This is a genomic window from Streptomyces mutabilis (genome assembly GCF_046628145.1).
Classification (GTDB): Bacteria; Actinomycetota; Actinomycetes; order Streptomycetales; family Streptomycetaceae; genus Streptomyces; species Streptomyces mutabilis.
This window is the reverse complement of the sequence record NZ_CP176874.1, coordinates 5,879,625-6,340,997: the sequence shown is the minus strand read 5'-3', so window position 1 is coordinate 6,340,997 and position 461,373 is coordinate 5,879,625. Positions and strand designations below refer to the sequence as shown.

General features: G+C 72.5%; 372 protein-coding genes, 4 pseudogenes and 1 riboswitch (1 of these 377 cut by a window edge). Of the genes and pseudogenes, 159 read left to right on the top strand and 217 right to left on the bottom strand.

The window, feature by feature from the left end:
* The 5 genes in view from ACLIN4_RS28435 to hasP are tightly spaced (at most 11 nt apart) and all read left to right on the top strand, a layout consistent with a single transcriptional unit that may run on beyond the window.
* A protein-coding gene (locus tag ACLIN4_RS28435) for a non-ribosomal peptide synthase/polyketide synthase (protein ID WP_411576372.1) crosses the window boundary here: on the top strand, positions 1-14,187 show its 3' portion. The gene continues 7,695 nt to the left of window position 1, outside the view; the window shows 14,187 of its 21,882 coding nt (coding positions 7,696-21,882); the start codon falls outside the window, past its left edge; it ends in the stop codon at positions 14,185-14,187.
* Complete coding sequence (locus tag ACLIN4_RS28430) at positions 14,184-25,091, top strand: amino acid adenylation domain-containing protein (RefSeq protein WP_411576371.1); 10,908 nt, start codon at positions 14,184-14,186, stop codon at positions 25,089-25,091. The genes ACLIN4_RS28435 and ACLIN4_RS28430 overlap by 4 nt, the downstream gene beginning before the upstream one ends.
* Positions 25,091-32,299, top strand: coding sequence for an amino acid adenylation domain-containing protein (locus tag ACLIN4_RS28425; protein ID WP_411576370.1), 7,209 nt, complete (start codon positions 25,091-25,093; stop codon positions 32,297-32,299). Before ACLIN4_RS28430 ends, ACLIN4_RS28425 begins: the two co-directional genes overlap by 1 nt.
* A 4-nt stretch (positions 32,300-32,303) precedes the next feature.
* On the top strand, positions 32,304-33,122 hold the full coding sequence (locus ACLIN4_RS28420) for an alpha/beta fold hydrolase (RefSeq protein WP_030978472.1): 819 nt from the start codon (positions 32,304-32,306) through the stop codon (positions 33,120-33,122).
* A gap of 11 nt (positions 33,123-33,133) precedes the next feature.
* A complete protein-coding gene (gene hasP, locus ACLIN4_RS28415; protein ID WP_107479438.1) occupies positions 33,134-34,027 on the top strand; it encodes a 3-hydroxyasparagine phosphotransferase in 894 nt (297 codons plus the stop codon).
* Positions 34,028-34,102: 75 nt separating this feature from the next.
* On the opposite strand, the gene ACLIN4_RS28410 is transcribed toward hasP, so the two are convergent.
* From ACLIN4_RS28410 to ACLIN4_RS28365, 10 genes and pseudogenes are all read right to left on the bottom strand, one after another.
* Positions 34,103-35,953 (bottom strand): ABC transporter ATP-binding protein, encoded by a 1,851-nt coding sequence (locus ACLIN4_RS28410; RefSeq protein ID WP_289912923.1) that lies wholly within the window; start codon positions 35,951-35,953, stop codon positions 34,103-34,105.
* Between the two features lie 39 nt (positions 35,954-35,992).
* Entirely contained in the window at positions 35,993-36,994 is a 1,002-nt protein-coding gene (locus ACLIN4_RS28405) for a clavaminate synthase family protein (protein ID WP_289912921.1), read from the bottom strand.
* Between the two features lie 219 nt (positions 36,995-37,213).
* Positions 37,214-37,411 (bottom strand): annotated as a pseudogene (locus ACLIN4_RS28400) (inositol-3-phosphate synthase); the annotation flags it as partial.
* A 104-nt stretch (positions 37,412-37,515) separates the two neighbouring features.
* Complete coding sequence (locus ACLIN4_RS28395; RefSeq protein ID WP_107479434.1) at positions 37,516-38,319, bottom strand: hypothetical protein; 804 nt, start codon at positions 38,317-38,319, stop codon at positions 37,516-37,518.
* Between the two features lie 53 nt (positions 38,320-38,372).
* Positions 38,373-39,590 (bottom strand): FAD-dependent monooxygenase, encoded by a 1,218-nt coding sequence (locus ACLIN4_RS28390; protein ID WP_179342652.1) that lies wholly within the window; start codon positions 39,588-39,590, stop codon positions 38,373-38,375.
* Between the two features lie 31 nt (positions 39,591-39,621).
* Positions 39,622-40,608 (bottom strand): beta-ketoacyl-ACP synthase III, encoded by a 987-nt coding sequence (locus ACLIN4_RS28385; RefSeq protein ID WP_269960633.1) that lies wholly within the window; start codon positions 40,606-40,608, stop codon positions 39,622-39,624.
* Entirely contained in the window at positions 40,605-42,332 is a 1,728-nt protein-coding gene (locus ACLIN4_RS28380; RefSeq protein ID WP_107479431.1) for an acyl-CoA dehydrogenase family protein, read from the bottom strand. The genes ACLIN4_RS28385 and ACLIN4_RS28380 overlap by 4 nt, the downstream gene beginning before the upstream one ends.
* Positions 42,333-42,431: 99 nt before the next feature.
* Positions 42,432-43,652, bottom strand: coding sequence for a beta-ketoacyl-[acyl-carrier-protein] synthase family protein (locus ACLIN4_RS28375; protein WP_411576369.1), 1,221 nt, complete (start codon positions 43,650-43,652; stop codon positions 42,432-42,434).
* Positions 43,649-43,894, bottom strand: coding sequence for an acyl carrier protein (locus ACLIN4_RS28370; protein ID WP_107479429.1), 246 nt, complete (start codon positions 43,892-43,894; stop codon positions 43,649-43,651). Before ACLIN4_RS28370 ends, ACLIN4_RS28375 begins: the two co-directional genes overlap by 4 nt.
* A gap of 153 nt (positions 43,895-44,047) precedes the next feature.
* Positions 44,048-46,567 carry a DUF1963 domain-containing protein gene (locus tag ACLIN4_RS28365; protein WP_411576368.1) on the bottom strand — a complete coding sequence of 840 codons (2,520 nt, stop codon included), beginning with the start codon at positions 46,565-46,567 and terminating at the stop codon, positions 44,048-44,050.
* Positions 46,568-46,754: 187 nt separating this feature from the next.
* On the opposite strand from ACLIN4_RS28365, the gene ACLIN4_RS28360 reads away from it, so the two are divergent.
* The 4 genes from ACLIN4_RS28360 to ACLIN4_RS28345 are packed head-to-tail and all read left to right on the top strand — an operon-like array spanning position 46,755 to position 50,076.
* The gene (locus ACLIN4_RS28360) at positions 46,755-47,606 is read left to right on the top strand and encodes a TetR/AcrR family transcriptional regulator (protein WP_289912911.1); all 852 of its coding nucleotides are present in this window, start codon (positions 46,755-46,757) and stop codon (positions 47,604-47,606) included.
* 54 nt (positions 47,607-47,660) lie between these two features.
* Complete coding sequence (locus tag ACLIN4_RS28355) at positions 47,661-48,554, top strand: 3-keto-5-aminohexanoate cleavage protein (protein WP_107478108.1); 894 nt, start codon at positions 47,661-47,663, stop codon at positions 48,552-48,554.
* 29 nt (positions 48,555-48,583) lie between these two features.
* Entirely contained in the window at positions 48,584-49,600 is a 1,017-nt protein-coding gene (locus ACLIN4_RS28350; protein ID WP_107478107.1) for a 3-hydroxyacyl-CoA dehydrogenase NAD-binding domain-containing protein, read from the top strand.
* Complete coding sequence (locus ACLIN4_RS28345) at positions 49,597-50,076, top strand: thioesterase family protein (protein WP_290014466.1); 480 nt, start codon at positions 49,597-49,599, stop codon at positions 50,074-50,076. The genes ACLIN4_RS28350 and ACLIN4_RS28345 overlap by 4 nt, the downstream gene beginning before the upstream one ends.
* A 158-nt stretch (positions 50,077-50,234) precedes the next feature.
* On the opposite strand, the gene ACLIN4_RS28340 is transcribed toward ACLIN4_RS28345, so the two are convergent.
* The 8 genes from ACLIN4_RS28340 to ACLIN4_RS28305 all read right to left on the bottom strand — a co-directional run bounded on the left by ACLIN4_RS28340 (position 50,235) and on the right by ACLIN4_RS28305 (position 61,377).
* Positions 50,235-52,580: an SWIM zinc finger family protein gene (locus ACLIN4_RS28340; protein ID WP_411576367.1), complete on the bottom strand. Its 2,346-nt coding sequence runs from the start codon at positions 52,578-52,580 to the stop codon at positions 50,235-50,237.
* Complete coding sequence (locus ACLIN4_RS28335; protein ID WP_411576366.1) at positions 52,577-55,534, bottom strand: DEAD/DEAH box helicase; 2,958 nt, start codon at positions 55,532-55,534, stop codon at positions 52,577-52,579. Before ACLIN4_RS28335 ends, ACLIN4_RS28340 begins: the two co-directional genes overlap by 4 nt.
* Before the next feature lie 110 nt (positions 55,535-55,644).
* Positions 55,645-56,226, bottom strand: coding sequence for a sugar kinase (locus ACLIN4_RS28330; RefSeq protein WP_107478104.1), 582 nt, complete (start codon positions 56,224-56,226; stop codon positions 55,645-55,647).
* On the bottom strand, positions 56,223-57,371 hold the full coding sequence (locus ACLIN4_RS28325) for an ROK family glucokinase (RefSeq protein WP_100044432.1): 1,149 nt from the start codon (positions 57,369-57,371) through the stop codon (positions 56,223-56,225). Before ACLIN4_RS28325 ends, ACLIN4_RS28330 begins: the two co-directional genes overlap by 4 nt.
* A gap of 91 nt (positions 57,372-57,462) precedes the next feature.
* Entirely contained in the window at positions 57,463-58,302 is an 840-nt protein-coding gene (locus ACLIN4_RS28320) for an ATP-binding cassette domain-containing protein (protein WP_107478103.1), read from the bottom strand.
* The gene (locus ACLIN4_RS28315) at positions 58,299-59,339 is read right to left on the bottom strand and encodes an ABC transporter permease (RefSeq protein WP_107478102.1); all 1,041 of its coding nucleotides are present in this window, start codon (positions 59,337-59,339) and stop codon (positions 58,299-58,301) included. The genes ACLIN4_RS28320 and ACLIN4_RS28315 overlap by 4 nt, the downstream gene beginning before the upstream one ends.
* Complete coding sequence (locus tag ACLIN4_RS28310; protein ID WP_100044435.1) at positions 59,336-60,340, bottom strand: sugar ABC transporter substrate-binding protein; 1,005 nt, start codon at positions 60,338-60,340, stop codon at positions 59,336-59,338. The genes ACLIN4_RS28315 and ACLIN4_RS28310 overlap by 4 nt, the downstream gene beginning before the upstream one ends.
* A gap of 299 nt (positions 60,341-60,639) precedes the next feature.
* Positions 60,640-61,377, bottom strand: coding sequence for a myo-inositol degradation transcriptional regulator (locus tag ACLIN4_RS28305; RefSeq protein WP_100044450.1), 738 nt, complete (start codon positions 61,375-61,377; stop codon positions 60,640-60,642).
* A gap of 130 nt (positions 61,378-61,507) precedes the next feature.
* Here ACLIN4_RS28305 and ACLIN4_RS28300 point away from each other — a divergent pair, with 130 nt between their 5' ends.
* On the top strand, positions 61,508-62,533 hold the full coding sequence (locus ACLIN4_RS28300) for a Gfo/Idh/MocA family protein (RefSeq protein ID WP_100044436.1): 1,026 nt from the start codon (positions 61,508-61,510) through the stop codon (positions 62,531-62,533).
* A 217-nt stretch (positions 62,534-62,750) separates the two neighbouring features.
* On the opposite strand, the gene ACLIN4_RS28295 is transcribed toward ACLIN4_RS28300, so the two are convergent.
* Positions 62,751-63,431 carry a response regulator transcription factor gene (locus ACLIN4_RS28295; RefSeq protein ID WP_290014462.1) on the bottom strand — a complete coding sequence of 227 codons (681 nt, stop codon included), beginning with the start codon at positions 63,429-63,431 and terminating at the stop codon, positions 62,751-62,753.
* A gap of 96 nt (positions 63,432-63,527) precedes the next feature.
* Positions 63,528-64,787 (bottom strand): sensor histidine kinase, encoded by a 1,260-nt coding sequence (locus ACLIN4_RS28290; protein ID WP_411576365.1) that lies wholly within the window; start codon positions 64,785-64,787, stop codon positions 63,528-63,530.
* 170 nt (positions 64,788-64,957) lie between these two features.
* On the opposite strand from ACLIN4_RS28290, the gene ACLIN4_RS28285 reads away from it, so the two are divergent.
* Positions 64,958-65,158: a hypothetical protein gene (locus ACLIN4_RS28285; protein WP_107478099.1), complete on the top strand. Its 201-nt coding sequence runs from the start codon at positions 64,958-64,960 to the stop codon at positions 65,156-65,158.
* A 30-nt stretch (positions 65,159-65,188) separates the two neighbouring features.
* Here the strand turns inward: ACLIN4_RS28285 and ACLIN4_RS28280 are convergent, their stop codons facing one another.
* Entirely contained in the window at positions 65,189-65,584 is a 396-nt protein-coding gene (locus tag ACLIN4_RS28280) for a ribonuclease domain-containing protein (RefSeq protein ID WP_100044440.1), read from the bottom strand.
* 155 nt (positions 65,585-65,739) lie between these two features.
* Here ACLIN4_RS28280 and ACLIN4_RS28275 point away from each other — a divergent pair, with 155 nt between their 5' ends.
* Complete coding sequence (locus ACLIN4_RS28275; RefSeq protein WP_289912897.1) at positions 65,740-66,513, top strand: SDR family oxidoreductase; 774 nt, start codon at positions 65,740-65,742, stop codon at positions 66,511-66,513.
* A gap of 109 nt (positions 66,514-66,622) precedes the next feature.
* On the opposite strand, the gene alc is transcribed toward ACLIN4_RS28275, so the two are convergent.
* Together alc and allB are read right to left on the bottom strand one after the other, a co-directional pair.
* A complete protein-coding gene (gene alc, locus ACLIN4_RS28270) occupies positions 66,623-67,753 on the bottom strand; it encodes an allantoicase (protein ID WP_107478110.1) in 1,131 nt (376 codons plus the stop codon).
* Positions 67,754-67,815: 62 nt separating this feature from the next.
* On the bottom strand, positions 67,816-69,156 hold the full coding sequence (gene allB, locus ACLIN4_RS28265) for an allantoinase AllB (RefSeq protein ID WP_411576364.1): 1,341 nt from the start codon (positions 69,154-69,156) through the stop codon (positions 67,816-67,818).
* Between the two features lie 250 nt (positions 69,157-69,406).
* Between allB and allR the strand changes: the two genes are divergently transcribed.
* A complete protein-coding gene (gene allR / locus ACLIN4_RS28260; protein WP_100049535.1) occupies positions 69,407-70,210 on the top strand; it encodes an allantoin degradation transcriptional regulator AllR in 804 nt (267 codons plus the stop codon).
* 75 nt (positions 70,211-70,285) lie between these two features.
* Here allR and ACLIN4_RS28255 read toward each other — a convergent pair whose 3' ends face one another.
* Positions 70,286-70,600, bottom strand: coding sequence for a DUF5955 family protein (locus tag ACLIN4_RS28255; protein WP_107478097.1), 315 nt, complete (start codon positions 70,598-70,600; stop codon positions 70,286-70,288).
* Positions 70,601-70,798: 198 nt separating this feature from the next.
* On the opposite strand from ACLIN4_RS28255, the gene ACLIN4_RS28250 reads away from it, so the two are divergent.
* Together ACLIN4_RS28250 and aceB are read left to right on the top strand one after the other, a co-directional pair.
* Entirely contained in the window at positions 70,799-71,398 is a 600-nt protein-coding gene (locus ACLIN4_RS28250; protein WP_411576363.1) for a nucleotidyltransferase family protein, read from the top strand.
* 184 nt (positions 71,399-71,582) lie between these two features.
* A complete protein-coding gene (gene aceB / locus ACLIN4_RS28245; protein WP_046251017.1) occupies positions 71,583-73,205 on the top strand; it encodes a malate synthase A in 1,623 nt (540 codons plus the stop codon).
* Between the two features lie 68 nt (positions 73,206-73,273).
* On the opposite strand, the gene ACLIN4_RS28240 is transcribed toward aceB, so the two are convergent.
* A complete protein-coding gene (locus tag ACLIN4_RS28240) occupies positions 73,274-74,188 on the bottom strand; it encodes a HipA family kinase (protein ID WP_107478094.1) in 915 nt (304 codons plus the stop codon).
* Between the two features lie 255 nt (positions 74,189-74,443).
* Positions 74,444-75,796 (bottom strand): NAD(P)-binding domain-containing protein, encoded by a 1,353-nt coding sequence (locus ACLIN4_RS28235; RefSeq protein WP_290014461.1) that lies wholly within the window; start codon positions 75,794-75,796, stop codon positions 74,444-74,446.
* A 276-nt stretch (positions 75,797-76,072) separates the two neighbouring features.
* Between ACLIN4_RS28235 and ACLIN4_RS28230 the strand changes: the two genes are divergently transcribed.
* The 4 genes from ACLIN4_RS28230 to ACLIN4_RS28215 all read left to right on the top strand — a co-directional run bounded on the left by ACLIN4_RS28230 (position 76,073) and on the right by ACLIN4_RS28215 (position 78,559).
* Positions 76,073-76,438, top strand: coding sequence for an ArsR/SmtB family transcription factor (locus ACLIN4_RS28230; protein ID WP_100049532.1), 366 nt, complete (start codon positions 76,073-76,075; stop codon positions 76,436-76,438).
* A 10-nt stretch (positions 76,439-76,448) separates the two neighbouring features.
* The gene (locus ACLIN4_RS28225) at positions 76,449-76,601 is read left to right on the top strand and encodes a hypothetical protein (protein WP_179342481.1); all 153 of its coding nucleotides are present in this window, start codon (positions 76,449-76,451) and stop codon (positions 76,599-76,601) included.
* Between the two features lie 159 nt (positions 76,602-76,760).
* The gene (locus ACLIN4_RS28220) at positions 76,761-77,960 is read left to right on the top strand and encodes a hypothetical protein (protein ID WP_411576362.1); all 1,200 of its coding nucleotides are present in this window, start codon (positions 76,761-76,763) and stop codon (positions 77,958-77,960) included.
* Between the two features lie 11 nt (positions 77,961-77,971).
* Positions 77,972-78,559, top strand: a complete 588-nt coding sequence (locus tag ACLIN4_RS28215) for a hemerythrin domain-containing protein (RefSeq protein WP_289913743.1) — start codon at positions 77,972-77,974, stop codon at positions 78,557-78,559.
* A 190-nt stretch (positions 78,560-78,749) separates the two neighbouring features.
* On the opposite strand, the gene ACLIN4_RS28210 is transcribed toward ACLIN4_RS28215, so the two are convergent.
* The gene (locus tag ACLIN4_RS28210; protein ID WP_382025418.1) at positions 78,750-80,303 is read right to left on the bottom strand and encodes an IucA/IucC family protein; all 1,554 of its coding nucleotides are present in this window, start codon (positions 80,301-80,303) and stop codon (positions 78,750-78,752) included.
* Positions 80,304-80,405: 102 nt separating this feature from the next.
* Here ACLIN4_RS28210 and ACLIN4_RS28205 point away from each other — a divergent pair, with 102 nt between their 5' ends.
* The 3 genes from ACLIN4_RS28205 (at position 80,406) to ACLIN4_RS28195 (ending at position 84,045) form a co-directional block, all read left to right on the top strand.
* A complete protein-coding gene (locus tag ACLIN4_RS28205; RefSeq protein WP_290014802.1) occupies positions 80,406-81,905 on the top strand; it encodes an IucA/IucC family protein in 1,500 nt (499 codons plus the stop codon).
* Between the two features lie 62 nt (positions 81,906-81,967).
* Positions 81,968-83,242, top strand: coding sequence for a VWA domain-containing protein (locus tag ACLIN4_RS28200; RefSeq protein ID WP_411576361.1), 1,275 nt, complete (start codon positions 81,968-81,970; stop codon positions 83,240-83,242).
* On the top strand, positions 83,242-84,045 hold the full coding sequence (locus ACLIN4_RS28195; protein WP_107480293.1) for a hypothetical protein: 804 nt from the start codon (positions 83,242-83,244) through the stop codon (positions 84,043-84,045). Before ACLIN4_RS28200 ends, ACLIN4_RS28195 begins: the two co-directional genes overlap by 1 nt.
* 52 nt (positions 84,046-84,097) lie before the next feature.
* Here ACLIN4_RS28195 and ACLIN4_RS28190 read toward each other — a convergent pair whose 3' ends face one another.
* Positions 84,098-84,739: a winged helix-turn-helix transcriptional regulator gene (locus tag ACLIN4_RS28190; RefSeq protein WP_411576360.1), complete on the bottom strand. Its 642-nt coding sequence runs from the start codon at positions 84,737-84,739 to the stop codon at positions 84,098-84,100.
* Positions 84,740-84,826: 87 nt separating this feature from the next.
* Here ACLIN4_RS28190 and ACLIN4_RS28185 point away from each other — a divergent pair, with 87 nt between their 5' ends.
* From ACLIN4_RS28185 to ACLIN4_RS28170, 4 genes are all read left to right on the top strand, one after another.
* A complete protein-coding gene (locus ACLIN4_RS28185) occupies positions 84,827-86,035 on the top strand; it encodes a pyridoxal phosphate-dependent aminotransferase (RefSeq protein ID WP_107480294.1) in 1,209 nt (402 codons plus the stop codon).
* 30 nt (positions 86,036-86,065) lie between these two features.
* Positions 86,066-86,668 (top strand): histidine phosphatase family protein, encoded by a 603-nt coding sequence (locus ACLIN4_RS28180; RefSeq protein ID WP_100046175.1) that lies wholly within the window; start codon positions 86,066-86,068, stop codon positions 86,666-86,668.
* A gap of 39 nt (positions 86,669-86,707) precedes the next feature.
* The gene (locus tag ACLIN4_RS28175; RefSeq protein WP_382088877.1) at positions 86,708-87,379 is read left to right on the top strand and encodes a hypothetical protein; all 672 of its coding nucleotides are present in this window, start codon (positions 86,708-86,710) and stop codon (positions 87,377-87,379) included.
* Positions 87,380-87,442: 63 nt separating this feature from the next.
* The gene (locus tag ACLIN4_RS28170; RefSeq protein ID WP_289913757.1) at positions 87,443-87,865 is read left to right on the top strand and encodes an acyl-CoA thioesterase; all 423 of its coding nucleotides are present in this window, start codon (positions 87,443-87,445) and stop codon (positions 87,863-87,865) included.
* Between the two features lie 70 nt (positions 87,866-87,935).
* Here the strand turns inward: ACLIN4_RS28170 and ACLIN4_RS28165 are convergent, their stop codons facing one another.
* The 8 genes from ACLIN4_RS28165 to ACLIN4_RS28130 all read right to left on the bottom strand — a co-directional run bounded on the left by ACLIN4_RS28165 (position 87,936) and on the right by ACLIN4_RS28130 (position 95,178).
* On the bottom strand, positions 87,936-89,324 hold the full coding sequence (locus ACLIN4_RS28165) for a nucleobase:cation symporter-2 family protein (RefSeq protein WP_289913759.1): 1,389 nt from the start codon (positions 89,322-89,324) through the stop codon (positions 87,936-87,938).
* 275 nt (positions 89,325-89,599) lie between these two features.
* Entirely contained in the window at positions 89,600-90,988 is a 1,389-nt protein-coding gene (locus tag ACLIN4_RS28160; protein ID WP_411576359.1) for an 8-oxoguanine deaminase, read from the bottom strand.
* Positions 90,989-91,060: 72 nt separating this feature from the next.
* On the bottom strand, positions 91,061-92,476 hold the full coding sequence (locus ACLIN4_RS28155; protein ID WP_411576358.1) for a nucleobase:cation symporter-2 family protein: 1,416 nt from the start codon (positions 92,474-92,476) through the stop codon (positions 91,061-91,063).
* Between the two features lie 64 nt (positions 92,477-92,540).
* Positions 92,541-93,476: a factor-independent urate hydroxylase gene (pucL, locus tag ACLIN4_RS28150; protein WP_043378259.1), complete on the bottom strand. Its 936-nt coding sequence runs from the start codon at positions 93,474-93,476 to the stop codon at positions 92,541-92,543.
* Between the two features lie 7 nt (positions 93,477-93,483).
* The gene (gene uraH, locus ACLIN4_RS28145; protein WP_019330152.1) at positions 93,484-93,885 is read right to left on the bottom strand and encodes a hydroxyisourate hydrolase; all 402 of its coding nucleotides are present in this window, start codon (positions 93,883-93,885) and stop codon (positions 93,484-93,486) included.
* 2 nt (positions 93,886-93,887) lie between these two features.
* A complete protein-coding gene (gene uraD / locus ACLIN4_RS28140; protein WP_290014809.1) occupies positions 93,888-94,397 on the bottom strand; it encodes a 2-oxo-4-hydroxy-4-carboxy-5-ureidoimidazoline decarboxylase in 510 nt (169 codons plus the stop codon).
* Between the two features lie 149 nt (positions 94,398-94,546).
* A complete protein-coding gene (locus ACLIN4_RS28135; RefSeq protein WP_100046168.1) occupies positions 94,547-94,915 on the bottom strand; it encodes a helix-turn-helix domain-containing protein in 369 nt (122 codons plus the stop codon).
* Entirely contained in the window at positions 94,912-95,178 is a 267-nt protein-coding gene (locus tag ACLIN4_RS28130) for a hypothetical protein (RefSeq protein ID WP_179342593.1), read from the bottom strand. The genes ACLIN4_RS28135 and ACLIN4_RS28130 overlap by 4 nt, the downstream gene beginning before the upstream one ends.
* A 141-nt stretch (positions 95,179-95,319) precedes the next feature.
* Here ACLIN4_RS28130 and ACLIN4_RS28125 point away from each other — a divergent pair, with 141 nt between their 5' ends.
* From ACLIN4_RS28125 to ACLIN4_RS28105, 5 genes are all read left to right on the top strand, one after another.
* Positions 95,320-96,159, top strand: coding sequence for a TIM barrel protein (locus tag ACLIN4_RS28125; RefSeq protein WP_411576357.1), 840 nt, complete (start codon positions 95,320-95,322; stop codon positions 96,157-96,159).
* A gap of 48 nt (positions 96,160-96,207) precedes the next feature.
* Positions 96,208-97,098, top strand: a complete 891-nt coding sequence (locus tag ACLIN4_RS28120; protein ID WP_100046165.1) for a 2-hydroxy-3-oxopropionate reductase — start codon at positions 96,208-96,210, stop codon at positions 97,096-97,098.
* Positions 97,099-97,276: 178 nt separating this feature from the next.
* A complete protein-coding gene (locus tag ACLIN4_RS28115; protein WP_290014811.1) occupies positions 97,277-98,740 on the top strand; it encodes a catalase in 1,464 nt (487 codons plus the stop codon).
* A 421-nt stretch (positions 98,741-99,161) separates the two neighbouring features.
* On the top strand, positions 99,162-99,404 hold the full coding sequence (locus ACLIN4_RS28110; RefSeq protein WP_100046163.1) for a hypothetical protein: 243 nt from the start codon (positions 99,162-99,164) through the stop codon (positions 99,402-99,404).
* A 57-nt stretch (positions 99,405-99,461) separates the two neighbouring features.
* Positions 99,462-100,106 carry a TIGR04222 domain-containing membrane protein gene (locus ACLIN4_RS28105; protein WP_289913779.1) on the top strand — a complete coding sequence of 215 codons (645 nt, stop codon included), beginning with the start codon at positions 99,462-99,464 and terminating at the stop codon, positions 100,104-100,106.
* 130 nt (positions 100,107-100,236) lie between these two features.
* Here ACLIN4_RS28105 and gcl read toward each other — a convergent pair whose 3' ends face one another.
* Entirely contained in the window at positions 100,237-102,021 is a 1,785-nt protein-coding gene (gene gcl, locus ACLIN4_RS28100) for a glyoxylate carboligase (RefSeq protein ID WP_289913781.1), read from the bottom strand.
* 165 nt (positions 102,022-102,186) lie between these two features.
* Between gcl and ACLIN4_RS28095 the strand changes: the two genes are divergently transcribed.
* Entirely contained in the window at positions 102,187-102,864 is a 678-nt protein-coding gene (locus ACLIN4_RS28095; protein ID WP_107478947.1) for a hypothetical protein, read from the top strand.
* A gap of 18 nt (positions 102,865-102,882) precedes the next feature.
* On the opposite strand, the gene ACLIN4_RS28090 is transcribed toward ACLIN4_RS28095, so the two are convergent.
* Both ACLIN4_RS28090 and ACLIN4_RS28085 read right to left on the bottom strand, forming a co-directional pair.
* Entirely contained in the window at positions 102,883-104,490 is a 1,608-nt protein-coding gene (locus ACLIN4_RS28090) for an AMP-binding protein (RefSeq protein WP_411576356.1), read from the bottom strand.
* Positions 104,487-106,160, bottom strand: a complete 1,674-nt coding sequence (locus ACLIN4_RS28085) for an AMP-binding protein (RefSeq protein ID WP_411576355.1) — start codon at positions 106,158-106,160, stop codon at positions 104,487-104,489. Before ACLIN4_RS28085 ends, ACLIN4_RS28090 begins: the two co-directional genes overlap by 4 nt.
* A 310-nt stretch (positions 106,161-106,470) precedes the next feature.
* On the opposite strand from ACLIN4_RS28085, the gene ACLIN4_RS28080 reads away from it, so the two are divergent.
* The 4 genes from ACLIN4_RS28080 to ACLIN4_RS28065 all read left to right on the top strand — a co-directional run bounded on the left by ACLIN4_RS28080 (position 106,471) and on the right by ACLIN4_RS28065 (position 112,279).
* The gene (locus ACLIN4_RS28080; protein ID WP_100046155.1) at positions 106,471-107,313 is read left to right on the top strand and encodes a helix-turn-helix transcriptional regulator; all 843 of its coding nucleotides are present in this window, start codon (positions 106,471-106,473) and stop codon (positions 107,311-107,313) included.
* 106 nt (positions 107,314-107,419) lie between these two features.
* Positions 107,420-110,296: an ATP-binding protein gene (locus ACLIN4_RS28075; RefSeq protein ID WP_289913790.1), complete on the top strand. Its 2,877-nt coding sequence runs from the start codon at positions 107,420-107,422 to the stop codon at positions 110,294-110,296.
* Between the two features lie 726 nt (positions 110,297-111,022).
* Positions 111,023-111,913 (top strand): polysaccharide pyruvyl transferase family protein, encoded by an 891-nt coding sequence (locus ACLIN4_RS28070; RefSeq protein ID WP_411576787.1) that lies wholly within the window; start codon positions 111,023-111,025, stop codon positions 111,911-111,913.
* A 57-nt stretch (positions 111,914-111,970) separates the two neighbouring features.
* Positions 111,971-112,279, top strand: coding sequence for a DUF3040 domain-containing protein (locus tag ACLIN4_RS28065; RefSeq protein WP_107480532.1), 309 nt, complete (start codon positions 111,971-111,973; stop codon positions 112,277-112,279).
* Between the two features lie 221 nt (positions 112,280-112,500).
* On the opposite strand, the gene ACLIN4_RS28060 is transcribed toward ACLIN4_RS28065, so the two are convergent.
* The 12 genes from ACLIN4_RS28060 to ACLIN4_RS28005 form a co-directional block, all read right to left on the bottom strand.
* A complete protein-coding gene (locus ACLIN4_RS28060) occupies positions 112,501-113,397 on the bottom strand; it encodes a glycosyltransferase family 2 protein (RefSeq protein WP_307651922.1) in 897 nt (298 codons plus the stop codon).
* Positions 113,394-114,329 (bottom strand): glycosyltransferase family 2 protein, encoded by a 936-nt coding sequence (locus ACLIN4_RS28055; protein ID WP_290013305.1) that lies wholly within the window; start codon positions 114,327-114,329, stop codon positions 113,394-113,396. Before ACLIN4_RS28055 ends, ACLIN4_RS28060 begins: the two co-directional genes overlap by 4 nt.
* Positions 114,326-115,378, bottom strand: coding sequence for a glycosyltransferase family 9 protein (locus ACLIN4_RS28050; RefSeq protein WP_381941119.1), 1,053 nt, complete (start codon positions 115,376-115,378; stop codon positions 114,326-114,328). The genes ACLIN4_RS28055 and ACLIN4_RS28050 overlap by 4 nt, the downstream gene beginning before the upstream one ends.
* Positions 115,375-116,757 carry a D-glycero-beta-D-manno-heptose 1-phosphate adenylyltransferase gene (gene rfaE2 / locus ACLIN4_RS28045; protein ID WP_290013307.1) on the bottom strand — a complete coding sequence of 461 codons (1,383 nt, stop codon included), beginning with the start codon at positions 116,755-116,757 and terminating at the stop codon, positions 115,375-115,377. The genes ACLIN4_RS28050 and rfaE2 overlap by 4 nt, the downstream gene beginning before the upstream one ends.
* Positions 116,758-116,765: 8 nt before the next feature.
* Entirely contained in the window at positions 116,766-117,365 is a 600-nt protein-coding gene (locus tag ACLIN4_RS28040; RefSeq protein ID WP_100049337.1) for a D-sedoheptulose-7-phosphate isomerase, read from the bottom strand.
* Positions 117,365-118,582 carry a glycosyltransferase family 4 protein gene (locus ACLIN4_RS28035; RefSeq protein WP_107480450.1) on the bottom strand — a complete coding sequence of 406 codons (1,218 nt, stop codon included), beginning with the start codon at positions 118,580-118,582 and terminating at the stop codon, positions 117,365-117,367. The genes ACLIN4_RS28040 and ACLIN4_RS28035 overlap by 1 nt, the downstream gene beginning before the upstream one ends.
* Complete coding sequence (locus ACLIN4_RS28030; protein ID WP_100049339.1) at positions 118,579-119,529, bottom strand: glycosyltransferase; 951 nt, start codon at positions 119,527-119,529, stop codon at positions 118,579-118,581. The genes ACLIN4_RS28035 and ACLIN4_RS28030 overlap by 4 nt, the downstream gene beginning before the upstream one ends.
* On the bottom strand, positions 119,526-120,515 hold the full coding sequence (locus tag ACLIN4_RS28025; RefSeq protein WP_100049340.1) for a glycosyltransferase family 9 protein: 990 nt from the start codon (positions 120,513-120,515) through the stop codon (positions 119,526-119,528). The genes ACLIN4_RS28030 and ACLIN4_RS28025 overlap by 4 nt, the downstream gene beginning before the upstream one ends.
* A complete protein-coding gene (locus ACLIN4_RS28020) occupies positions 120,512-121,183 on the bottom strand; it encodes a D-glycero-alpha-D-manno-heptose-1,7-bisphosphate 7-phosphatase (RefSeq protein ID WP_107480452.1) in 672 nt (223 codons plus the stop codon). The genes ACLIN4_RS28025 and ACLIN4_RS28020 overlap by 4 nt, the downstream gene beginning before the upstream one ends.
* On the bottom strand, positions 121,180-122,214 hold the full coding sequence (locus ACLIN4_RS28015; RefSeq protein WP_290013310.1) for a glycosyltransferase family 2 protein: 1,035 nt from the start codon (positions 122,212-122,214) through the stop codon (positions 121,180-121,182). The genes ACLIN4_RS28020 and ACLIN4_RS28015 overlap by 4 nt, the downstream gene beginning before the upstream one ends.
* Entirely contained in the window at positions 122,211-123,851 is a 1,641-nt protein-coding gene (locus ACLIN4_RS28010) for a carbamoyltransferase (RefSeq protein WP_107479804.1), read from the bottom strand. The genes ACLIN4_RS28015 and ACLIN4_RS28010 overlap by 4 nt, the downstream gene beginning before the upstream one ends.
* A gap of 219 nt (positions 123,852-124,070) precedes the next feature.
* Positions 124,071-125,063, bottom strand: a complete 993-nt coding sequence (locus tag ACLIN4_RS28005; RefSeq protein ID WP_289909572.1) for a UDP-glucuronic acid decarboxylase family protein — start codon at positions 125,061-125,063, stop codon at positions 124,071-124,073.
* A gap of 129 nt (positions 125,064-125,192) precedes the next feature.
* Here ACLIN4_RS28005 and ACLIN4_RS28000 point away from each other — a divergent pair, with 129 nt between their 5' ends.
* From ACLIN4_RS28000 to ACLIN4_RS27990, 3 genes are all read left to right on the top strand, one after another.
* A complete protein-coding gene (locus ACLIN4_RS28000) occupies positions 125,193-125,981 on the top strand; it encodes a polysaccharide deacetylase family protein (protein ID WP_382024780.1) in 789 nt (262 codons plus the stop codon).
* Positions 125,982-126,011: 30 nt separating this feature from the next.
* The gene (locus ACLIN4_RS27995) at positions 126,012-126,452 is read left to right on the top strand and encodes an SRPBCC family protein (RefSeq protein WP_100049144.1); all 441 of its coding nucleotides are present in this window, start codon (positions 126,012-126,014) and stop codon (positions 126,450-126,452) included.
* Between the two features lie 85 nt (positions 126,453-126,537).
* On the top strand, positions 126,538-127,416 hold the full coding sequence (locus tag ACLIN4_RS27990; protein ID WP_411576354.1) for an endonuclease/exonuclease/phosphatase family protein: 879 nt from the start codon (positions 126,538-126,540) through the stop codon (positions 127,414-127,416).
* Positions 127,417-127,447: 31 nt separating this feature from the next.
* Here the strand turns inward: ACLIN4_RS27990 and ACLIN4_RS27985 are convergent, their stop codons facing one another.
* From ACLIN4_RS27985 to ACLIN4_RS27965, 5 genes are all read right to left on the bottom strand, one after another.
* Entirely contained in the window at positions 127,448-128,599 is a 1,152-nt protein-coding gene (locus ACLIN4_RS27985) for an XdhC family protein (RefSeq protein WP_107479806.1), read from the bottom strand.
* A gap of 57 nt (positions 128,600-128,656) precedes the next feature.
* Positions 128,657-130,114 (bottom strand): NCS2 family permease, encoded by a 1,458-nt coding sequence (locus ACLIN4_RS27980; protein ID WP_100049141.1) that lies wholly within the window; start codon positions 130,112-130,114, stop codon positions 128,657-128,659.
* 203 nt (positions 130,115-130,317) lie between these two features.
* Positions 130,318-132,702, bottom strand: coding sequence for a xanthine dehydrogenase family protein molybdopterin-binding subunit (locus ACLIN4_RS27975; protein WP_411576353.1), 2,385 nt, complete (start codon positions 132,700-132,702; stop codon positions 130,318-130,320).
* 2 nt (positions 132,703-132,704) lie between these two features.
* A complete protein-coding gene (locus ACLIN4_RS27970) occupies positions 132,705-133,298 on the bottom strand; it encodes a (2Fe-2S)-binding protein (RefSeq protein WP_107479807.1) in 594 nt (197 codons plus the stop codon).
* Positions 133,298-134,188, bottom strand: coding sequence for an FAD binding domain-containing protein (locus ACLIN4_RS27965; protein ID WP_289909562.1), 891 nt, complete (start codon positions 134,186-134,188; stop codon positions 133,298-133,300). The genes ACLIN4_RS27970 and ACLIN4_RS27965 overlap by 1 nt, the downstream gene beginning before the upstream one ends.
* A gap of 297 nt (positions 134,189-134,485) precedes the next feature.
* Between ACLIN4_RS27965 and ACLIN4_RS27960 the strand changes: the two genes are divergently transcribed.
* Together ACLIN4_RS27960 and ACLIN4_RS27955 are read left to right on the top strand one after the other, a co-directional pair.
* Entirely contained in the window at positions 134,486-136,171 is a 1,686-nt protein-coding gene (locus ACLIN4_RS27960) for a PucR family transcriptional regulator (protein WP_107480496.1), read from the top strand.
* Positions 136,172-136,332: 161 nt separating this feature from the next.
* Positions 136,333-137,130, top strand: a complete 798-nt coding sequence (locus ACLIN4_RS27955; RefSeq protein ID WP_269957282.1) for a hypothetical protein — start codon at positions 136,333-136,335, stop codon at positions 137,128-137,130.
* Between the two features lie 364 nt (positions 137,131-137,494).
* Here the strand turns inward: ACLIN4_RS27955 and ACLIN4_RS27950 are convergent, their stop codons facing one another.
* The 4 genes from ACLIN4_RS27950 to ACLIN4_RS27935 all read right to left on the bottom strand — a co-directional run bounded on the left by ACLIN4_RS27950 (position 137,495) and on the right by ACLIN4_RS27935 (position 140,240).
* On the bottom strand, positions 137,495-138,133 hold the full coding sequence (locus ACLIN4_RS27950) for a hypothetical protein (RefSeq protein WP_289909557.1): 639 nt from the start codon (positions 138,131-138,133) through the stop codon (positions 137,495-137,497).
* Positions 138,134-138,677: 544 nt separating this feature from the next.
* A complete protein-coding gene (locus tag ACLIN4_RS27945) occupies positions 138,678-139,502 on the bottom strand; it encodes a rod shape-determining protein (RefSeq protein ID WP_179350636.1) in 825 nt (274 codons plus the stop codon).
* Positions 139,499-139,867: a TraR/DksA family transcriptional regulator gene (locus tag ACLIN4_RS27940; protein ID WP_100049733.1), complete on the bottom strand. Its 369-nt coding sequence runs from the start codon at positions 139,865-139,867 to the stop codon at positions 139,499-139,501. The genes ACLIN4_RS27945 and ACLIN4_RS27940 overlap by 4 nt, the downstream gene beginning before the upstream one ends.
* A 46-nt stretch (positions 139,868-139,913) precedes the next feature.
* Positions 139,914-140,240 carry a TraR/DksA family transcriptional regulator gene (locus ACLIN4_RS27935; RefSeq protein WP_107480470.1) on the bottom strand — a complete coding sequence of 109 codons (327 nt, stop codon included), beginning with the start codon at positions 140,238-140,240 and terminating at the stop codon, positions 139,914-139,916.
* A 366-nt stretch (positions 140,241-140,606) separates the two neighbouring features.
* Here ACLIN4_RS27935 and ACLIN4_RS27930 point away from each other — a divergent pair, with 366 nt between their 5' ends.
* From ACLIN4_RS27930 to secD, 4 genes are all read left to right on the top strand, one after another.
* Entirely contained in the window at positions 140,607-141,563 is a 957-nt protein-coding gene (locus tag ACLIN4_RS27930) for a HAMP domain-containing sensor histidine kinase (RefSeq protein ID WP_179350637.1), read from the top strand.
* Between the two features lie 2 nt (positions 141,564-141,565).
* Positions 141,566-142,294 (top strand): response regulator, encoded by a 729-nt coding sequence (locus ACLIN4_RS27925; protein ID WP_289909550.1) that lies wholly within the window; start codon positions 141,566-141,568, stop codon positions 142,292-142,294.
* 108 nt (positions 142,295-142,402) lie between these two features.
* Positions 142,403-142,954 (top strand): hypothetical protein, encoded by a 552-nt coding sequence (locus ACLIN4_RS27920; RefSeq protein WP_411576352.1) that lies wholly within the window; start codon positions 142,403-142,405, stop codon positions 142,952-142,954.
* A 75-nt stretch (positions 142,955-143,029) separates the two neighbouring features.
* Complete coding sequence (secD, locus tag ACLIN4_RS27915) at positions 143,030-145,369, top strand: protein translocase subunit SecD (RefSeq protein ID WP_107478451.1); 2,340 nt, start codon at positions 143,030-143,032, stop codon at positions 145,367-145,369.
* Positions 145,370-145,396: 27 nt separating this feature from the next.
* Here secD and ACLIN4_RS27910 read toward each other — a convergent pair whose 3' ends face one another.
* On the bottom strand, positions 145,397-146,350 hold the full coding sequence (locus ACLIN4_RS27910) for a GntR family transcriptional regulator (RefSeq protein WP_382088287.1): 954 nt from the start codon (positions 146,348-146,350) through the stop codon (positions 145,397-145,399).
* A gap of 167 nt (positions 146,351-146,517) precedes the next feature.
* Between ACLIN4_RS27910 and ACLIN4_RS27905 the strand changes: the two genes are divergently transcribed.
* The gene (locus tag ACLIN4_RS27905; protein WP_382025406.1) at positions 146,518-147,363 is read left to right on the top strand and encodes a (2Fe-2S)-binding protein; all 846 of its coding nucleotides are present in this window, start codon (positions 146,518-146,520) and stop codon (positions 147,361-147,363) included.
* Between the two features lie 257 nt (positions 147,364-147,620).
* Positions 147,621-148,679, top strand: coding sequence for a DUF2637 domain-containing protein (locus tag ACLIN4_RS27900; RefSeq protein ID WP_381941151.1), 1,059 nt, complete (start codon positions 147,621-147,623; stop codon positions 148,677-148,679).
* A 52-nt stretch (positions 148,680-148,731) separates the two neighbouring features.
* Here ACLIN4_RS27900 and ACLIN4_RS27895 read toward each other — a convergent pair whose 3' ends face one another.
* From ACLIN4_RS27895 to ACLIN4_RS27885, 3 genes are all read right to left on the bottom strand, one after another.
* A complete protein-coding gene (locus ACLIN4_RS27895; protein ID WP_100049088.1) occupies positions 148,732-149,115 on the bottom strand; it encodes an ATP-binding protein in 384 nt (127 codons plus the stop codon).
* A gap of 143 nt (positions 149,116-149,258) precedes the next feature.
* Positions 149,259-151,001: a pyruvate dehydrogenase gene (locus tag ACLIN4_RS27890; protein WP_411576351.1), complete on the bottom strand. Its 1,743-nt coding sequence runs from the start codon at positions 150,999-151,001 to the stop codon at positions 149,259-149,261.
* 28 nt (positions 151,002-151,029) lie between these two features.
* Entirely contained in the window at positions 151,030-153,150 is a 2,121-nt protein-coding gene (locus ACLIN4_RS27885) for a protein phosphatase 2C domain-containing protein (RefSeq protein WP_411576350.1), read from the bottom strand.
* A 288-nt stretch (positions 153,151-153,438) separates the two neighbouring features.
* On the opposite strand from ACLIN4_RS27885, the gene ACLIN4_RS27880 reads away from it, so the two are divergent.
* Both ACLIN4_RS27880 and ACLIN4_RS27875 read left to right on the top strand, forming a co-directional pair.
* The gene (locus ACLIN4_RS27880) at positions 153,439-154,422 is read left to right on the top strand and encodes a helix-turn-helix transcriptional regulator (protein ID WP_107480454.1); all 984 of its coding nucleotides are present in this window, start codon (positions 153,439-153,441) and stop codon (positions 154,420-154,422) included.
* A 62-nt stretch (positions 154,423-154,484) separates the two neighbouring features.
* Positions 154,485-154,976, top strand: a complete 492-nt coding sequence (locus tag ACLIN4_RS27875) for a DUF456 domain-containing protein (RefSeq protein ID WP_381914866.1) — start codon at positions 154,485-154,487, stop codon at positions 154,974-154,976.
* Here the strand turns inward: ACLIN4_RS27875 and ACLIN4_RS27870 are convergent.
* The 4 genes from ACLIN4_RS27870 to ACLIN4_RS27855 form a co-directional block, all read right to left on the bottom strand.
* Complete coding sequence (locus ACLIN4_RS27870) at positions 154,973-155,581, bottom strand: methylated-DNA--[protein]-cysteine S-methyltransferase (protein WP_411576349.1); 609 nt, start codon at positions 155,579-155,581, stop codon at positions 154,973-154,975. The genes ACLIN4_RS27875 and ACLIN4_RS27870 overlap by 4 nt on opposite strands.
* Positions 155,578-156,993: a DNA-3-methyladenine glycosylase 2 family protein gene (locus ACLIN4_RS27865; protein ID WP_411576348.1), complete on the bottom strand. Its 1,416-nt coding sequence runs from the start codon at positions 156,991-156,993 to the stop codon at positions 155,578-155,580. Before ACLIN4_RS27865 ends, ACLIN4_RS27870 begins: the two co-directional genes overlap by 4 nt.
* 177 nt (positions 156,994-157,170) lie before the next feature.
* Positions 157,171-158,271 (bottom strand): ribosome small subunit-dependent GTPase A, encoded by a 1,101-nt coding sequence (gene rsgA / locus ACLIN4_RS27860; RefSeq protein WP_289909531.1) that lies wholly within the window; start codon positions 158,269-158,271, stop codon positions 157,171-157,173.
* Between the two features lie 260 nt (positions 158,272-158,531).
* Positions 158,532-159,851: a radical SAM protein gene (locus ACLIN4_RS27855; RefSeq protein ID WP_107477879.1), complete on the bottom strand. Its 1,320-nt coding sequence runs from the start codon at positions 159,849-159,851 to the stop codon at positions 158,532-158,534.
* Positions 159,852-159,957: 106 nt separating this feature from the next.
* Here ACLIN4_RS27855 and ACLIN4_RS27850 point away from each other — a divergent pair, with 106 nt between their 5' ends.
* Complete coding sequence (locus ACLIN4_RS27850; protein WP_107477878.1) at positions 159,958-161,214, top strand: FAD-binding protein; 1,257 nt, start codon at positions 159,958-159,960, stop codon at positions 161,212-161,214.
* Positions 161,215-161,226: 12 nt separating this feature from the next.
* Here the strand turns inward: ACLIN4_RS27850 and ACLIN4_RS27845 are convergent, their stop codons facing one another.
* From ACLIN4_RS27845 to ACLIN4_RS27835, 3 genes are all read right to left on the bottom strand, one after another.
* Positions 161,227-162,489, bottom strand: a complete 1,263-nt coding sequence (locus ACLIN4_RS27845) for an MFS transporter (RefSeq protein ID WP_411576347.1) — start codon at positions 162,487-162,489, stop codon at positions 161,227-161,229.
* 170 nt (positions 162,490-162,659) lie between these two features.
* On the bottom strand, positions 162,660-163,184 hold the full coding sequence (locus ACLIN4_RS27840; protein WP_411576346.1) for a hypothetical protein: 525 nt from the start codon (positions 163,182-163,184) through the stop codon (positions 162,660-162,662).
* A complete protein-coding gene (locus tag ACLIN4_RS27835) occupies positions 163,181-164,890 on the bottom strand; it encodes a PHP domain-containing protein (protein WP_107477875.1) in 1,710 nt (569 codons plus the stop codon). The genes ACLIN4_RS27840 and ACLIN4_RS27835 overlap by 4 nt, the downstream gene beginning before the upstream one ends.
* 149 nt (positions 164,891-165,039) lie before the next feature.
* On the opposite strand from ACLIN4_RS27835, the gene ACLIN4_RS27830 reads away from it, so the two are divergent.
* Positions 165,040-165,630 (top strand): TetR/AcrR family transcriptional regulator, encoded by a 591-nt coding sequence (locus tag ACLIN4_RS27830; RefSeq protein ID WP_100048667.1) that lies wholly within the window; start codon positions 165,040-165,042, stop codon positions 165,628-165,630.
* Here the strand turns inward: ACLIN4_RS27830 and ACLIN4_RS27825 are convergent.
* The 6 genes from ACLIN4_RS27825 to ACLIN4_RS27800 form a co-directional block, all read right to left on the bottom strand.
* A complete protein-coding gene (locus ACLIN4_RS27825) occupies positions 165,627-166,382 on the bottom strand; it encodes an isocitrate lyase/PEP mutase family protein (protein WP_411576345.1) in 756 nt (251 codons plus the stop codon). The genes ACLIN4_RS27830 and ACLIN4_RS27825 overlap by 4 nt on opposite strands.
* Entirely contained in the window at positions 166,379-166,846 is a 468-nt protein-coding gene (locus ACLIN4_RS27820; protein WP_381915832.1) for a hypothetical protein, read from the bottom strand. Before ACLIN4_RS27820 ends, ACLIN4_RS27825 begins: the two co-directional genes overlap by 4 nt.
* A gap of 114 nt (positions 166,847-166,960) precedes the next feature.
* Positions 166,961-168,037: a glycoside hydrolase family 43 protein gene (locus ACLIN4_RS27815; protein WP_289909519.1), complete on the bottom strand. Its 1,077-nt coding sequence runs from the start codon at positions 168,035-168,037 to the stop codon at positions 166,961-166,963.
* 154 nt (positions 168,038-168,191) lie between these two features.
* Entirely contained in the window at positions 168,192-168,851 is a 660-nt protein-coding gene (locus ACLIN4_RS27810) for a response regulator (protein ID WP_289909518.1), read from the bottom strand.
* Positions 168,848-170,014 (bottom strand): sensor histidine kinase, encoded by a 1,167-nt coding sequence (locus ACLIN4_RS27805; RefSeq protein ID WP_411576344.1) that lies wholly within the window; start codon positions 170,012-170,014, stop codon positions 168,848-168,850. The genes ACLIN4_RS27810 and ACLIN4_RS27805 overlap by 4 nt, the downstream gene beginning before the upstream one ends.
* Positions 170,011-170,850 carry a CPBP family intramembrane glutamic endopeptidase gene (locus ACLIN4_RS27800; protein ID WP_411576343.1) on the bottom strand — a complete coding sequence of 280 codons (840 nt, stop codon included), beginning with the start codon at positions 170,848-170,850 and terminating at the stop codon, positions 170,011-170,013. The genes ACLIN4_RS27805 and ACLIN4_RS27800 overlap by 4 nt, the downstream gene beginning before the upstream one ends.
* 161 nt (positions 170,851-171,011) lie before the next feature.
* On the opposite strand from ACLIN4_RS27800, the gene mmuM reads away from it, so the two are divergent.
* The 7 genes from mmuM (at position 171,012) to dacB (ending at position 178,022) form a co-directional block, all read left to right on the top strand.
* On the top strand, positions 171,012-171,920 hold the full coding sequence (mmuM, locus tag ACLIN4_RS27795) for a homocysteine S-methyltransferase (RefSeq protein WP_289909512.1): 909 nt from the start codon (positions 171,012-171,014) through the stop codon (positions 171,918-171,920).
* A gap of 116 nt (positions 171,921-172,036) precedes the next feature.
* A complete protein-coding gene (locus ACLIN4_RS27790; protein ID WP_411576342.1) occupies positions 172,037-172,969 on the top strand; it encodes a DUF4129 domain-containing protein in 933 nt (310 codons plus the stop codon).
* Complete coding sequence (locus ACLIN4_RS27785; RefSeq protein ID WP_289909508.1) at positions 172,969-173,523, top strand: hypothetical protein; 555 nt, start codon at positions 172,969-172,971, stop codon at positions 173,521-173,523. The genes ACLIN4_RS27790 and ACLIN4_RS27785 overlap by 1 nt, the downstream gene beginning before the upstream one ends.
* A gap of 13 nt (positions 173,524-173,536) precedes the next feature.
* On the top strand, positions 173,537-174,538 hold the full coding sequence (locus tag ACLIN4_RS27780) for an AAA family ATPase (RefSeq protein ID WP_100048660.1): 1,002 nt from the start codon (positions 173,537-173,539) through the stop codon (positions 174,536-174,538).
* Positions 174,535-175,881, top strand: a complete 1,347-nt coding sequence (locus tag ACLIN4_RS27775) for a DUF58 domain-containing protein (protein ID WP_411576341.1) — start codon at positions 174,535-174,537, stop codon at positions 175,879-175,881. The genes ACLIN4_RS27780 and ACLIN4_RS27775 overlap by 4 nt, the downstream gene beginning before the upstream one ends.
* The gene (locus ACLIN4_RS27770) at positions 175,878-176,546 is read left to right on the top strand and encodes a hypothetical protein (protein WP_411576340.1); all 669 of its coding nucleotides are present in this window, start codon (positions 175,878-175,880) and stop codon (positions 176,544-176,546) included. Before ACLIN4_RS27775 ends, ACLIN4_RS27770 begins: the two co-directional genes overlap by 4 nt.
* Positions 176,547-176,666: 120 nt before the next feature.
* The gene (gene dacB, locus ACLIN4_RS27765; protein WP_411576339.1) at positions 176,667-178,022 is read left to right on the top strand and encodes a D-alanyl-D-alanine carboxypeptidase/D-alanyl-D-alanine-endopeptidase; all 1,356 of its coding nucleotides are present in this window, start codon (positions 176,667-176,669) and stop codon (positions 178,020-178,022) included.
* A 65-nt stretch (positions 178,023-178,087) separates the two neighbouring features.
* Here dacB and ACLIN4_RS27760 read toward each other — a convergent pair whose 3' ends face one another.
* Complete coding sequence (locus ACLIN4_RS27760; RefSeq protein WP_107477884.1) at positions 178,088-178,525, bottom strand: ATP-binding protein; 438 nt, start codon at positions 178,523-178,525, stop codon at positions 178,088-178,090.
* 85 nt (positions 178,526-178,610) lie between these two features.
* Here ACLIN4_RS27760 and ACLIN4_RS27755 point away from each other — a divergent pair, with 85 nt between their 5' ends.
* Together ACLIN4_RS27755 and ACLIN4_RS27750 are read left to right on the top strand one after the other, a co-directional pair.
* On the top strand, positions 178,611-179,429 hold the full coding sequence (locus ACLIN4_RS27755; protein ID WP_179342448.1) for a helix-turn-helix domain-containing protein: 819 nt from the start codon (positions 178,611-178,613) through the stop codon (positions 179,427-179,429).
* Positions 179,426-179,677 carry a DUF397 domain-containing protein gene (locus ACLIN4_RS27750; RefSeq protein WP_411576338.1) on the top strand — a complete coding sequence of 84 codons (252 nt, stop codon included), beginning with the start codon at positions 179,426-179,428 and terminating at the stop codon, positions 179,675-179,677. Before ACLIN4_RS27755 ends, ACLIN4_RS27750 begins: the two co-directional genes overlap by 4 nt.
* On the opposite strand, the gene ACLIN4_RS27745 is transcribed toward ACLIN4_RS27750, so the two are convergent.
* Positions 179,634-181,136, bottom strand: a complete 1,503-nt coding sequence (locus ACLIN4_RS27745) for a carboxylesterase/lipase family protein (protein ID WP_289909590.1) — start codon at positions 181,134-181,136, stop codon at positions 179,634-179,636. The genes ACLIN4_RS27750 and ACLIN4_RS27745 overlap by 44 nt on opposite strands.
* Before the next feature lie 145 nt (positions 181,137-181,281).
* Between ACLIN4_RS27745 and ACLIN4_RS27740 the strand changes: the two genes are divergently transcribed.
* The 6 genes from ACLIN4_RS27740 (at position 181,282) to ACLIN4_RS27715 (ending at position 185,541) form a co-directional block, all read left to right on the top strand.
* On the top strand, positions 181,282-181,626 hold the full coding sequence (locus ACLIN4_RS27740; protein ID WP_289909495.1) for an STAS domain-containing protein: 345 nt from the start codon (positions 181,282-181,284) through the stop codon (positions 181,624-181,626).
* 115 nt (positions 181,627-181,741) lie between these two features.
* Entirely contained in the window at positions 181,742-182,806 is a 1,065-nt protein-coding gene (locus tag ACLIN4_RS27735; protein WP_411576337.1) for a LacI family DNA-binding transcriptional regulator, read from the top strand.
* Positions 182,807-182,868: 62 nt separating this feature from the next.
* The gene (locus tag ACLIN4_RS27730; RefSeq protein ID WP_289909490.1) at positions 182,869-183,402 is read left to right on the top strand and encodes a hypothetical protein; all 534 of its coding nucleotides are present in this window, start codon (positions 182,869-182,871) and stop codon (positions 183,400-183,402) included.
* Entirely contained in the window at positions 183,399-183,749 is a 351-nt protein-coding gene (locus tag ACLIN4_RS27725) for a transcriptional regulator (RefSeq protein ID WP_289909488.1), read from the top strand. The genes ACLIN4_RS27730 and ACLIN4_RS27725 overlap by 4 nt, the downstream gene beginning before the upstream one ends.
* Positions 183,746-184,660 carry an ABC transporter ATP-binding protein gene (locus tag ACLIN4_RS27720; protein ID WP_290013351.1) on the top strand — a complete coding sequence of 305 codons (915 nt, stop codon included), beginning with the start codon at positions 183,746-183,748 and terminating at the stop codon, positions 184,658-184,660. The genes ACLIN4_RS27725 and ACLIN4_RS27720 overlap by 4 nt, the downstream gene beginning before the upstream one ends.
* Before the next feature lie 29 nt (positions 184,661-184,689).
* Positions 184,690-185,541, top strand: coding sequence for an ABC transporter permease (locus tag ACLIN4_RS27715; RefSeq protein WP_100045673.1), 852 nt, complete (start codon positions 184,690-184,692; stop codon positions 185,539-185,541).
* 50 nt (positions 185,542-185,591) lie between these two features.
* Here the strand turns inward: ACLIN4_RS27715 and ACLIN4_RS27710 are convergent, their stop codons facing one another.
* From ACLIN4_RS27710 to ACLIN4_RS27700, 3 genes are read right to left on the bottom strand one after another with little or no spacing between them, the layout of a single operon-like run.
* The gene (locus tag ACLIN4_RS27710) at positions 185,592-186,515 is read right to left on the bottom strand and encodes a phosphotransferase family protein (protein WP_179350277.1); all 924 of its coding nucleotides are present in this window, start codon (positions 186,513-186,515) and stop codon (positions 185,592-185,594) included.
* A 50-nt stretch (positions 186,516-186,565) separates the two neighbouring features.
* Complete coding sequence (locus ACLIN4_RS27705) at positions 186,566-187,225, bottom strand: ThuA domain-containing protein (RefSeq protein ID WP_381986655.1); 660 nt, start codon at positions 187,223-187,225, stop codon at positions 186,566-186,568.
* A gap of 28 nt (positions 187,226-187,253) precedes the next feature.
* The gene (locus tag ACLIN4_RS27700; protein WP_381914079.1) at positions 187,254-187,916 is read right to left on the bottom strand and encodes a hypothetical protein; all 663 of its coding nucleotides are present in this window, start codon (positions 187,914-187,916) and stop codon (positions 187,254-187,256) included.
* 122 nt (positions 187,917-188,038) lie between these two features.
* Between ACLIN4_RS27700 and ACLIN4_RS27695 the strand changes: the two genes are divergently transcribed.
* Positions 188,039-188,443 (top strand): VOC family protein, encoded by a 405-nt coding sequence (locus ACLIN4_RS27695; protein ID WP_289909479.1) that lies wholly within the window; start codon positions 188,039-188,041, stop codon positions 188,441-188,443.
* Here the strand turns inward: ACLIN4_RS27695 and ACLIN4_RS27690 are convergent.
* Together ACLIN4_RS27690 and ACLIN4_RS27685 are read right to left on the bottom strand one after the other, a co-directional pair.
* Complete coding sequence (locus tag ACLIN4_RS27690; protein ID WP_307651948.1) at positions 188,423-189,112, bottom strand: helix-turn-helix transcriptional regulator; 690 nt, start codon at positions 189,110-189,112, stop codon at positions 188,423-188,425. The two genes, ACLIN4_RS27695 and ACLIN4_RS27690, sit on opposite strands and share 21 nt — an antisense overlap.
* A 10-nt stretch (positions 189,113-189,122) precedes the next feature.
* Positions 189,123-190,058: an AraC family transcriptional regulator gene (locus tag ACLIN4_RS27685; RefSeq protein ID WP_381914082.1), complete on the bottom strand. Its 936-nt coding sequence runs from the start codon at positions 190,056-190,058 to the stop codon at positions 189,123-189,125.
* Between the two features lie 82 nt (positions 190,059-190,140).
* Here ACLIN4_RS27685 and ACLIN4_RS27680 point away from each other — a divergent pair, with 82 nt between their 5' ends.
* The gene (locus tag ACLIN4_RS27680) at positions 190,141-191,001 is read left to right on the top strand and encodes an NmrA family transcriptional regulator (protein ID WP_381941192.1); all 861 of its coding nucleotides are present in this window, start codon (positions 190,141-190,143) and stop codon (positions 190,999-191,001) included.
* A gap of 10 nt (positions 191,002-191,011) precedes the next feature.
* Here the strand turns inward: ACLIN4_RS27680 and ACLIN4_RS27675 are convergent, their stop codons facing one another.
* Positions 191,012-192,145, bottom strand: a complete 1,134-nt coding sequence (locus ACLIN4_RS27675) for a YihY/virulence factor BrkB family protein (protein ID WP_107477957.1) — start codon at positions 192,143-192,145, stop codon at positions 191,012-191,014.
* Positions 192,146-192,244: 99 nt separating this feature from the next.
* Between ACLIN4_RS27675 and ACLIN4_RS27670 the strand changes: the two genes are divergently transcribed.
* From ACLIN4_RS27670 to ACLIN4_RS27600, 15 genes are all read left to right on the top strand, one after another.
* Entirely contained in the window at positions 192,245-193,888 is a 1,644-nt protein-coding gene (locus ACLIN4_RS27670) for an acyl-CoA dehydrogenase family protein (RefSeq protein WP_290013358.1), read from the top strand.
* 242 nt (positions 193,889-194,130) lie between these two features.
* The gene (locus ACLIN4_RS27665) at positions 194,131-195,420 is read left to right on the top strand and encodes a GAF domain-containing protein (protein WP_307651950.1); all 1,290 of its coding nucleotides are present in this window, start codon (positions 194,131-194,133) and stop codon (positions 195,418-195,420) included.
* Positions 195,421-195,776: 356 nt separating this feature from the next.
* Positions 195,777-197,084, top strand: a complete 1,308-nt coding sequence (locus tag ACLIN4_RS27660) for a hypothetical protein (RefSeq protein ID WP_307651951.1) — start codon at positions 195,777-195,779, stop codon at positions 197,082-197,084.
* A 64-nt stretch (positions 197,085-197,148) separates the two neighbouring features.
* Positions 197,149-197,721: a GNAT family N-acetyltransferase gene (locus tag ACLIN4_RS27655; RefSeq protein WP_107477960.1), complete on the top strand. Its 573-nt coding sequence runs from the start codon at positions 197,149-197,151 to the stop codon at positions 197,719-197,721.
* 130 nt (positions 197,722-197,851) lie between these two features.
* Entirely contained in the window at positions 197,852-197,935 is an 84-nt protein-coding gene (locus ACLIN4_RS27650) for a putative leader peptide (protein ID WP_310887545.1), read from the top strand.
* Between the two features lie 130 nt (positions 197,936-198,065).
* Positions 198,066-199,763 carry a sulfite reductase SirA gene (sirA, locus tag ACLIN4_RS27645; protein WP_307651952.1) on the top strand — a complete coding sequence of 566 codons (1,698 nt, stop codon included), beginning with the start codon at positions 198,066-198,068 and terminating at the stop codon, positions 199,761-199,763.
* Positions 199,760-199,939, top strand: a complete 180-nt coding sequence (locus tag ACLIN4_RS27640; RefSeq protein ID WP_003972819.1) for a hypothetical protein — start codon at positions 199,760-199,762, stop codon at positions 199,937-199,939. The genes sirA and ACLIN4_RS27640 overlap by 4 nt, the downstream gene beginning before the upstream one ends.
* Entirely contained in the window at positions 199,936-200,646 is a 711-nt protein-coding gene (locus ACLIN4_RS27635) for a phosphoadenylyl-sulfate reductase (RefSeq protein WP_289909448.1), read from the top strand. The genes ACLIN4_RS27640 and ACLIN4_RS27635 overlap by 4 nt, the downstream gene beginning before the upstream one ends.
* Before the next feature lie 43 nt (positions 200,647-200,689).
* The gene (gene cysC, locus ACLIN4_RS27630) at positions 200,690-201,226 is read left to right on the top strand and encodes an adenylyl-sulfate kinase (protein ID WP_100045683.1); all 537 of its coding nucleotides are present in this window, start codon (positions 200,690-200,692) and stop codon (positions 201,224-201,226) included.
* Entirely contained in the window at positions 201,223-202,161 is a 939-nt protein-coding gene (cysD, locus tag ACLIN4_RS27625; protein ID WP_411576336.1) for a sulfate adenylyltransferase subunit CysD, read from the top strand. Before cysC ends, cysD begins: the two co-directional genes overlap by 4 nt.
* Positions 202,162-202,163: 2 nt before the next feature.
* A complete protein-coding gene (locus ACLIN4_RS27620) occupies positions 202,164-203,519 on the top strand; it encodes a sulfate adenylyltransferase subunit 1 (RefSeq protein ID WP_100045685.1) in 1,356 nt (451 codons plus the stop codon).
* A 223-nt stretch (positions 203,520-203,742) separates the two neighbouring features.
* A complete protein-coding gene (locus ACLIN4_RS27615; protein WP_290013361.1) occupies positions 203,743-204,846 on the top strand; it encodes an aliphatic sulfonate ABC transporter substrate-binding protein in 1,104 nt (367 codons plus the stop codon).
* A gap of 35 nt (positions 204,847-204,881) precedes the next feature.
* Complete coding sequence (locus tag ACLIN4_RS27610) at positions 204,882-205,676, top strand: ABC transporter ATP-binding protein (protein ID WP_100045687.1); 795 nt, start codon at positions 204,882-204,884, stop codon at positions 205,674-205,676.
* Complete coding sequence (locus ACLIN4_RS27605) at positions 205,663-206,559, top strand: ABC transporter permease (protein ID WP_100045688.1); 897 nt, start codon at positions 205,663-205,665, stop codon at positions 206,557-206,559. The genes ACLIN4_RS27610 and ACLIN4_RS27605 overlap by 14 nt, the downstream gene beginning before the upstream one ends.
* A 7-nt stretch (positions 206,560-206,566) precedes the next feature.
* Positions 206,567-207,304: a sirohydrochlorin chelatase gene (locus ACLIN4_RS27600; RefSeq protein WP_107477963.1), complete on the top strand. Its 738-nt coding sequence runs from the start codon at positions 206,567-206,569 to the stop codon at positions 207,302-207,304.
* Between the two features lie 15 nt (positions 207,305-207,319).
* On the opposite strand, the gene ACLIN4_RS27595 is transcribed toward ACLIN4_RS27600, so the two are convergent.
* The gene (locus ACLIN4_RS27595; RefSeq protein WP_411576335.1) at positions 207,320-207,868 is read right to left on the bottom strand and encodes a DUF1697 domain-containing protein; all 549 of its coding nucleotides are present in this window, start codon (positions 207,866-207,868) and stop codon (positions 207,320-207,322) included.
* Between the two features lie 376 nt (positions 207,869-208,244).
* On the opposite strand from ACLIN4_RS27595, the gene ACLIN4_RS27590 reads away from it, so the two are divergent.
* On the top strand, positions 208,245-210,506 hold the full coding sequence (locus ACLIN4_RS27590; protein WP_289909439.1) for an MMPL family transporter: 2,262 nt from the start codon (positions 208,245-208,247) through the stop codon (positions 210,504-210,506).
* Positions 210,507-210,577: 71 nt separating this feature from the next.
* Here ACLIN4_RS27590 and ACLIN4_RS27585 read toward each other — a convergent pair whose 3' ends face one another.
* Genes ACLIN4_RS27585 through ACLIN4_RS27570 form a run of 4 tightly spaced genes read right to left on the bottom strand, consistent with a single transcriptional unit; the run spans position 210,578 to position 214,903 of the window.
* Complete coding sequence (locus tag ACLIN4_RS27585) at positions 210,578-211,780, bottom strand: glycosyltransferase (RefSeq protein WP_107477966.1); 1,203 nt, start codon at positions 211,778-211,780, stop codon at positions 210,578-210,580.
* A 56-nt stretch (positions 211,781-211,836) separates the two neighbouring features.
* Complete coding sequence (locus ACLIN4_RS27580; RefSeq protein WP_411576334.1) at positions 211,837-213,126, bottom strand: ABC transporter substrate-binding protein; 1,290 nt, start codon at positions 213,124-213,126, stop codon at positions 211,837-211,839.
* Entirely contained in the window at positions 213,126-213,959 is an 834-nt protein-coding gene (locus ACLIN4_RS27575) for a carbohydrate ABC transporter permease (protein WP_100045694.1), read from the bottom strand. The genes ACLIN4_RS27580 and ACLIN4_RS27575 overlap by 1 nt, the downstream gene beginning before the upstream one ends.
* On the bottom strand, positions 213,956-214,903 hold the full coding sequence (locus tag ACLIN4_RS27570; protein WP_381941208.1) for a carbohydrate ABC transporter permease: 948 nt from the start codon (positions 214,901-214,903) through the stop codon (positions 213,956-213,958). The genes ACLIN4_RS27575 and ACLIN4_RS27570 overlap by 4 nt, the downstream gene beginning before the upstream one ends.
* 152 nt (positions 214,904-215,055) lie before the next feature.
* Between ACLIN4_RS27570 and ACLIN4_RS27565 the strand changes: the two genes are divergently transcribed.
* Positions 215,056-215,919 (top strand): phosphotransferase enzyme family protein, encoded by an 864-nt coding sequence (locus tag ACLIN4_RS27565; RefSeq protein ID WP_289909436.1) that lies wholly within the window; start codon positions 215,056-215,058, stop codon positions 215,917-215,919.
* Between the two features lie 25 nt (positions 215,920-215,944).
* Here ACLIN4_RS27565 and ACLIN4_RS27560 read toward each other — a convergent pair whose 3' ends face one another.
* Together ACLIN4_RS27560 and ACLIN4_RS27555 are read right to left on the bottom strand one after the other, a co-directional pair.
* Positions 215,945-216,667 carry a 3'-5' exonuclease gene (locus ACLIN4_RS27560; protein WP_107477969.1) on the bottom strand — a complete coding sequence of 241 codons (723 nt, stop codon included), beginning with the start codon at positions 216,665-216,667 and terminating at the stop codon, positions 215,945-215,947.
* Between the two features lie 117 nt (positions 216,668-216,784).
* The gene (locus ACLIN4_RS27555; protein WP_107477970.1) at positions 216,785-218,032 is read right to left on the bottom strand and encodes an SAV2148 family HEPN domain-containing protein; all 1,248 of its coding nucleotides are present in this window, start codon (positions 218,030-218,032) and stop codon (positions 216,785-216,787) included.
* 378 nt (positions 218,033-218,410) lie between these two features.
* Between ACLIN4_RS27555 and glgX the strand changes: the two genes are divergently transcribed.
* Positions 218,411-220,519, top strand: a complete 2,109-nt coding sequence (gene glgX, locus ACLIN4_RS27550; protein ID WP_107477973.1) for a glycogen debranching protein GlgX — start codon at positions 218,411-218,413, stop codon at positions 220,517-220,519.
* A 120-nt stretch (positions 220,520-220,639) separates the two neighbouring features.
* Positions 220,640-223,042, top strand: coding sequence for a malto-oligosyltrehalose synthase (treY, locus tag ACLIN4_RS27545; RefSeq protein ID WP_381914096.1), 2,403 nt, complete (start codon positions 220,640-220,642; stop codon positions 223,040-223,042).
* Between the two features lie 180 nt (positions 223,043-223,222).
* Here the strand turns inward: treY and ACLIN4_RS27540 are convergent, their stop codons facing one another.
* From ACLIN4_RS27540 to ACLIN4_RS27530, 3 genes are all read right to left on the bottom strand, one after another.
* Entirely contained in the window at positions 223,223-223,684 is a 462-nt protein-coding gene (locus ACLIN4_RS27540; protein WP_289909433.1) for an SSI family serine proteinase inhibitor, read from the bottom strand.
* On the bottom strand, positions 223,681-225,006 hold the full coding sequence (locus ACLIN4_RS27535) for a M14 family zinc carboxypeptidase (RefSeq protein WP_107478035.1): 1,326 nt from the start codon (positions 225,004-225,006) through the stop codon (positions 223,681-223,683). The genes ACLIN4_RS27540 and ACLIN4_RS27535 overlap by 4 nt, the downstream gene beginning before the upstream one ends.
* 216 nt (positions 225,007-225,222) lie before the next feature.
* Positions 225,223-225,774, bottom strand: a complete 552-nt coding sequence (locus ACLIN4_RS27530) for a DUF1707 and FHA domain-containing protein (protein ID WP_100045701.1) — start codon at positions 225,772-225,774, stop codon at positions 225,223-225,225.
* 196 nt (positions 225,775-225,970) lie between these two features.
* Between ACLIN4_RS27530 and treZ the strand changes: the two genes are divergently transcribed.
* Positions 225,971-227,716, top strand: a complete 1,746-nt coding sequence (gene treZ, locus ACLIN4_RS27525; RefSeq protein WP_307651959.1) for a malto-oligosyltrehalose trehalohydrolase — start codon at positions 225,971-225,973, stop codon at positions 227,714-227,716.
* Between the two features lie 33 nt (positions 227,717-227,749).
* Here treZ and ACLIN4_RS27520 read toward each other — a convergent pair whose 3' ends face one another.
* A complete protein-coding gene (locus ACLIN4_RS27520) occupies positions 227,750-228,703 on the bottom strand; it encodes an aminoglycoside phosphotransferase family protein (protein WP_289909431.1) in 954 nt (317 codons plus the stop codon).
* Positions 228,704-228,758: 55 nt separating this feature from the next.
* Positions 228,759-229,889 carry an aminopeptidase P family protein gene (locus tag ACLIN4_RS27515; protein WP_107478036.1) on the bottom strand — a complete coding sequence of 377 codons (1,131 nt, stop codon included), beginning with the start codon at positions 229,887-229,889 and terminating at the stop codon, positions 228,759-228,761.
* Positions 229,890-230,075: 186 nt separating this feature from the next.
* Here ACLIN4_RS27515 and ACLIN4_RS27510 point away from each other — a divergent pair, with 186 nt between their 5' ends.
* Positions 230,076-230,831 (top strand): metallophosphoesterase, encoded by a 756-nt coding sequence (locus tag ACLIN4_RS27510; RefSeq protein ID WP_289909430.1) that lies wholly within the window; start codon positions 230,076-230,078, stop codon positions 230,829-230,831.
* A gap of 81 nt (positions 230,832-230,912) precedes the next feature.
* Here the strand turns inward: ACLIN4_RS27510 and ACLIN4_RS27505 are convergent, their stop codons facing one another.
* From ACLIN4_RS27505 to ACLIN4_RS27485, 5 genes are all read right to left on the bottom strand, one after another.
* A complete protein-coding gene (locus ACLIN4_RS27505; RefSeq protein WP_179342474.1) occupies positions 230,913-231,509 on the bottom strand; it encodes a PDZ domain-containing protein in 597 nt (198 codons plus the stop codon).
* A 75-nt stretch (positions 231,510-231,584) separates the two neighbouring features.
* Positions 231,585-233,765 carry a germacradienol/geosmin synthase Cyc2 gene (gene cyc2 / locus ACLIN4_RS27500; protein WP_289909429.1) on the bottom strand — a complete coding sequence of 727 codons (2,181 nt, stop codon included), beginning with the start codon at positions 233,763-233,765 and terminating at the stop codon, positions 231,585-231,587.
* Positions 233,766-233,890: 125 nt separating this feature from the next.
* The gene (locus tag ACLIN4_RS27495; RefSeq protein ID WP_107478039.1) at positions 233,891-235,096 is read right to left on the bottom strand and encodes a damage-control phosphatase ARMT1 family protein; all 1,206 of its coding nucleotides are present in this window, start codon (positions 235,094-235,096) and stop codon (positions 233,891-233,893) included.
* Between the two features lie 127 nt (positions 235,097-235,223).
* Positions 235,224-235,871, bottom strand: a complete 648-nt coding sequence (locus tag ACLIN4_RS27490; protein ID WP_100045709.1) for a ScbR family autoregulator-binding transcription factor — start codon at positions 235,869-235,871, stop codon at positions 235,224-235,226.
* A gap of 152 nt (positions 235,872-236,023) precedes the next feature.
* Complete coding sequence (locus ACLIN4_RS27485) at positions 236,024-236,707, bottom strand: Tat pathway signal sequence domain protein (RefSeq protein ID WP_289909428.1); 684 nt, start codon at positions 236,705-236,707, stop codon at positions 236,024-236,026.
* Positions 236,708-237,281: 574 nt separating this feature from the next.
* Here ACLIN4_RS27485 and ACLIN4_RS27480 point away from each other — a divergent pair.
* The 7 genes from ACLIN4_RS27480 to ACLIN4_RS27450 all read left to right on the top strand — a co-directional run bounded on the left by ACLIN4_RS27480 (position 237,282) and on the right by ACLIN4_RS27450 (position 243,768).
* A complete protein-coding gene (locus ACLIN4_RS27480; protein WP_100048485.1) occupies positions 237,282-237,977 on the top strand; it encodes a DUF6230 family protein in 696 nt (231 codons plus the stop codon).
* The gene (locus ACLIN4_RS27475) at positions 237,977-238,435 is read left to right on the top strand and encodes a DUF6114 domain-containing protein (RefSeq protein ID WP_107478040.1); all 459 of its coding nucleotides are present in this window, start codon (positions 237,977-237,979) and stop codon (positions 238,433-238,435) included. The genes ACLIN4_RS27480 and ACLIN4_RS27475 overlap by 1 nt, the downstream gene beginning before the upstream one ends.
* 383 nt (positions 238,436-238,818) lie before the next feature.
* Entirely contained in the window at positions 238,819-239,823 is a 1,005-nt protein-coding gene (locus ACLIN4_RS27470; protein ID WP_369180347.1) for a substrate-binding domain-containing protein, read from the top strand.
* A gap of 65 nt (positions 239,824-239,888) precedes the next feature.
* Positions 239,889-242,393, top strand: coding sequence for a nitrate- and nitrite sensing domain-containing protein (locus tag ACLIN4_RS27465; RefSeq protein ID WP_307651963.1), 2,505 nt, complete (start codon positions 239,889-239,891; stop codon positions 242,391-242,393).
* The gene (locus ACLIN4_RS27460; protein WP_107478042.1) at positions 242,390-242,809 is read left to right on the top strand and encodes a roadblock/LC7 domain-containing protein; all 420 of its coding nucleotides are present in this window, start codon (positions 242,390-242,392) and stop codon (positions 242,807-242,809) included. The genes ACLIN4_RS27465 and ACLIN4_RS27460 overlap by 4 nt, the downstream gene beginning before the upstream one ends.
* 1 nt (position 242,810) lies before the next feature.
* Complete coding sequence (locus ACLIN4_RS27455) at positions 242,811-243,170, top strand: DUF742 domain-containing protein (protein WP_100048489.1); 360 nt, start codon at positions 242,811-242,813, stop codon at positions 243,168-243,170.
* Positions 243,157-243,768: a GTP-binding protein gene (locus tag ACLIN4_RS27450; protein ID WP_179342475.1), complete on the top strand. Its 612-nt coding sequence runs from the start codon at positions 243,157-243,159 to the stop codon at positions 243,766-243,768. Before ACLIN4_RS27455 ends, ACLIN4_RS27450 begins: the two co-directional genes overlap by 14 nt.
* Before the next feature lie 16 nt (positions 243,769-243,784).
* Here ACLIN4_RS27450 and ACLIN4_RS27445 read toward each other — a convergent pair whose 3' ends face one another.
* The 7 genes from ACLIN4_RS27445 to ACLIN4_RS27415 form a co-directional block, all read right to left on the bottom strand.
* On the bottom strand, positions 243,785-244,744 hold the full coding sequence (locus ACLIN4_RS27445; protein ID WP_107478043.1) for an ABC transporter substrate-binding protein: 960 nt from the start codon (positions 244,742-244,744) through the stop codon (positions 243,785-243,787).
* An 80-nt stretch (positions 244,745-244,824) separates the two neighbouring features.
* Positions 244,825-245,490 carry an ABC transporter permease gene (locus ACLIN4_RS27440; protein ID WP_107478044.1) on the bottom strand — a complete coding sequence of 222 codons (666 nt, stop codon included), beginning with the start codon at positions 245,488-245,490 and terminating at the stop codon, positions 244,825-244,827.
* Entirely contained in the window at positions 245,487-246,191 is a 705-nt protein-coding gene (locus ACLIN4_RS27435) for an ABC transporter permease (protein WP_107478045.1), read from the bottom strand. Before ACLIN4_RS27435 ends, ACLIN4_RS27440 begins: the two co-directional genes overlap by 4 nt.
* Positions 246,188-247,339 carry an ABC transporter ATP-binding protein gene (locus ACLIN4_RS27430; RefSeq protein WP_289909424.1) on the bottom strand — a complete coding sequence of 384 codons (1,152 nt, stop codon included), beginning with the start codon at positions 247,337-247,339 and terminating at the stop codon, positions 246,188-246,190. Before ACLIN4_RS27430 ends, ACLIN4_RS27435 begins: the two co-directional genes overlap by 4 nt.
* A gap of 113 nt (positions 247,340-247,452) precedes the next feature.
* Positions 247,453-248,169, bottom strand: coding sequence for an FAD:protein FMN transferase (locus ACLIN4_RS27425; protein WP_289909423.1), 717 nt, complete (start codon positions 248,167-248,169; stop codon positions 247,453-247,455).
* Between the two features lies 1 nt (position 248,170).
* Positions 248,171-248,572 (bottom strand): FMN-binding protein, encoded by a 402-nt coding sequence (locus ACLIN4_RS27420; protein WP_107478047.1) that lies wholly within the window; start codon positions 248,570-248,572, stop codon positions 248,171-248,173.
* A 30-nt stretch (positions 248,573-248,602) separates the two neighbouring features.
* Positions 248,603-249,952, bottom strand: a complete 1,350-nt coding sequence (locus ACLIN4_RS27415; RefSeq protein ID WP_289909422.1) for a ferredoxin reductase family protein — start codon at positions 249,950-249,952, stop codon at positions 248,603-248,605.
* An 88-nt stretch (positions 249,953-250,040) separates the two neighbouring features.
* Here ACLIN4_RS27415 and ACLIN4_RS27410 point away from each other — a divergent pair, with 88 nt between their 5' ends.
* Complete coding sequence (locus ACLIN4_RS27410) at positions 250,041-250,784, top strand: response regulator transcription factor (RefSeq protein WP_107478049.1); 744 nt, start codon at positions 250,041-250,043, stop codon at positions 250,782-250,784.
* Positions 250,781-252,214: a sensor histidine kinase gene (locus ACLIN4_RS27405; protein ID WP_107478050.1), complete on the top strand. Its 1,434-nt coding sequence runs from the start codon at positions 250,781-250,783 to the stop codon at positions 252,212-252,214. Before ACLIN4_RS27410 ends, ACLIN4_RS27405 begins: the two co-directional genes overlap by 4 nt.
* A 9-nt stretch (positions 252,215-252,223) precedes the next feature.
* Here ACLIN4_RS27405 and msrB read toward each other — a convergent pair whose 3' ends face one another.
* The 4 genes from msrB to ACLIN4_RS27385 all read right to left on the bottom strand — a co-directional run bounded on the left by msrB (position 252,224) and on the right by ACLIN4_RS27385 (position 255,667).
* Complete coding sequence (gene msrB, locus ACLIN4_RS27400; RefSeq protein ID WP_107478051.1) at positions 252,224-252,631, bottom strand: peptide-methionine (R)-S-oxide reductase MsrB; 408 nt, start codon at positions 252,629-252,631, stop codon at positions 252,224-252,226.
* Between the two features lie 14 nt (positions 252,632-252,645).
* Complete coding sequence (gene murC / locus ACLIN4_RS27395) at positions 252,646-254,043, bottom strand: UDP-N-acetylmuramate--L-alanine ligase (RefSeq protein ID WP_398014268.1); 1,398 nt, start codon at positions 254,041-254,043, stop codon at positions 252,646-252,648.
* Between the two features lie 83 nt (positions 254,044-254,126).
* Entirely contained in the window at positions 254,127-254,600 is a 474-nt protein-coding gene (locus tag ACLIN4_RS27390; protein ID WP_382023720.1) for an indole-3-glycerol phosphate synthase, read from the bottom strand.
* Between the two features lie 269 nt (positions 254,601-254,869).
* Entirely contained in the window at positions 254,870-255,667 is a 798-nt protein-coding gene (locus tag ACLIN4_RS27385; protein ID WP_411576333.1) for a pyrimidine reductase family protein, read from the bottom strand.
* A gap of 292 nt (positions 255,668-255,959) precedes the next feature.
* Between ACLIN4_RS27385 and zapE the strand changes: the two genes are divergently transcribed.
* From zapE to ACLIN4_RS27340, 9 genes are all read left to right on the top strand, one after another.
* Positions 255,960-257,087, top strand: a complete 1,128-nt coding sequence (gene zapE, locus ACLIN4_RS27380; RefSeq protein ID WP_179342739.1) for a cell division protein ZapE — start codon at positions 255,960-255,962, stop codon at positions 257,085-257,087.
* 187 nt (positions 257,088-257,274) lie between these two features.
* Positions 257,275-257,676 carry a hypothetical protein gene (locus tag ACLIN4_RS27375; protein ID WP_290012327.1) on the top strand — a complete coding sequence of 134 codons (402 nt, stop codon included), beginning with the start codon at positions 257,275-257,277 and terminating at the stop codon, positions 257,674-257,676.
* Between the two features lie 76 nt (positions 257,677-257,752).
* On the top strand, positions 257,753-258,334 hold the full coding sequence (locus ACLIN4_RS27370; RefSeq protein ID WP_100047972.1) for a carbonic anhydrase: 582 nt from the start codon (positions 257,753-257,755) through the stop codon (positions 258,332-258,334).
* Positions 258,335-258,342: 8 nt separating this feature from the next.
* The gene (locus tag ACLIN4_RS27365) at positions 258,343-259,854 is read left to right on the top strand and encodes a SulP family inorganic anion transporter (protein WP_107479990.1); all 1,512 of its coding nucleotides are present in this window, start codon (positions 258,343-258,345) and stop codon (positions 259,852-259,854) included.
* A 207-nt stretch (positions 259,855-260,061) separates the two neighbouring features.
* Positions 260,062-260,889: a slipin family protein gene (locus ACLIN4_RS27360; RefSeq protein WP_107479986.1), complete on the top strand. Its 828-nt coding sequence runs from the start codon at positions 260,062-260,064 to the stop codon at positions 260,887-260,889.
* Between the two features lie 88 nt (positions 260,890-260,977).
* Positions 260,978-262,360, top strand: a complete 1,383-nt coding sequence (locus ACLIN4_RS27355; protein WP_289909418.1) for a PhoX family protein — start codon at positions 260,978-260,980, stop codon at positions 262,358-262,360.
* 56 nt (positions 262,361-262,416) lie between these two features.
* Positions 262,417-263,940: an FAD-dependent oxidoreductase gene (locus ACLIN4_RS27350; protein ID WP_179342740.1), complete on the top strand. Its 1,524-nt coding sequence runs from the start codon at positions 262,417-262,419 to the stop codon at positions 263,938-263,940.
* Between the two features lie 95 nt (positions 263,941-264,035).
* Positions 264,036-264,896, top strand: a complete 861-nt coding sequence (locus ACLIN4_RS27345; protein WP_289909417.1) for a polysaccharide deacetylase family protein — start codon at positions 264,036-264,038, stop codon at positions 264,894-264,896.
* Positions 264,897-264,914: 18 nt separating this feature from the next.
* A complete protein-coding gene (locus ACLIN4_RS27340) occupies positions 264,915-265,112 on the top strand; it encodes a hypothetical protein (protein ID WP_100047977.1) in 198 nt (65 codons plus the stop codon).
* Here the strand turns inward: ACLIN4_RS27340 and ACLIN4_RS27335 are convergent.
* Positions 265,104-265,775 (bottom strand): ABC transporter, encoded by a 672-nt coding sequence (locus ACLIN4_RS27335; protein ID WP_100047978.1) that lies wholly within the window; start codon positions 265,773-265,775, stop codon positions 265,104-265,106. The genes ACLIN4_RS27340 and ACLIN4_RS27335 overlap by 9 nt on opposite strands.
* Positions 265,772-266,626: an ATP-binding cassette domain-containing protein gene (locus ACLIN4_RS27330; RefSeq protein WP_381914517.1), complete on the bottom strand. Its 855-nt coding sequence runs from the start codon at positions 266,624-266,626 to the stop codon at positions 265,772-265,774. Before ACLIN4_RS27330 ends, ACLIN4_RS27335 begins: the two co-directional genes overlap by 4 nt.
* A 43-nt stretch (positions 266,627-266,669) precedes the next feature.
* On the opposite strand from ACLIN4_RS27330, the gene ACLIN4_RS27325 reads away from it, so the two are divergent.
* A complete protein-coding gene (locus tag ACLIN4_RS27325; protein ID WP_307651968.1) occupies positions 266,670-267,395 on the top strand; it encodes a peptidyl-tRNA hydrolase in 726 nt (241 codons plus the stop codon).
* Positions 267,396-267,416: 21 nt separating this feature from the next.
* Here ACLIN4_RS27325 and ACLIN4_RS27320 read toward each other — a convergent pair whose 3' ends face one another.
* Entirely contained in the window at positions 267,417-268,472 is a 1,056-nt protein-coding gene (locus ACLIN4_RS27320; RefSeq protein ID WP_411576332.1) for a DUF2804 domain-containing protein, read from the bottom strand.
* Positions 268,473-268,661: 189 nt separating this feature from the next.
* Between ACLIN4_RS27320 and ACLIN4_RS27315 the strand changes: the two genes are divergently transcribed.
* The 3 genes from ACLIN4_RS27315 to ACLIN4_RS27305 all read left to right on the top strand — a co-directional run bounded on the left by ACLIN4_RS27315 (position 268,662) and on the right by ACLIN4_RS27305 (position 272,570).
* On the top strand, positions 268,662-269,987 hold the full coding sequence (locus ACLIN4_RS27315) for a DUF692 domain-containing protein (protein WP_373429098.1): 1,326 nt from the start codon (positions 268,662-268,664) through the stop codon (positions 269,985-269,987).
* A gap of 95 nt (positions 269,988-270,082) precedes the next feature.
* Positions 270,083-270,877, top strand: a complete 795-nt coding sequence (locus ACLIN4_RS27310; protein WP_100047983.1) for a TIGR04222 domain-containing membrane protein — start codon at positions 270,083-270,085, stop codon at positions 270,875-270,877.
* Positions 270,878-270,989: 112 nt separating this feature from the next.
* A complete protein-coding gene (locus tag ACLIN4_RS27305; RefSeq protein ID WP_411576331.1) occupies positions 270,990-272,570 on the top strand; it encodes an alpha/beta hydrolase in 1,581 nt (526 codons plus the stop codon).
* On the opposite strand, the gene hemQ is transcribed toward ACLIN4_RS27305, so the two are convergent.
* Together hemQ and hemG are read right to left on the bottom strand one after the other, a co-directional pair.
* Positions 272,571-273,302: a hydrogen peroxide-dependent heme synthase gene (hemQ, locus tag ACLIN4_RS27300; protein WP_100047985.1), complete on the bottom strand. Its 732-nt coding sequence runs from the start codon at positions 273,300-273,302 to the stop codon at positions 272,571-272,573. It abuts the gene before it with no gap.
* Between the two features lie 4 nt (positions 273,303-273,306).
* Complete coding sequence (gene hemG / locus ACLIN4_RS27295; RefSeq protein WP_411576330.1) at positions 273,307-274,785, bottom strand: protoporphyrinogen oxidase; 1,479 nt, start codon at positions 274,783-274,785, stop codon at positions 273,307-273,309.
* A 177-nt stretch (positions 274,786-274,962) separates the two neighbouring features.
* Here hemG and ACLIN4_RS27290 point away from each other — a divergent pair, with 177 nt between their 5' ends.
* The gene (locus ACLIN4_RS27290; protein ID WP_411576329.1) at positions 274,963-275,961 is read left to right on the top strand and encodes a DUF4349 domain-containing protein; all 999 of its coding nucleotides are present in this window, start codon (positions 274,963-274,965) and stop codon (positions 275,959-275,961) included.
* A gap of 27 nt (positions 275,962-275,988) precedes the next feature.
* Positions 275,989-277,386, top strand: a complete 1,398-nt coding sequence (locus ACLIN4_RS27285) for an FAD-dependent oxidoreductase (RefSeq protein ID WP_289909410.1) — start codon at positions 275,989-275,991, stop codon at positions 277,384-277,386.
* Between the two features lie 21 nt (positions 277,387-277,407).
* Here ACLIN4_RS27285 and ACLIN4_RS27280 read toward each other — a convergent pair whose 3' ends face one another.
* The 16 genes from ACLIN4_RS27280 to ACLIN4_RS27205 form a co-directional block, all read right to left on the bottom strand.
* Positions 277,408-277,752, bottom strand: coding sequence for a hypothetical protein (locus tag ACLIN4_RS27280; protein ID WP_179342361.1), 345 nt, complete (start codon positions 277,750-277,752; stop codon positions 277,408-277,410).
* A 168-nt stretch (positions 277,753-277,920) separates the two neighbouring features.
* Positions 277,921-279,288 carry an alkaline phosphatase PhoX gene (locus ACLIN4_RS27275; RefSeq protein WP_290012340.1) on the bottom strand — a complete coding sequence of 456 codons (1,368 nt, stop codon included), beginning with the start codon at positions 279,286-279,288 and terminating at the stop codon, positions 277,921-277,923.
* A gap of 49 nt (positions 279,289-279,337) precedes the next feature.
* Positions 279,338-280,468 (bottom strand): DegT/DnrJ/EryC1/StrS family aminotransferase, encoded by a 1,131-nt coding sequence (locus tag ACLIN4_RS27270; RefSeq protein ID WP_100047990.1) that lies wholly within the window; start codon positions 280,466-280,468, stop codon positions 279,338-279,340.
* Positions 280,469-280,477: 9 nt separating this feature from the next.
* Positions 280,478-281,260, bottom strand: coding sequence for an ABC transporter permease (locus ACLIN4_RS27265; RefSeq protein WP_257101502.1), 783 nt, complete (start codon positions 281,258-281,260; stop codon positions 280,478-280,480).
* Positions 281,261-281,282: 22 nt separating this feature from the next.
* Entirely contained in the window at positions 281,283-282,083 is an 801-nt protein-coding gene (locus ACLIN4_RS27260) for an ABC transporter permease (protein WP_257101503.1), read from the bottom strand.
* On the bottom strand, positions 282,080-283,120 hold the full coding sequence (locus ACLIN4_RS27255; RefSeq protein ID WP_257003234.1) for an ABC transporter ATP-binding protein: 1,041 nt from the start codon (positions 283,118-283,120) through the stop codon (positions 282,080-282,082). Before ACLIN4_RS27255 ends, ACLIN4_RS27260 begins: the two co-directional genes overlap by 4 nt.
* A gap of 32 nt (positions 283,121-283,152) precedes the next feature.
* A complete protein-coding gene (locus ACLIN4_RS27250) occupies positions 283,153-284,304 on the bottom strand; it encodes a hypothetical protein (protein ID WP_289908881.1) in 1,152 nt (383 codons plus the stop codon).
* 24 nt (positions 284,305-284,328) lie between these two features.
* Positions 284,329-285,438: a glycosyltransferase gene (locus ACLIN4_RS27245; RefSeq protein ID WP_257003236.1), complete on the bottom strand. Its 1,110-nt coding sequence runs from the start codon at positions 285,436-285,438 to the stop codon at positions 284,329-284,331.
* Positions 285,439-285,443: 5 nt separating this feature from the next.
* A complete protein-coding gene (locus tag ACLIN4_RS27240; protein WP_107477132.1) occupies positions 285,444-286,832 on the bottom strand; it encodes an NDP-hexose 2,3-dehydratase family protein in 1,389 nt (462 codons plus the stop codon).
* Complete coding sequence (locus tag ACLIN4_RS27235) at positions 286,823-287,806, bottom strand: aldo/keto reductase (RefSeq protein ID WP_411576328.1); 984 nt, start codon at positions 287,804-287,806, stop codon at positions 286,823-286,825. The genes ACLIN4_RS27240 and ACLIN4_RS27235 overlap by 10 nt, the downstream gene beginning before the upstream one ends.
* On the bottom strand, positions 287,806-288,645 hold the full coding sequence (gene rfbA / locus ACLIN4_RS27230; RefSeq protein ID WP_100047854.1) for a glucose-1-phosphate thymidylyltransferase RfbA: 840 nt from the start codon (positions 288,643-288,645) through the stop codon (positions 287,806-287,808). The genes ACLIN4_RS27235 and rfbA overlap by 1 nt, the downstream gene beginning before the upstream one ends.
* 21 nt (positions 288,646-288,666) lie before the next feature.
* Positions 288,667-289,791 carry a DegT/DnrJ/EryC1/StrS family aminotransferase gene (locus ACLIN4_RS27225; protein WP_411576327.1) on the bottom strand — a complete coding sequence of 375 codons (1,125 nt, stop codon included), beginning with the start codon at positions 289,789-289,791 and terminating at the stop codon, positions 288,667-288,669.
* 14 nt (positions 289,792-289,805) lie between these two features.
* A complete protein-coding gene (locus ACLIN4_RS27220) occupies positions 289,806-290,957 on the bottom strand; it encodes a glycosyltransferase (RefSeq protein WP_107477134.1) in 1,152 nt (383 codons plus the stop codon).
* A gap of 44 nt (positions 290,958-291,001) precedes the next feature.
* A complete protein-coding gene (locus ACLIN4_RS27215) occupies positions 291,002-292,279 on the bottom strand; it encodes an aminotransferase class I/II-fold pyridoxal phosphate-dependent enzyme (RefSeq protein WP_179342362.1) in 1,278 nt (425 codons plus the stop codon).
* Between the two features lie 29 nt (positions 292,280-292,308).
* On the bottom strand, positions 292,309-293,160 hold the full coding sequence (locus ACLIN4_RS27210; protein WP_107477136.1) for a TauD/TfdA family dioxygenase: 852 nt from the start codon (positions 293,158-293,160) through the stop codon (positions 292,309-292,311).
* Complete coding sequence (locus tag ACLIN4_RS27205) at positions 293,157-293,786, bottom strand: AAA family ATPase (RefSeq protein WP_306416622.1); 630 nt, start codon at positions 293,784-293,786, stop codon at positions 293,157-293,159. Before ACLIN4_RS27205 ends, ACLIN4_RS27210 begins: the two co-directional genes overlap by 4 nt.
* 314 nt (positions 293,787-294,100) lie before the next feature.
* On the opposite strand from ACLIN4_RS27205, the gene ACLIN4_RS27200 reads away from it, so the two are divergent.
* Entirely contained in the window at positions 294,101-295,468 is a 1,368-nt protein-coding gene (locus tag ACLIN4_RS27200; protein ID WP_218835364.1) for a nucleotide sugar dehydrogenase, read from the top strand.
* A complete protein-coding gene (locus ACLIN4_RS27195) occupies positions 295,465-296,463 on the top strand; it encodes an NAD-dependent epimerase/dehydratase family protein (RefSeq protein ID WP_107477137.1) in 999 nt (332 codons plus the stop codon). Before ACLIN4_RS27200 ends, ACLIN4_RS27195 begins: the two co-directional genes overlap by 4 nt.
* Before the next feature lie 16 nt (positions 296,464-296,479).
* On the opposite strand, the gene ACLIN4_RS27190 is transcribed toward ACLIN4_RS27195, so the two are convergent.
* The 6 genes from ACLIN4_RS27190 to ACLIN4_RS27165 all read right to left on the bottom strand — a co-directional run bounded on the left by ACLIN4_RS27190 (position 296,480) and on the right by ACLIN4_RS27165 (position 302,764).
* Positions 296,480-296,950, bottom strand: coding sequence for a helix-turn-helix transcriptional regulator (locus tag ACLIN4_RS27190; RefSeq protein ID WP_179342363.1), 471 nt, complete (start codon positions 296,948-296,950; stop codon positions 296,480-296,482).
* Positions 296,951-297,453: 503 nt separating this feature from the next.
* Positions 297,454-298,635 carry an MFS transporter gene (locus tag ACLIN4_RS27185; protein WP_179342364.1) on the bottom strand — a complete coding sequence of 394 codons (1,182 nt, stop codon included), beginning with the start codon at positions 298,633-298,635 and terminating at the stop codon, positions 297,454-297,456.
* A complete protein-coding gene (locus ACLIN4_RS27180; protein ID WP_411576326.1) occupies positions 298,635-299,177 on the bottom strand; it encodes a GNAT family N-acetyltransferase in 543 nt (180 codons plus the stop codon). The genes ACLIN4_RS27185 and ACLIN4_RS27180 overlap by 1 nt, the downstream gene beginning before the upstream one ends.
* The gene (locus ACLIN4_RS27175; protein WP_100047862.1) at positions 299,170-300,366 is read right to left on the bottom strand and encodes a type III PLP-dependent enzyme; all 1,197 of its coding nucleotides are present in this window, start codon (positions 300,364-300,366) and stop codon (positions 299,170-299,172) included. The genes ACLIN4_RS27180 and ACLIN4_RS27175 overlap by 8 nt, the downstream gene beginning before the upstream one ends.
* Positions 300,363-301,697, bottom strand: a complete 1,335-nt coding sequence (locus ACLIN4_RS27170; protein ID WP_289908875.1) for a DUF6271 family protein — start codon at positions 301,695-301,697, stop codon at positions 300,363-300,365. The genes ACLIN4_RS27175 and ACLIN4_RS27170 overlap by 4 nt, the downstream gene beginning before the upstream one ends.
* Positions 301,679-302,764 carry a phytanoyl-CoA dioxygenase family protein gene (locus tag ACLIN4_RS27165; RefSeq protein ID WP_290012431.1) on the bottom strand — a complete coding sequence of 362 codons (1,086 nt, stop codon included), beginning with the start codon at positions 302,762-302,764 and terminating at the stop codon, positions 301,679-301,681. The genes ACLIN4_RS27170 and ACLIN4_RS27165 overlap by 19 nt, the downstream gene beginning before the upstream one ends.
* 474 nt (positions 302,765-303,238) lie before the next feature.
* Here ACLIN4_RS27165 and ACLIN4_RS27160 point away from each other — a divergent pair, with 474 nt between their 5' ends.
* Positions 303,239-304,765, top strand: a complete 1,527-nt coding sequence (locus ACLIN4_RS27160) for a glycoside hydrolase family 3 protein (RefSeq protein ID WP_107477150.1) — start codon at positions 303,239-303,241, stop codon at positions 304,763-304,765.
* Between the two features lie 321 nt (positions 304,766-305,086).
* Here the strand turns inward: ACLIN4_RS27160 and hemE are convergent, their stop codons facing one another.
* Positions 305,087-306,154 carry a uroporphyrinogen decarboxylase gene (gene hemE / locus ACLIN4_RS27155; protein WP_100047844.1) on the bottom strand — a complete coding sequence of 356 codons (1,068 nt, stop codon included), beginning with the start codon at positions 306,152-306,154 and terminating at the stop codon, positions 305,087-305,089.
* 162 nt (positions 306,155-306,316) lie between these two features.
* Here hemE and ACLIN4_RS27150 point away from each other — a divergent pair, with 162 nt between their 5' ends.
* The 5 genes from ACLIN4_RS27150 to ACLIN4_RS27130 all read left to right on the top strand — a co-directional run bounded on the left by ACLIN4_RS27150 (position 306,317) and on the right by ACLIN4_RS27130 (position 312,951).
* Positions 306,317-306,994 (top strand): DUF3000 domain-containing protein, encoded by a 678-nt coding sequence (locus tag ACLIN4_RS27150; protein ID WP_100047843.1) that lies wholly within the window; start codon positions 306,317-306,319, stop codon positions 306,992-306,994.
* 293 nt (positions 306,995-307,287) lie between these two features.
* Positions 307,288-307,947, top strand: a complete 660-nt coding sequence (locus ACLIN4_RS27145) for a helix-turn-helix transcriptional regulator (RefSeq protein WP_043378652.1) — start codon at positions 307,288-307,290, stop codon at positions 307,945-307,947.
* 165 nt (positions 307,948-308,112) lie between these two features.
* Positions 308,113-309,399: an HRDC domain-containing protein gene (locus ACLIN4_RS27140; RefSeq protein ID WP_411576325.1), complete on the top strand. Its 1,287-nt coding sequence runs from the start codon at positions 308,113-308,115 to the stop codon at positions 309,397-309,399.
* Positions 309,400-309,607: 208 nt separating this feature from the next.
* Entirely contained in the window at positions 309,608-310,825 is a 1,218-nt protein-coding gene (locus ACLIN4_RS27135) for a thiolase family protein (RefSeq protein WP_269960389.1), read from the top strand.
* Positions 310,822-312,951, top strand: a complete 2,130-nt coding sequence (locus ACLIN4_RS27130; RefSeq protein ID WP_411576324.1) for a 3-hydroxyacyl-CoA dehydrogenase NAD-binding domain-containing protein — start codon at positions 310,822-310,824, stop codon at positions 312,949-312,951. Before ACLIN4_RS27135 ends, ACLIN4_RS27130 begins: the two co-directional genes overlap by 4 nt.
* Positions 312,952-313,328: 377 nt before the next feature.
* Here the strand turns inward: ACLIN4_RS27130 and ACLIN4_RS27125 are convergent, their stop codons facing one another.
* Positions 313,329-314,345, bottom strand: coding sequence for a hypothetical protein (locus ACLIN4_RS27125; RefSeq protein ID WP_289908872.1), 1,017 nt, complete (start codon positions 314,343-314,345; stop codon positions 313,329-313,331).
* A gap of 71 nt (positions 314,346-314,416) precedes the next feature.
* Here ACLIN4_RS27125 and ACLIN4_RS27120 point away from each other — a divergent pair, with 71 nt between their 5' ends.
* Positions 314,417-314,794 (top strand): NTP pyrophosphohydrolase, encoded by a 378-nt coding sequence (locus ACLIN4_RS27120; protein WP_100047673.1) that lies wholly within the window; start codon positions 314,417-314,419, stop codon positions 314,792-314,794.
* Positions 314,795-314,877: 83 nt separating this feature from the next.
* Here ACLIN4_RS27120 and ACLIN4_RS27115 read toward each other — a convergent pair whose 3' ends face one another.
* The 9 genes from ACLIN4_RS27115 to ngcE form a co-directional block, all read right to left on the bottom strand.
* Positions 314,878-316,407 carry an amino acid permease gene (locus tag ACLIN4_RS27115; protein ID WP_107477144.1) on the bottom strand — a complete coding sequence of 510 codons (1,530 nt, stop codon included), beginning with the start codon at positions 316,405-316,407 and terminating at the stop codon, positions 314,878-314,880.
* A 137-nt stretch (positions 316,408-316,544) separates the two neighbouring features.
* Positions 316,545-318,473 carry a 1-deoxy-D-xylulose-5-phosphate synthase gene (gene dxs / locus ACLIN4_RS27110; RefSeq protein ID WP_107477145.1) on the bottom strand — a complete coding sequence of 643 codons (1,929 nt, stop codon included), beginning with the start codon at positions 318,471-318,473 and terminating at the stop codon, positions 316,545-316,547.
* 255 nt (positions 318,474-318,728) lie between these two features.
* Complete coding sequence (locus ACLIN4_RS27105; protein WP_100047676.1) at positions 318,729-320,021, bottom strand: sugar ABC transporter permease; 1,293 nt, start codon at positions 320,019-320,021, stop codon at positions 318,729-318,731.
* On the bottom strand, positions 320,018-320,809 hold the full coding sequence (locus ACLIN4_RS27100; protein ID WP_179342200.1) for an ATP-binding cassette domain-containing protein: 792 nt from the start codon (positions 320,807-320,809) through the stop codon (positions 320,018-320,020). Before ACLIN4_RS27100 ends, ACLIN4_RS27105 begins: the two co-directional genes overlap by 4 nt.
* Positions 320,810-320,973: 164 nt before the next feature.
* Positions 320,974-322,077, bottom strand: coding sequence for a sugar ABC transporter substrate-binding protein (locus tag ACLIN4_RS27095; protein ID WP_179342208.1), 1,104 nt, complete (start codon positions 322,075-322,077; stop codon positions 320,974-320,976).
* Between the two features lie 134 nt (positions 322,078-322,211).
* On the bottom strand, positions 322,212-323,423 hold the full coding sequence (locus tag ACLIN4_RS27090; protein ID WP_100047679.1) for an ROK family transcriptional regulator: 1,212 nt from the start codon (positions 323,421-323,423) through the stop codon (positions 322,212-322,214).
* Between the two features lie 194 nt (positions 323,424-323,617).
* Positions 323,618-324,541, bottom strand: coding sequence for a carbohydrate ABC transporter permease (locus ACLIN4_RS27085; protein ID WP_289908871.1), 924 nt, complete (start codon positions 324,539-324,541; stop codon positions 323,618-323,620).
* A gap of 5 nt (positions 324,542-324,546) precedes the next feature.
* A complete protein-coding gene (locus tag ACLIN4_RS27080) occupies positions 324,547-325,473 on the bottom strand; it encodes a carbohydrate ABC transporter permease (RefSeq protein ID WP_100047681.1) in 927 nt (308 codons plus the stop codon).
* An 82-nt stretch (positions 325,474-325,555) separates the two neighbouring features.
* Positions 325,556-327,004 (bottom strand): N-acetylglucosamine/diacetylchitobiose ABC transporter substrate-binding protein, encoded by a 1,449-nt coding sequence (gene ngcE, locus ACLIN4_RS27075; protein ID WP_100047682.1) that lies wholly within the window; start codon positions 327,002-327,004, stop codon positions 325,556-325,558.
* 438 nt (positions 327,005-327,442) lie between these two features.
* Here ngcE and ACLIN4_RS27070 point away from each other — a divergent pair, with 438 nt between their 5' ends.
* Together ACLIN4_RS27070 and ACLIN4_RS27065 are read left to right on the top strand one after the other, a co-directional pair.
* Positions 327,443-331,252 carry a GH92 family glycosyl hydrolase gene (locus ACLIN4_RS27070; protein ID WP_289908870.1) on the top strand — a complete coding sequence of 1,270 codons (3,810 nt, stop codon included), beginning with the start codon at positions 327,443-327,445 and terminating at the stop codon, positions 331,250-331,252.
* A 165-nt stretch (positions 331,253-331,417) separates the two neighbouring features.
* Entirely contained in the window at positions 331,418-331,948 is a 531-nt protein-coding gene (locus ACLIN4_RS27065; RefSeq protein WP_107475878.1) for a hypothetical protein, read from the top strand.
* Between the two features lie 73 nt (positions 331,949-332,021).
* Here ACLIN4_RS27065 and acnA read toward each other — a convergent pair whose 3' ends face one another.
* On the bottom strand, positions 332,022-334,736 hold the full coding sequence (gene acnA, locus ACLIN4_RS27060) for an aconitate hydratase AcnA (RefSeq protein WP_411576323.1): 2,715 nt from the start codon (positions 334,734-334,736) through the stop codon (positions 332,022-332,024).
* Positions 334,737-335,032: 296 nt separating this feature from the next.
* Between acnA and ACLIN4_RS27055 the strand changes: the two genes are divergently transcribed.
* The 3 genes from ACLIN4_RS27055 (at position 335,033) to ACLIN4_RS27045 (ending at position 339,714) form a co-directional block, all read left to right on the top strand.
* Positions 335,033-335,242 (top strand): DUF4236 domain-containing protein, encoded by a 210-nt coding sequence (locus ACLIN4_RS27055; RefSeq protein ID WP_107475880.1) that lies wholly within the window; start codon positions 335,033-335,035, stop codon positions 335,240-335,242.
* 64 nt (positions 335,243-335,306) lie between these two features.
* Positions 335,307-336,836: a helix-turn-helix domain-containing protein gene (locus ACLIN4_RS27050; protein ID WP_100049720.1), complete on the top strand. Its 1,530-nt coding sequence runs from the start codon at positions 335,307-335,309 to the stop codon at positions 336,834-336,836.
* A gap of 760 nt (positions 336,837-337,596) precedes the next feature.
* Positions 337,597-339,714: an RNA-directed DNA polymerase gene (locus ACLIN4_RS27045; RefSeq protein ID WP_411576322.1), complete on the top strand. Its 2,118-nt coding sequence runs from the start codon at positions 337,597-337,599 to the stop codon at positions 339,712-339,714.
* Positions 339,715-339,923: 209 nt separating this feature from the next.
* Here ACLIN4_RS27045 and ACLIN4_RS27040 read toward each other — a convergent pair whose 3' ends face one another.
* The 6 genes and pseudogenes from ACLIN4_RS27040 to ACLIN4_RS27015 all read right to left on the bottom strand — a co-directional run bounded on the left by ACLIN4_RS27040 (position 339,924) and on the right by ACLIN4_RS27015 (position 344,383).
* Entirely contained in the window at positions 339,924-341,168 is a 1,245-nt protein-coding gene (locus tag ACLIN4_RS27040; RefSeq protein ID WP_411576321.1) for a restriction endonuclease, read from the bottom strand.
* A 270-nt stretch (positions 341,169-341,438) separates the two neighbouring features.
* Positions 341,439-341,760, bottom strand: a pseudogene (locus ACLIN4_RS27035) (hypothetical protein); the annotation flags it as partial.
* Positions 341,663-342,433 carry a hypothetical protein gene (locus ACLIN4_RS27030; RefSeq protein ID WP_411576320.1) on the bottom strand — a complete coding sequence of 257 codons (771 nt, stop codon included), beginning with the start codon at positions 342,431-342,433 and terminating at the stop codon, positions 341,663-341,665. The gene ACLIN4_RS27030 and the pseudogene ACLIN4_RS27035, both read right to left, overlap by 98 nt.
* Positions 342,434-342,767: 334 nt before the next feature.
* Complete coding sequence (locus tag ACLIN4_RS27025; protein WP_411576319.1) at positions 342,768-343,286, bottom strand: transglycosylase SLT domain-containing protein; 519 nt, start codon at positions 343,284-343,286, stop codon at positions 342,768-342,770.
* Positions 343,287-343,666: 380 nt separating this feature from the next.
* Positions 343,667-343,900, bottom strand: a complete 234-nt coding sequence (locus tag ACLIN4_RS27020; protein WP_411576318.1) for a DUF2399 domain-containing protein — start codon at positions 343,898-343,900, stop codon at positions 343,667-343,669.
* A pseudogene (locus ACLIN4_RS27015) lies at positions 343,836-344,383 on the bottom strand (ATP-binding protein). The gene ACLIN4_RS27020 and the pseudogene ACLIN4_RS27015 overlap by 65 nt, the downstream one beginning before the upstream one ends.
* Before the next feature lie 144 nt (positions 344,384-344,527).
* Here ACLIN4_RS27015 and ACLIN4_RS27010 point away from each other — a divergent pair.
* Positions 344,528-345,397, top strand: coding sequence for a helix-turn-helix domain-containing protein (locus ACLIN4_RS27010; RefSeq protein WP_411576317.1), 870 nt, complete (start codon positions 344,528-344,530; stop codon positions 345,395-345,397).
* Positions 345,394-345,591: a DUF397 domain-containing protein gene (locus ACLIN4_RS27005; RefSeq protein WP_411576316.1), complete on the top strand. Its 198-nt coding sequence runs from the start codon at positions 345,394-345,396 to the stop codon at positions 345,589-345,591. The genes ACLIN4_RS27010 and ACLIN4_RS27005 overlap by 4 nt, the downstream gene beginning before the upstream one ends.
* A 62-nt stretch (positions 345,592-345,653) precedes the next feature.
* On the opposite strand, the gene ACLIN4_RS27000 is transcribed toward ACLIN4_RS27005, so the two are convergent.
* The 9 genes from ACLIN4_RS27000 to ACLIN4_RS26960 form a co-directional block, all read right to left on the bottom strand.
* On the bottom strand, positions 345,654-347,993 hold the full coding sequence (locus ACLIN4_RS27000) for a UvrD-helicase domain-containing protein (RefSeq protein ID WP_411576315.1): 2,340 nt from the start codon (positions 347,991-347,993) through the stop codon (positions 345,654-345,656).
* Positions 347,990-354,805 (bottom strand): DEAD/DEAH box helicase, encoded by a 6,816-nt coding sequence (locus ACLIN4_RS26995; RefSeq protein ID WP_411576314.1) that lies wholly within the window; start codon positions 354,803-354,805, stop codon positions 347,990-347,992. Before ACLIN4_RS26995 ends, ACLIN4_RS27000 begins: the two co-directional genes overlap by 4 nt.
* Entirely contained in the window at positions 354,802-360,435 is a 5,634-nt protein-coding gene (locus ACLIN4_RS26990; protein WP_411576313.1) for a hypothetical protein, read from the bottom strand. Before ACLIN4_RS26990 ends, ACLIN4_RS26995 begins: the two co-directional genes overlap by 4 nt.
* Entirely contained in the window at positions 360,432-363,677 is a 3,246-nt protein-coding gene (locus ACLIN4_RS26985; protein WP_411576312.1) for an SNF2-related protein, read from the bottom strand. The genes ACLIN4_RS26990 and ACLIN4_RS26985 overlap by 4 nt, the downstream gene beginning before the upstream one ends.
* Positions 363,678-363,779: 102 nt before the next feature.
* Complete coding sequence (locus ACLIN4_RS26980) at positions 363,780-365,018, bottom strand: serine/threonine-protein kinase (protein ID WP_411576311.1); 1,239 nt, start codon at positions 365,016-365,018, stop codon at positions 363,780-363,782.
* A gap of 159 nt (positions 365,019-365,177) precedes the next feature.
* Positions 365,178-366,218 carry a CBS domain-containing protein gene (locus ACLIN4_RS26975; protein WP_411576310.1) on the bottom strand — a complete coding sequence of 347 codons (1,041 nt, stop codon included), beginning with the start codon at positions 366,216-366,218 and terminating at the stop codon, positions 365,178-365,180.
* Entirely contained in the window at positions 366,218-368,044 is a 1,827-nt protein-coding gene (locus tag ACLIN4_RS26970) for a GmrSD restriction endonuclease domain-containing protein (protein ID WP_411576309.1), read from the bottom strand. The genes ACLIN4_RS26975 and ACLIN4_RS26970 overlap by 1 nt, the downstream gene beginning before the upstream one ends.
* A 343-nt stretch (positions 368,045-368,387) precedes the next feature.
* The gene (locus tag ACLIN4_RS26965; protein ID WP_411576308.1) at positions 368,388-369,491 is read right to left on the bottom strand and encodes a hypothetical protein; all 1,104 of its coding nucleotides are present in this window, start codon (positions 369,489-369,491) and stop codon (positions 368,388-368,390) included.
* A gap of 136 nt (positions 369,492-369,627) precedes the next feature.
* Entirely contained in the window at positions 369,628-374,919 is a 5,292-nt protein-coding gene (locus tag ACLIN4_RS26960) for a sacsin N-terminal ATP-binding-like domain-containing protein (protein WP_411576307.1), read from the bottom strand.
* Positions 374,920-375,753: 834 nt separating this feature from the next.
* Here ACLIN4_RS26960 and ACLIN4_RS26955 point away from each other — a divergent pair.
* The gene (locus ACLIN4_RS26955; protein ID WP_381915360.1) at positions 375,754-375,963 is read left to right on the top strand and encodes a hypothetical protein; all 210 of its coding nucleotides are present in this window, start codon (positions 375,754-375,756) and stop codon (positions 375,961-375,963) included.
* 51 nt (positions 375,964-376,014) lie between these two features.
* Here ACLIN4_RS26955 and ACLIN4_RS26950 read toward each other — a convergent pair whose 3' ends face one another.
* Positions 376,015-378,561 carry an NACHT domain-containing protein gene (locus tag ACLIN4_RS26950; RefSeq protein ID WP_307651983.1) on the bottom strand — a complete coding sequence of 849 codons (2,547 nt, stop codon included), beginning with the start codon at positions 378,559-378,561 and terminating at the stop codon, positions 376,015-376,017.
* 223 nt (positions 378,562-378,784) lie between these two features.
* Between ACLIN4_RS26950 and ACLIN4_RS26945 the strand changes: the two genes are divergently transcribed.
* Positions 378,785-379,546, top strand: coding sequence for a hypothetical protein (locus ACLIN4_RS26945; RefSeq protein ID WP_179342202.1), 762 nt, complete (start codon positions 378,785-378,787; stop codon positions 379,544-379,546).
* Between the two features lie 347 nt (positions 379,547-379,893).
* Here the strand turns inward: ACLIN4_RS26945 and ACLIN4_RS26940 are convergent, their stop codons facing one another.
* The 4 genes from ACLIN4_RS26940 to ACLIN4_RS26925 form a co-directional block, all read right to left on the bottom strand.
* Complete coding sequence (locus tag ACLIN4_RS26940; protein ID WP_411576306.1) at positions 379,894-380,412, bottom strand: transglycosylase SLT domain-containing protein; 519 nt, start codon at positions 380,410-380,412, stop codon at positions 379,894-379,896.
* 529 nt (positions 380,413-380,941) lie between these two features.
* On the bottom strand, positions 380,942-381,673 hold the full coding sequence (locus ACLIN4_RS26935) for a DJ-1/PfpI family protein (RefSeq protein WP_382087833.1): 732 nt from the start codon (positions 381,671-381,673) through the stop codon (positions 380,942-380,944).
* Positions 381,670-382,314, bottom strand: a complete 645-nt coding sequence (locus ACLIN4_RS26930; protein ID WP_290012354.1) for a DJ-1/PfpI family protein — start codon at positions 382,312-382,314, stop codon at positions 381,670-381,672. The genes ACLIN4_RS26935 and ACLIN4_RS26930 overlap by 4 nt, the downstream gene beginning before the upstream one ends.
* Before the next feature lie 2 nt (positions 382,315-382,316).
* A complete protein-coding gene (locus ACLIN4_RS26925; protein ID WP_411576305.1) occupies positions 382,317-382,970 on the bottom strand; it encodes an HD domain-containing protein in 654 nt (217 codons plus the stop codon).
* A gap of 53 nt (positions 382,971-383,023) precedes the next feature.
* Here ACLIN4_RS26925 and ACLIN4_RS26920 point away from each other — a divergent pair, with 53 nt between their 5' ends.
* From ACLIN4_RS26920 to ACLIN4_RS26910, 3 genes are all read left to right on the top strand, one after another.
* Complete coding sequence (locus tag ACLIN4_RS26920) at positions 383,024-384,085, top strand: GlxA family transcriptional regulator (RefSeq protein WP_290012355.1); 1,062 nt, start codon at positions 383,024-383,026, stop codon at positions 384,083-384,085.
* An 84-nt stretch (positions 384,086-384,169) separates the two neighbouring features.
* Positions 384,170-385,081: a phosphorothioated DNA-binding restriction endonuclease gene (locus tag ACLIN4_RS26915; RefSeq protein ID WP_289908864.1), complete on the top strand. Its 912-nt coding sequence runs from the start codon at positions 384,170-384,172 to the stop codon at positions 385,079-385,081.
* A 435-nt stretch (positions 385,082-385,516) separates the two neighbouring features.
* Positions 385,517-386,386: a DUF2637 domain-containing protein gene (locus tag ACLIN4_RS26910; RefSeq protein WP_289908863.1), complete on the top strand. Its 870-nt coding sequence runs from the start codon at positions 385,517-385,519 to the stop codon at positions 386,384-386,386.
* 65 nt (positions 386,387-386,451) lie between these two features.
* Here the strand turns inward: ACLIN4_RS26910 and ACLIN4_RS26905 are convergent, their stop codons facing one another.
* Positions 386,452-386,895, bottom strand: a complete 444-nt coding sequence (locus ACLIN4_RS26905) for a DUF6299 family protein (RefSeq protein ID WP_107475890.1) — start codon at positions 386,893-386,895, stop codon at positions 386,452-386,454.
* Between the two features lie 390 nt (positions 386,896-387,285).
* Here ACLIN4_RS26905 and ACLIN4_RS26900 point away from each other — a divergent pair, with 390 nt between their 5' ends.
* On the top strand, positions 387,286-387,495 hold the full coding sequence (locus tag ACLIN4_RS26900; RefSeq protein ID WP_289908862.1) for a DUF5999 family protein: 210 nt from the start codon (positions 387,286-387,288) through the stop codon (positions 387,493-387,495).
* A gap of 21 nt (positions 387,496-387,516) precedes the next feature.
* On the opposite strand, the gene ACLIN4_RS26895 is transcribed toward ACLIN4_RS26900, so the two are convergent.
* The 3 genes from ACLIN4_RS26895 to ACLIN4_RS26885 are packed head-to-tail and all read right to left on the bottom strand — an operon-like array spanning position 387,517 to position 390,217.
* Positions 387,517-388,344: an alpha/beta fold hydrolase gene (locus ACLIN4_RS26895; protein WP_382023458.1), complete on the bottom strand. Its 828-nt coding sequence runs from the start codon at positions 388,342-388,344 to the stop codon at positions 387,517-387,519.
* A 26-nt stretch (positions 388,345-388,370) separates the two neighbouring features.
* Positions 388,371-388,769: a RidA family protein gene (locus ACLIN4_RS26890; RefSeq protein WP_100047347.1), complete on the bottom strand. Its 399-nt coding sequence runs from the start codon at positions 388,767-388,769 to the stop codon at positions 388,371-388,373.
* A complete protein-coding gene (locus ACLIN4_RS26885) occupies positions 388,766-390,217 on the bottom strand; it encodes an acyl-CoA dehydrogenase family protein (RefSeq protein ID WP_307651986.1) in 1,452 nt (483 codons plus the stop codon). The genes ACLIN4_RS26890 and ACLIN4_RS26885 overlap by 4 nt, the downstream gene beginning before the upstream one ends.
* A 188-nt stretch (positions 390,218-390,405) precedes the next feature.
* Here ACLIN4_RS26885 and ACLIN4_RS26880 point away from each other — a divergent pair, with 188 nt between their 5' ends.
* From ACLIN4_RS26880 to ACLIN4_RS26870, 3 genes are all read left to right on the top strand, one after another.
* On the top strand, positions 390,406-392,136 hold the full coding sequence (locus ACLIN4_RS26880) for an AMP-binding protein (RefSeq protein ID WP_373428991.1): 1,731 nt from the start codon (positions 390,406-390,408) through the stop codon (positions 392,134-392,136).
* A 15-nt stretch (positions 392,137-392,151) separates the two neighbouring features.
* Positions 392,152-392,985: a PaaX family transcriptional regulator C-terminal domain-containing protein gene (locus tag ACLIN4_RS26875; RefSeq protein WP_289908858.1), complete on the top strand. Its 834-nt coding sequence runs from the start codon at positions 392,152-392,154 to the stop codon at positions 392,983-392,985.
* 83 nt (positions 392,986-393,068) lie between these two features.
* Positions 393,069-393,962, top strand: coding sequence for a sulfotransferase family protein (locus ACLIN4_RS26870; protein WP_100047351.1), 894 nt, complete (start codon positions 393,069-393,071; stop codon positions 393,960-393,962).
* Here ACLIN4_RS26870 and ACLIN4_RS26865 read toward each other — a convergent pair.
* Both ACLIN4_RS26865 and ACLIN4_RS26860 read right to left on the bottom strand, forming a co-directional pair.
* The gene (locus tag ACLIN4_RS26865; protein WP_411576304.1) at positions 393,950-396,352 is read right to left on the bottom strand and encodes a bifunctional salicylyl-CoA 5-hydroxylase/oxidoreductase; all 2,403 of its coding nucleotides are present in this window, start codon (positions 396,350-396,352) and stop codon (positions 393,950-393,952) included. The genes ACLIN4_RS26870 and ACLIN4_RS26865 overlap by 13 nt on opposite strands.
* Complete coding sequence (locus ACLIN4_RS26860) at positions 396,337-397,164, bottom strand: enoyl-CoA hydratase family protein (protein WP_411576303.1); 828 nt, start codon at positions 397,162-397,164, stop codon at positions 396,337-396,339. The genes ACLIN4_RS26865 and ACLIN4_RS26860 overlap by 16 nt, the downstream gene beginning before the upstream one ends.
* Positions 397,165-397,351: 187 nt before the next feature.
* Here ACLIN4_RS26860 and ACLIN4_RS26855 point away from each other — a divergent pair, with 187 nt between their 5' ends.
* On the top strand, positions 397,352-397,792 hold the full coding sequence (locus tag ACLIN4_RS26855) for an ATP-binding protein (RefSeq protein ID WP_179342204.1): 441 nt from the start codon (positions 397,352-397,354) through the stop codon (positions 397,790-397,792).
* Here the strand turns inward: ACLIN4_RS26855 and ACLIN4_RS26850 are convergent.
* The 6 genes from ACLIN4_RS26850 to ACLIN4_RS26825 all read right to left on the bottom strand — a co-directional run bounded on the left by ACLIN4_RS26850 (position 397,749) and on the right by ACLIN4_RS26825 (position 406,864).
* On the bottom strand, positions 397,749-399,197 hold the full coding sequence (locus ACLIN4_RS26850; RefSeq protein ID WP_364904445.1) for an amino acid permease: 1,449 nt from the start codon (positions 399,195-399,197) through the stop codon (positions 397,749-397,751). The genes ACLIN4_RS26855 and ACLIN4_RS26850 overlap by 44 nt on opposite strands.
* Positions 399,198-399,302: 105 nt before the next feature.
* On the bottom strand, positions 399,303-400,310 hold the full coding sequence (gene argF / locus ACLIN4_RS26845) for an ornithine carbamoyltransferase (protein ID WP_107475893.1): 1,008 nt from the start codon (positions 400,308-400,310) through the stop codon (positions 399,303-399,305).
* A gap of 60 nt (positions 400,311-400,370) precedes the next feature.
* On the bottom strand, positions 400,371-401,594 hold the full coding sequence (locus ACLIN4_RS26840; RefSeq protein ID WP_107475894.1) for an arginine deiminase: 1,224 nt from the start codon (positions 401,592-401,594) through the stop codon (positions 400,371-400,373).
* A gap of 160 nt (positions 401,595-401,754) precedes the next feature.
* Positions 401,755-404,316, bottom strand: coding sequence for a polynucleotide kinase-phosphatase (locus tag ACLIN4_RS26835; protein ID WP_382024493.1), 2,562 nt, complete (start codon positions 404,314-404,316; stop codon positions 401,755-401,757).
* Positions 404,313-405,791, bottom strand: coding sequence for a 3' terminal RNA ribose 2'-O-methyltransferase Hen1 (locus tag ACLIN4_RS26830; RefSeq protein WP_411576302.1), 1,479 nt, complete (start codon positions 405,789-405,791; stop codon positions 404,313-404,315). Before ACLIN4_RS26830 ends, ACLIN4_RS26835 begins: the two co-directional genes overlap by 4 nt.
* A gap of 149 nt (positions 405,792-405,940) precedes the next feature.
* Positions 405,941-406,864 carry an LLM class F420-dependent oxidoreductase gene (locus ACLIN4_RS26825; protein WP_100047359.1) on the bottom strand — a complete coding sequence of 308 codons (924 nt, stop codon included), beginning with the start codon at positions 406,862-406,864 and terminating at the stop codon, positions 405,941-405,943.
* Positions 406,865-407,109: 245 nt separating this feature from the next.
* On the opposite strand from ACLIN4_RS26825, the gene ACLIN4_RS26820 reads away from it, so the two are divergent.
* On the top strand, positions 407,110-407,286 hold the full coding sequence (locus ACLIN4_RS26820) for a hypothetical protein (RefSeq protein WP_179350422.1): 177 nt from the start codon (positions 407,110-407,112) through the stop codon (positions 407,284-407,286).
* Between the two features lie 34 nt (positions 407,287-407,320).
* Here the strand turns inward: ACLIN4_RS26820 and ACLIN4_RS26815 are convergent, their stop codons facing one another.
* The 5 genes from ACLIN4_RS26815 to ACLIN4_RS26795 all read right to left on the bottom strand — a co-directional run bounded on the left by ACLIN4_RS26815 (position 407,321) and on the right by ACLIN4_RS26795 (position 410,801).
* Entirely contained in the window at positions 407,321-407,791 is a 471-nt protein-coding gene (locus ACLIN4_RS26815; RefSeq protein ID WP_043378771.1) for a DUF6099 family protein, read from the bottom strand.
* Between the two features lie 185 nt (positions 407,792-407,976).
* The gene (locus tag ACLIN4_RS26810; protein WP_107475898.1) at positions 407,977-408,321 is read right to left on the bottom strand and encodes a nucleotide pyrophosphohydrolase; all 345 of its coding nucleotides are present in this window, start codon (positions 408,319-408,321) and stop codon (positions 407,977-407,979) included.
* Positions 408,318-409,472, bottom strand: coding sequence for a biotin transporter BioY (locus ACLIN4_RS26805; RefSeq protein ID WP_107475899.1), 1,155 nt, complete (start codon positions 409,470-409,472; stop codon positions 408,318-408,320). The genes ACLIN4_RS26810 and ACLIN4_RS26805 overlap by 4 nt, the downstream gene beginning before the upstream one ends.
* Positions 409,473-409,567: 95 nt before the next feature.
* Positions 409,568-409,960, bottom strand: a complete 393-nt coding sequence (locus ACLIN4_RS26800; RefSeq protein ID WP_179342206.1) for a cell division protein SepF — start codon at positions 409,958-409,960, stop codon at positions 409,568-409,570.
* A gap of 391 nt (positions 409,961-410,351) precedes the next feature.
* A complete protein-coding gene (locus tag ACLIN4_RS26795; RefSeq protein WP_100047362.1) occupies positions 410,352-410,801 on the bottom strand; it encodes a DUF7144 family membrane protein in 450 nt (149 codons plus the stop codon).
* Between the two features lie 256 nt (positions 410,802-411,057).
* Here ACLIN4_RS26795 and ACLIN4_RS26790 point away from each other — a divergent pair, with 256 nt between their 5' ends.
* From ACLIN4_RS26790 to ACLIN4_RS26765, 6 genes are all read left to right on the top strand, one after another.
* The gene (locus ACLIN4_RS26790) at positions 411,058-412,620 is read left to right on the top strand and encodes a chloride channel protein (protein ID WP_373428994.1); all 1,563 of its coding nucleotides are present in this window, start codon (positions 411,058-411,060) and stop codon (positions 412,618-412,620) included.
* Between the two features lie 80 nt (positions 412,621-412,700).
* Positions 412,701-413,162 (top strand): potassium channel family protein, encoded by a 462-nt coding sequence (locus ACLIN4_RS26785; RefSeq protein WP_411576786.1) that lies wholly within the window; start codon positions 412,701-412,703, stop codon positions 413,160-413,162.
* A 60-nt stretch (positions 413,163-413,222) separates the two neighbouring features.
* Positions 413,223-413,409: riboswitch (cobalamin riboswitch) on the top strand.
* A gap of 29 nt (positions 413,410-413,438) precedes the next feature.
* Positions 413,439-414,134 (top strand): energy-coupling factor ABC transporter permease, encoded by a 696-nt coding sequence (locus ACLIN4_RS26780; protein WP_107475901.1) that lies wholly within the window; start codon positions 413,439-413,441, stop codon positions 414,132-414,134.
* Positions 414,131-414,514, top strand: coding sequence for an energy-coupling factor ABC transporter substrate-binding protein (locus ACLIN4_RS26775; RefSeq protein ID WP_289908850.1), 384 nt, complete (start codon positions 414,131-414,133; stop codon positions 414,512-414,514). The genes ACLIN4_RS26780 and ACLIN4_RS26775 overlap by 4 nt, the downstream gene beginning before the upstream one ends.
* Positions 414,515-415,264: a cobalt ECF transporter T component CbiQ gene (gene cbiQ, locus ACLIN4_RS26770; RefSeq protein ID WP_382024497.1), complete on the top strand. Its 750-nt coding sequence runs from the start codon at positions 414,515-414,517 to the stop codon at positions 415,262-415,264.
* On the top strand, positions 415,261-416,121 hold the full coding sequence (locus ACLIN4_RS26765) for an ATP-binding cassette domain-containing protein (protein WP_289908849.1): 861 nt from the start codon (positions 415,261-415,263) through the stop codon (positions 416,119-416,121). Before cbiQ ends, ACLIN4_RS26765 begins: the two co-directional genes overlap by 4 nt.
* An 83-nt stretch (positions 416,122-416,204) precedes the next feature.
* On the opposite strand, the gene ACLIN4_RS26760 is transcribed toward ACLIN4_RS26765, so the two are convergent.
* The 5 genes from ACLIN4_RS26760 to ACLIN4_RS26740 all read right to left on the bottom strand — a co-directional run bounded on the left by ACLIN4_RS26760 (position 416,205) and on the right by ACLIN4_RS26740 (position 421,999).
* On the bottom strand, positions 416,205-417,554 hold the full coding sequence (locus ACLIN4_RS26760) for an APC family permease (RefSeq protein ID WP_411576301.1): 1,350 nt from the start codon (positions 417,552-417,554) through the stop codon (positions 416,205-416,207).
* 52 nt (positions 417,555-417,606) lie between these two features.
* The gene (locus tag ACLIN4_RS26755; RefSeq protein ID WP_107475904.1) at positions 417,607-419,025 is read right to left on the bottom strand and encodes an Nramp family divalent metal transporter; all 1,419 of its coding nucleotides are present in this window, start codon (positions 419,023-419,025) and stop codon (positions 417,607-417,609) included.
* A gap of 113 nt (positions 419,026-419,138) precedes the next feature.
* Positions 419,139-420,101, bottom strand: a complete 963-nt coding sequence (locus ACLIN4_RS26750; protein ID WP_289908846.1) for a phosphoglycerate dehydrogenase — start codon at positions 420,099-420,101, stop codon at positions 419,139-419,141.
* Positions 420,098-420,874 carry an HpcH/HpaI aldolase family protein gene (locus ACLIN4_RS26745; protein WP_100048290.1) on the bottom strand — a complete coding sequence of 259 codons (777 nt, stop codon included), beginning with the start codon at positions 420,872-420,874 and terminating at the stop codon, positions 420,098-420,100. Before ACLIN4_RS26745 ends, ACLIN4_RS26750 begins: the two co-directional genes overlap by 4 nt.
* A gap of 111 nt (positions 420,875-420,985) precedes the next feature.
* Positions 420,986-421,999: an aldo/keto reductase gene (locus ACLIN4_RS26740; RefSeq protein WP_381945152.1), complete on the bottom strand. Its 1,014-nt coding sequence runs from the start codon at positions 421,997-421,999 to the stop codon at positions 420,986-420,988.
* A gap of 239 nt (positions 422,000-422,238) precedes the next feature.
* Here ACLIN4_RS26740 and ACLIN4_RS26735 point away from each other — a divergent pair, with 239 nt between their 5' ends.
* The 4 genes from ACLIN4_RS26735 to ACLIN4_RS26720 all read left to right on the top strand — a co-directional run bounded on the left by ACLIN4_RS26735 (position 422,239) and on the right by ACLIN4_RS26720 (position 426,784).
* Positions 422,239-423,786: a four-carbon acid sugar kinase family protein gene (locus ACLIN4_RS26735; RefSeq protein ID WP_381945154.1), complete on the top strand. Its 1,548-nt coding sequence runs from the start codon at positions 422,239-422,241 to the stop codon at positions 423,784-423,786.
* Positions 423,783-424,787: a 4-hydroxythreonine-4-phosphate dehydrogenase PdxA gene (pdxA, locus tag ACLIN4_RS26730; protein ID WP_290012371.1), complete on the top strand. Its 1,005-nt coding sequence runs from the start codon at positions 423,783-423,785 to the stop codon at positions 424,785-424,787. Before ACLIN4_RS26735 ends, pdxA begins: the two co-directional genes overlap by 4 nt.
* 50 nt (positions 424,788-424,837) lie before the next feature.
* Positions 424,838-425,656 carry a DeoR/GlpR family DNA-binding transcription regulator gene (locus tag ACLIN4_RS26725; protein ID WP_100048293.1) on the top strand — a complete coding sequence of 273 codons (819 nt, stop codon included), beginning with the start codon at positions 424,838-424,840 and terminating at the stop codon, positions 425,654-425,656.
* A 159-nt stretch (positions 425,657-425,815) separates the two neighbouring features.
* Positions 425,816-426,784, top strand: coding sequence for a threo-3-hydroxy-L-aspartate ammonia-lyase (locus tag ACLIN4_RS26720; RefSeq protein ID WP_307651992.1), 969 nt, complete (start codon positions 425,816-425,818; stop codon positions 426,782-426,784).
* Between the two features lie 45 nt (positions 426,785-426,829).
* Here the strand turns inward: ACLIN4_RS26720 and ACLIN4_RS26715 are convergent, their stop codons facing one another.
* From ACLIN4_RS26715 to ACLIN4_RS26695, 5 genes are all read right to left on the bottom strand, one after another.
* Positions 426,830-427,591, bottom strand: coding sequence for a GNAT family N-acetyltransferase (locus ACLIN4_RS26715; RefSeq protein ID WP_382024505.1), 762 nt, complete (start codon positions 427,589-427,591; stop codon positions 426,830-426,832).
* 23 nt (positions 427,592-427,614) lie between these two features.
* On the bottom strand, positions 427,615-428,640 hold the full coding sequence (locus ACLIN4_RS26710) for a MerR family transcriptional regulator (protein ID WP_307651993.1): 1,026 nt from the start codon (positions 428,638-428,640) through the stop codon (positions 427,615-427,617).
* Positions 428,634-429,503: a HEAT repeat domain-containing protein gene (locus tag ACLIN4_RS26705; protein ID WP_382054153.1), complete on the bottom strand. Its 870-nt coding sequence runs from the start codon at positions 429,501-429,503 to the stop codon at positions 428,634-428,636. Before ACLIN4_RS26705 ends, ACLIN4_RS26710 begins: the two co-directional genes overlap by 7 nt.
* A 599-nt stretch (positions 429,504-430,102) precedes the next feature.
* Positions 430,103-431,320 carry a Clp protease N-terminal domain-containing protein gene (locus ACLIN4_RS26700; protein ID WP_290012375.1) on the bottom strand — a complete coding sequence of 406 codons (1,218 nt, stop codon included), beginning with the start codon at positions 431,318-431,320 and terminating at the stop codon, positions 430,103-430,105.
* Positions 431,321-431,744: 424 nt separating this feature from the next.
* Positions 431,745-433,172 carry a non-reducing end alpha-L-arabinofuranosidase family hydrolase gene (locus ACLIN4_RS26695; RefSeq protein ID WP_411576300.1) on the bottom strand — a complete coding sequence of 476 codons (1,428 nt, stop codon included), beginning with the start codon at positions 433,170-433,172 and terminating at the stop codon, positions 431,745-431,747.
* Positions 433,173-433,816: 644 nt separating this feature from the next.
* Between ACLIN4_RS26695 and ACLIN4_RS26690 the strand changes: the two genes are divergently transcribed.
* Entirely contained in the window at positions 433,817-435,250 is a 1,434-nt protein-coding gene (locus ACLIN4_RS26690; protein ID WP_411576299.1) for an endo-1,4-beta-xylanase, read from the top strand.
* A 194-nt stretch (positions 435,251-435,444) separates the two neighbouring features.
* On the opposite strand, the gene ACLIN4_RS26685 is transcribed toward ACLIN4_RS26690, so the two are convergent.
* Positions 435,445-436,797 (bottom strand): class I SAM-dependent RNA methyltransferase, encoded by a 1,353-nt coding sequence (locus ACLIN4_RS26685; protein WP_107475914.1) that lies wholly within the window; start codon positions 436,795-436,797, stop codon positions 435,445-435,447.
* Positions 436,798-436,876: 79 nt separating this feature from the next.
* Positions 436,877-438,940 (bottom strand): APC family permease, encoded by a 2,064-nt coding sequence (locus ACLIN4_RS26680; RefSeq protein ID WP_364904508.1) that lies wholly within the window; start codon positions 438,938-438,940, stop codon positions 436,877-436,879.
* Positions 438,941-439,149: 209 nt separating this feature from the next.
* Between ACLIN4_RS26680 and ACLIN4_RS26675 the strand changes: the two genes are divergently transcribed.
* From ACLIN4_RS26675 to ACLIN4_RS26665, 3 genes are all read left to right on the top strand, one after another.
* Positions 439,150-439,272 (top strand): hypothetical protein, encoded by a 123-nt coding sequence (locus ACLIN4_RS26675; RefSeq protein ID WP_257003187.1) that lies wholly within the window; start codon positions 439,150-439,152, stop codon positions 439,270-439,272.
* Positions 439,273-439,516: 244 nt separating this feature from the next.
* Complete coding sequence (locus ACLIN4_RS26670) at positions 439,517-440,188, top strand: potassium channel family protein (protein WP_043378948.1); 672 nt, start codon at positions 439,517-439,519, stop codon at positions 440,186-440,188.
* A complete protein-coding gene (locus tag ACLIN4_RS26665) occupies positions 440,188-440,865 on the top strand; it encodes a potassium channel family protein (RefSeq protein ID WP_100047212.1) in 678 nt (225 codons plus the stop codon). Before ACLIN4_RS26670 ends, ACLIN4_RS26665 begins: the two co-directional genes overlap by 1 nt.
* A 133-nt stretch (positions 440,866-440,998) precedes the next feature.
* On the opposite strand, the gene ACLIN4_RS26660 is transcribed toward ACLIN4_RS26665, so the two are convergent.
* The 8 genes from ACLIN4_RS26660 to ACLIN4_RS26625 form a co-directional block, all read right to left on the bottom strand.
* Positions 440,999-441,787: a DUF3159 domain-containing protein gene (locus tag ACLIN4_RS26660; protein ID WP_100047211.1), complete on the bottom strand. Its 789-nt coding sequence runs from the start codon at positions 441,785-441,787 to the stop codon at positions 440,999-441,001.
* A gap of 3 nt (positions 441,788-441,790) precedes the next feature.
* Positions 441,791-442,189, bottom strand: a complete 399-nt coding sequence (locus tag ACLIN4_RS26655; RefSeq protein WP_071528847.1) for an OB-fold nucleic acid binding domain-containing protein — start codon at positions 442,187-442,189, stop codon at positions 441,791-441,793.
* An 85-nt stretch (positions 442,190-442,274) separates the two neighbouring features.
* A complete protein-coding gene (locus tag ACLIN4_RS26650) occupies positions 442,275-442,958 on the bottom strand; it encodes a response regulator (RefSeq protein WP_100047210.1) in 684 nt (227 codons plus the stop codon).
* On the bottom strand, positions 442,955-445,516 hold the full coding sequence (locus ACLIN4_RS26645) for a sensor histidine kinase (RefSeq protein ID WP_307651999.1): 2,562 nt from the start codon (positions 445,514-445,516) through the stop codon (positions 442,955-442,957). Before ACLIN4_RS26645 ends, ACLIN4_RS26650 begins: the two co-directional genes overlap by 4 nt.
* Positions 445,517-445,639: 123 nt before the next feature.
* Positions 445,640-446,332 carry an ABC transporter ATP-binding protein gene (locus ACLIN4_RS26640; RefSeq protein ID WP_381913290.1) on the bottom strand — a complete coding sequence of 231 codons (693 nt, stop codon included), beginning with the start codon at positions 446,330-446,332 and terminating at the stop codon, positions 445,640-445,642.
* A gap of 162 nt (positions 446,333-446,494) precedes the next feature.
* On the bottom strand, positions 446,495-447,247 hold the full coding sequence (locus ACLIN4_RS26635) for a DUF3710 domain-containing protein (protein WP_100047208.1): 753 nt from the start codon (positions 447,245-447,247) through the stop codon (positions 446,495-446,497).
* Between the two features lies 1 nt (position 447,248).
* Positions 447,249-447,827, bottom strand: coding sequence for a dUTP diphosphatase (gene dut / locus ACLIN4_RS26630; RefSeq protein ID WP_100047207.1), 579 nt, complete (start codon positions 447,825-447,827; stop codon positions 447,249-447,251).
* A complete protein-coding gene (locus ACLIN4_RS26625; RefSeq protein WP_107475917.1) occupies positions 447,824-448,408 on the bottom strand; it encodes a PaaI family thioesterase in 585 nt (194 codons plus the stop codon). The genes dut and ACLIN4_RS26625 overlap by 4 nt, the downstream gene beginning before the upstream one ends.
* A 57-nt stretch (positions 448,409-448,465) precedes the next feature.
* Between ACLIN4_RS26625 and ACLIN4_RS26620 the strand changes: the two genes are divergently transcribed.
* A complete protein-coding gene (locus ACLIN4_RS26620) occupies positions 448,466-448,927 on the top strand; it encodes a DUF3093 domain-containing protein (RefSeq protein ID WP_100047205.1) in 462 nt (153 codons plus the stop codon).
* Positions 448,928-448,944: 17 nt separating this feature from the next.
* Here ACLIN4_RS26620 and ACLIN4_RS26615 read toward each other — a convergent pair.
* From ACLIN4_RS26615 to ACLIN4_RS26600, 4 genes and pseudogenes are all read right to left on the bottom strand, one after another.
* Positions 448,945-449,900, bottom strand: a pseudogene (locus ACLIN4_RS26615) (hypothetical protein).
* 13 nt (positions 449,901-449,913) lie between these two features.
* The gene (locus ACLIN4_RS26610; protein ID WP_003993510.1) at positions 449,914-450,210 is read right to left on the bottom strand and encodes a DUF4193 domain-containing protein; all 297 of its coding nucleotides are present in this window, start codon (positions 450,208-450,210) and stop codon (positions 449,914-449,916) included.
* 405 nt (positions 450,211-450,615) lie between these two features.
* The gene (locus tag ACLIN4_RS26605) at positions 450,616-451,860 is read right to left on the bottom strand and encodes a sensor histidine kinase (protein WP_100047203.1); all 1,245 of its coding nucleotides are present in this window, start codon (positions 451,858-451,860) and stop codon (positions 450,616-450,618) included.
* Positions 451,861-451,866: 6 nt separating this feature from the next.
* Positions 451,867-452,520, bottom strand: a complete 654-nt coding sequence (locus ACLIN4_RS26600; RefSeq protein ID WP_003993508.1) for a response regulator transcription factor — start codon at positions 452,518-452,520, stop codon at positions 451,867-451,869.
* 414 nt (positions 452,521-452,934) lie between these two features.
* Between ACLIN4_RS26600 and ACLIN4_RS26595 the strand changes: the two genes are divergently transcribed.
* Positions 452,935-453,108: a hypothetical protein gene (locus tag ACLIN4_RS26595; RefSeq protein WP_019325850.1), complete on the top strand. Its 174-nt coding sequence runs from the start codon at positions 452,935-452,937 to the stop codon at positions 453,106-453,108.
* 179 nt (positions 453,109-453,287) lie between these two features.
* On the opposite strand, the gene ACLIN4_RS26590 is transcribed toward ACLIN4_RS26595, so the two are convergent.
* Both ACLIN4_RS26590 and ACLIN4_RS26585 read right to left on the bottom strand, forming a co-directional pair.
* Positions 453,288-454,106, bottom strand: coding sequence for an inositol monophosphatase family protein (locus ACLIN4_RS26590; protein ID WP_100047202.1), 819 nt, complete (start codon positions 454,104-454,106; stop codon positions 453,288-453,290).
* Between the two features lie 8 nt (positions 454,107-454,114).
* On the bottom strand, positions 454,115-455,242 hold the full coding sequence (locus ACLIN4_RS26585) for a ferrochelatase (RefSeq protein WP_289908835.1): 1,128 nt from the start codon (positions 455,240-455,242) through the stop codon (positions 454,115-454,117).
* Between the two features lie 185 nt (positions 455,243-455,427).
* On the opposite strand from ACLIN4_RS26585, the gene ACLIN4_RS26580 reads away from it, so the two are divergent.
* Positions 455,428-456,684, top strand: coding sequence for an MFS transporter (locus ACLIN4_RS26580; protein WP_107475919.1), 1,257 nt, complete (start codon positions 455,428-455,430; stop codon positions 456,682-456,684).
* On the top strand, positions 456,626-457,963 hold the full coding sequence (locus ACLIN4_RS26575) for a D-arabinono-1,4-lactone oxidase (protein WP_107475920.1): 1,338 nt from the start codon (positions 456,626-456,628) through the stop codon (positions 457,961-457,963). Before ACLIN4_RS26580 ends, ACLIN4_RS26575 begins: the two co-directional genes overlap by 59 nt.
* Here the strand turns inward: ACLIN4_RS26575 and ACLIN4_RS26570 are convergent.
* Positions 457,887-458,750 carry a hypothetical protein gene (locus ACLIN4_RS26570; protein WP_411576298.1) on the bottom strand — a complete coding sequence of 288 codons (864 nt, stop codon included), beginning with the start codon at positions 458,748-458,750 and terminating at the stop codon, positions 457,887-457,889. The two genes, ACLIN4_RS26575 and ACLIN4_RS26570, sit on opposite strands and share 77 nt — an antisense overlap.
* A 471-nt stretch (positions 458,751-459,221) precedes the next feature.
* Here ACLIN4_RS26570 and sepH point away from each other — a divergent pair, with 471 nt between their 5' ends.
* Entirely contained in the window at positions 459,222-460,283 is a 1,062-nt protein-coding gene (gene sepH, locus ACLIN4_RS26565) for a septation protein SepH (protein ID WP_107475931.1), read from the top strand.
* A 74-nt stretch (positions 460,284-460,357) separates the two neighbouring features.
* Here the strand turns inward: sepH and ACLIN4_RS26560 are convergent, their stop codons facing one another.
* Entirely contained in the window at positions 460,358-461,209 is an 852-nt protein-coding gene (locus ACLIN4_RS26560) for a sulfurtransferase (RefSeq protein ID WP_289908832.1), read from the bottom strand.
* Positions 461,210-461,373 lie beyond the last annotated feature (164 nt).

The following is a 461,373-nucleotide window of genomic DNA, read 5'->3' as shown; positions in this document are numbered from 1 at the left end:
GCCGAGTACAGCGCGGACCTGTTCGACGAGGGCACGGTCGCGCTGCTGGTGGAGAGGTTCCTGCGGCTCCTGGCCGCGCTGGTCGCCGATCCCGGCCGGCGCATCGGCGAGGTGGACGTGCTCAGCTCCCGGGAACTGGACCGCGTCCTGGTCGAGTGGAACGACACAGCCCGCAGTCCGGTGGACCGCACCTTCGCCGACTACGTCGCCGAGCACGCCGCCGACCGCCCGGACCACCTCGCCGTCGAGTCCGCGGACGCAACCCTGACCTACGGTGAACTCAACGAGCGTGCCAACCGGCTGGCCCGCCGCTTCCTCGAACTGGGCGCGGGCCCCGAGCGGTTCGTGGCGGTCGCCCTGCCCCGCTCGGCAGACCTGGTCGTCTCGGCGCTCGCCGCCTTCAAGGCGGGCGCGGCCTACCTTCCCGTCGACCCGGCCTACCCCGCCGAGCGCATCACCCACCTCGTCCGCGACGCGTCGCCCACCCTCGTCGTCACCACGTCCGCCCTGGCCGCCGGACTCCCGGACACGGGGACGCCCGTCCTCCTGCTCGACGACGCCGGGACCGCCTCGGCCCTCGCCGCGCTCCCGGGCCACGACGTCACCGACGCCGACCGGCCGGCCCCGCTGCGCCCCGAGCACCCCGCGTACATGATCTACACCTCGGGTACGACGGGCCGCCCCAAGGGCGTCGTCGTCACCCACACCGGCCTGCCCGGCCTCGTGGACATCTTCACCCGCGACTGCGCGGCGGGCCCGGGCAGCAAGGTGCTCCAGCATCTCTCGCCGAGCTTCGACGCCTCGTTCTGGGAGCTGGCGATGGGGCTGCTCACCGGCGCCGCCCTGGTCGTGGCGCCGCAGGAGACCACGCCGGGACCGGAGCTGGCCGAGCTGGCGACCCGGCACGCGGCGACCCACCTGAGCCTGACGACCTCCGTCCTCGGGCTGCTGCCCGAGGGGTCCCTGCCCGAGGGCCTGACCCTCGTCGTGGGCGCCGAGGCTATCCCGCCCGAGCTGGTGGAACGCTGGTCGCCGGGCCGTACGATGCTCAACTCCTACGGTCCCACCGAGACCACGGTCTGCTCCACCATGAGCGGGCCGCTGTCCGGCCCCCTCACCCCGCCCATCGGCTCCCCCGTCACCAACACCGCCGTCTACGTGCTGGACGCGGCCCTGCGCCCGGTCCCGCCCGGTGTGCCCGGGGAGCTGTACGCAGCCGGACCGCACCTGGCCCGCGGCTACCACGCCCGCCCCGGCCTGACTTCCGAGCGGTTCGTGGCCAACCCCTTCGGCGACCCCGGCACCCGGCTCTACCGCACCGGCGACCTGGTGCGCTGGCTGCCGGACGGCGAGCTGGAGTACCTGGGCCGCGTCGACACCCAGGTCAAGATCCGCGGCCTGCGGATCGAGCCCACCGAGATCGAGGCGGTCATCACCGAGCGCCCGCACCTGGCGCGGGCCGCCGTGATCGTACGGGAGGACCGGCCCGGCGACCGGCGGCTCGTGGCCTACGTCGTGCCCGAGCCCGGCCGCACCGTGGACACCGCCGCTCTCCGCGCCGAACTGCGCGAGACCCTGCCCGACCACATGATCCCGACGGCGTTCGTCGTGCTGGCCGCGCTGCCCCTGACGATCAACGGCAAGCTGGACCGCAAGGCACTGCCCGCCCCCGACTACTCCGCCCGCACCTCCGGCCGGGCCGCCCGCGACCCGCGCGAGCGGCTGCTGGTCGAGCTGTTCGGCGAGATCCTCGGCGTGGAGTCGGCCGGCGTCGACGACGGCTTCTTCGACCTGGGCGGCGACAGCATCCTCTCCATCCAGCTCGTCGGCCGCGCCCGCGCGGCGGGCCTGGTCCTGTCCGTACGGGACGTCTTCGAGCACCAGACGCCCGCGCTGCTGGCCCGGTCGGCCGCCGAAGGGGCCGGCCCGGACCGCTCCGCGCGGGACACGGACGTCCCCGCCTACGGCCCGACGCCCCGCACCCCGATGATGGCCTGGTTCGCGGACCTCGGCTCCGACATGGCGGAGTTCAACCAGTCACTGGTCCTGCGTGTGCCCGCGGCTCTCGACTTCGACCGGCTCGGTACCGCCCTGCGGGCCGTGCTGGACCGTCACGACGCGCTGCGCATGCGGGTGGCCGGCGACTGGACCATCGAGGTTCCGGAGCCGGGCTCCGTGACACCGGCCGACTGCCTGGTCCGCTTCGACGCCGTGGGCCTGGACGAGTCCGCCGTGCGCTCGGCGGTCACCGAGCAGGCAAGGGCGGCCCGGTCCCGCCTGGCTCCGGCGGACGGCCGCATGCTCCAGGCGGTCTGGCTGGACCGGGGCGCCGCCCAGGACGGTCTGCTCGTCCTGGTCGCCAACCACCTGGTCATGGACGGCGTCACCTGGCGCATCCTCATCCCGGACCTGGCGGCCGCCTACGCCGGCGACGCCCTGGCACCCGTGGGCACACCGTGGCGCCGGTGGGCGCTGGCCCTCACCGACCTCGCCGGGCAGCCGCGGACCGAGGAGGAGCTGGAACACTGGCGTTCGGTACTCGGCGACACCCCGCGCGCCCTGCGCGTGGACCCCGCGCGGGACACCCACGCGACCGCGGGCGAGATCACCGCCGAGCTCGACGCGGACACCACCGAGGCCCTGCTCACCTGGGTCCCCGGCGTCTGCCGCGCGACCATCAACGACGTGCTCCTGAGCACCTTCGCCCTGGCAGTGGCCCAGTGGCGGCACGGCCGCGCCGAGGACCCCTCCGCACCCGTCGTCGTCGACCTGGAGAGCCACGGCCGGCACGAGGAGGCGGTCCCGGGCGCCGAACTCAGCCGCACGGCAGGGTGGTTCACGTCGATGTACCCGGTCCGGCTGGCCCCGCCCGCCGCCTCCGGTGACGTATCGGCGATCCGGACGCTGAAGGCCGTCAAGGAGCAGTTGCGCGCCGTACCGGGCGACGGCCTCGGCTACGGCCTGCTGCGCCACCTCAACGCTCGCACCCGGGACGTCCTCGCCGCGCTGCCCGTCCCCGAGTTCGGCTTCAACTACCTCGGCCAGATTGGCCAGGAGGGCTCCGACGAGGACCCGTGGACCATCGAGGGCGGCGACGTCGCCGGCATCGACGGTGCCATGCCGCTGGCCCACCCCGTGGACGTGAACGCCGTCGCCCGCGAAACCGCCGACGGCACCCGGCTGCGTGCCCGCTGGACCTACTCCCGCACCGAGCTGGAGACCGAGGACACCCAGCGGCTGGCCGACGCCTGGTTCCGGATGCTGCGCCGCCTCGTCGAGGAGGCCCGGCAGCCCGGCGCGGGCGGCCTCACCCCCTCGGACATCGCGCACCCTACGCTCGGCCAGGACGAGATCGAGCACCTGGAGAGCGACCTCCCCGGCCTTCAGGACGTCCTGCCCCTCGCCCCCCTCCAGGAGGGCTTCCTCTTCCTCAACCTGTACGACGAGAACGCCCGCGACGTCTACGTCGGCCAGCTCGCCTTCGACCTGGAGGGCACCTTCGACGGCGCCCGGATGCGCGCGGCGGCCCACGCCCTGCTGCGCCGGCACGCCAACCTGCGGTCCGGGTTCCGGCAGACCGGGTCCGGCGCGTGGGTGCAGGTGGTGCCCGCCGACGTCGCCCCGGACTGGCGGGAGTACGACCTGACCGACCGCGCCGAGAACGAGCGGGACACGGAGGCCGCGCGTCTGGCCGCCGACGACCGGGAACGCCGGTTCGACCTCACCAGCCCGCCGCTGATGCGCTTCACCGCGATCCGGCTCTCCGCCGACCGCGTCCGGCTGGTGATGACCAACCACCACATCCTGCTCGACGGCTGGTCCATGCCCCTGCTCTGGCAGGAACTGACCGAGCTGTACGTCTCCGGCGGCGACCCCGTGAGTCTGCCCCGGGTCCGCCCGTACCGCGAGTACCTGGCCTGGCTCGACGCCCGCGACCGGGAGGCCGCCCGGACCGCCTGGCAGGAGTCCCTGTCCGGCCTCGACGAGGCCACCCTCCTCGCCCCGGGCGCCGGCCCGGCCGAGGCGGCGCCCCTGAGCGTCCCCTTCGGCCTGGACCGTGACGCCACGGCCACCCTCTCTGCCTGGGCGCGGAGCCAGGGGGTGACCATGAACACCGTGGTGCAGGGCGCCTGGGCACTCGCCCTCGCCCAGGCGACCGGCCGCGACGACGTCGTCTTCGGCGCCACCGTCTCCGGCCGCCCGCCCGAGCTGCCCGGCGTCGAATCGATGATCGGGCTCTTCATCAACACCCTGCCCGTCCGCGCCCGCCTCGACCACGCCGAACCCCTGGGCGACCTCTTCCGCCGCCTCCAGGCCGAACAGGCCCGCCTCCTGGACCACCAGTGGGCCGGACTCGCCGACATCCAGCGCTGGGCCGGACACGGCGAACTCTTCGACACCGCCATGGTCTTCCAGAACTACCCGGTGAGCGCCGACACGACGAGCCGCCAGCTCGACGGGCTGCGGGTGGCCGGTTACGACGCGGTCGAGAGCACGGACTTCGCCGTCAACCTCGTGGCCCACACCCGCGACGACGCCCTGCGGCTGCGCCTCGACCACCGCGCGGACACCTGCCCCGGCGACCTCGTCCGCTCACTGGCGGACCGGATGCTGCGGGTCCTTGAGGCCCTGATCGCCGACTCCGACATCCCCGTTGCCCGCCTGGACACCCTCGACCCGGCCGAGCGGGAACGGGTACTGGTGAAATGGAACGGGCCCCGCACCGAACTCCCCGGCACGCCACTGCACGAACTGATCACCGAGCAGGCCCACCGGACCCCGGACGCGGTCGCCGTGGTGTGCGAGGACACCTCTCTCACTTACGCCGAGCTGGACGCCCGCGCCAACCAGCTCGCCCGGCACCTGCTGGAACAAGGTGTCGGAGCCGAGGACTTCGTCGCGATCACACTGCCGAAGTCACTCGACGCGATCACCAGCATGCTCGCCGTCCTCAAGACCGGCGCCGCCTACCTGCCCATCGACCCGGACTACCCCACCGAGCGCATCACCTACATCCTCGACGACGCACGACCGGCCCTCACCCTCACCGAGCCGGTAAACCCCGCGGACTACGAGAACCGTCCCCACGGGCCCCTGGCGGATGCGGAGCGCCGTAGCCCGTGGTCGCCACGCCACGCCGCCTACATGATCTACACCTCCGGCTCCACCGGCCGCCCCAAGGGCGTCGTCATCGAACACCACGCCCTGGCCACCTACCTCCACCGGGCCCGCAGGACATACACCGCGATGAGCGGCGACACCGTCCTGCACTCACCGCTCGCCTTCGACCTCACCATCACCGCCCTGTGGACGCCTCTCACCGCAGGCGGAACCGTCCACCTCACCAGCCTCGAAGAGACGGTGGCGCAACCGAGCCTGATCAAGGCCACCCCCAGCCACCTCCCCCTGCTCACCACCCTGCCGGAGACGGCCTCCCCCTCCCACACCCTCATCCTGGGCGGGGAGGCACTGCACACCGACCACCTCGCCACCTGGCGTGCCCAGCACCCCGACGTGCAGGTCATCAACGCCTACGGACCCACCGAATCCACCGTCAACATCACCGACCACCACCTCGACGGCACCGAAGACGGCCCCGTCCCCATCGGACGGCCCTTCGCCAACACCCAGGTCTACGTACTCGATGCCGCCCTGCGCCCCGTGCCCCCCGGCATCACAGGAGAGCTCTACCTCGCCGGAGAACAACTCGCCCGCGGCTACCACGCCCGCCCCGCCCTGACTTCCGAGCGGTTCGTGGCCAACCCCTTCGGCGACCCCGGCACCCGGCTCTACCGCACCGGCGACCTCGCCCACTGGAACCACCACGGCCACCTCACCTACAACGGCCGCACCGACCACCAGATCAAACTCCGCGGCCACCGCATCGAACTCGGCGAAATCGACACCACCCTCAACAACCAGCCGGGTATCAGCCAGGCCACCGTCCAACTCCGCGAGGACCAGCCAGGAGACCAGCGACTCGTCGCCTACCTGGTCACCACGGACGAATACGACGCCGAGGCCACGACCGCCGCCCTGCGCGGCCGGCTCCCCGACTACATGGTGCCCACCGCCTACGTCGCCCTCGACGCCCTCCCCCTCACCCCCAACGGCAAACTCGACCGCAAAGCCCTCCCCACACCCACCTACACCCCCACAACCACCACCGGACGAACCCCCCGCACCCCCCGCGAAGAGGTCCTCTGCACCCTCTTCGCCGAAGTACTCGGCGTCGACCGCGTCACCATCGACGACAACTTCTTCGACCTCGGCGGACACTCCCTCCTCGCCACCCGCCTCGTCAGCCGCACCCGCACCGCACTGCACGTCGAACTCTCCATCCGGCAACTGTTCGAGACGCCGACCGTCGCGGGACTCGCCGACGCCCTCGACACCTCCGGCACCGTCCGCACCGCACTCACCGCGAAGCCGCGTCCCGAGCGCATCCCGCTCTCCTACGCCCAACAGCGCCTCTGGTTCCTCCACCAGCTCGAAGGACCGTCGGCGACCTACAACACCGTGCTCACGCTGCGTCTCGACGGCACACTGGACGTGGAGGCCCTGCGCGCGGCGATCGGTGATGTCGTCGCCCGGCACGAGAGCCTGCGCACGGTCTTCACCGAGGACGAGCAAGGCGCGTACCAGATCGTGCTGCCCGTCGAGGCCGCCGCGACGCCCTTCACGGTCGTCGACGTGACCGAGGAGGAGGTCGGCGCCCGGCTCGACGAGGCCGTGGGCCACCGCTTCGACCTGGCTCAGGAACTCCCCGCACGCACCTCGCTGTTCCGGGTGTCGGAGCGGGAGCACGTGCTGCTGCTCCTCATCCACCACATCGCCAGCGACGCCTGGTCCCGGGCGCCCCTCGCCCAGGACCTCACCGCCGCCTACGCGGCCCGCGTGCGCAGCGAGGCGCCCGCGTGGGCTCCGCTGGCCGTCCAGTACGCCGACTACGCGCTCTGGCAGCAGGAAATGCTCGGCGACGAGACCGACTCCAACAGCCTGGCGGGCCGCCAGCTCGACTACTGGAAGCGACAGCTGGCCGACCTGCCCGAGCAGCTCGACCTCCCCACCGACCGGCCCCGGCCGGCCGTCGCGGGGTACTCGGGCGACCGCATTCCGTTCACCGTGCCGGCAGAGCTGCACGCACGGCTGACGGAGCTCGCGCGCGCCACCAACACCAGTGCGTTCATGGTGATCCAGGCGGCGGTCGCGGTCCTGCTCACGCGTCTCGGTGCGGGTGAGGACATCCCGATCGGCACGCCCGTCGCGGGGCGCACGGATGACGCCGCCGACGATCTGATCGGGCTCTTCATCAACACGCTGGTCCTTCGCACGGACACGGCCGGTGATCCGTCCTTCCGCCGGCTCCTCGACCGCGTGCGCGACACCGACCTCGCCGCCTACGCCCACCAGGACCTTCCCTTCGAGCGGCTGGTCGAGGCGCTCAATCCGACCCGTACGTTGTCCCATCACCCGCTCTTCCAGGTTCTGCTGACCTTCAACAACACGAACCACGAGGGCGCGCTGAAGGACATCGCCGGCCTTCCGGGGCTCGCTGTCACGCTCCGGGAGGTGCAGCGGACCTCGTCGAAGTTCGACCTCTCGTTCGGGTTCGCGGAGTCCTTCGACGCGTCACGCCGGCCACAAGGCATCGAAGCGGCGCTGGACTTCAGTACGGAACTCCTCGACCGTGACTCCGCCCAGGCCATCGCGGACCGGTTCCTCCGGGTGCTGGAGGCAGCCACCGCGCTTCCGGACCGGCCGATCGGCACGATCGACCTGATGGACGCGGCCGAGCGGGAACGGGTCCTGGTCGAGTGGAACGGCGCCCGTACCGAACTCCCCGGCACGCCACTGCACGAACTGATCACCGAGCAGGCCCACCGCAACCCGGACACGACCGCCGTGGTGTGCGAGGACACCTCCCTCACCTACGCCGAGCTGGACGCCCGCGCCAACCAGCTCGCCCGGCACCTGCTGGAACAAGGTGTCGGAGCCGAGGACTTCGTCGCGATCACACTGCCGAAGTCACTCGACGCGATCACCAGCATGCTCGCCGTCCTCAAGACCGGCGCCGCCTACCTGCCCATCGACCCGGACTACCCCACCGAGCGCATCACCTACATCCTCGACGACGCACGACCGGCCCTCACCCTCACCGAGCCGATACCCGAAGAGCAGTACGCCGGACACTCCACCGCAACGCTCACCGACACAGATCGCCGTAGCCCGTGGTCACCACGCCACGCCGCCTACATGATCTACACCTCCGGCTCCACCGGCCGCCCCAAGGGCGTCATCATCGAACACCACGCCCTCGCCACCTACCTCCACCGGGCCCGCACCACCTACACCGCCATGAACGGCGACACCGTCCTGCACTCCCCCCTCGCCTTCGACCTCACCATCACCGCGCTCTGGACACCCCTCACCGCCGGCGGAACCGTCCACCTGACGAGCCTGGAAGAGACGGTGGCGCAGCCGACTCTCATCAAGGCAACCCCCAGCCACCTCCCCCTGCTCACCACACTCCCCGAAACCACTTCTCCCTCCCACACCCTCATCCTCGGCGGCGAGGCACTGCACACCGACCACCTCGCCACCTGGCGTGCTCAGCACCCCCACGTACAGGTCATCAACGCCTACGGACCCACCGAATCCACCGTCAACATCACCGACCACCACCTCGACGGCACCGAAGAGGGCTCCGTCCCCATCGGACGGCCCTTCGCCAACACCCAGGTCTACGTACTCGACGCCGCCCTGCGCCCCGTACCCCCCGGCATCACAGGAGAGCTCTACCTCGCCGGAGAACAACTCGCCCGCGGCTACCACGCCCGCCCCGCCCTGACTTCCGAACGGTTCGTGGCCAACCCCTTCGGCGACCCCGGCACCCGGCTCTACCGCACCGGCGACCTCGCCCACTGGAACCACCACGGCCACCTCACCTACGACGGCCGCACCGACCACCAGATCAAACTCCGCGGCCACCGCATCGAACTCGGCGAAATCGACACCACCCTCAACAACCAACCCGGCATCACCCAGGCCACCGTCCAACTCCGCGAAGACACCCCCGGCGACCAACGACTCGTCGCCTACGTCGTCACCACCGACGAATACGACGAGAACACCCTCCGGGACGCAGTCGCCCACGCCCTCCCCGACTACATGCGCCCCACCGCCTACGTCACCCTCGACGCCCTCCCCCTCACCCCCAACGGCAAACTCGACCGCAAAGCCCTCCCCACACCCACCTACACCCCCACAACCACCGGACGAACCCCCCGCACCCCCCGCGAAGAAATCCTCTGCGGCCTGTACGCCGAGATCCTCGGCGTGGGTGACGTGACGATCGACGACAACTTCTTCGACCTCGGCGGGCACTCCCTCCTCGCCACCCGCCTCGTCAGCCGCACCCGCACCGCACTGCACGTCGAGCTGTCCGTGCGGCAGTTCTTCGAGACGCCGACGATCGCCGGGCTGTCGGGTGCGCTCGACCAGGCCGACGGTGCGCGGGCCGCGCTCACCGCGAAACCGCGTCCGGAGCGCATCCCACTCTCCTACGCCCAGCAGCGCCTCTGGTTCCTCCACCAGCTCGAAGGCCCCTCGGCGACGTACAACATCCCCACCACCCTCCGCCTCACCGGCACCCTCGACCAGGACGCCCTGCACGCGGCGATCAACGACCTGCTCGCCCGGCACGAGAGCCTGCGCACCACCTACACCGAGGACGAGCAGGGGCCCCGGCAGGTGATTCAGAAGTGGGAGCCCGGTCTGCTGCCGCTCGTCGTGGTCGACACCGAGGAGGGTGAGCTGGACACGCGGCTCTCCGGGGCCGTTCACCATGCGTTCGACCTCACGGCCGGAATTCCGGTGCGGGCGACACTGTTCCGGATCTCGGAGCGGGAGCACGTGCTGCTGCTCCTCATCCACCACATCGCCACCGACGCCTGGTCCCGCACGCCGCTGGGGCAGGACCTCGCCGCCGCCTACACGGCGCGGTGTGCGGGCGACGCGCCGGCCTGGGAGCCGCTGCCCGTCCAGTACGCCGACTACGCGCTGTGGCAGCGGGAGGTTCTCGGGGACGAGGCCGACGCCGACAGCGCGGCCGGCCGGCAGCTCGCCCACTGGAAGGAGCGGCTGGCCGGGCTGCCGGAGCAGTTGGAGCTGCCCACCGACCGGCCCCGGCCGGCCGTCGCCGACCAGGACGGCGACCGGGTCGCGTTCTCGCTCGACGCGGGCCTGTACGCGCGGCTGACGGAGCTGGCCAGGAGCACGCACTCGAGTACGTTCATGGTGGTGCAGGCGGCACTCGCCGCGCTGCTGACCCGGCTGGGCGCCGGTGAGGACATCCCGATCGGCACGCCGGTCGCGGGCCGCACGGACGGCGCGACGGAGAACCTCGTCGGCTTCTTCGTCAACACGCTGGTCCTGCGCACCGACACCAGCGGCAACCCCACCTTCCGGGATCTGCTGGAGAAGACGCGCCGTACCGACCTGGCCGCCTACGCCCACCAGGACCTGCCCTTCGAGCGGCTGGTCGAGGCGCTCAACCCGGTCCGGACGCTGGCCCACCACCCCCTCTTCCAGGTCATGCTCATCCTGAGCACGGCCGACACGGACCCGGACGCCTCGCTCGCCCTGCCGGGGCTGCGGGTCGGCGTGGAACGCAGCCGGCTCGGCGCGGCCAAGGTCGACCTGGCCTTCGCGCTGGCCGAGACCCGGGACGGCGAGGGCCGGAGCACCGGACTCACGGGAGCGCTGGACTTCCGGACCGATCTGTTCGACCGGTCGACGGCACGGTCCCTGGTGGAGCGCTTCGTGCGGGTCCTGGAGACGGTCGTCACCGACCCCGGTGTCCGGCTGTCCCACGTACCGGTGCTGGCCGGCACCGAACGCCACCGGCTGCTCGGCGGGGGGACCGGGCCCGCGCTGGAGGACCTGGACGCGACGCTCCCCGAGCTGTTCGCGGCGCAGGTGCTGCGTACGCCCGACGCGCCGGCCCTGGTGCAGGGTGCGACGACGGTGTCCTACGCCGAACTCGACGCCCGCACCACCCGTCTCGCCCGGGTGCTGCGGCAGCAGGGGGTGCGGCCGGGGACGCCCGTGGTCATGCTGATGGAGCGGTCCCTGGCCCACGTGGTGGCGACCCTGGCCATCAGCAGGGCGGGCGGCGCCTACGTACCACTGCACGACACGTATCCCCTCGACCGGATGCGGCACGTGGTCGCGGACACCGCGGCGACGCTCGTCCTGGCCGACCGGGCCGAGGCGGCACGGGCCGGGGAACTGGGTGCGCGGGTCATGGTGGTCGACGAGTTCGGCGCCCCGCCCGGATCCGGGCACGTCGACGGCGTACCGGACGTGGGGCTGTGCCCGCAGGATCTCGCGTACGTGATGTACACCTCCGGATCCACCGGGGTGCCGAAGGGCGTGGCGGTCACCCATCGCGGAGTCGTGGACCTGGTCCGCGACCACTGCTGGCGGCCGGATGCCCACGAGCGGGTGCTGCTGCACGCCCCGCACGCGTTCGACGTGTCCTGCTACGAGATGTGGGTGCCGCTGGTCTCCGGCGGAACGGTCGTCGTGGCACCGCCCGGGCACCTGGACGCGGCCGCCGTCACCGATCTGATCGCCGCTCACGACATCACCGCGATCCACCTCACCGCGGGCTTCTTCCGGGTCGTCGCCGAGGAGGCGCCGGAGTGTTTCGCCGGGGTGCGGGAGGTGCTGACCGGCGGTGACGTGGTCTCGCCCGCCGCAGTCGCTCGGGTTTTGGAGCACGCCCCGCGGACCGTGCTGCGTCACCTGTACGGGCCGACGGAGACGACGCTGTGCGTGACGCAGCACGAGGTCCGGGCGCCGTACGCGGCCCGTGGCAGCCTGCCGGTCGGCCGTCCGACGGGGAACACCCGGGCGTACGTGCTCGACCAGTACCTCCAGCCGGTGCCCGCCGGGGTGCCGGGCGAGCTGTTCATCTCCGGCACCGGCCTGGCGCGCGGCTACCTGGGCCGCCCCGATCTGACCTCCGAGCGGTTCGTCGCCGATCCGTACGGCGGGTCCGGCGAGCGGATGTACCGCACAGGCGATCTGGTCCGCTACAACCCGGCGGGCGAGCTGGAGTACCTGGCCCGCGCGGACGACCAGGTCAAGATCCGCGGCTTCCGGGTGGAGCTGGGCGAGATCGAGACGGTCCTGTCCACGCGTCCCGAGCTGGCCCAGGCCGCCGTCGTCGTCCGCGAGGACCGGCCCGGCGACCGGCGCCTGGTCGCCTACGTGGTGGCCGCAGAGGGCCGGGCCGGCGAGGCGGGCCCGGACGCGCTGCGCGCCTTCGCCCGCCAGGCACTGCCCGACTACATGGTGCCGTCGGCCTTCGTGATCCTCGACGCCCTGCCGCTGACCGTCAACGGCAAGCTGGACCGCAAGGCGCTGCCCGCGCCCGACTACGCGGCGGCGTCCACCGGGCGGGCCGCCCGCACCCCGGCCGAGGAGCTGCTGTGCACGCTCTTCGCCGAGGTACTGGGCCTGTCCGCGGTCGGCATCGACGACGGGTTCTTCGACCTGGGCGGCGACAGCATCCTGTCCATCCAGCTCGTCAGCCGGGCCCGCGCGGCCGGCCTGGCCCTCGCCGTCCGCGACGTCTTCGAGTACCAGTCGACGGCCGAGCTGGCCGCGGCCCTGGCCGAGCGGGACGGCGACACCGTCCCGGAGGTCGACGAGGTGCCGCCGCACGGTCCGGTCCCGCTGACCCCGGTGATGGCCCGGGTCGCCGAACTCGGTCTGGGCGGTGACGACTTCAACCAGTCCGTCGTGGTCTCCCTGCCGCCCGCGGTGGACGGCGACCGACTGGCCGGGGCGCTCCAGAGCGTGCTGGACCACCATGACGCGCTGCGACTACTGGTCCGCCCCGACGGAAGCGCCGAGGTGCGTGGTCCGGGCAGTGTGCCGGCGGCGGACGTGTTCCGCGTCGTCACCGGGTCGCCCGGCGCCGATGACCTCGACGGCCTGGTCGCGGAGGTGGCGCGCGCCGCGCGGGACCGCCTCGCGCCGGCCGAGGGCCGCATGGTCCAGGCGGTGCTGGTGGACCGCGGGGCCGGACGGGCCGGCGTACTGGTCCTGGTCGCCCACCACCTGGTGGTCGACTCGGTGACGTGGAGCATCGTCGTGCCGGACCTCGCGACGGCGTACCGGGGTGCCGAACCGGCCCCCGTGGGCACCTCGTGGCGGCAGTGGGCCACCTCCCTGGAACGGCTCGCCACCGACCCCAGGGTCGAGGCGGAGATCACCCACTGGGAGCACACGCTCGCCGGGGCGGGCGCGCTACGGCTGGACCGTGCGCGCGACGTCCAGGGCGAAGCCGGACGCGTCGGCCTCGACCTGCCCTCGCCCACGACCGAGGCCCTGCTCACGCAGGTGCCGGGGAGCGTCAACGCCAGTGTGAACGACGTCCTGCTGACGGCCTTCGCGTTCGCCGTCGCCGAGTGGCGGCGCGGGCGCGGTGAGGACCCGGACGCGCCCGTCGTGGTCGACCTGGAGAGCCACGGCCGGCACGAGGACGCCGTCCCGGGCGCCGAACTCAGCCGCACGGCGGGCTGGTTCACCGCCCTCCATCCGGTACGACTGGCCCCGGACGTCACCGACTGGGGGCGGCTGCACCAGGACGGCGACGCGCTCCAGAACGGCCTCAAGCAGGTCAAGGAGCAGATACGGGCCGTGCCGGGCGACGGCATCGGCTTCGGCCTGCTGCGCCACCTCAACCCCACCACCGGGCCTCGCCTGGCGAGCCTCCCCGAGCCCGACTTCGGCTTCAACTATCTGGGCCGACGGGTCGCCCCGGCCACCGGCGCCCATGAGCCGTGGACCGTGACCGGCGGCGGAGTGGCCGCGTCGCGACCGGCGGCGCCGATGGCCCACGCGGTGGAGATCAGCGCGGTCGTGCACGAGGGAGCGGACGGCCCCCGACTGCGCGCGGAATGGACCTACGCACGCCGCCTGGTCCCCGATCACGACGCCCGGCTCCTGGCCGAGCACTGGTTCCGGGCGCTGGAAGCCCTGGTGGAACATGCCGGCCGTCCCGGCGCGGGCGGCCTGACGCCGTCCGACGTGACCCTCGACTCGCTGAGTCAGTCCGAGATCGAGGAGTTCGAGTCCGACCTTGAGTCCGAGTGGGAGATTGAGCAGTGAGCCAGCAACCGTCTCGTTCGCGTAGCAAGATCGAGGACATTCTTCCGCTCTCCCCGCTGCAAGAGGGCTTCGTGTTCCTCGGGCTGCTGCACACGGAGGGTCCCGACCTCTACGTCGGCCAGGTCGCCTTCGACCTGGAGGGCCCGTTCGACGGCGCCCGGATGCGCGCGGCGGTCGAGGCCCTGCTGCGCCGGCACGCCAACCTGCGGGCCGGGTTCCGGCAGCGCAAGAACGGGGCTTGGGCCCAACTCGTCCTGCACGACGTCGACCTGCCGTGGCGGGACGCCGACCTGAGCGCGCTGCCCGAGGACGAGCGCGGCCCCGAGGCCGACCGGCTCGCCGCCGCCGACCGCGCCCGCCGCTTCGACCTCGGCCGCCCGCCGCTGCTGCGCTTCACGGCGATCCGCCTCTCCGCCGACCGCGTCCGGCTGGTGATGACCAACCACCACATCGTGCTCGACGGCTGGTCCATGCCGGTCCTGCTGCGCGAGCTGATGGCCCTGTACGCCTCCGGCGGCGACCCCGTGAGTCTGCCCCGGGTCCGCCCGTACCGCGAGTACCTGGCCTGGCTCGACGCCCGCGACCGGGAGGCCGCCCGGACCGCCTGGCAGGAGTCCCTGTCCGGCCTCGACGAGGCCACCCTCCTCGCCCCGGGCGCCGGCCCGGCCGAGGCGGCGCCCCTGAGCGTCCCCTTCGGCCTGGACCGTGACGCCACGGCCACCCTCTCTGCCTGGGCGCGGAGCCAGGGGGTGACCATGAACACCGTGGTGCAGGGCGCCTGGGCACTCGCCCTCGCCCAGGCGACCGGCCGCGACGACGTCGTCTTCGGCGCCACCGTCTCCGGCCGCCCGCCCGAGCTGCCCGGCGTCGAATCGATGATCGGGCTCTTCATCAACACCCTGCCCGTCCGCGCCCGCCTCGACCACGCCGAACCCCTGGGCGACCTCTTCCGCCGCCTCCAGGCCGAACAGGCCCGCCTCCTGGACCACCAGTGGGCCGGACTCGCCGACATCCAACGCTGGGCCGGACACGGCGAACTCTTCGACACCGCCATGGTCTTCCAGAACTACCCGGTCGAGGACGGCGACCTCACCGCCACCTCCGAGCCCGACCGGCTTCGGGTGGCCTCGGCGGACATCAAGGGTGGCACGCACTTCGCCGTCAACGTCGTCGCGACGATGCGCGGGGCGGAGTTGTCCTTCCGGGTGGACTACCGCCCCGACCTCTACGACGAGGAGTACGCCCGCGACTTCGGCCGGCGGATGCTGCGGGTTCTGGAGGCCCTGATCACCGACTCCGACATCCCCGTTGCCCGCCTGGACACCCTCGACCCTGCCGAGCGGGAACGGGTCCTGGTGGAATGGAACGGGCCCCGTACCGAACTCCCCGGGACACCACTGCACGACCTGATCACCGAGCAGGCCCACCGCACCCCGGACGCGAGCGCCGTGGCCTGTGGGGACACCTCCCTCACCTACGCCGAACTGGACGCCCGCGCCAACCAGCTCGCCCGGCACCTGCTGGAACAAGGGGTCGGAGCCGAGGACTTCGTCGCGATCACACTGCCGAAGTCACTCGACGCGATCACCAGCATGCTCGCCGTCCTCAAGACCGGCGCCGCCTACCTGCCCATCGACCCGGACTACCCCACCGAGCGCATCAACTACATCCTCGACGACGCACGACCGGCCCTCACACTCACCGAGCCGGTGAACCCCGCGGACTACGAGAACCGTCCCCACGGGCCCCTGACGGATGCGGAACGCCGTAACCCGTGGTCACCACGCCACGCCGCCTACATGAGCTACACCTCCGGCTCCACCGGCCGCCCCAAGGGCGTCATCATCGAACACCACGCCCTCGCGACCTACCTCCACCGGGCCCGCAGGACCTACACCGCCATGAACGGCGACACCGTCCTGCACTCCCCCCTCGCCTTCGACCTCACCATCACCGCCCTGTGGACACCCCTCACCGCCGGCGGAACCGTCCACCTGACGAGCCTGGAAGAGACGGTGGCACAGCCGACTCTCATCAAGGCCACCCCCAGCCACCTCCCTCTGCTCACCACCCTGCCGGAGACGGCTTCTCCCTCCCACACCCTCATCCTCGGCGGGGAGGCACTGCACACCGACCACCTGGCGGCCTGGCGTGCCCAGCACCCTGATGTGCAGGTCATCAACGCCTACGGACCCACCGAATCCACCGTCAACATCACCGACCACCACCTCGACGGCACCGAAGAGGGCTCCGTCCCCATCGGACGGCCCTTCGCCAACACCCAGGTCTACGTACTCGACGCCGCCCTGCGCCCCGTACCCCCCGGCATCACAGGAGAGCTCTACCTCGCCGGAGAACAACTCGCCCGCGGCTACCACGCCCGCCCCGCCCTGACTTCCGAACGGTTCGTGGCCAACCCCTTCGGCGACCCCGGCACCCGGCTCTACCGCACCGGCGACCTCGCCCACTGGAACCACCACGGCCACCTCACCTACGACGGCCGCACCGACCACCAGATCAAACTCCGCGGCCACCGCATCGAACTCGGCGAAATCGACACCACCCTCAACAACCAACCCGGCATCACCCAGGCCACCGTCCAACTCCGCGAAGACACCCCCGGCGACCAACGACTCGTCGCCTACGTCGTCACCACCGACGAATACGACGAGAACACCCTCCGGGACGCAGTCGCCCACGCCCTCCCCGACTACATGCGCCCCACCGCCTACGTCACCCTCGACGCCCTCCCCCTCACCCCCAACGGCAAACTCGACCGCAAAGCCCTCCCCACACCCACCTACACCCCCACAACCACCGGACGAACCCCCCGCACCCCCCGCGAAGAAATCCTCTGCGGCCTGTACGCCGAGATCCTCGGCGTGGGTGACGTGACGATCGACGACAACTTCTTCGACCTCGGCGGGCACTCCCTCCTCGCCACCCGCCTCGTCAGCCGCACCCGCAGCACCCTCGGTGTCGAGCTGCCGATCCGGCAGCTGTTCGAGACGCCGACCGTGGCGGGACTCGCCGACGCCCTCGACACCTCCGGCACCGTCCGCACCGCACTCACCGCGAAGCCCCGCCCCGAGCGCATCCCGCTCTCCTACGCCCAGCAGCGCCTCTGGTTCCTCCACCAGCTCGAAGGCCCGTCGGCGACCTACAACATCCCCACCACCCTCCGCCTCACCGGCACCCTCGACCACGACGCCCTGCGCGCGGCGACCGGGGATCTGATCGCCCGGCACGAGAGCCTGCGCACGGTCTTCACCGAGGACGAGCAAGGCGCGTACCAGATCGTTCTGCCCGCGGAGGTCGCCGCGACGCCCTTCACGGTCGTCGACGTGACCGAGGAGGAGGTCGCGGACCGGGTGGCGGAGGCCGCGTCGTACCCCTTCGACCTGACGGCAGACCTGCCCGTGCGGATGTGGCTCTTCCGGGTGTCGGAGCAGGAGCACGTCCTGTTGCTGCTGGTCCACCACATCGCCAGCGACGCCTGGTCCCGCACCCCACTCGCCCAGGACCTCACCGCCGCCTACACCGCCCGCCGCGCCGGCGACGCACCCGCTTGGCAGGCGCTCCCCGTCCAGTACGCCGACTACGCGCTCTGGCAGCAGGAGGTCCTCGGCGACGAGACCGACGCGGACAGCCTGGCGGGGCGGCAGCTCGACTACTGGAAGCGGCAGCTGGCCGGCCTGCCGGAGCAGCTGGACCTGCCCACCGACCGGCCCCGCCCCGCCACCGCCGACCACACCGGCGACCGGGTCACCTTCACCGTCCCCGCCGAGCTGCACACCCGCCTGACCGACCTGGCGCGGTCGACCAACACCACCACGTTCATGGTGCTCCAGGCAGCGCTGGCCACCCTGCTCACCCGGCACGGCGCCGGCGAGGACATCCCCATCGGCACCCCCATCGCAGGACGCACCGACGACGCCACCGACCACCTCATCGGCTTCTTCGTCAACACCCTCGTCCTGCGCACCGACACCAGCGGCAACCCCACCTTCCGCGACCTCCTCACCCGCGTACGCGACACCGACCTCACCGCCTACGCCCACCAGGACCTCCCCTTCGAACGCCTCGTCGAAGCCCTCAACCCCACCCGCTCCCTCGCCCACCACCCCCTCTTCCAGACGATGCTCACCCTGCACAACACGCAGGGGGCGAAGACGGAACGGTTCGCCGATCTCGCGGCCGAGGTGGTGGCGTCGGAGTCGGTCTCGGCGCGCTTCGACCTGTCGTTCGCACTGGCCGAGCACTTCGGTGACGGCAACGTCTGCGAGGGCATGAGCGGCGGTGTCACGTACAGCACGGCGCTCTTCGACCGGGACACCGTACGGGACCTGGCCGATCGCCTGGTGCGGCTGCTGGCGGCGGCGGTCGCCCACCCGGGACGGCCCGTCGGTCAGTTGGAGATCATGGACGCGGCCGAGCGGCGGCTGGTCCTGGAGGAGTGGAACGACACCGCCGCCGAGCCGCCCGCCGATTCGGTGGTCGGGCTGTTCGAGCGGCAGGCGCGGCGGTCGCCGGACGCGACGGCCGTGGAGTTCGGTGACACGCGGCTGTCGTACGGGCAGCTGAACGCACGGGCCAACCGGCTGGCCCGGCACCTCGTCGCGCGGGGCGCGGCTCCGGGCCGCTTCGTCGCCGTGGCGCTGCCGCGGTCGGCCGAGCTGGTCGTCACGCTGCTGGCGGTGCTGAAGTCCGGGGCGGCGTATCTGCCGGTCGACCCGCACTACCCGGCCGACCGCGTCGCGTACATGTTGGACGACGCGGGGCCCTCCCTCACGCTGACCGAGATGGTCGCGGAGGCGGAGCTGGCGGGGTACGCGGGCGGTGACCTCGGCGCCGGCGAGCTGCGGGGCCCGGTCCTCGGCGCGCACCCGGCGTACGCGATCTACACCTCGGGCTCCACGGGACGGCCCAAGGGCGTGGTGGTGCCGCGCGCGGCGCTCGGGAACTTCCTCGCGGACATGGGCCGTCGGTTCGCTCCCACCGACGGCGACCGGCTGCTCGCCGTCACCACGGTGGGCTTCGACATCGCGGGTCTGGAGATCTTCCTGCCGCTGCTGCACGGGGCGGTGCTGGTGCTCGCGGACGAGGAGACCGCGAAGGACCCGCACGCGCTGCTGCGTACCGTGACCGCGTCGGGAATCACCATGGTCCAGGCGACGCCGAGCCTGTGGCAGGGCGTCGCGGCCGTGGCCGCGGACGAGCTGGCCGGAGTGCGCGTCCTGGTGGGTGGGGAGGCGCTGCCGCCCGAGCTGGCGCGCACGCTGACGGAGCGGGCCCGTTCCGTGACGAACCTCTACGGTCCGACCGAGGTGACGATCTGGGCCACCGCCGCCGACGTCGCCGAGTCCGGGCCGGTCATCGGCGTGCCGCTCGCCAACACGTCGGCGTACGTGCTGGACGCGGCGCTGCGGCCGGTCCCGGTGGGCGTGCCCGGTGAGTTGTACCTGGCCGGGGAGCAGTTGGCGCAGGGCTACCACCGGCGTCCCTCGCTGACGTCGGAGCGGTTCACCGCCGACCCGTACGGACCGGCCGGGGCGCGGATGTACCGGACCGGGGACCTGGTGTGCCGGCGCAGGGACGGAGCGCTGCGGTATCTGAGCCGGGTGGACCAGCAGGTCAAGCTGCGCGGCTTCCGCATCGAACTCGGGGAGATCGAGGCGGAGCTGGTCCGGCACCCGTCGGTCGCCGAGACGGCGGTGACGATACGCGAGGACCGCCCGGGTGACCGGCGGCTGGTCGCGTACGTCGTCCCGGCGGGTCCGGCGCCGGACGTGCGGGAGCTGCGGGAGCGGCTGCGGGGACGGCTGCCGGAGTTCATGGTGCCGACGGCGTTCGTGACGCTCGACGCGCTGCCGTTGACGCCGAACGGGAAACTGGACCGCAAGGCGCTGCCCGCGCCGGAGTACGACGGTGAGCCGGCGGGCCAGGGGCCGCGCGGCCCGCGCGAGGAGATCCTCTGCGCGCTCTTCGCCGATGTGCTGGGTGTCGCCCGGGTCGGCATCGACGACGGCTTCTTCGATCTGGGCGGGCACTCGCTGCTCGCCAGCCGGCTGGTGAGCCGGATCAGGACGGCGCTGGGCGTCGAGCTGTCCGTGCGGCAGTTCTTCGAGACGCCGACCATCGCGGGGCTCTCCGGGGTGCTGGACGGGGCGGCGGCCGCGCGGACACCGCTGGTGGCCCGGGAGCGCCCGCAGCGGGTGCCGCTGTCGCCGGCGCAGCAACGGCTGTGGTTCCTGCACCAGTTCGAGGGGCCCTCGGCGACGTACAACGTGCCCACGGCGCTGCGGCTGTCCGGTCCGGTGGACCGGGCGGCGCTGGGGCGGGCGATCGGTGACGTGCTGGAGCGGCACGAGAGCCTGCGGACCGTGTTCGCGGTGGACGACGACGGGTCGTGGCAGACCGTGCTGCCCGCCGACCCGTCCGCCCACCGCCTGGAGGTCGTCGACGTCACCGCCGAGGAGGTCGAGGAGCGGGTGGCGGACGCGGCCCGGCACGTCTTCGACCTGACCGCCGACATCCCGTTCCTGGCGCGGCTGTTCCGGGTCTCGGAGACGGACCACGTCCTGCTGCTGCTCGTCCACCACATCGCCGGCGACGGCTGGTCCATGGCGCCGCTGGCCCGGGACCTGACGGCCGCGTACGCGGCGCGCCGCGCGGGTGACGCGCCGGGCTGGGAGCCGCTGCCGGTGCAGTACGCGGACTACGCGCTGTGGCAGCGCGACGTCCTGGGCGACGAGTCCGACCCCGAGAGCGTGGCGGCGCGGCAGTTGGCGTACTGGAAGGAGGCGCTGGCCGGGCTGCCCGAGCAGTTGGAGCTGCCCACCGACCGGCCCCGGCCGGCGACCGCCGGATACACCGGTGACCGCATCGCGTTCACGGTGCCGCCGGCGCTGCACGCGCGGCTGACGGAGCTGGCGCGCGCCACGCACTCCAGCTTGTTCATGGTGACGCAGGCGGCCTTCGCGGCGCTGCTGACGCGTCTCGGGGCGGGTGAGGACATCCCGATCGGCACGGCGGTCGCCGGACGCAACGACGCGGCCACCGAGGATCTCGTCGGGTTCTTCGTGAACACGCTGGTGCTGCGCACGGACACCGGCGGCAATCCCACCTTCCGGGAACTGCTCGGCCGCGTCCGGGAGGGCGACCTGGCGGCGTACGCGCACCAGGAGGTGCCGTTCGAGCGGCTGGTGGAGGCGGTCAACCCGGCGCGCAGTCTGGCCCATCACCCGCTGTACCAGGTGATGATCACGTTCAACAACACGGCGGACCGGAACGCTCCGCGGGCCGCGTCCGGTGACGGTGACGCGCTGGTGAACGCCACCCGGATGACGGCCGGGACCGGGGTGGCGAAGTTCGACCTGTCGCTGACCTTCGGCGAGCGGCACGACGCGTCGGGCGGCCCCGCGGGCATGCGGGGATCGCTGGAGTACCGCACGGAGCTGTTCGACCGGGAGACCGCGGAGTCGCTGATCTCGCGGCTGCTCGGAGTGCTGGGCTCGGTCACGGCCGACCCGGACCTGCCGATCGGCGGGATCGGCCTGCTGGACCCGGCCGAGCGGCGGCAGTTGCTCCAGGAGTGGAACGACACGGCGCGTCCGCAGCGTGAGGGGACCCTGCCGGAGCTGTTCGAGGAGCAGGTGGCGAGGACCCCGAGGGACCCGGCGTTCTCGGCGGACGGGACGACGCTGACGTACGCCGAGCTGAACTCCCGCGCCAACCGGCTCGCCCACCTCCTCGCGGAGTCCGGGGCGGGCCCGGAGCAGGTGGTGGCGATCTCGTTGCCGCCGTCGGTGGAGATGGGCGTGGCGGTGCTCGCGGTGCTGAAGACGGGCGCGGCGTACCTGCCGGTCGATCCGGGCAGCCCTCGCGAGCGGATCGCGACGATGACCGAGGACGCGGCTCCGGTGTGCGCGCTGACCACGTCGGCGGTCCCGGACGGGGTGTTCCCGGACGAGCTGCCCCGGCTGCTCCTCGACGACCCGGACGTGACGGCGCGGCTCGCCGCGCAGCCCGCGCACGACCTGACGGACGAGGACCGGACGCAGCCGCTGTCGCCGTGGAACGCGGCGTACATCATCTACACGTCGGGCTCGACGGGCCGGCCGAAGGGGGTGCTCGTCGAGCACCAGCCGGTGCTCAACTACCTGGCGGTGTCGGCGGAGCTGTACCCGGGCGTGGCGGGCCACGCCCTGCTGCACTCGCCGCTCTCCTTCGACCTGACCGTGACCGGCCTGTTCGCGCCGCTGCTGAACGGCGGCTGTGTGCACCTCGCGGACCTGGAGGAGCTGCACGAGCGGGCGCTGGACGGCGAGGTGCCCGCGGACCTGCCGCAGGTGACGTTCCTGAAGGCGACGCCCAGTCACCTGCCGCTGATCACCGGGCTGCCCGGGGTGTGCGTGCCGGACGGGGAGCTGGTCCTCGGTGGCGAGTCGCTGACCGGCCGCGCGGTGCGGGCGCTGCTCGCCGCGCACCCGGGGGCCCGGGTCCTCAACGAGTACGGCCCGACCGAGACGATCGTCGGCTGCACCACGTGGCGGGTCGAGACGCCGGACGACCTCGCGGACGGCGTGCTGACCATCGGCCGCCCGTTCCCGAACACCCGGATGCTGGTCCTCGACCCCTACCTGCAGCCCGTGCCGGCCGGGGTGCCGGGCGAGCTGTACGTGTCCGGGGTGCAGCTGGCGCGCGGCTATCTGAACCGTCCCGGGCAGAGCGCGTCCCGGTTCGTCGCCGACCCCTTCGGGGAGCCGGGCGAGCGGATGTACCGCACCGGCGACATCGTGCGCTGGAACCGGCACGGCGACCTGGAGTTCATCAGCCGCGTCGACGACCAGGTGAAGATCCGCGGCTTCCGGGTGGAGCTGGGCGAGGTCGAGTCGGCCCTGTCGCGGCACCCCGCGGTGCCGGAGGCGGTGGCGGTCGTACGCGAGGACCGGCCGGGCGACCGGCGGCTGGTCGCCTACCTGGTGGCCGACGCCGGACCCGTGCCCTCGGACGGGGAGCTGCGGGAGTGGCTGCGCGAGTCGCTGCCCGACTACATGGTGCCGTCGGCGTTCGTCCGGCTGGCCGAGCTGCCGCTGACGGCGAACGGCAAACTGGACCGGGGGCGGCTGCCCGCGCCGGACTACGTCGCCGCCGGCACCGGCCGGGCGCCGACGACGGCGCGCGAGGAACTGCTGTGCGAGCTGTTCGCGGAGGCGCTGGGCCTGGAGTCCGTCGGCGTCGACGACGGATTCTTCGACCTCGGCGGCGACAGCATCCTCTCCATCCAGCTCGTCAGCCGGGCCCGCGCGAAGGGCCTCACGCTCTCCGTGCGGGACGTCTTCGAGCACCAGAGCGTCGCCCACATCGCCGAGGCGCTGGACGGGGCGGAGGAGGCGGAGCCGGACGCCGGGCGGCGCGAGGAGGTGCCGGCGAGCGGGCCGGTGCCGGCCACGCCGATCATGGGCTGGTTCGCGGGACTGGGCGGCCCCATCGCCCCGTTCAACCAGTCGGTGGTGGTGTCCGTGCCGGCGGACCTCGACGAGGAACGGCTGGTGACCGCCCTCGGGGCCGTCGTCGACCGGCACGACTCGCTGCGGTTGCGGGTCGCCGGGGACTGGACGATGACCGTCCCCGAGCCCGGCACGGTGGACGCCGCGGACCTCGTCACGCACCTGCGGGCGCCGGACGTCGACGACGACGCGCTGCGTGCTCTGGTGGCCGAGGCGGCCGTCGCCGAACGCGACCGGCTGGACCCGGCCGACGGCCGGATGCTGCGCGCCTGCCGGATCGACCGCGGTCCCGGCCGGCCGGGGCTGCTGGTCCTGGTCGCCCATCACCTGGCCGTGGACGCCGTCAGCTGGCGGCTGCTCGTGCCGGACCTGGCCGCCGCCTACGAGGGCAGCCCGCTCAGCCCGGCCGGCACCCACTGGCGTGAGTGGGCCGGTGCGCTGCGCGACCTCGCCGGCACGGCCGTCACCGAGGCGGAGACGGACCACTGGCTGGACGCGATCCGCCCGGCCGCCGAGCCGACGGACCCGGCACTGGACCCGGCGCGCGACACCCACGGCCGCTCCGGTCAGGTCGTCCTCGACCTGGACGCGGAGACCACCGACGCGCTCCTCACCTGGGTCCCCGGGGTGTTCCGCGCCGAGATCAACGACCTGCTGCTGACCGCGTTCGGCCTGGCCGTCGCCGACTGGCGGCGCGCCCGGGGCGGCGGCGCGGGCGCGCCGGTCACGGTGGACCTGGAGAGTCACGGCCGCCACGAGCACCTGGTGCCGGGCGCCGACCTCACCCGCACCACCGGCTGGTTCACGTCGATGCACCCGGTACCGCTGCGCCCGGAGGTCGACGAGTGGGACTGGCCGGAGGTGTGGGACGGCGGTGCCGCCGCGGGCCGGGCCCTGAAGCGCGTCAAGGAGCAACTGCGCGCCGTACCGCGCGACGGCGTCGGTTACGGCCTGCTCCGTCACCTCAACCCGCGCACCCGGGACCGGTTCGCCGCGCTGCCGGTGCCTGCGTTCGGCTTCAACTACCTGGGCCGGTACACCGGCGGGCGGGACGCCGACCCCGGCGCCGGGCCTCAGGCGTGGAGCGTGCTCGGGCGGGGCGTGGCGGGCCAGCATCCGGACACGCCGCTCGCGCACCCCGTCGAACTGGTCGCGGGCGCCCACGACACCGACGAGGGGCCCAGGCTGCACAGCGTCTGGACGTACGCGGACGCCGTGCTCAGCGAGGGCGAGGTGCGGCGCCTGGCAGAGGGCTGGTTCCGGGCCCTGAAGGCGCTGGTCGAGCACGCGGGCCGGCCCGAGGCGAGCGGTCTGACCCCCTCGGACGTCTCCCTCACCTCGCTCAGCGAGGACGACATCACCCGACTCGAGAGCGAATGGGGCTCCCTCTGATGGCCAAGTCCGGCTTGGAAGACATCCTGCCGCTGTCCCCGCTCCAGGAGGGGATGCTGTTCCACAACCTCTTCGACGACGAGGAACTGGACGCCTACAACGTCCAGGTCTTCATCGAGCTGGAGGGGAACACCGACCCGGAGCGGCTGCGCCGGGCCGGGCAGGCGCTGCTGGAGCGGCACGCCAACCTGCGTGCCGCGTTCCGGCACGAGGGCCTCAAGCGCCCGGTGCAGCTCATCCCCCGCCGGGCCGACCTGCCGTGGGGCGAGGAGGACCTGGCGGCCGTGCCCGAGGAGGAGCGCGAGGCCGCGGCGGAGCGGATCGCCGAGCGGGACCGCTGGACGCGCTTCGACCTGTCCCGGCCGCCGCTGATCCGCTTCACCCTGGTCCGGCTCGCCCCGGGACGCCACCGCCTGCTGATGACGCTCCATCACATCCTGCTGGACGGCTGGTCGATGCCGATCCTGCTGCGCGAGCTGATGACGCTGTACACGGTGCACGGCGACGCCACCGCACTGCCCCGGGTGCGCCCCTACCGCGACTACCTGGGCTGGCTCGGCGGCCGGGACCGGGACGCGGCCCGGCAGGCGTGGACGGACGCCTTCACCGGGTTCGACACCCCGAGCATCGTGGCGCCGGACCGGGGAGCGCTCACCGCGGCACCCGAGCGGATCGACTTCTCCGAGGACGAGGCGGCGAGCGCCGCCCTGACCCGCTTCGCCCGGTCGCACGGGCTGACGGTGAACACGGTGATCCAGGGTGCCTGGGGTCTGGTGCTGTCGCATCTGACGGGCCGGGACGACGTGGTGTTCGGCGTGACGGTCAGCGGCCGCCCGCCGGAGCTGCCCGGTGTCGACACCATGGTCGGTCTCTTCATGAACACCCTGCCGCTGCGGGTGCGGCTGCGGCCCGCCGAGTCGCTGGCGGAGTTCCTGCGCCGGACGCAGAGCGAGCAGGCGCGGCTGATCGACCACCAGTGGGTGGGGCTCGCGGAGATCCAGCGCTGGGCGGGCTCGGGCGAACTGTTCGACACGGCCATGGTGTTCGAGAACTACCCGCTGAACTCCAGCCGCGGCCGGCCGCCGGGCGCCGCCGCCGACGCCGGTCTCCCCACGGTGCTCAAGGTCCACTCGAAGGACCAGATGCACTATCCGCTGGGCCTGCTGGCCCTGCCCCGGGAGACCCTGCGGTTCTCGCTGGGCTATCTGCCGCAGGTCTTCGACGCGCGGCGGGTCCGGGCGGTGGTCGCCGCGTTCCGCCGGGCGCTGCGCACGATCCTGGACAGCCCGCAGACCCGGGTCGGCGCGGTCACGCTCCTCGACCCGGAGGTGCGCGGCACCGTCCTGGAGAAGTGGAGCGGCTCGGACGACGTACGGCCCGCCGAGCGGTTCACCGACCTGTTCGAGGAGCAGGTGGCGCGCACCCCCGCCAAGACGGCGCTGATCGCCCCCGACGGCCGGCTGACCTACGCCGAACTGGACGCGGCGGCCAACCGGCTGGCCCGCCGCCTGGTCGAGCTGGGCGTCGGCCCGGAGCGGCCCGTGGCCGTCGCGGTGCCGCGCCGCACCGAACTGGTGGTCGGCATGCTGGCCGTGCTCAAGGCGGGCGGCGCCTACGTGCCGATCGACCCGGAGTACCCGCCGGACCGCGTCCGCTACATGATCGAGGACTCCGATCCGGCGCTCGTCCTCACCACCTCCGACGTGGACGCCCGCATCCGTGAGGAGAGCGGCGGACCGCTGACGTTCGTCATGGACGACCCCGGCACCGGCAGGTCGCTGGCCAGGCACTCCGGGAGCGGCCTCACCGACGCCGACCGCTCGGGCCCGCTGCTGCCGGGGCATCCGGCGTACATCATCTACACGTCCGGCACGACGGGCCGCCCCAAGGGCGTCGTCGTCGAGCACCGGGCGCTGTCGGCGTTCGTCCGGCACTGCCGTTCCTCGCAGGCGCCGGACATCTCGGGGCTGTCCGTGATGCAGGCGTCGGCCTCCTTCGACCAGAGCGTCGGTTCCCTGCACGCCCCGCTGATCAGCGGCGGCTGCGTCCGGCTGACGGACCTGCGCACCCTCGCCGAGACGGCCGTGAGCGAACCCGGTTTCCGCCGGGCCACGTTCATGAAGGGCACCCCGTCCCACCTGGCCCTGCTCACCACCATGCCCGAGGACGTCTCACCGTCGGGGACGATCACGCTGGGCGGCGAGGAGCTGCGCGGCGAGGTCCTGGCACCCTGGCGCGCGACCGTGCCGGACGTGACGGTGGTGAACGTCTACGGGCCCACCGAGGCCACCGGCCACTGCCTGGAGCACTGGATCGACCCGGGCCGCCCGGTGCCGCCGGGCCCGGTGCCGATCGGCACCCCGCACGAGGGGGTGCGGGTGTACGTCCTCGACGCGGCGTTGCGGCCGGTCGCGCCGGGCCTCGACGGTGAGGTGTACCTGGCGGGCGTGCAGTTGGCGCGCGGCTACCTGGGCCGGGGCGGCCTGACCGCCGAGCGGTTCCCGGCCGACCCGTTCGGCGCGCCGGGCAGCCGCATGTACCGCACGGGTGACCTCGCGCACTGGACCGAGGCGGGCGAGCTGGTCTTCGCCGGTCGCGTGGACCGGCAGGTCAAGCTGCGCGGCTACCGCATCGAGCTGGGCGAGCTGGAGGCCGCCGTCATGGCCGGTCCCGGCGTGCGCCAGGCCGCGGTCGTCCTGCGCGAGGACCAGCCGGGCGACCAGCGCCTCGTCGCGTACGTCGTGCCGGACGGCGACCGCTGGGACGAGGCCGCCGTCAACGCGGGGCTGGCCCGCTCGCTGCCCGACTTCATGATGCCGTCGGCGCTCGTCACGCTGGACGCCCTGCCCCTGAGTCCGAACGGCAAGCTGGACCGTGCGGCGCTGCCCGCACCCACGTACACCGGCCGGAGCGCGGGCCGGGCCCCGCGCACCCCGCGCGAGGAGATCCTCTGCGACCTGTACGCGGAGGTCCTGTCGCTACCGAGCGTCGGCGTCGACGACGACTTCTTCGACCTCGGCGGGCACTCCCTGCTCGCCACCCGCCTGGTCAGCCGGATCCGCACCACGCTGGGCGCCGAGCTGTCCATCCGGCAGTTCTTCGAGGCGCCGACACCGGCCGCGCTCGCCGGGACGCTCGACCACGCCGGCCGGGCGCGCACCGCGCTGACGGCGCGTCCCCGTCCCGAGCGCCTCCCGCTCTCGTACGCCCAGCAGCGTCTGTGGTTCCTGCACCTGCTGGAGGGGCCGAGCCCGACCTACAACATCCCGACCGCGCTCAGGCTCTCCGGCCCGCTGCGCCCCGAGGCGCTGCGCGAGGCGCTGCTGGACGTGATCGGGCGGCACGAGAGCCTGCGGACGACGTTCGCCGAGGACGAGCGCGGGGCCCGGCAGGTGGTGCACCGCCCCGAGGAGGTCCGGCTGGTCTTCGAGACGGCCGAGTCCACCGAGGCCGAGTACGAGGCCGACCTCGCGCGCGCGGCCCGGCACTCGTTCGACCTGGGTGCGGAGATCCCCGTACGGGCGCGGCTGCTGCGGCTGTCGGAGCAGGAGCACGTCCTTCTGCTGCTGATCCACCACATCGCCGGCGACGCCTGGTCCCGCACCCCGCTCGCCCAGGACCTCACCGCCGCCTACACCGCCCGCTGCGCCGGGAAGGCGCCCTCCTGGCAACCGCTGCCGGTCCAGTACGCCGACTACGCGCTCTGGCAGCGCGACGTACTCGGCGACGACGGCGACGCCGACAGCCTCGCCGGACGGCAACTCGCCCACTGGAAGGAGCAGCTGGCCGGCCTGCCGGAGCAGCTGGACCTGCCCACCGACCGGCCGAGGCCGGCCACCGCCGACCACACCGGCGACCGGGTCACCTTCACCGTCCCCGCCGAGCTGCACACCCGCCTGACCGACCTGGCGCGGGCCACGGACACGACCCTCTACATGGTGCTCCAGGCGGCGCTGGCCACCCTGCTCACCCGGCACGGCGCCGGCGAGGACATCCCCATCGGCACCCCCATCGCCGGACGCACCGACGACGCCACCGACCACCTCATCGGCTTCTTCGTCAACACCCTCGTCCTGCGCACCGACACCAGCGGCAACCCCACCTTCCGCGACCTCCTCACCCGCGTACGCGACACCGACCTCACCGCCTACGCCCACCAGGACCTCCCCTTCGAACGCCTCGTCGAAGCCCTCAACCCCACCCGCTCCCTCGCCCACCACCCCCTCTTCCAGGTGGTACTGGCGCTGCGCAGCACCGCTCCGCGGCGGGCGGACGGCGAGGGCGCGCCGGCGCTGCCGGGCGGGCTGACCGTGAGCGGGGTCGGCGGCTCGGCGGCGACGGCGGCCAAGGTCGACCTCGGGTTCTCGGTGACGGAGCGCCGGGCCGCGGACAACACCCCCGACGGCGTGTCGGGCGTCCTCGACTTCCGCACCGATCTGTTCGACCACGGCACCGCGCAGGCGCTGGTGGACCGCTTCGTGCGGGTGCTCGCCGACGCGGCCGCCCACCCGGACCGGCCGCTGAGCCGCATCGACGTCCTCGGTCCGCGCGAGCGGCACCGGGTCGTCGAGGAGTGGAACGCCACCGCGAAGGGCCTCGCCCCGGCCACCCTGCCGGACCTGTTCGAGCGGCACGTGCGGGAGCGCCCCGACGCCGAGGCGGTGGTCCTCGGCGACGAGTCCCTGACCTACGCCCGGCTGAACGCGCGCGCCAACCGGCTGGCGCGGCTGCTGGTGGAGCGGGGCGCGGGCCCCGAGCGGCTGGTCGCGCTGGCCCTGCCCCGCTCCGTCGAACTGCCCGTCGCCGTCCTCGCGGTGGCCAAGACCGGCGCCGCCTACCTGCCGCTGGACCCGGCCCACCCGGCGGAACGCATCGCCGGCACCCTGGACGACGCGGCGCCGGTCGCCCTCCTGACCACGGCCGAGGTCGCCGCGGGCCTGCCGGACACGGACGTGCCCCGGATCCTGCTCGACGAGGAACCCGCGGCGGGCCGGGACCCGGGGAACCTGGACGACGCCGACCGCCTGGCGCCGCTGCTGCCGTGCCACCCCGCGTACGTCATCTACACCTCCGGCACCACCGGCCGCCCCAAGGGCGTCACCGTGACGCACACCGGGCTGCCCGGCCTGCTGGACATCTTCACCTCGCAGCTGGGCGTCGTACCCGGCAGCCGCGTCCTGCACCACCTGTCGCCCGCCTTCGACGGCGGGTTCTGGGAGCTGGCGATGGGTCTGCTGACCGGCTCCACCCTGGTCGTCGCCGAACCCGGCACGGTCCCCGGGCCCGCCCTCGCGGAGCTGGCGGTGCGCCACCGGGTCACCCACGCGGCGATCACGCCCGCGGTGCTCCAGCTGATCCCCGAGGGGGCGCTGCCCGCCGCGATGACGCTGGTGGTCGCCGCCGAGACCTGCCCGCCCGAACTGGTCGAACGCTGGTCCGCCGGGCGCCTGATGCGCAATTCGTACGGGCCGACGGAGACCACGGTCTGCGCGACCATGAGCGCCCCGCTGGCGGGCGCGGTCGTCCCGCCGATCGGCTCCCCCGTCGCCGACACCGCCGGCTACGTCCTGGACGCCGCCCTCCAGCCGGTGCCGCCGGGCGTGCCCGGTGAGCTGTACGTGCGCGGCCCCGGCCTGGCCCGCGGCTACCTCGGCCGGCCGTCGCTGACCGCGAGCCGCTTCGTGGCGAGCCCGTACGGTCCGGCGGGCAGCGTGATGTACCGCACCGGCGACCTGGTCCGGCACACCGCGGACGGCGAGCTGGAGTACCTGGGCCGCACCGACAGCCAGGTCAAGCTGCGCGGCATGCGCGTCGAGCCCGCCGAGATCGAGGCGGTGACGGCCCGTGAGCCCGGCGTGGCGCAGGCGGCGGTGCTGGTCCGCGAGGACGCCCCGGGCGACCGCCGTCTCGTCGGCTACGTCGTGCCGGACGCGGGGGCCGCCGTGGACACCGCCGCGCTGCGGCAGCGGCTGCGCGCCTCGCTGCCCGAGTACATGGTGCCCGCCGCCCTCGTCGTCCTGGACGCGTTGCCGCTCACCTCGAACGGCAAGCTCGACCACCGCGCCCTGCCGGCGCCCGAGTACCGCACCGTCGAGGGCCGCTCCCCGCGCACTCCGCGCGAGGAGACCCTGTGCCGGCTCTTCGCCGAGGTCCTCGGCCTGGACCTGGTCGGTCTCGACGACGGCTTCTTCGACCTGGGCGGCCACTCGCTGCTCGCCGTCCGGCTCGTGGAGCGGGTCCGCGCCGAGCTGGGCGAGGAGCTGGGCGTGCGCGACCTGTTCGCCGCGCCGACCGTCGCCGACCTCGCGGTGCGGCTCGCGGCGCGCGGCGGCCGGGAGCCGATGGAGCGCCTGCTCCCGCTGCGCGCCGCCGGCACCGGACGCCCGGTGTTCTGCGTCCACCCCGGTTCCGGCATGAGCTGGTGCTACTCGGGCCTGGTACGTCACCTGCCGGCCGGCATCCCGGTCTACGGCGTCCAGGCCGCCGGCCTCGACGGCGACGGCCGGCTGCCCGCCACGCTGGAGGAGATGGCCGCCGAGTACGCGGACCTGATCCAGGAAGCGCAGCCCGAGGGGCCGTACCGGCTGCTCGGCTGGTCGCTCGGCGGCAACGTGGCCTTCGCCATGGCGGGCGAGCTGCGCGCCCGTGGACAGGAGGTGGAGCTGCTGGCCTTCCTGGACGCCTATCCGCGCCAGGCGGGCGCGGGCGCGGAGACCCCGCTGGCCGAGGTGTTCGCGCACAACCTGCGCGACGCCGGGTTCGCCGTCACCGAGGAGGAACTCACCGGCGGCCGCTTCCCCTCCGCCCGCTACCGGGCGTTCCTGAACGCCGCCGGCGACCCGATGGGCCGCCTCGACGAGGACGAACTGGCCGCCGTCCTCCAGGTCTTCATGAACAACGCCGGCCTGATGCGCGGCCACACCCCCGGCACCTACGACGGCGACGTGCTGGTGCTCGCGGCCGAGCGGGCGGACGCCGACAAGCTGGCCCGCCGCGGCGCCGAGTCCTGGCGCCCGCATGTGACGGGCCGGATCGAACGGGTCGGCGTCGACGCCGACCACCTCGGGCTCGTGCAGTCCGACGCCGCCCTCGCCGTCGTCGGCCGTGCCCTGGCCGAACGCCTGGACCGGGAGGCCGGTCCCGCGCATCCCGCATCCCCTCCGACCGAAGGAGTCACCGCCATGAGCCCCTCGTCCGAGGTCGCCTGACGCCATGCCTGTCATCACCGTCAACGACATCAGGATCAACTACTACGACAGCGCGCCGCCCGGGGGTGAGCGCTCGGCGCCCGCCGTGCTGCTCGTCATGGGCTCGGGCGGCAGCGGCCGGGCCTGGCACCTGCACCAGGTGCCCGCCCTGGTCGCCGCCGGCTTCCGGGTGATCAGCTTCGACAACCGGGGCATCGCCCCCAGCGAGGAGTGCCCCGGGGGCTTCGGCATCGACGACCTGGTCGCCGACACCGCGGCCCTCATCGAGGAACTGCGCCTCGGCCCCTGCCAGGTGGCGGGCATCTCCATGGGCGCGCACATCGCCCAGGAGCTGGCACTGTCCCGGCCCGACCTCGTCGACCGGCTGGTGCTGATGGCGACCCGGGCCCGCCCGGACGCCCTGCGCGACGCGCTGTGCCGCGCGGAGATGGAACTGTACGACCAGGGGGTCCGGCTGCCCGCCGCCTACGAGGCGGTCGTCCAGGCCATGCAGAACCTCTCGCCCCGCACCCTCGACGACGACCGGCAGGCCCGCGACTGGCTCGACGTGCTGGAGCTGACCCGGGTCTCCGGGGCGGGGCACCGGGCCCAGCTCGGGGTGGGCGTGATGCCCGACCGGCGCGAGGCCTACCGCGGCATCCGGGCCGCCACCCGGGTGATCGCCTTCCAGGACGACCTGATCGCCCCGCCCCACCTGGGCCGGGAGGTCGCCGACGCGATCCCCGGCGCCGAGTACGAACTGGTGCCCGACTGCGGGCACTACGGATACCTCGAGTCACCGGACGCGGTGAACAAGAGCCTCGTCGAATTCCTGCGCCGGTGAAGGAGAACGCGTTGAAGACCGAGTCAGAGGCCGCCCTGACGCCCGCCGACCGGCACCTCGTCGGGCTGGCCCTGGAGGTGTGCCCCGGCTTCGCCCCCGGTGAGGTCGTCTACCGCAGCCGCACCTCCCTGGTGGTCGGGGGCACTCTGGACGGGGTGGAGGCGCTGGCCAAGGTGCGCACACCCGACTGGCGGCGCCAGTGCCTGCGCGAGATCGACACGTACGACCTGTTCGACGCGGTGCCCCCGCCGGTGCCGGTGCCGCGGCGGTTCGCCTCCGACAAGGAGCGCGCCGTGCTGGTCATGGAGCGGCTCGCCGGGGAGGTGCTGGCGCCGGACCGGTTCCCGGTCACGCCCGTCTCCCCCAAGGACCTGGCCGGGGTGCTGGCTGCCGTGGAGCGGCTGCGGCACTGGCGGCCCGCGCCGGCCGAGGGCTGGTCGGTGGACTACCGGGGGATGCTGGACGGCGTGCGCGCCCAGGGTGTCTTCGACGACGAGCACTGGACCTCGATCCTCAGGCTCCTGGAACTGTCCGGACCGCCGCGCGAGTTCGGCCACGGTGACCTGGTGCTCGCCAACGTGGTCCGCAGCCGGGGCCGGGAGGTGCTGATCGACTGGGCGAGCAGCGCCCTGTACCTGCCCTGCCTCGACCTCGCCCAGCTCTGGATGCTGCTCGGGGACGTGCCCGGTGCCCGGGCGCGGATCGAGGTGGCGGTGGCCGAACGCGCCGACGAGCGGGACGGGATGATGCCGTTCCTGGTGAACCTGACGCTGCTGCTCTACCGCGAGCGCCGTGCCCACCGGCGTTTCACCGACGACGCCTCGCGGGCCCGGGCGGTACGGCTCGACGCCGCCTGGGAACTGACCCGGCACCGTGTCCGGCAGTGCCTGGCGACGGCCGGCTGACCGGCACACGGCACACGGCACACGCGAAGGGGCCTCCCGGTGATTTTCACCGGGAGGCCCCTTCGCGTGAGGGGGTTACTGGATGAGCAGTTGGTGGCTGGCCAGCTCCCGGTAGAGGGGGCTGGTGCCGGTCAGTTCCTCGTGGCGGCCCGCGGCGACGACCTCGCCGTGTTCCAGGACGACGATCTGGTCGCTGTCCACGACGGTGGAGAGCCGGTGGGCGACCACGAGCAGTGTCCGGTCGGCGGTGACGGTGCCGATGGCCTCCCGCATCAGGGCCTCGTTGCGGGCGTCGAGGTTGCTGGTCGCCTCGTCGAGCAGCATGATCGGCGGCGCGGCGAGGAAGGTGCGGGCCAGGGCGAGCCGCTGCCGTTCGCCGCCGGACAGCAGGACGCCGCCCTCGCCGACCTCGGTGTCCAGGCCGAGCGGCGCCCGCTCGATGACGCTCAGGAGGTTGACCGAGCGCAGCACCTCGCGCATGTCGTCGTCGGTGGCGTCGGGTGCCGCGAGGGACAGGTTGTCGCGGACGGTGCCGGCGAGGACCGGCGCCGACTGCTCCACGTAGCCGAGGCGCCGGCGCAGGTCTCGGCGCGGCAGGTCTCGTACGTCCGTGCCGCCGACCCGCACCACGCCCGAGGTGGCGTCGTAGAAGCGTTCCACCAGGGACAGCAGGGTGGACTTGCCCGCTCCGGAGGGGCCGACCAGGGCGGTGCGGGTGCCGCGGGGGACGGTGAGGGACACGTCCCGCAGGACCGTCTCGCCGTTGTCGTAGCCGAAGCTGACCCGGTCGAACTCGATCGCGGGCGGCCGTCCGGCACCGGCGTCGGCCTCGGGTTCGGGCCGGGTCCGCTCCCGCACGGTCAGCGTCTTGGCGGCGGCGCTGTCGGTCTCCTGCGGCAGGTCCACCATCTCCTCGATGCGCTGGAGGGCGCCGAGTCCGGACTGGAGCCGGGAGTAGGCGGTCAGCGCGCGGCCGAGCGGGAACCAGAGCATGAACAGGAACAGGACGAACGCGACCATGTCGCCGACCTGGATGGCGCCGCTGGCCACCCGGGCGCCGCCCAGGCCGAGGACCACGAGGAAGGCCACCTGGATGGTGGTCGACGTGATCGGGTTGATCATCGCCTGGAGCCGGGCGATGCGCATGCCCGCGCGGTACGCCTCCTGGGCGTAGCCGTCGACGGCGTGCCCCTCGCGTTCCTCGGCGCCGCTGGCGCGGATCGTGCGGACGGCGGAGATGGCGCGCTCCACGGCGGACGTCATCTCCCCGATGCGGTCCTGGGCGTCGCGGGAGGCCCCGCGCACCCTGCGGGAGAGCCCGACGACGGCGAGGACGCCGAGGCCCAGGCCGAGGGCGGTGGCCGCGAACAGGGTGGGGTCGATCAGGCACATCATGAGCGCGGAGCCGCCGACCATGACGACGTTGGTGACGGTGTCGAACAGGCCGGAGGTGACCACCGCGCGCAGCATCGTGGTGTCGGCGCCGACCCGGGAGAGCATGTCGCCGGTCCGGCGCCGGTCGTACTCGGTGATGGGCAGCCGCAGCAGCCGGGCCACCAGCCGCCGACGGGCGGTCAGGACCAGCCCTTCGGCGGCCCGCTGGAGCAGGTAGTCGCGGACCCCGCCGAGCACGGCGACGACGATGAGGACGCCGACGAGCAGGGCGACCAGCCGGCCCACCGGCCGGTCCGCCTCGATGTCGGTGAGCACGTCGCGGGTGAGCACCGGCTGGCTGAGGGTGAGCAGGGTCACCACCAGCGAGAGCACCGCGACGATCCCCAGCGTCGGCCAGTAGCCCTGGAGATACGGGAACAGGGAGCGCAGTCCGACCTTCCGGGCGGACGGGGCCGGTGGCCCGGGTTCCGGCACGCTCTTCGCCCCGGCTTCCGGAGCGGGCGGTCGCTCCCTGGTCTGCGTGCTCGTCATCGGACTCCTACTCCTGTTTCACTGCTGGGGCTTCGCCGGTCAGGCGGGCTGTGGCGCTTCTCCGAGCACGTAGCCGTCGGCCGGGCGCATCGCGCGGGAGCGGCGCAGGTCGGTCAGTACGAAGGTGCGCTGGAGCCAGCGGTCGGTGCCGTCGTAGCGGGGGGTGAACTCGGTGCGGCCGTGGACGGTGACGCGGTTGTCGACGATCGCCAGTTCGCCCGGCACGAGGCGGTGGGTGGTCGCGGTGGCGTCGAAGCGGTCCTGGAGCTCCCGCAGGGCCTCGGCGGCGCGTTCGGTGACGGGTTCGGTGGCCGCCAGGTCCACCCGGAGGTCGGGGTCCGAGGGGTCACCGAGGAGGACGGGGCCGGCGGCCTCGCCGGGTCCGCTCAGGTTGAAGGAGGGCGGGGGCGCGGTGATGAACTCCGGTGCCCACAGGGCGTCCACGGTGCGGTCGGAGAGCAGCGGGAGCACCTGCCGGATGCAGGCGGTACGCAGGCCCGCCCGGCCCGTGGGGTCGGCCCGCAGGCACAGCAGCATCACGAAGTCGGGGCGGTGGTCGTGGAAGGCGTTCTCGTTGTGGAACGTCAGCAGGGTGGAGCCGGCGTTGCCCTGGAACTCCTCCATCCCCGGAACGGGGACGACGTCCTGGACGAGGGCCCCGTTCTTCTCCGGACGGAACGCGCCGGGGTCGCCCAGTCCGCAGGCCACCGTCAGCAGCACGGCGGCGCCCAGCGAGGGCTCGCGCTGCACGGAGCCGTTGACCGCCGGGGTCGGCGGCAGCCCCATCGAGTCGACCGGCAGTCCCCGCAGCAGCATGCTGCCGTCCGGTCCCGAGTCCCGGCGGAACTCGGAGAGTTTCTTGCGCAGGGTCGCGGGCCATTCGTGCCAGGCGTTCCTGGCCGCCTCGACCCATTCGGCGTCGTCGGGCCGCCCGGTCGCCTGTGTGGCGAGTTTCCAGGCTATTTCCTCGACGAGTTCCGCGTCCGACTGGTTCAGCGTCACGTCGTAGCGCGGCGCCGACCGCGCGGCATTCGCAGCCATTGTCAGAGCCTCCGTCCGCAGTCATTTTGTGTGCACTCGTGACGCTATGGGCCGTCGTTATCGGCCGCGTATCGAGTGAGCATGAGCGGAACTCCCGTTTCCGGTGAGCACCGAGCGCGCCCGGCCGGCCAGGTCGGCGTACCGCGCCGCCAGGTCGTGCCCGGTGCTGCCGACCGGGTCCTTGAAGAAGCCCGGCTCCGGCACCCGCCCGGTGACACCGCCCGGGTGCGAGCGCACCCGCAGGGCCCGGCGGGCGGACATCGGCGCGAGCACCGACTTGACCAGGGTCTCCCCGGTCTTGCCGTCACCGCCGGCGGAGGGCACGCCCTTTTCCCGGGCGAGTTCGTCCAGGGCCGGCAGGCGCGCCCCCGTCGACGGAGTGAAGTCGACGAAGGCGCGTCCGGCCCGCAGCACGGCGGCGCCGACGACGGTCGTCGTGGCCACCGAGCCCCGGGCACCCACCAGCCGGATTCCGGTACGCACGGTTGCTCTTCCTGTCTTCCCCGTGCGCGGGGCGTCCGTCAGCTCATGCCTTCGGGAAGCGGGTAGGACAGGAAGTCGCGGTCGAGCTGACGCACGCTGCGCGGCAGCCACTTGACGGCCTCACGGACCACCACCTGACGCGGCAGCGGCTCCTTGACCTCCATCTGGGTGGGCTTGGCGATGGTCTGCAGGGCCCATGCCATCGCGTTGACCGGGGCCATCTGCTCCCAGCGGTGGCGGCTGATGTCCAGCAGCATCATGGAGCGCATGAAGATGAACCAGATGTGGTAGCCGGGCGGCGGGTTGCCGTTCATGGTGTGTACCGGGCGCTCCCGGCGGGGGTCGTAGAGCACACCCTGGGCGAAGTCCGCGAAGGCGCTGACGATGCCGCGGCCGCCGGGCCGGTAGTAGGTGTCGAAGACGCCGAGCTGGGCCTTGGAGAGCACGGCGAGCGGGCCCTTGATGGGGGTGACGTACTCGATGAAGTTGTGCGGGTAGTCGCTGGTGGCCGCCATCGCCATCCAGGCGTCGAAGATGGCCCGCTCCCAGCCGTCGCCGAGCGCGGTCTCGATGTCGGTGAACGCCTGCTCCAGCTCCGGTCCCACGTTGTAGAGCGTGGTCTCGTCGAACATGTACCAGAGCTCGTTGGCGCGGCGGTCACCGAGCATGCCGGGTACGTCGGGGAAGTCGTCGCCGCGGCCGGGGTGGGGACCGGCCGGCCGCTCGGCGGCACCCGCCGGACCGGCGCCCAGGAGGCCGCCGCCGGCGCCGAGGCCGACGGCCGCGACGGTGCCGAGGGTGGTGGTCATCAGCCGTCGCCGGCCGAGGTTGTCGTTCGACATGGGTTCTCCTTGGTTCTCTCGCGCGGGCAGGGATGGAAGCTCGAAGAGGGGGTTCAGTGGGGCGCCGGCGGCAGCGGCGGGAGGCCGGCCTCGGCGTCGTGCCGCTGGATCCAGGACACGTCGCGGACGAGGGACGACATCGTCCCCGTGGACTCGCCGCCGTCCTCCTCGGGCCGCAGCCGCTGCGAGCCGCCGCCGCGGGAGCCGAGCTGGACGCGGGTGGTGTGCGGACGGCGGACGCCGTCGTAGGCGTCCAGCGCGTCCGCGATCAGCCCGCGGCAGGCGGCGGTCGAGGACGCGACGCGGGCCGGCGCGTCCAGGCAGTGCGCGAGGACCGCCGCGTCCTCGACGGCCTGGCTGACGCCCTGGCCGTGGTGGGGCAGCATCGGGTGGGCGGCGTCACCGAGCAGAGTGACGGCGCCACTGCTCCAGCGGGCCAGCGGCTCACGGTCGTACAGCGCCCAGCGGCGGGTCTCGCGCACCGCGGCGACCAGCGACTTGACGTCGGGGTTCCAGCCGTCGAAGCGGGCGGCCAGCTCGTCCGGTTCGCCACGAGCGCTCCACGACTCCAGCCGTCGGCGCGGGTCGGGCACGACGGCCACGAAGGTGAGGAACTCCCCGCCGCGCACCGGGTAGACCAGCATGCGGGCGTCCGGCCCCGCCCACACCAGCAGGGTGTCGCCGGGCAGGGAGGGCACCTGATCGCGGGAGACGACGCCGCGCAGGGCGCTCTGGCCGGAGAAGACGGCGGTGTCGGGCCCGGCGAGCGTGCGGCGCACCAGCGAGTGGGCCCCGTCCGCGCCGATCAGCACGTCGGCCTCGGCGGTGGAGCCGCCGGCGAACTCCAGCCGGACCTCGCGCCCGGTCTCGGTGAACCGTTCGAGCCGGTGCCCCGGCCGGACGACGCCGGACGGCAGCGACTCGGCGAGCACGGTGTGCAGGTCGGCCCGGTGGATCGTGTAGTACGGCGCCCCGAACTCGGCCAACCACTCCTCCCCCATCGGCTGCCGCACCAGGGTGCCCCCGTGCGACCAGTCCCGCACCTCCATCCCCGTGGGCCGTACGCCGAGCGCGCGCAGCCGCTCGCCCAGGCCCCAGCGTTCCAGGAGCCGGCTGCCGTTGGGGCCCAGGTGCATGCCCACGCCGGTCTCCCTGGGTTCCGGCGCCTGCTCGAAGACGCGTACCTCGTGGCCTTTCCGGGTCAGGGCGAGGGCGGCGACGAGTCCGCCGATGCCCCCGCCGACGACCGCGATCCGCAGCTTCGGCACCACGTTGTCCCTTCTGCTCGTGGGCTCGGTCCGGTCAGCTCCGCTGGTCCTGCACGGGTTCGGCGCCCGACCAGACGACGGCGGCGGAACCCCAGGTGAGGCCGCCGCCGAAGGCGGTCAGGAGCAGCCGGTCCCCGGAGCCGATGCGCCCCTCGGCCGCGGCGTCGGCCAGCGCGAGGGGGATGGAGGCGGCCGCCGTGTTGGCCACGTCCGCGATGTTCGACACCACCCGCTCCCGGGGCAGACCGAGGCGCTTGGCCACCGAGGTGAGGATGCGGAGGTTCGCCTGGTGTCCTACGAAGGCGTCCACGTCCGCCAGGTCCCAGCCCGCGTGCGCGGCGACCGAGCGCGCGGACTCCGTCATGGTGGTCACGGCGCGGGCGTAGACGTCGCTGCCCCTCATCGTGAGGTACTCGCCCCGCGGCGGGATGGTGATCAGGTCGTCGCCGGTGCCGTCGCTGCCGAGTTCGGTGTGGAGCACCGCGCCCGGTTCGCCGGTCCGGCCGCGCTCGAGGAGCACGGCGCCCGCCCCGTCGCCGAAGATCACGGCCGTGCCCCGGTCGCCGGGGTCCACGATCGAGGAGTAGACGTCCGCGCCGATGACCAGGGCCCGCTCACAGGTGCCCGCGGTGATCATCGCGTCCGCCACGGACAGCCCGTACACGAAGCCGGAGCAGACGGCGGACAGGTCGAACGCGGCGGCCCGCAGCCCGAGCCGGGACGCCACCCGGGGGGCGGTGGCGGGGCAGCGCCGGTCCGGTGTAGTGGTGGCGAGGAGGACGAGGTCGCAGTCGTCGCGCCCGGCGGACTTCAGCGCGGCGGCCCCCGCGGTCGCGGCGAGGTCCCCCGTGGAGGTCCCGGCGGACACCCGGTGACGGCGTTCGATGCCGGTGCGGCTGTGGATCCAGGCGTGGTCGGTGTCCAGGTGCCGGGACACCTCGTCGTTGGTGATCACGGTCTCCGGCAGGCAGGTGCCCAGACCGGTGACGACGGCGCCGACGCGGTCGTTCGCCGCGGTCACGCGCGTACTCCTGCCTGGACGGCGCCGGGGACGGGACCGGTTCCGGCGTGGGCCGCGGCCGCATGCCGTTCGGCGAAGTCCGGATGGGCGATGGGCGCGCTGATCAGTCCCTCGGGCACCGCCAGTTCCCGCAGCAGCGCCCCGGCGTCGAGGGACGCGCCGGCCGCCTCGTGGCGGGCCGCCTCGAAGCCGAGGAGCGCGTCCTGGCCGAGGATCCCGGCCCGCAGACCGGTCAGCGCGTGTTCCAGCACGCAGGTCGCCGCGTACTGCCCGAGCAGCCGCTCGGACAGCGGGGTCGCGGCGTGCCGGGCCCACTGGCCGATCGCCAGCAACTGGTGGACGGCACGGCTCCAGCGCGCGCTGGCCTCGCCCGCTCCGTCGCGCTCCACCCGGTCGAGCAGGGCGTCGCAGACGGCCCGGAGCACCCGGGCGGCGTCCAGGCGCGCGGCCCCGGCCACCGCCTCGTCGAGCACCTTGTCGAAGTCCCCGCGGTGGCGCAGGGCGAACCGGGTCGCCTGGTAGCCGAGGACGGTGTTGTCGCCGCCGAAGGTGACGGCGATCTCGTAGTCGTGCAGCAGGGGCGCGATCTGGTTCGCGTCGTGGTAACCGAGCCCGCCGCACAGCTCCCGGGTCTCGGCGAGGGTCTGCCGGGCGTCGCCGGTCGAGCCGGACTTCCCGCAGGAGATCAGCGCGTGCAGCACCTGGTCGCGGGCCGGCGCGCCGTGCGCGCTGCGGGCCACCGCGAGGTCCGACAGCGCCGCCATGGCGTGCCGGGCGGCCAGCGAGCGGCCCACGGCGGCCGACAGCCGCATGCGGTAGTGCTCGTGGCCGAGCAGCGGCCTGCCGAAGGTCTGCTTGACGGCCGCGAACCGGGTGGTGATCGCGCAGGCGAGCAGTTGCGCGTACGCCGCACCCACCGAAGGGAAGAGCCGCTCGTGCGTGAAGGTGGCCAGGCACTCCTCGAACCGCCGGTGGCGCGGCAGCGGTGAGCGGTAGGTGCCCTCCTCGTCGATCGATGCCCAGCGGTTCATCAGGGCGGAGAGCGGGAGCCGGTGGTCGGTGAAGGTCAGTACGCCGGTCTGGTTGGCGGTGACACCGCCCTTCGGTTCGGCCCGCCCGATGCGCACGCCGGGCAGCACCGCGCCGTCCGCGCGCAGCGGAACACGCAGCCAGTGGTGTCCCTCGTCCCGCCCGCCGACCTCCAGCCGGCTCAGCACCATGGCCACGTCGCCGGTGTGCAGGCTGTTGCCGGTCCACACCTTGCTGTCGGCCGGCCGGGGGGTGTTGAGCACCAGGGACCGGTCCCGCGGGTCGTACACCGCGATGGTCCGCACCTGCTTCAGGTCGGAGCCGGCGAGCAGTTCGGAGCCTGCGAAGCAGTACATCCGCTCCATCGAGTCGATCTCCGCCGCCCAGGCGTCCAGTTGCTCCGGACCGGCGTGGCTGAGCAGAGCGTCACCGGCGATCTGGTGCGACACCAGGACGTTGAGCAGGGACAGGTCGTACGCGCCGATCCAGCCCATGGTGCGCAGGAACTCCGGGAAGCGGGCGCTGTCACCACGCCCGAGCCAAAGGGAGTTGGCCGCGAACCCGGCCCCGTTGAGAAGTCTCGCCCGGCGCAGCGTCAGCAGGCTGTAGTCGAGGAGGGTCAGGTCGTCCGGTCGGATGGTGGCGAACTCGGGCCCGGAGAGGACACGGGCCAGTTCTTCTTCGCGTTGCGTCATGGACTCTCCAGGGGTGGCCGCTCGGACCGGGGCGGTGTGACGGGGTGCCGGCCGGCCCGGCAGTGCGGCCGCGCGTTGTGTGGGGGCGGCGTACGTGGGTCAGGCGGCGTCCAGCACCAGGGCGCAGTTGCTGCCGCCGAACCCGAAGGAGGTGCTGACGGCGACGCTCCCTCCGTGCCGGCGGAGGCCGCCGAGGACCAGGTCCAGGTCGGGCAGGCCGGGATCGGCCCGCTCGGTGTGCGCGATGGGCGGCAGGATGCCGCTGCGCAGGCTGCGCAGGGTCAGGACGGCCTCGATGGCGCCGGCCGCGCCGAGGGTGTGGCCGAGCAGGCCCTTGTTCGCGGTGACGGCCGGGCCGTGCGGGAAGAGGCGGGCGATGAGCCGGGCCTCCGTCCGGTCGTTCTGCGGGGTGGAGGTGCCGTGCGCGTTGACGGAGGTCACGTCCCCCACCGACATGCGCGCCGCCGCCAGCGCCTGCTCGACGGCTGCCGCGGCGCCCGCGCCGTCCGGGCGGGGGGCCGTCGGGTGGTGGGCGTCGGAGGTGTCGGCGTGGCCGAGCAGCCGCCCCAGCACCTCCGCGCCCCGGGCGCGCGCCTTGGCCGGCTTCTCCATGACGACGGCCGCGGCGCCCTCCGAGATCACGAAGCCGTCGCGGTCGGCGGCGAACGGCCGGGACGCGTCGGTCGCCTTCTGCTCCGACAGCGCGCCCATGCGGGCGAACCCGGAGACGACGAGGGGGGTGACGGCGGCGTCCGTACCGCAGGCGACGACCGTGTCGCAGAGACCGGCGTCCAGCAGTGTCTTGCCGAGCCCGAATGCCGAGGCGCCCGAGGCGCAGGCGGCGGCCACGGTGTGTGCCGGCCCGGTGATCCCGTACCGCGCGCCGATGGTCCCGGCCGCCATGTTGATCAGGGCCCGGGGATGCAGATACGGCGAGACCATGCCGGCACCCTGCCGCTCCATCCGCCGGTGCTGCTCGTCGTGCGTGGTCACGCCCCCGAAGGCACTGCCCACGACGATACCGACCCGGCTGCCGTCCCAGCTGCCCGGATCGAGCCGCGACTGGGCCAGCGCCTCCTCCACGGCCACCAGGGCGAACCGGATGAAGGGATCGGTACGGGCGGTCCCGCGCCCGGTCAGCTGCCCCGGCCGCAGCGCGGGCACCCGCAGACTGTGCCAGGCGCCGGTACCGGTCAGCGGCTCCGGGTCACCGCTCTCAAGGGAGTCGGCGGCACACATCGCCTCCCAGGTCGAGTCGGCGTCGGTACCGGCCGGCGTCACCAGTCCGGCACCGGTGATGGCGACGGGCCCCTCGGTCACGCCGCTTCCAGACCCGCGCCGGCCAGCGAGACGACTTCCCCCACGGTGAGATCCGCGACCCTCGTCTCCTCACCGCCGAGGTCCACGCCGGTCTCCTCCTTGATCCGCACGATCAGCTCGGCCACGGCCAGCGAGTCCAGTTCCAGATCCCGCAGCAGGGCGCCGTCCGCGATCTCCGCCGGGTCCACTTCCAGGTCCTCGGCCAGAATCCCGTGCACAACCGACTTGGGGTCCGTACTCATGGGCGTTCACCTCTGGGGCTCAGGGTTGATTCAACACCTCGAAACGAGATCGGGCTCCACTGTGCTGGCGGCGGATATGGGGGCCGTATCGCGCCGTTATCAGGGGCCGAGGGCGGTCGGACAACGCCAGGAGTCCCCGGCGCTTCGCGGTGGTCAGGGGTTGGCGTGCATCTGGACGGTGACCCGGTCGAAGCGGCGGGCCGCGAGGTCCTGGCGGGTGATGGTCCAGTACAGGATCGACATGGGGAACCCCACCCACTGCGCGAGCAGGACCCAGTCGTCGGGGTCGGTGCCCCGGTCACCCGCCGCCGCGTACGCGGCGGCGGCCACCGGGTCGCCGTAGCCGTCGAAGTCGGCGGCGTGACCTCCGAGTTGCCAGTCCCCGCCGCCGTCGATCCGGTCGGACCAGACGTCCCGCAGGGTCTCCGCGTGGGGATGCCGGGCGAGCGTCTCGTCGTCGGGCGGCGTGGACGGCAAGGAGACCCCGGGTACCAGTCGCAGCTCGCCGACCCCGCGCAACTCGGCGTCCAGTTCCTCCGGGCTGTCGTACTCGTAGATCTCGTAGTCGGGGGACGACTCCCGTTCCTCCACCGGGACCCCGGCCGGTACGTACACGGCGCCGCCCGCGGGCCAGGGTTCCAGGTCGGCGTTGACGAAGAGGAGCAGCGTGCCGTCCGGCGGGAGCGGCAGGTCGGTCGCCCCGTCCGGGACGGCGGAGAGATCGAGCGTCAGGATGAGCTGGTGGTGGAGTTCGTACTCCTCGCCCGCCGACCCGTAGCTGTCGCCGGGGGTGGGGAAGTCCGGCGGGAGCATCAGCGGCCCGCCGAGCCTGCCCACCACCGGCCCGCTTCCGTCGGGAGCCGTCCGCAGCATCGGGCGTGCGAGCCCGAGCCACCGGTTCACGTCCGGCGCCGGAACGCCTCGTTCCAGGGCCTGTTCCCTGAAGCGGTCGAGCCACCGGAGCGTTGCGGCGGGCAAGGTCCGGGCGGCCGGGGACAGCACCCCGTCGCCGAACTCCCAGCCGGGTTCCGGCGCCGCGACTCCCGGCTCGCCCAGGCCGGCCAGCCACTCCGCCGCCGACCTGCGCGTCATCTCCGCGGCACCGTCCAGCGCCGCCCGCGCGGCGGCCCGCGAGCCCGGGCCGTCGCCGAGCACCCGGCGCGCGGCCAGGCGGTGCCGTGAGACGCCGAGCGCGATCGACGTCAGGCGGGGGACCGACGCCTTCGGGACTTCCGGGAAGCACTCGAGGATCGTCAGCATCATGTGGGTGGTGTCGACGGCCTCGTCGTCAGGGTGCCGCCTGGAGTCGAAGCCCTCCAGGTACTCGTCCACCAGGTCCGGCCGCTCGGCCAGCAGCGGCCACCACCGCACGGCGTCCTCGGGGGTCAGCACCGCGCCGATCCTCCGGCCGAACGCCCCGGTGTTCCGGGTCGTCAGGAGCGCCACGACCCGGCGGTCGGCGTCGGTCATCCCGGCCTGCCGCAGTGCGTTCCGCAACACCCGGACGTCGGGTATCCGCGCCAGCCGCTGCTCGACGCCGGGCCAGAACCAGTCACCCTCCAGGCGGCTGGCGGCCGGTCGGGTGTTCAGCTCCGCCAGGAGGCCGGCGTCGGTCGGCGGCGCGGTCGGCGGGAGGGGGACGACGGCACCGGGCCCCTTCGCGAGAGACGCCCGGTCGGCCGCCCGGCGCAGTGGTTCCGCGCGCTCCGCGTCGAGCGGGTGCCCTTCCGGCGCCCGCAGGGCGTCCCGGATCGCCGCGGGACCGCCGTCGACGTCGGACAGGCGCCTCAGGACCGCGCCGAGGCGGTCCGGTGCCGCCGTCCGCAGGTGCGGGCGCAGCAGCTCCACTTGCCGGGGCCCGTCGAGCCAGGCCAGCGCGGCGAGCGCCTCGGCCCGCACGGAAAGGTCCTCGTCGACGGTCAGGGCGGCGAGGAGGCCGGCGTGCTGTTCGGCGTCGCGCGCGCACCGGAGTGTCAGGAGTCGGCGGGGGCCGGGCCCCGCCGCCGTGACGATCTCGGGGAGGACGTCGGCGTGCCGGGCGAGGAACGCGTCGCCGGCGTCCGTCGCCAGGAGCGCGTACCGGTGCGTCGAGTACCTGTCGTCGTCGATGTGCAGCAGCGTCGTCAGGGTCGTGTGCACGGGCGTACGGCCGGGGGCGCCGCCGGCCCCGGCGACTTCGCTCACCAGGTCGGGGGTCCATCGCGTGCGCGCCTGGTGGGAGGCCTCGGACCGGGACCCGGTGGCTTTGAGGACGTTGTCCGTCAGCGTGGTGAGCCAGGTGGTGGGATGCGGACGGTCGGAGGTGGCGAGCGCGTGCAGCAGGTGCCCGAACCGGGCGAGGACGTCGGCCGGTGCGTCGCGGTAGACGACGAGCCGGGCGGCGTCGCCGGCCTCGGAGCTCCATCCCGGCTGCAGGTCCGCGACGGGGGCGACGTGCTCGTCCCTCCAGTTGCCGCCGGCGGACACCATCTTCCCGGCCGGTGTGGACCGTACGTCGTCCAAGGCGGCCAGGACCTCCGGTCCCGTGCCCCGCAGGACGTACCCGACCGCGCCGTCGAAGGCCCGGCACGACCTCAGTGGCGCGAGGCAGGTGCGCAATTCGGTCGCGAGGTCGGCCGGGGTACCCGTCGGAGGCTGAGCGGCCCCGGTCTTCTCCATCTCGTGCTGCGGCATCCGGGGAGCCTACCGAGGTCCGGGGCAGGCCCGTCGCCGGGCATCGCGTCGGCGTGCGGCGGATCCGCGCAGGACGCCGCTCGCCTGACTGACACGTAAGTCAGGCATCTCAATAGCGTCATCCACCAGCTGATCACCTGACCCTGTGTGTTGGCTTTTCCGCAACACACCCCTAGGGTCGTGCCCCGTGGAAACCGACGACGCCCTCGAAGGCACACCGACCGCCGCCACCCGCGTACGCGAGGTCATCGCGGCCGCGGGTGTCAGCCAGCGCGAGTTCGCGCGCCGGGTCGTCATGGATCCGTCCAAGCTCTCGCGTTCGCTGAGCGGCACCCGCCGCTTCACGGCCGCGGAGCTGGCGCGCATCGCCGACGAGGGCCGGGTCGACGCGGGCTGGCTGCTCGGCACCCGGCCCCGCGAGAAGGACTCGGCGCCGGCCGCGGGCGTCGAGGGCGGGCGACCGCTGCAGATCGTCCGCGAGACGGTCCGGCTGATCGCGGAGCACGGCTTCCACGCGGTGCGGGTCGCCGACATCGCCCGCGCCTGCGCCACCAGCAGCGCCGCGATCCACTACCACTTCCCCGGCCGCGCGGAACTGCTGGAGGCGGCCGTGCGCTGGTGCATGGACGAGGACACCGCGCGGCGTGCCGCCCGTCTCGCCGAGGCGGACGACGCGGCCGAGGAGCTGCGCCAGCTCATCGCGCTCCAGACGCCGCGCACCGAGCAGCAGCGCCGCCAGTGGGCGGTGTGGCTCGACCTGTGGGCCGAGGCGGCGCGCTCCACGACGGTCGGCCGACTGCACTCCGAGTACTACCGGCAGTGGCGGGAGACCGTCGCCGACGTCGTACGCCGAGGTGTCGGACAGGGCGTGTTCCGCGCCGGGATCGATCCGCAGGCGGCGGCACTGACGCTGACCGCGCTGATCGACGGCCTGGCGACACACGTCCTCTCGGTGAGCGGACCGTCGTCGGCCGCCGCCGCGGACGCGATGCACGCGGCACTGACCGCCCATGTCGACCACACGATCCTGGCCCCGTAGGCCAGAGGCCACCGAAGTCCCGTAACCGCCCCTGCCCTTCCGGGAGGCCCCCGCATGCCCATGACCGAGAACGTCATCATCACCTGCGCGCTCACGGGCGCCGGTGACACCGTCCGCAAGAGCCCCCACGTCCCCGTCACCCCGGAGCAGATAGCCCGGAACGCCGTGGAGGCGGCCGCCGCCGGAGCGGCCGTCGTCCACATCCACGTACGCGATCCGCAGACCGGTGAACCGTCGCGCGACCCGAAGCTGTACCGGGAGGTCGTCGAGCGCGTCAAGGAGACCGGCACCGACGTCGTCATCAACCTCACCGCCGGCATGGGCGGCGATCTGGTCATCGACCCGGACGACCCGCTCACCCACCTCCCCGGCACCGACCTCGTCAGCGGTCTGGAACGCCTCCCGCACGTCGAGGACCTGCTGCCCGACATCTGCACGCTGGACTGCGGATCGCTCAACTTCGGCGACGGCTCGAACCTCTACGTCTCGACGCCCGACATGCTGCGTACGGGCGCGCGGCGCATCCAGGAGCTGGGCGTGCGGCCCGAGCTGGAGATCTTCGACACGGGGCAGCTCTGGTTCGCCAAGCAGCTGCTCGCCGAGGGCCTGCTCGACGACCCGACCGTGTTCCAGCTGTGCATGGGCATCCCGTGGGGCGCGCCGGCGGACCCCGGAGTGCTCCAGTCGATGGTCAACATGCTTCCCGACGGCGCGCGTTGGGCGAGCTTCGCGCTCGGCCGGATGCAGATGCCGTGGGTCGCGCAGTCCATCCTGCTCGGCGGGCACGTCCGCGTGGGCCTGGAGGACAACCTGTACCTCGGCAAGGGCAACAAGGCGACCAACGCCCAGCTCGTCGAGCGGGCCGTGACCATCACCGAGTCGATCGGCGCACGCGTCGCGACACCGGACGAGGCCCGCGCCACGCTCGGCCTCAAGCCCCGCAAGTAGTCCGCCGCGACGACGAAGGAGCAGCACTCATGGCCTCACCCGAGACGGGCTCGCACGAACCGGCGGCACCCGAGGCGGCGTCACCGGAGACCACCTCCCCGGAGAACGTCCGCCGCGTCGCCTGCGTCGGCGCCGGAGTCATCGGCGGCGGCTGGGTCGCCCACTTCCTGGCCCGCGGCTACGACGTGACCGCCTGGGACCCGGCGCCCGACGCGGGACGGAAACTGCGCCGCCTGGTCGACGCGGCGTGGCCGGCGCTCACCTCGCTCGGCCTCGCCGAGGGCGCCTCCACCGACCGGCTCACGGTCACCGACACGCTCGAACAAGCGGTGGCCGACGCCGAGTTCGTCCAGGAGAGCGCGCCCGAGAAGCTCGACCTCAAGCGCGATCTGCTGGCCCGCCTGGACGCGGCGACACCACCCGGCGTCGTCATCGCCTCCTCCACCTCCGGCTATCCGATGACCGACATGCAGACGGCGGCCGCGGACCCGTCGCGCCTGGTCGTCGGCCACCCGTTCAACCCGCCCTATCTCATCCCGCTCGTCGAGGTCGTCGGGGGCGAGCGCACCGACGCGACGGCGGTCGCCTGGGCCTCCCGCTTCTACGAGGTCGCGGGCAAGTCCGTCATCACGATGCAGGACGAGGTACCGGGCTTCATCGCGAACCGCCTCCAGGAGGCCCTGTGGCGCGAGGCGCTGCACATGGTCGCGAACGGCGAGGCGACGGTCCGGGACATCGACCTGTCGATCACCGAGGGCCCCGGGCTGCGCTGGGCGGTGATGGGGCCGATGCTGACGTTCGCGCTCGCGGGCGGCGAGGGCGGCATGGCGCACATGCTCGACCACTTCGGCCCGTCCCTGAAGTCACCGTGGACGCGCCTGGAAGCGCCGGAACTGGACAAGGAGTTGTACGACGCCGTGGTGGCGGGCTGCGACGAGGCGGCGGACGGCCGCTCCATCGCGGACCTCGTGGCCGAACGCGACCGGGGCGTCATCGAAGTGCTGCGCGCCACCGGCCGCCTGGGCCGCGGGGAGGACTCCCGATGACGAGGCTCCCTCTGTTCCACAGCAGGGTCCGTCCGGAGTGGATCGACTACAACGGCCACATGAGCGAGGCCTTCTACGTCCTCGTCTTCGGTCACGCCACGGACGCGCTGATGATCGAGACGGGCCTGGACTCCGGCTACCGGGAGTCCACGGGCTGCTCCCTCTACACGGTCGAGTCCCACCTCCGCTTCCTCCGGGACGTGCCCGAGGGCGCCCGTGTGGCCGTCCGCACGCGCGTGCTGGGAGCGGCGGCGCGCAAGGCACGCTTCGCGCACGAGATGTACGTGGTCTCCGGACCGGATTCGGAGCCGCCGCCCGACGCGGCCCCGGTGGCGACCACGGAGCTGCTCGCGGTCCACGTCGACCGGCAGGCGGGCCGCGCCGCCGAGTTCCCGGACGCGATCCGGCACCGCTTCACGGAGCTGACCGAACCGGCTCCGGACTGGGCGGGCCGCTCGATCGCTGCCGTGGGCTGACCGGGAGGGCCTCGACGCCCTGGAGGATTTCCGCCAGGGCCACCGGTGTCGTACAGGTCCAGGACGCCGTCACTCGGAGGGAACGCGGGCGTCGAACGCGTCCGGCAACCTGCTCGAGAGGTACCTCTCGCCTCGTCGGTCGAGCCACGGGCAGCATGTCAAAGGTCGTCGGACCCGCCCAGGCCGGTCAGCGCGCCTACCGGGTCGAGGTCGGGGGTGCCGCGCGGCCACCAGTCGTCGCGGCCCGGCTCGGACTCGTAGGCGTACCAGAGTCCGGTGCGGCCGAGCCGGAGCTGGACGTGGCCCTGGGGGTGGGTGAGGCGGTTGCGCCAGGGGCGGAAGGCGGGGAGGTCGGCGGCGAGCAGCAGGGGTCGGGCGCGGTCGAAGCGGCCGGCCGGGGGGTCCCAGGCCTGCTCCAGGACGTCCAGGCCGTCGGGTCCACCCTGGCGCCAGGCGGCCACGGCGCGGGCCAGCTCCGCCGTGTCCCGGCCGGCGGCCCCGGCGAGGGACGCGTACAGCGCCCGGGTGCCGGCGGTGAGGCCGGAGCCGGGGCGGGCCGCGGCGAGACGGACCGCGTCCTGCCACAGCGTCAGCCCGCCGACCGGGTCGCGGCCCGTGGTGAGCAGGGCGTGGGCGCGGGCGGCGGCGTCGGTGGCCAGCTGGTCCAGCGCGAAGGGGTCCGGACCGCCCGGGGCCGCGGGGTAGGCCGGGGGCTGTTCGGGGTGCGGGGGCGCAGGCAGCGGCGCCGGGAGCGGTGGCGGCGTGCGCGCCGCCAGGACATCGGTGGCGCGGACGCCGGGCAGCGGCGCCGGCCCTCGGTCCTGGGCTGCGCGTGCGGAGCGGGCCGCGTTCCTCCGGGACAGGTCGTCGAGCAGGGTGCGTTCGCCCCGGCCGCGCAGCAGGAGCAGGACGAAGGGGTCGGCGTCGAGCAGGCGTGCCGTCTGGTAGCAGAGCGCCGCGGCGTGCTTGCAGGGATGCCCGGAGTCGGGGCAACTGCACTGCGGAGCGAGATCGCCGGGGCCGGGAAGCAGGGGGACGCCGCAGTCGGCCAGGGAGTGCGGCAGCTCCTTGTCGAGCAGGGCGGCGATGTGCCCGGGCCGCTCGACGGCGGCGTCCAGGAACCGCTCCCAGTCGGTGTCGTCGAGCGTGCGCAGCCGCACCTGGACCCGGTACGGACGGGGACGGCTGCCTTGCACGTACGCGAGGACCAGGCCGGGGGTGACGGTGATCGCGTCGACGTTGCCCCGCTCGGCGTACCCGCGCCCCCGGGCGAGCCGCGCGGTGTCCAGGGCGCCCTCCTCCAGAGCGGTCACCCAGGCGTTGCCCCACCAGGTCGCGGCGAAGCCGTCCTCCGCCGACGAACGGGGCGGCAGGGCGGGGAAGGTGCGGCGCAGCTCGCCGTCCCGGTCCGGGGCGGCCATGGAGCGGGGCGCGCGGGGCCGCGCGGCCGGCTCGGAGGGCGGCGAGGAGAGGGCGTCTCCGTGCGCCTCCCGGTGCGGAGCCGGGCGCGTGGGCCGTCGCGCGGAGCCGTCCGGCACCGTCGGGGCGCGTTCCGGGGCCGGTGCCGACGGGCGCCGTCGTGGCGACGGGGCGTACGCCGAGGGGGGCGGGGTCGGCGCGGCGGCCGAGGGAGCCGGCGCCTTCGCGGGGCCCTCCGCGGACCCGTCGGCGGGCTCCCCGGTGAGCGAGGGCTCCGCTCGGGCCGCTGTCTCCCCTCGGGAGGGGCCCTCCCCCGCGGTGTCCGCCTCCACGGTGTCCGTCTCCACCGTGTCCGCCTCCGGAGGCAACCGGAAGGCGCCCGCGGCGAATTCCCGTACGGCACGGGCGCGGGCGTCGGCGGTGCGCGAACCGCCGGTCCGCTGCGGAGCACGGGCCGGCCGTCGTGACGTCGCCGTCCCCTTGGCCGCCGGCTCCGGCCTCGGCTGTCGGCGAGCCGCCCGCAACGCCTCGCGTGCCACGTCCCCGGGCCGGCCTTCCGCCGTGCGGCCGGAACGGTCCGCCGGGGTGGTGGCGGCCGCCGCACCTGCGGTGGACGGCCGAGCGGGCCGGTTCTCCTCTTCCGGCCGGCCCGCTTCCGTTCCCCGGTTGCCGGGCGGGTCCGGCAGGCTGTCCGGGGCCGCGTCCGGCCGCCCCGTGGCCCCGCCCGCGGTGCGGGCGTTGCGCAGTGCCTCGCGTGCGACGTCACCGGGGCGCGGCCAGGTGCGCTCCCCGCTTCCCACGGCCCGGCTCCGGACGTGGGGTCGGGGCTGGGCGTCGGGAGTCCTGTCCTGCCGCCCTGCCGTCGCCTCCTCGCCGGCGTCGGGGCCGGCGTCGGCAGCCGCGTCCGTGCCCGTGTGGGCGGTCGTTTCGGAGGCCGTTTCGCAGGCCGTTTCGCCGGTCGTTTCTGAGGCCGTTTCGCCGGTCGTTTCGGAGGCCGTCTGGGCGGCCGTGGCCTGGGTTTCCTCACCGCGCTCGCGCGCCGCGCGCAGTGCGCGGCGGGCCTCGTCGGCGGGACGGGGGGTCATGACGGCCTCCGCAGGGACACCAGGTCGGACAGTTCACGGGCCGTCAGTTCGGTCAGTGCCGACTCGCCGGAGCCGAGGACCGCCTCGGCCAGCGCCCGCTTGGACCGGAGCATGTCGGCGATGCGGTCCTCGACCGTGCCCTCGGTGATGAGCCGGTGGACCTGGACCGGCTGGGTCTGGCCGATGCGGTAGGCACGGTCGGTGGCCTGCTCCTCGACCGCCGGGTTCCACCAGCGGTCGAAGTGCACGACGTGGCCCGCGCGGGTGAGGTTGAGACCGGTACCGGCGGCCTTCAGGGACAGGACGAGGACGGGCGTCTCCCCGCTCTGGAAGCGGTCCACCATCCGCTCGCGCTCCGGAACCGGCGTACCGCCGTGCAGCAGGTCGACGGGGACCGCGCGGGCGAGCAGGTGAGAGGTGATCAGACGGGCCATGCCCACGTACTGGGTGAAGACCAGTACCGAGCCGTCCTCCGCGAGCACGGTGTCCAGCAGCTCGTCCAGGAGGGCGAGTTTGCCGGAGCGAGCGGTCAGCCGGTGGTGGTCGGAGGTGCCCGGCGCGTGTTCCTCCTTCAGGAACAGCGCGGGGTGGTCGCAGATCTGCTTGAGCGAGGTCAGGAGTTTGAGTACCAGACCCCGGCGCCCCATGCCCTCGGCCGCTTCGATGGCGGCCATCGACTCGCGCACCACCGCCTCGTACAGCGCGGCCTGTTCGCGGGTGAGCGGGACGGGATGGTCCGTCTCGGTCTTCGGCGGCAGCTCCGGGACGATGCCCGGGTCGGACTTCCTGCGGCGCAGCAGGAAAGGTCGGATCAGACGGGCGAGACGCTCCACCGCCTCCTCGTCCTCGCCGTTCTCCACCGCGCGGGCGTGCCGGGCGCGGAAGGACTTCAGGGGGCCGAGGAGGCCGGGGGTCGTCCAGTCGAGGAGCGCCCACAGCTCGGAGAGGTTGTTCTCCACCGGGGTGCCGGTCAGCGCCACGCGGGCGGGCGTGGGGATCGTGCGCAGGGCCTTGGCCGTGGCGGAGTAAGGGTTCTTGACGTGCTGCGCCTCGTCCGCGACGACCATGCCCCAGTGCCGCTCGGCCAGGGCCGCCGCCGCGGACCGCATGGTGCCGTACGTGGTGAGGACGAAACCGCCGGTCACGTCGTCCAGGGCGCGGTCGGGTCCGTGGAAGCGGCGGACGGGCACGCCGGGCGCGAAGCGGGTGATCTCCCGCTGCCAGTTGCCCAGCAGGGAGGCCGGGCAGACCACCAGCGTCGGCGCGGTGTGGGCCCGCTTGAGGTGCAGGGCGATGACGGTGACCGTCTTGCCGAGGCCCATGTCGTCGGCGAGGCAGCCGCCGAGGCCGAGGGACGTCATGAGGTGCAGCCAGGCCAGGCCGCGCAGCTGGTAGTCACGGAGGGTGGCGTGCAGGCCGGGCGGCGGCTCCGCGGGACGTACCCCGGCCGTGAGCCGGTCGCGGAGGGCGGCCAGCGCGCCGACCGGTACGACCTCGACCGTCTCGCCGTCGGCCTCCGCGCTGCCGGTCAGGGCCACGGACAGCGCGTCGACCGGGTCGAGCAGGCCGAGGTCGCGCCCCCGGGCCCGGCGGACGAGGGCCGGGTCGACCAGGACCCAGCGGTCGCGCAGCCTCACGACCGGGCGGTGGGCCTCCGCGAGGGTGTCCATCTCGGCCTCGGTGAGCGGGTCGCCGCCGATGGCCAGCTGCCAGCGGAACTGGAGGAGGTCCTCGCTCTCGAAGAAGCCGGTGCCGTCCGTCGCCGAGCCGGGCGCCGGCCGGACCACCGCGGTGGCGGTGAGGTCCTGGGCCAGGTCGCGGGGCCAGTGCACGGCGACCCCGGCGGCGGAGAGCCGGCCGGCCGCCACGCCCAGCAGGTCGGTGACCTCCTCCTCGGACAGGCTGAGGACGTCGGGCACGTCCTGCTCGATGAGCCGGTCCAGCGGCGGCCAGACCCGCGCGGCCCGCCGCACCGCCAGGGCCGCGTCCACACGCGCCCGGGGACCGAACGCCGCGTCCGCCGCTCCCGACCACAGGTCCGCGGCGTCGGCCACGAGGGTGGGGTCGGCGAGGTTGTGCACCTGCACGACCGCCGCCCCGGCACTGCGCGCGCCGCCGTTGCCCTCGGTGTCCCCGTCGAAGAGGTCGAACGCCGACAGGTCGAGTCGGAGGGAGATCCGCACGCCCGCGTCCATGCCGGCGGCGACCTCGGCGGCCCAGTCGTGGGCGCCCGGCAGGCGGTGGGCTCCGCGGTCGGCGAAGGGGCGGCCGCAGGCGTGGGGCGCCGCCGGGGTGCGCGGCAGGGTGTCGGCGACCGCGTCCAGGAAGGCGCGGATCAGCGCTTCCGGCTCGGGCAGCCGGATCGGGCCGGGGCCGTCCAGCGGGACCGCGTGTCCTTCCGGGGGCAGTGCGGCGGCCACCGCCCGCAGGTGCGCGATGTCGTCGGGGTCCAGCGGGCCGGCCCGCCAGGCGTCGTGCCCGGTCGGCGTCAGGCCGGGCAGCAACCGGCCTCGCGCGGTGAGCCGCAGGGCGTGCAGGGCGGCGGCGCCCCAGCAGGTGGTGGCCGGGTGGGCGGCCGGGTCGTGCCGGGCCCGCACCAGCAGGGGCAGGGCCTCGGTGAGTGGGAGCGACAGCGCGGGCGTCGTCCTGCGTCGTGCCCCGGCGCCGTGCCGCCGGACGACGGTGAGCTCCGTGACCCGGGCGGACGGCGGCGCACCGTGCCCGGGGTCCCCGTCGGCGGCGGACCCGGCCCCGTACCGCGCGAAGGCCTCGATGTCGGACCCGTCCCCGGTGTCCCAGAACGCGATCCGCCCGTCACGCGGAAGCGGTGCGGGCAGGAAGACGGCGGCGAGCCGGACGGGGACGAACGGAACGGCGTCCTCCGCCCGCCCGGTCCGCCCGGGTCCCTCGGCTCGCCCGGCGACCGGCCTGCCCGTCACGGCCACGTCGCTCATACGTCCTGTCACCTCCCGCCCGTCCGCCGGATCAGATGTCTTCGACTCTACGGGCGGGGTCTGACAATCGGCTCCGGCGGCCTGCCGGGGCCCGGACGCGCGGGTTTCGGTCAGGGCACCGTGCGGGAGACGACGTAGACCATCGGCCAGTCCGGATTCTTCATGTTCACCATGATGTCCTGGGTGGGCGCCGGGTTCCGCTGCTCGTTGACCAGGCCCCACCACGGGCCGGAGCGGCCGAAGTCCCAGCCGGTGACGCGCTGGGCACGGTCGCTGATGGCCATCTCGTCCTTCTTCAGCTCGTCCCGGTCGACGCCGAGTCCGGCCAGGAAGGCGTCGAGACCGGCTTCGCTCGTCTCGAACTGGACGTAGAGACGGCTGGTCTTCCAGTTGTTGGTCTCGTAGTACGCCATCTTGTTCGCCGGGAGCGGGACGGGTACCTCGTAGATGCGGCGCTGGAGCTTGGACGGCCAGCCCCGGGTCATGCCGGTCGCCGCGTACTTCGCCTCCTTCTTCCTGCCGCTGTCGCGGCTCTGGTTGGCGGAGATCACGAGGTAGCCGGCCGGGATGCCGATGAGCAGCACGATGATGAGCAGGGTGAGCGACCGGCGGCGGATCATGTGCCGGCGGTCCTCCGCCGGGGGCCGGGGTTCGTCCGGGGGCCCTGCCTGGTGGGGCAGCGATTCCGTCACAGTGACTCCCGGGACGTGCGGCGGGCCTCCGCGTACCGCTCGTAGCGCTCGTACCGCTCCACCCGGCGCCGTTTGGCGCGGCGGAAGCGGCGGGCGACCAGGCGGGCCAGGTCGGCGGCGCCCACCATGCCGGCCTCGGGTCCGAGCTGGGCGCGGACGATGCGGGCCTCGGGGCGGTAGCCGCGGCCGGTGAGCTGGCGCTTGAAGGCGTCCCGGGCGGGCCCGATCAGCAGGTCGTCGGCGGCGCTGACCCCGCCGCCGATCACGAAGCAGGACGGGTCGAGGGCCGCGGCGAGGTTCGCGATGCCGACGCCGAGCCACTGGCCGATGTCCTGGAGCAGCTCGACGCACATGGCGTCGCCGTCGCGGGCCAGCTCGGTGATCATCGGGCCGGTGATGTCGCCGATGCTGCCCTTGACGTGCTCGATGATCCCGTACGCCACCGGCGAGTCGGCGGCGGCCAGCTCGCGGGCCTCCCTGACCAGGGCGTTGCCGGAGCTGTACTGCTCCCAGCAGCCGCGGTTGCCGCACGGGCAGCGGTGGCCGCCGGGCACGACCTGCATGTGGCCGAACTCGCCGGCGACCCCGTACTTGCCCCGCTTGACCTGGCCGTCCTCGAGGATGGCGCCGCCGATGCCGGTGCCGAGCGTGATCATGACGAGGTGGTCCTCGCCGCGCCCGGCGCCGAAGCGCCACTCGGCCCAGGCGGCGGTGTTGGCGTCGTTGTCCACCAGGACGGGGACGGCGAGGCGGCCGGCGATGCGGTCGCGCAGCGGTTCGTTGCGCCAGGACAGGTGGGGGGCGAACAGGACGCGGTTGCGGTCGGCGTCGACCCAGCCGGCCGCGCCGATGCCGACGGCGTGCACGTCGTGCCGGTCGGACAGGTCCAGGACCAGTTCGACGATGGTGTCCTCGACGACCTTGGGGCTCTTGGACTTGTCCGGGGTCTCCGTACGGAGCTTCTCCAGGATGTTGCCGTCGGCGTCCACGACGCCCGCCATGACCTTCGTGCCGCCGATGTCGATGCCGACCGTGGGCACGCGGGGCGCCGTCAGGTGCGAGCGGCGTTCCCTGGTGCCCACGGTGCGCAGGACCGGGGCGCGGCGGGAGCCGATGGGGGCGGTGAAGTCGCGGTAGGTGCTCATCGGGTGCGATTGTGCCGCACGGCCGTGCCGGGTGCCGAATGCGACAGGGGGCGGAGGGCTCGGTTCATCGCCGGGTGCGGGTGCGTCGTGGTCACTCGCGCCCGCGCGGCGGAGCCGCACGTGACACCGTCCCGGGTTCCTGGGACCGTTGCAGCTCATGGCGTAGATCGTCCAGCTCGTTGCCGCCGGCCATCTGCGTCGTCAGCTCGTCCAGGGTGATGTCCTCGCGCTCGTGGTTGCCCACCATCGTGCCCCGCTTCAGCAGCACGAACCTGTCCCCCACCATGTACGCGTGGTGGGGGTTGTGGGTGATGAGAACAACACCCAGGCCCTGGTCGCGTGCCGCCGCCACGTACTTCAGGACCACGCCCGACTGCTTCACGCCCAGCGCCGCCGTCGGCTCGTCGAGGACCAGGACCTTCGCGCCGAAGTGCACCGCGCGGGCGATCGCCACGCACTGGCGCTCGCCGCCGGAGAGGGTGCCGATGGGCTGGTCGACGTCGCGCAGGTCGATGCCCATGCGCAGGAGTTCCGCGTGGGTGGTGCGGCGCATGTGGTCGACGTCCATGCGCTTGAAGGGCGCGATGCCCTTGCGCGGCTCGGAGCCCAGGAAGAAGTTGCGCCAGACCGGCATGAGGGGGACGACGGCCAGGTCCTGGTAGACGGTGGCGATGCCGCGGTCCAGGGCCTCGCGCGGGGAGGAGAGGCGGGTCTCCTCCCCGTCGAGGCTCAGGGTGCCGCCGTCGTGCTGGTGCAGCCCTGCGATGATCTTGATGAGGGTCGACTTGCCGGCCCCGTTGTCGCCCAGCACGCAGGTGATCTCGCCCGCGTGGACCTCCAGGGAGACGCCTTCGAGGGCGCGGACGTTGCCGTAGTTCTTGCTGACGCCGGACAGCTCGACGAGCGCCGTGCGTGCTTTCGTCCCGGTCACTTGGTGGCCTCCGCGCGCTTGCGGACCCAGGCGTTGAGCAGGGTCGCGAGGAGCAGCATCGCTCCGAGGAAGAACTTGAACCAGTCGGGGTTCCACTCGGCGAAGACGATGCCCTTGCTGGTCATGCCGAAGATGAACGCGCCGACCGCCGAGCCGACCGCGCTGCCGTAGCCGCCGGTGATCAGGCAGCCGCCGATGACGGCCGCGATGATGTAGATCAGCTCGTTGCCGACGCCCTCGCCGGACTGGACGACGTCGTACGAGAAGAGCAGGTGCTGGCCCGAGATCCAGGCGCCGAGACCGACGCCCATGTAGAGGCCGATCTTGGTCTTGGCGACCGGTACGCCCACCGCGCGGGCGGCGTCCTTGTTGCCGCCGACCGCGAAGATCCAGTTGCCGGCGCGGGTGCGCAGCAGGATCCAGCTGGCGACGGCGACCAGGGCGAGCCACCACAGGATGGTGACCTTGAAGCCGACGCCGCCGACGGTGATCGTGGAGGCGAAGACCTCGCGGGCGGAGTCGAAGCCCTCCATGTCGGCGATCGTCTTGGTGGAGACGGTGCCGCCGATGAGCTTGGTGAAGCCCAGGTTCATGCCGGTCAGCATGAGGAAGGTGCCCAGCGTGATGATGAAGCTGGGCAGCTTGGTGCGGGTGAGCATGAAGCCGTTGAAGGCGCCGATCGCCACGGTGACCAGCAGGGACACGCCGACGCCGACCCAGACGTTGGCGGTCATCTGGTAGCTGAACATCGACGACACCAGGGCCGACGAGGTGACCAGGACGCCGGCGGACAGGTCGAACTCGCCGCCGATCATCAGCAGCGCCACCGGGACGGCCATGATGCCGATCGTCGATGCGGCGTAGAGCACCGTGCTGAGGCTCGTGGCGCGCAGGAAGCTGTCGGCGAAGAAGGCGAAGAAGACGAAGACCGCGATCGCGCCGACCACGGAGCCCAGCTCGGGGCGGCCCAGGAGTTTCCGCAGCGGAGAGGTCTGCAGAATCCTTTCGTCTGCGTCCGTCGCCTGCGTGGCGCTCATCGGGTGCCCCGCTTGGTGTAGTCGGCCAGCTCGGCGGCGTCGTCCTTGGTGATGATCTGCGGGCCGGTGAGTACCGGCCGGCCGCCGCCGAGGACGTCGGCGTTGTACTTGTACAGCCACAGCAGGTCGACCGCTTCGTAGCCCTGGAGGTAGGGCTGCTGGTCGACGGCGAAGCCGAGAGAGCCGTCCTCCAGTCCGGCGGCCACCTTGGCGTTGAGGTCGAAGGTGTCGATCTCGGCCTTGCTGCCCGCGCCCTGCTTGGCCTTCACCGCGGTGTCGGCGTAGGGCGCGCCGAGGGTGACGACGGCGTCGACGGCCTTGTCGGTCTGGAGCTTGGCCTCGATGGCGGACTGCACGTCGGGCATGCTGGTGCCGTTGACGTAGAGCCGCTGGACCTTGCCGTCGAAGGTCTTCTCGACGCCGTCGCAGCGCTGCTCGTGGCCGACGTTGCCCTGCTCGTGCAGGACGCAGATCGCCTTCTCGCGACCGCGCTCGTTCAGCTCCTCGCCGACCGCCTCGCCGGCGATGGTCTCGTCCTGGCCGACGTGGGTGAGGGCGCCGAAGTCCTTGGACTCCGCGGAACCGGAGTTCACGGTGATCACCGGGATGCCCGCCTTCCGTGCGCGGTCCAGGGCGGACTTCATCGCGGTCGGCTTGGCGAGGGTGACGATGATGCCGTCGACCTTCTTGTCGATGGCCGCGTTCACGAGCTGCGCCTGCTGCTGCGCCTCGTCGTCGTGGGAGTACAGGAAGTTGATGTTGTCCTTCACCGCGGCCTGCTCGGCGCCGCTCTGGACGATGTCCCAGAAGGTGTCGCCGTCACCCGAGTGCGTGATCATCGCGAAGGTCCAGCGGGGCGTGTTCACCGCCGCCTTCCCCTGGGCCGACGCGGCCTTGCGGGCGTCCTCGGCGCGCTTGCCGCCCGTGCTGCTGCAGCCGGCCAGGGACAGCGACAGTGCCCCTGCCAGCGCGATGCCCACCCATGTCCGAAACCGTGCCACGAGGCCGTGCCCTTCTTGCTGTGCCGTGCTGTGCGTGCCGGGTTCCGCGGGAACCGCGACCGGGTTCCGGAAACCACAAACGCCCCATTGTCCGACATGGCGAACGAGCCTCCGGCGCCGGGGAGCAGACGTCGGTCACATTGTCCGGACATTGCGACGAACTCGCACGGCGAACCGCGGGGCGCCTCCGGACGGCGGGACGGCGCTCCTCGGGCCGTACCCGGGCAGCAGGTCAGCTCGGGACCGAGCGGCAGGTCACGGGCGCGCGAGCGGCAGGCCGGGACCGCACGCCCGCCGTGTCAGGACCGTACGAGCAGCTGGAACTCGAAGGAGTAGCGGGACGGCCGGTAGGTGTGGGTGCCGAACTCGACCGCGCGTCCCGTGTCGTCGAACGTCGTGCGCTCCATGGTGAGCAGGGGCGCGCCCTCGTCCTCGCCGAGCCGCTCCGCCTCCCCGGCGGTCGCGGCGCGGGCGCCGATGGACTGGCGGGCGCTGTGCAGGGTGATGCCGGCGGCCCGCATCAGCCGGTACAGGCCGGTGGCCTCCAGCTGCCCGGTGTCCAGGTCCACGAGGCCGGGCGGCAGGTGGTTGCACAGGTACGCCATCGGCTCCCCGTGCGCCAGCCTCAGCCGCTCCACCCGGTGCACGTCACTCCCCTCGGCGACGCCGAGCGCGGCGGCGACCTCGGCGGTCGCGGGGACCACGGTGTTGACCAGGACCTTCGTGGCCGGGCGCTGCCCTGCCGCCTCAAGGTCGTCGTAGAGGCTGCTCAGCTCCAGCGGGCGTTTGACCTTGCTGTGCACGACCTGGGTGCCGACGCCCCGGCGGCGCACCAGCAGACCCTTGTCGACCAGCGACTGGATGGCCTGGCGGACCGTGGGGCGGGACAGGCCGAGCCGCGCGGCGAGCTCGATCTCGTTGCCCAGCAGGCTGCCCGGGGTCAGCTCGCCGTGCTCGATCGCCGCCTCCAGCTGCTGCGACAGCTGGAAGTACAGCGGCACCGGGCTGCTGCGATCCACGCTGAGGTCCAGCGACACGGTCGGGTCCACTTCTGGTTTGGGCACGGGCCCGAGCGTAGCTCCGTGCGCTGTTGACGGGAAGTCGTGTAGTCCGATTGTCCGGACATACGCATTGACAGAGCCCGGGCTGTGAGCCCACTTTGATTCCATGCGCATCGGGGTCATCGGTACGGGCCGCATCGGCACCGTTCACGCCAACACGCTCAGCCGCCACCGGGACGTCGGCTCCCTGATCCTCACCGACGCCGACCTGGCGCGGGCGCAGGATCTGGCCCACCGGCTCGGCGAGACGGCGGCGCCCGGGGTGGACGAGATCTTCCGGTGGGGCGTGGACGCCGTCGTGATCACCACGGCGACGCCGGCCCACGCCGAGCTGATCGGCCGTGCGGCACGTTCGGGACTGCCGGTGTTCTGCGAGAAGCCCATCGCGCTGGACGTGCCGGGCACGCTGCAGGCGATCGCCGAGGTGGAGGCCGCCGGGACGGTCCTCCAGATGGGCTTCCAGCGGCGCTTCGACGCCGGCTACACGGGCGCGCGCGAGGCGGTGCGGTCGGGGCGGCTCGGCCGGCTGCACACCGTCCGGGCGGTGACCAGCGACCAGGCGCCGCCGCCGGCCGAGTACCTGCCGCAGTCCGGCGGGCTCTACCGGGACACGCTCATCCACGACTTCGACGTGCTGCGCTGGGTGACCGGGCGGGAGGTGGTCGACGTGTACGCCGGCGGGTCCGACGCCGGGCCGCCGATGTTCCGGGCCGCGGACGACGTGGACACCGGTGCGGCGCTGCTGACCCTGGACGACGGCACGCTCGCCACGGTGACCGCGACGCGGCTGAACGGCGCGGGGTACGACGTGCGCATGGAGCTGGCCGGTGAGCTGGACCAGATCGTCGTCGGGCTGGACGACCGTACGCCGATCGCCTCGACGGAGCCGACCGGGCCGCCGGCCGCGGACAAGCCGTGGACGGGATTCGTGGAGCGGTTCGGACCCGCCTACGAGGCGGAGCTGGCGGCCTTCGTGGAGGTGGTGCGCGGCGAGCGGGCCAACCCGTGCGACGGGCGCGAGGCGCTGCGGGCGCTGCTGATCGCGGAGGCCTGCGACGTCTCCCGGCGGGAGCGCAGACCGGTGCGGCCGGCGGAGGTCGAGGCGGCGGCCGCGTCCTCCGTGGCCGGGTGAGCGGCGTCGCGGACCCGACACCGGGCAGCCCGTGGGCGGCGCCCGCCCACCAGCGACCTGCGGAAGTCGTCGCCGGACTCCCCGGGTCGATCACCTCCGTCACGGCCGCCCCTCGCTCGCTCCCCGCGGACCGTGTCCGGCACGCCGCGTGCCCGTACTTCCCCGACGCGCGCCCGCCGGTGACCGACAGGCGCTGACCGTCGCGCCCGCCCGTCGGTCAGCGCCCGTTCTCCCCGTATTCGTCCAGGAGTCCCGCGTCGTACGTGAGCAGCGCGATCTGGACCCGGTTGCCGAGGTCGAGTTTGGCGAGGATGCGGGAGACGTGGGTCTTGACGGTGGCCACGCTCATGAAGAGTTCCGCGGCGATGGCGGCGTTGGCCAGGCCCCGGCCGACCGCGACGGCGACCTCACGTTCGCGGTCGTTGAGGGTGTCGATGCGCGCACGCGCGCGCGTGCGCCTGGTGTCGGCGGCGCCGCCCGCCGCGTGCTCCATCAGCCGACGGGTCACGGCGGGCGACAGGACCGGGTCGCCGGCCGCGACCTTGCGCACCGCGTCGAGGATCTCCGCGGGCGGGGTGTCCTTCAGGACGAAGCCGGCGGCGCCGGCACGCAGGGCCCGCAGCACCTGCTCGTCGGCGTGGAAGGTGGTGAGGACGACGACCTGCGGGGCGTCCGGGCGACCCCGCAACCGCTCGGTCGCCGTCAGGCCGTCCACTCCCGGCATGCGGATGTCCATGAGGACGACGTCCGGACGGGTGCGGTCGACCAGCTCCGCGACCTCGTCCCCGTCGGCGGCCTCGCCGACGATCTCCACGTCGTCGGCCCCGCCCAGCATGAAGGCCAACCCGGCCCGCACCAGCGGGTCGTCGTCCACGAGGAGCAGTCTGATCGCAGTCATGGCCCTCACGTAATCACGATGCCGGTGGCCGGGTCGCGGTCGCCGGCGGCCGGCTCTGTTCCCGTGACGGCGGCCGTCCGGTCGCCGGTGCCCCTCTCATCCCCACGGCAGCCGTGCCCGTACCTCGAAGCCGCCCTCCGGTGTGGGGCCGTGGTCCAGGGTGCCGCCGGCGAGCGTGGCGCGCTCGGTCAGCCCGATCAGGCCCTGCCCGGAGCCGGGCACGTGGGGCACCTCGCCCTCGGGCGGGGCGTTGCGCACGGTCAGGACGAGTCCGTGCCCCGGGGCTCCGGACGCGGAGACGGTGACCGCGGTGCCGGGGGCGTGCTTGCGCGCGTTGGTCAGGGCCTCCTGGGCGATGCGGTAGGCGGTGCGTCCGACGGAGGCGGGGACGGCGGCGGGGTCGGCGACCCGGCCCGCGAGGACGACCTTCATGCCGGCCTCGCGGGACTCGGCGACCAGCGCGTCGAGCGCGGCGAGCGTCGGCTGGGGACGGCCCGCGTCGTCGGAGTCCCCCGCGCGGAGCACACCGATGATCTCCCGCAGGTCCTGGAGGGCCTCGTGCGCGCTCTCCCGGATGACGCCGGCCGCCCGCGCCACCTCCTCACGGGACGCGTCGGGCCGGAACTCCAGGGCGCCGGCGTGCACGCTGAGCAGCGTCAGCCGGTGCGCGAGCACGTCGTGCATCTCGCGGGCGATGGCCTCGCGGGCGAGCCGCTGCGCCTGTTCGGCCCGCAGCCGCGCCTCCGCCTCGGCGTGCCGTGCGCGGTCGCGCAGGCTGAGCAGGAGCTGGCGCTTGGAACGGACGAGCAGCCCCCAGCCGATGACCGTCACGGCGAGCAGCAGGGCGATGAGGAGGGATGCCAGGAAGGGCAGGCCCGGTTCCGGACGCATCCAGTAGAACAGGGGCGCCACGGCGAGGCTCGCGCCGCCGATCCAGGCGACGTACCGGAAGGGCCGGTGCACGGCGAGCGTGAACATGGCAGCGAGGACGGCGCCGCCCGCGGTGGCCGAGACCAGCGAGACGGGCACCATGGCCACGGCCAGCCCGACCGGCCACCGCCGCCGGAGCCAGACGGCGGCGCAGGCCAGGGCGCCGATCACCTGGTCGGCGCCGGCCATGGCCGGGGAGAGGTTCGGCTCCTGGTCCAGCACGTCGGCGGCGAGCAGCCCGATGGTGACGGCCAGCAGGAAGCAGGCGAAGTCGACGAACCAGTCGCGCGCGGTGCGCCGGGTCCGCCGGCCGGGTCCCCGCGGTTCGGGGTACAGGTCCTCGACCAGCGCCGCCGGCAGCACCCAGCGCCCCTTGGCGGACGCGGGAGACGTCGTGGCCCGCTCGTCACTGTTCACAGTCGACAAATCTACGCAGCGGTGGGGGCCGGCAGTGCCGGGAGAACGGGATCACCGACCTAAGTCGCAGACCCGGCGACTTAGGTCGCGCCGGGGCAGGGACAACGGCGCCTTCGGTCGGGCATGGCTCGCCCCGCGGCCGATGCGTGTGGGGGGACCGCGGGGCGAGGGTCGGGGACATGAAGCAACTGCTGGAGTTCCTGGGCCTGATCGCCGTCCTTCAGGGCGCGATGGGCCTGGTGCACGAGTTCACCGACTGGGACATCGGTCTGGTGCGGCGGATCGGTTTCCTCGAGGGCCACGAGATCTACGCGAGCGTCGCGCTGCTCGCCCTCGGCGGCGCGCTGTTCGCCGCCGCCGAGGGCCGCAGGTCCGGGTGAGTCCGGTCCCCGGACCGGTGGCCGCCGCCGTCAGCAGCCGTGGTCGACGAGGTCGAACGACGCGTAGTGGTCGGCCGTGTAGTAGTCCTCCTGATAGTCCTCACCGGTGACGATGCGGCGGGCGCCCCGGGTGTCGGAGCCCGGCGTGATCACCGTGTACTCGTGGTAGTAGCCGGTGGACCGGCTGGGGAGGATGCCCTCCCGGTTCTGGAAGACGGTGCCGTCCTGCTCGAACGGATAGGGACCGCCCTGCTCGATCAGGTCGAGCGTGTCGTGGGCCTGGGACGGCAGGTCGCCGTAGCAGATGTGGCCGACCGCGGCGGGGGCCGCGCCGGCCGGGGTCGCGGAGACGGAGCCGCCCACGAGGAGGGCGGACAGGACTGCGGCTGCTGCGCCGAACCGAGCGACGCGTGGGGGGAATCGCATGACCTCATGATGACGCGCGTAGACAGTGGCATGTCAATGACAATTCCGTGGAGTTTCCCAGGACGTCATATGTGTTTTCGGCGCGTTCACCACCAGGGCAGGTCCGTGTCCGTTCGCCGCCAGCGCGGGCCGGGCCGGGCCGCTGGGATGGACCCATGAACACGAACACGAACACGGACTCGCTCGTTCGCCTCCCGGCACCCCTGACCGGCCGTGCGGCCCTGGTGACCGGAGGAAGTCGCGGCATCGGCGCGGCGACCGCGCTCCGGCTGGCGCGCGACGGCGCCGACGTGGCCCTGACCTATGTGAACCGCAAGGACGCGGCCGAGGACGTCGTACGGGCCGTCGAGGCGCTGGGGCGCCGCGCGGTGGCCCTGCGCGCGGACTCCGCCGACGCGGAGGAGGCGGCCGGGGCGGTGGAGCGCGCCGCCGACGCCCTCGGCGGGCTCGACGTGCTGGTCAACAACGCGGGCGTCGGGCTGCTCGGCCCCGTCGAGGGCATCTCGGTCGCCGATCTGGACCGGGTGCTCGCCGTCAACGTACGCGGCGTCTTCCTCACCGCGCGGGCGGCGGCGGCCCGAATGACGGAGGGCGGACGGATCATCACCGTAGGCAGCTGCATGGCCCTGCGGGTGCCGGGTCCCGGCGGCACGCTGTACGCGATGAGCAAGGCGGCGCTGGTGGGGCTCACCAAGGCGCTGGCCCGGGAGCTGGGCGGGCGTGGCATCACCGCGAACATCGTCCACCCCGGGCCGATCGACACCGACATGAACCCGGCCGACGGCCCGTACGCCGACGGGCAGGCGGCGCTGACCGCGCTGGGCCGTTTCGGCAGGGCCGAGGAGGTCGCGGCGACCGTCGCCCACCTGGCGTCGGCGGAGTACGTCACCGGGGCCGAGTTCGCGGTGGACGGCGGGCACGCCGCCTGACGCCGACGGCGAGGACCGGTCACCCGGTCCACCGCCGACGGTGTGCGGATGCGCGTGGGGCGCGCCGGTGCTGTCCAGGCCGGGCGCGCCCCACGGGTCGGTGACGAGGTCAGCCGCCCAGTTCCTGGTGACGGGCGGCGAGGTGGGCCGCGCCGTCCTCGGTCAGCGAGCCGAACAGGCGCAGGCGGGAGATGCCGCCGTCGGGGTAGATGTCCACGCGCGCGTGGGTGCCGACGGCCGCCTCGGGCAGGACGAAGCGGTGGTTGGTGTCGGGCTGCATCCGGGTGCGCGGCAGGACCTCGCGCCACTCGCCGGACTCGCCGTCCTTCACGGACACCGAGGCCCAGCCGGCCGAGTTGCCCTTCAGGTAGGCCGTGTCGATCTCGATCGCGCGGATCTGGACGCGGTCCACCAGGCGGTAGCTGATCCAGTCGTTGCCCTGGTCGCGGCGGCGGCGGGTCTCCCAGCCGTCGTCCATCTTGCGGGAGCGGCCCGGCTGGATGGTGTTGGTGGCGGGCGAGTAGAAGAGGTTGGAGGCGTCCTCGACCTGGCCGCCGTTCTCCAGGGCGACCACGTCGAAGGTGCCGAGGGCGGCGAGCCACGCCGGGTCGGGCACGACCTCGCCGTACACGCGCAGGCGGGCGATGCCGCCGTCGGGGTGCTGCTTGAGGCGCAGGTGGGTGAAGCGCTGCTCGGCGGAGACGGCGAAGCCGTTGGCCGCGTGGCCGCCGACCGCCGTGCGCGGGACGAGGGTCGTCCACTTCACGTCGTCCGCGAGCAGTTCCTCGGGGGACGGGGAACCGGCGACCGAGGTGCCCTCGACGGAGACCGCCTGCGGGTAGTTGCCGCGGAAGTGGGCGGTGTCGACGACGATGCCGCGGATCACGCCGGGGGCGCCGAGGCGGATCAGCGCCCAGTCGTGGTCGTCCTCGGTGGGCCAGGGGTGCTCGGCCGAGACGCCGCGGCGACGGCGGGTCTCCCAGCCGTCCATGACCTTGCCCTTGTGCCCGAAGTGCTCGGGGTCGAACTCGGCGCGCTCGGGCACCAGCAGGTTCTCGCGCTGGGCGAAGAACTCGTCGTTGGCGGCGACGACACCCGCGCCGAGCTGCCGGTCGGCAAGATTGGCGTACTGGGTGAAGGGGAGGTCGGCGGTGCGGTAGTCCGCGTACGGGTCGCCGCCTCCGTAGGGGTTCGCGTCTCCGGTGAAGCTGGCCAACGAGGTGTTCTGCTGGGCCGTCACGGTGATCAGGTGTTCCTCTCGGGTTCGTTCGATGTGTGGGTCGGGGCAGGTCCGGACGTGTGTCACGGGGTCCGGGTGAGGAGCTGTCCCTTCGGGTCGGTGAACGCGCCGTCCGCCACGATGCGCGTCCCGCGCAGCCAGGTGGACTTCACGACGCCGTACAGGGTCTTGCCCGCGTACGCGGTGACGCGGTTGCGGTGCTGGAGGGCGGCCGGGTCGACGGTGAAGGTCTCGTCGGGGGCGAGGACGGCGAAGTCGGCGTCGCGACCGGCCGCGATGGCACCCTTGCGCCCGTCGAGGCCGACCTGGCGGGCCGTGTTCGCGGACATCCAGCGCACGATGTCCTCCAGGCCGAGGCCCCGCTCGCGGGCCTTGGTCCACATCGCCGGCAGGCTGAGCTGGAGGCCGGCGATGCCGCCCCAGGCGGTGGCGAAGTCGTCGGTCTTGAGGTCGGCGGTGGACGGCGAGTGGTCGGTGACCACGCAGTCGATGGTGCCGTCCACCAGCGCCTGCCACAGCAGGTCCTGGTTGGCGGCCTCGCGGATGGGCGGGCAGCACTTGAACTCGCTCGCGCCGTCCGGCACTTCCTCGGCGGTGAGGGTGAGGTAGTGCGGGCAGGTCTCGACCGTGACCCGCACACCGTCGGCGCGGGCCTCGGCTATCAGCGGCAGGGCGTCGCTGGAGGAGAGGTGCAGGACGTGCACGCGGGCGTTGAACCGCTTGGCCTGCGCGAGCAGGGCCGCGATCGCGGTGTCCTCGGCGTCGCGCGGGCGGCTGGCGAGGAAGTGCGCGTACTTCGGGCCGCCCTGCTGCGGGGCCGCGGCCAGGTGGTGCGGGTCCTCGGCGTGCACGATCAGCAGGCCGTCGAAGGCGGCGATCTCCGCCAGCGACCGGGCCAGCTGCTCGTGGTCGAGGTGCGGGAACTCGTCCACGCCCGACGGCGACAGGAAGGCCTTGAAGCCGAAGACGCCTGCCTCGTGCAGCGGGCGCAGGTCCTTGACGTTGTCGGGCAGCGCGCCGCCCCAGAAGCCGACGTCGATGTGCGCCTTGTCGGCGGCGACCTCGCGCTTGGTGCGCAGGTTGTCGACCGTGGTGGTCGGCGGGATGGAGTTCAGCGGCATGTCCACGAGGGTCGTGATGCCGCCGGCCGCCGCGGCGCGGGTGGCGGTCCAGAAGCCCTCCCACTCGGTGCGGCCGGGGTCGTTCACGTGCACGTGGGTGTCGACCAGGCCGGGCAGCACGACGTGGTCCCCGACGTCCTCCAGCCGGGCGCCGGCCGGGACGGGGGCGTCGTACGGCAGGACCGCCGTGATCTTCTCCCCGGTCACCGCGATCGACGCGGCGCGTGTCCCCTCGGGGGTGATGACGCGCGTCGAGCGCAGCACCAGTTCAGCTCCGGACACCCGAAACCCCTCTTTCTGCCGCCGTGCTTTTCAACGTTCTGTTGAAGTCTCCTGTCGAAGGAGTCTTCATTCCCGCTTCCATGCCGTCAAGAGGCACCCTTTGTGCGGGCATGCCCACGGCTCAGCCCTGGACGTTTCCACAAAGCGGAATTAGAATTCCAGCAAGCAGAACGTAGCTACGTACAAGCCGGTAGTCAACCGGCCGCCGGGTACGCTTCTTTCCTCCCGCCAGCCCCGAAAGGAACGTGCCGTGCCGACGTCCAGCGCCAGCACCACCGACTCCGCCAGGTCCGCCACAGGTGGCGTCCAGTCCCTGGAACGCGCCTTCGACCTGCTCGAACGGATGGCGGACGCGGGCGGCGAGGTCGGCCTCAGCGAGCTCTCCGCGAGCAGCGGACTGCCGCTGCCGACCATCCACCGCCTGATGCGCACCCTCGTGGCCTGCGGTTACGTCCGCCAGCAGCCCAACCGCCGCTACGCGCTCGGTCCGCGCCTGATCCGGCTCGGCGAGTCCGCCTCCCGGCTGCTGGGCACCTGGGCCCGCCCGCACCTGGCCCGTCTGGTCGAGGAGACCGGCGAGACGGCGAACATGGCACTGCTCGACGGCGACGAGATCGTGTACGTCGCCCAGGTGCCGTCCAAGCACTCGATGCGCATGTTCACCGAGGTCGGCCGGCGCGTCCTGCCGCACTCCACCGGCGTCGGCAAGGCGCTGCTCGCGGACTTCCCGGCGGAAGAGGTGCGGGCCCTGCTCGGCCGGACCGGGATGCCGGCCGCGACCGAGAAGACGATCACCACGCCGGACGGCTTCATCGCGGCGCTGGAGGAGGTGCGGCGCCAGGGCTACGCGATCGACGACAACGAGCAGGAGATCGGCGTGCGCTGCCTGGCCGTCTCCGTGCCGAACTCCCCCACCGCGGCGGCGATCTCGATCTCCGGCCCGGCCGGCCGGGTCACCGAGGCCGCGACCGACCGCATGGTGCCGCTGCTCCAGCAGGTGGCGGCGGAGCTGTCCGAGTCCCTGCTGAACTCGAACGGCAACCCCGGGGCGTAGAACGGCAACCCCGCGACGTAGATCGGCAGCCCCACGGCGCGGAACGGCGACCCCACGGCGCGGACCCCGCGCCGCTCAGCGGCGCGGCGGGTCGCCGAAGAGCTCCACGGCGTGACGGACCTCCGTCAGCCCCCGCGACAGGGCGCTGACGGAACCGATCGCGCCCGCTATCAGCAGCAGGGAGCGGTGCAGCCGAGGCATCTCCGGGACACCGTGCGCCGACATCGCGGCGAGGTCGGCGAGTTCGTCCTCGGCTATGGCCCGGTCCGGGAAGTCGGCGGGCAGCAAGGCGAGTTGTCGGCGCAGCCGCGCCACCGCGGTGCGCAGCGCGACCACCCTCACGTCCTCGTCGCCGACGGTCACCTGCCCCTGCCCCAAGCTCTGCAACACAGCCCTCCCCCTCGCACCCCGTTGTGCGCCCCTAAGTGGTGAACGTGCCGAGCGCCCCCTGGCACTGGTCGGGCGCCGGGGACGCGGGCCAGTAAACGCCACCCCGCACCGGACGCGCCACCGCGCGGACCGAAATTCAGCCTCCGAAAACCCCGCGCACACCGGAGCGTTCGGCGGGCGGTCAGGTATGCAGGACGCATGACCAAGACCGAAGAGCAGGTGGCGGGGCTGCTGCTCGCCGCCGGGGGCGGGCGACGGCTCGGCGGACGGCCCAAGGCCCTGCTCGAACACCGCGGACATCCACTCGTCGAACACGCGATCGCCGCTTTGCGCGCGGCCGGTTGCGCCCGCGTGCACGTCGTCCTGGGAGCGCGCGCGGGCGCCGTACGCGAGCGGGCGGCGCTCGACGGGTGCGTGGTCGTGGAGAACCCCGACTGGGAGCGGGGCATGGGGTCGTCACTGCGCGCCGGGCTCGCTTCACTGACCGGCACCGGAGCACGGGCGGCGCTGGTCTCGCTGGTGGACCAGCCCGGGATCGGCGCGGAGGCCATGGCGCGGGTGCGGGCCGGGTACCGGGGCGGGGCGTCGCTCGCGTCGGCGGCGTACGCCGGCGTTCGCGGGCACCCCGTCCTCCTGGGCGCCGACCACTGGCCGGGCGTCACGGCGACTGCCACCGGGGACCGGGGGGCACGCGCCTATCTGAGGGAACACGAGGCGGAGATCACCTTGGTGGAGTGCGGGGACGTGGCGCGGCCGTACGACATCGACACCGAGGCGGACCTGCGCCACCTTGAGTGAGGGGTGTGGCACTGGGCGCCACTGTCCCTCGACTCAGAGAATCTCGACGTCAACAAACCATTGAAGTTCCACGATGAGGAAACTACTATCCACTGACCAGAAGCACCCGACCGCACAGTGGGTGCGCATTGCCCCATACGTGCCCGTTGGCACCCGGTGCCACCGCTGAAGGAAGTGACAGCTCATGTCCGCACCAGCGCCGTCCACGCTGGCCATCGTCGACGCCGAGCCCCTGCCCCGGCAGGAGGAGGTCCTCACCGATGCGGCGCTCGCCTTCGTGGCCGAGCTGCACCGGCGGTTCACGCCCCGGCGTGACGAGCTCCTCGCCCGCCGTGCGGAGCGCCGCGCCGAGATCGCCCGCACCTCCACGCTCGACTTCCTCCCGGAGACCGCCGCGATCCGCGCGGACGACTCCTGGAAGGTGGCCCCGGCCCCGGACGCGCTCCAGGACCGCCGGGTCGAGATCACCGGCCCGACCGACCGCAAGATGACCATCAACGCCCTCAACTCGGGCGCGAAGGTCTGGCTCGCGGACTTCGAGGACGCCTCGGCGCCCACCTGGGAGAACGTCGTCCTCGGCCAGCTCAACCTGATGGCCGCCTACACCCGCACCATCGACTTCACGGACGAGCGCACCGGCAAGTCGTACGCCCTGCGCCCGAACGAGGAGCTGGCGACGGTCGTCATGCGCCCGCGCGGCTGGCACCTCGACGAGCGCCACCTCCAGGTCGACGGCCGCCCGGTCCCCGGCGCCCTGGTCGACTTCGGCCTGTACTTCTTCCACAACGCCCAGCGCCTGCTGGACCTCGGCAAGGGCCCGTACTTCTACCTCCCCAAGACGGAGTCGCACCTGGAGGCCCGCCTCTGGAACGAGGTGTTCGTCTTCGCGCAGGACTACGTCGGCATCCCGCAGGGCACCGTCCGCGCCACCGTCCTGATCGAGACGATCACGGCCGCGTACGAGATGGAGGAGATCCTCTACGAACTGCGCGACCACGCCTCCGGCCTGAACGCGGGCCGCTGGGACTACCTCTTCTCCATCGTCAAGAACTTCCGTGACGGCGGCGAGAAGTTCGTCCTCCCGGACCGCAACGCGGTGACGATGACCGCCCCGTTCATGCGGGCGTACACCGAACTCCTCGTCCGGACCTGCCACAAGCGCGGCGCGCACGCGATCGGCGGCATGGCGGCCTTCATCCCGTCCCGCCGGGACGCCGAGGTCAACAAGGTGGCCTTCGAGAAGGTCCGCGCCGACAAGGACCGCGAGGCCGGTGACGGCTTCGACGGCTCCTGGGTCGCCCACCCGGACCTGGTCCCGATCGCCATGGAGTCCTTCGACAAGGTCCTCGGCGACAAGCCCAACCAGAAGGACCGGCTGCGCGAGGACGTCGACGTCAAGGCGGCCGACCTCATCGCCATCGACTCCCTGGACGCCAAGCCGACGTACGCGGGCCTGGTCAACGCCGTCCAGGTCGGCATCCGCTACATCGAGGCCTGGCTGCGCGGCCTCGGCGCCGTCGCCATCTTCAACCTGATGGAGGACGCGGCCACCGCCGAGATCTCCCGCTCCCAGATCTGGCAGTGGATCAACGCCGGTGTCGTCCTCGACAACGGCGAGCGGGTCACCGCCGAACTGGCCCGCAAGGTCGCCGCCGAGGAGCTGGCGAACATCCGCGCCGAGATCGGCGACGAGGCATTCGCGGCCGGCAACTGGCAGCAGGCCCACGACCTGCTGCTCACCGTGTCGCTCGACGAGGACTACGCCGACTTCCTGACGCTGCCGGCGTACGAGCAGCTGAAGGGCTGACCTCCGGCTCCGATCGACGCAGGCCCGCGCCCCCGGTACCGCACAGCACCGGGGGCGCGGGCCTGCGTTCAGCCCAGGTGCACGGACCAGTCCTGCTCGGCGGGCGGCTTGCCGTGCAGGTCGGGGACGCGCTTGAGCCAGTCGGGGCGGCCGCGCCGGGTGCGTTCCGCGCGGGCGGCGTTCTCGGCGGCGAGTTCGGCACGGGTCGGGAAGTCCGTGGGCAGCCAGTTGCGGGAGGCCCGGACGCGCGCGTACAGGTAGCCGACGTAGGCGTCCCGGACCTCGCCCGGGGTGTCGAAGCCGGCCTCGCGGGTCAGCCAGGGCTCCGGCACCCGCGCCACCACGTCACGCAGCAGCTCCTCGGTCACCTTGGGCGCCAGCTCGGCGTCGGCGGCGCGGACGTCCGGGGCGAAGTGGCCCAGGGCGTGGTGGCGGAAGTCGTACGCCTTGTCCGGTGGCGAGGCGCCCCAGCGGTGGTGGAAGACGAGGGCCGCCCCGTGGTCGATGAGCCACAGGCGCGGGAGCGCGACGCCGGAGGTCGGCCAGACCATGAGGTTGGAGCTGTGCACCGTGCGGTCGACGTTCACGGTGAGGGCGTCCAGCCAGACGACGCGTCCGGCCTCCTCCGGGTCCACCGGGAACACCTCCGCGACCTCGGGCGTGAAGTCCGCGCCGCCCGACAGGTAGTCCATGCCGAGGTTGAGCCCCGCGCTGGCGTCGAGCAGGTCCCGCACCTCCTGGTGCGGTTCGTCGGCGGCGACGGCCGGGTCGAAGTGGGCGAGGACCAGCTCCGGCACCCGCAGCCCCAGCTCCCGGGCCAGCTCCCCGACGATCACTTCGGCGACCAGCGCCTTGCGGCCCTGCGCGGAGCCGGTGAACTTCAGGACGTAGGTGCCGAGGTCGTCGGCCTCGACGACACCGGGGACGGAGCCGCCGGTGCGCAGGGGTTCGACGTAGCGGGTGGCGGTGACCTCGGTCAGCATTTCCCCAGGCTACGTGATCGCTTGACCTTGCAATCCGTCGCGCCCTCAGTGCGCTGCGGGGAACGCGTGGGCGGGCAGGGCGGGGCGAGGCCGTGACCGGTACCCCGCGCCGGTCACAGCCTCGCCGGTGTGGGGCCGGCCAGCGGCGGTTCAGCGGCATCCGTCCGCGATGGTCGGTGTCTTCGCGTCGGCCTTGACCACGTAGACCTCCCGGGGCTTCTGGCCGGGGCCGTGGCCCCAGTCCGTGCTGCCGGCCTAGCCGCCGGAGGCGGCCGGGGCGCCGGTGCCGATCTGAAGGGTCGCCGGGGCCGCGCAGCAGCCGCCGCCCTCGTCGCCCCGCGCGGTGTCGGGCTCGTCGAACAGGCCGGCGCCTCCGCAGACGCCGGTCTCCGGCAGGGTCAGCTCGACGCGCTCGGCCGCCTCCTGGTCGCCGGCCAGGGCGGCGGTGATGGAGCGGACCTGTTCGTACCCGGTCATGGCGAGGAAGGTGGGGGCGCGGCCGTAGGACTTCATGCCGACCAGGTAGACGTCCTGCTCCGGGTGGGACAGCTCCTTCACGCCGTGCGGGTAGACCGTGCCGCAGGAGTGGACGTTCGGGTCGATCAGCGGGGCCAGCGCGGTCGGTGCCTGGAGGCGTTCGTCGAGGCCGAGGCGGAGTTCGGAGAGGAAGGACAGGTCGGGGCGGAAGCCGGTCAGGACGACGACCTCGTCGACCGGGTCCAGGCGGCGGCCGTCCTCGGCGACCAGGACCAGCCGGTCGCCGTCCCGCTCGACCGCCTCGGTGCGGAACCCGGTGACGGCGCTCGCGTGTCCGTCCTCGACGGCGGCCTTGGCCCGCAGACCCAGTGCGCCTCGGGCCGGGAGCTGGTCGGCCTCGCCACCGCCGTACGTGGCCTCGCCGATGCCCCGGCGCAGGATCCACACCGCGTGCGTGCCCGGCTCTGCCTCCGCCAGGTCGGCCAGCTGGGCGAGCGCGGTGAAGGCGGAGGCGCCGGAGCCGACGACGGCCGTGCGCCGGCCGGCGTACCGGGCCCGGACCGCCGGGTCCTTGAGGTCCGGGACGCGGTAGGAGACGCGGTCGGCCGCCGTCCTCTCCCCCAGGGCGGGCAGGCCGTTCGCGCCCATCGGGCCGGGGGCGGACCAGGTGCCGGAGGCGTCGATGACGGCGCGGGCGGTGATCCGCTCCTCGCCGCCGTCCGAGGTCTCGATGTGCACGGTGAAGGGCTGCTCCGCGCGGCCGGAGTCGACGATCCGGTCCCGCCCGGCGCGGGCCACGCCGGTGACGGTGGCCCCGTAGCGGACCTTGTCGCCGAGTACGTCGGCGAGCGGCTGGAGGTACCGCTCGGCCCAGTCGCCGCCGGTCGGGTACGTCGTGCCGTCGGGGCGCGTCCAGCCGGTCGGGGCCAGCAGCTTCTCGGCGGCGGGGTCGGTGACCTCGGCCCACGGCGAGAACAGGCGGACGTGCGCCCAGTCCCGCACTGCCGTCGCGGCCGACGGGCCGGCCTCCAGCACCAGCGGCTCGATACCGCGCTCCACGAGGTGTGCGGCGGCGGCCAGGCCGACCGGGCCGGCGCCGACGACCACGACGGGCAATTCCTGCTTCTCCATGACGGTGCTTCCTTCGATTCGTTGCTCGGACGGCGGAGACGGAGCGGTGGACGGCTCGACGGAGGGGGGCGTGCGGAGCCACGCGAGCTGAGCACTGCGGCGCTGAGCCCGGGCCCGGCAGACGGTGTCGCACACTGTGCACCCCCGGACCCTTACTTCGATATTCGTCAATGGCTTGCAGCGCCAGCATGACACCTGCTTCGATGAACGTCAAGATAGACGTTCATCGAAGCATGACCCTGGGCGTCTTGGTTCGACATGTGTCAACATAGACGCATGTCGAACGTCAAGGCCCTGCCGCTTCTGGAACCCGAGGCCCCCGACGCCGTGGTGCCGTGCTGCCCGCCGCTGAGCGAGCGGCCCTTCACCGCCGAGGAGGCCGAGCGGACGGCGCGCATGTTCAAGGCGCTCGGGGACCCGGTGCGGCTGCGCCTCTTCTCGGCGGTCGCCTCGCACGAGGGCGGCGAGGCGTGCGTGTGCGACATCTCCGACGTCGGCGTCTCCCAGCCGACCGTCTCCCACCACCTCAAGAAGCTCAAGGAGGCCGGCCTGCTCACCTCCGAGCGGCGCGGCACCTGGGTCTACTACCGCGTCGAACCGTCGGTACTGGCGGCCATGGGCCAACTCCTGGCCGTCCGTTAGCCCGCTCCGGGTGAGCACGGCCACGGACATCCGCGGCGTCGTCATCATCGGCTCGGGCCCGGCGTGCTGCACCTCCGCGCTCCACACCGCCCGCGCCCAGGACGGAACGGGCGGGACTCGGCCGTGCTTCGCGCAGGAGCACGGCGTCCGCCAGTCGGGGTGACCCACAAGGGGGAATCGAGCGACCTGCGGACGTGAGCAGTGGCTCGAAAGCACGCGTGGTGAACAGACTGGGGCGCTGGTCCGTGCTCGTCGCCTGAAACGGGGTACCCCGGCGGCGCACGAGTCCCCCGCTCGTCCCGCCCCCCAGGAGGCACCGCCCATGACCTTCAATCCGTTGGAGCAGCGGGGTATCCCGCTGGACCGCCAGTTGCGCAGCTGGCGCGAGCTGAACGTGGACCCGATCGACCCGGACCACTGCGACCCGTACACCCGCTGCCGCATCATCACGATGAACGGCATCGAGGTCGAGGCGATCCTCTTCAGCCACCAGCTCGCCCGCAACACGGTCGATCCCGAGATCAAGCGGCAGCTGGCGCGGGTGCGCTACATCGAGGCGCAGCAGCAGAAGGTCGTGAACTGGCTGCTTCCCGGTGTGTCGTCGGTGCTGGAGACGACGATCGCCTACGAGCAGGTCGCGGTGGACCTGACGGCGTGGGTGGCGCGGATGGAGCCGGACCCGTATCTGAAGCAGGCGTACCAGTTCGGTGTGCTGGAGGACTTCGACCACCTGTACCGGTACGCGAACCTGTACGAGATGATCGAGCACCGCAAGGCGGAGTCGATCGTCGACAACCTGACCGAGGTCATGCCCGGCCGGCCCACCCGGTACCACCACCGCGATCCGGTCGACAACGTCCGCGACCCGTACGCCAAGGACGAGACGAACCCGCTCTCCAAGCTGCACGCCCTGACGATCATGTCGGCGGAGCAGCAGACCATGAACTTCTACATGAACACCGGCCCCACCTACATGGAGCCGATCGCCCGTCAGCTCTACCAGGAGATCGGGCTCATCGAGGAGGAGCACGTCACCCACTACGAGTCCCTGGTCGACCCGGGTGAGACGTGGTGGGAGCAGCTGGTCAACCACGAGTACAACGAGTGCTACCTCTACCACTCCTTCATGGAGCAGGAGAGCGACCCCAAGGTCAAGGCGATCTGGGAGCTGCACCTGAACATGGAGCTGGAGCACCTGCACGCCGCCTGCGACCTGATGCGCCGCCACGACGGCCGCGACCCCGCCTCCGTGCTCGCCCCCGAACTGCCCAACGTGCTCACCTTCGAGCCGAACAAGGGGTACCTGCGCGAGCTGCTCGACACCCAGATGGACCTGACCACGCTCGGTGCCGGGTACGTGCGCGAGGCGCACGAGCGGTTCGAGAAGATGCAGGAGCAGATCCACGGCGGCGAGGCGCCCCCGAGCGACCGGGTGATGACCCAGCACGACGAGATGTTCGGCCGCGAGTACCGCGTCCAGACCGAGGGCGAGCACCCCGACCCCGCACAGCGCGAGAAGTAGGGGAGGCCGAGATGTCCGAGCTGAAGACCCCGCACGCCGGGGACGACCGAGCCAAGGACGATGACGTCGTCGCCCTGCTGATGCGCCAGCACGGCGACATCCGCAACCTCTTCGACGAGGTCGAGGCCACCCAGGGCGAGGAACGCCGCGACGCCTTCCGCCGCCTGGTGCGGTTGCTGGCCGTGCACGAGACCGCCGAGGAAGAGGTCCTCCATCCCTTCGCCCGGAAGAGTTTCCCCGGGGGCGAGCAGGTTGTGAAGGAACGTCTCGCCGAGGAGAAGGCCGCCAAGGAGACCCTGGCCGCGCTCGACGAGATGGACACCGACGACCCGAAGTTCATGCCCCAGCTGCTCAAGCTGCGCAAGGACGTCCAGGCACACGCCCGGGCCGAGGAACGCTACGAGTTCACCCACATCCGCCGCAGCACCGACGTCACCAACCTCGCCGCGATGGCCAAAGCCGTCAAGGCCGCCGAGGCCATGGCACCCACCCGGCCCCACCCGGGCGTCGAGTCCGGAGCGAAGAACATGGCCCTTGGGCCGGTCGCAGCGCTCATGGACCGCACCAAGGACGCCGTGCGCAGGGCCATGGGCAAGTAGGTCCGAGAGCGAACCGCGGCCCGGCCGGGCACACCGCCCGGCCGGGCCGCGCAGTCGGCGGACACAACCGTCGCCCGCCGAGGAGCACATCACACGCCGGCGGCGTCGTCGTTGCGGGGGGCCGTCGACGAGTTAGGCGCTCTGACGTCGCCCCTCACCACGACGTCAGAGGCGGGTCAGGCCCTGCCGGTCACGGCCCGAGCAGCGGATTGGGCAGCGGCCGGTAGCGGGCGTCGGCGCCGTTCGCGCCCGTCCAGCGGAGCAGGAGGTTGGTTTTGCCGGGGAGGGTGGGCGAGGCGAGGAGGGCGGGGATCTCGGGCAGGTCGTGGCGGGCCAGGGCCCGGCGGGCGGCGGGCCAGGGGTCGAGACCCCGGTGGTGTTCGGCCAGGGCGGCGGCGATCTCGCAGAGGTGGTTGACGACGAGGCAGTACACCAGCCGCTGCCAGCCGGCCGGGCGGGGCGTGTCCGGGAGGAGTTTGACGCCCTCGGCGTCCCGGAACAGGGCCTGGACCGGGGTGCCGTCCGCGTCCACGGCGACCAGCGTGTTCTGCAGGTGCGCCTCCAGGACGACGCCGTCGTCGGCGAAGGCCGTCAGGACGGGCGGGACGACCGTGTCGAGGTACGCCGCCCACCACGCCTCCGGGTCCGTGGTGGACGCCAAGGGGCTGCCGGGGAAGCCCTCCACCAGGGCCGCGGCGAGCAGTGGGGTCGCGCCGGGCAGCAGGCGGGTGCGCAGGCCGTCGCGCACGACGACGGCCAGCTCCTCGAAGGCGAAGTCGGCGGTGCGGTAGCCGCGGTCGGCAAGCCATACCGCCGGGGAACCGATCGCCGCGAAGGCCTCCGCGACCGCCGTGTCGGTGCGGCGCAGTTCCAGCAGGTCGTGGCGCCACAGGCGGCGGATGTCGTTGGTGACGCGCACGTCGAGGCTGAACTTGAGGAAGAGATCGGCATCGGGTGCGTACACCGTGCGGATCGCGGCCGTCGGCCAGACGAAGAAGCCGGTCGTGCCCAGCCGGACGAGCCGGCCGTCGGCGAAGGCGGGGGCGAGGGCGCCCGCGGTCAGGTCGAGCTGCCAAGGGTGGGCGGGGAGCACCCGGTACCCGGGCGGGGCGTCGGCCAGGGCGTCCAGGGCGGCGGTGTCGCCCTCCTCGACCACCGTGTCCTCGCGCACGGCGAGCAGGGTCAGCGGGAAACGGGCGTGTGCCTCGGGCGCGTACGGCAGCCAGCCGGCGTGCGGGCCCCCGCCGCGCGCCTTGGGGGCGGGGTGGTGGGTGTGGCCGGTGATCAGGGCCTGTTCGGAGCGGAGGTAGGGGTCCTGGGGCGGGGTCGCCCGCGCGCGTGCCGTCAGCAGGGCGGCCACCGCGTCCCGGCTGTCGGTCATCTCGGTGGGCAGTTCGTGGTTGGACTGGCCGGTGTGGCGGCGCAGTTCCTCCGCGACGAGTTTCACCAGCTCGGGGTGGCCGACGGGGTGCCAGCCGCCCGCCGCCGTGCCGACCTCCGGTTCGGCGGGGCGGCGGCCCGCGCGCACCCGCAGCAGTCTTCCGCCGGGCAGCCGGTACACCCGCCGCGGGTACGGGTCCCGGTCCGGCTCCGGGTCCCGGTCCGGGCCCGGCAGCGGTTCGGCCACCTCGCGGAGCAGGCAGTTGAGCAGCGGCACCGTCGCGTAGGCGTCGGCACGTTCGGCGACGCTCGGAAAGGCGGCGTCGGCGCCGGTGGGCCGGGGCAGGAAATCCACGCGTTCCACTCGTTCCCTACGGTCTGTCCATGGCGGAGAGGCGGAGACGATCAGTATGTCTGTCGTCGTCCCTGTGCCGTGACCTCCTACCCGTACCCGAGGAGCCCGCCCGTGCATCGTCCCCCCACCGCAGAGGCCGAGGTCGCCGAGGAACTGGCCGCCGTCCGTCCGGATCTCCTCCCCGGGTTCACGGCCGGGCTGCCCGGTGCCCGCGCGGCCGTGCTGACCCGGCTGTGGCGGGCGTTCGCCCATGAACCGCTGCCCTGGGTCGCGGGCCGGGACGCCGCGCGGGGCGGGCTCGTCCTGCGCCTCCGGGACGGCCGTCGGCTGGCCGGCCCGGCCGCCGACCCGTACCGGACGGACGCGTACGTCCGCGTCGTGCACCTCGACGAGGTTCCCTACGACGATCCGGCGCGGCTGACCACGGATCTCGCCGTACCGCACTCGGCGGGGTTCGCCGGGGAACTCGGGCACAGCGTCGCGTCGTTGGCGCTGTCGCGGACGGCCCGGGAGAATCACCCGGACGAGTGGCCGGACAGCGACTGGGGCTGGGAGCAGCGGGTGGTGGACGGGCATCCCTACCATCCGGGCTGCCGTTCCCGTCCGGGTTTCTCGGTGGCGGACCAGCTCGCGTACGGGCCCGAGCACCGGCCGGTGGTGGGGCTGGGCCTGGTGCCGGTGCCGGCGTCCGGGTGCCTGGTGACGGGAGTGTGGCCGCGGGACCTGCGGGACGGGGGGAAGGTGCTGCTCCCGGTGCATCCCTGGCAGGCGGCGCACGTGCTGAAGCGGCCCTGCGAGGAGCGGATCGCCGCCCGTCCGCTGATGTCCCTGCGCACCCTCGCCGTGCCCGGCGGGCCGCACGTCAAGACCGCGCTCGGCGCCCGGCTCACCTCCTCCGTGCGGGACATCTCGGTCGCCTCGATCGCCGCGTCCGCGACCCTGTCGTCGTTCGGCGAGGAGCTGGCGGCGCGCATGGACGGCCTGCTCCACATGACCCGCACCCTGGGCGCGGCCACCGCCCACTCCCCCGACCTGGCCGCCGTCCTGCGCGAATCGCCGCGGGTGTACGCGGACCGGGGCGAGCACGTCGTCCCGGTGGCGGCCCTCGCCACCACCGCACTGCCCCGCCGCCCCGGATGGCCTGCCGCGTTCGCCAGACTCGCGCTCACCGTCGGACTGCGCGCGCTGGAGCTGGGCGTGGCCCTGGAGGCGCACGGCCAGAACCTCCTCGTGGTGCTGTCTGCGGAGGGTGACCCGCTGCGTCTGGTCTACCGCGACCTCGCCGACATCCGGGTGAGCCCGGCGCGCCTGGCGCGGCACGGCGTTGCGGCCCCCGGACTGCCGCCGCGCATGCTCACGGACGACCCGGTGGTGCTGCGCCGCAAGCTGTTCGGTTCGCTGGTGGGAGGTGCGCTGGCGGCGACCGCGGGCTCGGGTCCGGCGCTGCGGGAGGCGCTGGAGGGGGTCGTACGCGAACTGCCGCGCACGCCGGACGTCATGGCGCTGGGTGAGGAGCCGCTGCCGGTCAAGGCGCTGACGCTGATGCGCACTTCGCCGGAGGGCACCGGGGATCTGTGGGCCCGCCTGCCCAATCCGCTGCACCTGGGGTGAAGTCGGGGCGTCCGCGCGGTCTCGTTTTGGAGCCCGGCACCAGTGATCAATAAGATCCGCCGATGATCACAAGAACACGGCTGGTGGCGGGCACGTGTGCCCTGCTCGCCGCGCTGGCGGCGGGAACGGCGTTCCCGTCCGGCGCGGCCGCCGGTGAACCCACCGGCGAGGACGCGCCGAAAGTGAACCTCGTGCTCGACGTCAGCGGTTCGATGCGGACGCGGGACATCGACGGCGGGACGCGGATGGCCGCGGCCAAGCAGGCGTTCAACGAGGTGCTCGACGCGACGCCGGAGGAGGTGAAACTGGGCATCCGGACGCTGGGCGCCGACTACCCGGGCGACGACCGCAAGAGGGGCTGCAAGGACACGGCGCAGCTCTACCCGGTGGGCCCGCTGGACCGCACCGAGGCCAAGACGGCGGTGGCGACGCTGTCGCCGACCGGCTGGACGCCGATCGGTCCCGCGCTGCTCGCGGCGGCCGACGACCTCGAGGGCGGCGACGGTTCCAAGCGGATCGTGCTGATCAGCGACGGCGAGGACACCTGCGCCCCGCTCGACCCGTGCGAGGTGGCGCGCGAGATCGCCGCGAAGGGCATCGGGCTGACCATCGACACGCTCGGCCTGGTCCCCAACGCCAAGATGCGGCAGCAGCTCAGCTGCATCGCGGAGGCGACCGGCGGGACGTACACCTCCGTCGAGCACACCGACGAACTCACCGACCGGGTCAACCAGTTGGTGGAGCGCGCGGCCGACCCAGTGGTGACGCCGGTCGCCACCACGGGCGCGGACACGTGCGCGAAGGCGCCCACGCTGAAGTCGGGGCTGTACACCGACCGTGAGGAGTTCGGGCAGCAGCGCTGGTACCGGGTGGACGTGCTGCCCGGTCAGGAGCTGCGCGCCGCGGTGAGCGTCGGCGCCGACCGCGCCGTGAACCCGTCCCACGGGGTGCTGTTGCGGGCGGTGACGGTGCACGGCCGGGAGATCGTGCGCGGTGAGGCGGCGGGCAACGGCCGTACGGACGTGGTCTCGACGGGGCTTCGGTACCCGAAGGCCGAGCGCGACGACGCGGACGGGGACAAGCCGGCCACCGAGACCGTGTGCCTCCAGGTCACCAACTCCTTCTCGCCCGTCTCCGGTGTGAAGACCACGCCGGGGCTGCCGCTGGAGCTGACCGTCGACGTCGTGGACGGGCCGACCGACGCCGACGACGTGGCCTCCTTCGGTCTCGGGCGCGGCTGGTGGCTGCTCGGCGTGCTCGTGATCTTCGGCTTCCTCGCCGGTCTGCTGTGGGGCTGGCTGTCGCGCTGGCGGTTCGCGGTCTGGAGGGCCAACTGATGCGTGTTGTACGAGCGTTGAGCACGGCCGCCGTGCTGCTGGGCCTCGCCGCGACCCCGGCGGCGGCCGATTCCTCCCCCGCCGCGAGCCCGTCCGGGGACGGTGACGCGCCGACGACGGCGGGCACCTCCTTCCGGACGGCGACCGAGATCGAGCAGGGACAGCGGGCGACGGCGAACGGTGCCGCCGGCGACTACCTCTACTGGTCGTTCCCCGCCGACGCCGGGCAGCGTCCCACCGTGCGGGCCACGGTGAGGCTGCCCGAGACCCACGCGGCCCAGACCTGGCGGGTCGACGTGTACGACGGTCTGCGCCGGCGCCAGGCCTGCCAGTGGGGCGCCCAGACCCGCACCGCGGCGGCGGACGCGTCCTCCGTGGAACTGGCCTGCGTCCTGCGCACCGTCCGCGCCTGGTCCGAGCCGTGGGCCAACGACCCGCTGCCGGGCACGTACTACGTCCGGCTGACGGTCGTGGACCTGCCCACCTCCGACCTCGGTGCCCGGGTGGGCGCCGAGATCGAGGTCGACTCGAAGGACATGGGCGGGGCGGCGGCGGTGGACGGTTCGCTGTCCGAGCCGCTGGTGCCGGGCGTGGCGGTGAAGTCCGGTGCGGACGAGGACGAGGAGGACGGCGGCGCCGTGCTGTCCGCGATCGAGCCCGAGGACGGCTGGTCCTCCGGCTGGTGGTCCGACCGGTGGGTGTGGACCGGCGTCGGCGGCGTGCTCGCCGCGCTCGCGGGTGTCGGCGGCTACGCCCTGACCCGCGGGTCGGGACGGCCCTCACGGGTGCCGCCGGGCGCCTGAACGACCGACGCGCTGCGCGGGAGGCCCGCCTCGGAGCGGGCCTCCCGCCCTTTCACGCCTCCCTGAGCGCCTTCGCCGCCGTGCCCTCGCCCGCCACGTCGAGCCGGCCCTCGCGCACGGCGTCCCGCAGCCCGAGTTCCCCGCGGCAGACGGCCGCGCAGGTCCGGGCGTCCAGCGTGAGCCGGGCGTCGGGCTCCCCGGCCGCGGGTCCGTCACCGTACACGGGCCCGCCCTCTCCGTCCCCGGCGTTCAGGTGGAAGGTCCCCTCCTCCAGCCGGACTTCGACGGTCCCCTCCCCCGCCCCGGCCTCCCGCAGCGCCCGCCTGAGGGGCAGCGCGAACCAGTGCGCCCGTACGGCGTCGGTGGGCCGCCGCTCCCCCAGCTCGCCGGCGCCCCAGGCGCCGAGCGCCTCCAGCACCGGCAGCAACCCGCTGCCGCGCGCGGTGAGTTCGTAGACGTACGCCGCTCCCGGCGGGGGCAGCCGGCGGCGGGTCGTCAGGCCCTCGCGCTCCATGTCCTTGAGCCGTGAGGCGAGTACGTCCGTGCTGACGCCGGGCAGGTCGGCGTGCAGGTCGGTGTAGCGCCGCGGACCGGCCAGCAGCTCCCGGACGATCAGCAGGGTCCAGCGGTCGCCGACGACGTCGAGCGCGCGGGCGGCGGAACAGTACTGGTCGTAGCTTCGGCGAGGTGACATGCGACGCAGTGTAGACAAGTTGTTGGACTTTCCAAGCTCCTACTTGGTAAAACCAAGCAACACCAGATACCGGAGGGGTAGCGGCTCATGGAGTTCCGGCAGTCGAACAAGCTCAGCGAGGTCTGTTACGAGATCCGCGGCCCGGTCATCGAACACGCCAACGCGCTGGAGGAGGCGGGGCACAGCGTGCTGCGCCTGAACACCGGCAACCCGGCGCTCTTCGGATTCGAGGCGCCGGAGGAGATCGTCCAGGACATGATCCGGATGCTGCCGCAGGCGCACGGCTACACCGACTCGCGGGGCATCCTCTCCGCCCGCCGGGCCGTCGCCCAGCGCTACCAGGCCCTCGGCCTGGAGGTGGACGTGGACGACGTCTTCCTCGGCAACGGCGTGTCCGAGCTGGTCTCCATGGCCGTACAGGCCCTGCTGGAGGACGGCGACGAGGTGCTGATCCCCGCCCCCGACTTCCCCCTCTGGACGGCGGTGACCACCCTCGCGGGCGGCAAGGCGGTGCACTACCTCTGCGACGAGCAGGCGGAGTGGTACCCGGACCTGGCCGACATGGAGTCGAAGATCACCGACCGCACCAAGGCGGTCGTCATCATCAACCCCAACAACCCCACCGGCGCGGTCTACCCCAAGGAGATCGTCGAGGGCATCCTCGACCTCGCCCGCCGGCACGGCCTGATGGTCTTCGCCGACGAGATCTACGACCAGATCCTCTACGACGACGCCGTCCACCACTCGGCCGCGGCCCTCGCCCCCGACCTGGTGGTCCTCACCTTCTGCGGCCTGTCCAAGACGTACCGGGTGGCGGGCTTCCGTTCCGGCTGGCTGGTGGTGACGGGCCCGAAGCAGCACGCGAAGGACTACCTGGAGGGCCTGACCATGCTGGCCTCCATGCGGCTGTGCGCCAACGCGCCCGCCCAGTACGCCATCCAGGCCGCGCTCGGCGGCCGGCAGTCCATCCGCGAGCTGACCGCGCCGGGCGGACGCCTGCGCGAACAGCGGGACGTGGCCTGGGAGAAGCTGAACGAGATCCCGGGGGTGTCCTGCGTCAAGCCCAAGGGCGCGCTGTACGCCTTCCCCCGCATCGACCCGAAGGTGCACCCGATCCACGACGACGAACGCTTCGTCCTGGACCTGCTGCTGCGCGAGAAGATCCAGGTCGTCCAGGGCACCGGCTTCAACTGGCCGGGCACCGACCACTTCCGCATCCTGACGCTGCCCCACGCGGAGGACCTGGAGGCGGCCATCGGGCGGATCGGCCGGTTCCTGAGCGGGTACCGGCAGTAGCGCGGGAGACCTCCGCCGTAGCCTGGAGCCATGGGTGATCTCTTTCTGGTCCGGCACGGCGAGACCGAATGGTCGCGGTCCGGGCGGCACACGGGACTCACGGACGTTCCGCTGACCGAGCACGGACGGGAGCAGGCGCGCGGTCTGGTGCCCTTGATCCGGTCGCACCGCATCGGGGCCGCGTTCGTCAGCCCCTTCCAGCGGGCCCGGGAGACCGCCGAGCTGATCGGGCTGCGGGACGAGGCGCGCGTCGATCCGGACCTGCACGAGTGGGACTACGGCGGCTACGAGGGGATCACGACCGTCGAGATCCACCGGAGCCGGCCGGACTGGTTCCTGTTCACGGACGGGGTCGAGCCCGGACCGCCGGAGCGTCCCGGTGAGACTCCCGAGCAGGTCGGCGAGCGGGCCGACCGGGTGCTGGCCAGGGTGGAGGCCGCGTTCGCCAACAGCGAGGGGTGCGTGGTGCTGGTGGCGCACGGACACTTCCTGCGGGTGCTGACCGCCCGGTACCTGGGACTTCCGCCGTCCGACGGCGCCCTGTTCCAGCTGGGAACCGGGACCCTGTGCCGGCTGGGCACGGAGCACAGCCGGCCGGTGATCGCCGCCTGGAATGTCAGACCTCCGTCGTAGTCTTCGAAGGCGTGACCGGTGTGAGGGAGGGAGGACGCCGTGGCACTGTCGCCGACCGCGGCGCAGCGGCGTGTCATCGCCGCCGCCGACCCCGTGTCCGGGCGCCTGAAGGGCACGGAGACACAGCTCGCGGCGCTGGTGAGGCGAGGGCTCGCCTTCCGGCATCCGCGCCCGCCGCACGACCACTTCCTGACCCCCGCCGGACACCGGATACGGGAGACGGGGGCCGAGCCGGGAGCCGGTGCCGAGCCGGGTGCCGAGGTGGCGCGGGGTGACTCGGAGGGCGCCGAACCGGCCCGCGGAGGCGTGTTCGCCGCACGGATCGGCGGGGAGGAGGCCGCGGCGGGCGACGCCGGGCCGGCGCGGCTGCGCGAGGTGCGCAGCGCCTGGCAGGGGCTGCTCGAGCTGCGCCGGATGAGCCATCCGGACGGGGCCACGGACCGGCCCTGCGGGTGGGAGCGGGCCCATCTCGTGCAGGCCGCCGCGCTCGCCCTGGAGGCGGCCGGGTGCCGTCCGGCGGGGCCCGACGGCGCGGACGGGTACCGGGTGCGCGCGACACCGCAGCCCGAGGCCGTCGCCGTGTACGGACCCGACGGCACGGCCCTGCGGGACTGCGCGGCGACACTGGAGCGGGCGGGCTGGCAGGTCGGGGAGCACACCGAGCCGCGCACCAGGGCCCGTTACCTGCTGGCCTCCCCGCGGAAGGTGTGACGCCCGCATGTCAGGATCGGTCGGTCGGTACGTCCAGTACGTGTGCGAGGAGAGGCAGCAGCCGTGAGCGAACCGTTCTCCGTTCCCGTGACCGTCCGCGGGTACGAGACCGACACCCAGGGTCACCTCAACCAGGCCGTGTACCTGAACTACGCGGAGCACGCCCGCTGGTCGCTGCTCCGGGCCGCCGGCATCCGGCAGGCCGATCTCGTGGCCCGGGGCGTGGGTCCCGTCGCCCTGGAGACGACCATCCGCTTCCGGCGGGAGCTGCTCGCCGGCGACGAGGTCGAGGTGACCTGCGCCTTCGAGTGGGGCGAGGGCAAGACGTTCCGGATCGTGCAGCTCGTCCGCAAGACGGACGGCACCGTCGCCGCCGAGATCGAGGCGGTCGGCGGACTGATGGACCTCGGGGCCCGCAAGCTGGTGGCCGATCCGGCGCAGCGACTCAAGGAACTGGCCTTGGATCCCGCGCTGTTGGAGGTCTGACGAAGGGGCCGGCGCCTCCGGTCGAGGCGCCGGCCCCTCGGTAACGCCCGGGGCTCTCCCGGTGGCGGCCTCACGGGGTGGCCGGGGCCCGGGTCGCCTCGCTGATCTCCTCGCCCGCCTCCATGGGATGGGTCACGTCCTCCGCGTCCCGCTTGCGGCCTCCGATGTGGTTGAAGACCAGGTTGAGCAGGACGGCGACGACGCAGCCGGTCGAGATGCCCGAGTCCAGGATGATCTTCGCGTTCTCCGGGAACGCGTGGTAGAACTCCGGCTCCGCGATCGGGATGATGCCGACGGCCAGGGAGACCGCCACGATCAGGACGTTGTTGTCCTTGTCCAGACTCGCCCGGACCAGGGTCTGGATGCCGCTGGCCGCGACGGAGCCGAAGAGGACCACGCCGGCGCCGCCGAGCACCGGTCGGGGGACCACGGCGATGAGCGAGGCGGCCATGGGGCACAGGCCCATCAGCACCAGGAAGCCGCCGCCCGCGGCGACGACGTAGCGGCTGCGGATCTTGGTCATCGCGACCAGGCCGATGTTCTGGGCGAAGGCGCTGCACATGAAGCCGTTGAAGAGCGGGCTGATCGCCGAGCCGAGGGTGTCGGCGCGCAGGCCGGCCGCGATGGTCTTCTCGTCGGCCTTGCGGTCCACGATCTCGCCGAGGGCGAGCATGTCGGCGGTGGACTCGGTCATCGAGACCACCATCACCACGCACATCGACAGGATCGCGGCGAGCTGGAACTGCGGGGCGCCGAAGTGGAACGGGGTCGGGAAGCCCACGATGCTCGCGTCCGCGACCGGCCCGAAGTCCGTGACGCCGAACGGGATGGCGATGAGCGTGCCCGCGACCAGGCCGAGGAGCACGGCGATCTGCTTGACGAAGCCCCGGGTGAAGCGGCGCAGGAGGAGGACGATGACGAGCGTGATGGCCGCCAGGCCCAGGTTGGTCGACGAACCGAAGTCGTCGGCCTCGGGGCTCGGTCCCTGTGCCCAGCCGAAGGCGACGGGCAGCAGGGACACGCCTATGAGGGTGATGACGGTGCCGGTGACGACCGGCGGGAAGAAGCGGATCGCCTTGCTGAAGAAGGGTGCGGCGAAGAAGCCTAGGAGTCCGGCGACGATGACGGCGCCGAAGATGATCGGCAGCGCGTCGGACTTGTCCTCGGTGGAGGCGACGATCGCGGTCATGGGGGCGACGCCCGCGAAGGTGACGCCGTTGACGAAGGGCAGGCGGGCACCGATCTTCCAGATGCCGAGCGTCTGCAGGAAGGTGGCGAGACCCGCGGTGAACAGGCAGGCGCCGGTGAGGAAGGTCAGTTCGGTGGCGGTCAGGCCGATGGCCGCACCGACGATCAGGGGTGGTGCGACGACTCCGGCGTACATGGCGGCCACGTGCTGGAGGCCGGTCGTCGCCATTTTCAGTGGCGGGAGTTTCTCATCAACAGGGTGGTCGGCCACGGCGGCGTTCCTCCGGTCGGTTACACGTCGGCTCTGACGTGGGTGTCAGGGAGGTGGTGCGGATGGGCATGGGGGTACCTCCCGCTCGAGCGAAGTCGAGAGTGGGGGAGGGACCGGGACGGACCCCGTTCGGGGAAACGGGAACCGCTCCGGGGGCGCGCGTATGGGACGCGCGCCCCGGAGACGGCCGCCATGGACCCCGCTCGGGTCCACGGCTACCGGCCGGGAGCCGTCCCTCCCGGCCGGAGATCAAGTGGTGTTCGGTTGTGCGGTGTTCAGGCCTGTGCGGCGATCCGGGCCAGCCGCCGCGCCTCGTCCCGGGTGGAGCGGGCGACGGCGTCCTCGTCGACCGTCAGCAGCCTGCCGTCCTCGACGATCCGGCGGCCGTTCACGAACGACGCAGTGACCGGCGCGGCGGCTCCGAGGACCAGGGCGGTCACCGGATCGGCGATGGAGGAGTGGGCGAGCGTGTCCATCCGCCAGAGCACCAGGTCGGCGAGCTTGCCCGCCTCCAGCGAGCCGGTCTCGGCGGCGCGGCCGAGGACCTGGGCTCCGCCGTGCGTGCCCAGGCGCAGGGCCTGGCGGGCGGTCAGCGCGGCCTCGCGGTGGGCGCCGAGGCGGTTGACCAGCAGGGCGTTGCGGAGTTCGGTGTGCAGCTCGCCGGACTCGTTGGAGGCGGTGCCGTCGACGCCGAGGCCGACCGGGACGCCGGCGGCGAGCAGGTCGGGGACCCGGGCGATGCCCGCGGCCAGGCGGGCGTTGGAGGAAGGGCAGTGGGCGACGCCGGTCCTCGTGCGGGCGAAGGCGGCGATGTCGGAGTCGGTCATGTGGACGCAGTGCGCCATCCACACGTCCTCGCCGAGCCAGCCGGTGGACTCGAAGTAGTCGGTCGGGCCCATGCCGAACAGCTCGTGGCAGAACTTCTCCTCCTCCACGGTCTCCGAGCCGTGGGTGTGCAGCCGCACCCCCAGCCAGCGCGCCAGATCGGCTCCCTGGCGCATCAGTTCGGTGGAGACCGAGAAGGGGGAGCAGGGAGCGACGGCGATCTGCGTCATCGCGTCGAACGACGCGTCGTGGTACTCCCGGACGGTGGCCTCGGTGGCGGCGAGCGCGTCGTCCAGGCTCTCCACCGCGAAGTCCGGCGGCAGCCCGCCGTCCGACTCGCCGCGGTCCATGGAGCCACGGGCGAGGGTGAAGCGGACGCCCGTCTCGCGGGCGGCGCGGACGATCGCGCCGGACAGGTCGCCGCAGCCCCGGGGGAAGACGTAGTGGTGGTCCATGGCGGTGGTGACACCGCCGCGGGCCATCATGGCGAGCGAGCCCTGTGCCGCCGCGTACACCATCGGCTCGTCGATGCGCGCCCAGGTCGGGTAGAGCGCGACCAGCCAGTCGAACAGGTTGTGGTCGGTGGCCAGGCCCCGGGTGAGCCACTGGTAGAAGTGGTGGTGGGTGTTGACGAGGCCGGGCGTGGCCAGGTGTCCGGTCGCGTCGATCCGGCTCACGACGTTCTCCAGGCCCTCCGGCGCCCGCCCCGCGCCCACCGACTCGATCCGGTTGCCGGCGAGTACCACGTGGCCCGAGGCGTACTCGGTGTCGTCCGCGTCGACGGTCGCGATGGCGCAGTTCTCGATGACGATGCGATCGGCTGCCGATGATGCCGCCATGCTGCTTCCTTGTCTCTCGGTGCGACCCGTGGACGGGGAGTCGGGTACCCACGGGGAGGGCACGGCAGGACCCTAGGAGGATTTGAGTGCCGCGGCCGCGGGACGGCTGCGGGTGCCGAGATGGTGGAAGAACAGGTTGAGAGTGACCGCGACGAGCGCGCCGGCGCTGATGCCGGAGCCGAGCACGGTCTGCGCCCAGGCGGGGAACTCGGCGTAGAAGGTCGGCGCGGCCAGCGGGATGATGCCCGCGCCGAGCGCCACGGCGACCAGGATGATGTTGGAGCTGTCGTCGAGGCCGGCCTCGGACAGCGTACGGATGCCGCTGACCGCGATGGAGCCGAAGAGGACGATGCCCGCGCCGCCCAGGACCGGCATCGGCACCAGGGAGACCACCGCGCCGAGGACCGGGAAGGCGCCGAGGACCAGCAGGGTGGCGCCGGCGACGGCGACGACGTAGCGGCTGCGCACCCGGGTGAGGGAGACGACGCCGACGTTCTGCGCGAAGGCGGAGGTGGGGAAGCCGCCGAAGACGGGGCCGACCAGGGTGGCGAGGCCGTCGGTGCGCAGGCCGCGGGTGATGACCTTGGAGTCGGCGCGGCGGTCGCAGATCTCGCCGAGGGCGAGCATCCCGGCGCTGGACTCGGTCATCAGGACCAGCATCACGATGCACAGCGACAGGATGGCCGCGGGCTGGAACTCGGGGGCGCCGAAGGCGAAGGGCATGGGCAGCGCGGCGACCGGCGCGGACTTCAGGCCGCTGAAGTCGGCCATGCCGAACGGGATGGCGACCAGGGTGCCGACCAACAGCCCGAAAAGCAGGGCGACTTGCTTGAGGAATCCCTTGCCGAAGCGCTGCATGACGAGGATGACGGCGAGGGTGAAGGCGGCGAGCGCGAGGTTGCGCATGGCGCCGAAGTCGGCTGCCGTCTCGTCGCCGCCCTGCGCCCAGCCGACCGGGACCGGCATCAGCGTGACGCCGATGAGGGTGATGACCACGCCGGTGACCAGGGGCGGGAAGAAGCGCAGCAGGCGGCCGAAGAACGGGCCGACGGCGAGGCAGAAGACGCCGGCGACCATCACCGCGCCGTAGATGGCGGGGAGTTGGCTGCCTTCGCTGTTGGTCTCGGCGATGGCGAGGATGGGCGCGATGCCGGCCGAGGACGCGGCGTTGACGAAGGGCAGGCGGTTGCCGACGAAGCCCTTGACGCCGAGCGTCTGGATCAGGGTGGCGACGCCCGCGATGAGCAGGCTCGCGGCGATCAGCCGGGTGCGGCCCTCGATGTCGAGGCCGACGGCCTGGCCGATGATGAGCGGAGGAGTGACAACGCCCGCGTACATGGCGGCGATGTGCTGGAGCGCGGCGGGGACGAGCCGCGAGGGGTGGAGCTTCTCGTCGACCGGGTGCACGGACGTGACGGCGTCCTCGGTGTGCTCCGGTGACGGGGTGGAACTTGAGCCTTTCGCCGGCTCCGTTGCAGGCTGTGCCATGGTGTTCCCTCCGGTGTGGCGCGCCACCGGCCCCGGTGGCCGGGCCGGCGGCGCGCGTCCCGCGTCAGAGGTTGGTCATGTCGACCGGGATCAGTTGCTCGGCGCCGTCGCGCAGGATGGTGGCCTCGATCAGGCCGTAGGGCCGGTCGGCGGCGTAGTAGACGGCGCCGTCCTTGGCCTCGTTGTCGATCCCGAAGGGCGACAGGTCCGAGCGGAAGTGGTGCTTGTTGGGCATCGAGAAGCGGATCTCGTCGACCTCGTCACGGGAGTTCAGCACCCGCACGCCCATCTCGAAGAGGGTCTGCTGGAGCGAGTACGAGTACGTCTCGGCGAACGCCTGGAGCGCGTGCTTGCGGACCCCGTTGTACGAGCGGTCCCAGTCCGGGGCGTGCGAGTCGATGCCGTCCCAGTTGTGCCGCCACCAGGTGGAGACGGTGGTGGCCAGGATGCGGTCGTAGTCCTCCTGGAGGGTGGTGTACTTGTCCTTCAGGTAGCCGAAGAACTCGGAGTTGGTCGAGTTCAGGACGGTCAGGTCCTTGAAGCCGGAGAGCACCTGGATGCCGTGGCCGTCGTAGGTGATCTGCGCGACGCGGGTCTCCTGGCCCTTGCGGACGAAGGAGTGCGCGATCTCGTCGGAGCCGACGAAGCGGGCGCCGCCCTTCGAGGTCTCGATCCGCTCCCAGCCGTACTCCTCGATGCGGATGCGGGCCCGGTGGATCGGCTCGTTGTTGTCGACGAAGTGGCGGGCGAGCTTGACGCCGAGGTCCTCGGCGCTCTCGATGCCGTGCTCCTTGGCGAAGGCGAACACCGTGTTCTTGGTGGTGTCGGTCGGCAGGACGTTCGCGTTGGACCCGCTGCGGTGGACCTCCTCCATGTCGCCGGAGAGGGCGACGGAGACGTTGAGGTCCTTGATGTGGTGCGTGTCGCCGTCCCGCGTGATCTTGACGACGCGGTTCTCTGCCTTGCCGTACTGGTTCTGTCCCAGGACGAAACGGGTCATGTGTCGGTCAGCTCCCTCGGTAAACGGAGTAGCCGAACGGGTTGAGCAGCAGCGGAACGTGGTAGTGCTCCCCGGGCACCACCGCGAAGGTGATGGTGACCTCGGGGAAGAACACGGGCCGGCCGTTCTCGCTGTCCCGGAGCGCGGGGGCGTCCTGCTGGGCCGCGGCTTGTTTCTTGGCGAAGTACGTCTCGGTGTCGAAGTCGAGCCGTACGTGTGTGGTGCCCTCCGGCAGTGCCGGGAGGTCCTTGCACCGGCCGTCCGCGTCGGTCGCGGAGCCGCCGAGTGCCTGCCAGTCCGCTTCGCCGCCGGCGCGGGCGGCGAGCTGGACGGCGACACCCTCGGCGGGGCGACCGACGCTGGTGTCCAGGATGTGCGTGGACACGGAGGCGGTGGTGCTGGTGCTCATGGTCAGGCGTCCTGTTCGACGAGTCGGGAAAGGCGGATGCGGTTGATCTTCCCCAGTTCGGTGCGGACGATCTCGCGCTCCTGCTCGGGCGAGTTGCCGATCCGCTCCTTGACCGCGTCCCGCATCTGCTCGCCGGTCCGGCCGGTGGCGCAGATGAGGAAGACGTGGCCGAACTTGTCCTGGTAGGCCAGGTTGAGGTCGAGCATCTCCGCCTTGAGTTCCTCGGAGGCGCCGGCCATGCCGGCCTGCTCGCGGGAGGAGGTCGGGTCGCCCGGCTTGGGGCGGCCGATGGGCGGGTGCCCGGCCATCGCCTCGGCGAGGTCGTCCGCCGTCAGCTCGGCCATGGCGGCGTCACTCGCGGCGTACAGGTCCTCGACGGTGGCGTAGGGGCGGGCGGCGAGCAGGTGCCGGGCCCACGCCGTCGAGGCACACGCCTCGTGGAGTTCCGCGAGTGCCGCGGACTCCTCGAGGGCGTTGAAACGGGCCAGGCCCGACGCGGAAGTGGACGTCACGGGAGCCTCCGTGGCCTTGTGCTGAACGGGCGTGCCGATAGCTAACGCCCTCGGAAACAAAGCGTCAACACCTTGTTGAAAATTCGGTGTTACGAAAGCCGCCGCCCGGTTACCGGACGGCGGCTCGTGATGTGGGGCTCCTGCGCAGGTCAGGAGTCCTTCTCGCGGTTGAGGTAGTTGTAGACGGTGAAGCGGCTGACGCCGAGGGCGCTCGCGACGGTCTCCACGCCGTGCCGTACGGAGAAGGCACCGCGCGCCTCCAGGGTGCGGACGACCTCCTGCTTGGCGCGCCGGTCGAGTTCGGCCAGCGGCCTGCCCTGCCGGCGCTCCATGGCGGCCAGGATGTGGTCCAGGGAGTCGGCGAGCTGGGGCAGGCGCACGGCGACGACGTCGGCCCCCTCCCAGGCGAGGACGACGTCGTCCTGACCGGCCTCGTCCGGCGGGAGCATCTCGCCCCCGATGGCATCGACCAGGGGTTTGACGGCCGCGATGAAGGGCTCCTCCCCCGGACGGGTCACCGCTCGCCCTCGCCTTCGGCGCCCGGCGCGACGACGTTGACCTGGAGGGAGATCCGGGTGGCCCCCGCCTCCAGGGACCGGCGCAGCAGCGCGTCCACGGCGGTGAGCACCGCGTCGGCGCCGCCCTCGGCGGTGTTGCCGAAGGGGCCGACGTCCACCTCGTCCAGCTCCGCGGCCTCGACGACCTCGCGGGCGACCACCGCGTGGGCGGGCGCCTCGTCCAGGTCGAAGGGTTCGGTCGTGAACTCCACTCTCAATCGCACCCGGTCAACCTAACGCGCGGTGACCGTTTTACGCCGCCCCCTCTTGACAAGTACCGAGCACCGGCGGCAATCTTCCATTACGCAGAAACGAACTTCCGTAATGCGGAACAACGAACGAAACGGAAGGGAGCGCGGCACCCGATGGGCTTCGCAGATCAGCGCTTCAACGTCAACCTGTCGATCCTCTTCACGGAACTCCCGCTCCTGGAGCGCCCCGCGGCCGCCGCCGCGGCCGGCTTCACCGCGGTCGAGCTGTGGTGGCCCTGGATCGACTCCCCCACCCCCGAGCAGTCCGAGCTCGACGCCCTGAAGAAGGCCATCGAGGACGCGGGCGTCCAGCTCACCGGGCTGAACTTCTACGCGGGACAGCTCCCGGGCCCCGACCGCGGCGCCCTGTCCGTCCCGGGCGAGGAGTCGGACCGCTTCCGCGCCAACATCGACGTGGCCGCCGACTTCGCGCAGTCGCTCGGCTGCACGGCCCTCAACGCCCTGTACGGCAACCGCGTCGAAGGTGTGGACCCGGCCGAGCAGGACGAGCTGGCGCTGGAGAACCTGGTCCTCGCCGCCCGCGCGGCCGACCGGATCGGCGCGGTCCTGCTGATCGAGGCGCTCAACAAGCCCGAGTCGCCGCTGTACCCGCTTGTGTCGGCGCCGGCCGCGATCGAGGTCGTCGACAAGGTCAACGAGGCCACCGGGCTCGGCAACGCCAAGTTCCTCATGGACCTCTACCACCTGTCCATGAACGGCGAGGACCTGCCGCAGGCGATCGACGCCTACGCCGCGAAGACCGGGCACGTGCAGATCGCCGACAACCCGGGCCGCGGCGCCCCCGGCACGGGCTCCCTCCCGCTGGAGGACCTGCTCGACCGCCTGAAGAAGGCCGGTTACGAGGGCTGGGTCGGCCTGGAGTACAAGCCGGGCGACAACCCCAGCGCCGAGTCCTTCTCCTGGCTGCCGGCCGAGGCCCGCGCGGCCCGCTGAGCGCCACCCCGCAGGAACTCTTCACAGATTTTCAGAGAGGCACCCATCATGAGCACGCTCCCCAAGGTCGCCTGGATCGGTCTCGGCATCATGGGCTCCCCCATGTCCGAGAACCTGATCAAGGCGGGTTACCAGGTCACCGGCTTCACCCTGGAGCAGGAGAAGCTGGACCGCCTGTCCGCCGCCGGCGGCACCGCGGCCGGCTCGATCGCCGAGGCCGTGCGCGACGCCGACGTGGTCGTCACCATGGTGCCCGCGTCGCCGCAGGTCGAGGCCATCGCCTACGGCCCCGACGGCATCCTGGAGAACGCGAAGTCCGGCGCCCTGCTGATCGACATGTCCTCGATCACCCCGCAGACCTCCGTCGACCTCGCGAAGGCCGCGAAGGACAAGGGCATCCGCGTCCTGGACGCCCCGGTGTCCGGCGGCGAGGCCGGCGCCATCGAGGCCGTGCTGTCCATCATGGTCGGCGGCGAGCAGGCCGACTTCGACGAGGCCAAGCCGCTGCTGGAGGCGCTGGGCAAGACCATCGTGCTGTGCGGTCCGCACGGCTCGGGCCAGACCGTGAAGGCCGCCAACCAGCTGATCGTCGCCGTGAACATCCAGGCGTGCGCCGAGGCCGTGGTCTTCCTGGAGAAGTCGGGCGTGGACCTTAAGGCCGCCCTCGACGTCCTCAACGGCGGCCTGGCCGGCTCGACCGTGCTGACGCGGAAGAAGGACAACTTCCTGGCCCGCGACTTCAAGCCGGGCTTCCGCATCGACCTGCACCACAAGGACATGGGCATCGTCACCGACGCCGCCCGCAACGTGGGCGCCGCGCTGCCGGTCGGCGCCGTGGTCGCCCAGCTGGTCGCCTCGCTGCGCGCCCAGGGCGACGGCGGCCTGGACCACTCGGCCCTGCTGCGGGCCGTGGAGCGGCTGTCCGGCGCCCAGGTCTGACGGACCGCGGGCCACCAGACCTCCGGGCGGCGCCGTCGCTGACACCTGTCCTGTCGCGCCCGAGCGGCGGCGCCGCCCGGATCCCACTTCAACAAACTGTTGACGTGCCTGTCACCCGAACTTAGGCTCCACGAAGCGGAAATAGTTTTCCGCTGACCCCTCGCACGGAAGGTCCCCGATGTCGCAGCGCGTGCTCACGACAGAGTCCGGCGCCCCGGTCGCCGACAACCAGAACTCCGCCTCCGCCGGCATCGGCGGTCCCCTCCTCATCCAGGACCAGCACCTCATCGAGAAGCTGGCCCGCTTCAACCGCGAGCGCATCCCGGAGCGCGTCGTGCACGCCCGGGGCTCGGGCGCCTACGGCCACTTCGAGGTGACCGACGACGTCACCGGCTACACGCACGCCGACTTCCTGAGCAGCGTCGGCAAGCGCACCGAGGTCTTCCTGCGCTTCTCCACCGTGGCGGACTCGCTCGGCGGCGCGGACGCGGTCCGCGACCCGCGCGGCTTCGCGCTGAAGTTCTACACCGAGGAGGGCAACTACGACCTCGTCGGCAACAACACCCCGGTGTTCTTCATCAAGGACCCGATCAAGTTCCCCGACTTCATCCACTCGCAGAAGCGCGACCCGTTCTCGGGCCGCCAGGAGCCGGACAACGTCTGGGACTTCTGGGCACACTCCCCCGAGGCCACCCACCAGGTGACCTGGCTGATGGGCGACCGCGGCATCCCGGCGTCCTACCGCCACATGGACGGCTTCGGTTCGCACACCTACCAGTGGACGAACTCCAAGGGCGAGTCCTTCTTCGTCAAGTACCACTTCAAGACGGACCAGGGCATCCGCTGCCTGACCGCCGACGAGGCCGCCAAGCTCGCGGGCGAGGACCCGACCTCGCACCAGACGGACCTGGTGCAGGCCATCGAGCGGGGCGTGTACCCGTCCTGGACGCTGCACGTGCAGCTGATGCCGGTCGCCGAGGCGGCGAACTACCGCTTCAACCCGTTCGACGTGACCAAGGTGTGGCCGCACGCCGACTACCCGCTCAAGCGTGTGGGCCGGCTGGTGCTCGACCGCAACCCGGACAACGTCTTCGCCGAGGTCGAGCAGGCCGCGTTCTCCCCGAACAACTTCGTTCCGGGCATCGGCCCCTCCCCCGACAAGATGCTCCAGGGCCGCCTGTTCGCCTACGCGGACGCGCACCGCTACCGCCTGGGCGTCAACCACACCCAGCTCGCGGTGAACGCCCCGAAGGCCGTGCCCGGCGGTGCCGCCAACTACGGGCGCGACGGCTTCATGGCCTCCAACTCGCAGGGCCGGGACGCCAAGAACTACGAGCCGAACTCGTACGACGGCCCGGTCGAGACCGGCCGCCCGCTGGCCGCCCCGCTCGCGGTGTCCGGCCACACCGGCACCCACGAGGCCCCGCAGCACACCAAGGACGACGACTTCTTCCAGGCCGGTGAGCTGTACCGCCTGATGTCCGAGGACGAGAAGAAGCGCCTGATCGCGAACATCGCCGGCGGCCTGTCCCAGGTCTCCCGCAACGACGTGATCGAGAAGAACCTCGCGCACTTCCACGCCGCCGACACGGAGTACGGCAAGCGCGTGGAGGAGGCGGTCCGCGCCCTGCGCGAGGACTGATCCACCGGCTCGCGTACGGACCCGGCGGGGAGGCCGGGACCGTACGTGGCCCGTGCAGGCACCGGAGCGGCCCGGATGAGGGGTGGCCGCCCGGTGCCGGCGCGGGCAGGGCGAGGACCGCGGCGGCCTGCGAGCCAGTGCGGTGGTGAAGGGCCCGGAGCTTCTCCTACGACCTGAGGGGAGAGGCGTCGCGGACCCGTCGCACCGCCGCGGTCCCAGCCACCACCCGCCCCGTCTCAAGGGGCCGAACACTCCGTCCGGCGGCGCGAACGACCTGTCGCGCCCAGCCTCGCGCCGCCGGACGGGTACCACGTGAAGAACCTTCACCGGCCGGGAAGCGCCGGATGCGGACGGTCCCGCATCCGGCGCTTCCCGGCGTTCACGGGGTGCGGATTCCCGGCCCGCGCAGCAGCCTGGAGGCATGGCAACGGCACACCCACCCGAGCACCCGCACATCGTCGTCCACGCCCCCGCCCTGGACGGCTCCCGCCGGGTCACCTCCGGCGACGAGACCCTCGGTGTCGCCTCGCACGCCGACGACGTCGCCGAACTCCTGCGGCTGGCCGACCTCTATGTGACCGACGTCGAGGAGAGCGACCTCGTCGAGTGGCAGGGCGGCGGCCCGGACGACTGGCCGGGGCTGCACGAGCACCACGAGGGCTGACGCGGGCGTAGGCATGCCCGCCGGCGGGCACATCCCCGGACACACGGGGGTGAGGCGATGGACGGTGCCGCGGAGATCGGCTGGGAGCCGCACGAGATCGCGCTGCTGGGGGGCGGGCCGCGAGCCGCCGTCACGGTGGCCGTGGTCGCCCTGCACCTGCGGGGCGCCGTCGAGACCGGACCGCGCAGGACGCTGTGCGCGACGGGACCGGAGCCCGAGGGACTGCATCCGTTCGAGGGCACCGTCCTGGACTGCCTGCGCGAGCCGCTCACCGCTCGCGAACTGGTCCGGCACCCGGACGTGCGCCTGGCGGTGGCCCTGACGCGCATCCCGCTCGCGGAGGAGGGGCTGCTGCGCTACCCCGGGCTGGGGCCGACCCGCAGCGCCCGTCGGCGGGTGGAGTTCTGGCGGCAGCGGCACCCGTTGCCGGCGGTCAGGCACGGGCTGTCGGACGAGGACACGCTGCTCGCGGTCGCCCTGCACGGCGACGCCGCCCTGCGCGTGCTGCTGCCGCGTTTCGCGCTGCGGACCGGGCTGATGGTCCCCGGCGCCCCGGCCGAGGGAGTGCGCTTCTCCATGGGCCGGCGCAGGTTCCTGAGGTGGCGTGACGAGTACGAGGACTCCCTCTCGGGCGGCTGGGGCACGGGCCACGGGGACCACTCGGGCGGCTGCGGCTCGGGGGGCGGGGGCGGCGGGGACTGAGCGGCCCCGGACATGCGCGAGGGCGGCCCGTCAGGTGACGGGCCGCCCTCGCCGTGAGGCCGTGAGGCCGTGCGGGTCGTACGTGTCGTGCAGGTCGTACGGGTCGTACGGGTCGTACGGGTCGTACGGGTCAGACCTTCAGCGTCCTGACGGCCGTCGGGGCGTGTCCGGGCTCGGTCGCGACCTCCTCGAACTCCACGACGTTGCTGATGTCGTTGGTGCCCGACATGGAGATGTTGGTGACGCGCTCCAGGATGGCCTCGACGACGACCGGCACCCGGTGCTCGGCGGCGAGCTTCTTGGCCTGCTCGAAGGCGGCGCCCAGCTCGCCGGGGTCGGTGACCCGGATCGCCTTGCAGCCGAGGCCCTCGGCGACCTTGACGTGGTCGACGCCGTAGACGCCCAGCTCGGGCGAGTTGATGTTCTCGAACTCCAGGTTGACCTGGAAGTCGATCTCGAACGCCCGCTGCGCCTGACGGATCAGGCCCAGGTAGGAGTTGTTGACCAGGACGTGCACGTACGGGATCTTGTGCTGCGCGCCGACGGCCAGTTCCTCGATCATGAACTGGAAGTCGTAGTCGCCGGAGAGCGCCACGACCTGCGCGTCGGGGTCGGCCTTGGCGACACCGAGCGCGGCCGGGACGGTCCAGCCGAGCGGGCCCGCCTGGCCGCAGTTGATCCAGTGCCGCGGGCGGTACACGTGCAGCATCTGGGCGCCGGCGATCTGCGAGAGGCCGATGGTGGAGACGTACCGGGTCTCCGGGCCGAAGGCCTTGTTCATCTCCTCGTAGACGCGCTGCGGCTTGATCGGGATGTCGTCGAAGTGCGTACGGCGCTGGAGGGTGGCCTTGCGCTCCTGCGCGGAGGCGGCCCACGCGGAGCGGTCGGGCAGCTTGCCGGCCGCCTTCAGTTCCTTCGCCACCTCGACGAACAGCTCCAGGGCCGCCTTGGCGTCGGAGGCGATGCCGTAGTCCGGGGCGAAGATCTTGCCGATCTGGGTCGGCTCGACGTCGACGTGCACGAACTTGCGCCCGGCGGTGTAGACGTCGAGCTTGCCGGTGTGGCGGTTGGCCCAGCGGTTGCCGATGCCGAGGACGAAGTCGGACTCCAGGAAGGTCGCGTTGCCGTAGCGGTGCGAGGTCTGGAGGCCGACCATGCCGGCATTCAGCTCGTGGTCGTCGGGCAGCAGGCCCCAGCCCATCAGGGTCGGGACGACCGGGGTGCCGGTCAGCTCGGCGAACTCCACGAGCAGGTCGGCGGCGTCGGCGTTGATGACACCGCCGCCGGCCACGATCAGCGGGCGCTCGGAGGCGTTGAGCAGGCCGATGGCCTTCTCGATCTGGGCGCGGGTCGCGGCCGGCTTGTAGACCGGGAGCGGCTCGTAGGTGTCCGGGTCGAACTCGATCTCCGTCATCTGGACGTCGATCGGCAGGTCGATCAGGACCGGTCCGGGGCGGCCGGAGCGCATCAGGTGGAACGCCTGCTGGAAGACGCCGGGGACCTGCGCGGCCTCCAGGACGGTGACGGCCATCTTGGTGACCGGCTTGGCGATGGAGGCGATGTCGACGGCCTGGAAGTCCTCCTTGTGGATCACCGCGGTCGGCGCCTGGCCGGTGATGCACAGGATCGGGATCGAGTCGCCGATCGCCGAGTACAGGCCGGTGATCATGTCGGTGCCGGCCGGCCCGGAGGTGCCGATGCAGACACCGATGTTGCCGGGGTGGGTGCGGGTGTAGCCCTCGGCCATGTGCGAGGCGCCCTCGACGTGCCGGGCGAGGGTGTGGTTGACGCCGCCGGAGGCCTTGAGCGCCGCGTAGAAGGGGTTGATCGCCGCGCCCGGCACACCGAACGCGTCGGTGACGCCCTCGCGCTTGAGGATCTCAACTGCCGCTCGGGCAGCGGTCATACGAGCCATCGAGTACTCCTGCTTCGGCTGTCGGATTCGCACTCCCGTCGCGCCCCGCGGTGAGCTCTTCCGTAACGACTTCTGAGACTTTTCCGTATAACGGAAATTGATTTCTACGATCTGGAAGTAATGTAAGTGGGCGGCCGAGGGCCGTCAAGGGAGGACGATGGGGGCATGTCCGAGACCGTCTCGGTGTGCTGCACAGCCTGCGGGCGTCGGCACCGCTACACGGCACCGTCGTATCCCTGTGCGTGCGGGGAGCCCGTGACCCCGGAGCTCGATCCGCGCCGGGCCGCCACCGCGGTCACCCACCGCTCGTGGGACGAGGAGTGGATAGGGGTGCGCTGCGCGGCCTGCGGCACCGAGAGCCGGTGGCCGCGGCCGGAACTGGGCTGCCCGTGCGGCACGGTGCTCTGCGTGCCGGTGGACCGGGCGGCCCCGGGCCGGTCCGGACGGACGCCGGGCTCGCGGGTTCCGGCCCACCGCTCGGTCCCGATCCGCACCGCCCGGGACGCGGTCACCGCCGCCGTCCTGTACCTGCGCGGGCTGGGACACCGGGACGTCCGCCGCGCCGACCAGCGGCCCGTGGCCGGCATCGGGCTGGCCGCACCCGGCCTCGTGGTCCAGGTGGACCCGACGGTGGGCCCGGCCTCGGCGCGGGACGTGGAGTGCCTGTGGCTGACGGCGATGGCGGAGTCCGCGAGCTGCGTCTACTTCTCCCTCGCCGGGTACGCCGAGGAGGCCCGCGCCCGTGCCGATCTGCTGGGCGTCCCGCTCTTCGTCCTCGGCCCGACGGGCGTGCCGCGCCCGGTCAACGCGCCGGCCGTGGCGCTGGACGCCACGGCCGGCTGAACACTCCCCGGGTACGGCTCAGGCGCCGTACCGCTCCCTCAGTTCGATCTTGCGCACCTTCCCGGAGACGGTCATCGGGAAGGAGTCGAGGATCTGGAGGCGGCTGGGCACCTTGTAGTGGGCCAGCCGGTCCGCGCAGTAGGCGCGCAGCTCCTCCAGGGTGAGCGGGTGGGCCGCGTCGCGCGGGATGACGCAGGCGAGGACCTCCTCGCCGTAGTGCTCGTGCGGTACGCCGACCACCTGGACGTCCGCGATCTTCGGGTGGGCGTAGAGGAACTCCTCGACCTCGCGCGGGTAGATGTTCTCGCCGCCCCGGATGATCATGTCCTTGATGCGGCCGACGATCTCGACGTACCCGTCCTCGCGCATCACCGCGAGGTCCCCGGTGTGCATCCAGCGGCCCGCGTCGATCGCCTCGGCGGTCTTCTCGGGTTCGTCCCAGTAGCCGAGCATCACGCTGTAGCCGCGGGTGCGCAGCTCGCCGGCGTCGCCGCGCGGCACGGTCACGCCGGTCACCGGGTCGACGACCTTGACCTCGATGTGGGGCAGGACCCGGCCGACCGTCCCGGTGCGGTGTTCGAGGTCGTCGTCCATCCGGGTCTGGAGGGAGACCGGGGAGGTCTCGGTCATGCCGTAGCAGATGGAGACCTCCTCCATGTGCATCTCGGCGACCACCCGCTTCATGACCTCCACCGGGCACGGGGAGCCCGCCATGATGCCGGTGCGCAGCGAGGTGAGGTCGTAGGAGGCGAAGTCGGGGAGGTTCAGCTCCGCGATGAACATGGTCGGGACGCCGTACAGGGACGTGCACCGCTCCCGCTGCACCGCCTCCAGCGTCGCCCTCGGTTCGAAGGACGGGGCGGGGATGACGATGCAGGCGGCGTGGGAGGTGATGCCCAGGTTGCCCATGACCATGCCGAAGCAGTGGTAGAAGGGCACCGGCAGGCACACCCGGTCCTGCTCCGTGTAGCCGACCGTGCGGCCCACCCAGTAGCCGTTGTTGAGGATGTTGTGGTGGGAGAGGGTGGCGCCCTTCGGGAAACCGGTGGTGCCGGAGGTGTACTGGATGTTGACCGGGTCGTCGCAGCTCAGCTCGGCCGCGGCCGCGGTCAGCCGCTCCGGCGGCACCGAGGCGGCGCCCGCCGTCAGGGCGTCCCAGGACGGGTCGCCGATGTAGACGGTCTCGCGCAGCGTGGGGCACCGGCCGCGGATCTGGTCCACGATCGCCCGGTAGTCGCTGCTCTTGTGGGAGAGGGAGGCGATCAGCACGCAGATGCCGGACTGCTTGAGGACGTACTCCAACTCGTGCGCGCGGTAGGCCGGGTTGACGTTCACCATGACGGCGCCGATGCGGGCTGTGGCGTACTGGACCAGGACCCACTCGGGGCAGTTGACCGCCCAGATGCCGACCCGGTCGCCCTTGGTCACGCCCTTCGCCAGCAGTCCGCGCGCCACCTCGTCGACGTCCGCGCCGAACTCGGCGTAGGTCCAACGCCGTCCGGACGGCACGTCGACCAGGGCCTCGCGGTCGGGGTGGGCGGTGATCGCCCGGTCGAGGTTGGCGCCGATGGTGTCGCCGAGCAGGGGTGTGGTGCTGGTGCCGTGGGCGTAGGAGAGCGCGGTCACCGGAAGTCCTCCTCGCGGTACTCGTTGCGGGAGCCGGCCGCGGTGGCCTCGCGCAGTTCGATGCGGCGGATCTTGCCGGAGACGGTCTTGGGCAGCTCGCCGAACTCCAGGCGCCGCAGGCGCTTGTAGGGGGCGAGGACTTCGCGGGAGTGCTCGAACAGCACCTTCGCGGTGTCCGGGCCGGGCTCCCAGCCCGCCGCGAGCACGATGTACGCCTTCGGCACGGCCAGCCGCAGCTCGTCCGGTGCCGGCACGACCGCCGCCTCGGCGACCGCCTCGTGCTCCAGAAGGGCGCTCTCCAGCTCGAAGGGACTGATCTTGTAGTCGCTGGCCTTGAACACGTCGTCGGCGCGGCCCACGTAGGTGAGGTAGCCGTCCTCGTCGCGGGCACCGATGTCGCCGGTGCGGTAGTAACCGCCGGCCATCGCCTCCGCCGTGCGGTCGGGGTCGCCGTGGTAGCCGGTCATCAGGCCGACGGGGCGCGCGGACAGGTCCAGGGCGATCTCGCCCTCGTCGGCGCCGGGCGCGCCGGTGACCGGGTCGAGGAGTTCGACGCGGTAGCCGGGGCTCGGGCGGCCCATCGAGCCGGTCTTCAGTACCTGGCCGGGGCTGTTGGAGACCTGGACGGCGGTCTCGGTCTGGCCGAAGCCGTCCCGGACGGTCCGGCCCCACACCCGGCGGACCTGCTCGATCACCTCGGGGTTGAGCGGCTCGCCGGCGGCGACGACCTCGCGGGGCGGGGTGGCGAGCTGTGCCAGGTCGGCCTGGATGAGCATCCGCCACACGGTCGGCGGGGCGCAGAAGGTGGTGACGCCCGCCCGGTCCATCTCGGCCATCAGGCGGGTCGCGTCGAACCGCGTGTAGTTGTACAGGAAGACGGTCGCCTCGGCGTTCCAGGGCGCGAACAGGTTCGACCAGGCGTGCTTGGCCCAGCCCGGTGAGGAGATGTTGAGGTGGACGTCGCCCGGCTTGAGGCCGATCCAGTACATGGTCGCCAGGTGCCCGACCGGGTAGGACACGTGGGTGTGCTCGACCAGCTTGGGGCGGGCGGTGGTGCCCGAGGTGAAGTACAGCATCAGCGGGTCGTCGGCGGCGGTGGGGCCGTCGGGGGTGAAGGTGTCGGAGGCCGTGCACACCTCCTCGTACGGCCGCCAGCCCGGCCCGGCGGTGCCGCCGACCGCGATGCGCGTGTAGTCGCCGGGCACGTCGGCGAACTTGCCGGTGTCCTCGGAGCGCACGATCACGTGCCGGACCCGGCCGCGGTCCACGCGGTCGCGCAGGTCGGCGGGGCCGAGCAGCGGGGTGGCCGGGATGACGACGGCGCGCAGCTTCATCGCGGCGAGCGCCGTCTCCCACAGCTCCGCCTGGTTGCCGAGCATGACGAGGATGCGGTCCTCGGGGCCGACGCCCCACTCGCGCAGGCGGTTGGCGACGCGGTTGGAGCGGGCGGACATCTCGGCGAAGGAGACCCGGACCTGCGAGCCGTCCTCCTCGACGATGTGCAGTGCGGTGCGCTCGTTCCCCTCGGCGATGGCGTCGAACCAGTCCAGGGCCCAGTTGAAGTGTTCGGGCCGGGGCCACCGGAATCCCTCGTATGCGGCGGTGTAGTCCTCGCGGTGCTCCAGCAGGAAGTCCCGTGCGCTGCGGAACAGCTCCGTGGCCGTCGTCATCTGTCCTCCTTCGTGCCGGACCTTGCCGGGCGGCTCTCTGCCATCGTGTAATCCGTGATGCAGGTCTCACTACCCCCGAACGGGGGTGTGCGCCCCGGGACGGGTGCGAGGGGGTGTCGTTCGGATCGGGCCGACTCCGGGCAACGGTGCCTTGAAGCCGACCCGAGCGGGGTCTGGTGCGTGCAGCGGCGAGGCGGAGGAGGGCGGCAGGGCGGAGCCCCGGCGACCGACGACCACGCCGCAGTTGGGCGTACCGGGCCCCGCGACCCCGGCAGGAACAGAGCTACATCCCCTTAGGAGGGCGGAACGAGTGGCGGTGGACGCGGCCGACGGGGTGGAGATCCGCAGTGCGCTGATGCGGCTGCGGCGCGCGACCGGGCTGCCGGTCGCCTTCGGCGGGCTGGTGGAGCCCGGGCGGCGCCACGTGCGGATCAGCGAGCTGAGCGGCACCGCCACGGCGGCGCTCAGCGCCCTGGCGGTGACCTCCGGCAACGGCCTGGGCGGCAAGGCGGTGGCGCTGTCGCGGCCGTGCGCGGTGACGGACTACTCGGTGTCTCGGCAGATCAGCCACGAGTACGACCTTCCCGTCGCCGCCGAGGGCCTGCGCTCGGTGCTGGCGGTCCCGGTGGTCGTACGGCGCCGGGTGCGCGGTGTCCTGTACGGCGCCCTGCGTTCGGCCCAGCCGCTGGGCGACCGCACGCTGGGCGCGGCCGTGGCGGCGGCGCGGGACGTGGAGCAGGCGCTGGTGCTGCGGGACGAGGCCGGCGAGCTGCTGGCGACGGCCCGGCCGCAGCCGGTGCGCGAGCCGGCGGGTTCCGCCACCGCCTGGGAGCAGGTACGGGAGGCGCACGCCGCGCTGCGGGCCCTGGCGCCCAGGATCGCGGACCCGGCGCTGCGGGACGAGTTGCTGCGGGCGTGCGGACTGCTGGCACCCGAGGCCGGCCCGGGCGGGCAGGAGGTGCGGCTGACGCCGCGCGAGGTGGACGTGCTGGCCTGCGTGGCGGCGGGGGCGACGAACGCCGCGGCGGCCGAGCGGCTGGGGGTGGGGCCGGAGACCGTCAAGGGCTATCTGCGGTCGGCCATGCGCAAGCTGGGGGCACGGACCCGCGGGGAGGCGGTGGTCGCCGCGCGCCGGGCGGGGCGGCTGCCGTAGCGCCGGGGGGTGCTCGTGGCGGCCGGCCGGCTTTCCCTTCGCCGTATGCGCTATTCGTTTTGGCCGCCTTGTTATTTCCCTCACCTCATCGTCCCGCCGTCATGCAATGGGACGTTGCCTAACATTGGCCGGGACACGACATACGAGGGGAGCGGTCACCGTGCGACGGGACTTCGCGGAGTCTGCCGGGCGCCGTTCCGACCTGGTCATCGGGCGGGAGGAGTCGTTCGGCGCGGCGCGCGAGCAGCTCACCCGAGGGGGAAGCGTGCTGCTGCACGGCCCCGCCGGAATCGGAAAGTCGACCGTGCTGCGGACGCTGGCCGCGGAATACGCCCGCACCGCCCGCACCGTGTTGCGCTGCTCGGCCACCGAGTCCGAATCGCATCTCCCCTTCCTCGCCCTCGCGGACCTCCTGGGCCTCGTCCTGGACCAGGTGTCCCACGCCCTGCCCGCCGCCCAGCGCACCGCCCTGGAGTCGGCGCTCACCGGCCGCGGCGAGTCCACACTCCAGCGCGACGGGCTCGCGCTGCGCCTGGCCGTGCTCTCCGCGCTGCGCGCCCTCGCCGCCGAGGGTCCGGTCCTGGTCGTCGCCGACGACCTGCAGTGGCTCGACCCGGCCAGCGCCGAACTCCTCGGCTTCGCCGCCCGCCGCCTGGGCGACGCCCCGGTACGGCTGCTGTGCGCGGTGCGCACCGAGGGGCCGCAGGCGGAGGGCGCGGCCTACGACCGTCACCTGAGCGCGTCCCCGCCGGACACCCGCGCGGTCCGCCTGGGCCCGCTGAACCGGGCCCAGGTGTCGGCGCTGCTCGACGAGCGCGGCTACTCGGGCCTGCCCCGCTCCACGGTCCGCGACATCCACCGCACCAGCGGCGGCAATCCGCTGTTCGCGCTGGAGCTGGGCCGGGCGCTGGCCGAGAGCCCCACCCCGCCCCGGCCGGGCGAGCCGCTGCCGGTGCCGACGTCCCTGCGCGCCCTGGTCCTCTCCCGCCTGGAGATGCTGTCGGACGAGGCCCGCCGCACCCTCCTGGTGGCCAGCGCCGGCGCCCGCCCCACCCCGGCGCTGCTGCACGCGGCCGGCCGGGAGAACGCCGAGGCCGAGACGGCGCAGGCGGCGGCGCTGGGGCTGCTGGCGACCGACCCGGAAGGTCCGGCCGTACGGTTCGCGCATCCGCTGATCTCGGCCGCGCTGTACGCGGAGGCACCCGCGCCGGAGCGGCGGGCCGCGCACGCCGCGCTCTCCACGGCGGCCTCCGACCCGATCGAACGCGCCCGGCACCTGGCCCTGGCCACCACCGGCACCGACCCGGAGGTGGCGGCCCGGCTGGCCGAGGCGGCCGCGCTGGCCCGGGACCGCGGGGCGCCTTCGGTCGCCGCGTCGCTGGGGCTGCTCGCGGCCCGGCACACCCCCGCGGACGGCCCGCCGGGACCGGACGAACGCCGGCTCACGGCCGCCGAGGACGCCATCACGGCGGGCGAGCCGGACCTCGCCCGGGACATCGCCCGCGAGGTGCTGACCCGGGCCGGCGCGCCCGGCGAGCGGGTACGGGCCTGGATGGTGGTGATCGAGGCCGCCGGACAGGCCATCGGCGACGTCGACGCCGTCTTCCCGCAGGCCCTGGCCGACGCGGGCGACGACCCGCGCCTGCTCGCCCTGGTCCACTACCAGCTGGCCTGGCGCTCCCTGGTGGTGCAGGGCGACTTCGCGCAGGGCCGCGAGGAGGCCGCGCACGCCGCCCGGCTGGCGGCCCGCGCCGGGGACCGGCGCACCGAACTGCTCGCGCTGGCGTTCCAGGCGCAGGCCGAGACGCTGATGGGGCATCCGGACGCCCCGGCGACCATCGAGCGGGCCCTGGCGGAGCCGCAGGACGCACGGGTGGCCTGCCACCACAACGGGGCGGGTTCCTCCCGGTTCCGGTGGCTGGTGATGAGCGACCGGCTGGCCGAGGCGCGCACCGCCGTCACCGGGCTGCTGCGCGAGGTGCGCCGACGCGGCATGGCCGAGAGCGAGGTGCACTACCTGCGCTTCCTGGCCGAGACCGAGCTGCACTCCGGGCACTGCGGCCGGGCCCTGGAGCTGGCCCGGGAGAGCCTGACGCTGGCCCGGGACGCGGGTATCGGGGAGGGCGCCGGCGCGATGCAGGCCGCGCTCGCGGAGGCGGCCGGCGGGGACGTGGACCGGGCGCTCACGCTGGCGCGCGAGGCGGTGCGGCGGGCCGAGGAGGACGGTGACGCCGTGTACCTGTCGCGGGCGCTGGCCGCGCTGGGCCACGCGAGCCTGGTCGCCGGCGACGCGGAGGCGGCGGTGCGGGCGCTGCGCCGGGTACGGGAGCTGGAGGCGGGCGCCGGCATCACCGACCCGGCGCGCGGGCGGTGGCAGGGCGACCTCGCCGAGGCGCTGGTGCGGACCGGGGAGCCGGCCGAGGCCCTGGACGTCATCGAGGTCACGCGCGCGCACGCGCTGCGGCTGGGGCGCGGGAGCGTGCTCGCCGTACTGGACCGGTCCGAGGCTCTGGTGCGTGCGGCGCGGGGCGAACACCGGGCCGCCGTCACGCGGTTGACGTCGGCGCGGGAACGGCTCGCCGGACTGGGTTACGGCCTGGAGGAGGCACGGGCCGCCTTCGCGCTGGCGGGGCTCCGGGCGGACCGGGGGCCGGGGACGACGACGTACGACGAGGCGGCGCGGCTGTTCCGGCGCTGCCGTGCGCTGCCCTGGCTGCGGCAGGTGGAGGCCGCGGTCGCGGCCCGGGCTGCCGGGCCGCCCCCGGCCCGGACCACCGTCCCCGACGCGCTGGCGGGGCTCGCCCCGATGGAGCGTCAGGTGGCCGCGCTGGTCATGGAGGGCGCCACCAACCGGGAGATCGCCGGCCGCCTGTTCGTCAGCGTCAAGACCGTCGAGGCGACGCTGACCCGGGTCTACCGCAAGCTGGGGATCCGGTCCCGGGTCGACATCGTCAGACTGGCGGCGGGCTCGCGGGAGGCATGACGCGGGGCGGGCGAGGACGGCCACCACCGGTCTGTCCCCGGCCACCCGTCCGTCGGCCTGCCGAGGTGCCGGGCGCGCGTCCGCGCGGTGAACGCGGGCCCGGCGGCCAGGTGAACCCGCGGGGTTTGCCGAAGGCCGACCGAGGGTTTTCCCTGCCCTACGCCCTTAGGGGGTTCCCTCATTGGGACGCTCCCGCCGCCGGTCCTAGCGTGAGCACGTGCCGCTCGCCCGGGCATACGGGGGTCTGTCCCGAGACCCCCGTGCAACCCCCCACGCCCGTGCGACCCCCCACCGGCAAAGCTTGAGGAGACTCATGTTCGGGCTCATCCGCACCAGACCCGCCGCTCCCTCCACCGCCGCGCACGCGTGCCCGGCGGAACCGTCCGCAGTGTGTCCACCACGCAAGGCTCCTGAGTAACCCTCGGGTGACAGACCGGGGGGCGTTGCGGGCCTCCACGAGCGGCCCGCAACGCCCCCTCTCCACGTCAGCCGCGTACCGTCCCGAAACGGATGTCGTACGCCGCTCCGGGTGCGTCGCCGCCGGCATCCGCTCCCCTTCCGCCGCGCCCTCGTCCCGCTGTGCCCCGGCGAGGGACCGAAGGGTTCGACGACGAGGGCGTCGTCCGGCTTCCACGGTCGGGCCACGACGGTGTGGCGGGCGCCCGTGATTGCCGTACCCGCCCCGGGGCACCCGTGCGCACTGTGCACGGACGAGACAAGATCCTGGTGACCGGCTGGTTCAGCTTCCTGCACGGGGAGGCGACCGCCGGGGACGTCCTCGCGCTGTGGCGGGTGGAGGAGGTGCTGGGGAGCGCCGGGCTCGCGTACGACGTCGTGTGGAGCCCGGGGTTCCGGGCTGAGGGGCCCCATTTCGCGGACCTGGACCCGGCGGCGTACACCCGGCTGGTCTTCGTGTGCGGGCCCGTCCACGGATGGCAGGTCGAGGAGTTGCACCGGCGGTTCGCGCACTGTGTGCGGATCGCCGTCGGCGTCTCCGTGATCGACCCCGGCTCCCCCGCCGTCACCGGCTTCCACCGGGTGCTGGCCCGGGACGCCGCCGGCACGGATCCGACCCCGGACCTGGCCGCCCGCGCGCCCGCCCTGCCCGCCCGGCCGGTCGCCGGGGTCGTCCTCACCCACGGCCAGCACGAGTACGGCGGTCAGCGGCGGCACGAGGAGGTCGCCACCGGGCTGACCCGCTGGCTGGCCGGCAAGGACTGCGCCCGGCTGGAACTGGAGACCCGGCTCGACGCGCACGACTGGCGGCTGTGCGGGACACCGGCGCAGCTGGAGGCGGTACTGGCCCGGCTGGACGTGGTCGTCACCGACCGGCTGCACGGGCTGGTCCTGTCGCTGCGGGCCGGGACGCCGGCGCTGGCCGTTGATCCCGTCGAGGGCGGGGCGAAGGTGACGGCACAGGCCCGTGCCTGCGGCTGGCCGGCGCTGGTGGCCGCGGAACGGATGACGGGCCGGGTGCTGGAGCGCTGGTGGGACTGGTGCCTGACCCGCGGGCGGGAGGAGGCCGGGCGGATCGGCGCCGGGTTCCGGGCGGCGGACGCGGCGGCGGACTCGGCGGACGGTCTCGTGGCGGCTCTGGGGACGCGGCAGGTCGGTTAGCCCCCGGGCGGCGCGGGCACTCGGTCGAGCGTCGGTCCGCCCCCGGGAGGAGACATCGTGAGCATCGACCGACTCTCAGATCACGAGCAACGCATACTCGACGAGGTGGAGCGGGCGCTGAGCCGCGACCGCCGGCTGGACCGGCGCCTGCGCACCCTGCGGCTCAGCCGCCGCCCCGACCTCACCCAGCTGGTGTCCTACCGCCCGCGCACCCTGACCGTCCTCCTGCTGCTGGCCCTGTCGGTCACCCTGCTGGTGACCGGCATCGCCACGTCCGCGCCCGGCGTGATCTGGGCGTTCGCCGCGGTGTGGCCGGTGACGCTGTTCGCGTCGTTCCGGCTGCTGTGCCGGTGGTCGGAAGGCTAGGCGGCGGTTCGCCCTGCGTCCGCGTGAATCCGTGAATGCGGGAACGCGGGAACGCGGGAACGCGGGAACGCGGGAACGCGGGAACGCGGGAACGGGGGAACGCGGGAACGCGGGAACGCGGGAACGCGGGAACGCGGGAACAGTTGAATACGTGAACCGGCCCCGCGTCCCCTCGGCGCGGGGCCGGCCCGTGTGTGGCGGCGGGCGGTGGCAGGGGCCGGTCAGCCCGTGTAGCTGCGGGCCTTGGAGTCGCGCTGGGCCGGTTCCAGCGAGCGCAGACGGGCCTCGACCTCCGGTGGCAGTACCCGGCGCTCGCGCAGTACCCACGGCAGGGCGGCCGTCGCCTCGGCGAAGGCGCGCAGGGACGCGGTGTCCCGGGGGACGGTGCGGGCCAGGTGGAGGGTACGGCGCAGGGCGGGGCCGGCCGGGCGGCGCAGCCAGGTGAACCACAGGGTGTTGCGGATGCCGTGGGCCCGCCGCAGGGTCGGGTCCCTTACGACGGACGGGTGGTGGTGGATCGTCAGGTCGTCGGCGTACGTCAGCCACCAGCCGTCCGCCGCCAGGTCCGCGGCGAGCAGTTCCTCCTCGCCGCCCAGCCACAGCCGGGGGTGGAAGCCGCCCGCGGCCCGGAAGGCGTCGGCGCGCAGCACGGTCGCGGCGGCGAGGAACGACCCGAGGGCCGGTCCCGGGAGCCAGCCCGGGCGGGGTACGGGTGAGTCGCGCAGTTCCTTGACGATGGGGTCCTCGGTGCCGTCCGGTTCGACGAGGATGCGGGCGGTGACCGAGCCGACCGCCGGGTACCGGTCGAGCAGGTCGGCGGCGCCGGACAGGGAGCCCGGCGCCCACCAGGAGTCGTCGTCGCAGAAGGCGACGTAGGGGGTGCGGACCTGGCGGACGGCCAGGTTGCGGCCCACGGCGCCGAGGTTGCGGCCGGGGCGCAGGAGTCTGACCTCGGGGTGGTGGCGGGCGACGGCGGAGGCGGTGTCGTCGGTGGAGGCGTTGTCGGTGACGATCACCGGGGGCCGCTCCGGGAGTTCGGCGAGACGGTCCAGGGTGCGCAGGAGTTCGGGGCGCCGGTTGTGGGTGATGACGACGACGGTGGTGCGGGTGTCCGTCATGAGGCCGCTCCGTTCACCGTGTCCAGCAGGCGGGCCGCGCGCTCCACGTGCGGGGGCAGGGGCCTGCGGGCGCGCAGGGCGGCGGGCAGGCGGGTGAGCGTCTCGCGCAGGGCACGCCGGGCGTGCGGGTCGCGGCGGGCCTCGGCGGCGAGGGCGCGGGTGCGGGCCAGCGCGTACGGCAGGGGGCGGCGCAGCCAGGCGGTGAGCAGTTCGTTGCGGAGAACGACGGCCGGGCGGCCGGTGCGGGGGCCGGGGTCCGGGTGGTGGTGGGCGAGCACGTCGGGGCAGTGGGTGACGCCCCAGCCGCGGGCGGCGAGGTCGTAGGCGAGGAGGGTCTCCTCGGCGCCGAAGAAGAGCAGGGGGTGGTAGCCGCCGGCGTCGAGGTAGGCGGTGCGGCGGGCGACGGCGGCGCAGCCGAGGAAGCCGAGCACCTGGGTGCCGGGCAGGTCGGTGGCCGTGCCGAGGGGCGAGTCGGCGAGCAGGTCGTTGAGGGGGTCCGCGTCGTCGGCGGGGCCGACGAGGGTGCGGGCGGAGAGGAGGCCGAGCCTCGGGTGGGCGTCGAAGTGCCGGGCGGCGGCTGCGAGGGCGCCGGGTGCCCACCAGGAGTCGTCGTCGCTGAACGCCACGTACGGGGTGTCGAGAGCGCGGACACCGTGGGTGCGGGCGAGGGCGCCGCGGTTGAACGGCAGGGAGACCACCCGGACCTGCGGGAAGTCGCCGGCGAGCATGGCGGGGGTGTCGTCGGTGGAGGCGTTGTCGACGACGAGGACCTGGGGCCGTTCGGGCAGGGCGAGCAGGTTCCGCACGGTGACGGCGAGGCTCGCCGAGCGGTTGCGGGTGGCGATGACGACGCCGACGGGGGCGGGTTCGGCGTGGTCGGAGCTGGTGCGTTCCCGGGTGGTCGTCGGGCCGCGGTCCGTGGCGTGGTTCATGGTGCCTCTCCCAGGGCTGGGGCCGCTCCCGGAGCGTCCGGGGCTCCGAGCGCGTCCAGTACGTCTAGCGCGTCCAGTACGTCGTCGGTGCCGATCCGCAGCAGCGCGGGGTCGGTCTCGTGGCCGTGCGGGTCGCCGTCCGGGCCCGGGTGCCACAGGGCGCGGTGGCGGGGGTGGTCGGGCGGGCCCCAGCGGCTGGGCGGTACGGGGCCGAAGAGGGTGACGGAGGGCGTGGCGTGGGCCACGGCGAGGTGGGCGATGCCGGTGTCGCCGCTGACGACGGCGCGGGCGCCGGCCACCAGGGCGGAGAGCCGGTCGTAGGGGAGGCCGCCGCCGAAGACGTCCGTGTCGGGCAGGTGGGCGAGCTTGGCCAGCCGCGCCACGAGGTCCCCCTCGTCCGCTCCCCCGGTGACGACGACCCGGCGTCCTCGTGCGCGCAGTGCTTCCGCCACGGCCGCGTACCGTTCCACGGGCCAGCAGCGGGAAGGGGCGCCGGCGCCGGGGTGCAGGACGACGGCTCCCGGCGCGGGGGACGGTGCCTGCGGGCGGGGCAGGCGCAGGTCGGCCGGGTCGGCGTCGATGCCGTACGCCTCCAGCAACCGGCACCACCGGTCCCGTTCGTGCTCCTCGGCGTACCAGGGCGGCCCGTCCACCTCGGGCGTCTCCGGGTGCGCGAAGGCCAGCAGTTTCCGCGGGCCGAGGCCCATGAGCAGGCGGTGGCTGGGCGGGCCGTTGCCGTGGAGGTCGACGGCGACGTCGGGCGGCGGTCCGGTCCAGTCGAGGGCGCGCGGGACGGCACGGCCAGGCTCGGCGGCGGGCAGCAGCCGGTCCACGGCACCGGTCGCGGCGACCACGGGCGCCAGCTCGGCGGGGGTGGCCAGCACCAGTTCGTGGCCGGAGTACGCCCGGCGCAGCGCGCGGAGGGCGGGGACCCCGGCGAGCAGGTCCCCGAGCCCGAGGGCCCGCAGCACCAGCACCCGGGGCCGCGCCCCGCCGCCGGGTTCGGGCGGGGCGCCGTCGCGGGCCCGGTCCGGCGTGGCGTGGGTCATCGCACTCCCTCTGCCGCGCGGGCCATCAGGGCCGTGGAGGAACGGCCGTCCAGGTAGGGCAGGAGGACCGCCTGCCCGCCCCATTCCTGGAGGAGGGCGGCCTCGGGCAGGTCCGCGCCTGCGTAGTCGCCGCCCTTGACCCAGACGTCGGGGCGCAGGTCGCCGAGGAGGCGTTCGGGGGTGTCCTCGTCGAAGACGGCGACGGCGTCCACACACGCGAGGGCGCGCAGCACGCGGACCCGGTCGGCGAGGGGGTTGACGGGACGGCCGTCGCCCTTGCGGCGCCGCACGGAGGCGTCCGAGTTGACGCAGACGACCAGGCAGTCGCCGAGCCGCCGGGCGGCCTGGAGGAGGCCGACGTGTCCGGCGTGGAGCAGGTCGAAGCAGCCGCCCGCGGCGACCACCGTGCCGTGCTGGGCGCGGACGCGGGCGGCCAGGGCGAGCGGGTCGTCGGTGTCGGGCTGCCCGGCGGTCTCCGGGCCGTCCCCGGCGGGCGGCAGGGCACCCGCGCCGCCGGCGGCGACGAACGCCGTCGCGGCGCCCACCGCGCCCTCGACGGCCTCCCCCACCAGCGCCCCGTCGGCGAGCAGCCCGGCGGCGGTGGCGGCGAACCGGTCGCCCGCGCCGCAGGAGTCGCCGTGGTGGGCCGCGGGTGCGGGGACGAGCAGGGGGTGTTCGCCGTAGGAGAGGAGGGCGCCGCGGGAGCCCAGGGTCACGGTCACCGCGGCCACCCGCCAGTCCCGGACGAGGGCGGCGGCGTTGTGCGCGGCGGCGCGCAGTCCCCCGCCCGGCCGGCCGTCGCGCGGCGCGAATCCGAGGGCCTCCTTCTCCGCGGGCGTCACCAGCCGGGTGCCGGGCACCGGCGGGCCGCCGCGCGGATGCGGGTCCCAGACCAGCGGCGGGCGCTCGGCCAGTACGTCCCGCAGCGCGTCGGCGGCACCGCGGCCGTAGTCGGAGACGAGGACGGCCCGGGCGGAGCGCAGCGCCGCGCGGGCCTCGTCGGTGGCCTCGCGGACCCGGCCGCCGCCGCGGTCGAGGCGGACGACGGGCCGGTCCTGCGCCAGGACGCGGGTCTTCTCGGGCAGGGTGCCGGTCAGCGGCAGGGGGATCAGCGTCAGCCAGGGTTCCAGCAGTTCGCGCAGGGCCCGGCCGGCCGGGTCGTCGCCCATGCCCGTGATCAGCGTGACTTCGCGGCCGTCGCGGGCGGCGAGGTACGCGGCGAGGGCGGCGCCGCCCGGACGTACGCGTTCGGCGCACTCGGCGACCACCGGGACCGGCGCGTCGGGGGCAAGCCGGTCGGCGGAGCCGGACAGGTCGCGGTCGAGCAGGGCGTCGCCGACCACGACCAGGGGCGCCTTGCCGGTCGTGCGTCCCGTCATCCGTCCCGTCACCTCCCCGCCCTCTTTCCGCGTACGCCCCGTTCCAGGGCCGCGTCGAAGGCCGCGCAGATCATGTGGACGGCGACCAGGTGGATCTCCTGGACGGTGGCCGTCGAGGCGGCGTCCACGCACAGCGACTCGTCGCTGCCCGCCATCAGCGGGTTGGGCGCGCAGCCGGTCAGCGCCCACACCCGTACGCCGGCCGCGCGGGCCGCGTCGGCGGCGGACAGCAGGTTGGCGCTGGCGCCGGACGTGGAAAGCAGCATCAGTACGTCGCCCTCGCGGCCGTGGGCGCGGACCTGGCGGGCGAACACCTCGTCCACGCCGTAGTCGTTGGCGATGGCGGTGGTCGAGGAGGTGTCGGCGTGCAGGGCGATGGCGGAGAACGGGGGCCGGTCGTCCCGGTAGCGGCCGACCAGCTCCGCGGTGAGGTGCTGGGCCTGGGCGGCGCTGCCGCCGTTGCCCGCGGCCAGCAGCCGGCCGCCGCCGCCGAGGACGGCCGCGAGCCGTTCGCCCCAGCGCTGGGTGACGTGCGCGTTGGCGCGGAACGCCCGCAGGGCGTCCTGGAGTTCGTCGCAGTGGTCCACGACGGGCGGGTGCACGGTCATCAGGCGACCTCCTTCGACAGTGCGTGGTCGGCGAGGGTCAGGCGGTACACCTGTTCCGCGCCGTCGGCGACGCGCGCCCACGTGTAGTGCCTCAGGACGCGTTCGCGGCCGTTGCGGCCGTACTGGCGGCGCAGCCGTTCGTCGGCGAGGAGTTCGCGGGCGGCGTCCGCGATGGCGTCGGGGTCCTGCGGGGCGACCAGGCGGCCGGTGGTCCCGTCGGCGACGGAGTCGCGGTGGCCGCCGACGTCGGTGGCGAGGACGGGTACGCCGCACGCCATCGCCTCCAGCGGCACGATGCCGAAGGGCTCGTAGACGGGGGTGCACAGCACCAGGTCCGTGCTGCGGAGCAGGGCGGGCATGTCCTCGGGGTCGACCGCGCCGAGCAGCCGGACACGGTCGGCGACGCCGGTGCGGCGGGCGAGCGCGGTCAGGCGCTGTGCCTCGGGGTCGGCGTCGAGGCCGCCGGCGGGCGGGCCGCCCGCGATGAGGAGTTCGGTGTCGGGGACGTGGGCGAGGGCGCGGATGGCCTGGTCGTAGCCCTTGCGCGGGACGAGCCGACCGCAGGCGAGCAGCCGGTGGCGCTGCTTGCGGTCGGGGGTGCGGCCGGTGTCGGCGGTCGGGCTGAAGTGCTCGGCGTCCACGCCGCAGGGCACGACGGAGACCTGGCGGGGCGGTACGCCCATGTCGCCGAGTTCCACGACCTCGTCGGTGCAGGTGGCCAGGACCCGTTCGCAGGAGCGGCCGATCTGCCGTTCGATGCCGATGCGTTCGTAGGGGCTGGTGTCCCGCATGCCCTGGTGGCGGCGCTTGACGGTGCCGAGGGCGTGGAAGGTCTGCACGAGCGGGATGCCGAGCGGCCGGGCGCCGATCTGGGAGGCCATGCCGGACATCCAGAAGTGGGCGTGCACGACGTCGGGCCGCTCGCGGGCCCAGGCGCGGGCCAGGTGGGCGCCGAAGGCGGGCATGTGCGGGAAGAGTTCGTCCTTGGGGACCGTGCGGGGTGGTCCGGCCGGCACGTGCTCGACGACCGCGCCGCCGGGCAGCGGCACCCGGTCGGGCAGGTCGGTGGCGTCACGGCGGGTGTAGACCGTGACGTCGTGGCCGCGCTTGGCCAACTCCTCGGTGAGGCGGGCCACGTAGACGTTCTGTCCACCGGCGTCGACGCCGCCGAGCGCGGCGAGCGGGCTCGCGTGCTCGGACACCATGGCGATCCTCATCGGGTCACCTCCTTCAGCAGCCGCTCCCAGTCGTCCAGGAAGCGGGACAGCCCGTAGCGGGACAGGGCCGCCGCACGGGCCCCGTCGCCGACGGTCCGCGCGTGCAGCGGGTCGGCGAGGAAGTCGCGTACGGCGTCGGTCAGTACGTCGATGCGGTTGGAGACCACTCCGGCGCCCGGGGGGACGGCCTCGGTGACCTCGGTGGTGGCGAGGGCGACCACGGGCATGCCGAGGTGCATGGCCTCCAGGAGGGACAGTCCGAGGGAGGTCCAGCGGACGGGGTGGACGTAGACGCGGCGGCGGGCCAGTTCGGTGTGCAGGTCGCTCTGGGGGACGTCCTGGGTGCGGCAGCGGTCGGGGTCGACGCCGATGTGTTCGGCGAGGCCCTCGGTGCGCATGCCGAACACGTCGAGCGGGGCGGCGCGGGAGAACTCGGGGAGCAGGTCGGTGCCGGTCGTACGGCCGCGCCGGATCGGCTCGTTGACGACGACGGCGGCGCGTTCCAGCTCGCCGGTCCAGCGGTGGCCGGGGTCGACGATGCCGTGTTCGATGACGGTCGTCTCGGCCGGGCCCGCGTCCCACATCAGCCGGTTGAAGTGGGTGACGTGGACGAGGGTGGTGCCGGGGAGGTCGGCGGCGGGATGGCGGGTGTCGGGGACGTCGCCGTCGGGCGCGTTGTGCTCCAGGTAGACCGTCGGCGGGCGGCGGCCCAGCCACTGGTCGACCAGGGCGAGTTCGTGCGGGCGCTGGACGATCACCAGGTCGATGTGCTCGTCCCGCAGCCGCTCCGGCGGTACTTCGATCACGGAGTCGGGCCAGTCCCAGGTGCGGGCGCGGCCGAGGCCGTCGGGTCCGCGGTCCGGGGTGACGGGGACGAGGTAGGTGTGCGGGCCCTGTACGAAGGCCGTGGTCCACGACCCGTGCACGTGCCAGATGAGGATCCTCATGCCTCCCCCAGGAGTTTCTCGACGGCGGCGGCCACGTCGGTGGCCGTGACGGTGTTCAGGCAGGGGTGGCCGGGGACGGGGCAGTCCCGGGCCCGGCTGTCGGCGCAGGGCGCGTCCTGGTCGCCGAGCAGCACGTACGGGACGCCGTACGGCCGCCAGCGCTCGGCCGGTACGACCGGGGCGAACAGCGACACGACCGGGGTGCCGACGGCGGCGGCGAGGTGGGCGGGCGCGGTGTTGCCGGTGACGACGACGGACGCGCCCGCGAGGACGCCGGACAGTTCCGGGGCCTCGGTCCGGCCGCCGAGGTCGGTGCCGTGCTCGCCGGCGACGTACGCGGTGAGGTCGCGCTCGTCGGGGCCGCCGGTGACCAGCACGCGGTGCCCGGCGGCGGCCAGTTCGCGGACCGCCTCGGCGCTGCGCTCGGCGCTCCAGGCGCGGGCGGGGACGCTGGCGCCCGGGTGGAGGACGACGTACGGGCCGGGGCCGGTCAGGTCGTCGGTGCGGGGCGGGGCGCACACCCGCAGGCGCCCGTCGTCGGGGCACGGGAAGCCCGCCGCCTCGGCGAGGTCCAGCGCCGCCTCGGCCTCGTGGGCGTGCGGGGCGCGCCGGTGACGCAGGTCGAGCAGGGAGCCGGGGTAGTCCACGCTGTCCGCGGCGATGTGCCGGACGCCGGCCAGGCGCAGCACCAGGGCGGTGGGCAGCGGGGACTGGTGGAAGGAGGTGAGGATCAGCGCCGTGTCGGCGTCGATCCGGTCCACGAGGGCGTCGATGTCGGCCCGGTCGACGTCGGGCGGCTGGAACCCGCCCCACGGCGCGTCCCAGACCAGCACCTCGTCCACGCCGGGCAGCAGGCGGGCGGCGGGCGCGCCGCGCGATCCGCACAGCATCGTGACGTGGTCGGCGCGGGCGGCCACGGCCCGCACGGCGGGACCGGCGAGCAGCACGTCGCCGAAGCTGTCGAGCCGGGTGACCAGGGCCTTCATCGCGGCCTCCCGCGGGTGTCGACGGCGGTACGCGTGCGGGCCGCTTCGGCACCGGGGGCCGGCCGGCGGGGGACGTGGGCGGAACCCGGGGTGCCCGCGTCGAACGCCGCCTCGATGGGCCGCTCGTCCACCAGGACCCTGCCCTCGGGCGGGCCGTCGAGGACTGCCCGTACGGCGGTCAGGAGGTTGGGGGCGACGTGCGCGGCGGCCCTCGTCTCCGCGGGGCGGGTCCGGTCGTTGGGGACGAGGATGCCGTGGGCGCCGGCGCGTTCGGCGGCCTCCATGTCCGCGCCGATGTCGCCGATGACGACGCAGTCGGCGGGCGCGGTGCAGACGCGGCCGGCGGCCCAGAGGATCATGCCGGGCTGCGGCTTGCGGCAGTGGCAGCCGTCGTCGGGGCCGTGCGGGCAGACCGCCCAGACGTCGAAGGGGCCGACGAGTTCGTCGATCCGCCGGTTGACGTTGCGGACGTCGGTGTCGGTGATGAGGCCGCGGGCGACGCCGGACTGGTTGGTGACGACGCCGACGCGGATGTCGTGTTCGCGCAGCAGCGCCACCGCCTCGCGGGCGCCGTCGACGGGGCGGACCCGGTCCGGGTCGCCGTTGTAGGGCACGTCGTGGACGAGGGTGCCGTCGCGGTCGAAGAGCACGGTCTTGACGGGGCTCATGCCGCCACCTCCCGCCAGGCCCGGGCGCCGCGGTGCCGCCACTCGCCGGCCAGCCGGTGCCAGGTCGCGGCGGGCGGGATGAGCGCGCTGGTCGCCAGCATGGTGGTGACCTCGTCGCGGGTGCGCGGACCCGGGGCGATGCGGGCCCAGGCGAACTCGGCGGTGCCCGCGGCCCAGCCGAGCCCGGCGACCGCGGCGGCCCTGGGACGGCCGGCGGCGGCGAGCGCGAGGGCGGCGAGCCCGGCGGCGGTGATCGCCGCGTGGCGGCGGATGCGACCCCTGGGGGCCACCGCCTTGGCCCACCAGTCGGGGCCGTGCAGGCGGCGCATCAGCGCGTCGTCGGCGTTGCCGCGCTGCTGCTTGAGGGACACCCAGCGGGAGGCGTCGCGCACGGGGTGGCGGGTGGTGCGGCGGCCCCGCCGGATGCGCCAGCCGGCGTCGAGGACGCGCAGCGCCAGGTCGGCGTCCTCGCGGAAGGCGCGGGGGAAGCGTTCGTCGAAGCCGTGGACCTGCTTCAGCACGTCGGTGCGGTAGGCCATGTCGGCGGTGATCCACTGCGCCCGGGCGAGGCCGGCGGTGCCGCGCTCCCAGTCGGTGGGGCGGCGTTCGCCGGGCAGCGGCACGGCGATCACGCCCTGCACGGCACCGGTGTCGGGGGCCGCCTCGGCGAGGTCCTGGACCAGTTGGTCGCACCAGTGCGGGCCGACCTGGACGTCGTCGTCGAGGAAGGCGGTCCAGGGCGCGGTGACCGCGCGGATGCCGGTGTTGCGGGCGGCGGCGGGCCCCCGTCCGCCGCTGCGCAGCACCACCGTGCGCTCGCGCAGGTCGCCCAGGACGGTCAGGGGGTGCTCCAGCGCCCGCGGGTCGGCGTCCGGTCCGGGCCGGTCGTCGACGAGGACGATCTCGTCGGGGCCGGGTCCGGTCGCGGCGGCCAGCGCGGCCAGGCAGTCGGCCAGCGTCGCGCGTGCGAGCGTGGGGACGACCACGGCGTAGCCGGTCATGGGGCTGCCGGTCACGGGAGCGCCGCTCATCCGAACGCCCTTCCCCGGCGCACCGCGAACGGGCCGATGGCGAGCAGGTCCACGGGCGCGGAGCCGAAGCACTCCAGGGCGTCGCGCGGGTCGTCGACCATGGGCCGGCCGGCGGTGTTGAGGCTGGTGTTGACGACCACGGGCAGTCCGGTGCGCTTCTCGAAGGCGGCCAGCATCCGCGCGACCAGCGGCTCGCGGCGCTCCTCGACGGTCTGGATGCGGGCGGTGCCGTCGACATGCACGACGGCCGGGATGCGGTCCCGCCAGGCGGGGGCGACGTCGTGCACGAAGAGCATGTACGGGCTCGGGATCGGGCCGGTGAAGATGTCGGCGGCGCGGTCGGCCAGCACCATCGGCGCGACCGGCCGGAACTCCTCGCGTCCCTTGACGTGGTTGAGGCGTTCCAGGTTCTCCGCGCGGCCGGGGTGGGCCATCAGGGAGCGGTGCCCGAGGGCACGGGGCCCGAACTCGCTGCGGCCCTGGAACCAGGCGACGACACCGTCGCGGGCCAGTTCCTCGGCGACCGTCTCGGCGATGTCGTCCGGCTCCTCGTACGGGATCGCGGCCGTCTCCAGCCAGGCGCGGATCTCGTCGTCGCTCCAGCCGCGGCCGAGGTCGGCGCCGGGCATCGGTTCGGGGGCGGCGCCCTCCTGGGCGGCGGCGACGTGCAGGGCGCTGCCGAGGGCGGTGCCGGCGTCGCCGGCGGCGGGCTGCACCCACACGTTCCGGTACGGGCCGCGGGCGGCGATCTTCGAGTTGGCGACGCAGTTCAGCGCCACGCCGCCCGCCATGGTGAGGGCCTGGCCGCCGGCCTCGCGGTGCAGCCAGTGGACGAGTTCTAGGAGCAGTTCCTCCAGCACGGCCTGGGTACTCGCCGCGAGGTCCGCGTGGTCCTCGGTCCAGTCCTCGCCCTTGGCGCGCGGCGGCGCGAGGGCCGCCCAGTCGACGCCGTGGGCGCGGAAGCCGCCGTCGCCGGTGGCGTGGACGTGCTCGCGCAGTCGGTCCAGGAACCGGGGTTTCCCGTAGGAGGCGAGGGCCATCACCTTGTACTCGTCGCTGCTGCGCAGGAAACCGAGGTGCTCGGTCAGTTCCTCGTAGACGAGGCCGAGCGAGTGCGGGAGCGCCTGCGTGGCGAGGGTGTCGAGCTTGCCGTCGCGGTAGCGGCCGGCCAGGTGGGAGGCGGACTCGCCGCGCCCGTCGAGGACGAGGACGTCGTTGTCGGGGTGGGGTGAGGCCGGTCCGGCGGAGGCGGCGTGGGCCACGTGGTGCGGGACGAAGACGACCTGGTCGGGGTCGAGGCCGGGCAGCGCCTCGGCGAGGAACTGGGGCGCGCGGCGGGCGTACTCGAGCCGCAGCGGGTCCCAGGGGTCGTCGAGACCCATGTCGCGGGCGGGCCGGGCCAGTTTGGGATCGAAGGAGTACGCGACGGCGTCCAACTCCTCCGGCCGCACCCCGGCGTGCTCCAGGCACCACCGCGCCGACAGCTCGGGCACCTCCCACGCCGAGAAGGGCACCGGCCGCTTGCCGTGCTTGCGGCGGCTGAAGCGCTCTTCCTCGGCGGCCGCGACGGTCCGGCCGTCGACGACGAGCGCGGCGGCCGGGTCGTGGAACAGGGCGTTGATACCGAGGATGCGCATGGGGTGTGCTCCGTCCCGGGGGACTGCTGGGGTCTCTCCGACTTACTGGGGTCTCTCCGGCTTACCGGGGTCTCTCCGGCTTCTGTGGTCTCTCCGGCTTCTGTGGTCTCTCCGGTCTCGCGGGTGCCGCGGGGCGGCTGGGTCAAACACTTGGAGGCAACTCAATTCCGGAAATGAGCGCACTCATTACGGAAAGTGAGCAATCCGGGCACATCGCCGCTACGCGGCCACGGAGTGCGCGAACCAGCCGATGGTCCGCTCCAGCCCCTCGCTCCAGCCGACCTTCGGCTGCCAGCCGAGCCGTTCCCTGGCCAGGGTGGTGTCGGGCTTGCGCCGTCCGGGATCGTCGACGGGGCGGTCGACGAAGCGGATGCGGGAGCCGGAGCCGGTGAGCTCGACGACGCGGCGGGCCAGCTCCAGCATGGTGATCTCGTCGGCGCCGCCGATGTTCACCGGCCCGCTCTCGCCGGACGCGGCGAGAGCCAGGACGCCGTCGACGGTGTCGTCGACGTAGCACAGGGAGCGGGTCTGGCCGCCGTCGCCGGCGACGGTGAGCGGCATGCCGTCCAGGGCCTGGGCGATGAAGGTGGGGACGGCACGGCCGTCACCGGTGCGCATGCGGGGGCCGTAGGTGTTGAAGATGCGGACGATGGCGGCGTCGGTGCCGTGCACGTGGCGGTGGGCGGTGACCAGGGCCTCGGCGAAGCGCTTGGACTCGTCGTAGACGCTGCGCGGGCCGATCGGGTTGACGTTGCCCCAGTACGTCTCGCGCTGCGGGTGCTCCAGGGGGTCGCCGTAGACCTCGGAGGTGGAGGCGAGCAGGAAGCGGGCGCCGTCGGCGCGGGCCCGCTCCAGCGCGTTGCGGGTGCCGGTGCTGCCGACGTCGAGGGTCTCCAGGGGCAGCCGGAGGTAGTCGGCGGGCGAGGCCGGGCAGGCGAAGTGCAGGACCAGGTCGAAGCGTCCGGGCAGGCGGCGCAGGGCGGCCGGGTCGGTGGCGTCGGCGTGGACGAACCGGAAGCCGCGGTGCCGCTCCAGGTCGGCCACGTTGGCGCGGGAGCCGGTGGCCAGGTTGTCGAGGCACACGACGTCCGTGCCGGCGCCGAGGAGCCGGGCGCACAGGTGGGATCCCACGAATCCGGCTCCGCCGGTGACCAGGGCGCGGCGCCAGACGCGTCCGCTCACGGGGCTGTCGCCCACGGGACTCTCGCTCACGGGGTCCTCCTCGCTGTGGCCGTCACTTGCGTGTCGGCTGAGTAACCCGGCGAGCACCCCCACTACCTCGAACTCATATTCGGAAGAGCACTATAAACTGCGTATATACTCGCTGTGTATAGTCCTCGCATGCTTTCGCTGACCAGGAAGATGACGAAAACGGGGACCGGGTTGCGTGCCGCGGCGACCCTCGCGGCAGCCGCCTCACTGACGCTGGCGCTGAGCGGCTGCACGAAGCTGGAGACGACCTCGCCCAGCTCGGTCCGGGGGGCGGCCGGCGGCCAGGCACGGGCGGCCGGGTTCGGCACCGTCGACTGCGGCCACGCCAAGTGCATCGCGCTGACCTTCGACGCCGGACCGAGCGAGAACTCCGCCCGGCTGCTCGGCATACTCAAGGAGAAGCAGGTCCCGGCGACCTTCTTCCTGCTCGGCAAACGGCACATCGACACCTATCCCGAGCTTGTCAGGCGCATGGCTGACGAGGGTCACGAGGTGGCCAGCCACACCTGGACCCACAAGATCCTCACGGACGCCGAACCGGACGAGATACGCGAGGAACTGGAGCGCCCGAACAAGGAGATAGAGCGCCTGACCGGGAAGCGCCCCACGCTGATGCGCCCGCCGCAGGGCCGCACGGACGACACGGTCCACGAGATCTGCCGCGAGCTGGGGCTGGCGGAGGTGCTGTGGACCGTGACCGCCAAGGACTACAAGACCGACGACCCCGACCTGATCACCGAGCGCGTGCTGGACCAGTCGTCCCGGGACGGCATCATCCTGCTGCACGACATCTACGACGGCACGGTGCCGGCCGTGCCGGGCATCATCGACGCGCTCAAGAAGCGGGGGTACGTCTTCGTGACGGTTCCCCAGCTGCTGGCCCCCGGGAAGGCCGAACCGGGCACGGTCTACCGCTAGATCCGCGGGCGCAGTCCTTACGATCGTCCCGTGGTCACCTTCTCGCTCGAACGCACCGCCCCGCTCCCCCTCGACGAGGCCTGGCGCAGGCTCACCGCATGGCAGCGCCACGGCGACTCCGTGCCGCTGACCCGCGTCACCGTCGCCACGCCCGGCCCCACCCGCCGGGGCACGGTGATCGTGGCCCGCACGGGTGCCGGACCGCTCGCCTTCGACGACCGGATGGAGGTGACCGTCTGGGAGCCACCGGGGGAGGACTCCCCCGGCCGCTGCCGGCTGGACAAGCGCGGCCGACTGGTCGGCGGCTGGGCGGAGTTCGAGGTCCGGCCCGGACCCGGCGGCCGCACCCGGGTCGTGTGGCGCGAGGAGCTGAGGGTCCGTCTCCTCCCGTCCGCCTTCGACGGCGTCCTGGGCCGCGCGGGACGGTACGTGTTCGGCCGCACGGTGAACCAGCTCCTGCGACGCCCGTGAACCGCTGATTGCGCACGGGGGACGGGACGCGGTCGGGACGGCGCCGCACACCCCGCCTCGGCCGTTTCCCGCGTACCGTGCCGACATGTCTCTCAGAGCGCGCACATACGTCCAACTGTCCCTCGCGGGCGCCCTGTTGAACCTGGCCGTGGCGGCGCCACCCGCCTCGGCCGGGCAGGGGCAGGCCGTCCCGCTGCGCATCGCCACGTACAACATCCACGCCGGAACGGGCTCGGACGGCGTCTTCGACCTCGACCGCCAGGCCGCCGCGCTGCGCGCCCTCGACGCGGACGTGATCGGCCTCCAGGAGGTCGACGTGCACTGGGGTGCGCGCAGCCAGGACCTGGACGTCGCCGAGGAGCTGGCGCGGCGGCTCGGCATGCGGGTGTCGTTCGCGCCGATCTACAGCCTCGACCCGGTGGAGGCGGGCGGCCCCCGGCGCGAGTACGGCGTGGCGGTGCTGTCCCGCTTCCCGGTCCGCTCGGCGGCCAACTACGAGATCACGCGTCTGTCCACGCAGGACGAGAACCCGGTACCGGCCCCGGCGCCCGGGTTCGGCGAGGTCACGCTCAAGGTGCGCGGGGTCCCGGTGCAGGTGTTCGTGACGCACCTCGACTACCGGGCCGACCCGGCCGTGCGGGTGGCCCAGGTCGCCGACACGCGGCGGATCATGGCGCGGGAGCGGGCGGCCCTGCCCGGGGCCCGGCAGGTGCTGCTCGGCGACTTCAACGCCGAACCGTCGGCGCCGGAACTCCAGCCGCTGTGGGAGGAGTTGACCGACGCCGGGGTCGGCACCGGGGGCACGTACCCGGCGGCGGCTCCCGTGAAGCGGATCGACTACGTGGCCGTGGGCAAGGGTGTCCGGGTGCGGGGCGCCGCCGTGCCGGAGGAGGCCGTGGCCTCGGACCACCGTCCGGTGGTCGCGGACGTGTCCCTGGACAGGAGGGCCCCCGGAAGGGACTGACGCGCCCTCCGCGGAGGGACCGGCGCCCCGCTCAGGCCACCGAGCCGACGCGGCCCGCCGGGGACGACGGGCCGTCGTGGTGGATGGGGGTGCGGGCGCCGGTCAGGGAGGCGCCCGTGCCGCCGCGGCGGGTCGCGACGATCTCGGCGGCGATGGACAGGGCCGTCTCCTCGGGGGTGCGGGCGCCGAGGTCGAGGCCGATCGGGGACCTGAGGCGGGCCAGCTCCAGGTCGCTCACCCCGACCTCGCGCAGGCGCGCCTCACGGTCCAGGTGGGTGCGGCGGGAGCCCATCGCGCCGACGTACGCCACCGGCAGGCGCAGCGCCAGCCGCAGCAGCGGTACGTCGAACTTGGGGTCGTGGGTCAGCACGCACAGCACCGTGCGGGCGTCCACCTCGGTGCGCGCCAGGTACTCGTGCGGCCACTCGACGACGATCTCGTCCGCGTCCGGGAAGCGGGTCCCGGTCGCGAAGACGGGGCGGGCGTCGCACACCGTGACGTGGTAGCCGAGGAACTTCCCGGCCCGCACCAGCGCCGAGGCGAAGTCGATCGCACCGAAGACGATCATGCGGGGCGCCGGGACCGAGGACTCGACCAGCAGGGTGAGCGGTGCGCCGCAGCGCGAGCCCCGCTCACCAATCTCCAGGGTGCCGGTGCGGCCGGCCTCCAGGAAGGCGCCCGCCTCGGCGGCCACCGTACGGTCCAGCTCGGGACGGGCGCCGAGACCGCCCTGGTGGGAGCCGTCCGGGCGGACGACGAGCGCGCGGCCTGTCAGCTCTGCCGGTCCGCCGACGATCCGCGCCACCGCCACCGCCCCTCCTCGGGCGGCGGCGGACAGCGCGGCGGCGAGCACCGGACGGTCGGGGTCGTGCGCCCGTACCGGTGTGACCAGGATGTCGACGACTCCGCCGCAGGTCAGACCCACGGCGAAGGCGTCCTCGTCGCTATAGCCGAAGCGTTCGAGCACGGTGCGGCCGTCCTGGAGCGCCTGTCGGCACAGCTCGTACACGGCCCCCTCCACGCAGCCGCCGGAGACCGAGCCGACCGCGGTGCCGTCGGCGTCCACCGCGAGGGCGGCGCCGGGCAGGCGCGGGGCGCTCCCGTCGACGGCCACCACGGTGGCCACGGCGAAGTCGCGTCCCTGCTCGACCCACCGGCTGAGCTCTTCGGCGATGTCCAGCATCCGTCGGTCTCCCGGTACTCCTCGTACGGCGTGGTGGAAGGGTTCCCGAAGCCGCCGCTAGTGCACCCCCATCCAGCTCTCGATCGGGTTGAGGGCGAAGTAGACGATGAAGACGGCCGTCAGGGCCCACATGAACGCGCCGATCTCCCGGGCCTTGCCCTGGGCGATCTTGATGGCGACGTAGGAGATCACGCCGGCGGCGACACCCGCCGTGATGGAGTACGTGAACGGCATCAGGACGACGGTCAGGAAGACCGGGATCGCGGTGGCGCGGTCGGCCCAGTCCACGTGCCGGGCGTTCATCATCATCATGGCGCCGATGACGACCAGCGCGGCGGACGCCACCTCCTGCGGCACGATCGCGGTGATCGGCGTGAAGAAGAGGCAGGCGGCGAAGAACAGGCCGGTGACGACCGAGGCGAGCCCGGTGCGGGCGCCCTCGCCCACGCCGGTCGCGGACTCGACGAAGACGGTCTGGCCGGAGCCGCCCGCCACACCGCCGATGGCACCGCCGGCGCCGTCGATGAACAGCGCCTTCGACAGGCCCGGCATGCGGCCCTTGTCGTCGGCGAGCTTGGCCTCGGTGCCGACGCCGATGATGGTGGCCATCGCGTCGAAGAACCCGGCCAGCACCAGCGTGAAGACGATCATGCCGACGGTCATGGCGCCGACGTCGCCCCAGCCGCCGAACTCCACCTCGCCGAAGAGCGAGAAGTCCGGCATGGAGACCGCGCTGCCGTGCAGTTCGGGGGCGCCGTTGGCCCACTGCTTGGGGTCGATGACACCGGTGGCGTTGAGCAGGGCCGCGACGATCGTTCCGCCGACGATGCCGATCAGGATCGCGCCGGGGGTGTTGCGCGCCTGGAGCATGAAGATCAGGAGCAGGGTGCCCGCGAAGAGCAGGACGGGCCAGCCCGCGAGCTCGCCGGCGGGGCCGAGCTGGAGCGGGGTCGCCTTGCCGCCGTGGACGAATCCGCCCTTCACGAAGCCGATGATGGCGATGAACAGGCCGATGCCCATGGTGATGCCGTGCTTGAGCGCGAGCGGGATCGCGTTCATGATCATCTCGCGCAGCCCGGTGACCACGAGCAGCATGATGACCACGCCGTACATCACGCACATGGCCATGGCCTGCCCCCAGGTCATCTGGGGGACGACCTGTCCGGCGATCACTCCGGACACCGAGAGTCCGGCGGCCAGGGCGAGCGGCACCTTGCCGACGAAGCCCATCAGGAGCGTGGTGACCGCCGCGGCGAGCGCCGTCGCGGTGATCAGGGCCTTCTGGCCCAGGGTGTTGCCCGCGACGTCCTCGCCGCCGAGCAGGATGGGGTTGAGCAGGACGATGTACGCCATCGCCATGAAGGTGGTGATGCCGCCGCGCACCTCACGCGCGACCGTCGATCCTCGGTGGGTTATGTGGAAGTACCGGTCGAGCCAGGACCGGCCGGAGGGGACGCGGGAACCCGCGCCCGCGTCCTCGGCGGTGGTCTTGGGCTCCACGGACTGCTGGGTCATGGGGCCGTCTCCCAAGGTTCATAGGGGCACCCGCGCGGGCCGCTGGGGCGGCTGCGGGATTTGGGATGTGCACGACCCGGGGGACGGCCCGAGACGAACGCATGCGTGGGTGGTGCTTTTGGGCCCGCGAGCGGGGCGGTACCCGGGGTGTCCTCCGGGCGGCGCGGAGTGTGTGACGTTCCGTGCGCCGCCCGGAGGTCTGCTCACGCCGTGCCGGTGAGGTGTTCCGGCCGTACCGGCGTGCGGTCGAGCGCCAGCCCGGTCGCGTCCCTGACGGCCGCGAGGACCGCCGGGGTGGACGACAGGGTGGGGGCCTCGCCGACGCCGCGCAGCCCGTACGGCGCGTGGTCGTCGGCGAGTTCGAGCACGTCGACCGGGATCGTCGGCGTGTCGAGGATCGTGGGGAGCAGGTAGTCCGTGAAGGACGGGTTCTTGACCTCTGCGGTCTTCGGGTCGACGACGATCTCCTCCATGACGGCGATGCCCAGGCCCTGGACGGTGCCGCCCTGGATCTGGCCGAGGACGGAGAGCGGGTTGAGCGCCTTGCCGACGTCCTGGGCGCAGGCCAGCTCGACGACCTTGACCAGGCCGAGTTCGGTGTCGACCTCGACGACGGCGCGGTGCGCGGCGAAGGAGTACTGGACGTGGCCGTTGCCCTGGCCGGTGCGCCGGTCGAAGGGTTCGGTCGGGCGGTGCCGCCACTCCTCCTCGACCTCGATCACCTCGTCCCCCAGTACGTCCGCGAGATCGGCCACGACCTCGCCGCCGTCGGTGACGACCTTGCCGTCCTCCAGGAGGAGTCCGGCCGTCGCCCAGGCCGGGTGGTGCGTGCCGAACGTGCGGCGGCCGAGGTCCAGGACCTGCTCCCGGACCAGCTCGCAGGCGTGTTTCACGGCGCCGCCGGTGACGTACGTCTGCCGGGAGGCGGAGGTCGACCCGGCCGACCCGACCTGTGTGTCGGCCGGCTGGATGGTCACCTGGCCGACGCCCAGCTCGGTGCGGACGATCTGCGCGTGGACGGTGACGCCGCCCTGGCCGACCTCCGCCATGGCGGTGTGCACGGTGGCCACCGGCTCGCCGCCGACGACCTCGACGCGGACCTTGGCGGTGGAGTAGTCGTCGAAGCCCTCGGAGAAGCCGACGTTCTTGATGCCGACCGCGTAGCCGACGCCGCGGACGACGCCCTCGCCGTGCGTGGTGTTGGACAGGCCGCCGGGCAGTTGCCGTACGTCGGTGCCCTCGCTGGACTCCCACTGGCGCTCGGGCGGCATGGGCCTCGCCTTGACGCGGCGCAGGAGTTCGGCGACGGGGGCGGGCGAGTCGACCGGCTGGCCGGTGGGCATGATCGTGCCCTGCTCCATGGCGTTGATCCGGCGGAACTCGACCGGGTCCATGCCCAGTTCCTTCGCCAGCTTGTCCATCTGCGCCTCGTAGGCGAAGCACGCCTGGACGGCGCCGAAGCCGCGCATGGCGCCGCAGGGCGGGTTGTTGGAGTAGAGGGCGAGTGCCTCGATGTCCACGTCGTCGATCACGTACGGGCCGGCCGACAGCGAGGCGGCGTTGCCGACGACCGCCGGGGAGGAGGAGGCGTAGGCGCCGCCGTCCAGGACGATCCGGCACTTCATATGCGTGAGCCTGCCGTCCCTGGTGGCGCCGTGCTCGTAGTGGAGCCTGGCCGGGTGGCGGTGGACGTGGCCGAAGAAGGACTCGAAGCGGTTGTAGACGATCTTGACGGGCTTGCCGGTGCGCAGGGCCAGCAGGCAGGCGTGGATCTGCATCGACAGGTCCTCGCGCCCGCCGAAGGCGCCGCCCACGCCGGACAGCGTCATCCGCACCTTGTCCTCGGGCAGCCCGAGCACGGGGGCGATCTGACGCAGGTCGGCGTGGAGCCACTGGGTGGCGATGTAGAGGTCGACGCCGCCGTCCTCGGCGGGGACCGCGAGGCCGGACTCGGGGCCGAGGAAGGCCTGGTCCTGCATGCCGAAGAAGTAGTCGCCCGTCACGATCACGTCCGCCCGCCGCGCGGCCCGGTCGGCGTCGCCGCGGACGATCGGCTGGCGGTGGACGATGTTCGGGTGCGGGACGTGGGCCAAGTGGTGGTCGGTGCGGTTCTCGTGGACGAGGATCGCGTCGGGGGCGGTGGCGGAGGCCTCGTCGGTGACGACGGGCAGCTCCCGGTACTCCACCTTGATCTTCGCGGCGGCGCGGCGCGCGGTCTCCGGGTGGTCGGCGGCGACGATGGCGACCGGCTCGCCGTGGTGGCGGACCTTGCCGTGGGCGAGGACCGGGGTGTCCCGGATCTCCAGTCCGTAGTGGCGTACGTCGGTCGGCAGGTCGTCGTACGTCATGACGGCGTACACGCCCGCCTGGGCCAGCGCCTCGGAGGTGTCGATGGAGACGATCTCCGCGTGCGCGACGGTGGAGCGCAGGATCTGCCCCCAGAGCATGTCCTCGTGCCACATGTCGGACGCGTACGCGAACTCGCCGGTGACCTTGAGGGTGCCGTCCGGGCGGAGCGTGGACTCGCCGATGCCGCCCTTGGTGCGGGTGCCCTGGGTGATGCGGGTGGGAACGCCGTCGGCAGCCATGCTCAGACCCCCTCGGACCGGCGGGCGGCCGCCAGGCGGACCGCGTCCATGATCTTCTCGTAGCCCGTGCAGCGGCACAGGTTGCCCGAGAGCGCCTCGCGGATGTCCGCGTCGGACGGGTTCGGGTCGCGCTCCAGCATCTCGTCGGCGGCGACCAGCAGACCCGGCGTGCAGAAGCCGCACTGGACGGCGCCGGCGTCGATGAACGCCTGCTGGACGGGGGACAGTTCGGCGCCCTCGCCGGCCTGCGAGTCGTGGCCGGTGGCCTGCCACCGCCTGGCCCGGTCGAGCGGGGTGCCCCCGCCGCCGGTCTCGCGGGCGCCGGTCTCGCGGCCCTCGGCGCGCTCCCTGGCGAAGTCCGCGAGGCCCTCGACGGTGACGACCTCGCGCCCCTGGACCTGGCCGGCGGCGACCAGGCAGGCGCACACCGGGACGCCGTCCAGGCGGACCGTGCAGGAGCCGCACTCGCCCTGCTCGCAGGCGTTCTTGGAACCGGGCAGGCCCAGCCGCTCGCGCAGCACGTACAGCAGGGACTCGCCCTCCCACACGTCGTCGGCTTCCTGCGGGCGTCCGTTGACGGTGAAGGTGACGCGCATCACGCCGCTCCCTCGGTGGTGTGGCGGGCGCCGCGGTACGACTCCCAGGTCCAGGTGAGCGTCCGGCGGGCCATGACGCCGACCGCGTGGCGGCGGTAGCCCGCGGTGCCCCGGACGTCGTCGATCGGGTCGCAGGCGGCGGAGCACAGGTCGGCGAACCGCTGGGCGACGGCCGGGGTGATGATCTCGCCGTTGTCCCAGAAGCCGCCCTCGTCGAGCGCCGCGTTCAGGAACTCCTCGGCGGCCGTGGCCCGGATCGGGGTGGGCGCCGCGGAGCCGATGCCGGTACGGACCGTGCGGGACCCGGGGTGCAGGGCGAGGCCGAAGGCGCACACGGCGATGACCATGGCGTTGCGGGTGCCGACCTTGGAGAACTGCTGGGGGCCGTCCGCCTTCTTGACGTGCACGGCGCGGATCAGCTCGTCGGGCTCCAGGGCGTTGCGCTTCACGCCCGTGTAGAAGGCGTCGATCGGGATCAGCCGCTTGCCGCGCACCGACTCGACCTCCACCTCCGCCCCGGCGGCGAGCAGCGCCGGATGGGCGTCGCCGGCCGGGGAGGCGGTGCCGAGGTTCCCGCCCACGCCGCCGCGGTTACGGATCTGCGGGGAGGCGACCGTGTGCGAGGCGAGGGCGAGACCCGGCAGCTCGGCGCGCAGGTTCTCCATGATCCTGGTGTAGGGCACGGAGGCGCCGAGCCGTACGGAGTCCTCGCCGACCTCCCACTCGAAGAGGTCGCCGACGCGGTTCAGGTCCATCAGGTACTCGGGCCGGCGGTGGTCGAAGTTGATCTCCACCATCACGTCGGTGCCGCCCGCGATCGGTACGGCGGTGGGGTGCTCGGCCTTCGCGGCGAGCGCCTCCTCCCAGTCGGCGGGGCGAAGGAAGTCCATGACCGGCTCTCCTCTTCGTCGTCTGGTGGGTCGTACGGATCGAGCCAACACGCACTCCGCGGGCCCGGCTCGTTCAAGTGCTGTTCACGTGGAGTGCGCTCAGTACACCGCCCGCTGCTCCACCAGGGTCAGTCGCAGAAACCATGAAGGAGTTGGCTGGCCAGGGCGGTCATCTTGTAGATTCGTATGAAAGGAGGCTCTCGGAAACCTCCTTGTTTTCCACTGGTCCCTCCGGAAATCGGGCGACACAGCCGCGTGACCTGGAACACTTCGAGACAAAGAACGGCGGCGACGAGAATGCGGCTGCGCGCACTGCTGGACACCGACGCGCTGGGCCTCAAGCTGCTCGGCGGCGAGGGCGAGCTGGACCGCTCCGTGCGGGGCGTGATGACCACCGACCTGCGGGACCCCAGCCGCTACCTCTCGGGCGGCGAGCTGGTCCTGTCCGGCCTGGCCTGGCGCCGGGACGCCGCGGACTCCGACCCGTTCGTGCGCATCCTCGTCCAGGCCGGTGTGGCCGCGCTCGCCGCCGGTGAGGCGGAGTTGGGTGACGTGCCCGAGGATCTGGTGGTGGCGTGCGCGCGGCACCGGCTGCCGCTGTTCGCGGTGAACGAGTCGGTGGCCTTCGCGACCATCACCGAGCACGTGGTCCGGCAGGTCTCGGGCGAGCGGGCCGGGGACCTCGCGGCCGTGGTGGACCGGCACCGCCGGATGATGACCTCGGGCCCGGCGGGCGGCGGCCCCGACGTGGTCCTCGACCTGCTCGGCTCCGACCTGGACCTGCGGGCCTGGGTGCTGTCGCCGACCGGGCGGCCGGTCGCCGGACCGAAGGACGCCGGTCCCGCCCTTTCCGCCGAGGTGTGCGCGAAGCTGGCGGCGGAACACCTCGCCGCCACCCGCACGGGCCGGCGCGCGCCGCACCGGGTGCCGCTGGGCGGGACGACGTACAGCCTCTTCCCGGTGCGCGGCACCGGACGTGCGCCGCAGAGCGCGGCCGGTACCGGCCGCGACGTGCGGGAGACGGTGCTGTCGGACTGGCTGCTGGTGGTGGAGGCGGACGCCGGGGACTGGGCCGAGGAGCGGCTCGACCTGCTGTACGGCGTCACGCAGCTGATCGCCGTCGAGCGGGACCGGCGGGACGCGGCGCGCACGGTGCGGCGGCGGCTCGCGCAGGAGGTCCTGGAACTGGTGCAGACGGGCGCGGCGCCGGCCGAGATCGCGGCCCGGCTGCGGGTGGCGGCGCCGGTGCTGCTGCCGGGCCTCGGCGCCGCCCCGCACTGGCAGGTGGTCGTGGCCCGCGTCGAGTGGGAGGACGACGAGGCGGAGACCGGGCCGGTCGCCCAGACGCTGCTGGAGGAGATCCTCGTCGACCCGCTCGCCACCGGCCCCGAGCACTCCGACCGCATCGCGGTGGCGCACACCGGCGAGGAGGCCGTGGCCCTGGTGCCGCTGCCGGCGGTCTCCACCGAGCACGACGGCTCGGAGACGGGCATCCTCGCGGACGCGCTGCTGGAGTCCGTACGGGAACCGCTGTCGGCCGGGCTGGACGGCGACGGGCGGGTCACGCTCGGCGTCAGCGCGGCCGTGCACTCGGCGGAGGGGCTGCGCGGCGCCCTGGAGGAGGCCCGGCACGCCCGGCGGGTCGCGGCGGCACGCCCCGGCCGGGTCTGCGCCGCGGGTCACCAGGAGCTGGCCTCGCACGTCCTGCTCCTCCCCTTCGTCCCCGACGACGTGCGCCGGGCCTTCACCGCCCGGCTGCTGGACCCGCTGCGGGACTACGACCGCCGCCACCGCGCCGAGCTGATCCCGACGCTGGAGGCCTTCCTCGACAGCGACGGCTCCTGGACGCGCTGCGCCACCCGGCTCCACCTGCACGTCAACACGCTGCGCTACCGCGTCGGGCGGATCGAGCAGTTGACGGGGCGTGACCTGTCGCGCCTGGAGGACAAGCTGGATTTCTTCCTGGCACTGCGGATGAGCTGAGGCGCGGACGCGCGGACGCCCTTCCCGGCGCCGAACCTCGGCGCCGGGAAGTCCCACGACTTTGTGAAAAATTTCACCCATCCCCTTGGCCCGGCCGCCGTATCCGTGCTGAGATGCCGCCACCACTCGAGAGCTCGATGGCGTGCTAAGGGGAGGGCGACGTGGCGCATTCCGCCATGGCTGGTTCTGGTTGGGGAACGACCGAGGGTGACGATCCGCTCCAGACCGCCGTGTGGCGGTTGCGTTCGCGCGCCTGCTGGGCCGACGCGGCGGCCCTGCTGGAGCCGGTCACCGCGGCGGCCGCGTTGCAGCGGACCGCGCTGCTGGTGGAGCGGTGTCTGTACACCGAGCAGGGCTGGGCGGACGCCGAGGACGCGCTGCGCACCGCCGAGGCGCTGGCCCACAGCGACGAGGAGCGCGGCGCCGCCGCCTGCGAACGCGGTCAGCTCGCGTACGCCGCCACCGTGCACGGGGTACGGGACCGCGCCGACGAGGCGCGGGCCGCGCTGGGCCGCGCGGCGGCACTCGTCCCGCCGGGGGCCGCGGGCCGGGCGCTGCTGGACTTCCGGCGCGGGCTGCTCGCGGAGAACCTGACCCGGTCGCCGCAGGCCGCCCGCGCGGCGTACCGGCGGGCCCACGCCGGCGCCACCGCGCACGCCGATCCGCTCCTGCAGTCCTTCACCTGGCGGCACCTGGCCGGACTGGCCCTGCGGGAAGGGGAGTTGGCCGAGGCACGGCACGGCTTCGCCGAGTCGCTGCGGATCCGCGAGGAGCTGGGCTACCTCGTCGGCACGGCGCCGGCACTGGTGTCGCTCGCCGACGCGGAGTCCGAACCGGAGGCGTCGCGCCTGCGGGAGGAGGCCCGACGGCTGTTCAAGCTGCTCGGCGGCGTGCCGACGTGGCTGGCCCGGCATCTGGCGCCGCCCGCGGCGGGCGCGGCGGGCGCGGCGACGGCCTGACTGCCGTGAGGGCTGAGCGTCGTGACACGCACCCGACCGTCGTCGCACCCGACCGCCCCTGACGGCCGATCCCTTGACGGCCTATCCCCGTAACCCCTGACCGCTGTCACGCCCGATCGCCGTGACACCCGACCGCCGTCACACTGACCGCCGTGACACCCGACGACCGTGACGGCCGACCGTCGTCACACTGACCGCCGTGACACCCGACGACCGTGACGGCCGTCGGCCGTGCGGCGGAAGGGCCGTGCGGCGAGTGGCAGGCCGACGTGAAGCCCCGCGCCGCCCCGCAGCCGGCGGCAGCAGCGTGCGCGGGACGGCGCGGTGCCGGCCGCGGCCGACGCGGCGAACCGCACGACGGCCGTCACGGGGCCCTGCTCCAGCGCGGGGCGGTGTCGGCCCAGGCGGCGTCCCATCCGGCCAGGTTGCGGCGGTGCAGGACCAGCCCGGTGACGCCGTGGACCGCGAGGCCGGTCAGGACGACGCCCAGGAAGGCGAGGATGGCCCAGCCCATCGTCCGGCTGCGGATCTGGTCGGCGGTGAGTGGCGGCCCGGTGATCTCTCCGGTCGCGTCGACCCAGACCAGGACGGTGCTGTCCGCGGGGAGCCCCGGCTCGACGTCCGTCTCTCCGGTCCTGGTCGTCCCGTCGGGGCCGGTGAAGCGGACCTCGACCGGGTACCGGGTCTTCTTCGCCTCGTCCGATCCGGGCTCGGGGTGGCGCGGGGCGTCATGGACGAGGACCGCGGGACGGTGGTCCCGGGTCCGGGCCTCGTGCTCGGCGGTGCTCCGGTAGTGACGGTGGACGGTGTCGCCGACGGCGTACATCGCCGCCGGTGCCGCCGACAGCACGGCGAGCACCAGCCCGAGGGCGATCCACGCCTGGACGCGGTCGGTACGGCGCCGCAGGGGGTTGCGTCGCCACCGCCACAGCAGAAGGTGCGGGTCCCTTCCGGGGGGAGGATCGGGGGGCGGTGGCTGGGCGCGAGGTGTCTCACCGGCCACGGTGGTGCCTCCTTCCTGGCTCGGGGCAGCCGGATCGGGGCCGTCGGTGCGGGGTGGCGCCGACGGCGGCGGGTGGGGGGAACGGTTCGGGGCGTGGTCCGGGCGCGTGGAGTGTGCGGGGCGGGCGTACGGAGCAAGGCGGCGTACGGCTCGGGCGGTGGACGACCCCGGCGGGCGCCGGTCCCGGGAGTGTGGCCGGCGCCCGCCGGGTGGCTGGGCAGGTTCGCGGTCGTGGGTCGGACGGTGGAGAGCCGGGCACGCGCGCGGGCCGGCGGTACGCCTCCGCCGCCGAGGTGGGGCCTGCGGAGCCCGGTCGCCGCACCGCTCCCGCGTGCCGATCCCCGAAGGACCGCAGGACCGCAGGACCGCGAGAAGCGTCGGCCAGGTTCGGGGCCCGGCCCGTGACGCGGACGCTTCGCGGGCCGCGCCGCGCATCGCCCCCATCCGCCGGGCGGGGCCGAGGGCGGACCCGGCGCGGGCACGGCGCGCGGCGTCGGGCAGGGCCCCGGCCGACGGCACCGGCGTCCCGGCGTCCGCCGGGCCGTCAGTGCGGGTGTTCGTCCGGTGGGTCCGTGCCCGCGGTGGACGGGTGGGAGTGCGCCGCCCCGAGGAGCTTGGCGGCGCCGCGGACGGCGGCGGTGTGCGGAGCCGGCACGGCGCGCAGGGGGACGTGCAGTCTGCGGGTGAGGTCGCAGGTGATCTCGGGGCGCAGGGCGCCCCCGCCGGCCAGCAGCGGTCCCCTGCCCAGGGCGTCGACGGTGAGGGACGTACGGTCCTGGCGCAGCATCGAGGTCGTCATGTCGGCCACGGCCTCCCCGATCTCCCCGGCCGGCGTGGCCTCGCCGAGGTCGCCGGTGCCCAGCGCGGTGCGGCGCGCGTCGAAGACGGCGCCGTCCACCAGGAGCACCACCTCGGTGAGGTGCGCGCCGATGTCGATCACGAGCAGCGGCCGGGACAGGTCCGCGCCCGCCGCGAGGGCCACGGCCCGCGCGCTGGGCACGGTCAGCACACTGCGCGGGCGCAGCACCTCCACGGCCGTACGGGCCTCGTTGCGGAAGGCGTACCCGTCCAGCACCGGCGCGGTGACCACCACCAGGGGCCGGGTGAAGCGGGGCAGCCGGTGGCCCAGCAGCCGGTCGAGCATCCGGGCCGTGCCCGGCGTGTCGACGATGGAGCCGCGCTGGATGGGATACACCGCGCCGGCGCCCGGAAAGGTCACGGTCGGCACGTCGAGGATCATCCCCCGCCCGGCGACCCAGGCGCGGGTACGGGCGCTGCCCATGTCGAGGGCGACGCCGGTGCAGTGCCGGCACATCGGCCAGGGCCGGTGCGGGGCACGGGCGGTACGGGACCGGCGGACCACGGTCATCGTCCCGCCTCCCGCACCTGCTGGCAGCGAGCGCAGTAGCGGGCCTGCGGCACGATCATCAGGCGCTCGCGGTCGACGGGACGCCGGCACAGATGGCAGCGGCCGTAACGGCCGTCCGCCAGGCGGGCGAGGGCCGCCTCGACGTCGGCGAGGACCATGCGCGCGGAGGCCGCGAGCTTGACCCGGACCTCGGTCTGCGCGGCGCCCGGCCGGCTCGGCTCGCCGGCGCGGGACGGGACGGCCGCGATCTGCCGCAACTGCTCCTCGCGGAACCTCCGCTGCTCGTGGAGGTTCTCCTCGAGCACGGCGAGGTCCGCGGGCGACAGACGCGTGTCGCGGTCACCGATGATCTGCTTGTTCACCACGTCACCCCTTGGGCAGGGCGGGAGAGGAAGGCTGGACGGACGACGGTCAGGCGGCGGCGCGGCGCTGACAGGCGACGCAGTACCGCGTGTACGGGAGGATCTCCAGCCGCTCCCCCGGTACGGACTTGCCGCAGCCCATGCAGGCGCCGTAGGTGCCGGCGTCGATACGGGCGAAGGCCTCGTCGATCTCCTTGAGCACCCGCTCGATGGCGGCCTGCTGCGCGGACATCAGCTGGTCGTCCGCCTGGCCGCTCTCCCTGAGGGCCTGGAGCTGGGTCATACGGGTGTTGCGGGCGTGTTCGAGGCGCTGGCGTGCCTCATGAGCGGTCAGCCGCTCGGGGCGGGGTTCGATGCGGGAGGCGTCGAGCGACACGGTGCGTCCTTTTCTCGCAGAGTTCTGCGGGTACGGCGAGCGCCGGGCCGAACGGGCCCGGTCAGCCTCAACCATGGCCAAGGCGACCGGGGAAACCCATCGGGCGCAGGCCCCATTTGCCCGGGGGCCGAGGATCCACTCGGTGGGGCGCCGACGTCCCGGAATGGGTGCGCGGCCACCCGGAAATGGGGGTCGGAACCCATCGACCCGACGGCTCCCGGCGAGGCACGCTGGTCGCTTGCTCGGTCGCGACCGGGGCCCGCTTCGCCGGACGGGCCCGGGGACCGCGGCTCCCACCGAGGGTGCGCGATGACCGACAGTGGAGGCGTACCAGTCGACGCGTCGCAGAAGGAGGCGTACCCCCCGGTGTCCCTGTTCTGGCGGATCTTCGGGCTCAACTCGGTGGTGCTGGGCTTCGCCACGGCACTGCTGCTGTGGGCTCCGGTGACCGTCTCCGTTCCGGTGCTGCTGACCGAGGCCGTCATCCTGGTGGGCGGCATGGGCGTGATGCTGGTGGCCAACGGCGCCCTGCTGCGCTGGGGTCTGGCGCCCCTGGACCGGCTCACGAAGATGATGACCACCGTCGACCTGCTGCGCCCCGGCCAGCGGCTCCCGGTGTCCGGCGGCGGTGACGTGCCCGAGCTGATCCGCACCTTCAACGCGATGCTCGACCGGCTGGAGCACGAGCGGGCCACGAGCAGCGCCCGCGTGCTGCTCGCCCAGGAGGCGGAGCGCCGGCGTATCGCCCAGGAGCTGCACGACGAGGTCGGGCAGAGCATGACCGCGATCCTTCTGGTGCTCGGCCGCGCCGCGGACGACGCCGACGAGCCGATGCGCGCGGAGCTCCAGCAGGCGCAGGAGATCACCCGGGAGAGCCTGGACGAGGTCCGCCGTCTGGTGCGCCGGCTGCGGCCGGGCGTCCTGGACGACCTCGGGCTGATCAGCGCGCTGTCCTCGCTCACGCACGACTTCGCCACCCACACCGGGCTGCGGGTCGTCCGCCGCTTCGACGCCGACCTGCCCGCCCTGGACCAGGAGACCGAGCTGGTCCTCTACCGTGTGGCGCAGGAGAGCCTGACCAACGCCGCCCGCCACGCGGACGCCGAACGCGTGGAGGTGAGCCTCGGCCGGGCCGACGGCGCGGTGGCCCTCACCATCGCCGACGACGGCCGCGGCACCGCCGAGGCGGCCTGCGAGGGCGCCGGCATCCGCGGCATGCGGGAACGGGCCCTGCTCATCGGAGCCACCCTCGACATCACCTCGGCAACCGGCGCCGGCACCCGCATCCGGCTCACCGCACCCGTCCCCAGGAAGCAGCCCTGACCATGTCCGACCCGTCCCTGCCCGACCCGTCCCTGCCCGGGACCGCCGCGTCCGCCCCGTACGCGGCGCCCTCGTCCGACCCGGCGAGGATCCGCATCCTGCTGGCCGACGACCACGCGCTGGTGCGGCGCGGGGTACGGCTCATCCTCGACCGGGAGCCGGACCTGGAGGTCGTCGCCGAGGCCGGGGACGGCGCGGAGGCCATCGACATGGCACGGGCGCACGCCGTGGACCTGGCGGTCCTGGACATCGCGATGCCCCGCCTGACCGGTCTTCAGGCGGCCCGTGAGCTGGCCGCGCTGAAACCGGGGCTGCGCATCCTGATGCTGACGATGCACGACAACGAGCAGTACCTCTTCCAGGCGCTGAAGTCCGGGGCCTGCGGATACGTCCTCAAGTCCGTCGCCGACCGCGATCTGGTCGCCGCCTGCCGGGCCGCGATGCGCGACGAGCCCTTCCTGTACCCGGGTGCGGTGACCGCCCTGATCCGCAACTACCTCGACCGGGTCCGGCACGGCGAGGAGAACGCCGACCACATCCTCACGCCCCGGGAGGAGGAGGTCCTCAAGCTGGTCGCCGAGGGCCATTCCTCGAAGGAGATCGCGGAGATCCTCTTCATCAGCATCAAGACCGTCCAGCGGCACCGGGCGAACCTGCTGCAGAAGCTCGGCCTGCGCGACCGCCTGGAACTCACCCGTTACGCCATCCGCGCCGGGCTCATCGAGCCCTGACCCACCCCGGACCGCCCGGGGCTCCGGCCGCCCACTCCCCGGCCCGGGCCCCGGGCCCGCTCCCCCCGCCCGGCCGCTCAACCGCCACCCAAACGAAAGGGACGGTGCATGCGCCCCACACCTCGCACCGCCCCCGCACCCCACACCACCTCCACACCGCGCACCCCCGCACCACGCACCGCCGCACCACGCACCGCCACCACCCCCCGCACCCCCGCCCCACGCACCACCCCCGCACCCCCCACCCCCGCACCGCGCACCACCCCCACCCCCCGCACCCCGCCGAGCCACCGCCTCGCCGCGACGCTCACCGCGCTGCTGGCCGTCCTGCTGACCCTGGTACCGGCCGGTCCCGCGGCCGGGGCGGGCCTCGCTCTGCCGGAAGCGGTCCCCGCGGCGACGACCGTTCCGCGACCGGACACCGGTTTCCACGCCGACGACGGCTGTGCCACCACCTGCGCCACCCAGGTCAGGGCCCGGCACGACCACCTCGGTGAGCGTCCGGCGCCCCCGGACCGCCTCGCCACGCCCACGCGCCTGACCGGCCTCGCCCCCGCCGCTCACCGGCGGGCCACGGCGGCGCCCGGTTCCGTACCCGTCTCCCCCGGCCGCACGAGCCACGACCGCGGACGGGCGCCTCCCGCCTCCTCCGGCACCTGAGACACCCCGTCCTTTTCCTTCTTCCGCCGCGGCCGCGCTGGGCCGCCGCCGTGGCGTGCCTGCCGGAGGCCCGTGTTGAAACGTTCCCGACCCCGCTCCCGCGCCCACTCCCTGAGGGGCCGTGCGCTCCTCGCCCTCCTCGTGATGGCCGGGGCCGTGGCCATCGCCCTGACCATGCCGATCCGCCTCGGACTCGACCTGCGCGGCGGCACCCAGATCGTGCTGGAGACCAAGTCCACCAAGACCACCAAGGCCGACCGCGAGGCCACCGACCGCACCGTGGAGGTGCTGCGCGGCCGTATCGACGCGCTCGGCGTCGCCGAACCGTCCATCGTCCGCTCCGGCGACAACCGCGTCGTCGTCGAGCTGCCCGGCGTCCAGGACCCGAAGCAGGCGGCCGACGTGCTGGGCCGCACCGCGCAGCTCACCGTGCACTCGGTGCTCGGTGCGGCGGAGAGCACCGAGCAGGACGCCGGGACCGCGTCCGGTGAGGACGGCGAACGGGTCCTGCCGGACGAGGACGGCCAAGCCCTGCGGCTGAAGGCCCCGACGCTGACCGGTGAGGACGTCAAGGGCGCCGACGCCCGCTTCGACCAGCAGGGCGGAGCCGGCTGGCACGTCACCGTCGACTTCAAGGACGCGGGCGGGGACCGCTGGGCGAAGGTGACCGGCGAGGCCGCCTGTCATCCGGCCGGCGACCCGCAGCGCCGGGTCGCCATCGTGCTCGACGACAAGATCATCTCCTCGCCGCAGGTCGACCCGTCGGTGGCCTGCGGGGCGGGCATCGCCGGCGGCTCCACCCAGATCACCGGCTCCTTCGACGACGCCGAGGCCCGCGAGCTGGCGCTGCTCGTCAAGGGCGGCGCCCTGCCCGTGCCGGTCGAGACCATCGAGCAGCGCACCATCGGCGCGACCCTCGGCGACGAGGCGATCTCGGCCGGCGCCTGGGCCGCCGTCGTCGGCACCGCGCTCACCGCGCTGTTCATCATCGTCGTCTACCGCCTCATGGGCGCCCTCGCGACCGTGGCGCTGCTCTGCTACGGCCTGATCTCCTACGCCGCACTGGCCGCGGTCGGCGCCACCCTGACCCTGCCGGGCCTGGCCGGCTTCGTCCTGGCCATCGGCATGGCGGTGGACGCCAACGTCCTCGTCTTCGAACGCGCCCGCGAGGAACAGGCCGCCCGGACCCGCCCGAGCACGCGCTCCTCGCTGACCGCCGGCTTCCGCAGCGCCTTCAGCGCGATCGCCGACTCCAACATCACCACGCTGATCGCCGCCGCCCTGCTGTTCTTCCTGGCCTCCGGCCCGGTGAAGGGCTTCGGCGTAACCCTGGGCATCGGTGTGCTCGCCTCCATGGTCAGCGCCCTGGTGATCACCCGGGTGCTCGCCGAGTTCGCCGCGAGCCGCCCGTCGGTCTTCCGCCGCCCGCACATCACCGGCATCTCGACCACGGGCCCGGTCCGCGACGCGCTGCTGCGCCGCGACCCGTTCCTGATGCGCCGGCCGCGCCGCTGGCTGGCGGCGTCCGCGGCCGTCCTGGTGGTGGCCGGCTCCGGCATCCTGGTCCGCGGCCTCGACTTCGGCATCGAGTTCACCGGCGGACGGCTGATCGAGTACTCCACGGCCACCCAGGTCGACGCCGACCGGGCCCGGGACGCCCTGGCCGACGCGGGCTTCCCCCGTGCCGTGGTCCAGTCCTCCGGCGACGGCGACCTCACGGTGCGCACCGAGGAGCTGACCGACGCCGAGGCGGAGACCGTCACGAAGACCGTCGGCGAGCTGGGCGGCGAGACGGAGAAGGTCCGCGACGAGCTGATCGGCCCCAGTCTGGGCGAGGAGCTGCGGCGGGACGCCCTGATCGCCCTGGGGCTGGCCCTCGGCGCGCAGTTGCTGTACCTCGCCTTCCGGTTCCGGTTGCTGTTCGGCACCGCGGCGGTCGGGGCGCTCGCCCACGACGTGGTGATCCTGGTCGGTGTCTTCGCGTGGCTGGGCAAGCCGATCGACGGGGTGTTCCTGGCCGCGCTGCTGACCGTGATCGGCTACTCGGTCAACGACTCGGTCGTCCTCTTCGACCGCATCCGGGAGCTGCTCGGCGGCAAGGACCGCAAGACACCCTTCGCCCGGCTCACCAACCGGGCGATCCTGCAGACCCTGCCCCGGACGGTCAACACGGGTATGGGAGCGGTGCTCATCCTCGCCTCGCTGGCCGTCCTGGCCGAGGACTCGCTGACCGACTTCGCCCTCGCGTTGCTGATCGGTGTGGGGGTCGGGACGTACTCCTCGGTGTTCACCGCCTCTCCGCTGGCCATCGAGATGTACGACCGGGGCAGCGGGTCCCGGCGGTCCCGCCGCGAGGGGCGGGCCGCGGAGAAGGCGGTGCCGGCCAGCCGCGCGGAACGGCAGGAGGTGTCGTAGGCGGCCCGTCCTTCCCGAGGGGAGCGCTCAGGGCGCCGTGCCGAAGTGCTCCCCCACCAGGGCCCGCACCACGTCCTGGTCGCCGGCGATCAGCGCGTCCAGCAGTGCCGTGTGTTCGTGCGCGTCGGCGATCAGGTCGGCCCGTCCCCGTGCCGCGGGGGTGCCGGCCGGCGGCCACTGGGCGCGGCGGTGCAGGTCGCCGGCGATCCCGACGAGCTGTTCGTTGCCGGCCAGCGCGAGCACCGCGCGGTGGAAGGCGCGGTCGGCCTCGGCGTAGGTCGCCGGGCAGCCGGACGACGCGGCCCGGACGGTGGCCTCGGCGAGGGGGCGCAGCCGTGCCCACCGCTCGGGGGGCACCGTACGGGCCAGGCGGAGCCAGACCGGGGCTTCCAGCAGGGCCCGGACCTCGGCGAGCTCGGCCAGTTCCCGGTCGCCGCGCCGGACGACGCGGAAGCCGCGGTTGGGGACGACCTCGACGGCGCCCTCCACGGCCAGCTGCTGCATCGCCTCGCGCACGGGCGTGGCCGAGACGCCGAACCGCTCGCCGAGCGCGGGCGCCGAGTAGACCTCGCCGGGTCGCAGCTCGCCGGCCATCAGCGCGGTGCGCAGGGCCTCGAGGATCTGTCCGCGCACGGAGGAGCGCTGGACGAGGACGCGCGGGCGGGGCGCGGGGGGCTCGCTGTGGGTGTGCTCGCCGCGGGCGGCGCCGACCGGCTCCCCGGCACCGCGGGCAACCCCTACCGCCTCACCGGCACCCCGGGCGCGGCCTCCGGCCCCGTCCCGGCTGGGGTCGTCGCCCCGGTCCCGGCCCGGGTCCCGCCGTTCCCGGTTCACGTCCTCGGCACGGGGCTGCGCCGGGACCCGCGCCGCCGGCGCTCCCGGCACCGCGGGTGCGGCGGACGCCCCCGAGGTCTCGGCCGGACCGGCGGCCCCGACGCGTCCCGCTCCCGTCCCTCCGGGACCCTGCGCGCTCGGCTTCACGGGTCCTCCTGCGGACGTGTCGGTACTTGAGGTCATTACGGCGGGTTGTCGCTTGTCCGTCAAGCACCATAAAGGCACGGGCCGTCAGTTCAAATCCCGAGGATCTTCGGTAAGGTAAGGCTTACCTCAAGCTGCCCGTTCGTTCCGACGTGGATCGGTGGTCCCGCATGCCTGTCACCCGCACGGCCCTCACGGACGCCTACGCGCGCCTGACCGAGGTCCTTCCGGGACTGGGCGTCACCGAGCTGGACCCGGCCGGCGAGGTCCCGGCCGGGGGCGGCTGGGTCGCGGCCGGCTCGCTCGCCGCGGGCGGGGCGGAGCTGGAGGCGTTCCTCGCCTGGGACGACGCCCAGGTGCTGCGGGACTACGGGCAGCGGGCCCGACCGGACGTCGTGGCGAGCTTCGGCCTGCACCGGTACGCGTGGCCGGCCTGCCTGCTGATCACCGTGCCGTGGTTCCTGCACCGCCGGGTGCCCCGCTACCCCGCCACCCACGTCGCCTACGACCGTTCCGCCGACGGCCTCCCCCTCGGCCGCATGGCCGTGCGCCCCGCCGGCTTCGCCTGCCTGCCCGGCGACCCGGCCGCCGCCCTGCCCGGGGCCCGCGTGGTCGCCGACGAGGAGGCGCTGCGGGTGGAGGTGCGGGCCGCGGTCGCCGAGCACCTGGAGCCGGTACTGGCCGGATTCGGCCCCCGGATGCGGCGGCGGGGACGGGCCCTGTGGGGCATGGCGACCGACGAGGTCGTCGAGGGCCTGTGGTACGTCGCCCATCTGCTCGGCGAGCAGGAACGGGCCCGGCACGAGCTGGAGCTGCTGCTGCCGGGCGCGACCAAGCCGTACGTCGGCGACGCGGCGTTCCGCGAGCTGACCGGACCGGACGGCGAACCGCTGCACACCCGGGACCGCGCGAGCTGCTGCATGTTCTACACGGTGCGCCCCGAGGACACCTGCGCCACCTGCCCGCGCACCTGCGACGCGGACCGCGTCGGCAAGCTGCTCGCCGCGGCGGGCTGAGCCGCCCCCGGCCGAGAAGGCCTACTCTGTTTCACAACTCCCCCGCGTGGCACGGGAATTTTCCCCGGAACCACCCGTACGGGTATTCTTAATCGAACTCAACTCCCGCCCCTCATGCGGCAGTTCGAGCAGAACGCCGCCCTGGGCACTCCCTCACACCCCCCTTGGCGGCCTCTTGCCCCGAAACCCCCTGAGGGCCGCTGGGTTTGGGCCACCATGGCGGGCGTTACGCCCTATCCCAATGCGAGGGACCCCAGATGAGATTGACCGACATATCGCTGAACTGGCTGCTTCCGGGCGCCGTGCTGCTCCTGGGCATGCTGGTGGCGGTGGCGGTGCTCGCGCGAGGCAAGCGTTCCTCGGGGAAGGACGCGGGCTCGGACGACTCGTGGGAGCGCATGGAGGAGCGGCGCAGACGCAAGGAAGCCCTCTACGGCAGTGTCTCCTACGTCCTGCTCTTCTGCTGCGCCGCGGTCGCCGCGGCGCTCTCCTTCCACGGTCTGGTCGGCTTCGGCGAGCAGAACCTCGGCCTGAGCGGCGGCTGGCAGTACCTGGTCCCGTTCGGGCTCGACGGTGCGGCGATGTTCTGCTCCGTCCTCGCGGTGCGCGAGGCCAGCCACGGTGACGCGGCGCTCGGCTCCCGCATACTCGTGTGGACGTTCGCGTTCGCGGCGGCGTGGTTCAACTGGGTGCACGCGCCCCGCGGCATCGGTCACGCGGGCGCCCCGCACTTCTTCGCGGGCATGTCCCTGTCGGCGGCGGTCCTGTTCGACCGCGCCCTGAAGCAGACCCGCCGGGCAGCGCTGCGCGAGCAGGGCCTGGTGCCCCGTCCCCTGCCGCAGATCCGCATGGTCCGCTGGCTGCGGGCCCCCCGGGAGACCTACCGTGCCTGGTCGCTGATGCTCCTGGAGGGCGTGCGCAGCCTCGACGAGGCGGTCGAGGAGGTGCGCGACGACCGGCGCCGCAAGGAGGAGGCGAAGCAGCGCCGGCGCGAGCAGGAGCGTCTGGAGCGGGCCCAGCTCAAGGCGATCAGCCGGGGCCACGGCCACCGGGGCTTCCCCGGGCGCGGCGGCCGGCAGGTCGACGTCGAGGTCGAGGTGCAGCAGGTGGAGCGCGGCACCGAACGGGCCACCGCGGAGCCTGCCATATCGACCCCGGAGCCCTTGCCCGTACGCCGGCGGCCCTCCTTGCAGCCCGTCCGGAACGGAGGTGACCCGGTCACCGTCGACCTCACCGCGGAGGACGACACCCAGGCCCTGCCGCGTCTGGACTCCCTGGAGCGCAAGCTCAAGGACCTGGAGCAGCAGTTCGGCTAGCCGTTCCGTCCGATGAGGCCGTGGGGCGCCGCGATCCCGGCGCCCCACGGCCTCACGCCGCCTCGGCGTCCAGTTCGAACCAGACCGACTTGCCCACCCCGCAGGGCCGCACACCCCAGTCGTCGGCGAGGGACTGCACGAGGAGCAGACCCCTGCCGCCCGTGCTCTCCTCCGGCCTCGGAGTGCGCGGCCGGGGCAGCCCGTCGGCGTGGTCCCGCACCTCGACGCGCAGCGCCCGCGGGCCGACCGTGGCGGTCAGGACCGCGCATTCGTCGGTGTGGACGAGCGCGTTGGTGACCAGCTCGCTGGTGAGCAGCTCCGCGATGTCCGAGCGTCCGGGACCGCCCCAGTGGCGCAGCAGCTCACGCAGCGCCCGCCGGGCCTCGGGCACCGCCCGCAGGTCCGCCCGCCCGAGTCGTCGCCTGAGCTGTGGCACCGCCTTCCTCTCCATGTCCCCCGTCCGCGTGGTGATGTCGTTTCCCTCCCTGTTCGAACACCTTCACGGGGGAAGCCTTGCCCGTTCGGACCCCGGGCAGTCCTGTGGATTCGTGTCGTTTCACACAGCGGGCGCCCGTTCGGTCACGGCCGCGGCACGTTCCGCAGGTTCGAGCGGGCCATCTGGAGCATCCGCCCGACACCGCCGTCCAGCACGATCTTGGAGGCGGACAGGGCGAAGCCGGTGACCATGTCGGCGCTGATCTTCGGCGGGATGGACAGCGCGTTGGGGTCGGTGACGACGTCGACCAGGGCCGGCCCCTTGTGCTTGAACGCGGCCTTGAGCGCCCCCGCCAGGTCCTTCGGCTTCTCCACCCGCACCCCGAAGGCGCCGCAGGCCTCGGCGACGGCGGCGAAGTCGGGGTTCTTGTTGGACACGCCGTGCGAGGGCAGGCCCGCGACCAGCATCTCCAGCTCGACCATGCCGAGCGAGGAGTTGTTGAACAGGACCACCTTCACGGGCAGGTCGTGCTGGACGAGGGTGAGGAAGTCGCCCATCAGCATGGTGAAGCCGCCGTCGCCGGACATCGACACGACCTGCCGGCGCCGGTCGGTGAACTGGGCGCCGATCGCCATCGGCAGCGCGTTCGCCATCGAGCCGTGCGAGAAGGAGCCGATGACGCGGCGCTTGCCGTTGGGCTGGATGTAGCGGGCGGCCCAGACGTTGCACATGCCGGTGTCGACGGTGAACACGGCGTCGTCGTCGGCCATCTCGTCCAGCACGGAGGCGACGTACTCGGGGTGGATCGGGACGTGCTTGTCGACCTTGCGGGTGTACGCCTTGACCACGCCCTCCAGCGCGTCGGCGTGCTTCTTCAGCATCCGGTCGAGGAAGCGGCGGCTCTTCTTCTCCTTCACCCGCGGGATCAGGCAGCGCAGGGTCTCCTTCGCGTCGCCCCACACCGCGAGGTCCAGCTTGGAGCGCCGGCCCAGATGCTCGGGCCGGACGTCGATCTGGGCGATCTTCACGTCGTCGGGCAGGAAGGCGTTGTACGGGAAGTCCGTGCCGAGCAGGATCAGCAGGTCGCACTCGTGGGTGGCCTCGTAGGCGGCGCCGTACCCGAGCAGGCCGCTCATCCCCACGTCGTACGGGTTGTCGTACTGGATCCACTCCTTGCCCCGCAGGGCGTGGCCGACCGGTGCCTTGATCTTCCCGGCGAACTCCATCACCTCGGCGTGCGCGCCCGCCGTTCCGGCGCCGCAGAACAGGGTGACCTTGTCGGCGTCGTCGATCAGCCGCACCAGCCGGTCGATCTCCTCGTCGCCGGGCCGGACGGTCGGCCGGGAGGTGACGAGGGCGGTCTCGGCGGCCTTCTCCGGCGCGGGCTCGTCGGCGATGTCACCGGGCAGCGAGACGACGCTGACGCCGCCCTGGCCGACCGCGTGCTGGATGGCGGTCTGGAGCAGCCGGGGCATCTGCTTGGGGCTGGAGATCAGCTCGCTGTAGTGGCTGCACTCGCGGAAGAGCTGGTCCGGGTGGGTCTCCTGGAAGAAGCCGAGGCCGATCTCGCTGGACGGGATCTGGGAGGCGAGGGCGAGGACGGGGGCCGCGGAGCGGTGGGCGTCGTAGAGGCCGTTGATGAGGTGGAGGTTGCCGGGGCCGCAGGAGCCGGCGCACGCGGTGAGCTTCCCGGTGATCTGGGCCTCCGCCCCGGCGGCGAAGGCGGCCGTCTCCTCGTGCCGCACGTGCACCCACTCGATGCCGGAGTGGCGGCGCACGGCGTCCACCACCGGGTTGAGGCTGTCGCCGACGACTCCGTAGAGGCGCTTGACTCCGGCACGGGTGAGGATGTCGACGAACTGTTCCGCGACGTTCTGTTTGGCCATGGCTCCAGCTATGGCACACCGAGCGGCGTCACGCCTCCCAAACGGCGGCGGCCGTACGGTCGTCGGCGTAACCCTTGACCCGGACGCGGCTGTCGGCGAGGAACTCCGCGAGGCCGGGCGCGGGGCGGCCGGACCACCGCCGGGCGAGGAGTCCGCCCAGCTCGGGCTCGTTGAGCAGCGGCTCGGCGAGGCCCGCGGTACACATCAGCAGCACATCACCCGGGCGGGCTACGGAGGCGCGGAAGCGGAAGGGTTCGCGGGGCGGCTCGGGGGGCGGGTCGTGGTACGGGCCGGGCGGGGTGGTGACACCGAGGTCCATGGTGAGCCGGTCGCCCTCGGACGTCTCGGCGGGCGGCGACCCGAACCCGACCACGGGCTCGCCGGTGACCTCGCCGCCGCTCGGCTCCATGTTCTGCCAGGTCCCGTCCCGCAGCCGGAGCAGTCCGCCGGCGCCGACGCCGAAGTACACCCGCGTGCGGCACTCGGGGTCGGCGGGCAGCAACAGGCAGCGCAGGGTGGCCGCGTACTCGTCGGGGCTCAGCCCTTGGTCGGCGGCGCCGGCGCGGAGCCGGCCGAGACTGCGGTCGGTGAGGCGGTGCAGCCCGGACTTCAGGTCGCCGCGCCGGGCGGCCCGCAGATCCTCCCCGAGCCGGGCGTGGCTGCGGCCCACGGCCCGCCCGATCCACCGGCACACCTCGGCCGCCGCCAGGTGCGCGCCGCTGGTCGCGCGGGCCCCGGTCGCCATCGCCACCAGCACCAGCGCCTGCTCCCCCGCGCCGAAGCGGGCGACGAGCAGCGCGTCCCGGCGCGGGTCGCCCCGGTAGCGCGCGGAGTCCCCCCGTACGGAGACGGCACGCAGAGTGCAGCTCCCGTACCGGGCACCGTCCAGCACGGTGTCCGCCACCAGTCCGTCCAGCCCGTCCGGGTCGGCGGGCGGCAGCGCGGTGGGTTCGGCGTCGTAGGTGGGCGGCCCGGAGCCGACGTAGTCGCGGTCGGAACCCACGGTGCCGGGGGCGGGCTCGGGCGGGTCGTACGGGAGGAACGGCGGCGGCAGCGGCGGCAGACCGGGAGCGGCCCCGGCCGGGGGCGGCGGCCGGAACCCGCCGGAGACCGGCGCGGAGCCACCGGCGGACGGCTCCGAGAGATCGCCGTCCCCCGTACCCGAGGTCGTACGCCCACGGAGCCACACCCGACGCCCGCCCCCCTTGGGCGGAACCACCGGCGCGGCGGACGCCACGTTGCCGTCGGGCGGCGGGCCGGCCGGGGGCTGCGTGGAGGCGGGCGGCGGGTCCGCGAGGGGCTGCGGGGGGCCGGACGGCGCGTCGACCGGGAACTGCGCGGAACCGGACGGCGCGTCGACCGGAGGCTGCGGGGCACGGGACGGCGGCCCGGCCGGAGGCTGCGGGGCACCGGAAGGCGGGTGGATCGGGAACTGGGGAGCACCGGACGGCGGCCCGGCCGGAGGCTGCGGGGCACCGGACGGCTTCGCCGGGAACTGCGCGGGACCGGTGGACTCGTCCGTGGCCCGCGCAGGGCCGCCCGACCGCTCGTCCGCCGGGGGACGCGGAGAACCGGCCGCCGCTGTCCGATGCGGCGCGGGCCCCGACGACTCGGCCATGGGCCGCGCGGGGCTGGGCCGCCCGCCCGGCGGGTCCTCGGGACCGGGTGGCTCGGCCGCGGGCCGGGGCGGGACGGGCTGTCCTGTCTCTCTACCGGTGGGGGCGGGCTGTCCGGCTTCCCGCCCGGTGGAGGTCGGTGGGAAGTTCGCCGGTCCGGTGGGTACGGCGGGTGGGGGCTCCCATGGGGCCCGTGGCGGGGGCGGGCCGGGTCGGCGCGGCGCGGTGTCGGTGGGCGGTGGAGGACCGGTGCGGGGAGCGGGCACGCCGGCGGACGCTGACGTCGCCCACCAGGGCGGGGCCGGGCGTGGCTGGCCGTCGGCGGGCGGCGGTCGGTCCGGCGACGGCGGGGGTGTCGGTCCGTCCCACAGGTCGTGGTCCGGGCCTCGGGCCACCGTCCCTGCCGCCGAGGCGAAGCGGTCGTCCAGGGAATCGGGCGCGGTCGTGGGGCCGGTGTCGTCGGCGGAGTCGTCGTACAGCTGCGTCCACCAGTCGTCGTCATGACCGGCGGGACTTCCCCCCTGCTGACTCATGCTCCTGATTGTCCACCGACGGGGCCGGATGAAAACGGGGCATCCGGAAAATCCGCGCGCACCGGCGCGCGCCGGACGGCGTGTCGGGGGACGGCTCGAACGGTGTTGCGAGGTGGGGTCGCCGAGCGGCCCCACCCCCCACGGGAGGACCGCTCGGCGACGCCACCTTGGCAGAGTGACCGGCGGTACGGCGATGATGTCCCGAGGCGGGTTTGCGCCGTGGCCGTTTTCCGCCACGGGACGGCACCGCAGGTGGTGAGGTTCGTGCTCGGGGAGGGGCGACGGCTGATGCTGGGAGTGCTGGGGCTGGAGGACACGCAGGAGTCGGCGTACCGGGCGCTGGTGGCCGTGGGCGCCGCCGACGTGCCCGACCTGGCCCGCCGGCTGGCGCTCGGCGAGCAGGACACGGAGCGGGCGCTGCGCCGGCTGGAACAGATCGGCCTCGCGGCCCAGTCCTCGGCCCGGCCCGGCCGCTGGGTGGCCGCGCCGCCGGGGGTGGCGCTGGGCGCGCTGCTCACCCAGCAGCGCCACGAGCTGGAACGGGCGGAGCTGGCGGCAGCCCTGCTGGCGGAGGAGTACCGCGCGGCGGCGGCGGAGCCCGCGGTGCACGACCTGGTGGAGGTGGTGACCGGCGCCGCGGCGGTCGCCCAGCGCTTCGTCCAGCTCCAGCTCGGCGCGACCGAGGAGGTGTGCGCGCTGGTCACCGGCAACCCGGTCGCCGTCACCGGCATGGAGAACGACGCCGAGGAGCAGGCCACCGGGCGCGGCGTCCGCTACCGCGTGGTCGTGGAGCGGTCGGTGCTGGACCTGCCGACCGGCATCACCGAGCTGACCGCCGCGCTCGGCCGGGACGAGCAGGTGCGGGTGGTGGACCGGGTGCCGACCAAGCTGGTCGTCGCCGACCGGTCCCTCGCCCTGGTGCCGCTCACCGCGCATTCCTCGGAGCCCGCCGCGCTGGTCGTGCACGCCAGCGGCCTGCTGGAGCTGCTGTCGGGGCTGTTCGAGGCGGTGTGGCGGGGGGCGCTGCCGCTCCGGCTCGGTGCCTCCGGCGTGACCGAGCACGGCCCGGACGGGCCCGACGGCACCGACCTGGAGATCCTCTCGCTGCTGCTGGCCGGCCTGACCGACGCGAGCGTCGCCAAGCAGCTCGACCTGGGGCTGCGGACCGTGCAGCGCCGGGTGAAGCGGTTGATGGAGCTGACCGGCGTCACCACCCGCCTCCAGCTGGGCTGGCACGCGTACGAACGGGAGTGGGTGGCCAGAAGACGCTGACCGGCGCGGTCCGCCCCGCCCGCGCATCTGCGGACCGCGCGCGGTTCCGGCACGCTGGACAGATGGGAGCGTGGGACCTCCTGCTGTCCGGACTGGTGATCCTGCTCGGACTGTGCGGGGTGCTGTTCCCCGGCATGCCCGGGTCTTGGCTGGTGTGGGCCGGGGTCCTGTGGTGGGCGCTGGAGGATCCGCGGCCGCTGGCGTGGGCCGTGCTCGTCGGCGCCACCGTCGTCCTGCTCCTGTCCCTGGCGGTGCGCTGGGCGTTGCCGTCCTCCCGGCGGCGGCGGACGCGCGTGGACGACGCCACCCGCAGGCTGACGCTGTACGGGGGCGCGGGCGCGGTCCTCGGCTTCGTCCTGATACCGGTGATCGGCGCGATACCCGGTTTCATGGGCGGCATCTACCTCGCCGAGCGGCTGAGGCTGGGCCGGCACGGCGAGGCGATGGCGGCCCTGCGGACCGCGATGCGCTCGGGCGGTGCCGGCGTGCTGACGGAGTTCTTCGCCTGCCTGCTGATCACCGGGGCGTGGCTGGGGGCGGTACTGGCTGGCTAGCGGGGCGTCGGCCGGGCGCCCTCCAGGGCCAGCAGCCGCGTCTTGCGCTCCAGGCCGCCCGCGTACCCGGTCAGGGAGCCGTCCGCGCCGATCACCCGGTGGCAGGGGCGCAGGATCAGCAGCGGGTTGGCGCCGATCGCGCCGCCGACGGCGCGTACCGCGGGCCGGGAGGCCCCGATGCGGGCGGCGATCTCGCCGTAGGTCGTGGTCGACCCGTAGGGCACGTCGTCCAGGGCGGCCCACACCCGCTCCCGGAAGGCGGTGCCCTCGGCGCGCAGCGGCAGCCGGAACTCCGTCAGCTCTCCGGCGAAGTAGGCGGCGAGCTGCTCCTCGGCGGCCCGGAAGGGCCCGGCGTCGTGCCGCCACGCCTCCTGGACGCTCCGGCCGCCCTTCTGCCCGGGCACGGACAGGGAGGTGAGCGCCCCGTCCGGACCGGCGGTGAGGAGGAGCGGCCCCACGGGGCTGTCCACCTCGGTCCAGTACGTCGTGGTCGGGCCGGCCGTCGCGGCCGTCGTCTCGGTCCCGGTCGCGGCCGTAGCAGTGATCACGGTCGCGGTCGTGCTCGCGGACGTGGACGTGGTCGTGCTCGTGGACGTGGTCGTCATCGGTCGTTCTCCCACTCTCCTGCTGCGCGCAGGTGGTTCAGGGCGTACGAGCGCCAGGGGCGCCAGGTGTCGGGCAGGTCGGCGCCGGGCGGGGCGACGTCCGGGTCGCCGAGGGCGCGGGCGCGGACGGCGGCGGCCGTGGCGGCGTCCACGCCGGGGACGGCGAGCAGCGACCGCTCGGCGTCGTCCCGGTCGGCACCGGGGTCGAGGCGTACGGCGCCGTCGGCCAGGGCGGTGGTGAGGGCGCCCAGGGTGCCGTGCGGCTCGGCCTCGGCGAGGACGCCCGGTTCGGGGAAGAGGTGGGTGAGGGTGCCGCACGGTGCGTCCAGCGTCTTGCCGTACCGCGTCACCAGCCGCTCGGCCTCCGCCCGCCCCACCAGGGCCCGTACGGCGAACTCGTCGGGATCGGCGGTGCCCGGCGAGCGCAGCCCGGGGCGGGCGGCGACCAGCGGGGCGAGACGGGGGTCGGCGCCGAGCCGTTCGTCGACCGCGTACGGGTCGGCGTCGAGGTCGAACAGCCGGCGCAGCCGCTGTACGGCGGTGGTCAGGTCGCGCAGGTCGGTCAGGTGGAGGCGGGTGTCGAGCCAGCCTCCGCTGCCGGTCCGCGGCCGGCCCGGACGCTCGTCGACGGCGACGATCCCGGTGCCGTACGGCAGCCGCAGCGTGCGCCGGTACAGGCGGCGGCCCGTCGGGCCGCTGACCTCCTCCACCCCTGCGACGGCCTCCCGCTGGAGCAGGTCGAAGACCGGCCCCGCCTGGTAGGGCCCCCGGTGGGCGAGCCGCAGCGGGAGGCCGGCGGACGGGGCCCCGGCCCCGGCGCGCGACCGGGCGGGCGCGGCGGCGCGCAGCTCGCTCGGGGTCGCCGCGTACACGGCCCGGATCGTGTCGTTGAACTGCCGCACGCTGGCGAACCCCGACGCGAACGCGATCTCGGTGACCGGCAGGCCGGTGGTCTGAAGCAGGACGCGCGCGGTGTGTGCCCGCTGGGCGCGGGCGAGCGCCACGGGCCCGGCGCCCAGCTCGGCGGTGAGCTGCCGCTGCACCTGGCGGGCGCTGTAGCCGAGCCGGCCGGCGAGCCCGGCGACGCCCTCCCGGTCGACGACGCCGTCGCCGATGAGCCGCATGGCGCGGCCCACGACGTCGGCGCGGACGTTCCAGTCGGCCGAGCCCGGCACGGCGTCCGGGCGGCACCGCCGGCAGGCCCGGAATCCCGAGCCCTGCGCGGCGGCGGCCGTCGCGAAGAACCGCACGTTGCTCCGCTTCGGCGCGACCGCGGGGCAGCTGGGCCGGCAGTAGATGCCGGTCGTCTCGACGGCGAAGAAGAACGCCCCGTCGAACCGGGCGTCCCGGCTGCGTACGGCCTCGTACCTGCTGTCCTGTGCCTTCTCGTGCGCCACGTCGTCCGTCTTCACGCCGTCCAGTCTCCGTCAGTCCGGAGATCCGGGCTGGCGGAAATCGGACATCGCGTCGGCGGGGTGACGCAGCTCGCCGGGCCCGTCCGTCGGGCCGCCGTTCACCGACGTCCTCCGGGCGGCCGGTGGGCGTGCCGGGTCCGGCACGCCCTCCGGCCGGCCCCGGCCCCGGCCCCGCTACCTCAGCCGCCCCCGCTTGGCCTCCATCGCCGCCTTGCCGATCGCTCCCCTGCGCTTCCACTCCTTGCGGATCTCGGCGCGCAGCCGGGCGTCGGTCTTGGCGACGATGCGCTGGTTCTCCCGCATGAGCTTGCGGTAGCTCTCCAGCCGCCGTTCGGGCAGTTCGCCGCTGTCGATGGCGGCGAGGACGGCGCAGCCCGGCTCGCTCTCGTGGGCACAGTCGTGGAACCGGCAGTCGCCGGCCAGTTCCTCGATCTCGGCGAAGACCTGCCCGACCCCGCTCCCCGCGTCCCAGAGCCCGACGCCCCGCAGGCCGGGGGTGTCGATCAGCACTCCCCCGCCGGGCATGACGAGGAGGTTGCGGGTGGTGGTGGTGTGCCGGCCCTTGCCGTCGACGTCCCGGGTGGACTGTACGTCCATGACGTCCTCGCCGAGCAGGGCGTTGGCGAGGGTGGACTTGCCCGCGCCGGACTGGCCGAGCAGCACCGCCGTACCGCCGCAGACGACGGCGGAGAGGACGTCCAGTCCCTCCCCCAGCGCGGCGCTGACGGACAGCACCGGCACGCCGGGGGCGGAGGTCTCCACGTCCTGCACGAGGTGGGCGAGCGTCACCGGGTCGGGCACGAGGTCGGCCTTGGTGAGGACGACCAGGGGCTGCGCCCCGGATTCCCAGGCGAGCGCGAGGAACCGTTCGATGCGGGCGAGGTCGAGCTCGACCGCGAGCGACACCGCGACGATCGCGTGGTCGACGTTGGCCGCGAGGATCTGCCCCTCGGACCGCTTGGAGGAGGTGGAGCGCACGAAGGCGGTACGGCGCTGCAGGTACGTCCGTACGTAGCGCGGGTTGCCGTCCGGTTCGACGGCGACCCAGTCGCCGGTGCAGACGACGCGCAGGGGGTCGTGCGGGGTGACGAACGCCGTGTCGGCGCGCAGGACGCCGTCGCCGGTGACGACGTCGCACTGCCCGCGGTCGACCCGCACGACGCGGCCGGGCAGCAGCCCTTCGGCGGCGTGGGGCGCGAACGCGTCGGCCCAGTCCTCGTCCCAGCCGTAGGGGGTGAGGGCGGAGTGGGCGGTGAAAACGGAGGTGGAAGTCAAGGGTGGCCCCTTCAGGGGGCGGCCCCGGCAGCAGGTCTCAGAAGCGCTGAGGGAGGCCGGTGGCCGCGGAGGTGGACGTGATGGGTTGCTGGATGCGGGCAGCGCCCGTCGCAATGACAGCCATCGGTCGACACCTCCTCACTCGCTCGTCCTGATCCTGCGTCGTCCCCGCGTACGCCTGCGCGGCGATCACCGCGTGACGTGCCGCCACTGTAGCCGGGCGGCACCACGCCCCGTCAACGCCTTTTCCGGCGCCCGCCTCACACCTCGACCGGCGCGTCCTCCGGCAGGCTGTCCATGAAGGAGCTGACGGAGAAGACCGCGTTGCCGGCGCCGGGCGGGCCGTAGCCGGGGGGCGAGGAGAGGCCGAAGTCCTCCATGGTCTGGCGGTAGGCCTGGAGGAGACGGATGTGGTACTCCAGCGGGGCGCCGTCGGGGTTGGTCTTGCCGAGCGGGGTGGTGGGCTCGGGGCACCAGGTGGTGAAGCGGGGCGTGATGCCGTGCGACATGAAGAAGCGCAGGCCCTCGGTGGTGGAGTCGATGGCCTCGTCGACCGTCTTGAAGCCGAAGGGCTCGGCCATCTCCACGCCCGCGACGAAGTTGGGGATCACGTTGCGGGCGCCGAAGACCTCGGTGGAGTCCAGGATGCGCCGGTGCCACTCGTCGCGGCCGACGTAGCGCTCCTTGCCGGGGCAGTACATCTTGAACAGGTACTCGTCCCACACCTCGAAGTTGGGGTGGTAGATCTGCACGCCGTAGTCCTTGAAGCGCTGGACGTCCGGCTTGGGCAGGGCCTGGGCGACGACCTTGCCGATCCAGCGGCCGGGGAAGTGCTCCTCGATGGCCTTGGCGTACCGCCCGTAGAAGTCGGCCTCGTCCAGACCCTGGACCTTCGACGTGATCGCGCCGCCGGTGAGGGTGTACGCGGTGGAGATCTTGCCGGTGTCGTACTTGTTGATGATCTCCAGCGCCTCGAGGACCTCGTCGACGTCCTTCACGCCCGTGTACGGCCGCCCGGCGGCCTTGTGCTGGCGCCAGTTGTGGTTGATGTCGCAGTACTGGCACTCCTCCTTGGCGCCGAAGTACTGGCAGACGCGGAAGGCGGTCAGGTAGATCAGGTAGCCCCACTGGATGGTCGGGGCCACCTCCATGACCGACTTCCCGTTGGAGAGCTTGTGCCGGTAGTACTCGGGCATGGGCGGCACGCCGACGTCGGCGATCCGCTTGCCGTCGAGGTACAGGCCGAGCTGGTTGTGCTCGTCGGCGGCGACCCGGTACGGCGAGGACGGGTTCACGCGGACGGAGACGACGGTGCGGCGCAGGTCGTAGGGGCCGCCGGTGAGGATGATCTCCTCGGGCGGGCGGCGCAGCGCGGCCTCGCCCAGCTCGGGCAGGGTGCCGTGGTCGAAGGAGAAGATGAAGTAGGACTTCGGCTTCACCTCGCCGTCCTCGTTGTCGCTCAGCGCCGAGGGGTCGAAGGCGACACCGCCCCGCAGGAGGTCCTCCTTGAAGACGGCCTCGCGCGGTACGTGCGGGAACCGCTCCATCAGATCCTCGACCAGCGCGGTACGGCTGTCCATCCCGTGTCTCCTCCCGGGTCCGGCGTTCGACTTCTCACGGTATGCCCCCGCCGGTGCGGCTTCCCGCGCGGGGGCCCTCCCAACGCGCCGGGTAGGTTTCCGCGGTATGACCGACATCACCGTGACCAATTGGGCCGGCAACATCACGTACACGGCCAAGGAACTGCTCCGGCCGCACTCCCTGACCGCGCTGCGGGCCCTGGTGGCGGACAGCGCGCGGGTGCGGGTGCTGGGCAGCGGGCACTCCTTCAACGAGATCGCCGAGCCGGGCGCCGAGGGCGTCCTGCTGTCGCTGGCCGGCCTGCCCGCGGAGGTGGACGTCGACTCCGCGGCCCGCACGGTGCGGGTGGGCGGCGGCGTCCGGTACGCGGAGCTGGCCCGGGTGGTGCACGGCCACGGGCTCGCGCTGCCGAACATGGCGTCGCTGCCGCACATCTCGGTCGCCGGATCGGTGGCGACCGGCACGCACGGTTCCGGGGTCGGCAACGGGCCGCTCTCGTCGTCCGTGCGCGAGGTGGAGCTGGTCACCGCGGACGGTGAGACGGTGACCGTGGCGCGCGGCGACGAGCGGTTCGGCGGCGTGGTGACCTCGCTCGGCGCGCTGGGAGTGGTGACGGCGCTCACCCTCGACCTGGAGCCGGCCTACGAGGTGGAGCAGCACGTCTTCACCGAGCTGCCGCTGGACGGCCTGGACCCGGCGACGTTCGAGACGGTGATGGCGGCGGCGTACAGCGTGAGCCTGTTCACGGACTGGCGGGCGCCCGGCTTCCGGCAGGTGTGGCTGAAGCGGCGCACCGACCAGCCGCTGTCCGACTTCCCGCACGCCGCTCCGGCCGCCGAGAAGATGCACCCGGTGCCGGGCATGCCCGCGGTCAACTGCACCGAGCAGTTCGGTGTGCCGGGGCCCTGGCACGAGCGGCTGCCGCACTTCCGCGCCGAGTTCACGCCCAGCAGCGGCGCCGAGCTGCAGTCGGAGTACCTGATGCCGCGCGGGCACGCCCTGGACGCCCTGCGCGCGATGGACGCGATACGGGAGGTCGTCGCGCCGGTGCTGCAGACCTGTGAGATCCGCACGGTCGCCGCTGACGAGCAGTGGCTGAGCCCCTCCTACGGGCGGGACACCGTGGCCGCGCACTTCACCTGGGTCGAGGACACGGCCGCGGTGCTGCCGGTGGTGCGGCGGCTGGAGGAGGCGCTGGCTCCCTTCGCGGCCCGCCCGCACTGGGGGAAGGTGTTCACGACGCCGGCGGACCGGCTGCGCGCGCTCTACCCGCGGCTGGACGACTTCCGGTCGCTGGTGACCGCCCTGGACCCGGCGGGGAAGTTCGGCAACGCGTTCGTCCGCGGGGTGCTGGGCGGCTGAGTCCCCGGCGGCTCAGGACTTCCCCGCCCGTCGGATCGGGGTCAACAGCGCGGCGAGGGCGATGAGGACGCAGCAGGCGCCGGCCACCAGGGCGACCGGTGTGGTGCCGCGTTCCTCGGCCGCCCAGGTGAGGACGGCCGCGCCGATGGGTGCCACCGAGTACTGGAGGGTCCAGAAGGCGGAGGTGACCCGGCCGAGCAGGTGCTCCGGGGTCACCTCCTGGCGCAGCGACATCGAGCAGGTGCCCGCCATGCCGACGCAGGCCAGGAAGGCCGCGCTGAGCAGGGCGACGGCGGTCACGTCGTCGGCCCGGCCCATCCCCGCGAACGCCAGTCCGCACACGGCGACGGCTCCGGTCCAGGTCGGGCCGAAGCCGAGCCGGCGGCGCACCCGTGCCACCAGCAGCGCGCCGGTGATGGTGCCGAGGGCACCGACCGCCATGACGGTGCCGACCGTGCCGTCGTCGTGGCCGAGGTCGTGCTTGATGTGGTAGATGACCAGGTCGTTGAGGCCGAGGGTGAGGAAGCTGAAGCAGCACAGCAGGAGGGTGAGCGCGCGCAGCACGGGGTGCCCGCGGAGGAAGGCGACGCCGGTGCGCAGGTCCTGCCACAGTCCGGGGCTCTCCCCCTTGCCCTGGTCGTCGGCGGGGCGGGGCCGGAAGCGGACGAGGGCGAGGAGGGCCGCCGAGACGCCGAAGCTGGCCGCGTCGACGCCGACGGCGGCGGCCGGGCCGGACCAGGCGGCCACCACACCGGCGCACAGCGGTCCGAGGACACCGGCCGCCGCGGCGGTGGCGTTGAGGCGTCCGTTGGCCTCGGTGAGCTGTTCGGTGCCGACCAGGGAGCGCACGACGGTGACGTAGCCGACGGCGAAGAACATGCCGACGGCCTCGCACAGCGGCAGGACGGCGTACAGGAGCCAGACCTGCGGGCCGAGCAGCCACACCAGGGGGACCAGCCCGTACAGGACCATGCGTACGAGGTCGCAGCCGATGAGCAGTCTGCGGCGGTCCACCCGGTCGACCACGGTCCCGGCGAACACCGCCGCGAGGACCGCGGCCGCGCCGCCGACGGCCGTCAGCAGCCCCATCCGCGCGATCGACCCGGTCGCCTCCAGCACCAGCAGCGGCAGGGCGATCAGCGCGAAGGAGTCGCCGAGGACGGAGAGGGTCTGCGCGGCCCAGAAGACGCCGAAGTCCCGTTGCCGCCACAGCGGGCGGCGGTCGTCGGGGACGCGGTCGCCCGCCCTCCCGGTGTCCCGTGCCTCGTGGGTCACCGGGCCGCCGCCGTCCGCCGTCGCCGCGCCATGCCGGTCGCCTCCCCGTCCCCCGCTGCCAGGTCCGCGAACACCTTACGGAGCTGTCAGTGGTCGGCGCACCGCACTTACTGACCTTTCGGTGCTCCGCGCCTACGGATCGCTCCGTGCTCCGCGCAGGCACCGACCCGTCAGTGGTCCGCGCAGCACGGTGTCGGGTCCGGGTCCTCGAACGGCACGAGGGTGCCGCCCGCGGCCGGCATGGCGGCCAGGACGAGGCGGCCGTCCTGCCACTGCGGGCGCACGTGGTCCCGGGTCACCAGCAGGGTGTCCGGGGGCGGTTCGCCCGGCGTGCCCAGTACGGTCACGCGGTCGATCGCGGAGCGGGTCAGCAGCTCGGCGAGGGTCAGCGTGCCGGTGAGGGCGCCGGCGCCCGGGTAGAGGACGGCCCGGCCGACCTCGTCCGGGGCGCCGGCGCTGACCTCGTACCCCTGCTCGGTGAGCCGGTCCCGGGCGGCGCGCAGGACCGGCTCCGTCCCGGCCGCGTCCGCGGCCAGGGACAGCGCGACGCGCGGGCGGCCGTCCCGCACCAGGTGGGTGCAGCCGAAGACGCCCGCGGGGAGGTCGAGTTCGGCCGCGAACGCCTGGAGCAGGTGGTCGGCCTCGCGCAGCGTCGTCGCGTCGGTGTCGACGCCGATGGCGTACGGCGGGGTCACGAGGGGAGGATCCACACCGGGTTGGAGTAGAACCACAGGTCGCGCCACGGGTCGGCGTCGCCCACGATGTCGATGGCGGGGCCGGCCGGGTCGACCTTGGCGCCCATCGCGCCGACGGCGGAGCGGTTGCCGTCGGTGCCGCGGGTGCGGAGGTAGACGGGGTGGTCGACGCGGCCGAGGTCGTAGGTGAGGCGGACGGTGCCGGAGTCCTTGTTCACCTCGTACGACTTGACCACGCGGGCGGTGGGCTCGGTGAAGGTGTCCTTGTCGGCGACCGGGCCGGTCACGTCGCCCTGGATGACGTCGACGCGGGCCAGCTTCGGGACGAACCCGGCCCAGTTGGGGCCGCCGGCCAGGGCGACGTCCATGGACAGGGTGACCCGGGTGCCCTTGCGGACGTGCAGGGCGCCGCCGAGGGTGGCCCAGCGGCCGCCGCCCGAGACGCGGACGTCGAGGCCGCTGATGAGCTGCCCGTGGTCGACCCAGATGCGGCCGGCGCGGATGCCGTCCATGACGGCGGCGTAGTCGAAGCCGTCGGAGCCGACGTGGGTGCGGCTGTACTGGCCCGGCCAGTAGTCGCCCTGGGTGACGTCGATCCGGCCGGCGTAGACCGGGTCGTCGTAGCGGCCGTTGGCGTCGAAGTCGCCGCCGCCGCGGGCTGCGGTGTCGGCGTACACCTGGTGGGAGTCGGAGTTGGCGGTGATCCACCAGGGGCGGCCCTCGGCGATGAGGCTGTCCCACAGGCCGCCGACGGTGGCGGTCATCCAGTCGAAGCCGCCCCAGGTGCGGTAGCTCTCCAGCGGGTAGCCGGGGAAGGAGTTGACGCCGGGACTGCCGTCGTAGATGCCGCGGGCGCGGCCCATGCCGAGCGGCTTCGGCAGGCCGGCGGCCTGGTGGCCGGGGGCGCCCTCGAAGCCGACCGCGATCTGCCGGTCGCCGGTGCCGGTGGCGTCGCGCCAGGCGCGGATCTCGTGCGGGGAGTCGATGCCCTTGCGCGCCGGGTGGTTGGCGAGCATGAGGGCGTCCTTGACCTTGCGCCGCTTGACCTGGTCGGCGAGGAAGGAGAGGCCGGCGACGGCGAGGGCCTCGTTGGCCGGCGTGGAGTCGGTGGCGCCCTTGACGCCGCCGTCGTAGCCGGTCTCGAACTGCTTGAGTACGGAGACCTCGTTCTTGCCGGGGTGGACGAAGACCGTGCCGTGCTCGGCGCCCGGGATGTTCCACTCCAGGCCCTGGAAGACGAGGGTGTCCGCGTAGGCGTCGCGGGCCTCGCGGATGTCCGGGTTGACCTTCTCCACGCCGATCTTGGCGTGGGTGACGCTGCCGTGGTCGGTGATGACCAGCCAGTCCATGCCGTGCCGGGCGCCCTGGCGGACCTGGTCGACGACGCGGTACTTGCCGTCGCTGCTGTACTGGGTGTGGATGTGGTGGTCGCCGGCCAGCCAGAGGAAGCCCTTCTTGCGGCGGCCGTTGCCCGCGGCCTCGGCGGGGGCGGCGGTGGCGGTCTGGGCGAGGACGGTGCCGGCGGCCAGTCCGGCGCCGAGCAGGCCGGCGCGGCGCAGCAGGCCCCGTCGGGACTGCTGTTCGGGGCTCAGGGCCTCGTCGGGGACGGTGGTGTCGAAGGCGGCGGGCAGGGCCCGGGGCGCCTCGTGGTCGTGCGTGTGTGCGTGGTGGTGATGGCCGTGCGTGTGACCGTGTCCGTGCCCCATGAGCCCCTCCTGGAAACCGCCGCCGTGCGCGGCTCCGAGGAGAATCGAGGCAGAAGATGAACATTGAACGGCCCGAAGATGAGCCCCGCATGCCGCCCTGCCCGCCCTAGCATGAAACCTAGGAGCTCTAGGAAGAGGGAAGGTGGCTCATGCCCCGAGTGGGTCTTACGACCGACCGTGTCGTCGCTGCCGCCGCCGACCTCGCCGACGCGGCCGGACTCGAGAACGTCACCGTCTCCGCGCTCGCCCGGCACTTCGGGGTGAAGGACGCGAGTCTGTACACGCACGTCAGGAACCTCCAGGACCTGCGCGTGAGGGTCGCGCTGCTGGCCGGGGGCGAGCTGATCGACGAGATCGCCGCGGCGGTGGCCGGGCGGGCCGGCAAGGACGCGCTGGCCGCCTTCGCGAACGCCTACCGCTCCTACGCCCTGCGCCACCCCGGCCGCTACGCCGCGACCCAGATCCGCGTCGACCAGTCCCGCGTCGCCGACTCCCCCGCCCTGCGCCGCACCGCCGAGATCACCCACGGCATGCTCCGCGCCTACGGCCTCACCGAACCCGACCTCACCGACGCCGTACGCCTGCTGCGCAGCACCTTCCACGGCTACTGCGCCCTGGAGGCCACCGGCGGCTTCGGCGCCCCGCGCGACGTGCGGGCGTCCTGGGACAAGGCCGTCGAGGCACTGCACGTGGCGCTGACGCACTGGCCGGCCGGGCAACAGACCGGACCGGGCCGCTAGTCGCCGAGCGCCCGCACCTCCTCGTACGTGGGCGTGCCCCCGCCCGGCACGCGCCCCGCCCGCACGTCCTCCGCCGCCTCCAGGGCCGCGCCCAGCGCCCGCCGGTACAGCAGCGAGCCGAGGCTGACCCGGCTCACGCCCAGGTCGGCGAGGTGCGGCAGGGCGGGCCCGGCGGGCGAGTGGAGGACGTTCAGCGGGACGTCGCCCAGGTGGGCGACGAGGTCGCCGATCGCGCCGGGTTCGGTGAGGCCGGGGACGAAGACCCCGTGGGCGCCTGCCTCGCGGTAGGCGTCCAGGCGCCGCACCGTCTCGGGGAAGGAGCCGTCGCCGGACCAGTACGTGTCCGTACGGGCGTTGACGAACAGGCCGGGGGCCGCCGCACGGACCGCGGTGATCTTCGCGGCGTGGCGGTCGGCGGGGCCGAGGGCGTCCTCCAGGTTGACGCCCACGACGCCGACCGCCGCCAGCTCCCGCGCGAACTCCCCCACCTCGTCGGGGTCGTCGCTGAAGCCGTCCTCCGCGTCGACGGAGAGCAGGAACGGTCCCGAGCCCAGGGTGAGGGCCAGCCGCAGTGTCTCGTCGCGGGTCGCCGACGCCCCGTCCGGCAGCCCGGCCGCCGCCGCCACGCCCAGGCTGGTCGTGCCGATCGCCCGGAACCCGCGCGCGGCGAACGCGTTCGCCGAGGCGTGGTCCCAGGCGCACGGCAGCAGCAGCGGCTCACCGGCACGGTGCAGACCGGCGAACCCGGTCACGACAGGTCACCCACCGCGTCGGCGTAGTACACGGATTCCTCCAGGTGCGCGGCGAGCCGGCGGAAGCTCCAGCCCTCGCCGGGCGAGTGGTCGAGCTGCTCCTCGGTGAGCGCGTCGAGGCGGTTGGCCCAGATCCGGGCGAGCCGGGTGAGCCGGCTGCGGGCCTCGTCGAGGTCCTCCTGCGTGAAGGGGGCGCGGTCCGCCTCCGTGGTGACCTTGGAGGCGTGCCAGTGGTCGGGCTGCGTCTCCTCCCCCGCCAGCCGCGCCTCCATCTCGGCGAGGTGATCGACCATGTGGTCGGCGACCCGGCGGATCGCCTTGTGCGGGGTGTAGACGCGTCCGTCGACGTGGGCGGGCCGCCCGTCCCAGGCGGTCCAGGTCGCGGCGAGGGCGAGGACGTGGTCGACCATGCCGGTGACGGTGTCGGCGGGGGTGGCGGCGGTGGCGGTGTTCTCGTCGTTCATGTCCCGCACGCTACGGGCCGGTTGTTTCGGCGTCGGCCGAAGTGTTCCCGCCCTTCCGGAAGACGGGGCCCCGGGCGTGCCGGCCACCGGGGTGGTGGTGGCCGGCACGCACGTTCACGCCCGTTCCCTCGCCGTGTCGGCGACCGGGACGCCGAAGTCCGGGGTGCCGTCCGCCTTCCAGCCCAGCTTCTGGATGCGGGTGTGCCGGTTGGGGTCGTTCAGCGGGTCGCCGTCGATCTCCTCGTACTGGCGGGCGTGGTAGACGAGGACGTCGGTGCCGTCGCGGTCGACGGTGAAGCAGTTGTGGCCGGGACCGTACTGGCCGGTGGTGTCGTTGCTGGTGAAGACGGGCGTCGGCGACTTCGACCAGCTCGCGGGGTCCATCAGGTCGGCGTCCGCGTCGGCGGTCAGCAGCCCCATGCAGTAGTTGGCGTCGGTGGCGCTCGCGGAGTACGTCATGAACAGCCGTCCGTTGCGGGCGATGACCGACGCGCCCTCGTTGACCTTGAACCCCACGCACTCCCAGTCGTACTCGGGTGTGGAGAGCCGTACTTGAGGGCCTTTCAGCGTCCAGGGGTTCTCCATCTCGGACAGCCACAGGGCGGTGTTGTTGTCCATGCCGGGCTCGTGCTGGGCCCAGGCGAGGTAGCGGGTGCCGCGGTGGGTGAAGGTGGTGGCGTCGAGGGAGAAGGTCTCCCAGGCGGTCTTCACCTGGCCGCGCTCGACCCAGGTGCCCCGGAAGGGGTCGGGGTGGGCGTTCTCCAGGACCCAGACGCGGATGTCCCAGACGCGCTCGGCGGGCGCGGCGGCGAAGTAGATGTACCACTTGCCGCCGACGCGGTGCATCTCCGGCGCCCAGATGTGCGCGCCCATGTCGCCGGTGGCGTGCTTGCGCCAGATGACGGACTCGTGGGCGGTCGCGAGGCCGTTGAGGGTGCGGGCGCGGCGCAGGACGATGCGGTCGTACTCGGGGGCGGTCGCGGTGAAGTAGTAGAAGCCGTCGGTGTGACGGCGGATGTGGGGGTCGGCGCGGTTGCGGACGAGCGGGTTCACGTAGGGCGCCGCCTTCCGGGGCGCGGCGGAGGCGACGGCGGGGACGGCCGTCAGGGCTCCCGCGGCGGCGGCGCCCTTCAACAGCAGGCGTCGGCCGGGGACTGCGGGCTGCGCGGGCGCTTCGTCGGCGCGGCTCATGCGGGCTGCCTCTCGACGGGGAGTTCGTCATGCGGACGGCGGCCCTGCACGATCGTCCGACATACCGAACACCATCTGTGATCACGAACGTCGAAAAGGTAAGGGTGTGACAGGGGGAGGTCAACGGTTCCGACACCGAGGGTCCGCGCGGGCGTCAGGTCACCAGGCCGTGCCGGTAGGCGTAGACGACGGCCTGGACGCGGTCGCGCAGGCCGAGCTTGGTGAGGATGCGGGACACGAAGGTCTTGACCGTCTCGTGGCTGATGACGAGCGCCGCGGCGATCTCGCTGTTGGACAGGCCGTCCGCGATGAGGCGCAGGACCTCCAGTTCGCGGGGTGTCAGCGGGATGTCCCGCGCGCCGCCCTCGGCGGGCCGGATCCGGGCGGCGTACCGGCCCACGAGCCGGCGCGTCACCTCGGGGTCCAGCAGCGCGGAGCCCGTGGCCACGGTGCGGATGCCGTGCAGCAGCCGGTCCGGCGGCGCGTCCTTGAGCAGGAATCCGCTCGCTCCCGCGCGCAGTGCCTCGTAGACGTACTCGTCCAGGTTGAAAGTGGTCACGACCAGCACCTTCACGGGGTGCTCGACCCCGGCCCCGGCCAGCAGCCGGGTGGCCTCGATGCCGTCGAGCACCGGCATGCGTACGTCCATCACCACGACGTCCGGGCGGAGCCGGCCGGCCAACTCGACCGCGGTCCGCCCGTCCCCGCACTCGCCGGCGACCTCCAGGTCGGGCTGCGCGTCGATGATCGTCGACAGACCGGTGCGGATCAGCACCTGGTCGTCGCAGACCAGCACCCGGACCGGCGCGCTCATGCCGGGCTCCCCGCGGGTATCCGCGCCCGGACCAGGAAGCCGCCGTCCGACCGGCTGCCCGCGCTGAAGTCGCCGCCCAGGACGTCGACCCGTTCACGCAGGCCGTCGAGTCCCCGCCCGCTGCCGCCGGGGGACGCGCCCCGGGAACCGGAACCGTCCGTGCCGACTTCCACGGTGATCTCCCTTTCGCCGTGGCGCACCAGGACCGAGGTCCGGCTGCCGTGGTCGTACTTGAGCGCGTTCGTCAGGGCTTCCTGCACGACCCGGTAGGCCACGAGGTCGGCGCTGCCGGTCGAGGCGGGCGGCGTGCCCTCCTCGGTGAACTCCACCGGCTGACCGGCCCGCCGCGTCTGCTCGACGAGCGTGAGCACCCGGCCGACGGGCGGCGTGCGGTCCTCGCCGCCGTGGCCGGTGCCGTGGTCGGGGTTGAGCAGGTCGAGCAGGTGGCGCAGATCGGTGATGGCGCGCCGGCCGGTGTCGCTCACGGCGGTCAGGGTCTGGTCGAGCCGGTCGGGCGCTGCGGTCAGGTAGCGGGCGGCCTCGGCCTGCACGACCATCGCCGTCACGTGGTGGGTCACGACGTCGTGGAGTTCGCGGGCGATCCGGGTGCGTTCGGCGGTCCGGGCGTCCTCGGCGACGCGGCTGCTGCGTTCGGCCTCCGCGAGCCGGGCGGAGCGCATCCACGTGCCCACGCCCCACGCGAGGGCCAGTGCCAGGTAGAACGTCACGAACTCGGCGGCCGGTTCGCCCGGCCCGCGCCGGTGCAGCTCGACCGACAGCGCCGCGAACGCCACGGTGGCGGCGACCAGGGTGGTGCGCCGGTACCTGTCCAGGTACGACCCGGCGCTCAGCAGGGCGATGGGCAGCGCGGTGCCCGCGACGAGGTGGTAGCCGCGCACTTGGTCGAGGGCGAAGCCGGCCGACACCAGGGCGAGGCAGACCAGCGGCCACCGGCGGCGCACGGCGAGGGGCAGGCACTGCAGGACGGCCGCCGCGACGGCCGGCGCGTCGGCGGGCCGGTGCGGCAGACCGCCGACCTCCGTGCCGTCGCCGTGGAACACCGGCAGGACGGAGGCGACGAGGAACAGCACGCCGAGCGGGAGGTCCCGGACCGTGACGTCGAGCCGGTGCCACAGCTCCGGGACGCGCCGACGAAGGATCACCGGGGAAGTTTAACGGCGGTGTCGACACCCGCGGCCCGCCGGGAGCCGAAGGGCACGATGGTGCCGCGCCGGTGGGCCAGCCACAGGAACACCAGCGTCAGCAGCGCCCCGAAGCCCACCGAGTACACGCTGCCCTCCGGCCCGAACGCGCCGCCGGTGAGCAGCTCCGGGCCCGACATCGAGGAGTCGAGCAGCCCCTCGTTGGTGCCGTTGCCGGACACCTGGGTGCTGAAGATGCCGGCCGCGGCGAAGTTCCAGCCGAAGTGCACGCCGATGACGAACCAGAGGCTGCGGGTGGCGGCGTACGCGGCGGCGAGCATGAAGCCGGCCTCGATGGCGATGGCGATGCCGCCCCACAGGGTCGCGTCCTCGTTGAGCAGGTGCGAGAGGCCGAACACGAGGCCGGTCAGCGTCAGCGCGATGTACGTGCCGGTGCGCTCCTCGATGATCCGGAACAGCACGCCGCGGTAGAGCACTTCCTCCGTCGCGGCGGCGCCGGCCATGAAGCCGACCAGGCCCAGCGCGCCCGTCACCGAGCCCAGGCCGTCCACGTCGTAGTGCCCGGAGGTGAAGAGGTTGACGATGACGGCGGCGAACATGCCGGTCCCGATCACGACGCCCCAGCCGGTCTTGGCGACGGCGCCCTCCCGGGCCACGTCCAGGGCGGGCCGGTGCTCGGTCCGCCGCACCACCCACGCGTACACGAGCACGGCCAGCGCGGCGGCCGCGAGACCGAGGACGAGCGAGAGCCAGTCGTTCCCCTTCACCGCGGCGATGGCACCTCCCCCGAGTGCGGTGATCGCCACGACGGCCAGGAACTGCCAGACAAACCTCACGAGAACCCCTTCTCCGGGCCGCGGCCGGGTGTGCCGCGGGCTGCACCGGACGCTACGGATCCGGCGGCCGGAGATCGTCACCTCACGGTGGACACCTGGCCGTAGCTCGCACGGGGGACACGGCCCCCCGGTCGTCCCCTCGCGGTGACTAGTCTCATGCCATGACCAGCGACTTCGCCGACGCCCTCGCCTCCGGCCGCCCCCTCGTGCTCGACGGGGGCATGTCCAACCAACTCGAGTCGGCGGGTCACGACCTGAGCGACGACCTGTGGTCGGCGCGGCTGCTCGCCGAGGAACCGGAGGCGATCACCGAGGCGCACCTCGCCTACTTCGAGGCGGGTGCGGACGTGGCGATCACCGCGAGCTACCAGGCGACGTTCGACGGGTTCGCCCGGCGGGGTGTCGACCGCGGGCGTGCCGCGGAACTCATGGCCCTGAGCGTGGAGTCGGCGCGGGAGGCGGCCCGCCGTGCGCGGGTGGACCGACGGCTGTGGGTGGCGGCCTCCGCCGGCCCCTACGGCGCGATGCTCGCGGACGGCTCCGAGTACCGGGGGCGGTACGGGCTGGGGATCGCGGAGCTGGAGCGCTTCCACCGTCCCCGCCTGGAGGTACTGGCGGCGGCCCGGCCGGACGTGCTCGCGCTGGAGACCGTCCCCGACACCGACGAGGCGGCGGCGCTGCTGCGGGCGGTGCGCGGGCTGGGTGTGCCGGCCTGGCTGTCGTACACCGTCGCGGGCGACCGCACCCGTGCGGGCCAGCCGCTGGAGGAGGCCTTCGCCCTGGCCGCGGACGCGGAGGAGGTGATCGCGGTGGGCGTGAACTGCTGCGCCCCGGGGGACGTGCCCGGCGCCGTGGAGACCGCCGCCCGCGTCACCGGAAAGACGGTTGTCGTTTACCCGAACAGCGGGGAGGCCTGGGACGCTGAGGCGCGCTCCTGGAAAGGGAGTTCCTCGTTCGACGCCGGGCGGGTCCGCCGGTGGCGGGCGGCCGGGGCCCGGTTGATCGGCGGCTGCTGCCGGGTGGGGCCGGGGACGATCAGGTCGGTCGCGGCGACGCTGGCATCGGCGTGAGCGGCGGCCGGAGGTCCGGTCGTCCGGGGGGTGCGCGCCGTGCCGTGGTCGGCGGGTATGTGCCAGGATGACGGCGAACTGGCGTTCGGGGGCGACGGGTTCGACAAGGGGACCGCATGGAACACGGGGGGCGGCAGCGGGCGGTGCCCGGGGCGCTGGTCGCGGTGGGAGTGGTCGTGGCGCTGGCCGTGGCCGCGCTGGCACTGCGGCCCGCCGAGGGGCTGCTGCATTCCGGCAAGGGGCCGCTGGGTCACTGGGGCATCGTCGCGATCGGGGCGTCCGCCGCCTGGACGGTGGCAGTCCTGATGGCCGTCCGGCGCCTTCGCCCCCGGTTCAACGCCTACCGCGCCACGCTGCCACCGGGTGAGGAGCGGCTGCGGGAGGCCGCCGGACCGCTGCTGATCGCCGGGGCGGGCGTCATCGGCGTCCTGGCCCTGGTCCTGCACCGGTTCTCCCGAGGCGGCGGCGGGTCGGACACTCCGGAGGTCCTCCCGACGCGGTTCCCCACCCCGACGGCTCCCGGCCGGCCGGTCCCCCCGGGCGGCTCGGGGGACTCGTCGGGCCTTCCGTCCCTGCCGCTCTACCTCGTCCTCGGCCTGCTGGCCGCGGTCGTCGTCGTGCTCGTCGCGGTGGCCGTCGTGCGACGGCTGCGACGGCTCGGGCTGAGGGTGCCGCAGCGCCCCGACCTCGCGGGCGCGGCGAGCGAGGACGACGACGCGCGCGTGCTGCTGTCCGCCGTGCGGTCGGGCCGCCGCGCCCTGGCCGACACCGGCGACGCCCGTACGGCCGTCATCGCCTGCTACGCCGGGATGGAGGAAGCCCTCGTCGCCTCCGGCGTACCGCGGCACGCCTCCGACAGTCCCACCGACCTGCTCAGTCGCGCCGTCGCCGCGGGACTCGCCCCCGGACCGGCCGCACCGCGCCTCACCGCGCTGTTCCGCGAGGCGCGGTTCTCCTCCCACCCGATGGACGCCTCGCACCGCGAGGCCGCGGCCGACGCGCTGGAGGAGATCGCCTCGATGCTCCTGGACCGGGAGGAGGCGCGGTGATGCGGTCGGCGGAAGAGACTTCGGGCGAGGACATGCTCACCCTGGGCCGGCTCGGGCTGCTCGGCGGCGCGGTCGCCGGCTCCGGTGTCCTGCTCGTCCTGCTCCTCGACGGGGCCGAGGCGGCCGGCGCCCTCCTGGCCCTGCTCGTCGTCGTGGCGCTGCTCGTCGCCCGGTACGTCGCCGGGGCGGGCGCCTTCGACTCCGGGCACCGGGGCGAGGTGCGGCTGCTGCGGACCAGGGCGCCGGGCATGGGCGAGTGGCGGCGGAACGTGGGGACCGCCACGGGACCCGACGGCGCCCTCTACTACCGCGCGGTGCTCCGGCCCGAGCTGCGCCGCCTGTACGCCGCCGCGCTCGCCGAGCACCACCACGTCTCGCTCGACCAGCAGCCCGAGCGTGCGGCCGAGTTGATCGGACCCGAGCTGTGGCCGTGGCTCGGCCCCGAGCCACCCGGGACCGGGCCCGACGGCGAGGTCCCCGTCGACGTGCTGCGCCGCCTCGTCGACCGGCTCGAAACGCTCGGCGCACCCCGCACTCGTACCCCGCACCGGTAAGGAATCAAGCGACGTGACGACTGACCCCACGCCTCAGCTCCGCACCGCCGAAGAGGTCGGCGAGCAGGCCGGCGCCGTACTGCGCGAGATAGGCCGTGCCGTCGTCGGCAAGCCGGACGCCCTCGAACTGGTGATGCTGGGCGTACTGGCCGGCGGCCACGTCCTCGTCGAGGACCTGCCGGGGCTCGGCAAGACCCTGCTCGCGCGGTCCTTCGCCACCACGCTCGGCCTGGACTTCCGCCGCATCCAGTTCACGCCCGACCTGCTGCCCTCCGACGTCACCGGAACGCCGCTGTACGACCAGCGCACCGGCGAGATGGTGTTCCACCCCGGCCCGGTCTTCACCCACCTGCTGCTCGCCGACGAGATCAACCGGACGCCGCCCAAGACCCAGGCCGCGCTGCTGGAGGCGATGGCCGAGTCGCAGGTGACGGTGGACGGCGAGACCCGGCCGCTGGCCGACCCGTTCGTGGTCATCGCGACCGCCAACCCGGTGGAGTACGAGGGCACGTACTCCCTGCCCGAGGCCCAGCTCGACCGGTTCCAGCTGCGGGTGCGGATGGGCTACCTGACCGCCGGTGAGGAGCTGGCGATGCTGCGGGCGCGGATCGACCGGGCCGCGCCCGAGGCCGTGCTCGAAAGGCTGGCGGGGCCCGCCGACGTGGTGGCGTGGCGGGCCGTCGTGGAGCGCGTGGAGATCGACGACGACCTGCTGGAGTACGCCGTCGCGCTCGTCGGCGCGACCCGCGACCACCCCCAGATCAGCATCGGCGCCTCGCCGCGCGGCGGACTCGCCCTGGTCCAGCTGGCGCGCGCCCGCGCCGTGCTGGACGGCCGCGACTACGTCGTCCCGGAGGACGTCAAGTCCCTCGCGGTGCCCGCGCTCGCCCACCGGGTGTCGCTGCGGCCGGAGTTGTGGGTGCGCGAGGTGTCCACGGACGACGTGCTGCGCGAGATCGTCGGCAGCGTCGGCACGCCCACGACACGGCGTACGGCCGCCGCCGTCTCCTCGTGACCGCGCCCGCTCCCGCGCCGCCGCCGAACGCCGCCGCGGTCCGCGCCCTGGAGGGGCGCACCTCCCCGGCGCAGCCGCCGCCCCCGCCGCCCGGCGGGCCGCGCCCGAGCGAGCGGACGCTGCGCCTGCTGACCGTCGCCGTCGTCGCGCTGTCCGCCGCGCTGCTCACCGGGCGGGCGTGGCTGCTGGCACTCGCGGCGGCGCCGCTGGTGCTGCTCGCGCTGCCGCTGCCCCGCGCCTTCCCCCGGCGCGTCGAGACGTCGACGACCGTGGAACCGGGCCGCTGCTTCGAGGGCGACACCGTCACCCTGCGCATCGCGGTCGCCCACGACGGGGGCGCCGTCCGCCTCGATCCCGGCGTCACGCTCGGCCCGGGTCTGCGGCTCGACGAGGTCGTCGTCGGCCCGTCCACGGTGACGCTGCGCCACACCGCGCTGCACTGGGGCCGCTGGTCGCTGGGACCGGTGGACCTCGACGTGTACGACGCCGGGGGCACCGTGCGCCGCACCGTGCGCGTGGAGGCGGCCGAGGTGGCGGTCTTCCCGCGGGCCACGCAGGCGCGGTTCACGCCGATCCCGGCCCGGCTGCCGCAGCGACTCGGCGAGCACGCCTCGCCGCAGGCCGGCGAAGGGGTCGAGGTCGTCGGCGTGGGGCCCTGGGTGCCCGGGGAACGGCAGCGGCGCATCCACTGGCCGTCGACGACCCGGCGCGGGGCCGTGCAACTGCACCGGTTCGCGGCCGAACGGGCCGCCGACACGGTGATGCTGATCGACGCGTTCGGCGACGTCGTGGACCCGGTGACCGGTACGTCGTCCCTGGACGAGACGGTGCGGGCGGCCACCGGGCTCACCCGGGCCTACCTGCGCACCCACGACCGGGTGGGGGTCGTCTCGACCGGGGGCACCACGCGCTGGCTGGCGCCGGGCACCGGGGACGCGGCGTTCTACCGCATCGTGGAGAGCGTCCTCGACGTCCGCAAGGACCGGCGGTTCGAGACGTCCGGCCTCGAACGGGTACCGCCGCCCGCGCTGCCGGAGGGCGCTCTCGTGTACGTGTTCACGCCGTTGAGCGACGCACGGGTGCTGAAGGTGCTGCGGGATCTCCAGGCGCGCGGGCGCCGCCCGGTCGTCGTGGAGATCCCGAGCGGCGATCCACAGGTCGAACCCGGCGACGCGGCGGGCGAGTTGGGGCTGCGGCTGTGGCGCGCGGAGCGGGACGCGATGCGCTTCGCGCTGCGGGACAGCGGGGTGCCGGTGGTGCGGCACGTCGTGGGCGAGTCGTTGGATCTGGCGTTGGCGCCGCTGCTGTCGGGGCGGGTCGGCGGGAGGGGGCGCGCGGGATGACGGTGCTCGACGACCGGGTCGGCTTCCGGGAGTACCTGGGGTACTGGGCCGGCACCCTGCCGGTGCGGGTGCTCGGGGCGGCGGCGGTCGTGATGGCGTGGCGGCCGTGGGCGACGGTGAACGGCGCGCCGGACGCGGTCGTGTTCGGGTGCGCGGTCGCCTTCGCGGTGTGGGCGGCGCCGTCGCTGGACCGGCGGCCGTCGCTGGAGTCCGTGCGGTGGTCCTACCGTCTGCTGCGGCACCGGACGACGGTGCTGGCGGGCGGTGTCGTGGTGATCGCGGCGTCCGGCGATCCGGCCTGGTGGGAGCGCGCCTGCGTGATCGGGCTGCTCGTGGCCCACCTGGTGACGAGTGAGACGTGGCCCTGGCGGTGGGGGCGCGGGGCCGCGCGCGCGTGGACGGAGGCGGTCGCGGCCTGCGCGGGAGCGGGCGTCGTGGCGGTGGCCGCCGCGGTTCCGGTGAGCGGAGCCGGCTCCGGCCTCGGGCGAGCGATCGCCGCCGGGACGGTGGTGGCCCTCGCGGTGGCCGTCGGCGGGCTGTTGCGCGCCCGGTGGCGCGGCGACGCCCCGAAAACCCTTTTCCCGGTGCCCGAAAGGGCAACGGAATCTCCCGTACGACACCGGGAGGACCCGCTTCACGAGGGCGCCGGGAAAGCCGTTCCGTAATTCGGTCGCACAACATTCACATCCCGTCGATCACCGTCCCGGTCCTTCATATGACGACTGGTAGCGTGCCCGGCGCTTCACCCCCACAGACCGAAGCAACCGATCTTTGGACTTCACTTCATGACTGGAACGCCAGACGGAACCTCCTCCAACACGTTCACGCCGGGCGGACGGCGCCGGCACCGCCGGGTGAGAGTGAGCCGCGTCGGCGCGCGACGGGCCCTCGTGCTCGCGATGGCCGTGCCCGTGGCCTCCGCCACGCTGGCCGGGACCTCGGCCTTCGCCGCCGACGACAGCGGCCCGCGACCGCAGGGCGTCTCGGTCGACGACCTCGGCGCGGACGACGCGCGGCTGGTCGAGAACCTCGACGAGCGCCTCGCCGACGAGCGCCTGGGCACCGACGTCAGCGGCGTCGTGCTCGACGCCGACTCGGACACCCCCCTGTGGGACCACAACGGCTCCACCGCCCTCATGCCGGCCTCCAACGTCAAGCTCGCCACGGCCACCACGGCCCTGACGCTGCTGGGCGCGAACCACGAGTTCACCACGAAGGTGATGTACGGCGAGGGCACCCTCACCCTCGTCGGCGGCGGTGACCGCACCCTCACCGGCGAGGACGTCGCCGAGCTGGCCAGGACCGCCGCCGACGGGCTCAAGGCGGCGGGCCGGACCGACGTCCAGGTCCGGGTGGACGACAGCCTGTTCGCCGCCCCGAGCCTCGCCGAGGGCTGGAACGAGGGCTACTACCCCACCGAGGTCGCCCCGGTCCGTTCGCTCGTGGTCGACGGTGCCGCCGTCGAGGACACGTCGATCGACGCCGGCAAGGTCTTCGCCGAGAAGCTCGCCGCGCAGGGCATCACCGTCAAGGGCGATGTCAGCCGTACGACGGCGAAGGGCTCCGACGTACCGGTGGCGCAGCACAAGTCGGCGCCGCTGTCGGACATCGTCAAGCAGATGCTCAAGACCAGCGACAACAACATCGCCGAGACCCTGCTGCGGATGAGCGCGGTGGAGCTGGGCAAGCCGGGGACCTTCGAGGCGGGCACCGCGTTGGTCCGCCAGGTGCTCAGCTCGTACGGCATCTCCCTCGACAACTTCGAGATGCACGACGGCAGCGGCCTCTCCCGGGCCGACCGCATTCCGGCCGCGACCCTCGCACAGCTCCTCGACGCGATCACGGAGTCCCCCGCCCTGGGTTCGATCCTGGAGGGTCTGCCCGTCTCCGGCGAGGCCGGTGCCAGCCTCGGCCCGGAGTGGGGACGCTTCGACGACCCCAACTCCGAGTGCGCCGTCGGCAAGGTGCACGCGAAGACCGGCACGCTCACCGGTGCCGTCGCCCTGAGCGGTGTCACGCGCACCGACGACGGCGACTGGCGGATCTTCTCCTTCATCGAGAACAACTCGACGGCCGCCCCGGGCGACATCAAGGACGCCATGGACGGCCTCGCCGCGACCGTGAACGGCTGCTGGGCCTGACACCTCGCACCTGACGGAGCGTGGAGATCCGGTGAAGGCCCCCGAGGGCAGACGGGCGTGCCCCGTCAGTCCGCCGGGACGGCACACTCGAACCACACGACCTTGCCGGGCTCCCGCTCCGCCACGCCCCACTTGTCCGCCAGCTCCGACACCAGCAGCAGCCCGCGCCCGCCCTCGCCCGCACCGTCGGGGTCCAGCGGTACGGCGGGTACGCCGCCCCCGCTGTCGTGGACCTCGACGCGTACGCCGTCCCCGCAGGGCAGCAGTCGCAGCAGGAAGCCCCGGCCGGGCGGTACGCCGTGCAGCAGGGCGTTGGTCGCCAGTTCACTGACGCACAGCACCACGTCGTCCGCGCGCCCGCGCACGCCCCAGTCGACGAGCGTCTCCCGCGCGAACGCCCGCGCGGCGGGGACGGACCGGCGCTCCCGGCGGTAGAAGCGCTCGCGTGGGGACGGGGGTTGAGTTTCGGTGTTCACGTGACGAGGGTCACGCTCCGTGGTCATGATGAGACAGTGCGCGATGCCGTACAGCCGGTCTGTACGGGTGCGCGACGGTGGACGTACGCACGCGGGTGGGGAGTTCGACCTCATGGGCACGACGACACGGAGGAACGCCTCCGCGATGAAGATGGTGGGGGCCCTGCTCGCCCTCTACCGCCAGGCCGCCGGGCACACCCAGAGGTCGCTGGGCGAACGGTTCGTCATCGGCGAGCAGCAGATCGCCTCGATCGAACAGGGCAGACGCCCGCTGAAGCCGGATCTCGCCGAGCAGCTCGACGAACTCCTGGGGACGAAGGGGGCGTTGTCGATCGCGTTGAGCAAGATGCCGGAGGTGGATCTGGTTCCGTTGTGGGCGGAGGAGTTCCTGGACCGGGAGCGGGAGGCGATCGCCATCTCGTCGTACGAGAACCAGGTGCTGCCGGGGCTGCTCCAGACGGAGGCGTACGCGTGGGCGGTGTTCCGCAGTCGTGTACCGGTCTACGACGAAGACACGATCGCCCGCCTCGCGGCGGCGCGCATCGAACGTCAGGGGATCTTGCAGGGCAAGGAGCCACCGATCACGTGCTTCGTGGTCTGGGAGCCGGTCGTACACGCACCCATCGGTGGAAGGCAGGTGTGGGCGGAGCAACTTCGGCATCTTCGCGCGTGTTCCGAGCTGCCTGGGCTCATGCTTCAGGTGTTGCCCTTGGACCGGGCCAGTCACGCCTCGCTCGACGGCCCGTTCGTTCTGCTCGAGACACCTGAACATCAGCGGCTCGCCTACACAGAGAACCAGCGCGGCAGTCAACTGATCGCCGACCCCGACGAGGTGGCGATCCTCACCCAGAAGTGTGCGATGCTGCGGTCACAGGCCCTCACCCCGGAGGACACGAGGGACCTACTGGACCGTCTCCTGGGAGAGCAATGAGCGGCACCGCACTTCGGTGGTTCAAGTCGAGCTACAGCGGCAGCGAGGGCGGCAACTGCATCGAAGTCGCCTACGAATGGCGCAAGTCCAGCTACAGCGGAAGCGAAGGCGGCCAGTGCCTCGAAGTCGCCTACGCCCCCACCACCATCCACATCCGCGACTCCAAGACCGTCACCCCTGACGACCTCACCCCCACCCCCCACATCACCGTCGCACCAGCCGCCTGGACCGCATTCCTCGCATGGTGACGTCGGCCTTCCACAGGTCGAACTCCGCGTCGCGCGGACCGCGCACCGTGTGCGGGGCACCGTCCCCGAAGACCCGGACGGGATGCGTGGCGTCCCACGCCTCCCACCCGGGGTCCCCGGACCGGACGAACCGCACCCACGCCCCGTGCATCGCGTCCGCGAGCTCCCGCGGCGCCCCCTCACCGGCGAGCCGGCGTGAATCCGGCACGTCCCCGGAGTCGAAGACGAAGCCGAGTTCCAGGGCGTGGCAGGCGCCGAGGTCGGGCAGGCCGGACGGCCAGGCGAACTCGTAGACGTACGACGATCCCGGCCGCGCGTCGGCCACCCGGTGCAGGGGGATGCGCAGCAGGTGGTCGGTGACCAGCTGGCCCACGGTCTCGGCGGCACCGGCGTCGGGGCGCAGGGTGCGGTAGCCGCGTACGACCTCGTTGCCGCAGTGGCAGCGGGCCCGCGCGCCGGCCAGGGCGACCGCGCCCAGTCGGTCGACGCGTTCGAGGAGGCCGCCGGGGACCAGCCAGAGCCGGTACTCGTCGCGGGTCCAGCCCATCATCAGGTCGACGCCGCGTGCGGCGTCGCCGTCCACCAGCGCTTCCAAGGGGTCGCGGGTCACCACGTCGCCGTCGACGACGATGCCGAAGGCGGGCCCGCCGAGGACCGGGCTGCTGAATCTTCCGACCTCGGCCTGGGCGCGCAGCAGTTGGTCGCGGTCGGCGGCGGCGAAGGCCTCGGCGGTGGCGGGGATCTTGAGGCGGGAGGCCATGCGGCGGACCATCCGCCGTACCTTGTCGCGGTCGGACGCCTCGGGAGCGCCGCTCTGGAGGACGGCCCGCCGGAAGAGGCCCCGGGCCCGCGGGGCGGCGAGGAGGGCGCCGGTGCTGATGGCTCCGGCGGACTGGCCGGCGACGGTGACTAGGTCGGGGTCGCCGCCGAAGGCGGTGATCGAGTCCCGCACCCACTCCAGGGCGGCCAGTTGGTCACGCAGGCCGGCGTTGGCGGGGGCGTCCGGGAACAGTCCGTAGCCCTCGACGCCGAGCCGGTAGTTGATCGAGACGCAGACGACCCCGTCCCGGGCGAAGGTGCCGCCGTCGTAGACGGGGACGGCGGAGGAGCCCCTGGTCAGAGCGCCGCCGTGGAGCCACACCAGGACCGGCAGGCGGGCGTCGGGGCTGGGGTCGGGGGTCCAGACGTTGAGGTTGAGGCAGTCGTCACCGGGGATCGCCGGGTCGGAGAGGTACTGGGCGAAGGCCTCGGAGTACGGCGGTTTCGGTGCCGTGGGGCCGAAGGAGGCCGCGTCGCGCACGCCGTCCCACGGCTCGGGCGGCTCCGGTGGCCGGAACCGGCGCGGTCCGAAGGGGGGTGCCGCGTACGGGATGCCCCGGAACACGGCGACACCGTGCTCGTACCTGCCCCGTACCGCCCCGTGGGGCGTTCGGATCACGGGGTTCGTCCGGCCCGCCATCGCGCTCACCAGCCCTTCACCGCGCTGTTGCACCGCTCATGTCAGAGCGCAGCGGAGGTTCGGTCTATTCCGGCCGACCCGCGCGGCGCCGCTGGGGGACAATGGGAGACACGTCCGCCCGCACCGTGTCGCTGAGGAGGCCGTCGTGACCGTCGACCCGCGTCGCTCCAGCCCGACGACCGCACCCGTGAGGATCGCCGAGGCGGACGGGCACCACGCCGTCCTGGCCTTCTCCGGCGACCTGGACGCTCCGGCGCTGCGCGTGCTGGAGGAGCTCCTGCTCGACCACCGCCTGCGCGAGCCGTCCGCCTGGACGCTGGACATGACCGACCTCCACCACATCGACCTGGCCTGCGCCTACGCGCTGCTGCGCGCGGTCACCGAGACGCCGGAACGGGAGATCGCGATCACCGTGCGCGGGGCCCGCCCCGCCGTGCACCGGACCCTGCGGCACGCGGGTGTGGACACCGTCGCCACCTTCGCGCGCTGACCCGCCGCCGGGCGGCGCCCCTCTTCCCCGGTCTTCCCGCCGGGGAGCGGCATACCTAGGATAGGAAGCGCTTTCTGTCCCCGGGCCCCGGACGGGCCGGAGAGGTGGTTGCCCGATGGTCCGTACGGCGAGTGCGAGCACGTCGGCCGGGCCGACGCTGGCGGTCGTGGCCCGGGAAGCCGGGGTCTCGGTGCCGACCGCGTCCAAGGTCGTCAACGGACGGGAGGACGTGGCACCCGAGACCCGCCGGCGCGTGACGGAGGCGCTGGACCGGCTCGGCTACGTGCGCCGCCCGCGTTTCGACACCGCGCGGGCGCTCCGGCTGGTCGATCTCGTCGTGCACTCCCTGGACAGCTCGCGGTCGGGCGCGGTGCTGCGCGGGGTGGAGGAGGCGGCGTACGACGCGGGACTCGAGGTGGTCGTCTCGGCGGGCCTGAACCGCCCCCGGCCCGGGGGCGAGGAACGGCCGCGACCGGCCCACGGCTGGCTGGACCGGCTCGTGGTGCGCGGCTCGTCCGGGGTGCTGTTCGACCTGGCCGAGCCGACCGCTCTCCAGTACGCGTGGCTGGAGCAGCACCGCATTCCGTTCGTGATGATCGATCCGGCGGTGGAACCGCCGTCGGACGTGGTGTCGGTGGGCGCCGCGAACTGGCAGGGCGGGGTGACGGCGACCGAGCACCTGCTGCGCCTCGGCCACGAGCGGATCGCCGTCGTCGCCGGTCAGCGGCGCAGCCTCGGCAGCGGCGCGCGGATCGCCGGCTACCGCTCCGCCCTGGCGTCGGCGGGGGTGCCCGACCGGCCCGAGTACGTCCGCCACGCCGGGTTCGACCGCGCCGCGGCCCGGCGGCGCACGCGGGAGCTGCTGGACCTGCCCGAGCCGCCGACGGCCGTGTTCGTCTGCTCGGACGTGATGGCCCTCGGCGTGTACGAGGCGCTGGCCGAGCGGGGCCTGACGGTACCGGCCGACATGAGCGTGGTCGGCTTCGACGACCTGCCCGAGGCCCGCTGGGCCGCCCCGGCCCTGACCACGGTCCGCCGGCCGCTCTCGGAGATGGCGGCCACCGCCCTGCGCCTGCTGCTGCGCATGATGGAGGGCCACCACCCGGAGAGCACGCGCACGGAACTGTCGACCCGCCTGGTGGAGCGCGCGAGCACCGCGCCACCGCACACCCGGGGGTGACTTCGGCTCCCTTACTTGCCTGCCGGGAAAGTCAAAGGTAACTTTCCCAGTAGGAAAGTGAAGTGGACACGGACAGAGAGGCGGTGGGCGTGAGCACACCGGTCGACGCCGAACAGGCATGGAGGGACCTGCAGCGCATCCGGGTGCCGCAGGAGCGGGTGTACGACGAGGTCGAGCGGTCGGCCTCCGGCGGCCCCCGCGCGACCCGCACCACGGCCGCGATCATGTGGGTCTTCCTGGTCTTCATGGGGCTGGACCTGCCCAAGTGGGGCGTCTGGCTGGCCCTCGCCGTGTATCTCGTGGTGCTGGGGACGCTGGCCCGGGCGTACAACCGCAGGAGCCGGGTGCGGCTGCACCACTCCCGCTGCGACTGGCGGATGCTGGCGGGCTTCGTCGCGGGTGCGGTGGTGACCTGCGCGACGATCGTGCTGTCCGGTCGTCTGGTCGAGCCGCTGGAGCCGATGACGGGCGCGCTGATCCAGGCCACCGTCTCGGCGGCCGTGTTCGTGCTGTTCACGGGGCCGGTGAGCCGGTGGTCGACCGGGGCGTTGCGCGGCCGGGGCGGACGGAAGACCTCCGAGGGGGCGGGCCGGTGAGCACCCCCTCGGGCTTCGACGAGCTGATCCACCCCGCCACCCGGCTGTCGGTGGTCGCGCTGCTCGCCGCCACCGAATGGGCGGACTTCGCGTTCGTCCGCGACAGCCTCTCGCTCAGCGACTCCGCGCTCTCGAAGCAGCTCCACACGCTGGAGGAGGCCGGATACCTGGAGCTACGCAAGGAGGGCGCCGGGCGCAAGCGGCGCACAAAGGTGCGGCTGACGGACCGCGGGCGCGGCGCCTTCGACGGGCACGTGGCGGCGCTCCGGGCGATCGTCGAGGGCGCCGGCCCAACGGCGTCGGCCGGCCGGCCGGCGCCGGTGCAGTCGACGGAGGCCGCACGATGACGCCGGCCCCCACCTCCGCCTCCGACGTCGTCGTCGAGGCCCGGGACGTGACGATGGCGTACGGGGACGTCGACGTCCTGCGCGGCGTCGACCTCGACATCCACCGCGGCGAGGTCTTCGCCCTGCTCGGGCCCAACGGCGCCGGGAAGACCACCACCGTCGAGATCCTGGAGGGCTTCCGGCGCCGCTCGGCCGGAGACGTCCGCGTGCTGGGCACCGACCCGGAGCGGGGCGACGACGCCTGGCGCGGCCGGCTCGGACTGGTCCTTCAGTCCTGGCGGGACCACCCCCGCTGGCGGGTCGCCGAACTGCTCGCGCACTTCGCGGCGTACTACCCCGACCCGCGCGACCCGGCCGAGCTGCTGGCCCTGGTCGGGCTCACCGACCAGGCCGGACGCCAGGTGAACCGGCTGTCCGGCGGCCAGCGACGCCGGCTGGACGTCGCGCTCGGCATCGTCGGCCGTCCCGAACTGCTCTTCCTGGACGAACCGACCACCGGCTTCGACCCCGAGGCCCGGCACGAGTTCCACCTCCTGGTCGAACGGCTGGCCCGCGAGGAGGGCGTCACCGTCCTGCTCACCACCCACGACCTGGTGGAGGCCGAACGGCTCGCCGACCGGATCGCCATGCTGGTCGGCGGCCGGATCCGCGCCCACGGCACCCCCGCCGAACTGGCCCGCCGGGCCGCCGCCCAGGCGGAGGTCCGCTGGACGGCCGACGACGGGACGCCCCGGCGCGAACGCACCGGGGACCCCTCGCGGCTGGTCTGGGAACTCCACCGGGACGCGGACGGCCCGATCGCCGGTCTGGAGGTCCGCCGCCCGACCCTGGAGGACACCTACTTGCACATGGTCCACCGGGCGGCCGACGGGACGGACGCGACGGCGGACGAGGAGGCGCGGGCCGCGTGAAGGGAACACAGGGAACACGAGGAACACACATGAGGCGCTACCGGCGTGCCGGGCTCCAGCGCGGCGGCATCGAGCTGCGCCAGCTCCTGCGCAATCCGAAGGAGCTGTCCGGCCATCTGACCAACGTGGCCGTCGCGTTGGCCCTCGCCGCCTACATCGGCGACGACGTGCCCGGCACCCAGACCCCGATGGCCCACCTGGTGCTGGCGGGCTTCGCCGCCTACCTGCTGTTCCAGACAGGACTGGTCAACCTCCCGCAGATGCTGGTGACCGAGCGCGAGGAGGGCGCCCTGCTGCGGCTGCGCGCCACGCCCGGCGGGATACCCGCCTACCTGATCGCCAAGTGCGTGCTCGTGCTCGGCACGGCGGTCGGCACCCTGGCGCTGCTCCTGCTGTCGGCGGCCGTGCTGGTGGACGGGCCGCTGCCGCACGGGCCGGGCGGCTGGCTGACGCTGCTGTGGGTCACCACGCTGGGCCTGCTCGCCGTCGTACCGCTGGGCGCCGCCATCGGCGCCGTGCTGCCCAACCCCCGCGAGGCGCTGGCGCTGATCATGCTGCCGACGATGGGGCTGCTGGCCACGTCGGGGGCGGTGTTCCCGATCACGTCGCTGCCGGTGCCGGTCCAGCAGGTGGCCTCCGTCTTCCCGCTCAAGTGGATGGCGCAGGGCCTGCGTTCGGCACTCTTCCCGGACTCGGCACGGGCCGCCGAGGCGGCCGGCTCCTGGGAACTGCCCATGGTCGCCCTGGTCCTGACCGCCTGGGCCGTCCTCGGGTCCCTCCTCGCGGTCCCCCTCCTGCGCCGCGCCGCCCGCCGCGAGTCCGGCTCCCGCCTGAGCGCACGACACCGGAAGGCGGCCCAGAGCGGGGCGATGCCCGCGTAGACGGGCTCCTCACGCGCGAGAGGGACGGTCCCCGCGCACCGGCGGCGTCGTCACACCGTGCCGAACCACGCCTGCGCGAGCGAGGACAGCGTTCCTTCGGCCGGCGCGCCCAGTTCCCTCATGTACCAGGGAAGGTTGCTGTACACGTGCAGCAACGTGTACGCGAGCAGCTCCGCCGGTTCGAAGGTACGGCCGTAGGACTTGGTGAGCCGGGCCAGCAGGTCCGGGTCACCGCGGGTGACGAACAGGCCGACGCCGACGAAGTCGTACGCGCGGTCACCGATCATGGCCGGTTCGAAGTCGAAGAGCCCGGTCAGGCGCCATCCGTCGGGATCCACCAGGAAGTGCTGCTGCATGACCTCGGTGTGCAGCAGCGAACGGGGCGGGGTGCGCCGCAGGGGAGTCGCGGCGAGGAAGTCCGGTATCTGTTCCAGCCAGGCCGGCGACAGGCCGTGGCCGCGCTGCTGTTCCACGGCGCCGTCGGCCTGACGGTCCAGGAAGGCACCCCAGTCCCCGGGGCCGAGGACGTCCCCGAGCGGATCGGGGTCGAGCGAGTGGAGCACCGCGAGCGCCTCACCGGTGTCGGCCACGAGCCGCTCCCGGTCGGCCCGTGACACGTTCCCCCAGGAGCGGGCCAGGTTCTCACCGCGCAACCGGGACATCAGGACGTACTGCCAGCCGTTCTCGTACGCACCGAAGTCCCGCACCCGCGGTGTCGGCACCGGCAGCCGCCCGTCGATGTAGGAGAGGACGCGGCCTTCGGCGACGCCGTCCTGGGCCGCCGCTGCGGGGAACAGCTTGAGGACGTGCTCCTCACCCACCGCGTAGACCGGCTGCGAGCCGTCGGGGAAACGGGTCAGTGGCGCGCCGGCCAGGCCGAGACGTGCGCAGAGATCCTCCGCTCCCGGGCGCATGACCGTCTCGTCGGGGACGATCGCGTCCCACTCTTCGTCAGTTTCCACCAGTGGCAGCATGATCGGGACCCTAGGTCGCCGGCCACCGGGCGGCAACGGAATTCGGCGGCTCACGCGTCCGGCACCCCGGCCGTGCGCGCCGCCCACTGGACGCCGCCCCGCAGATGGGCCAGGAAGTCCGGGTCCGCGTACGCCTCGGCGGCGTGGCCGAGGGCGGTGTAGAAGACGCGGCCCGCGCCCTGCTCCCGGCACCAGACGAGCGGATGGTCCTCGCCCATGCCGCCGCCCTCGTACGACGACTCGTCGGCGCGGGCGAGGACGCGGACCGTGCCCCGGGGGCTGGTGCGGAAGTCGTACCACTCGTCCGTGAAGTCCCAGACCGGCGGAAGGCCCCGGGTCGCCGGGTGGTCGCGGTCCTCGACGACCACCCGGCCCGGCTGGTAGGCGGGGTGGCGGTCGAAGCGGGCGCCGAGGAGTTCGCCGTAGAACGGCCAGTCGTACTCGGTGCAGGCCGCCGCGTGCACGCCCACGAAGCCGCCGCCGCCCTCGACGTGTGCGGCGAGCCGTTCGCGGCCGGCCGGGGTGAGCACCTCGCCGCTGGTGGAGAGGAAGACGACGGCGGCGTACGGGGTGAGGGGGCGTTCGAGGGCGGCCGGGTCCTCGGTGGCGTCCACCGTGAAGTCGCCGAGGGCGCGCAGGGCCGCGATCCCGGCCGGGATGGAGTCGTGGCGGTAGTCGGTGGTGCGGGTGTAGACGAGGAGTCGGGGCACGGTCGAAGTCCCTCCGGTGCGGGGGCGGTCAGCCGCCGATGTCCACGCTGTTGTCGGGCGGGCCGTCGCCGAACTCGGGCAGGTCACCGCGTTCCACCGGGGTGGTGTCGGGGCGCGGTGAGGGGAGGGTGGCGGCGGCCTCGGCGGCGTCGGGGCGGTGGACGTCCCCGGTGGCGTCCCGCAGTACGGCGCGCGACACCGCGTCCGCCTCGGCGGACAGCCGTACCGCGTGCCCGTTCTTCGGCAGGACGTACTCGTGCCGCCCGCCCCCGGTGCGGTACCACATCCCGGCGTCGAACTCGCACGTGGTCCGTTCGTCGCTCGTGTCACCCACCGGCCGGCTGCGGCAGGTGGCCTCGGTGATCTCACCCCGCTCGACGGAGAGACGGATCATGGCTCCCGAGGCGGCCACGTAGGTGGCGGAGAAGCCGTCGTCGCCGAGCACACCGACGGACTGCGGGGCCAAGGGGAATTCGGGGACCCGCATGACGTAGACCAGTTCGGGGTCCACGCCCATCGCCTTCGCCCTGTTCTCGAGTTCGTCGGGGGTCAGGAAGACCTCCTCGGCCGCCTCGGAGGCGGCGGCGGCCGAAGCGGCGGCGGCCACCGGGTCTTCGGCCGACTCGGTACCGCACGCGGTGAGCAGCAGAGGGGCCAGCAGCAGCGGCAGGACGCGTGCGCGACGATTCATGCGCCCATCCTGCCGCACAGGTGTTCCAGAGAAGGGTGCTTTCGCGTGTGCTCCCGCCACGGCGGCTCACCGTGTCCGAATCCTTCAAGACGGGCCCCGGCCGCCCTGCCTACGGTGACCGCATGACCGCACGATTCAACGCCATCGGCCTCGTCGTCTCCGACATGGCCGCGTCCGTGACCTTCTACCGCCGGCTCGGTTTCGCCTTCCCCGAGGGCGCCGAGCACGGGCCGCACGCCGAGGCCGAGTTGCCGGGCGGGATCCGGCTGATGCTCGACACCGAGGAGTCCGTCCGTTCCTTCACGCCCGGGTGGGAGCCGCCGGCCGGCGGCGGGCGGCACTCGCTCGCCCTGCTCTGCGACACGCCCGCGGAGGTCGACGCCTTCTACGAGGAGCTGACCGGCGCCGGCTGCCACGGCGAACGCAAGCCCTGGGACGCGCCCTGGGGACAGCGGTACGCCGTCGTCAACGACCCGGACGGGCACGGGGTCGACCTGTTCGCGCCGCTAGCCGCGCCCGGCGAGTAGTTCACCCGGCGGCAGGCCCGTCAACTCCCGCACGTCCCGTGCCAGGTGCGCCTGGTCGGCGTACCCCGACCGGCCGGCGGTCTCGGCGAGGGGCGTGCCGGCGCGGGCCAGGGCGAGGGCGCGCTGGAGCCGCAGTACGCGGGCCAGCGTCTTGGGGCCGTACCCGAAGGCGGCCAGGGAGCGGCGGTGCAACTGGCGCGCGCTCAGTCCCAGTTCGTCGGCGGTGGCGGCGACCGGGCGGCCCGCGTCGAGGGCGGCCACGATCCGGCGCAGGAGCGGATCGGGGGGCTCGGTGTCGGCCGCCCTGGACAGCGCGGCCTCCTCCAGGCCCGTGGCGGGGTCGGGGGCCGCGTTCACCCGCGCGGTCAGCTGCCGGACGCGGGCGGCCGGCCAGAGGTCGGCGAGGTCGACGCGCCGGTCGCGCAGCTCGCGGGCGGGGACGCCGAGGAGGGCGGGCGCCGTGCCGGGGTGGAAGCGGACGCCGGCCCAGCGGCCCGAGGTGCCCGCGGTGACGTGGGCGCGGGTGTCGGGGCCCGCGACCAAGAGCCGGCCGTCGTGCCAGAGCAGGTCCATGCAGCCGTCGGGCAGGACCCGCCCCGCGCCGGGCGCGTCCGGGGTATTGGTCCACACCACCGCGCCGGTCAGCCGGGACGCCCGTTCCGCGTACACGCCTGCCAGGCTACGCCGCCGGTGTGCGGTACTCCTGCGGGCTGACGCCGTAGGTCCGCTTGAAGGCCGTCGACAGGGCGAACGCGCTGCCGTAGCCGACCTGGCGGGCTATCGCGCCGAGCGTCTCGTCGGTGTCGCGGAGCCGGTCCGCGGCGAGGGCGAGACGCCAGGCGGTGAGGTACGCCATCGGGGGCTCGCCCACCAGTTCGGTGAAGCGCCGGGCGAGCGCGGCGCGGGAGACCCCCGACTCGGCGGCCAGGGACGCCACCGTCCAGGGGTGCGCGGGGTCGGCCTGGAGCAGCCGCAGCGCCCGGCCGACGACCGGGTCCCCCAGGGCCCGGTACCAGGCGGGCGGCTCGGCCCGCGGACCGGCGAACCAGGACCGCAGCGCGGCGATGACCAGCAGGTCGAGGAGCCGGTCAAGGACGACCTCCTGGCCCGGCTCGTCGCGGGTGACCTCGGTCATCAGCAGGGGCGTGAGCGGGCACTCCCACTGGTCGGCGGTGAGGGACAGCAGCGGGGGCAGAGCGTCGAGGAGCCGTCCGCCGATCTCGCCGCGCACCAGATAAGTGCCGATCAGCAGGACCGCCGCGCCGTCGGGGCGGTCGCCCCAGGTGCGTACGCCGAGGTCCATCGAGCCGTTGAGGGGACGCCCGTCGGGGTAGCTGCACCCGCCGCCCGGCAGGATCACCGCCTGGGGCGGGGTGTCGGGGTCGTCGGCGCAGGTGTACGGGTCGGGGCCGCGCGCGATGGCGAGGTCGCCGGCGCGCAGCCGCAGCCGCTCCCCCGTCTCCGGCACGACCCACGCCTCGCCCCGGACCGCCAGCATCACCGTGAGCGGCGCCCGGTCCTCGACGCGGACGGCCCACGGCGGGTCGAAACAGGCGCGGATCATGAACGCGCCACGGGCGCGGGGGCCCTCCAGCAGGCCGGCGAGTGCGTCCATGGCGTCACAGCGTAGACGCACTCGTATGCCGGTGAGCCGTTCGGCGATGGGAACGCACGGCGCCCGGCGGTTGGCTGGGGGCATGACGGAGACGGACACGCACAAGGACATGACGGTGGTGGTCACGGGCGCTTCCGGTCGTACCGGGCGGCGGGTGGCCGAGGCGGCACGGGCGGCGGGGCTGAACGTGCGGGCGGCGTCCCGGGCGACCGGGTTCGACTGGCGGGACCGGTCGACCTGGACGCACGTCCTGCGCGGCGCCGACGCGGCCTACCTGGCCTACCCCACCGACGTAGGCGACCCCGAGGCCGCGGACGCGGTCGGGGCGCTGGCCCGGGAGGCGGCCGGGCTCGGCGTGCGGCGGCTGGTGCTGCTGTCGGCGCGGGGCGAGGAGCAGGCGCGGCCCACCGAGGACGCGCTCGCGGGTGCGGGCGCGGACTGGACGGTGGTGCGGGCCGCGTGGTTCGCGCAGAACTTCAGCGAGGGCCCGCTGGCGGCGGAGCTGCGGCAGCGCGGGGAGCTGGCGTTCGCGGCCGGGGAGGTGGGCGAGCCGTTCGTCGATCTGCGGGACCTCGCGGACGTGGTGGTGGCGGTGCTGGCCTCGGGCGACCGGTACGCCGGGCGGGTCCTGGAGGTGTCGGGGCCGCGGCTGCTGACCTTCGCGGAGGCGGTCGCCGAGATCGCGAAGGAGACGGGGCGCGCGCTGACGTACCGGTACGTGCCGCCGCGGGAGTACGGGGCGAACCTGGCCGGGTTCGGGGTGCCGGAGGAGGAGGCCGCGTTCCTCGTAGAGCTGTTCGGCACCCTGCTCGACGGCCGCAACGCCCGCCTGTCGGACGGTGTCCGGGAGGTGCTGGGCCGTGAGCCGAGGGACTTCGGGGAGTTCGTGCGGGAGGGCGTGGCGGCCGGGGCCTGGGTCCCGGAGGCGTCCGGCGGGGCGTAGACCCGCCCGGTCACGAGGCCTCCGGCTTGTCGTGGTTCCCGGGCGGCGTGTTCTTCACCTGGGCGCGCAGGCGGGACGTGACGTCCTCCGGGGGCAGGAAGCGGGACCAGCGTTCCGGGAACTCGGAGGGCATGTCGGGGTCCGCCCCGCCGTTCGCGGCGGTGCGGGCCACGTACTCGGCGACCTGGGCCTGGCGCAGCCGCTCGTTGGCCTCGCGGGCGGCGGCGGTGGCGGCGGCCGGCCAGACCCGGTCGATCGCCGCGTTGACCGCCGCCCCGACGAGCACCGCGAACGCGGACACGCCGATCCACAGCAGCACGGCGACGGGCGCGGCCAGTGAGCCGTAGATCGTGGGGCCCTCGACGGTGTTGGTGAGGTAGATGCGCAGCAGGAAGCTGCCGAGCACCCACATGGCGAGGGCGACCAGCGCGCCGGGCACGTCCTCGATCCACGGAGAGCGCACCGGCACGGAGACGTGGTAGAGCGTGGTCAGGAAGGCGATCGACAGGATGATGACGACCGGCCAGTACAGGACCTGCACGACCGTCGTCGACCACGGCACGATCCGCACCACGGCGTCCGGGCCGGCCACCATCAGCGGCAGCGCGACCGACCCGATCAGCAGGGCGACGAGGAAGAGCAGGAACGCCAGCAGCCGCGTCTTGACGATCCCCCGGACGCCGTCGAGGCCGTACATCACGGTGATCGTGTCGATGAAGACGTTCACCGCGCGGGAGCCCGACCACAGGGCGAACAGGAAGCCGATGGAGATGACGTCGGGCCGTCCGCCCTTCATCACGTCGTCCAGGATCGGCTCGGTGATCTGCTCGACGCCCTTCTCGGAGAGCACCGCGCGGGAGGCGTCCAGGATGTTGGTGCGCAGGCTCTCGGTGGTGTCGGCGCCGATCCACAGGTCGACGTAGCCGAGCAGTCCGAGGAGGCTCAGCAGCAGGGGCGGCACCGACAGGAGGGTGAAGAACGCCGCCTCCGCCGCCAGGCCGAGGATGCGGTACTCCATGCACGAGTTGACGGTGTCCTTGAGGAGCAGCCAGGCGGTCCTGCGTTTGGAGACGTTCCGGTACAGGACCCGGGCGCGATGGAGCCGGCCGGAGGGCCGTTCGGGGGATTCACTTGCTGGCTGCACGCCCTAAAGGTATCCGCCGCGACGGGTCGCACTCATCCGCGGACGCCCGTCGGCCGGTGCCGGCTCCTCGCGAGTCCGCGGCACGGTAGGTTCACGGTCATGGCAGGCAGTACCCACACCGTGACGAATCAGGCGCCGCCGCTGGTCGGCCACGACGTCTTCACAGCCGACCGGGCTCTCACGGCGGCGGTCGAGCGGCATCTGGCTCCGGAACTGCGCGAGGAGGCGGCGGCGGAGCTGTCGGGCCTGGGCCGCAGCTGCGGGTCGGTCCAGACGCAGGAGTGGGGCGCGCAGGCGAACGAGAATCCGCCGGTCCTGCGGACGCACGACCGCTACGGCCACCGCGTCGACGAGGTCGACTTCCACCCGGCCTGGCACCGGCTGCTCGGCAAGGGCGTCTCGGCGGGCCTGACGGCGGCCTGGACGCGGCCGGGCGGGCACGTGCTGCGCGCCGCCGGCTTCGTCATGTGGACGCAGGTCGAGGCGGGCAACGGCTGCCCGCTGTCGATGACCCACGCGGCGGTCCCGGCCCTGCGCGCCGACCCGGAGCTGGCCGCCGAGTGGGAGCCGCGGCTGACCTCGCGGGTCTACGACCGGGAGCTGCGGCCGGCCCACCTGAAGGCCGGGGCGCTCTTCGGGATGGGCATGACGGAGAAGCAGGGCGGCAGCGACGTCCGGGCGGGCACGACGGCCGCCCGGCCGCTGGCCGAGGACGGCACGTACGAGCTGACCGGGCACAAGTGGTTCTGCTCGGCGCCGATGTCGGACGGTTTCCTGGTGCTGGCGCAGGCTCCGGGCGGGCTGACCTGCTTCCTGGTGCCGCGCGTGCTGGCCGACGGCACCCGCAACGTGTTCCTGATCCAGCGGCTCAAGGACAAGCTGGGCAACCGGTCCAACGCCTCCGCCGAGGTGGAGTTCGCCGGGACCTGGGCACGCCGGGTCGGCGAGGAGGGGCGCGGGGTGCGCACCGTCATGGGGATGGTGGCGGCGACCCGGCTGGACTGCGTGCTGGGGTCGGCGGGTCTGATGCGGCAGGCCGTGGCGCAGGCGGTGCACCACTGCGCGTACCGGGAGGCGTTCGGCGGGAAGCTGGTCGACCGGCCGCTGATGCGCAACGTCCTCGCGGACCTCGCGATCGAGTCGGAGGCGGCCACCACGCTCGGTATACGGCTGGCGGCGGCGTACGACGCGGCGGAGGGCGGTGACGAGCGGGAGCGGGCGCTGCTGCGGCTGGCGGTGCCGGCGGCGAAGTACTGGGTGACCAAGCGGTGCGCCCCGGTGGCGGTGGAGGCCGCCGAGTGCCTGGGCGGCAACGGGTACGTCGAGGAGTCCGGGATGCCCCGGCTGGTGCGGGAGTCGCCGCTGAACTCGATCTGGGAGGGCGCCGGCAACGTGCAGGCGCTGGACGTGCTGCGGGCGCTCGGCCGGGAACCGGCGGCGCTGGACGCGTACCTGACGGAGGTGGGCGCGGCCCGTGGCGCCGACCACCGCCTGGACGCGGCGATCCGGGACCTGCTGACGGAGCTGGCCGATCTGGGGGCCGCCGAGGGGCGGGCACGGCGGCTGGTGGAGCGGCTGGCGCTGGTGCTCCAGGGGGCGCTGCTGGTGCGGTACGCGCCGCCGGAGGTCGCCGACGCGTTCTGCGCCGCGCGGCTGGGCGGCGACGGTGGCGCGGCCTTCGGCACGCTGCCGCCGACGCTGGATCTGGCGTCCGTGGTGGAGCGGGCCCGTCCGGTGGCCTGATGACTCGGAGGTGGACGGGGGTGGTGCTGCGCCGACACGGCACCACCCCCGCCGCACAGGCCCGTTCAGGCCGAGTACGCCGCTCGGGGCGACGTGTTCCAAGTTTGGGCGCCGGGTGCGGCGGTCCACCAGGGTTGCAGGGGGTTGCAACTTGCGTCCGGCCGTGCGCGGACTGTGTCCTTCGGCCCCGGGCAAGCGGTCACTATGAGACGAACATCAGACTTCCAGGAGGACGGGGACCAGTGGCGCTCTCGCCGATGGACGTGACGCAGTTCGCCGCCGTCGACACGGCACGCGCGGCGCGCGTGCTCAGCGAGGTCCGCTCCGCGAGACTCTCCGGCGGGCGGGCCCCGGTGGCGCCGCGTCCCGTGATCGAGCAGTCCTGGGACCGGATGCTGCGCAGCGGCGTCGACCCGGAGCACGACTTCCGTTCCGGGCTGCTGTCCCCGGAGGAGATCCGGCGGCGCCGGGAGGCCTCGCCGCTCAGGCACGTACTGCCGGTGCTGCGGGAGGGGCTGCTGTCGGTCGCGGACGTCGCGCACCACATCATGGTCGTCGCCGACGACGAGGGGCGGGTGCTGTGGCGGGAGGGCAGCGCGCGGGTACTGCGCCGGGCCGACGGGCTCGGCTTCGAACTCGGGGCGGACTGGCGCGAGGAGGTCGTGGGCACCAACGGCGTGGGCACGCCGGCGGTCACCCGGCGGCCCGTCCAGGTCTTCGCCTCCGAGCACTTCGTACGGTCCCAGGCGACCTGGACCTGCGCCGGCGCGCCCATCACCGACCCGCGCAACGGCCGGCTGCTCGGCGTGGTCGACGTGAGCGGCCCCCTGGAGACGATGCACCCGGCGACGCTGGCCTGGGTCGACTCGGTGGCCAAGCTCGCCGAGGCCCGGCTGCGGGAGTCGCACGTACGGTCGCTGGAGCGGCTGCGCGCGGTGGCCGCGCCGGTGCTGGCCCGGCTGGACGGGCGGGCCCTGGTGGCCGACCGGGACGGCTGGACGGCGGCGGTGACGGGGATGCCGCACCTGGAGCGGCTGGTGCTGCCCAGGTCCCCGGCCGCCGGGCCGAGGTGGCTGCCGGGGTTCGGGGCGTGCACGGTCGAGCCGCTGGGCGAGGGCTGGCTGGTGCGGGCGGCCGGGGAACCGGTGGGGCAGGAGGGCGTCCGGATCGTGCTGGACCTCCGGCAGCCGCGCCGCTGGTCGGTGCGGGTGCTGGGCGGCGCGGAGGACTGGGTGCGGGAACTGAGCCCCCGGCACGCCGAGTTGCTGTACCTGCTGGCCGTCCACCGCGCCGGGCGCAGTGCCGCGGGGCTGGCCGAGGACGTGTTCGGCGACCCGGCCCGCACGGTGACGGTACGGGCGGAGATGTCGCGGGTCAGGAGGTACCTCGGGGCCTACCTGGAACACCGGCCGTATCGTTTCTGCGATGACGTGGAGGTCGAGGTGGTCCTCCCCTCCGATCCTCGGGACCTGCTCCCCCACTCGACGGCCCCGGCGGTCGCGGAACGCCGGGCGGCGCTACCGGTGCCGTGAGCGGACGGCACCGCCGAGGGCACCGGCACCCCCGCCGGGCTCCCCGCCGGGCCGGCGCCGCTCGCCGGCCGGAGGATCCGCCCGGCCCGCCCCTCGCCCGGAGCGAGCCCGTCCGCCTCTCTCCCCCCACCCCGCGCCGAGTTGTGCTCAGTGGGCGGGACCGGGCCCGGACGACCGCCGCCACGGCGCCCGCGGCGACGGGCGCACCCACGAAAGCGGGACGTTCTCGCATATTTGCAGCGTCCTCGTCCGCCGGACCGCCCGACTGCCGTAGCATCCCCTACGGACCGCCCCAGCTGCTCCTCGGTCAACGCGGCCACCTTCGAGCGCAGTTGGACGGTGCCTGTGGAGGTTTCATGAAGCATCGCGGCAGACACCGCCGACGCAGGCGGGGCAAGGCGCTGCGCGCGGCCCTGGCAGGCGCGGCCCTCGCGCTCACGGGCGCCGCCACGATGATCAGCGCCTCGCAGGCCACGGTGGCCGACGACCCGGGCGCCCTGGAGTCCCTCACCTCCACCGCCGCGACCGATGACCTGCGGCTGACGGAACATCACGTACCGCGCCCCTGGCTCGACCGGCTCTCCGCCGCGATGGGCGAGCCGGTCGGCATCGGCGCCGTCCTCGCCTCCGCCGACCACGCACTGCGCGACGCCGACGACTGCACGACCGGGGAGCGGGAGGCGCTGCCGGTCTCCCCCGCGGCCGACCGCGCCTACTGCTGGGAGGAGGGCGACACCGAGGGCTGGCGTCCCGGCGCGGTCACCACCTCCGGGGACGCCGACGAGGACGGCCGCTGGGGCGCCCACCGCGTCATCCTCTCCGCCTGGACCCGCGACGACGGCACGCCCGAGGGCGGACTCGCCCGGGTGTCGTTCGTCGACGCCGACGACCCCGGCCGGCTCACCTACACCTCGGCGCTCCTCGCCGTACCCGTCGACGGCGGCCACGACTACCGGGGGCTCTCCTCCCCCGTCTCCGGCATGGTCTGGTACCAGGACAAGCTGCTGGTCACCGCCGGCACCGGCGGCCGCGACGCGCTGTTCGTGTACGACGTTGACCGGATCCAGCGAGCCACGGCCGACGGTTCCACGGTCGGCCGGGTACCCGGTGGCTGGGCGGCGGGCGGCCAGCCGTACGTGCTGCCCGCCGTCGCCTCGTACCGGCTGCCCGACTCCTCCGGCGCCGCGCGGCCCGGAGCGATCTCGCTGGACCGCGGCACGGTCCCGGACAGCCTGGTGGCGAGCGAGCGGGTGCCCGCGGACGGCGACCGTCCCACCCGGCTGTGGCGCTACGCCCTCTCCACGGACCCGGCGCGCTCCGGGCTGCCGGACGCCGACTCCGCCGGGCACGTCGACGCGGTGGAGGCGTACGAGACCGGGGCGGCCGAGGTGGGCGGCGTGCTCTCGTACCGTCCGGCGGGCGCGGCGCGGGCCGACTGGTACCTGGGACGCGCGGCCGGCGGGGAGGACGGGCGCGGCACCCTGTGGCGCCAGGACACGGAGGGCGCCCGGGCCGCGGAGTGCGGGGCGGACGGTTCGCAGCGCTGCTGGAGCGGACCCGTGGGCTCCCTTTCGTACTGGGCCGAGACCGGTGAGGTCTGGTCGCAGTCGGGCCGGATGCTGTTCGCGGTGCCCATGAGGTCGATCGAGGACGCCCTGGACTGAGGCCGTCGCGGTGCGACCGGACGGGGATCGACAGATCCGCGGAGCTGATGATTCCCTGACCGGCATGACCAACATCGCCGTGACCACCTGGTCCCTGGAGCAGACGGCGCCGACCGATCTGCTGCCGGCCGCCGCGCCCGAGGGGGACGTCCGGATCGTCCGCTCCGAGGTGCCCTCCCCCGAGTTCAGCCGCTTCCTGTACGCCTCGGTCGGCGGGGACATCCGCTGGACGGACCGGCTCGGCTGGAGCCACGCGCGGTGGCGGGAGCACCTGGAGCGGCCCGGTGTGGAGACCTGGGTCGCCTACGACCGCGGCACGCCCGCCGGGTACGTGGAGCTGACGCCCGGGGACGACGGGGTCGTGGAGATCGAGTACTTCGGCCTGCTCCCGGCCTTCCGGGGCCGACGCATCGGCGGCCACCTGCTCTCGTACGGCACGGCGCGCGCCTGGGACCTGGCGGAGCGCTGGCCCGGGCTGGCCACGACCAAGCGGGTGTGGCTGCACACGTGCAGCAAGGACGGCGAGCACGCGATGGACAACTACCAGCGGCGCGGCTTCCGCCTCTTCGACACCAAGGTCGAGGAGGAGCCGGACGTGGCCACCCCGGGGCCCTGGCCCGGAGCGTTCCCCGCCTGACCGGCCGCCCGACCGGGGCTCACGCCCCTGGATGTGACCCACGACACCCTTGTCTCGTTGTGCGAGACAAGGGTGTCTGCATTTTGGACATTGCTGGACTGTGTCCAGATCGCCGTGCCAGTCTTCCGTCATGCCTGGAACTGGAATTGCCTTGGTGAGTCGGCGGCACGTCGACCTCGGCCGCATGTCCAGCGCCATCTGTCCGGCCCGCTGAGAGCACCCTCCAGCACTACCGGATTCCCTGTCTTCGCCCTCCCTGTGCGCAACGACGCGCATGCCTGCCCATGCGCCCAAACACGCAGGTAAGAGCCGCTTTCCCGCCTGTCCCGAAGGACGTGTCACCCATGGCCGCCACGCCGCCGAATTCCGCTGCCGCGACCCCCCGCCGCAAGGTGAGCCGTCACCGCGGCGAGGGCCAGTGGGCGGCCGGTCACTTCACTCCGCTCAACGGCAACGAGCAGGTCAAGAAGGACGACGACGGTCTCAACGTACGGACACGTATTGAGACGATCTACTCCAAGCGCGGTTTCGACTCGATCGATCCCAGTGACCTGCGCGGACGCATGCGCTGGTGGGGGCTGTACACCCAGCGCAAGCAGGGCATCGACGGCGGAAAGACGGCCGTCCTGGAGCCGGAGGAGCTGGACGACAGCTACTTCATGCTGCGCGTCCGCGTGGACGGCGGCGCGCTGACCACCGCGCAGCTGCGCGTCATCGGCGAGATCTCGCAGGAGTTCGCGCGCGGCACGGCCGACATCACCGACCGGCAGAACGTCCAGTACCACTGGATCCGCATCGAGGACGTGCCCGAGATCTGGAACCGCCTGGAGGGCGTCGGCCTCTCCACGGTCACCGCCTGCGGCGACACGCCTCGCGTGATGATCGGCTCCCCGGTCGCGGGCATCGCCGAGGACGAGATCATCGACGGCACCCCGGCGCTGGAGGAGATGAAGCGCCGCGTCCTGAACAACCCGGCCTACTCGAACCTGCCGCGGAAGTTCAAGACCGCGATCTCCGGGTCGCCGGTGCTGGACGTGGTGCACGAGATCAACGACGTGGCGTTCGTCGGCGTCGAGCACCCCGAGCACGGTCCGGGCTTCGACCTGTGGGTCGGCGGCGGTCTGTCCACCAACCCGAAGCTGGGCGTGCGCCTGGGCGCCTGGGTGCCGATCGACGACGTGCCCGACGTCTACGAGGGCGTCATCTCGATCTTCCGCGACTACGGCTACCGGCGGCTGCGCAACCGCGCCCGCCTGAAGTTCCTGGTCGCCGACTGGGGCGCGGAGAAGTTCCGCCAGGTGCTGGAGGACGAGTACCTGAAGCGGAAGCTGACCGACGGCCCGGCGCCCGCCGACCCGACCAGCCGCTGGCGCGACCACATCGGCGTGCACCGGCAGAAGGACGGCCGCTACTACGTCGGCTTCGCCCCGCGCGTCGGCCGCGTCGACGGCACCACCCTGACGAAGATCGCCGACCTGGCGGAGTCGCACGGCTCGGGGCGGGTCCGTACGACGGTCGAGCAGAAGATGATCATCCTCGACGTCGAGCAGGACCGGGTCGAGTCCCTGGTCGAGTCGCTGGAGGCGCTGGACCTCACCGCCCGGCCCTCCACCTTCCGGCGCGGCACCATGGCCTGCACCGGCATCGAGTTCTGCAAGCTCGCCATCGTCGAGACCAAGGCGCGCGGCGCCTCGCTGATCGACGAGTTGGAGCGCCGGCTCCCCGAGTTCGACGAGCCGCTCACCATCAACCTCAACGGCTGCCCGAACGCCTGCGCCCGCATCCAGACCGCGGACATCGGCCTCAAGGGCCAGCTGGTCCTGAACGACCGGGGCGAGCAGGTCGAGGGCTACCAGGTGCACCTGGGCGGCGCCCTCGGTCTGGAGCCGGGCTTCGGCCGCAAGGTGCGCGGCCTGAAGGTCACGGCCGAGGAGCTGCCGGACTACGTGGAGCGCGTGCTCAAGCGCTACCGGGCCGAGCGCGAGGACGGCGAGCGCTTCGCCACCTGGGCGGCCCGCGCCTCCGAGGAGTCCCTGTCATGAGCGAGCGCGCCGCACCGTTCTACTGCCCCTACTGCGGCGACGAGGACCTGCGTCCGGGCGAGCAGGGACACGGCGCCTGGGAATGCGGGGCGTGCAACCGCGCATTCCAGTTGAAGTTCCTCGGGCTCCTCGCCCGGGGTCTTCAGCCCAACTCCACGGGAGGGGAACCGATATGACGGCGGTTCAGGAAGAGCGCACGACCGACGAACTCAAGGCGCTCGCCGAGCGGGCGGGCCGCGAGCTGGAGGACGCCTCCGCGCTGGACATCCTCCGGTGGGCGGCGGACACCTTCGGCGGCCGCTTCTGCGTGACCTCCTCGATGGAGGACGCGGTCGTCGCCCACCTCGCCTCCCGGGCCCTGCCCGGCGTGGACGTGGTGTTCCTCGACACCGGCTACCACTTCGAGGAGACCATCGGCACCCGGGACGCCGTGGAGGCCGTGATGGACGTGAACGTCATCACGCTCACCCCGCGGCAGACGGTCGCCGAGCAGGACGCCGAGTACGGGCCGAAGCTGCACGACCGCGACCCCGACCTGTGCTGCGCGCTGCGCAAGGTGAGGCCGCTGGAGGAGGGCCTGAAGGGCTACCAGGCCTGGGCGACCGGGCTGCGCCGCGACGAGTCCGAGACCCGGGCGAACACGCCGGTCGTCGGCTGGGACGAGAAGCGGGGCAAGGTGAAGATCTCGCCCATCGCGAAGTGGTCACAGGAAGATGTGCAAACGTACGTCGCCGAGCACGGTGTCCTCACCAACCCGCTGCTGATGGACGGCTATGCCTCCGTGGGCTGCGCGCCCTGCACCCGTCGCGTGCTGGAGGGCGAGGACGCCCGAGCCGGACGCTGGGCGGGCCGCTCCAAGACCGAGTGCGGACTGCACGGCTGACATGACGAACACCACCGGACCATCGAGAAACAGGGAGATCCACGTGACGACCGGAGCCACCGTCTGGCTCACGGGGCTGCCCAGCGCCGGCAAGACCACCATCGCCCGCGAGCTGGCCGGGCGCCTGCGCGAGGAGGGCCGTCGCGTCGAGCTCCTCGACGGCGACGAGATCCGCGAGTTCCTCTCGCGCGGCCTCGGCTTCAGCCGCGAGGACCGGCACACCAACGTGCAGCGCATCGGCTTCGTCGCCGAACTGCTCGCCCGCAACGGCGTCACGGCGCTGGTCCCGGTGATCGCCCCGTACGCGGACAGCCGGGACGCGGTGCGCGAGCGCCACGAGGCGAACGGCACGGCGTACGTGGAGGTGCACGTGGCCACCCCGGTCGAGGTGTGCTCGGTGCGCGATGTGAAGGGCCTGTACGCCAAGCAGGCCGCGGGCGAGCTGACGGGGCTCACCGGGGTCGACGACCCGTACGAGGAGCCCGTCAAGCCCGACCTGCGCATCGAGTCGCAGGACCAGACCGTCCAGGAGTCCGCCGCGGCGGTCCACGCCCTGCTCACCGAAAGGGGACTGGCATGACGACGACCGTCGCAGCGGTGGAGGAGGGTACGGCGGGCCCGTACGCCGTCTCCCACCTCGACGCGCTCGAATCGGAAGCCGTGCACATCTTCCGCGAGGTGGCGGGCGAGTTCGAGCGGCCGGTGATCCTTTTCTCCGGCGGCAAGGACTCCATCGTCATGCTGCACCTGGCGCTGAAGGCGTTCGCCCCGGCGGCGGTCCCGTTCTCGCTGCTGCACGTGGACACCGGGCACAACTTCCCCGAGGTCCTGGACTACCGCGACCGGGCGGTTCAGCGGCACGGGCTGCGGCTGCACGTCGCCTCCGTGCAGGACTACATCGACCGGGGGGTGCTCAAGGAGCGCCCGGACGGCACCCGCAACCCGCTTCAGACGCTGCCGCTGACCGAGAAGATCCAGGCGGAGAAGTTCGACGCGGTCTTCGGCGGCGGACGCCGCGACGAGGAGAAGGCCCGGGCGAAGGAACGGGTGTTCTCGCTGCGCGACGAGTTCTCCCAGTGGGACCCGCGCCGCCAGCGCCCCGAGCTGTGGAACCTCTACAACGGCCGGCACGCCCCCGGTGAGCACGTGCGGGTCTTCCCGCTGTCGAACTGGACCGAGCTGGATGTGTGGCAGTACATCGCCCGCGAGGACATCGAGCTGCCGGCGATCTACTACGCCCACGAGCGTGAAGTCTTCGCCCGCTCCGGGATGTGGCTGACCGCCGGCGAGTGGGGCGGCCCGAAGGACGGCGAGACGGTGGAGAAGCGACGGGTGCGCTACCGCACCGTCGGTGACATGTCGTGCACCGGCGCCGTCGACTCCGACGCCGACACCATCGAGAAGGTGATCGCCGAGATCGCCGCGTCCCGGCTCACCGAACGGGGTGCCACGCGGGCCGACGACAAGATGTCCGAGGCCGCGATGGAAGACCGCAAGCGCGAGGGGTACTTCTAGCCATGACCAGCACCACCGAACCCGTAGAGCCGCTGTCGGTCGAGCAGCTGTCGGAGACCACCCTGCTGCGGTTCGCCACCGCCGGGTCCGTCGACGACGGCAAGTCCACCCTGGTGGGCCGCCTCCTGCACGACTCCAAGTCGGTCCTCGTCGACCAGCTGGAGGCCGTCGAGCGCGCCTCCGCGAGCCGCGGCCAGGAGGCCCCGGACCTGGCGCTGCTCACCGACGGCCTGCGTGCCGAGCGCGAGCAGGGCATCACGATCGACGTGGCCTACCGCTACTTCGCCACCCCGCGCCGCCGGTTCATCCTGGCCGACACCCCCGGGCACGTGCAGTACACCCGGAACATGGTCACCGGCGCCTCCACGGCCGAGCTGACGGTGATCCTGGTCGACGCCCGCAACGGAGTCGTCGAGCAGACCCGCCGGCACGCCGCGATCGCCGCGCTGCTGCGCGTCCCGCACGTCGTCCTGGCCGTCAACAAGATGGACCTGGTCGACTACCGGGAGCCGGTGTTCGCCGCGATCGCCGAGGAGTTCACGGCGTACGCGACCGAGCTGGGAGTCCCGGAGGTCACCGCGATCCCGATCTCCGCGCTCGCCGGTGACAACGTGGTGGAGCCGTCGGCGGTCATGGACTGGTACGGCGGCCCGACGGTGCTGGAGCACCTGGAGACCGTGCCGGTCAGCCACGACCTGGCGCATTGCCACGCCCGGCTACCCGTGCAGTACGTGATCCGGCCGCAGACCCCCGAGCACCCCGACTACCGCGGCTACGCGGGCCAGATCGCCGCCGGCACCTTCCGCGTCGGCGACGAGGTGACCGTCCTGCCCTCGGGCCGCACCTCCAAGGTGTCCGGCATCGACCTGCTGGGCGAGCCGGTCACCGAGGCATGGACGCCGCAGTCGGTGACGCTGCTGCTGGAGGACGACATCGACGTCTCGCGCGGCGACCTGATCGTGCCCAGCAAGGACGCCCCGGCCACCACCCAGGACGTCGAGGCCACCGTCTGCCACGTCGCCGACGCCCCGCTCACCGTCGGCCACCGGGTCCTGCTCAAGCACGGCACCCGCACCGTCAAGGCGATCGTCAAGGACATCCCGGCCCGGCTCACCCTGGACGACCTGTCCCTGCACCCGCACCCCGGCCGGCTCGTCGCCAACGACATCGGCCGGGTGAAGATCCGCACCGCCGAGCCGCTGCCCGCCGACTCCTACGCCGACTCCCGCCGCACCGGCTCCTTCATCCTGATCGACCCGAGCGACGGCACGACGCTGACCGCGGGCATGGCCGGCGAGTCCTTCGCCGCGCCCGAGCCGGTCAAGGACGAGGCCGACGACAACGGGTGGGACTTCTGAGCATGGGCTCCGCCGACTTCTACTCCACGTTCGCGAAGGAGGGCGGCCGCGTCGGCAGCGGCGCCCTCGGCAGCGGGCAGGGCGGCGTCGGGCGATGTGGACGGTGACGTACGCGCACCGCTCGCGCGCCCTCACCCCCCACCGCCGTAGACGAAAACCCGCCGATCTCCCGGCCACGACCTGACGGAACGTGACCGCCGGGCCAACGAGAGGAACACCTCCCGTGCCTGCCACCAAGCCCCTGCGCCGCACCCTGGCGGCCCTCGCCGCCCTGCCGCTGCTCGTCCTCGCCGGCTGCGGGTACGGCTCCCAGGCCAAGGACGACGGGGGCGTGGACATCGCCGCCGGGGCCGAGAAGATCGACGGTCTCGACTCCGTCCGGATCGGCTACTTCGGCAACGTCACCCACGCCACCGCCCTGGTCGGCAAGCAGAAGGGCTTCTTCCAGAAGGAGCTGGGCGCCACCGAGGCCAAGTACGCGGTCTTCAACGCGGGTCCGTCCGAGATCGAGGCGCTGAACTCCGGCTCGATCGACATCGGCTGGATCGGCCCGTCCCCGGCGATCAACGGGTACGCCAAGTCGGACGGCAAGAACCTGCGGATCATCGGCGGTTCGGCCTCCGGCGGCGTGAAGCTGGTGGTGAACCCCGAGAAGATCAAGTCGTCGAAGGACGTCAAGGGCAAGCGCATCGCGACCCCGCAGCTCGGCAACACGCAGGACGTCGCCTTCCTCAACTGGGTGGCCGAGCAGGGCTGGAAGGTCGACGCGCAGAGCGGCAAGGGCGATGTCACGGTCGTCCGCAGCGACAACAAGGTCACCCCGGACGCCTTCAAGTCCGGTTCCGTCGACGGCGCCTGGGTGCCGGAACCCACCGCGTCGAAGCTGGTCGCCCAGGGCGGCAAGGTGCTGCTGGACGAGTCGACGCTGTGGCCGGACGAGAAGTTCGTGATCACGAACATCATCGTGTCGCAGAAGTTCCTCGAGGAGCACCCGAAGGCCGTCGAGGCGGTGCTGAAGGCCTCGGTGGACACCAACGAGTGGATCGAGGCCAACCCCGACGAGGCCAAGGCCGCCGCGAACGAGCAGCTGGCGCAGGACACCGGCAAGGCCCTGCCCGCCGACGTCCTGGACCCGGCGTGGAAGTCGATCCGGCTGACCGACGACCCGCTGGCCGCCACCCTCGAAGCCCAGGCCGACCACGCGGTCAAGGCGGGCCTGCTGGAACAGCCCGACCTGAACGGCATCTACGACCTCACGCTGCTCAACAAGGTCCTGAAGGCCAAGGGCGAGCCCGCCGTCGACGACGCCGGACTCGGCGCCCAGTAAGCCCGGAACCCGACCATCCCCAGGAGGTGACGACCATGGCCACGACCACCACCCTCGCCAAGGCCGACGAGGGCGCCGCGACGGTCACGCACGCCGCCCGGATCGAGCACGTCTCGAAGTCCTTCGCGGGCCCCGCCGGGCAGCAGCTCGTGCTGGACGACATCACCCTCGACGTCGCGCCCGGCGAGTTCGTCACCCTCCTCGGGGCCTCCGGCTGCGGCAAGTCCACCCTGCTCAACCTGGTCGCCGGGCTCGACAAGCCCAGCGCCGGCGCGATCACCACGGACGGACGGCCGGCGCTGATGTTCCAGGAGCACGCCCTCTTCCCCTGGCTCACCGCCGGCAAGAACATCGAACTCGCCCTGAAACTGCGCGGCGTACCCAAGGCCGAACGCCGCGACAGGGCGGAGGAGCTGCTCGAACTCGTCCGCCTCAAGGGCGCGCACGGCAAGCGCGTGCACGAGCTGTCCGGCGGCATGCGCCAGCGGGTCGCGATGGCCCGGGCGCTGGCCCAGGAGAGCAAGCTGCTGCTGATGGACGAACCGTTCGCGGCACTGGACGCCATCACCCGTGACGTCCTGCACGACGAACTGACCCGGATCTGGCGCGAGACGCGGCTGTCCGTCCTGTTCGTCACGCACAACGTCCGCGAGGCCGTCCGCCTCGCCGAGCGCGTCGTGCTCCTGTCCTCGCGCCCCGGACGGGTGGCGCGCGAGTGGACGGTCGGCATCCCGCACCCGCGCCGCATCGAGGACACCGAGGTCGCGGAACTGTCCGTCGAGATCACCGAAGAACTCCGGGGAGAGATCCGCCGCCATGGCCAGCACTGACACCACCCCGCCCGCCAAGGACGCGGGCGACCTCGCCGGGCTGGAGGCGGGCCTCGACGCCCTGGAGACCCAGCACAAGAGCCGCACGCCCTTCCACCGGACGCTCACGCAGAAGGTCCTGCCGCCGGTCGTGGCCGTACTGCTGGTCCTGGCCGTGTGGCAGGCGCTGGTCTCCTTCGAGATCGTCGACGACCCCACCAAGCTGCCCGCCCCGTCCGACGTGTGGGACGTCGTCCACCAGGCGTGGCTCCAGGGCGAACTGCTCGGCTACATCTGGACCAGCGTCTCGCGCGGCCTGTCCGGCTTCCTGCTGGCCCTGCTCATCGGCACCCCGCTGGGACTGCTCGTCGCCCGCGTGAAGTTCGTCCGCGCGGCGATCGGCCCGATCCTCTCCGGCCTCCAGTCCCTGCCGTCGGTGGCCTGGGTGCCGCCCGCCGTGATCTGGCTCGGCCTGAACAACTCGATGATGTACGCCGTCATCCTGCTCGGCGCGGTGCCGTCCATCGCCAACGGTCTGGTGTCGGGCGTCGACCAGGTGTCGCCGATCTTCCTGCGCGCGGGCCGCACACTGGGCGCGACGGGTCTGAAGGGCACCTGGCACATCGTGCTGCCCGCCGCGCTGCCCGGCTACGTCGCCGGCCTGAAGCAGGGCTGGGCGTTCTCCTGGCGTTCGCTGATGGCCGCCGAGATCATCGCGTCCTTCCCCGATCTCGGCGTGGGCCTCGGCCAGCTCCTGGAGAACGGCCGCAACGCCAGCGACATGGCCATGGTCTTCGAGGCCATCCTGCTCATCCTGATCGTCGGTATCGCCATCGACCTGCTGATCTTCAGCCCGCTGGAGCGGTGGGTGCTGCGCAGCCGCGGCCTGCTGGTGAGGAGCTGAAGCCGTCATGTCCGCGCCGGTCCTCCTGGTCATCGCCCACGGCAGCCGCGACCCGCGGCACGCCGCCACCGTGCACGCCCTGGTGCGCCGGGTCAGGTCGCTGCGCCCGGACGTACGGGTGGAGACGGGCTTCCTGGACTTCAACGTGCCGTCGGTGCAGGGCGTGCTGGAGTCCCTGGAGACGGAGGGCGTGCGGGACGTCGTGGCCCTCCCGCTCCTGCTGACCCGCGCCTTCCACGCGAAGGCCGACATCCCGGCGGTCCTGGCGGACGCACCGCCGCGGCTGCGCATCCGCCAGGCGGAGGTGCTGGGCCCCTCCCCGCTGCTGCTGTCGGCGCTGGAACGGCGCCTGTACGAGGCGGGCCTCACCCGCGCCGACAAGTCCTCGACCGGGGTCGTGCTGGCCTCGGCGGGGTCCTCAGACCCGGAGGCGATCGCAGTGATCGCTGAAATCGCGCGGGAGTGGCGGCACACCGGTTGGTGCGCCGTGCGGCCTGCGTTCGCCTCCGCATCCCTTCCCCGCACCGAGGACGCGGTCCGGGAGCTGCGCGAACTGGGCTGCGCCCGTGTGGCCGTCGCCCCCTACGTCCTGGCCCCCGGCTTCCTGCCGGACCGCATCGCGCGGGGCGCGGCCGGGGCGGACGTACTGGCGGACGTCCTCGGCCCCTCGCCGGAGGTGGCGCGGGTGCTGCTGGAGCGGTACGAGGCGGCACGGGTGCCGGTGCTGGCGGCCGTGGGGGCCTGAGGTCACCCGCCCCCTTCAGGCGCCGGTCAGCTCGACCAGCTTGGTGACGGTGTTCCAGTTGCGGGTGGTGGCGATCAGGCCCTTGTTCACGCGGGGCCTGGCCAGGGCTTCGGCCAGCTTGGAGCGGCCGAGGCCGTTCGGCGCGTACAGGTACAGGGCGCGGTCGCCGAGGCGGAACTCCTCGGGCAGGAAGGCGGGCCGGTCGATCGACGCGAAGCGCTCCTCGTCGACCGGCGCGGAGAAGTACGTGACGTGGAGCTGCTTGGGCTCCAGCTCTGCGGCCGGGAAGGGGCACGCCTCGGCGACCGCCCGGAGGTAGGCGTGGTCGCGGACGATGAGGTCCACCGGGAAGCCGAAGCGCTTCTCGACCGCCTGCGCCAACTCGGCGGCCAGCGTCTCCTCGTCGCCGTGGCCGGACGCGAACACGGCCTGTCCGCTCTGGAGATGGGTGCGTACGGCGCCGTGGCCGAGTTCCTCCAGGAGTGCGCGCAGGTCGGCCATCGGGAGCTTCTTCGCGCCGCCCACGTTGATCCCGCGCAGCAGCGCCGCGTACCTCGTCGTCATGCGCACACCATAGAACGGCCGTCGTGCCCCGTGGGGGCGGGCACGACGGCCGGGTCCGCGCGTCGGCGGACATGCGCGCCACTCTCGCCGATGGCGGGTGCGCGGTTCAACCACCGGACCCGCCTGTGACTTATTCAACAACCTTGCGGATGGGTGCCGGTGGGGCCGCCGCACCCTTCCCCGCGCCCCCGGGAAGACCCAGGTAGATGTAGGGGCCCGCATCCTCCTCAGCGGTGAGAACGGCGGTACGGAGGGATGATTCCCCGCCGCGGGAGGTCACCGGTGAGCACGACGAGTTGGCTTTATCCGGCCCATACCTTCGAAGCGGAAGGTGGCGGCAGGGGGCTGCCACCGCTCACGAGGGGGCAAGCCCGTCATGGGGAATGGGGACATACGGGTACGGGGCATCGCCGCCCGGGCCGGCGGCTGGAGCGCCCGGCACCGATGGGCTGCCGTCGGCATCTGGGTACTGTTCGTCGTCCTGGCGATGGGGCTCGGCTCGGCGGCCGGCCGGGTCGACGTCAAGGACAGCGACCAGCTGGGGGGTGAGACGCACACCGCGGCCCGGATCATCGAGGACGCCGGGATCGAGGAGCCGGCCGGTGAGACCGTCCTGATCCAGTCGAAGGACGGCGGCGTCAGGGCCACGGACGCCGAGTTCCGCGCCGCGGTGACCGCGGTGATGGCGGCGGTGGAGGAGACCGGGGAGGTCACCGGCGTCACCTCCCCGTACGACACGAAGACGATCTCCGAGGACGGGCGCAGCGCGCTGGTGCAGTTCGACATGCGCGGCGAGTCGGACACGGCGGGCGAGCGGGTCGAGCCGGTGCTGGACGCGGTCGCGGACGTCCAGAAGGAGCACGAGGCGCTGCGGATCGAGGAGATCGGCGGCGCCAGCATGATGAAGACGTTCGACGACGCGTTCGGCGACGACTTCAAGAAGGCCGAGTACTCCGCGGTGCCGGTGGCCCTCGGCATCCTGCTGGTCGCGTTCGGCGCGCTGGTGGCGGCGCTGGTCCCGGTGGCGCTGGCGATCACCGCGATCATCGCGACGATGGGTCTGATGGCCCTGGTCAGCCACTTCCAGCCGATGAGCGAGACCGCCAACTCCGTGATGCTGCTGGTCGGTCTGGCCGTCGGCGTCGACTACTGCCTGTTCTACCTGCGCCGCGAGCGCGAGGAGCGCGCGGCCGGACGGGACGCGCAGTCGGCGCTGAGGATCGCCGCCGCCACCAGCGGCCGGGCGATCGTCGTGTCCGGCGTCACGGTGTGCGTGGCGATGGCGGGCATGCTGTTCACGGGTATCGCCGAGTTCGAGGCGATGGGCCTGGCCTCGCTGATGGTGGTCGCGGTCGCCATGGTCGGCTCGGTGACCGTGCTGCCCGCGCTGCTGTCCCTGCTGGGCGAGCGGGTGGAGAAGGGCCGCGTGCCGTTCCTGCGCCGGCGCCGCGGGAACGGTGGCGGGGAGGGCAGCCGGTTCTGGACGGCCGTCCTGGAGCGCGTGCTGGCCAAGCCGCTGCTCGCCGCCGCCGTGGCGACCGGCGCGCTGCTGGCCGTCGCCGCGCCCGCCCTCGGCATGAAGACGCAGAACCTCACGCTGGACCAGGAGTTCGGCGACTCGCTGCCCGTCGTGCAGACGTACAACCGGGTCAACGAGGCCTTCCCCGGCGGGTCCGACCCGGCCGAGGTGGTCGTGAGGGCCGACGACATCAACGCGCCCGAGGTACGGGCGGCGCTCGCCGACTTCCGTGAGCGGGCGGTGACTTCGGGTGCCTCGCGCGGGCCGGTCGACGTCACGGTGCACGACGAGCAGAACATCGCCCTGGTGTACGTCCCGCTGGTGGGCGGCTCCGACCTGGACGAGGCGGGCGAGAGCCTGGACCGGCTGCGCGACGACGTACGGCCGGCCACCCTCGGCAAGGTCGACGGGGTCGAGGCGCCGATCACCGGTCAGGTCGCCGGGTCGAAGGACTTCAACGACCAGCTCGTGGGGTCGGTCCTCCCGGTCTTCGTGTTCGTGGTGATCTTCGCCTTCGTGCTGATGCTGCTGTCGTTCCGCTCGCTGACCATCGCGCTCACGTCGATCGTGCTGAACCTGCTGTCGGTGGGTGCGGCGTACGGCATCCTGGTCGCCGTCTTCCAGCACGGCTGGGGTGCGTCGCTGGTGGGCGCGGAGGGCGTGGGGGCCATCATCACCTGGCTGCCGCTGTTCCTCTTCGTGATCCTGTTCGGTCTGTCGATGGACTACCACGTGTTCGTGGTGTCGCGGATCCGCGAGGCGCGGCTGCGGGGGCGGACCACCAGGGACGCGATCCAGCACGGCGTGGTCACCACGGCCGGGGTCGTCACCAGCGCCGCCGTCATCATGGTCGCCGTGTTCGCCATCTTCGGCACGCTGTCGATGCAGTCCATGAAGCAGATGGGCGTGGGCCTGGCGGCGGCCGTGCTGATCGACGCGACGATCATCCGGGGCGTGCTGCTGCCGGCCGTGATGGCGCTGCTGGGCGAGCGCAACTGGTACCTGCCGAAGTGGCTGCACCGGCTGCCGGACCTCACCCACGACGAGTCCCCCGAGGCGGTCGCCGAGGTGACCGCCCCGGACGACCGGGGCGGTCGGGGCGAACGGGTCGGAGTCTGAGCGGTCCGCAAGAGGGCCGCAGGGCCCGTCGGTTCCGGGGAACCGACGGGCCCTCCCGCGTCCGGGTGCGGTCAGGCCCTCGCCGCCGCCAGTTCGGCCTCGATCAGGTCGGCCGCCCTCCGGGTGCCGCCCTCCTGCGCCATCCGGGCCTGGATCTCCTTCAGGCGCCCGGCCACCTCGGGGTCGTCGACCAGGGCGAGGGCGGCGGTGCGCAGGGCCTCTGCGGTGGCCTCCTCCGTGGGCAGGTGCCGGGCGACGCCGAGCCCCTGGAGCATGTCCGCGTTGCCGAACTGGTCCGCCGCCTGCGGCACGGCGATCATCGGTGTGGCGGTGGCCAGGCCCTCCTGACTGCCGCCGGCGCCCGCGTGGGTGACGAACAGGTCGGCCTGCTGGAGCACCGCCGGCTGCGGTACCCACGAACGCACTTCCACGTTCTCCGGTACGTCGCCCAGCTCCGCCGCGTCGACGTGCCTGCCGATCTGGAGCACCACGTGCCAGCCGGGGAGCCCGGCGAAGGCGGCGACGCACTCCCGGTAGAAGGCCGGCTGCTTGGTGAAGGCGGAACCGAGGGAGACGAGGACGACCTTCTCGGCGCCCTCCGGACGCCGCCACTCCCCCTCGGCGGTGCGGTCGCCCTGGCAGGCGCCGACGAACGTGTAGGTCGTCTCGTCGACGCGGTCGGCGTTGGGCTGGAGCGCCTTCGGGATCAGCACCAGGGAGCGGGCGGGGCGGCCGACGAACGGGTCCGGGTGCATCGTGATCCCGTTCTCCTCCAGCCAGGCGTGGAAGCGGGCGTAGTAGGCCCGGCCGCGCTCGGTCTTGAGCGGCTCCTCCCACATCGGCTCGCCGACCTCCTTCTCGTACCCCTCCCAGGCGACCATGCACGGCGAGAGGGAGACCACGGGCACGCCCCAGCGGTGGCCGAGGACCCGGGCCGGGTAGGAGGCGATGTCGTGCAGGATCAGGTCCGGCTCGTCGCCCTCGTACGCCTCGACGAGCTGCGGAAGCGCCTGGATCGCGTCGTCGAGGAACGGCTCGACGTTGTCCAGCAGCGTGGTCCCCCACGCCTCCGGGTCGGCGTCGGGGCCGGGCAGTGTGCTGTTCCACGGCTTGATCTCGGCGCCCGCCTCGGCGACCTTCTCCGCGAAGAGCGGCGGGACGGCGTATGTCACCCGGTGTCCTCGTGCGACGAGTTCGCGGATCACCTCCAGGCTTGGGTTCACGTGGCCGTGCGCGGCGATGGAGAACATGGCGATGTGAGCGGGACTGGTCATGCGTCGAGAGTATGCGAGACGATACGTCTCGTCCAACTGTTTTCGTTCGCGGTCCGTCAGCGCTGGTAGCGGGCGAGCACCAGGTTGCCGTCGTCCTCCAGTCGCTCGCGCAGCTCCCGCATGCCGATCGCTCCGCTGTAGTACTCCTGGAGCGCGGGGGTGGCCACCTTGTCCTTCCACTCGGGATAGCCCCGCACGGACTGCGCGGGCGCCGAGCGCAGGTGGCCGGCGAGGGCGGTGCCGGTGGCCCAGCCGTGCTCGGGGGTGCGCAGGGCGGGGTCCTTGAGGGCCTGGGTGCCGGTGGGCAGCATCCAGTCGCCGAGGGCGAGGCGCACCATGTTGTCCGGCTGGAGGAGGAAGTCGACGAAGGCGGCGGCCTCCTCCTTGTGCGGGCTGTCCTCGGCGATGGACAGGGTCTGGGGGCTGACGCCCTGGGTGAGTCCGTCGGCTCCCGCCGGGGCGGGCAGCACCTGCCAGTCGAAGCCGTCGGGCGCCTGCTGCTCGATCTGCTGGCGGTAGGAGAAGCCGAGCGGCACCATCGCGTACTTGCCCGCGAAGAAGCCGGGCAGGGTGTCGGAGCCGCCGCTGCCCAGGGTGGTGGCGGAGGCGCTGCGGTCGGTGTTGACCTGGTCGTGGACGGTGCGCGGGACCACCTGGTCGCCCTCCTCGAAGCGGACGGCGACCTTGCCGTCCGCACCGCGGTGGAACAGCTGCCCGCCGGTGGACAGGGACAGGTTGAGCGTGGCGGACACGGGCTCCTTGAGCGGCCAGGCCACCCCGTACCTCCCGTCGCCGCTGAGGCGCTTCGTCACCTGCCGGAACTCCGCCCAGGACCAGGGGTCCTCGGGCGTCGGGACGCGGACGCCGGACTTCTTCAGCAGGGCGGCGTTGGCGATCAGGACGCGCGGCTCCTGGAGGAAGGGCACGCCGTAGATCCCGTCGCCGAAGGTGACCGTCTCCCAGCTGCGCCGCGGGATGTCCGACTTCAGCCGCTCGGGCAGCAGGCCGGTCAGGTCGGCGAGGTAGCCGCCGTAGGCGAAATCCGCGAGGTCGTCGGAGGCGTCGTGGATGATGTCCGGCGCCTCGCCGCCCTCGAAGGAGGTGAGGAGCTGGTCGTGGACGCTGTCCCAGCTGCCCTGGACGTACTCGACGCGTACGTCGGGGTGGGTGGCGTTCCACTCCCGCACCAGTTCCTTGTTGGCCTGGACGGACTCCTCCTGCCAGGCCAGGGACTGGAAGCGCAGGGTGATCCGGCCGTCGTCCGCTCCGTCACCGCCGCCCGAGCAGCCCGCGAGCAGCAGGGTGAGGGAGACGAGCAGGGTGGTGATTCGCGTGCGTGCCCGCATCAGCTCTTCACCGCCCCGGCGAGCATGCCGCCCGTGATCCGCCGCTGGATGAGGGCGAAGACGAGCAGCGAGGGCAGGGTGGCGAGGAAGGCCGCCGCCGCGAGCGGGCCGAGGTCGGCGACGCCCTCGGCGCCGATGAAGTGGGTGAGGATCACGGGCAGGGTCTGTTTCTCCGGTGTCTTCAGCAGCACGAGCGCGAAGAAGAACTCGTTCCACGCGGTGATGAAGGCGAACAGGGCCGTCGCCACGATCCCCGGCGCGAGCAGCGGCGCGGTCACCGACACGAGGGTGCGCAGCCGCCCGGCGCCGTCCACGGCGGCCGCCTCCTCCAGTTCGGCCGGCACCGCGCGGACGTACCCGGCGAGCATCCACAGCGCGAACGGCAGCGACCACACCACGTACACCATCACCAGCCCGGGGACGCTGTTGATCAGCCGGAGGTTCTTCAGGACCAGGAAGAGCGGGATGATCACCAGCACGAAGGGGAAGGCCTGGCTGACCACGACCCACCCGGTGGCCGCCCGCGCGAGCCGGCCGCGGTGGCGGGCCATGACGTAGGCCATCGGCGTGGCGATCACCACGGCGATCACGGCGGCGCCGAGCGCGGCGAGCAGGGAGTTGAGGGCGGCGCGCAGCAGGGGCTGTTCGTCGAAGGCCTGCCGGAAGTTGTCGAGGGTCGGGTTCTCCGGGATCCAGGTGGGGTGGAGACTGGCCAGCTCCTGCGGCGGTTTGAACGCGGTGGAGATCAGCCAGAGGAAGGGGAAGGCCAGGAAGACGAGGTACGCGAGCAGCGCGGCGTACTGGCCCACGCGGGCCGGGGTCGAGGTCCTCACGCCTCGTCACCTCCCTTGAGTCCGCCCTTGAGCCGGCCGGCGAGGAAGACGGCCAGGACGATCGAGATCACGGCGACCATGACGCAGCCCATCGCCGCGGCGTAACCGAACTGCCCGTAGCGGAAGGCCTCCTCGTAGGCGAAGAGCATGGGCAGCCGGGTGCGGCCGCCGGGGCCTCCGCTGGTCAGCACGTAGACCAGGGCGAAGGAGTTGAAGTTCCAGATGAGGTTGAGCGCGGTGATGGCGAGGGCGACCGGTCTGAGGGCGGGCCAGGTGACCGTGCGGAAGCGGCGCCAGGCGCCGGCGCCGTCGACGGCGGCGGCCTCGTGCAGCTCGCGCGGGGTGTTCTGGAGGCCGGCGAGCAGGGCGACGGTCGTCTGGGGCATGCCGGCCCAGACGCCGACGACGATGACGGCGGGCAGGGCGGTGGCGAGGCCGCTGAGCCAGTCCCGGCCGTCGCCGAGGCCGAGGTCGCGCAGCGTCTCGTTGAGGATGCCCGCGTCCGGGTTGTAGACCAGCCGCCACATGATGCCGACGACGACCTCGGGCATCGCCCAGGGGATGATCGCCAGGGCGCGGGCCAGCCAGCGCAGCCGCAGGTTCTGGTTGAGGAGCAGGGCGAGGCCGAGCGCGAGCAGGAACTGCGGCACGGTCACGCCGACGGCCCACAGCAGGCCGATGCGGAACGACTCCCAGAACAGGGTGTCGTGCAGCAGGTCCTGGAAGTTCAGCGTGCCGATCCACTGCGTGGGCTCGGTGCGGCCGGACTGGGCGTCGGTGAACGCGAGCAGGGTGCCGTAGAGCAGCGGTCCGACGCTGAGCACCAGGATGGGGATCAGCGCGGGCAGCACCAGGAACCAGGCGCCGTGGTCCGGGCCGCGCCGCGACCGGCCTCGGTCGGGCGCACCGCGCGCCGGTCTCGTCGACTCGGTCACCGATGTCACGTAATCAGCCCCTTTGCGCGGCTCGGACGGGCCTGGTCATGGTCGTGAAGGCGCCGTGCCCCGTCAAGAGCCCGCGCACACGCTCCCACCTGTGCGAATGCGACACTGACGGACGGACGGCGGGAACCGGGCGGACACGGAGGCGGTAAGCGATGGACGAGGCACGGGCGCGGGAGGTGCTGGCCGAGGCGGGGGTGCTGCCCGGCCCGGCGCGGGAGGCGCGACTGCTCGCCCTCGGCGAGAACGCGGTGTTCGCCGCGGGTGACCTGGCGGTCAAGGTGGGCCGGGACGCGGAACTCCTCGATCGGGCGCGCCGGGAACTGGCCGTCGCGGTATGGCTGGAAGAGGCCGGTGTGCCGGCGGTGCGGGCGGCCGACCCGACGGCGCTGGTCGTCGACGGGCACCCGGTGACCGTGTGGCGGCGGCTGCCCGACCCGGTGCGGCCCGCCGAGCCGCGGGACGTGGCCGTGCTGCTCCGGCTGGTGCACGAACTGCCCTCCCCCTCCTTCGGGCTGCCGCCCCGCGAACTGCTGGGCGGGGTGGAACGCTGGCTGCGGCTCGCGGGCGACGTGATCGACCCGGCGGACGCCGCCTTCCTGCGCGAGCGGCGGGACGGCTTCGCGTCGGCGGCGGCCGCGCTCACCCCGCATCTGACGCCGGGCCCGATCCACGGGGACGCGCTGCCCCGCAACGTGCACGTCGGCCCCGACGGTCCGGTCCTGGTCGACCTGGAGACCTTCTCCACCGACCTGCGCGAGCACGATCTGGTGGTGCTCGCGCTCAGCCGGGACCGCTACGGGCTGCCCGCCGAGGCGTACGACGCCTTCACCGCGACGTACGGCTGGGACGTGCGCGAGTGGGACGGCTGCGCGGTGCTGCGCGGCGCCCGGGAGACGGCCAGCTGCGCGTGGGTGGCGCAGCACGCGCCCAGCAACCCCAAGGCGCTGGCGGAATTCGAACGCCGGGTGGCGTCGCTGCGGGACGGTGATCCGACGGTGCGGTGGTACCCCTTCTGAGCGTGCGCCGGGACGCGGTGCCGGGTCAGACCCGCTCGTCGGCCGGCTCGCGCACCGGCCATCTCCCGTCCACCACGGCCGTGGCGTCGCCCTTGCGGCGCAGGAAGCTCTGGAAGTCCGCCGCCCACTCCGCGTACCACTCGATCTGCCGGTGGTGCAGGTCCGCCGGGCCGAGGGACGCCACCTTGGGGTGGCGGCCGGCTATCGCGCAGGCCAGCCGGGCGGCGGCGAGGGCGTCGGCGGTGGCGTCGTGGGCGGCGTCGAGCGGGACGCCGTACTCCTTGCAGACCGCTTCGAGGTTGCGCTTGCCGCGGCGGTAGCGGTCGACGGAGCGGTCGATCGTGTACGGGTCGATGACGGGTGCCGGATCGATGCCTCCGAGGCGGTCGCGCAGGGACGGCAGGCCGTGGCGCCGCAGCTCGGCGGAGAGCAGGGTGAGGTCGAAGGCCGCGTTGTAGGCGACGACCGGGACGCCCGTCCTCCAGTAGGACGCGAGCACGCCGGCGATGGCGTCGGCGACCTGGTCGGCGGGGCGGCCCTCGGCGGTGGCCCGCTCGTTGCTGATGCCGTGCACCGCCACCGCGTCCGGCGGGATCTCGACACCGGGGTCGGCCAGCCACTCGCGGCGGCCCAGCGGCTCTCCGCCCCTGACCTCGATCACGGCCCCCGTGACGATGCGCGCCTCGCGCGGATCGGTGCCCGTCGTCTCCAGGTCGAAGCCGATCAGCAGCTCCCGGTGCCAGCCCATGGGCGGTCCCCCTTCTTGGTGGTGCGTTCCCCCAGTGGCCTCCACCCTCGCACGGGCCACTGACAATCAGAGGATCGCCTTCCGCTTACTCCGCCGACGAGCCCCGGAGCGCCGCGTTCACGAGACCGGCCGCGAGTCCGCCCACATCAGCTCGAACTCCTCACGATAGGTGGGGAAAAGTCCAACTTCGTCCGTCTGGTCCGACTTCACGACCCTGCCGCCGTTGCGTCCGTTGCGCAGCACGAGCACCGGCGCCTCCATCCCCCGCGTGCGGCGCAGGTAGGACTGCACGACCGCGATGCCGTCGGCGCCGTCGCCGTCGACGAGGTAGGCCGTGAAGCGGGGCGTCTCGTCGAAGACCTGGATCTCGAACGCGCCGGGGTCGCGCAGCCGGGCGCGCACCCGGCGCATGTGCAGGATGTTCATCTCCACGGCGCGGCTCAGCTCGCCCCGCTTGATGCCGAGTTCACGCTCGCGGCGCTTGATGGCGCTGGAGGCGGGGTTCAGGAAGAGCAGCCGCACCCGGCCGCCGGCCTCGGCCAGCCGGAGCAGGCGGCGGCCGGAGAAGTTCTGCACGAGCAGGTTGAGGCCGATGCCGAGGGCGTCCACGCGCCGCGCGCTGCCGAAGAGGTCCTCGGCCGGGAACTGGCGCAGCAGCCGCACCCGGTCCGAGTGCACGGCGACCACGTCGGCGTACCGGTCGCCGACCAGGTCCTCCACCGCGTCCACCGGCAGGCGGCGCGTGGACGGCACGTCGCTGCCCGCGCCGAGGACCTCCAGCAGCCGCGCCGCCGCCCGCTCGGCCTGGTTCAGGACCGCCTCGGACAGCGCCCGGTTGCGGGAGACGACGTTGCGGGTGACCTCCAGCTCGTCCAGGGCGAGTTCCACCTCGCGCCGCTCGTCCACGTACGGCTCGAAGCAGGGCCAGTGCTGGACCATCAGCTCGCGCAGCTGCGGCAGGGTGAGGAAGCTGAGGACGTTGTCGTCGGCCGGGTCGAGCAGGTAGCCCTTGCGGCGGCTGACCTCGCGGACGGCGACGGCGCGCTGCACCCACTCCTGGCCGGCGGGTCCGGCGGCGGCGACCACCCAGTCGTCGCCGTGGACGGGCTCGTAGACCGGACGCAGGACGGCGGCCACGACCGCGCGCAGCCGCTGCTCGACGAGGTTGAGCCAGATGTACGCCCGGCCGGCGCGCTGCGCCCGCGTGCGCACCTCGTGCCAGGCCTCGGCGTCCCACTCCAGTTCCGGGCCGATCGCGCCCGCGTTCATCGGCCGCGCCAGGGACACCGCACCGGGCGGGACGTCCGTGGAGCTCCCCTCCCGGCCTTCGTCACCAGGGGGTAGCTCCAGCCCTCCCGAGCCCACCCGCGCACCGCCTTCCGCTCCCTCGGAGCACTCCGGGTCAGACCCCGTCCCAACGATCAAGGAAGGGTACTCCGCGAGGGGTGCGCGGTGCAGCCCGATGGACGGGCCGGTTTTCCCAACATCTGCGCGCCGCAAGCGTGTTCCGCCCGCCCGAGGACCGCGGAGTGAGCGGATTCATAGCGGTGACGTGGCCGGGTACGGGGAAGGATGCCTCGGGCCCGCTCCGAAGCGCACACCGCGCGGAACACCGAGGGGAACGCCGAGGGGTGGGTAGGAGGACGTACGTGCTAGGTGGTCGCCTCACTTTCGGGGAGACTTCCGGAGGACTCGGAGCCAAGGCGTCCGCACCGGCGCCCCACACCTGAAAGAGTCGTGTCCATGCAGGTCTGGCCTGGAGAGGCATATCCACTCGGTGCCACGTACGACGGCGCCGGCACGAATTTCGCGGTCTTCACGGAGGCCGCCGACCGAGTAGAGCTGTGTCTGCTGCACGACGACGGCTCGGAGACCGCCGTCGAACTGCGGGAGAGCGACGCGTTCGTACGGCACGCGTACGTGCCGGGCGTGATGCCGGGGCAGCGGTACGGCTACCGCGTGCACGGCCCGTACGCCCCGGAGCGCGGGCTGCGCTGCAACAGCGCCAAGCTGCTCCTCGACCCGTACGCACGTGCGATCAGCGGCGCCGTCCAGTGGGGCGAGGAGGTGTACGGCTACCACTTCGGCGACCCCGAACGGCGCAACGACCTGGACTCCGCGCCGCACACCATGACGTCGGTCGTGGTCAACCCGTACTTCGACTGGGGCGACGACCGGCGCCCCCGGACGGAGTACCACCACACGGTGATCTACGAGGCCCACGTGAAGGGCCTCACGATGCGGCACCCCGGCCTCCCCGAGGAACTGCGCGGCACCTACGCGGCCCTGGCGCACCCGGCGCTGATCGAGCACCTGACCGAGCTGGGGGTGACCGCGCTCGAACTGATGCCCGTGCACCAGTTCGTCAACGACCACCGCCTGGTCGACATGGGGCTGAACAACTACTGGGGCTACAACACCATCGGCTTCTTCGCCCCGCACAACGCGTACGCCTCCTGGGGCGACCGCGGCCAGCAGGTGCTGGAGTTCAAGTCGGCGGTGAAGGCGCTGCACGAGGCGGGGATCGAGGTGATCCTCGACGTGGTCTACAACCACACCGCCGAGGGCAACCACCTGGGCCCCACGCTCTCCTTCAAGGGCCTCGACAACCCGTCCTACTACCGGCTGGCCGACGACCCGCGCTACTACATGGACACCACGGGCACCGGGAACTCCCTGCTCATGCGGTCCCCGCACGTGCTCCAGATGATCATGGACTCGCTGCGGTACTGGGTCACCGAGATGCACGTCGACGGCTTCCGCTTCGACCTGGCCGCCACCCTGGCCCGGCAGTTCCACGAGGTGGACCGGCTGTCGTCGTTCTTCGACCTGGTGCAGCAGGACCCCGTGGTCTCGCAGGTGAAGCTGATCGCCGAGCCGTGGGACGTGGGCGAGGGCGGCTACCAGGTGGGCAACTTCCCGCCGCTGTGGACCGAGTGGAACGGGAAGTACCGCGACACGGTGCGCGATCTGTGGCGCGGCGAGCCGCGCACGCTGGCGGAGTTCGCGTCCCGGCTGACCGGCTCCTCCGACCTGTACCAGGACGACGGCCGCCGCCCGCTGGCCTCGATCAACTTCGTGACCTGCCACGACGGCTTCACCCTGCACGACATGGTGTCGTACAACGAGAAGCACAACCACGCCAACGGGGAGGACAACCGCGACGGCGAGAGCCACAACCGCTCCTGGAACTGCGGCGCCGAGGGCGACACCGACGACCCGGCGGTGCTGGAGCTGCGGGCCCGGCAGATGCGCAACTTCATCGCCACCCTGCTGCTCTCCCAGGGCGTGCCGATGATCAGCCACGGCGACGAGTTCGCCCGCACCCAGAAGGGCAACAACAACGCCTACTGCCAGGACAACGAGCTGGCGTGGGTGGAGTGGCCCGAGGGCGACCACGACCTGCTGCGGTTCACCCGCGCGATGGTGTGGCTGCGCAAGGACCACCCGGTGTTCCGCAGGCGGCGCTTCTTCCACGGGCGGCCCGTGGAGGGCACCCACGACGAGCTGTCGGACATCGCCTGGTTCACGCCGGAGGGGAGCGAGATGACCCAGCGGGACTGGAACTCGGCTCGGGCGTCGGCGCTCACCGTGTTCCTGAACGGCAACGCGATCTCCGAGCCGGGCGCACGCGGGGAGCGCATCGCCGACGACTCCTTCCTGCTGATGTTCAACGCCTCGCCCAAGTCGCTGGACTTCGTGGTCCCGGTCGACCACGGCCGGCAGTGGGAAGTGGTGGTCGACACCTCCCGCACGGAGGGGGTGCCCCCGGACACGGGCCCGAAGGTGCAGGCCGGGGACCGGCTGACCCTGGTGGACCGGAGCCTGACGGTGCTGCGGCGGCCCGTCTAGACGGCGTACGGGGCAGGGCGGGGGCGGGCGGGGTACCGGCGTGTCCCCTCCCGGGCCCGCCCTGCACCCGTGCAGGGGGCCGATGACACGAAAGGCGGCGAGGCGGGTACGTAGGTCTGCATGACGCCTGAGCGACCCGACCCGGTGCTGTCCCCGACTTCCCCGGCCCCCACGGCCACCTACCGGCTGCAGCTGCAGCCCGCGTTCCCCTTCGCGGCCGCGGCGGCGGCCGTGCCGTACCTCGCCTCGCTCGGGGTGTCGCACCTGCACCTGTCCCCGGTCCTGGAGGCGGTGCCGGGCTCGCCGCACGGCTACGACGTCGTGGACCACGCGCGCGTGCGCGAGGAGCTGGGCGGTGAGGAGGGACTGCGGGCGCTGGCGCGCACCGCGCGGGAGCACGATCTGGGCCTGGTGGTGGACATCGTGCCGAACCACATGGCGATGTCGCCCCGTCACAACCGCGCCCTGTGGGAGGTGCTGCGCGAGGGCCCGCAGTCACCGTACGCGCGGTGGTTCGACATCGACTGGGAGGCGCAGGGCGGTCAGCTGCTGGTGCCGGTGCTGGGGGCGCCGGTGGGCGAGGTGCTGGACGAGCTGCGGGTCGACGGGGACGTCCTGCGCTACCACGACCACGCCTTCCCGCTGCGCGAGGGCACCGCGGACCTGCCGCTGCCGCGGCTCCTGGACGCGCAGTGGTACCGCCCGGTGTGGTGGCGGCTGGCCCGCACCGAGCTGAACTACCGACGGTTCTTCAGCATCTCGGAACTGATCGGCGTCCGCGTGGAGGACCCGGCGGTGTTCGAGGCCACGCACGCCACCGTGCTGCGGCTGCTGCGCGAGGGCGTGGTCGACGGACTGCGGATCGACCACCCCGACGGCCTCGCCGATCCCGACACCTACCTCGCGCGGCTGCACGAGGCCAGTGGCGGCCGGTGGACGGTCGTGGAGAAGATCCTGGCGGACGGCGAGCGGCTGCCGGCCGCCTGGCCGGTCGCGGGCACCACCGGCTACGACGCCCTGCGGCACGTGGACGGCCTCTTCACGGACCCCGCGGGGCACGGGGAACTCCTCGGCCGGTACCGCGGGTTCGCGGCCCCGCAGACGGACCGGGGCGGGGACTGGGCGGCGACGGTGCGGCGGGCGGCGTACAAGGTGCTCACGCACGAGCTGGCCACCGAGATGGACCGGCTGACCCGGGTGGCCCACCGCCTGTGCGTGGCCTCGCCGGAGCCCGCCCTGCGCGACCGGGCGCCGTGGGCGCTGCGCACGGCGCTGCGGGAGCTGCTGGTGCGGCTGGAGGTGTACCGGCCGTACGCGTCGGTGGACGCGGCGTCCGTCGTCACCGAGGAGGCGGCGGCCGAGGCGCGGCTCGCCTTCGCGGTGCCCGAGGAGGCCGGGGCGGTGGACGTCGTACGGGATCTGGTGCTCGGGCGGTACGGGGACGGTCCCGAGCACGTGGAGTTCCGGACGCGGTTCGCGCAGACGGCGTCGGCGCTGCGTGCGAAGTCGGTGGAGGACACGGCGTTCTACCGGTACGTGCCGCTGCTGTCGGCGACGGAGGTGGGCGGGAACCCGGGCCGGCCCGCCCTGTCGCCGGAGGAGTTCCACGCCTACTGCGCGCGCGTGCAGCGCGACTGGCCCACGACGGGCACGGTCGTCTCTACCCACGACACCAAGCGCAGTGCCGACGTGCGGGCCGCGCTGGCGGTGCTCACGGAGTGCCCCGAGCGGTGGGCGGACGTCCTGGCGGAGGTCACCCGCACGGGTGAGGGCGCCCCGGACGCGCAGCTGGCGTGGGCGGCCTGGCAGACGGTGTTCGGGCTGGGGCCGGCGGACGGTGAGCGTGTGCGGGAGGCGCTGCTGAAGCACGTGCGCGAGGCGGGGATGTTCACCAGCTGGACGGAGCAGGAGCCGCCGTACGAGGAGGCGGTGGCCCGGTTCGTGGCGGCGGGTCCGTGCGGGGCGCCGGGCAAGCGGGTGACCGCCCTGCGCGCCGAACTGGAGCCGCACATCCGCGCCAACGTCCTGGGCACGGCCCTGACCCACCTGACGATGCCGGGGGTGCCGGACCTGTACCAGGGCACCGAGCGGGAGTACCTGGCCCTGGTGGACCCGGACAACCGCCGGACCGTGGACTTCCCGTCCGCCGGCCCCGTCGAGGGCGACCGGCTCGGGAAGGCCGCGGTGACCCGGGCGGCGCTGGCGCTGCGCGCACGGCGGCCCGACGCGTTCGGTGACGCGGCGACGTACGAGGCGCTGTCCGCCGAGGGTCCGGCGGCGGCGCACTGCGTGGCCTTCGTGCGCTCGGGCGAGGTCCTGACGGCCGTGACCCGGCTGTCGCTGCGGCTGGCGGAGGCGGGCGGCTGGCAGGGGACGACCCTGCCGCTGCCGCCGGGCCGCTGGGCCGACGCGCTGACACCGGGCCGGGAGTTCACCGGGCACGCGCGCGTGGCGGAGCTTTTCGCCCAGGCGCCGGTAGCACTGCTGGAGCGGGTGGGTGCGGCGGACGGGGCCGGGGTCTGAGCGGCGGGCCGCCGGTGCGACTGCCCCGGGGCCCGGTCTCCCCGCCGCCGGGACCGGTCGGGCGGTGCGGACGCGGGTCGTCGGCGGTGGGCGAGGCGTGCCCGACCCTGGCGGGCCGGGGGCTCCACCGGCGGTGACCCGCCCCCGACCGGCCACGGGCACGCCGGTCCGCCGTGCCGCTCAGTCCTGCGTGTCCCAGGCGAACACCGCCCCCGTCCGCGCCGCCATCACACAGTCGTTGGAGAAGGTCTGCGTGTACTCCACCGGCTGCCCCCGCCACTGGCCGCGCGCCTGTGCGGTCACCGGGGCGTGGATCATCGGGCAGTGGGTCTCGCGCAGCGGGATGTCGGCGATGCGGCCGTTCACCGCGTCCAGCTCCGCGCAGGCGCGGGCCGCGCGGGCGTGGCCCCGGGGCGGGTCGCACAGCAGCAGGGCGCCCCGGGTGGCGTCGGGCCGGTCCTTCGCCGGGGCGCCGGGCAGGATGCCCGGCTGGGCGTGGTCCGGGGTGACGGTGAGCAGGAGCCAGTCGCCCGCCGGATCCCGCTCCGCGGCGGCCTGCGCCGGGGCCGCGCAGGCGAGGAGGAGCGCGGCGGCGGCCAGGAGGCCGGCCCGGGCGGCGGCGGTCGTGAGAGTGTGTGTCATTCCTGGTGCATCGGCACGGCGGCCCCCGAACCCCAGCCGGGCTCACCCGAACGGGAGCCCGCGGTGGGGCGCCGGCCGGCCAGTTCGAACGCGGCGAGGACGACCCGTGTCTGGTACTCCGTCTGGCGCGCGACCGGGATCCAGCGGGCCCCGCAGCCGTCGGTGTAGTCGGCGCAGCCCTCGTCGACGAGCCGGTTCACCTCGGGCAGCACACCCGCCGGATCGTCGCCCGTGCGCGTCACCAGCTGGTGCAGCAGGCCCGCCGTCCGCAGGGACAGGCGCCGGCCGGCCAGGCGCAGGGCGACCAGGTGGGCGGTGCTCATGACGGGCAGTGAGCGGCCCGTCCCGTCGTCCGTGTCGGGGTCCCAGGCGTCGGCGAGCCTCGGGCAGACCAGCAGGTAGTCGTCGACCGGTGCGAGCAGGTGCGCCGCGTCCGGGACGCCGGCGAGGCGGGGCCGGACGCGGGCGAGGACGCGTTGCAGGCGCAGGGTGTCGTGCCGCAGGGTGCGGCTCACCGAGCGGAGCACCGCGTCGCGGTCGGCGGGGGGCGAGTCGTCCGCCACCGCGGCCACGCCCCACATGGGTGCCTCGACGACCGCGGTGACGGTGCCGTACCGCTGCGGGTGGCACCACGTCGAATCGACGGCGGCCTCGGTGATGGCGGCGGTGAGGTCCCCGTCGCGGGGCGGCGGGATGCGGTAGACGGCGGGGCCGAGGTCGGGCCAGTACAGGGTGTCGTATGCGCCGAGTTCGCGGGGGATGCCGAGCCGGGCCGCGGTGTGGGCGATGCGCTGGGCGAGGCCCGGCAGGTCGTGGGTCACCTCGACGAAGCCGCCGCCGACGTCCACGCCGTGCAGGGAGCAGTGGAGGAACGGCCGCAGTTCGTCCTGGAGGGCGAGCAGGGCGCGGGTCTCCGGCAGCGTCGCGTGCTCGGGGCCGTCGGGCAGCCACTCGGGCTGCTCCACGAAGCCGGGACGGAAGAAGTGACGGGCGTAGCGGCCCAGGGTGTACGGGCCCGACAGCCAGCCCTCGTTGCGGCGCAGACCGTCGGGGTCGGCGCACAGCAGCAGGTTCCAGGTGGCGTCGGCCTCCTCGGTGAGCCGGGGGTCGGCCAGGGCCCGTTCGGCGAGCCGCAGGACGGTGGCGCCGCCCACCGGTTCGTTGGCGTGCGGTCCGGCGACCACGAGGGCCTGGCGGCTGCCGTGGCCGACCGAGAGCAGCAGCAGCGGGGTGCCCGCGCGGGAGGTCCCGACGCGGCGCAGCCGGGCGTGCCGGGGATGGCGGGCGACGAGTGCGGCGGCCCGGGCGCCCAGCTCGTCCACGGTCGGGTAGCGCAGGAGGGGCGGCAGGGCACACCTCCACGATGCGGGCCGTCGGTTCACCTGGCGTGCGTGGTGTACGCACAGTCAGTCACGAGTTGGTGGGTACGTCAACACCAGGAAAAGCAAAGGGATTTGTCCCGCGCGATCACTCCACCGGGACGCATGACGCCGAGTGAGGCCCAGGCCAGAGCTGGGCTCCGTGCCTCCGGCCGGCGGTCAGTTCACCGCGAGACGGAAGGCCATCCGGCCGAAGCCGATCTGGTCGCCCTCACGGACGACGGCCGCCCCGATGACCCGTCGCCCGTTGACCGTGGTGCCGTTGGTGGAGCCGAGGTCGCGCAGCACCCACATGCCGCCCTGGCGGCTCAGCTCGGCGTGCACCCGGGAGACCGTCTCGTGGGTCAGCCGGAGCCCGTTCGCCGGATCGCGCCCTATGCGCAGGGGGTGACCGGCGCCGGGGTGCGGCAGCAGCAGCTTGGGCAGCCGCTCGGCCTGCCAGGCCCTGCGCAGCCGTACGCCGAATCCGGAGACCGCTTCGACGGTGCCGAACACCAGCCGCGCCAGCCGGCCGTCGGAGTGCAGGTCGGCGGTGAGCACGGCGAGCTCGTCCGGGCGACGGGCGGCGAGCGCCAGTTCCATCCTGCGGATGAACGTGTCGTGCGAGAGGCGCCCCATCGCGACGCCGTCCCGGAGCACCTGCAGCGCCTTGTCGCGCTCCGCGTCGGACAACCGCGCGGGGTACGTGTTGAACTCGAAGGACGACGTCACGCAGGTGATTGTCGGTCAGCCGGGCCGGAGTGTCCAGAAAACGGGAGAACGGCCGTCCCGCGCGCGGTGCGCCCCGGCCGCCCGCGCGGTGCGTCACGACACCCGCCGCGAACGGGGTTTTTCGGCAGCACGGAGATCGCTTTTGCAGCACCATGGACGGGCTACATCACGGTGAGCAGACGAAGGGGAACCGTCCGTGCAGTTCGAGGTGTGGGCACCGCAGGCCGACCGGGTGACGCTTGAGTGCGACGGCGTCACGCGCGCGTTGGAGCGCGATACGGAGCGGCCGGGGTGGTGGTGCGCCGAGGCCGAGGCGCGGGACGGCTCGCGGTACGGCTTCGCGGTCGACGACGGGCCGGTGCTGCCGGACCCGCGCTCGCGCAGGCAGCCCGACGGGCCGGACGGGCTCAGCGCGGTCGTCGACCACGGGGAGTACGCGTGGCGCACCGAGTGGACCGGGCGCCCGCTGCCCGGCGCCGTCCTGTACGAGCTGCACGTGGGCACGTACACGCGCGAGGGCACGCTGGACGCCGCCGCCGCGCGGCTCGACCACCTCGCCACGCTGGGGATCACGCACGTCGAGCTGATGCCGCTGTGCCCCTTCCCGGGCCGGCACGGCTGGGGGTACGAGGGCGTCTCGCTGTGGGCGGTGCACGAGCCGTACGGCGGGCCCGCGGCGCTGAAACGGTTCGTCGACCGGGCCCACGAACTGGGCCTGGGCGTGGTCCTCGACGTGGTGCACAACCACCTGGGCCCCTCCGGCAACTACCTGCCCGCGTTCGGCCCGTACTTCACCGACACCCACCACACGCCCTGGGGCGTCGCCGTCAACCTGGACGCCCCCGGTTCGGACGAGGTCCGCGCCTATCTGGTGGACAGCGCGCTGGCGTGGCTGCGGGACTACCGGATCGACGGGCTGCGTCTGGACGCGGTGCACGCCCTGGTCGACACGCGCGCGTGCCACTTCCTGGAGGAGCTGTCGACGGCGGTGGACGACCTCGCCGCCGACCTGGAGCGCCCGCTGTTCCTGATCGCGGAGTCCGACCTCAACGACCCGCGGATCATCACCCCGCGCACGGAGGGCGGTCTCGGCGTGCACGCGCAGTGGAACGACGACTTTCACCACGCCCTGCACACCGCGCTGACCGCGGAGTCGCAGGGCTACTACGCCGACTTCGCGCGCGATCCGTTCGCGGCGCTCGCCAAGACCCTGACCCGGGGCTACTTCCACGACGGCACCTGGTCCAGCTTCCGGGGCCGCGGTCACGGACGCCCGCTGGACCGGAGCCGCACGGCCGCGCACCGGCTGACCGGCTACAGCCAGACCCACGACCAGGTCGGCAACCGCGCCCAGGGCGACCGCCTGGCCGCGCTGGTCTCCCCCGGCCTGGCGGCCTGCGCGGCCACGCTGACGCTGACCGCGCCGTTCACGCCGATGCTGTTCATGGGCGAGGAGTGGGCGGCGGGCACCCCGTGGCAGTTCTTCACCGACCACACCGACCCGGAGCTCGCCGAGGCGGTGCGCAACGGCAGGCGGCGCGAGTTCGCCGCGCACGGCTGGAAGGAGGAGGACGTGCCCGACCCGCAGGACCCGGCGACCCGCGAGCGCTCCTGCCTCGACTGGTCCGAGCCGGAACGCGAGCCGCACGCCCGCGTACTGGACTGGTACCGGCGGCTGATCGCCCTGCGCGCGGAGCAGCCGGACCTGACCGATCCCGACCTCGCCGACACCAGGGTGGCGTACGACCGCGAGGCACGCTGGCTGGCCTTCCGGCGCGGTGACATCCGGGTGGTCGTCAACCTGGGCGCCGGGCCCGCGGCGATCCCGCTGGGCGGCCGGCCCGCGCGCGTGCTCGCCGCGTGGGAGCCGGTCCAGGCGCCGGGGGCGGACGGCGTGCTGCGGGTGCCGGGTGAGTCGAGCGTGGTGCTCGTACAGGAGTGACGGGAGCGACCGCGGAGCCCGCGCGGGGTGCGTTCAGGCGGGGCCGTCCCCGCCCGTGCCGTCCTCGCGCAGCTCCGTCACCCGCTCCAGCAGGATGGGCTCCCAGGCTCGGCGCAGCCGGGTGCGCAGCAGCGGCAGGGACACGGTCGCCGGTGCGGACGGCCGGCCGGCGAGGGTGTCGGCGAGGTGGACGAGGGTGTCGCAGCGGGCCAGCCACAGGCCGCGCAGGCAGGGCCGGGCGCCGTAGCCGGCGAGGGTGGCGGCGCGGACGGCGGCGGGCGAGCCGACGCGGAGCGCGAGGGCGGCGATGTCCTCGGCCGGGTCGCCGAGCACCGCGTCGCTCCAGCCGAGGACGCCGCGGACCCGGCCGTCGGCGCCGACCACGAGGTGCTCGTCGGCCAGCGCGTGGTGCACGAGGACCGCCGGTGAGCCGGGCTGGACGCCGAGTTGCGCCGACGCCTCGCGGGTGAGCCGCTCCGGCCGTGCGGGGTCGAACTCGTCGGCCTCGGCGAGGCGCCGGCCGGCCGACTCGGCGGACTGCCGCAGGGTCTCCAGCGGGCGCGGGGCGGCGCGGGGCACGCCCAGCGTCTCGGCCTGGCGGACGGGCACCTCGCGCAGTCCGGAGAGCAGCGCGGCCAGGTCCGCCTCGCCCAGGGCCGACACGTGGTGCTCCTCGGCCGACCCGCCGGGCACCTTGCCGTCCAGCGTGTAGGTCAGGCCGGGCGCCCACTCGCCGTGCGCCACGCTCGTCGGCACCGTGACGGAGACGTACGGGCGGACCAGCTCGCGCAGCCGCAGTTCGCGCCGCTGCCGCAGGGCGGTCCCGCGGTCGGTGGCCAGGCGCAGCACGTGCCGGGTGCCGACCCACCAGGTGGCGGGCTCGGCGCCCGTCGCCGCGGGCCGGACGTCGGAGGCCGCGCTCTCGCCCAGCAGGGAACGGACCAGTCGGCGGACGGTGTCCGCGGTGGGTGTCGGTGCCTGGGTCATGGTCGCGCCGTCGTCTTCCGGGTCTGCCGGGGCGTTCGGGGTCCGTGGTCGCCGGTCACTCCACCGTGACCAGCTCCCGGGCCGTGTTGTTGAGACGCCGGCCGCCGTCCTCGGTGACCGTCACGATGTCCTCGATGCGTACCCCGAAACGACCCGGGAGGTAGACGCCGGGCTCGACGGAGAAGCACATGCCGGGCACGAGGGGCTGCTCCTCGCCCTCGATCATGTACGGCGGCTCGTGCGTGGTGACGCCGATGCCGTGGCCGGTGCGGTGGATGAAGTACTCGCCGTACCCCGCGCCGTCGATGACCGCGCGGGCGGCCCGGTCGACCTCCTGGCAGGCCACGCCGGGCCGCACCGCCCCGAAGCCCGCCTCCTGGGCCTCGCGGACGAGGTCGTGCACCCGGCGCTCCTCGTCGGTGGGTTCGCCCACGTGGACCGTGCGGGAGGTGTCGGAGCCGTAGCCGTCCTTCAGGCCGCCGAAGTCCAGGACGATCATGTCGCCGTCCTCGATGACGCGGTCACCGACCTCGTGGTGCGGGTTGGCGCCGTTCGGGCCCGAGGCGACGATGGTGAAGTCGACCTGGGAGTGGCCGAAGCGCCGCAGCAGGTCCGCGAGGTCGGCGGCGACGTCGGACTCGCGGCGCCCGCCGAAGCGCACCTTCCGGATCTCCTCGAACGCCGCGTCCGCGGCCGCGCCCGCCGCCGCCAGCAGTTCCAGCTCCGCCGCGTCCTTGACGGCGCGCAGCATGGGCAGCGCCTCGGTGAGGGAGGCGTACGAGGTGCCGGGCAGCACCCGCTGGAGGGCCAGCAGGTGCATCGCCCAGGCGTTGTCGCTGATGCCGAACCGGCCGGCGCCGTCGAGGAGGGACGCGGTGGCGGCGTAGGGGTCCTTGCCGTCGGTCCAGTCGCGCAGGGTCAGGACGGGCGCGCCGGCGGCCTTCTCCGCGTCGGGGGCCTCCAGCGTCGGGACGACGAGGACGGGGTCGCGGCCGGGGGCGAGGACGAGCAGGGTGAGCCGTTCGGTGTCCGCGGTGGGGGCGTAGCCCGTGAGCCACACGAGGTCCGGTCCGGGTGCCACCAGCAGTCCGGCCAGTCCGGCGTCGGCGGCCGCCCGAGCGGCGCGCTCCATGCGGGCCCGGTAGTCGTCGGCGGTGAAGGGAGCAGCGGGCGCGCTGCCGGTCATCCGGGCCTCCCTGGGCAACGTGGGTGAAGGGACTACGAGCAGCATCCTGCCCGCAGCGAGGGGACGGCGCGAGCCGATTGCCATTGATCAGCGGCCTTCGTTAATGGTTTGATGCGGGTCAAGCATTAGAAGAGTCAGCGACGTCTACGGGGCGCGGTGTTCCGGCGCCCGGAGGAGGCCGGCACCGTGCTCGTACTCGCGCACATCAGCGACCTGCACCTGGACGGGAGCGCGCGGGCCACCGCACGCGCCGAGCGGGTGCGCGATCGGTTGTGGGACCTGCCGGGGCGGGTGGACGCCCTGCTCGTGACCGGGGACATCGCGGACCACGGCACGGAGGCGGAGTACGAGGAGGCCGCCCGCATCCTGGGGCTGCGGGACGGCGACGCGCCGTTCCCCGTGCTCACCTGCCCCGGCAACCACGACAGCCGCGCGCCCTACCGCAAGGCTCTGCTGGGCCGGCCGGCCGCAGACGGGCCGGTCAACGGCGCGCACGTCTTCGACGGCGGTGCGGTGCTGATGTGCGACTCCAGCGTCCCGGGCAGCGACGAGGGGGAGCTGGACGAGGAGACGTACGGCTGGATCGAGGCGGCTCTCGACGAGCTCGACGGCGACCGCCCGGTCGTCCTCGCCTTCCACCACCCGCCCGTGCCCCTGCACCACCCCCTGCCCGACTCCTACCCGTTGCGCCGTCCCGAGCGTCTCGCCGCGCTGCTGGAGCGCCGGCCCGAGATCGCCGGCCTGATCACGGGGCACGCCCACACGCCCGCCGCCACGGTGTTCGCCGGGCGGCCCGTGGTGGTCGGGCCGGGGGTGACGTGGACGCTGCGGCTGCCCTGGGAGGGCGAGGAGATCGCGGACCGGGACGCGCCGGTCGGGCTGGCCTACCACGTGCTGGACGACACCGGGCGGCTCACCAGCCACTTCCGTACGGTGGCATGACGACGCACGGAGCGGTGAAGACGTCCGGATCATTGAAGACGTCCAGCGCCGTGAGACGCCCGGAGCGGTGACGAAGCCCGGTCAGGTGACGACGCCCGGTACGGCCGTCAGTTGCTGGTAGCCGCCGCTTTCGTGGCGCACCGTGATCTTGACGCGCTTGCCCGGCCGGGCGTCGGCCACGGCCTCGGCGAGGTCGGTCGCCGAATCGATGCGGGTCCTGCCGAACGCCAGGAGTACGTCGCCTCTCACGAGCCCGGCCTCGTACCCGGGGCCCGGCACGTGGACGCCGACGACCAGCGCGCCGGGCTTGTCGTCGTCCACGGCCTCCACTCCGAGGGTCGCGACGACCCGGGCCGGGGACGCGGAGGGGGACGCGCCGGCCGACGGGTGCACCGGGGCGGCCCGGGTCCCGGACGGCTGCTCGGCCCCCGCTCCCGGTGCTCCCGCCTGCCGTTGCAGTTCGGCCAGTTTGCTCATACCGATCACCGTGGCGCCCATCGTGCCGAGTCCCACGCCGGACAGGAGCAGCACGGTCGCGGCGAGCACCCCGAGCAGCAGGGTGGTGAGCCGTCGGCGGCGCCGGTGTCCGCCGGGCGGGGGCCGGTCGCCGTCTGGCGCGGCGCCGGCCCCCGGGTCCTGACCGGGCATCGGCTTGGGTCGCAACGCTGTCTGTTCCATGGTTCGCCTCCGGCAGGTGATCTACCCGGCGCACCGGCGCGTGACGAGCCACGAAAGAGTGAGACTGACCGGTGGTCAGGGGATCGGGACGGGGCTGCTCCGGGGTACGGGCACGGTCGGGACGCGGTCCGGGAGGAAGCCGTGGGTGCGGCCGGCCAGGTAGTCGGCCTTGTAGCGCGGCACGTTCCGGTGCCAGTTGAGGATGCCCGCCATCCAGTTCTGCAGGTCGGTCACATAGCCCCGCATGATCTCCCGTGCCTCGTCGGTCAGCTGGAAGTCGTCGTAGACGACGGGCAGTTCGTGGGCGACAACGTGCTCGAACTGGCGCATGCGCTGGTTCATCAGGTCCTGGACGACGCGGAGGGCGGCCGGGTAGTCGACGCCGAAGAAGTTCTGCACGACCAGGACCGCGTTGTGGATCTCGCCCTCGTACTCGATCTCCTTCTGGTACGAGAAGACGTCGTTGAGGAGGCACGCGTAGTCGATCGCCGCGTTCTCCAGGGACCGCACGGGACCGCTGCGGTAGACCTCGGGCGGGACGGCCGGTCCGTGTCCGGCCCGGCACAGGCCGAGGGTGAGGTCGGAGCCGAAGGTGGCGCGCCGCATCTCCAGGTAGTCCACCGGGTCGGGGACGCGGTTCTGGATCTGGTTGGCCAGCTCCCACACCCAGGCCTCGGTCATCGTGTCGACGGCCGCCTTCAGGGGGCGCCGCTCCTCGGGCGTCATGCCGGCCGTGGTGCGGGCCCACAGGTCGATCAGGGAGCGTTCCATGGCGTTGGCCGGCGGTGGGACCGGCTCACCGTCGAGCGGCATGCAGGCGGACAGGCGGGCCGTGGTGAGCCGGGCGGCGGCCAGGTCGCGCCGGTGGCCGTAGACCAGCGGGTAGTAGTCGTCGCCGTAGGTGCCGAAGGCGAGCCAGCCGGAGGCGAGGTTCAGCTGATCCTGGGTGGCGTCCGGGTCGAGGCCGGCGGCGCACAGCGGGAGGTCGCAGCTCGCGAGCTTGTCCTCGTCCCAAACTCCCTCGCTGAGGAAGCCGATCTCCCTCGACCATTCGAACAGGTGCCGTCGGGCGCCGTCGAGAGCGGGGCTCAGCTCCAGCGGGAACGGCATGCGGATGTCGGGGATGACCGACGGCCCGACCTTCTGGAAGGGCACGTGGGTGTAGGGGCGCGCCCGCTCGGCGGCGGCCCGGGCGAGCAGCGCGCCCACGTCCGCGGCGGAGGTGCCGGGGCCGGTGAGCGCCTCCCAGGGGGCGGCGGGCCGGGCACCCTTGTTCATGTAACGGCTGGAGCGCATGTGCCATTCGTGGCCGCCGGACTGCCAGTCCTGCAAGCCCTTGGCGTACGCCCCGACCGCGGCGACCTCGGCCGGGGACAGGCCGTTCTCCAGGGCCACGGCGGGCACTTCGGTGAACGCGGTGTGCTCGAACTGGTGCAGCCGGGAGGTGAGCACGTCGTTGACCAGTTCGGCGGCCTCCTGGGTGGTGCAGTCGAAGAAGGTCTCGAGCACCAGCACGCCGTTGCTCAGCTCGCCCTCGTCCTCGACCTCCCTCTGGTAGGAGAAGAGGTCGTTGCGCAGGTGCACGGCGTCGGAGAACGTCTCCATCAGCACCCTGAGCGGCCTGGTCCCGGCGACGGCGTCGGGCACCTCCGCGGTCGCGTACTCCACGAGCCCGGCCGACCAGGGGGCGCCGCCGACCTTGCGGCGCATCTCGATGTACTCGACCGGGTTGGCGATCCGCCCCTCGTTGATGTTGGACAGCTCCCACAGGGACTCGTTGAGCAGGTGCTCGGTGGCCACGGCGAAGCGGCGGCGCCAGCCGGCCGACATGGCCGGCACCGTGCGCTTCCACAGGTCGGCGAGACCGGCCTCGACCGGGTTCTCGGGCTCGGGCATCGCGGCGTCGGGGTCGAGGGGCATGAACAGGGGGAGCCGGTCCAGGTGGGCCTTGCCGCCGACGCGGTCCTGGGAGCGTTTGAACTTCTCCAGGAAGTGATCGTCGAAGAAGAAGACCCACACGTACCAGTCGGTGATCAGGGAGAGCGCCGGCCCGTCGCAGTCGGGGTGGGTGTAGGCGCAGAGCAGGCCGTAGTCGTGTGCGTCGAGGTCGGCCTGGTCCCAGACCCCGGAGCCCTCCAGCATGCCCATCTCGCGCGCCCACGTCGTCGAGTGGGCGCGGGCCTCGTCGAGATGCGGGTTCAGCCGCGCGGGGTGCGGCAGGTAGAAGTGCGGGAGTTCGAAGGGCTGTTGCGTCATGGCCGGGCACTACCCATGGCCCGGTGGGCACATCCGCTCGGCGGGACATGATCACACCATCGCGTGAATCAGCGCGGAATCCGGGAACTTCCGCCGGTTCGACACCCGCGGTGGTGCCGTGACGTTCAGGTCCTGACCTGGATCAGGGCGTGCGTCCCGCTCGTGCGCCAGCGTCGTTCCCCGCTTCCTTCGAGCGCCCGCTCGATGTCCGCGGTCATGCCCGTGATCACGTCCGACTTCAGGGTGCGCAGCGCGGCGACCGGGCCCGGGAAGTAGGCGGTGACGTCCGCGAAGGGCGTGGTCGGGGGCCACCGGCGGTCGCCCACCAGACGTCGGTAGTTCAGGTCGCCCTTGAGGACGGTGACCGTGGCAGCGGCGAACTCCGCGCGCAGGTCGGCGGGCATGTCGGAGTACGGCAGCGGGGCGCACGAGAAGGGGTGGGCGCGGACGGTGACCCGGCCGTCGGTGAGCGCGGCCCACAGCCGGTCGCCGTACGCGGCCGCCGCGCCGCCCGCCGCGACGAGCCGCCGCAGCGCGTCGAGCACGTCGGTGGGGGTGGCGTCGGAGACGTAGTACGGGTACGGCTTGACGTGCAGGACCGCCCGGTCGATGCGGCCCTCGCCGAGCAGGTGCGAGACGAGGAGCAGGTCGGGGACGAGTTCCCGGCCCGCGTTGTCGGCGACGAGGCAGAGAGTGGCGGGGCCGGGGGTGCCGGGGCCGGCCGGCGGGAGCAGGGACCGGAGCGCGTCGCTGTCGTCGGCGACCAGTGCCGCCACCTCGCCCCCGGCGTCGCCACCGCCCTCGGAGAGGCGGAAGCCGAGGTCCGCGCGGTTGCCCCAGAGCGAGCCGTGCAGCAGGGACCGGGTCCGCTCGTCCGCGGACAGTGCGTCGAGGCCGTCGAGCGCGGCGAGTTCCTCGTCCGTCTCGGGGGCGTCGAGTTCGGCGAGCTTCGCGGGCCGGAAGGGGTCGACACCCTGCCAGGGGCCGGGGCCGAAGTAGCCGACGGCGTCGAGGAGTCTGCGGTAGAAGTGGCTCTCGGCCCACAGCCAGGGCACGTCGTACCAGGAGCGGCCGGCGTACTCGTCCATTCCCCAGTCGGCCCAGCGGTCACGGTCGCGGGCGTCCGCGTCGGCGGGCAGTGGCTCGACGACGCCGTCGGCGCAGCTCCGGAGCAGCGCGTCGAGGGCGCGCCGGCGTTCGGGGCCGTGCGGGAACGCTTCCCTGACCTGCCTGATGATGGCCGGGTGCCGCTCGGCCAGCACACTGTGCGGGAAGGAGCCGGGCTCGTCACCGCGGAGGACGGGGACGGACTCGGTCGGGGTGTCGGGCATGCGCCTCACCGTATCGCGCGCCTCCGCTCGGGCGGCGAAGCCGTCGCCGCCTCCCGGCGGGCGCCTCCTTGGACTTCCGACCGGCTCCGGCCGGCTCCCGACCGACTCCGGGCCGGCAACCGGCCGGTCAGGCCGCGTAGGTCTCGCGTTCCAGCCGGGCCGCCAGGGTGAGGTAGCGCGCGCGTCGGGTCACCGGGACCATGCCGCGGATCAGCAGGTGCCACATGCCGGCCAGGCGGCGAGGCTGGCGTGCGTGCGGTTCGAGGGTGCCGCTCACGAGGCGGGTGCCGACGATGGAGCTGACGAGGGTGTGGGCGACGGAGTCGACGTCGATGTCGGGATGCACGTCGGACTGCCGGACGGCGTCCAGGAGGCGGGACGAGGCGATCTCCCGCCACTCGGTGAAGGGGTGCGGCAGCGGCGGACGTACCGGCACACCTCCGGTGGCGAGCCGCAGCCCCGCCCGCAGGACCGGGCCCTCCTCGCACAGCCGGGCCATGCCGAACGTGAGGCGCATCAGCGCCTCCAGGGAGGTGTAGCCCCGGCCGTCCAGCTCCGTCGCCAGCCGGCGCGAGGTTCTGGACTGGAGCTCCATGATCGCGTGGGCGAGGTCCTCCTTCGCCGCGAAGTGGAAGTACAGGGCGCCCTTGGTGACTCCGGCATGGGCCACGATCTCGCTCAGGCTGGTCGACTCGTAACCATGACGGTCGAACAGGTCGGCGGCGGCCCCGAGAATCGTCGCGCGGGTCTGCTCGGCGCGTAGCTGCCTCGCCATCGGCTGAACTCTCCTGGGCTGGAACTCAACAGGCCGTGCCGCCTGTCTTAACCCCCTGTACAAGATAACTCACCGTCAGGTCCGTCACCCGAAGACCCCGCGGTTCCGGGGGCCCGGCCCGCGCCGTCACGGCACGGGCCGGGCGGATCGGATCAGTTGACGTAGACCGCCTCCGTCCCGTCCGTCACGGGCGCGTAGGTGGCGGTGAAGTACCCGTTGGCGAAGCAGAGTCCCGAGCCGGACACCTTCGTGAACTGCTGGTCGGTGAAGGCGATCGAGTTTCCGTCGTTGCTCGCCGTGCCGGTGAGGCGGGGGGCTTCGTAGACGCAGTTGATGCTGCCGAGGAGGGTGCGCAGGGCGACCGTCGTCCGGACGGTCGAACCGCTCGGCGGGGTGACGGCGACGGCGCCGTCGGAGGACACGGTGGTGGTGTAGGGCAGGTTGTGGACCGTGATGCCGTTGACGCCGAGGACGCCGGTGACGTTGCTGGTGCAGCTGCCGCTGTCGAAGGTGTGGGCGGTGAGCGTCTCGGTGGCCGTGCCGGGCGCGGGCGGGTTGTCGGTGACCGCGACCGTGAACTGCGAGGACGTGCAGGACACGCCGCTGCTGCCGGTGGCGCTGGAGTGGAACGTGGCGGCGGTGCCGCTCGCCAGCGAGGCGGTGAGGACGTCCCCGACGGCGACCGGCGTTCCGCCGGTGGCGCCGGTGGTGAGGACGGGGGTGTCGGCCACCGCGGTACCCGCGACGGCGGGGACCGCCGCGGGGAGGGTCAGCGCGGCGACGGCCGCGGTGAGGGTGAGGAACTGACGGGTGCGAGGAGCGGTACGAGTACGCATGCGGCTGCCTCTTCTCTGAAGTGGGGTTCGGTGAAGCAGGGGTGGGCCGGCCGCGGGGACGCGGCCGGGCCGATGCGACGGGATACCGGGCCGTGCCGGGTGGGCACGTGCGTGGCTCATGAGGTACGGGCCTCGCCCGGAAGGTGTGGTGCGCGCCCCGAGGGGGGCGAGGTCCGGTGCTGTCCGGGGACAGCCCCGGGGCCGGGAACGCGGGCGGTGCCGCGGAAACGGATCCGGCGCCACGGATCCGGAGGAAACAGGGACCGTTGTAGACCTGACACGTCGTCAACGTCAAGGGGTGACGCAGGAGTTGGAGACTTGCGCCAACCACCCTCCAGGACCACCGGACCGAGGAGGACGGGCAGGTGACACACGATCCCCACTCTTTACTCACAACTTGCTTGACCGCGCCGTGTAACCACCGGTAACTTCCGAATGGCTACTGGTGCGTAACGTGTGAAAGCCCTTGCACCCGCCGGGAGTTGCCGGGAGGCGTGCGCACCAGCCGCTGTCCGCGCCAGGACAACGTGCCGCTGAAGCCCGATCCGCATTCACTGTGCCCCTGGGAGCAGACATGGCCTCGTCCTCGGATCTCACCCCGTCCGCCGGCAACACCCCCGACCCCGAGAGCGGCCCGGAAAGCGGTACCGCTCCGGAAGCCGTCGCCACCCCCTTACGCGGCCGGGTCAGGCTGCGCCGGGCCGCGGTGCTGGCGGTGCCCGCCGCCGCGGTCACCGCGGGCCTGGCGATCCTCACCGCCCAGGGCGCTCTGGGCGTGCAGTTCGCGATCTCCGGCATGCCGTTCACCGTCACCGCGACGGAACTCGACGGCAACGGCTTCGCCCAGTTCGGCGGCCTCGACAACATGGCCGAGGGCAGCCCCAACGCGGGAGACACCGGCGGGCAGGTGCTGGTCGTCACCTCCGTGATCAAGGAGGCCGAGCTCACCAAGCTGTGCCAGAGCGTCGACCTGGGCGGCACCAACCTGCTCATCACCGCGGGCGGCGGAGGCACCCGGGTCTCGGCGAAGGACCTGACCACCGACTCCACGGAGCTGTCGGGCGACGCCGCCTTCGACAACATCGAGATCGGCAACGACGCCAGCACGCTGGACAAGGCCGGCCCCAAGGGCCGCGGACCGATCGGGGTCTTCAGCCAGCAGGCCGACACCGTGCACATCAAGAACCTGCGGCAGACCAACTACGCGACCACCGCCGGAGTGTTCAAGCTGCCCGGCCTGAAGATGCGCTTCAGCGGGTCGGGCTGCTGATGCCCGGCGACCGGCGCAGGGGCTTGCGGGCCGCCTTCCGCGACTGGCGGTCCGGCCGGCCGTTCTGGGGCGGGCTGCTGCTCGCCCTGGCCGGGGCCGAGGTACTGCTCACGATGAAGGCGTCGCTGAAGGTCGTGCTGCACGTCGGCATGCAGGGTGTGGCCGGCTACCTGCTGCCGGTCGTCATGCTGCTCTGCGGGCTGCTGGCCCTGGTCAACCCCTCCCAGCGGCTCTTCTACTCGCTCATCGGCGTCCTGGCCTCCCTGGGGACCTGGGTCACGTCCAATCTGGGCGGGTTCGTCGTCGGGCTGCTCCTGGGCTGTACCGGCAGCTGCCTGGTCTTCGGCTGGCTGCCCGACCAGGAGTCCCGCCGTGACCGACGACGCCGCAGGAAGGCGGCCCGGGCCGCGCGAACGGCTCCGTCACCACTGGAACGCGGGGCCGGCGAAGCCGCCTGAACCGAAGCCGCCTGACACCGGAACCACCGGACGCCCGAGCCCCGGGCCCCGAAGCACCAGGCCCCCGCGCCCCCGAACCCCCCGGCGTCCGCGCCCCGGCACGCACCCGGAGCCGGACGCCGGGCCACTGGCGCCGGGCGCCGGGCGCCGGGCGCCGGGCGCCGGACCGGAACCGACACGGCACCCACGGGCCCCACCGCCCCCGTTCATCACGATGCGGCACCGACAACTCACACCTCGTCGCTGGTCACTTGACTACCGGCGGTCACACACGGTTTGCTCCGGCCAGGCGAGATTCCCCGGCTGGCGCACCGACCCGCGGCTCCGGTTCCCCCTCGCTCCGTTCCTCCTGCTCGGCCGTACAGCGAGGTGCCGCACCCCCCATGAGTACAACTCCCCCGACCGCCCGCTTCCCCGGACGCGTGCGCACCGCGGTCCTCGTCGCGGCCGGCTGCCTGCTGGCGGCCGGCTGCTCCGCACTCGGCGGGGACGATGACGCCTCTTCCGCGGCTGGGCCCGGCGGCGACCGGACGAAGGTCGTCATGGTCACCCACGGCGGCGAGGGGGACGCCTTCTGGGACCGGGTGCGCAAGGGTGCCGAGGCCGCGGCCGACAAGGACGGCATCGACCTGACGTACGCCGGTGACGCCGACGCCGCCGACCAGGCCGAACTGGTGCGGGACGCGGTCCGTGACGGGGTGGACGGCATCGCGGTCACCCTCGCCAAGCCGCAGGCGATGAAGGGGCCGGTGGCCGAGGCCAGGAAGGCCGGCATCCCCGTGGTCGGCCTCAACTCCGGCATGGACGCCTGGCGCTCCGCCGGGCTCCTCGGGTACTTCGGGCAGGACGAGAGCGTCGCGGGCCGTGCCGTCGGCGACAAGCTGAACGACCTGAAGGCGCGGCACGCCCTGTGCGTCATCCACGAGCGGGGGAACGTCGCCCTGGAGGCCCGCTGCGCCGGCGTGAAGAAGACCTTCGAGGGCGAGACCGAGATGCTGTACGTCGAGGGCACCGACATGGACGCGGTGGGCGCCGCCGTCACCGCGCGGCTTCGGCAGGAATCGAGCATCGACGAGGTCGTCATGAACGGGGCCGCGTTCGCCCTGGCCGCCGTGGAGTCGGTCGACGAGGCGGGCAGCAAGGCGCACGTGGCCACCTTCGACCTCGACGAGGACCTCATCGCCGCTGTCGAACGCGGGGACGTGCAGTTCGCGGTGGACCAGCAGCCGTACCTGCAGGGCTACCTCGCGGTGGACGCGCTGTGGCTGCACCGCACCAACGGCAACGTCAGCGGCGGCGGAGTGGCACCCGTGCTGACCGGCCCCGCGTTCGTGACCCGGGCCAACGCCGGCGCGGTCGCCGAGTTCGCCGCGGGCGGCACCCGGTGACCGGACCCCGCGGGCGCGTGCCCCGTACACCCGCCCCCCTCCCCCACTGATCGCCTAGGACGACGATGTCTGCACGGAAAGGTGCCCGGCGCCGCCTCGGCTCCATACGTCTCTCCCTGATCCTCCTCGCCCTGGTCCCCGGCGTCACCCTCGCCGCGGTATGGGGTGTGACCACGATCCAGATGTTCTCGGAGGGTCTGCGGCTGCGGGCGCAGACGGAGCTGAGCCGCTCCACCGGGGCCATGGGCACCGAGGCGGCCCTGGCGCTGCAACGGGAGCGCAGTCTGTCCGCGGCCTGGCTGGCCGAACCGGACGGCTCGAGGGCCGCTCTGGACGCGCAACGCAAGCGCACGGACGCGGCGGTCGCCCAGCTCGTCGGCCAGTCCGACGCGATCGAGAGCGCGCCCGACCGGATCTCGGACCGGCTGTACTCGGTGCTCGGTTCGGTGGGCAGCCTCGAGTACTACCGCAACCAGGTGGACGACCCCAGCGACATCACCCCCGAGCAGGCGCTCGACCAGTACACCTCGATCATCGACGAGCAGATCCACGCCTTCCAGGAACTCTCGCAGGTCGACGACGGCGACCTCACCTCGCGGGCCGGGCCGCTGGTCGCACTGGAGCACGCGGCGGAACTCACCTCCCAGGAGGACGCCCGGCTCACCCTGTCCTGGCCGTCCGGCCGGATGGACGAGAAGGAGTGGGCGCAGTTCGCCCAGCTCGTCCACACCCGGCGCTGGCTCGTGCGGGACCAGATCGTCCCCTCCCTGAGCGGCGGCGCCAAGGCGCAGACCGAGCGGATCCTCGCGAGTCCCGAGTGGCAGACCCTGGAATCCGTCGAGGACGAGGTGCTGGCGGCCCGCGCGGCGGGCGAGGAGGCCCGGATCGACCTCCCGGACGCGCGGCAGCGGTGGACCGGTGCGCTGGCGAAGGTCTCCGACCAGTACGCGGCGCTGATCCGGCAGCAGACCGACGGGCTGCTCGACCGCAGTGCCGAGAACGCCCGCGGCCTGCTTATCAAGGCCGCGTCCCTCAGCGCGGGCGGCCTGATCGCGCTGGTGCTGTGCGTCGGCATGTCCTGGCGCATCACCCGTTCGCTGTCCCGGCGGCTGCGCGGGCTGCGGCTGGCGACCCTGAGCCTGGCCGAGGAGCGCCTGCCGGACGTGGTGGCCAGGCTGGAGCGGGGCGAGAAGGTCGACGTGGAGTCGGCGACCCCGCCGCTGGACTACGGCCGGGACGAACTCGGGCAGGTGGCGCAGGCGTTCAACACCGCGCAGCGCACCGCCGTGCACACCGCCGTCGAACTCGCCGACACGCGGCGCGGCTTCCAGAAGGTGATCCTCGGCATCGCCCGGCAGAGCCAGAACCTCGTCAACATGCAGCTGGGCAAGCTGGACGCGCTGGAACGCGAGCACACCGACCCGGAGATCCTCAAGGGCCTGTACGAACTGGACTCCACGGCGAGCCAGTTGCGCCGCTACGAGGAGAACCTCGTGATCATCGCGGGCGAGCAGCCCCGGCGCACCTGGCGCGAGCCCGTCGCGCTGGTCGACATCCTGCGCAGTGCCGTCGGCGAGGTCGCCGAGTACCAGCGGGTGGAGCTGCACACCGAGGAGGAGGTGGCGCTCGCGCCGCCCGCGGTCGCCGACGTGATCCATCTGCTGGCCGAGCTGATCGACAACGCGACCTCGTACTCCCCCGCTCCGCACCCGGTCGGGGTGCGCGCCGCGCTGGTCGCCAAGGGGCTGGCCGTCGAGATCGAGGACCGCGGGCTCGGGCTGTCGGAGGAGGACTACGCGTCCTTCAACGCCCAGTTGGCGGTGGCCCCCCAGTTCGACGTGGTGGCCCTCGCCGACGACCTGCGGCTAGGCATGTTCGTGGTCGCCCGGCTCGCGCACCGGCACGGCATCGCCGTGACGCTGCGTTCCTCCCCGTACGGCGGGACCACGGCGATCGTGCTGATCCCGCACGACATCGTGGTGCGCGAGCCGGTCGACGGCGCCGGCGGGGCGGACGGGCCGGCGGTCCGCCGCGGCGCCGGGGCCCTGGCGTCGCCGGTGTCCACGGCAAGCCCCGAGGCCCCCGGAACCACCGAAGCCGCCGACGCCACAGGCGCCACCGGACATGGCGCGGCTCCAGCAGCCCCGGCGGAAGGGCCCGTGCAGCCCGTACGGCCGGCTCGGAGCCGACCCACGAGCCGCCCCGGGTCACCTCCCCCGGCCGCGTCGCCCACCGAGCGCGGTGGACTGGCGCCGCTGCCCCGCCGGGTGCCGCAGACCAGTCTGGCCGCCGAGCTGCGCGACGAGGCCCCCGTCACCGGCCAGGACGGTCCGGACGCCGCACGCGAGGAGTACGCCGACTTCACCGCCGAGCGCGCCGCCTCCTCCCTCGCCGGCTTCCAGCGCGGCACGCTGCGGGCCCAGGCCGACGACACCGACACCGACGCCGAAACCGAAGCCGCAACCGAAGCCGACGACACGAACACCGAAGCCGACGGGCAACTCCTCGCCTCCGCCGCCCCCTCGATCCCCACCGCCGACCGCCGACCGCCGACGAAGGACTCGCCATGACCCGACCCTCCCCCGCCACGCACACCGAGCTGGACCAGCTCCTCACCGGACTCGTGGAGCGGGTCGCCGACGTGAACCAGGCGGTGGTGCTCTCCGAGGACGGACTGGTCGTCAGCAAGTCCACCGGCTTCCTGCGCGACGACGCCGAGCGGCTGGCGGCGACCGCGTCGGGTCTGATGAGCCTCAGCAAGGGCGTCAGCATGGACTTCCGGGGCGGCCCGGTGCGGCAGGCGCTCATCGAGATGGCCAACGGCTACCTGATACTCACCTCGGCCGGCCCCGGTGCCCACCTGGTCGTGCTCACCGGTGCGAACGCCGACGTCGGTGTGGTCGCGTACCAGATGAACATGCTGGTGAAGAAGATCGGCGAGCACCTGAGCGCGGCACCGCGGGCCACCGCCCGCCCCGGCGAGTGACGTGACCGGAGGCGACACCGGGGGGCGGCTCGTGCGGCCGTTCACCCTGACCGGCGGCCGGACCCGGCCCAGCCGCGCCGACTTCACCCTCATCACGACGGTGACCGCCCTCGATCCGCAGCCGGCCCGTGCCGCGCGACCGCAGCCCGAACACCTGCGGATCCTGCGCCTGTGCGCGGAACCGGTCGCCGTGGCGGAGGTCGCGGCCCGCCTCGACCTGCCGGTGAGTGTGGTCGTCATCCTGCTCTCGGACCTGCTGGAGGCCGGCCGGATCACCGCCCGGCCGCCGCATCCGGTCGACCGCGCCACCCCCGACCTGGACCTGCTGCAGAAAGTGAGGGACGGCCTTGGCCGGCTCTGACCGCGCCGCTCCGGCGCCCACGGCACCCGCCTCCCCGGCCGCGCCCGAGGCGGTGAAGATCCTGATCGCCGGCGGTTTCGGCGTCGGGAAGACCACCATGGTCGGCTCGGTGAGCGAGATCGCCCCGCTGCGCACCGAGGAGCCGCTGACCGCGGCGGGGCTGGACGTCGACGACCTCGCCGGGATCGAGGAGAAGCGGGCCACCACGGTCGCCCTGGACTTCGGGCGGATCAGCATCGGCCGGGATCTGGTGCTGTACCTGTTCGGTACGCCCGGTCAGCAGCGGTTCTGGTTCATGTGGAACGACCTGGCGATCGGGGCGCTGGGCGCGGTGGTGCTGATCGACGTCCGCAGGCCCGAGTCGAGCTTCGCGGCCATCGACTTCTTCGAGCGCCGCGGCATCCCGTTCGTCGTCGGCGTCAACGGCTTCCACGGGCGGCATCCGTATCCCGCCGAGGAGATCCGGGAGGCGCTGGCGCTGCCGGAGCACGTCAAGGTGCTGCTGTGCGACGCGCGGGAACGGGCCTCCAGCCGGGACGTCCTCATCGCCCTGATCGACCAGTTGATCGACGCCGCGGCCTCGGCCGCGGCGTCGTGAGGGAGCGGGCTGCGGGTCAGCTCAGTCCGGCCGACTCCAGCCACTCCTTGGCCACGTCCAGCGGGTCCTTCTTGTCCAGCTGGACCTGGGCGTCCAGGTCGAGGAGGGTCTTGGTGTCGAGCTTGGCGGAGACCGCGTTCAGCGCGTCGACGCCCTCCGGGGGCAGGCCCTCCTTGTGGACCAGCGGTGTCACGTTCGCGTAGCCGAAGAGGTTCTCCGGGTCCTTCAGGACGACGAACTTCTCCTTGATGATGGTCGGGTCGGTGGTGAAGATGTCCGCCGCCTGCACGGTGTTCTTCGTCAGCGCCGACTGGGTCAGCGGGCCGCCCGCGTCCAGCGCCTTGAACGACTTGAACTTCAGGCCGTACACGGACTCCAGGCCCTTGAGGCCCTGCTGCCGGGTCTGGAACTCGGGTGAACCGCCGATCACCAGGTCCGGCGCTATGTCCTTGAGGTCGGCCAGGGTCGACTCGGCGGTGAGGCCGTGCTTCTTCGCGGTCTCGGCGTTGACGCTGACCGAGTCCTTGTTCTCGGCCGGCGACGACTCGAGCAGCGTCAGCTTCTTGTCGAGCTTGGCCTTCACCGCCTCGTTCACGGCCTCGGCGGACTCCTGCCCGGCCTCGGGGTCGAGGTAGGCGAGCAGCGAGCCGTTGTACTCGGGCAGCACCGTGACCGAGCCGTTCTCCATCATGCCGTACGTCGTCTCGCGGCTGCCGATGTTGTGCTTGTAGGTGACCTTGAGGCCCTTGGCCTTGAGCGCCTCGCCGTAGATGTCGGCGAGCAGGGTGCTCTCGGCGAAGTTGTTGGAGCCGACGACGACGGTGCCGGCCTCCGCCTTCTCCCCGGCCAGGGGGTTGTCGGAGGTGTCGTCGGAGGAGGAACAGCCCGCGAGCAGCGCCGCCGCGGCGGTGAGCGCGACGGCCGCCGCGCCGGTGTGCCTCGTCCTGGACCTGCCGCTCTTCGCGCTATAAGTCATCCGTCGATCCAAACGAGCCACTTGTCGGTCAGTCAAGAACGGCCTGGTTACGGTTTCCTTCACATGGATGTTCGAGCGCGTCAGCGCCTGCGCACCCCAGGGGAGACCGTCAGCCGCTCCACCGCCCAGAACACCGCGAGCGTGACCAGTGCCAGGAGGGCCACCAGCGTGGCGCCGCCGACCACCTTCTCGTAGTCGCGCTGGTAGAGGCCGTCGATGATGTACCGGCCGATCCCGCCGAGACTGACGTACGCGGCGATGGTGGCCGTCGACACGACCTGGATCGCGGCCGAGCGCAGCCCGCTGAGCACCAGCGGCAGGGCGACGGGCAGTTCGACCCTCAGGAGGATGGCCGGCTCGTGCATGCCCATGCCCCGCGCGGCGTCCACCGGGGCGGGGTCGACGGAGCGGACCGCCTCGTAGGTGGTCACCAGGATCGGCGGGATCGCGAGCACGACCAGCGGGATCATCACGGGCAGCAGGCCGATGCCGACGACGACGGCGATCAGCACCAGCAGCCCGAAGCTGGGCAGGGCCCGCGCGGCGGTGGCGACGAAGGCGACGGCGTTGCCGCCGCGCCCGGTGTGACCGGTCAGCAGTCCGACGGGCAGCCCGATCGCGGCGGCGATGCCGAGCGCCATCAGCGTGTACTGGACGTGCTCCAGCAGGCGCTGCGGGATGCCGTCGTAGCCGTGCCACTGGGCGCTGTCGCTGAAGAACGCGTTGACGAAGTCGAGGACGTTCACCGGGTCGCCGCCTCCTCCGGCTCGGGCCGCGCGGCGGCCTGCTTCGGGCGTCGCCCGGCCTTGCCGCGCGGCATCCACGGCGTCAGCAGGTTGCGGACCAGGACGAGCGCCGCGTCGCACAGGACGGCCAGTACGGCGGTGGTGATGACCGAGTTGACCGCCAGCTCGGGCCGGCCGTACTTCTGGGCGTCCGCGAGCAGATTGCCGAGGGCGCCCTGGTTGCCGATGAGGGCGCCGACGCTGACCAGGGAGATGCTCGCCGACACGGCCACCCGCAGGCCGGCGAGGATCGCGGGCACGGCGATCGGCAACTGCACCTGGAGGTAGCGCCGTACGGGTCCGAAGCCCATGGCGGTGGAGGCGGCCAGGGTCTCCTCGGGCACCGACCGCACGCCGTCGACGATGGCCGGGACGAGCACCACCAGGCTGTAGAGGGCCAGCGGGATCATCACCGTCAGCTCGGTCTGGCCGGTGTAGTCGATGAGGACGACGAAGACCGCGAGCGACGGGATGGCGTAGAACACGGTGGTCACGCCGAGCACGGGCGGGTACAGCCAGCGGAACCGCACGCAGAGCTGGGCGATGGGCAGCGCGGCCAGCAGTCCGGCCAGGACCGGCAGCAGTGCCTCGCGCAGGTGCAGTCCGATGAGGCCGAAGTAGGTGTTGTCGAGGTCGCTCGGGATGTCGAAGAAGCCGTTCACGGCGCGACCTTCGCGACGTCGGCGGGCCCCGCGGCCCGCGGGTCGCCGGTGTCCGCCGCACTGTGGGCGGCGCGGATCGCCTCACCGACGGCCTGCTGGGAGACGACCCCCCTCACCCGCCCGCCGGCGTCCACGGCGACGGCCCAGCCGGTGGGCGAGAGCACCGCGCAGTCCAGGGCGGCCCGCAGCGAGTCGGTGCCCGGCACGAAGGGCCGCCCGTAGGGCAGCAGCCCCTCGGCCGTGATGTCGCCGGCGGTCAGGTCCCCCGGCTCGGCCCAGCCCAGCGGGCGGCCCTCCGCGTCGGTCACCAGCAGGTAGGGGGCGTCGGGCGCGGCCAGCTGTTCGGCCGTCGCGTCCGCGCGCACGACGGGGTCCGTCGTCAGTTCCAGGCCCTCGGCGGTGAAGAAGGACAGCCGCCGGATGCCGCGGTCGGCGCCGAGGAAGTCCTCGACGAAGTCGTCCGCGGGGTTCGACAGGAGTTCGGCGGGCGGCGCGAACTGGGCGAGCCGGCCGCCGGTGCGCATCACCGCGACCATGCTGCCCAGCTTGATGGCCTCGTCGATGTCGTGCGTGACGAAGACGATGGTCTTGCCCAGTTCGTCCTGGATGCGCAGGAGTTCGTCCTGGAGGCCCTTGCGGACCACGGGGTCCACGGCGGAGAACGGTTCGTCCATGAGGAGCACCGGCGGGTCGGCGGCGAGCGCCCGGGCCACGCCGACCCGCTGCTGCTGGCCGCCGGAGAGCTGGTACGGGTACCGCTTGGCGAGGGAGGCGTCGAGTCCCACCCGCTCCATCAGCTCGGCGGCCCGCTCCCGGGACTTCTGCTTGCCCCACCCGATCATGCGGGGCACGGTGGCGATGTTGTCGAGGACGGTCCGGTGCTGGAAGAGACCGGCGTTCTGGATGACGTACCCCATCGACCGGCGCAGCGTGGTGACCGGCTGCTGCTGGAGGTCCGCGCCGTCCAGGGAGATGGTGCCCTCGGTGGGCTCGACCATCCTGTTGATCATCCGCAGGGTCGTCGTCTTGCCGCAGCCCGACGGTCCGACGAGGACCGTGATCGAGCGGTCGGGTATCTCCAGCGACAGCCGGTCGACCGCCACGGTGCCGTCCGGGTACCGCTTGGTGACTGAATCAATCCGTATCAAAACGCCGAATACCCTTCGGGTGGGCGGATGGTTCTGGCCAGGTCGTCACGGGTCGTTGCCGGGAGAGTCTAGACGTCCGGTGTCGCGTGACCGTGGTGACCGTGTGAGGCCGCCTACCCCGCGACGGGCAGCCCAGCCGTGCGCAGCACCCGCCGCCCCGCGTCCACCGCGAAGATCTCGCAGCCCTCCCGTGCGGCGGCCCACTCGACGCCGTCGGCGCCCATCGCGAACGCCGCCGTGGCGACCGTGTCCGCCTCCGTGAGGGTCGGCGCCACGACGGTCACGGCGAGCAGTCCGGTCGCCGGACGCCCGGTGCGCCCGTCGACGATGTGGCCGCCGCGCTCGTAGCGCGCGGAGGTCGCGACCGCCCCGTCGGCGACCTCCAGGACGGTGCACAGCCGGCCGGCGTCCTCGGGGTGCCGCACCCCCACCCGCCAGGGCCCGCCGGCGACGACCACGTCACCCCCGGCGTTGAGGCAGAACCGGCGTGCACCGGCCGCGCGCAGCAGTCCGGCCGCCCGCTGCACCGACCAGCCCTTCACCACCGCGCAGGGGTCCAGGCCCCGCCCCGGCAGCCGGACGTCGAAGGCGCCGCCGGTGGCGACCCGGTACGCCTCGCACAGGTCGAGGACCTCCGCCAAGTCCGCGCTGAACCGCGCCACTTCACCGCGCTCCAGCCGGGAGACCTCGCTGTCGTCCCGGAACGGGCTGAAGCGCGCGTCGACTTCGCGCAGCCACCGGAAGACGGCGTCCGCGGCCTCCTCGGGCACGTCCGGGTCGTCCACCCGCAGGGAGACCGGGAAGCCCATGACGTGTTCGACGCGCCGCACCTCAGGCGCCCCGGGTGTCGATCGCGGCCTGGAGCGACTCCCTGTAGCCGTCGCTGGTGACGGTGGCGCCGGAGACGGTGTCGATGTCGGCGCTCTGCGCCTGGAGCGTCTCCTCGATCAGCTTCGGCACGGCGGCGGCGGTCTGCGGGTGGTCGGGCTGCTGGAGCATGCGTACGGCGGTGATCCGGTGGTCCCGGAAGGTCACCTCCACCTGCACGGGACCCTTGTCGGTGCCGACGGTGGGGCCCGCGACGACGGTGGTGCCGGGGACCGTCGCGGACGGTGCCGGGGAGGAGACCGGTGGGGCGGGTGAGGTGGCCGCCGTCCCGTGGGACGGGGCGTAGCGCCAGACCGGGACGAGACCGGCGATGCTCAGGACCAGGACGGGCAGGGCGCGCTTCACGGTGCGGTGGTTCCTCTCGTGGGGCCGGGGTCAGCCGGCCAGGCTGAAGCGTTCGGCGTGTATCTGCTGCTTGGGCACGCCCAGTTCGCGCAGGGTGCGGAGCACGGCGGTGGTCATGCCGGGCGGCCCGCAGACGTAGACGTCCCGGTCGGTGATGTCGGGGACGAGGGCGGCCAGGTCGCGCGGACCGAGCCGGTCGGGGACGGCGGGCCCGGTGACCAGGTGCAGTTCGGCGCCCTTGGCGTGGGCGAGGTCGCGCAGTTCGTCGTGGAGGACGGCGTCGCGCTCGGTGGTGACGCGGTGGACGAGCACCGCGTGGCCGTGCAACTCCTCCAGCAGGGCCCGGATCGGGGTGACGCCGACGCCGCCGGCGATCAGCAGGGCGTCGGGGCGGGTGCGGTGCAGGGCGGTGAAGGCACCGTAGGGGCCCTCGGCGAAGACGCGGGTGCCGGGCTTCAGATGGCGCAGTGCGGCGGTGCCGTCGCCGGCGGTCTTGACGGTCAGCCTCAGCCGTCGCCCGTCGGGGGCCATGGAGAGCGAGAAGGGGTTGGCCTGCCACCAGCGGTCTCGGGTCAGGAACCGCCACAGGAAGAACTGGCCGGCCCGCGCGGGCAGCCGGTGCAGGTCCCGGCCGGTGATGTGGATGGAGACGACGTGGTCGTTCTCGGGGACGACGGCGGTCACGCGCAGCCGGTGGCGCAGGTTCCGCCACAGCGGCAGCACGACCCGGCCGACCAGCACCGCGCCGAGGGCCGCGCCCCACACCCCGTACCAGTACGCCGTCGCGGCCGGCGAGGAGGTGAAGCTCGTACCGACGGCGATCTGGTGGGTGAAGGCCAGCACCACCGCGACGTACGTGTAGAGGTGGACGAAGTGCCAGGTCTCGTACGCCATCCTGCGCCGGGCGGCACGCGCCGAGACGGCGCCCACGACCACGAGGACCGCGAGGGCGACGAGCGCGCGCAGCACGCCCTCGACGGTCCGGGCGAGGTCGACGAGTTGGTCGACCGGGTCCAGGGCGGAGGACCGGGCGTAGCCGAAGGTGATGAAGGTGACGTGGGCGAGGAGCGTCCACAGGACGGCGAAGCCGGTCCAGCGGTGCCAGGACGTCAGCCGGTCCATGCCGATCCGCCGGTCGAACCAGGGCAGCCGGGCCACCAGGACCAGTTGGAAGGCCATGAGCAGGGCGCCGTAGAGGCCGGTGAGGCGGCCGAGGACGACGAGGATGTTGGCGGCGAAGCCCGCCCGGACGAAGAGGACGGCGACGACGACCGCGTTGGCGGCCAGGATCGCGTACAGGCCGGTGCGGGCCACCGCCTTCGGGCGGAGGGCCGGCGCGGGGGGCGGCGGACGGTGGGGGGCGCTCGAAGCAGTGGTCACGCCAGGAAGCTTCACCCGCCCGACCTGTCGTTTTCCTGTCGGGCGACTTTCGAGTACTTATCGATCACGCGGCTGTGGTCCGCGCGGTATGGGGTGCGGGCGGCCGGTGGCGCAGTATGAGCGGGTGGAAAAAGTACGACTGCTCGTGGTGGACGACGACCCGCCCATCGCCGACCTCGTGGCCACGGTCGCCCGCTACGAGGGCTGGGAGGCGGTCACCGCGAACTCCGGCGAGCAGGCGCTGCGGCTGGCCGGCGACTTCCGGCCGGACATCGTGGTGCTGGACCTGATGCTGCCGGACGTCGACGGCTTCGGTGTGCTGGACCGGCTGCGCCGCTCGGGCACGATGGTGCCGGTGGTGTTCCTCACCGCCCGCGACGGGGTGGCCGACCGGGTGGCGGGGCTGACCCGGGGCGGTGACGACTACCTGGTCAAGCCGTTCGCGGTGGAGGAGCTGATGGCCCGGCTGCGGACCGTGCTGCGGCGCAGTGCCGGGCCGGACTTCCAGCGGTCGGTGCTGCGGGTGGCGGACCTGACGATGGACGAGGACACCCGCGAGGTGCGCCGGGGCGAGCGGCGGCTGTCGCTGACGCCGACCGAGTACGAGGTGCTGCGCTACCTGATGCGCAAGTCGCCGACCGTGCTGACCAAGGCGCAGATCCTCGACCACGTCTGGGAGTACGGCTTCGGCGGCCGGTCCAACGTGGTCGAGCTGGTCGTCAGCCGGCTGCGCCGCAAGCTGGACGACGCGGCCCCGGGCACCGACGACGCCGAGCCGCTGATCCGGACGGTGCGCGGCTTCGGCTACGTGATCCGGCAGGCGGCCCGGTGATACGGCGCTGGTGGCTGGCCTACCGCGGACTGCGGCTCGGGACCCGGCTGGCGCTGGGCCTGGGCGTGCTGTCGCTGGTGGTGTTCGCCGTGGTCGGCACCGCGCTGACCGCGTACATGCGGGACTACCTGGAGCGCCAGCTCGCCGACCAGATGAAGCTGGTGCAGGTCGTGCAGTCCAAGGACGCGGCGGCGCACGGCACGGTGCGGCGCAAGCCGTACTACGGCTGGTACACGGCCGTCTACGACGTCTCCGGCGGCACGGCGGACCTGCGCACACCCGCCGAGGTGCCGGCGGACAGCCGCGCGCTCACCGCCCTCGCCCGGACGATGGCCCGCTCCGACGAGGACCTGACCCGCACCGTGCGGATCGACGGCCACGGCCCCTACCTGCTGCGCGCCTGCGAGGTGGAGCCCGGGGTGGTGCTGGTCAGCGCCGCGCCCATGGGGGACGTCGAGGACACCGTGGAGCAGCTGATCACGGTGCAGGTCGTCGCCTTCGGACTGGCGCTGCTGGCGCTGGTGGTGTTCGGGCGGCGGATGCTGCGGCGCGGGCTGAAGCCGCTGAGCGACATGGCGAGCACCGCGCACGGCATCGCCTCGCACGACCTGAGCGAGTCCGCGGCCAGGCTGCCGCTGCGGGTGGGCGGACGGGACGGCGGCAGGGAGGTGGCGGAGCTGCGGACGGCGTTCAACACGATGCTGGAGCACATCGACGACTCCCTCGCGGTGCGCGCCGAGGCCGAGCAGCGGCTGCGCCGCTTCGTCGCGGACGCCTCCCACGAGCTGCGCACCCCGCTGATGTCCGTACGGGGCTACGCCGACCTGTTCCAGTACGCGGCGGCCGACGAGCCCGGGGAGCGGGAGCGGCATCTGGCCCGGCTGCGCGCCGAGGCGGCCCGGATGGGTGTGCTCCTGGACGACCTGCTGCTCCTCGCGCGCCTGGACACGGCCGAGGTGGAGGCGCCGCTGCGGTGGGAGGACGCGGACCTCACGGAGCTGGTGCGGCAGGCGGCCGACGCCTTCCGCGCCGGTCACCCGGAGCATCCGCTGACGGTGACGGCCGGACCTGCGGTGGTGAAGCTGCGCATGGACCCGCAGCGCATCCGGCAGGTGCTCGACAACCTGCTCACCAACGCGGCCGTGCACACCCCGGCGGGCACGAAGGTCTCGGTGACGGTGTCGGCGGCGGACGACCGCGTGACGGTGGCCGTCGCGGACACCGGGCCGGGTGTCCCGGCGGCCGACCGGGAGCGGATCTTCGACCGCTTCTACCGCGTCGACAAGGCCCGCAGCCGCGACCGGGGCGGCAGCGGCCTGGGGCTCTCCGTCGCCGGCTCCCTGGTGCGGGCGCACGGCGGCACGATCTCGCTGGGCGGCGAGCCGGGCACGACGGTCTTCACCGTGGCGCTCCCGGCCGCCGCCCGCTGAACGGCCGGCTCAGCCCTCGGCGGGCTGGAGCCGCAGCGCGATGCTGTTGATGCAGTACCGCTGATCGGTCGGGGTCGGGTACCCCTCGCCCTTGAACACGTGCCCGAGGTGCGACCCGCACCGCGCGCACCGCACCTCCGTGCGCACCATGCCGTGGGAGCGGTCCTCGATCAGCTCGACGGCGTCGGTGTCCTTCGGGTCGAAGAAGGACGGCCAGCCGCAGTGCGACTCGAACTTGGTCTGCGAGGTGAACAGGTCGGCGCCGCAGGCCCGGCACGAGTAGACGCCCTCGGTCTTGGTGTCGGTGTACTCACCGGTGAAGGCGGGTTCGGTCGCGGCCTGGCGCAGTACGGCGTACTCGGCCGGGGCCAGCTCCGCGCGCCACTGCTCGTCCGGCTTCTCGACGTCGTACGACATGAGTCCTCAGCCCCTTACTTCGCCTTGCTCGACAGCTCGTCCAGGATGCGCGGTCCGAGGTCCGTGACGTCGCCCGCGCCCATGGTGAGAACCAGATCACCGGCCTTCGCCATTCCCGCGACCACCGCGGGGGCCTCCGCCTTGTCGTGCACCGGCGTGACGTCGGCGCCCGCGGCGCGGGCCGCCTCGATGATCAGCTCGCTGGTGACGCCCGGGATCGGGTCCTCGCGGGCCGGGTAGATGTCGAGGACGACCGACGCGTCCGCCAGTGCCAGCGCCTGGCCCATCTCCTTGCCCAGCTCCTGGGTGCGGGAGAAGAGGTGCGGCTGGAAGAGGACCAGGATGCGGGCGTCGCCGACGGCGGCGCGCATGGCCTCCAGGTCGGCCGTCATCTCGGTGGGGTGGTGCGCGTAGGAGTCGACGACCTGGACGCCGGCCGCCTCGCCCTTGAGCTGGAGGCGCCGCTTGACGCCGGTGTAGGCGGCGAGGGCGGGGGCCAGCTCGGCGGCGGGGATGCCGAGGGCCGCGCCCGCGGCGAGGGCGGCGACCGCGTTGTGGGCGTAGTGGCGGCCGGGGACGGAGACCGTGAAGGTCAGCTCGGCGCCGTCCATGACGACGGTGACCTCGCTCTTCAGGCCCTGCGGGACGACCGACAGAATGCGCACGTCGGCGTCCTCGGACTCCCCGTACGTCACGGTCCGCACCTTGCCGGACAGCCGCCGGGTCAGCTCCCGGGAGCCCGCCTGGTCGGCCGCGATCACCAGGGTGCCGCCGGGGACGATCTTCGAGGCGAAGGTCTCGAAGGACTCGTAGATCTCGTCCATCGACGCGTAGTTGGCGTGGTGGTCGAGTTCGACGTTGAGGACGATGGCGACCTCGGGGGCGTACTTGTGGAAGCTGCGGTCGCTCTCGTCGGCCTCGGCGACGAAGATCTCGCCGTCGCCGTGCAGGGCGTTGGAGCCGGGCGCGTCCAGGTCGCCGCCGATCGCGTACGACGGGTCCAGACCCAGCTCGGACAGGGAGACCGCCAGCATCGAGGTGGTGGTGGTCTTGCCGTGGGTGCCGGCGACGGCGAGCGGGCGCAGGCCGTTCATCAGGGCGGCGAGGGCGTCGGAGCGGTGGACGACCGGAATGCCCAGCTCCGCGGCGCGGGCCAGCTCCGGGTTGTCCGCGCGGATCGCCGAGGACACGACCACGCAGGTCGCGTCGTCGGCGAGGTGCCCGGCGGCGTGCCCGATGTGCACGGTCGCACCCAGCGCGCGCAGGGCCTCGGCGGTCGCGGACTCCTTGGCGTCGCTGCCCGCCACCGCGGCCCCGCGCTGCGCGAGGATCTTGGCGATGCCCGACATCCCGGCGCCGCCGATGCCGATGAAGTGCGGTCGGTCCATGGCGGTAGGAAGGCCGGGTGCCATGCGCTGTTCTCCCCAGAGGTGCGACGGTCTGCGTGAGGTGGTCTGCTGGTGGCGCCCCCGGGTCCGGGGAGCGCGGCCCAAGCCTATGCCTTGCTGTGGGAGAACAGTTTCAGGACCGGTACGCCGACCTTGTGGCGGGCCCGCGAGGCCCAGTCCCGGTGGAAGAACTCCTCCACGTAGTGGGGGTCGGTCAGGACGATCACCTCGTCGGCTCCGGCCTCCAGGACCAGTGCCCTGAGCTCGTCCAGCGGGTGGTCCTCGATCAGCCGTCCCTCCGCCTCGGCTCCGGACGCGCGCAGGGCCGTGAGGGACACCTCCAGGGCCCGCTGCCCGACGCTCAGCGCCTCCTCGCCCTCCGGCGTCTCACCCTCCCGCACGGCGTCGTCGAGTTCGCCGAGCGCGACGTCGTCGATCGCTCTCAGCAGCCGGTCCGCCTGATCGCCGCGCGGCTGGAGCAGCACGTGGAAGGCGACCCGCTCGTCCCCGTGCAAGGTGGTGACGAACTCCACGTCGGCGGACGTCAGGGCCTTCTCGATCATCAAAACGCTTGTGAACACCAGGCGCCCCTTCTCCTTCGTGGGCCCGCGGGCCCACCCTCCGTAGGCCGTACCAGACCCTGCGGAAACCATCCTGCCCCGTGATCGCACGGGTACTGCCGGAATCAGTGTGCCCGTCGCGGACTAAACGGAACGGGAGATTCCGCCGATTCCCGGATGCGCGGTAACGACCGAACCCCTGTCCGGCCGCCGCCCGCCCCGAACCCGGGCTGGGGCCTCCGGCGATTCCCGCCTGCCTCCGGGCGAGGGCGGGAATCGTCGGACAGGCCCTAGTCGCGCCGGTACCGACTGAAGAGGAAGCCTTCCTCCTCCAGCAGGGACTCCAGGACGAACCGCCGCGGGACCTCGACCGACGGTCCGCCCGCGATCCGCTGCGCGTCACCCGCGGTGAGTGTCGGCGAGACCGTCAGGCACAGCTCGTCGAGCACCCCGGACGCGATGAACTGCCCGAGCAGCCGCGGGCCGCCCTCGGTCAGCAGCCGGGTGTGCCCGAGCCGGGCGAGCGCGTCGACGGCGCGGGCCGGGTCCACGCCGACGCCGTCACCGGCGATCACCACCCGGGCACCGGCCTTCTCGGCCGCCGCGATCCGGTCCGGGGCCGCGGCGGCACCGGTCAGGATCAGGGTGGGCACCAGCGGCGAGGTGTACAGCGGCAGCGAGAAGTCCAGCTCCAGGCTGGCGCTGACCACGGCGATCGCGGGCACGGGGCGCTGGCCGGCCGCCTTCCGCAGCTCCGCGAAATCGGCGCGCGAACGAGCCGGGCGGTACCCCTCCTGCCGTACGGTCTCGGCGCCGGCGATCACCACGTCGGCCAGCGCGCGCAGGGTGCCGAAGATGCGCATGTCGGCCGCGCCGGAGATGGGCTGGGAGCGGCCGTCGTGCTGGGCCGCGCCGTCGAGGGTGGAGACCATGTTCGCCCGCAGCCAGGCCCCCGTTCCCGTCCTCCCGTCCGGCTCGGGATAGGCGTAGGCGGCGGCCAGCTCGGCGAGGCTCCACTCCCGGTCGGTTCCGTCGGGGGCCGGGCCGGCTGTCTGATCGGTCACAGGGGCGGGGAACAGGCGTCGCATGCGGTGCAGTGTTCCACGCGCCGGGCTCCCGAACCGCGCGGCCGTTCTCCCGCCGGGCAGCGGCGTACCACCACGCGGCCGCACAGCCGCGCAGCCCCGGCGATCGTGCCGCGAGGGGCGGCACGGCCGGGCGCGGCGGCACCCTGCCGGCGCCGGCCCGCGCGCCCCGCCCACGCCCGGCCCACGCGCCCCGCCCACGCCCGGCCCGCGCGCCGGGACACCGCACCGCACCGGCCCCGGCGCACCCTCACCACGGCCGGCGCCCTCCGGACAGGCCCTACCATGGACAACCGTGTCGTCCTCCTCCCCCGCCTCCCGCTCCGCCGCATCCGGCCCCGCCCCGATAACCGGGACGGCCCCCGCCGCCCCGCTCTCCCTGTGCGCCCGCGAGCCCCACGTCCCCGCGGAGCGCCTGGTCGCCGAGATGGTGCCCCCGCCCCGCTTCGACTCGGTCCGTTTCAGCACGTACATCCCGGACCCGAACCAGCCCAGCCAGAGCGAGGCCGTCCGGGTTCTGGAGGACTTCGCGACCGGACTGGACGGGACCCCCGCCGCCACGGGCAGGCGCGGCTTCCTCGGCTTCGGCCGGAGCAAGGCCCCGAAGGCCCCCGCCGGCCCCCGTGGCGTCTACCTCGACGGCGGCTACGGCGTCGGCAAGACCCACCTGCTGGCCTCCCTGTGGCACGCGACCCCGGCGGAGCCGGAGCGCAAGGCGTTCGGCACCTTCGTGGAGCTGACCAACCTCGTCGGCGCCCTCGGCTTCCAGCAGACCGTGCGGACCCTCTCCGGGCACCGCCTCCTGTGCATCGACGAGTTCGAGCTCGACGACCCCGGCGACACCGTCCTGGTCTCCAGCCTGCTCGGCCGGCTCGTCGAGGCCGGGGTGGCGCTCGCCGCCACCTCCAACACGCTGCCGGGCAAGCTCGGCGAGGGCCGCTTCGCCGCCGCCGACTTCCTGCGCGAGATCCAGGGCCTGTCCGCCCACTTCCGCACCCTGCGCATCGACGGCGAGGACTACCGCCACCGCGGTCTGCCCGAGGCGCCGGCACCGTACTCCGACGCTCAGGTGACCCGCGCCGCGCAGACCACCGAGGGCGCCTCCCTGGACGACTTCCCCGCCCTCCTCGACCACCTCGCCCGCGTCCACCCCAGCCGCTACGGCGCCCTGACCGACGGTGTCGCGGCCGTCTGCCTGACCGGGGTGCGCCCGGTGCCCGACCAGTCGACCGCGCTGCGCCTCGTCGTCCTCGCCGACCGGCTCTACGACCGCGAGGTGCCCGTCCTCGCCTCCGGACTGCCCTTCGACCGGCTCTTCGGCGAGGAGATGCTGAAGGGCGGGTACCGCAAGAAGTACTTCCGGGCGATCTCCCGGCTCACCGCACTGGCCCGGGACGCGGCCCGACTGGTCGACACGCCCTGAGGAACGGTTGGTTCCCGCCAACCCACCCGCCATTTTCAGGCTCTCTTCACTACGTAACGCCACGTTAACCCTGCAAAGCGTGTTGGAGGGTTAACGTGCTTCTTGACCGCGCATTGACCGTGCATTGACCGGGTGTTGACCATGCCCCGGCATATACCAGCGGCAGGAAACGCCTGGAAGGGGGCGCATGTTCCGAGGCACGACGGCCCGGACCGTGGTTCCGATCCTCGCCGCCGTCCTGTTCGCGCTCCAGATCTTCACTCCCACCGTTTCCTTCGCATCCGCGCATACGAGCGGTGATGTCGTGGCCAACACCGGACTCGGGACCACCCCCGCCGAGACGGCGGGGCACGACGAGACCGTCACCTGTCACGAGACCGACCGCCCGGGCAACCCGACCACCGCCCCGCGCGTCCGCGACCGGCACCGCGGCACCGCCGCACCGCAGCCCGACGCACCCCAGCGCCCGTTGCTGCGGCACGCCGACCCGCTCGTACCGGACCCCGGCGTGCCCGTCCGTGCCGGAGAACACCGGCCCGGAAACGCGACGGACCACTCCCCCGCGGCGCTCCAGGTCTTCCGCTGCTGAGATCCCGGCCGCTACCCCCACCTCTGACCTGACCGTCCGACGCGCCCCCACGCGCGCCAGGAGGAACAACCCCATCATGCAGCCCCTCATCGACAACGCCCGTACGTTCGGACAGCGCCCTGAGGAGTTCGCCGGGCACGCCGAAGGCCAGTCGCCCGAAGTCCTGTTCATCACCTGCTCCGACTCCCGGGTCGTACCCGCCCTGATCACCGGAGCCCGGCCCGGCCAGCTCTTCGAGCTGCGCACCGCCGGCAACATCGTCCCGCCGTACGGCGCCGGTCACCCCTCCGGCGAGGCGGCCACCGTCGAGTACGCCGTCGAGGTGCTCGGCGTCACCGACATCGTGGTCTGCGGCCACTCGCACTGCGGCGCCGTCGGCGCGCTGGTGCGCGGGGACGACCTGACCGCCGTGCCCGCCGTCCGCGACTGGCTGGCCGCGGCCGCGGACGAGCCGGAGCCCTGCGATCCCGCCGACCCGACGGTCGCCGAGGCCGTCCAGCACCACGTCCTGTCGCAACTGCTGCGGCTGCGCTCCTACCCGTGCGTCGAGCGGCGCCTGACGGAGGGCCGGCTGCGGATGCACGGCTGGTACTACGAGGTCCACACCGGTGTCGTACGCGAACACCGGGCGGACACCGACGCGTTCGAGACGCTGTGAGCGCCGCCATGACGTCGATATCCGAGAACACTCCGAACTCCCCCCAGAACGCCAGGAAGTTCCCGTACCTGCGGCAGGACTTCACCGCCTCGCTCGTCGTGTTCCTGGTCGCCCTCCCGCTCTGCGTGGGCGTGGCCGTCGCCTCCGGTGTCCCGGCCGAACTCGGCCTGGTCACCGGAATCGTGGGCGGTCTGGTCACCGGTCTCCTGCCGGGCAGCAGCCTGCAGGTGTCCGGTCCGGCCGCCGGACTGACCGTGCTGGTCTTCGGCGCGGTCGACTCCTACGGACTGGCCGCCCTCGGCGTGATCGTGCTGGCCACCGGACTGATCCAGCTCGGGATGGGCGCCCTGAAACTGGGGCGCTGGTTCCGGGCCATCTCCCTGTCGGTCGTCGAGGGCATGCTGGCCGGCATCGGCCTCGTGCTCATCGCGGGACAGCTCTACTCGGCGGCCGGGCTGGAGGCACCCGCCTCCGGCATCGACAAGCTCACCGGGCTGCCCGGGGCCGCCGCGGACGCGCTGGGCAGCACCGAGGCGCTGACCTCGCTCGCCCTCGGCGCGGGCACCGTCGCGGTGATGGTGCTGTGGAAGCGGCTGCCGAAGCGGGCGCAGACCGTGCCGGGCGCGCTGGCCGCGGTCGGCCTGGCCACGGCGGTCACGGCCGCGTTCGGGCTGTCGGTGGCGACCGTCGAGGTGAGCGGACTGCTGGACGTGATCCAGCCGCCCGGCGCCGACGCCTTCGGCGAGCTCGTGAACGTGGGCCTGCTCGGCACCATCGTCGCCTTCACGCTGATCGCCTCGGCGGAGAGCCTGTTCAGCGCCGCGGCGGTGGACCGGCTGCACAAGGGTCCGCGGACCGAGTACAACAAGGAGCTGATGGCGCAGGGCGCGGGCAACACGGTCTGCGGTCTGCTCGGCGCGCTGCCGATGACCGCGGTCATCGTGCGCAGTTCCGCCAACGTCAGCGCGGGCGCGCGCACCAAGGCGTCCCGGGTGATGCACGGTGTGTGGCTTCTGCTGTTCGCGGCGCTGCTGCCGTCCGTGCTGGCCCTGATCCCGCTGCCCGCGCTGGCGGGCATCCTGGTCCACGCGGGCTGGAAGCTGATCCCGTTCCGCAGCATCGTGCCGCTGTGGCGCGACCACCGGGGCGAGGCGCTGATCCTCGTGGTCACCGCCGTGTCCATCGTCGCGGTGAACATGTTCGAGGGCGTGCTGATCGGTCTCGCCCTGTCCGTGGTCAAGACCGCGTGGGAAGCCTCGCACCTCAAGCTGGAGGTCGTCGACAAGGGCGCCGGACCGATCCAGGCGCACCTGACGGGCAACGCGACCTTCCTCAGGCTGCCGAGGATCCTGGAGAGCCTGGAGGCGCTGCCGCAGGACCGGCCGGTCGAGCTGGACCTGTCCGGGCTGCACCACCTGGACCACGCCTGCCGCACCGCGCTGGAGAACTGGGCCGAGCGGCACAGCTCCACCGGCACGGACCCGGTGAAGGTCACGGAACCCGCGAAGGCCGCCGTGTAGCCCGGCTGGTCTTCATCGGTGACGGCGTCCGGTCCGGGGCACGGCCTCGGACCGGACGCCGGTCCGTCTGCCTCCGTCCGCCGGGCCTGCCGCCACACCGCTTGCCGGGCCTGCCGCCGTACCGGCTGCCGGGCCTGTCACCACACCGGCTACCGGGCCTATCGTGACAAGGAGGGACGAAACGGGCCTCTGAGGGAAGGGGTCGTCATGCTCCAGGAGCTGCTGACCGCGGCCGCCGCCGCCGGAAGCGCGGGGGTCCTCTACGTCGCCTCGGCGGCGCGGGTCGTCAAGCAGTACGAGCGCGGGGTCGTCTTCCGGCTCGGACGCCTGGCGGGCGAGGTGCGCGAGCCCGGCTTCACGATGGTGGTCCCGTTCGTGGACCGGCTGCACAAGGTGAACATGCAGATCGTCACGCTGCCGGTGCCCGCGCAGGAGGGCATCACCCGGGACAACGTCACGGTACGGGTGGACGCGGTCGTGTACTTCAAGGTGGTCGACGCGGCCAACGCGCTCGTCCGGGTGGAGGACTACCGGTTCGCCGTCTCGCAGATGGCGCAGACCTCCCTGCGTTCCATCATCGGCAAGAGCGACCTGGACGACCTGCTGTCCGACCGGGAGAAGCTCAACCAGGGCCTGGAGCTGATGATCGACAGCCCGGCCGTCGGCTGGGGCGTGCAGATCGACCGGGTCGAGATCAAGGACGTGTCCCTGCCGGACACCATGAAGCGCTCGATGGCCCGGCAGGCGGAGGCGGACCGGGAGCGCCGGGCCCGGGTCATCAACGCCGACGCCGAGCTCCAGGCCTCCAAGGTCCTCGCGGAGGCGGCGCGGGAGATGTCCGAGACGCCCGCCGCCCTGCAGCTCAGGCTGCTGCAGACCGTCGTCGCGGTCGCCGCCGAGAAGAACTCGACGCTGGTGCTGCCCTTCCCGGTGGAGCTGCTGCGCTTCCTGGAGGCGGCCCAGAAGGCCCAGGGCCGGCCCGGCGGGGCGCAGGAACGGCCCGTCGAGCGCCGGGACCATCCCGTCGAGCGGTGACACGTGCGACGCGCGTGGTTCCCGGGAATCACGGCAGGTGATAGACACGGCGGGTCACAGTCCTGTCCGCCAGCAGGAAGGTCGCCCCATGTCCACGTCCAGTCGCGACGCGACCCGTCGTCAGGTACTCGCCCGCACCGGTGCCCTCGGTGCGGGCATCGCGTTCACCGGAGCCCTGTCCGAGCTCTTCGCCGGCACCGCCGCCGCGCACTCCCCGGGCCGCGCCGGCTACGGCCCCCTGGTCCCCGACCCCGACGGTCTGCTGGACCTGCCCGAGGGATTCCGCTACCGGGTCCTGTCCCGCGAGGGCGACGAGCTGCGTTCCGGCGAGGGACCGGTCCCCTCCAACCACGACGGCATGTCGGCCTTCCCGGGCAGACACGGCCGCGTGCACCTCGTCCGCAACCACGAGAACCGCGCCGACGGCCGGGTCCCCGTCCCCACGGTGAAGGGTCTGACGTACGACCCGGAGGGCAAGGGCGGCTGCACCGCCCTGAGCCTGGACCACCGCAACCACGTCCGTGACGAACGGGTCGCGATCGCCGGTACGGCCGTGAACTGCGCGGGCGGCCCGACCCCCTGGCACACGTGGCTGACCTGCGAGGAGACCGAGGACAAGGCCGGCACCAACGGCTACACCAAGGACCACGGTTTCATCTTCGAGGTCGACCCCGTCGACCCGCACCGCACCGGCGCGGTGCCGCTGACCGCGATGGGCCGCTTCCAGCACGAGGCGATCGCCGTGGACCCGCGCCGGGGCGTCGTCTACGAGACGGAGGACGCGTTCGAGCGGCCGTTCGGCCTCTTCTACCGGTTCCTGCCCGAGAAGCCGCTGGGCGGCACGGGCTCGCTGCGGGCGGGCGGCCGGCTCCAGGCGATGCGCGTGCCGGGCGTCCCCGACCTGTCGTCGATCCAGGAGACGGGCGCCTGCTTCGACGGCATCGAATGGGTCGACGTACCCGACCCGCTGGCCGTCGAGACCCCCATTCGGTTCCAGGACTTCGGCCGGGGCGGCATCACGCACGCGCAGAAGCTGGAGGGCTGCTACTGGGGCGGCCGCAGCGTGTACTTCGTGTCGTCCTTCGCCCGCAGCGCGGAGGGCTCCGCCGCCGACCACTACGGCCAGATCTGGCGCTACGACCCCGAGCGGCGCCGGCTCACCCTGGTGATCGTCTTCGGGCCGGACACCGACGTGCAGCTGCCGGGCGAGTCCCCGGACAACATCTGCCTGGCCCCCAGCGGCGGCCTGATGGTCTGCGAGGACGGCAACGGCGCCCAGCACGTGTTCGGCGTGACCCGGCGCGGCGACGTCTACGCCATGGCCCGCGGCGCCCAGAACATCGGGACCGAGGAGGAGCCCGAGTGGGGTGAGTTCGCCGGCGTCACCTTCTCGCCCGACGGGGACACGATGTACGTCAACTGCTACACGCCCGGGACCACGTTCGCGGTGACGGGCCCCTGGCGCAGGTAGCCGCCGGGCGCACCGCCCGGTCACTGAAGCCACGGCCTGTGGGTACCCGGCACCGCATGACGGAGAAAGCGCAGGTCAAGGGCTCCTACTGGCTTCAGACGGCACCGGGCGGTGCGCCGCGCCCCGCCCTCGCTGAGGATCTCGACGTCGACGTCGCCGTGATCGGCGCGGGCGTCGCCGGTCTCAGCACGGCCTGGGAACTGGCGCGGGCGGGACGCAGTGTGGCGGTGCTGGAGGCCGGGCGGGTCGCCGCCGGTGTCACCGGGCACACCAGCGCCAAGCTGACCGCCCTGCACTCGCTGGTCTACGACAAGCTGCGCCGTACCCGGGGCCCCGGGGGCGCCCGGCTGTACGCCCGTTCGCAGTCCGAGGCGATCGAGCACGCCGCGGGGATCGTCGAGGAGCTGGGCATCGACTGCGACTGGGAGACCCGCGACGCGTACACGTACGTCTGCGACGCGGGCCGGGTGGACGAGGTGCGGGCCGAGGCGGCCGCCGCGAAGGAGGCGGGGCTGCCGGCGACGTTCGAGACGGAGACGGGGCTGCCGTTCCCGGTCGCGGGCGCGGTCAAGGTCACCGGGCAGGTGCAGTTCCACCCGCGCAAGTACCTGCTGGCCCTCGCCGAGGACCTGGAGGCGCACGGCGGGCGGATCTTCGAGGGCACCACCGTGCACGGTCTGGACGAGGGCGGGCCGTGCCGCGTGTCGACGGAGTCGGGGGCGACGGTCACCGCGCGGGACGTCGTGGTCGCCACCCACTACCCGATCTTCGACCGGGCCCTGCTGTTCGCCCGTCTCTCCCCGCGCCGCGAGCTGGTCGTCGCCGGGAGCATCGAGGCGGACCGCGACGTCGACGGCATGTACATCACGCCGGACGACAACACCCGCTCGGTCCGCACGGCGCCCCTGGACGAGGCGGGCCGCCGGCTGCTCATCGTCACCGGGGAGCACTTCACCCCCGGTACGGGCGACACCCGGGAGCGCTTCGACCGCCTGTCCGCCTGGGCCGGCGAGCACTTCCCCGGCGTCGACCTCACCTACGCGTGGGCGACGCAGGACATCGACCCGACGGACACCGTGCCGATGGTCGGCCCGCTGCACCCCGGTGCGAAGCACACGTACGTCGCCACCGGCTTCGGCGGCTGGGGCCTGAGCGGCGGCATGATGGCGGGCCGGCTGCTCACCGCGCAGATCACCGGCGAGGAGTGCCCGTGGAGCGGGCTGTACGACCCGCGCAGGCTGCGCACGGCGGTGCGCGAGGCGCCGTCGTTCCTCAAGACGCAGGCGGAGGTCGCCCGCCACTTCGTCGGCGACCGCCTGCGGCCCGCGCCGCCCGTGGACGCCCTGCCGCCCGGTGAGGGTGCCCTGGTCCGGGTGGGCGGCGACCGGCTGGCGGTCTACCGGGACGAGGCGGGCGCGCTGCACGCCGTGTCCTCGCGCTGCACCCACCTCGGCTGCCTGGTCAGCTTCAACGCGGCCGAGCGGGCCTGGGAGTGCCCCTGCCACGGTTCCCGCTTCGACACGGACGGCAAGGTGATCCAGGGCCCGGCGACGAAGCCGCTGGAGCGGCGGGACATCTGACCGGCGCGGCGACGCCTGATCCGGGAGGGTGACGCCTCGGGCACGTCACCACCCATAGTCGTACAAACCGAACAGCACGCTCATACGTTCGTGCGGTGACCACTCTCGTACGCCGCGCCGCCGCACTGTGCGCCCTGGCCGCCTCCTCCCTCGCCCTCGCCGCCTGCGGGAGCACCGAGCCGGGTGAGGCCCCTCGCCCGGCACCCTCGGCACCCTCCGCTTCCGCCGCCGCACCGTCCCGTCCGCCCACCCTCGCGCCGGGGCCGGCGGGCCTCACCCCCGTCTTCGAGCACGGGCCGCGCGCCGACGGCCGGACGGTCGCCCTCACCTTCGACGCGGACATGACGGCCGACCAGGGACCGCGGGCCGCGGCCGGCGAACGGTTCGACAATCCGGGGCTGATCGCGACGCTGCGGAAGCTGGAGGTGCCGGCCACGGTGTTCATGACCGGCCGGTGGGCCGAGGAGTACCCGGACGCCGCCCGGTCCATCGGCCAGGACCCGCGGTTCGAGATCGCGAACCACTCCTACAGCCACTACGCCTTCACCGACGACTGCTACGGCCTGCCGACCGTCCCCGAGGAGCGGATGCGGTCCGACGTGGAGCGGGCGTACGCGGCGTTCCGCGAGGCCGGGGTGCCGGACCCGATGCCGTACTTCCGATTCCCCGGCGGCTGCTACGACAAGGCGGCCCTCAAGGCGCTGACGGCGGCCGGCGTCACCGCGGTGCAGTGGGACGTGGTGAGCGGGGACGCCTTCGCCACGGACGCCGACGCGGTGGCCCGGCAGGTGCTGGACGGGGTGAAGCCGGGGTCGGTGGTCGTCATGCACTGCACCCGCAGCGCCGCTCCGGTCACCGCGGAGGCGGTGCGCACGATCGTCCCCGAGCTGCGGAAGCAGGGCTACCGGTTCGTCAAGGTCTCGGAGCTGATCGGCGCCGCGAACGGCCGCCGCTGACGGGCCTACGCTGGAGGCATGAGCGGCGAAGACGACCTGCGCATCGACGACTACTGCCTGATCGACGCGACCCGGCCGCCCAAGGCCGACGGCCCGCCTTACGCGGAGTGCGTGCTGTGCCGGGAGCCGACGGAGTACGCCGAGTCGTACAAGGGGATCACCATGTGCCCGCGCTGCGAGTGGCAGGAGGCCCAGCGGACGGCCTGCTCAGGCTGACCTGCGCGAGCTGAGCCGGCAGGCCGCCGCGAACGCGGCCCCGGCGATCAGCACGGCCGCGCCCAGCGGGAGCAGCGGCAGCGGTACGGTGCCCGCCCGCGAGCCGGTGACCAGTCCGCTGACCGCCGCCCGTGCCGGGGAGCCCGTCGCCACCAGCGCGAGCAGGGCCGCGAGCAGCAGCGCCGGGACGGCGCGGCCGGGCGAGCGGAGCAGTGGCCAGGAGGTGAGCGCGCCGACGGCGGTGCCGAGCAGGGCGCACACCAGCACCGCGAGCAGTCCGGAGCCGCCGGCCGCGAGCGGGGGCACCCGAGTGGTGTGGTCGGAGGCGGCCGGGTCGCTGATCAGCGTGACCACGACGGTGGCGGACGCGCCCAGCACGAGGGCGGCGGCCAGGGCGACCAGCACACAGGCGAGATGGGCCCGCGCCGGGCCTCGCGCCGCCGCGACGCAGCCGCGTGCGGCGGGCGGCTCGCCGCTGACGCAGATCCGCACCAGCCAGGCCGCGACCGGCAGCAGTACGGCCGCCGTCCAGCCCAGCGAGTCGAGCACCGGCTGCCCGCCCTGTACGCCGACGGCGAGGACGGCGGCGTAGAGGACGACGGGCGGGAGCCAGCGCTGGGAGCGCAGCAGGAGCGCGGCCTGGTAGCGGAAGAGGGCGGTCATCGGGGGCCCTCCTGGGCGTGCACGCTCGCCACGTGCCACGGCGGCTCGGCGGTCAGGAGCGTGCGCAGCAGGACGTCGGAGTGGGAGGCGGGGACGGTGAGCGTGTAGTGGCCGGGGCGGTCCTCCTCGGCGGAGGCGGTGACCCGCAGAGCCTCGGCGGGCGGGGCGCCGCCGTGCGGACCGTGCGCCCGGACGACGACGCGGGGCCCGACCGGGGCCGGGACGCGCGCGGTGCGGCGGTGCAGGCCGCCGTCGCGGACGGCGTAGGCGGCGTCGGGCACGCCGGCCAGGCGGCGCGGGTCGTGGTCGACGAAGACGACGGCGCCCCCGGCAGCCGTAAGCTCCGCGACCGCCCGGTCGAGCTCTTCCCGCGCCTCGGTGTCCAGCCCGGTCCAGGCCTCGTCGAGGACGAGCAGTTCCGGTTCGGCCAGCAGGGCCTGCGCCACGGCCACCTTCTGCCCGCTGCCCTTGGACAGCCGCGCCAGCGGGGTGCCGGCGTGTCCGGCGGCGCCGAGCCGCTCCAGCCACTGCCCGGCCGCGCGGGTCGCCGCCCGGCGGGACAGCCCGTGCACGGTGCCGAGGTGGGTGAGGTAGGCGGCGGCGGTGAAGGGCAGGGCGGGCGGGAAGCGTTCGGGGACGTAGGCCGTGCGCGGCCGGCCGGTGACCCGGCCCTCGGTGGGGGCGTCGATCCCGGCGAGCAGGCGCAACAGGGTCGACTTGCCGGTGCCGTTGGTGCCCTCGATCCGGACGAGGGTGCCGGGCGGCACGGCCAGGTCGACGCCGCGCAGGACCCAGGGCCCGCGGATGCCGTAGCGGCGGCCCACTCCGTCCAGCCGTAGCTCGCTTCGCATGGGGTCATACTCTCGCGGCCGCACGCCTTGGCAGACTGTGGGCGTGAGCAACGACGCGACGACGCCCGTCCCCGACAGCCCCTTCCGACCCGAGCCCGGCGACCGCGACCTCGCGCCGCAGTACGTCCTGCCGCTGGTCGTCCGCATCGAGCGGGCCGCCCCGCCGCCGCGTACCGACGCGCTGGAGACCGCGGCCCGGGCGGTGCTGGTGATGCTGGGCGACGAGCGGTCGACCGGCGACGGCGAGTGGGCGCGGGCGATGCGGGACTGGCAGGACGCGCGCATCCGCAAGGTCGTGCGGCGGGCGCGCGGCGCCGAGTGGCGGCGGGCCGAGGCGCTGCCCGGCGTCACGGTCACCGGGAAGTCGGCGGAGGTACGGGTCTTCCCGCCGGTCCCGCTGGACGGCTGGCCGAAGGACCTGGCCCGGCTCCAGGTCTCCGGCACCGATCTCGACGACCCCGAGCCGCCGGTCGATGCCGATCCGTCCGCGCCGGTGCTCTGGATGAACCCGGAGCTGGACATGTCGGCGGGCAAGGCGATGGCCCAGGCCGGTCACGGCGCGCAGCTCGCCTGGTGGGAGCTGGACGACGCGGCCCGAAACGCCTGGCGGGAAGCGGGCTTCCCCCTCGCCGTGCGCACCGCGGACCGCGCCCACTGGCCCGCCCTGACGACGAGCGGGCTGCCGGTGGTCCGGGACGCCGGGTTCACGGAGATCGCGCCGGGCTCGTGCACGGTGGTGGCCGACCACCCGGCGCTCACCAGGCGGTGACGTCCGGCGCCGGCACGGCGGTCACCAGCGCATGTGCACGTCCTCGGCCCAGCCCAGGAGGGCCCGCACGGCGATCTCGGTGCCGTCGTCCGTGCGGATCCGGCCGTCGTAGTGGCCGAAGCACTGGTCGGTGCGGTTGACGATCAGACCGGCGTCGGTGTGCGCGGAACGGTTGTGGAACGGCGTGAACGTCAGGTCGACCTGATCGGACGACGGCGTGCGGACGGTCCAGAGGGCCATCGGGTCGGAGGCGGACCAGCGCCACTCCAGCTCCTCGCCGATCTTGGTGAGGCGGCCGTCCACGCAGAGGCCGTTCTCGGTCGACCCGGTGCCCTCGGTCCAGCGCCCGCCGAACTGGAGGCCCACCGTGTGCCCGTCCGTGCGGCCGGAGGCGGCGCCCCAGTTCCAGTCGGCCGTGCGCGGCCAGCGGCCCCGGCCGTGGTCCAGTACGGCCCACGCCTCGCCGTCGTCCCCGCCGAACCCCAGCGTCTCGGTGCCGATCCTGACCCGCCCGGTGGCGGGGAGGGCGGTGTGCTTGGAGGTGTACTGGAAACGCCGTTCGCTCCACGGCACCACGACCGAGAGCGACTCGTGGCCCTCCGGCCGCTGGACCAGCAGGTCGACCTCCAGCGGCAGCCGGTCCGGCGTGAGGCAGCGGGCCCGCAGCCGGGTGCCGGCCGGGTCGTCGCGGATCTCCACCCGCACCCTGCCCCGGGTCGGCCGCTCGGGGCCCACGACGACGTCCGCGGCTCCCGGCGTACCGGCGACGGTGTCCGGCAGGCGGACGCCACGGCCGGCCGGTACGACCGCGGTGCGTTCGAACTCCCGCCCCGCCGCTGCGTACTCCAGCAGGTAGACCGAGTTCAGGGCGAGGTAGTCGAGGTCACTGACGGTCAGTGCCACCAGGTGGGTGGGTGTCGTCACACACCAGTACTCCCATCGCTTGGTGCGGCCCCAGCCGCGCAGGTTCGCACGGTGCAGCGGCACCCTGGACCAGCCGACGGCGTCAGGATCGAGCCTGCCGTCGGGCAGACAGAGGTCGACGGGACCGGTGATCTCTCGCTCGTGCGTCGCCATGGGCGGAGCCTAACGGGCGGGTGGCGAACCTCAGATGTTCCTCTGAACCCGCGCCCCCGGGATTGGTGGCGGGCCGGACGGGCGATACCTCCGGCAAGTCGGCAGGAGGGGGACGCAACCGTGCGGCGAACACAGCGGCTGGGAACCGGCATCGGATGGCGGCCGGAGATCGCCGGTGCCGTCGAGGCGATGCCCGGCATCGACTGGGTCGAGGCCGTGTCCGAGAACCTCTGTCCCGGACATCTGCCCGAGTCCCTGGTCCGGCTGCGCGAGCGGGGCGTGACGGTGGTGCCGCACGGGGTCGCGCTGGGGCTCGGCGGGGCCGAACGGCCGGACGCGGGGCGGCTCACGGCGCTGGCCGAGCGGGCTCAGGCACTGGGGTCGCCGCTGGTGACCGAGCACATCGCGTTCGTCCGGGCGGGCGGCCCCGTGACCGCCTCCCAGCGGCTGGAGGCCGGACACCTGCTGCCCGTGCCGCGCACCCGCGACGCCCTCGACGTGCTGTGCGAGAACGTGCGCATCGCACAGGACTCGCTGCCCGTGCCGCTCGCCGTGGAGAACATCGCCGCGCTCGTCTCCTGGCCCGACGAGGAGATGACGGAGGGTCAGTTCCTGTACGAGCTGGCCGACCGGACGGGGGTACGGCTGCTGATCGACGTGGCGAACCTGCACACCAACCACGTCAACCGCGGTGAGGACCCGGCCGAGGCGCTCGGCGAACTGCCCCTGGAGGCCATCGCCTACGTCCATGTCGCGGGCGGCTTCGAACGGGACGGCGTCTGGCACGACAGCCACGCCCACCCCGTCGCACAGCCGGTGCTCGACATCCTGACCGACCTGGCCTCGCGGGTGGCGCCGCCGGGCGTCCTGCTGGAGCGCGACGAGAACTTCCCGGCGGCCGAGGAGCTGGAGGGCGAGGTGGCGGCGATCCGGGCCGCCGTGGAGAAGGGGCGGGTGTCGGGCCGGGCGTCGGTCGGGGACGAGGCGCCGGCCGGGGACGGGGCGGCACCGTCCGTGCGGCGCCCCGCCCCGCCTGTCTCCGCCTCCGCCACCCCCGCGCGAGCCGCGCGCGACGAGACCGACGCCGACCGGGCCGCCCGGCAGCGGCTCGCCCTCGCGCAGACCGCGCTGCTGTCCGCGCTGGTCGCCGGGACACCGGCGCCCGAGGGGTTCGACCGGGTACGGCTGGGCGTGCAGGCGCGGGCGCTCGCCGGCAAGCGGGCGGACGTGGTCGCCAAGGTCGCGCCCGAACTCCCGGTGATCCTCGGCGCCGGGTACCGGCCGGCCTTCCTCGAGTACGCCCAGCGGCGGCCGATGACCGGCGGATACCGCAGGGACGCCCTCGACTTCGCCGAGCGGCTGCTGCGGGACGGGCGTCCGCGCGATGACGATGCGCGGCGCGAGCTGCGGGAGTGGTGGCTGGAGCGGGAGGGTCCGGTGCCGCGTTCGGAGCGTTCCGGGGTCCGGTGGGCCCGTGCGACCAGGCGGGTCCTGCTGCGCCGCCGGGCAGCCTGAGCAGCACAAACGGAACGTCACGTACACACAACACTGCGTCCCGGAATGTGAACAGGGCATGGCGCCGGCGAATCCCTTTGGCATAGAAGTACGGCATGTTCTGGGTCCTTCTCCTCCTGGCGGCCTGGGCCGTCGCCGGCCTGGCGTGCCTGCGGCTGTGCCTGGCCGCCGTGCGCGCGGCGGCCGTCGCCCCGCACACCGTCGACCGTGAGCACGCGCTGACGCTCTACGAGGCGGCGTTCCTGGCCGGCGGTCCCCGGAGGGTCGCCGACCTGACGCTGGTCTCCATGGCACGCCAGCGTCGGCTGCTGCTCGCCCACACCGGCTGGGCGACCGTCGTCGACCCGTGCGGGCGCGACGAGATGGAGCGGTCGGTCATAGGGGCGATAGGGCCCGAGGGCCAGTCCCGGATAGCGCCGGTGCGGTCCGCCGCTGCCGCCGCCGACGCGGTGCGGGGTCTGGCGGACCGGCTGGTCCGGGCGGGCCTCGCCGTGCCGGACGGCACCCGCGGCGTCGCGGCCGGGGTCCAGCGGGTGCGGGTCGCCGCGGTCACCGTCTGCGCGCTGGGCGCCGCCGCGCTGGCCCTGCCGCTGCCCGCGGACCAGCCGCGCCTGCTGATCGCCCTGTGGTTCACGTTGCCGCTCGCCCTGACCCTGGGGTGCCTGGCCATCACGCGGATGGAGGTCCACCCGTACTCGCGCTGGGCCTCCCCGGCCGGGCAGCGGATGATCGGTGCCCTGGTCCGGCAGGCCGACGGCTCGGCGGACGACCGTACGTATCTGACCTCGGTCGCCGTGCGCGGCGTGCACGCGATCGGCGAACCGGACCTGCGCGCGGCCTTCGCCCACCGTGAGCGGTACGTCGAGGAACGCTGGGAGCGCCGGGCCTGACGCGCCGGGGCGTACGGAGGCACTGCGCGCGACACCCGCGGGCGGTGCTTGCCCCGCCGGGTCGCCGTACCGAGCATCCCTTGTGTCACGCCGTGCGCCGAAGGGATACGCGATGCGAGCTGCCGCCCTCTACTCGGCCGCCGGGTCCTTGCTGCTGACCACTCTCGCCGCCGCTCCGGCGGCCGGGACTCCGGACGGGCCCGGGGCCGCCGAGGCGCGCGGCACCGCCGTGGCCGCCGAGCGCGCGGCGGCGGCCGGCATCGAGTTCGGCAGGTGCCCGCGGGCCGAGGACCTGCCGGCCGGCGTGCGGTGCGGCACGGTCACCGTGCCGCTGGACTACGCGCACCCCGACGGGAAGCGGATCGAGCTCACCGTCAGCCGGGTGCGGGCCACCCGCGAGGACCCGGACGACCACAGGCGCGAGGTTCCCCGGCAGGGCGCGCTCCTCCACAACCCGGGCGGCCCGGGCTCCTCGGGGCTGTACTTCCCGCTGGTCGGCATGGTGCCCGAGTGGAAGCGGATCGCCGCGGCCTACGACCTCGTCGGGTACGCCCCGCGCGGGGTCGCGCCCTCCGCCCCGCTCTCCTGCCAGGACCCCGGCGACTTCGTCGAGGGCCCTCGCGCGGCGCCCACGCAGCCCACGGACGCGTACAAGAAGCAGCGCGCCGCCGAGGCCGAGGCGTACGCGCGCGGCTGCGCCGACCGGGCCGGGGAGGCGCTGCGGCACTACCACTCCCTCAACAACGCCCGTGACCTGGAGGTCGTACGGGCCGCGCTGGGCGAGGAGCGGCTGACGTTCATGGGGGCGTCGTACGGGACGTACCTCGGGGCGCTGTACGCGGAGTTGTTCCCTTCGCGGGTGCGGCGGATGGTGTTCGACTCGGTGGTGAACCCCGATCCCGAGAGGGTCTGGTACCGCAACAACCTGGCCCAGTCGGAGGCGTTCGAGGACCGCTGGACGGACTTCAAGAAGTGGATCGCCGGGCACGACGCCGTGTACGGGCTCGGGGACACGCCGCAGGAGGTCCAGAAGAGCTACGAGGAGGCGAGCGCCCGGCTCGCGGCGGAGCCCGCGGGCGGGACGGTGGGCCCCGCGCAGTTGCAGGGGGCGATGCTGAAGGCCGGGTACTACGACGACTACTGGCCGCACCGGGCCGAGGCGCTCTCGGCCTACCTGGAGGGCAACCCGCAGCCGCTGATCGACCAGGCGGGGACGCGCCCGGAGGAGTCGGCGGTCGAGTCGGAGAACTCCCGTGCCGTCTACTCGGCCGTCGAGTGCAACGACGCGCCCTGGCCGGCCGACTTCGAGGTCTGGGACCGGGACAACACGCGGCTGGCGAGCCGGGCGCCGTTCGAGACGTGGGACAACGTGTGGACGAACCTGCCGTGCGCCTACTGGCGGGCGCCCCGGCAGGAGCCCCTCGACGTGCGCACCGGGCCGGGCGAGCTGCCGCCGACGCTGGTCCTGGCCGCCGAGCGGGACGCGGCGACCCCGTACGAGGGGGCGCTGGAGCTGCGCCGGCGGCTGTCGGGCTCGGTGCTGGTGACCGAGCGGGACACCGGGACGCACGGGGTCGCCGGCGGCCCGAACGCCTGCGTCAACGGCCACCTGGAGGCGTACCTGCTCCAGGGCCGCCTCCCGGCGCGGGACACGTCGTGCGCCCCGCGCCCGGCACCGGAGCCGAGGGCCTGACTAGGCCAGCCCGGCGACCAGCTCGCCGAGGTCCTTGCGGCGCCCCGTGAAGAAGGGGATCTCCTCGCGGACGTGCATGCGGGCCTCGGAGCCCCGCAGGTGGCGCATGAGGTCGACGATGCGGTGCAGCTCGTCGGCCTCGAAGGCGAGGATCCACTCGTAGTCGCCCAGCGAGAACGAGGCGACCGTGTTGGCGCGCACGTCCGGGTAGCCGCGGGCCATCTTGCCGTGGTCGGCGAGCATGCGGCGGCGGTCCTCGTCGGGCAACAGGTACCAGTCGTAGGAGCGCACGAACGGGTAGACGCTGATGTAGTTCCGCGGCGTCTCGTCGGCCAGGAAGGCCGGGATGTGCGAGCGGTTGAACTCGGCGGGACGGTGCAGCGCCATGTTCGACCAGACGGGCTCCAGCGCGCGGCCGAGCTTGGTGCGGCGGAAGAGGTTGTACGCCTCCTGGAGCTGGTCGGCGGTCTCGGCGTGCCACCAGATCATGAGGTCGGCGTCCGCGCGCAGACCGGACAGGTCGTAGGTGCCGCGGATCGTCACGTCCTTGGCGGCGAGCTGGTCGAAGAGCTCCTGGACCTCGTCGGCGTACCCGGCTCGGTCCTCCGGGAGGGTGTCCTTCAGCTTGAAGACGGACCAGAGGGTGTAGCGGATGACCTCGTTGAGGTCCTTGGCCAGCTTGCCCTTGTTCGGGATCCGCTCGGCGGCGGGGGTGGAGGCGTCGTCACTCATGCCCCTATTCTCCCGCTCCCCCGTGCAGGCTCTGCACCGGGTGGGCGGAGAGCTGCTCCACACCGCGCGGGTCGCCGTGGATCCGGTCCACGGCCGCGTAGGCGCTCGCGATGCTCGCCGGGATACCGACACCGTCATAGGCCGCACCGCACACGGCGAGGCCCGGGAGCTTCGCGACGTGTTCGCGGACGCGGGCGACGCGCGCGTGGTGGCCGACGGGGTACTGGGGCAGGCCGTCGTGCCAGCGGGTGACGCGGGTGGCGACGGGCTCGGCGGACAGGCCGGTGGCCTCCTTCAGGTCGTGCCGGGAGACGTCGACCAGGCCGGCGTCGTCGCGGCCCAGGATCTCCGTCTCGCCGTACCGCCCGACGGAGGTGCGCAGGACCACGAGGTCCGGGTCGTCGGCGTCGATCCAGCCCCACTTGCGGGAGGCGAAGGTGGACGCCTTGATGGTGCGGCCGTCGACCGGCGGGACGAGGAAGCCGCTGCCCTCGGGGAGGGCGGCGGCGTCCGCGCGGCGGTAGGCGAGGGTGATCAGGGCCATGGAGGCGTACTCCACGGCGGCCAGCTCGGCCGCGGCGGCGGGGGCCTCGGCGCGCAGCAGGTCGGCGGCGGGACGGGCGGGGACGGCGACGACGACCGCGCCGGCGTGCAGGACCCGGCCGGCAGTGGTGATCCGCCAGCCGTCGTCGGCGGTGCGGCGCAGCTCCGTCACGGGCGCGTGGGTGACGATCTCGCCGCCCCGCGCGCGCACCGACTCCGCGACCGCGAGCGGCAGGGTGCCGATGCCGCCCTCGATGCCCATGAACACCGGGCCGGACTGCGGCGTGGTGGCCGTGCGGCCCTGGATCGCGCGCACCGCCTCGGTGAGGGAGGTGTGGGTGCGGGCCGCCTCGAAGAGCTGGGGCACGGCGGAGCGCAGGGAGATGCGGTAGGCGTCGCCCGCGTACACGCCCCCGAGCAGCGGTTCGACGAGGCGGTCGACGACCTCGCGGCCCAGGCGAGCCGCCACGTACTCCCCCACCGCGACGTCGTCACCGACCTCGGTGCGGGGCAGCTCGGCGTCGCGCTCGATGCGGGCGAGGCCCTCCTCGGAGAGGACGCCGGCCAGTGCGGCGGCGGTGCCGGGCACGCCCATGACGTGGCCCTTGGGCATGGGGCGCAGGGCGCCGCGGGTCCACAGGGAGGCCGAGGCGGTGGCCGGCGGCTGGAGGCGGTCGGCGAGGCCGACCTCACGGGCCAGGCCGACGGCCTCGGGGCGGCGGGCCAGCATGGACTCGGCACCGAGGTCGACGCGTACGCCGGCGATCTCGCCGGGCAGCAGCTTGCCGCCGACGCGGTCGGACGCCTCCAGCACGGTCACCCGCGCGCCGCGCTCCAGCAGCCGGTGGGCGGCGGCCAGTCCGGCGATCCCGCCCCCGATGACGACGACGTGCCCCGTGTCCGCGGGGGTCTCGCCCGCGGAGGTCTCCCTTGCGCTCATGCCTCCAGCGTCTCAGACCCCACTGACAGCGACGGCCGCGGGCCGGGACCGGGAACGGGCCGCGTACGGCGCCCCGCGAGTCCGGACCGTGACCTGTTCGGGACCGTTTCGCGCCGACCCCGGGGCCGCCTGCCGCGTCGTAGGAACGACAGTCGTACCGACGATCTCGGGGGTCCCATGCGCACACCACGTTCCGCACGTCCCGTTCCGGCGCTGGCCGCCGTCCTGCTGGCCGCCGCGCTGGCGCTCACCGGATGCAGTGCCGGGGGCGACTCCGGCGCGAGCGGCGCGGACAGCGCGGCCAAGGAGGCCGCGCCCCCGGCGGCGAACGACCGCCAGGGCGCCGGGGGCGGCAAGGCGGAAGGAGCCGGGGCGAACACGCCGCCGAAGGCCGCCGCGAACCACGTCATCCGCACCGCCTCACTGACGGTGCAGGTCGAGGACGTCCCCAAGGCCCTCGACGAAGCCCGGGAGACCACCGAGAACGCGGGCGGCTACGTGGGCGACGAGACCACCGGCCGGGACGCGGACGGTCACGAGCGGACCCGGGTGACGCTGCGCGTGCCCGTCGACTCCTACCAGGACGTCCTGGACGATCTGGAGGGCGCCGGGAAGCTGCTGAACCGCAACGCCGAGGCGGAGGACGTCACCGACCAGGTCGTCGACGTGGAGAGCCGGATCAAGTCCCAGCGCGCCAGCGTGGTCCGGGTCCGCGAGCTGATGGACCGGGCCACGAAGCTGAGCGACGTGGTGACGCTGGAGGGCGAGCTGAGCAGCCGTCAGGCCGAACTGGAGGCGCTGCTGGCCCAGCAGGCGTCCCTGAAGGACCGCACCGGCCTGGCCACCATCACCCTCTCCCTGTCCGAGACGCCGGTGGAGCGGGCGGAGAAGGACGACGACCCCGGGTTCACGGACGCGCTGGCCGGCGGCTGGGACGCCTTCGTGACGATGCTGCGCTGGGTGGCGGTGGCCGTGGGCGCGGTGCTGCCGTTCGCCGTGGTGGCGGTGCTGCTGGTGCTGCTGTGGCTGCGGGTGGTGCGACCCCGGTTGCCGCGCCGCCCGGTGCCGGTGCCCGCGGTGCCCACCACGGCTCCGTCCGCGGCGTCGGCTCCGCTGCCGACGGCCCGGCCGGTCCCCGGGACCGAGTCCCGCGAGGAGCCGGGCGGACGGGACTGAAACAGCCCGCCCCCGTAGCGTGTTCGCATGAGCATGAGCGTTGCGGGCGGTACGAGAGAGAGACTGGTCGTGATCGGCGGTGACGCCGCGGGGATGTCCGCGGCGTCCCAGGCCCGCCGGCTGAGGGGTCCGGACGAGCTGGAGATCGTGGCGTTCGAACGCGGCCACTTCAGCTCGTTCTCGGCGTGCGGCATCCCGTACTGGGTCGGCGGCGACGTGGCCGACCGGGACGAGCTGATCGCCCGGACGCCCGAGGAGCACCGCGCGCGGGACATCGACCTGCGGATGCGCACCGAGGTCACGGAGATCGACGTCGCCGGCGGGCGGGTGCGCGCGCGTGACGTCGACACGGGGGCGGAGTCCTGGACGTCGTACGACAAGCTCGTGATCGGGACCGGCGCTCGCCCGATCCGTCCCGGACTGCCGGGCGTCGACGCGCCCGGCGTGCACGGGGTGCAGACGCTGGACGACGGGCAGGCGCTGCTCGACACGCTGGCCCGCACGCGCGGCCGGCGGGCGGTGGTCGTCGGCGCCGGGTACATCGGCGTGGAGATGGCCGAGGCGCTGATCAACCGCGGTTACGAGGTGACGGTGGTCAACCGCGGCCGGGAGCCGATGTCGACGCTCGACCCGGACATGGGCCGCATGGTGCACGAGGCGATGGAGGGCCTCGGCATCACCATGGTGAACGGCGCCGAGGTCACCGAGGTGCTCACCGGGGACGACGGCCGGGTCCGCGCGGTGGCCACCGCGGACGCCGAGTACCCGGCGGACGTGGTGGTCCTCGGCATCGGCGTGCGCCCCGAGACCTCGCTGGCCGAGGCCGCCGGGCTGCCGCTGGGCGCTCACGGCGGGCTGCTGACCGACCTGGGCATGCGGGTGCGCGGGTACGAGAACATCTGGGCGGGCGGCGACTGCGTGGAGGTGCTCGACCTGGTCTCCGGGCAGGAGCGGCACATCCCGCTCGGCACGCACGCCAACAAGCACGGCCAGGTGATCGGCACCAACGCGGGCGGCGGTTACGCCACCTTCCCGGGCGTGGTGGGCACCGCGGTCAGCAAGGTCTGCGACCTGGAGATCGCGCGGACCGGGCTGCGCGAGAAGGACGCGCTGCGGGCGGGGCTGCGGTTCGTGACGGCGACCATCGAGTCCACCAGCCGCGCCGGCTACTACCCGGGCGCCTCCCCCATGACGGTGAAGATGCTCGCCGAGCAGCGCACGGGGCGGCTGCTCGGCGTGCAGATCGTCGGCCGCGAGGGCGCGGGCAAGCGGGTCGACATCGCCGCGGTGGCCCTCACCGCCGGGATGACGGTGGAGCAGATGACGGCCCTGGACCTCGGCTACGCGCCGCCGTTCTCACCGGTGTGGGACCCCGTGCTGGTGGCCGCCCGCAAGGCGGCGCGGGCGGTGCGGCGGGAGGGCTGAGGACGGTGACCGAGGGGCAGGTCAGGCCGTCCCGTTGATCCGGTCGATGGCCTGCCGCGCCTGCTCGGCCGGGGGCCGCGAGGGCAGGGACGACACCGAGGCGGGGGCACTCGCCGTGGCCGGGGCGCCCACGGCGGGCGGCTGCTCACCGGCCGGCCTGGCGTGCGCTGCGCCCCGCGCGGAGCGCAGCCGGTGGCTCACCGCCTCGTCCAGTGTCACCGGCCGCTGCATCTGCGCGGCCAGCCGCCCGGCCTCCTGACCGAGCCGGGCGACGTCCTCCCAGGGCAGGCGCAGCACGAGGGCGACCTCGGCCTCGCCGTCGGGCAGGGCGTGCATCGCGGGAGCCGGTGTGACCCGTTCGTTCATCGCCTGTTCCTCACGTCGTCCCCGCGCCCCGCCTTCCCCGGACCGCGGGCGGTTGAGGTGACATACGCACGGTGGGGCCGCGGCGTTCAGCGGGCGGAGCGGTTCGCGGGCTCCGGGCCGGCTCCCGGTACGACCGGATCCGGGACACCGGGGTGCGCCGCCGACGCCTCACCAGGGTCCCGTGATCGCGAACGTCGTGCCCGGCGTGTAGCAGTTGACGTACATCGTTCGTCCGTCCGGGGAGAAGACGACACCCGCGAACTCGCCCCACGCCGGCTGGTCGGCCGTTCCGATGTTCTGGGCGTTGCGCGCCATGGCGTAGACCTGGCCGCGCCGGTCGACGCCGAAGACGTGCTGGCCCCCTTCGCCGTCCTCGCAGACCATGAGTCCGCCGTGGGGAGACAGGGCGATGTTGTCCGGCGACTCGCCGGGGAGGCGGATGTCGCTCGAAGCACCGAAGACGACCTCCAGCTTCAGACGCCCGCGCCCGGGGTCGTAGGACCAGACCTGGCCGAAGTGATCGGCCGCCGCTCCCCAGTCGGTACGGGCGAAGCTGGAGACGAAGTGGACGCGGCCGCGGCCCCAGTAGCAGCCTTCCAGCTTGGGGGCCCGGGTGATGCCGAGCGGACCGTAGTCCTGCATCCGGGTCGGGGTCCCCTTCGCCGCCGGGTCCGGTACGTCGACCCACTCGACGCCCTCGAAGACCGTTCCCGCCTCCTGCACCAGGCACAGATCCCCGACGCCGGGCACACGCATGGCTTCGAGCCTGCCGCCGGCAGCCAGTGATCCGCACCCACGCAGCGGCTTGTGCGGAAGGAAGCGGTAGAAGAGTCCGTACGGCCCGAAGGCGTCCTCGGTCTCGTAGACCACGCCGGTGGCCGGATCGACGGCCACCGCCTCGTGCTGAAAACGTCCCATCGCGGTGAGCGGAACCGCTCCGGTGCGCCGGGGGTCGTACGGGTCGACCTCGAATATGAAGCCGTGGTCCTTGGTGTAGCCGTGGGTCCCCGCTCCGTCCTCCGTCTCCTCGCACGTCAGCCACGTGTTCCAGGGCGTGTGGCCGCCGGAGCAGTTGGCGGCGGTGCCCGCGAGGGAGACGTACTCGTCGCGCACCGCTCCGGTCGCGTCGAGCTCGACAGTAGTGCAACCTCCCTTGCCCGCCGGGTCGTAGGTGCGCCCCTCGACGGCGGGAACGGGGACTCTGCCGTCGGCGTAGTTCTCGTGATTGCGCACCAGGTGGGTGCCACGCGCACGGGGCCCCTTGCCGCGGAACGCCGACATGCCGTCGAAGTTGCTCGGCACCGGTCCCTCACCCGACCTGAGCGCGTCGCCCTCGCGGGACAGGATCCGGTAGGCGAACCCTCGAGGCAGATCGAGGATTCCCCCGGGGTCGGGCACAAGGGGCCCGTACCCGCCGGACGGGCGCGGCCGGGCCACCGCGTGCCCGGCGAAGAGCCCGCCGACGGCGCCCGTGAACGCGATTCCCGCGCCCAGCGCTCCGGCGCCCGAGAGGACGTGACGACGTGAAACAGGCACAGCGGCTCCTTGTGTCGATTCGCCGGAAGTCGATCGCGTACCGGTCGGCTCAGCGCGCGGCCAGGGCCGACCGGAGCGCCGACGCCACCGCCCGCACGTCCCGCGCGTCCATGTGGGGGTGGAAGGGGAGGCTCATGATCTGCCGACCGACCAGTTCGGTGGCGGGCAGTTTCCGGTACCACCGCGCGAACGCGGGTTCCAGGTGGTTGGGCGGATAGGGCACCCCGGCGGCGACGCCCCGGTCCGTCAGGGTCCCGAGGACGTCGTCGCGTCCGGAGGGAATCCGGATCACACAGTGGAACGGAGTGCTGTTCTCGACGTCCACATCCACCAGCAGGACGCCGTCCAGGTCCCGGAGCGCTTCCTCGTACGTGCGCCACAGGGTCCTGCGCAGGGCCTCGACCTTGGAGAAGTGCTGGAGCTGGACGATGCCGATCGCCGCGTTCATCGAGGACATCCGGGCGCGGACGCCGAAGGACGCGACCGAGTACTCGGCGGCGGGTGACTGCCGCCGTGCCGACCGCGCCATTCCCAGATCGCGCATTCTCCGGACGGCCTCGCTCTCCCGCCGGTCACGCGGAACGACCGCGCCGCCCTCGCCGGTGGTGAGGTTCTTGATGGGGTCGAAGCTGAAGGCGGTCAACGCGCCCGTCCCGCCCACCCGCTTCGCACCGGCGTAGGAGCCGAAGGCGTGCGCCGCGTCCTCCACGACCGTGACGCCCCGGTCGTCGAGCTCTTCTTGAACGCCGGTCAGGTCGACGGCTCTGCCGCCGTACAGGACGGGCATGACCGCACGCGTCCTCGGCGTGAGCGCGCTGAGCAGGTGCTCGCCCTCGACGCACAGCGTGTCCGGGCGGACTTCGGCGAAGCGGGGATGGGCTCCGCACGCCCTGATCGCCTGGACGCTGGCGCAGAAGGTCAGGGAGGGGACGACCACTTCGTCCCCCGGGCCCACTCCCGCTGCCAGCAGGGCGAGTTGGAGCGCCACCGTGCCCGAGGCGACCGCCACCACGTCCGGGACGCCCAGGAAGTCGGCCAGCCGCGCTTCGAACTCCTGCGTGGTGGGACCGTTTCCCCAGTTGCCGCTCAGCAGCGCCTCGACGACCTTCTCCCGCTCGGGGCCGTGCAGGAAGGGACGCGCCGCCCAGGCGGTGTTCAATGGTTCCGCAGCTGAATCCATGGATTCTCCTCAGTTTCCGGAGCTCTGGTAATTTCGGATCTCTTTTCGCCAGAAGAGCGCCGAAAGAAACACGAAGCAAATACCCACGGGAAGGGACAGGTGGGCCACCCAGGGCGGCACCACCAGACTCTCCTGTTTCCCCAGCACAATGGCTGCCGGAAAATACGCGACAAAGGATATCGGTACGATGACGAAAAGCCCTTGCACCGCTTTGGAGAATATGACCAGCGGATAACTTCCCACGAGGCTGAAAACGGTATCGGTCAACCCGCGCAGGGCAGACGTGCTCAGCGCACGGAATGCCGTCGTCGCGAGCATCATCTGAATGGAGCCTTCGATGAGCGCGCCACCGACGACGGCGGTGACCAGGTACAGGAGGGACACCGGGTCGAGTGAGACGTCGACCGCCGAGATCGCGTACCCCAGCACCAGAGCGGCCGCGAGCAGGTCACCGAGCGCCGTCATCTGGAACCGGCTCGTGAGGAACTGCACGAACGGACTGAGGGGCCGTAGCAGGTAGCGGTCGAACTCGGCCTCCCGCACCGCCCGGTCAATGGTCCACAGATGGCTCAGAGGCAGGACCCAGAGGCTGTGGGCCAGCAGTCGCAGCCCGTAGAGGAGCGCCATCTCCTCCAGCCGCCACCCCTCGATCGACGGAACCGACGCCATGACGACCGCCAGGAAGGCGAACCCCGTCCCCTGCCACACCAGACCCACCGCGATCATGGAGAAGAAGTTGGTCCGGTACTGCATCTGCCCGCGTACGGCGGCCTTCTCCAGTTCCCAGGCCACCCGGACGTCCGCCGTTCGCCGGCTAGCCACCCTGCACCACCACCTTCCGCACCGCCCGGCGCCAGACGACGAGCGCCATGAGAATCAGCACCACCAGCCAGCCGGCCTGTACGGCGAGTGCCTCGACGAGCGCGTTCCCGGTGAGTTCACCGACGTATATGGCCACCGGGACGTAGGTCATCGCCTGGAAGGGGAGAACATCGGCGACGCCGGCGAGCCAGCCGGGAAACATCGACAGGGGAGCGAAGGCACCCGCCATGAACTGGCTGAGGTAGCGGTACACGTAGCCGATTCCCTCGAGCTTGATGGTCCAGAAGGCGGACAAGCCGATCAGGACGGATATCAGGGTGTGGACCAGGAATCCGAGGCCCAGGCTCAACGGATAGGCCAGGCCGGCCACCGTGCCGTCGGGCGGACTCAGCGCTCCCCCGAGCAGTACGACGGGCAGCGCCGGGAGCATGAACAGCAGCACGGAAGCGGCGTAACCGGTCTGCTGGGCGGCCATCTGGGTCAGGAAGCCGACGGGACGGACCAGGTCGAACAGGAAGGTGCCCTTGACCACGCGGTCCTGCACGTCGCTGATCACCGAGTCGGCGAGGAGCCAGGAGTGCAGGCCGGCCAGCGTGACGTAGACCAGCAGGGTCTCCAGCGGCGGGGCACCGGCCCCCGCCCCCGAGCGGTAGGCCGCCGTCCACACGGCGTTGACGAGCAGGATCTGCACGAGGGCCGCCACACCCAGGACGATGGAGTTCGTCCGGTACATCAGCGCTACCCGTACCCGGGTGACGACGATGGCGGGCAGTGCCGCGAAGGCCCCGCTCAACTGCTTCGCCGGCCTTCGGGGATGAGCTGTCTGACCACGCTCTCCAGGCTCGTCTCGCTGATGGACAGATCCACGATGCGGCACTCCCGCTCCACCGCCTCCAGCACGGTCGGTACGACGGAGTGCGCCGAGGGCATGCGCAGGCTGACCCGGCCGGGTGCCGCCGCCGACACCACGGCGGGCCCCATCGCCCGGCCCGCGGAGAAGGCGGGCGGGGCGCCGCCGTCGCGGGGCTCGTAGTCGACGGTCAGGACGCGTTCCGGCGTACAGGCGGCCTTGAGGTCGCCCACGCGTCCGTCAAAGGCGACCGTTCCCCGGTCGATGAGGACGACCCGCTCGCAGGTCCGCTCGATGTCCGCGAGGTCGTGGGTGGTCAGCACCACCGTGGTGCGCCCGGGGCCGCTGATCGCCTCGACGAACCCCACCACGCGTTCCTTGCTGTGCACGTCCAGACCGATCGTCGGCTCGTCCAGGTAGAGCACTTCGGGGTCGTGCAGCATCGAGGCGGCGAGATCTCCGCGCATACGCTGGCCGAGGCTCAGCTGGCGCACGGGAGTGTGCAGGAACTCCGCGAACCCGAGCACCTCGTCCAGGCGGGCCAGATTCCGCCGGTAGCGGTCGTCCGCTATCGAGTAGAGGGACGCGATCAGCCGAAACGAGTCCACCAGCGGAAGGTCCCACCAGAGCTGGCTCTTCTGCCCGAACACCACACCGATGCGCCTGGCGTTCTCCTTCCTGTCGGCCGTGGGCGCCGCCCCGTTGACCCGGACGGTCCCGGCGGTCGGTTCGAGAACGCCGGTGAGCATCTTGATGGTGGTCGACTTCCCGGCGCCGTTGGACCCGATGTATCCGACGACCTCTCCTCTGCGGACGTCGAACGAGACCCCGTCGACGGCCCGGACGGTCTCGTACTCCCGGGTCATCAGGGTCCGCAGCGCCCCGAGACGCCCTTCCTTGCGCCGTGGGCGCCGGAACGTCTTGACCAGGTCTCGGACTTCTATCGCCAGGTCGTCCCCAGCGGTGCGTGCGGGTGGCAAAGCCGTACACCTCCAAACGGCCCCTAGAGGCGTCAGTGCGAGCGGGCGGCGTCGAGTGCGGCGGCGAGGCCCAGGGTGTCGTCCCAGCCGAGCCGGACGGCCGCGCGTACGAGGGGCTCCGCGGCCTCGCCCAGCTCACCGAGCAGATGGTCGGGGACGAAGCGGCGGACAGCTCCCGGCGCGAGCCGCGCGAGCGCGGCACCGGCCACGGGATCGGCCATGGCGGCGTCGCGGTCGCGGGCGAGGGACGCGCGCCTGGCCGTGTCCGCGGCGAGGTGCCCCGTCAGCAGGCCGGTCAACCACAGTTCCCTCGCGAGTACGTCGCTCAGGAGGTCCCGCAGCCTGCTCCGCCCGGCCTGGACCTCCGTCTCCTGCCGCAGGGCGTCGAACAGCTCGGCCAGGGGAGCGTTCGCCGCGCGGAGCAGGGGTTCGATCTGGACGCGCCGCCATCCGTCGGCGGGACCGTCGTGGTCCCGCAGGTACAGCAGGCCCTCTCCGTCGGTCCAGGGCATGTGGGCGAGCGCGTCCGGCAGGGGGAGGACGCCGGTCCGGGAAAGGTCCACGTTCCGAGCGGTCGCGGCGTGCCGCCGCCCCTGTCTCGCGTTCCCCACGAGGCTGTCGTTGCCCTCGTGCTCCAGGAGCCTGCCCACGGGTGTGAGCGGCACGATGCCGCGCTGCCGCGTGAACTCCAGCATGGCCGCGTCGTCGACACCCCCGTGCGAGAGGCGGCCACCCGTTTCCGTACAGGTGGCGAACTCGCGGGCCAGCGCGGCCGGCATCACCATGCCCACGGTGGGCACGTATCCCCGTTCCACCACCGGCGACCACGCGTGACCCAGCAGAGCCGCCATGCGCAGGGCGGTGCCCGACAGCGAGCCCCAGTCGACGTAGAGGCACAGCACGTCGGCCGGCCGCACCGCGATCAGCCGGAGCAGGTCCGACGTGAACCCGGGCGAGAGGGCGACGTCGTCCTGGATGACCAGGTGATGGGTCGCCGCGTCGTCGCCCGCGGCCCAGGCCAACCGGGCGGTGCGCAGCGCCGAGGCCGCTGCGGCGGGCCGGGGGTCGAACACGGGACGCGCCCCGAGCTCGGGGTGACGATCGACGAGGGCCTGCGCCCGCGCACGCCGCGCCGGATGGGCCATGACCGCGGACGAGAGGTTGATGCCGCTTCGCGAGATCATACGAACGAACTCCAGAGCAGTGGGTCAGATCAGGCTGATGACGTCCCGGACGCACGCGTCGAGGCCGGGCAGCCGGCGCACGTCCTCGGCGAACGCCCGGGCCGCCTTCCGGAAGGACGGACCGCGGGCCACGTCCCACACGCTCCCGGCGAGCCTCGCCGGTGTGCAGGACTCCCAGGGAAGTGCGACACCGAGGCCCTGGGCGGAGATCCTCTCGGCGTTGAAGAACTGATCGCTGCCGAACGGCGTGATGTGCATCGGCACCCCACGGTGCAGGGCGGCCTGCACGGTCCCGAAGCCTCCGTGGCTGACGACGACGTCGGCGCCGTCCAGGTGGGGTGCGAGGTCCTCGAACCCGAGGATCCTGGCACCGGCGAATTCCCTGGCCAGCCGCGCCCGGAAGCGGTCCGGTACGGCGACCGTCACGCGCACACCGGTTCCCGCCAGCCCTTCCAGCGCCCGGCGCGCGAACTCCTCGTGGGGGACGGCGAGGCTGCTGCCCAGCGAGACCAGGACCGAGGGGCCGCCGGTGTCGCTGCCGGCGTCACGCACGGGGAGCGAGGAGTCGCCACGGTAGAACCTGCTGTTCGCAAGGAGCGCGGAGCCGTGCCCGAAGAACCTCGGGTGCGTCAGCACGATCCCCATGACCGGTACCTGCGTCGAACCCTCGGGGTCCTCCGGGAGACCGAGGGAGGCGCGCAGTGGCGCGGTGATCCCCTGCTCGCGCCGGAGGTACGAGGTCAGCACCGTCTCCGAGCCGGCCAGGACCGTCACGTGCGGAACGCCCGCGACCTCCGCGGCCAGGTAGGCTCCCCGCTCGGCCGCGTCGCGCACGACGAGGTCCGGTGAGAAGTCCTCGATGATCCGCTTGGTACCGAGGTAGCTCGCCCACGCCATCTCCGTGTTCACCCGGCCCCACCACGCCGTCCGCCGGGCGCCGCGTGGGTACGGGCACAGAGGGAAGTGCGAGGGCTCCTTCCGGAAACGCCGCACTCCTTCGTCCAGACCGGGCACCACCATGTCGTCGCTGATGGCCAGCGCCACGTCGTGGCCCGCCGCCCGGAACGCGTCGAGGACCGGAATCATGGGCAGCACGTGGCCCCCGCCCGGGGTCGCCGCCAGGAGCACCCGCATGCCGTTCACGGCTTGAGGCTCTTCAACGCGGCCACGAGGGTGCGGGCCTCGACGTTGACGTACCCGCTGTGCCGCATGAGACCGACGAGCTGGCGCACCGTCACCCACCGGTGCGTCGGGAGTTCGTCGACAGGCCGGGCGGGGTCCTCCTCGACGATCAGATAGCGGTTGAGCGCGTGCTGGAAGCGGCCGCCTTCCTCGGCCAGCACGGTGTCGAAGCGGACGCGCCCGGCCGGCGCCCCGAGTATCTCCGCCGCCAGCGGGGGTGCCGTGAGGCCCGCCGCCGGCTGGACGTTCCCGGGGTTGAACTGCACCGTCGGACCGAGTTCCGCCACGTCCACGTAGCCCGGCTCGGTCCGTGCCTGGACCAGCACGTGCGGCACGCCGTCGACGTGTCGCAGCAGAAACCCCGCCACGCCGGTGCCCCGCGGTGCGAGGAGCGGCTGGCTCCACCGCGCGGTCTCCCTGCCGCGGGCCTCCACCTCGACGGCCACGATGTCGAAGAAGCGGCCGCTCTCGTGGGAGATCCGGTCGTCGTACCGCTCCCACCGCTCGAGCTCGCGCAGCGGGACGAGCCGGGCGCTGCCCTCCAGCTGCGCCCGCATGCGGTTCAGCCAGCGCAGCAGGGAGTCGGTGCCGTGTGCGCCGCCCGTCCCGTAGGAGTCGCGGGGCCGTCGCTCGTCCCCGGACCTCAGGCCCGTCCAGGGCAGGCAGGCCAGGACGCTGCGCGCGTCCATGTTGATCAGCTCCTCCTCCGCCAGCAGGACGTGCAACTGGCCCAGTGTCAGCCAGTGGTGGTCCGGACGGGACTCGACGCCGGCGGACGAGGGGACCTCGACGACGATGTTGCGGTTGCGCTTCTGGTGGAACCAGCTGCCCTGCTCCGAGAGCCGTGCGTCCACGAGGACCTGCCGTCCGGCCGCGCCCCGGAAGTACTCGACGTACGGTACGGCGCGCCCCTTGTGCACCCGGGTGTAGTTGCTCCGGGTGGCCTGGACCGTCGGGGAGAGCTGCACGCCACCGCGGTTGCCCGGCTCGGCCTTGGCCTGCATCAGGAAGTGCAGCACCCCGTGGATCTCCGTGGCGAGGATGCCGAGGATCGCCGTCTCGGGCTGTCGCAGGATCGGCTGGGTCCACGCCCGCACGGCGCCCTGCGGCGCCTCCGCCCGAAGCCCTTCGACGCTGTAGAAGCGCCCGCTGTCGTGGACCAGGTTGTGCGTGCCGCTCTCGAAGCGCCAGCCGCGCATCTCGGCGAACGGTATCCGGGTCACGCTCATCCGCTGGACGGCCCGGTCGCCCGTGATCCGGGCCCTGAGGTCGTCCAGGGGCGTCACACCGCTGTCGGTGACCTCTGCGGAGCGCAGCAGTCGCCGGGCCGGCGCGCTCACAGCCATCCCTCCGTTCCCGGGCCGCCCTTGCCGACGGCGGGAAACAGCCCGTCCAAGGCGTCGAGCACCTCGTCGCCGGGCGTGTGGCGCAGGGCGCGCAGGGCGCTTTCCATCTGGTCCGTGCTCCTCGGCCCGATGATGGCTGCCGTCACCCCGGGCCGGGACAGCACCCAGGCGAGCGCGAGCACGGCGGGCTCGACCCCGGTCCGCTCGCACAGGTCCTCGAAGGCGGCGACGGCGGTGGAGTGCGTCCGCAGTGCCTCCTGCGCCCTGCCCTGCGCGCTCTTGCGGGCCGTGCCCTCCTCCGTCTTGCGCAGCACGCCCCCGAACAGGCCGCCGTGCAGCGGCGACCAGGCCAGCACTCCGACGCCGTAGCGCCGGCAGGCGGGGAGCACCTCGCTCTCTATGTGGCGGGTGAGGAGGTTGTAGATGCTCTGCTCGGAAACGATGCCGAGGGCGTGCCGGCGCGTCGCGTGCTCCTGGGCCTCGGCGATGTGCCAGCCGGGGAAGTTGGAGGATCCCGTGTACCGGATCTTGCCCTGCCGCGTCAGTACGTCCATGGCCTGCCACACCTCCTCCCACGGCGCGTGCCAGTCGGCCCGGTGGAGCTGGAAGAGGTCGATCCAGTCCGTTCCGAGGCGGCGCAGTGAGGCGTCGCAGGAGGAGATGATGTGGCGCGCGGAGAGACCCGACTCGTTGGGCTCCTCGCTCATCTCGTTGCCCACCTTGGTACCCAGGACCACCTTCTCCCGGCGGCCGCCGCCCTTGGCGAACCAGGAGCCGAGGAACTCCTCCGTGAAGCCCTTGTGCTTCTGCCAGCCGTAGATGTTCGCGGTGTCGAGGAAGTTGACGCCGTGGTCCAGAGCCATGTCGAGGAGCCTGTGGCTCTCCTGGGCATCGGCCCGGACACCCAGGTTGAGTGTCCCGAGGCAGAGCCTGCTCACCCGCAGCGCGCTGCGTCCGAGGTAGCTGTACTCCATCACTGTCCTTCGTCCCTTGCGCGGGCCCGGCGGACGGCCCCGCTCGGTTGCGCGGTGATGTATCCCTGTGCGAGTGCGATCTCCTCGGGGCACGCGATCCGTACTCCCTGGCGCCGCTCCAGTGCCTGCACGTACTTCGCGGCCTGCATGAGCGTGTCGTAGGTGCCGGTGTCCAGCCACGTGTACGAGGGTCCGAGGGTCACCAGCTCCGCCCTTCCCCGGCGCAGGTACTCCTTGTTGACGTCCGTGATCTCCAGCTCGCCGCGCGCGGAGGGCCGGATGTTCTTCGCCATGTCGACCACGTCGTTGTCGTAGAGGTACAGGCCGGTGACGGCGAGGTTCGAACGGGGCGACACCGGCTTCTCCTCGATCGAGACCAGCCGGCCGTCGCCGTCGACCTCGCCCACCGCGAACCGTCCCGGGTCGCCGACCTCGTACCCGAACAGGACGCAGCCGTCCACCTGGGCCGTCCTGGAGCGCAGGAGCCGGGTGAGCCCGTGCCCGTGGAAGAGGTTGTCCCCGAGCGCGAGGGCGACCGGGTCGCGGCCGATGAAGTCGGCACCCAGCAGGAAGGCTTCGGCGATGCCGTTGGCCTGCGGCTGCTCGCCGTACTCGATGGACAGGCCGAGTTGCCGACCGTCCCCCAGGAGTCCGCGGTAGAGGTGGGTGTGACTGGGTGAGGTGATGACGAGGATCTCGCGAATGCCCGCGAGCATCAGCACCGAGAGGGGGAAGTAGATCATCGGCGTGCTGTACACGGGGAAGAGCTGCTTGGGAACGACCTGCGTCAGCGGCCTGAGCCGGGTGCCCTCTCCGCCGGCCATGATGATGCCCTTCATGCCGTGTCCCGGGGCCCCTTCTCAGGACCGCGGCGGTGCGGCCGGCAGCAGTTCGGTCAGACGCCGTACGACGTCCTGCTCACCGGCCGCGCTCAGGGCCCTGGGGTCGATCTCCAGCTGACCGAGGTTCATCCTGAAGTCGCGCAGGTACACGGCGGGTGTCCCCTTCCGCGCCTCGGCGGCCAGCGCGGCGGCGTCCCGCCCGGCCTCCCGTGGGTCGACGGTGAGCAGCACGCGGTAGATCTCCCGGCCCGACTCGTCCTTCGTGACCTGTGCCGTCAGCCCGGCGAGGCCGTTCAGGCGGGGCACCAGGGCCGCCATCCGCCGGCGCTGTTCCGCCCCCCGGGCCTCCGGCGTCACCGCGACGTACTCGTCGACGGCCCGGAGCAGGCCCATGAGGCTCTCCTTGCCGACCTTCATGGGCCTGGCGATGCCGGTGTACTGGGCCCGGCAGGCGGCCGTCAGCTGCTTGGAACCGCAGATGAACCCGGACGTCGGGGCCCCCAGCGACTTCGGTCCGCTGTAGCAGACGAGGTCGGCCCCCAGGGCGGACCAGCGTACGAGGTCCTCCTCGTTGGCCGCGTCCACGATGACCGGGAGACCGTGCCGGTGCCCGATCGCCACGACCTCCTCCAGCGGAACGGAGCGCCGCTGGGCGGCGTGGGTGTGGGACGTGACGAACACGATCGCCGCGGTGCGCTCGGTGATCGCGTTCTCGATGTGCGCGGGGAGTGTCTCGTTGACCGCGCCGACCTCCCTGACCCGGCCTCCGCCGAGGGCGATCATCTGACCGATGGGCGCCCCGCTGTAGCTGATGGAGTGGCCCTTCTGCAGCAGGATCTCAGTCGGACCCGCCACGGGGCCGGGGAGACTCTGGATGCGGGAGACGTCCGTTCCGGCGATGACCGCGGCCACCGAGATCGCCACGCCGGCCGCGGCCCCGGTGGTGGGGCAGGCGTCCTCGGTGCCGGTCACCCGGGCCAGACGCGCGCCGGCGGCGTCCCACAACTCACCCGTGTCGACGTGCCACTTGGCAGCCTCGCCCATCGCCTCGATCACCCCGTCGCTGAGGGTGCAGCCACCCAGCGGGGTCGTGTTGGCCTGAGCACTGACGACGGGCGTGATCTCCAGGTCCTCGTACCGCATCTCGCACGCTCCCTCTACTTGTCGGTCAGCTCGGAGTCGAGCCAGTCCATGAACGGGACGAGCGCCTTCTCGTATGTGCACTCCGGGCGCCGGCCCGGCCCGCCGAACCCGCCCGCGGCGACCTTCTGCAGGGCGTCGGCCAGTGTCTCGGCGGAGGGTTCGGCCAGGACGATGCCGAGGTTCTCCTCGGCGACGAGTTCGCCGGTCAGCCCGAATCCGTCGACGATGCTCGGGATCCCGTGCAGGCGGCTGTCCCGCAGCCGCAGCCGGATGCCCGTCTCGTTCTCCGCCCCCGGCTTGCTGACGCAGACGTAGGCCTTGGCCGCCTTGAGGTACCGGTCGCGCTCGGAAAGAGGGACGCGCCGGGAGTTGATCCTCACGCGGTCGGTCAGCCCGTGTCGCTCGATGCGCTCGGCGACCGCGGTCAGCAGGTCCCGGCTGTCGGGCGCCGGCACTCCGTAGAGGAACGCGGCCGTCGAGTCCACTCCCCTGTCGCGCAACAGACTCATGGCGTCGACCAGCATCAGGGGCTCGTACCAGCTCCAGACACCGCCGGTCCACAGGAAGTCGGCCATGGGCGTCGCGGGAGCGCGGTCGGCCGCCGCCGCGCTGTGTTCGCTGAACCCGACCGGGACGGTGCTGATCAGGTGGTCCAGGGTCCGCGACCGCTCCAGGTCGACGGGGCGGATGCGGCCGGCGGCGCACAGCGCGGGGAGCAGGCCCGACCTTTCGGAGCGGGACCTGCACACGAAGTGATGGCTCACTTCGAGCTGCCGCCGGTAGGTGTTGAGGTACCGCTGGTGCTCGCCCGTCGGGTCCTCGTGACGGAGCACGGAGGGAAAGTGCATGTGCTCGATGGGCGCGCGGCACTCACCGATGATCAGCTTGCGTCCGGCGACCGCGTGCTCCACGTTCTCCCGGTTCGCCGTGTCGAAGAACATGACCGCGTCGGCGGCGGCGACGGCCTTCTCCGCGTCCTCGGAGCCGACGAGTTCGGCGTCCCCGACGTGGACGGGGTTGCCGGCGGTACGGGCGAGGATCCGGACGGTGTAGCGCCGGCTGAGCGGCTGCGCGATCTCCGAGAGCCGCAGGCCGACGCCCTCGACCGAGTCGTCGGACAGCGAGTAGTACCCCGAGTCGATGACGATCACGGGTTTCTTCGGCATATCGCCTCCATCAGTGACCGACGTCCGCGCGGACGCCGCACGGCCTATGCCAGGTCGGTGAAGTGGTACGGGGCTCCGCAGGCGTCGCGCACGCGCTGTGCGCCCTTGCCGTCGGCGGTGCGGCCGGCCCGGGCGCCGGAGAACTCGTCGACGAGTGCGGTCAGCGCCTCCGGGCCGCCGCCCACGAACGTCAGCTCGTTCACACCGAGGCGGAGAGCCGGGCCGGGCACCCCGGGCAGGTCCACCTGTACGTTGACCCGGATGCCCTGCTCGAACAGGCGCTGCGAGAAGGCCGTGGTGGCGGCGGCGTCACCGATCCTGACCCACAGTTGGTGCGTCTCGGTGACGTGCCCGTCGTCGGTGACCACGTCGAAGCCGGCCTCGTGCAGGCTCTCTCCGAGGAACCTGGCGTTGGCGATCACCTGTCGGGCGTACGCGCGTCCGAAGTGGGCGAACTCCGCCGCCGCGAAGCCCAGTGCCATCGTCTCGGCGAAGTGATGGCTGCTGACCATCCGGAACTGGGCGTCCCGCAGCCGGTCCCGCACCGTGTCGCTGCGGGTCATCAGCACGCCCTTGTGGGGCCCGGGGAAGGTCTTGTGGGTGGATCCGCCCATGCTGTCGGCCCCCTGGTCGAGCGGGTTGGCCATCGCCCCGCCGAGCACCAGGCCCAGGGTGTGGCTGCAGTCGACGTGCAGCAGGGTGTCCGGCGAGTGCTCGCGCACGAGGGCGGACACAGCGGCGACGTCGAGTTCCCAGCGGCAGTTCTGGAAGTCGAGGTACACGAGCCGCGGCTGGTCCTCGCTCAGGAACCGCGTCAGCAGGGCGGTGTCCACGCTCCCCCGTACGACGGGCACGCAGCGCGAACGGAACCCGAGCCGCCGGGCGACGTCCTCCGTGGCGTAGTGGCCGCCGGAGGCGGAGTCGATGGACACGACCGTGCCGCCGGGCGGGCCGGCCAGCCCCGCCATGGCGATCATCATGGCGGACATGCCGGAGATGGGACGCACATTGACGTGGGAAGCTCCGGACAGCTGCGCGAGGTTGTGGACGGCCAGTTCGGTCTCCAGTTCGGCGACCTGCTGGCCACCGCGGAACTGCCAGAAGTCCGGGTCGAGTCCGTCGTTGAAGAAGTACCGGTTGTAGAAGTCGCTGCGCAGCGGCAGCCGGGCCAGGGGCGACAACCGGTTCTCGCTCGGTACGAGGTTCACGGACTCGGCCGCGGCGTTCTCACACCGCCGGAAGCCGGCCAGGACCTCGCGTATGCGCTGGGTGCTGCTCGTCTCGGTCGCGGGCGCACGACGGGTTCGTTGTTCGGTTGCCACCGGCTCTCCTCGGAACACGTCCGGCGGATTCAGCGGGACGTGGAATGGTCGGTTGCCACGGGGGCCTTCGTGTACAGCGCGCGGACGAGGTGGCGGCGGGCCCGAGCGGTGTCGACGTACGCCTCCCGGCCGTGCGACAGCCTGTCGTTTCGGAAGATCAGCGCCTCGCCTGCGCCCAGACGGACGGCGAGCCGGCTGTGTGCCTGGCGCGACTGCTCCGCGAGGAAGGACAGCGCCCTGCGCAGTGCGCCGTGCGCACCCGCCGAGTGATCCCATTCACAGGTGTCGTTGTCCGTGTAGCGGGTGACGAGCTCCCCGTTCTCGTCGAGGGCGAAGACCGGACCGGTGCGCGAGTGGTCGACCCCGGGAAGCGTGGACCGCCTCAGGAGGGCGGTCGGGGCCATGAGCGCCTCGGCCGCCTCCGGGTCCGCCGCGCGGAGCCGGAGGAACGCGGCGAGGGAGTTGAAAATCAGGGTCTCGCCACCGCGGTGGGCGGGACGAACGCACCAGAGGATCGTCGTCTTGATGACGCCGACGTCGTCGAGCAGGCCGTCCACGTGCCAGTCCTGCCCCGTGGTCCTGCTGAACCCCGGGTGGAGGTCGTCCGGGTCGCTTCGGATGTCGCTGTAGGCGGCCGAGTAGTCCTTCGCCTCCTCCTGCCGGTAGAGGGAGGGGACGTAGGGCGGACCGAGGTTCAGCGCCGTGGACAACTCCTTCAGTACCGCGTCGGGTTCCTCGAACTCCCGCATCGCGGCGATGGCGAATCCCCACTCGTCCAGCGCCGCGACCAGTTGTTCGGGGGCGTCCTGGGCGGTGAACTCGACACGGAGCGTGCATCGGGGGTCCCGGTAATCTGCCGACGCCTGCTTCGGGACACTCATGTCGCCTCCGGAAAGAAGAGCGGTCCGACCCTTTCGACGATTTCGTCCGCAAGCGCGTCCGTCGGTTTCTCACCGTCGAGACGCACCACCGTCGCGGGGAGTTCGCGTGCCTTCCGGATGCAGGGCTGGATCTGCTGCTTGCACCAGGCACGGCTCGCGGCTTCGGCCTCGGGGTCGTCGTGCTCGGTTCGTCCGTCGATACGCGCCGCAAGGACTTCCGCGGGGACGTCGATGAAGAAATGGTGGACGTGGACGGCGGCCTTTTCGAGCAGGCCGAAGATCTCCGCCACGTACTCCTTCTCCAGCAGCGTCATCGGCACGAGCAGGGGACGCCGGTACTGGTTCACCAGGCCGGCGGCGATGGCCGCGACCTCGGTACGCCAGAGCGGAATGTCCTGGAAATCTCCCGACGGCGAGGCCACGATGCTCCCGAGCATGTCCCCCACCGTCTCGGGGTCGAACACCAGGGCCGTGGGAAATCTATTGCGCAGCTCGGCGACCAGGGTCGTCTTTCCGCTGCCGAAAGCCCCGTTGATCCAGATGATCAAGAGATCGCTCTCCTTCTCCAGGAAGTCGCACGAATGGTTTCCCGCCGACAATGACGGCCCGAGTCCGGCGATGGCCATTACTCCAGCACACCGCGGAGCGACCTCCAAACAATCGGCCAGAAGCTGCCACCACCGGATCACCGCACCCTTGGGCGGTGGCAGTTTATGGCCGCGGCGGTGGCCCGGTCGCGGAAAGTGTGGTCACCTTTGGTTTCTTCCGCATCCTGCCGAAGGTACGGCGCCGTGCCGCCTGTTTCCGCCCTCGGACGACACACCCCGGTCCGCGGGCCCCGGGTCACGCGGACCTGTGCGGCGAACGGACCGCCACCGCGCAGACGAATCCGCGCGCTGCACGGCCCTTCGGCTCCCAGCACACTCATCAGGAGACGCGTGTGAACGAATGCCGGGTTCTGCCGGAGAACATCTCGTTGCCCGAGAGACCGACGGTCGCGGTGGTCGGTCTGGGGTACGTGGGTTCCTGCGTGGCGGCGACGCTCGCCGACCGGGGTCTGGACGTGATCGGCGTCGACATCGACGTCCGGCTGGTGGACGAACTCGGCGCCGGCGTCGTGCGCTTCGAGGAGCGTGGGCTGCCGGAGATGGTGCGGCGCGGCCTGGCGGCCGGCCGTCTGCGCGTCACCGACGACTGCGCCGCGGCGGCCTCGGCCGACGTCGTCCTCATCACCGTCGGCACCCCCGTCCGCGAGGGCGGAGCCCTGGACGACAGACAACTGCGTGCCGCCTGCGCGATCCTCGGCGCGCACGCCCGCCCCGGCCAGCTGTACGTGGTGAAGAGCACGGTCCCGCCGGGGACGACCCGCTCTCTCGTGGCCTCGTCGCTGGAAGCGTCCGGGCTGCGCGCGGGAGAGGACTTCCTGCTCGCCTACTCGCCCGAGCGGCTCGCCGAGTCCACCGCCCTCGCCGAGCTGCGCACCCTCCCGATCGTGGTCGGCGGGATCGACGAGCGCAGTTCGACGGTCGCGGCGGAGTTCTGGCGGCGGTCCCTCGGCGTCGAGGTGATCGCGCAGGACTCCCTGGAGGCCGCCGAGACGGTGAAGCTCGCCGACAACTGGTGGATAGACGTCAACATCGCGCTCGCCAACGAGCTGGCCAAGTTCTGCGCCCTGTACGGAGTGGACGTGCTCGACGTGATCGCGGCGGCCAACTCGATCCCCAAGGGCGACGGGCACGTCAACATCCTGCGTCCCGGCGTGGGGGTCGGCGGCTCGTGCCTGACCAAGGATCCGTGGATGGTCTGGCACGAGGCCGCCCGGCGGGACCTGGACATCTGGACCGCGAAGGTGGGCCGCACCGTCAACGACGGCATGCCGGAGTACTCCGCCGACCTCATCGTCGACGGACTCGCCTCGCTCGGCAAAGGGCGGGAGTCGAGGACCGTGGCGATCCTGGGGCTGGCCTTCAAGAACGACACCGGGGATCTGCGCAGCAGCCCCGTGCGGGGCGTGATCGACGTACTGACCAAGGCCGGCCTGCGGATTCGCGTCCACGACCCCTTGGTCGACCCGGACCAGGCCGAGGAACTGCTCGGTATCCGGCCGGACGCCACCGTGGAGGAGGCCGTGCGCGACGCGGACTGCGTGGCGGTGCTGGCCCTTCACCGGCCGTTCAGGGACATCGATTTCGCCGCGCTGCCCGTGGCACGGCCCTGTCTGCTCATGGACGGAAGGGCCTACTACTCCAAGGAGAGGATCGAGGAATTGCGCGGCCAGGGATACGTCTACCGGGGAATCGGCCGATGAGCCCCGTACGAGCCGTCGTCACCGGGGGCTGCGGGTTCGTCGGAAGCCACCTCGTGGAACGCCTGGTGGAGCGCGGGGACGAGGTCACCGTGTTCGACACCGGGCCCATGCCGTCCGACCTGCCCGACGCGGTCCGTGACCAGGTGAGACCGGTGGTCGGTGACATCCGTGACGCGGCGGCCGTGCGGTCCGCCGTCCGGCCCGGGACCGACGTCGTCTTCCACCTGGCCGCGGTGGTCGGGGTGGACCAGTATCTGGCCCGGCCGCTGGATGTGATCGACATCAATCTCACCGGCACCCGCCACGTCCTGGAGGCGGCGGCACGGGCGGGCGCGAGGCCGGTCGTGGCCAGCACCAGTGAGGTCTTCGGCAAGAACCCCTCGGTGCCCTGGCCCGAGGACGGCGACCGGGTGCTCGGGCCCACCACCGCCGACCGGTGGACCTACTCCTCCAGCAAGGCGCTCGCGGAGCACATGACGTTCGCCTTCTCCCGCGCCCACGGGCTCGGGGCGACGGTGGTCCGCTACTTCAACGTGTACGGGGCGAGACAGCGACCCGCGTACGTCATCAGCCGGAGCGTGCACCGCGTCCTCAACGGCCTGCCGCCCCTCGTCTACGACGGAGGGCGGCAGACCCGCGCGTTCACCCACGTCAGCGACTGCGTGGAGGGGACGGTCATGGCCGCCGAGAGCCGCCGCTCCGCGGACCAGGCCTTCAACATCGGCAGCATGCAGGAGACCACCGTCGGTGAGGCCGTACGTCTCGTCGTCGACCTGGCCGGTGCCGGAGTGCGGGCGGTCCCGGTGGACACGGGCGACCAGCTCGGTCCGGCCTACGAGGACCTGCGGCGCCGCGTGCCGGACACGCGCAAGGCCCGTGAGGTTCTCGGCTGGACCTGCCGCACCGCGCTGCGCGACGGGCTGCGGCAGACCGTCGACTGGGCGCGCGGCCGGCCGGAATACCTCGCGCTGCCCGACAGCGGCGCGGGCGGCTGAGTCCGCGCGCAGGGTCCTACGACACCCAGTCGCGCCGTGCCACCATGATGCCGGCCTGGAAACGGCTGCGCGCCTGAAGCCGCGTCATGATCCGGCACACGACGCGGCGGTAGGTCCTCAGTGCCATGCCGAGTTCACGGGCGGCGGCCTCGTCCGTGGCGCCATGGGCGAGCTGCCGGAGCACTTCCTGCGTCCGTGGCTCCAGGTGCCACGGCGCGCCGCCTGTCTCGCGCGGGTCGCCGGACGGCAGAACACCGGACACCAGGCTGCCGGCGATCATCCCGATGAAGGGGAGCTGCCGGCCGACCATCCCGCCGTCCTCGTAGTCGCGCTCGTTCTCCGCGACGACCAGGGACCGCCGGTCGATCAACGCCATGCGGGTCGTCGCCTGCGGAGTCCGCGAGATCCGCACCTGGCGTGCGGCGAGCCGTGCGAGCTCCCGCCCCTGTGCCGTGCCGGGTCCGTCCGCCCCGGGAGGGACGAACACGTGCACACGCGTACCTCGGTCCCCCATGTCGTGGACGGCCTCGACATCCGGTGAGTTCCGCGTCAGCGCACTCTCCCCCGGGATGGTCAGAATGACTTCTCGCTGCGCACCACGCACCGCGTCGTACACATGCCTCTTCTCGACATGGTGAAACATTGACACCCTTCGCGGTATTCGGACCACGCGGAGCAGGAACGCACGGTCCGGGCGAGTGTTTCCTCCGTGTGCACCGGGCTGCCCTGAACAGGGGACTCGCCCCTCGGGCGGAAGGCTTCACACGTCGTCGGTGCTGGGGTGCGCGTGCACCATGGTGTCGCCTTTCGGGCAGGGCACGGCGCCGGGTCTCGGTCCGAGCCGAGTCACCCATTGGTCTGGACCAGCGATATTCTGTTCTGCGAACCCATGGCGAGGTCAAGCAGAAGAATCGGTCAGCAGATTGGCTCGTTTCCGCTCCTGCGTCCGACGGCTGACGCATGGCCGCGTCGACCGGCGGAGGCGGGTGCTCAGACGGGCGACGTCTCGCCCCGGGCGGCCGGTGCCGGGGTCCAGCGGATGCGTGTGCTGCACAGCGAGACGGCGACCGCGGAGGCGGCCACGGCCCCCATGCCCCACGCCAGGCTGCTCGCGCCCGCGATGAAGCCGATGAGGGGCGGACCGGCCAGCAGACCGGTGGTCCCCATGGCGGCGACGAGGGTCAGCGCGTCCGAGCCCTGCCGGGCGGCGGCCGCGTAGACGCAGGGGGTCACGGCCGCGATGCCCAGGCCCATGCAGGCGAAGCCGGCCAGGGCCGGGGCGACACCGCCGCTGACCAGGGCGACGGCGAGCCCGGCGCCGGCCACCGCGCTGCCCACCAGGACGACCCGTGCGTCGCCCCAGCGGCCCCGCCAGCCGTCGGCGAAGAGGCGGGCGACGACCATCATTCCCGACACCACGGCGATACCCAGAGGCGTCAGTTCCGCCGACGCCTCGGCGACGTCCTTCAGGTAGAGCGCGGACCAGTCGTTCATGGCGCCCTCGGCGACCGTGCCGAAGACCATGGCGCAGCACATCCACAGGGTCGGGCGGGACGGGACGGTCCAGCGGCGCCGTTCCGGCTTCGGACCGACCGGTGCGTCGTCGTCGAGCAGTCCCGTGCGCGCGGACGCGCCCAGGACCACGAGGAGGACGACGGCCACTCCGAAGTGCGCGACGACTGACCCGGTGGCGGCGGTCATGCCCGAGGCGACCAGGGCCGCGAGCAGGGACCCGGCGCTGAACGTCGCGTGCAGCTTCGCCATGGTGTTGCGCTCGTGCCGCGCCTCCAGGGCCGCGCCCTGCGCGTTCATGGCCACGTTCAGGCAGCCCACCAGGATGCCGTCGGCGCACATCACCAGGAGAGCCAGCGGATAGTTCGGGGCGGTGGCCAGGGCGAGCAGCAGCAGGGCCAGACCGAGCTGGGACAGAAGGGCGAGCCGCCGGGAGCCGAGGTGCCGCATCAGCCAGGCGACCAGGGGGAAGGACACCGCCGCTCCGACCCCCGCGGCCATCAGGAGCACTCCCACTTCGGCGGCGGTCAGCCCCAGGTCGGACTTGATGGCCGGAATCCGCGCGGCCCAGGTGGCGTACTGGAAGCCGAGGGAGAGGAACAGCGCGGCGATGGCCAATTGGCCGCGCAGGAAGGGGTCGTGGAGACGGGACACGCGCATCAGCTCACTTCGCGCAGGGACGGAGGAAGGGCGGGGGCCGCCGGGACCGGCCGGGACATGTACACGGCTTCAGCGCCGTAGGCTCCGGTGGGCACGACCCCCGGGTGCGTCACGAAGCCGCGTACCGACCAGAAGGGCTCGGTAGCGCCGACGGCGACCAGGGAGATCCGTTCGTCCCCGCGCGCCCGGGCGGTGCCGGCGAGGTGCCGCAGGAGGTGCCGGGCCAGGCCCCGGCGGCGCAGGCCCGGCGCCACGACGATGTCGTGCAGGTGGAGGTTGCCGGGGCCGGAGACGGTCGCCGTGTCCTCGGCCTGTTCCAGGTCCGGGTAGCGGCGGAAGGGGTAGGGCAGGGCCAGCACGTAGCCGGCCGTGCGGGCGCCGACGTCCAGGACGAAGCAGGTGTCCGGCGAGGCCGCTGCCCGGGACTGGAGCACCGCCCGGCCCTCCGAGAGGCCCAGTCCCGTGTAGGCGTCCCGCTCCAGCGCCACGACGGCGTCCCAGTCCTCGTCGGCGATGCGGCGTACGCGCACGGTCTCAGCCATCGGCGCCGCCCCCGTCCGGCCGGCCGGCCCAGGCGTGGGGAAGCGGGGCGAAGCCGTTGAAGCCCAGGGTCGTGTAGCCGGTCGCGTAGGCGCCGCTGGACAGCACCCAGACCGGGTCGCCCGAGGCCAGCGCCCTCGGCACCGGGACCAGCCCCGCGTCGTGGGCGTAGGCGTCGTCGCTGTCGCAGGTGGGTCCGGCGACGACGGCCGGGACGTACGGCCCGCCGGCGTGGCCCGGGAAGACCAGCGGGTACTGGATCGCGTCCATCTCGTACAGACCGTTGAACTTGCCGCAGCTCAGGTAGAGCCAGTACCGACGCTCGCCGTCCGCCCCGCGGCGCTCGGTGAGACGGGCGACGTGCGCGCGGATCGCGCCGTGGTCGGCGACGAGGTGCCGTCCGGGCTCGATGACGAACTCCAGGGGACCTCCGTGGACGCGGCGCAGCTCGTCCGTGCCCTCCCGGATCACCGCGAAGATCTTGTCCAGCGGCGGTTCGAGCGGGGTGCCGTGCCGGTCCCGGTAGCCGAGCGCGGGCAGGCCGCCGCCGAGGTTGACGTGGTCGACGCGGATGCCCCGCAGGTCCAGGGCGTGCAGGACGGCGCCCAGGTCCTCCAGGGCCGTGTGCCACGCCTCTCCCGTCATCTGCTGGGAGCCGACGTGCACGGACAGTCCGGCCGGCACCAGCCCCAGGTCCCGGGCCCGTTCCATGACCCGTACGGCGTCGCCGGGCGGGCATCCGAACTTGTGGCTCAGTCCCCACACGGCGCCCGCCCCGCCGGTCGCCACCCGGCAGAAGACGCGGGCGCCGGGGGCGTGGACGGCGAGGGCGGCCACGTCCTGGAGGCTGTCGGTCGCGAAGGTGCGGATGCCGAGCCGGTGGGCGTCGGCGATGTTCCGGTCCGACTTGACGGTGTTGCCGTAGTGCATCCGCCCGGTCGGCACGCCGGCCCGCAATGCCTGCGCCACCTCGCCGGGGCTCGCCGCGTCGACCCCCGCGCCCTTGCGCGCCAGCAGGGCGAGGACCTCGTGGAGCGGGCATGCCTTCATCGCGAACCGCACCCGGACGTCCGGGAGTTCGCGGCACAGGGCGTCGTAGCGGCGCTCGATGCCGGTCAGGTCGTAGACGATCCGGTCCCCGGGGGCGGCGGCGAGGGCCGCGGCCAGGGATTCGCCGAGGGCGGCCGTCACCGGGCCCGCCCCGGCTGCCCGGCCGACGACGGGAGGGAGGTGGTCCCGGCCGCGGCCACCAGCCCTTCCCACGCCTCCGTCAGCAGCGCGAAGTCCGCCATGTCGCCGCGCGCCTCGTCGAGGAGGCGCTCGCGCCGGCCGGCCAGCAGACCGGCGAACTCTGCGTACCGGCCGCCGAGTCGTCGGTAGGCGGTGTCCAGGGTGTCGAGCCGGCGGACGTTCTCCGCGGGGTCCAGACGCGTGCTCTCGCGGGCCAGGGCGGCGACCGCGGCGGGGCGGGGCCTGCCGTGCTCGTCCAGCAGCGTGTCGCCGGCCTCGGCCATCCGGTCGTAGACGAAGTGGAAGTGGAGCATCGACAGGAGGAACTTGGCGAAGCGCGTCTGGTAGGCGAGGAAGCCCGGTCCGGTCCTGCGCTCGCCGGTGTGGTGGTTGACGATGTGCCGGTTGTGCAGCACGCCGGGCAGCCGGGCGTCGTGCACCAGGTGGATGAGGAAGTAGTCGCTGCCGATGGTGTCCCTGGCGGGCGGCAGCGGCACCCGCTCGGTGACGGTGCCGGCGTGGAAGGCGATGTTGCACATGTCCACCCGCATCGGGTCGACCAGCGCGAGCAGCGAGCGGTCGCCGGTGAAGGGGTCGGTGCCCGCGCCGCGGAAGGACTCCTCGACCAGCTCCCGCTTCCGCTCGGCGGACCAGTGTCCGGGCGCCCACAGGGCGACGACGTCGTGGTAGACCTCCGGGTCGGCGTCGCGTATCCGCGCGATGTCGACGGAGAGTTCGCCCACGAAGGAGCTGCCCACCATGGCCACCCGACGGTCCATGAGGGGGTCCGGCAGGGTGGACTCCGTGACGTGCGGCACGGCGTCGGCGGCGCGTCCGCCGAGCGAGAGCAGCTCGTGGTGGACGGGGAAGACCGTACGGCCGTGCAGGCTCTGGTACCGGCTGTCGGAGTCCCTGCGGTGGACGGAGTCGCAGCCGAGCGCCGCCGCGATCAGGAAGGCGCGGTTGGTGCAGGCGCCGTAGGAGACGCCGTCCGGGAGCATCAGGTCGAGGAGCAGGTCCGGCTCGGCCTCGCCGGCGTGGGCCGTGACCCGTCGCAGGAAGTCGCGCTGGGCGGCCTCGTCGAGGTGGTGCGCCGTGATCCGGGGGTGCGCGGGCATGCGCCGTACGGCCTCGGCGTGTTCGGCGTGGACCGGGGGCGGGCAGGAGTCGAGGACCAGTAGCTGGACATCGATGTCGAAGTGGTCGACGGCGTAGGCCGCTTCGGCGCCGAGGGCCGTGATGGCGTCCGGGCAGTGCCGGTTGGTGGGCAGGGTCAGGCAGATGCTGCGCATGCGGCTTCCCCGGTGGCGTCGTCGGTGGCCCCGTCCCGGTCGGTGGCGTCTTCCCCGTGCCAGGACTTCAGGCCCAGCAGTTTGGCGCCCAGTTCGTTCAGTTCGGCGTGACCGTAGCGCTCGGACTCGGGCCGGCGGGCGTCGCCGAGGAGCGTGGCGTTCCACTCGGGGGTGGCGAGGGTGCGCCAGGAGTGGACGCGGGAGTCGCGCAGGGTCCGGTGGGACTCGAGCGCGGGCATCATCGACAGGTACTGGACCGCGCGCACGCCGTCGCCGGAGGTGTTGGGCGCCACTCCGTGGGCCAGCAGGCCGTTCCAGATGAGCAGGTCGCCGGCTTCCAGGTCGGGCCGGACGACGGGCATGTCCTCTCGGTCGATCGCGGGGCGGATCGGATCGCGGTCGTCGGGCTGGAGCGCCTTCCAGCGGTCGAAGCGGCGGAACAGCTCGGGACAGCACTGGAAGCCGCCGTGGTCCGGCGCGGTGTCGTCGAGCGCGATGATGCCCTGCACGCGCTGGGGCAGGACGCCGAGGGATGTGTCGACGTCCCAGTGCAGCTCGATGTCGAAGCCGCGGTCCGGCTTGTCGATGAGGGCGCGGTCGCGGTTGCCGGTGTTGGGCGGGTTGAGGTTGAGGCGGTCCAGGGTGACCCACAGCTCCTCGCAGTCCCACACGTCCACGAAGGCGTCGTAGACGCGCTGTGTCTGGCGGCTGTCCCAGATGAGCTGGTGGTGGTACGCCTCGACGAAGCCGTAGATGTGCAGTTCCCGGTCCAGGTCGGAGCGGTACTCGCGGTCCTGGTACCAAGTGTCGGGCCGGGCGGGGTCGAGGCCCTGGAACTCCCAGGCGAAGTCGAGGAGCCGCCGGGCGGCCGAGGCGGGGATCGCCTCCTTCACCACGACGTATCCGTAGGTCTGCCAGTGGGCGAAGTCCTCCTCGGACAGCACCCGCAGGGGTCGTGTCTTGTCGAGGTCGCGCAGCTGGGTGCGGGCCAGGTAGGTGTCGGCGTCCGCGCTGAAGTAGGGGATGGCCGACGGGGCTCGGTGGAGGAAGGAATCGGGCGTCGCCATGGGTGCTCCAGATCCTCGCCGTCGCCTCGTTCGGGCGTCGGCGGTGTGCGCGACGGAGGTCGGGCCGTCGCGCATGAGGTCGGTGGGCAGCGGGGCCCGCTCGCGTCCGGCGCGGAGCGGGGCGACGAGGGCGGCTCGGAGGGACGGGGTCTCCCCGGTCGGGGACGACCCGGTCCGCGCCCCCGTCCGGGTGGTCGTCTCGTCCGGGGTGGTCGTCACGGAAGTCGTCACCGCGGGAGCGGCCTTGACGGCCGGCCGCGGCAGGGCGCCGACGGGAAGACGCTCGTGCCGCATGCGTCCCTCGCCGAACTTGCGCCTCACAATGGACTAGACCAAGGAACACTGTCAACACCCGCCGGACGCAACCCAGTTGACGTCCGCGCGCCGACCGGCCCCCTCTTGACACGTCTGGTTAATCTGAGCGCGCAGCATCTTGGTCTATACCAAGCTCCCCGACCGAAAGGCCCGGTGCCGATGTCCTCCAGCAGGCCCAGCAGCGAGTTGCGTCGGCTCGCACTCTCCGTTCTCCAGCCCGGATTCGTGGGCACCGAGCCACCCGACTGGATCCTGCGTGACATCTCCGACGGACTGGCCTCCGTCGTGCTCTTCTCCCGCAACATCGTCTCCATCGAGCAGGTCGCCCGGCTGACGGCACGGCTGCGCGCGGAGAACCCCGCGCTGATCGTGGCCATCGACGAGGAGGCCGGGGACGTCACCCGCATCGAGTCCGCCACCGGCTCCTCCCGGCCCGGCAACCTCGCCCTCGGCACCGTCGACGACACGGAGCTGACCGAGGCCGTCGCCGCCGACCTGGGCCGGCAGTTGCACGCGGCCGGGGTGAGCCTCGACTACGCGCCGAGCGCGGACGTCAACTCGAACCCCGACAACCCGATCATCGGCGTACGCTCCTTCGGCGCCGGACCGGAGGTGGTGTCCCGGCACACCACCGCGTGGATCCGGGGGCTTCAGTCCTCCGGGGTCGCCGCCTGCGTCAAGCACTTCCCCGGCCACGGTGACGTCGCCGTGGACTCCCACCACGACCTGCCGGCCTACGGTGCCGCGCGGGAGGAGATCGTCGCCCAGGCCCTGCCGCCGTTCCGCGCCGCCGTGGCCGCGGGCGTCCGTGCCGTCATGAGCGGCCACCTGCTCGTGCCCGCCTACGACCCCGACCTGCCCGCCACGCTCAGCCGGCGCATCCTCCAGGGTCTGCTCCGCGACGAACTGGGCTTCGACGGCCTGATCGTGAGCGACGCCATCGAGATGGGCGCCGTCACCGCCCGGTACGGAATCGACGGGGCCACGGCCAAGGCCGTCGCCGCCGGGGTGGACGCCGTCTGCGTGGGCGGCGAGAACGCCGAGGAGGCCACCGTCGATCTGCTGGTCGAGGCGCTGGTCACCGCGGTGGGCACCGGGGAGTTGCCGGAGGAACGGCTGGCCGAGGCGGCGGGCCGGGTACGGGAGTTCGCCGACTGGTCGGCGGGACTGGGGCCGGCCGGGTCCCCCGGCGCCGTACCGGTGGCCGCGGACCCCGTCGGCCAGGTCGCCGCACGCCGCGCCGTCCGCCTCACCGGGGCCGCGCGGGACGCCCTGCCGCTGACCGCCGCGCCGCACGTGGTGGAACTGGCGCCGCTCACCAACCTGGCCGTCGGCAACCAGACCCCGTGGGGTGTCGCCGATCCGCTGCGGGAACGGCTGCCGGGCACGACCTCCGTGCGGGTGCGCGGTCAGGAACTGGAGGAGGGGACGGTCGCCCTGGAGAGCTGCGCACTGGAACCGGCCGCGGGGCGACCGCTGGTGATCGTCGCCCGCGACGCGGCCCGGCACGCCTGGATGGACCGCGCGGTCACCGGCCTCACCGCCGCACGGCCGGACGCGATCGTGGTGGAGATGGGCCTGCCGGGCACCTGCGGCACCGGAGCGGCCCGGATCTTCACCCACGGCGCGAGCGCCGCTTCGGGGGTGGCGGCGGCGGAGGTGCTGACGGGGTCGGCGGCACACTGAGCACGGCGGCGCCGGGAGGTACGGCGCGGGAGACCGTCCCCGCACTCGCGGCGACCGGGGACCCCGGCGGACTTCCTGACGCCCCGGCCTTCACGCCGGTCAGGCGGGCGCCGGGCGCGCCTTGCCGCGCCGGTCACACGAGCGCCGGGCGCACCGTGCCGCGCCGGTCCCGTGCGCCGGCCGGTGGCCGCGGGCGAGCACGGGCAGCCGCTCGGTCGAGGGCATCGTGCCGCGGTGCGCGCAGGTGCGCAGTGGTGCCGGACCGGCCGCTCGGAGCGCGCCGTGGCCGGGCGGCCCGGTGGACCGACGCGCCGACGGTCCTCAGCGCGCGGTCTGCGTGTGCACGTACTCCACGAGGCGGCTCAGCGCATCCGGGTCCGTGTCGGGCAGGACGCCGTGGCCGAGGTTGAAGACGTGGCCCTCCAGGCCCGCCGCGGCGTCCAGGATCTCGCGGGTCCTGGTCTCGACCGCCTGCGGGGTGGAGAAGAGGACGGCGGGGTCCAGGTTCCCCTGGAGCGCCTTGCCGGGGCCGACCCGGCGGGCGGCCTCGTCCATCGGGACCCGCCAGTCGACGCCGACGACGTCCGCGCCGGCCTCGCCCATGTCGCGCAGGAGCTCACCGGTGCCGACGCCGAAGTGGATGCGCGGCACGCCGTACCCGGCGACGGCCTCGAAGACCTTGCGGGAGGCCGGCTGCACGAAGCGGCGGTAGTCCGCGGGGGCCAGGGCGCCGACCCAGGAGTCGAAGAGCTGGACCGCGCTCGCGCCCGCCTCGATCTGCACCTTGAGGAAGGCGGCCGTGATCTCGGCGAGGCGGTCCAGCAGGTCGGCCCACAGCTGCGGGTCGCCGTACATGAGCGCCTTGGTGTGCTCGTGGTTGCGGGACGGACCGCCCTCGACGAGGTAGCTGGCGAGGGTGAACGGGGCGCCCGCGAAGCCGATCAGCGGGGTGGCGCCGAGCTCGCGGGTGAGCAGGCCGAAGGCCTCGGTGACGTACGAGACGTCCTCGGGGGTGAGGTCGCGCAGCCGGGCCAGGTCGGCGCGGGTGCGGATCGGCTTCTCGATGACCGGGCCGACGCCCGGCTTGATGTCGAGGTCGATGCCGATGGCCTTGAGCGGGACCACGATGTCGCTGAAGAAGATCGCCGCGTCCACGCCGTGCCGGCGCACGGGCTGGAGGGTGATCTCGGTGACCAGTTCCGGCCGCATGCAGGACTCGAGCATCGGGATGCCCTCGCGCACCTTGCGGTACTCCGGCAGCGAGCGCCCGGCCTGCCGCATGAACCACACGGGGGTGTGCGGCACCGGCTCACGCCTGCACGCCTTGAGGAACGCGGAGTCGTACGTGGCGGTCGGCTGCTTGCCCGCGGGGCTCTGTTCGGCACTCACACCGGCAAGTCTCGCATGCCCCTCGGACAGTGCCGGACCACGGGTGCGACCGCGCGCGAGCGGCGCGGGGGCGCCCGCGCGGGACCGCGTGATCCGGACATCGCGCCCGCACGCGGGTGTCCCTCCCTGCGCCCGGTCGCTGTTCCGCTTAATCTTCCCCGCATGGCTGCGGCTCAGGGACGACTGTCGGACGGCGCTGGCGGAATGGACGAGACGAAGGGCACCGAGGAGGATTCCCGGCGTACGGGGAGTGCGGCTCCGCCGCCCTTCGCGGCCGCCGTCGAGGCGCTCAGGGCCGCGCGGCTGCGGCCGCAGATCGAGGTGGAGCCGGTGCCTCCGCCGAAGCGGCTCGCCCCGTACGCGTACGCCCTGGAGGCGGCGGTCGTCGACGGCGACGAGGACCTGGCGGACGGACGGCTGGTGCTGCTGCACGACCCGGCCGGGCACGACGCCTGGCACGGCACCTTCCGGCTGGTGACGCTGGTGCGGGCCGAACTGGAGCCGGAGATGGCCGCGGACCCGCTGCTGCCGGACGTCTGCTGGTCCTGGCTCACCGGTGCGCTCCAGGCGCGCGGGCTGACCTACGGCGAGCCCAGCGGCACGGTCACGCGCGCGAGTTCCCACTACTTCGGAGGGCTCTCCGCGCGGCCGTCGGCCTCCCAGATCGAGATCCGGGCGTCCTGGACGCCGCGCGAGGGCCTGGGCGGCGTCCCGGACACCGCGGCGCACCTCGCCTCGTGGTGCGATCTGCTGGCGCAGGTCGCGGGTCTGCCGCCGGCCGCGCCCGGCGACGCGTCGATCGTGACGCTGCCGCAGCGCCGCGGCCCGCAGTCGCGCTGAGCGGCCGACCCGTCCCCCCACGTCCTCGTACCCGGGCCCGGTCCGGCCCGCGAAACGTTCCGTCACTTTGTCGACACGGCCACTTTCGGCCCCTTATCGACAAAGTGCGAAACCGTTCGGTCTTCGAATGATCGACAGCGTGTCCGAATTGCTCGGATTGTTACTCACCAGATCGTGATCATTCTCTAAAGGCGGACGCGTTCGGTGCCGAAGACGACTGTGACCTTGAAAGCACGGTTCGTCCCGGCTTCACCCCCCACGAGCCGGCCCCGTCCCGCACCCCAGGAGGCCTGGTGTCCGTTCTCCTCGAGCAGCCTGCAAGCCTGGTCGCCTACCGCCCGAACAAGCCGACCGCCATGGTGGTCGTGGCCGACCCGCGCGTCCGTTCCACCGTCACCCGCCACCTGTGGGCGCTCGGTGTGCGCGATGTCATCGAGGCCTCGTCCGTCGCGGAGGCTCGTCCCCGCATCGGCAACCCCCGCGACATCTGCGTCGCCGACGTCCACCTCCCCGACGGCTCCGGCCTGACCCTGCTGTCGGAGACCCGAGCCGCGGGCTGGCCCAACGGCCTCGCCCTGTCCGCCGCCGACGACATCGGCGCCGTGCGCAACGCCCTCGCCGGCGGCGTCAAGGGCTACGTCGTCACCGGCACCCGCACCAACGTCGGGCTCCCCACCCGGCCCGGCGCCGCCCCCATCGGCGCCGCCGCCCGCCTGCACCGCCGCCCCCCGGGCGCCCCGAGCCACCCGGGCGGCTACCGCGAGCTCTCCGGCCGCGAGGTCGAGGTGCTGCGCCTGGTCGCGGAGGGCCAGTCGAACAAGGCGATCGGCGTCTCGATGGGCCTGTCCGCCCTGACCGTCAAGAGCCACCTGGCCCGCATCGCCCGCAAGCTCGGCACGGGCGACCGCGCCGGGATGGTCGCCGTGGCACTGCGGACCGGGATCATCCACTGACCGCTCGCCCTCTCCACTCCCCTCCCGTCTCCCGCCCTCCATGACCGCCGCCACCGTCCTCGTGAAGAGGATCTTTCACTGACCTGACTGGTTTACGACCCCCCGGCGCCCGCCGACGGAACGTTCCGTCGGCGGGCGCGGTCGATCCACGGATACCCTTGACAGGTGACCGACGCCCACGAAACCGCAGCAGACCGTTCACTGCGAACCACCGGAGGCGCCCCTCCGGACGACGCCGGATCTTCTGCGAGTCAGGCGCCGACCCCCTTGCTGGAACCACGCGAGGGCATTCCACCGGTGATCGCCGACGCGGCGGCCCTCGCCGAGGTGACCGCCGCCTTCGCCGCCGGGCACGGCCCGGTCGCCGTCGACGCCGAGCGCGCCTCCGGCTACCGCTACGGACAGCGGGCGTACCTGGTGCAGTTGCGCCGCGAGGGCGCCGGTACCGCGCTGATCGACCCGGTGGCCTGCCCCGACTTGTCCGGGCTGGGCGCGGCGATCGCGGACACCGAGTGGGTGCTGCACGCGGCCACCCAGGACCTGCCGTGCCTGCGCGAAATAGGGATGGTCCCCACCCGCATCTTCGACACCGAGCTGGCGGGACGGCTGGCCGGCTTCCCCCGCGTCGGCCTCGGCGCGATGGTGGAGAACGTGCTCGGCTTCGTCCTGGAGAAGGGCCACTCGGCCGTCGACTGGTCCACCCGCCCGCTGCCCGAGCCCTGGCTGCGCTACGCCGCGCTCGACGTCGAGCTCCTCGTCGACCTGCGCGACGCGCTGGAGAAGGAGCTGGACCGGCAGGGCAAGCTGGAGTGGGCCCGGCAGGAGTTCGACGCGATCGCCTCCGCCCCGCCGCCCGAGCCCCGCAAGGACCCGTGGCGCCGTACGTCCGGCATGCACAAGGTGCGCCGTCGCCGTCAGCTCGCCGTGGTGCGGGAACTGTGGCAGACCCGGGACCGGATCGCGCAGCGCCGGGACGTCTCGCCGGGCAAGGTGCTCGGGGACGCGGCCATCGTCGAGGCGGCGCTCACGCTGCCGCCCAACGCGCACGCGCTGGCCGCGCTGAACGGTTTCGGGCGGGTCAACCGCCGGCAGCTGGAGCAATGGCAGGGGGCGGTCGACCGGGCCCGGGGCCTGTCCGAGTCGCAGCTGCCGCAGCCCGGCCAGCCGGTGACCGGCCCCCCGCCGCCCAGGGCGTGGGCCGACAAGGACCCGGCCGCCGCGGCCCGGCTCACCGCGGCGCGGGCCGCGGTGAGCGCGCTCGCCGAGCGGCTGAACATGCCGCAGGAGAACCTGATCACGCCGGACACGGTGCGCAGGGTGTGCTGGGAGCCTCCGGCCACCCTCGACGAGGAGTCGGTGGGCGCGGCCCTCGCCGGGCACGGGGCCCGGCCCTGGCAGGTGGAACAGGTGACGCCGGTCCTGGTGACGGCGCTGGCCGGTGGCGTGTCGTAGGAGGGGCGGCGGGGCATCGCCGGTATCCAGGGACGAAGCGCGCGCAGCCGTCTCCATGAGATGGAGCGCCGCTTCGGCGGTGTGACGTTCGCCGCTCCAGCCGGGGGGACTGGGCAGCTACGTTACCCACAAGTAGCATGGGGCTGAGCGCGCGCTCAGTGCATGCGTGCCGCAGCAGTGCCATCCCGCACCCTGGAGGAGAGCCATCGTGCCTCGTACCGTCAGGGACGTCGTCTTCGTAGACGGCGTCCGCACCCCGTTCGGCAAGGCGGGCCCGAAGGGCATCTACCACGAGACCCGCGCCGACGACCTGGTCGTGAAGGCGATCCGGGAGCTGCTGCGCCGCAATCCCGGTCTCGACCCCAAGAAGATCGACGAGGTCGCCGTCGCCGCGACCACGCAGATCGGCGACCAGGGCCTGACCATCGGCCGCACCGCCGGCATCCTGGCGGGCCTGCCCACCTCGGTCCCGGGCTACTCGATCGACCGCATGTGCGCGGGCGCCCTGACCGCGGTCACCACGGTGGCCGGCTCGGTCGCCTTCGGCGCGTACGACGTCGCCATCGCCGGCGGTGTCGAGCACATGGGCCGCCACCCGATGGGCGAGGGCGTCGACCCGAACCCGCGGTTCGTCAGCGAGAAGCTGGTCGACGAGTCCGCCCTGTTCATGGGCATGACGGCCGAGAACCTGCACGACCGCTACCCGAGCATCACCAAGCGGCGCGCCGACGAGTACGCCGTGCGCTCGCAGGAGAAGGCCGCCAAGGCGTACGCCAACGGCCAGATCCAGGCCGACCTGGTGCCGGTCTCCGTGCGCCGCACCAACGAAGAGGCGGGCGAGACGGGCTGGGGCCTGGTCACCGCCGACGAGCCGATGCGCCCGGGCACCACGCTGGAGAACCTGGCGGGCCTGAAGACGCCGTTCCGCGTGCACGGCCGGGTCACCGCGGGCAACGCGGCCGGTCTGAACGACGGCGCCACCGCCTCCCTCATCGCGAGCGAGGACTTCGCCCGCGAGAACAACCTGCCGGTCAAGATGCGCCTGGTCTCCTACGCCTTCGCGGGCGTCGAGCCGGAGGTCATGGGCTACGGCCCGATCCCGGCCACGGAGAAGGCCCTGGCCCAGGCCGGGCTGTCGATCTCCGACATCGGCCTCTTCGAGATCAACGAGGCCTTCGCCGTCCAGGTCCTCGCCTTCCTGGAGCACTACGGCATCGCCGACGACGACGCCCGCGTCAACCAGTACGGCGGCGCCATCGCCTTCGGCCACCCGCTGGCCTCCTCCGGCGTCCGCCTGATGACGCAGCTGGCCCGCCAGTTCGAGGAGCAGCCGCACGTCCGCTACGGCCTGACCACCATGTGCGTCGGCTTCGGCATGGGCGCGACGGTCATCTGGGAGAACCCGCACTTCGAGGGGGACAAGTGAGCACCACCGCAGAGCTGCTGAAGGGTGCGGCCGAGCTGTTCCCCGGCGAGGTCGTCACCAGCGCGCACGTACGTCACTTCGACCTGCCGCTCGGTGCGGGGCGCTTCGCGCTCATCACCCTCGACAACGGTCACGACCACACCAAGCCGACCACGCTGGGCCCGCAGTCGCTGGCGAACATCGACGCCGCCATCGACCAGGTCGAGAAGGAGGCCGCGGACGGCGACATCGTCGGCGTCGGCGTCACCGGCAAGCCGTTCATCTTCGCGGTCGGCGCCGACCTCAAGGGCGTCGAGCTGCTGAAGCGGCACGAGGACGCGCTGGCCATCGGCAAGGGCGGCCACGACGTCTTCAAGCGGCTAGCGAAGCTGGCCGTGCCGACCTTCGCGTACTACAACGGCGCGGCCATGGGCGGCGGCGTCGAGATCGGCCTGCACTGCTCCTACCGGACGGTGTCCGCGGCCCTCCCCGCCTTCTCCCTCCCCGAGGTCTTCCTCGGCCTGGTCCCCGGCTGGGGCGGCTGCACGCTGCTGCCGAACCTGATCGGCGCCGACAAGGCCGTCTCGGTGATCATCGAGAACAGCCTCAACCAGAACAAGCAGCTCAAGGGCAAGCAGGTCTTCGAACTCGGCATCGCGGACGCGATCTTCGAGGGCGCGGACTTCCTGGAGCAGTCGCTGATCTGGACGGCGTCCGTCCTCAAGGGCGAGATCGCCGTCGAGCGCCCGGTGATCGACCGCGGCGAGGCCTGGGACCAGGCCGTCGCCAAGGGCCGCTTCATCGCCGACTCCAAGGTGCACGGCGCCGCCCCGGCCGCCTACCGCGCCCTCGACATCATCGCCGCCGCCAAGAACGGCGACCTCCAGCAGGGCTACGACGCCGAGGACCAGGCCCTCGCCGACCTCATCATGGGCGGTGAACTGCGCTCCGGCATCTACGCCTTCAACCTGGTGCAGAAGCGCGGCAAGCGTCCCGCGGGCGCCCCGGACAAGTCGCTGGCCCGCCCGGTCACCAAGGTGGGCGTCGTCGGCGCCGGCCTAATGGCCTCCCAGCTCGCGCTGCTCTTCCTGCGCCGCCTGGAGGTGCCGGTCGTCCTGACCGACATCGACCAGGAGCGCGTCGACAAGGGTGTGGGCTACGTCCACGCCGAAATCAACAAGCTGCTCGGCAAGGGCCGCATCAACCAGGACAAGGCCAACCGCCTCAAGGCCCTGGTGACCGGCGTCCTGGACAAGGCCGAGGGCTTCGCGGACGCGGACTTCGTCATCGAGGCCGTGTTCGAGGAGATGGGCGTCAAGCAGAAGGTGTTCGCGGAGGTCGAGGCGGTCGCCCCGGCGCACGCGATCCTCGCCACCAACACCTCGTCCCTCTCCGTGTCGGAGATGGCGTCGAAGCTGAAGCACCCGGAGCGGGTCGTCGGCTTCCACTTCTTCAACCCGGTCGCGGTCCTGCCGCTGCTGGAGATCGTCCGCGGCGAGCAGACGGACGACGCGTCGCTGGCCACGGCGTTCGGCGTCGCCAAGAAGCTGAAGAAGACCGCGGTCCTCGTCAAGGACGCCCCGGCGTTCGTCGTGAACCGCATCCTGACCCGCTTCATGGGCGAGATCCAGAACGTCATCGACGAGGGCACGCCGGTGGACGTGGCAGAGAAGGCGGTCGAGCCGCTCGGCCTGCCGATGTCCCCGCTGGTGCTGCTGGAGCTGGTCGGCCCCGCGATCGGCCTGCACGTCTCGGAGACGCTCAACGGGGCCTTCCCGGAGCGCTTCACGGTCTCCCCCAACCTCAAGGCGGTCGTCGAGGCGGGCAAGCGCGGCTTCTACGTCTACGACAGCGGCAAGCCCGAGCTGGACCCGGAGGTCGCCGCGCTCCTCAAGCAGGGCGACACCGTCCTGACGGAGGAGCAGGTGCGGGCGCGGGTGCTCGACGCGGTGGCCCAGGAGATCGGCCTGATGCTCGACGAGGGCGTCGTCGCCGAGGCCCAGGACATCGACCTCTGCCTGATCACCGGCGCCGGCTGGCCCTTCCACCTGGGCGGCATCACGCCGTACCTGGACCGTGAGGGCGTCTCCGAGCGGGTGAACGGGAAGCGGTTCCTGGAGCCGGGGGTGGCTTCGGTCCCGGCGTAGCGCCCGGCCGTGCCGGAAAGTGAAGAGGGCCTCCGCCACCGGGCGGGGGCCCTCTTCCCGTGCCCGCGGATCAGGCGATGAGCACGATGGGGTTCCAGCCGCTCGGGCCGACCGTGCTCCGCGCGCCACCGACCGGGTTCCCCGCCGCGCCGTCCCCGCCCGCACAGAACATCAGCGTCCCCGTGCCGCCCCGGCGGACCGGGGGACGAACGCCGCGAGCAGGGCGGCAGCACGACCGCCCAGCGTTTTCGTATGTGTCTCCTTCGTCGGGCCTGCTGTCGAAGGATGACGCTCGCCGGTGGAGGCACTCGTCCTCGGCTGCCGACTCGAACAGGTCGCGCCCTTGCCGCAGGGAGCGGGCGGGTCCCCCGCCTCCGTCAGTGCTCCTGCCACGCTCCGAGTGCCAGCCCTGCCTCGTCCTTGCGCCGAGTCAGAAGGAGTTGCCCGGTGGACGGGGCGAGGCTCGCCGCGACCACGCGGGCGTCGGTGTCCAGGGCGAGAGACACCGACGCGTCGGCCGGCAGCACGGGACCCGACTCGGTCCACCAGGCGCCCGCCGACTCCTGTTCACTGGGGTAGGCCGCGAAGGCGATCCGGCCGGAGGACGCGCGCTGGGCCAGCAGCGTGCAGTCGTGGCCGTCCAGTTCGCAGCGGACGGCCGCGATCGGGCCGGGGCCCGCCGCGGTGACCAGGGGCACGGGCTCGGCTCCGGGTCGCCAGGCGCACAGGGTGCCGGACTCGTCGACGAAGAACAGGGTGGTGTTCTCGTCGGAGGTCGCCAGGGCGCGCAGGGTGCCCGGACGGGCATCGGCCTTCACCGTCTCCTCCATCTGGATGGGCTTGCCCACCTCCTCCTGGCGCCAGTGCACGATGCCGCCGGGGCGGGAGGCGTAGGCCTCGATGCGCCCTCCCCTGCCCACCACCGCGGCGGGCGCGTCGTGGAGCTCCGCGCCCTTCAGGTCACGCCACGGGCCCCAGCCGCCCTTCTCCTTCTGGGCGCGCATGCTCAGCCCCCCGCCGCCGTTGCGCACGAAGACGTGCGCACGGCCCTGGTGGTCGACCGCGACGGAGGGCGTGCCGGTACGGTCCCCCTTGCCGTTCGGGTGGCCGATGGGTGCCCAGTCCAGGGAGGCCAGCAGCGGCCGGAAGTGCGTGCAGTGCACCAGGCCTGACTCGCCGGGGGACGTGGGCCGCCAGGCGACCAGGTGCGCGTAGGCGTCGGTGCCCTGGCCGACCGTCAGCACGGGGTGCAGCCGCTGGTCACCGCCGATCCTGCGCGGGGCGCCCCAGGAACCGCCCGGTACCCGCTCCGCACGGCACAGGGCGGCGTCGTCGGACTTCTGGTAGACGCTGAGTCGGCCGTCCCGGCCGCGTATGAGCCACTCGCCGTTCACCTGATCATTTTATGCGGCCGTGTCCGGGCTCGCTCCGGCCGGGTTGGCCGGAGCGTGCGACCCTGAACTCCATGAGCGACCGTGGCCCCCTCCTGGTGATCGTCGACGCGGCGAACGTCGTCGGGTCGGTTCCCGACGGCTGGTGGCGGGACCGGCGGGGGGCCGCGGAACGGTTGCGGGACCGGCTGGCGGCGGACGGGGTGCCGGGGCGCGACGGGCCGGTGGAGGTCGTCCTCGTCGTCGAGGGCGCGGCCCGCGGAGTGGAGTCCGTGCCCGGCGTACGGGTGGAGTCGGCGCCCGGCAGCGGGGACGACCACATGGTCCACCTGGTCGCCGGGGCCGCCGGTGACCGTGCCGTCCTGGTGGTGACGGCCGACCGCGAGCTACGCCGCCGGGTGACGGAGCTGGGCGCGGAAGTGGCGGGGCCGCGGACGGTACGGCCGGTGTGACGGCGTGCGGGCCCCCGTACGCGGACCGGCCCCGACGCCCCACGTAAGCGGGGCGTACGGGGCCTGAGCGGCGCCGGTGGGGCCTACGGGGCGTCACCACCGGCCGTCGGCTTCGACGGGCCGCCGGCCGGAGCCTCCTCCCCACGGGCCATGCGGCTGTGGGTGCGGCTGTAGAGGAAGTACACGACGACGCCGATCGCCATCCAGACACCGAACCGCACCCAGGTCTCGGCGGGCAGGTTCAGCATCAGCCACAGCGAGGCGGCGACCGACACGATCGGCAGCAGCGGGACCAGCGGGGTGCGGAAGGCGCGGGGCAGGTCGGGGCGGGTGCGGCGCAGGATGATCACGCTGACCGCGACGATGACGAAGGCGAACAGCGTGCCGATGTTCACCAGCTCGGCCAGCTCGCTCAGGCTGGTGAAGCCGGCGACGATCGCGATGATCACGCCGAGCAGGATGGTCGGCCGGTACGGCGTCCGGAACTTCGGGTGGACGCGGGAGAAGAAGCGGGGCAGCAGTCCGTCCCGGCTCATCGCGAAGAACACCCGGGTCTGGCCGAGCAGCAGGATCATGCAGACGGTGGTCAGGCCGACGGCGGCGCCGAAGCTGATCACACCGGCGAAGAAGGGGTGCCCGGTGGACTTGAAGGCGTCGGCGAGCGGGGCGTCGACGGACAGCTCGCTGTAGTGCTGCATGCCGGTGACGACGATGGAGACGGCGACGTAGAGCGCGGTGCAGATGAACAGGGAGCCGAGGATCCCGCGGGGCATGTCCCGCTGCGGGTTCCTGGTCTCCTCGGCGGCCGTGGCGACGATGTCGAAGCCGATGAAGGCGAAGAAGACCACCGAGGCGGCGGTGAAGATGCCCATCACGCCGAAGTTGGCCGGCGCCCAGCCGAACATCAGCTGGATCAGGGGCGAGTCGAGCCCCCCGCCCGCCTCCACCGGCTTCGACTCCGGGACGAACGGGTCGTAGTTGGAACCCTTGATGAAGAAGGCGCCCGCGATGATCACGATCAGGACGACGGTCACCTTGATGGCGACCACGAGCGTGGTGATGCGGGCCGACAGCTTCATGCCGAGGACGAGGATGCCGGTGAGCACCAGCACCAGGGCGGCGGCGAGGATGTCGAAGCCGAAGCCGTCGGCCCCGTCCCGGCCGCCGAGGGCCTCCGGGAACTGCCAGCCGGCGTTGTCCATGAACGAACGGATGTAGCCCGACCAGCCGACGGCCACCACCGCCGTCCCGAGCGCGAACTCCAGGACCAGGTCCCAGCCGATGATCCAGGCGGGCAGTTCGCCGAGCGAGGCGTAGGAGAAGGTGTACGCCGAACCGGCCACCGGCACGGTGGACGCGAACTCGGCGTAGCAGAGCGCGGCGAGCGCGCAGACCACGCCGGCGACGACGAAGGCCAGGGCCACGGAGGGCCCGGCGTTGTTCTTGGCGACCGTGCCGGTCAGTACGAAGATGCCGGTGCCGATGATGACACCGACGCCGAAGACGGTCAGGTCCAGCGCGGACAGGGATTTCTTGAGCGCGTGCTCGGGTTCCTCCGTGTCCTGGATGGACTGCTCGATCTTCTTGGTCCTGAAGAGACTGCTGCTGCTCACGGGTACCTCCGACGCTTGTCGTCCCCGACATGATCGAGAGGGGGGCGTACTGCGTATGCCCCGGCGTGAGCGGATTCACGCGGATGGGCAGGTTTCACCACCGCAACGAGTGGAGAACCTGCCCATCCGGCCCTGCGTCAGTCGCGCGCGGCCTCCACCGAGTCCACCTCGGCGCCCGTGCGCTCGTACCGGCCGTCGAGCTTGGCGACCAAGCCGGTGACCTGACGGGCGATGTCCGGCGCCGTGAGCCCGATCTCCGCCAGGACCTCGGCACGCGAGGCGTGGTCCAGGAAGCGCGGCGGGATGCCGAAGTCGCGCAGCGGTACGTCGACGCCCGCGTCGCGCAGCGCCTGGGCGACGGCGGAGCCGACACCGCCGACCCGCGAGTTGTCCTCGACGGTGACGACGACGCGGTGGCGCTCGGCGAGCGGGGCCATGGCCTCGTCGACGGGCTTGACCCAGCGCGGGTCGACCACGGTGGTGGAGATGCCCTGCTTGTTCAGCAGGTCGGCGACCTCCAGGCACATCGGCGCGAGTGCTCCCACGGAGACCAGGAGGACGTCCGGGTCGTCGGTGCCGGGGGCGCGCAGCACGTCCATGCCGCCGACGCGGCCGACGGCCGGTACGGCGGGGCCGACGGCGCCCTTGGAGAAGCGGACCACGGTCGGCGCGTCGTCGACCTCGACGGCCTCGCGCAGCTGGGCGCGGACCTGGTCGGCGTCGCGCGGGGCGGCGAGCCTGAGGCCGGGGACGACCTGGAGGATCGACATGTCCCACATGCCGTTGTGCGAGGCCCCGTCGGTGCCGGTGACACCGGCGCGGTCCAGCACGAAGGTGACGCCGCACTTGTGCAGGGCCACGTCCATCAGGACCTGGTCGAAGGCGCGGTTGAGGAAGGTCGCGTACACGGCGAAGACCGGGTGGACGCCGCCGTGGGCGAGTCCGGCCGCGGAGACGGCGCCGTGCTGCTCGGCGATGCCGACGTCGTAGACGCGGTCCGGGAAGGCCTTGGCGAACTTGTCCAGGCCGACCGGCTGGAGCATCGCCGCGGTGATGGCGACGATGTCCTCGCGCTCCCGGCCGAGCTTCAGCATCTCGTCGCCGAAGACGCTGGTCCAGTCGGCGCCGGAGGTGGAGATGGGCAGGCCCGTGTCGGGGTGGATCTTGCCGACGGCGTGGAAGCGGTCGGCCTCGTCCGCCAGGGCGGGCTGGTAGCCGCGGCCCTTCTCGGTGAGGCAGTGCACGATGACCGGGCCGCCGAAGCGCTTGGCGCGGGTGAGGGCGGACTCCAGGGCCTCGAGGTCGTGGCCGTCGATCGGGCCGACGTACTTCAGGCCGAGGTCCTCGAACATGCCCTGCGGGGCGATGAAGTCCTTCAGGCCCTTCTTGGCGCCGTGCAGGGTGTCGTAGAGCGGGCGGCCGACGACCGGGGTGCGCTCCAGGACCTCCTTGGTGCGGGCCAGGAAGCGCTCGTAGCCGTCGGTGGTGCGCAGGGTCGCCAGGTGGTTGGCGAGGCCGCCGATGGTGGGGGCGTAGGAGCGCTCGTTGTCGTTGACGACGATGACCAGGGGGCGGTCCTTGGCGGCGGCGATGTTGTTCAGCGCCTCCCAGGCCATGCCGCCGGTGAGGGCGCCGTCACCGATGACGGCGACCACGTGGTCGTCGCGGTCGAGGACCTGGTTGGCCTTGGCGATGCCGTCGGCCCAACCGAGCACCGTGGAGGCGTGGCTGTTCTCGATGACGTCGTGCTCGGACTCGGCCTGCGAGGGGTAGCCGGACAGGCCGCCCTTCATCTTCAGCCTGGAGAAGTCCTGACGGCCGGTGAGCAGCTTGTGCACGTAGGACTGGTGGCCGGTGTCCCAGAGCACCTTGTCCTTCGGCGAGTCGAAGACGCGGTGCAGGGCGAGGGTGAGCTCCACCACGCCGAGGTTGGGGCCGAGGTGGCCGCCGGTCTTGGAGACGGCGTCGACGAGGAAGGTGCGGATCTCCTCTGCCAGCCGGCCCAGCTCTTCCAGGCTGAGCCGGTCCAGATCGCGCGGTCCCGTGATGCGGGTCAGCAGCGGCACCCGTGCCTCCTTGCAGTAGAGCTGTTGCCGGGCTTGACGAGTCTAATGTTCCGCCGTGGCGGAACGTGTCCGGGCGGTGCGTCGTACGTCACGCGTTCGGCCTTACCCACCCGGAACAGGTTCTACGACTTCCCGTACGGCGGTGTCGGGCGCCCGCCGTCCCGGCCGGCGTGCGGGACGGCGGGCCGGACGCGGACCGCCCGCCCGAGGGCTCAGCTCGGGCGGGCGGTGGTGGCGCGGCGGGAACGGCGCGTACTACGCCCGGCCGGCCGTCTTCTGGGTCTTGCGGGTGACCGCGTCGATGACGACGGTCGCCAGCAGCACACCACCGGTGATCATGTACTGCACCGGCGAGGCGATGCCCTCCAGGGCCAGGCCGTACTGGATGGAGACGATGACCATCACACCGAGCAGCGCGTCCCACGTGCGGCCGCGGCCGCCGAAGAGGGACGTGCCGCCGATCACGGCCGCGGCGATGACGTTCATCAGGAACTCGCCGGTGCCCGCGCCCTGGTTGGCGGAGGCGATCTTCGAGGCGACGAAGAGGCCGCCGATGGCGGCGAAGGTGCCGGCGATCGCGAAGACCGAGATCCGCACCAGCTCCACGTTGATGCCCGCCCGGCGCGACGCCTCGACGCTGCCGCCGAGGGCGAAGACCTTGCGGCCGTAGGACGTGCGGCGCAGCACGAAGTCCGTCAGCAGCAGGAAGGCCAGGAAGATCACCACGGCCAGCGGCAGGCCCTTGTACTGGTTGAAGACGATAGCCACGGCGAAGGCCAGCACGGCGAGCAGCACCGTACGGACGATGATCTCGTTCAGCGGCCGGGAGGGCACCCCGGCGGCGGAGCGGCGGCGGTTGTCGAAGAAGGCGGAGAGGAAGTACCCCGCGGTCACGACGATCGCCAGGCCGTAGGCGGCGGCCACATCGCTGAAGTAGTAGCTGGTCAGCTTGACGACGATGCCGTCGCTGTTCAGGTTGATGGTGCCGTTGCTGCCGAGGATCTGCAGCATGAAGCCCTGCCAGAACAGCAGGCCGGCCAGCGTCACGGCGAAGGCGGGAACGCCGATGCGGGCGAAGACGAAGCCGTGGATGGCGCCGGCCACGGTGCCGGTGAGGACGGCCAGCACCAGGGCCAGCACCTCGTTCATCCCGTGCGTGATGTTCAGCACGGCGAAGGTCGCGCCCGCCACGCCGCTGACGGAGCCGACCGACAGGTCGATCTCGCCGAGCAGCAGGACGAAGACGATACCGACGGCGATCATGCCCGTGCCGACCATGGCGACGGACATGTCGGAGAAGTTGCCGGCGGTGAGGAAGTTGGAGTTCAGGCTGGTGAAGATGGCCCAGATGATCAGCAGGCCGACGACGACCGGTATGGACCCGAGGTCACCGGCCTTCATCTTCCGCTTGAACTCGGTGACGTAGCCCGCGAGGCCCTGCTCGCGCACCAGCAGCCGCGGGTCGACGGCGGCGACGGCGGCGGGAGCCGCGTCCGGGTTCTCCGCCGCGCTGTCCGCGGCGGCCGTGGAGGTCTTGTCGATGCTCACTTCTTGATCTCCCCATTGGTGCGCGCCGCACGACGGGTCACGGCGTTCTCCGTGGCGCCCGTGATGGCGGAGATGATCTCTTCCTGCGAGGTCGACTTGACCTCGAAGACGCCGTTGTTGCGCCCGAGACGCAGGACGGCGACCTTGTCGGCGACCGCCTTGACATCGGCCATGTTGTGGCTGATGAGGATGACCGCGTGGCCGCGCTCGCGCAGCCGCTCCACGAGGTCGAGGACCTGGGCGGTCTGCTCGACGCCGAGGGCGGCGGTGGGCTCGTCGAGGATGACCAGCTTGGGCTCGCCGAGCATGGACCGGGCGATCGCCACGACCTGGCGCTGGCCGCCGGAGAGCGAGGCGATCGGGATGCGGACGCTGGGGATGCGGATGGACAGCGTGTCCAGCAGCTCGCGGGAGCGGCGCTCCATCTCCACCTCGTCCAGGACACCGCGCCTGCGGATCTCCCGGCCCAGGTAGAGGTTGCCGACCACGTCGATGTTGTCGCACAGCGCGAGGTCCTGGTAGACGGTCGCGATGCCCAGGTTCTGGGCGTCGTGCGGCTTGTTGATCGTGACGGGCTTGCCGTCCCACTCGATGGCGCCTTCATCGATGGGGTGCACGCCGGCGATCGTCTTGACCAGCGTGGACTTTCCGGCGCCGTTGTCGCCCACCAGGGCGACCACTTCACCGGCGTGGACCTCAAGCTCTACGTCGGTGAGCGCCTGGACGGCACCGAATCGCTTGGAGACCCCGCGCAACGCCAGCACGGGCGTAGCGGACACGTGAACCATCTCCTTCGCCGCCTGACCCGGCGGGAGGTTGTGCAGAAGTATGAGGGGGGGGTGTTCCGTCCGGCGCCCCGCGTAGCTTGCGGGGCTGATGAGTGCGGGGCGCCGGAGGAAGCTGCGTGCAGCCGGTCCCGTACGCGCTCACGCGGCACGGGAGGGAGGACTGCTTACTTGAGACCGATCTTGTCGCAAGCGGCCTTGTAGTTGCCGGCGCAGATCTCGTCGAGGGTGTAGAAGCCCTCCTTGATGACGGTCTCCTTGATGTTGTCCTTGGTCAGCGAGACGACCGGGACGAGCACCGAGGGGATGCCCTTGGTGGTGGCGCTGTCGGCCTTGTCCTTGGCGATGGAGTCGAGCGACTTGCCCTGGGCGAGGGCGACGGCCATCTCGCCGGCGACCGCGGCCTCCTGCGGGTAGGACTTGTAGACGCTCATGTACTGCTCGCCGGTGATGATGCGCTGCACGCCCGCGAGTTCGGCGTCCTGGCCGGTGACCGGGATGTTGGAGATGCCCGCGGCCTTCAGGGCGGTGATGATGCCGCCCGCCATGCCGTCGTTGGCGGAGTAGACGCCGACGATCTTGTCCTTGCCGATGGCGGAGATCGCGCCTTCCATGTTGGCGTTGGCGTTCTCCGGCTTCCACTCCTTGGTGTCGTACTCGCGGCCGATCTTCACCTTGCCGTCGAGGACGGAGTGGGCGCCCTCCTTGAACTGGGCGGCGTTCGGGTCGGTGGACGAGCCGTTCATCATGACGATCTGGCCGTCCTTGGCCTTGTCGCCCAGCGCCTCCAGCAGGGCCTCGCCCTGGGTCTTGCCGACCGTGACGTTGTCGAACGAGGTGTAGGCGTCGATCGGGCCCTCGGCCAGGCGGTCGTAGGCGACCACCGGGATGTCGGCCTGCTCGGCCTTGGTGATGGAGCCGGCGATGGCCTTGGAGTCCACCGCGTCCACGATCAGCACGTCGACCTTGTTGGTGATCATCGTGTCGACCTGCTGCGCCTGCAGCGTGGCGTCCTGCTTGGCGTTGGCGTAGACGACCTCGCCCTTGCCGTTCGTGAGTTCCTTGACCTTCTTCTCGATCAAGGGCTTGTCGAACTTCTCGTAGCGTGCGGTCTGGTTCTCCGGCAGGAGCAGACCGACCTTGATGGCGTCGCCCTTCTTGGCGGCCGAGTCGGACGAGTCCTTGTTGTCGCCGGACTCCTTGGCGCTGCCACAGGCGGCGAGCGAGACTGCCATCGCGGTGGTGGCGACGGCAACGGCGGCACGACGCATACGCGTGTTCACTTCTACAAACCTCCCTGACGAGGCCGCGTCGTTGCGGCCGAGGTGGCTGGAAGTCAACTCGGCCACACGTGCGACGTCAAGAAGTAAATCCTTAACGAGATGACAACGGTGCCATCCGTGCTCTAAGTGAAGGCAGGGGTGGCCACCGGCAGAGCACCGGTCGCACTTCCGTCCAAGAGGGTCGAATCGCCCATCTCGCTGAGCGCGAGGGCGAGCGCCCCGAGCACCTCCGCGCGGCCCCCGAGTGCCCCGGAGAACACGGAGAGTTGACGTGCCGCGCTGGGGATCGCGTAGCGGCCGACGGACTCCCGGATCGGGCCGAGCACCAGCTCACCGGCCTCCGCGAGGTCGCCGCCGAGGACGACCCGGCTCGGGTTGAGCAGGTTGCAGAGGTTGGCGACCCCGCTGCCGATGTGGCGGCCGACGTCGGCGATGACCCGGCGGCAGCCCGGATCGCCGTCCCGCGCGAGCCGTACGACGCCCTCCATCGTGAGGTCGGTGCCGTGGCTCGGCTGGAGCAGCGGAAGCACGTAGCGGGCGGAGGCGAAGGTCTCCAGGCAGCCCCGGTTCCCGCAGCGGCAGACCGGGCCCGCCTCGTCGAGAGTGATGTGCCCGATCTCGCCGGCCGTGCCGCCGGGGCCGCGGTAGATCTTGCCGCTGATCACCAGGCCGGCTCCGACGCCGCTGGCGACCTTGATGTACGCCAGGTCCCGCACGCCCCGGCCGCTGCCCCAGACCAGCTCGCCCAGGGCGCCGAGGTTGGCGTCGTTGTCCACGTGCACCGGCACGCCGAGCCGCCCCCGCAGCTCCTCCGCGGGCTTGGTGCCGCCCCAGCCGGGCAGGATGGCGGTCGAGCCCAGCGTCCCGGACTCGACGTCGATCGGGCCGGGCACGCCGAGGCCCACTCCAGCGATCTTGGAACGGTCGACGCCGGTCGCCTCGATCAGCCGGCTGACCAGCTGCTCCGCCCGGTCGAAGCCCTGCGCGGCGGAGGCGTCGACGTCCAGCGGCTCGGACTCCTCGGCGAGCACCTGGTGCGCGAGGTTCCCCACCGCGACGCGCAGGTGCGTGTGCCCGAAGTCCACGCCGATGACGATGCCGGCGTCCCCGCTCAGGGAGACGCTGCGGGCCCGTCTGCCGCCGGCCGAGGTGGGCGTGACCTCGACCGTTCCACCGTCCTTCAGTTCCCGGACGATGTTCGAGACGGTCGCCGCGGACAGGCCCGTCGTCCTCGCGATCTCCGCCTGCGTGAGCGACCCGGCGAGCCGTACCGCTCGTACGACCCGTTCCAGGTTGGCTCGGTGCAGCGACGACTGCGACCCGGGAGTCTCCACGACGACCTCCTGCGCGAGGGGCCGCTTCGATGAGGCCCCTTCCATGTCCAACTAGTGAACTCTAAGCTGAGCCGTTCGGGTCGCCTCCCGTCAAGAGGTTGAACCGCATCCGGGTGCCCGGCGCACACAACCGCACACATGCGCGCATGCCGCCCCCGTGGGTACGGGAGCGGCATGCGCGGGCGGGCGGGGCGCTACTTCAGGGCGCCCGCCGTGAGCCCCTGGACCACCTGGCGCTGGAAGACGATGTACGCGGCCAGCACCGGCAGCATCGCCATCACCAGGCCCGCGAACAGGCCCGACCAGTCGCCCTTGTACCCCTGGCTGACCGCCAGCTGCACCAGGCCCTGGGTGAGGACGTGCTTGTCCGGGTCGGTGTTCAGCACGGTCGGCAGCATGTACTGGTTCCACTGCCCCAGGAAGTTGAAGATTCCCACACTGATCAGGCCCGGCTTGGCCATCGGCAGCATGACCTGGAAGAACGTCCGGGTGTGCGAGGCGCCGTCCACGAACGCCGCTTCCGCCACCGAACTCGGCAGTGTCCTGAAGAAGGCGGTCAGGAAGAACACCGTGAAGGGGAGCGAATAGGCGATGTAGACCAGGATCAGGCCGTGGATGGTGTTCAGCAGGCCCATGTTGTCCACCACGTAGAACAACGGGACCAGTGCGAGCATGATCGGGAAACTCATGCCGCCGATGAACAAGTAATAGATGAAGCGGTTGCCGGGAAAGTCGAACCGGGCCAGCACATAGGCCGCCATGGAACCCAGCACGAGGGTGCCGACGAGCGAACCGCCCACCACCAGGACGGTATTGAGGAAGTAGTCGCTCATGTGGGCCTGGGACCACGCCCGCGACCAGTTGTCGAAATTCAGTTTGTCGGGCAGCGACCAGGGTGAGCGGAAGATGGAGGCGTCGTCCTTGAAGGACGTCATCACCGCCCAGACCAGCGGCAGGCTGACCATGATCGCCCAGATGACGAGGACGCCGTGGGAGAAGACGTTGAGGGCGGTGCCCTCCTTCTTCCCCTTCTCGAGTCCGCCGGGGGACGCCTCGGCCTTGTGGACGGGCGTGCCGGACTCGGCCGGCACGGGGGCGGGGGTCTCGGTCGTCTTCATGTGAATCAGTACTCCAGCCGCTCGCGCCGTCCCAGCTTCATCACGAGGGCCGCGAAGGCCAGCGTGACCACGAGCAGGGCGACGCCGATGGTGGTGGCGTAGGCGGCCTGACCGTCCCGGAACGCCTTCTGGTACACGTACAGGACCATCACGGTGGTCGAGTAGTCGGGTCCGCCGGGTCCGGTCGTCATGATCTGCACGACCGCGAAGGACTCGGCGCCCAGGGCGAGGATGCCCATGTAGACCCAGCCGGACTGCACGGTGTCCCACAGCAGCGGCAGGGTGACCTTGAAGAAGGTGGTGAAGCGGCTCGCGCCGTCCAGCAGCGCGGCCTCGTACAGCTCGGCCGGGATGGAGGCCATGCCGGCGGAGAAGAGGACCACGAAGAAGCCGACCGTCGACCAGACCAGCACCGCCATCACGCACCACAGCGCGATGTCCGGGTCCCCGAGCCACAGCGGCTGGAGGGAGTCCAGACCGACGCCGCGCAGCAGGGAGTTGATCGCGCCGCTGTCCGGGTTGTACGCGAACTGGAACAGCAGGGCGACGATGGCGATGGACAGCACCTGCGGGAAGAAGTAGACGATCTTGTAGAAGCCCGAGCCGCGGACGCCCGTGATCACCGGGCCGCCCTTCCGCTTCCGCCCGCCCACGTTGATCATGAAGGAGAAGAAGAGCGCCAGGCCCAGGGTGACCAGCGGCACCAGCAGGGCGAACAGCACGCTGTGCCACAGCGACTTCCAGAAGATGTCGTCGTCGAGCATCCGCGAGTAGTTGTCGAAGCCGACCATCGAGAACTCGGGACTCAGGCCCGTCCAGTCCGTGAACGAGTAGTAGATGGACTGGACGAACGGCCAGATGACGAAGAGCGCGTACAGCCCCAGGGGCACCGCCAGGAACCCCACGATGAACCGGTACTTGCCGTGCTGCATTACCAACGACCCCGATCTGCGCGCGGGTGCCGCCAGGGCCCGTCCGGCGCGACTGCGCGGGACAGGCCCTGGTGGCGCTTCCTCACTGGTGCTTGTAGTGCTTGATCGACGAGTCCTTGGCGGCCTCGTCGGCGTAGCCCTGGATCTTCTTGATGGTCTCGGCCGGAGTGAGGCGGCCGGCCATCATCTCGCCCAGACAGGAGACGCCGATCTTCTCCTTCTGGAGCTGCACGTACCAGTCCTGCATGCGCGGGTTCACCACGTTGTCGCCGGCCAGCTCCAGCGCCGCGACGCCGGCCTTGAGGCCCGGGGTGAGTTCGATGCCGTCGGTTCCGCCGTTGTAGGCGCTCAGCGACTTCACCTTGCTGGTGAAGTTCTTCGAGGAGGCCTCGCTGAGCATGATGCGCAGCTGCTCCATGCCGCCGGCGCCGTTGGCCGCCTTGGCCGGGACGATGAAGGGCTCGCCGCCGGAGGCCCAGATGGTGCCGAAGGGCATCTTGTCGTTGTCGTCGATGCCGGGCGGGGCGGAGACGGTGAGCCCGAAGTCCGCGGGGATGACCTTGGCCGATTCGTTCTCCACCCAGGAGCCGTTGGGGAGGAAGAGGGCGTCGCCCTTGGCCCAGGCGGTCTGCGACTGGATGTGGTCCAGGCCCGGGGTGCCCTTGAGGATGTAGCCCTTCTTGTAGAGCTCGTACCAGGCCTCGAAGACCGTCTTGACGGCCGGGTGCTTCCAGGCGTTCGGCTCCAGGTTGTCGATGGCCTTCAGCACGTCCGCGCCACCGACCTTGGCGATCATCGGGGACATCGAGAAGGGGATGTAGTACGGGTACTTGCCGGCGTACGTCCAGCCGGCCATGCCCTTCTTCTTGGCCTTCTCGCAGACCGCGAGCATCTCGTCCCAGGTCTTGGGGTACTCCGCGTCGAGCGAGTCCAGCGCCTTCTGCGAGTACCAGTTCCCGTAGACCGTGTAGGCGTAGTACAGGATCCAGACCGGGTCGCCGTCGAACTGGCCCATCTCCACGATGCCCGGCCGCAGCGTGTCGCGGACCTTCTTGTTCGGGTCGTCGTAGGAGGGGGCGTCCAGCAGCGGGGTGAGGTCGGCGAGCTGCTTCTTGCCGACCAGGACGCCCATGTCCATCTGCTCGGCACCGGAGTTGTCGACCAGGTCCGGCGGGTTGCCGCCGTTGAAGCGCGGCTGCAGGGTGGACTGGATCTTCTGGGTGGCGGAGAACTTCACCTTCGCCTTCGGGAATGCCTTCTCGTACAGCTTCACGGCGTCCTCGGCGTACTCCTTGCCGAAGCCCCCGTCGAAGAGGACGAACTCCATCCCGGCGCTCTCGTTGACCGCGAGCGGGTTCTCGGCGGTCTTCTTGCCCGCCTCGGCCTTCTCCTGGTCGTCCCCGCCGCCGCTCGCGCAGGCGGACAGGAAGCTCATGGTCGGTACGGAGATCAGGCCGAGCGCGGCGGACCGCTTGATCAGATCGCGGCGGCCGACGCCCTTGCCGTCGTTCTCGGCGGAAGTGGATCCCATGCTCAAGTCCTCGCCTTCTCCAGGACTCAGGCGGTGAACCGGATCCTCCCCGGCACCGCGATCGGGTCACGCTGGGTCGTGCAGGAAGTGCGGGTAATGCTGGATGACGCTGTCGGGACACTGCTGTGCGGACACTGCTGTTCGGGCGCTTGGGCGGTCCCTTTTCGCGGTTCCCCCCTGAACCCCCGATGGCCGACAGGTATAGTCCACTTCCCGCCAGCTGAGCAAGATCGAATGCAAGGTTGGCAGTACGTCTTTTCCGAGTTGAGACCTCCCGGAAATATGAGCGGCCTGTGTACCGCTTGCCGGAAGAATCCCCGGCATAAGCCCCGAACGCCACATCCAACACCCTTGACATCACTTGCCACTTGACCCCTACTGGTCCTTGCGCAGTTGAGTTGACAACGTTGTCCCCAGCGCAGGGAGGGTGGCCAGGGCATGCAGTACAGAGTTCGGCACAGATGGGGCCCGGCGGTCGTGTTGACGACCGCCTTCGCCGTGGCGGCGGGTTCACAGGGGGCGGCGGTCGCGCTGCCCGCCGCGCCCGCGAAGACCGACCGGGAGTTCGCGTCCTCGTTCGAGGCGGACGACCCGGCTCCGGACTGGCTCGACACCGTCGACACGGGCAAGGACGGGAAGAAGCGGTCCTCGGGCGTCGACGGCGGCTACAGCACCGGCATACCCGGCAACGTCACCGAACACGTCACCGGGGTGCGGGCCAGCGGCGAGAACGCGGGCGGCGGCGAGGTGAAGGAGAACCTCGCCGACAACGAGCCGACGACCAAGTGGCTGACCTTCGCGCCGACCGGCTGGGTCGAATTCGACCTGGACGCGCCGACGAAGATCGTCAAGTACGCGCTCACCTCCGCGAACGACCACCCCGAACGCGACCCCCGGGACTGGACGTTGAAGGGCTCGGCGGACGGCGAGACCTGGCGGACGCTGGACACCCGCTCCGGGGAGACCTTCGACGAGCCGTTCCGGACGAAGACGTACGACCTCGCCGAGGCCGCCGAGTTCCAGCACTTCCGGCTGGAGTTCACCAAGAACAACGGGGCGGGCGACGCGCTCCAGCTCGGCGACGTCCAGTTCTCCACCGGCGACACCGAGACGCCCGTCCCCGAGGACATGCTCTCCTTCGTCGACGAGGGCCCGACGGGCTCGCCCACCGCGAAGGCCGGCGCCGGCTTCACCGGCACGCACGCGCTGCGCTACGCGGGCCGGCACACCGCGGACGGCCGGGCCTACTCGTACAACAAGGTCTTCGACGTCAATGTGAAGGTCGACCGGCGCACGGAGCTGTCGTACAAGATCTTCCCGTCGATGGCGGACCGCGACCTCGACTACGACGCCACGAACGTCTCCGTCGACCTGGCCTTCACCGACGGCACCTACCTGAGCGACCTCAAGGCCACCGACCAGCACGGGTTCCCGCTGACGCCGCGCGGTCAGGGCGACGCCGAGGTGCTGTACGTCAACCAGTGGAACAGCGTGAAGTCGGGGATCGGGTCGGTCGCGGCCGGCAAGACCGTCGACCGGATCCTGGTGGCGTACGACTCCCCCAAGGGCCCGGCGAAGTTCCGCGGCTGGCTGGACGACATCGAGATCGAGCGGGCGAAGCCCGAGCGGCCCGAGGCCCACCTGTCCGACTACGCGGTCACCACCCGCGGCACCAACTCCAGCGGCAGCTTCTCGCGCGGCAACAACTTCCCCGCGACCGCCGTGCCGCACGGCTTCAACTTCTGGACCCCGGTGACCAACGCCGGTTCGCTCAGCTGGATCTACGAGTACGCGCGCGGCAACAACGACGACAACCTGACCACCCTGCAGGCGTTCGCCGCGAGCCACGAGCCGAGCCCGTGGATGGGCGACCGGCAGACCTTCCAGGTGATGCCGTCCGCCGCCTCCGGCACCCCGGACACCGGCCGCGAGGAGCGCGAGCTGGCCTTCCGGCACGAGAACGAGACCGCCCGGCCGTACTACTACGGGGTGCGGTTCGAGAACGGCCTGAAGGCCGAGATGGCGCCGACCGACCACGCGGCGATGATGCGCTTCACCTACCCCGGTGACGACGCGAGCGTCATCTTCGACAACGTCGAGAACAACGCCGGCCTGACCCTGGACAAGGAGAACGGCACCTTCTCCGGCTACTCGGACGTCAAGTCCGGCGGCTCCGCGGGCGCCACCCGCCTCTTCGTCCACGGCGAGTTCGACAGCAAGGTGACCGGCGGCGACTCCAACGGCGTCAAGGGCCACCTGCGCTTCGACGCGGGCCGGGACCGCACCGTGACGCTGCGCATCGCGACCTCCCTGATCAGCGTCGACCAGGCGAAGGACAACCTGCGCCAGGAGATCCCGGAGCGCGCCTCCTTCGACAAGGTCAAGCGCGACGCCCGCGAGCAGTGGGACCGGATCCTCGGCAAGGTCGAGGTGGAGGGCGCCACGCGGGACCAGCTGACGACCCTGTACTCCAGCCTGTACCGGCTCTACCTGTACCCGAACGCGGGCCACGAGAAGGTCGACGGGAAGTACAAGTACGCCTCCCCCTTCTCGAAGGCGGTCAAGGAGAACACCCCGACGGAGACCGGGGCCAAGGTCGTGGACGGCAAGGTGTACGTCAACAACGGCTTCTGGGACACCTACCGGACCACCTGGCCCGCGTACTCCTTCCTGACCCCGACCAAGGCCGGCGAGCTGGTCGACGGCTTCGTGCAGCACTACAAGGACGGCGGCTGGACCTCCCGCTGGTCCTCCCCGGGCTACGCGGACCTGATGACCGGCACCTCCTCGGACGTCGCGTTCGCCGACGCGTACGTCAAGGGCGTCGACGACTTCGACGTGAAGGCGGCGTACGACGCGGCCGTCAAGAACGCCACCACCGTGCCCCCGTCCTCGGGCGTGGGCCGCAAGGGCATGGAGACCTCGCCGTTCCTCGGCTACACGAGCACGGCGACGCACGAGGGCATGTCGTGGGCGCTGGAGGGCTACCTCAATGACTACGGCATCGCGAAGATGGGCGAGAAGCTCTACGCGGAGACCGGCGAGAAGCGGTACCAGGAGGAGTCGGCGTACTTCCTGAACCGCGCCCAGGACTACGTCAACATGTTCGACGCGAAGGCCGGCTTCTTCCAGGGCAAGGACCTCGCGGGCAACTGGCGCGTCGACTCCGAGAAGTACGACCCCCGCGTGTGGGGGTACGACTACACGGAGACCAACGGCTGGGGCTACGCCTTCACCGCCCCGCAGGACAGCCGCGGACTCGCCAACCTGTACGGCGGCCGCAAGGGCCTCGGTGACAAGCTCGACGAGTACCTCTCCACCCCGGAGACGGCCTCCCCGGAGTTCAAGGGCTCCTACGGCGGTGTCATCCACGAGATGACCGAGGCGCGCGACGTCCGCATGGGCATGTACGGGCACTCCAACCAGGTCGCCCACCACGCCCTGTACATGTACGACGCGGCCGGGCAGCCGTACAAGACGCAGAAGAACGTCCGCGAGGTGCTCTCCCGCCTGTACACCGGCAGCGACATCGGCCAGGGCTACCACGGCGACGAGGACAACGGCGAGCAGTCGGCCTGGTTCCTCTTCTCCGCCCTCGGCTTCTACCCGCTGGTGATGGGCAGCGGCGAGTACGCCATCGGCTCCCCGCTGTTCGAGAAGGCGACCGTGCACCTGGAGAACGGGCGCAAGCTGGTCGTCAAGGCACCGAAGAACAGCGCGAAGAACGTCTACGTGCAGGGCCTGAAGGTCAACGGCAAGCGCTGGAACTCCACCGCGCTCCCCCACGACCTGATCGCCGGGGGCGGCGTCCTGGAGTTCGACATGGGCCCGCGGCCGTCCTCCTGGGCCACCGGCGAGAACGCGGCGCCGGTGTCGATCACCGAGGACGACGAGGTGCCCACCCCGCGCGCGGACGCGATCGAGGGCGACGGCGCCCTGTTCGACAACACGTCGGCCACCGAGGCGGCCGTGACCTCGGTGGACCTGCCGGTGTCCGGGAAGGGCGCCGAGGCGGTCCAGTACACGCTGACGTCACCGGCGGACGGCGCGCAGGCCCCCGCCGGCTGGAAGCTCCAGGGTTCGGCCGACGGCACGACCTGGCGGACGCTGGACGAGCGCTCGGGCGAGTCCTTCGCCTGGGACCGGCAGACCCGGGCGTTCTCGGTGAAGTCGCCGGGGACGTACCAGAAGTACCGCCTCGTCCTCGACGGTGAGCACACGCTGGCGGAGGTGGAGCTGCTGGCTTAGGCGGGCCCACCTGTGGGGGGTGGCGGGTTCGGGCGGTGGCCTGAACCCGCCACTCCCATGTGCCGCACCGTTCCCCACGCGTGACGGATCCATCAGAATGAGCGGGCGCCACCGGCGGCCGCCGGGTCGGCGCGTCGCGTATCGCGTGTCGTCGGAGGGGGACTCATGCGGACGAACATCGGCAGACGGTTCACGGGACTGGTCACGGGCGCACTGCTGGCCGCGGGAGCACTGTTCGCCACGGCCGCGCCGGCCCAGGCCTACGACCCCGATCCCGGCGTCTCCATGTACTACCGCGACACCGACGGCTGCCCGTGCAGCGGCGGCACGCTCACCGACCCGTTCGACGGCACCCACTTCGCGCACGACGCGGGCGGGCTGGCCGTCAAGATGGAACTGGACGACGCCGGCTGGTTCGTCGGCAAGGTCGAGTTCCACCCGAACGACGAGAAGCTCTGGGTCTACGACACGAAGAACGACGGCGACACCTTCTACGTGGCCGTCGGCTACTCGTCCGGCGGTTCGTACCACGACCTGGGCACCTTCTCCGCGCCGGGCACCTCGGACACCGTGGACCTGACGGTGAAGGACCTCGACATCCCGGACGGCGCGTACGTGGACATCACGCTCTACGACGGCTCCGGCCGCGCCGACTACATCGCGGCGGCCCGCGGCACCGGCGCGGCGGTCGCCTGAGCCGGCACGTGACACGGCGATGGCCGCACCCCCGTCGCCGGGGGTGCGGCCATCGACCGCTGTGCGCCTTCGCCTACTTGCGGATCAGGCTGCGCAGCACGTACTGCAGGATGCCGCCGTTGCGGTAGTAGTCGGCCTCACCGGGGGTGTCGATGCGGACGACCGCGTCGAACTCGACACCGGTGTCGGTGGTGACCTTCACCGTGCGCGGGGTGGTGCCCTCGTTCAGCTCGGTGACGCCGGAGACGGAGAAGGTCTCCTCGCCGGTCAGGCCGAGGGAGGCCGCGGACTGGCCCTCCGGGAACTGGAGCGGCAGGACGCCCATGCCGATGAGGTTCGAGCGGTGGATGCGCTCGTAGGACTCGGCGATGACGGCCTTGACGCCGAGGAGCGCGGTGCCCTTGGCCGCCCAGTCGCGGGACGAGCCGGAGCCGTACTCCTTGCCGGCCAGGACGACGAGCGGGATGCCCTGCTCGATGTAGTTGCGGGAGGCGTCGTAGATGAACGACACCGGACCGCCGTCCTGGGTGAAGTCGCGGGTGTAGCCGCCCTCGGTGCCCGGCGCGATCTGGTTGCGCAGGCGGATGTTGGCGAACGTACCGCGGATCATGATCTCGTGGTTGCCGCGGCGCGAGCCGTAGCTGTTGAAGTCGCGGCGCTCGACGCCGTGCTCCGTCAGGTACTTGCCGGCCGGGGTGTCGGCCTTGATGGCGCCGGCGGGCGAGATGTGGTCCGTCGTCACCGAGTCGCCCAGCTTGGCGAGCACGCGGGCGCCGGAGATGTCCTCGACCGGGGCCGGCTCCATGCCCATGCCCTCGAAGTACGGGGGCTTGCGCACGTAGGTGGACTCGGTGTCCCACTCGAAGGTGTCGCCGGTCGGGATGGAGAGCGCCTGCCACTGGGCGTCGCCCGCGAAGACGTCGCTGTAGGACTTGGAGAACATGTCCTCGCCGATGGCGCTGGCGACGACCTCGTTCACCTCGGCCTCGGTGGGCCAGATGTCCTTCAGGAAGACCGGGTTGCCGTCCTGGTCGGCGCCCAGGGCCTCCTTGGTGATGTCCACCTTCATGGAGCCCGCGAGGGCGTAGGCGACCACCAGCGGCGGGGACGCCAGGTAGTTCATCTTGACGTCGGGGTTGATGCGGCCCTCGAAGTTCCGGTTGCCGGAGAGGACCGAGGTGACGGCGAGGTCGTGGTCGTTGACGGCCTTGGAGACCTCGTCCGGCAGCGGGCCGGAGTTGCCGATGCAGGTGGTGCAGCCGTAGCCGACGAGGTTGAAGCCGACCTTGTCGAGGTACGGGGTCAGGCCCGCCTTCTCGAAGTAGTCGGTGACGACCTTGGAACCCGGGGCGAGGGTGGTCTTGACCCACGGCTTGCGGGTCAGGCCCTTCTCGACCGCCTTCTTGGCCACCAGGGCGGCGGCGACCATGACGTACGGGTTGGAGGTGTTGGTGCAGGAGGTGATGGCCGCGACCGTCACCGCACCGTGGTCCAGCTCGTAGGTCGTGCCGTCGGGGGCGGTGACCGGGACCGGGTTGGACGGCACGCCGTTGGAGACGGCGGGGGCGTCGGAGGCCGGGAAGGACTCCTGGCCCGCCTCGTCCACGCTGTCGACGTAGTTGCGCACGTCCTGCTTGAACTGCTCGGCGGCGTTGGCGAGGACGATGCGGTCCTGCGGGCGCTTCGGGCCGGCGATGGAGGGGACGACCGTGGAGAGGTCCAGCTCCAGCTTCTCGGAGAAGTCCGGCTCGGCCTTCGGGTCCAGCCAGAGGCCCTGCTGCTTGGCGTACGCCTCGACCAGGGCGACCTGCTGGTCGCTGCGGCCGGTCAGGCGCATGTAGTTCAGCGTCTCGTCGTCGATCGGGAAGATCGCGGCGGTGGAGCCGAACTCCGGCGACATGTTGCCGATGGTGGCGCGGTTGGCGAGGCTGGTTGCGGCCACACCCTCGCCGTAGAACTCGACGAACTTGCCGACGACGCCGTGCTTGCGCAGCATCTCGGTGATCGTGAGGACGAGGTCGGTGGCGGTGGTGCCGGGGGTCAGCTCACCGGTGAGCTTGAAGCCGACGACGCGCGGGATGAGCATGGAGACCGGCTGGCCGAGCATCGCGGCCTCGGCCTCGATGCCGCCGACGCCCCAGCCGAGGACGCCGAGGCCGTTGACCATAGTGGTGTGCGAGTCGGTGCCGACCAGGGTGTCGGGGTAGGCCTTGCCGTCACGGGTCATGACGACGCGGGCCAGGTGCTCGATGTTCACCTGGTGGACGATGCCGGTGCCGGGCGGCACGACCTTGAAGTCGTCGAAGGCGGTCTGGCCCCAGCGCAGGAACTGGTAGCGCTCCTTGTTGCGGCCGTACTCCAGGTCGACGTTCTGCTGGAAGGCGTCGTTGGTGCCGAACTTGTCGGCGATGACGGAGTGGTCGATGACCATCTCGGCCGGGGAAAGCGGATTGATCTTGTTCGGGTCGCCGCCCAGCTCCTTGACGGCCTCGCGCATGGTGGCGAGGTCGACGACGCAGGGCACGCCGGTGAAGTCCTGCATGATCACGCGGGCGGGCGTGAACTGGATCTCCTGCGACGGCTGGGCCTGCGAGTCCCAGCCGCCGAGGGCGCGGATGTGGTCGGCGGTGATGTTCGCGCCGTCCTCGGTACGGAGCAGGTTCTCCAGCAGGACCTTCAGGCTGTAGGGAAGGCGCGCGGAGCCCTCGACCTTGTCCAGCCGGAAGATCTCGTACGACTCGTCGCCCACCTGCAGCGTGCTGCGGGCGTCGAAGCTGTTCGCCGACACGACAGTCTCCTTCATTTATGTGCGCGTACCACCGCATCCTGCCGCCACGCCGCCCTGGCCAATCCGCTAAGGTAAGGCTAAGTTAGGTAACCCTTACCAGGGTGGTGGCTGCGGTACGCCTCGGCAGATATCTCGATGTCGAGATAACTCTAGTACATAGGGGCGGACTGGTCATGCCCGGGCGCGGTGTGGCGTGCGCCCCATCCCGGGTGACCCGTGCGGCCATCAGTACGCCGAACGCGGGTATCCGACTTGCGCCGGGACCGTGCGCCCGGCTCGACTCGGAAGGAGGCGCGATGCCCCTCACGTTCCACAAGAGCTTCCGGATCCTCCCCGGAGTACGGCTGAACATCAACAAACGCTCGTGGTCCATCACGACCGGCGGCGGGAACGGCCCGCGTCACACACGCAGCAGCACCGGCCGTCGTACGACATCGATGGATTTGCCCGGACCTTTCGGATGGCGCCGCACGACGACCAGCGGGCGCCGCAGGGGCGGTCGTTGAGGGCCCGTCACCCGAACGGACCCCCCAGAAGGCGCGATCTCATATCTGAGATAGCCTCAACCTCATGGCAGACGACTACCTCGTACGCATCGGCAAGCTCATCCGTGACGCCCGGCAGCACCGGGGCTGGACCCAGTCGCAGCTTGCGGAGGCGCTCAACACCAGTCAGAGCGCCGTCAACCGCATCGAGCGCGGCAACCAGAACATCAGCCTTGAGATGATCGCCCGTATCGGCGAAGCGCTGGACAGCGAAATCGTTTCGCTGGGCTACTCAGGCCCGATGCACCTGCGTGTGGTCGGCGGCCGGCGCCTCTCCGGCGCCATCGACGTCAAGACCAGCAAGAACGCCTGTGTGGCGCTGCTGTGCGCCTCGCTGCTCAACAAGGGGCGCACGGTGCTGCGCCGCGTCGCGCGCATCGAGGAGGTCTACCGCCTTCTGGAGGTGCTGAACTCCATCGGCGTGCGCACCCGCTGGATCAACGACGGCACGGACCTGGAGATCGTGCCGCCGGCCGAGCTGGACATGGAGGCCATCGACGCCGAGGCCGCCGTCCGCACCCGCTCCATCATCATGTTCCTCGGCCCGCTGCTGCACCGCATGGACCGCTTCCGGCTGCCCTACGCCGGCGGCTGCGACCTCGGCACCCGCACCATCGAGCCGCACATGATCGCGCTGCGCCGCTTCGGCCTGGACGTCGCCGCGACCGAGGGCCACTACCACGCGGTGGTCGACCGGCAGGTGCGCCCGGACCGCCCGATCGTCCTGACCGAACGCGGCGACACGGTCACCGAGAACGCGCTCCTCGCCGCCGCCCGCCACGACGGCGTCACCGTCATCCGCAACGCCTCCTCCAACTACATGGTCCAGGACCTCTGCTTCTTCCTGGAGGCCCTCGGCGTCCGCGTCGAAGGCATCGGCACCACCACCCTCACCGTCCACGGCATGCCGGTCATCGACGCCGACGTGGACTACTCCCCCTCCGAGGACCCGGTCGAGGCGATGAGCCTGCTGGCCGCCGCCGTGGTCACGGAGTCCGAGCTGACGGTCCGCCGGGTCCCCATCGAGTTCCTGGAGATCGAGCTGGCGGTCCTGGAGGAGATGGGCCTCGACCACGACCGCACCCCGGAGTACTTCGCCGACAACGGCCGCACGCGCCTGGTGGACCTCACCGTCCGGCCGTCGAAGCTGGAGGCGCCCATCGACAAGATCCACCCCATGCCCTTCCCGGGCCTGAACATCGACAACGTCCCCTTCTTCGCGGCCATCGCGGCCTCGGCGCAGGGCCAGACCCTCATCCACGACTGGGTCTACGACAACCGCGCCATCTACCTCACCGACCTGAACCGCCTCGGCGGCCGCCTCCAGCTCCTCGACCCCCACCGCGTCCTGGTCGAGGGCCCCACCCGCTGGCGCGCCGCCGAGATGATGTGCCCGCCGGCCCTGCGCCCCGCCGTGGTCGTCCTGCTGGCGATGATGGCGGCGGAGGGCACGTCGGTGCTGCGCAACGTGTACGTCATCAACCGGGGGTACGAGGACCTGGCGGAGCGGCTGAACTCGATCGGGGCGCAGATCGAGATTTTTCGGGACATCTGACCGGCGGGGTGTCGTGCCCCTTGGGAGCAAGGGTCACGACACCTCAACATGCCAGCTGACCTGCGGATACGCACTTCACAGTCCTCCACTGATCACTGTTGCTTTTCAGCAAACGCACGTGCAGGATGATCTCGAATGGTTGACGACACGTCAGAGAAGCCTGAGTATTCGTCAGCCTTTACGGAGAGTTGTCGCCGAAGTGGCCGCGGAACGTACGATGTCGGTCGTGTCACGCCGACCGCACGGGCGGACGTGGCCTGTTGCTCGTCGCCGCTCTCTCCGACCGGTGGGAATGCGTCCCCCACCCACCCGGCGGCAGGTCCGTCCGGGCCGAGTTGTCGGCGCGTCTTGAACAGTGTGTGACCACGCCTGGTGGGGTTTGCTGCTCGGACGATAAGACCGGCAACGCGTATCTACGAAGCCCTCCGAGCCCACGACCACTGACGACCTTCCTCCTGCCCAACGCTGCAGTAGGACCGGCAGGTTCGGTGCGCCGTCAGGTGACCTGAACCGGTGGGCTCGATACTTCGGGCAGCTACGATCTTCTTCAACGCAGTCGACGGGTCTCAGGAACCCATCCCTTGCGATGGGCCCTCCGGTCCTGACGTCTGGGTGGTGATCACACCGGATGCTAGGGGCCGAGCCCTGTGCTTGTCACAGGGTGGCGGAGGGATACAGCGGCCGCCCGTGCAGGGGCGGTGGAACAGCTCAAGGTGAGGCTCGTCGGCTGCGTCTCACCGATGGGGGACGGGGCGGCTCGATGACGACAGCAGACTACTTCGCGGACCTCAGCCCCGCGGAGTTCCTCCAGGCGGTGGTCAGCGGCTCGATCTACCCGTACACCGAGCACCGGATACCCAAACCTCGTGGCGGACTTCGGACTTTGCACGCCCCCATCCCCCGGTTGTCGTGGATGCAGCAGCAGATTCTGGCCCGTCTGGGCACTCTTCCAGCCAGGTTCCAGCCGCACCCGGGAGCGTTCGCGTATCGACGGGGCCGCTCGGTCGTGGACTGCGCGGCAGTCCATCTGCGGGCCCACACCGTGATCCGCCTGGACATCGCCGACTTCTTCGGGAGCATCCGGGAGCGGCATGTCCACGCGGCCCTGAAGGACGCGTGGCCCCGCACGGCGGGACCTGAGTACCGGATCGAACTCGTGGAGGACGACGACGGCTGCCCGGAGATCGGCCTGCGCCGTGTCGGCCGCACCCTCGGTGCGTACACCACGGCCCGGCTGGTCACCGTGTCACCGCCTGCGTCGAACCAGACCTGGACAAACCGTGGCACCGGACACCGCGAGGTGTACCTGGAGACCACCGGGCAGCGCTTCTCCGTCCGCCGACCCACCCTGGTCCACAAGCACACCCGTGAGGGCTTCCTGCCGCAGGGCGCTCCCACCAGTGGGTATCTGTCGAACATCGTCATGCGCGATGTCGACGAGGTCGTCTCGCACTGGGCCGAGTCCTTGGGGTTGCGCTACACCCGCTACAGCGACGACATGTACTTCTCCAGCCGTGGTTCCGTGCCCCACGACCGCGTGGACCGTCTCGTCGCTGAGGTGAAGAGGGCCCTGGAACCGCTCGGCATGAGACTCAACGCGAAGAAGACCTATGTGGCTCGCCCCGGTGCTCGCCGGAGCGTACTGGGCATCGTCGTCGACGGCCCCACTCCTCGCCTGACGCGCGCGTACAAGCGCCGCATCACCATGCATGTGCGAGGGGCCGCGTCGTTCGGTGTCGTGCAGCATTGCCATCATCAGAAGTTCGGAGATCTGGCCGAGCTGGACGCTCATGTCACCGGGCTGCTGTCCTTCGCGCACATGGTCGAACCCGGCTGGGCCGAAGAACAGCTCGCGGCCTGGAAGCGGCTGCGTGAAATTCCGCTGGAGCACGAGGAACCGGTGATCGCGCAGTACGGGCTGGATCTTCCTTGGGACGAGGAGGTCGAGGTCTCTCAGGCGGACCTGGCCAAGGCTTCGATCGACGATCTCGTCCGAGGTGCCCAGCGCTATCGCTCGTCCGCCGACTACGTGCAGATGCTCGAGTTCGTCGGACGCTTCAAACGGTACGCCCCGTTCAATGCGATGGTGGTCCACATCCAGAGGCCGGGCGCGCGTTACGTCCTGTCCTCCTCGGAGTGGAGGTCGAAGTACCGGCGAGTACTCAGACCCGGTGCCCAACCGCTGTTGATCTTCCAGCCCCGGGGGCCCTACATGCTCGTGTACGACGTCGGGGACACAGAAGCCCTGCCGGGAGCCCAGGCGCTGCCCAAGGAGGTCACCGCCCCTGTGTCGGTGTCATCGCGGGCCGGTGAGAAAGAAGTCGCGGAGGTCTGGCACCACACGGAGTCGAACCTGGCGCCCCTGGGAATCCGACTGACCTTGGTCGACCACGCGGCCTCCTCCTGCGGGCGCACGTACCCGAGCAGGTCCGGCGGTTTCGTCGGGCGTCCTGGCAGCAGGCCCGGGGATCGACCGGAGACGTACCCGACGCTGTTCGAGATCGAGGTCAACCGGAATCTGCCCCTGCTGGATCGGTACGCCACGCTGGCCCACGAGCTCGGGCACCTGTTCTGCGGACACCTCGGCGCAGGTCCTGGGGAGACCTGGCCCGACCGTCGGTTGCGGCCCCGCTCGGACGAGGAACGCGCCACGGCCCAAGCCCGCAACGAGGTCGAGGCCGAGTCCATCGCCTACATGGTCCTCAGGCGGCTGGACCCGGATGTTCAGATGGGCGACTACATCACCGGACACCTCGGCCCCGACCAGCAGGTCCCCGACAGCGTCGCCCTCAACCTCACGTTCAAGGCCGCCGGCCTGATCATCGAGATGGGGAGGAAACGCGTCCCTGCCACCAGGCTCCAGAAATCGAAGAGGTGATCAGGGTACCCACCCTGGATGCGTCGAACCTCTGCGAGTTCGGTCTCGGACGTCGGATCAACCGTCCACTCGTCGCCGGTGGCGCCAGATCTGCCGCAGCAGCAGAGCCTCCATGCCCGGGTGGGACTCGAGCTCCGGGTCAGGAACGGTCTCCCGGCCGAGCCCTTGATGGACCATGAGAACGACAGAATCTCCTGCCTGCCGTGCCCTCAGACACGCATCCCCAGCTTCAGGGCAGCTTCGCGGGCCTTCTCGTCGGCCATGGCGATGAGTCGCTTCCGGCCGCCGTGGGTCTGGAAGTCCGCCTGCGACTTGGCCAGGAGGACTTCCGCCCGCTCCGTCAGTTTGTGCGCTGGGTTCAGTGTCTTGATGCAGTCCTTTGTATACCGGTTGGACGGCAGCGCGTGGACCACACTCGTCTGCGCACGGACGCTAGTGATCAGGCGGCGCACGGTCTGGCGCTGGGCCTCCAGATCAGCGGCGCGCTGGATCGCGCGCGAGTTCGGGGACTGCCCGCGCCCGGAAGCCACTTGACTCCAGCTGGGCGTCGTCCGGCTCCACCCGGCGGTCCGGTCCTGGCGAGCAGACAGCCGAGATGCTGCCGCGTTCACTGGAGTGATGTGGCCGAGCTCCAGGAGGGAGAACAGCGCGACCCCCCTCTCGTCCGCGAACTTCAGGGCACTGGCCGTATAGCCGCCAGACGCGTAGAACAACAGGTGATGGTGCGCGTCCGCCACCCCCCGCAGTTCTCGGATGGGGCCGACACCGATCGGCTGACCGTAGTGCTTTACCTGCGCAATGGCATCGTGGGCGATCACGTCGATACCTCCGTCCGCGCCGCAACCTGTCACCTGTGCCTCGACGAAGCCGATACTGCGCATGTGGTCGACGGCGGCGAGCTCGGCGTCCTGCCATGTGCGGATGGTTCTCGCGCGGAACACCCTCTCCTGTGAGCCGGTGCAATCCTTCTCATGCGGAGGTGTGGATGCCCGGCCGGGATTCCCCGGGTGTGCTCGGGGAATCCCGGAGGCGTCGCTGTCGCCCTGCGCGAGGTACGTAGGAGTGCCCGGGCCGTCGTCATCGCCAGGCCGACCGGCGTCGATCAAAGCACGGGCCACCACCGGCGAAAGGGGCTTGAGCTCAATCACCCCCTCTGGACCTTTGAGCAGGACCGCCTCGCCGAACCGCGACTGACTCCCACTCCCCAGGACGGTGAGGGGACGGCGCAGTTCCATAGATTCCACCTTGAAGGTGCCCCGCCACAGGAGGAGACGCTGACCGGTCAGCGCGCCGTGGAACCGGAGAGTGGTGAAGAGCGACTCGACCCGCTCACCGGGCGCCAGATGGGTCAGTAACTGCTCGGCCTGTGGTGAGTTGCCTACCCAACCGCTGCCGCGGACAGCAACGGAGGTACGAGGGTCGCTGCGGAGACTTGGCACCATGCCATCTTGCATCAACTCATCCGCGCAAGCCGCGGGTTCCTGTGCGCAACCTAGTTCCCGGTGCGGAGTGCACCATGAATTCAGCTAATTCTCGCGCCAGTTTCCGACCCCAACCCGGTCGTCACCAGGTACGCTCACCTCCGCCTGCCGCTCCTGAGTCCCAGTGAGTCCTGGTCGGCCTGCCCTGGACGACCACCGTCCTGCGCGCTGTGGATCGAGGCGGCCTTCGACCACGACGACTCCTTCAGTACCCTGCGCGCATTGCCGAACGCACCGATACGTCTACGCTGGCAACGCGGGGAACACGACATCCGAGCCGTCCTCGTCGCGGGCAATCTCAATCGCCACGTCTGTCGTACGGCTGTTGACTGTGACGCCACGGCCCAGCTGGTGAATCCGGTGCGCCGCGCTCATGAGGCGATCCACTTCGCCGGTCGTGAAGACGGGCGCCCGCAAGCCGCTCGGGCGTCAGTTCCAGTGCCGACCGCTGCTGATCGCGCCTGAGTTCACGGGTGAAGGCCTCGAACGGATTGCCATCGTTGCTCTGTGCGTGCTCGACGGCCTGGAGGCCAACCACCCGTCGCTTCAGCGCGATGGCCATCGCGATAGCGGCCGGACGATGCCTCCGAGCTGTAGAACTGGGGTTCGTGGGCGAGGTCGGCGCGTTCCAGGAGCCGCATCAAGTCGGCAGCCAGGCGCATGGTACTGACGATGACACCGATACGGTCCCGCGGATGCCGGGCCGCCAGACCGGCGATGTTGTCGGCCAGGTCCTTGGTGTCGGAATAATGGCGGACCACGGGCAGCGTCCCGCTGCGAAAGGGGATTTCGGGTCGGGTGCCGTCTGTGCGGAAGTGTTCGGCGAGGGAGGTGATCTCGCGGCTGTTGCGGTGGTTCCGCGCGATCTCGACGCGTCCCGTGAAGCGGCCGAGATCGGCGGTGATCTCGTTGAGGGTGGAGTTCGTCTCCGTGAGGCGCTGACACTCGTCGGCGAAGACCGTGACGGAGACAGCGGCGATACGGACCAGCCTGTAGAAGCCGGGCGACAGGTCCTGGCCTTCGTCGACGACAAGATGGGGCATGGTCGCGTCGTATGTGCCGAGCGTCCCGGTCTGGCCGGTGAGTGCTGTCCAGTCGAACCAGCCATCCTGCGTACGCGGTACGCGGTACGCGGTACGCGGTACGCCGTAGCCGAAGTGGCGCAGATCCCAGCCGGGAACAGTGGCGGCCTCGACGGGGGCACTCAGGACCGTGAGGCCCTGGAGCGTGTCCCGCAAAAGCTGACTCAGGAGATTGGAGCGAGACAGCAGCAGGGCTGGCCGGCCAGTGAGGGCGAGGTGGACGGCGCGGTGCGCGGTGAGCAGGCTCTTGGGCAGGTCACCGCGCTCGCTGGTCTCTTCCGCGACATCTGGAAGCCGTCAAAAATCAACGCCGTACGGCCGTAGGGGCGCGGTGGCACCTCTGGGACTTTTCTGGGACGCAACGGGGTGCGACGCGGGCGGGGCCGGAGGGACGTGTCGTCCTTCCGGCCCCGCCGTGCTGCCTGGGCCCCGCCGGCCTCCGCACGGGACCGGTCGTCCCCGGGGCTCAGGCGGTCGGTGGGTCCGCCGGTCAGTAGGCGGAGTCGACGTCGTCCATGGAGCCGTACTTGTCGGCCGCGTAGTTGCAGGCGGCGACGATGTTGGCGACCGGGTCGGTGATGGAGTCCTTCGTGCCCTTGACGTGGTAGGCGTCGAAGGTGGGCTGGATCGTCTGGAGCAGGCCCTTCGAGGGGATGCCGTTCTGGGCGTTGACGTCCCAGTTGTTCTGCGCGTGCGGGTTGCCGGACGACTCGCGCATGATGTTGCGGTGCAGGCCCTCGTAGGTGCCCGGGATGTTCTTGACGTCCATGACGTCCAAGGCGGTGCGGATCCAGCCGTCGAGGTCGTCGCCGTGCTTCTTCTCGCCCGCCTTGACGATGGCCTTGATCTTGTCGGTCTGGGCCTGCGTCTGCGCGGTGGACGCCTTGGCCGGCTCGGCGGCGTGCGCCGGGCTCGGGACGAGGGTGAGGCTGACGGCGGCGGCACCCGCGGCGGCGAGGGAGGCCACGGCGGACTTACGAATGCTGGGGCGGCGCAGGATGGCGTGCACGGGTGTACCTCTCCATTCGGGAACGTGATGGGGAGGCCGACGGGGGGTCGGCGACGCGGTGTCCGCGTGGGACGCGTCTTCGCGTCATCAGGGCCGGTGTCTGGATCACGGACGGGCTCTTCCCGTCCGGTCCCGGCGCTCGGCTCCCCGGTACGCCGAACACACTGCGGAACGCTCCGGCGCCGCGACAAGTGTGTGACCTACTACGCCGCTTCGCAGACCGGCCGCGTGGCCGCCCGGACGGCTGGAGACCACGGGGGCAAGCGGCCGTCGAGCGTCTACTAACCCCGGCCCCGTGTGACGTGAGCCCTGTGCGCGCCCTCACAGAGCCGGTCGCCCAGCGGACATCTCTCGTCACCCTGCGGAGAGGGGTAACTCGCTCAATGAGACGGCACAGTCACCCTTCGGGGTCGCCTGGAAGGTCGGCGTCCCGGTACGTCGGCCAGTGTGATCACCGCCGCCTGGTATTCCGGCGCCGTGTGCCGCCACAGCCGCCAGGGGACGCTTCGCGCCAGTGGCGTGGCGCTGCGGACTCCGCCCCAGTCGAAATCACCGTGGTAGAGGAGGCGGGTCGCAGGAGCGCTCTGGGACTTTTCTGAGACTTTCGGCTTCATCAAGCGGCACGAACACGCACTCCGCCCAGACCGTCTTGCCCGGGCCTCCCGGCCGGAGGTGCCAGCCCCAGCGGGTGGCGAGACCCGCGACCAGCAGCAGCCCTCGGCCACTGATGTCCTGCGGATCGGGGCGGGCAGCGCGTCCGGTTCGGGTGGTGTGCATTCGGTACGGGTGTCGGTGACCTCGATCCTGACCGTGCGGGCGGGTTCGTTCGCGTGCACGAACAGATGGAAGTCCCGGCTGGGGACGTGGCCGTGCCGTACCGCGTTGGCGGTCAGCTCTCCGACGACCAGCACGATCTCCTCGTGCGGGTCGGTGCCGTACGGGATTCCCCAGGCGTCCAACCGGTGTGCGGCCAGTCGGCGGGCGAGGCGGGCGCCCCGTGGGGTGGAGGTGAAACGCATCCCGAAGGGGCGGTTCAAGTCGTCGCTGGGACAGGTGGGTTGGGAGGCGCTGATGGGGCTGGGGAGTTGGCTCGTCATGCCGCCAACGGTGCCCTCGGTCGCGTAGCGTGACCACTGGTGACGCACCGACGCGGCCGGATGTACGCGTTGTGGCGGTACGGGTACGAGACGCGCGGCGTGACGAGGCCGCCGGGGTGGCGTTGGGCCAGGGAGGCGGTAGCGATGACCGAGGTTGCACGCGAGGGGGCCGACACCGTGGTGGCGGACGACGCGGGACAGGCGACGGCGGACACGTCCGGCCAGGCCGTGGTAGTCGCGTTCGGACAGACGATGAAGACGCTGCGGGTACGGGCGGGGCTGGAGCGGGAGGAGTTCGGGCGGCGGATCGGATACTCGGCGTCCACGATCGCGTCGTACGAGCAGGGACGGCGGATCCCGTCACCCAGGACCATCGAGCGTGCCGACGAGGTTCTGGACGCGGGTGGGTTGCTGACGGTGTGGAAGGAGCAGGTGGAGCGGGCTCAGTATCCGGTGTTCTTCCAGGGGATGGCGACGCTGGAGAAGGAGGCCATCGAACTGCTCGCGTATGACGCCCTCGTGGTCAAAGGCTTGCTTCAGACCGAGGAGTACATGCGAGCGTTGCTCGCCATGCGGCGCCCGGTCCTGGACCACGAGACCATCGAGCAGCGCGTGGCCGCTCGGCTGGCCCGGCAAGCCATCTTCGACCGCCGGCCTTCGCCGCTGCTGAGCTTCGTCATGGACGAGTCGGTGCTACGGCACCGGTACGGCGGCAAAGACGTGCTGCGAGGCCAGTTGGAGCACCTGTTACTGGTCGGCCAGAAGCGCAACGTAGAAATCCAGGTGATGCCGACCGACTGCGAGGACAACGCGGGCGTGAACGGGCCGTTCACAGTCGTCACGCGGAAGGACGGCAAGAAGTTCGTGTACGCCGAGGCACAGTCGACCAGCACCCTTCAGACCGACCCGGAGCAGACGGCGCTCGCCGCCGCCCGCTATGGGATCATCCGATCACAGGCTCTCACTCCGCGAGAGTCCCTTGAGTTCATCGAGAGGTTGCTGGGAGAGCTATGAACACCGCTGAGTCCTCGGCCGTCGCGTCCGACCTCGCCTGGTTCAAGAGCAGCTACAGCGGAACCGAGGGCGGCGACTGCGTTGAGGTCGCGGCCAGTACCGGAGTCGTACACATCCGGGACTCCAAGGTCACGGCCGGACCCGTCATCCGTCTGTCCCGTAAGGCATGGGCCGGGTTCGTCGGGGAGGCCTGACGGTCGTACGTCGAGCGTGAGCCCTGCCGCCCGATCAAGGGCGGCAGGGCTTCCGCACACCTCTACCTGGGCAGGTAAGGACTCGGCTTGCCGTACCAGCTGATCCGCAGGGTGTCGCGGGCGCGAGTGGCCGCGACGAACAGCAGTGACCGTGCCTTCAGTTCCTCGCGGGCGAGGCGCCGGGGGTCCGTGTCGCGGTAGCGCTGGACGACGGACGCGCGGGGGATGACGCCGTCGCGGGCACCGACGATGGCGAGCCTCTGGTATTCGAGCCCCTTGAAGCGGTGCATGGTGCCGACGTGGATGTCGCCGTCTCCCTTAACACCCTCCTTGGTGAGTTCGGCGACGGTCAGCTCGGCCTCGGTCGCCAGGTAGTACATGACCTGGTTGACGGCCTCGCGGTCGGCGACACACACCGCGATGTTCCCGCGGGGGTCGCGGGCCTTGCCGTCGGCTCCGCCGGTGGCGAGCTCCTGGCGCCAGGCCCGGAGCGTGGTGGCGAGCTTGGCGAGTTCGTCGTCCCAGCTGTCGCAGCGGACGAACTCGGGAGCCGGGCCGCGCAGAACCGAGCGGTAGCCGTCGAGGTTGTCGGTGCCGTCGTCCAGGTCGTCGAAGGTGATCTGGTCGCTCTTGGGGTTCACCACTTCCATGGCCCGGTTCAAGATCTCGCGGGTGGTGCGGTAGCTGAGGGTGAGGCGGGCCGCGCGACCGCGGATGTTGACGCCGACGGTGCCCAGGGTGACCTGCTGGTCGTAGATGCGCTGGTGGGTGTCGCCGGCGATGAACATGTCGTCCTCGCCCGGCGCGACCATGGCGCGGAGCATCTTCCAGTGGGCGGGCCTGAGGTCCTGCGCCTCGTCGACGACGATGTGCTTGTACCGGTGGCCCAGGTAGTACATGCCGGAGCTGTCGTCGCGGTGGATGAGGTCCTTGCCGCCGATCTCGTCCTTGTACTCCTGACGTTGCTCGATCTTGGCGGCACGCTGCATCTCGAAGCGGGCGGCGCGCTCGGCAGCCTGGCCCCAGGTCTCGCGCCCTTCCTTGTCGAGACGGGTGGTGAACTGCTCCAGGATCTTCCAGATCTGCGCCCGGTCGGGTCGGCTGACGGACCGGCCACGCCCGGCTCGCCGGGCGTCGAAGTACGCCTTGCGGGTACCGAGGGACTGACCGAGGATCACCTGCTCCCATTCCTCATAAAGGAACTCGGCGTCCCAGCGCTTCTCGTCGAGTTCGAGGAGGACCTGGCGGAGGATGTTCAGAGCGACGTTGTCGTAGATGCGCTGCTTACCGGCACCGGCGACGGTGTTCTCGTTGAGGACGCGGGCGGCGAGCTGGTCGATGTGCGTGATGTCGACTCGGGCCAGCAGGTCGGGTTCGAGCAGGGACGCGAGACGGGCGCGCAGGTCGGTGGTGAGGTTCTTGGTGAAGGTGGTGAGCAGGATCGGCTTGCTGTGGCCGGGGGGCAGTTGTTCGGCGAGGTGCTTGACGCGGTGGAGGGCGACGATGGTCTTCCCGGTGCCGGGGCCGCCGGACACCCTGAACGGCCCGCTGTAGCGGCGGTCGACGAGCTTGGCCTGGGCGGGGTGGAGGAAGACCTTCCAGGCTCGGAAGTCCCCCTCTTCGATGATGTCCTTCAAGGCGTCGTCGATGGTGGTGACCGTGGTGCGGGCGAGCGCCGCGTCCAGGTCCTGCCTCTCCGATTCGTCGAGTTTGACGTCGACGGGAGCGGTGATCTCCTTGCGCACGTCAGCGATGGACAGACCCGCGGCGAGGCCGTACAGGATGTCTTTGGTGAGGAGGGGAGCGCCGGAGACGAGAGCGTCGAGTTCGGTGCTCTCGGTGACCGCGAGGGCGAGGTCGATGAGCTGTTCGGCGACGCCGAGGTCGCGGAGGTCTTCGGCTGAGACGTCGGCGAGGAGCGGCTCGGCCTGGGGAACGGCGGGCGTGGCGTCCGCGGGTTCGGCGGTGGCCGGTACGGGGGCGGTCGTCTCCGGCTCGTCCGTGACGTCCGGCTGCTCGGCCGGGGTGAGCGTCATCCCGGCCCGCTGGAGGACGCTCTGGCCCACCACGGAAAGGTCTACGAACTCGATCTCTCCGGTGATGCGGTTGATCGCGACGGAGAGTTCTTCGTAGACGTGCTTGCGGTGTCGGACAGCGACGACCAGCCACTTCTCGCGACCGGCACCGTCGATGCCGATCTTGGCAAGGAGCGCCCGGTAGCACTGGTCGATCTTGGCGCGGTAGACGCGGCCGTCGCCCTTGAGCGGCTTGAGGTCGAGGCCGGGGTGGTCGGGGTTCTGCCGGAAGCGGTGGCAGAAGTCGTAGAACTTGCCCTTGACCGAGCGGTCGAGCTTGTACAGCTCCTGTTCGGCCTTCTCGTACAGGCTGAGCCGTGCGGTCATCGGTGGGTGGTGCCTTCCGTGTCCGGGAGCAGGGTGAGCAGGGTGTCGAGGTGGTCGAGCCATTCGGCTGCCGTGCGTACGGTCCAGCCGTCGCCGGTGTACGCGTTGTCCCGCTTCTGGCGTTCCTCGCTGTCGTGGGCGTCGGAGTCGACGAACACCGCCACCTTGGTGGCACCGGGCCAGGCGAAGTCGGCCTGCCAGCCTCGGTCGCCCAACTCGTAGCCGAAGACCGGGGCCTTCTTGCCCCGCGCGGCGAGCGTCTTGGCCAACTGCGTGAGATCGGAGTCGGGTTCGTCTTCTTCGAGGAGTTCGAGGATGTCCTCGTCCCAGGCCGCGTCCCGTAGCAGTCCTTCGACCGCCTGCTCCAGAGAGGAGGAGTCCGTGGACCGGTCCGTCGTCGGCTCCGTGACGTCCGCAGGAGCCGTGGCATCGGCGGCTGCCGTCTCGGGGTGCAGCCGCGCGATGAGCGTCTCCAGCTCCCCGGGGCCGCCCGAGACCCGCAGGACCTCCACGGCGAAGTCGCCGGCCAGGCTGCCGGCGAGCTGCACGCCGTCACCTCCGGTGAAGGCGAGGAACTGGAGGAGGTTGGACCAGTAGAGCCAGGAACGCCACCGGAGTTTGTGTGCGGCGGTCCCGAGCTGGTCCTGGTCCTGGTCGTCGAGTACGGCGAGGGCGCCCCAACCGACCCCGGCGGTGCCGTCCGGCCCGCCGGACGGGTCGACGGTGTAGAGCAGCGGCAGACCGTGTTCGTCGGCGGTGGAAAGGACGAGGATCTCGCCGTTCCCGGTGACGGGTTCAAGGTCGGCCGCCGGGTTCCCGCCCTTCGCGAGGGACCCCAGAGCGCTGCGCAGGGTCGCGCGGGCCTGCGCGGGATCGACGTTCTGGGCCAGCGGTTCGGGCGCACTGAGGAGTCCGCCGACCAGCGCCTGGGCCCGCCGCCCCCAGCGGGTGCGGGAGGGGTCGCGGAGGTAGCCGAGGAGCGTGTCGATGGGGTTGGCGAAGACGGCGTCGGCAAGGTCGGCGCGATCGCCGCCGAGCTCCTCGTACCAGTCCTTCGCGGTGTCCTGGCCGGTGCGCCGGTAGGGCGGCCACACCGGGTGGGCCTTGGCACGTTCGCCCTTCTCGAAGAGTTCGAGGTCGTCCCAGGTGATCTGGAAGACGAGGGCTCCGCCGGCGCGCAGCTCGTCCCGCTTCCTGGAGTCCGAAGCGATCCGGTTGTGCGTGCGGGTCGCGTGGAAGCGGTGGCCGTCGAGGAAGACGTGCACCATCTGGGGTGTGCCGTCGGTCCTCTCGAAGGTAAAGTCGGTCCGGGTGAACTCCTCGTCGCGCTGGGCGGTCATGCGCCATGCCGCGGCCCCCGCGAACCGCAGGAGGCCGCTGTGCGCACCGCTCTCCTCCAGGGCGGCGTCGTCCTGGTCCCCGCTCCAGGTACGCAGGGCGGCGAGGAAGCGGGCTTCCAGGTCGGACTCGACCTGCCGGTCCAGGCCGATCGCGGCGGTCGTCGGGATCTCCTTGGTGGCCCAGTAGTTGACCGGTTTTCCCTCGTCGTCGGTGAGCGGACGGCCGTCCTCATCGACGGGACCGAGCAGACTGTTGATGATCTCCAGCGCGTCCTTGCGCGAGACCACGTCCTGGTACCGCTCCTCCGCATGGCGGTGCAGGCAGCGGTGGCAGGCGCGCCGCCCCTCTTCCTTGCAGGGGCATGCGATCAGCATCTGCCGTGCGTCGGCGAGGGTGTCGCGGAAGGCGTCGGGCCCCTTGAGCCGGTCCAGATAGCCAGTGCCTCCCGGCAGCCGGTCGTACAGGACGAGGAAGTGCCGCCGCTCGCCGGTGGCCGCGTCGGGCATCGTGGCGAGGGTGGTGTCCAGGTGGACGGGGTCGCCGCCGAAGTGCCGGTCGACGCCGAGCCGTAGCGCGGCCCGGAAGGAGTGGACCTTCTCGTCGACGAGGACGGTCGCGGCCGGCAGCAGGATGCGCAGGGCCTCGGTGGTGAGTTGGTGGGCGAGGAGCACCGGTTCCTGCTTCGGCGCGTCCGCCCCCCTCTTGCCCCGGCGCAGCGGGCACCAGGGCTGGTGGTGCTTGACGGAGGGGTTGCGTACGGCGGAGGTGTCGAGGGCGTCGGTGTCGTGGTCGAAGACGGGCTTGCCGTCTGCACTGGCCGCCCCGCAGGCGGTGCAGACGTGGAAGGGCGCCAGCCGGACGTCCTGTCCGGCCAGTTCCTCCTCGGCGCGGGCGTCGAACCGCATCGGGCCGACGTTGATCCTGCGGATGACCGCCTTGCGGGAGTAGTCGACGCCGAAGGTCTCGCGGGTGTGCCGCCAGGACGCCTTGGCCTGGATGTGCTCCGCCGAAAAGTCGACCGCGTCGATGACGGTGTAGAAGCGCTGCTCGCGGTCGTCCTTGTCGTCTCCGATGCGGGCGTCGTCGCGCTTGTCGCGGGAGGTGACGACGGTCGGTTCGATCACATGGTGGAGGCAGGAGCCGTCGTCGGCGATGCCGGTGCTGTGGCAGCGCGGGCACGGGCTGCGGTCCTCGGCGGCGTTCTCGGTGCGGACGTAGCCGCACTCACGGCAGAAGCGCCAGGGCGTCCAGTCGGGCCGGGTGGAGTTGCCGATCTCGATGCCGGTGATCTGGTGCTTGTAACCGTTGACATAGAACGTATTGCCGGGCGCGAGTTCGGACAGCGCGTAGCGCTGGGGCCGCTCGTACGGACGCATCTTGGAGTCGAAGCGTTCCCGCCCCGTCTTCGGATCGGGGCCGTCGAACCAGTACAGGGTGGCATTGAGGGTGGTGACGGCGTCGAGCAAGGCGTAGTTCGGCAACAGGCCGAGGTCGCAGAGGGCCTGCTGGGCGGTCACGTTGCCGCGTTTCATCAGGCGTCGGCCGACGGCCCGGTGCTCCGCTTCGAGTTCGGCTTTGCGGACGCGCTGCTCGTCGTCGTCCTCGTGCAGTTCGCGGACGGCCTCGTCGATGAAGGTGAGCCTGCGCCGAAGTTCCTCCTCCCCGCGCTTCCACTGCCGTGCGGCCTCCTCCACGGTGCCGCGCAGCCTGCGCTTGGCGTAATCGCGCAGTTCGTCGGCGGCCTGGGGGCTGACACCCGTGGGGAAGAGACCGAGGAAGGCCTCCACGTGCTCGGTGGCACCGGCGAGCGCGGCCTCGACGAGGTCTTCGAGGTATCCGGTGGGACCGAAGAGGGCCGGTGCTTCACGGGGGATCGCCGCGAGCGTCCGCCCGTCGGCGCGCTTCAGCCGGCCCTGCGCGGCGAGGTCGAGGAGGTGGGCCAGGTACTGCCGGCGCAGGATCTCGATCGCCGACAGGTGGCTGCCCGGCGGCACGATCTGCCCGGCGATCATCTCGCGGGGCTGGTCGAGGTAGTACAGGTCCCGACGGCTGCGGTCGGGAATGGTGAGGAGGAAGGCGTTGCCGGTGCGCCGTCCCGCGCGGCCGACCTGCTGGACGTAGTTGGCGGCGCGGCGGGGCAGGGCGGCGAGCACAACGGCCGACAAGTCGCCGATGTCGATGCCCATCTCCAAGGTGGGCGTGCAGGACAGCACGTTGGGGTCCTTAAAACCGCTGCCGTCCCGGAACGCCGCCTCGACCCGCTCGCGTTCCGGGCGGGTGAGCATGCCGGTGTGCTCGGCGGTGATCACCTGGTAGGTGCCGGCCTTGCGGTAGAGCCTGCGGTAGTAGTCCTCGCGGTAGTCGCGGTCGCGCTGGTGTCGGCCGAGCCCTTCCGGCCGGGTTCCGGCGACGAGACGGCCGGTGCGGCAGCGGTAGGCGGGGCACTTCTGGCCGTCCCACTGTCCGAGCAGGGACGGGTGGACGGTCTGTTCCCAGAAGCAGGACGGGCAGCGGACGAACGCCTCGTTGACCTCATCGTCCTTCAACAGCTGAACGTCGACGGCACCCGGCTTGAGCCCGTAGATCCGCAGGCTGCTGTCCTCGGGCGTGCGGGCGGCGAGCAGCCCGGCGGCGACGAGTTCGGGCAGCAGCCGGGACCAGAACTCGGCGGCGTGCTCGCGGGGCAGTCCGAGGCTGCGCTGTGCCCACCGCTCGTACCACGAGAGGCGTCCGGTGGCGAAGTCGAACTCGCTCCTCGACTTCGGCGCGCTCAGCAGGAAGACGGGTGCGGCGATGCCCTTGGGGAAGGCACGCATACCGACGGGCCGCTTGCCCCAGATGAAGTAGCGGCTGGTTCCGGCTTCCTTCAGATAGCCGTCCAGCCAGCGGTGGCCGATGGCGCCGCGGGTCCGCAGCCGCTCCAGGAAGATTCGAAGGAAAGAAAGGTACCGGTCGTCGTCCAGTGCGTCGGGGACAGGTAGTTGGCCGCCCTTGCCGTACGGGGCGGTGTGCGTGGTGCGGACGATCTCGACGGCGGCGGACGGATCCGCTATGCGTACCTGCGCGGCGGCGGTGCGGGTGAGTTCGAGGGTGCGGCCGTTACGGGACCGGAACCCGAACTCCATCAGCGCCTCGAAGGCGAAGCGCTCCCCGATCAGCTGCCAGGTCTTGTAGTCCCCTCCCCGGCCCTGACCGGAGAGGAGTTTCTTGACGCCCTTGATGTCGTGCAGGTCGGTGGGGACGACGGCGGCGAGCGTCGTGCGGTCGGTGGTCGCGGCGACCACATCGGCGATCAGGTCGTTGAGCGCGGTCGGGGCGTCCTCGGAGAGGTGGCTCTTGAACAGGGCGCGCAGCGAGAAGGTGTACGAGCGGCTGGCGACGAATCCGGCGCGGTGCGCGGCGTCCTGCACCGAGTCGTTGAACATCAGGGTCTTCGTCTCACCCTGCTTCTCGTCCAGTTCCCCGCCGGTGAACAGCTGGGTGACGGAGGCGGCGGCGAGCGCGGCGGCGCCGGTACCGAGGAAGCGGATCGTGTTGCGCGAGCCGCAGGCCGGGCACCAGTCCTCCTCGGCGGCGGTGGTCGCGGTCTCCCCCAGGTAGACGAGCACGAACGCCGAGTCGGCGCCGGTCAGCCGGGGGCTGCCGGTTTCCGGTTCGTAGTCGGCCACCGGGTCGGGGAGCCGCAGCCTGCGCTTCGGGCCGTCCAAGACGCGGAGCTGGCCCGCCCCGGCCACATGGAGCGCGTTGGCGCCGGCGCGCCCGGCAGCGCGTCCTGCCCCTTCCATGGGCGCGGCTCCGGAACCTTCCCGCGCCTCGCCGTCAGTGGCGGCGATGAGATTGCGCACCCGCATCTTGTCCTGGCTGACCGAGGCCCGCCGGATCTTGTGCGTGTCGACCTCGACGGCCAGATCGTCGGACTCCGGGGTGAAGACCGCCCAGCCGGACCGGCCGCAGTCACGGCAGTAGACGGCGGGCAGGAACAGGTTCGCCGACTGTCCCTCGGTGGCGGTGGTGACGGGCGCGGTGCGTGCTGTCGCCTCCTCGGAGGTCTCGGGCGCGCCGGCCACGTCCCACTGGAACTCGGCCTTGGGCCAGGGCAGCACACCTCGTACGAGGCGGGAGACCGACCGGGCCCACTGGTGGACCTCGGCCTGCACGAAGGGACGGGGTTCCTTGGGCGTGGACGCCGGGTCTCGGGCGACCGAGAGGAGCGCGACGAAGCGGGCGAGTGCCTTCGCCGCCACCTCGGGGCGCAGGGTGATGGTCCGGCCCCAGGCCTGGGCGCCGCGGCGCCACATCAGATCCAGGACCTCGGGCATGGAACGCACCTGCCCGTCCAGGGCGTGCAGCACGGCGGCGGTCAGCGGGTGCCGCTTCATTACCCGGCCGAGCGTGAACGGATCGGTGTCCCGGCTCCCGGTGACGACCTCTGCGAGAGCGGCGAACTCCTCATCGCCGAGCGTGGGATCGGGCAGCGCGGCCAGCTCGTCGGGAGTCGGCACGGGCAGGATCGGGTCGAAGTCGTCGCTGGGCACGAACTCGTCCACCGTCAGCCGCTGTTCACCAACGATGGCGTCTGCGGTGAACTCGGTGCCGAACACCTGGGTCGCCACGTCGAGCAACTGCCGCGCTCCGTCTGCGTCCGTCCCGGAGGCGAGGGTCGCGGAGGTGGCGACCGGGCAGATACGGCCGAGCGGACGCCCCTTCTCCGAGGCCCCGACGGCGGAGGCGAGCCGGCGCAGGAGCATCGCCACGTCCGTGCCTTGCGCGCCGTCGTAGGTGTGGAACTCGTCGACGACGACGTACCGGATGTCGGAGCCCGCCCACATCGCGGCGTCGTCGGCACGCTGGAGGAGGAGGTCCAGCATCTTGTAGTTGGTGATGAGGATGTCGGGTGGGGTGACCTGCATGTCGTAGCGGTCGGTGTACACCCGCCCGTACCGGGTGGCCGCGCGCTCACCGATGTAGAGACCGGCCCGGACCTTGTTGAGTTCGGGGTAATCGGTGAGGAGCCCGTTGATGCGCTGCGCCTGGTCGGTGGCGAGGGCGTTCATGGGGTACAGGAACACGGCCTTGACGCCTGCCTGACCGGCGGCCCGCTCGCGGGCGCAGTGGTCGAGCACCGGGTAGAGGAAGGATTCCGTCTTGCCGGATCCGGTGCCGGTGGTGACGAGGGTCGGCCGGGGCGTCCGCCCGCCTGCGGACGACAGTCGCTCGAAGGCCACGGCCTGGTGAGCGTACGGCGTCCAGCCGTCCGTGCGGCGCCAGTCCAGGTACTGCTCCCACGACGGGTCCGCCGGGACGAAGGGCGTGCGCAGGCGGAGGAACGGGCCCCGGAACATGCCGGAGTTGTCGTCCCCCAAGAACCGGTGCAGCGCCTTCCGGGCGCCCTCGTCGGTCAGGGCGTAGGTGGTGGAAAGGTACTGGAGCAGGCTCTCCTTCAACCCCTCCGCTTCGAGCGTCGGCCTCACGGCTTCGGCACCTCCTGCTTGACCGGGTCCCACTTACCGGCGGCGACGGCCTCATCCAGCCGCTTCTGGAAGTAGGCGTGGGCTTCGCGCATCTCGATCTCGCGGTCGGCCTTGTAGAAGGGGGCGGTGTAGCCGTCGGGGGCGGGGGTTTGGGGAGCGGGGTTGTTTTCCGGGTCAGCCTGGTGGGCTTTGAAGGCGGGGTCGGCCTGATACTTCTCGAACTGCTTCCAGTGGTCCTTGTCCTGGCCGTGGCCGTAGGTGTAGCGGTCACCGGCGATCTTGCGCTCGGTGGCGTCGAACCAGGTCACTCGATCGAAGTCCTGCATGATCGGGAAGCGGGCCCTGTACATGGTGATGAGCGTGTCGGCATCGATGCCGAGCCATACGGCTACGAGGGCGTCGATCTCGACGAGGGCGGCTCGGCGGGCGTACTCAGTACGGAGGGGGGTATCGCGCTGCCAGGTGGGGGTGGTCTCGTTGAGTCTCGTCGACATCAAGGGCCAGGGGCGTGCCCAGGGCTCCTGGTCGGCCCAGGTGAGGTCGTGGAGTTCCTTCCAGAGGTCGGCGTAGGCAGTGGTGAGGCAGTTCAGGCGAAGGGTGCGGAGAAGGAGGGCAGGGGCTAGGGGGTGGTCACTTTGTGCCGCGGGCATAGCATGCGCACCGGCGAGCTGGAGATCTCCACGTCCTGTCGTACGAAGGAAGTAATCCAGCGGGAGCGACGCCCAGAACCCTGCTGCCAAACTCGTTGCACGGTTGGAACGCAGGGCTGCGCTGTACACCATGTGTACGTGTGCAGCCTGTGGTGGAATTATAGCCGCGAACAGAGCGCGCTCAGTATCCGGCGCGATCTGCCGACGCCAAGCAAACCGGAAGAATTCTGTGTACGGCCTTGTCGCCCGCGCCACGAAAACCTCGTCCACCGACTCGTAAGGGATCGTTTCCGGGCGGCAGGCCTGTTTTTCGGCGAGCGAATCCCGTACGGCTCGAATTTCCTGGTCCGAAGCCCTCAGACGCTCAAGTAGCTCGTAGTTCAGCCACCGGTCATGCTCACCTCGATAGGCGGCCTCATCCACGACGCGTCGGTACTCCGACTCGGGCACCGCCCCTGGGGACAATGTGACGTGGTTGAGTCCACGCACCTCACCGTTCCCCTGACTGGGCTGCTTGTAAAAGGGATTGGCAACGCCGATCTGCGGGCCCTTGAGGATAACCTCCTCCCAACCATCAGCCTGGTAATCACTCCTACCGTTATGGCCTTTGTTGTAGTCAATCAGGGACTGGTCTTTATTGGGGCCGTATTCCGGCTTCTTAGCGGCTCCTTCATCGAATCCAATGGTGATTTGTGGACGTAGCCCCAAAAGACGCGATGGATACGCTGCAAGCGCGTTGATGGCAGGATCCTCAGCCGTACTAACTGGAGTGAGGAGGCGAGCTCTTTCCACGGGAACTTCCTGTTCCCCGGAGAGCTTTTGCCAGCGCGCCAGAGTATCCCTCGTTACCCGGATAATCCGCTTGCTGTGCGGTCGCTCATCCCAGTCACCGTTGAACTTTACGCCTGGTGCGTCCCCCTTGCCATCGTGTCCCGCAGATAGCCGGAACGCATCGACGGAGAAGAGCCAGGACAGGTGCTGGAAGTTGATCTGCCCAGGCGTGCCGTAGATGTGGACTCCGAAGTGGCTGGACCGACCGACGGGTGGCGGGAAGAACCTATTGCCCGCATTGACGAAGTCGCCGTGCATCCGGAGCCGCCGGTATGCGGCCTCACGGAGACTGGCCTCTTTCTCCCCATTGAAGTGGGTGTCGGGGTGCACCAACCCAACGCTGCCGAACGCTGCGGTGTGATCCCACGTTTGGCACATGAATGTGCGATACAGATCGGGCTTCGTTCCCGTGATCAGCGGATAGACCTGCGACGCTGCCAGGTAGTCGGCTAGTGCGATCGTGGACGTCATCTCCCGCAACGTGTACGTCGCTACCTCCGCCTTAACCAGCTCAGCCGCGCGTCGCCGCCGCTTCTCGGTCGCTGGCGGCTTCTCCGTAAGCATGAACCACGGTTCGAACTCGGCAATGACGGAGTCCTCTTTCCACTGCGGCCGCACCCACGGCGGGTTCCCCACCTGCAGATCGAACCCGCCCCCTTCAGCGAAGGCGAACGCGAAATCCAACTCCCAGTGCAGGAAGCCCTGCTCCTCGGCAATCTCCCGAACGGCCCGCATCCACGGGTAGCGCGTCTCCGGATCGAGCCGGTCCATCCACATCTCGTCCAGGAGTAGCTCTTCGTAGTCCTTCAACCCCTCAAGACTGTCGAAGGCGGATCCGATGCTGTCGTCCGGAACAGGACCAACCCCGAGCATCGACTCCAGGAAGTCGAGCCAGTCGTTCAAGTCCTTGAGCGGGATGGCAGGGCGGCGACGCTTTGGCACGGGACCCTTCGGCTTCTTGCGCTGCTTCGGGACGCCAGCCTTTTGCACCTCGTAGAAGTAGTCCCCCTCCGCCTCCATGCCCGCGTCGTCGAGGGAGGGCTGATCACCAGCCATCTGGAAGAGCAACCCCGCCTGAGCGAACCGGGGCGCGGGCCCGCTCGCCGCAGGAGCAGGCGCAGGTTCGCTACTCGACCGCGCCTCCTCCGGAGCCACCTGAGGCGTCGCCAGCTCCCCGAACCCGCCCAGCAGCTCCTCCACGTCGACGGACTCCGCCGCGTACTCCCCGTCCGTGCCGTCGAGCAGACCGACCTTGTTCACCGGCCAGAACCACAGCGCGCACCAGGCGTCCATCACCTGCTTCAGCCGCCAGTACGGCGTGTCCACGGCGTTGAAGAGGTCCGCGTAGACCTTCTCCTTCGACAGCCGCGTGGCATCGCCGTTCTCAGCTCGGCGCAGAAACGCGAACTCCTCGTCCCTCGGGTCGGCTTCCCAGACGTCGATGCTGCGGGCGATCTCCCGCTCCGACAGCTCCATCCGCTTGACGACGAGCTTCCACAGGAACTCCGCGCGTCGCGCCGCGTCCCGCAGCCGCGTGTACTGGGAGGCGGCCTCGTCCCCGGTCTTCCGGTCGATCCTCGGCGTGCCGGCCTTCGTGTACTTCCGCTCCGGCTTCTGGAGGATGCCCTTCTTCCAGTCCTTGAGCTGCTCCACGCCATCCCCGGCAAGCTGCCCGAGCAGCTTCTTCGCGTCACCGCCCGCCCGCGTCACCGCCGCCCAGCCCGGCGTCGGCAGCAGGAACTGGTGCACCGCACCGTCCGGCAGCGGCAGTTCCTGCCCGCCCGCCTCGTTGTCCCGGAACGGCAGCCGCGTCGGCGCCAGGGTGTCCTTGTCCTTCAGCCAGGCGGGCTTGCCCTTCTGCGGTGAGACATCCTCCGCCGCGTACACCGCGCGCCGCCCGCCGATCAGCGAGTTACCGCGCCGCAGGTGCAACCCGAACCACGGCGCCCGCATTCCGGGATGCATCGTGTTGAGCCACAGCGAGACCTCGGCCAGCTCGACGCCCGTCCGGTTCAGGTCCACGCCGTACGCGTTGTGCAGCGCGATGTACGCCTTGACCTTCTGCTTCTCCGTCAACGCCTGCGAGGTCGGGATCGAGCGGCCCAGCTCGTCCTGCCGCCGCCGCAGATACTCCTCGGCGACCTGGTTGATCGCCTCGTTGAGGAACGCCCCGGAACCGAGCGCCGGCTCGCAGATGCGGTACTTCAGCAGCTCCGAAGCCCGGGTCTTGATGACGTTCCCGGCCTCGTCCTTCTCCTGGTCCAAGCGGTGCTTCAGGGCCAGTTCGACGGTGACCTTCGTCAGCGACTCGGGAGTGTAGTAGGAGGCGGAGGTCTCCCGGTCACGCCCCGCGAGGCGGTAGACGAACGTCCCCGCCGGGTACTTCTTCGGCCCGCGCAGGCCCTTCTCCTCGCGGTCCCGCTCGTCGTACTGGACCCAGGTCTTCTCGTCGTACTCCTTGAGCCGGTACGAGGGGACGAGCCACGACCCCTTCTCCGGGTCTCCGCCCTTCGCGACCTCGCACAGCTCCTTGTCCGCGATGATGCCGGTGTACGACATCAGGCCCTCGTAGACCGCGCCGAGCTGGTTGATGCCCAGGTTGCGGTACGAGATGAAGCCGCCACGCTCACCGCGCCGCTTGGCCTTCTTCATGGTCAGCAGGCGCAGCACCTCGTGCAGCGCGCTGTTGCGCAGACGCAGATCCAGCCAGGCCGGGCCCTCCGGGCTCTCCTCGTCACGGCGCGGGTCACGGGTTCCGCGACCGATGAGCTTCACCGCCCCCGGCTCGAAGAGCTCACTCCGCAGCGGTTCGAAGCGCAGCCCGCGGCCCTCGCTGCGCTGCTTGGCCTTCTTCTTCCGGGTCTCGGCGTCGTCGCCGTCCTGCTCGTCCCACGGCTCGGTGCCGTACTCGCGGTGCCCGTAGTTGACCTTGTTGAAGAGGAGGCCGAGGGAGTCGTGGAGGTGGGTACCGTTCCGGGCGGTCTCGTCCGTGAGCTGGGCGTCCCGCTCGACGATCTCGCGCAGGCGGGCCACCGAATAGCCGGCCTCGTACGTGCCGTCGTCGGCGGGGAGGATGCCCAGTTCGGGGCGGGCCTCGGCGTACAGGAGGAACAGGATGCGGTAGAGGTAGCGCAGCGCCTCGCGGGTGAGCTGCCGGGCGAAGGGCTCCCCAGGCTCTTCGAGGTCGCGCGGTTCGAGACCGGTCTCCTCCAGCCGGGCCAGGACCTCGTTGGCGATGATTTCGACGGACTTCTGGAGTCCCTGGCGCAGCTCGCCGGAGACCCCGACCGCGTTGTCCCTGGACGCCTTGACCAGGGCGTCGATGGCGGGCCCCTTGCCGTCCTCGGTCGGGGCGAGCGCGTCGTGGCTGAACAGACCGGCGATGGTGGCAAGTTCGCCGCACTGCTTGCGGTCGTAGCGCTCCAGGGCGGCGTCGAGGTTGACGGCGAGGTAGCGGCCCTCGCCCCATGCCTGCCGGTCGGCCAGGACGATCACACCGCCGCAGAGCAGCAGGACGAACCGCGGGGCGCTGCCGCCCTCGCCGCCCAGTTCGCTCTGGAACAGCCAGGTGGCGAGGGCGTGGCCGGACTCGTAGGTCTCGCCGTTCCCCACTGTTCGCAGCGGGTGGAGCAGACGACCGTAGCCGTCGGCGTCCAGGGCGGTGTCATTTTTCGCGGACCAGCCGCAGTCGACGGCGACGATGCCGTCACCGTGCCAGGCGACCTTCACCGTGTGGTCGCGCCCGGCACGGTGGACGGTCAGCTCGCGCGGGCCGTCTTCGGCGTCGGCCCCCGGGTATCCGAGGGCGGTGAGGACCTTGCGGTGCCATGCGGCGACGCGCTCGCGCCACTCATCGTCCTCGTAGGTGTTGAGGCGCTCCTCGAAGCCCTCCTTGTCCGGGTATTGGTCGTCCGCGGCGTCCGCCTTGGCCTGCTCGGCGAAGAATCCCCGGTACTTCTCGTCGAGGTAGACGGAGCGCAGGCCGCGCAGGGCGACACGCGGAGTGGTCCGCTCGTTGTTCTCGTCGGACTCGCGGTCGGCCCAGATCGCGAAGACGCCCTTCTTCAGGCCGTCGGCGAGCTGCTCGGCGAAGTAATGCGCGGACAGGTACTCGCCGCGGTTGGAGAAGGAGTCGAAGTCGGTGCTCATCGGGCGGTCGTCTCTCCGGCGTCGGGCAGGTCGGTCGCGGCGGACCCGGCGGTGGGTGGTACGGGGGTGGCGGCGAGCGGTTCGAGGACGGCGAGGAGCCGCAGCAACGGAGCGCCGGACGTGCGCAGGGAGCGGATCAGCGTCCGGCGCCGGTCGGCCGTGAGGTTCACGTCGTTCTTCTTCTTCTGGGAGCGACGGGCCTCCGTGGTGAACAGCGCGGCCTGCTTCCACTCGGTGACGCGCTTCTCGAACGGCGCGAGCACGGCCTCGATCTGCTGCGCGTACGCGGCCTCACGCCCCTCCAGGAACCTCCGCGCCTCGCCGACCGCGGCCGGCACCCAGCTCTGGAGGAGGTCTTTGTTCACCGGAGCAGCGCGGCCCGGCATGCTCGGGCCGACCCGGCAGGCGGCGAGGAAGGCGTTGTCCATGCGGTAGGTGCGCGGGGCGTCGGGCAGGCCGGTGACGGCCATCCATTCGACCACGGTGGGGCGTCCGACCTTGTTCGAGTAGATACCCTGGAGGAGGTAGACCGGGCCGTCGAGCGCTGCGGGCAGCTCCGGATTGATGTCGGCCGCCTTGTCGCGGTCCGGGTCGAAGGCGAGCACGAACGCCTCGTCGTGGCGGAGCGCGGCGAGCGCCTTGTCGGTGACCCAGTCCAGGACGGGGTGCACGTCGGAGACGTAACTGACGTTCGGCCACTGGCTGTCGGACTCTTCGCGGGCCACCTTCAGGCGCTTGCCGGCGAGCCCCTTGTCGAAGGTGAGGCGGATGCGCGCCTCCTTGTTCGCCGTGGGGAGGATAGCCTGTTCGGTCAGATAGGACTTGGGCAGGGCCTTCAGGCGGTGGAGGAGGTCCTGCGGCGGCTGGAAGGCGATGGTTCCGTCGCCTTCGCGGCGGAGCTTGAGGACGATGTCGGGGGTGCTGGGGTGGCAGACCTGGCGGAGCGCCTCGTCGAAGTAGTCGGAGGTGGCGGTGGTGCTGCCGACCGTGCCGAACAGGCTGGGCACGGTGGCCCGGGGGATGTCGTCCGTCGGCTTCTTCGCTCCGACGTTGCCCATCGCCCTGGCGAGCATGGCCTTCGCTCCGCCACCCGCCGTCGACGACGACTGCTTGATCGACTCCTCGACGGTGCGGCCGGCGATGAGGTCGCGGGTGAGCCGATCCTCTTCTTCCTTCGCCTTGTAGATCCCGGTGACCGCCTCCGCGGTGCCCTCGATGCGGTGGGCCTCCTCCTCGCGGGCGAGCAGCTTCGCGCCGACAAGGCGGTCGTCGAGCGGCAGGGGCTCACCGGTCGCGTCGTCGGTGCGCCACTCCACGTCGCTGGTGAGCACCAGGGCCCGGAAGCGAGGGTTCTTCTTCTGACCGTAGCGGTCGATACGGCCGTTGCGCTGCTCGATGCGGATCAACGACCAGGGGAGGTCGTAGTGGATCAGCTCGTTGCACTGCTGGTGCAGGTTGACGCCCTCGGAGGCCACGTCGCCGGTGAACAGGAGCCGGACGGGCTTCGTGGCCAGGCCGAACTCCTCGACGATGCGCTGCTGCTCCTCCTCGCCGGAGGCGTCGGCGTGCATGACCTCGACGACTCCGCCGTATGCCTTCCAGGGCTTGGAATCCTTCTCGCCCTGTTCCAGCTGCTTCGTCCGCGGGAAGCCTAGCCGGGCCGGGACGGTTTCGGCCAGCCACTTCAGGGTGGGGATGCGCTCGGAGAAGACCACGACACGGGTATCCGAGCCGGGGCCTACGCCGATCTCCTCCAGCGCCTTGACCAGGGCTTCGAGCTTGGACGAGTCGTCGTCGCCGAGATCGTCCGCGAGGCGGGCGAGGTCGACGATCGCCTTCCGTTCGATCTGACGCGCGGCCTCCAGCTGGGCCGGGTCCTGGCCCTTGCGGACCTTCAGGGGCTTTTCGAGGGTGTTGGTCCGGGCGGCGACGGAGGTCTGGAAGGCGCGGTGGGAGGAGAGGAAGGCCTTCAGCAGGTTGTAGGCGACCATCGAGTCCACGCACACGGAGGAGGCTGCCGGATCGCTCGGGATCCAGCGGGCGGCGAGCTCCGCCAGGACCGCCTCCTCCTTCTCGGTTGCCTTGGCGATCACCGGCTTGGAGGGACCGCGGTCCGCCCACTCGCCCTTGAGGGAGTCGCGTACCTCACGGTCCGTCTTGGTGCGGCGGATGTAGAGGTGCCCCAGGTCCTTCACGTCGTACGACGACGGGTCGGCGATCGCGGCCTCGTCCAGCATGCCGATCAGTTCGGCGAAGGACTGCGCGTCCCCGTTGTGAGGGGTGGCCGAGGCCAGGACGAAGGCGTCGCTGCGGCGGGCGAGGAGGCGGGCCAGATGGTTGTTCTTCGTGTTCCGGTTGACCAGGTTGTGGGATTCGTCGATGACGACGGCGTCCCAGTCGGTGTTCTCCAGGTGGTGGGCGTAGACGTCGCTCTTGAGGGTGTCCACGGAGATGATCGCCCGCTTGAAGTAGGCGAACGGGTTCCGGCCGGCCGGGATGTCCTGCTGGATGCGCTGGATGCCGGTGGAGTCGAGACGGACGAGCGGAATGGAGAAGCGGGTCCACAGCTCGCGCTGGAACTGCTCCAGGACGTGCGCCGGCGTGACCACGAGGATGCGCTCGCCGCGCCCTCGGCGGATCAGCTCGGCGAGGAGGATGCCGATCTCCAGGGTCTTGCCCAGACCCACCACGTCCGCGATGAGCACGCGCGGCTGCGGGTTCTCCTGGGACAGGGCCAGCTCGGCGGGGCGGAGCTGGTGCGTCTGCTGGTCCATGAGGAAGTTGCCGACCAGCGCGAGCCCGTGCTCGGTCTGCGGCAGGGCGGTCTTGCGGATGACGGCCTCCAGGTAGAGGCGCGCCTTGCGGTGGTTCGGTGACGGGTCGGGAACCAGACGGGTCTTGTCGGGGTCGATCGGCTCGATGTGGTCCAACTTCTCGTAGAAGACGGCGTCCATGCCGCGCACCAGGGAGGAGACGCCGGAGGCCTCGACCATCCAGCCGTCGTACCTCGTCGGCTCGACCTTCTTCACCAGCCACTGCTCGTCGCGCACCAGGACCTGGGAGCCCGGAGCGAACCGGGGGCGGCGGGAGCGCGGACCGACACCGGACTCAGTGTCCGGTGAGGTCCGGTCGCGGACCACCGAGCCGTCCACCGAGTCGAAGGTTCCCTGCCCCTCGGACGCCGTGCCGCCGCCCGCCCCCGCACCGCTCACGAACCGCTCCGTTCCTTCGTCGTCCCGCATGCCGTTCCTACTACCGCTTCACAGTCTTCTCGCCCGCCGCACGTCATGGCGCACCGGGGCCACTTCCACGCGGACGCCCTGTCCGTCTGACTTCACCGCAGGTCACAGGGCGGCTTGCATCGCGTACCGAGCCCTCAGCTCCTCGGCCACCTTCTGCGAGGCCGGTTTCCGTCCGGGCCTGCGGGGCGGCTCGGCGGGCGTCTGCTCGGTGGGGCGAGAGGTGTCCCCACGCTTCGCACCGTCGCCCGACGGTACGGCCGCGAACTCGGTGCGGAGTCCGCCTGTCCGTTCCGCACCGGAGGAACCGGCCTGCTCCTCGTCCTCGGCCGGGTCGGGGCGGGCCGGGCGGTCGAGCGGGCTGTCTGCCCCGTCCTCGTCCACTACCTGGGTGTGGACGTCAAGGGCGTCGCCGTACTGGATCGCGATACGCTCCCACACCGCCGGCGAGGGCCCGGTGCGACCGTCCCCTCCACCGAAGGGAGCCGCCACGTCGATCAGGGCGTACCGCGCCTCGACGGGTGTGAACCCGGCGTCCTTCATCAGCGCCACGCACTGCTCGGTGACCTCCGCGAGCGCGGGCCGGTCCTCCGGGGCGTGGGCGAGCATCGCCGTGATCAGCGGGACGAGCGGCTCGGGCAGCCCGGACAGGTCCGGTGGCTGTGCCTCGTCGGTCACCTGGGCGACGATGGCCGGCCAGCCGCGGCCGTCGTACGGATAGTGGCCGGCCGCCGCGTACAGCAGGACCGTGCCCAGGCCGTACACGTCGGCCGGTGTCTTCACGCGGGAGCGACCGAGGGCCTGCTCCGGCGGCATGCAGCGGACCGTGCCGATGATCATGCCGTCCTGCGTGAGGGTGTCCTTGCCCGCGTCCAGGAACGCGCCCAGTCCGAAGTCGATCAGGATCGGACCGTATTCGCCGAGCATGACGTTCTGCGGCTTGAGGTCGCGGTGCAGCAGATCGACGGCGTGCACCGCCGCCAGGCCCTCGGCGAGCAGGGCACCGAGGCTGGCGACCAGCGCCACCGGGAGCGTGCCCGTGCTCTCGACCTGTTCCTGGACCGTCCGGCCGGGCACGTACTCGACGGCCATCCACGGCTCGTCGGCGTAGGGATCGGCGTCGAGGAAACGGGCCACCCGGTTGGTTCCGACGACCGTCCGGGCGATCAGCGCCTCTCGCTCGAAGCGTGCCCGGGTGGCCTGGTCCAGCCTGTCGTTCCTGATCACCTTCACCGCGACCGGGTCGCCGCCGGGTGAGTAGGCCAGATAGACCTGTCCCATGCCCCCCGCGCCCAGCTCGCGCTCAACCGTGTACCGGCCGATCTGCGTGGGCACCTCAGTCATCTCTGCCGCGTCACCCTCTCGTACCCACCTGTCCGGGCACGTCACACTTTCACCGAAGGTTCACCCTATCGCTGCGACCGGAGTGCCGTCATCGAGTTCTCAGTCCCTGACATCGACGAACGCGGTCCAGTCAGGGGTGGGCATGCTTCCGTCCAACGCTCACCGTACGCAGTCACGCAGCTGCCGGGCGAAGGAGGTCAGGTCCCTCATGTCCTCCGGCGGCAATGGATCGTCGTCGAAGTGGGCGATCCGGTTCCTGATGGCCTGCACGCGCTGGAGATGATGGACGAACTGACCGCGGTCCAGCCCCGAGCGGCCCAGAGCGGCCCAGTTCGCATCGGCACGCTGGGCCAGTGCGGTCCTTCTCTGCTGGCCGTCCAGAAGCATGACGTAATCGCCGAACATCAGGTCCTCCACCCTGCCGGTGCGGTGCTCCTGCCTGCGGTTGGTCGCCTGCACGGCGATGACCGCCTCGGCGTCCAGGCGGGACCCCAGCCACCGGCGCAGCAGCGACTCGATCTCGCCGAGCAGGAAGAACGGCCGGGCGGTGTTCTGGAACCGGCGGACGATCTCCTGGTACGTAACGATGCCGGATATCCGGCCGTCATGCCCCCGCACCAGTACATAACCCTGGTCGACGAGCATGGGCAGGCAGCTGAACAGGTCCTCCCTGCTGTCGAACACCGGCAGCGACTCCTGCTGCATGGCGTTCTCCAGTGTCTCGTCCCAGCCGTTCTCGTACATGAGGGCGATCGACTTCCAGGTGACCACTCCGTGGAGCTCGGTCATGTTGCTGACCACGGGGATCTGGTTGTAGCCCTCGTAGCGCATGAGATAGGTGGCTTGGCTCAGCTCGGCGCCGGGCGGGACGCACTGGAGGCCGACCACGGCCGAGGGCAGGTCTCCCAGCAGCAGGCGCTGCGGCAGCGCTCCCGGTGGCAGCGGATCGGCCGGAACGGCCGGGTCCTCCTCCGGTGTCACCGTCGTGGTGGCCGCGACCGGCACGAGCCGCACCCGGGCCAGGGTCGGGCAGGTGGAGAAGTCGGGGAGCGTCGTCAGTCCGGCCGCGGCCAGTGACTCGTTTATCTCCCGGATGACTCCGGTCTGCCGCACCCGCACCTCGTACAGGGCCAGCAGCTCGGACAGCGCGAGTTCCGCCCCTTTGAGGGCGATCAGCTCTGCCGTCGTCGGCTTCTTCATCAGCGCTCCCCCTCTTCGTCGGCGGTGCCGCGGACGACCGTGGTGCGCTTGCCCATAGCCTGGAAGACCAAGTCCTCCAGCGCGATGGCGCGTGCCTCGAAGAACGCGACGTAGTCGTTGGCTCGCAGCGCCTTCGCGTCGATGAGATGGGTCGAGATCACGTCGTCGAACCACTCGGGGCGCATGTCGGCCGCCGCCGCCAAGGGCTCCAGATAGGAGGTGGGAGCACCGCTGAGGGACTGGGCCGCGCGGAGTGACAAGGGGGTCTTGTTGATGATGGAGCTGGCCGGGAAGCGCTCGTCGAGATTCTTGCGGACCCAGTTCTTCGGGAAGATCTGGTGCACGTCGACGCCGTACTCAACCAGCCGGCCCTGAGCCATCGGGCCGTCGGTGTAGTGCCAGTCCACGGCGCCCTGCCGGATCAGGAGCGCGAAGATGCCCTTGTACGCGGCGCTGTTGCGGGTCTTGAGGCTGAACAGGCGCTCGGGGACGAAGAAGGAGTCGGCGATTGTGTCGGGGACCTCGCCGTCGTGACGGATCCACGCGATCAGTTGCTCCACGTCACGGGTGAAACGGGTTTCCGTCGAACCGCCGTACATTTCGCCGAGGACGCCGCACCAGTACCACTGCGTGATCTTCTGAGTCGCGTCCGGGGTGTCGAGTTCTTCACCGAGGATCGCCCGAACCGCGGCCAGCGGAACCACCTGGGTACGGTACGGCAGGTCCGCGGCCTGGACTATGCACTGCGTGAACAGGAATTCGCCGACCCACGCGAAGGCGTCCTGCAGACGGGGGGCGAGCTTCTGGAAGTCGTCCAGCGGAAGCTCCAGCAGATCGCGCCGCTTGCAGGAGACACCCACGGTGGAATCGAGCAGCTTGCGATTCCACGTCCGCACCAGGGCCACCGCCTGGAGGAAGTCACTGTTGGTCAGACCGTCATCGAGGTCCACCTCGAGGCGGCCGAGCACCGGGTACCGCTCCGCCACGTTCTCCTTGACCGAACGCCAGACGGAGGGGAGGTCGTAGTAGTCACCCGTACGACTCGTGTACTCACGGTCCCCGGCATAGGTGGCGGTCAGCAGTTCGAAGACGTTGAGCGGGACGCCTCCGGTGTTGACCCGTTCGAAGACCGCGCAGACGGCGTCCATGGACGTCGAGGAGGACAGGTTGATCATCGGCACCTGGAACGACCTGACGGGGTGCAGCACCTGGTCCTCGAACTTGCTCCACAGGTCGAAGTTCTGCGTCTCGTCGGCTTTCTCGTACTCGCGGCGCCACGCGTTGACCCGCTGCGTATCGAACACGATCCGCAGGGGGAACAGACCCGCGGCGCATTCACCCGCGGTGTCGGTGAGGTCGTGCACGACCTTCCGGCCGAAGTCCCTGCGCAGGATCCGGTCCTCCGGCACGGAGACGATCGCCTCGTCGCGGTCGGACGGCGAACCGGTCGCCTTCGCTATGTCGACGTAGTACCAGCGGCGGACCGCCTTGCCGCGGGTGTCCACGGTCCGGACCGGCGCGTCGGCGACGTACAGGGCCTGGAAGAGCGATGTCAGACGCTGTTGGCCGTCCAGCAGGAGCAGACTGGGCTCACGCTCGGCGCCCGACTCGGCGCCCGTGAGCGGTCTGGTACGGAAGCGTGAGGCACCGCCGGTCTCCAGCGTCATCGTGACACCCAGGGGGTAGTCGAGCGTCACGGTCGCGATGATGGCCCGGATACGATCGTCGTCCCACTTCCAATCCCTCTGGAAGTCGGGGAGTTGAAGCCTTCCTGAGGCTACGTCACCGAGAAGCGTCTTGAGATTCGCGCTGTCCAGCCCTGCCACGTGCCCCGTTCCCCACCCTCGCGTCTTCGTGGACAAGGCATTGCATCAAGTGAACCTTGAGTCGTCAACGCTTATTTGACGCTACGTCACACAATCGTGAGTCGACCAGGAGGAGTTCTCACAGGCAGGGTGAGGCACCGGGCCGCCTCAGACAGCGGCTTCTCCGACGAGAGCGCGATCTCGCACGCCCGTGTCGAAGTGTGGTGGGGAACGCGTTATCCAGCCACGCCCGCCGGAATTGCTCTCCCCGATTACCGACCGGGCGTCGGACGTGGCCCCTGACCGCCCGCCGAGGAGCCGGCGCAGTGTGGGCAGGCCACGGATGGAGGAGAAGGCGTGGAATTCAGCCTTTCAGCCACCTCCTCCGCTTGTCCGTCGCCGGGAGGGCGGTGCCGAAGAACTCCTTGGCCCGCTGCAGGGCCTCTCGCACCGGCGGACAGACCAGGGCGACAATCGCCACACCGGCGATGCCCAGCAGGTCGGCGGCGGCTCCCCCACCGGGGAAGAGAAATGCACCGGCAAGAAGGCCCACGGCCACCACCAGTCTGCCCGCCGCCTCCAGCAGGCGGCTCCTGAGCGGCTCGACCGCTCCATCAGCTTCACTTGGTTCCGGCGCGCCGACAAGCAGTACGGAGTCGATGACAACCAGGCTGTCGCGTTGCGCGCGCGGGCGGCAGCTCTGACGCAGCACGCCTGAGACGAGTCGGGACAGGTCCCGCACCGCTGTGTCACGGTCGGGTCCCTCGCCGAAGAGGTAGCGGTGGTTGCCGTCCTCGAAGGCCGCGATCAGCCTTTCCGTGGCCTCACGTGTCCGCAAACGGACGGCAGGCGGCATCGTGAAGGTTCCATGCCGGGCCTGGGCACGTAAGGCGCTGCAGAGACGTGCGGACAGCTTGCCGTGGACCTCCAGCGCAGAGTCCTGAGCACGACGCCCGTCCGGCATCAGCAACATCTCCAAGAAGCGGATCGACTCGACCGTGACGACTCCGGCGGCGTCAGAGACCGCGGTGGCCCGTTCATCGGCAGCCGTCAGCGTGATGGAGACGGCACCGAATCCGGCCAGGGCGGCGAACATCCAGACAGGCGTAACCGCGTTCGGGGCGATGGAAATTGCCCACCAGAAGGGGAACACGACCACGAGGAGAGGCACCATCTGCAACGTCACGGAGACGCATCTGCCGACGACGATGCGGTGCCACCGGTCGACGAGATCGTCCTTGTCCGGTGTGCCCTCCGCGGGCACACCCGTACGTTCCGCTGCGGTGAGAAGTGCATCGACACGCCTCTCACCAGCTTTGCGCCAAATGCGTCGCACGCCCGGGGTCCGGTTCACGCCGGCACCCAGTACCCGGGTACGGCTGCGCCACAGTACGGCGATCCATACCGCCTCGAAGAAGGTCCACCAGCCCCACAGGGAGGCGAGGAATCCGAATTCCGTCCGCGTCATGACGAAGAGAGTCCCAGAAGCCACTGACAGTGACGCCAGGGCGATTCACCCCGGCGGTTCTGTGTACGAGACCTTGCGGCCGGGCCACAGCGATCCGCTGTGAACCGGCCGCATCTCGCCGGCGCACGTCGGCGCGCTATTCCTTCCCCAGGGGCGAGCACTGGTAGCGAACCCCCCGGCTCACCATCCTGAAGCGGTCGCGTCCCTGGGCCGAGAACGGGTTCGGCAGATCGAAGACGCGGCGTTCCTCCGGGACGAGGGCGGAGGTGATCAGCAGGATGCGGTAACGGTTGCTCCGGGCGTGACGGCGGGCCGCGTCCACCTCGGACGGTCCGAGTTCGAACTCCACCCGCACGGCGGCCGGGTCGCTCAGCGCCTTCACCTCGTACAGTCGAGTGGTGTCACGCCAGGCGACCTCGAAGTCGTAGCCGAGGGAGTCGGAGGCTTCGTCGTCGCCGTTGACTACGGCCGCGTAGCCCGAGACCCACCGCACGTCGGGGTAGTGGCGCTGGAGCCAGGCGCGCGCGGCCACCTCCCCGACGAGGCCGATGGCGGACCGCTGGTCCTCACTGGCCCGCTTCGTCTTCGCCACGACGATGCGCGGCTTGGCAGAGGAACCGCCTCCGCTTCGCGGCCGGGGCACACCGGTCACGGTGTCCAGGCGCACCTTGCCCGACTGGGCGAGGAAGGCCTCGTCGACGGTCCTCGAGGCGATGTCCGCGATGGTGGAGAGCTGATCGCTTCCGACCCTGACCTCGGCGTCCCCGATGGTGATCGTACGCGGAGCCACGATGGTGGAGCCGCCGGAGCCCTGGGACGGTGCCGCCGTCGGCGCGAAGTCCTTGTCGGTGAGGCCCAGTACCGCGGGGTCCGTGGCGTGCGGCATCCCGTCGGGCCATCCCACGGCACGCTCCACCGCATCGAGCAGGTGCTTCTCGCTCAGTGGCAACAGGTCGCCCAGCCCGGTCCCGTCGATGTGACTCCTGCATTCCATCAGCACCGCTCCGTGCCATCCCGCAGGCACCTGAACGCCGTGGCGGCGGCACCAGGCGGTCACCAAGGGGGTCAACGTCGGAACGAGCGCGTCGAGTGCGGCCGTGTTGTGCGCACGTAGTCGGTCGGCGGGCTCGAGTTCTGTCGGCCGCTCGAGGTCGTCGTCAGCTCCGTGTGCCCGGAGCCACTCCCTCACCCTGTCGCGCATCGCCTCTTCGGGCGGGGTGACGAAGCGGGGAAGCCAGTCCGGGTCCGGCTGGAGGTCGTGCAGACCGCGGGCCGCGGCGTAACCGGAGATGTCCTCGCCCTGCCGAGCGGCGGCGGCGTACCGCTCACGGAGCCGGTCGAGGAGGATTCCGAAGCGGGCACGCACGAAGTCGCCGAAGACCTGTTCATGGCGGTCGGGATAGTAGTCCGGGGAGTATCCGGGACCGAGAGCGGCCATCGCGGCATTGAACTGCTGGAAGTCGATACCCAGTTCGTCCCTGAGCTCGGCCGGTTTCGTGCAGGAGCGGGCCAAGGAGACCAACTCCGCCGACGGCAGCGGCAGATCGGGCGCCAGCCGGTCGATGACCCCGGCGAGTTCACGCTCGCCGGCCGCACGGTCAAGGAGGTGGGCGGCCTCCTCATTCCAGGCATCGGCGGCCAGACACGCCAGCACCGGGCGGAGCAGTCTCACTGTGTCCTGCACGTCACCGGTGAGGTTGCGCCGGATCTCGACGACTTTGGCCTCGGTCGTATCCAACGCTGCGGCGAAGACACCGTCGTCGACGAGTGTCGGGCTGACGCCGCCGAAGCTCCGCTCGAGTTTGACGAGGACCAGTTCCAGCGCGTCCTGCAGCCACGGCCTGCCCAGCAGCTGTGCGATGGCGGGCGTCGCCGCCTGCAGTTCGTCCCAGCCCTCCTCGCTCCTCCAGACGACCACCGTGGGGTGCTCGTCGTCCGGCAGCGGCAGGGCGCGCGTCGACGACGGCGGTTCGGCCGGCGTCCCGGAAACGGTGATCTCCACGTCGTCGGCGTGCACGACACGGAGAGCGCGGAGTCGTTCGAGCGCGGCACGAACGCCTCGCTCGCTGCGGCGCACGAACGCCCCGGACTTGAGCTCCATGGCGAGTGCGACCACGGTGACCAGCCACTCCCTCCCTCTGATGAACACCGCCGCCTGCCCCGACGGCGTGATGGGGGCGCCGTCACGATGACGGACCTGCACGTGGGTGGCCGACGTACGTTGTGCCCTCAGTCCATTCGCCTCGGCCAGGCGGACGACGGCGTCACCGGACTCCGCCGGGGCGACGAGGACGGGATGCCCCGCCGGCTCGATAAGCGCTTCCTTCAAAGGGTCCATCTCGTCGCAGACGATGACCGGTGCTTCGTCGGACGACGGGGCGAAGGTGCCGAGCACGTGGGCGCGGCTGACCACGAGACGGGCTTCCTCACCCCGTGCCCAGGGCCACCAGCCCGTCCGCGCGATGTCCGACCACGCCCGCTCGTAGTGCCGTTTGAAGGAGACACTGAGGTACTCGGGCACGTCACCCTTGTCGAGCACATCCGCCAGCTGTTTCACCACCGCCCCGGCGTGCTCCGGATCGTCCCATCTGCGGAGGCCCAGCCGGACCATCCGCTCGACGACGCTCTTGTCACTGAGCAGGCGCCGCGTCGACAGAGGCAGCGCGGGCACGAAGGCCGGCAGTTCGCCGTCGGCGCTGAACCAGGCCCGGCGGGGCTCGACGAAAGAGGGGCCCTCCGGGTCCTCCGCGGGGAGCCAGGCCATGCTTCGAAGATAGGAGGCCAGAGGAGTGGGCCAGACGTGCGCGTCCTTGAAGGGGTATGTGGGCCTGTGGACCGTGACCGTGAGCACCTCCTCGTCCCAGGTGCGGAGCCCGTGCATCAGCAGTTCGGCGAACTCACGCCGGGCAGCGGAGCCGAGCCCGGCGACCTCGGTCGCTCCCGCCAGGTGAGCCGGCGCCTTCGTGAACTCGTACGGCGTGTACGGGTGCGCGAACTTGGTCCACCCGCTCCTGACATCGGCCGGCCAGGCTTCGGCGAGAGCATCCTCCAGTCCGAGGCGCACGGCGAGGCCCGAGGGCCGCAGTTCGTATCCCTGACAGGCCCCAATGCGTTCCCCGACGGCTCCCGGCCTCAGGCCGTCACACACGCCGAGAGCTTCCAAGAACTCTGCGTAGGCCGCCCGGTTCCGGACCGGCGCGGGCCAGTCGTCGGGGCCGCTGATCCACTGGTCCCGTTGTGCGGCCAGGGCCGGGATCCGGGATCCTCCCTCGGCGAAAAACCGCTCCAGCCGTCGCGCGCCCTCGGTGCCCCAGGCGGGTGAGAAGGAGCAGCGCGCGGCTCTGCCCCACCGGCCGGTGCCGGCCAGCGGTAGCCGGAAGGGAATGTCTGCCAGCCGTCGGCGCTGGGCCTGGGTGAGCAGGGGGTATTGCCGGAAGGCGAAGGTGAGGGCGTCGCGGCTGAGCGCCTCCGAAGGATGGTCGGAGAGCAGGTCGTCCAGCGCGTCGAAGACCCGGTCCAGTTGGTAGGAGCGCACCAATTCGTTGCGCTCGAGGAATCCGCGTCCGGCTATATCCCAGGTGATCGCCGGGTGGGTGAAGGAGATACGGCGTCGGAGTGCCTTGAGGTCGCTAGGGACCCGGGTGACGGCGTCGCCGTCCGCGATGTCGTCGGGCTCAGGATGGAAGAAGACGGTCGCGTCCTGCCCGCCGACCCCGGCCCGGCCACCGAGGGCCCTTCTCAGCCGCATGTCCTGGGTGAGAATAACGCGTCGGCCCCGTAGCACGCCCTGGTCCCGGGCGAACGCATGGGACAGGTCGCTGTAGAAGTCCGCCCATACCTGTCCCGCCGGTTCCGTACCGTCGAGCAGTGACCGGGCCACGGTTTCGGCCCACTCGGCGGCCAGGAGCACCGGCGGACGGAAAGGCCTGGAAAGGACAGCTCTGCATAGCTTGTCCAGACGCGTGTGGCGGACCGGGCCGACGGACGGGGTCAGCAGGTCGGCCCCGGCTCTCGTGAGGGCCTCGATGGTGAGAACGCGCCAGGAGCGCTTGCCGTCGGGCCGCCATCCGTAGGAGTCCTGCAGCGAGCCCCACGCCTCCCGGCCGTGCAGGGGCACGATCGGTTCGGCGGCGAGCTTCCCGTCCAGGGCTGCGTAGAGCCGGTCAGGGACGTCCCAGCACATGAGGTCGAGCACGAGGCCCGCTGCACGGAGGTGCGGCGTCTGCGAACGGATGCGCCTGCTCAGTTCCACCGTCAGGACGGCGAGCTGGTCGAGGAGGAAGGCGTTCAGGGTCACCGTCTCGCTGATGTCGAGGCGGGCCAGCTTGGTGAAGAACGGGGCGTGGGCGTGGCCGGGGAATAGGGCGTGGACGCCTTCAGCCATTGGCAGGAAGGTGTACATGCGCCCGTGGGTGAGCGGCGCGTCGAGGCGCAGCGCGACCGCCACCCATGCCTCGGCATCCCAGTTCTCCCAGGCGGGGTCAATCTCGCGTGCCTGGACGCTGCGGCTGATCGCTCCGCTGAGGGCCTTGGGATCGAGTATGCGGCGTGCCAGCAAATAGCGGCCCGCCCCAGCGAGGTCAACCTCCCGTACCCAGTCGTTCTCGCAGGCGACGACCAGATCCGATGCACCCTCGGCACGCGAAAGGACGCTTCGGAAACCGGTGTCGGAACCGTCGCGCACCTCAACGAGGAGTTCGGTGATCCGGTCGAGGAAGAGCAGGAGCGGCGCCTCTCCGTCCGCCATGTCCCGGGCCTGCGCCACGGCCAGCCCCCAGGCGTGCCGGTCGCGCAGCGGTAGCCGGACGACCGTGGAGTATCCGTCCTCGGCGAGTTCCTTGAGTACGGGATCGGTGGCGTCGGCCGGTATCGGTAGTGCCAGCGGGGAGATGTCCTTGATCACCCGGGCCGCGAGTGCCGGGTCGTCCACCAGGGTGCGCACGTCCTCGGGCCTGGCGAAGCGGAAGCAATAGCCGTCGAATGCCTGGGAGTCGGGTGAGGACTTCGAGTAGATCTCCGGCCAGTCCGTCAGTTGCAGCACGCTGCGGAAACCGAGGCCCTTGTTGCCGATTCCCTCACCCGCCGCCTTGCTCGACAGGGCCAGCTCGGTGATGGCGCGGAAGTTCTCCTCGGCGAATACCGCCCCCTCGTTGGCGACGTAGAGGACGCTGTCGTCCTCCTGGGGGACCGCCAGCACGGCGATCCTTCCCGGGGCGGTTTCACCGATAGCGTCGTGGCCGTTCTGGACGAGTTCGAGGATCGTGCGGCCCTCGTACTCCTGGGCGGTGTCCTCGCTCACGGACTTCAGGCTCTCGGCGAACCGCCATGTCTCGCCCGCGTCCCTGTAGATCTCGACTCGCCGCCGGGTCAGGGCGAGTACCGCCGACCGGAATCGGTCGCACTCCGCGGCATCCCACATCGATGTCATGGCTGTTCCCCCTCGTTCGTGCACAGCCCTGCGCCTACCAGAAGCTGGCAGTGCCATCCAACCGAATCAGGGGGCATGATTTCTGGCGAATGTCACAACGTATGACACATCGGTACCCGGCCGCTCTCGCTGGTCCACGCATTCAGCACGCTGCTTCATCGCCTTCGCCGAGGTCACCGACCGCGAGCGAACGCATTTCCCTCAGTGTGCGACTCCTGCGACCGGTTGCAGCGGACACAGCCCGTTCGCTGTAAGGCATCGGAATGTGCCTCCGCCGTCCTGTGGAACCGCGCCACCCGACGCCTGCCGCCGAAGGCGCAGCGTCGGCGGACACCGCCTGGTCGCCACTGCCTGCAGACGTCGGGTCGTCGGATTGACGGCCGGCCGAAGGCACAAGCGGCCGGCCCCGGTGGCCTCCGCACGCCCCCGCCACGGCGCCTGGCGCCCGGAAGCCCACGGTCGCGTAGAGCATAGGCCGACCGCCAGTCACCCGGCTCCCAGGCCGCGTGATCCTCACTGGCCGCGAACCCGTTCGAGAAGCGCGCGTTGCCGTTCATTCAGGGCGGACCACCGATGCGCGAACATCAGCCCACACCGCGCTCGTACGCCCTGCGCTAGCCGAAAGAGTCCCTGCAGGCAGTGGTAGCCCTCTGGGACTTTTCTGGGACTTCCGGCTGCATCAACGGGTATGAACGTGAAACAGTCGAAAGGCCATTCGTGCAGGTCAGCGATGCACGACCGTCATTGCGGCAGGTCACGGCGTCCGCTGGTCTCTCCCGGGACATCTGAAAGCGCCGGGGAAAGCCGACGTGAATCCCCTCCTGGCCTGTACTCGTGCAAGCCAGGAGGGGATTCCGCCGAAGGACCGATGACGAAGCCGTCGCCGCCTACGGGCTTGATGACACCACCATCACTGCTCCGCACCCCTGGGCCCTGGAGCGGGCGGACGTCCTCGCGGCCCGTCTCATCGATGCTCGCGGTGGTCTGCGGCTCGACCAGATCAACGGGCCGGGCGGTCTCGGGACGGGGCGTCGGCCGATGTAGGCGACCTTCGTCGCAGTACACGGTCCAGCACCGCCGCAGTGCTGGCGGGGGCTAATTGGCGGCCCTGCGCGGGCTGCCCAGGTTCTCCTCCAGGAAGCGGCCCAGGGTGTCGTCCACCTTCTTCTCGGCGGCCAGCTGGTGGCAGGCCTGCCGGCCGCTGCTGGTGGCGCTGATCATCTCGCTGCGCCCGCCCTTGACGGTCAGGTAATCGCAGCCGAAGAGGTACTCCAGGAACTTGCGGGCCAACGGCACGTTCCGTTCGGCGGCGCCTCGCTGCTGGACCCCACGGCGCTGGTGCTGCGCCCCGTCGGCGAGGACCTTGCAGATCTTCTGGATGACCTCGAAGTCGGGGTTGGTGGCGAACACGTAGTACGGGTTGACGTCATCAGTGATCGCGCCCTGCGCCCGCAGGTGGCCGACGAGGTGCTCGCCGGTGATGATCCGGGTGCCTCGGGAGGTCTTGATCACGGCGGTCGAGTCCCGGTCCAGGTCGGTGAAGTCGGCCTCGGCGCACTGGAGGCCCGTGATGTCGCAGTCCATGATGAGGGCCCGCTTGAACGAGGCTCCGTCGGCCACCGCCTGGGACAGATTGCACGCCTCGAAGATCGAGTCGGAGAAGTTGGAGCGCTCGATCCGGGCCCCTCGGAAGGAGACCCCCGACAGTTCGGTCTCGGAGGCGTTCAGCCGGTGCAGGCCCGACGACCGGGCGTCGGCGGAGAAGTCGACCTGGTGCAGCCGGGACTTGGAGATGTCCAAACCGGGGCCGACGATCCGGGCGAGAATGTCCCGCTTGTCTTCGGTGGCGGGGACGTTCTGAAGGAGAGCGGGCCACAGCAGCGTCAGGACGCGGTCCAGGCTCTTGCTGTAGCTGCGGTTGGGCCAGCCCATGGCGAGTTGCGCGAGGGAACCTTCCAGGACGTCCTTCGGCATCGACCGGGCGAAGGTCAGCATCGCGTCGGTGAGCTGGATCTGCCGGGGCAGCGAGCGGCCCGCCTGGTGCTCGCTGATCATGAAGGTGAGGGCGAGGTACTCGCGCAGGGAGTTGTGCGAGAACTGCCAGGCGTACTCGCCGGGTTCACGAGAGCGGGTGAGCGTGGAGGAGGAGCGCAGGTCGTCGAAGAGGGCGTCGGCAGCGTCGGCGGCGTCGGTGGCCCGCTGTTTGGCGAGATAGCCGGGGAAGCGCTCCTCGATGAGTTCCCGGAATGCGGCCTCGCGGATCGACCGGCGACTCTCGGAGGAGAGCCGGACCGCGAGGTACCGGAGGAACTCGAGGCGGTCCGACGGGGGAAGGTTCTTCACCCGGGCCCAGTCGCGCAGCATCAGCTTGTTGATGATCAGCTCGTAGATCTGCCACTCGGTGAGCTTGCCGCCGCTGCCGCTGGCCTCGTCGCGCTTGAGTTCCTCGACGACGTCCAAGAGATAGCTGACGATGACGGGTTTACCGCTGAGGGAGTGCTCGCGGGTGCTCTCGGGGCGGAAGACCCGGCTGAGGATGTTGGTGACCGCCTTCTCGCCCGCGGGGTCGTCCCCGAGACGCTTCTTCACCAGATGGAACGTCTGGTCCGGGCTGAGGTCGCGCAGTTGCCGCTCGGCGCGCTCAATGACGAACTGCTCCAGCATCCGGTCGACCTGCTGCTCCTGTTGCAGGACCTCCTTGTCGAGGGCGGCGGCGCCGATCTCGGACCGGGTGTCGAGGTTCCGGTAGAGCACCTCGAAGACCTGGAGTTCCTCGGCCTCGGTGAAGTAGTTGGGCCGACTGGTGAGGATACCCCGGACGCCGTCGCCGGAGAGTTCGGTAAGCGCCTCCAGACAAGCTCTGCGTTCCCGTGCGTTGAGGAACTGGGCCATCTCGTCGTAGCCGTCGAGGATGAGCATGACGCGCCCGTTGGCGATCATGGACTCAACGAAGCTGATGTTGAGGTGGCCCAGTTCGTTGCGGTCGAGGAAGTGGTGGAGCAGGCCGCGGGCGTCGAACTGGCGGCTGAAGTCTCTGAGTTCCACCCGGAACGGCAGCCTGGCCAGTCGGCCTTCGCGGTAGTCGCTCATCCAGCGGCGCTGGAGGACCCGGGTGAGGGCGGTCTTCCCCGTGCCGTACTCGCCGACGACCACCACCCAGCGGGACGGTTCGGCCTCGTCGCCCACCCAGCGAGTCAGCCATTCGGTGGCGCGGTGCACTCCCTGGTCGTCGTCGAAATCGGGTTCCTCGTAGACCTCGTCCAGATCACGCAGGGAATCGGCGAAGTCGCCGTCCCCCAGGACGTGATCGATATACGGGTCGGTGCGCTCGAACTGCCGGAAGAGTTCCTGGAAGGTGTAGACCAGAATTCCTTCCATTTTCGCATGGTCGCGCGCCTCGTCGGTGAATCCACCTGACGACACGAGAACCTGCTGTGAACCGAGCACCTGTTTCCGCGCCAGGGCCAGTTTCGCTATCAGCCCCTCATGCCTGACCATGTTCACGTGGTCGATCGTGACTTCGATGAATACCTTCTGCTCGACCAGTCCCGCCATCTGTTTCGCAAGGAGCGGGAACCTCACGTCCTGGACGGTGACGTCCTCCGTGACCGAGTAGCCGTTCGACTCGAAGAGCCAAGCCACCGCGCGAGGCAAGGTCTGCTCGGTATAAGTGAAGTCCACTGATCAACCCCCCGATTCCGTGCACCTTCACCCGGCAGCATAGTGGTCCGCGGGGAGTCCGTCTGCGTATAGCACCGAAGTACAATTCACCCCATATCGACCCGATTCCCCATCAGGCGTGACGAACACCCGAAAAGCGTGACGCCATATACTGCCGCTGTCCACTGCATGGCCTGGGGGGAACATGGAAACGCCAGCCGCGACCCACCGCTGTTTCTACATAGCGCCGATCGGAGCGACGGGCTCGGACATCCGGCGACGCAGCGACCAGATTCTCCGGCACATCGTGAAACCGGCCGCCCTGGAATGCGGATATCAGGCGACCAGGGCCGACGAGATCGACTCCTCGGGGCTGATCAGCACTCAGGTCCTCGAGCGGATTCTCGGCGACGGACTGGTGATCGCCGATCTGACCGACCAGAACCCGAACGTCTTCTACGAACTCGCGGTGCGGCATACCACCGGGAAGCCCTTCATCCAGATCATCTCCGAGGGCCAGACTATTCCGTTCGACGTACAGGGTCTGCGGACCATCGAACTGGACCACCGGGATCTGGACAGCGCCGCGGAGGCCCGGGAGGCGATCGTCCGGGCGATCAAGGCCGTCGAGGCGGGCGAGGCCGTGAACACACCCATGACGTACACGATGGACCTCGCCGAACTCCGCAGTTCGGGCAAGGCGGAGGAACGCGGCGTCGCGGACATCCTCGAGGTGGTCAAGGGCATTCAGCGGCAGCTCAGCCGACCCGCCAACGAGACCTCAGCGCGGCACGACCTGGCCCTCCTCCAGAACATCATCGGGATGTGGGTCCAGCAGGGCCACCTCCAGCGGGACAGCCTGATGGTCCTCATGGGCGAGATGAAGTCGAAGAACGGCTCCGCCTGGCTCCAGGACCTGATGCACAGCACGTTCCCGGGGACCACGGCCCCGGCGCAGGACGCTTGAGCGGCCCCCGCGCACCTCTCCACGTTCGTACCGCAGAAGAGAAGAGAGTGCCGTAACCGAAGAAGCCCTTGACGCAGCTGCCGGTCCGTCTGCCGCTCGACGGCGTGGGCGATGGCGGGCAACAGTTCGTTGTGTCCGGCGACGTCCACGTCTCCGCCTCGCCAGCCGCCCGGGGCGCTGAATTTTTGCGGTACTGCTCTGGGACTTTTCCGGGACGCACCGGGTGTGACGCGGGCGGGGCCGGAGGGACGTGTCGTCCTTCCGGCCCCGCCGTGCTGCCTGGGCCCCGCCGGCCTCCGCACGGGACCGGTCGTCCCCGGGGCTCAGGCGGTCGGTGGGTCCGCCGGTCAGTAGGCGGAGTCGACGTCGTCCATGGAGCCGTACTTGTCGGCCGCGTAGTTGCAGGCGGCGACGATGTTGGCGACCGGGTCGGTGATGGAGTCCTTCGTGCCCTTGACGTGGTAGGCGTCGAAGGTGGGCTGGATCGTCTGGAGCAGGCCCTTCGAGGGGATGCCGTTCTGGGCGTTGACGTCCCAGTTGTTCTGCGCGTGCGGGTTGCCGGACGACTCGCGCATGATGTTGCGGTGCAGGCCCTCGTAGGTGCCCGGGATGTTCTTGACGTCCATGACGTCCAAGGCGGTGCGGATCCAGCCGTCGAGGTCGTCGCCGTGCTTCTTCTCGCCCGCCTTGACGATGGCCTTGATCTTGTCGGTCTGGGCCTGCGTCTGCGCGGTGGACGCCTTGGCCGGCTCGGCGGCGTGCGCCGGGCTCGGGACGAGGGTGAGGCTGACGGCGGCGGCACCCGCGGCGGCGAGGGAGGCCACGGCGGACTTGCGGATGCGGGGACGGCGCATGAGGGCGTGCATGGGTGTACCTCTCCATTCGGGAACGTGATGGGGAGGCCGACGGGGGGTCGGCGACGCGGTGTCCGCGTGGGACGCGTCTTCGCGTCATCAGGGCCGGTGTCTGGATCACGGACGGGCTCTTCCCGTCCGGTCCCGGCGCTCGGCTCCCCGGTACGCCGAACACACTGCGGAACGCTCGGGGGCCGCGACAAGTGTGTGACCTACTACGCCGCTTCGCAGACCGGCCGCGTGGCCGCCCGGACGGCTGGAGACCACGGGGGGCAAGCGGCCGTCGAGCGTCTACTAACCCCGGCCCCGTGTGACGTGAGCCCTGTGCGCGCCCTCACAGAGCCGGTCGCCCAGCGGACATCTCTCGTCACCCTGCGGAGACAGACGTCTCACTCAATGAAGCATTGCAGTCACCCTTCGGGGTCGCCTGGACCCTCCCGACCCGCACGTGTGCGAGCCAGGAGGGGTTCGGCTTCGCCTGTGGGACCCGGCCGTCGGCCTTGAGCCGGCGCGGAACGTCAGCGGCTGCTCCGGGCGCTTCTCAGCGTCCGCCCCGCGCGGCCCATACCGTGCCCCGGGCCTCGTACTCGAGCATCTCCTCCAGGCCGACCGCGGCGTCCGCGCCGAGTTCCCGGCGTACCAGCCACAGGGCGAGGTCCAGCCCGGAGGTCACCCCGCCGGCGGTGACCAGGTCACCGTCGTCGACCACACGGGCGTTCTTCAGCACGCCACCCTGCTCCTCCAGGTCGGCCCGCGCCCGGTGATGGGTGGTGCAGGGGCGTCCCGAGGTCAGCCCGGCGGCGGAGAGCAGCATGACGCCCGTGCACAGCGCGCTGACGGTCAGGCCCGGGCGGGTCGCGGCGGCCAGGGCCCGGGGCAGGGAGCCCCGTCGGATCTCGGCCCACACGCCGGGGTCCTCGCGGCGCGCGTACCCGCCGCCGGGGACGACGAGGAGGTCCGCGTCCCGAGGAGCCCAACCGTGGTCGACGCGCAGCCTGGTGCCGTACGCCGCCTCGACGGTACGCGGACCGTCGAGCGTGACGTAACGGACGTCCACCTCCCGGTCGGCGAAGTGGCCGGAGGCCGAGAACACCTCGTACGGGGCGGCGAAGTCGAGTTCCTCCACACCGTCGAACATGACGACGTGTACGCGTAACGGACGGTCGCGCGCGGGAGTTGCCGGGGTCGCCGCGTCGGCCCGGGTGGCGGTGCCGGCGGTCAGCGTCGCGGCGCCGAGCGCGGTGGTGGCGTGCAGGAGGGTACGGCGGTTCATCTCGGTCGGTGCTCCGTTTCTCGGTCGGTCGTGGGCGGTGGGAGGGGTTCGTCCGCCAGGTACGGGGGTGCCGGGTCGTACTGGAGGGCTCGGCGCACGGCGCGGGCGTGTTCGCGTCCGTGCAGCCGGCCGACGAGCCACAGGGCGCTGTCGATGCCGGCGGAGACGCCCTGGCTGGTGAGCAGGTCGCCGTCGACGACATAGCGGGCGTCCCGTACGACGGTGACGTCGCCGCGTTCTTCCAGCGCCTCCTCGTACTGCCAGTGGGTGGCGACCCGACGGCCCCGGGCCGGGCCGGCGGCGTGCAGCAGGAAGGTTCCGGTGCAGACGCCGACCACCCAGGCGGCGCGCGCGGCGGTGTCGGTGAGCCAGCCGGTGACCCGTTCGTTGTGCGGCTCGACCTCCCGGGCTCCGGAACCGCCCGGTACGAGGAGGACGTCCAGCGGCGGGTGGTCGCCGAGCGTGTGATCGGGCAGGACCCGCATGCCCTGGGAGCAGCGGACGGGTGCGGAGTGCTCGGCGACGAGCAGGACGTCGTCCCTGCCGTCCCGCAGTCCGGAGGAGGTGGTGAACACCTCCCACGGACCGGTGAAGTCGAGTTCCTGCGCGGTGTCGAACAGCAGGATTCCGTACGTGGTCATGGTCAGTTGCCCCAGCGGGCGGCGTCGGCCATGGTCTCCATCCGGGTCCTGTGCGGCGGCGCGGACCTCTCCCGCAGCAGTTCCGACGCGATGGAGAAGGGCGGGGCCTTCTCCGGACGGCGCCGTGCCTGGGCGACGATCTCGTCGGTGAGGGTGGTGGCCATGGACAGCCGCGGATAGGCGGCGTGGATCGCGGCCCCGGTGGCGTCGTCGACGCAGTCGGTCTCCCAGCCGAAGTCCATGCCGGTCCCCTGGTGCACCAGGGCGCACAGGGTGCCGCGGCGCTCGGCGATGCCCGGCGTCGTGTGCAGGGCGACGGCCTCCCACACGGCGTCGACGGCGGCGGCGGGCAGGCCATGTGCGGTGAGGAACTCCGCGGCCGTGTCGGCGCCGTCCACCTCGAACCGCTGGTGGCGGTCGCCCGCCCGCGTCAGGCCGATGTCGTGCAGGACGCAGGCCAGGAACAGCAGCTCCGGATCGTAGTCGCGCCCCGGCTCCGCGCCCTGGTGGTCGGCGCGGAGCCGGGCGAACAGGGCGCTGCGGACGCTGTGGTTGGCGGTCGCGGTGGACTCCGTCTCGCGTACCAGGGCCAGTGCGCGGCGGGCGAGGGGAGTGTCGGGGAGCGGCGGGACGCCGGTGGTCATCTCGTCGTTCATGGCATCGATGATCGGCCGGACCAACTGCCGGTGACAGTGGCAGACTTGCCTCCATGCGAGAGGAAACTGCCACCCCCGCCGCACCGCACCGAGTGGCGGTACTGGTCCTGGACGAGGTGCTGCCCCTGGACCTGGGCATCCCGGCCCAGGTCTTCATCGCCGTACCCGGTGATCCCTATGAACTGACCCTGTGCGGACGGACCGCGGGGTCGGTCCGGACCGCGGCGGGGTTCGACGTGACGGTGACGGCCGGGCTGGAAGCGGTGCGCGGCGCGGACACCGTGGTGGTCCCGGGTTACGCACCGCACCTGCGGGAGCTCCCGGGGGACGTGCTCGCCGCGCTGGCCGGGGCCCGCGCCCGGGGCCGGCGGCTGGTGTCGATCTGCACGGGTGCGTTCGCGCTGGCGGCGGCCGGGGTCCTGGACGGCCGCAAGGCCACCACCCACTGGAAGCACGCGCACGAACTGGCTGCGCGGTATCCGAGGGTGTCGGTGGACCCGCGCGTGCTCTACGTGGACGAGGGGCAGGTGCTGACCTCGGCGGGCGTCGCGGCCGGCATCGACCTGTGCCTGCACCTGGTGCGACGCGACCTGGGCGCACAGACGGCGAACCGGGTGGCGCGCTCCCTGGTCTCCGCTCCCCACCGCGACGGCGGGCAGGCGCAGTACATCGAACGCCCGCTGGCTCCCGAGGCGCCCGGCGTCACCCTCGCGCCCACCCGGGCGTGGGCGCTGGCCCGTCTGCACGAACCGCTGACGGTCCCGCAGCTCGCCGCGCACGCGCACCTGGCGCCGCGGACCTTCGCCCGGCGGTTCGTCACGGAGACCGGCACGACGCCCCTGCGGTGGCTGCTCACCGCCCGGCTCGACCGCGCCCGGGAGCTGCTGGAGAGCACCGAACTCGCCGTCGACCACATAGCCGACCGATGCGGTCTGGGGAGCCCTTCGAATCTCCGGCTGCACTTCCGGCGCACTCTCGGGACGACGCCCACCGCCTATCGCGCGGCGTTCGCCCCGACGGCACGGCCGGACTTCGCGCAGGCACACGCCCCGACCCCGACGGCGGGCGACCTCGCTGCGGTCGACGCCCCCGCCGTCGCCCAGGAGGGCCTCTGAATCCCGCAGTCGCCGTCCGCGTGAAGCCGGCGGAGCGACCGCGGCGGGCCTGCGTGCGGCAGGGCCCGGGCTACGATCGCCCCCATGGACTGGCTGGAGCGGATCGGGACGCTGAGGCAGTGGACCCGGAGCGGGACCCGCGCCCCGCACAAGCCGCTGCTGCTCCTGTACGCCCTCGGCCGGTTCCAGGGCGACCCCGACGGCGGACTGCGGTACACCGCGGTGGAGCGGGACCTGCAGCGGCTGCTGGCCGAGTACGGTCCGCCCCACAAGACGACACCCGCCTACCCCTTCCACCACCTGATCAGCGACGGCGTGTGGGAAGTGGTCACCGACCGGGGACCCGGCAGTCCCGGGAGCGGGATACGGGACCTGCGGGATACGGGCGCCACCGGGCGGCTGGCGCGGGAGTTGAGGACGGCGCTGCGCGGTGACCCCGGACTGCTCGGCAGGATGGCGCGGTTGCTGCTCGACCTGCACTTCCCGCCTTCCCTCCACGGCGAACTGTGCGAGGCCGTCGGCCTGGACCTGGAACCGGTGCGGACCGGGCTACCGGCGCCGGCGCGGCGGCAGCGGGACCGCCGGATGCGGGAGCGGGTGCTGATCGCGTACGAGTACCGGTGCGCCTTCTGCGGTTACGACGGCAGGATCGGCGCGGTGCCGGTCGGGCTGGAGGCCGCCCACGTGCGCTGGTGGGCGTTCGACGGGCCCGACGACGTCGAGAACGGGCTGTGCCTGTGCACGCTGCACCACAAGCTCTTCGACAAGGGTGTCCTCGGGATCGGGGACGACCTGCGGATACTGGTCTCGCAGCGCTTCGTCGGGCACAGCCCGGCCGCCCGCGAGTACGTCACGGCACTCGCCGGCCGTCCCCTGGTCGGCCCGCAGCCCGGCACGCTCCCCGTCGCCGCCGCACACCGTGACTGGCACACCCGTCACGTCTTCCACGGCGAGCCGCGTCCCGCCGTCGTCCACCCCGCGGGCACGGGCGACTGAGGGGCCTCCACTGTGCCGTGGCGCGCCCAATTGCCATATTTACCCACCCCGGCCCGCATTCCTGCTTTTCGTACAGCGATACTGTCGCTCCGATGTGAATTCTGGATTGGGTAAGTATCGAAGAATCGCAGAATTCGTTCACTCGACTGCCGCGCATCCGACGGACAAGGCAGACGTTACTTCGGATATGACGAAGGAAAACGGGGAATTGGTGGAGCTTGGTCCGTGCACCTACCGGCCCGGCAGAAACCACTGGCCGTCACCGGGTGGCGGAACTCTGACCAGAGGCGGACTCCCCGTCCCGCTCCGGGTGACGGAGCCCGTGCTGCTGCGCTTCCTGGACGTCATGACCGAGCTCGAGGCCGGCTTCGCCGAGCGTTGGGGACGGTCCCAGACGGCTCTGACATGCACCCGGGCGGAGTGACCCGAGGCGTCATGCACGACGAACAGTTCCAGCATCACTTGTCCTACGGCGAGGGCCCGTTCCGCTCCATGGGAACCGGACGGCACCGCGCCCCCGAGCACGCCTTCCAGGAAACGCTGGTCCCGCCGGAGCCCGGCTGGGACCCCGCCGAGGAGCTCGCGTTCCTGCTCCAGGACGCGATGGAGCAGCAGCCCCCGGTGCCGCACGCAGCGGACACGTCGGCCCTGGCTCCCGCACCGGGCACGCCGTTGAGCAACCTGCAGGAGATCACCGCGGAGTTGCCGCCGCTGCGGGACACCCCCACGAGCCACCGCAAGATCCGCAAACGGGTGAGCCGGCTGCGCGCCACGAGCCTGTTCGTGGCGGCGCTCGCCGCGGTCATCGCGGCCTCCGTGAGCCTGTTCGGCGGCATGGTGGCCTACGAGCCCCTGCGCCTGGCCGCCGCGACCCGCACCCGCGGCAGCGTGGTGTCCTGGTGGCCGCTGCTGGTCTACGGCCCCTGGCTGGTGGCGTCGCTGGCCGTGCTGCGGTCCGCGCTGCACCAGCGCCGCGCGGTCCATTCCTGGGCGGTGGTCCTGCTGTTCTCGGCCATCGCGATGCTGCTGTGCATCGCTCAGGCGCCCAGGACGCTCAGCGACGCGGCGGCCGCGGCCCTGCCGGGGCTGGCCGCGCTGGTCTGCTTCCAGCAGATCGTCCGGCAGATCACACTGACCCGCCCGCCCCGCCGCGCGGTGACACCGCGCCACCGCCAACGCGACACGCCCGCTCCGGGCGCCGGAACGGGCGGTCCGGCGTCCCCGGACCCGGTCTCCCTTCCGCAGCAGCGGAACACTCCCCCGCGCTCGCCGCGGCCCGGCACGGAGGCCAGGAAGCGTCCCTGACCCACGGCTGCCCACGCCATCGGCCCCCGCATCCACCCGGTGCGGGGGCCGATGGCGTCCGGGGCTCAGCTCTGGACCAGGGTCACGTCCTGGCTGTGCCGCGCGTGGAAGCTCGGGAGCGGCACGATGCCCACGGGGCGCAGCTCGACCAGGGTGGCTTCGACGTGGGCCGCGCCCGGCTTGAGCTTGCCCGCGTCGAGCGTGCCGGAGTCGACCCAACGGTGCTCCAGGCCGTCGCAGACCGCGGGGGTGCCGCCGACGCTGTACCGGACGTTCGGGTCGCTCTGGCTCACCGTGGAGCTGACGAAGACGGGGCCCGTACTGCCGGTGCAGCGGTAGGTGCCGGAGAGGGTGACGGTGCCGTCGGCGGCGATGCGGCCGGTCGGGTCGATCGTCACCGACTCGGTGACGTGGCGGGCGTCGTGCGGGGCCGCCGTCGCGGCGGGGGCGGCCAGCAGGAAGAGGGCGGCGCCGGCTGCGGTGGCGAGGGCTGCGGATCGTACGGGCACGGGGGCCTCCCGGTCGGTCGGTCGGAATGGGGGGTTCCACTGGTACCGGGCGGACGGGCCGGCGGGGGTGACCGTCACCCCTTCGGTGGCGAGTCCCTGTGGCGCGTCGCAGTGGCGGCTCGCGTTCGGTGGCGGGTCAGGTTCGGTGGCGGGTCCCGTTCCGTGGCGGTCCCGTTCCGTGGCGGCGCGTCTCCCGGTGGCGGTGCGTCTCCCGGTGGCGCGTCCCGTATCGGTGGCGGGTCCGCTTCGGCCGTCGTGGAACCGTCCCCGGGTTGTCCGGGTGTTGTCACGCTTGCCGGCCGGGTCTTGGCGCTGACTCGGGCGCGGGCGCACGGTCTGTACATGCGACGGTCCCGACGACGGGACGGTCCCCCGACGTGGAGGTGCGCCATGTGTACCCACCGGTCTTCCTGCCCCGCGGCCGACTCCCCCGCCGCGCGACCGGCGTCCGCGCACGTCGTCGCCGCCCACCCCGAGCAGGGGTGGAGCCTGCTGTGCGACGGCACGATCGTCTTCGACGACACCGGCGAGCTGCTGCCCGACGGGCGGGTGGTCGGTCCGCGCCGGGTGCCGGCCGGGCGACTGGCGATGGCGGCCTGACCGCCCCGCCGGGTGCGGCGCTCAGCTCTTCTCGGCGATGAACTCCCGCAGCAGGGAGGCGAGCAGTTCCGGCTGGTCCTCGGCGATGAGTGTCCGGGTGTCCTCGATCTCCACCAGCCGTCCCCGCGGGAGGAGTTCTGCCAGGCGTCGGCCATGGGCGCGGGGCATCATCAGGTCCTCCAGTGCCCAGACGACGAGCGCGGGCCGGTCGAAGCGCCGCAACCCCTGGGCGGCTTCCAGCAGTTCGTCGCGGCGGACGTGAGTGCCGTAGTACCGGAAGTCGCGCCGGACGGCGGGGTCGGTGCGCAGCGGACGCAGCCAGCCGTCGACGATCGCGTCCGGCACGGGCCGCTTGGTGAGCGCGCCGATGCCGACGGGGAGCCGGCGCAGTGGTCTCAGCCCGAGGACGCGGACCAGCAGGGACACGCCCCCGGGCACCCGGCAGGCGAGGCCGATCAGCTTCCCGGGCAGGCCCGGCGGGTAGTTGTCGAACGCCTCGCACGCGACGAGGGCCAGGCGCGCGAGGCGTTCCGGGTGCCGGGCGGCCACCGTCTGGGCCCGTCCGCAGTCGTTCTCGACGAGGGTGACGTCCCTCAGGTCGAGGCGGTCCAGGAACTCCGCGATCAGCTCGTTGACCAGGTCCGGGGTGGGCGGCCGGGACATGGGCCGGCGGTGGGCGCCGTAGGGGAGGGTCGGGGCGATCACCCGGTGGTCGGTGCGCAGGTCGGCGATCACCTTGCGCCAGACTGTCGCGTCGTGGACCAGACCGTGGAGGAGCACGACGACGGGGCCGTCTCCGCCGGTGTCCTCGTACTCGATGGTTCCCGCGGTCAGTTCGACGTCCGGCATCCGGGACTCCAGGGTCTGCGGGCCCGTCAGGGCAGTACGGCGAATCCGTCGAGTTCCACCAACGCCCGCTCGTCCCACAGGCGTACGACCTCCACGACCGCCATCGCAGGGTAGTCGCGGCCGGCCAGCTCCCGCCAGGTGCGGCCGAGTTCGGCGGCGTGGGTGCGGTAGGCGGCGACGTCCGTGGCGTAGACGGTGACGCGGGCGAGGTCGGACGGGGTGCCGCCGGCGGCGCGCAGGGCGGTGAGGAGGTTGGTGAGGGCCGTCTCGAACTGGGCGACGAGGGTGTCGCCGGTGACCTTGCCGTCGGTGTCGAGGGCGGTCTGGCCGGCCAGGAACACGACGCGGCTGCCGGTGGCGACGACGGCGTGGGAGAAGCCCGTGGGCGGGGAGAGTTCGGGCGGGTTGAGCCGTTCGGCGGTCATGCGCCGGCCTCCTCGGTCGTCGCGTCCAGGGTGCGGTACAGCTCCTTGGCGATGATGCCGCGCTGCACCTCGCTCGCGCCCTCGTAGACGCGCGGGGCGCGCACCTCCCGGTAGAGGTGTTCCAGGAGGTGGCCGCGGCGCAGGGCGCGGGCGCCGTGCAGCTGGACGGCACGGTCGACGACGTACTGGGCGGTCTCGGTGGCGAGGAGCTTCGCCATCGCGGCACGGCGGGGGACGTCCGGTGCGCCCTCGTCGTAGGCCGTCGCCGCCGCGTACACCATCAGGCGGGCCGCCTCGGTGCGCAGGGCCATCTCGGCGATCTGGTGGGCGACGGTCTGCAGGTCGCGCAGTCTGCCGCCGAAGGCCGTGCGGGCGGTGGTGTGCGCGAGGGTGGCGTCGAGGGCCGCCTGCGCCATGCCGACGGCGAAGGCGCCGACGCTGGGGCGGAACAGGTTGAGGGTGTCCATGGCGACGCGGAAGCCGCGGTCGACCTCACCGAGGACGTCGTCGGTGGTGACGGGGACGGCGTCGAAGGCGAGGGCGCCGATGGGGTGCGGGGAGAGCATGTCGAGGGGGGTGCCGGTGAGGCCGGGGCGGTCGGCGGGCACCAGGAAGGCGGTGACGCCGCGGGCGCCGGCGCCGGGAGTGGTGCGGGCGAAGACGGTGTAGAAGTCGGCCTCGGGGGCGTTGGAGATCCAGCACTTCTCGCCGGTGAGCCGCCAGGCGGAGGGGCCGTCGCGGTCGGCGGCGAGGGAGGCGGGGGCCGGGGCCTGCCGGGCACCGGGCCCGTGGGCGTCCGGGGCCGGTCGGCTCGCCTCCGGGCCCGGCCGTCCGGTGTCGGGAGTTGCGGGGCCCGGTGGTCGGCTCGCCTCCGCGCCGCGCCCCGCTCCGGGCCTCGCGGTACCGGTACCGGGACTTTCGGCCGTCGTGGTGCCGGGCGTCACGGGCCGCGTGGTGCCGGGCTCCCCGCGGCGCCCGGCGTCTGCCCCTCCGGCGTCTGCCCCTCCGGTCCCTGCCGCGTCGGCGTCCGCCGGTCCCGCGTCCGGTTCCGCGCCCAGGCTCAGCGCAGCCGCGTCCGAGCCGGCGTCGGGCTCGCTGAGGGCGAAGGCGGCGACCGCGCTGCCGTCGCTCACCCGGGGGAGCCAGCGGGCGCGCTGGGTCTCGGTGCCGTGGGCGTGGACGGGGTGCGCGCCGAGGCCCTGGAGGGCGAGCGCGGTCTCGGCCTCCGTGCACGCGTGGGCCAGGGACTCGCGCATCAGGCAGAGATCGAGGGCGCCCGAGGTGAACAGGCGGGGCAGCAGCCCGAGGGCGCCCAGTTCGACGAGGAGGGCCCGGTTGACGCGGCCCGGCTCGCCCTTCTCGGCCAGCGGGCGCAGCCGTTCGTCGGCCAGGGCGCGCAGCTCGGCACACCAGGCGAGTTGTGCCGGTTCGAGCGAGAATGCGGTCATCGATCGACGGTCCCTTCCCCTGCCACGTCCCCCGCTGCGCACCCTGCCGGTCCCCCGCTACGCACCCTGCCGCGTCCCGTGCTCCTGCGCGCCGGGCCACGCCCGAGGTTATCGCGCACCGTTGACTGTCGTCACCAACACGATACGCTCGTTGCGCGAGCCCACCACGACAAAGGGGGCGAACCGCCATGGCGCAGACGCATCACGCGGAGCCGCACCGCTCCGGCCACGTCGACACCTTCGCGCGTGATCACCTGCCGCCCCCCGAACAGTGGCCAGAGCTCCGCTTCGACCTCCCGCAGCTGCGCTACCCCGCCCGGCTGAACTGCGCGGCCGAGCTGCTCACCGGCCCGCCCGACGACCGCCCGGTCTTCCGCACCGCGTCCGGGGACGGCTGGACGTACGGGCAGTTGCGGGCCCGGGTCGACCGGCTCGCCCACCTCCTCACCGGCGACCTCGGTGTCGTCCCGGGCAACCGGGTGCTGCTGCGCGGCCCCACCACCCCGTGGCTGGCCGCCTGTTGGCTGGCGGTGCTGAAGGCGGGGGCGGTGGCGGTCACGGTGCTGGCCCAGCAGCGCCCGCACGAGCTGCGCGCGATCTGCGAGATCGCCCGGGTGCGGCACGCGCTGTGCGACGTCCGGACCGTCGACGACCTGGCCAAGGCGGAGGTCCCGGGGCTGCGGATCACGACGTACGGCGGGGACGCGCCCGACGACCTGCTGACCCGCGCGGAGGCCGGTACGGAGGCCGAGGCGGAGGCAGGCGCGGAGGCCGCCGGAAGGGCCGGTACGCGGGCGGGTACCGCACCTGAGACCCCGTACCCGCCCGCGGACACCGCGGCCGACGACGTGGCGCTGATCGCGTTCACCTCCGGCACCACCGGACGGCCCAAGGGCTGCATGCACTTCCACCGTGACGTGCTGGCGATCGCCGACACCTTCTCCGCGCACGTGCTCAAGCCGCGTCCGGACGACCTCTTCGCGGGCAGTCCGCCGCTCGGTTTCACCTTCGGGCTGGGCGGGCTGGTGATCTTCCCGATGCGGGCCGGGGCGAGCGCGCTGCTGCTCGAACAGGCCGGTCCCCGGCAGCTGTTGCCCGCCGTCGCCGAGCACCGGGTGTCGGTGCTGTTCACCGCGCCGACGGCGTACCGCGCGATGCTCGACGAACTGGACGCGTACGACGTGACGAGTCTCAGGCGCTGCGTCTCGGCGGGCGAGAACCTGCCCGCGGCCACCTGGCGGTCCTGGCACGAACGCACCGGCCTACGCATCATCAACGGCATCGGCGCCACCGAGCTGCTGCACATCTTCGTCTCCGCGGCGGACGACGACATCAGGCCCGGCACGACCGGCGTCCCGGTCCCGGGGTGGCACGCGCGCGTGCAGGACGAGTCCGGAGCGCCGGTGCCCGACGGGGAGCCGGGGCTGCTCGCGGTGCGGGGCCCGGTGGGCTGCCGGTATCTCGCCGATCCGCGGCAGCGGGAGTACGTGCGGGGCGGCTGGAACATCACCGGTGACACGTACGTGCGCGAGCCCGACGGATACTTCCGGTACGTCGCCCGCGCCGACGACATGATCATCTCCGCGGGGTACAACATCGCCGGGCCGGAGGTGGAGGACGCGCTGCTGCGTCATCCGGACGTGGTGGAGGCGGCCGTCGTGGGCCGGCCCGACGCGCACCGCGGGCAGGTCGTGGTCGCCCACGCCGTACTGCGGGAGGGTGCGGAGCGGGACGCCGACGCACTGCGCGCCTTCCTCCGGGCCGAGCTCGCGCCGTACAAGTGCCCGCGCGAGATCCACTTCGCGGACGCCCTGCCGCGCACGGCGACCGGCAAGCTCCAGCGCTACCGGCTACTGCCGCAGCCGCAGCCGCAGCCGCAGCCGCAGCCGCCCGATCATCCCCGGGGCGACCAGGCATGATGCCGACGACATAAGATGATCAATGTGTCCGACCAGCACGCGCAGCACGCCCCGAGGTCCCTGATCGTCACGCTCTACGGCGCGTACGGCCGCTTCGCGCCGGGCCCGGTACCCGTCGCCGAGCTGATCCGGCTGCTGGCCACGGTCGGGGTGGACGCCCCGTCCGTGCGCTCCTCGGTGTCCCGGCTGAAGCGGCGCGGGCTGCTGCTGCCCGCGCGCACGGCCGACGGCGCGGCCGGTTACGAGCTCTCCGCCGAGGCCCGTCAGTTGCTGGACGACGGAGACCGGCGCATCTACGCCACGGCGCCCTACGAGGACGAGGGCTGGGTGCTCGCGGTGTTCTCGGTGCCGGAGTCGGAACGGCAGAAGCGGCACGTGCTGCGCTCCCGCCTCGCCGGACTCGGCTTCGGCACGGCGGCCCCCGGCGTGTGGATCGCCCCGGCACGCCTGTACGAGGAGACCCGGCACGCGCTGGGCCGCCTGGGCCTGGACTCCTACGTGGACTTCTTCCTCGGTGAGCACCTGGGCTTCACGCCGACCGCCGAGGCGGTGGCCCGCTGGTGGGACCTGGCCGCGGTCGCCAAGGAGCACGAGGCGTTCCTCGACCGCCACGCGCGCGTGCTGCGCGACTGGGAGCGACGGCCGGACACCCCGCCGGAGGAGGCCTACCGCGACTACCTCCTCGCCCTGGACTCCTGGCGCCACCTGCCCTACGCCGACCCCGGTCTGCCCGCCCGGCTGCTGCCCGAGGGGTGGCCCGGCACGCGCTCGGCGGCCGTCTTCCACGCGCTGCACGATCGGCTGCGCGACGCGGGGGCGGTCTACGCGGCACTCGACACTCCAGGGTGACTCCCGTCACATTTGCCGCCGATCAAGGAACCCTCAGCCTTCTCAGACCCTCTTCTCAGGTTCGTCACCTACCGTGCGGACGCATGAGCCTCGCACGTAACTTGAACCGGGCCCTCACCGTCACCACCGGCCTCCAGGTACGGAGAGCTCCCCAGAGAGCGAGGGGAAAGAAGGCCTCCGCCGCGCCGGACGCGGCCGAGCGGCCGGTGCCCGCCTACCGATGTCCGTCGGCCGAGGAACTGGCGACCGAGCGGCTGCTGCGGCAGCCCGTCTTCATCATCTCCTCCATCCGCTCCGGCTCCACCCTGCTGCGCATGATGCTGGGCGCCCACCCGCGGCTGCACGCCCCGCACGAGCTGCACCTCGGCCGGATGGAGGTCGTCTGCACCAACTGGTTCTCCCAGCGCGCGATGGGCACCCTCGGCCTGGACCGGGGTGACCTGGAGCACCTGTTGTGGGACCGCGTCATGCACCGGGAGCTGACCCGGTCCGGCAAGGACTTCGTCGTGGAGAAGACCCCGGCCAACGTCTACATGTTCCAGCGGCTCAAGGACTGCTGGCCCGACGCGCGCTTCGTCTTCCTGCTGCGCCACCCCGAGTCGATCGCCCGCTCATGGCACGAGAGCGACCCCGTCAAGCGGCCGTACGACAAGGCCGTGGGCGACGTGCTGCCCTACGTGCGGGCCGTCGAGGAGGCCCGCGCGGCCGACGCCGACGGCTTCACCGTGCGCTACGAGGACATCACCGCCGACCCCGAGCGGGAGATGCGCCGACTGTGCGCGTTCCTCGGCGTCGACTACGACCCGGCCATGCTCGACTACGGCAGGAAGAGCGACGGCGAACTGGTCCGGGGCCTCGGTGACTGGCGGGACAACATCCGCACCGGCACGGTCCAGCCGGGCCGCGCGCTGCCCGCCGAGGAGGAGATCGCCGGACCGCTGCGTCCGGTGAGCGCGGCCTGGGGCTACACGTCCTGACGCCCGCCGTGCAGCGTGAGTCTGGGCCTGGGGGCGTCGGTGCGTCCGGTGACCGGGCGGCGGCTGCCCGCCCGGTACGGGGCCGGCCATACGACGCCCGGCCCCTCGTAGCCCTGCTCGGCCGCGGCATGCAGGGTCCAGTGCGGGTCGTAGAGGTGGGGGCGGGCGAGGGCGCACAGGTCGGTGCGGCCGGCCAGGATCAGCGAGTTCACGTCGTCCCATGAGGAGATCGCGCCGACGGCGATCACCGGTACGCCGGCCTCGTGCCGGATGCGGTCCGCGTACGGGATCTGGTAGGAGCGCCCGAATTCGGGCCGCTCGTCGGACACGACCTGCCCGGTGGACACGTCGACGGCGTCGGCGCCGTGCGCCGCGAAGGCACGGGCGACGGCCACGGCCTCCTCGGGGGTCGTACCGCCCTCGGCCCAGTCGGTGGCGGACACGCGTACGGTCATGGGCCGGTCCTCGGGCCACACGCCGCGCACGGCGTCGAAGACCTCCAGCGGGAAGCGGAGCCGGTTCTCCGGTGAGCCGCCGTAGGCGTCGGTGCGGCGGTTGGTGAGCGGGGAGAGGAAGCCGGAGAGCAGGTAGCCGTGGGCGCAGTGCAGTTCCAGCAGGTCGAAACCGGCCCGGGCGGCGCGGGCGGCGGCGGCCGTGAACTGCTCCCGGACGTCCGTCAGCTCCGCCCGGGACAGCTCGCGCGGGACCTGGCCGCCCGGTTTGTACGGCAGCGGCGAGGGGGCGACGAGGGGCCAGTTGCCCTCGGGGAGCGGTTCGTCCATGCCCTCCCACATCAGCCGCGTCGAGCCCTTGCGGCCGCTGTGCCCGAGCTGCACGCCGATCGCGGTGCCGGGCGCCTGCGCGTGCACGAAGTCCGTGATCCGCCGCCACGCCTCGGCCTGGCGTCCGGTGTACAGGCCCGCGCAGCCCGGGGTGATGCGGCCCCGCTCGCTGACGCACACCATCTCGGTCATCACCAGTCCGGCGCCGCCCAGCGCCCTCGCACCGAGGTGGACGAGGTGGAAGTCGCCGGGAACGCCGTCGGTGGCCGAGTACATGTCCATCGGGGAGACGACGACGCGGTTGCGCAGGGTCAGGCCGCGCAGCCGGAACGGGGTGAACATCGGCGGGGTGCCGGGCGGGCAGCCGAACTCGCGCTCGACGGACGCGGTGAAGCGGGGGTCGCGCAGGCGCAGGTTGTCGTGGGTGACGCGGCGGCTGCGGGTGAGCAGGTTGAACGCGAACCGGCGGGGCGGCTGGTCGACGTACCGGGACAGGTCCTCGAACCATTCCAGGCTGGCCTTGGCCGCCCGCTGGGTGGAGGCGACGACGGGGCGCCGCTCCTCCTCGTAGGCGGCGAGCGCCTTCTCGAGGGTGGGCTGTTCCTCCAGGCAGGCGGCGAGCGCGAGGGCGTCCTCCACGGCGAGCTTGGTGCCGGAGCCGATGGAGAAGTGGGCGGTGTGGGCGGCGTCGCCGAGGAGGACGACGTTGCCGTGCCACCAGCGTTCGTTGACGACCGTGCGGAAGGTGGTCCACGCCGACTTGTTGGACTTCAGCGGCCGGCCGCCGAGGGCGTCGGCGAAGATCTTGGCGCAGCGGGCGGTGGACTCGGCCTCGTCCAGCTCGTCGAAGCCGGCCGCCCGCCAGACCTCCTCGCGCATCTCGACGATGACGGTCGAGGCGTCGGGCGCGTAGGGGTAGCCGTGCAGCTGCACCACGCCGTGCTCGGTCTCGGCGATGTCGAAGCGGAAGGCGTCGAAGGCGAAGTCGGCGGCGAGCCAGATGTAGCGGCAGCGGTGGGTGGTGAGGCAGGGGCGGAACGCGTCGCGGTAGGTCGCCCGGGTGGTGCTGTGTACGCCGTCGGCGGCGACGACGAGGTCGTACTCCCGGGCCAGGCGGTCGGGGTGCGGGGCCTCGGTGCGGAAGCGCAGCTCGACGCCGAGGGTGCGGCAGCGGTCGTGCAGGATCCCCAGGAGCCGGCGGCGGCCGAGGGCGGCGAAACCGTGTCCGCCGGAGGTCTGGCGGGTGCCTCGGTGGACGATGTCGATGTCGTCCCAGCGGACGAAGTCGGCCTCGAGGGACGCGTAGACGGCCGGGTCGGCGTGTTCGATGCCGCCGAGTGTCTCGTCGGAGAGGACGACTCCGAAGCCGAAGGTGTCGTCGGGGGCGTTGCGTTCCCAGACGGTGATCTGGCGGTCGGGGGCGAGGCGTTTGAGGAGGGCGGCGGTGTAGAGGCCGCCGGGGCCTCCGCCGATGATCGCGATGCGGTGGGGGTGCCCGGTCGCCGTCGGCGGCTGCGGGACCGTCGTGGCGGGTCGCGCCCCGCGGCGGAGTCGCATATCGACGCTGTCCCGCGCCCCTGAGGTGCGCATCCCTACCGTCCGTTCCATTTCGGGGGGCGTTTCTCCGTGAAGGCCGCGTGGAACTCCGCGTAGTCCTCGCCGTTCATCAGGAGGGCCTGGGTGGAGGCGTCCAGTTCCACCGCTGCCGCGAGCGGCATGTCCAGCTCTGCCGTGAGGAGAACCTTGGTCTGGGCGTGTGCGAGGGCCGGGCCGTCGGCGAGGCGGCGGGCGAGCGCGGCGGCGGCCTCGTCGGCGCGGCCCTCGTCGGTCAGCTCGCTGATCAGGCCGATCCGCTCGGCCTCCGGCGCCCGCACCGGGTCGCCGAGCATCAGCAGCCGGGTCGCGTGCCCCAGGCCGACCACCCTCGGCAGCAGGTACGCCGCGCCCATGTCGCCGCCGGAGAGGCCGACGCGGGTGAAGAGGAAGGCGAAGCGGGTGGACGGGTCGGCGACGCGGAAGTCGGCGGCCAGCGCGAGGACCGCTCCCGCCCCGGCGGCGACGCCGTGCAGCGCGGCGATCACCGGGAACGGGCACTCCCGTACGGCCCGCACCACCTGGCCCGTCATGCGGTTGAAGTCGAGGAGCTGGGCGGTGTCCATGGACAGGGTCGCGCCGATGATCTCGTCCACGTCGCCGCCCGAGCAGAAGCCGCGTCCCTCCCCGGCCAGCACCAGCGCTCGCACGGACCGCTCCCGGGACAGCTCGGCGAGCAGGTCCCGCAGGTCGGCGTAGGCCTCGAAGGTCAGCGCGTTGAGCTTGTCGGGGCGGGCGAGGGTGACGGTGGCGACGCCGTCGGTCAGATCGACGCGCAGGTGCCGCCAGTCGGGGGTGGGGGCGGCGGAGCCGGTGAAAGGACTCATGACACTCGAAGCTATCACCGTTCTGTGACTGTCGTCACGGGTGCGCGATAGACCTCTGGATGCGGGACCCGCGGCGCCGGGCCGAAGGTCCCGGCGGTGCCCGTCGAACGGCTCTGCCGGGTGGCGCCGTACCATTCATAAGGTTGAAAGCAGGACAGGACTGTCTGCTCCACGAAACGGACTGACCGTGCACGATCACCCTTCAGCCCCGGCCTCCTGGCGTATCGCACTGCCGCACTCCGCAGCGGCCGTGCCGGTGGCCCGTGCCCTGGTGCGTACGGCGCTGGCCGAGCTGGAGCACACGGCCGACGGCGACACCGCCGAGCTGCTCACGGCGGAGCTGGTGGCCAACGCCGTCGAGCACACCGCGGGCGGCTCGCCGATCGAGCTGGTCGTGGAGCTGATGCCGACCAGCTGCCAGGTGGAGGTGCACGACCCGGACCCGTCGCCGCCGGGCGACCTCACCCGCCCGGGCATGGAGCCGCCCGACCCCTGGCAGGAGCACGGGCGCGGCCTGCTGCTGATCCGCGCCCTCAGCTCGTCCTGCGGTCACCGGCCCACCGGGGCGGGCAAGGCGGTCTGGTTCAGGCTTCCTGCGGTACCCGCTCAGCGGGGTCCCGCGGAGTGACGTCCGCGTCCGTCCGGGCCAGGCGGGAGTGCCGGCGCCCGTAGGCGGCGTACACCAGCAGGCCCACGGCGAGGAAGACCGCGAACTGGAGCCAGGTCGCCGCGCCCGTCTCGTAGATCAGGTACAGGCAGAAGGCGACGCCGAGCAGCGGCGTCACCGGGTACAGCGGCACGCGGAAGGTGCGGGCGAGGCCCGGCTCGCGGCGGCGCAGCGCGATCACGGCGACGTTGACGGCGGCCATGGTGGCCAGCGTGCCGATGGTGCAGAGGTTGACCACCGCGTCGAGCGGGGCGAAGGCCGCGGGCAGGGCGAAGACCACGCCGACGATGAGCGTGCCGGCGACCGGGGTCGCGGTGCGCGGCGAGACCTTCTCGAAGACGCGCGGGATCAGGCCGTCCCGGGACATCGACATCAGGATGCGGGTCTGGCCGTACATCACGGCGAGCACCACGGAGGCGATGGCGACGACCGCGCCGAAGGCGACCACGCCGCCGCCGATCGCGGAGCCGGTGACCTGGTTGACGACGTAGGACAGCGCGGCGGGCCGGTCGCCGACCGTGTCGCCGCCGACGGCGCCGATCGCGGCGACGGCGACCGCGCAGTACAGCAGGGTGACCAGGCCGATGCAGACCAGGATCGCGACGGGGATGTCCCGGCGCGGGTTCTTGGCCTCCTCGCCGGCCGTGGTGATCGCGTCGAAGCCGATGTACGAGAAGAAGGCGGCCGTGGTGCCGGCGCCGATGCCGCCGAGACCGGCCGGGGAGAACGGGCTGAGGTTGCCGTCCTCGAAGGCGTAGAAGCCGATGGCGCAGAAGGCGATCAGGACGGCCAGCTTGAGGACGGCCATCGCGGCCGTGGCGCGGGCGCTCTCCCGTACGCCGCGCACCAGGAGCACGCAGGCCAGGGCGATGACGATCACCGCGGGGAGGTTGACCGCGCCGCCGTCGCCGGGGCCGGCGGAGAGCGCGTGCGGGAGCTGGACGCCCAGGACGCTGTCGAGCAGTTCGTTGACGTACTGGCTCCAGCCGACGGCGACCGCGGAGACGGAGACGCCGTACTCCAGCAGCAGGCACCAGCCGACGAGGAAGGCGGTCCGCTCCCCGAGGCCGGCGTAGGCGAAGGAGTACGAGGAGCCGGAGACCGGGATCGCGCCGCCCAGCTCGGCGAAGGCGAAGGCGGTGAAGACGCAGGTGATCGCGGCCAGGACGAAGGAGACCACGACGGCGGGGCCGGCCTCGGCGACCGAGTCGGACAGCCCGACGAAGATGCCGGTGCCGACGATCGCGCCGACGCCGAAGCAGACGAGCTGGAACAGCCCCATCGTGCGCTTCAGGCCGTGGCCTTCGCGGTCGGCGCCGGATTCGGCGACCAGGAGGTGGGGGGACTTGACGCGGGAAGCGGGCATTGCGGGTGGTGCTCGTTTCTGGTGGTGCGGGGGCGCGACGGTGGTCGCGGCCGACGGCACCGGAAGGGGTGGCTCCGGGGCCGTCGGTCAGGATAACGGCCCTGGTCAGGCGAGTGTGGCGACGAGGACGGCCTTGATGGTGTGCAGCCGGTTCTCCGCCTCGTCGAAGACGACCGAGTGCGCGGACTCGAAGACCTCGTCCGTGACCTCCAGGGAGTCGAGCCCGTGGGCCTCGAAGATCTCCTGGCCGACCTTGGTGCCCAGGTCGTGGAAGGCGGGCAGGCAGTGCAGGAACTTCACGTCCGGGTTGCCGGTGGCGCGCAGGACGTCCATGGTCACCGCGTACGGGGCCAGGGCCTCGATCCGCTCGGCCCAGACGTCCTTGGGCTCGCCCATGGAGACCCAGACGTCGGTGACGACGAAGTCGGCGCCGCGCACGCCCTCGTCCACGGTCTCGGTGAGGGTGACGCGCGCCCCGCTGGTCCCGGCGAGCGCCTTCGCCCGGTCGACGACCTCCTGCGCGGGCCAGTAGGACTTCGGGGCGACGATGCGCACGTCCATGCCGAGCAGGGCGCCGGTGACCAGGTAGGAGTTGCCCATGTTGAAGCGGGCGTCGCCGAGGTAGGCGAACGTGATCTCGTCCAGGGGCTTGTCGCTGTGCTCGGTCATGGTCAGCACGTCGGCGAGCATCTGGGTGGGGTGCCAGTCGTCGGTCAGGCCGTTGTAGACGGGGACGCCGGCGAAGGCGGCCAGCTCCTCGACCTTCTGCTGGCTGTCGCCCCGGTACTCGATCCCGTCGAACATGCGCCCCAGGACCCGTGCGGTGTCCTTCACGGACTCCTTGTGGCCGATCTGCGAACCGGCGGGGTCGAGGTAGGTCGTCGAGGCGCCCTGGTCGGCGGCGGCGACCTCGAACGCGCACCGGGTGCGCGTCGAGGTCTTCTCGAAGATCAGCGCGATGTTCTTGCCCTGGAGGTGCCGCGTCTCGGCCCCGGCCCTCTTGTCGGCCTTCAGCTCCGCGGCCAGCCCGACCAGGCCGCGGAACTCCTCCGCGGTGAAGTCGAGCTCCTTGAGGAAGTGGCGGCCGGCGAGGGCGAGCGGGACTGTCGCCATGGGGTGCTCCAGAGATACGGGGACGGGACTCAATGGAACAGTATACGAGAGATTGAATTCTTATACGGACTGCCGTTCCACCGGGCAGCTCATGCAGCGCGGGCCGCCCCTGCCCCGGCCCAGTTCGCTGCCCGGGATCTCGATCACCTCGATGCCCTGTTTGCGCAGGTGGGTGTTGGTGGTGGAGTTCCGCTCGTAGGCGACGACGACGCCCGGCTCGACGGCCAGCACGTTGCAGCCGTCGTCCCACTGCTCGCGCTCGGCGGCGTGGACGTCCTGGGTCGCGGTCAGCACACGGATCTCGTTGAGGCCGAGGCCCGCGGCGATCGCGCGGTGCATGTGCTCCGGCGGGTGGTCGGTGACCTTCAGCTCCTTCTCCCCCACGCCCGGCTCGATGGTGTAGGAGCGGAGCATGCCGAGCCCGGCGTACTGGGTGAAGGTGTCGCCGTCGACCATCGTCATCACGGTGTCCAGGTGCATGAAGGCACGTCTCTTCGGCATGTCGAGGGCCACGATGGTGCGTGCGGACCCCGCCGCGAACAACTTGTGCGCGAGCATCTCCACGGCCTGCGGCGTGGTCCGCTCGCTCATGCCGATGAGGACGGCGCCGTTGCCGATGACGAGGACGTCCCCGCCCTCGATCGTGGAGGGGTAGTCGGCCTGCCCCTCGGACCAGACGTGGAAGCTCTCGTCCCGGAAGAGCGGATGGTGCCGGTAGATCGCCTCGAAGTGGACGGTCTCCCGCTGCCGGGCGGGCCAGCGCATGGCGTTGATGGAGACGCCGTCGTAGATCCAGGCCGAGGTGTCCCGGGTGAAGAGGTGGTTCGGCAGCGGACCGAGCAGGAAGTCGTCCAGCTCCATGGCGTGGAAGCGCACGGAGGTCGGCTCCGGGTGCGTCTCCAGGTACTCCCGCTTGGTCATGCCGCCGACCAGGGCCTCGGCCAGCTCGCGGGCGGGCAGCGTCTCGAAGGAGGCCCGGAGGTGGTCCGTGGCCAGTACGCCGTACTCCTTCTCGTCGAAGACCCGGTCCAGGACGAGCCGGCGGGCGGCCGGGACGTCCAGGGTCTCGGTGAGCAGGTCGCCGAAGAGGTGCACCGCCACCCCGCGGTCGCGGAGCACGTCGGCGAACCCGTCGTGCTCGGCGCGCGCCCGGCGCACCCAGAGCACGTCGTCGAAGAGGAGGGCGTCCTTGTTGCTGGGGGTGAGCCTCTTGAGCTCGAGATCCGGCCGGTGCAGGATGACGCGGGTGAGCCGCCCGGCTTCGGAGTCGACTTGGAATCCCATGACTCCATCCTGACCATTCGGGCGCCTGTTCACCCCTTGCTCGCGCAGACCCGTGCGCTCCCGGCCTCCCCCGGGCCGACCCGGGCGTCGAACGCCCGGCCGCGGGCGGATCGGCTCCGGGCGGCGGGGGTCCGGCGGGTGGCCCGCCGGACCCCCGGGTTCACAGCCGCGGGTCCACCGGCTCCGACTCCAGGGCGAGGACGCCGAAGACCGCCTCGTGCACCCGCCACAGGGGCTCGCCGTCCGCGAGGCGGTCCAGGGCCTCCAGGCCGAGTGCGTACTCACGGAGGGCGAGGGACCGCTTGTGGCCCAGGAACCGCTGCCGCAGCCGGGCGAGGTTGTCGGGGCGCGTGTACTCCGGGCCGTAGATGATCCGCAGGTACTCCCTGCCCCGGCACTTGATGCCGGGCTGCACCAGGCGGCCCTTGGCGTCGCGCACCAGCGCGCCGACCGGCTTGACGACCATGCCCTCGCCGCCGCGGCCGGTCATCTCCAGCCACCAGTCGATGCCCGCCGCCACCGACTCGGGGTCGCCGGTGTCGACGTACAGCCGCCGGGTGGTCCGCAGCAGGCCGCTGCCGTCGTGCTCGACGAGCCGGTCGATGAGGGCGAGCTGCTCGTCGTGCGGCAGGGCGGCCAGGCTGCGGCCCTGGACGGCGAGGATCTGGAACGGCGCCATGTGGACACCGTCCAGGCCGTCGGTGGGCCAGCAGTAGCGCCGGTAGGCGTCGGTGAACGCGGCGGCGTCGGCGGAGCGGGCGCGCTGGCGGGCGAGGAGGCCGGTGACCTCGACGCCGCGCGCGGCGGCGCTCTCCAGTGCGGCCAGCACGCCCGGGAACACCGCGCCGGAGGCGGCGCCCACCGCGGCGTACTGGGAGCGCAGCAGCCCGGACGCCTTCAGGGACCAGGGCATCAGCTCGGTGTCCAGCAGCAGCCAGTCGGTGGCCAGTTCGTCCCACAGGCCGGCCTCGCCGATCGCCGTGCGCAGCCGGTCGAGGATCTCCTCGGTGACGGAGGCGTCGTCGAGGAAGGGCCGGCCGGTGCGGGTGTACAGGGACCCGGTGGGGCCGCCGTCGGCCCCGAAGCGGGCGCGGGCCGTCTCCGCGTCGCGGCAGACCAGGACGACCGCCCGCGAGCCCATGTGCTTCTCCTCGCACACGACCCGCGCCACCCCGTCCGCCGCGTACTGCGCGAACGCCTCCTTCGGGTGCTCCAGGTAGCCGTCGACCCCCGAGGTGGCGGTCGGCGCCATGGTCGGCGGGAGGTACGGCAGCAGCCGGGGGTCGGTCGCGAAGCGGCTCATGACCTCGAGGGCCGCCGCCCCGTTCTCCTCGCGCACGGTGATCCGGCCCGCGTGCCGGGTCTCGACCACCCGGCGGCCGTGCACGTCGGCCAGGTCCAGCGGCCGGCCGTCGTGTCCGCCGGGCGCCTCGGTGCGCAGCGGCTTGGCCGGCTCGTACCAGACCCGCTCCGCCGGTACGTCGACCAGTTCGCGCTCCGGCCAGCGCAGCGCGGTGAGCTTGCCGCCGAAGACGGCGCCGGTGTCCAGGCAGATGGTGTTGTTGAGCCAGGTGGCCTCGGGGACCGGGGTGTGGCCGTAGACGACGGCCGCGCGACCCCGGTAGTCCTCGGCCCACGGGTAGCGCACCGGCAGCCCGAACTCGTCGGTCTCGCCGGTGGTGTCGCCGTACAGGGCGTGGGAGCGGACCCGGCCGGAGGTGCGGCCGTGGTACTTCTCGGGCAGGCCCGCGTGGCAGACCACCAGCTTGCCCCCGTCGAGGACGTAGTGGCTGACCAGGCCGTCGATGAACTCCCGCACCTCGGCGCGGAACTCCTCGCTCTCGCCGTCCATCTGCTCGATCGTCTCGGCGAGTCCGTGGGTGTGCTGGACCTTGCGGCCCTTGAGGTGGCGCCCGTACTTGTTCTCGTGGTTGCCGGGGACGCACAGGGCGTTGCCCGACTTGACCATGGACATCACGCGGCGCAGTACGCCGGGGCTGTCCGGGCCGCGGTCGACGAGGTCGCCGACGAAGACGGCGGTGCGGCCGTCGGGGTGGACGCCGTCGGCGTAGCCGAGCCTGCCGAGCAGGGTCTCCAGCTCGGAGGCGCAGCCGTGGACGTCGCCGATGATGTCGAAGGGGCCGGTGAGGTGGGTCAGGTCGTTGAAGCGCTTCTCGGTGACGACGGTGGCGTGCTCGACCTCGGCCACCCCGCGCAGCACGTGCACCTTGCGGAAGCCCTCGCGCTCCAGGTGGCGCAGGGAGCGCCGCAGTTCGCGGGTGTGGCGCTGGATGACCCGGCGGGGCATGTCGGCGCGGTCGGTGCGGGTGGCGTTGCGCTCGGCGCACACCTGCTCGGGTACGTCGAGGACGACGGCGATGGGCAGCACGTCGTGCTTCCTGGCCAGGTCGATCAGCTGGCGGCGGGCGTCCTGCTGCACGTTGGTCGCGTCGACGACGGTGCGGCGGCCGGCGGCGAGCCGTTTGCCGGCGATGTAGTGCAGGACGTCGAAGGCGTCCCGGCTGGCGCTCTGGTCGTTCTCGTCGTCGGCGACCAGGCCCCGGCAGAAGTCGGAGGAGATGACTTCGGTGGGCTCGAAGTGGCGCCGGGCGAAGGTGGACTTGCCGGAGCCGGAGGCGCCGATCAGCACGACGAGGGAGAGGTCGGTGACCGGCAGGGCGCGGCCCCGCGCGGTGGTGCCGGTGGTGTCGGGGGTGGTCATGCGGCCTTCGCCTCCTTCTCGGTCCTGCTCGCGGTCGCGGTCAGGGTGAACACGGCCATCTGGGTGGGCGGGCCCACCTCGGGGTCGTCGGGGCCGACGGGGCGGAACTCGACGGTGTACCCGTGGCGTTCGGCGACCGCGTCCGCCCAGCTGCGGAACTCCTCGCGGGTCCACTCGAAGCGGTGGTCGCGGTGGCGGACGTGGCCGGCCGGCAGGGTCTCCCAGCGCACGTTGTACTCGACGTTCGGTGTGGTGACGACGACGGTGCGGGGGCGGGCCGAGCCGAACACGGCGTACTCCAGGGCGGGCAGCCTTGGCAGGTCGAGGTGTTCGATCACCTCGCTGAGCACGGCGGCGTCGTAGCCCCTCAGGCGCTTGTCGGTGTAGGCGAGCGAGCCCTGGAAGAGCTGGACGCGCGCGGCCTGCCGCTCGCCCATGCGGTCCAGCTTGAGCCGCCGGGAGGCGATGGTGAGCGCGCGCACGGAGACGTCCACGCCGACGATCTCGGTGAAGCGCGGCTCCTTGAGCAGCTCGCGCACCAGGTGGCCCTCGCCGCAGCCGAGGTCGAGCACGCGGGCGGCGGCGCCGTCGCGGAGGGCGGTGAGGATCGCCTCGCGGCGCAGCACGGCGAGCGGGGTCGGCCGCTCCTCCTGCTCGGCCTCCGCCTCGACGGCGTTGTCGATCTCCTCGACGTCGCTGTCGTCGGTCTCGGCGAGCCGGATCAGCTCCAGCCGGTCCATCGCCTCCCGGGTCAGGGACCAGCGGCGGGACAAATAGCGGCTGGTGATCAGCTTCTGCTCCGGGTGGCCGGGCAGCCAGCCCTCGCCGGCCCGCAGCAGCTTGTCGACCTCGTCCGGGGCGACCCAGTAGTGCTTGGCGTCGTCGAGCACCGGGAGCAGGACATACAGGTGGCGCAGGGCCTCGGCGAGGGTGCGGCTCGCGGAATCCAGTTCGAGGCGGACGTAGCGGGAGTCGCCCCACTCGGGGAACTGGGTGTCGAGCGGGACGGTCTGCACGGTGACCGCCCAGCCGAGCGGTTCGAACAGGCGCCGTACGAGGTCGGGGCCGCCGCGGGCGGGCAGCGCCGGGATCTCGACGCGCAGCGGCAGCGGCTCGGCGGCACGCTCGGGGCGGGCCTTGCAGACGCCGCGCATGGCGCTGGAGAAGACGTTGCTCAGCGCCACGGCGAGGAGCGAGGAGGCCGCGTAGGGGCGGTCGTTGACGTACTGCGCGAGTGCCGCGTCGGGGGCGCCGCCGCGTCCCTTGCCCTTGCCGCGCCTGACCAGCGCCACCGCGTCGACCTCCAGCAGCAGCGCCGCCGTGCAGCGCTGCTCCTCCGCCTCCGGGTAGAGCACGTGGGCCGTGCCGAAGGAGGTGGAGAACGCCTGCGCCTTGCCGGGATGCTTGTGCAGCAGGAAACCGAGGTCGGTCGCGGGACGGTCGGGGGTACCGGTGGTGGTGAGGGTCAGGAACATGCGGAGGGCCTCTCCGGCTGGGTGGATGTGATGGGTGCCGTACGCGCGGGAGCCCCCGGGGCGGTGTTCCCCGGGGGCTCCGGCAGGACGACGGTCACACCATCGCACAGGGCGGGTGACCGGCGCCTTCGGTTATTCGAGCGGCGGTCTCAGGCCAGTTGGGACTGGACCTGGGAGGAGATCAGCTCCAGGTGGTCCAGGTCGTCGAGGTCCAGGATCTGGAGGTAGATCCGCTGGGCGCCGACCGCGGCGTACCGGCCGATCTTGTCGACGACCTCGGCCGGGGAGCCCGCCAGGCCGTTGGCCTTGAGCTCGTCGACCTCGCGGCCGATGACGGCGGCGCGGCGGGCGACCTCGGCGTCGTCCTTGCCGACGCAGGCGACGAGGGCGTTGGAGTAGGTCAGCGCGTCCGCCGGGCGGCCGGCCTCCTCGGCGGCGGCCCGTACCCGGCCGAACTGGCGCTCGGTGTCCTCGATGGAGGCGAAGGGGATGTTGAACTCGTCGGCGTACCGCGCGGCGAGGCGCGGGGTGCGGGTGGCGCCGTGGCCGCCGATGAGCACCGGGACCTTCGCCTGCGCGGGCTTGGGCAGCGCGGGCGACTCGGTGAGGTCGTAGAACTTGCCGTGGAAGTCGAAGGTCTTGCCGGTCTCGGTGGCCCACAGGCCGGTGACGATCTCGAGCTGCTCTTCCAGGCGGGCGAACTTCTCCTTCGGGAAGGGGATGCCGTACGCCTTGTGCTCCTCCTCGAACCAGCCGGCACCGAGGCCCAGCTCGACGCGGCCGCCGGACATCTGGTCGACCTGGGCGACCTGGATGGCGAGGACGCCGGGCAGCCGGAAGGTGCCGGCGGTCATGAGGGTGCCGAGCCGGATGCGCTCGGTCTCGCGGGCGAGGCCGGCCAGGGTGATCCAGGCGTCGGTGGGGCCGGGGAGACCGTCCACGGAGCCCATGCGGAGGTAGTGGTCGCTGCGGAAGAAGGCGTCGAATCCGAGGTCCTCGGTGGCCTTGGCGACGGTGAGCAAGGTGTCGTAGGTGGCCCCCTGCTGGGGCTCGGTGAAGATGCGGAGATCCATGTCTCCATCCTGCCTGCTCGGTGCGGGTGTGCCGCACCGGCTCCGGCCGCCCCGGGGTGTTTCGGACCTCCGGCGGGTGAATTCGCGTCAACCGCGGGCCCGGTGCGCGGCCGGGCCAGTGACCGGGCCGGACGGTGATCGTTTGCCGGGGCGGAGCCGGATCGCCCGGCGTCCGCGCCGGGCGTGTGCGCCGGTGCGTCAACCGTGTCGGCCTCCCCGTGGGGGCTGGGGCCGAGGAGGCCGCCATGTCCGAAGAGACCGTGCCCCGGCAGGACGGGGCGGATGCCCGGCCGCAGGGGCTGCTCCAGCAGATGGAGGAGCTGATGGCGGCGCTGAACGCGGACCTGTCGGCCCTGGACGCCGACCTCCAGTCGGCCGGGGGCCCGGAGGGGCCGGCCGGCGAGGAGCGGCGCGACGACTGAGGCTGTACGCGGGTGCGAGTGGCGGGTGTCGTGTCTAGCCCGCCTCCCGCTCCGGTAAGTCCGCGTCCCTGTCGGCCAGTTTGCGCAGCATCTCCAGGACCCGGTCCCGGGACTCGTCCGCCGCGTCGATGGCCTCCATGCACTGCCAGTACGTGGCCTCGTCGTCCGCCGCGCAGGCCGCACCGACCAGGGCGATGCCGGTCTCGCCGAGCAGGGTGCCGAGCCGCATCAGCGCCTGGCGGGCGTCGCCCAGTTCGGTCAGCTGGGCGGCGCGCAACTCGTCCGGCGCCAGCTCAGGGGTGCGCAGCACTCCGCAGCCGCGGCCCGCCAGCTCGGTCAATCCGATCGCCTCGCCGCGCAGTTCGGGTGGTCCGTAGACCGCCAGCCGACTGCCGATCGCCTGCGCCAGCGCCTGCACCTGCCACACCTCCGTGAGGATGTCCGGCACCTCGCCGCCGGCCGCCAGGGCACGCCCACTCGTCACGATGAGCCGCACAGCGTCCATGCGCTGCCCCCGTCTGTGTCCGACGCGCACGGGGCGCGTCCGCCCGAACTCCGTTGTCCACTACCCAGAGTGAAGGCGTGTGGGACGAAAAGCCAGAGGAAGGCGGAAATCTTCGGACAACAAATTGATTTCCGGCCCGTTAACGACTGCGGAGAGTGATAGCGGAGGTGGCCCCTCCTCCTCGCTCAGCCTTCCGGTTCCCCACGCACCGGGAACCTGAGCTCGTTCCGCTCGATCTTGGCCTCCAGTGCGGCCAGCGGGTCGACGCCCAGCACCTCGCAGAGCTGGAGCAGGTACGCCAGTACGTCGGCGACCTCGTCGCGGACCCGGTGCGCGGTGTCCGGGTCGGTCATGACGCGGGCCGACTGCTCCGGCGTCAGCCACTGGAAGATCTCGACGAGTTCGGAGGCCTCCACGCTGAGCGCGGCGACCAGGTTCTTCGGGGTGTGGTACGGCTGCCACTGCCGCGCGGCCGCGAACTCGGCCAGCCTGCGCTGCAACGCCGCGAGGTCCAGGGGTTGATCGGTCACGGCTCCAGGTGTACCACTGTGACGCCGTCCGCCCCGGCCGCCCACGAGGCGTCGGCGACGGCCGCGACGAGGCGGATGTGGCCGCGGTCGCACATCCGGGCGGCGAGCCGCAGCAGTTCCGCCCGCTGCCGCACGTCCAGGCCGCGGTCGAAGCCGTCGGCGAGGACGGTGAGCGTCTGGAGCGCGGCGGGCACCTCGCCGGCCGGGTCGACCTCCAGCACCCCGGGCCCGGTGAACAGGACCAGCGCGAGGGCCAGGTAGCGCAGTTCGCCGTAGCCGAGGCGGGCCAGGCCGGTGCGGGTTCCGTCGCCCCGGTCCAGCAGGGCGCGGACGACGCCGCCGACGGCCGGCTCGGCCAGCACGTCCGCGACGGGCCCCGCGCAGCCGTCGCGCACCGCGGCGACGAACTGCGCGTGCCGCCGTCCGCACTCGGTGCGGGTGCGCCAGAGCACGTCGGCGAGGTTGTCGCAGCCGCCGAGCAGCCGCCCGGAGCCGGTGGGCACGGGTTCCCGCATCCGGCCGGGCCGCGGGTCGCAGGCGAAGACGGACCGCAGGGCGACCACCATCTGCTCCGCCGCGGCCAGCACCCTGCGCTGCCCGTCCGTCTTGCCCGCCACCCTGAGCGGCAGCAGCGGGGTGCCGAGCCGGTCGTCCGGCAGCGGGGCCCGGGTCACGGGCGACGGCCCGGCCGTGTGCCAGGCCGCCTGCACGGCGCGGCGGCCGGGGTCGCGCAGGGCCGTCTCCAGCAGGACGACCCCGTCGGCCGTCAGCCGTTCCCCCACGATGCGCAGCTCGGGCTCCGCCTGCACGGCGACGTCCAGGTGGACCGGGCCCGCCGCTCCGTCGGCCGTGCAGCCGATGCGGAAGCCGCGGCGGCGCTGGGCGTCGGGCCGGGCCCGCTCGGGCACGCAGGCGCCCGGGTCGGGGAACGCCACCGCGAGCTCGGCGCCGCCACCGAGCCGGGCCAGCGCGTCGTACGCCCTGAGGGCGGTGGACTTCCCGCAGCCGCTGGGGCCGGCGAGCACGGTGAGCGGCCCGAACGGCAGCACGGCGCGCCGGTGCCCGGCGAAGGCGGACAGCCGCAGTTCGGTGACGCGGGGCCGGTCCGGGAGCGGGGTGACGGAGGCCGTCGACGCAGGTGACGCTGCCATGTTCGGACCGTAGGACCGCGCCGTACGCCGAACCGTTTTGCCCGGAAGGCGTTCCTACGATCGGGGGACGCGGCCGTCAGGGCCGGGCGGGGGCGTCACACTCCGGGAACGTCCGCGGCACCCTCCATCAGCCCGTTCACCTCGGTCCCGGCCGGGGTGAGCAGGAAGACGTTGCGGTCCACCCGGTGCATCCCGCTGGCCAGGCCGAAGACGACGCCGGTGCTGAAGTCCAGGACCCGCTTGGCGACCTCCGTCTCCGCGCTGGTCAGGTCCAGGAGGACCGGAATGCCCGACATCAGTGTCTCGGCGACCTCGCGGGCGTCCGCGAACACGTTGACCCGGAGCACGACGAACCGGCGACGGGTCTCCGTCACCGCCTCCGGCAGCGCCCGGTGGCCGACCGAGGACGGCCAGGCGTCGCGCCCGCGCAACGGAACGACCTGGGCGAGCCCTTCCCACTGTTCATCGGTGACGTCGTGGCTGTTCACCGGTTCCCCCGAAATCCACTCGCCTTCATTGCGTGCACCAGCCAATTCTTACGCCAAGTCACCCGTTCGGCCCAACACCGACACGGTTCGCGACGCTCCGTGTCCGGCGGTTGCCGCTGGTGCGCCGGCCCTGCCCGTACCCGTCGTCCGCGAAGGCGCGCCGGCGTCCGCGGCCCTCCTGGGGCCGGAGGCCGCGGTGCACGAGCGGGTCGACGGTGAGGTCCGGTTCGACGCCGGGAGCCGGCGGCGGTGGCCCTGACCCGAACTGCGGCACCGGTGAGGGCGGGGCGTGGAACCCCGGTGAGGGCGAGGCGTCTTGCGCGGCCGGGGCCGGACGGCGGTGACCTCCGGAGGGCGGGGGCGGCTCCGGAGGCCGACCGGCGGCGGTGGTTCAGGCGGCCTGGTCCTGGCGGCTGGCCAGGGCCCAGATGACGAAGACGTCGATCGCCATCATGATCACGGACCAGACGGGCGAGTACGGCAGGAAGAGGAACTGGGCGATCAGGCTGAGCGAGGCGAGGAGGATGCCCGCGAAGCGCGCCCAGGCCATGTCCTTCAGCAGGCCGTACCCGGTGGCGAGCACCAGGGCACCGAGGATCACGTGGATGATGCCCCAGCCGGTGAGGTTGAGTTCGTAGACGTAGCTGCCGACGCGGGCGTAGACGTCGTCCTCGGCGATGGCCGCGATGCCCTGCAGGACGGCCAGGGCGCCGTTCAACAGCAGCAGTACGCCCGCGAAGACGACACCGCCGGTCACCCAGCCGCTGGAACGGTCCGCCGACCGCGGGGTGCCGGCGCCGTGGGTGGGCCTGCCGGGAGAAGGTGCGGCGTGCTGGCTCATGAGCGGAGTCCTTTCTGCGTGTCCCCGTACGGGCCTGCGCCCGTCGGCACCTCGAGGCGCCGACGGGTCATTCGAGCCTGTGGCCACCCGCGCCGCCCGGCCATGCGGGTCCGCCGAACGGGTGAACCCGGGGTGGCCGCGCCGTGCGGGCCGGCCCGGGACGGCCGCCGTCCGCATGCGCCTGCGGGCCGCCTCGCGTTTACTGACCGCATTTGCGAACGCGCGCGAGGGACCGGCGGACGGTGCCGCGGGTGCGATGGACGGAGGAGGGCCCGTGACGACGCAGCCCGCGCCGGCCAACGCGGTGCCGGGCCGGGCCGAGCAGTCCCTGCGGCGCATCCTGCTCAGCCCCGGGTACCTGCGGCTGTTGCTGCTGTGCGTGCTGCTGGGCGTACCCATCGCGCTGGCCTGCTTCTTCTTCGTCGGGCTCCAGCACGAACTCCAGCACTGGGTGTGGTCGGCGCTGCCCGAGGCTGCCGGGTACGACGCCCCGCCCTGGTGGTGGCCGCTGCCCGCGCTGGCGCTGGCCGGGCTGGTCCTGGCGCCGATCGTGACCCGGATGCCGGGCGGCGGCGGCCATCTGCCGGTGAACGGGCTGGGCGGCGCGCCCGTCGGGCCCCGCGCGCTGCCCGGCGCGGTCCTGGCCGCGCTGGCCACGCTGCCGCTGGGGGTGGTGCTGGGACCGGAGGCCCCGCTGATGGCCGTGGGCAGCGGGCTCGCCCTGCTGGCGGTGCGGCGGGCGGGCGCGGGCGGGGACCCCAGGGCGGGCGCGATCCTGGCGACGGCGGGCTCCACCGCCGCGATCTCCACCATTCTCGGCGGCCCGGTGGCCGCCGCCGTCCTGCTCATCGAGGGCGCCGGCCTCGGCGGCGCCCAGCTGGTCGTCCTGCTGCTGCCCTGTCTGCTGGCCAGCGCGACGGGCGCCCTGGTCTTCACCGGCTTCGGCCGGTGGACCGGCCTGGAGATCGGCGCGCTGGCCCTGCGCGACGTGCCGCCGGGCGCCAACCCGGACGCCGGGGACTTCCTCTGGGGCATCCCCACGGCGGCGCTCATCGCGGTGCTGGTCACGCTGGCCCGCGAGCTGGGCCGGCGCACGGTGTCCTGGACGCGGGAGCACACGGCCGTCCGCACCGTCGCCTGCGCCACGGCGGTCGGCGTCTGCGTCACCGCGTACGGCCTGATCACCGGCCGCTCCCCGGCGGAGGCGGCCCTGTCCGGGCAGGCCGTCCTCGCCCAGCTGGCCGCGCACCCGCACGCCTGGTCGGTGGGCGCGCTGGTGGCACTGGTGGCCTGCAAGGGGCTGGCGTGGGGCATCGCACTGGGCAGTCTGCGCGGCGGCCCGATCTTCCCGGCCGTGCTGCTGGGCACGGCGACGGCCATGGCCTGCTCCGGCCTGCCCGGCTTCGGCACCACCCCGGCCCTGGCCCTCGGCATCTCCGCCGCCGCGGCCGCGGTGACGGGCCTGCCGCTGGCCAGCGCGGTGCTGGCGGTGCTGCTGGTGGGCGGGGACGCACACGACCAGATGCCGCTGATCGTCACCGGGTCGGTGGTCGCCTTCGTCGTCGCCCAGGTGGTGCGGAGGGAGGAGCCGGGGGCGGCACCGGGGACAGGGGCGGGTGGAGGGCCGGTGGGGACGGGGGCGGGCGGAGGACCGGCGGCAGGGGCGGGCGGAGGACCTGCGACGGGAACGGGCGGAAGCCCGGAGGCAGGAGCAGGCGGAAGCCCAGCGACGGGAGCAGGCGGAGGACCGGCCACGGGAGCGGGCGGCAGCCCAGCGGCAGGAGCAGGCGGAGACCCGGCGACCGGAGCGGGCCGGTGACGGGGTGCCGGGGCGGGCGGACGCGTGCCGACCGGTCGGCGGCGCGGCCGTGGCTGGTGCGGGCCGGGGGCGCGGTGGCCATGGTGGTGGCCTACTTCCTCCTCCCCCTCGACCACCTGGGCCCGCAGCGCCCCGTGCTGAGCTGGACGTTGTTCGCCCTGGTGCTGACCGTCGTCGCCCTGCTGCTGCTCCGGCAGATCCGCCACGTCCTGATCGACCGCCCGGACTCCCGGCCCGGCATGGTCATCTCCCTGCTCATCCTCCTGTCCGTGCACATCTTCTCGGCCACGTACTACGCCCTCGCCAAACAGCCCGGCGAGTTCACCGGCCTGCACACCCGTGTCGACGCCCTGTACTTCACCGTCGTCACGCTGGCGACCGTCGGATACGGCGACATCACGCCGCAGGGCCAGTCGGCGCGGATCGTGACGGTGCTGCAGATCGCCTACAGCTTCGTCTTCCTGACCGCCGCGGCGACCGCGCTGACGCAGCGGATCCGCGACACCGTGGTCCGGCGCACGGAGCGGGACAGGCCCGGCTGAGGGGCGGCGCACGCGCCCGCCGGGGCGGGAGGCCCGCTTGTCACCACCCTGGCGGGAGCACTACCGTCATCACGCCTTGGTGAACGGGAAATCCGGTGTGATGCCGGTGCGGCCCTCGCCACTGTGAATCGGGAAGTCCGGCTCCGGCCCTCGCGGGCAGCCACTGGGTCATGCGTGACCCGGGAAGGCGGAGCACGGGCGGTGGTACCCGTAAGCCAGGAGACCGGCCAAGGCGCGTCGTCCATCCACGAGGTGCTGGAGAGGGTCTGCCGAGTCATGCACATAGCCGAGGGCTTTCTGCCGCCGGCGCACGCGATCGCCTGGGGTGTCGCGTCCGCGCCGTTCGTCGTCCACGGAGTACGGTCACTCACCCGTGAGGTCAGGGAGCACCCGGAGAGCACCTTGCTCCTCGGCGCCTCCGGAGCCTTCACGTTCGTCCTGTCGGCCCTGAAACTGCCTTCCGTCACCGGGAGTTGTTCGCACCCGACCGGCACCGGTCTGGGCGCGATCCTCTTCCGCCCGCCGGTCATGGCGGTGCTGGGCACCATCACCCTGCTCTTCCAGGCGCTGCTGCTCGCGCACGGCGGGCTGACCACGCTCGGCGCCAACGTCTTCTCGATGGCGATCGCCGGCCCCTGGGCCGGATACGGCGTCTACCGGCTGCTGCGCCGGTACGGCGTGCCGCTGATGGTCACCGTGTTCGCCGGCGCGTTCGTCGCCGACCTGTCGACGTACTGCGTCACCAGCGTGCAGCTGGCGCTCGCCTTCCCCGACCCGGGCAGCGGGTTCCCGGGCGCGCTCGGCAAGTTCGGGGCCGTCTTCGCCGTGACGCAGATCCCGCTGGCGGTGAGCGAGGGTCTGCTCACGGTGATCGTGATGCGGCTGCTGGTGCAGTCCAGCAAGGGCGAACTGACCCGGCTGGGCGTGCTGCCGACCACGACGCGGACCGAGAAGCAGGCGGTGGCCCGATGAGTCGCAACGCGAGGATCAACGCCCTGCTGCTGCTCGCCGTGGCGGCGCTCGCGGTGCTGCCGCTGGTGCTGGGGCTCGGCGACCACAAGGAGGAGCCGTTCGCCGGGGCCGACGCGGAGGCGGAGACGGCGATCACCGAGATCGAACCGGACTACGAGCCGTGGTTCTCCCCGCTGTACGAACCTCCCTCCGGGGAGGTCGAGTCGGCGCTGTTCGCCCTCCAGGCCGCGATCGGCGCGGGCGTGCTGGCCTACTACTTCGGGCTGCGCCGGGGGCGGCGGCAGGGCGAGGAGCGGGCGTCGGCGACGCCGCGGCACTCCCCCGCGGCGGATGCCCCCGAGGAGGACGTCCCGGCAGGGGACTCCCCCGGGGGGAACTGAGTGCTGCCGATCGACGCCGCGGCGCACAGCAGTCGCTGGCGCCGCCGGCATCCCGTGGACAAGGCCGTGCTGGGGCTGGGCCTGACCGTGCTGGCGATCTCGCTGCCGCCCTGGCCGGGCGCGGTTCTGGTGCTGGTGGCGGCGCTCACCGTGCTGCTCGGCCCGGCGGGTGTGCCGTGGCGGCGGCTGTGGCGGGCGTACCGGGTGCCGCTGGGCTTCTGTGTGACGGGGGCGCTGCCGCTGCTCGTGCGGGTCGGGGGTCCGGGCGGGTTCCTCGCGGCGGCGGACGGCGGACCGGAGCGCGCCGGTGAGCTGCTGCTGCGCACCTCGGCGGCCTCCCTCGGGGTGCTGCTGTTCGCGTTCACCACGCCCGTCTCCGACCTGCTGCCCCGGCTGGTGCGGGCCGGGGTGCCCGCGCCGGTGGTGGACGTGGCGCTGGTGACGTACCGGATGAGCTTCCTGCTGCTGGACACCGTGCGCCGGGTGCGTCAGGCGCAGGCGGCGCGGCTCGGGCACACCACCCGGGCCGCCACCTGGCGGTCGCTCGGCGGACTCGGGGCCACGGCGTTCGTGCGGGCCTTCGACCGGGCGGCGCGGCTCCAGTCCGGGCTCGCCGGGCGCGGCTACGACGGGACCCTGCGCGTGCTGGTGCCCGAGGCGCGCGTGTCGGTGCCGTTCACGGCGGCGAGCGTCGCGCTGCTGGCGGCGCTGGCCGCCCTCACCCTCGTACTGGAAGGACCGCTGTCGTGAGCGAACCGGCGCAGTCACCGCATCCCCCCGCCCCGGTCGCCCTGCGGGGCGCGTCCTTCGCGTACGAGGAGGGGCCGGACGTGCTCACCGGCCTGGACTTCGCGGTGCGCGAGGGGCGCGCGCTGGCGCTGCTCGGGCGCAACGGCAGCGGCAAGACCACGCTGATGCGGCTGCTCAGCGGCGGACTCCGGCCGCGCGCCGGGCGGTTGACGGTCGACGGTGAGCCGGTGACGTACGACCGCGGGGGCCTGACCCGGCTGCGGACCACCGTGCAGCTGGTGGTGCAGGACCCGGACGACCAGCTCTTCGCGGCGTCCGTGGCGCAGGACGTGTCCTTCGGGCCGCTGAACCTGGGCCTGTCCGACGCGGAGGTCCGCTCCCGGGTGGACGACGCGCTCGCCGCGCTGGACATCACCGCGCTGGCCGACCGGCCCACCCACCTGCTGTCCTACGGGCAGCGCAAGCGGGCCGCGATCGCCGGTGCGGTGGCGATGCGGCCCCGGGTGCTGGTCCTGGACGAGCCGACCGCCGGGCTCGATCCGGACGGGCAGGAGCGGCTGCTCGCCACCCTGGACCGGCTGCGCGCGGGCGGCACCACGGTGGTGATGGCCACCCACGACGTCGACCTGGCCCTGCGCTGGTCCGACGATGCCGCGCTGCTCACCCCGGTCGGCGTGCACACCGGCCCGACGGCCGCGACGCTGGCCCGCACCGAGTTGCTGCGGCGGGCCGGGCTGCGCCTGCCGTGGGGCGTGGCGGCGGCCCGGGTGCTGCGTGCGCGGGGGCTGCTGGCGGACTCGGCGGCGGGCCCGCGCACGGCCGAGGAGCTGGCCGCGCTGGCCGCGCCGGCCGAGTGACGGGCGGCTCGGACGTCACCGTGCCGAGTCGCCGTACTCCGCGTCCCGCGGCTCGGCCGGCCGCTCCTCGGGGCGCCGCCCGGCTACTCGCGCCCGCCCCCGCGCGCCCGTCCGCCCCGCCGTACGGCGGCGAGGGCGGCCAGCACCGTTCCGACGGCCACGACCAGCAGGCCGCGCAGCCACACCTCCGCCTCGATCTGCGTGGCGAGCGCGACGCAGGAGGCGGCGCCCAGGACGGGGAGCACGGTCGGCGCCCGGAAGTGGTCGGCCTCGCCGCGGTCGTCGCGGCGCAGGACGAGTACGGCCGTGTTGACCATGAGGAAGACCACGAGCAGCAGGAGGACCAGGGTGGACGCCAGGGTGGCGACGCTGCCGGTGAGCGCGAGGAGCATCGACAGCACGGTCGTGACCGCGATCGCGGCCCACGGTGTACGGCGGCCCGGCAGCACCTTGGTCAGCGCGGCGGGCAGCAGCCCGTCCTTGGCCATGCCGTAGGCCAGGCGGGAGGACATGATGCCGGTGAGCAGCGCTCCGTTCGCCACCGCGACGAGGGCGATGGCGCTGAACAGCCGGGTCGGCACCCCGCCGGCCTCCTCGACGACCTCCAGCAGCGGTCCGCTCGACTCCGCCAGCCGGGCCGTCGGGACGGCGACCGACGCGGCGACGCCCACCAGGACGTACACGGCGCCGGCGGTGGCGAGGGCGCCGAACAGGGCGCGCGGGTAGGAGCGGCGGGGGTCGCGGGTCTCCTCGGCGACGTTCACCGAGGTCTCGAAGCCGACGAAGGAGTAGTACGCCAGCACGGAGCCGCTCAGTACGGCCGCCGCGGCCCCCTTCTCCGGTGTGCCCAGCTGCCCCAGCCGCCCCACGTCGCCGTCGCCCCGCAGCAGCAGCCAGGCGCCGAGGGCGACGATGACGAGGAGACCGCCGACCTCGACGACGGTGGCGGCGACGTTGGCCCGGGTGGACTCCTTGATGCCCCGGGCGTTGACCAGCGCCAGCACGGCGAGGAACAGCACGGCGACCAGGCCCACGGGCAGGGTCACGAACTCCGACAGGTAGTCGCCGCCGAAGCCGCGGGCCAGCGCGGCCACGGAGACGATGCCGGCGGCCAGCATGCAGAAGCCGGCGACGAACCCGGCGAACGGCCCGAAGGCGCGGGTGGCGTAGTGGGAGGCGCCGCCCGCGCGGGGGTACTTCGTGGCCAGCTCGGCGTAGGAGGCGGCGGTCAGCATCGCCAGCAGCAGCGCGACGGCCAGCGGCACCCACACGGCGCCCCCGGCGTCGGCGGCCACCTGTCCCACCAGGACGTAGACGCCGGCGCCGAGGACGTCGCCGAGGATGAAGAAGTACAGCAGCGGGGTGGTCAGCTCGCGTTTGAGCGCGGGGCTGCCGGGGGTGTCCGCCGGGGATCGGGTTCCGAGTCTCGCCATGGCGCCTCAGGTTTCCCGTACGGCGGAAAGCAAGCCCTCGGGCCGCGGGGCGTCACTCCGTGACCACGCCGACCGTCTCCAGTACGCCGTAGACGCCGACGCACAGGATCGCGGCGCTGCTGACGACGAGCGCGCCGGTCAGCCACGGGTTGGTGCGGAAGCGCGCCGGCACTCCGGTGTGCCGCAGGCGCCAGACGGCGACGACCACGGCCAGCAGGAAGACGCCGCCGCCGATGCCGCCGATCTGCACCATCAGCACGGGTGACTGGACCCAGAGGAAGAACGCGGTCCACACCAGCGGCAGGCACCAGGTGAGGATGCGGATGGTGCGGGTGCGGGCCCGGACGTCGGTCCAGTCGACGACACCGAGCAGGCCCAGGGTGTTGGTCCACAGCCGGGGCACGGAGGCGGTGGAGCCGATGAGGGTGGAGAAGAGGACGGCGACGGCGCCGACGAGGAACAGGTACTCGGCCCAGGGGCCCATGGTGTCGGTGTAGATCCGCGAGAGCGTGGTGATCATCTCGTTGCCCTCGGGCACCAGGCCCTGCGGGTGGAGGACGGCGGCGCCGATGACGTAGAAGGACAGGGTGCACAGCACGCAGACCGCGAGGCCCGCGAGGGCGTCCAGGCGCATGACCTTGATCCAGCCTTCGGCGCGGCGGGCGCGCTCCTCGCTGCCGTCGTCGGGGCCGGTCCAGCGGGCGTAGCCCTTCTCCAGGCACCAGTAGGTGTACGTCGTCATCTCGTCGGCGCCGACGCCGGTGATGCCGAAGACGGCCAGGGCGATGCCGACGGTGCCGGCCGGGATCTCGAAGCCGAAGCCGCTGCCCAGCTCGCTGCCGCCGTAGCCGAACTCGGTGCCGGGCAGGCCGACCGCGAGGCTGACGGTGACCAGGGTGAAGACGACGACGGAGACCAGACAGGCCCGTTCCACGAGGCTGTACTTGCCGGACTGGAGCAGACAGACGGCGGCGAGCGTGACGACGACCGCCCAGAGCGCCAGGGAGCCCCAGCTGAGGGGGTCGCCGATGACCGGCCAGAGCACCGAACAGGCCGCCGCCGTGCCGCCGATGATGCCGCCGCGCTGGAACATCTTGGCGAAGTCCATGCCGATCCAGAGCCAGTTGATCCAGCTCAGCCGGCCGATGCGCGGCCCGACCTCGCGGTAGCCCTCCAGCGCGGTGCGGCCGTTGAGGATGGTCCAGCGGGCCAGTTCCATCTGGACCCAGACCTTGACCGCGGTGGAGACGACCACGAGCCACAGCAGCGCGAAGCCGGCCTTGGCGCCGAGCGAGGTGGTGGTGATCAGCTCTCCGGAGCCGACGACGGCGGCCGACAGCACGAAGCCGGGGCCGAGGTGGCGGAGCCGTTCGCGGAAGGTCTCGGGGGCCGGGCGGGCGTCCTCGGGGCGCAGGGCGTACGGATCGGCCTGCGCGTGCTCCGCCGCACGGGCGGGGGCGGTGGTCGGCATGGCGGTGTTCCTTTGCTGGTTCCGGCGCCGTCGCCGGAGCGGAAGGCAAACAGGGCGGGGGCGAGCAATGGGGGGGTGACGTGGCGGTGACGTGGTGGGGGCCGCGGGCCGGGTCAGCCGGCCGGGTGGTGCGGGGGTTCGCCGGCCAGGACGCGCAGGACGTCCTCGGCGACCATCAGTCCCATCGCGCGGTTGGCCTGTGGGGTGCAGGCGGCCATGTGCGAGGTGAGGGTGAGGCGGGGAGCGGTGCGCAGGACGTGGCCGTCGGGCAGGGGCTCGACGGTGAAGGCGTCGAGGGCGGCGGCGGACAGGTGGCCGGAGTGCAGCGCGGCGGCCAGCGCGGTCTCGTCGACGAGGTCGCCGCGGGCGGCGTTCACGAGGATCGCCCCGGGTTTCATGGCCGCCAGCCGGGCGGCGTTCAGCAGCGGCTCCCCGGACGGCGGCAGGTGGAGGGTGACGACGTCGGCGTGGGCGAGGAGCGCGTCGAGCGTGACGGGTTCGGCGTCCGCCGCCCTCACGGCCTCGCCGGGGACGTACGGGTCGTGGGCGAGCACCCGCATGCCGAAGGCCCGCGCGTAGCCGGCGACGAGCCGTCCGATCCGGCCGAAGCCGACGACGCCGATGCTCCGGCCGTGCAGCTCCGGGCCGAAGAGCTTGGGCCAGCCGCCCTCGGTGACGGCGGTGTGGGAGGCGCTGATCCGCCGGGCGGCGTCCAGCACGAGGCCGAAGGTGTACTCGGCGACGGCCCGGGAGTTGGAACCGGGCGCGCAGACCACGGGGATGCCGCGGTCGCGGGCGGCGGCGACGTCGATCGTGTCGGTGCCGACGCCGTGCTTGGCGATGACCTTCAGCCGCGGGGCGGCGTCCATGACCTCGGCGGTCACCGGGTCCATGCCGGCGACCAGTGCGTCGGCGCCGGCTATCAGGCGCAGCAGCTCGTCGTGCGGGAGCGCGCGGTCGTCGCAGGGGCGGAGCGGGCCCGCGCCGCCCTCGACGAGCAGGGTCCAGGGGTCGGCCGAGTGGCGGGCGAAGGTGGGGGTGGTGATGAGGGTGGTGTGCCCCGGCGTGTCGCTCATGCCCGCTCCCCTCGGGCGGCCGTCAGGTGGGTGGCGGCGATCTGCTGGAGGTGGACCACGTCGGCGGCGACGGAGGCGAAGGTGAAGCCCTCGTCGAGCCGGCGGGCGGCGCTCGCGCCGTCGCCGTTGTGGATGCCGGCGGCGATGCCCGCGGCTTCGGCGGCCTCGCGGACCCGGGTCAGGGCCCGCTCGAAGGCGTCGGCGACGTCCGGGTCGGTGGAGGTCCTGCCGCCGATCGCGAGGCGCAGGTCGGACGGTCCGACGTAGACGCCGTCGAGGCCCGGTACGGCGCAGATCTCCTCGACGTTCGCGAGTCCGTCGGCGGTCTCGATCATGGCGAGGACAGCGGTCTGCTCGTGGGTGTCGGCGGGGTCGGGTCCGATGCGCAGCTGGGCGCGCATCGGGCCGTAGGAGCGGCGGCCGTGCGGCGGGTACCGCACGGCGGCGACCGCGTCGGCGGCGTCCTTCGCCGTGTCGACGAGCGGCACGATGACGGCGGCGGCGCCCGCGTCGAGCGCGCGGCCGATGTACGTCGGGTCGTTGGCCTCGACGCGCACCATGCCGACGGCGGTGGAGCCGCGGGTGTCGGTGGCGATGAGGTTGTTCAGCAGGCCCTGGTAGCCGAAGAGGCCGTGCTGGGCGTCGAAGGCCAGGTAGTCGTAGCCGAGCCGGGCCAGGCGCTCGGCGGCGACGGGCGAGTCGAGCAGCGACCAGTAGCCGATGAGGCGTCGGCGCTCGCGCAGTGCGGCGGTGAAGTGCGCGGCGGTGGTCATGAGGGGTCTCCGTAGTGCTGGGGGCGGGCGGACGGCGAGGGCGCGCTTCGGTCGAGTGGGAGAGGAGGGCGGGCGTGGGTGGACGGGACGAAGGGCCGGGGCGGTCAGCGGTCAGCGGTTGTACGCGGGCATCGGTCCGCGCAGCGCCGTCCCGACCGCGTCGCAGGCGGCGGTCACGTCCGCGGGCAGCGGACCTGCCTCTGCGGCGGCGATGTTGGCCCGCAGGTGTTCCGGACGGGAGCCGCCGAGCAGGAGGGCGTCGGTGGAGGGCCGGTCGAGGAGCCAGCGCAGGGCCAGTTCGGTGAGCGGCAGGCCCGCTTCGCCGGCGATGGCGGTGAGCTTCTCGACGGCGGCGAAGAGGTCCTCGTTCCAGTACCGCTGCCGGTACATCGCGGCGAGCTTGGAGTCGCCGAAGCGGCCGGTGGCGGGATCGGCGCCGAAGCGGTGCCGGCCGGTGAGGAGACCGCCGCCGAGGGGGTTGTAGACCATGGTGCGCAGGCCGCTGACGGCCGCGTACTCGACGTACTCCTCCTCGATGCGCCGGGCGAGCAGGTTGTGCAGTTGCTGCGCGATCACGGGGCGCGGGACGCCGACCCCGTCGGCGGCGCGGCTCAGTTCGGCGATCTGCCAGGCGGCGTAGTTGGAGACGCCGAGCGCGCGGATCTTTCCCTCCGCCACGAACTCGGCCACGGTCGCGAGGGTTTCTTCCACCGGTGTCCGGCGGTCCGGCTGGTGCAGGTAGAAGAGGTCGACGTGGTCGGTGCCGAGCCGCTTCAGGCTGCCCTCGAGGGCGGCGCGCAGGCCGGCCGGTGAGAGCGGGGCGTGCTCCCCCTGGTCGGGGTGCGGGATGCCGGCCTTGGTGGCGAGCACGATCCGGTCCCGGCGCCCGGGCAGCAGACCGGCGAGGATGCGTTCGCTCTCGCCGCCCGCGTAGCCGTTGGCCGTGTCCACGCCCGTGATCCCGGCGTCGAGCGCGGTGTCCAGCATGGCGGCGGCGCCGGCGTGGTCGACGGTGTCGCCGAACGTCATGGTGCCCAGGACCAGGCGGGACAGCGGCACGGGGACGGGCGGGAGCTCGATCTCCCGTGGGCTTCCCTGCGGGCCGGGGCGGGTGCCGGTGCTCACGAGCGGTTCCTTCCGGTTACGGGTGCCGTTCCGTCGTGCCGCCCGCACGGGAGGAGAGCGGCGTCACGGGGGCAGGCGGTTCTCGGTGGGTGAACGCTCGCACGACTGCGCGTTATGCGCAAGAGTCTCGCGCGAATCGCGCAAGCTATGTCATCATCAGGACCACCGCGGGCTTCCTGACCGACTGGCGCCGCGCGGCCCGTGCACACCGGTGCCGGGACGAGGTGGAGGAGGTTCGCGTGTGCCGTCGGGAGGACACCCCGGTCGTCGCGCTCGCCGACGACCTGTCGGGGGCCGCGGAGGTTGCCGCGCTGCTGCGTCGTCCGACGCGGCTCGCACTGGACCCGGCCGACCTGGCAGTACCCGTCGCCGCCGGTGAGGCGGTGGTGGTGGACCTCGACTCGCGGTACCTGTCCGACGAGGCGGCGGCCGGCGTCGTACGGGCGGCCCTCACCGCGGCGCGGACGGCGGCGGACGGGTCCGAGGCGGAGGCCGGCACGGACCCCGCCGACCGTCACGCGCGCCCCACCGGGCCCTCTTGGGACGACCCGGGGCTGCCCCGAACCGCCTTGCACGACACCGCGCACCGCGCGTTTCGCGCAGTCAGTTCCCGTGCCACGGACGCCTCGTACGGCCGTCCGCTCTGGTACAAGAAGTGCGACTCCCTGCTGCGCGGCCCGGTGGGCGCCGAGGCCGCCGCGTTCGCGGAGGGCGCCGAGCTGCTGGTGATCGCACCGGCGCTGCCCGTCGCGGGGCGCGTGGTGCGCGGCGGCACGGTCCTGGTCGACGGTGCGCCGCTGCGGGACTGCGCGGCCTGGCGCGCCGAGGAACGTGCCGCGCCCCGGTCCGTCGCCGAGGCGATGGCACCGCTGCCGACCGCGAACGTTCCGATCGAGGCCGTGCGTCAGGGCCCCATCGCCCTCGCCGGGCGGTTCCGGCGACTGGCGGCGCGCGGACGGCACCCCGTCTGCGACGCGGAGACCGACACCGACCTGGCGGTGGTCGCCGCCGCCGCGGCCCTCCTCGGCCCGGACGCCCGCCTGTTGGGCAGCGGCGGCCTGGCGGCGGCGCTCGGCCGCCGGCTCGGTCCGTCGGGGTCGACGGTCGGCTCCTCGGGACCGACGACAGGCTCCCCGGGACCGACAGCCCACCCCTCCGAACCGACGACAGGCCCCCCGGGACCGACAGCCCACCCCCCGGCACCGACGGCCCGACACACCGTGCCCCCTGCCGGCGAGCGCCCCCTGCTGGTCGTCGCCGGGAGCGCGGAACCCGCCGTGGGTGAGCAGGTCGCGCGGCTGGTGGCGGCCGGCGCCCGGCATCTGCCGCTGGCTCCCGCCCTGTTGGCCGGACCGGCACCCGTCGTGCTGCCCGAACTCGCGCCCTCCACGGTCACCGTGCTCTCCGTGGACGGGTCCGACGGCATCCGCCCCGGCGCGGCGCGGCGGATCGTCGCGGGCCTGGCGCGCGCCGTGGCGGCGCTGCCGGGCCGCCCGGACCTCGTCCTGACCGGGGGCGAGACGGCCCGCCGGGTACTCGACGCGGCGGGCGTCACGACGCTGTGGCCCGTCGGCGAGATCCACCACGGTGCCGTGCACTCCCGGACCTCGGACGGCCGGTCGGTCGTCACCCGCCCCGGGAGCTTCGGCGGCCCGGACTCGTTCCTCCGCGTCGCGGCGGCGCTCCGCCCCGGCGTCCTCGCACCGTCCTCACCCGCCTCCACTCCCCACCCACCGCCACCGGCCCCGTCCGGCACGGCACCCTCTGAACAAGGAGTCACCCAGTGAACGCGCAGCAGCCCCTGCCCCTCATCGGTCTCACCATGGGCGACGGCGCCGGTATCGGGCCGGAGGTGATCGTGCCCGCGGTCCTGGACGCCGCGACCCTCGGCCGGTGCCGACCGGTGGTGATCGGTGACGCGGCGCGGCTGCGGGAAGCGGCCCGGATCCTCGGGACGGACTGCGAGATCGTGACCGTGCCGACGCCCGCCGCGGCCGAGTCCGCACCGGGCCGGATCAACGTCGTGGACCTCGGACTGCTGCCCGAGGGCCTGCCCTGGGGTGAACTGTCCGCCGCGGCCGGCAACGCCGCCTACGAGTACGTCAGGCGGGCCGCGGAACTGGCCCTCGCCGGGGAGATCGACGGCATCTGCACCGCCCCGCTCAACAAGGAGGCGCTGCACGCCGCCGGGCACGTCTACCCCGGCCACACCGAACTGCTCGCCCACTTCACCGGCGTCGAGGAGGTGTCGATGATGCTGTCCACCGAGAAGGTGAAGGTCATCCACGTGACCACCCACATCGGCCTGATCGACGCCGTCAACCGGATCGAGCCGGGCCTGGTCGAGCGGACCGTGCGCCGCGGCCACGAGGCCATGGTCCGGGCCGGGGTGCCCGCACCCGTCATCGGCGTGTGCGGCATCAACCCGCACGCCGGCGAGAACGGGCTGTTCGGCTACGGCGAGGAGGAGGAGAAGATCGTCCCGGCGCTGGAGAAGGTGCGCCGGGACGGCATCGACGCGCGCGGCCCCCTCCCCGCCGACACCGCCTTCTTCCTGGCCTCCCGGGGCGACTACGACCTCATCGTGGCGATGTACCACGACCAGGGCCACGGTCCGGTCAAGGTGCTCGGCATCGAGGCGGGCGTCAATCTCACCGTCGGCCTCCCGGTGATCCGCACCTCCGTGGACCACGGCACGGCATTCGACATCGCCGGTACGGGCAAGGCCGAGGCCGGTAGCATGATCGAGGCGCTGCGGCAGGCCGCCGAGATGTCCACCGCCAGCTGAAGCCCCGTACCGCGAAGGGCACTTGACCCACGTACCGCGAAGGACACTTGATGCCGCCCATCGGATCCCAGGCTCGGCGCGAGGAGATCCTCAGACTCGCCACCACGACCGGCCTGGCCAGCGTGGAGGAGCTGTCCCGGCACTTCGGGGTGACCGCCTCCACCATCCGCCGCGACCTCGCCCGGCTCACCGCCGACGGCCGGCTCGCCCGCACCTACGGCGGCGCGATGGCGCTGAACGCGCATCCGGAGGCGTCCCTGCGCCAGCGCACCACGGAGGCGTACGCGCACAAGCGCGCCATCGCCCGGTGGGCGGCGGCGCAGATCCAGCCGGGCGAGACGGTGCTGCTGGACGCCGGGTCGACGGTCGGGGCGCTGGCGCGCGAACTGCGTACCGCCAAGGACCTGACGGTCGCCACCACCGGTCTGACGGCCCTGCACGAGCTGGCGGACGTCGAGACCGTGCACGTGGAATGCCTCGGCGGGACGCTGCGCCCGCTCAGCCAGGCGTTCGTCGGCCCGCTGACGGAGGCGGCGCTGGAGCGGATGACGTTCGACCGGGTCTTCCTGTCCGCGGACGGCGTGACGGCGGACGGCGGGATCTGCGAGGCGGACCTGCGGCAGACCCGGCTCAAGGAGCTGATGGCCCGCCGTGCCGCTCGCACGTACGTCCTGGCCCACGCGGCGAAGCTCGGCCGGGCGCCCTTCCACGCGTGGGCCACGCTGCCGCCCGGCTGGACCCTGGTCACCGACGCGTCGGCGACGGACGCCGACGTGGCACCGTTCATCGCGCGCGGCATCGAGGTGGTGCCGGCCGGACCGGTGGAGGAGCCGGGGCCCGAGCCGGGCGGGCCGACGGCACCGTCCTGAGGACCGCCTCTCCGGGACGGGACGCCGTACCCTCCCGAGGACGGCCCCGGCCTCCTCCCGGGGGCTCCGGGTTCCTCCGGAGGGCTCCGGCCCCGTCCCGATCGGGCCCCGGCCCCGACCACGCCCACCGCCGCTCCCACCGACCCGAGGGACCCGACCATGACCGCCGCACCGCCCGTCGCCTTCTCTGACGTACAGGACGCCGCCGCACGTCTCGACGGCATCGCGCACCGCACCCCGGTCCTCACCTCCCGCACCCTCGACGCCCTGGTCGGCGCCGAGGTGTTCGTCAAGTGCGAGAACTTCCAGCGCGTCGGCGCCTTCAAGTTCCGCGGCGCCTACAACGCCGCCTCCCGGCTCCCGGCCGGGCAGCTGGCCAGGGGCATCGCCGCGTACTCCTCCGGGAACCACGCCCAGGCGGTCGCGCTGGCCGCCCGGGAGCTGGGCACCACGGCGGTCGTCCTCATGCCCGAGGACGCCCCGCGCGCCAAGCGGGAGGCCACCGCCGGCTACGGCGCGGAAATCGTCACCTACGACCGCTACACCCAGGACCGCACCGCCCTCGGCGAAGCCCTCGCCGAGGAGCGCGGCCTCGCCCTCATCCCGCCGTACGACCATCCGCACGTCATCGCCGGCCAGGGCACCGCCGCCCTGGAACTCCTCGAGGAGACCGGCGCGCTCGACGCCCTCGTGGTCCCCGTCGGCGGCGGCGGACTCGTCGCCGGCAGCGCCACCGCCGCCAAGGCCCTGCACCCCGGTATCCGGGTGGTCGGCGTGGAGCCGGAGGCGGGCGACGACACCAAACGCTCCCTGGACCGGGGCGAACGCGTGACCGTCCCCGTCCCCCGCACCATCGCCGACGGACAGGCCCTGCCCACCCCCGGCGAGATCACCTTCGCCGTCAACCGGCGCCTGGTCGACGCGATCGCCCTCGTCGGCGACGACGAGATCGTCGCGGCCATGCGCTTCGCCTTCGAACGCCTGAAGATCGTTCTCGAACCGAGCGGCGCCACCGCCCTGGCCGCGCTCATGGCCGGACGCCTGGAACACCGCCCGCGCCGGGTCGGCGTCATCGCCTCGGGAGGGAACGTCGACGCGAGGCGGTTCGCGGAGTTGATCGGTCGCTGAACGCCGGACGGTTCGCGGAGCAGGTCGGCCGCCGAGGGGCGGCCGTCACGGAACGCGGAACCCCCGGAAGGTCACTTCCGCGCGGGTCTCGAACCCCAGGCCCTCGTAGAGGGCGATCGCGGCGGTGTTCGCCTCCGCCACGTGCAGGAAGGGCCGTTCACCGCGAGCCGTGATGCGTGCCGCGAGCTCACCGACCAGCCGGGCGGCGTATCCACGCCCGCGTGCTTCCGGAGCGGTGCAGACGGCGCTGATCTCCGTCCACCCCGGAGGCCGGAGCCGTTCGCCCGCCATCGCCACCAGCGTGCCCTCGTGCCGGATGCCCAGGTAGGTGCCCAGTTCGCGGGTGCGCGCCCAGAACGGTCCCGGCCGGGTCCGCTCGACCAGTCCGAGCATCTCCGGCACGTCGTCCTCGCCCAGTTCGACCACCCCGGTCTCGGCCTCCGCCCGGGCGAACCGTCCGGTACCGGGCCGGATCATCTGACGGCCCTCCATCTCGAAGACGGGCTTCCAGCCCGGCGGCGGGGTCGCCGGGGAGCTGAACATGTCGGCCAGTTCCCCCGGCCCGAGCAGCCGGGCGAGGTCGGCCCATGCGGTGGCGTCCGTGTCCGCCCCTGTCGCGCCCCGGCCGACGGACAGCGCCGAGAAGGTCGCGACGTCCGGCAGGTACCCGACGGCCCGGCCGCACCGGCGCGCGAGTCTCGCGTGGTGCCCGCGGAGCGACTGCCCCACCGGGTCGTCGAGCACCGCGGCATCGCCGCCCACCCTCGTCGTCTGCCTCTCACCGGGCGTCACTCGACCGTACGTCACCCTCCGAGTCTACGAGCGGTGGATCACCGCGGGTCCTGGGAGGACCGCTCTTCCAGGACGCGCACGAACGCCGACGCGACGAGGGCGACGGTGCGGTCGTCGTCCTCGGCCAGTCGGCGCAGGACCGCCGGCGGCCCGTCCCCCGACAGCTCCACCAGCGCCTGGGCGATGCGTATCCGCGTCGCGGAGTCCGCGGTGGGCGCCGCGAGTTCGTCGGCCAGCGCGGCCGTGATCCGCGCCGCACACTCGGGGTCCCGGGACAACGTCCCCAGGACCTCCGCCGCGTCGACGTCGTTGGTCCCCTCGACCACCATGCCCACGAGCGTCGGCACGGCCGCGCTCGCGCCTCGCCCGCCCAACGCCAGCGCGGCATGCCTGCGCACGGTCGGGTCCACGTCCCCGAGCGCGTCCGCGAGCGCCTCGGCCGCCCCCGGAGCATCGGGCATCGCGGCGATCGCCAGCACCGCACGCAGCCGGACGCCGGTGTCGTCCGAGTGCAGACCGGCCGCCAGGGTCGCCAGGCCGTCGCCGTCGGACCGGGCGAGCGCCCAGCGCAGGGCGCCCGCGACGACGGGGTCGGACTCGGACAGCACCGCACCGGCCAGCAGTTCGGCGGGAACCGCGGCACCCTCCGGTCGTACCAGGACGGTCTGCTGCCTGCGCGCGGCGCTGGTCGAGTCGAGTCCCCGCATGAGTTCGACGACGTGCAGGACGTCCTGCCAGCCGGCCGGCGCCGACGCGTCGATCGCGCGGAGCCGTTCCAGCAGCTCCCGCTCCCGCTCCAGACGGTCCTGCGTCCACCGGATGAGGTCGCCGACCAGGGCGGACGGCGAGAAGGCCGGATCCTCCAGCGCGCGTCCGATCTGCTTGAGCGAGAGCCCGAGGGACCGCAGGCTCTCCACGTGGAAGATCCTGCGGACGTCCTCGGCCGAGTACTCCCGATAACCGCCGACGGTACGACCGGTCGGCCGCACCAGGCCGAGGGCGTCGTAGTGCCGCAGCATCCGGGGGCTCACCCCGGAGCGGCGGGCCACTTCGCCGATCAGCACTCCGCGGTCTCCACGGTCTTCGCGGTCTCCACGGTCTTCGCGGTCTCCGCGCTCTCCACGGTCTTCGCGCTCTCCATGCTCTTCGCGGTCGCCGCAGTCACTTCGGTCCCGGCTTCGTTTTCGGCCCCCGCGCCGTCTTCGGTCCCCGCGGCTTCCTGGGCTCCGGCTTCTCCTGCCGAAGCGGCGGCGCGTTCGGGACCGAGCGCCACGATTCGCTTCGCCTCCTCGACGGCCGCGTCGAAGCCGGCCTCGGGGTTCTGCCGGAGCAGTTCGGTGGCGCGGGCGTGCGCGGCCACCACCGGATCGGCGCCCGCCGCCGCCTGCTCCAGTGCGGGCCCGGACACGTCGCCAAGGTCGATGAGGGCCCGGCTCAGGCTCAGCCGCACCTCGCGGTCTCCGCGGCCGAGCTGTCCGGCCAGCTCGTCGGCCAGGTCCTCCTTCTCCTCCTCGGGCACGAGGACGACGGCGACGCGCCACGCGGTCCGCGCGACCTCGTCGTCGGCGTCGCGCAGCATCCCGCGCGTGATCCACGCCCACGCGTTCCTGTCCCCGATCTTGGAGAGCGTGTGCAGCGCCTGGCTGCGGGCCTGAGAGCGCCCGGAGGCGAGTTCCCGCCGGACCCGGGGCAGGGTGGCCTCCGTCGGGAGCCGGGTCAGCGCCCAGGACAGCATGTCCCGCACGAAGAAGTCCGGCTCGACCGCGCACCGCTCGACGAGCGTCTCCAGAAAGCCCGGGTCAGGGTCCGAGCCGGCCGCCAGGGCCGCCTGAAGCCGGACCGAACCGTCCTCGGCGCTCAGGGCGCGGGCCACGCGGGCGGTGCGCGAGGTTCCGTCTGTGGTGTTGATGGGGACCACCTCCTGCACCCAGGTCACACCTTAACAACGTGTCAAGGTCAACCCTCGTCCGCACGTCGTCCGCTCCACGCCGCCCTCTCGACGACGAGCCCGCAGAGGCCTACGCCCCCGAGCACGACCGTGGGACCGCCCCGGCATCCCGATCCCCGCTCCCGTGACGGTTCCCGACCTGCTTCGGCGCCCGCCCCGCCCCGCACACGGCCCGAATCCCGGCACCCGGCACCCGGCACCCGGCACCCGGCACCCGGCACCTACTGGACACCACCCGTCGCCCGGGAAACGTGGCGGCCCGCGCGGGTCCGTCACTGGCTCCCCGCAGGCCGTGCGCAGTGGTGCCCCGGTCGCGAACAGGCCCCTTCACCTGCTGAGACTCCGGACCACGAACGCCATGTGCTGGATGTTCCCGGCCAGGCGACCGAACGGCCGGGAGCCTGGTCCCGGTACCCCCAGGACGGACCCGGTACCGAGCACACGTCATGGCGGACGCGACCGGACTGCCCCCGGTCGTCGCCGTCCCGGCCGCCGAGGTCCGCGACGGCGAGTGCCCGCCGGAACATGGCGCTCCCGACAGTCGCGCTCGCCGTACGCGTTGGTCGACCGCCGCGGTCTCAGACTCCTCGTTCCGCCCCTCCGGGGACCCGGAGCTCCGGCTCCGCCCGCAGCCCGTCCACGTCCACCCCGCTCTCCGTCAGCACACGCTCGACCTCCGCCGCGGACTCCGCGTCCGTCCCGACCTCGTCCAGCAGGGCCGCCAGCAGATGAGTCGTGCCGACCGTCGGAGAGCCCTGAGCGGAGGCGGTGAACTGCGTGACGTGCAGGAGCCGGCGCTCGAAGTCGGCGGAGCCGTCGACCTCCGGGGGCACCTCCTGCGCGACCCCGGTGGAGGGAAGCAGCACTCGGGCGACAGCGCCCTGACGTGCGCCGTGTCGGCGCAGGAGTTCCGCCCCCCGGTTCGCTCCCGCCAGCTCCTCGGGCAACGCACGGTCCGCGACGGTCAACGACCGGTCCAGCGCCAGGATCCCGAGCAGCACATCGACCGCTTCCGTCTCCGGCGCCCCGCGCCGCACCGCACCCCTATGCGCCTCCGTGCGCACCGCGCCGACGACCGCGGAACCGAACCCGGCGCCGCCCCCGAACGCCCAGGCGATGAACTTCCGGGTCAGTGGATTACCGCTCTTCCCGAACGTCCCCGCCTTGCGCATCATCAACACCGAACCGGGTTCCACTGCTTCGTCGCTCCCCCGCAGCGCCTGGAGCGCGGTGGAGGCGGCCGAGACGTCCAGCTTCTCCACCACCATGGCCTCCCGGGCACGCGTATCGGGCAGCTCGATCAGTGCGCGCGCCACGTGGCGGACGCGTACGGAAACGGTGCCCTCTTCCCGCGCCGCCTCCAGCGCCTTGCGCAGAACGGTGCGCAACGCGCCGGTCATCGGCGGGAGTTCGAAGCTCTCCTGCCCCTCCTCCTTGCGGTTCTTCCAGCGAAGCCTCTTGGCCTCCTCCTGCCGGACCTCCCGCCAGAGGGCGTCGATCTCCCGCTCGTCGTCCGGGCTCCCCACCGCGCCGTCGCCGGCGTCCGCGCTGATCCACACAGCCGTCCCCCGGCTCGCGATCGAGCCGCCGAGTGTGCCAGAAGCCTTCATTCCGGGGGCGATCGCCGAACCCGCGGCCCAGTCACCCGACACGAGCGCGTACAACAGGCCTTCCGTGCCGACATCCTGCCGTTCCTGCTTGGCCACCGCGCGCATCGTCTCCAGCAACAGCTTGACGACATCCCTCTCGAACTCGGTGGTCACGTCGGTGTCGCGGTCGGACGTTCGCTGATCCATCGGGTTACCCCTCCGTGGTGGACACTTGCTACCAAGGACGCCGACTCGCGCTCTCCGGCTCCGCGCCGGCCGACCGGTTTCCGGAGCGTCCTGGGCACGGTCCCCCTTCCGGCGCCGGGAGCGGTGCGGCTGACGCGACCATCCCTGTCGGCCGTTGCCGGCAAGGGTGCGGTTTCCCGGACCCCTGGTTCGAGGGCCGCCACGATCGATCGCCGTGCCGGGTCCGCCGCTGCCCGGCCACGAACCGCTCCGAGTGGCGCTCCCTCGGGCCCGCGCCGAGAGGTGAGAGGAACCCCGGCCGTCGCACGGCTGGGGTTCCTCGATGCGGTGGTGCCGGTCGGCAGGCGGGACCGCCCCCGCCGCGAACCGCCCGCCCACCCGTCTGCGGACCGCGCCACATCACGGTCGCCGTGAATCGGGAAGGTCAGCGTTGCAGGGTGAGGACGCCCGGCCGCCACGGCAGTCGGTTGTATTCGCCGCCCGCGTCAGGATCCTTGCCCTGGTAGAGGAACTGCAGGTTGCAGGGGTCGATGGTCATGGTCTGGTCGGGGTTGTCGCGCACCAGGTCACCGTGGCTGATGTCGTTGGTCCACGTGGCACCGCTGTTGGCCTTGCCCGCGAAGGGGTTGCTCTCGGTGGCGGCCTGCGGGGTCCACGTCCCGTTCAGGCTGGAGGCAGTGAAGGAACGGAAGTAGCGCCCGTTCGCGCCCATCGCCTCGACGATCATGAGGTACTGGTTCTGGCCCTGGACCTTGTAGACCTGCACGCCCTCGAACAGGTTGGCCTTCGTGTCGCTCATGATCGTCGTGTACGACGATCCGAAGTTGCCCGGGAAGTTCCCGATCGGCATGCTCGCCCGGTAGATCTTGCCGTTGTCACCGGCGAAGAACAGGTACATGTTCTGGCCGTCGGCGATCAGCGTCTGGTCGATCGGGCCGGTGTCGGAGCCGGAGATGCTCCCGGTGAACAGCGGCTGCGGGGAGGACCAGCCGTTGGGGTCGGTGGGATCGCTCGACGTGCGGTAGATGAAGGGCCACGAACCCCACTGGTACGCCAGCACCCAGATGTTCTTGGGCGCGAAGTAGAACAGCGTGGGCGCCACCGTGGCCTGGCTCATCGCGTTCTGGCCGGCCGACGCCATGTCCGACCAGTCGGTGAAGGGGCTGAACATCATCGAGCCGTACGACGACCCCGAGAAGTTGGACGCGTAGACCAGGTGCTTGCCGTTGTGCGTCACGGTGGTGAAGTCCTTCACCGCGGCCCACCCGTTCGCCGGCTGCGCCAGCACGCCCGTCGACGACCACCGGTACGTCGACGGCAGGGAACACGGGCCGTCCGTCGGGGGCGTCCCGGACAGGCCGGTCCACTTCTGGTTGCTGCCGCCGTTGCACGTCCACAGCTGCACCGCCGTGCCGTTGGCCGTGCCGCCGTCCTTCACATCCAGGCACAGCCCGGACTCCACGCCGACGACCGTGCCGTCGGAATTGACCCGCCACCGCTGGTTCGCGGCACCGCTGCAACTCCATATCTGCACCCGGGTACCGGCCGTGGTGGCGTGGCCCGGAACGTCCAGGCACTTGTCACCGTAGACGGTCAACTGGTCGGCGTCCGTCAGCGTCCACTGCTGGTTCGTCCCGCCCCAGCAGTCGTGGATCTGCAGGTACGTGCCGTTGGTCCGGTCGGCGCCCAGCACATCGAGACACCGGTTCGAACCGACACCGCGCAAGGCGCCACTGGTGGCCGCCTGGGCCGGCGCGGTGGCGACGAGCAGTGCCGCCAACGCGGCCAGGGCCGCGAGCACGGCGGCGAGCACCGCAGACGGATGCCTGCGGCTCAGACTTCCTCTGTGCATGGGAACTTCCTCAACCTCGAGACGAAGAGAGCACCGGCTGGGAATTGGCGGGGTCATGACATGCGCACATGCGCAGGACATGCATACGACACGACCCCTTACGGCTCCGCGTTCGGGTGGCACACCCCTGAGTCGCCCTGCTGCGCGATGGAGCGATCCAAAGGTTCGAAATATCGAACACAATACGAAGTGTCGAGCAACCCGAATGATAGGGAGTCGACGAACGGCGTCAATACCCCTCGCACGCGTCGCCACCGCCATCGAAAGATTCGCGCCGATCCAGTCACGAAACGTCGCGCACCCGTCCACCATCGCCTGACACGCGACCCAGCAACCTCGCCCCACGGCCCCCACTGACAGCGACACTGCGGGTGCACTCCCCACCTCAGCCGCCATCGAAAGTTTCGACCGGCAAACAGAAACTTTTTCTGCGCCAAGGATTGACGATGCATCATCAACGCCTCGATCATTCCTGTCTGGAAAGCCGGCCCAGCTCGATATCCCGAACCGCCCCAGCCTCGGGCAATCCGTGCCGCACGGGCCCCGGCCCGCCCCGTCCATCCGTCCGCCTGCCGAAGGGGAGCGGACGACGCAATCCTCCTCGCTCCAGTCCCTTCCGTGACGTCCACTTTGGAGGCACAGCAATGGGCTCGTACGCCCTTCCCAGATCCTCTGTCCGCCGGAAGATCCGCGGCCTGCTGTTGGCGCTGGTCGTCGGCGCCACCGGTACGGCCACCGCGCTGGTCACCCCGCCGACCGCACACGCCGCCGAGAGCACGCTCGGCGCGGCGGCGGCGCAGAGCGGCCGCTACTTCGGCGTCGCCATCGCCTCGGGCAAGCTGGGCGACTCGACCTACACGTCGATCGCCAACCGTGAGTTCAACTCGGTGACGGCCGAGAACGAGATGAAGATCGACGCCACCGAACCGCAGCGGGGCCAGTTCAACTTCACCGCCGCCGACCGCGTCTACAACTGGGCGGTGCAGAACGGCAAGGAGGTGCGCGGTCACACCCTCGCCTGGCACTCCCAGCAGCCGGGCTGGATGCAGAGCCTCAGCGGCAGCGCACTGCGCCAGGCGATGATCGACCACATCAACGGCGTGATGGCCCACTACAAGGGCAAGATCGCGCAGTGGGACGTGGTGAACGAGGCCTTCGCCGACGGCAGTTCGGGAGCCCGGCGGGACTCCAACCTGCAGCGCACCGGCAACGACTGGATCGAGGTCGCCTTCCGCACCGCGCGCGCCGCCGACCCGTCCGCCAAGCTCTGCTACAACGACTACAACGTCGAGAACTGGACTTGGGCCAAGACCCAGGCCATGTACAACATGGTGCGGGACTTCAAGCAGCGCGGCGTGCCGATCGACTGTGTCGGCTTCCAGTCGCACTTCAACAGCGGCAGCCCGTACGACAGCAACTTCCGCACCACCCTGCAGAACTTCGCCGCGCTCGGCGTCGACGTGGCCGTCACCGAACTCGACATCCAGGGCGCCTCGCCCACGACCTACGCCAACGTGGTCAACGACTGCCTGGCCGTCTCGCGCTGCCTCGGCGTCACCGTCTGGGGTGTGCGCGACAGCGACTCCTGGCGATCGGAGCAGACGCCGCTGCTGTTCAACAACGACGGCAGCAAGAAGTCGGCCTACACCTCCGTCCTCAACGCACTCAACGGCGGCGGCTCCACGGAGCCCCCCGCGGACGGCGGGCAGATCAAGGGCGTCGGCTCGGGCCGCTGCCTGGACGTGCCCAACGCCGGCACCACCGACGGCACCCAGCTCCAGCTGTGGGACTGCCACAGCAACAGCAACCAGCAGTGGACGTACACCGCCGCGGGTGAACTCCGGGTCTACGGCGACAAGTGTCTGGACGCCGCCGGCACCGGCAACGGCGCCAAGGTCCAGATCTACAGCTGCTGGGGCGGCGACAACCAGAAGTGGCGCCTCAACTCCGACGGATCCATCGTCGGCGTCCAGTCAGGCCTCTGCCTCGACGCCGTCGGAGCCGGCACCGCCAACGGCACCCTGATCCAGCTCTACTCCTGCTCGAACGGCAGCAACCAGCGCTGGACCCGCACCTGACAGGCCCTGCCACACGGAGATCGCCGATGCCCGCGAGGGTCGCCGCCGTGACGGCGGCGGCCCTCGCGGTCGCATGCTCCGCCGCGGTGCTTCCGGCGGCGGCTTCCACTGCCTCCGGGCCCGGCATGCGTACAAGGTTCCGACGTGGCCGCGACCAGGACCGCAGACGGTGCCGCGATGCCCGAAGACGCCGGTCAGGAGCCCTTCTGCGCAGGCTCCAGAATCGCCACGCACTCCACATGGTGCGTCATCGGAAACAGATCGAACACCCGCAGCGTCCGCACCCGGTACCCCCCGTCCCGGAAGTACCCCAGATCCCGCGCCAGCGCCGCCGGGTCGCACGCCACGTACGCGATCCTCCGTGCCCCCAGCGACGACAGGTGCTGCACCGTCTTGCGTCCCGCCCCCGCGCGCGGCGGGTCCAGGACGATGAGGTCGACCTCGTCGATGCCCGTGCGCGGCAGGACCGACTCCACCTTGCCCTGCTCGATCCGCACCCGGTCGAAGCCGGCGAGGTTGTGCCGGGCGTCCTCGACCGCGCGCTTGCCGGACTCGATGCCGAGGACGGCGCCCTTGTCGCCGACCCGGTCGGCCAGGGCGCCGGCGAAGAGGCCGACCCCGCAGTACAGGTCGAGGGCCATGTCGCCCTTGCGCGGGAGCAGGCCCTGCATGACCGCCTTGACCAGGGTGTCGGCGGCCTTCGGGTGGACCTGCCAGAAGCCGCCGCTGCCCACCCGGTAGGTGCGGTCGTCGGCGCGCTCGCGGACGAAGGGGCGGCCGTGGACGCGGTGGACGCCGCCGTCCTTCTCCTCGACCCGCATCACCGAGACCGGGCGGTCCAGCTCGACGATGGGGAGCCTCGCGCCCGGCCGCGGGGTCAGGATGACCTGCCGGTCCTGGGAGCCGGTCGCCGCGATCGCCTCGATGGACTCCATGCCCGTCCAGTCCCGCTGCTCGATGCCCAGCTCGCTGACGCCCTCCGCGGCGATCATGCAGTGGTCGATCGGCTGGACCTCGTGCGAGCGGTGCTTGCGCAGGCCCGCGCGCCCCTCGGCGTCGACGGCGTACTGGACCCGGGTGCGCCACGACGGAACCTGGCCGGCGGGCACCTTGTCGCCCTCGGCCGGCATCACCGTGCCGTCCCAGCCGGCCTCCTCGGGAGTGAGGCCGGCGAGGCGCTTCAGCTGCTCGGCGACGACCTCGCCCTTCAGCCGGCGCTGGGCACCCGGCTTGGCGTGCTGCCAGTCGCAGCCGCCGCAGCGGCCGGGACCGGCGAAGGGGCAGGGCGCCTCGATGCGGTCCTTGGAGGCGTCCAGGATCTCGACGGCGTCGGCACGCAGGAAGCGGGCCCCCTCCTCGCCCTCCGTGACGCGGGCCACGACCCGCTCGCCGGGCAGCGCGTGCCGGACGAAGAGCACCTGGCCCTCGGACGTGCGGGCGATGCAGTGGCCGCCGTGGGCGACGGGGCCGATCTCGACCTCGTACTCCTCACCGACCAGCGAGACCGCCGGGGACTCCGCCTGCGATTTCTTCGGTTCTGCGTGCATGGCGGGGTGACTCCAGAGAACGGGACGGCACGGGGACGCACGCCGGAAGACGTACGCCGAAGGACAACAGCCGTCCAGTCTACGACGACGAGGAGGACTCCTTCGCCCGGTCGGACTGCGCCGGTCCGCGCCGCACCGCACCCGGCGCGTTCCAGTCCTGCCGCTTGCGGGCGCGCCGCTTGGCCGCCTCGGAGGACTGGAGCTGGTACGGGACCGAGGTGACCATCACGCCGGGGGTGAAGAGCAGGCGTCCCTTGAGGCGCAGGGCGCTCTGGTTGTGGAGCAGGTGCTCGTACCAGTGTCCGACCACGTACTCGGGGATGATGACCGAGACCGCGTCGCGCGGGGATTCCTTGCGCAGGCTCTTGACGTACTCGATGACCGGACGCGTGATCTCCCGGTAGGGCGAGTCGAGGACCTTCAGCGGTACGGCGATGCCGCGCCGCTCCCACTCGTCGCGCAGGGCCTTGGTCTCGGCCGGGTCGACGTTGACGCTGAGCGCCTCCAGGGTGTCGGAGCGCATCAGCTTGGCGTAGGCGAGGGCGCGCAGGGTCGGGCGGTGGATCTTGGAGATCAGGACCACCGAGTGGACGCGGGAGGGGCGCACCATGTCGTCGCTCTGGGCCGCCTCGGGGTCCTCGGGGGCGGCGATCTCCTCGGCGACGCGGTCGTAGTGCTTGCGGATGGCCGTCATCGTCGCGAAGAAGATGCACATGCCGAGCAGGGCGACCCAGGCGCCGTGCGTGAACTTGGTGGCCAGGACGACGACCAGGACCAGGCCCGTGAAGAAGGCGCCGAACGCGTTGATCGCGCGGGAGCGGATCATGCGGCGGCGGGCGGCCGGGTCCTTCTCCGCGGCCAGGTGGCGGTTCCAGTGGCGGACCATGCCGATCTGGCTGAGCGTGAAGGAGACGAAGACGCCGACGATGTAGAGCTGGATCAGGCGGGTGGAGTCGGCGCCGTAGACGAAGACCAGGAGCATCGCCGCGCCGGCCAGGAGCACGATGCCGTTGGAGAAGGCCAGGCGGTCGCCGCGGGTGTGCAGCTGGCGGGGGAGGTAGCGGTCCTGGGCGAGGATCGAGCCGAGCAGCGGGAAGCCGTTGTACGCGGTGTTGGCGGCCAGGAAGAGCACGAGCGCGGTGGCGGCGGCCAGGACGATGAACAGGAAGCTGCCCTCGCCGAAGACCGCCTCGGCAACCTGCGAGATCACCGGGTGCTGGACGTAGTCCGCGCCGAGCGGGACGCCGTCGTGGAAGAGGTCCTTGGCCGGGTTCTCCGACATGCGGACGTCGGTGGCGGCGGCCAGCGCGATGATGCCGCAGAACATGGTGACGGCGAGCAGGCCCATCATCGCGAGGGTGTTGCCCGCGTTCTTCGACTTGGGCCTGCGGAAGGCCGGGACGCCGTTGGAGATCGCCTCGACGCCGGTGAGCGCGGCGCAGCCGGAGGAGAAGGCGCGCAGCAGGAGGAAGACCAGGGCGAAGCCGGCCAGGCCGCCGTGTTCCGGTTTGATCTCGTAGTCGGCGGTGGGGGCGCGCATGGTGTCGTCCAGGACCAGGCCGCGGAAGGCACCCCACGCGATCATGATGAAGACGCCCGCGACGAAGACGTACGTCGGGATGGCGAAGAGCGTGCCCGACTCCTTGACGCCGCGCAGGTTCATCAGGGTCAGCAGCAGGATGACGGCGACGGCGCAGAGGACCTTGTGCTCGACCACGAAGGGGATCGCGGAGCCGAGGTTCTCGATGCCGGAGGAGATGGAGACGGCGACGGTCAGGACGTAGTCGACCAGCAGGGCGCTGGCGACCGTCAGACCGGCCTTGGGACCGAGGTTGGTGTTCGCCACCTCGTAGTCGCCGCCGCCGCTCGGGTAGGCGTGCACGTTCTGCCGGTAGGAGGCGACCACGGTGAACATCAGCACCACGACCGCGACCGCGATCCAGGGGCTGAAGTGGTACGCCGACACGCCCGCGATGGACAGCACCAGCAGGACCTCGCCGGGCGCGTACGCCACGGAGGACAGCGGGTCGGAGGCGAAGACGGGGAGGGCGATGCGCTTCGGCAGGAGCGTTTCCCCCAGCCGGTCACTGCGCAGTGCGCGCCCGATCAGAATCCGTTTGGGCACGTCGGTCAGTTTGGACACAACAGAGGATCGTAAGCCTTCGAACGGGCGCCCGCCCACCCGCCACCCCCGAGCGACCCGCCCTCTGCTCTACGGGTGAACTCGGGGGCCGGTAGGGCTGCGGATTCCGCAGGTCGTGCGGTCGGCGTGCCTGAATGTCTGCCTGTATGAGGAACACTGCCCGATTGCCGACCGCTCCCCCGCTGTTGCACCGCCCCCCTGGAGGTCCCATGCGTCTGAGCGACCTGAGCGCAGAGCTGATCGGCGGCGGCGCCACGCTCGTCGGCCTCGGAATCCTGACTCTTGCCAGCATCCGCAGCATCGGCCGGCGGAGGTCCTCGGCCGGAGGGTGAGACGGCCCCTGCGGCCCCCGGAGGCTTGCCGCTACGTTGGGGGCGGACGATGGGGAAATCCGGCTTCCGCTCGGGTTCCGGACTTCCCGGGGCCCCGAGAGGCGTCAGGGTCGGTGCTCACCGGCATGATGTTCCCCTGCGGCCCGCACACCGGCCGCGACGTGTCGCCAGGCGAGCCGAAAGAGAGACATGAGCAGGACATCCACAGAGGCCGGCGGGCCCGCAGAGAGCGGGGTGTGAGGCGATGCACATCGTCATCATGGGCTGCGGGCGCGTGGGCTCGGCCCTCGCGCAGAACCTGGAGCAGCAGGGGCACACGGTCGCCGTGGTCGACCAGGACCCCACCGCCTTCCGCCGTCTCGGTTCCACGTTCGGCGGCCGCAGGGTCACCGGCATCGGCTTCGACCAGGACACCCTGCGGGAGGCCGGCATCGAGGAGGCGGGCGCCTTCGCCGCCGTCTCCAGCGGCGACAACTCGAACATCATCGCCGCCCGGGTGGCGCGCGAGATGTTCGGCGTGGAGAACGTCGCCGCCCGCATCTACGACCCCCGCCGCGCCGAGGTCTACCAGCGCCTGGGCATCCCCACCGTCGCCACCGTCCGCTGGACGGCCGACCAGATGCTGCGCCGGCTGCTCCCCTCGGGCGCCGAGCCGCTGTGGCGCGATCCCACCGGCGGCGTCCAGCTCGCGGAGGTGCACACCTCGGCGTCCTGGGTCGGCCACAAGATCAGCCGGCTCCAGGACGAGACCGGGGTGCGGGTGGCCTTCCTCACCCGGCTCGGGGAGGCGATCCTGCCGTCGTCGCAGACGGTGTTGCAGGAGGGTGACCTGGTGCACGTGATGATGCGCACCGACGAGGTCCACAAGGTCGAGGCGGCGTTCGCCAAGGGTCCCGAAGAGGAGGGCGGTCACTGATGAGGGTCGCCATTGCCGGAGCCGGCGCGGTCGGCCGTTCGATCGCGGGCGAGCTGCTGGAGAACGGCCACGAGGTCCTGCTGATCGACAAGGCGCCGACCGCGATCTCGGTCGAGCGGGTGCCGATGGCGGAGTGGCTGCTCGCGGACGCGTGCGAGATCACGTCCCTGGACGAGGCGGCGCTCCAGCGCTGCAACGTCGTCATCGCCGCGACGGGCGACGACAAGGTCAACCTGGTCGTCTCCCTGCTGGCCAAGACGGAGTACGGCGTTCCGCGCGTCGTCGCCCGGGTGAACAACCCGAAGAACGAGTGGCTGTTCAACGAGTCCTGGGGCGTGGACGTCGCCGTCTCCACGCCGCGGCTGATGTCGGCCCTGGTGGAGGAGGCGGTGAGCGTCGGCGACCTGGTCCGGCTGCTGCGCTTCAGCCACGGCGACGCCAACCTGGTGGAGCTGACCCTGCCGGAGGAGTCGGCCCTGGCCGGCACCCAGGTGGGCGACGTGGAGTGGCCCGAGGACACCTCGCTGGTCACGATCATCCGCGGCACCCGGGTGCTGACGCCGTCCCGGGAGGACTCCCTGGAGGCCGGCGACGAGCTGCTGTTCGTGGCGGCGCAGGCCCGCGAGGAGCAGCTCGAGGACCTGCTGTCGGCGCGGAAGGGCAGTACGGCGCGCTGAGCCGGCGCGGGGCCGCGGGGCCCGCGACACGACGGTGGGGGCGCCCGGAGAACTCCGGGCGCCCCCACCGTCGTATGCCGCCACGCTCCGGAATCCGTCGGTCCTCGCGGTGCCGTCGGTCCTCGCGGTGCCGTCAGCCCTTGCGGTGCCTGCCGCCGGGCGCCGGGTCCAGGGCGTCCTCGCCCCGTGCCTCGCGCTCGGCCTTCTCGCGTTCCTTCCGCTCCTTCTCGGCCTGCTCCGCCGCCTCCATCTCCGCGAACACGTCGATGGGCGCCGGTGCCTTCGCGAGGAAGACCCAGGTCAGCCAGACGGCGAGCAGGAAGGGCGGGATCTTCAGGGTGACCAGGACCCAGCCGAGCTGCTCGGTGTCCGCCCACCAGTACAGCGGGAAGAGGATCGCCGACTTGGCGAGCAGGATGAAGCCCCAGGCGTAGCTGGCCTTGGTGTAGGCCTTCTTGCGGCCCGGGTTCCGGGTGCGCCAGGAGAGGTTCTCCTTGAAGACCGGGCCGAGGATCAGGCCGATCAGCGGCACGCCGGCCAGCGAGGTGACGATGTACGCCAGGGCCAGGCCCAGGGTGTAGAGCATGCCCGGCAGGTAGAAGTTCTTGGCGTTGTCGGTCATCATCGCGAAGACCACGCCGAAGGCGACGCCGAAGACGCCGCTGAAGGCGTGCTTGACGGTGTCCTTCATCGCCAGCCGGACCACGACCAGCACCAGCGACACGGCCAGCGCCGCGATCGCCGACATGTGCAGGTCGTTGTTGAGCGTGAAGATGGTGACGAAGAGCAGGCCCGGCAGCACCGTCTCGACCATGCCCCGCACGCCGCCGAACGCCTCGAACAGCGCGGCCTCGGTGACCGCCCGTGCGTCGTCGGCTTCCGTGTCCTGGGTGTCTTCCGTCGGCTTGTCGAGCGACGTCACCGGCTACTCCCGTCCGAGGGGTCTCAGTTCGTATTTCGGGTTGAAGAGCACCCGGCGGCCCCGGCTCATGGAGATCCGGCCCGATGCGATGAGCTTGCGCCCCGGCTCTATGCCCACGATGGAGCGTCTGCCCAGCCACACCACGTCCAGCGCGGCGGAGCCGTCGAACAGCTCGGCCTCCAGGGCCGGGACGCCCGCGCGCGGTCGCAGGGTGACCGTGCGCAAGGTACCAGTTACCGAGACGATCTGACGGTCCTGGCAGTCCCCGATGCGGGTGCAGCCGGCGGTGTCGGCGTCCTCGCGCAGTTCCTCGGACTCCAGGTCCTCCTGCGACGAGGAGAGCCGGTCGAACATGCGCCGGAACCGGCCCACCGGCTTGTCGGAACGCGGAGCAGCACTCATATCAGAAGCGTACCGGGGCGGACCGACAGCCATGCACCCCTCTCGGCGCCGGTATCGCGAGGCTCACTTTTCGCTCACCGCCCGCTCACTTCTCGAAGCGGTACCCCATGCCCGGCTCCGTGATGAAGTGGCGCGGGTGGGCCGGGTCCGTCTCCAGCTTGCGGCGCAGCTGCGCCATGTAGACGCGCAGGTAGTTGGTCTCCGTCCCGTACGACGGCCCCCACACCTCCTGGAGCAGCTGCTTCTGGCTGACCAGGCGGCCGGTGTTGCGCACCAGCACCTCCAGCAGGTGCCACTCGGTGGGCGTCAGCCGTACGTCCTTGCCGTCCCGGTTGACCTTCTTCGCGGCCAGGTCGACGGTGAACTCCGCGGTGTCGACGATCACGCCGTCCTCGCCGCCCGGGACGGGCTCGGCCCGGCGGACGGCGGCGCGGAGGCGGGCGAGCAGTTCGTCCATGCCGAAGGGCTTGGTGACGTAGTCGTCGGCGCCCGCGTCGAGCGCCTCGACCTTCTCGTCGGAGGAGTGCCGGGCGGACAGCACCAGGATCGGCACCCGGGTCCAGCCGCGCAGGCCCCGGATCACCTCGACGCCGTCCATGTCGGGCAGGCCCAGGTCCAGCACGACCACGTCGGGGTGGCGGGCGGCGGCGAGCTGGAGGGCGGTGGCGCCGTCGTGGGCGGCGTCGACCTCGTAGTGCCGGGCCTTGAGGTTGATCACGAGGGCCCGCACGATCTGCGGTTCGTCGTCGATCACGAGCACCCGGGTCATCGGGCGGCCTGCCTTTCTGCTGTCGCGCTGTCCGCGGTCGCGAAGGGGGGAGTACCGGCGGGTGAGCCCGCCGCGCGGAGGGTGAGGACCATGGTGAGGCCCCCGCCGGGGGTGTCCTCGGCGTTCAGGGTGCCGGCCATCGCCTCGGCGAAGCCCCGGGCCACGGCCAGGCCGAGGCCCACCCCGGCGCCGCGCGGGGCGTCGCCGTACCGCTGGAAGGGCTCGAAGATGCGTTCCTTGGCGTCGTCCGGCACGCCCGGCCCCCGGTCGACGACCCGCACCTCGACGCGGTCCGCCAGGGCGCTGGCGGCGACCAGGACGGTCCGGCCGGCGGGGCTGTACTTGACGGCGTTCTCGATCAGGTTGGCCATCGCCCGCTCCAGCAGCCCGGCGTCGACGGCGACCATGGGCAGCGTCTCGGGCACGTCCAGCTCGACGCTTCCCTCGGGCACCCCGCCGAGTGCCATCGGCACGACCTCGTCGACGTCGATCTCGCGGATCAGCGGCGTGACCGTGCCGGTCTGGAGGCGGGACATGTCGAGCAGGTTCCCGACGAGGTGGTCGAGGCGGTCGGCGCCCTCCTCGATGCCCTCCAGGAGTTCGGCCCGGTCCTCCTCGGACCACGCCACGTCGTCCGACCTGAGGCTGGTGACCGCCGCCTTGATCCCGGCGAGCGGCGTACGCAGGTCATGGCTGACGGCGGCCAGCAGCGCCGTGCGGATGCGGTTGCCCTCGGCCAGCGCGCGGGCCCGGTCTGCCTCCTCCAGCAGGCGCCGCCGGTCCAGGACGACGGCGGCCTGGACGGCGAACGCGGCCAGCACCCGGCGGTCCTCGGCGGGCAGCACGCGGCCGGTGAGCGCGAGGGCCATGTGGTCCCCGATGGGCATGTCCACGTCGGCGTCCTCCGGGCGCCGCACCGGCGGGCCCGTACCGGCGCGGCCGGCGCAGGTCCAGGGCTCCACGTCGCCCTCCCGTTCCAGCAGGGCGGCGGACTCCATGCCGAAGGTCTCGCGGACCCGTTCCAGCAGGGTCTCCAGGCTGGTCTCGCCGCGCAGGACGTCGCCGGCCAGGAAGGAGAGGATCTCCGACTCGGCGCGCAGGCGGGCGGCCTGGTGGGTGCGGCGGGCGGCGACGTCGACGACGGAGGCCACGGAGAGCGCGACGCCCACGAATATGGCGAGCGCAAGCATGTTCCGGGGGTCGGCGATGGTGATCCGGTTGACCGGGGGCGTGAAGAACCAGTTGAGCAGGAGGGAGCCGACCGCGGCCGAGGCGAGTGCCGGGTAGAGGCCGCCGAGCAGAGCGGCGGCCACGGTCAGTGCCAGGTAGAGCAGGACGTCGTTGGCGAGGCCCAGGTGGACGGTGTTCAGCAGCAGTGTCAGCAGGACCGGTCCGCCGAGTCCCGTGAACCAGCCCCAGACGATCCGGGAGCGGCCGAGCCGTGCGCCTCTGGCCACGGGCAGTCCGCGGCCCTTGGCGACCTCCTCGTGCGTGACGATGTGGACGTCCAGGTCGGGGCCGGACTCGCGGGCCACCGTCGCACCGACGCCGGGGCCGAAGACGTACTGCCAGGCCTTGCGGCGTGAGGAGCCGAGGACGATCTGGGTGGCGTTGCTGCCGCGTGCGAAGTCGAGCAGGGCGGCCGGGATGTCGTCGCCGAGCACGTGGTGGAAGGTGCCGCCGAGGTCCTCGACCAGGGTGCGCTGCACCGCCAGTTCCTTCGGGGAGGCCGAGGTGAGCCCGTCGCTGCGGGCTATGTAGACGGCCAGCACCTCGCCGCCGGCGCCCTTCTCCGCGAGGCGCGCGGCCCGGCGTATCAGGGTCCGCCCCTCGGGGCCGCCGGTCAGACCGACCACGATGCGCTCGCGCGAGCCCCAGATCTTCGAGACGCGGTGCTCGCTGCGGTACTGCTGGAGGTACTCGTCGACCCGGTCCGCCACCCACAGGAGGGCCAGCTCGCGCAGGGCGGTGAGGTTGCCGGGGCGGAAGTAGTTGGACAGGGCCGCGTCGACCTTGTCCGGCTGGTAGATGTTGCCGTGGGCCATGCGCCGGCGCAGTGCCTGGGGCGACATGTCCACGAGTTCTATCTGGTCGGCCCGCCGCACGACCTCGTCCGGCACGGTCTCCTGCTGCCGTACGCCCGTGATCGACTCGACGACGTCGCCGAGTGACTCCAGGTGCTGGATGTTGACGGTCGAGATCACGTCGATGCCCGCGGCCAGCAGCTCCTCCACGTCCTGCCACCGCTTGGCGTTGCGGGCGCCGGGGACGTTGGTGTGCGCCAGTTCGTCCACCAGGGCGACCCGGGGGGCACGTGCCAGCACCGCGTCGAGGTCCAGTTCGGTGAAGACGGCGCCGCGGTGCACCAGCTCCCGGCGCGGTACCTGCTCCAGGCCGTGCAGCAGGACCTCGGTGCGCGACCTTCCGTGGTGCTCCACGAAGGCCACGACGCAGTCCGTGCCCCGCTCCATGCGGCGGTGCGCCTCGGACAGCATCGCGTACGTCTTGCCGACGCCCGGTGCCGCACCGAGGTAGATCCGAAGCTTGCCGCGTCCCATGGCCTCATTGTCTTCCGGTCAGCGCTGGCTGCGCAGCGTCGACCTTACGGCCAGCAATCCCGACAAATCAGGTCGGGATACGGGACGCCGGTGCTCTTTGACGGAACTCTGACGCCCGCGGTGTCACTCCCCGACGATCTCCCCGTCCCGGAGTTCCAGCACCCGGTCGGCGAGGTCCAGCAGGGTGGCGTCGTGGGTGGCCACCAGGGCGGTGACCTGTTCGCTGCGTACGACGGCCCGCAGCAGCTCCATCACGGCGTGCCCGGTCTCCGCGTCCAGCTGACCGGTGGGCTCGTCGGCGATCAGCAGCACCGGGTCGTTGGCGAGGGCGCGGGCGACGGCGACCCGCTGCTGCTGCCCGCCGGACAGCTCACCGGGCCGCTGGGCGGCGTGGTCGGCGAGGCCGACGAGGGAGAGGAGCAGTGCGACGCGCTCCTCGCGTTCGCGCGGCGGGGTCCGGCGCAGTCGCAGCGGGACGCCCACGTTCTCGGCGGCCGTGAGGATCGGGATGAGCCCGAAGGACTGGAAGACGAAGCCGACGCGGTCCCGGCGCAGGGCCAGCAGCCCGCCCTCGTCCAGGTCCGCGAGTTCGCGACCGTCGACCTGGACCCGCCCGGCGTCGGCCGCGTCCAGCCCGCCGACGATGTTGAGCAGCGTGGTCTTCCCCGAACCCGACCGCCCCTTCAGGGCGACGAGCTCACCGCGCGGCACCTCGAAGGAGACGCCGCGCAGGGCGTGTACGGCGGCGGCGCCGTGACCGTACGCCTTGCGCACGCCTTCCACCCGCACCATGGCCTCGGTGACCACACCGCTCATGAGCCCTCCCCCGTCGTGCACCGGGCGCCAGTATCGCGAGGAGCCCGGAAAGGTTCAACGGCCTTCCCTGCCCCGGGGGGCGCCCGTGCCCGCACGGCGCAGGGGCCGCACCCCGGGATGCGGCCCCTGCGTCACGTACGGGATTCCGTACCGAGTCCTCGCCTACCGGACCTCGGTGATCTCCGGGCCGCGCTGGAGCTGGCCCATGCCGCCGGAGAAGCGGGAGCCCTCCTCCTGCTGGACGCCCTCGGGGACCATCTGCGCGTCGTTCGGGAGCTTGAGGACGATCGGGTCGCGCGGGGCCATCGGGCCCTCGCCGCGGACCACGACCGTGTCCCGGAAGATCTGCTCCAGCAGCCCGGCGGCCTGCGGCTGCACCGCGCCCTGGCCGGAGATCACTCCGCGCAGGAACCAGCGGGGCCCGTCGACACCGACGAACCGCACGACCTGGAAGCCGCCCGTGCCGTCCGGCAGCTGCACCGGGACCTGCGCCCGCAGCTCCCAGCCCAGCGGGCCCTCGACCTCCTCGATGATGCCACCCTGCTGGGTGATGCCGGAGGCGATCTCCTCACGCACCTCGCCCCAGATGCCCTCGCGCTTGGGCGCGGCGAAGCCCTGCAGCTGGATGGCGCTGTCGCGCAGCACGACGGTCGCGGCGACGATCGCGTCGCCCGCGACCTCCACCCGCAGCTCCATGCCCTCGACCCCGGGTACGAAGAGACCGCCCAGGTCCACCCGGCCCTCGGCGGGGTCGCGGACCTCGGTGCTGTCCCAGGGCCCGTCGGGCCGCGGTTCGGGCTCGAGCCGCACGCGCTCGCGCTCTTCGTCCGCCTCGGTGTCGACGCTGTCGACGACCTGCTCGGCCTCGCCGGCCGCGTCCTCGGCGGCATCCCTCTTCTTGCGACGTCCGAACACGTCACTGTCCTTCCCGGTCGGATACGACCGAAGCGTATCGATTCCCACCCGTCGGGCCACCATCGGCGACCTGACCGCTTGTGCCGCTTGCCCGGTCCGTCCCGGCATGGCCGCCGGTGGACCCGAAGCCCCCCTCGGCCCGCGCCGAGTCGGGAAGCTCCGCGACCTGCCGGAAGCGGACCCTCTCGACCTGCTGGACGACCAGTTGGGCAATCCGGTCGAAGCGCTCGAACCGCACGCTCTCGCGCGGATCGAGATTCACCACGATCACCTTGATCTCCCCACGGTACCCGGCATCAATCGTCCCCGGGGCATTCACGAGGGCGACACCGCAGCGGGCCGCGAGACCGGAACGTGGGTGCACGAAGGCCGCGTACCCCTCCGGGAGCGCCACAGACACGCCCGTGGGCAGTACGGCTCGTTCGCCGGGCGCGAGTTCGCAGTCGACGGTGGTCCGCAGATCCGCGCCGGCGTCACCGGGCTGCGCGTACTCCGGGAGCGGTACGTCGGGGTCGACGCGGCGGATCAGGACCTCGAGGTCCGGACGGGGCTCACGGTGTCCGGGGACGGGGAGGCTCACGGGTTCACCTCGAAGGCGCGGGCGCGGCGGAGCTGGTCGGGGTCGTCCATGGCGGCGCGGATCTCCTCCTCGCGGCCGTGGTTCACGAAGTGTTCGACCTTGACCTCGACGAAGAGGGCGTCGGCGCGGACGGCCACCGGGCCGTCGGGTCCACCGATCCGGCCGGTGGCGGTGGAGTAGATCTTCCGGCCGGCCACCGCGGTCACCTCGGCCTCCAGGTACAGCGTGGTGTCGACGGGCACCGGCCGCAGGAAGTCGGTCTCCAGCCGCCCGGTCACCGCGATCGTGCGCAGGAGCCAGTTCAGCGAGCCCAGGGTCTCGTCCAGCGCGGTGGCCAGCACGCCGCCGTGCGCCAGGCCGGGGGCGCCCTGGTGGGCGGGCCGCACGGTGAACTCGGCGGTGATCGACACGCCTTCACCGGCGCGCGCCTCGAGGTGCAGCCCGTGGGGCTGGTCGCCGCCGCAGCCGAAGCACTGGCCGTAGTGGGCACCGAGCGGCTCACCGGGGGCGGGCGCGTCGGGGTGCCGTACGGGTTTCACGGCATCGGCGGGGGGCTGGAGACCAGGGGAAGTACCACTCACAGGCGCAGACCTTACCCGCGCGTCGGCCGAACACCGATACCGTGCCAAGCTTGGTGCATGCAGCTCTCCACCGCCCCGTACGAAGAACGCCTCACCGCGCCCCGCTCCTGGTGGCTGGGGTCCTTCCTGGTGGGGCTCTCGTTCGCCCTGATCCTGCTGCCCTTCGGCACGCTGCCGATGCTGGGCGGCCTGGCCGGCGGAACGGCGGTGGCCGCGGTGGCGGCCAGCTCGTACGGCGCGGTCCGCATCCGCGTCGTGGGGGACTCGCTGATCGCGGGCGAGGCGAAGGTGCCGCTCTCCGCCCTGGGCGAGGCGGAGATCCTGGACCCGGAGGAGGCCCGCGCCTGGCGCACGCACAAGGCCGACACCCGCGCCTTCCTGCTGCTGCGCGCCTACATCCCGAGGGCGGTGCGCGTGCTGGTCACGGACCCGGAGGACCCGACGCCGTACCTGTACCTGTCGACCCGCGAGCCCGAGCGGCTGGTCGAGGCCCTGAAGGCGGCGAAAGCGGCGGCCTGACGCCGGACGGGCGGGTGTCAGTGGCCGCCGTCCCCGCCGGGGTGGCGGCCGAACCCCTTGGGGCCGAGCTCCTTGGTGAGGGCGCCCATGTCCAGCGCGTCCCGCGGCCCCTCCAGGGCCGGTAGCTCGTCGAGGGCGCTCCACGGCACCTGCTTCTTGCGCAGGTCCGCCCTGATCCTGTCGGCCAGCTTTCTGGTGTCGCGGCGGTTCATGACGGCGCCCACGGCGGCGCCGACCATGAAGGGCATGAGGTTCGGCAGGTTGCGCACCATCCGCTTCATGATCTGCTGACGCAGCTGGCGCTTCATGTGGCTGTTCATCGCCGAGCCGAGGGTCGACGGCTTGACCACGTCGACGCCGCGCTCGTCCGACCACGAGTTCAGGTGCGCGGTGCTGCGCTGCGCGAGGTTGCCGGGCGGACGCACGCCGTACACCTCGTGCAGCTCGGCGATCAGCTTCAGCTCGATCGCGGCCACACCACACCGGTGACCTCGGCGGCCAGCTCGGCGGGCATCGCGGGCGGTACGGGCATCATCGCGGCCGCGCCGATTCCCGCGCCGACGGTGGCCGTGCCCTTGGTCGCGCCGGCCACCAGCCGGTCGGCGAGCTCCTCGGGGCCGAGCCCCGGGAACTGTGCGCGCAGCGTCGCCAGGTCCCGTACGGGCACCCGCGGCGCCAGTTCGATGATCCGGTCGGCGAGGTGCCCCAGGGCGGCCCTGGCGCGCTGGCCGCCGTTGCGGACGCCCTGTCCGGCCTTGTGCCGGAACGCCGCTGCCCGGCGCCGGGCAGCGGGTGCCGGCGTCTGCGCGGTCGCCGGGAGGTCACCCCGGTCGGCCACTGAGTCGAGCGGGGCCGTCCCCGTATCGGTCGGGCCCCGCTCGTCGTCACGCGCGCTGTAGGGACCGTCGAACGGCCCTTGGTCCGCTTCCCGCCTGTGGAAGCGGCGCTTCCAGGGAGGGGTCGAGCCAGTCACGGCCGACCCCGCCTCAGTCGCAGTCGCGGCAGATGGGCTGGCCGTTCTTCTCCCGGGCCAGCTGGCTGCGGTGGTGCACCAGGAAGCAGCTCATGCAGGTGAACTCGTCCTGCTGCTTGGGCAGTACACGGACGGCCAGTTCCTCGTTCGAGAGATCGGCGCCGGGAAGCTCGAGGCCTTCCGCGGCCTCGAACTCGTCGACGTCGACGGCCGAGGCGGACTTGTCGTTCCGCCTGGCCTTCAGCTCTTCGAGGCTGTCCGAGTCGACGTCGTCGTCGGTCTTGCGTGGAGTGTCGTAATCGGTTGCCATGGTCGCTCTCCCCCTCTGGGTGTCTGCGGTGTCTCCAGCGCACGTAACGCGTGAGAGGCCGGACTTGTGCCCGACCCGAGGCGGAGATTTTGCCTCACATCAAGGTCTGTTACTCAATCGACACCCAACCGGACTCCTCATGAGTGATCGGCTTGGATGGCGATGGGGACCGTACACGGTCCGAATGTCGCACTTCAAAGGCGCCTCACCGTGTACTTCCCGTGATCAGGGCCCCTGAAAACCAGGACTTTCCCGGCCTTCCGACAGGGTGCATGATCACGGAGAGTAGATGGCGAGAAAGCCCGTGCTGTGATCGATCACACAGGCAACTCCCGGGCCGTCGGCCTGGAAATTCCGCTCAAAGCGAACATCCTCGGGTGTCGGTGAGATGTCGGGGTCATGATCTCAGACGGGGAGCGTCACGCGCATCACGAGCCCTCCGCCCTCGCGCGGTTGCGCGTAGATGTGACCGCCGTGCGCCCGGGCCACCGACCGCGCGATGGACAGACCGAGGCCGACCCCCTTGTCGCTCCCCGTGCGCTCGGTGCGCAGGCGGCGGAACGGCTCGAAGAGGTTGTCGATCTCGTACGCCGGCACCACCGGGCCGGTGTTGGTGACCACCAGGACCGCCTGGCCGTTCTCGACCGAGGTGGTGACCTCGGCCCAGCCCTGTTCCGCCACGTTGTAGCGCACGGCGTTCTGGACGAGGTTCAGGGCGATCCGCTCCAGCAGGACGCCGTTGCCCTGGACCACCGCGGGCTCCCGGGTGCCGCGGATCTCCACGCCCTTGGCGTCCGCCTCGGCGTGCACCTGGTCGATGGCCTGCCCGGCCACCTCCGCGAGGTCCACCGGTTTGCGCTCGACGATCTGGTTGTCGCTGCGGGCGAGCAGCAGCAGGCCCTCGACGAGCTGCTCGCTGCGTTCGTTGGTGGCCAGCATCGTCTTGCCGAGCTGCTGGAGTTCCACCGGGGCGCCCGGATCGGACAGGTGCACTTCCAGCAGGGTCCGGTTGATCGCCAGCGGTGTGCGCAGCTCGTGGGAGGCGTTGCCGACGAAGCGCTGCTGGGCGGTGAAGGCCCGCTGCAGCCGCTCCAGCATGTCGTCGAAGGTGTCCGCCAGCTCCTTGAGCTCGTCGTCCGGGCCGTCCAGCTCGATCCGCCGGGAGAGGTCGGAGCCCGCCACCGCGCGCGCGGTGCGGGTGATCCGGCCCAGCGGCGACAGGACGCGTCCGGCCATGGCGTAGCCGAAGGCGAAGGCGATCACGGCGAGGCCGAGCAGAGCCAGCAGCGAGCGGCTGAGCAGCCGGTCCAGGGCGACCTGGCGCTGGTGGTCCATGCAGTCGCTGATCGCGGCGTTGAACTCCGACAGCGACAGGCCGCCGCTGGCGACTCCCGGGCAGTCGTTGCTCGCGACCTTGAGGTCCTGGTAGTCGACGATCTTGTAGAGCGGTTGGTTGCCGGTGCGCACCGCCTCCGCGGCGAGCAGGTAGATGATCGACAGCAGCAGGATGCCGGCGATCAGGAACATGCCGCCGTACAGCAGCGTGAGCCTTATCCGGATGGTGGGCCGCAGCCATGGCATCGGGGTGGCCGAGCGCGGGTCCCAGGTGGGCTTCGGGGGCGCCCCGGGGGGCGCGGGTGTCGTCGCCACGGTCGATCAGATCCGGTAGCCGGAGCCGGGGACGGTGACGATGACGGGCGGCTCGCCCAGTTTGCGGCGCAGGGTCATGACGGTCACTCGCACGACGTTGGTGAACGGGTCGGTGTTCTCGTCCCAGGCCTTCTCCAGCAGCTGCTCCGCCGAGACGACCGCGCCCTCGCTGCGCATGAGTACCTCCAGTACGGCGAACTCCTTCGGCGCGAGCTGCACCTCCTTGCCGTCCCGGAACACCTCGCGGCGGTTCGGGTCGAGCTTGATCCCGGCGCGCTCCAGCACCGGCGGCAGGGGCACGCTGGTCCGCCGGCCCAGGGCGCGCACGCGTGCGATCAGCTCGCTGAACGCGAAGGGCTTGGGCAGGTAGTCGTCGGCACCGATCTCCAGTCCCTCCACCCGGTCGCTGACGTCGCCGGAGGCCGTGAGCATCAGCACGCGCGTGGGCATGCCCAGCTCGACGATCTTGCGGCACACGTCGTCGCCGTGCACGAGCGGGAGGTCGCGGTCGAGGACGACCACGTCGTAGTCGTTGACGCCGATGCGCTCCAGGGCGGCCGCACCGTCGTACACGACGTCGACGGCCATGGCCTCCCGGCGCAGCCCGGTGGCCACCGCATCGGCGAGCAGTTGCTCGTCCTCGACGACGAGTACGCGCACGTCGCTGTCCTTCCTGTGTCCACCCGCGTAGCGCTTCCCGGGCGCACGAGGGCAGGGGTTGGCGGGGTGTGTTGCCTCCATCCTGCCCTTTTCGGCCATAAGTCGGCTGTAAGGCGGGTGAGGGTCCGGGAGGAACACCGGTGCGCGAGCGGGAATGCGAGATTTTCTCGCGTGGTTGAGGTTTCCGCGGAAGGGCGCGGGGGGAGGACGGCTTTACACCCCGCGATCACGCTCTGCCTGTACCGCGTCACCGCGCGGTATGCCGCGGTCCGCTTCCGCAGAGCGGGCGTGGGTGTCCGGCACGGTCGCCGCCCGGCAGGGCAGCGCTGGGCACTCCACCGGAGACGTGATCGCCCCTTCCGAACGGCACACCCCCGTGCCATCGACCCACGACCCAGGACGAGGGGGCGCAGCATGGACGCTTTCACCGCAGGACTTCTGCAGCGCATAAAGACGACCGAGTCCGACCTGTCCCGGGCCCGCGACGAGGGGGACGAGTTCCTCGTCGAGGTGGAGCTGGGAGAGCTCGACGACCTGCGCCGTCTCGCTGCCGAGCACGGCGTGGAGGTCGGCACGACCAGCGTCTGACCAGCCCGTCGACGACAGGGCCCCGGCGGGATCCAGCGCCGGGGCCCTGTCGTGCGTGGTGCCGTCCGGCGGTTGGGCAGTTGAGGCCACGGCTCGGGACCAGGTGCCTGCCGGGCCGGTCCAGTGCCGGCGCGGCCTCCCCCGGCGCTGCCCGGCACTCCCGCCCGGGCGCCGGAGGCCTACGCGCCGAAGTCCGTCAGGAGCCGCTGGAGGGGCTCGAAGACCTCCGGGGTGGCCGCGATCGTCAGGTCGGCGGAGGGGCGCTCACCGGGGCGTCCACCGGTCACCGCGCCCGCCTCCCGGGCGATCAGGTCCCCGGCCGCGAGGTCCCACGGGTGCAGCCCGCGCTCGTAGTAGCCGTCGAGGCGGCCGGCGGCCACGTCGCACAGGTCGATCGCGGCGGAGCCGCCGCGCCGGATGTCGCGCACCAGCGGGATCAGCCGCCGCGCGATCTCGGCCTGCTCGGCGCGGACGTCGGCGACGTAGTTGAAGCCGGTGGAGACGAGGGCCTGGTCCAGCGGGGCCGGGGCGCGGCAGGCGAGCCTGCGTTCGCCGTCCCAGGCGCCCGTGGCCCAGGCGCCGCCGCCCAGCACCGCGTGGTACGCCTCGCCCCGCATCGGGGCGACGACCACGCCGGCCACCCGCTCGCCGTCCTGCTCGGCGGCGATGGAGACCGCCCAGGTGGGCAGCCCGTACAGGTAGTTGACCGTGCCGTCGAGCGGGTCGACGACCCAGCGGATGCCGCTGGTGCCCTCGATGGCCGCGCCCTCCTCGCCGAGGAAGCCGTCGTCGGGGCGTCGGTCGGCGATCAGGCCGGTGATCAGCTTCTCCGCCGCGATGTCCATCTCGGTGACCACGTCGATCGGGCTGGACTTGGTGGCGGCGACCGCCAGGTCGGCCGGTCGGCCGTCCCGCAGCAGCTCGCCCGCGCGGTGGGCGGCCTCCTGGGCGATCTTCAGCAGCTCGGCGTGGAGCGGGTCGGGCGTCACGTCGGTCACGGGGCTCCTCACGCGTAGGGACTGTCGGCGCCCGCGGCGGCGGGGCGGGGGGCTCGGGCGGGGCAGCAGCCGACCGGGCACAGGTTGTGGCCGGCGCCGAGCGCGCCGAGGGCGCAGGGCGCGACCTCCTGGCCGCGCTCGTCGGCGGCCCGCTCCATGATCAGGTCGCGGACCGCGGCGGCGAACCGCGGGTCGGCGCCCACGGTGGCCGAGCGGCGCACGGGCAGCCCCAGCTCCTCCGCCTTGGCCGTGGCCTCCGTGTCGAGGTCGTACAGGACCTCCATGTGGTCGGAGACGAATCCGATGGGGGCCATCACCACCGCGGGGACGCCGGCGGCGTGGCGCTCCTCCAGGTGATCGCAGATGTCGGGCTCCAGCCACGGGATGTGCGGGGCACCGGACCGCGACTGGTAGACGAGCTGCCAGGGGTGGTCGACGCCGGTGCGCTCGCGGACGGCGTCGGCGATCACCTGCGCCACGTCCAGGTGCTGGCGCACGTACGCCCCGCCGTCACCGTGCTCCTCGACCGGGCCGGAGGTGTCGGCGGCGGAGTTGGGGATCGAGTGGGTGCAGAAGGCGATGTGGGCGCCTTCCCGCACCTCCTCGGGCAGCTCGGCGAGGGACCGGAGGACCCCGTCGACCATGGGCTCCACGAAGCCCGGGTGGTTGAAGTAGTGCCGGAGCTTGTCGATCTTCGGCAGCTCCAGGCCCTCGGCCTCCAGGGCGGCGAGCGCGTCCGCGAGGTTCTCGCGGTACTGGCGGCAGCCCGAGTACGACGCGTAGGCGCTGGTGGCGAGGACGAGGATGCGGCGGCGTCCGTCGCGGACCATCTCGCGCAGGGTGTCCGTCAGGTACGGCGCCCAGTTGCGGTTGCCCCAGTAGACCGGCAGGTCCAGGCCGTGCTCGGCGAAGTCCTTGCGCAGGGCGTCCAGCAGGGCGCGGTTCTGGTCGTTGATGGGGCTGACCCCGCCGAAGAGGAAGTAGTGCTGGCCGACTTCCTTGAGGCGTTCCTTGGGGATGCCGCGCCCGCGCGTCACGTTCTCCAGGAACGGGACCACGTCGTCGGGGCCCTCGGGGCCGCCGAACGAGAGCAGGAGCAGGGCGTCGTAGGGGCTGGCATCGAGCACGTCTGGCATGTCTCGATCCTGCCACCCGCCACTGACACCCGACCAACGGTGGGGTCCCGCCGCGCGTCACAGCAGGCCGCGGGCGTGATTCCGGGCGTTCTGCGGGGTGTTTCCCGCACGCTTGCACGAGTAATCTGTATCGACTGCGTTCGGACCTTACCGAGCACTCCACTGAGCCGTTTCCGGAGACCGCGTTGCCCAGTCCCTACCGCGCCCTGTTCGCCGCTCCCGGCACCAAGGCCTTCTCGACCGCGGGGTTCCTCGGCCGGATGCCGCTGTCGATGATGGGCATCGGCGTGGTGACGATGATCTCGCAGCTCACCGGGCGGTACGGACTGGCCGGTGCCCTGTCGGCCACCATCGCGCTCGCCGCCGCCGTGGCCGGACCGCAGGTCTCCCGTCTGGTCGACCGGTACGGGCAGCGGCGGGTGCTGCGCCCGGCGACCCTGGTGTCGCTGACCGCGGCGGCCGTGCTGCTGCCCGCCGCGCACTACGGGTGGCCGGACTGGGTGCTGTTCGCGGCCTGCGTCGGCATCGGCTGCGTGCCGAGCCTCGGCGCGATGGTCCGGGCCCGCTGGGCGGCGCTGTACCGGGGCACCCCGCAGCTGCACACCGCGTACTCGTTCGAGTCCGTGGTGGACGAGGTCTGCTTCATCTTCGGGCCGATCATCTCCATCGGCCTGTCCACGGCCTGGTTCCCGGAGGCCGGGCCGCTGCTGGCCGCCTGCTTCCTGGCGACGGGCGTCTTCTGGCTGACCTCGCAGCGCGCCACCGAGCCCGAGCCGCACCCGCGCGAGGACAAGGGCGGCGGCACCGCGCTGGCCTCCCGGGGGCTCCAGGTCCTGGTCGCCACCTTCGTGGCCACGGGGGCGATCTTCGGGGCCATCGACGTGGTCACCGTGGCGTTCGCCGAGGAGGAGGGGCACAAGGCGGCCGCCAGCCTCGTCCTCGCCCTCTACGCGGCCGGATCGTGCACGGCGGCCATGGTCTTCGGGCTGCTGCGCTTCGCCGGGCCGCCCGAGCGGCGCTGGCTGCTGGGCGTCTGTGCGATGGCCGTGAGTATGATCCCCCTCCTACTGGTCGGAAACCTGCTGTTTCTGGCCGCGGCGCTGTTCGTTGCGGGTCTGTCCATCGCTCCCACGATGATCACGACGATGTCCCTCATCGACCAGCACGTACCGCGCACGCAGCTCACCGAGGGCATGACCTGGGTGAGCACCGGCCTGGCGGTCGGGGTCGCACTCGGCTCCTCCGCGGGCGGCTGGGTGATCGACGCCTCCGGGGCGCGTGCCGGGTACGGGGTTCCGGCGGTGGCCGGGGCCGTCGCGGTCGCGGTCGGTTTCCTCGGGTACCGCCGGCTCAAGCGGCCGGCTCAGCGTCGGGGAGGGACCGTTGAGCAGCACACGCACGGCGAGCGGGACGGCGAACGGGAAGAACCGCACATGGCGTAACTGGGGCGGCAACGTCTCCGTGCGCCCCGCGCGGGAGGTCGCTCCCGCCTCCGTCGACGAGCTGGCCGAGGCCGTCCGCGAGGCGGCCGAGGAGGGGCTGCGGGTCAAGGCCGTCGGCACCGGACACTCCTTCACGTCGATCGCGGCGACGGACGGTGTGCTGATACGTCCCGACCTGATGACCGGCATCCGCCGTATCGACCGCGACGCGATGACCGTCACCGTCGAGGCCGGCACCCCGCTCAAGCGGCTCAACCTGGCGCTCGCGCGGGAGGGCCTGTCGCTGACGAACATGGGCGACATCATGGAGCAGACCGTCTCGGGGGCCGCCAGCACCGGCACCCACGGCACCGGCCGCGAGTCCGCCTCGATCGCCGCCCAGATCCGGGGCCTGGAGATGGTCACCGCCGACGGCTCGGTGCTGACCTGTTCCGAACGGGAGAATCCCGAGGTCTTCGCCGCCGCCCGGATCGGCCTGGGAGCGCTGGGCATCGTCACCGCGATCACCTTCGCCGTCGAGCCGGTCTTCCTCCTCACGGCCCGCGAGGAACCGATGCCCTTCGAGCGGGTCCTCGCCGAGTTCGACGAACTCTGGGCCGAGAACGAACACTTCGAGTTCTACTGGTTCCCGCACACCGGCAACACCAGTACCAAGCGCAACAACCGCAGCGCCGGCCCCGAGCAGCCGGTGGGACGGCTGAAGGGCTGGTTCGAGGACGAGTTCCTGTCCAACGGCGTCTTCCAGGCGGCCAACTGGGTCGGCCGCGCGGTGCCCGCCACCGTGCCCGCGATCGCGCGGATCTCCAGCAAGGCACTCTCCGCGCGGACGTACACGGACACTCCCTACAAGGTCTTCACATCACCGCGCCGGGTGCGGTTCGTGGAGATGGAGTACGCCGTTCCGCGTGAGGCCGTCGGTGAGACCCTGCGCGAACTGAAGGCGATGGTGGACCGGTCGCGGCTGCGGATCAGCTTCCCGGTCGAGGTGCGCACGGCCCCGGCCGACGACATCACGCTGTCCACCGCGTCGGGCCGCGACAGCGCGTACGTCGCCGTCCACATGTTCCGGGGGACGCCCTACCAGGCGTACTTCACCGCCGCCGAGCGCATCTTCACCGCGCACGAGGGGCGGCCGCACTGGGGCAAGCTGCACACCCGGGACGCCGAGTACTTCTCCCGGGTGTATCCGCGCTTCGGCGAGTTCACGGCGCTGCGGGACCGTCTTGACCCTGATCGTCTGTTCCGGAACGACTACTTGCGCCGGGTTCTGGGGCCGTAGCCGAGGCGTCCGGGGCCGGGCTCGTGGCGTCGCCGGAGCCGTCGTCCCCGGTGGCGTCCGGGGTGGGCGTCGGGGTGGACGCCGTACCGCCGTCCTCCTGGGAGGTGCCGCCCGAGGACGTGTCGCCGCCGGTTCCGCTCGGGGTCCCGGACGGGGTGGCCGCCGGGGTGTCGTCGCCGGAACCGGGGCCCCGGGAGTCATCGGAACCGCCGGAGTCCTGGTCGCGGGAGTCCCCGGAGCCGTCGCCGGAGTCCTGTGACCCGCCCGACTTCCCCGAGTCCGGAGAGGACTTGGCGTGGCCGGAGAAGGCACTGCCGACGGTGGTGCTGTGGCCGCCGCTCAGGTTCTCGCCGGAGACGAGTTCGTACGCGGTGATCCCGCCCATGGTGACGCCGAAGACGAGGGCCGCCGCGACCAGCGGACGCTTCCACCCCTTGGCCCGCGCGCGGTAGACGGTGCCCTCGGTGAACTCCCCCGGGGTCACGGCGGGAACGGGTCCCGACGCCGCGACCGGTGCGGACCGCACGGCACCCGTGCGTTTGACCCGGAGCTGCTCGCCGGTGCGCTTGAAGAAGTGCTGGAGGACCGAGCCTCCGCAGGTGGCGACGACGCTGATCAGGCCGGCGCCGAGGATGGTGCCGTACACGCCGAAGGACGAGGCGAGTTTGGCCGCCACCACCGCGGCCAGGGCGCTGCCCGCGACCTGTGGCACGCTCAGGTCGATCCGCCTGGCTCCCACCTCCGTACGCGTATCCGTCTCGCCTGCGTCATCGGACTTTTCACGCATCCCCGGACCTTGCCTGTCTTTCCCGTACGCGATCGATCAACTGCACGAGAAAGGGACGTGCGGACGAAACCATTAGTTCCGTTTCTGGTGATTGCGTGAAGTACGCCACGCCAAGATCGCGGAAATCGCGTCAGGGACGGCCAAGCGTCACCTCTTGCCAGAAGTTGGACGGCGCGCCAATCCACGCACGTGGCCCGAATGGAGTACTGTTGCGAGCCCTGGGTCCGGTCTCCCGACCGGGGGCCCGGGACCGTGAAGGACCGCCGGGAGGGGGCTAGTTGCACAGGGTGACGAAAGTCGTCACCCAGCGTTGCGAACAGGTAACCGTGCCATAACGGCGATCCAGGGCCCGTGCCCGACACGCCGGGCAACTCGGCAAGGTTGTGGCAGGCTGCACCCGGGCAGGCCACACTCGACAGAGCGGAAGCAGCGACGCACGTGACGTCGGCAGGCACCACCCGGGAGGTCCCCATGCCCGAACTGCGTGTCGTGGCCGTCTCGAATGACGGCACACGGCTGGTGCTGAAGGCTGCGGACAGCACGGAGTACACGCTTCCGATCGACGAGCGGCTCCGGGCCGCCGTACGCGGCGACCGTCCCCGCCTCGGCCAGATCGAGATCGAGGTGGAGAGCCATCTCCGCCCCCGCGACATCCAGGCACGTATACGAGCCGGCGCGACCGCGGAAGAGGTCGCCCAGATGGCCGGCATCCCCGTCGACCGCGTACGGCGGTTCGAGGGCCCCGTGCTGGCCGAGCGCGCCTTCATGGCGGAACGGGCCCGCAAGACCCCCGTCCGCCGCCCCGGCGAGAACTCCGGGCCGCCCCTCGGCGAGGCCGTGCAGGAGCGGCTGCTGCTGCGCGGCGCCGACAAGGACACCGTCCAGTGGGACTCCTGGCGCCGCGACGACGGCACCTGGGAAGTGCTGCTGGTCTACATGGTCGCGGGCGAACCCCACTCGGCGAGCTGGACCTACGACCCGCCCAGGCGCCTCGTCCAGGCCGTCGACGCGGAGGCGCGCACGCTGATCGGCGAGTCCGACGACCTCGCCGCGCCCGAGCCCAGCTTCCCGTTCGTCCCGCGCATCGCACGGCTGCCGCGCGACCGGCCGCTGGACCGCACGCTCGACCGGGAGCAGCGGGAGCGGCCGAGCCTGCCCGCGCCGCCGCCGTCGGAGCCCGCCGAGGAGACCGCGGCCACGGCCTCGGCCGAACGCGAACGCGACTCGCTCACCAGCCTGCTGGAGGCAGTGCCGAGCTTCCGGGGCGACCTGGTGGTGCCCGAGCGCGCGCCCGAACCGGCCGAGGAGCCCGCCGAGGAGCCTGAGGTGGAGGAGCCTCCGGCCCCCGCCGCGTCGGCCGGTTCCGCCTACGCCGACGTGCTCATGCCGCGCTCGGTGGGCAGCCACCGCGACCGCCTCACCGGCTCCACCGACCGCCAGGCAGAGGCCGACGGGGTACGCCCGGGCCGCCGGGCGGCCGTGCCGAGCTGGGACGAGATCGTGTTCGGGACGCGGCGGAAGAAGCAGGAGTAGCAGGAGCAGTACGTCTTGTGCATGTGTGACGGGGGCGCGCCCACGCGGACGCGCCCCCGTCACACGCGGTGGCCCTACTGGGGGTCGGGCCCCACCGCCACCGGTCGCGACGGGTCCGCCGACCACTCCGACCACGAACCGACGTACAGCGCCGCCGGAATGCCCGCCACCGCCAGCGCCAGCACCTCGTGGGCGCCCGACACGCCCGAGCCGCAGTACACGCCGACCGCTTCGCCCTCCGTCGCGCCCAGGGCCTCGAAGCGCCCGCGGAGTTCCTCCGCGGGCAGGAAGCGGCCGTCCGCCGCCACGTTGTCCGCCGTAGGCGCGGACACGGCCCCCGGGATGTGGCCGCCGACCGGGTCGATCGGCTCGACCTCACCCCGGTACCGCTCCCCCGCGCGGGCGTCGAACAGCACCCCGGACCGGGCCAGCGCGGCCGCCCCGTCGGCGTCCAGCAACCCCGCCCCGCCCGGCTCGGGCGTGAAGTCGCCCTCCGTGGGGACGGCGACGTCCGTGGACAACGGCGCCTCCCAGGACGGCAACCCCCCGTCGAGGACTCGCACGTTCGGGTGACCCGCCCAGCGCAGCAGCCACCAGGCGCGGGCCGCCGCCCACCCCTGTCCGCCGTCGTAGACGACGACCGGCCGGCCCGAGGACACGCCCGCCCGGCGCATCGCGGCGCCGAACTCCGCCACGTCCGGCAGCGGATGCCGGCCGCCGGCGCCGGGCGCGGAGGCGAGCTCCTTGTCCAGGTCGACGAAGACAGCGCCGGGAAGGTGCCCGGCGGCGTACTCGGCCCGGCCGTCGAAGGGCGGGGCCCCGCCCGCCGCCGCGGTGCTCAGCTGCCAGCGGACGTCGAGCAGGACCGGCGGGTCACCGCCCGCGAGTTCTTTCGCGAGTTCGGTTGCGGAGATGATGGCGTTCATGGCCCCATCCTGGCGTACCGAGTGGCCGCCGCGCCGATGTCGGGCTACTCTGCCCGCCGGGCAGCACCGATCACGAGGCGTACGGGTTCGAGCACATGCTGTACCACCCGGACAGCCGGGCCGCCCCACGGGCAAGCCCGAAGGGCCCGGCACCGGCTGCGGTG

What these genes read in the sequence shown, in the direction of transcription:
- ACLIN4_RS28425 (WP_411576370.1), top strand. Translation starts at nt 25,091, where the DNA reads ATGGCCAAGTCCGGCTTGGAAGACATCCTGCCGCTGTCCCCGCTCCAG.
- ACLIN4_RS28420 (WP_030978472.1), top strand. Translation starts at nt 32,304, where the DNA reads ATGCCTGTCATCACCGTCAACGACATCAGGATCAACTACTACGACAGC.
- ACLIN4_RS28410 (WP_289912923.1), bottom strand. Translation starts at nt 35,953, where the DNA reads ATGACGAGCACGCAGACCAGGGAGCGACCGCCCGCTCCGGAAGCCGGG.
- ACLIN4_RS28405 (WP_289912921.1), bottom strand. Translation starts at nt 36,994, where the DNA reads ATGGCTGCGAATGCCGCGCGGTCGGCGCCGCGCTACGACGTGACGCTG.
- ACLIN4_RS28395 (WP_107479434.1), bottom strand. Translation starts at nt 38,319, where the DNA reads ATGTCGAACGACAACCTCGGCCGGCGACGGCTGATGACCACCACCCTC.
- ACLIN4_RS28380 (WP_107479431.1), bottom strand. Translation starts at nt 42,332, where the DNA reads ATGACGCAACGCGAAGAAGAACTGGCCCGTGTCCTCTCCGGGCCCGAG.
- ACLIN4_RS28370 (WP_107479429.1), bottom strand. Translation starts at nt 43,894, where the DNA reads ATGAGTACGGACCCCAAGTCGGTTGTGCACGGGATTCTGGCCGAGGAC.
- ACLIN4_RS28365 (WP_411576368.1), bottom strand. Translation starts at nt 46,567, where the DNA reads ATGCCGCAGCACGAGATGGAGAAGACCGGGGCCGCTCAGCCTCCGACG.
- ACLIN4_RS28355 (WP_107478108.1), top strand. Translation starts at nt 47,661, where the DNA reads ATGCCCATGACCGAGAACGTCATCATCACCTGCGCGCTCACGGGCGCC.
- ACLIN4_RS28350 (WP_107478107.1), top strand. Translation starts at nt 48,584, where the DNA reads ATGGCCTCACCCGAGACGGGCTCGCACGAACCGGCGGCACCCGAGGCG.
- ACLIN4_RS28345 (WP_290014466.1), top strand. Translation starts at nt 49,597, where the DNA reads ATGACGAGGCTCCCTCTGTTCCACAGCAGGGTCCGTCCGGAGTGGATC.
- ACLIN4_RS28340 (WP_411576367.1), bottom strand. Translation starts at nt 52,580, where the DNA reads ATGACCCCCCGTCCCGCCGACGAGGCCCGCCGCGCACTGCGCGCGGCG.
- ACLIN4_RS28335 (WP_411576366.1), bottom strand. Translation starts at nt 55,534, where the DNA reads ATGAGCGACGTGGCCGTGACGGGCAGGCCGGTCGCCGGGCGAGCCGAG.
- ACLIN4_RS28325 (WP_100044432.1), bottom strand. Translation starts at nt 57,371, where the DNA reads ATGAGCACCTACCGCGACTTCACCGCCCCCATCGGCTCCCGCCGCGCC.
- ACLIN4_RS28315 (WP_107478102.1), bottom strand. Translation starts at nt 59,339, where the DNA reads ATGAGCGCCACGCAGGCGACGGACGCAGACGAAAGGATTCTGCAGACC.
- ACLIN4_RS28300 (WP_100044436.1), top strand. Translation starts at nt 61,508, where the DNA reads ATGCGCATCGGGGTCATCGGTACGGGCCGCATCGGCACCGTTCACGCC.
- ACLIN4_RS28295 (WP_290014462.1), bottom strand. Translation starts at nt 63,431, where the DNA reads ATGACTGCGATCAGACTGCTCCTCGTGGACGACGACCCGCTGGTGCGG.
- ACLIN4_RS28285 (WP_107478099.1), top strand. Translation starts at nt 64,958, where the DNA reads ATGAAGCAACTGCTGGAGTTCCTGGGCCTGATCGCCGTCCTTCAGGGC.
- ACLIN4_RS28280 (WP_100044440.1), bottom strand. Translation starts at nt 65,584, where the DNA reads ATGCGATTCCCCCCACGCGTCGCTCGGTTCGGCGCAGCAGCCGCAGTC.
- ACLIN4_RS28275 (WP_289912897.1), top strand. Translation starts at nt 65,740, where the DNA reads ATGAACACGAACACGAACACGGACTCGCTCGTTCGCCTCCCGGCACCC.
- ACLIN4_RS28250 (WP_411576363.1), top strand. Translation starts at nt 70,799, where the DNA reads ATGACCAAGACCGAAGAGCAGGTGGCGGGGCTGCTGCTCGCCGCCGGG.
- aceB (WP_046251017.1), top strand. Translation starts at nt 71,583, where the DNA reads ATGTCCGCACCAGCGCCGTCCACGCTGGCCATCGTCGACGCCGAGCCC.
- ACLIN4_RS28240 (WP_107478094.1), bottom strand. Translation starts at nt 74,188, where the DNA reads ATGCTGACCGAGGTCACCGCCACCCGCTACGTCGAACCCCTGCGCACC.
- ACLIN4_RS28235 (WP_290014461.1), bottom strand. Translation starts at nt 75,796, where the DNA reads ATGGAGAAGCAGGAATTGCCCGTCGTGGTCGTCGGCGCCGGCCCGGTC.
- ACLIN4_RS28230 (WP_100049532.1), top strand. Translation starts at nt 76,073, where the DNA reads ATGTCGAACGTCAAGGCCCTGCCGCTTCTGGAACCCGAGGCCCCCGAC.
- ACLIN4_RS28220 (WP_411576362.1), top strand. Translation starts at nt 76,761, where the DNA reads ATGACCTTCAATCCGTTGGAGCAGCGGGGTATCCCGCTGGACCGCCAG.
- ACLIN4_RS28215 (WP_289913743.1), top strand. Translation starts at nt 77,972, where the DNA reads ATGTCCGAGCTGAAGACCCCGCACGCCGGGGACGACCGAGCCAAGGAC.
- ACLIN4_RS28200 (WP_411576361.1), top strand. Translation starts at nt 81,968, where the DNA reads ATGATCACAAGAACACGGCTGGTGGCGGGCACGTGTGCCCTGCTCGCC.
- ACLIN4_RS28195 (WP_107480293.1), top strand. Translation starts at nt 83,242, where the DNA reads ATGCGTGTTGTACGAGCGTTGAGCACGGCCGCCGTGCTGCTGGGCCTC.
- ACLIN4_RS28190 (WP_411576360.1), bottom strand. Translation starts at nt 84,739, where the DNA reads ATGTCACCTCGCCGAAGCTACGACCAGTACTGTTCCGCCGCCCGCGCG.
- ACLIN4_RS28185 (WP_107480294.1), top strand. Translation starts at nt 84,827, where the DNA reads ATGGAGTTCCGGCAGTCGAACAAGCTCAGCGAGGTCTGTTACGAGATC.
- ACLIN4_RS28180 (WP_100046175.1), top strand. Translation starts at nt 86,066, where the DNA reads ATGGGTGATCTCTTTCTGGTCCGGCACGGCGAGACCGAATGGTCGCGG.
- ACLIN4_RS28160 (WP_411576359.1), bottom strand. Translation starts at nt 90,988, where the DNA reads ATGGCGGCATCATCGGCAGCCGATCGCATCGTCATCGAGAACTGCGCC.
- ACLIN4_RS28155 (WP_411576358.1), bottom strand. Translation starts at nt 92,476, where the DNA reads ATGGCACAGCCTGCAACGGAGCCGGCGAAAGGCTCAAGTTCCACCCCG.
- pucL (WP_043378259.1), bottom strand. Translation starts at nt 93,476, where the DNA reads ATGACCCGTTTCGTCCTGGGACAGAACCAGTACGGCAAGGCAGAGAAC.
- uraH (WP_019330152.1), bottom strand. Translation starts at nt 93,885, where the DNA reads ATGAGCACCAGCACCACCGCCTCCGTGTCCACGCACATCCTGGACACC.
- ACLIN4_RS28125 (WP_411576357.1), top strand. Translation starts at nt 95,320, where the DNA reads ATGGGCTTCGCAGATCAGCGCTTCAACGTCAACCTGTCGATCCTCTTC.
- ACLIN4_RS28120 (WP_100046165.1), top strand. Translation starts at nt 96,208, where the DNA reads ATGAGCACGCTCCCCAAGGTCGCCTGGATCGGTCTCGGCATCATGGGC.
- ACLIN4_RS28115 (WP_290014811.1), top strand. Translation starts at nt 97,277, where the DNA reads ATGTCGCAGCGCGTGCTCACGACAGAGTCCGGCGCCCCGGTCGCCGAC.
- ACLIN4_RS28110 (WP_100046163.1), top strand. Translation starts at nt 99,162, where the DNA reads ATGGCAACGGCACACCCACCCGAGCACCCGCACATCGTCGTCCACGCC.
- ACLIN4_RS28105 (WP_289913779.1), top strand. Translation starts at nt 99,462, where the DNA reads ATGGACGGTGCCGCGGAGATCGGCTGGGAGCCGCACGAGATCGCGCTG.
- gcl (WP_289913781.1), bottom strand. Translation starts at nt 102,021, where the DNA reads ATGGCTCGTATGACCGCTGCCCGAGCGGCAGTTGAGATCCTCAAGCGC.
- ACLIN4_RS28095 (WP_107478947.1), top strand. Translation starts at nt 102,187, where the DNA reads ATGTCCGAGACCGTCTCGGTGTGCTGCACAGCCTGCGGGCGTCGGCAC.
- ACLIN4_RS28085 (WP_411576355.1), bottom strand. Translation starts at nt 106,160, where the DNA reads ATGACGACGGCCACGGAGCTGTTCCGCAGCGCACGGGACTTCCTGCTG.
- ACLIN4_RS28075 (WP_289913790.1), top strand. Translation starts at nt 107,420, where the DNA reads ATGGGACGTTGCCTAACATTGGCCGGGACACGACATACGAGGGGAGCG.
- ACLIN4_RS28060 (WP_307651922.1), bottom strand. Translation starts at nt 113,397, where the DNA reads ATGACGGACACCCGCACCACCGTCGTCGTCATCACCCACAACCGGCGC.
- ACLIN4_RS28055 (WP_290013305.1), bottom strand. Translation starts at nt 114,329, where the DNA reads ATGAACCACGCCACGGACCGCGGCCCGACGACCACCCGGGAACGCACC.
- ACLIN4_RS28050 (WP_381941119.1), bottom strand. Translation starts at nt 115,378, where the DNA reads ATGACCCACGCCACGCCGGACCGGGCCCGCGACGGCGCCCCGCCCGAA.
- rfaE2 (WP_290013307.1), bottom strand. Translation starts at nt 116,757, where the DNA reads ATGACGGGACGCACGACCGGCAAGGCGCCCCTGGTCGTGGTCGGCGAC.
- ACLIN4_RS28040 (WP_100049337.1), bottom strand. Translation starts at nt 117,365, where the DNA reads ATGACCGTGCACCCGCCCGTCGTGGACCACTGCGACGAACTCCAGGAC.
- ACLIN4_RS28035 (WP_107480450.1), bottom strand. Translation starts at nt 118,582, where the DNA reads ATGAGGATCGCCATGGTGTCCGAGCACGCGAGCCCGCTCGCCGCGCTC.
- ACLIN4_RS28030 (WP_100049339.1), bottom strand. Translation starts at nt 119,529, where the DNA reads ATGAGGATCCTCATCTGGCACGTGCACGGGTCGTGGACCACGGCCTTC.
- ACLIN4_RS28025 (WP_100049340.1), bottom strand. Translation starts at nt 120,515, where the DNA reads ATGAAGGCCCTGGTCACCCGGCTCGACAGCTTCGGCGACGTGCTGCTC.
- ACLIN4_RS28020 (WP_107480452.1), bottom strand. Translation starts at nt 121,183, where the DNA reads ATGAGCCCCGTCAAGACCGTGCTCTTCGACCGCGACGGCACCCTCGTC.
- ACLIN4_RS28015 (WP_290013310.1), bottom strand. Translation starts at nt 122,214, where the DNA reads ATGAGCGGCGCTCCCGTGACCGGCAGCCCCATGACCGGCTACGCCGTG.
- ACLIN4_RS28010 (WP_107479804.1), bottom strand. Translation starts at nt 123,851, where the DNA reads ATGCGCATCCTCGGTATCAACGCCCTGTTCCACGACCCGGCCGCCGCG.
- ACLIN4_RS28000 (WP_382024780.1), top strand. Translation starts at nt 125,193, where the DNA reads ATGCTTTCGCTGACCAGGAAGATGACGAAAACGGGGACCGGGTTGCGT.
- ACLIN4_RS27990 (WP_411576354.1), top strand. Translation starts at nt 126,538, where the DNA reads ATGTCTCTCAGAGCGCGCACATACGTCCAACTGTCCCTCGCGGGCGCC.
- ACLIN4_RS27985 (WP_107479806.1), bottom strand. Translation starts at nt 128,599, where the DNA reads ATGCTGGACATCGCCGAAGAGCTCAGCCGGTGGGTCGAGCAGGGACGC.
- ACLIN4_RS27980 (WP_100049141.1), bottom strand. Translation starts at nt 130,114, where the DNA reads ATGACCCAGCAGTCCGTGGAGCCCAAGACCACCGCCGAGGACGCGGGC.
- ACLIN4_RS27975 (WP_411576353.1), bottom strand. Translation starts at nt 132,702, where the DNA reads ATGGCTGCCGACGGCGTTCCCACCCGCATCACCCAGGGCACCCGCACC.
- ACLIN4_RS27970 (WP_107479807.1), bottom strand. Translation starts at nt 133,298, where the DNA reads ATGCGCGTCACCTTCACCGTCAACGGACGCCCGCAGGAAGCCGACGAC.
- ACLIN4_RS27965 (WP_289909562.1), bottom strand. Translation starts at nt 134,188, where the DNA reads ATGGACTTCCTTCGCCCCGCCGACTGGGAGGAGGCGCTCGCCGCGAAG.
- ACLIN4_RS27960 (WP_107480496.1), top strand. Translation starts at nt 134,486, where the DNA reads ATGCGGCTGCGCGCACTGCTGGACACCGACGCGCTGGGCCTCAAGCTG.
- ACLIN4_RS27945 (WP_179350636.1), bottom strand. Translation starts at nt 139,502, where the DNA reads ATGACCGTGGTCCGCCGGTCCCGTACCGCCCGTGCCCCGCACCGGCCC.
- ACLIN4_RS27925 (WP_289909550.1), top strand. Translation starts at nt 141,566, where the DNA reads ATGTCCGACCCGTCCCTGCCCGACCCGTCCCTGCCCGGGACCGCCGCG.
- ACLIN4_RS27920 (WP_411576352.1), top strand. Translation starts at nt 142,403, where the DNA reads ATGCGCCCCACACCTCGCACCGCCCCCGCACCCCACACCACCTCCACA.
- ACLIN4_RS27905 (WP_382025406.1), top strand. Translation starts at nt 146,518, where the DNA reads ATGCCTGTCACCCGCACGGCCCTCACGGACGCCTACGCGCGCCTGACC.
- ACLIN4_RS27900 (WP_381941151.1), top strand. Translation starts at nt 147,621, where the DNA reads ATGAGATTGACCGACATATCGCTGAACTGGCTGCTTCCGGGCGCCGTG.
- ACLIN4_RS27890 (WP_411576351.1), bottom strand. Translation starts at nt 151,001, where the DNA reads ATGGCCAAACAGAACGTCGCGGAACAGTTCGTCGACATCCTCACCCGT.
- ACLIN4_RS27885 (WP_411576350.1), bottom strand. Translation starts at nt 153,150, where the DNA reads ATGAGTCAGCAGGGGGGAAGTCCCGCCGGTCATGACGACGACTGGTGG.
- ACLIN4_RS27880 (WP_107480454.1), top strand. Translation starts at nt 153,439, where the DNA reads ATGCTGGGAGTGCTGGGGCTGGAGGACACGCAGGAGTCGGCGTACCGG.
- ACLIN4_RS27875 (WP_381914866.1), top strand. Translation starts at nt 154,485, where the DNA reads ATGGGAGCGTGGGACCTCCTGCTGTCCGGACTGGTGATCCTGCTCGGA.
- ACLIN4_RS27870 (WP_411576349.1), bottom strand. Translation starts at nt 155,581, where the DNA reads ATGACGACCACGTCCACGAGCACGACCACGTCCACGTCCGCGAGCACG.
- ACLIN4_RS27855 (WP_107477879.1), bottom strand. Translation starts at nt 159,851, where the DNA reads ATGGACAGCCGTACCGCGCTGGTCGAGGATCTGATGGAGCGGTTCCCG.
- ACLIN4_RS27850 (WP_107477878.1), top strand. Translation starts at nt 159,958, where the DNA reads ATGACCGACATCACCGTGACCAATTGGGCCGGCAACATCACGTACACG.
- ACLIN4_RS27835 (WP_107477875.1), bottom strand. Translation starts at nt 164,890, where the DNA reads ATGGGGCACGGACACGGTCACACGCACGGCCATCACCACCACGCACAC.
- ACLIN4_RS27830 (WP_100048667.1), top strand. Translation starts at nt 165,040, where the DNA reads ATGCCCCGAGTGGGTCTTACGACCGACCGTGTCGTCGCTGCCGCCGCC.
- ACLIN4_RS27820 (WP_381915832.1), bottom strand. Translation starts at nt 166,846, where the DNA reads ATGAACGACGAGAACACCGCCACCGCCGCCACCCCCGCCGACACCGTC.
- ACLIN4_RS27815 (WP_289909519.1), bottom strand. Translation starts at nt 168,037, where the DNA reads ATGAGCCGCGCCGACGAAGCGCCCGCGCAGCCCGCAGTCCCCGGCCGA.
- ACLIN4_RS27810 (WP_289909518.1), bottom strand. Translation starts at nt 168,851, where the DNA reads ATGAGCGCGCCGGTCCGGGTGCTGGTCTGCGACGACCAGGTGCTGATC.
- mmuM (WP_289909512.1), top strand. Translation starts at nt 171,012, where the DNA reads ATGACCAGCGACTTCGCCGACGCCCTCGCCTCCGGCCGCCCCCTCGTG.
- ACLIN4_RS27790 (WP_411576342.1), top strand. Translation starts at nt 172,037, where the DNA reads ATGGAACACGGGGGGCGGCAGCGGGCGGTGCCCGGGGCGCTGGTCGCG.
- ACLIN4_RS27785 (WP_289909508.1), top strand. Translation starts at nt 172,969, where the DNA reads ATGCGGTCGGCGGAAGAGACTTCGGGCGAGGACATGCTCACCCTGGGC.
- ACLIN4_RS27770 (WP_411576340.1), top strand. Translation starts at nt 175,878, where the DNA reads ATGACGGTGCTCGACGACCGGGTCGGCTTCCGGGAGTACCTGGGGTAC.
- dacB (WP_411576339.1), top strand. Translation starts at nt 176,667, where the DNA reads ATGACTGGAACGCCAGACGGAACCTCCTCCAACACGTTCACGCCGGGC.
- ACLIN4_RS27760 (WP_107477884.1), bottom strand. Translation starts at nt 178,525, where the DNA reads ATGACCACGGAGCGTGACCCTCGTCACGTGAACACCGAAACTCAACCC.
- ACLIN4_RS27755 (WP_179342448.1), top strand. Translation starts at nt 178,611, where the DNA reads ATGGGCACGACGACACGGAGGAACGCCTCCGCGATGAAGATGGTGGGG.
- ACLIN4_RS27750 (WP_411576338.1), top strand. Translation starts at nt 179,426, where the DNA reads ATGAGCGGCACCGCACTTCGGTGGTTCAAGTCGAGCTACAGCGGCAGC.
- ACLIN4_RS27745 (WP_289909590.1), bottom strand. Translation starts at nt 181,136, where the DNA reads ATGGCGGGCCGGACGAACCCCGTGATCCGAACGCCCCACGGGGCGGTA.
- ACLIN4_RS27735 (WP_411576337.1), top strand. Translation starts at nt 181,742, where the DNA reads ATGGTCCGTACGGCGAGTGCGAGCACGTCGGCCGGGCCGACGCTGGCG.
- ACLIN4_RS27720 (WP_290013351.1), top strand. Translation starts at nt 183,746, where the DNA reads ATGACGCCGGCCCCCACCTCCGCCTCCGACGTCGTCGTCGAGGCCCGG.
- ACLIN4_RS27715 (WP_100045673.1), top strand. Translation starts at nt 184,690, where the DNA reads ATGAGGCGCTACCGGCGTGCCGGGCTCCAGCGCGGCGGCATCGAGCTG.
- ACLIN4_RS27710 (WP_179350277.1), bottom strand. Translation starts at nt 186,515, where the DNA reads ATGCTGCCACTGGTGGAAACTGACGAAGAGTGGGACGCGATCGTCCCC.
- ACLIN4_RS27700 (WP_381914079.1), bottom strand. Translation starts at nt 187,916, where the DNA reads ATGAATCGTCGCGCACGCGTCCTGCCGCTGCTGCTGGCCCCTCTGCTG.
- ACLIN4_RS27695 (WP_289909479.1), top strand. Translation starts at nt 188,039, where the DNA reads ATGACCGCACGATTCAACGCCATCGGCCTCGTCGTCTCCGACATGGCC.
- ACLIN4_RS27685 (WP_381914082.1), bottom strand. Translation starts at nt 190,058, where the DNA reads ATGGACGCACTCGCCGGCCTGCTGGAGGGCCCCCGCGCCCGTGGCGCG.
- ACLIN4_RS27680 (WP_381941192.1), top strand. Translation starts at nt 190,141, where the DNA reads ATGACGGAGACGGACACGCACAAGGACATGACGGTGGTGGTCACGGGC.
- ACLIN4_RS27670 (WP_290013358.1), top strand. Translation starts at nt 192,245, where the DNA reads ATGGCAGGCAGTACCCACACCGTGACGAATCAGGCGCCGCCGCTGGTC.
- ACLIN4_RS27660 (WP_307651951.1), top strand. Translation starts at nt 195,777, where the DNA reads ATGAAGCATCGCGGCAGACACCGCCGACGCAGGCGGGGCAAGGCGCTG.
- ACLIN4_RS27655 (WP_107477960.1), top strand. Translation starts at nt 197,149, where the DNA reads ATGACCAACATCGCCGTGACCACCTGGTCCCTGGAGCAGACGGCGCCG.
- ACLIN4_RS27650 (WP_310887545.1), top strand. Translation starts at nt 197,852, where the DNA reads ATGCCTGGAACTGGAATTGCCTTGGTGAGTCGGCGGCACGTCGACCTC.
- sirA (WP_307651952.1), top strand. Translation starts at nt 198,066, where the DNA reads ATGGCCGCCACGCCGCCGAATTCCGCTGCCGCGACCCCCCGCCGCAAG.
- ACLIN4_RS27640 (WP_003972819.1), top strand. Translation starts at nt 199,760, where the DNA reads ATGAGCGAGCGCGCCGCACCGTTCTACTGCCCCTACTGCGGCGACGAG.
- ACLIN4_RS27635 (WP_289909448.1), top strand. Translation starts at nt 199,936, where the DNA reads ATGACGGCGGTTCAGGAAGAGCGCACGACCGACGAACTCAAGGCGCTC.
- cysD (WP_411576336.1), top strand. Translation starts at nt 201,223, where the DNA reads ATGACGACGACCGTCGCAGCGGTGGAGGAGGGTACGGCGGGCCCGTAC.
- ACLIN4_RS27620 (WP_100045685.1), top strand. Translation starts at nt 202,164, where the DNA reads ATGACCAGCACCACCGAACCCGTAGAGCCGCTGTCGGTCGAGCAGCTG.
- ACLIN4_RS27610 (WP_100045687.1), top strand. Translation starts at nt 204,882, where the DNA reads ATGGCCACGACCACCACCCTCGCCAAGGCCGACGAGGGCGCCGCGACG.
- ACLIN4_RS27605 (WP_100045688.1), top strand. Translation starts at nt 205,663, where the DNA reads ATGGCCAGCACTGACACCACCCCGCCCGCCAAGGACGCGGGCGACCTC.
- ACLIN4_RS27600 (WP_107477963.1), top strand. Translation starts at nt 206,567, where the DNA reads ATGTCCGCGCCGGTCCTCCTGGTCATCGCCCACGGCAGCCGCGACCCG.
- ACLIN4_RS27595 (WP_411576335.1), bottom strand. Translation starts at nt 207,868, where the DNA reads ATGACGACGAGGTACGCGGCGCTGCTGCGCGGGATCAACGTGGGCGGC.
- ACLIN4_RS27590 (WP_289909439.1), top strand. Translation starts at nt 208,245, where the DNA reads ATGGGGAATGGGGACATACGGGTACGGGGCATCGCCGCCCGGGCCGGC.
- ACLIN4_RS27585 (WP_107477966.1), bottom strand. Translation starts at nt 211,780, where the DNA reads ATGACCAGTCCCGCTCACATCGCCATGTTCTCCATCGCCGCGCACGGC.
- ACLIN4_RS27580 (WP_411576334.1), bottom strand. Translation starts at nt 213,126, where the DNA reads ATGCGGGCACGCACGCGAATCACCACCCTGCTCGTCTCCCTCACCCTG.
- ACLIN4_RS27565 (WP_289909436.1), top strand. Translation starts at nt 215,056, where the DNA reads ATGGACGAGGCACGGGCGCGGGAGGTGCTGGCCGAGGCGGGGGTGCTG.
- ACLIN4_RS27560 (WP_107477969.1), bottom strand. Translation starts at nt 216,667, where the DNA reads ATGGGCTGGCACCGGGAGCTGCTGATCGGCTTCGACCTGGAGACGACG.
- glgX (WP_107477973.1), top strand. Translation starts at nt 218,411, where the DNA reads ATGCAGGTCTGGCCTGGAGAGGCATATCCACTCGGTGCCACGTACGAC.
- treY (WP_381914096.1), top strand. Translation starts at nt 220,640, where the DNA reads ATGACGCCTGAGCGACCCGACCCGGTGCTGTCCCCGACTTCCCCGGCC.
- ACLIN4_RS27540 (WP_289909433.1), bottom strand. Translation starts at nt 223,684, where the DNA reads ATGACACACACTCTCACGACCGCCGCCGCCCGGGCCGGCCTCCTGGCC.
- ACLIN4_RS27520 (WP_289909431.1), bottom strand. Translation starts at nt 228,703, where the DNA reads ATGACCCAGGCACCGACACCCACCGCGGACACCGTCCGCCGACTGGTC.
- ACLIN4_RS27515 (WP_107478036.1), bottom strand. Translation starts at nt 229,889, where the DNA reads ATGACCGGCAGCGCGCCCGCTGCTCCCTTCACCGCCGACGACTACCGG.
- ACLIN4_RS27505 (WP_179342474.1), bottom strand. Translation starts at nt 231,509, where the DNA reads ATGGAACAGACAGCGTTGCGACCCAAGCCGATGCCCGGTCAGGACCCG.
- cyc2 (WP_289909429.1), bottom strand. Translation starts at nt 233,765, where the DNA reads ATGACGCAACAGCCCTTCGAACTCCCGCACTTCTACCTGCCGCACCCC.
- ACLIN4_RS27495 (WP_107478039.1), bottom strand. Translation starts at nt 235,096, where the DNA reads ATGCCCGACACCCCGACCGAGTCCGTCCCCGTCCTCCGCGGTGACGAG.
- ACLIN4_RS27490 (WP_100045709.1), bottom strand. Translation starts at nt 235,871, where the DNA reads ATGGCGAGGCAGCTACGCGCCGAGCAGACCCGCGCGACGATTCTCGGG.
- ACLIN4_RS27485 (WP_289909428.1), bottom strand. Translation starts at nt 236,707, where the DNA reads ATGCGTACTCGTACCGCTCCTCGCACCCGTCAGTTCCTCACCCTCACC.
- ACLIN4_RS27480 (WP_100048485.1), top strand. Translation starts at nt 237,282, where the DNA reads ATGGCCTCGTCCTCGGATCTCACCCCGTCCGCCGGCAACACCCCCGAC.
- ACLIN4_RS27475 (WP_107478040.1), top strand. Translation starts at nt 237,977, where the DNA reads ATGCCCGGCGACCGGCGCAGGGGCTTGCGGGCCGCCTTCCGCGACTGG.
- ACLIN4_RS27470 (WP_369180347.1), top strand. Translation starts at nt 238,819, where the DNA reads ATGAGTACAACTCCCCCGACCGCCCGCTTCCCCGGACGCGTGCGCACC.
- ACLIN4_RS27465 (WP_307651963.1), top strand. Translation starts at nt 239,889, where the DNA reads ATGTCTGCACGGAAAGGTGCCCGGCGCCGCCTCGGCTCCATACGTCTC.
- ACLIN4_RS27460 (WP_107478042.1), top strand. Translation starts at nt 242,390, where the DNA reads ATGACCCGACCCTCCCCCGCCACGCACACCGAGCTGGACCAGCTCCTC.
- ACLIN4_RS27445 (WP_107478043.1), bottom strand. Translation starts at nt 244,744, where the DNA reads ATGACTTATAGCGCGAAGAGCGGCAGGTCCAGGACGAGGCACACCGGC.
- ACLIN4_RS27410 (WP_107478049.1), top strand. Translation starts at nt 250,041, where the DNA reads ATGGGGTGCGGGCGGCCGGTGGCGCAGTATGAGCGGGTGGAAAAAGTA.
- msrB (WP_107478051.1), bottom strand. Translation starts at nt 252,631, where the DNA reads ATGTCGTACGACGTCGAGAAGCCGGACGAGCAGTGGCGCGCGGAGCTG.
- murC (WP_398014268.1), bottom strand. Translation starts at nt 254,043, where the DNA reads ATGGCACCCGGCCTTCCTACCGCCATGGACCGACCGCACTTCATCGGC.
- ACLIN4_RS27385 (WP_411576333.1), bottom strand. Translation starts at nt 255,667, where the DNA reads ATGCGACGCCTGTTCCCCGCCCCTGTGACCGATCAGACAGCCGGCCCG.
- ACLIN4_RS27375 (WP_290012327.1), top strand. Translation starts at nt 257,275, where the DNA reads ATGTTCCGAGGCACGACGGCCCGGACCGTGGTTCCGATCCTCGCCGCC.
- ACLIN4_RS27370 (WP_100047972.1), top strand. Translation starts at nt 257,753, where the DNA reads ATGCAGCCCCTCATCGACAACGCCCGTACGTTCGGACAGCGCCCTGAG.
- ACLIN4_RS27365 (WP_107479990.1), top strand. Translation starts at nt 258,343, where the DNA reads ATGACGTCGATATCCGAGAACACTCCGAACTCCCCCCAGAACGCCAGG.
- ACLIN4_RS27360 (WP_107479986.1), top strand. Translation starts at nt 260,062, where the DNA reads ATGCTCCAGGAGCTGCTGACCGCGGCCGCCGCCGCCGGAAGCGCGGGG.
- ACLIN4_RS27355 (WP_289909418.1), top strand. Translation starts at nt 260,978, where the DNA reads ATGTCCACGTCCAGTCGCGACGCGACCCGTCGTCAGGTACTCGCCCGC.
- ACLIN4_RS27350 (WP_179342740.1), top strand. Translation starts at nt 262,417, where the DNA reads ATGACGGAGAAAGCGCAGGTCAAGGGCTCCTACTGGCTTCAGACGGCA.
- ACLIN4_RS27340 (WP_100047977.1), top strand. Translation starts at nt 264,915, where the DNA reads ATGAGCGGCGAAGACGACCTGCGCATCGACGACTACTGCCTGATCGAC.
- ACLIN4_RS27335 (WP_100047978.1), bottom strand. Translation starts at nt 265,775, where the DNA reads ATGACCGCCCTCTTCCGCTACCAGGCCGCGCTCCTGCTGCGCTCCCAG.
- ACLIN4_RS27330 (WP_381914517.1), bottom strand. Translation starts at nt 266,626, where the DNA reads ATGCGAAGCGAGCTACGGCTGGACGGAGTGGGCCGCCGCTACGGCATC.
- ACLIN4_RS27320 (WP_411576332.1), bottom strand. Translation starts at nt 268,472, where the DNA reads ATGGCGACGCACGAGCGAGAGATCACCGGTCCCGTCGACCTCTGTCTG.
- ACLIN4_RS27315 (WP_373429098.1), top strand. Translation starts at nt 268,662, where the DNA reads ATGCCCGGCATCGACTGGGTCGAGGCCGTGTCCGAGAACCTCTGTCCC.
- ACLIN4_RS27310 (WP_100047983.1), top strand. Translation starts at nt 270,083, where the DNA reads ATGTTCTGGGTCCTTCTCCTCCTGGCGGCCTGGGCCGTCGCCGGCCTG.
- ACLIN4_RS27305 (WP_411576331.1), top strand. Translation starts at nt 270,990, where the DNA reads ATGCGAGCTGCCGCCCTCTACTCGGCCGCCGGGTCCTTGCTGCTGACC.
- hemQ (WP_100047985.1), bottom strand. Translation starts at nt 273,302, where the DNA reads ATGAGTGACGACGCCTCCACCCCCGCCGCCGAGCGGATCCCGAACAAG.
- hemG (WP_411576330.1), bottom strand. Translation starts at nt 274,785, where the DNA reads ATGAGCGCAAGGGAGACCTCCGCGGGCGAGACCCCCGCGGACACGGGG.
- ACLIN4_RS27290 (WP_411576329.1), top strand. Translation starts at nt 274,963, where the DNA reads ATGCGCACACCACGTTCCGCACGTCCCGTTCCGGCGCTGGCCGCCGTC.
- ACLIN4_RS27285 (WP_289909410.1), top strand. Translation starts at nt 275,989, where the DNA reads ATGAGCATGAGCGTTGCGGGCGGTACGAGAGAGAGACTGGTCGTGATC.
- ACLIN4_RS27280 (WP_179342361.1), bottom strand. Translation starts at nt 277,752, where the DNA reads ATGAACGAACGGGTCACACCGGCTCCCGCGATGCACGCCCTGCCCGAC.
- ACLIN4_RS27270 (WP_100047990.1), bottom strand. Translation starts at nt 280,468, where the DNA reads ATGGATTCAGCTGCGGAACCATTGAACACCGCCTGGGCGGCGCGTCCC.
- ACLIN4_RS27250 (WP_289908881.1), bottom strand. Translation starts at nt 284,304, where the DNA reads ATGATCTCGCGAAGCGGCATCAACCTCTCGTCCGCGGTCATGGCCCAT.
- ACLIN4_RS27245 (WP_257003236.1), bottom strand. Translation starts at nt 285,438, where the DNA reads ATGCGGGTGCTCCTGGCGGCGACCCCGGGCGGGGGCCACGTGCTGCCC.
- ACLIN4_RS27240 (WP_107477132.1), bottom strand. Translation starts at nt 286,832, where the DNA reads ATGGCTGTGAGCGCGCCGGCCCGGCGACTGCTGCGCTCCGCAGAGGTC.
- ACLIN4_RS27235 (WP_411576328.1), bottom strand. Translation starts at nt 287,806, where the DNA reads ATGGAGTACAGCTACCTCGGACGCAGCGCGCTGCGGGTGAGCAGGCTC.
- rfbA (WP_100047854.1), bottom strand. Translation starts at nt 288,645, where the DNA reads ATGAAGGGCATCATCATGGCCGGCGGAGAGGGCACCCGGCTCAGGCCG.
- ACLIN4_RS27225 (WP_411576327.1), bottom strand. Translation starts at nt 289,791, where the DNA reads ATGCGGTACGAGGACCTGGAGATCACGCCCGTCGTCAGTGCTCAGGCC.
- ACLIN4_RS27220 (WP_107477134.1), bottom strand. Translation starts at nt 290,957, where the DNA reads ATGCCGAAGAAACCCGTGATCGTCATCGACTCGGGGTACTACTCGCTG.
- ACLIN4_RS27210 (WP_107477136.1), bottom strand. Translation starts at nt 293,160, where the DNA reads ATGAGTGTCCCGAAGCAGGCGTCGGCAGATTACCGGGACCCCCGATGC.
- ACLIN4_RS27205 (WP_306416622.1), bottom strand. Translation starts at nt 293,786, where the DNA reads ATGGCCATCGCCGGACTCGGGCCGTCATTGTCGGCGGGAAACCATTCG.
- ACLIN4_RS27195 (WP_107477137.1), top strand. Translation starts at nt 295,465, where the DNA reads ATGAGCCCCGTACGAGCCGTCGTCACCGGGGGCTGCGGGTTCGTCGGA.
- ACLIN4_RS27185 (WP_179342364.1), bottom strand. Translation starts at nt 298,635, where the DNA reads ATGCGCGTGTCCCGTCTCCACGACCCCTTCCTGCGCGGCCAATTGGCC.
- ACLIN4_RS27180 (WP_411576326.1), bottom strand. Translation starts at nt 299,177, where the DNA reads ATGGCTGAGACCGTGCGCGTACGCCGCATCGCCGACGAGGACTGGGAC.
- ACLIN4_RS27170 (WP_289908875.1), bottom strand. Translation starts at nt 301,697, where the DNA reads ATGCGCAGCATCTGCCTGACCCTGCCCACCAACCGGCACTGCCCGGAC.
- ACLIN4_RS27165 (WP_290012431.1), bottom strand. Translation starts at nt 302,764, where the DNA reads ATGGCGACGCCCGATTCCTTCCTCCACCGAGCCCCGTCGGCCATCCCC.
- ACLIN4_RS27160 (WP_107477150.1), top strand. Translation starts at nt 303,239, where the DNA reads ATGTCCTCCAGCAGGCCCAGCAGCGAGTTGCGTCGGCTCGCACTCTCC.
- ACLIN4_RS27150 (WP_100047843.1), top strand. Translation starts at nt 306,317, where the DNA reads ATGGCTGCGGCTCAGGGACGACTGTCGGACGGCGCTGGCGGAATGGAC.
- ACLIN4_RS27120 (WP_100047673.1), top strand. Translation starts at nt 314,417, where the DNA reads ATGAGCGACCGTGGCCCCCTCCTGGTGATCGTCGACGCGGCGAACGTC.
- ACLIN4_RS27100 (WP_179342200.1), bottom strand. Translation starts at nt 320,809, where the DNA reads ATGGTTCACGTGTCCGCTACGCCCGTGCTGGCGTTGCGCGGGGTCTCC.
- ACLIN4_RS27095 (WP_179342208.1), bottom strand. Translation starts at nt 322,077, where the DNA reads ATGCGTCGTGCCGCCGTTGCCGTCGCCACCACCGCGATGGCAGTCTCG.
- ACLIN4_RS27085 (WP_289908871.1), bottom strand. Translation starts at nt 324,541, where the DNA reads ATGAAGACGACCGAGACCCCCGCCCCCGTGCCGGCCGAGTCCGGCACG.
- ACLIN4_RS27080 (WP_100047681.1), bottom strand. Translation starts at nt 325,473, where the DNA reads ATGCAGCACGGCAAGTACCGGTTCATCGTGGGGTTCCTGGCGGTGCCC.
- ngcE (WP_100047682.1), bottom strand. Translation starts at nt 327,004, where the DNA reads ATGGGATCCACTTCCGCCGAGAACGACGGCAAGGGCGTCGGCCGCCGC.
- ACLIN4_RS27070 (WP_289908870.1), top strand. Translation starts at nt 327,443, where the DNA reads ATGCAGTACAGAGTTCGGCACAGATGGGGCCCGGCGGTCGTGTTGACG.
- ACLIN4_RS27065 (WP_107475878.1), top strand. Translation starts at nt 331,418, where the DNA reads ATGCGGACGAACATCGGCAGACGGTTCACGGGACTGGTCACGGGCGCA.
- ACLIN4_RS27055 (WP_107475880.1), top strand. Translation starts at nt 335,033, where the DNA reads ATGCCCCTCACGTTCCACAAGAGCTTCCGGATCCTCCCCGGAGTACGG.
- ACLIN4_RS27050 (WP_100049720.1), top strand. Translation starts at nt 335,307, where the DNA reads ATGGCAGACGACTACCTCGTACGCATCGGCAAGCTCATCCGTGACGCC.
- ACLIN4_RS27045 (WP_411576322.1), top strand. Translation starts at nt 337,597, where the DNA reads ATGACGACAGCAGACTACTTCGCGGACCTCAGCCCCGCGGAGTTCCTC.
- ACLIN4_RS27040 (WP_411576321.1), bottom strand. Translation starts at nt 341,168, where the DNA reads ATGCAAGATGGCATGGTGCCAAGTCTCCGCAGCGACCCTCGTACCTCC.
- ACLIN4_RS27020 (WP_411576318.1), bottom strand. Translation starts at nt 343,900, where the DNA reads ATGAAGCCGAAAGTCTCAGAAAAGTCCCAGAGCGCTCCTGCGACCCGC.
- ACLIN4_RS27010 (WP_411576317.1), top strand. Translation starts at nt 344,528, where the DNA reads ATGACCGAGGTTGCACGCGAGGGGGCCGACACCGTGGTGGCGGACGAC.
- ACLIN4_RS27005 (WP_411576316.1), top strand. Translation starts at nt 345,394, where the DNA reads ATGAACACCGCTGAGTCCTCGGCCGTCGCGTCCGACCTCGCCTGGTTC.
- ACLIN4_RS27000 (WP_411576315.1), bottom strand. Translation starts at nt 347,993, where the DNA reads ATGACCGCACGGCTCAGCCTGTACGAGAAGGCCGAACAGGAGCTGTAC.
- ACLIN4_RS26990 (WP_411576313.1), bottom strand. Translation starts at nt 360,435, where the DNA reads ATGAGCACCGACTTCGACTCCTTCTCCAACCGCGGCGAGTACCTGTCC.
- ACLIN4_RS26985 (WP_411576312.1), bottom strand. Translation starts at nt 363,677, where the DNA reads ATGCGGGACGACGAAGGAACGGAGCGGTTCGTGAGCGGTGCGGGGGCG.
- ACLIN4_RS26980 (WP_411576311.1), bottom strand. Translation starts at nt 365,018, where the DNA reads ATGACTGAGGTGCCCACGCAGATCGGCCGGTACACGGTTGAGCGCGAG.
- ACLIN4_RS26975 (WP_411576310.1), bottom strand. Translation starts at nt 366,218, where the DNA reads ATGAAGAAGCCGACGACGGCAGAGCTGATCGCCCTCAAAGGGGCGGAA.
- ACLIN4_RS26965 (WP_411576308.1), bottom strand. Translation starts at nt 369,491, where the DNA reads ATGACGCGGACGGAATTCGGATTCCTCGCCTCCCTGTGGGGCTGGTGG.
- ACLIN4_RS26960 (WP_411576307.1), bottom strand. Translation starts at nt 374,919, where the DNA reads ATGACATCGATGTGGGATGCCGCGGAGTGCGACCGATTCCGGTCGGCG.
- ACLIN4_RS26945 (WP_179342202.1), top strand. Translation starts at nt 378,785, where the DNA reads ATGGAAACGCCAGCCGCGACCCACCGCTGTTTCTACATAGCGCCGATC.
- ACLIN4_RS26940 (WP_411576306.1), bottom strand. Translation starts at nt 380,412, where the DNA reads ATGCACGCCCTCATGCGCCGTCCCCGCATCCGCAAGTCCGCCGTGGCC.
- ACLIN4_RS26935 (WP_382087833.1), bottom strand. Translation starts at nt 381,673, where the DNA reads ATGAACCGCCGTACCCTCCTGCACGCCACCACCGCGCTCGGCGCCGCG.
- ACLIN4_RS26930 (WP_290012354.1), bottom strand. Translation starts at nt 382,314, where the DNA reads ATGACCACGTACGGAATCCTGCTGTTCGACACCGCGCAGGAACTCGAC.
- ACLIN4_RS26925 (WP_411576305.1), bottom strand. Translation starts at nt 382,970, where the DNA reads ATGAACGACGAGATGACCACCGGCGTCCCGCCGCTCCCCGACACTCCC.
- ACLIN4_RS26920 (WP_290012355.1), top strand. Translation starts at nt 383,024, where the DNA reads ATGCGAGAGGAAACTGCCACCCCCGCCGCACCGCACCGAGTGGCGGTA.
- ACLIN4_RS26915 (WP_289908864.1), top strand. Translation starts at nt 384,170, where the DNA reads ATGGACTGGCTGGAGCGGATCGGGACGCTGAGGCAGTGGACCCGGAGC.
- ACLIN4_RS26910 (WP_289908863.1), top strand. Translation starts at nt 385,517, where the DNA reads ATGCACGACGAACAGTTCCAGCATCACTTGTCCTACGGCGAGGGCCCG.
- ACLIN4_RS26900 (WP_289908862.1), top strand. Translation starts at nt 387,286, where the DNA reads ATGTGTACCCACCGGTCTTCCTGCCCCGCGGCCGACTCCCCCGCCGCG.
- ACLIN4_RS26895 (WP_382023458.1), bottom strand. Translation starts at nt 388,344, where the DNA reads ATGCCGGACGTCGAACTGACCGCGGGAACCATCGAGTACGAGGACACC.
- ACLIN4_RS26890 (WP_100047347.1), bottom strand. Translation starts at nt 388,769, where the DNA reads ATGACCGCCGAACGGCTCAACCCGCCCGAACTCTCCCCGCCCACGGGC.
- ACLIN4_RS26885 (WP_307651986.1), bottom strand. Translation starts at nt 390,217, where the DNA reads ATGACCGCATTCTCGCTCGAACCGGCACAACTCGCCTGGTGTGCCGAG.
- ACLIN4_RS26880 (WP_373428991.1), top strand. Translation starts at nt 390,406, where the DNA reads ATGGCGCAGACGCATCACGCGGAGCCGCACCGCTCCGGCCACGTCGAC.
- ACLIN4_RS26875 (WP_289908858.1), top strand. Translation starts at nt 392,152, where the DNA reads ATGATCAATGTGTCCGACCAGCACGCGCAGCACGCCCCGAGGTCCCTG.
- ACLIN4_RS26870 (WP_100047351.1), top strand. Translation starts at nt 393,069, where the DNA reads ATGAGCCTCGCACGTAACTTGAACCGGGCCCTCACCGTCACCACCGGC.
- ACLIN4_RS26865 (WP_411576304.1), bottom strand. Translation starts at nt 396,352, where the DNA reads ATGGAACGGACGGTAGGGATGCGCACCTCAGGGGCGCGGGACAGCGTC.
- ACLIN4_RS26860 (WP_411576303.1), bottom strand. Translation starts at nt 397,164, where the DNA reads ATGAGTCCTTTCACCGGCTCCGCCGCCCCCACCCCCGACTGGCGGCAC.
- ACLIN4_RS26850 (WP_364904445.1), bottom strand. Translation starts at nt 399,197, where the DNA reads ATGCCCGCTTCCCGCGTCAAGTCCCCCCACCTCCTGGTCGCCGAATCC.
- argF (WP_107475893.1), bottom strand. Translation starts at nt 400,310, where the DNA reads ATGGCGACAGTCCCGCTCGCCCTCGCCGGCCGCCACTTCCTCAAGGAG.
- ACLIN4_RS26840 (WP_107475894.1), bottom strand. Translation starts at nt 401,594, where the DNA reads ATGGGATTCCAAGTCGACTCCGAAGCCGGGCGGCTCACCCGCGTCATC.
- ACLIN4_RS26835 (WP_382024493.1), bottom strand. Translation starts at nt 404,316, where the DNA reads ATGACCACCCCCGACACCACCGGCACCACCGCGCGGGGCCGCGCCCTG.
- ACLIN4_RS26830 (WP_411576302.1), bottom strand. Translation starts at nt 405,791, where the DNA reads ATGTTCCTGACCCTCACCACCACCGGTACCCCCGACCGTCCCGCGACC.
- ACLIN4_RS26825 (WP_100047359.1), bottom strand. Translation starts at nt 406,864, where the DNA reads ATGGATCTCCGCATCTTCACCGAGCCCCAGCAGGGGGCCACCTACGAC.
- ACLIN4_RS26820 (WP_179350422.1), top strand. Translation starts at nt 407,110, where the DNA reads ATGTCCGAAGAGACCGTGCCCCGGCAGGACGGGGCGGATGCCCGGCCG.
- ACLIN4_RS26815 (WP_043378771.1), bottom strand. Translation starts at nt 407,791, where the DNA reads ATGGACGCTGTGCGGCTCATCGTGACGAGTGGGCGTGCCCTGGCGGCC.
- ACLIN4_RS26805 (WP_107475899.1), bottom strand. Translation starts at nt 409,472, where the DNA reads ATGGCAGCGTCACCTGCGTCGACGGCCTCCGTCACCCCGCTCCCGGAC.
- ACLIN4_RS26795 (WP_100047362.1), bottom strand. Translation starts at nt 410,801, where the DNA reads ATGAGCCAGCACGCCGCACCTTCTCCCGGCAGGCCCACCCACGGCGCC.
- ACLIN4_RS26790 (WP_373428994.1), top strand. Translation starts at nt 411,058, where the DNA reads ATGGACGGAGGAGGGCCCGTGACGACGCAGCCCGCGCCGGCCAACGCG.
- ACLIN4_RS26785 (WP_411576786.1), top strand. Translation starts at nt 412,701, where the DNA reads ATGGTGGTGGCCTACTTCCTCCTCCCCCTCGACCACCTGGGCCCGCAG.
- ACLIN4_RS26780 (WP_107475901.1), top strand. Translation starts at nt 413,439, where the DNA reads ATGCACATAGCCGAGGGCTTTCTGCCGCCGGCGCACGCGATCGCCTGG.
- ACLIN4_RS26775 (WP_289908850.1), top strand. Translation starts at nt 414,131, where the DNA reads ATGAGTCGCAACGCGAGGATCAACGCCCTGCTGCTGCTCGCCGTGGCG.
- ACLIN4_RS26760 (WP_411576301.1), bottom strand. Translation starts at nt 417,554, where the DNA reads ATGGCGAGACTCGGAACCCGATCCCCGGCGGACACCCCCGGCAGCCCC.
- ACLIN4_RS26755 (WP_107475904.1), bottom strand. Translation starts at nt 419,025, where the DNA reads ATGCCGACCACCGCCCCCGCCCGTGCGGCGGAGCACGCGCAGGCCGAT.
- ACLIN4_RS26750 (WP_289908846.1), bottom strand. Translation starts at nt 420,101, where the DNA reads ATGAGCGACACGCCGGGGCACACCACCCTCATCACCACCCCCACCTTC.
- ACLIN4_RS26745 (WP_100048290.1), bottom strand. Translation starts at nt 420,874, where the DNA reads ATGACCACCGCCGCGCACTTCACCGCCGCACTGCGCGAGCGCCGACGC.
- ACLIN4_RS26725 (WP_100048293.1), top strand. Translation starts at nt 424,838, where the DNA reads ATGCCGCCCATCGGATCCCAGGCTCGGCGCGAGGAGATCCTCAGACTC.
- ACLIN4_RS26720 (WP_307651992.1), top strand. Translation starts at nt 425,816, where the DNA reads ATGACCGCCGCACCGCCCGTCGCCTTCTCTGACGTACAGGACGCCGCC.
- ACLIN4_RS26700 (WP_290012375.1), bottom strand. Translation starts at nt 431,320, where the DNA reads ATGGATCAGCGAACGTCCGACCGCGACACCGACGTGACCACCGAGTTC.
- ACLIN4_RS26695 (WP_411576300.1), bottom strand. Translation starts at nt 433,172, where the DNA reads ATGCACAGAGGAAGTCTGAGCCGCAGGCATCCGTCTGCGGTGCTCGCC.
- ACLIN4_RS26690 (WP_411576299.1), top strand. Translation starts at nt 433,817, where the DNA reads ATGGGCTCGTACGCCCTTCCCAGATCCTCTGTCCGCCGGAAGATCCGC.
- ACLIN4_RS26685 (WP_107475914.1), bottom strand. Translation starts at nt 436,797, where the DNA reads ATGCACGCAGAACCGAAGAAATCGCAGGCGGAGTCCCCGGCGGTCTCG.
- ACLIN4_RS26675 (WP_257003187.1), top strand. Translation starts at nt 439,150, where the DNA reads ATGCGTCTGAGCGACCTGAGCGCAGAGCTGATCGGCGGCGGCGCCACG.
- ACLIN4_RS26670 (WP_043378948.1), top strand. Translation starts at nt 439,517, where the DNA reads ATGCACATCGTCATCATGGGCTGCGGGCGCGTGGGCTCGGCCCTCGCG.
- ACLIN4_RS26665 (WP_100047212.1), top strand. Translation starts at nt 440,188, where the DNA reads ATGAGGGTCGCCATTGCCGGAGCCGGCGCGGTCGGCCGTTCGATCGCG.
- ACLIN4_RS26655 (WP_071528847.1), bottom strand. Translation starts at nt 442,189, where the DNA reads ATGAGTGCTGCTCCGCGTTCCGACAAGCCGGTGGGCCGGTTCCGGCGC.
- ACLIN4_RS26650 (WP_100047210.1), bottom strand. Translation starts at nt 442,958, where the DNA reads ATGACCCGGGTGCTCGTGATCGACGACGAACCGCAGATCGTGCGGGCC.
- ACLIN4_RS26645 (WP_307651999.1), bottom strand. Translation starts at nt 445,516, where the DNA reads ATGGGACGCGGCAAGCTTCGGATCTACCTCGGTGCGGCACCGGGCGTC.
- ACLIN4_RS26640 (WP_381913290.1), bottom strand. Translation starts at nt 446,332, where the DNA reads ATGAGCGGTGTGGTCACCGAGGCCATGGTGCGGGTGGAAGGCGTGCGC.
- ACLIN4_RS26620 (WP_100047205.1), top strand. Translation starts at nt 448,466, where the DNA reads ATGCAGCTCTCCACCGCCCCGTACGAAGAACGCCTCACCGCGCCCCGC.
- ACLIN4_RS26610 (WP_003993510.1), bottom strand. Translation starts at nt 450,210, where the DNA reads ATGGCAACCGATTACGACACTCCACGCAAGACCGACGACGACGTCGAC.
- ACLIN4_RS26595 (WP_019325850.1), top strand. Translation starts at nt 452,935, where the DNA reads ATGGACGCTTTCACCGCAGGACTTCTGCAGCGCATAAAGACGACCGAG.
- ACLIN4_RS26585 (WP_289908835.1), bottom strand. Translation starts at nt 455,242, where the DNA reads ATGCCAGACGTGCTCGATGCCAGCCCCTACGACGCCCTGCTCCTGCTC.
- ACLIN4_RS26570 (WP_411576298.1), bottom strand. Translation starts at nt 458,750, where the DNA reads ATGCGTGAAAAGTCCGATGACGCAGGCGAGACGGATACGCGTACGGAG.
- sepH (WP_107475931.1), top strand. Translation starts at nt 459,222, where the DNA reads ATGCCCGAACTGCGTGTCGTGGCCGTCTCGAATGACGGCACACGGCTG.
- ACLIN4_RS26560 (WP_289908832.1), bottom strand. Translation starts at nt 461,209, where the DNA reads ATGAACGCCATCATCTCCGCAACCGAACTCGCGAAAGAACTCGCGGGC.